Source organism: Paenibacillus sp. FSL R10-2734, from assembly GCF_037963865.1.
In the GTDB taxonomy this organism is placed as follows: Bacteria; Bacillota; Bacilli; order Paenibacillales; family Paenibacillaceae; genus Paenibacillus_AQ.
Window position 1 is genome coordinate 288,357 of sequence record NZ_CP150170.1, and the last position, 461,373, is coordinate 749,729.

A 461,373-nucleotide genomic window follows, 5' to 3' on the forward strand; every position below is an offset into this window, starting at 1 on the left:
TACTACATTCCATCAAGAGATGTTGCCTACAACCCTACTCATTAGTTTGGCTGCTCAACGGGAAGGCGTACCGCTTCCAGCATTTATTGAAGCACTTTTAATGGAGCTTGCCTTTGAAATTCTGAGGGAAGCCAGTGTACGCATGCCTCAAACCATAGCCCAATCTGTCTCCATTGTAGGAACTCTAGTCATTGGAACAGCAGCAGTAGATGCCGGCATTGTTTCTGCAGCCATGCTCATTGTCGTTGCTGTTACAGCGATCTCTAGCTTTGTTCTACCGGCCTTTGATCTCGCCCTGACGGTCAGAATGCTCCGTTTCCCAATGATGTTTCTAGCCGCTTCTTTCGGATTGTTCGGGATCATTATCGGGATTATTGCGATTGTTCTGCACATGTGCAGTTTACGCTCCTTTGGAGTTCCTTATATGAGCCCGCTAGCTCCATTTAATCTTGTTGATCAAAAGGACACCTTTTTCCGAATGCCTCGTTGGGCTATGTTTACCCGTCCTAAGCTAATCAATCAAAAAAATCTCGTTCGGGAAAAGAGTACACCACCGGAAAAACCGGGAGATCTAACGGAGGAATAAATCGTGAAACGAAAATCGCTTCTGATTTACGTTCTTATTCTCATGCAAATATTCCTAACAAGTTGCTGGAGCCGACAGGAGCTAAACAAAATTGCGATTGCTGAAGGAATTGGATTCGATAAACATAGAGATCAATATCAAGTTTCTACACAAGTTGTGTTGCCCAGTCAAATTTAATACCTACTCTAAGGTAAAGGGCAGCATGCGGAATGGCAAACCACAAGTCAGTATCCAGCAACATATGGAAGCAGATTTAGCAGAGGTACAATGTAGAGATTTAGACCTAACGAACCCACAGACCATTACCGAATTAGAACAAAATATCAACAAGGAAGTTTCAGATCTATTCGAACGTACGATTAAGAAAGTGCAAAAAGAATACAAAAGCGATATTTTTGGATTTGGCGAAGCCATCCATCGCTCTAATCCACAGGCATGGAAGAAGCTGAGGAATAATTGGGATCAATCCTTTGTTAATCTGCCGGTAAGCATAACAATGGATTGTAAGATTCGGTTGCTGGGAAAGCAACTAATTCTTTCTTGGAAGAAATGAAGAGAGATAACTAGGAGTGAACGAAGCCATGTTAGAAAAGGGAAAAATAAGTACCCGTCAGCTAGCCATTCTGGTTATGCTCCTTACTATTGGGGATTCTATCCTTATAATTCCCTCTTCCACTACACACTACGCCAGACAAAATGCCTGGATCTCCACTTTAATTGGGATGATAGCAGGTTTATTAGCAGTCTATATGTACAGCAAGTTCGCAAAATCATATCCAAAATTAACGCTTATTCAAGCGATTCAAAAGACCTTTGGAAAATGGATAGGGACTATTATATCCCTTACAGTTTTAATGTATTTTCTTATGGTCGCCGTTGGAAGTATGCGAGAAATCGGTGATTTTGTGACCTCAGAAATGTTGCCTGGAACCCCTATTCCGGCCACTCTAATCTTATTTATACTGATCGTGATCATGGCATCGCGACTCGGTATTGAGGTTATAGGGCGAGCTAGCGAGATCTTCATTCCCATGTTCATTGTCTTATTTCTAATCCAGACGAGTGCTATTATTCCTCAGATGGAAATGGTCAGAATGCTGCCCATATTGGAGGACGGAATAAAGCCTGTTCTAAGAGGGGCTATCTCCATCACTACTTACACCTTTTTAGAAACAGTTGTCTTTCTCATGATACTTCCTTATGTAAATCAACAAAAAAAGATAACAAAGAGTTTCTTACTGGGTACGCTTCTAGGCGGTATTGTAATTTTCATTACGCTTATCGTTTCCATTCTGGTGCTAGGCCCGGATCTAACGACCAGAGATGTATATCCTAGTTATAACATCGCAAGGCGCATATCTGTTGGTGGATTCTTCGAACGGGTTGAAGCCATGATAGCTCTACAGTGGATGTTAACTTTGTTCATAAAAGTAACTTTGTACTTCTATGCTTTCATTCTGGGGTTATCCCAATTATTAAACTTAAAAGAGTATCGAGTATTATCCTTACCCACAGGGATAATTTTAGTGGCACTCGCTCCACTCATTGCCCCGAATTTCACTTATTATAACGCTATTTTTGATAATTATTGGGTGTACTATGTTATAACCTTTGGGATATTTCTACCCTTGGTGTTATTAAGTGTGGGCATGTTTCGTAGAGCACTCAGCAAAGACTTGACATCTCGGAACTAAAGATTGTATGGGAGGTTGTAAATATTGAGTATAGTAGCGATCCTCATCATTGTAGCCGTTATTATAGCCATCGAAGTGCCTCTTATGCTAAGGAAAAAATTAATCAAGGAGCTTTGGGTTTTTTCATTTCTTCTGTTGCTGGGAACTTTTTTTAGTCTGATTTACGTAATGAATATCACGATCTCCGACCCATTAGCTTGGATGGTGTTCATCTATAAACCTGTAGCCGATATGGTAAATGCCTGGTTATCTTAAAAATAATGGGACCACACTCGAGAGAACTGACGGAGGAATACATCATGAAACGAGGATCACTTCTGCTTTGTCTTCTTGTTCTCATGCAAATAAGCTTAACAGGTTGCTGGAGCCGCCAGGAATTGAACGATCTTGCGATTGCTGTAGGGATCGGAATCGATAAAATTGGAGATCAATATCAAGTTTCTGCACAGGTGGTTTTACCCAGTCAAATCGCTGGCTCAAAAGGTGGAAGTCCTCAATCGCCCGTTAACCTTTACAAAGAGACAGGAAATACTGTATATGAAGCGCTTAGGAAGATCACAACCATTAGTCCACGTAAAATTTACATCTCTCATCTGCGGATCTTAGTCCTCAGCGAGGCTCTGGCTAAAGAGGGAATCCGTGACGTTCTTGATTTCATGTCAAGAGATACCGAAGCGCGAAATGATTACTTTATAGTGGTGGCAAAGGATGCCAAAGCAGAAGATGCTCTGAAAATATTAACTAGCCTCGAAAAAATTCCTGCTGTGCGATTGTTCTCCAGTCTGGAAACATCGGAGAAAAAATGGGCACCTACATCTACTGTGACATTAGGAACACTGATTACAGAACTTGTGAGTAAGGGTAAAAATCCAGTCTTAACAGGGGTTGTCATCAATGGAAATGTAGATGTAGGAGAAACTCCGAAGAATGTAGAAACCGTAGATTCTCCAACAGAATTGAAATACTCCGGATTGGCCGTATTCAAAGAGGACAAATTGATTGGTTGGCTAAACCAAGAGGAATCAAAAGTGTATAACTATTTAACTAATAAGGTAAAGAACACGGTTTCCTTCATTAATTGTCCCCAAGGTAAAAAGATATCTCTTGAAATTTTTGAGGCCAAATCGAAAATAAAAGGCAGCATGCAAAATGACAAACCAGAAATCAGTATCGAGCAATTTATAGAATCAGATATAGGAGAGGTTCAATGTAGAAATCTAGAACTGACCAATCCAAAGGTCATCACCGAATTAGAACAAATCGCTAACCAGAAATTAGAAAATTCATTCGAAACTACTATTAAAAAAGTACAACAAGAATATAAAAGTGATATTTTTGGATTTGGCGAGATCATCCATCGCTCTAACCCACAGGCGTGGAAGAAACTGAGGAATAACTGGGATCAAACCTTTGTTAAATTGCCAGTAAACGTAAAGATGGACATAAAGATTCACCAGTTAGGAAAAGTGACTAACTCTTTCTTAGAAGAGATGAAGTGATAAAAACTGGAGTGAACAAAGCCATGCTCGAAAAGGGTAAAATAAGTACTCGTCAACTTACCATTCTTGTAACGCTCCTTACCATCGGGGATTCTATTCTCGTAATCCCCCCTTCCACTACACACTACGCCAGACAAAATGCATGGATTTCCTCCTTAATTGGAATGGCCGTAGGTTTACTAGCCATCTATATGTACAGTAAGGTCGCAAAGTTATACCCCAAACTAACGCTTATCCAAATCATTCAAAAGGTTTTTGGAAAATGGTTAGGGACTCTTCTATCGCTTTTGACCTTAATGTATTTTCTTGTCGTCACCGTAGGAAGTATGCGGGAAGTCGGTGATTTCGTGACTTCAGAAATGTTACCTGGAACTCCTATTCCGGCCACTCTAATCCTATTTATACTGATTGTCATTATGGCAACGCGACTCGGTATTGAGGTCATAGGACGAACTGGTGAGATCTTTACTCCCATGGTTATTATCCTATTTCTGATCCTGACGGTTGCAATTATTCCTCAGATGGAAATAGTCAGAATGCTGCCCATATTGGAAGACGGAATAAAGCCTGTACTGAGAGGGTCTATCTCCATTTCGGCATACACCTTTTTAGAACCCGTTGTCTTTCTAATGTTCCTCCCTTATGTAAACCAACCACAAAAGATAACAAAAAGCTTATTACTGGGCTGTTTCCTAGGTGGTATTATAATCTTCCTGACCATCGCTGTTTCCATATTAGTACTAGGTCCAGACCTGACGACAAGAGATATATATCCCAGCTATAACATAGCAAGGCGAATATCCGTTGGTGGAATCTTTGAGCGGGTTGAAGCCATGATAGCTCTATTGTGGATGTTAACCTTGTTTATAGAGGTAACTTTATACTTCTATGCTTTCGTCCTGGGTTTATCCCAATTATTAAACTTAAAAGAGTTTCGAGTGCTAACTCTACCTACAGGATTGATCCTAGTTGCACTAACACCTCTTATTGCCCCAAATTACTCCTATTACAACACCGTGTTTGATAATTATTGGGTGTACTATGTTATAACCTTCGGGTTATTTCTACCCTTGGTATTGTTAGGCGTGGCGATGTTTCGAAGAGCACTGAGCAAAGACTTGAAATTTCGAAACTAAAGATGGTTTATAAGGTTGTAAATATAGGTTGGATGGTGTTTATCTATAAACCCGAGAGATCTAACGGAGGAATACACTATGAAACGAAGATCACTTCTGCTTTGTCTTCTTATTCTCATGCAAATAGGCTTAACAGGTTGCTGGAGTCGAGAGGAACTGAATGATCTCGCGATTGCCGTAGGGATCGGCATCGATAAGATCGGAGATCAATATCAAGTTTCTGCACAAGTGGTTCTACCCAGTCAAATCGCTGGCTCAAAAGGGGGAAGTCCTCAATCGCCCGTTAACCTCTACAAAGAGACGGGGGATACCGTATATGAAGCCCTTAGAAAAATCACAACTATAAGTCCACGTAAAATCTATATCTCTCATCTGAGGATCTTAGTCCTCAGCGAAGATCTGGCTAAAGAGGGAATCAGTGATGTTCTTGACTTCATGTCCAGAGATACTGAAACACGAAATGATTACTTCATAGTCGTGGCAAAAGATGCCAAGGCAGAAGATGCTCTGAAGATATTAACCAATCTCGAAAAGATTCCTGCTGTGCGGTTATTTTCTAGTCTGGAAACATCGGAGAAACAATGGGCACCCACATCTACTGTGACATTAGGAACACTGATTACAGAGCTTGTAACTAAGGGGAAAAGTCCAATCTTAACCGGGGTTGTCATCGTTGGAAATGTAGAAATAGGAGAAACTCCGAAGAATGTAGAATCGGTATATTCACCAACACAATTGAAATATTCAGGGCTGGCTGTATTCAAAGAGGACAAATTGATTGGTTGGCTAAATCAAGAGGAATCAAAAGTATATAACTATTTAACTAATAAGGTAAAGAACACGGTTTTCTTTATCCGATGCCCCGAAGGAAAAAAGGTGTCGCTTGAGGTCTTTGAAGCCCATTCCAAAATAAAAAGCAGCATGCATAGTAACAAACCAGAAATCACTATTGAGCAGCATTTGGAGACAGATTTAGGAGAGGTGCAATGTAGAAATCTAGATCTGACAGACCCAAAGACCATCACCCAATTAGAACAAATTGCTAACCAGAAAGTAATACATCTATTTGAAAGCACTATTAAAAAAGTACAACAAGAATACAAATCCGATATTTTTGGATTCGGCGAAGTCGTACATCGCTCTAACCCACAGGCGTGGAAGAAACTAAGGGATAATTGGGATCAGACCTTTGCTAACATACCAGTAAGTGTAAAGATGGACATTAAGATTCGCCTGTTAGGGAAAGTGACTAACTCTTTCTTAGAAGAGATGAAGTGATAAATTGGAGTGAACGAAACGATGAAGTCTCGAAACTAAAAAATGGTTTGGGAGGTTGTGAATATTGGGTATAATAGTTCTCATCGTACTTGTAGCCGGTAGCATAGCCATTGACGTGCCCCTGATGTGGAGGAAAAAATTAATCAAGGAGATGTGGGTGTTCTCATTTCTTCTATTGCTAGGAATCTTTTTCGGTGTTATTAAAGTAATGCATATCTCGATCCCTAACCCTTTAGGTTGGATGATATTTATCTATAAACCCGTAGCCGACATGGTAAATGTCTGGTTGACTTAACGATGGAACTAAACCAATCCCTTGAGATGGCTTAGTCCCCGTAATTAAATGTTGCTGCCAAATCAGCAAGCGCTATCTCCCCCAACTACAATATAGACCTTGTAGATTCTCTAACAATTAATTCTGCTGGGAAAATCTGATGCGTATGATTCACCTTCTCATTAATGAGATCAAAAAGAATCTTAATTGTCGCTTCCGCAATTTCTACTACTGGCTGTTTGATGGTAGTAATAGAAGGATTATAATAGAATGAAATATCCAATCCGTCATAACCAGCTACAGAGTAATCTTCCGGAACTCGCTTGCCTGCTTCAAATATTGCTTTGCAAGCGCCGATGGCCATACTATCTGATAAGGTGAAAATAGCGGTAAACTCTTCCCCTGACTCTAGTAAATCTTTGGTGACCTCATAGCCATTCTCCATACTATAACTATCAATATCCTCTTTCATCCTCCGTACTAGCCGTTCATTATAAGCTATTCCATGATCAGAAAGAGCCTTTTTGTATCCTTCATATCTTAATTTACCAATACTCACATCTTCCTCAGGCGCGGTAATGACCGCAATTTTCTCATGTCCCAGATTACATAGATAGTCGACAATTTTATAACTTTCCTTATAGTCATCTACAGACACTGAAGAATAATCACTTAGATCAAACTCTTCCGTCATTCCGATTGTACTAAGAACAAATGGAACCGTTAATTGTTGTAATTTCTCCTGAGAGTGTGAAAATAATCCCCCCAGGAACACAATCCCCTTTAAACGCTTTTCTTTCTCCAACTCAATCGCTACTTCGATCTCATCTTGATTCTCATCAACTCGCTGTAGGATGAAGGAGTACTTCTTACGCTGGATCTCTTTTTCAAACACTTTAATCATCGGGCTAAAAAAGGGGTTGGATATCCCTTTAATCAATACTGCAATCGTTTTCGAATCGGACCGTTTTAAATTTCTTGCACTGTTATTCGGTACATAATGGTTTTCTTTGATTACTTTCATAATCATCGCTTTCGTTTCTTCATTAATATCTGGATGATTATTTATAGCTCTAGATACTGTTGTCACGCCAACCCCGCATAATTTGGCGATATCTATGATAGTCAATCTCTCCATTTCTACCTATCCTTTACACGTTAAATAAGAAAGTAGGGGATTCCTGAAGAGACAACTCAACAAGAAAAGCACCCTACTCGCTTCTACATACATATTCTATTTAACCCTTCACAGCTCCTGCAACGACACCTTCGATAATGTATTTTTGGCAGGTTAGGTAGAAAATGATGATTGGTACAATAGCTAGGACCAGCATCGCCATCATAGCTCCCATATCAATAGATCCGTATCCACCTTTTAGGTACTGTATCGCAATAGGAATGGTTTTGTATTCCGTACCGATTAATAGGTCAGGCAACAGGAAGTCATTCCATACCCACATAACATTAAGGATCGCTACGGTTACTGCTATAGGCTTAAGGATTGGCAATACCACTTTAAAGAACGCCTGCGGTGGATTACATCCATCAATCATAACCGCCTCTTCAACCTCAAGTGGGATGGACTTCACAAATCCACTAAACATAAATACAGAGAGCCCTGAACCAAATCCCAGATAGATCAAGATAATCCCTATCGGATTGTCCAGATGCAGAACGTTAGCAGTCTTAGTCATTGTGAACATAACCATTTGGAACGGTACGATCATCGAGAACACAAATGCGTAGTACATCAAACCCGTAAATTTTGATTTCACCCGAGTAATATACCATGCAGTCATGGAAGTGAATAACACGATTACAGCAACCGAACACACCGTGATAAACAAGGACATTCCAAAAGCACTGAAGAAATCAATCTTTGCTACACCACTAGTATAGTTCTTTAAACCAACAAATGTAGTCTCATCAGGGAATAAGAAAGGCGTATCACTAATGTAGAACTTACCTTTGAAGGAGTTCATCAGAACGATAAATATAGGAGATAAGAACGCAATGGCTAAGACCAACAAAATGGTAAAGATGGAGTAGTCTTTTGCTCTAGTCTTTTGCATTAGTTCTCAACCTCCTTTCTTCTAGTAATGACAAGTTGTACTAAGGCGATTAAGGCTACTAAAGCAAAGAATACGACGGCTTTCGCTTGACCGACACCTTCCCAGCCTGTTTTTCCGTAGAAGGTATTGTAGATATCCAGTGCTAACATCGAGGTTTGCTTAGAAGGAGCACCAGCGGTCAATGCCAAGTTCTGGTCAAACAATTTGAACGAATTCGATAAGGTTAGGAATAAACAGATGGTAATGGACGGCATTACGAGTGGAATCGTCACATTACGTAAAATCTTAGAACGTGAAGCTCCATCAATTCTCGCGGCTTCTACTATATCCTTAGGTACATTTTGAATACCTGCAACGTAGATAATCATCATGTACCCTATCAATTGCCAATTCATAAGGATAATTAATCCCCAAAATCCATAAGTTGCGTCAGAGGTCAAAGTAACTCCAAATTTATACAGAATTCCATTAAAGATCAACTGCCAGATGTATCCTAATACGATACCGCCTATCAAGTTAGGCATGAAAAAAATAGTTCTAAATACGTTAGTCCCTTTTAGCTTTCTAGTTAACAACATCGCCAGAATGAAAGCGAATACATTAATCGTAAGCACCGATAGAACTGTAAACTTAACCGTAAAGCCCAGTGCATTTAAGAATTCTTGATTAGAAAATGCTTTAATGTAATTGCCAAACCCTATCCATTTTGCATCGTTGACTGTAGTAAACTCCGTAAAGGACAAATATATACCCAGAAGAAAAGGTATAACAAACGCGATTCCAAAGGCGATGATGGTCGGCAATGCAAAAAGAGCAAAATATTTTTTTATCGATTTTTCCATGGAGTCTTCTCCTATCTCAGTATGGAAAATGATTAAACAGATGTATTCAATTTCACTCGAATTGTTGCTTAGTGCCACTGAGGCTCTTACTGAGGCTCTTTTGAACCTAGTGGCACTAAGCTTTTATCTATATAACAACTGAGAATCATTCAATCATCTTTCCATGCATTTGTTATTTTGCTTTTTCAGCCTTCCAAGTGTCCTTGAAGATCGTTACAACTTCATCCCAAGTTTTGTTTCCTTGAGCATATTGCAAGAGAGCGTCACCAAAGACATTTTTGAATTCTTCACTTGGGAATGCCGCAAATGTCCAAGCTACGGAAGTCAGATCTTTTTCCATCCAAGCGGATACTTCTTTAGCCAGTGGATCTGCTGGTTTTTCACTTTCTTCAAACGTGTTGAATGGAGCGATGAAACCTAGATCGTTAGTTACATAAGCTTTACCTTTTTCACTGGAGAACAACCATTCCAAGAAGGCGATAGAAGCTTGTTGGTTCTCAGCAGATGCTTTGCTGTTGATTGCCAAATAGTTTTCTGTACCTACAGCCAGACCTTGTTTTTCTTCGCCTTCCATACCTGTATAGATAGGTAAGAATTTGATTTCTTCAGCTTTAACTACGTTACCGTCAACATCGTTGATTTGTGACCAAGCCCAGTTACCGTTTTGAACCATTGCTGCGTTACCCAGTGCGAATTCAGCCATGGAATCAGCTACAGACTTACTACCGAGAAGGGATTCTTTAGTGACAGAGTTCTTGGTGTAAAGATCGAAGATGTTTTTGAATTTATCGTTATATTTGAATTCAACTTCTTTAGAAGCTAGACCGGCAAGAACTGTGTTATCAAACTCAGTGTTGTCTTTGAATTCATAGTACAGTGGCAAGTTAGCCAAGTGCGTCTGCCATCTCCATTGCTCACCTGCAGCGAGGGAAGTGGAAGCGAATACACCTTTAATGCCCAGTTGATCTTTTTTAGCGGTCATATCTTCTACTACGGCTTTCAAAGTGTCGAAGTTATTGATTTCAGTTGTGGAGGAGATCGAAACAGCTTTGTCAGCCAATGCAAAGTATTTCTTCATAATCGCGTCGTTGTAGATGATACCGTATCCTTCAACTACGTAAGGGATACCATATACGCCTTCGCCTTCAGTCACTGCCAAGCTTTTATCGGACAAATAGCTGTATAGCTTAGTATCTTTCAAATCCAAGGTGTAATCTTTCCAAGCTTGGAAACCAACAGGTCCGTTGATCTGGAAGATCGTAGGTGCTTCGGACTTAGAAATTTCGGATTTCAATTTAGTTTCGTAAGTACCCGCAGCAGCCGTTACGACTTTTACTTTAACTCCTGTTTCTGCTTCGTAATCTTTAGCGATTTTTTCATATATTTCTGCAATTTCAGGCTTGAAGTTTAAAAAGTAAACCGATCCTTTTTTTCCAGATGAAGCGTTTCCATCATTGGTTGCACTATTGTTCTCTTTATTACCGCACCCTGCTGCTAAGACTACAACCATAGACATTACCAACATGAGCCCTAGATATTTTTTAATGTTCTTCATTTTTCTTCCCCCTCGTACTTTTTAATTGAATTACTTCGCTTAAAGACGTTTCCGAAGTATCACCGAGATTATGTCAGCGTTTTCATTTCGCTTGTATAATCTCCGATTTTTTTCCGGTATCCTTATCGGTAACGTTTTCAATTGAAATATTAGCACACCATTTCGAACATTACAATAACCATTTTATTGCAGAAATTCGCCATTACAAATCTTCAAACGTTATAATAGTTTTAAAATAACTATGAATAGGTGATTGCATATCTTATCTCTGATCGAAAAATATGAATTACAATTTTCTAATAATAATTATTTTGGCGATATTGGGGTAGAACCCTCTTACTCCATTGTAGAAGGCTCGCTACCTATACTTGTATCTGCCCCGCATGCCATCAACCACTATAGAGAACATGCTGTAAAACCCGCGGACATGTATACAGGCTCTCTTGCGCTGCTGTTACAAAAGCTTACAAATTGCCACTGTATTTATTCCAATAGCTTCTCCAAAGAAGACCCTAATTACATCCTTGGCGGAGAATATAAAGCTGCACTTGGAACACTTGTCAAAGAACATCAAATTAACTTTGTTATAGATTTGCATGGTGCTTCTAAAGATAGAGAATTCGATATTGATTTAGGTACATTATACGGAGCATCCATACAAGAAAATAATCTAAATGAAGTCATACGCATTTTTTTCGATAATGGTATTTCCAAAGTTCTGCACAACCATACCTTTTCTGCATCTCATCCCGGAACGATCACTTCGTACTCCGCCAAAGAATTGTTGGTTCAAGGTATTCAGATTGAAATTAATCGAAATTATCGTAACCCGAAATCCTTTGATTTATTCCAAAAAACCATTCATTCCCTTGAACAAATCATCAATCGATTGGGAGGCGCCTAACATCAATATCGAGCAGACCTTCACTATATTGGAGAAACAGAGCTATACCGCTCGGGAAGAAATCATTATGAACCCCGATGAGTTAGTCGAATTAGGCTTAGTCCATCATGTCTTTATCGACCTTAAAGCAGAGAATGGTGCTCAAGTTAACGGTTTACTTTTATCTAAAAGCGATATCCCAAGAGGGAGTATTCAATTATCGAAAAGAGCAAAGGACAAGCTAGGAGACTGCTCCCTAACAGGATTAACCATTACTAAACCTGAGTACAGCACGATCCTTCGGGGAATTCCTAAAGTGGACGAGATTGCCAAGCCTTATGTCAAAGCCTGTCCAACGCTCGTCCAGAAATATTCGAACCATGTCGAGTTGATTAATCCTAAAAATGGCTTTCGGGTAAACTTAACTTTAAAAGAAGATGACACAGCCAAGCCGAATGCGCTGTATTTCAACAGGTACATCATGTTGTTGCTTGAGACGCATGCTGCTGAGAATGATCAATTAATCATTACCCGTGCAAGAACAAGTCCTCAGTCCACGCCTGCCATACATAAACTTGGAAAATTATTAATTAAGCGTCCCTTAACCGCATTAGGAAACTTTTTTATTGGCAAAAGAGAGCTTACGCTAAGAGTAGGTCATCCCTACCCTTTTGATGAGCACCAAAATCTATGCCGAATCCATCCGAATGTTAGAAAGCTGCTGGGCATGGAAGAGACCGATAAAATCGTCATTACCTATAACAACAAACAAATAACCATTCCTATCTTAGATATAGACACTGAGCATATTGCCCAGTTGATCAAGCTAAATGAGGAGGATGAGCAGCTTAAATTTATCGACAGCCACTTATTTATCGGAATCACCGCGTTGGCGCGAAACGAACTAAATATTCCCAGTATCGGCACATCGGTTACCGTAAAGAGAAGTATGTACTCCCTGTTCTTAAAACACTTAAATAAGCTCGTCTTACCCGTAATCGCTTTGTTGTTTACAGTAGTACAGCTTTATAAGGATTTGAACTGGAGCATCGCTCTGACCGTTGTCATTTCTCTTGTACTACTTCCGATTATCATCTATACAACGCTATCTGAAGAACGAGCAAAAATTAACTAAATGGAGCGATCATCGTGGAATTCACTTCACAATCCCAGGTAGAAGATATGATTTACAGCTCTTATCTAAGAGCGATTAACAACATCACAGAAACTTTGGATGAACAAGTTAGAAGACCGGATTTAACCAGAAAATTGCTAGATCTAGTAGGCAGTCCGGATCACCGTCAAAAGTACATATTGGTCACAGGCAGTAAAGGTAAAGGCTCCACCTCTAGATTTATCTCCTCTTTATTAAGTCATTTAGGCTATAAAGTAGGCTTATTCACCTCCCCTCATCTGGTCGATTTCAACGAAAGAATCCGGATTGATGGGCAGGCCATATCCACAGACGATTTTGTGCGATTAGGAAATGTAGTTCGCGAGGGTTTCCAAAAGATTGAAGATCAGCTTGCCGCTGATGAGTACCAGGGTCCTGTTGGGGTAGGTTTGGCAATTGCGACGTTGTACTTCAAGGAGAATCATACCGATTTCAATGTGATTGAATGTGGAAGAGGTGGAAGGTTTGATGACACCAATGTCCTGAAGAATGATTGGGCTGTCATTACTCCGATTATGGAAGAGCATATAGCTAATTTGGGACCTGACCTGAACAGCATTACACTACATAAGCTGGGCATCGTCAAAAACAAGGCCACAAAAGCCTTTATCAGCAAACAGAAATCTAGCGTACTTGCGGCTATAAAGGCGAATCTTAACTCCAATTCTGTGCAGTATTATGAGGAGCAGTTCTGGGCTGACTCTATTACAATTACATCTATTGGAACTACTTTTGATGTGCGGACAAACCAAGCGATTTACCCATCGTTAACGATTCCGTTATTAGGCCAATTTCAAGCTCTAAATGCAGCCACCGCAGTCGCACTATGTGAAGATATTACAGGCGGTCACCTGAATAGGGAACTTGTAGTCAATTGTTTTGAAAAACTGCAATGGCCGGGCCGCTGTGAAGTGATCTGCCATGATCCATTAACGATTATTGACGGAGCTATTCATAAAGAATCTGCAAGCTATTTGGCTGAGCTTATTCAATTAGTGAATCCTGACAACAGCCGAACTGTAACCTCAATCATTGGTGTCCCGAAAGATAAAGATTACACAGGGGTTATCGAGGTCATGAGTATGGTCTCTTATCAACTAATCGTCACACGGCCTGATATAAGTCATCTTTCTTTTCCTACAGATGCACTCTCTATCGCCAAGCGTTTTATCGAAAAAAGCTTCGAGTTCCCCTATTTGGAGGATGCTCTCACGCACATCAAAGCACGCTCAGCTTCTGGGATTATTGTAATTGTCGGTACGCAAACATTCATCGGAAATGCCAAAAGATTATTCGGACAATCCCTATTGGATATCGGCTTATAGCTTGTCAAAACGCTGGAGGATAACTTCCCTATATAGGTCAGATAGAGCCGGCACTTCACTTGGATTCTGCTTACAATATTCATCTAACATGACCTTATGATTAACTTCGATGACCATGAGGCCTTGATTTGTCTCTAAGATATCTACGGAGCAGAAATCAAGGCCCATCGCTTTAGAGGTCTCGGAAGCAAGCTCCGCCAGCGCCGCTCGTTTGGCCTGATCGCTAACCTCAATAGCAACAGCCCCGTTAATCAAATTGTGCTTCCAGGAACGAACTCTTTTTTTGCCAAGGAATACACGCGCCTGATGATTAAAGGTTACGATTCTATACTCAATCTCCGCCTCATAATAAGGACCTATCGCCCCATTAAGCTGCAAAGAAAATAATGCATCTAGCTTCTCATTTAAATCCTTCACCCCATCGACCTTATACACATGATTTCCCTGTGCCCCGTTATCCTGCTTCACAACTACATGTTCATTAAACTTATAAAAAGAACACTCAGCTAATTCGTAAGGATTGGAGTGATTAAATCTAGCGTCAGGATGTGCTAAATAGGTATGTTCTACAGCCGGTACATGACCTTTGTGCAATACATCATAAGTTAGAGATTTACTCATCGCAATGATCGTAGAGGCACTGCTGTTCAGACCTATTTCGGCGTCTACCATCACAAAGGATTTGGCTCCATCTATCGCTCTATACACAAAATTCGGCGTGATTTCCTCAAAGATAATGCCTGAGGATTTAACGGATTGTTGGATCATTTTTAGGTACGGTCTTGTCGTCACTCAGTCTCCTCGATTCTAAAAAAAATATGACCAAGCCTAATCATAGCATGAGAGCACGCTATCGAAAATCACAAATGAGTATATCCAAAATAAGTATTGATTAATTGGAAATCATCCTCTAAGATGAACTTAAGAAGTGCAACCAAAAGTTAAAGCGCTTAAACTTTTGGTTGCACGCGGATTACAATTTCAACTTTAGAATGGTCACATTTTATTTGAAAGTTAAAGCGCTTATATTTAGGCAAGGAGAACTTGAAATGAAGGTTAGTATTTTTGATGTAGCCAAGAAATCCGGATTATCCGTCGTAACCGTATCGCGGGTTCTAAACGGAGCCGAATCGGTACGAGAGAACAACCGTCAGAAGGTGCTAGACGCCATTAAAGAGCTGGATTATCGCCCTAACGCAGCTGCACGCAGTCTGGCCAGCGGCAAGACTGGGATCATCGGTCTAATCGTCACAACCTTGCAGGATTCCTTCTTTGATGCGGTGGTCAAAGAACTAAATGAGGTATTGGCGCTTCATGGTTATTATCTAGCCATATCCATCTCAAAAGGCATCGAATCGGATGATAGCCACTATCTGATTCAGGAGGATCGGGTAGATGGTTTGATTCTACTGTCTCCAGTGGAAGAGGATAATTATATTGTGGAATTAAAGCGACGTGGCATCCCATATGTGCTGATTGATAACCAAAAGCAAGAGAATGACACCTACTCTATCACGATCGACAACTTCAAGGGTGGCTACATGGCTACCAGCCATCTGTTAGCGCTCGGACATACGTCCATTGCTCATCTCTGCGGACAGGAAATGTTCCGTAGTACGCGAGAGCGGCGCGCCGGATTTCTACAAGCGCTTCAGGAAAAAGGTCTTACTCCATTTGAGATTGTACATGGTGATTTCGATATTGGAATGGGATACGATACCTGCAAACGTTGGCTGAACGAAGGAAAGCTCCCCACCGCCGTATTTGCTGGGGATGACAATATCGCCCTTGGGGTCATCAACGCGTTGATGGAAGCAGGCATTCAGGTACCTGAACAGGTAGCGGTAGTCGGTTATGACGATCATTACATTGCTTCACAGCTTCATCCACATCTTACAACGATACGTCAGCCTTCGGATAAAATTGGGCTGGCGGCCGCAGATATGCTGCTCAAACGCATCTCTGGAAAGATGAAACGTGGAGCTGGCATGCGGATTGACCCAGAAATTATTGTTCGTGAATCTACCTCAGCCAAGTAGACAAGTATAAACGCCTTAGGCGTCCCTATAAGGACGGTAAGCGTTTAAGCGAGAAATATAAGGATAATGTATAACGTGAAACTTATACCTTCTTATATTTTTAAATACCATACACTAGGAGTGATAACCATTGACTTACTACTTAGGGATCGATGGTGGAGGCACCAAAACCTATGCTCTGCTATGCGATGAACTTGGTAATGTTCTCGGTAAAGGCAAGAGCGGTAATGGTAACCACCAGACTGGAGCCTTGGTGGCAGCCAACAGCATTCGAGAGGCCACATTCGGAGCACTGGCAGAAGCCGGACTTCGATTGGAGGACATCAAGCACGCCTATCTAGGGCTTGCCGGTGCCGACCGCGAAGCCGATTATGCTATTCTCCATCCAATGATACGCGAAATCGGATTTACCAATTACACCATTAACTGTGACACCATGATCGGATTACGTGCAGGGACCACTCGCCCTTATGGAGTTGCACTAATCTGCGGCACGGGCACCAATTCAGCAGGCAGAAACTTGCAAGGAGAGCATTATCAGTGTGGCGGCTTCGACTACATGTACGGTGATTTCGGCGGGGGCGGTGCGCTCAACATTGAAGTCTTTCGCTCCGTCATAAGAGCTTGGGATGGACGAGAACAGCCTACCCTCTTGACCGGACTTTTGCTCAATTTGCTAGGTTATGAAGAAGTCGCGAATATGTTTAATGATTTCCTCGATCACTGGAAACAAGTCCCTGTACACGCAGCACGCTTGCTCTTCGAAGCAGCCGCTGAGGGAGATGTCGTAGCCTTAGAGATTCTAAATCGGCAAGGTGTTGAGTTAGGGAAGTCCGCTGCTGCAGTCATACACAAGCTTGGCATGGAGCAGGATACCTTCGATGTGGTGCTGGCGGGAAGTCTGTTAACCCGTGGGGATCGCGGCTGGATTCGCGGACCTATCGAGAAGGCCGTACAAGCCGCAGCTCCACAAGCAACTGTGGTGACCCTTGCCACAGAGCCTGTAGTAGGTGCTGTATGGTCAGCGATGGATCAAGACGGTTTGACCCTTAGTAATGAAGTCTATGAGAAAATGCGGCAATTTCAAGATTATGAATCTATCCAACAAACAAATTAGACAGGAGTGATTGATCTTGGCAACTAATCAAGGATTAAAGATCGCAGTTATCGGTGGGGGTTCTTCGTATACACCCGAATTGGTAGAGGGATTTATTCTTCATTACAAAGAGCTTCCTGTTCGTGAACTATGGCTTGTAGACATCGAGCCTGGACTCCGCAAGCTGAATATCGTTGGAAATCTCGCTAAGCGTATGGTTGAGAAATCCGGACTTCCGATTGAAGTTCATCTCACTACAGACCGCCGGAAGGCTATCGAAGGTGCGGACTTCGTCAGCACTCAAATGCGTGTCGGCATGCTTGATGCCCGCGCACGTGATGAATCAATTCCCCTTAAATATGGTGTTATTGGTCAAGAAACGACAGGCCCTGGCGGAATGATGAAAGCTCTGCGTACGATCCCAGTCATTCTGGATGTGTGTCGTGATATTGAAGAGCTAGCTCCTAACGCATGGCTGCTCAATTTCACCAATCCTGCAGGGATGGTCACTGAGGCTGTTCTGAAATACTCCAACGTGAAGAGTATCGGTCTCTGTAATGCACCTATCGGCCTGATCAAGCAAGTATCATCCAAGTATAACGTAGCTGCAGACCGTGTTTATGCTGAATTTGTTGGTCTTAATCACCTACACTGGATTACTCGAATCGATGTTGAAGGCGAAGATAAGCTGGATGACATGCTCACTGAAGGTTACAGTGCTAAGAACGTACCCGCCCGAGAGTGGAATCCTGAATTCTTACAATCTCTTCGTGCCGTGCCTTCCTACTACTTGAAATATTTCTATATGACGGATGCCATGCTCGAAGAGCAGATGGAATCATTTAAGCAAGGTATCAACCGCGCTGAAGTCGTCAAACGCGTAGAAGAAGAGCTATTTGAGCTATACGCCAATCTAGAGCTAAGCGAGAAGCCGAAACAGCTGGAACAACGCGGTGGTGCTTTCTATTCAGAAGCGGCAGTGAATCTTATGAGATCACTCTACAACGGATCAAACGACATCCAGACCCTGAATGTTGCTAACCGCGGCATACTGAACTTCTTGCCAGATGACGCAAGTATTGAAGTCAACTGTGTCGTCACCAAGAACGGCCCACTGCCTCTACCACTGACCAAGATTCCACCGATGGCCAAAGGACTCATTCATGCTGTAAAAACTTATGAGCAGCTAGCTATTGATGCCGCTGTAACCGGTGATCGTGCGCTTGCTCTTCAGGCAATGGTGCATCATCCACTCGTTCCATCTGTAGATGTGGCGGTTCGTATGCTGGATGAAATGCTGGAAGCTAATAAAGAGTTCTTGCCGAACTTTTTTGCCAATTAACCATAGAAAAGAGGCATCAATATGTCAGCTAAAGCGGTTTGGAAAGGCGATATCAACCAAGCACTATGCGCATTTACATTTGATGATGGACCTTCCCAGCTTCCCGTTGAATTTTGGCTTGATGTTTTGGAGGAGGAAGGTGCTGTCGGCACCTTTTTCTTCACTGGGGAATGGATGGATCGGTATCCAGAGAAGGCGAGATTAATCCTCTCCCGAGGTCATGTACTTGCTCCGCATACGTATCATCATCGGCGAATGGCCCAAGTACCAAAGGCGGTATTCTTAGAGCAGTTGAAGCTAACCGAGCTGGCATATCAGGACGCAACGGGTCTTCCGTCTCCGAATTTCATGCGTTTTCCATACTGCTCCTACCGGGAAGAGAATCTCGATTGGCTGATAGAATGGGGCAATTATCTGGATATTGAAGGCGTTGATTGCGGAGATTGGTCAGGTATTTCTGCAGAAGAGATCGTTGCCAGAGTTGAACCTACGCTTGAGAATGGAACCATTGTAGTCATGCATAGTAATGATGTTGCAAAAGGTTCACCGGATGCACTGAGAGCACTTATTCGGATCGCCAAGCAAAGAGGTTTGGAAAGTGTTGGCGTACCTGAGATCCTAGGGTCCATTGGCGTAGAAGTAAACTACAGACCTTGGAAAATCGTCGTAGACGTTCCGGCTGAGCTAGATCACCCAGTGGAAAAATGGATACCTTTAGAAAATAGCAAGCAGCTTGCCGACCTCGCGACCCAGACGACCGAGTGGAACATTCCGCAATACACACTGCATTTCACTTCTGAAAAGGAGTGGCTGGAGCATCTGGAGAGTCCGCTAGAAGAGGTTGGAGTTACAGAGGATCGTGAGTTGTTTACTATACGGCAATTTGATGGCAGCTATTGGGGATATGTACGTGCCGGTGTCGTAGACAATACCCTTGTATTATTAGATTATGCGGCTAAAGAAGCGCAGGCTGATACCTTGGTGTACTTACTTCGCTGGGCTGCTGATACTTCGATCAGACTGGGCTTAACCCGGATCGAGGCTAGGCTGAATATTCGCAAAATGAGCGAGATGTGCGGACAGTTAGGCTGGCAGTCAGAGATTGTAGAAGATCAATAAGAGACATCATTCATACCCACTGAATAGATAGGTAAAAAAAAAAGCGATCCGCCATCATTGGTGGATCGCTCTTTTGCGTTGTAGGTAATGGTATCCGTTCAGTAGTAAACACTGTAATCGCGGCTAATCAACAATTATCCAAACACAAATTCTATCTCTTTCATTGAAGGAGTCTTTATGGAGCATTCACAGAAGCTTTCGGACCCAGATGACGTTATTTGCTCGTTTTTAACCTTTGGGGCAAGGTTTCGGACTCCAATGGCGCTATCCCGTAGGAAGTGGTTCATATTGGGTGTTTCTCATGCTAATAGCTGCATTGGGGTCCGATAGTACTCCAAATATGGGGAAAATCCGCATATAAGGTCAGCTGTGTCCTATAGCTGCTTCGTAAGCGTAAGTGTGATTCAATCCAACGACACTTAGAGAACTATTAAAGGATTACCACTTCCAATCCTGCTAATTCAGCGTATTTCTCGAATGACCTGTTCAATGCCTGAGGAAATATCAGGCTCCTTTACACTAGATACATTGAGCTTTAGAATTCTCTCTTTTTTATCAAAAGAGGCAAGGTAACCGCTATCCGCCAACTCCACTATAATGGACTTTTTTTGCAGCCGTTTGATCATCTGTTCCGCTCTAATGTTATCCTCTAATTTCAGATACGTATGCACGCCAAGCTGACTGGCAGGAACATAAGAATAATGCTGTTCAGACACCGCATTTACCTCCCTCATGATCGAATCATGGAGAAGCTTTGATCTTTTTCCGTAGCAGGAACGCAGCTTTTTTCGGTGCCGCTCGAACATTCCACTTTTCAAATACAACTCTAAGGCAGCCTGGGATAGCATGGAGCTGTCTATATCCATCAGTCTTTTGAATCGGTTAAAGGACTCACAGAGCACCTCGGGAAGTACGGCCACACCGACGCGTAGACCTGGGAAAATGATCTTGGAGAAGCTTTTTAAATAAATCACATGTGAGGTATTATCGTAGGCATAGATCGGATCTTGCTTTGCATCCTGCTCCAGATCTGCCATGTAGTCATCCTCTACAATATACACATCGTATTTAGCTGCAAGCTGGGCGATAGCTTTCTTCTGATTGCGGGTATAGGAGACGCCTAGCGGATTATGAAACCGTGGAACGGTATAGAAGAACTTGAACTCCCCCGTCCTAAATAACCGCTCTAATTCATTCAAATCCACCCCATTATCCGAACGCTGTATCCCCTCTGTCTCGATGTCGTAAGTCTTCAAATATTCCATAAACAGTGGGTAACTCGGCTGTTCAATTAGCACACGCTCCCTGCCATTCGGAAAGGGAATTCGAGTCAGAAGTCCAAGGGCCTGCTGCACACCAGAGGTAATAAAAATCTGCTTCGGATCAGCAAATACCTGATAAGAGGCCAGTTGTCGCTGCATTTCACGGATAAGGGACGGCAGCCCCTGCGGCGTTCCATAGATAAACAGGTCCTTACGGTACATATCGATCGCTTTATTGATACAATGTTGAAAATCCAGATACGGAAAAATATCCGGGTCCGGTGCAGATGCCGTAAAATCAATCAAGTAGGCACCTTCTTCTTTTCGCTCCCCACTGCGCTTCATAACATAATATCCACTCTTTGAAGCAGCGTAGATCAAGTGTTTATCCTGAAGGTCTTGGAGTGCACGAATAACCGTGCTCTTATTGCAATCATAACGTAGCGCCAGCTCCCGGATGGATGGTAGCTTGTCACCTTCACGATACGTATCCTCAGTAATTTGTAATTCCAGATCGTTGATTAATTCTGAGTACTTATATATCCCCTTCACCTTCCTCCGAGACTGATTTGTACCGGTACAGATGAACAATAATTACATTGTAGCACAGCTATTCTAGCCTTAGAATAAAGAGCAGAATAGGACCGGTCCTAAATGCGCGCAACACTTTGGAGGTCTTACTGATGAATATTTCTTCTACTCAAAAAGCGATAGTAGCTGCTGTCTTGAATGCTGTTATTGTCGGATTTTCTTTTATATTTGTAAAAATGGCCTTAACCGTCTCTGACCCCTTCGATACGTTAGCTCACCGCTTCACGTTATCTTTCCTTGCCGCTTCGTTATTTACTTTTCCAGGGTGGGGGCGGGTGAAGTTTGGTATATCCAAGGCAGCAGTGGTAATCCCACTTGCTCTACTATACCCATCGTTGTATTTTACGCTTCAGGCGTTTGGACTTCTGCATACAACATCTGCTGTGGCGGGCATTATTCAGGCGACTATGCCCATCTTCACCATCATTTTGGCAGCGATGTTCTTGAAGGAAACTACGAGCGGCTTCCAGAAGATCTCCACCTTAATCTCGGTTGCAGGCATCATTCTTATCTTTGCCATTCCGGGTGTGAGTATTTCTTCCTCTAGTCTGTGGGGCGTCTTACTCATCCTAATCTCAGCGCTATCCCTTGCCGGTTATAATGTCGCGGCGCGGAAGTTAACACGTACCTGGAGTCCCAAGGAACTCACCTATATGATTACTTTATTCGGCTTTATATTTTTCAATGGACTGTCGATCATTAAGCATGGTTCGGCGGGAACCTTGAATCAATATTTCACACCTTTTCAGGAGCCTAAATTCATATACTCCATGATCTATCTCGGCGTACTCTCCTCCCTCGTGACTTCCTCCCTCTCCAACTACGCTTTATCACGGATGGAGGCTTCACGCGTGAGCATCTTCGGCAGTCTTTCGACGGTCGTCTCTATTCTTGGCGGTGTACTTCTGCTGAATGAACAGCTGGAATGGTACCATTGGACCGGTACGGTGATGATTATCGCCGGGGTGATCGGAGTGAATGCGCGGAAGAAGGTAAGGGTTCAAGAAAAGGGCGAGGATGGATCGGAATAGATAAACCTGCAAATGTACAGGTATATATACAAAATTCCTCCTCGTTAAGTCCAAAACCTGCAAATGTACAGGTATAACCTCACTTATGGTTCGAAGGCTTCTTGTGGAGCAAGAATAAATGCAGATTTGCAGGAATTAATGCTTTAGCCCACCTCGCATCTTTTAAAAATGTACTTTTGCAGGTTTATACCCTTGATCGATCCTTACATCTACGAAAAAAAGACACCCCGCGAGGTGTCTTTTTCCTTTCCCTTTTCAATCTCTCTATTCTGTAAGAAACCGTGCTCTATATCTGTTACTTTGCCGTTTCTAACTCCTTGATCTTCTCTTTATATTGATCCAACAGTTTAGTCAAAGCTTCCTTAATCACAGTGGCATCTTTGGTTTTAGCTGCACTATTCAGATTCTCTTGGGCTTTGAAGAAGGCTTTATCAGCCTCACTAAGTTCTTGAAGTGAAATCGTAGCTTCAGTCGCTTCTACAGACGCAATTGTATCTACAGCTGTAATTGAAGAAGACATAGCACTATCCATGTTCTTATCTTCGGGTAATTGTATATCAACACTGCGACCAGCTTCAATATAACTCACGGGCAGTGCTTCGGCGGATACAATATTTTTCGTAAATATAGCTCCCTCCGCCTGCTCAGAAGGTACTACTTCGGAAACCGCGGTTATACTAAACCCAGCAGCTTTATAATATTGATCTAAAGTCTTCTTCCAGTCTTCTAGCGTATTCGGCGCGTAAGTTTTAGCCAGTTCAAGGGGATCTGTCCAATCAAGGATTGTTACTTTAGTATCCATTGATCCTTTAGATGCTGAAGTAAGTACGGCTGCTGCTGTTGTTTTCGCATTTTGATCTTTAGCTCCACTAGCTGCGTTTACTGCAGTCGGTGCGGCAACTGCGGACACCAGTAGGGCGGACAACGCTAACTTTTTAAATAACATCTGCTGATTCATAAATACAACACTCCTCGTCGATTCGAATGATCTTACAAGTCCAAGCTTACAAAATGGGTGTGGCATAACATTGGTTAATTTGTGGAAAAACGATGGCAGCACCCTCTACCCACCTCTGGATTGATATAATTGTAGAAGAATAATCTGGAGGTTACCGAAATGAATACCAACTATCTCATTGCCGTAGTAGACGATGATCAACATATACGTAATCTTGTAGAAGCATATTTACAAAAAGAAAATTACCGCACGATCGGCCTTGGCAGCGCTGAGGAAGCATGGACCTTATGGCAGACAAGCCCACCGGATATGTGGGTGCTCGACGTTATGCTGCCCGGCATGGACGGGTACGAATTTTGTCGGCGAATTCGTAATGAAGCCGAAGTGCCAATCATTATGATCTCTGCAAGAGACAATGAAGTGGATAAAATATTAGGCTTGGAGCTTGGCAGTGATGATTATCTGGTCAAGCCATTTAGCCCTCGAGAGCTAGTTGCTCGCATTAAACGCCAGTTACAACGGTGGTATAAAATGAGTAATCTAGTAGAACCCGCAAGTAGTAGTCCACAAACACCAACACATATTTCAGTTAGCCATCTACAGTTATTACTGGAGGACAGACGTGTGTTCTGGCATGGAAAGGAGATTGACCTCACCAGCAAAGAATTCACCCTTCTAAAAGTATTCGCAGCTTCTCCCAACCGCGCATTTACAAGAGATGAGCTACTAACCCATGTTTGGGGAGATGACTATTTCGGGAGCGATCGTGCCGTGGACCATTTAATTAAACGAATGCGGAAAAAGCTAGATCTGCTGCCGATTGAAGCCGTATGGGGACATGGCTATCGCATGCGTATTGAGGAGGGAGTGGAGATCGATGAAGCTAGCACATCAGATTAATTTAGCTTTTAGCATTGCCTTGGTACTGCTCCTTTCTATTACCGCTGTTGTGATCCATTTTGTGCTGCTCAATCATTTTGTTGGAACACAAAAGGCAGAGTTACAAACCATCAGCTCTGCCATGTCAGCCACTATGATTCAGGGGAACACATACATGGGCGACATTGGAACTGAACTCCATGCGTTACCCGCGATCATTCCTTCTGTAGGCAGTGCAAGCGTGGAGGCTGTTCTCACCGATGAGACAGGCAAAGTCTTGTCCACCTCACCAAAGATGAGTGCAATCGCAATAGACTCCAATGCTCAGTTTGTCACAGGCCAAACCTCTGATCTCCAGAGCATTTGGAATGGAACAGATACAAGGTATATAACTGAAGTGAAGGCTACGCCGATGGGCACGCTAACTCTGCTTACACCTATGAGCGCAGTCACAACAATTGAACAAGCTTTGTTCAAAAGATTACTCATCGTTTTCGCTGCTGCAGGCGCATTTATGTTCCTGTTTGGTCTTTTTATCACGAAAAAGCTAATCCAGCCTCTTATGAAGCTGCAGCAAGAGCTAAAAAAGGTAAAGGAACGCCACTTCTCAGAGGTTAAGCTGATCAAAGCTGGTGGAGAGATTGGCGCAGTTGCGCAATCGGTATATGACATGGCTGGTGAGTTGAATCGATTTAACCATGTGCAGAAGCAATTTTTTCAGAATGCCTCTCATGAATTAAAGACTCCACTAATGTCTATCTCTGGTTATGCTGAAGGGATCAAGGATGGAATCTTCGAAGGGGAAAGCATCGATAAAGGTCTGGATATTATTATGAGTGAGAGCGGTCGTCTGAAGAAACTAGTTACGGAAATGACCTTGCTTGCGAAGCTAGATAGTGAAGAAGATATATTTAGAACTAGCGAGATCTCTCTCGACGATTTAGTCGTAGAAACGGTTGAACGCATGAACCCTCTTTTGATGAAAAAAGGGCTGACCCTACATGTATCTTACGATGATTGCGAGTCACTCCTGGTCCGGGCCGATAGAGATAAGCTGTTGCAAGCACTTCTTAATGTTGTTTCCAATGCAACTCGTTATGCAGACCAGCATATCTACATTCATGCTTCGATTAAAGAGGGCCAGGTTCTGCTATCCGTTAGCGATGATGGCCCTGGTATTTCAGAGGATCTGCTTCCCTACCTGTTTCACCGATTTGTAAAAGGAAAGGATGGCGAATCAGGACTAGGACTAGCCATATCCCGTGCGATCGTCGAGCGCTCCGGAGGTCTGATCACAGCGGGGAATCGTAAGAATGGCGGTGCAGTAATCACCATGGGATTCCCTGCGCTCTCTCCTACCTAGATCTCCTTTAGAGGAGATCTCTTTTCTAGTCACCAATCTTCTTATCATTCGTTTAATGACCTTCGGATTTAGGGTAATAATAAAGTAACTTGCTAATTCCCAGCAAAATCAAGAACATCCTGAATGAACCGGAGGTATTAAAAATGAACAAGTTCGACGCTATTATTATAGGTTTCGGTAAAGGTGGAAAGACTCTTGCCACAGAACTAGCTAATCGAAAATGGAAAGTAGCAGTGATTGAACGATCTAAAGAAATGTACGGTGGAACTTGTATTAACATCGCCTGTATCCCTACGAAATCCTTAGCTTATCAAGCCCATCAAGGCAAAGATTATGTAGAAGCGGTCCATAATAAGGATCAGCTTATTTCAGCTCTACGCCAGAAAAATTACGATAATCTAAATCAGAATGAAAATATAGAGATCATCAATGGAGAAGCTTCGTTCTTATCGGATCACGAAATTCAAGTGAAGGATGCCGGGGAAACGCGGATCGTAGCAGCCGACAAGATCTTCATTAATACAGGTGCTGAGACCATCATCCCTACTATTGACGGGATACAAAATAGTAAATTCGTCTATACCAGCACGTCAATTATGGATCTTAAGGAACTCCCAACTAAACTAGCCATCATTGGAGGTGGTTATATCGGTTTGGAATTCGCTTCGATTTACAGTCAATTCGGTTCACAGGTTACAGTGCTGGAGGGTTCCTCGAGATTCATTCCTAAAGAAGATCGAGATGTCGCAGACGCCGTGCTCCAAACCTTTACCAAAAAGAACATTGCGGTCAAACTGAATGCTAAGGTTACAGGACTGAAGGACGTAAGTGATGGAACAGTCATCTCCTTTACTATAGATGGTGCTGTGCAAGAGTTGAAAGTCGATGCTGTTCTGGTTGCTACAGGTAGAAAACCAAACACCCAGGGATTAAATTTAGAAGCAGCCGGTGTCGAAGTGACAGATCGGGGCGCCATTAAGGTGGACTCTACCCTTAGAACTACCGTTCCCCATATATGGGCACTCGGCGATGTGAAGGGCGGATTACAGTTTACCTATATCTCATTAGATGATTATAGAATTGTACGAAATGATCTCTTCGGCGATCATTCCCATACCGCAAAGGACCGCGACGTTGTTCCATACAGCGTATTCATTGATCCCCCGCTCTCCAGAGTAGGATTAAGTGAAGAAGCAGCAGCCGAACAAGGACTAGAAATTAAAGTGGCTAAATTGCCTACAGCAGCTATTCCACGCGCCCGCCTAATCAATGAAACCGAAGGCTTCCTGAAAGCAATCGTGGATGCAAAAACCAATAAAATTCTGGGAGCTACATTGTACTGTGCGGAGTCCAGTGAAGTCATTAACATCGTGAGTATGGCTATACAAACAGGGCAAAGCTTCACTTTTTTGAGAGATCATATCTTTACTCACCCTACGATGAGCGAAGCCCTAAATGATTTGTTCGCACAAATCAAAGAATAGCGAAACAAATTACATGTAGAACAAACAAAAAGACACCCGGCGGGTGTCTTTTACTTTTACTATATGACGCGATGCTGAACCCACTTCTTGCCCATAAAGCGCCGGAGGAATATAAATCCTCTAATTCCCCACTCACAGTTCATAGCTAACCAAACCCCAAGAAGACCGAAATTCAGAACAATACCTAAGATGTACCCGAGCACTACGCGGAACAACCACATAGTCAGCATCGAAACCATGGATGTAAACTTGGAATCACCCGCTGCTCTAAGCGCTGATGGTGTAATGAAGCTAATTGACCACAGTGGTATTTGCACGATTGTATTGATGAGTACAATCATGAATATATCTCCCACAATCTCGGCAGGTGGATGGAACATGGACACTATTGGATGGAAGAAAGGCATAACCAACAATCCCATCAACAGAAAGGAAAGGGACGCTGCTACGAGAAACGATTTAATAAATTTCCGAGCATCCTTAACGTTGTTATTCCCCATACACTGTCCGACTACTGTAATAATCGTCAACGACAGCGCATTAGCCGGAATTTGCATAATCCACGCAAAGGAAGAAGCGATAGCATTGGTCGCAAGCGCGTAGGTACCGAGACTGACAATAAAGATTTGTGTCAGAATCTTACCACCATTAAAGAACATCTGCTCCGCCGCAAATGGCATACCAATAGACATTATTTTTTTGAACATGGAAAATTGGATAACCAATAAGTCACGAATTCGAATATGCAGTTCATTGTCCATCCGGAACAGATAATACAGTGCACATATCGCTCCCAAATACCTAGCTATATTTATAGAAATGGTCATTCCCAGAACGCCCATATGCAAAAGGTTAATAAATACGAGATTCAAGAGGACGTAAACTAAATTCATAATTAGCGATAGCGCAAGCGAGGCTCTCGTCCTTCCTATTCCACGAAGAGCACCACACACTGCCTCTACCACAGCTATACCAAGATAGGAGATACAGCTCCCGATCAAATAGATTCGGGCATTGTGCATAACCTCCGGTGAGGCCGATCCAAATAGTAAGTTCAACAGTGGATTATGAAAAAGAATACCAAACATACCAATAGAAAATGCCATAAGGGAAACTGATGAAGTAGCACCTGCGGCAGCTTTTGACACCATAAGGCCATTACCGCTTCCTTTATACTGCGCTACGACAACCGTCCCACCTGTTGATACCGCGATAAACACACTAATGAGAAAAAGATTAAGGGAATCAATCATATTCACAGCACTGATAGCTGCCACACCCGACGAGCTGATCATGGCAGTATTCATTAGATTTAGCCCCACTATAAAGGCCTGATCCACCAGAACTGGGATGAATAAAGCAATGATATGGCGATAATCTAACGTATCACCTGAAAAATATTTCTCAAGAAACCGCACACTTCGCTTCGTATTTACATTTACATTAGGCTCCATCTTCGCTTCACTTCTTTTACATTAGAGTTATCCAAATTTGAAATATCCGTACAAATAGAAAAAGGCTCTTCAGGTTGAAGAGCAATTCGAAAGTACAGCTAATTTATATGCACTAAGATATGCGGTCGAGAGGACTCGAACCTCCACGGGGATTAACCCACACGGACCTGAACCGTGCGCGTCTGCCAATTCCGCCACGACCGCACAAATATAAACCAATCATGCAGTGCAGAATTTAAATTACCATGATTTCATAGAAAGAGCAATAGCAAAATTAATAAAAAAGTGTATCGATGCCCTCTCATAAAGACATCGACACACTTTTTCTATAGAATCGTCAAATTATGAAGCTTGCTCAAGCATACGGTAGATAATGACTGCCGCTTGAGCACGGTTAGCTATGCCCTTAGGTGCAAATTTGCCACCCTCAACACCGTTAACAATTCCCAATTGGGTCAATTGTGCTATAGCGTCCTGTGCATAAGGAGCAATACTGGACTTGTCTGCAAACTTGCCCAGTGCTGCATTCTTATCAATCGGCTGTAGCTTATCTTTCAATGCATTAGCAATCATAATGGCCATCTCTTCGCGAGTCACTTGACGGCCCGGTTCAAACTTACCATTTCCAGAGCCTTGTACAAGTCCAGCCTTCACCGCAGCAGCGATAGAATCCGTGTACCAAACTCCTTGTTTAACATCGTTGAATGCACTAGTTGCTCCCGAACCGCTCAGATTCAGCGCGCGTACCAGCATTGTAATAAATTCTGCACGGGTCACTGTTTTGGTTGGTGCAAAAGTATTTGCATCCAAACCTTTTATAATGCCCTTAGCAGCCAATGCTCGAATAGCTTCTTGCGCCCAGACTACCTTACCCAGATCTTTGAAGTCTGCTGCTGGAGCTTTAGTTGGCGCTGGGGTAGCCGTAGGTGCTACTGTTGGAGCTGGCGTTGCTGAAGGTTTTACAGTTGGAGTAGGTGTTGGAGTTACAATGGTAGAACCCCCGCCTGATTCAGCCTTCTCTTTGTTAGTAATACGACCTTCAATAGTCGCCTTGATCTCTTTGCGATCAAATGTCTTCACAATGTAATCGTAGAAAACATCCAAATCAATTGGACCAGCCAATGAATTCTTACCTTCAGTCAAAACCTTGTAGTTATCCCCACCCGCAGCCATAAAGTTATTCACGACTGCCGTATATTCCTGCTCAGGATTAATTGGTGTTCCGTTAGTCAGCGTAAGATTGGCAACGCGATCCTTTACTGGAAGATACATATTCGCTGTATATTTCAGTCCAGAAATTTGCAGCGTTTTGATATCTGATGTTCCGTCAGCTTTCACATTCCATTGCTGCTGAAGCAAGGTTTTGATCTGCGCTCCAGTTAGTGTCAGCTTCACAAGTGTGTTGCCGAACGGCTGGATTTTGGCAAGGTCTCCAAAGGTTACATCACCTTTCGGAAGATCCGCACGAATACCGCCTGGATTCATAAAGGCAAAATCAGCAGCCTTTGCACCATCACCGAAATCAGCGGTACGCATAGCGTCAGCGATCAGGTTGCCAAGCGCGGACTCTTTAGTATAAGCATCTGTACGAGTAATACTTCCATCTGTTGTACCCACTGGTTGGGTCAATTCCGGATGCTTCTCAAGGTATGCATTAACCAGTGCCACACTTTCTGGATCCGGTGTTACACCGTCGTGGAAGGTGGATGTTACTACAGCAGACTTCTCCTTCACATCACCTGTCTTAGGGTCAATGATCAGCTTGATATCTTCAAATGCTGTACCGTAAGAATACGCCTGTACAATCAGCTTGCCGTTTACCGTTCCGTTTGCCAGTGCATGGTTATCACCAGCAACGATAACGTCAACAGGGGAGTTCGCAGGAAGCGCTTTGGCCAGATCAGCAGCTTCACCTGTAGTTACTCCGTCTTTAGTTGAGGCTGGATCATGCGCAAGCACGATGATCGTCTCTACGCCCTTAGATTGGAGCTCCTTAGCATATGTCTCAACAGCCACTACTTCCTCTTTAGGCGTGAGGAAATATACGCCAGCTGTGCCTGAAGGTGAAACTTTGCTTGGAGTGGATTTGGTTACAAGACCTATAAAGCCGATCTTGACTCCACCCACTTCTTTGATCACATAAGGATTAATAATTGGTGGACCTGGTTTACCATCTGTTTTACCATAAACCGCATTAGCATTCACGTAATCAAAATCAGAACCAGCATGAATAACTTTGTTGTTCTTAGGATCAACACCACCATAAAGCTGTGTCATTAGTGCATCAACACCTTGATCGAACTCATGGTTACCTAAGGAACCTACATCAAATTTCATCATATTCATCCAAGCATGAGTCGGCTCATCACGCTCAAGTGAGGATACAGGTGCCGATGCTCCGACCGAGTCACCATTATGGAAGAGCAAAGAATTCTCATACTTTGCACGAGCTGCTTTCAAGTAAGTCGCAAGGTAGGCTGCTGTGCCTACAGACTTATTATTCACTGTAGAGACTGTGTCTAGTTGACCATGGAAGTCATTGATTCCAAGCAGGTGAACTTCTACATCCGTAGTAGGTGTAGGTGTCTTCACGCTTAGATCCAGTTTGAAGATACCGAAGCCATTATCGTCTTGCTGACCCGTATCGGATATGTTCGCCGGAAGTACCTTTGCTGCTTTAGGCGTTGTGGTGAACGTTACATTCACACTGCCCTTGATAGGTGACAAGGACCAGTTGCCATCAGCTGTAGGATCAATTGTTCCCGCTTCACTGATATAGTCCATCAAGACCTGACGATTCTCATCTTGAGAGTCCACTACCAATTCTGAGCCTTTAACACCCGGGAAGTTGCCACCACCGCTTGCGCGGTAATTGTTAGTGACAACAATGAAATCCCGATTAAGATCTAAAGGCTGATCGTTGTACGTCACTTCCGTTACACGACTCGATGAAGCATCATTAATGGAGCCATCCGGATTGTACTTCGCGTTTTTGGTTACATCAATTTTATATTGAACTCCATCGATTACATCAAAGTTAAAGACTTGGAATTTCGAGTTCAACAGAGGCTGCGGAGTTGAGATTCCAAGTTTGATGCGGTTAAATGCACCCGCGCTCATTTCCAACCATTCTTTTACAACAGAACCCTTAACCTTGATCGCTTTAAGCGTATTGTCGTATAAATAGAGGTCGCTTGCGCTACGGATAGTCAAGTTTCCTTTATCAATACTAGTGTATTCTTCTGGCCCGTTACGTCCTGCTTTAAAAGGAGCGCCCACACTCAGAATAGGTAGGTCCTTATATTGAGGAACATTGACATCAATATACTTCTGAACGTACCACTTCTGTGCATACGTTACGAGCTGAACCGTAGGATCGTCCTGAACCATTGCAAAATAGCTGTTCATCGGAGCTGTTGTAACACCCAGCTTTTGTTCAGTGTAAGCAATAGTAGCGTTATGCGCTGCCGCAACAGCATCATCTACAGCTGAATCAGGCTCTACCGTTGGAATATTTACTTTATTCTCTGTCTTATAGATAGAACGAGCTGAAGCTTTCGAGCTTTGTTTATCTACCTCCCAGCCGTTACTACCGTATACAATATTCAGATCAACTAGACCCAAATAAGCACCACCATAGCCAGCTTGTACAGCAGGCGTACCGTTAATGTGACCATTCACATTATCGATCTTAGCTTTCTCATTTGCATAAGGAAGCTTAGTATCCGGATCTTTGAACGAAGCATCCAGTGTGGTGTCATTTCCCGTTGGGAATACCTTATGGGTATGTGAGAACGTGATCGCATCAATACCTGGAACCTTACTCAAGGCGTTAATGTCATTCTCGGAACCATCACCTATAACAGCATTCACATCAAACCCAGTATGTGCCATAGCAACAATGACCTCTGCTCCAGCGGCTTCCATTTCTGGAACAAACTTCTCAGCTGTTGCGGCAATATCCTCAACAACAACTTTACCCTCCAGATTAACCTTATCCCACTCCATAATCTGTGGAGTGACCAGACCGATCAAGCCGACTTTAATCGTTTGTTCTTGACCAGTACTATCTTTTACTTTTTTATGGAGAATAACATAAGGAGTAAAGGCATTCGTGCCATCTGTTTTATATATATTCGCATTCACATAATCAAAATTTGCACCGGTAGTTTCCTTATTACCAACGCTACCGTTTATAGTACGATCTAAAAATTGCAATCCATAATTAAATTCATGATTCCCAAAAGTCGCAGCGTTATATCCCATAGCATTCATGGCCGCAATCATCGGATGAATCTCATTAGGATCTTTCAGTTCCGATTTCTTCGCCACGTACGTACCTAGCGGGGTTCCTTGAATCAAGTCCCCATTGTCGAGCAGGAGGTTGTTGGGTTGTTCGCCTCTTGCTTGTTTCACCAGACTTGCCGTGCGGTCAAGACCGACGGTTACAGAGGGTGCCCCCTTAAAATAATCCCAACCATACACATTGGTGTGCACATCCGTTGTGCTCATTAAACGGAGCTCAACCTTTGCACCAGAAGCAGGTGAAGCAGCTACCTTATCCGGACTCCAAACTGTACCCAGAACGACTCCGCCTAGTACCTGTGCTGAAAGCACTGCAGTTGCTAGTACAGAAGCGAGTGGCTTGTTCCATCGTGTCTTCCATCCCATAAAAATTTAGTCCTCCCTATCATTTCTACATATTTTCTGTGATATTATATCACACAGAATTGACGAAATAGTTTGTATTTGTAAAATTGATATAAAAGTATGTTAAATATAATAACATGATAGGAAAGGCCTACGTCATATTTTTATTTTATTAGATCAAGAGTCTCTAGACATACAAAAAAACACATCTTATACAGATGCGTCCTAAAATAATCGTATATTTAAATTCTAGAAACGTCGAATCTTTGTCCAATGATACCCCTCTTAAGACCCACTCATGATGGCAGTAAGCCCAAAACAAATTGCAGTCACTAAGGATAACGGTGTCATCACAAGTCTTTCTTTTTTACTCGTCGATAATAAATTCATTACGGTATTGAGAATTAGATAGACTGCAAAAAAATAACATATCCCTCGATCAAAAGGTAATCCAAAAGAAATCACGTTGCCTGCCTGCAGCAAGTACAAGATTGCAATCAGCTGAACAACTACTGAAATTGCACACGCAACTCTCATTTTTGGAGGCATGACTTTATATTTTCCTCCCATTGCAAATTCACCATAGGGGAATCCTAGTGACAATAATATGTAAGAAATCGCCGCTCCCGCAAAAATAATACTTCCTACCCATGCAGATAACATTTTTCCACCTCCATTAATAACTCCACTGTAGATTCTATGAGTGTAACGAACGATTATTATAATTTACGGGTATTTCAACATATCCGCTTGTTGTCTGAACGATATGATGAACCAGCACAAGCAACACCAGAATATCTGAGTAATATATTATTAAATAGACCAATGAGGTGATCCACAAATGGCAAACAGAGCAAAGATTCGCAAGCGAGCCGAACAGCTTAAAGGTAGACCCGTGTGTATTACGCTTCATGATGGGCGTACGTATGTTGGATGGATAACTGGCCTCGATAAGGATGGATTAACCCTTTCCAAACCACGTAAAAATAAAAACAAAAAATCAAAAAGACGCACTCATTCCCGCTCTCAGAAAGCAAATGTATCTGGACTCATGCCGTTATTCGGATCACTTCTCGGAATGGGAGGGGGAGCTGCGGGGGCTATCGATGCTGCAAGTTCAGGTCCTTCAGGATTCGGTAGAATTATGGGCTTCGTAGGGATGATACAAAGAACAATGCCAGTTGTGAAGATGGGCTACAATATGATTAAATCTATTTCCCCCTTCCTTAACGGACTAAAGGGATTAATGGGATAGCCTACTAAACGAATATACTTAGACATAAAAGACACCCCGCAAGGTGTCTTCTTTATTGTCCTTTTATGGCCTATCTTTTTACGACAGCAAAGTTATCCTGAATAAGCAGCCAGTTCTGCGGAAAAGGTAGTCCCAGCTTCCAATAGCTGATTGCCCGAAGACCCAGCTCTTTTAATAAATCAAATTTGGCCTGAATAGATCTGGCATCTTCAAACCATACCTTATGAGCTTTACCTGAATCATCTGTATATTGAACCTCTCATCACTAAAGTGACGAGATTCCTAAGTACAGAAGTCTACAGACTTCTAATGGATTAGGCTATCTCCGCAGTTCCTGCGGTTATCCATCTGACGTTTTATTCAGACAGAAGTCTTAGTCCTTCGTTCAGAATATTTTTGCTGGCATTGTCATCTCTATCGTGTGTAGCATGGCATTCTGGACATACCCATTCGCGCAAGTTGAGGTTCTTAACGTCTTTGTTCTTGTACCCGCAGCACGAACATCGTTGGCTTGATGCAAACGTCTTACCTACTGCGACGACTTGCTTCTCATACCACTCTGCTTTGTACTCCAGCATCGTTCTGAATTGCGACCAGGATACTTCACTGATCGCTTTCGCTAATTTGCCATATTCGAGCATCTTCTTCACTTGCAAGTCCTCAATTGCAATGATGTCGTGGTTTTTGACAATATGCGTTGAGACCTTATGTAAATAGTCAGCCCTCGAATTGGCCATATGCTCGTGTATTTTGGCAACTTTGATGCGCTGTTTGTTCCAATTAGAACTTCCTTTCGTTCTTCTTGTGAGAATACGCTGCGCCTTGGCAAGCTTCTCTTCCAACGTCCGAAAAAACTTAGGATTTCGAAATACTTCGCCGTTTGAGAGGATCGCAAAGTTTTTTAGACCCATATCGATCCCGACGGATGAATCCGTCTTTGGCAAAGGCTCCACATCTACCTCCGCAAGTATAGACACGAAATACTTACCTGCTGGATTCCGCCTAAGGGTAGCACTCAGAATTCGTCCTTTTATTTCTCTAGACTTTGCGAATGGAACACATCCAAGCTTAGGAAGCTTGATCTTGTGACCGACAATAGCGATGTTGTTGTTTGTGAAGTGGGTTTGATACGACTGAAGAGGATTCTTTTTGCTCTTGAATTTAGGGGCATCGTTTTGCTTCTGGTAGAATCGACTGTAAGCATCAGTAAGATGCCGCAGTGCGTTTTGAAGTGCAAATTTATCAGGCTCTTGTAGCCATTCCTTCGTTCGTTTGAGTAATGTAAGTTCAGCAGAGCATTTCCCATACGACAACCCTTTTCCTGTATCTTTATAGGCTTCATTCCATCTGTTCAGAAAGTGATTGAACACAAACCGACTACAGCCAATCGTTTTATGGATCAGCAGCTGTTGTTCTGCGTTTGGATAAATGCGGAACTTGTACGCTTTATGCGTCAGCATGGCTTCACTTCACTTTCTGATTTCGGATGTACTCTCGTATTTGCGATTCCGTATTTTCGCTAACGGTAGCAATGAAGTATGAGCGGTTCCACAGATTTCCCTCCCATAGCTTCTCTTTAAGATCAGGAAATTCTTTGAATAGCAGTCTGGCAGATACACCTTTAAGTGCTTTGATCATGCTCGGTATAGAATGTTGTGGAGAGCACTCAATCAGCAGATGTACGTGGTCTTCATCGCTTTTCATCTCGCTGATGGAGAAGTTATTATCTAATGCAATTTGACTCCATATTTCTTTTAGTCTTACATCCAATTTGCCCTGAAGCACCTTGTGACGATACTTTACACACCATACAATATGATACTGGATAGAGTAAACATATCCTCGACCAAACTTTACTTCTGACATCTTATCACCTCTAGATATATCATAACATATGTAGTAGTAATTATTTGATATAATCATGTCATATGGCAACTTTATTGCTTAAATAATTTAACATGTGTCGCACAAATAACATGTCTATAACACGCCTTGTCCGAAGTTTTCTAACTCACGACTAAAGTCACGGGTTTGCGAAAACTATTCTATCAACAATCTGACCGTGTGTCCTGTAGTCATGAGCAGTGTACCAAGCTCCCGTCTGGGTTGCGCTTGTTTTGGGCGCTAAAGCGGTCGACAACAAGAACCCTTCTGCATGGATGCGGTCTGTTGCCTTTCGCAGAAAAATATTATAGGCCTCACGATCCGCGGGCTTTAAATACTCAAAGTCAAAATGGATATCTCGGAAATTTAACTGCTTCGCTTGGCTGATGATATTGTCCAACAACCGATTCTGAATCACTTCATCATTCAAAATAATGCTCCCCAGCTCGGAGCTAAACTGAGCATTTTCCAAATTGGTCAATACCATCATTAAAGTCACCCTATATTGCCTGGCTATCGAATAGAAATCATCCAGAGGCGGTGCTTCTAAAGAACCGTCGCGCTGAACTTCAAAACTAAATGGCGCAAGATAAGTAAGGTCCGGTGCAGCTTCTATGGCGGCATCTTTTAAGTTCTCGGACACCTCCTCCTCTCTTGGCTCAATATAGGCGTTAATTTCAGCAGCACGTTTAGGTTTGGGTGGGATATATAGACGAAGTCCTATTTTCAATTGTTGATTTAAAGATAACCGATTAACATCTGCCAGCGTGTTGATGTTAATTCCAAACCTTCGAGCGATGCTATAGAGGCTATCACCAGATTGAACCCAATAATACGAACCAACGATGGGAATAACCAAAGCTTGCCCCACCACTAGCATGCTTGGCGCCGACAGCTCATTAGCCTCGGTAATTGTATCCATCGAAACTCTATAGGCCTCTGCAATGCCGTATAAAGTTTGACCCGGTAGCACGACATGAATTTGCATATTCCACCCTCTTCATCGGTCTATAAACCGAAATATACCCTTATTTTATTCGGGTCGCCTAAGGGTATGATCAAAAATATAATCCAATGCATACAAATCCACTGAATGGGAAGACTATCCGCGATCTAGTCCGCGAATTTGAGAACGGCAACGCTTATGTGAATGTACACACTATTCAACATTCAGATGGGGAAATTCGCGGACAAGTTTTTTAGTAGATCTCATTCAGACGTAGACAAGCACCCATCCATTGGATCGGTGCTTGTCTGTGTGCGATATTATGACTGCCTAAGCAATCGCTTTAACAGTCTACCCGCAGATCTTAACCGCGGACGCTTGAGATGCTCCTGTACATAGCGGTAGTCCGTCAACTCAACGCTAGCATCTCGGATCGCATAAGCAAAATCATCATCAAAGGGGAGACGGTATTCCCATACCCGTTTCTCCCAATGTGGTATATTTGCTCGCATCCACGGATCGTCGATTCCGGGATGAATATAGGTCTCACTAACACCACTAGGTAATGAATACAGCTTGGCGATCATGGATTGTTTGAAACGATCGTACGTCTCACCTTCCTCCACCCCAAAAGGATGCGACAACAAGTAATCAGGAATCGGAACTCCAAGTGTATCGGCCAGCCCTGCTCCAAGTGCGACTGGACGTTCGATATTTTTCAATGAACTTAGAAGTGGATCCTCTGCATGGATGTACCGAAAGAATCGTGAGGGCAGTCTCCAGCGCGAAATTTTCCACAACGTCTGCGGAAGCAAGCTGCGTCCCGTTTCCATTCCGTATAAGCTTCCCATATGGTTGTCTACATGGCTTATCACGATTCCCGATTGTTTCACTCGCGTGTACTGTGCATCAATCTCCTTCAGTACAGCTTTTGTGAGCGCCCCCTGCTCGAACGCTTTCACCGTCTTATATTGATGTCCCCTCTCGTCATGGAGAGAAGAATCGCCGGTTAGACTGCTCCAGCGCAAGGCCTCAAACTCACTAGTCATCGTCAAATGAAGGCCCACATTCCGTTGCTGCCTGCGGCTACACCATGCAGCAGCCTCCTCGAATCCAGGGGCCACCGCCATTATCGTCGCTGAGGATACTTTTCCCTCTTCTAATAGATGCATAATCGCCTGATTCATGGCAGGGCTTTGCCCAAAATCATCACAGTTGATGATTAATCTTTTGCTCATAGTCAGCATCACCTCTCAATTGCCCCGTAAATGTGAATTTAATAGTAAAAGATATGACAACAGATATGGCTAGCAGACATAGCGGCACCACACTTATTAAATACCGGAACGTTGCTTCTGGATCAGACCCTGGGTCATCCCCACCTTTATAACCAAAGATCATACCTACAACGAAAAAAGCCAGCGCCGAGATTAACCCGCTTGAACGAGTAATGAATCCGCTTACAGCCGTGTAAATCCCTTCTCTTCTCAGACCTGTCTTCTCCGCATCCTCATCAATAATTTTGCCGCCTACTATCGCTGGGGTTACTAGAAATCCCGCTAATCCGAATCCCACAACAATGCCAGCAGCCACACCACTTACGAGATCATAACCAAACCATAGCGGAATTACAGATAGAGCATATAGGATCAGAGATAGCCGCCAAGCCTTGACTCCATCCATCTTACGAATAATCCAGTACCACACAAACACTAACGGAATCACCGAGACAAAGACAGCCGCGAGCATGATAGACACCTGCGCTTCTGAAATATGTAGTACATATTTTGCATAAAAAGGAATCATCGAGCTTACAAGTCCATTAACCGTTTGGGCAAAAGAGTTCGAAATATTAAACACCCAGAACTTCTTATTCCGAATCGTCTCCCGAAAAGCCGGAATGAGCTTCAATGGCTCTGCCTTAGTAGACTCCTTCTTCTCTTGGACATTCATCATACATAAGAACATAAATACCCCAAAGAGACAGGCATACACAATAGCCATATTAGAGAAGTTAATCGCTGCAAAAAGAATTGGAGTTACGGCTGTGCCGATTAACAGTGCAACCACTTGGTATCCTTGCTGGATGGCAGAAGCTTTTGCCCGAATACGATCTCCACGAAATAGCTCCGGAAGGAGTGCACCATAATTCACCCACAATACCGTAGCAACGGCCTCATAGAAAATAAGGGTCACTAGAAACCAAGTGAAGAGTCCATTTTCAGATAATCCACCGGGAGGGGAAAACACTAGCACAAATGACAGCATAAATAGCGGAATCGAGCCGAATACCCAGGGTCTACGCCGACCATAACGGGTATTTGTGCGATCTGACCAGTATCCAAATAACGGGTTATTCACCGCATCCCAGATTAGAAAGATTGTTCTAGCTAGGGTAGCAAGTCCAATGCCCAGACCCAACTTCTCCACATAAAAATAGCTGTAAAAAGAACTAAATGCCTGACTGGGAACCATCATCGCAAACATTCCTAAAGCAAAGGTGTACGGCGAATTCATCCATTTATGCTTCACTCACATACCTCCCTTATGATAATGATCTAGTTGTAATATATTACCACATCCTCTACACCAACCCAAACTAAAGTAATAGAAATAGCGAAAGGGGATGTCCTAATAGCCATGAAAATGACTATTGGACATCCCCTTCTGGACACTCAATGGCGCCGAACAGCAGCTATGCTACACCGGAATTCCTGATTACAAAAATACGATCATGGAAAGGATGAACATAAATACTACACCTACAAGCATTGGCACAGATGTACGTTTTACGATCTCAATCGGATTCTTTTTAACAGAGCCAGCTACGATAAGAACAACAGCCGCCACCGGAGAAACTGCTCTAAGCAGGTTACCTGCTAGACCCATTGGCACTGTAACTGCAATCGGATTAATACCCGCAGCGTTAGCTAGTGGCACTAGTAAAGGAATCATCGAATAGAAGAGCGCTGTACCACTACCACTCAGAATAACGATAAGAGCCGTCAAAGCAACGAGAATGAGTGGAAGAATAAATCCAAGGCTGGAGCCGTGAATACCAGTCATCGCTGTTTCCAAGGATTCAATAAGTCCAATTGATTTCAACCCTGTAACGAATACAGAAGCCGCAACCAGCAGAACAACAATCGGAACTGCGCTGCCCATACCTTTAAAGAAATGCTCCGTACCATCTAGCACTTGCTTTGCATTCTTTTTACGGATTAATTCACACACAATGGCAATAGCGAAGGATAATAAAGCAACAACCTCAACGCTTATATTGATAGTCATATCAGATACAGATTGAAGTATAAATATTACGATCAAAAACACGATTGGAAGCACTGGAAGCAAGGCGTAAACCGTTGTAAACAGCTTTCCACCTTCCACTAGCTTAACATCCTTTAGTTCAACTTCTGCGTGTTCTGTGTCGACTCCCATCTTTTTATCCATACGCTTCTGCCAAAAATAATGCACAACAGCCATTACTAATAAAGTAGGGATGGATACTAGCGCATGGTAACGGAATACATAATCAGTAACGGTCAAGCCAGCAAAAGCAGCATGCTGTGCTAATTCAGTCGCTACCGCAACATTATCCCCACCCATTGGGGTTGGTACGATAGTCGCGGATGTAGCAATAATCGCAGCCGCTGATAAAGTGGACATTCCCGCTTTTTTCAATACAGGAAATAATGTTGCCAGTAAAATAATCGCTAGGTTTGAGGCACTAGGTATAACAAGAGACAATAAATTTCCTAGTAAAAAGACTACTGGCACAAGAATATAAACCGATTTAATCTTACCCAGTGGTTTCGTTAATACATTGACGGTTACATCATTCGCATTAATATAGGACATGTATGCTGTGTATCCACCCAGAATAAGAATGATAAAACCAGCAGAAGTAAGTGACGATTTAAACTGGTCCGCTATAGCTACCAAAGGATCTAACCATACCGCACCCGAAGATTCAAAGCCTTTAGCACCAATTCCATTGCCCATTCCTAATCCAATGAACATTAGTACAATACCGATAAAGAATAGTGTAATTTTAATATCCATCTGCTTGATCAACATATATACAATAATAATAATCGCCAGAATCGCTGAGCCGTACATGATTATGTCCATCCCGCTGTTCCCCCATTTAGTTGTTAGTTAGTTTGTTAGTTACACTTTCTCAAGCTATCCAATAGCCATTCTCTAAATAATTGCTGATCGATATCAAGACATACTTTGGCATTATTAGGTTTACCTAAATATCCTTTCAAATCAACGACTGTAGTTCCTGCTGTCATACTGCCGTTCAGTTCGATATCCACGTGAGTATCAACCGTTTCAAACATCTCTGGTTTTAACAAATAAGCAATTGCACAGCTATCATACATTTTTAAGCCCGTCTTCATACTGCCGCCACGGTACCGCTTAAAGAGGCTGTGGATCATTTTTCCGACATCGTTCATGTTTTCTAATTGGGCCGAATCTTCTGGTAATACAAGCGCTTTCCATCCAACATCTAAACCAGCCATAACAATCGGAAGTCCACTATCAAACACAATTTTTGCAGCTTCCGGATCCACATGAATATTAAATTCAGACATTACACCCATATTTCCTCTAGAGGCTGATCCCCCCATTAGAACGATTTCTTGAATGTTATTTTTTACTTCTGGGTAAATTTTAAACAATAACGCAATATTCGTAAGCGGTCCGATCGGAACAAGCGTAATCGGGGTTGTACTTTCTTTAATCACTTTATACATTGCGTTGACCGCATTATCTTCAAGCAGGAGATCATTTGTAGGCTCTTCAAAATCAAAACCTTCCATTCCGCTAACACCATGCACATTACTCGCATCTTGAGGTGTTCTAATCAGTGGGGCAGCCGCTCCCATGGCAACCGGAACTTCCTTTTTGAAATATTTCAGCAGCTTTAATGCATTATTTGTTACTTTGTCTACGCCTACATTCCCTGCTACAGTTGTGATCAGCTTGACATCAAGCTCTTCACTGTACAAAGCAATGGCTATGGCGACTGCATCATCAATCCCAGGATCTGTATCAATAATAATCGGTCTTTTCAACATATAATTCATCCTCCAATTGGTTATTAATTTTATATAATTAATTCACAAATTTAACCATTCCGTGGCCAAAATCCTTATTAGGACGTTGAATAAACCCGAATTTCTCGTAGAATTTCTCTGTATTCGGCGTAGCCATTAAACCTATATATGCGTTCTCACACGCTTTTTCCTGAATGTAAGTCATTAAGGAATGCATGATAGTATAACCAATCGATTGATTCTGGTATTCAGGATCAACTACCACATCCTTAATGAAGAACACAATTCTATCGTCACCTACAATTCGGCCAATCCCAATTGCTCTATCATCATCAAATATGACAACTGAAAATAATGTTTTTTCTAATGCCTGTGCGACATCTTCTAATAAATACTCTTGGAAATCGACTTTTCGGCGAAGCTCAGCATAAATCTGAGGTGTTAGTACGTTTGGTTCTTTTCTAAGCATTCAAGAATCGCCTCCTTGTATACCCTCAGCCCATGAATTGTTTCAGCTCTTCTAATGAGGGCATCCCTCCTTGAGCTCCAAATTTCGTTACTGAAAGGCTGGCTGCATAAGTCGCATGATAACAAGCATCATGAAAGTCATAACCTTTATCAAGAAAATAGCTTAAGGCGCCATTAAATGTATCCCCTGCACCCGTAGTATCTACTGCTTGAACCTTTGGTGCTTTGATAAAAGTACTTTCCCCATTTTTGTAATAAGCAATTCCATCTTTTCCGTTTGTGATAATTAATTTTTCTTTGTATTCTTCGCGAAAATCAGGAGATTTCATAAGCATTTCTGCTTCATGCTCGTTCGGAGTCAAATACGTTATCATGGGCCACCATTCGGATGGAAACTCCTGATATGGCGCAGGATTAAGTATCGTAATTGCCCCACTATTGGAAGCTATCTCTAGAGCCTTCTCCACACTATTCATAGGAATTTCTAATTGAAGAACAACTACATCGCTTTTCTCAATCTGCTCTCTGCACGCTTCAATATCTTGGGGAGTCAGTTCATAGTTGGCTCCTGGAACAACAATAATTAAATTGTCACCTTCTGAAACAATAACGGATGAAACTCCTGTAGAGGAATGTGGAACCGGTTCCACATTCTCGAAAAAAATAGATTCTTTTTTAAGATGTGACAAGTATTGTTCACCAAAACTGTCCCCGCCTACACGGCCTATCATATGAACCGAGCCGCCCAACCTAGAAGCCGCAACCGCTTGATTTGCACCTTTACCACCAAATTGATGATGGAATTCCCGGCCAATAACGGTTTCGCCAAGTCCTGGATATCGATCTACAATAGATGTGAAATCCATGTTTAAACTACCAATTACTGTAATCATTATTTATGTCTCCTTTTATGTTGAATCCCTTACAATAAGTTTTGCATCAAAGCTAAAGTGTTGGGCGCCTTTGATATTACCTTTAATAATGTCTAGCAGCAATTCACCACTTTTAATACCAATCTGTTCAATGGGCTGCTCCATAGTGGTCAGCTCAGGAGTAATTGTTGTACCCCATTCGATGCCATCAAAGCCAATCACTTTTATTTGATCTGGTATTTTAATTTTTAGTTTGGCTAAAGCTTTTATGATACCCACAGCCATAATGTCGTTTCCTGCAAAAATGCCATCTATATCTGGATTCTCAGCTAATAAATCTATGATTACCTGAAATGACGTCATTAATTCATAATTACCACAGGCTATAATTTGTGTTAATCCTTGCGCTGATGTTTCATCGCGATAGCCGCGAAGGCGTTCTTCAGAGGTGTAAACACCATGCGGCCCCTTTACATGGACAATCTTTGAGCAGCCTCGCTGAACCAGGTAGCGAACCGCCTCGCGTGCATTCTTATAATTATTGACTGTAATGGATGGGATATTATCACTGATAATTCTGTCGATAGCGACAATTGGCATCGATAGCTTTGCTAAATGTTCTTTCTTAATCTTGTCTGAAACAATAATAAGGCCAGCCGCATATCCTGTTTTCATAGTTTCGATAAAATCAGAGACACGGTCTAATTGGTCATCACTATTGAATAACAAAGCAGAATACCCTTGACTAATTAGCGTTTTTTCAACAGCTCTAAATAGTTGTGGGAAAAATGGATTTGTAATGTCTGGAATAATAAAGCCAATAGATTTGGACTGCTTTTTATAGAGACTCCGAGCTACCGCATTGGGACTGTAATTTAAAGCATCTATTGCTTGCTCCACTTTCGCCCGACTATCCGCTCCCACGTACCCTTGATTATTCAGGACTCTAGAAACCGTAGCTACTGAAACCTTTGCATATTTTGCAACATCATAAATTGTTGTCAAATCAAGAGACCTACTTTCCATACGTTGGGATACCAGATGCATCATTTTCAATAATAGGTAACCGGTTACACATATTATATGAAATCGTATTCATTATGTCAAAGACTTGTTTTAACACAAATAGTATTATAAGGAAGATGGCTTCACAGGTTAAGATGAGCGATTTTCAAACCAGTGTAAAGCCAAAGTAAAAGACACCCACGGTGTCTTTTACTTTACTCATTACAATATACTTATTTCAATGGCGTCCATACCCAGTTCTCTACTTCTGGCAAATCTATACCTTCTTCACGAATGAATTGGTGATGTTTCTTCACGATAGCATCCATTTCATCTGCGATGGCTGTATGCTGATCAGCATCAGGCAAGCTCAGAACAACTTCCTTCGCGAGGTCAAAACGGTCCATTTGATTCAAGACACGCATATCGAATGGTGTTGTAATATCGCCATTCTCACGGTATCCGTGTACGTGCAGGTTATGGTTATGACGATCAAAGAACAAGTCTTTAATTAGACCTTCATACCCGTGGAAAGCGAAAATAACCGGTTTATCTTTTGTGAAAAATTGATCAAACTCTTCGTCAGATAAGCCACGCGGATCAAGCTTCTGGCTTCTCAGTTTCAGCAAGTCAACCACGTTGATGTAGCGAATCTTCAACTCAGGTAGTTTCTCATGCAGAATGGAGATCGCTGCTAAGCTCTCAATCGTTGGCTCTGTACCTGCAGAAGCGATGACAACATCCGGCTCTCCACCTTGATCGGTGCTTGCCCAGTCAATAGTCTTTAAACCCTTTTCAACCAGTTCCTGTGCTTCATCCGCACTAAACCATTGTGGACGTGGATGTTTGGAGGAAACGATCAGGTTGATTTTTTGACGATCGTTTAAGACCGTGTCAAAGACAGCCAGTAAGGAGTTCGCATCCGCTGGCAAATATTCACGGATAAATTCTGGTTTTTTATCAGCCAAGTGACCTAATAGACCTGGATCCTGGTGAGTGTAACCATTGTGGTCTTGTTGGAATACAGTTGAAGTTGCCACCACATTTAAGGATGGGATATCTGCACGCCAGCTTTGATCCGTTGCTTTACGCAACCATTTGAAATGCTGAGTGATCATGGAATCGACTACACGCAAGAAAGCTTCATAACTTGCAAAGAAACCATGACGACCAGTCAATACATACCCTTCCAGCAAGCCTTCTGCCTGATGCTCCGACAATTGTGAATCGATAACCCGACCATAAGAAGAGAGAAATTCATCATTGGGTTCTTTGATTTGATCTAGCCATTGACGTTTCGTTACTTCAAAGACAGGTCCTAGACGATTGGACATCGTTTCATCCGGTCCGAAAATTCTGAAATTGCGGTTCTCTTCGTTGAGAGAAATCACATCTTTCATGTATTTACCAAGCACGGCCATATCTTGTGCAATAACTTGACCTGGTGTGGAATTATCAAGTACAAACTTACGGAAATCCGGCAATTTAAGATCTTTAATTAGATTACCAGCATTGGTAACAGGGTTCATCCCCATACGACTGTTGCCTGTAGGTAGAATCTCCGCAATTTCAGCCTTCAAAGTACCGTTGTCGTCAAATAATTCTTCTGGTCTATAGCTATTCAACCACTCCAGCAATGCTGGGGCGTGTTTCATATTTTTTTGATCCACTGGAATTGGCACCTGATGGGCACGGAACGAATTCTCATTTGGTACACCGTCCCATTGCTTCGGACCTGTCCAGCCCTTAGGAGAGCGGAAGACCAGCATTGGCCAAACCGGACGAGTAAGATCATTGTTCTCACGCGCATTCTTTTGAATCGCTTCAATTCGTTCGACGATAGTATCGAGCACCTTCGCCATTTCTGGATGCATGAGATCAGGGTTTTCGCCTTCAACAAAGAATGGTTCCCAACCCATACCTGTAAAGTATGCTGTAATTTCTTCTTTCGATTGACGGGATAGGATTGTCGGATTACTGATTTTGAAACCATTCAAGTGCAAGATCGGCAGAACCGCACCATCCGTAACAGGGTTGATGAATCGGTTGGAGAACCATGAAGCAGCTAGGGGTCCAGTTTCAGCCTCGCCATCACCAACTACAACAGCCGAGATCAAATCTGGATGATCTAGTATGGCACCAACACCGTGAGATAAGGAGTAACCCAATTCGCCACCTTCGTGGATAGAACCAGGTGTTTCAGGAGCAGCATGAGAAGCAATCCCACCTGGGAATGAGAATTGTTTGAACAACTTCTTCATACCTGGGATATCTTGCGTAATTTGAGGATAAATTTCAGTGTAGCTACCATCGAGATAGGAGTTAGACACCATAACCTGACCACCATGACCAGGACCCTCAATATAGAACATGTTCAAGTCATATTTAGTAATGACCCGATTCAAATGGGCATAGATAAAGTTTTGGCCAGGAATAGTTCCCCAGTGTCCGATTGGCTTGATCTTTACATCTGCATCCTTCAGTGGTTCCTTTAACAACGGGTTATCCTTCAAATACAGTTGACCTACAGATATGTAGTTCGTCGCGCGCCAATAAGCATCGAGCTTTTCAAAATAAGTTTTTGATGAGTAATCAACTTCCATGGATAATACCATTTCTTCCACTCCCCAAATTCTTTTTATATTTACATTGCCGTATTACTTCTACAAGTACATCATACCGCCGCCAAAAATTAATTCAACCTTTCCAACAAATGATACGGTCCAATTATGTGAAAATATGAACATAGTATGAAAAACGGAGTAAATTCACTGTAAAAAACCTTTGATATTTAAATTTCTGTAAAAATATAGGATCATTTTTCGATGAGATTTATGGTCGGTAGCTCAACTATATTTTGTGCAAAATAAAAAAAATAAGACTGAGAAAAATTCCCCAGTCTTATTTTTAATCAACCGATACAAATGTATTAAATTTTAAAAATTTGTAGTGGAATCGCATATGCGAAAATTCAAAAGGTGTGCCATTATCCAAAAAGAAAATGCCTTCCATAATACTAACGGGCTCATTCTCCTGCAAATTCAGCAGTTCTTGATCATTGGAATCGGATGGTTCTGCAGATATTGATAAAAAGGATTTGGTAACCGCCAAGTTGCGCGAATCCTCCAAATAATTAAAAATAGATCCCTCGATAATCGTCTGATTTAAATTTTGTACGATTTTTATCGGGATATACCCTGTTTCAATCATAAAGGGCTCATCTTCAAAGAGACGTAATCGAACAATTTTGTAAACAAAGTCATGCGGCCCTAAAAACAAATCCCGCTGTAACTCTTCTGTTGGTGGGATGACCTCGAACTTCAACACTTTAATCTTAGGCTTCTTGCCATGCATATGAAAATTGTCGGTAACGCCTAAATTAGAGCCTTCGTAGTTAAAAATAGATTCATTTTTTATGTATAACGGGTTAATAAAGGTTCCTGAACCACGTTTTTTAAAAATAATGCCGGCATTCGCCATTTTAGTCAGAGCACTTTTAATGGAACTACGACTCACTTGATAAGTCTCACTGAGACTCCGTTCATCCGGTAATTTCATATCAGGAAACTGCCCAGCAAAGATTTTCATTTTTAGATCATCAATAATTTGCTTGTAGACAAACTGTGTCATGAGGTACTCCTTTTAAGGTGATTACATGTTTATTTCAATCTTTACTATAACATAATAACTAAGCAGTTTATACGATTACACTCATGACTTATTAATCCACCGGATGGATCGGATTCTAGAAATCTGTTCGTTATTTTCGGCGGCGAATGTTCATGCGATTATACATCACTAAACCGGCGATGACCATGCCCAGCGTACCTATACTACTAGCCACTTCGGATGTCAACCCAATCAAAATACACAGGTTAGTAACCAAGCTTCTCGTAAGCAATGCGACAGCAATTAGCATAATTGGACGCATAATATTATATCTTTTCATTTCAGTAACACTCCTAACCTATTTTTCTTAAGCGCTTAACCTAATTAATCTATATGTATTATAGCATAAGTAAGTAACCGCATACATTTTACGTAATGATAACAATTTCGGTCTAATTAGAGATTATCTCAGCATCCAATGTTCGTTTTTGTTCGACTTTAGGTATAGACTTATCGTTTTTTACGGATTATAATAACAAACGAACACCAAAAGACGAACATTAAGGCGGATATTATGATTGAATATATGCAATTATTCCTAGGTACTTCATTTTCAAGCAAATCACCAAGGGAAATTCAAATTTTAAAAGACCACCTCTTTTGCATTAATACAGATGGGATGATAGAAAAGATCGTTTCACCAGCGGAGCCCGACTATCAACCTTTATTAGATACTTATCAAGACCAAGATAACTTCCATCGATTAGCTGAAGGTCAGTATTTTTTGCCTGGCTTTATCGACTTACACGTTCACGCACCGCAGTGGGCTCAATCCGGAACTGCGTTAGACATTCCACTCTATGATTGGTTAAATACGTACACCTTCCCATTGGAATCTAAATTTTCGGATCTAGATTTTGCAAAAAAGATCTACGATGATGTGGTTGATACTTTGCTCGCGAACGGAACCACTACAGCTCTTTATTTTGCAACGGTACATAAAGAAGCCAGCTTATTATTAGCTCAAATATGTGCGGAAAAAGGGCAACGCGGACTTGTTGGAAAAGTGGTGATGGACGATCCTCAGGGAAATCCAGAAAACTATCGCGATACTGACACCCACACCGCATTAGTAGATACGGAGGAATTTATATTAGCTGTAAAGGAATTAGCCAAATCTACTAAGCAAGGCGTTTATCCAGTAGTGACACCTAGGTTCATTCCAAGCTGTACAAATGAGGCTTTGCAAGGTTTGGGAGACTTGGCCGCTAAATATGATACTTATATTCAATCGCACTGCAGTGAAAGTGATTGGGCGCATGGTTATGTACAAGAACGATTCCAAAAAAACGACGCCTTTGCCTTGCATGACTTCGGTCTGCTCCGTGATAAATCTGTAATGGCACATTGCAATTTTTTAGATGAAGATGATGTGAATTTGTTTGCGGAGACAGGAACGGCTATTGCGCATTGTCCGATATCGAACGCTTATTTTGCCAATAGTGTCATCCCTATCGCTCATTTTCATGCCAAGGGTGTGGAGATTGGTTTAGGGTCTGATATTTCCGGAGGTTTTTCTCCTAGTCTCTTCGATAACATCAGACAAGCTGTAATGTCTTCAAGAATGCTAGAGGATGGCGTTAATCCTTCCCTTCCTGCACAAGAGCGTGGCTTACTAGGATCGCGGATTACGATTGATGAATCCTTTTATCTTGCTACTGCTGGCGGTGGTGAAAGTTTAAGCTTACCTATTGGACGTATCCAAGAAAACTATGCATGGGATGTACAGATTATCGATACAAAAATACCATCGGCTAGATTGCCTATCTTTGATGGGAATGAAGATTTGCATGACGTGTTTCAAAAAATGATGTATCTAGCTCGACCTGAGAATATCCGTGAAGTCTGGGTACAGGGTGAAAAGGTTCATTCACGTTAAGGATCGATAAAACTAGAAAATATAAGGTGGGCATCTGAGTGGAAACACAAGCAAACGTGCAAGATCAAGCGCCATTAAAGTCACAGCTATTAACCGTTCTACCCGATGAAAAAGTTTCCTTCGGTAAATCCATCATCCTAGGCTTTCAGCATGTTTTGGCAATGGACGTTTATGTAGTTCCTTTCCTGATTGCAATGTTAATCGGCTTACAACCGAATCAATCAAGCGCGTTGATTCAATCTACCTTTATTGCTGCTGGACTTGCAACGATTGTGCAGACATATTTCTGCATGAAGCTTCCTATCGCTCAAGGTCCTTCTTATGTTCCACTTGGTGCGATCGTCAGTATTTATGCAGCTAGTGGCGGCGGGGAGCTAGGCTGGAGTTCTGTGTTAGGAGCCAGTTTGATCGGTGCGATCCTGGTTATTATTTTGGGTTATGTCGGAATTTTCAATAAAATCGTTAAGAACTTTATCCCACCTATTGTAGGTGGTACGATCATATTCATAGTTGGTCTTTCTTTATTACCTGTTGCTATTAGAGACAATATCTATGGTGCTTCAGGCGCTTCAATCAATCAGAATGTGTTATTAGCCCTTATTTCAGCGGGTACACTCCTGTTATTCGTAATTCTCGGTTCTATGTTCCGTAATAAAGGATCTATCTTCCGAATCATTTCCGTCATGATGGCGTTAGTAGTCGGATGTATTGCTGCTAACATGATGGGTGTGTTAGATTTCTCAGCGATTAGCAAAGCGAACTGGTTTAGCATGCCGCGCATCGCTTTTGTAGATTTCGGATTCTCTTTCAACTTTTCAGCTATTATCACCATGGTCATTATTTATCTCGTACTGCTAGCTGAAACAACAGGTACCTGGTTTGCTGTCAGCAACGTAATCAATAAGCCTTTAACAGACGAACATATTAACAAAGGTGTTATCGGTGAAGGGATTGGCTGTCTTATCGCTTCTGCACTCGGATCAACACCAGTTACAGGCTATTCAACAAATGCGGGTATTATCTCCATCACAGGTGTTGCTAGCCGTCGAGTTTTCCTCGCTGTAGGAGGATGGTTTGTCCTCTTCGGTTGTTCTGGTAAATTAGCTGCTTTGATCTCTTCGATTCCTTCCGCTGTAATCGGCGGCGTCTTCGCTATCGTCTGCGGGATCATCGCGATTAATGGTGTGCAGGTGATGAAGAATGTTACCATTGGCGAAAAAGAAATGTATATTATCGCAATACCGATGATTATCACGTTAGCTTTGGTACTCATTCCTGGCGATTACCTACATTCCTTACCTTCATTTGTGCAATATTTATTGGGCTCACCTATCCTAGCGGCCTCATTGGCAGCGATCTTATTGAATAAATTATTGCCTAGTAGCAAATAAAAAGTAAAAAGGGGCTAACCCAAAAGGCGACATTTGATGTGCCCCTTTGAGTTAGCCCCTTATTTTTACTCTAATTCTAAATACAGCCCTATAATAGCTGCTTGTGAGGCTAGCACTCCCATCCCCTCTAGGTTCTCTCAAATTAATATAAATCATTACTTACATCAAAACAAAAAAAGACACCATTAAGGTGTCTTCGTTGATACTCCATATGGAACTGCCGGGAGTCGAACTGTTCGTCTACTAAACGATTCACTAAGTACATGATCATATATCTATGATGAGCGAAGGACTTGTCTTCTCATCCACATCGTTGCAACCCACTTCTCGCCTTTGATTACTGGCGTACCCGCATGCAAGGTGGATTCGTTTAATTCATGATTATCGTAAAAATATTCGAAGTAGACCGCCATACCTTTGTTAGGAGACACTGATAAATTAAGCATAGGGAAATCTGTTTCGCCACCTTCCTCCACATCGTTCAAATACATCACGAGCGTGCTAATTCGATTATTGCTACTTGCTCGACTCGTTTGTGTGAAGAAATCATGATGGGGTAGATACTCTTGGCCAGGGATATACTGCAGAACTTGCAAGCCATCGCCATGCTCGATAGGAATATTCATAATTTGAGAGAATCGTTTCTCAATTCTTGTAACCGTCTCATTCTCCTCACAGAACACACCACTGCTCGTTCTAATTGGATTAACCGCATGGTCTTCGCCTATCCTCGAACGTTGCAATCTTTCCCTAGAATATTCAATTAGCTCATTGCATTCCTCATCGCTAAGAACATTCCCTAGTAAGACAACCAGTGGTTCCTCGTACTTGGCAAGAATCCGAATCTCTCGATCTTCTGTCTTGATCGAATTTCCGATATGATCAAATATCGTCCGTTCTTTGTCTGTCGTATTCTCTATCATCCTTAAGCAGCTCCCAAGTTATAACATCCATCGCAAAAAACATACCATAAAATGGTTTTATTTGCTTGATTAACTTCAGAACATCTAAAGACTCAGAAAATCAGCCCAACGTTCGCTTATATAAATCTAAAGAATAATCAAATCCCTTTCGATACACTAAAAAAACCTTCAACCACATGGCTTGCGGTTGAAGGTTTTCGCTGTCGCTAGCTTAGTTTAGCTGCTTCGAGGAAGCGCTGTAGAATCACGGTCATTTCGGCACGTGTAATGACGTTGTCCGGGGTAAGCTGGTCTTGATTGCCTATAATAATTCCGTATTTAATGTTAAGCGCAGCCGCCGCTCTTGCAGACAAGTCAAGCAAGTGGTGATCTTTGAATGCGCTAAGCTGTTGGGTGACTTCACGATCGGTAATCGTTGTTTCCAAACCGGCAAGCTTCATGGCTTTCGCCAGCAGCACCATCGCTTCTTCCCGGCTTAGCTTCTCATTGGGAACGTACTGATTGCCATTGCTTGTCGTTACTAACCCATAGCTCTCCGCAATGGAGACCGTTTCATAATACCACTGACCGCTTTTAATATCAGCAAAGCTTGCAGACTGATCGAATTCATGCAATCCGAGAGCCCGAACCAGCAGCGCCGTGAACTCTGCTCGGGTAATTTGCTTGTTCGGCTGGAAGCTCGATTCGGAGATGCCTTGGACAATCAGCTTCGCCGCCGCTTGCTCGATCTCTTTCTTCGCCCAATGCTTCTGAATATCGGCAAAGGTTTTTGAATTCTCTATTACGGCATAGGGGCTATTCGTCAGGCTGTAAATAACGGCAAATGTCTTGCCGTTCTCCTTCACTATTCGGGTTGGCACCGGCACGATGTTTCCGTCCTTCGTAATCGTAATGCCCGTCATGATTCTACTGTAGGGATCTGCCGAATTTGGGATAGCGATCGTCCGCTTGACATAGCTGAGAAACTTGTTGAGTTCAATCGTGGTACCGCCATGCTTTGCCGACATGTTGAAATTGATCACCGGCGACAAGAGTCGGGCCTCCCCTAACTTATTGGCAACTTGCTCGATATCACTATTTGGAACGCTGTTAATCTCGACTTGAATCTCCATGTTGCGCAGCGCATCTTCCGATCCGAAGCTCTTCGCAACGAGGCCCCAATCAATCTGATTGGCGGCTAGGAGATAGGAAGCAAGCTCCGTTTGAATTTGAATATCCGCGTTTCGGTCATTCAGTGTTTTGATCATTTGACTGTTTAAGAGCAGAAGAACACGATCCGAATCATTGTGAACCGGTATGAAAATGAATGGTTTATTGGATAAGGAATCAAGGTAACGTGATAATTTTGCTTCGTCGAAGGTTACCGTTGTCACTTTCTTTCCGTTAATAACGGCAGTTGTTACTTTCCCTAAATTCTTGTGTTTCACTCCATTGATTTCAATCTCCAGCTCTGAACCTGAACTTAAACTTGGAACTAAACTTGAAACTGAATCCGAACCGGATTGAACGGTCGTGATATTCAGCGTAAACATGACAGTCGTCTGATTGCCTGCTGCATCGGTGACGACGAGCTTATAGTCGCCTTCGGCGCTAACGGTCGCACCACTCGCGAATGGATCACCGTTCATAGTCGCTGTGCCTTCGTTAAATGTAGCCGATTGGTTCGTATTATAGCTAGAACCTTCAGTCACACCACTAACTGCAGGAGCAGTTTTGTCGATGGTGAATTGAATGGTTGTGACGTTGCCCGTCCCGTCCGTTACGATAAGCGTGTAGTCGCCTTCGTCTCTGACTTCAGATCCGCTAACAAATGAATCTCCGTTTAAGGTTGCATTGCCCATGTTGAAGGTGATCATTCTGTCGGTATTATAACTTGCTCCGTAAACAACACCGATTACAGATGGGCCAGTTTTATTCATCGTAAAGTTGATCGTCGTAACATTGCCCGCCGCATCCGTCACAATGAGCTTATAATTGCCTTCTGCGGAAACAATTGCGCCACTCACGAATGGATCGCCGTTCATAGTCGCTATGCCTTCGTTAAAGGTGATCATTCTGTCCACATTGTAGTTCGCTCCGTCAGCAACGCCGATAACCGTTGGGGCGCTTTTGTCGATGGTGAAGTTGACTGTCGTAACGTTGCCCGCCGCATCCGTGACGACGAGCTTATAGTCGCCTTCGGCGCTAACGGTCGCACCACTCGCGAATGGATCACCGTTCATAGTCGCTGTGCCTTCGTTAAATGTAGCCGATTGGTTCGTATTATAGCTAGAACCTTCAGTCACACCACTAACTGCAGGAGCAGTTTTGTCGATGGTGAATTGAATGGTTGTGACGTTGCCCGTCCCGTCCGTTACGATAAGCGTGTAGTCGCCTTCGTCTCTGACTTCAGATCCGCTAACAAATGAATCTCCGTTTAAGGTTGCATTGCCCATGTTAAAGGTGATCATTCTGTCGGTATTATAACTCGCTCCGTAAACAACACCGATTACGGATGGGCCAGTTTTGTTCATCGTAAAGTTGACTGTCGTAACGTTGCCTGCCGCATCCGTCACAACGAGCTTATAACTGCCTTCGGCGGAAACGGTCGCGCCACTCGTGAATGAGCTTCCGTTCAATGTAGCTGTGCCTTCGTTAAACGTGATCGTTCTGTCCACATTGTAGCTCGTCCCGTCAGCAACGCCGGTAACCGTTGGAGTGGTTTTATCGATAGTAAAGTTAACCGTCGTAACGTTGCCTGCCGCATTGCTGACGACGAGTGTATAGTCGCCTTCGGCGCTAACGGTCGCACCATTCACGAATGGATCGCCGTTCATAGTCGCTGTACCTTCGTTAAATGTGATCGTTCTGTCCATATTGTAGCTCGTCCCATCAGCAACACCGGTAACCGTTGGGACACTTTTGTTGATGATAAAGTTGACCGTCGTAACGTTGCCTGCCGCATCAGCCACAATGAGCTTATAACTGCCTTCTGTGCTAACGGTCGTGCCGCTCGTGAATGGGCTTCCGTTCAATGTAGCTGTGCCTTCGTTAAACGTGATCGTTCTGTCCACATTGTAGCTCGTCCCGTCAGCAACACCGGTAACCGTTGGGGCACTTTTGTCGATGGTAAAGTTGACCGTCGTAATGTTGCCTGCCGCATCAGCCACAATGAGCTTATAACTGCCTTCTGTGCTAACGGTCGTGCCACTCGTGAATGGGCTTCCGTTCAATGTAGCTGTGCCTTCGTTAAATGTGATCGTCATATCCGCTTTATAAATTCCATTATTAATAATGCCGTAAACGGTAGGTGCGGTTTTGTCGATCTTAAATTCTATTGTCGTTGAGTTACCAGCAGCATCAACCGCGATGAATGTATATGTTCCTTCCGTACCCACAACGGTTCCGCTCGTGAATTGGCTTCCGTTCAATGTAGCTGCGCCTTCATTAAAAGTGACCGTCCGATTGGAATTATAAAGCCCGCCATTCGTGATGCCGCTCACCACCGGTTTGACGGTATCAAGCGTAATCGTATCGCTTAAAGTTACGATATCTTTACCGTCTGTTATTTGATAATAAACGGTTCGGATTCCTTCTGCATTAAACAACATCCAATTTTTGCTCGACAAAACGTCTTCCCATATGCTCCATGTTAGCTGATCGTTCGAAAACCTCACGTGCAACACATCTTCAACATTTGGATCGGAAGCCGTTAAATTCAGCTTCACGCTGCTCGAATTCGTGTACGCTGCGCCGTTGTTAATCGCTATCGTTCCAGTTGGAGGATCACTTAGCGCATAGGTGACGATGAGTTTAGGATGATAGGCTGCGTTGGAATCCTCTTTTGAGCTGACGATTGCGCGTGCGTTCGTTAAACTTTCATTGCCTTGAAGGACGAATGTAGCTTGCCGATCAACCGCACTCGTGATTTCGGCCACAATAGGCGTAACATCAAAGATTACGAAACCGCCATTGGGTATCTGGTTATTGGATTTCCGAGTATAGTTAACCGAGGATCTTTGGGGAAAGACGGCTCCGTCCGTATTACCCATATCGTTATTGCCCGAACCGTACGCGTCTAAATAAAAATTGGCAAGATCGCTTCCTTCTTTGAAGTTCACATAAAGCTGAAGCTCATATTTGATCGGCCTACCCGGTTGCGGGAGATTCGAATCCAGATTGAAGCGTAAGGCTCCTCGAGCCGTATAAGGCGTACCGTCTATACCTTTGCCAATATATATCCTACCTTCCAGGTCATTAGTATAAACTCCAAAGTCGCTGTCCCATAACAAATCACTTTCCGCATTTAACAATTGGGTTGCTATCGGCGGATCCGCCGCCAAAACCGGACCCGCCGCGGGTGCCAGCAATCCAACGAATAAAACGGCGATAATAAAAAAGATTGGTTTTCTTCCTTTCAACATTGTCTTCCCCCTTTGTAATGGACAAAAAATCTGAAGTTTTAGTTGGCTTCAGGTCGAGAAACGTACAGGCTCCGTATTCCGTTATTATCGATACGGATATTCTCCGTCAACGCAGATAATGAAGTACATTGGAAAATAAAGTTGCATATTATTGTAGGGTTGGCTACCTCCGGCTAGCTGAAGCACCGCTAGATTGATCTGTAAGTTTCCTGCGGATCAAGGTCATGCCACCTTCAGTGACTATATCCAATCTATATATTAATTCTTTTAAAATACGATAAATAGTGACGTCAGTCATCAAATTGTCATGTAACATTTTTACATTTTATGGTATGATAATCCATTACCTCATTCGGTTGTGAATCTACATGATGGGGGTGAGCTGCAGCGATCCCCTGTCCGAAAATAACACATCTGCATCCCCGTTATACCCTGAACACAAATAAAAAAAGCCCCAAACATATTGTTTGGGACTCTGAGCTCTATATTAGAGTTTTCCGACATTCGATAAATCCAAATCCTTTTTCTGCGTAATTGGTAATAACGAGGGTTATAACCCGGAGAATTAGTGAATCTCCGATTTCCTCGCCAATATACGCTTCTATCGTATTTTTCTTTGATACGCAGATAGCATAACTCCTACTAAAATAAACAAAGATCCTAATACTTCTACACCGGTAATTGGTTTGTACAGTAATATTAATCCCATAATCATGGCTACAAAAGGCTCTAGATTAGATAATACAGACGCTTTTGAGGCATCAACATGCCGAATATTGTTATTCCAAATAAGCGTGGCTATGCCATGTACAACAACGGCAGTTCCGATCAACAACGCCCAATCCGTAATATTAGAACTCATTCGTAAAGGTGTATCTAGCGAGAAGGCAAACGGGATCGATACAATAAAGCCTACCAGATTAGAATATAAAGTAATCGTGAGCGGATCTATTCTTTGCGAGAGAACCCTAGTCATAATAATCATAATTGCAAATGTTATCATTGTTACAACGATCCACAGTAGTCCTTTATCAAAATGCAAAGAGGACGATCCACCTTTTACGACGACAAAATAAATGCCGATGATTGCTAGAATGGACCCCAACAACATACGGACCGTTAATTTCTCTTTTAAAAAAAGAGCAGCTAACAAACCCGCTAAAATAGGAGTCATAGCTAAAATTATTGCAGATGTTGTTGGATCAGCTGTTTGCAGCCCTTTAAAAAAGGACCATTGATTTATAAACACTCCAATAACACCTAGAGATAAAATTAGTAGTACATCCGATTTACTCACCAGCTTAAAATTCTTTTTATAAGCCGTTATTCCAACTAGAAATAACACTATAAACAAAAGTCTCAGTGAAGTTAACAGACCAGGGGAGAAGTCCTGAACTAAGATCTTTCCAAACACAAAATTGCTACCCCATACGACTACACAAAAAGTGAGCCAACCATAAGCTTTTAACATTTAAATCACCTTTCAATAATACCGACTCCACAGTTTTCCCATAACAGCTTTACGCCAAAAAAAATAGACCCCACCCATCGTAAGATACGGGGTCTATTGTACTGTTGGTTAGTAAGCATCGGTTCTTCTTTGTATCTATTATAACCTCCATGGTTTCTTCATGCGCTTAGTTTATAGAGGAAATAATTCCCGTACTCACCGGAACATGAGGCTTCACTTGTTCCCGTCCCCTATTCCTCCGGATTCTGAGAACGCTTCGTAAAGAACGCTACAACAACCGCAAGGATAGCAAAAGCAAACCCGATCAGAAATGCATTATGCACACCAGAAACCATGGCCTCGGTTATTTGAGTCGGAGCCGCCGGATCAGCGGATTGCTCCAGATAGCTGCGTTGCCCGGAGGTCATAATGCTGATGAAGAACGCAACTCCAATCGCACCCGCTACCTGGGACAAGGTATTAAGAATAGCCGTTCCGTGAGGATAATATCTCCGCGGAAGTTGGTTTAACCCATTGGTTTGCGCAGGCATCATGATCATGGAGATGGAAACCATCATACTGACATGCAGGATGATAAAAGTCATCTTAGGCGTATTGGCTGTCACCTGCGTGAAGAACCACATCACGACCGCTAACAGCACAGCTCCAGGAATAATCAACGCTCTCGGACCAAAGCGGTCAAACACCTTTCCCGTAATCGGAGAAAGAAGCCCGTTCAAGAGACTACCCGGCAGCATGATCAGACCTGATGCATAGACGGTCAAGCCCAGAGCCCCCTGAAATAAGAAGGGTAACAGTGACATCGTCGAGAACATCGTCATCATCATGATACACAATAGAATCGTTGTTAAAGTAAACATTGGATATTTGAACGCTCGAAGATCTAGTAGCGGCTCTATTAATTTCAATTGACGAAGCACGAACATGAGGAGCGCTGCAAGACCCAGCAATATCATTCCGTATACCTGTAGGCTGCCCCATCCCTCACCGGAACTGCTAAATCCATATACGACTCCACCAAACCCGATTGTAGATAAAATAATGGAGAACACATCGACTTTTGGTTTGGTAGGCTGAGAGACATTCTTTAAATAAATGAATGCGAAAATAATGGAGAAGAGCGCAAAGGGCAGGACGATATAAAATAGCCATCTCCATTCGAAGGATTCTAGAATGATACCCGAAAGTGTTGGGCCAATAGCAGGTGCGAACATCATGACGAGTCCGATACTCCCCATGGCCGCTCCTCTTTTTTCTGGAGGATAGATTAAGAGAATCGTATTCATGAGTACTGGCATCATTAATCCGGTACCTGCCGCTTGCAATAAGCGACCGAACAAGAGAATAGAAAAGCCGGGGGCAATTCCACTAACCAAAGTTCCCAGCGTGAACACGATCATAGCGCCTAGAAACACCTGCCTTGTTGTAAACCATTGCACCAGCAAGGCGGAAGCAGGAATCAGTACGGCAACAACCAGCATATACCCCGTTGTGAGCCATTGCATAGTCGATGCCGAGACATTAAGTTCAATCATTAATTGAGGAAAAGCGACGCTTAACAGCGTTTCGTTCAATAAGGAAAAGAATGCCCCAATGATTAAAGATATCAAGATTGGAAGTCTCTTCACATTGTCTAACTCCTTACTCATATTAAACCTCAGCTTCTTTCTTTTTCTTTATCGATCCGGGAGCACCCGTGCCAAACTGATAACGGTAAAGCATAACTACAGCAATAACCAGCAGGGACATGACAAGGAAAATGTTACTATACACATGGGCAGTAGCATTAGTATTCAAAGGATTGAACTGCACTGCAGCAGTGCCTTTGTCGAGTATTTTCCCGACCACACTCATGGCCATTGCGCCAGAGATAAAATTGATCATAGAGAGTAATCCCATACCAACTCCGGTTTCCTCTTTTGGCAACGTCCGCGAAATCGTATTGGACATTGAGATTTGCATGAAAGTCTGACCCACGTTTCCTAATATTAATATGATGGCAATAAAATATGCTGATACCCCAATAAAAGTAGATAGTAGGGAGAAAGCTAGAAATAACAATACCGAGGCGACGAACACAAGTGCGAAATTACCGCGATCGTCAGCCAACCTGCCTCCCTTGCGTCCCATAATAGCTGAAGCAATTGCAGCTGGCACTAACACGAAACCAATGGTCGAAGGGGTCAAACCATTCACTGTCGCTAAAAATTGTGGTGTCATGAATGTCATGCTAAAGCTCATAGCTGTCGTAGTAAAAGCAAGCAGCAGCCCTATCGAATAGGTTTTGTTACGGAACAAGACCGGTTTAATAAAGGGCTCCACAGCTTTCCGAATCCGAATGATGAATAAGGCTAGCAAGACAAGTCCTCCGAGGAACAACCACACTTGCATCTGTGTGATTGCAAGCAAGAAGATTGCCACTGCTGCAGCTAGTAACCCGCCACCAAGAACATCAATACTTCCTGCCTTCCCTTTGGCATTATCTAAATACTTCCGAAAAAAAGGTAGCGTCAGTAGCGGAAGCAAGGAAAAGACGAACATAAGTCTCCAATTCCCAAAGCTGGTGATCAGTCCTGCTGCGACTGGCCCCAAAGCATTACCAAGCGCCATCCCAATCGCAGATGTTCCGAGCGCCCGCCCCCTCTTCTCAGGAGCAAAATATCGAATTGGAATGATCATTGCAGTTGCAGGAAGAACGGAAGCACCGGCAGCCTGAACTACACGCCCCAAAATAATAATCCAAAACTCACTAGCAAGCAGACCAATTAATGAACCGAGAGCGAAAATAAGAAGTCCGTACGTTAACAAATCCTTCAGCCGATATTTATCCGCCAATTTCCCCATTACGATGGATCCTACCGCGTATACCACCATATAACTGGTCATAATCCAACTAACTTGCGAAGGCACGAGATTGAACTCTTTTCCGATTTCAGGGAGAGCTACATTGAACATCGTACCGTTCATAACCGAGAATATTAAGGTAACTACAAGTATTTTTAGCAGCTTATCTGCATTTTGTGATGATGTATCCGTCATAATCTAAACCTCTTTTCTGATTGAATTCATAACTAAGTATAAGTAAAAAGATAAATAATGAGTATACTCAGTATATTATATTACTGAGGATACTCATTATTTTCTTTTGTGTCAAGTCTTATAATTTACTTTGAACCCGTTAAAGCTATACACTAGCCTCACATAAGATTTAACAACGCAGAAACATGAAAACATGCAAGAATTAGGGCTAAAATCATGAGCACTACTGCCGGAATTATTTTACCAATTGGATCACTAGAACGAATATGGAACAGTACCGCCCCTAGCATGATGCAAGCCAGCCATAATGCAGCAATCGCGAGGACTCCCTCATTCCAAAAACCAATAATCAGACCTACAACACCTACCAAGGCGATCAAACCTGTTGCCACTCTGAACCATTGGGGTAATCCCAAGTGAGAGAAGGTGTCCACTTGCATTTTGGCCCCTGCTAACTTAGATATTCCCGAGAAGAAAAAAGCAAAAATTAATAAGCATTGCAATACTAGTGCTATAATAGCCATGTAAAATCCCCCACAATTTTATAGTTATTATTATCCTTTAGTGCTTGTTTACAAATACAAGACATATCACTTTTTACGTCAATCACCACACTCTCCATCATTAAAATCAACTATGAAAATAGCGGTTCAGCAAGAATATAAATACTCTCTTACACCGAACTATAGCTGTTTATGCCTTATGAGGGTATAATATAAAGAGGATACTCATTAAGAGCTCCCTCATATTCACTATTCTCACAAAATTGAGAATATAAAAAATTGTCAAAAAAGTCAAGGAGGTAATACATTCATGAACTCAGAGTATCCAAAGGCGATAGACGTCATCCACATATTAATGAGATCAACCAATTACATTAAAACAGAATTTCAATCCCAGTTATTAGCGCTCGATACACCTTATCATCTCACTGGTCCTAGGTTACGTCTGCTCTCAGTCGTTGCCGAGGCAGGCAAGATTCGGATGAATGAGTTAGCTGTTAAGCTAGGGATAAAAGCACGTACCGTTACCGACTTTGTTGATGCACTCGAACAGGATAAGCTCCTCGTTCGAATTCCTGATCCGACCGACCGACGAGCTACGCTGATTCAGCTTACGGAGCTTGCCCAATCTACTATTGAGCAAAACCTTGCTTTCCAAGATAAAGTCGCTGACAACATGCTGGAAAATCTTTCGCAAGAGCAACGAAAGCAATTTTATGACCTTCTATTGCAGCTAACCAAAGACAAAGCCATTTCCGAGTTATGTGAAGAAGCTAAGTGAGTCGGAGCCAAGTCGAGGAACAGTAAAAAACCACAACCGCACATGGTTGTGGCTTTTCCTGATGAGGTATCTCTAGTATTCGATATTACCCCTTTACACTTCCCGCCGTAACGCCTTCAATAATTTGCTTTTGCAATACGCTATAAATAAGCATGACAGGCACCACACAGAATACGATACCTGCAGACATTTGCGCGTAGTTAGACAGCTTGGCATCCCGGAACTGAACCATTCCAACAGGCAAAGTACGTAAATTATCGTCCGATAGGAAGTAATTCGCAAGCAAGAATTCATTCCAATTCCCTAAGAAGGACATGATAAATACCGTAACGAGCGCCGGTCCTACTAAGGGCAAGGCTATTCTCGCGAAGATTCCCTTTGCAGTGAGTCCATCAATAACAGACGCCTCTTCGATTTCTGCGGGCAATGAGCGCATGAAAGCGGCGATAATAATCGTAGATAATGGTATCGCATTTGCAACATACGGGATAATGAGGGCAAGATGGGTATTCAATACTCCGATTTTTTGCAGCAATAGATAGATTGGAAGCATCAAGGATGTATTTGGAATCAGCATTCCCAGCAATACGACACTGTATAAGATTGCACTGATCTTGTTATACTTCATGCGCGTTAGAGCGAATCCAATCATGGATGAGATGATAATCGTCAGACATGACGATACTACCGAGATGTATAGACTATTAAAGAAATAAACGTTAATCTTCGCATTTACCCATGCATCAACATAGTTTCCCCAATGAAACTCTTTAGGCAGCCCGAACGGACTTAACGCAATCTCTGCATTGTTCAATTTTAAGGAAGAAAAGACTACGAAAAGAAATGGGAACAAAATGATGAGCAGATACGCCATTAAAAATATGTGATTCCCGCTTTTTTTCAGCGCATTCATCATTAGTAATCAATCCTTTCGGCACGTTTTGCAATTAAGACCTGATATAGAACTGTAACCACCATCGTGAAAATAAAGATGATGAAGGATAATGCGTTGCCGTACCCATACTTAAAGTTGGTGATCGCGTACTTGATCATATAAGTGGCCATTACGTCAGTCGAGCTTGCAGGACCGCCCTTTGTCATGACGATAATAATATCGGCTGCTTTCATTGAACCTGCAATGGAGAGCATAATCACAACACTGATTACAGGCATAATGAGAGGCATCGTGATCCTTCTTACGCGTTGGAGGCCGGTTGCGCCGTCAATCATGGCAGCTTCATCGAGCTCTTTAGGAATCGTAAGTATTGCTGCAAGAATCATTACGATATAGAAGCCTGCCCATTGCCAACAGTTTGTAATTAGTATAGACAGCATCGCTGTCTTCGGGCTACCTAACCAATCGACCGGTTGTCCGCCAAAGAATACTATAATCTTGTTCAGCAAACCGACATCATAGTTATAAATGAACCCCCATAATATACCGATTACAGCGGTTGACATGACGGTAGGCATAAAGATCGCCGTCTTGTATAAGCCTTGAAGCTTCTTTACATTCGCAATCATTAATGAAGCAACGATTGTAATCGGAACTTGTATAAATACAGAGAATAATATGAAATAACCGTTGTTTTTTACTGAACTCCAGAACGCCGGGTCTGAAAGTGCTTTGGAAAAGTTTCTAAAGCCAACCAGCTTCACATGATCTGAGATACCGTTCCAGTTCGTAAAGCCGTAATAGAGCGAGCTAATGAGCGGATAAACAAAAAACATGAAGAGTAGCAGCATACCTGGAATAACAAACAGTATATATGTCATTGGATTTCTTAAGGCTTTATTCATATCACTCACACCACCTTGCCAATTTATCATCTTGATGATCTAAGGGCACCCTTTCTTACTATAAGGGCGCCCTTATGGTCACAACCTATAAAATTTATTCTGCGTCAGCATTCGCCTCATCTTGAACTTTTTGAATCGCAGCGGTTGCCTCCTCAGGTGTTGTTATGTTGCTGATTATTTTTTGAATTTGATTACCGATTTCTGTTGTTACATCAGCAGGTACCAAAGCATCAAATGCAGCGTAAGAAGATTCCGAATGAAGCAGCATCATCATAATCTCTTGCATCATTGGGTCTTTTACCTGTTCCTTCACTTTTGCTTCGTCTAGCTTCATGCAAGGCAACGATCCGCGTTCAACGAGGAAACGCATCTGCATATCTTCGGTGTAGAAGTTTTTAATGAACGATTTCACAGCTGCGAGCTTTTGCGGATTTTTGGCTACTTCCGCTGAGAATGCATAACCATTATTCATATCCTGCATGATGGACGTCTGATCACCTACACCGCCAGGCATCGGAGGAAAGTTGAAAAAGCCGATCTTGCCAGCAAGACTAACGCCCGCTCCACCTTCCTGGAATAATGAAGCTGCCCAACTGCCGTCAAACATCATAGCAGAATCGCCATTAATAAATTGGGTGTTGTAGTCAACATACTCAAGGCCAAGCTCACCCTTCTTGAAGTAACCCTTATTCACCCAATCTTGATGAATTTTGAACGCTTCCGTCACTGCCGGATCGGTCCATTTCGCTTCGCCAGTCGAGAATTTCGCAGTTACTTCTGGACCTGCAAGGCGTGACCAAATTTGGTTGGTCAGCATCAGTGGTACCCATGCGGACTTAGAAGCAGATGAGAATGGAATTTTGCCATCCGCTTTAATTTTGTCCATAAGCGCTAACAATTCATCGTAAGTTTTAGGTACTTCGAAACCTTTTGATGCAAAATACTCTTTGTTGTAGAATACGCCCTCAGCGCTCGCTGACATTGGCAGCCCGTATACTTTGCCATCGACAGACCATGCATCGAGATTAAGGAATTTATCTTTGATTCCGAGCTCTTCAAGAATCGGCGTAATATCCAGTACTTTGCCTTCCTTCGCAAAAGTCTTCACATCAGGGCTACCGAATGCATCAAAGATCTCTGGCACGTTTCCTGACGCCATTTCACCTCTGATTTTATCTTTACGGTTGACTTCACCATCTACGCCATCCATTTTCACCTTTAACCCAGGAACCTCTGACTCCATCTTCTTGACTGCTTCCATTGTTAAATCTAGAGTACCCTGCCTTCTTTCCCCGATCAGAGCATGACGGAATGTGATCTCAAAAGGCTTTCCTTGTGTGGAATCGGAAGTTTCGCCGCTTGCAGATGATCCATTATCTGTTTTAGAACCACAACCAGCTACTGCAATGGAAGATATGAGCATCAAAGACATTAGCACAAGTACATTCTTCTTCATTAATATGACCCCCAAATTATGAATGATTTATTAAGCATAATCTCCTGGCTTCGTCTTGCTCTTCATTGCCACTCCAAAATCGGTATATATCCGATTGCGAAGCTCAATTCCTTTTGCGGTTGCAATATGATGGCCTAGAATTTGGAACGGAATGATCATGATGAAAGGTGCCATTTCTTCTGTTAAATCAAGCTCTAGACCAATCGTGCGTTCATCACTTGCGCGGCTCAGCGACAAAGTATACGTATAGTTTGTATACTTACTCTCATAGTCGTGCAGCAGCACGAGCCTCTCTTGCGCCTTGCCTCCTATCTCTAGGAAGAATATTCGGTGCTCGGGATTCACCTCCAAGTAAGGACCATGCATGAAGGCCTCCAGCTCAATCCCTTGCGAAGGCATACGAACCGTCTCACAGAATTTTGTCTCGAATTCTTTGATCGTTCCGAATACAGGCCCATAGCCAATTGCTGTAAAGCGAGGTGCGGTAACAAATTCGTCTCTATGTCTATCAAAAAATTGCTCCGTCTTCACAATCGTTAATGGAATCGCATCAATCGCTTGCTCGAACTGACGCAATATTTCTTGCTCCTTCTCCTGAGTAACCTTGCCATTCATCACAGCAATTCGGAGACCAGCTAACATTAACGTGAAGACGGTGGCAAGAAAGCCCTTTGTCACGAAGCCCACTTTCTCTTTCCCGCAGCCTATATCAATTGTGATGTCAGCTACTGTCGAGATTTCAGCATTCACATCACTTGTGAGTGCAATCGTCGTAAGCTCTGTTTCTTGGCGAGTTCGCTCTAGCGCACCGATTGTCGACGTGCTCTGACCACTCTGAGATATCGCTACGACGAGATCTGTGTACGGACTAAACGATTCATAGTTTGTAAAATGAAATGGCTCACGGATATCAATTCGAACGTCAGCCAATCGCTCGATAAAATATTTCGCACTGAGTGCTGCATTTATACTTGAACCTGTTGCGAACACTAGCCAATCCGCTTTCGTCCCAGCTTTCGCTGCGAAGGCTGCCACATTGTCCGGGTAGGAAGCAAGAATGCTGCGAGACATTGACTCTTCCTCATGAATGTAGGTCATCATCGTCGGCTTCAAATCAAGATTCATTATCGTACCTCCTCTGCTTCGAATGATTCTGCAGTGGAAGAAGTGTCTGCTGCATACAAATCTGCCAATATGGACATCCATTTGCCTGCAAGTCCGACCCAAACTTCCTTATAAGTGGCGTTGTTGAATTGCGGCCAATAAGGGACGTCCTCGTTGCCGAACGTTTGAACACCCACAGGAAGCTCTCCTGTCATTTCACCGCTTAATACGGAATATTGCTGCGCGTAACGGTAGCCTTCACCGTACATGAGTGATTGACCGAATGGATTTTTCCCAACAATCCAATGCAGCTGACCCTCTGCAATATCCAAGAGCTCTTGGTCCTTCAAATATTGCCCGGCGATCGAAGCCGCTTTGCCTGTGGACAACACGATCGCATTATTTCCTTTGAAAGAGAACCATGCCGGGAAACGGCGTAAGTACATCCCCTCCGTTAATTGAACACCTTCTTGCAATTGAAGCTTGTAGTCGTCATGCGCACGCTCATCCACGAGCAAATGCTGGTGCCCAAAGCTTCTCTCATCTAGGTGCTCATCCACATGATAAAGGCCGCTTGAGATCATCGGATATGGCGCCGTATACGAGCTTAATTTTTTTAGATACAATCCGTACGCTTGAATCGATTGAAGCCAGTCAGCGGCTTCCCCGTGGTTAGGCTGTGTCTCGTGTACACTGACCAAAGCCTGCAGGTACAGATGTTCGCGAGCCTGATGGTTGAAGTGCTGAATGACCTTTTTATCCGTATTGCGGTAGAAGAAGCCTAGGAATGACGTTCCATCCTGAAGAGGGATGCCTTCTAACTCCTGTGACTGCTCCACATAACGGATAAATTCAACCGCCTTCTCTGCATAGAGCTCATCCTGAGTTGCCATGTATAACATCGAGGCTGCCCAGGAGGCCGTAGCCATGAATAAGCTCTCAGAAGTTTGATACGTATGTTCCCAGAAGATTGGCTTCTGATCGAAGCCAGCCTCTGTAAAGACATCGAGCGCATATTGGAAGTCTTCCTTCGCTATCTCGAGTAGACGCTTGGATAAGGCCTCGTCAGGGAGGCGGGATTGAATAAAGGCCTCAATTCCTGAACAATAAAAATTCTCATAGGCTTGATTATGCACACGTGCGGCGCAGTCATCCATATTGCCAATGCGACCGTCCGTCCAACGTGTAATTCCCGCACTAGTTGCACGATAGCCGTCACCGTATCTAGTTTTTAGCAGAAAATCAAGACCCCACTCGCCTTCCTCCAATAAGCGAAGATACAAATCCTCATCAATTGGCCCAATTCGCTCAGCTAACTCAAATAATGCAAGCGTCACTTCAGCGGTCTGTATCATTTGCTGCGACACATCCCCCGCATCATGCCAACCGCCGTGGAAGGCAAGCTTCGTCCCGTTATGCTCTGCGATAATATCTGCATGACAGGTACCATGAATGCCAGGAACCGGATAACCACAACGTTCACAGAACACGAAGTTCAATGATTTCCAGATCGAAGCATGCCATACCTTTGCAGAGGACCCAATCGTGAATGGATGTGAGACGATTTCGTCAGCTTGGATATAATAACGACCTTCCGCCGTAACCTCTGTGAATTCCATCAATTGAAACTGTCCGATACCAGTCTCAACGTGGTCTATCGTACCTGTATATACGGATTTTCCGCTCTTCTCACTAATGATCTGAAAATGCTCAGTATCCAGCTGCTGTGCTAATGCCGTCTTGGCGCTATCTGTCCGGTATCCGGAATGAGAGAATACAATTTCACGCGGACTTGGTAACCAGCCCTTCGTCACTTCCTGCTGATCGACAAGCTCTAATTGAATCGACCTCACTGAAAGCTTCATAGAGTCACCTGTCGCGTGGCTTTTTCCATTAATGAAGTAGCCGATCTCTACCTCTGTAATTACATCTCGCGGCAGCTCCGCGATGTTAAGATGAATCGTGTTCCAATCGGTGTTCGACAAGTTAATGCCATGTACACCTTCACGGAAATAAATATCTGGAATTGGAATTACGCCTTCATTCCGGAATTTGATCATCACGTATGTGTTCGGAGTGCCTTGAAAATCAGCTTTCAGCTCGACTGCAATACGATTGAACGGTTCCCAATTCTCACGATGGAATCGCTGTACGAGCCACGCTTCACCAAAGTTAACGTAATCTCCATCCTCTGGTGCGCCTTCCGGCCAATGTGGCATCACGGTAGGCGATGTGATAGACAACGACCCATCATGATCTACCTTCATTTCGCCAACACCTTTGAATGTCCATCTACTAGCGTCTGACTCTTTTGCACTAAATAAAATACGTGAATCAAGCACTTCCAGCTGCTTCTGAGCTGCTTCTAATGAATGCTTGGTGTATCTAGGAAGCGGACGATGGATGTAACCCGTTTGCTTAATATCTCTCAGCAGCTGCTCACTCAGCATTGCCTAGCCCCTCCCCGCTTCTTGATTGACTTGCCGCGAGACCAGCTAATGCTGCACCAACAAGTCCCGTTTCTTCGCTCTTTACCTTCGTATATACCAGTCCATTTGTAACAAATCGCATTGTACTCGGGTTTAACGCTTGCTTGATTCGCTCGAAAAAGTAGGGATTTCGAGCAACGCCGCCGCCAAGCACAATCGTATCGGGATCGCTCACCCTCACTAAATTCATAATCGCAGCCGCAGCTGCATGAGCCGCATCATCAACAATGCGCGATGCAAGTGGATCTGCTTGCTCTGCCGCTTCGAATATCGTTTGTGCAGCAATCCGCCTGCCTTCCACGAGTTCAAGCACAGTCGACGGATACTCTGGAAGCAAAGCAGCAACACGCTCGTGCATACCTAAACCTGAAGCGATGCGTTCAACACAGCCCTTGCGACCACACCCACACCGCACATCGCTATCCATCGCAACGACCATGTGTCCCACTTCACCAGCGTTAAAGTGGCTCCCTTCCACGTAGTGTCCATCCACTACTGTTCCTGCCGCGATGCCTGTTCCAATGTTAAAGTAAATAAAGTTCTTCGACTGTTGGCCCCAGCCAAATGTCTGCTCTGCGTGCGTCGCACAAGCAACATCATTATCTACACCGCACGGCAATTGAAAAATAGGTCTGAGCTGCTCATTTACGTTAATCGATTCCTTCTTGTCGGGTTGTATCTCGTGCCATATTCCATTGCGTGTATCCACACGTCCAACCACGCCAATGCCAATCGCTATTTGCTCGCGGGCAATCAAGGCACTCCCTGTTTGAAAATCATTGATCGCATGAATAATTCCTTGTAATGCAGTATGTTGGTTTGTTGTATCACTTGGATACGACTTCGTTTGCAACACCTCACCAGTCGGAGTTACTTCACCGACAAGAATCTTCGTCCCCCCTAAGTCAACTGCAATAATCGAATGTGGAATTTCCATATGTGTATCTCCTTCTAATTTGGTAGCGATACCAAATACAGCTGAAAATCTTTTTCGTAAATCGAGATTATCAAATTATGAAAGGGCTGTCAATACATTATTTTACTAGTATTATCGCATTTAGAGGTATATGACTGACCTATCAATAATCGAAAAAATATCGTGGTATCGTTACCAAATATGCTTGTTAAGCGTTCTCATATACAGTATAATAAACTTATTCGATTGCTTACAGAAGGTGGTCTTTCGTTGAAACAAAATAAGAAAATCACGATATCAGAAATTGCGGAGAAATGCGGAGTATCGGTATCAACCGTATCACGCGTATTGAATAATAGTCCCTCCGTCTCGCCAAAGAAGCGTGAGCGGATTCAGCGAATCATTGACGAACACCAATATACACCGAGTGTCTATGCACGTGGCATGATTCATCATACGAGTAAAAATATTGGCATTATGCTTCCCGATATCACCAATCCATACTTCGCTTCGTTATTTATGGAGATCCAGCGCTTTGCACTAAAGAGTAACTATGCAACACTTCTATTCAACACGATGTCTGTGCAGAAGAAAGCACAAGATAATGGTACTTTCTCTGAGGAATCCTACATACGGATGATTCTAGAGAAGCAGGTGGATGGCGTTCTCATTCTAGGCGGAGTCATCGACCGTGAGGATATTCCCGAAAGCTATATTCAAGCCCTCAATCAATTACATACACGCATTCCTGTTATTATCCTTGGCACGCAGATCGAAGGATGCGAGTGTCTCTTTATGGAGCGCAACCTGAAACAAGGGGTATCCTCTATCGTCCACCACCTGATTGCACTAGGACATGAGCGCATTGGCTTTATTGGCGGAGAGCCCGGTATTCGCATTACAACGGCACGGATCGATTCCTTCAAGCAGGTTATGACTGCACTGGATAAGCCTATTGCACAAGAGCATATTATAACCTCTGATTACTATGCACCGGATGGCTACGAAGCGATGAAGCAGTTGCTCCAGTTGGGACGCGATCAACTGCCTACTGCATTGATTGCGATGAACGATATGGTTGCTATCGGAGCGATTCGGGCGATGCAGGATACAGGACTAAAGTGTCCTGACGATATCGCCATCGCAAGCTGCGACCAATTCGAGCAGAGTGAGTACAGCATCCCACGGCTTACGTCATTGGATCAGCATAATGAATATCTGGGGCGAATGGCTGTCATGCAGCTAATCAGCGCCATGAACGGCTCAGCGGAGAAGATCTCCATTCATCACACGCCGAAGCTGATGATTCGTGAGTCATGCGGCGCGAAGGACTAATCGTTTACTACAGTTTTTACAGGAATGAAAAAGTCACTGATCTGGTCAGTGACTTTTTAGCATTTATCATAAAATAGCCATCATCAATTCAATGAGTCCATAACGATCCCCGACAGCGTTGGTCCATGCTTAACGGAGTTCTTTATCTTATCCGGCTCTAGTTCAGTCTCGGCAGCCTTATTGCATAATCCAGGAATCATTTCATCCTACGCGAGACGTATTAAGAGAAAATTCGGTACGCCTATTGAGCTTTTGACTCTCCGTTAGAGTTAACTATCATTTAATCCTTAATGCCTGGCCACAGCGTGCACAGTAGCGGGTACCCTGAGGAGACATTGACCCGCAGTTTTCACAATAAAGCTCCTGCGTCAGAGGCTTCACTTGATCGTCATGCCTTATCGCCTCATGCGTGGTTGGATTTAACATATTCAATGCATGGAACTCTTCTCTTCTTCCCCTCCGAATAAGTGAGAACAATAAATAGAGGCCCATAAACCCGACTACGGCCATAGCACCCGCCTTCATCAAACCCGATTCAAAGCGATAATTCCATATTGCATGCATCACAACTGCTGCCAAAAACATCTCCATTGCACGTCGCCATCTCGTCCATGGCTTGCCGCCCCCCAAATTCGAGTTCTTATGCATGCTGCTTGCATACCATATCCCCACAGTTGCAATCGCAGTCCATGTTCCATGACCGAAGGGCGATAATAGTGCTCTCATCCATAGGACAGCGAGCATCCCAAGTGAAGAGGCCTCGTCTAGATGCACCCATCCATAAATGATACTTTCCACTGCAGCGAATCCCATTCCTGCTGCGGCACCAAATACCACTGCATCCATCAGAAACTGGATTTTTCGCGTTCGAACGAGCATCACACAGATTAATAATTTAGCAGTTTCTTCTATTATAGCTACAGACAAAGGTACGGAAAGCTGCGAAAAGTCAAAGGAATTTGCTCTTACTTCAAACAGCCATGTTCGCTCTAAATACCAAGCCAGCGGGATAGCAACAATCGCGGTAGACACAAAAACTAAACCAAGCCTTATCTGACGAAAGCCTATTAACTGCTGACTTCTTATAAAAGCTACGAATGCTATGGGACCCACCACACCTCCAACAATTAAGGCGGAGATCTTCCACCATTGACTATGAAGGAACAGTGCTAAGAAGGATAAGACAAGGAATCCACCTACCAGCCAAAGTAATTGCTCAATCCACTTATCTTTGGCTTTAGGTAACGATTCATTATCCCGGGCAACAGACTCCTCGCCGAAAGCAATTGTAACTTTCTCCATCAGATGGGGTGTTCGCATATTTAGAAACTCAATGAGCTGTTGACGAACCGGAGCGTAATAGTCGAGTATAGTTAAGAATTCTAACTTGCCCATGATCAGTAATTCACTATCTTCTACCGCAATCAACGTGTGCGAGGAAGCAGTGTCTGTTAGTAACTCTGTCTCTCCATAAAAATCCCCTTCTCGAAGTACCGTCTTGCGCCGCTTTTGACCGCGAAGTTCGATACTCCCGCTGCTAATCATGAGAAATTGATCTATTACCGCACCTTCCACGATAATCTCTTCGCCCTTCGTTACTTTCTTGATCGTTGTAATCTCTGCAAGCCCCCGAAGCTCAGCATCAGGGATGACCGACCAGATTGTCGCTTTACGAAGCATACTATGGATCATCCGGATCCGTATGTTCACAAGCACACTCTCGTAAAATAACGGACTCAGATTCGCCAAGTATTCGAATGACGGACGGTCTAAACGCAACGCTTCTACTTGCCCGATTGCCGTAACACTAGCTGATCTTTGTACGTTCCGAATAAGACCGATCTCTCCGACTAACTCTCCCGGTCCAAGCTCAGCCAAGAGCAGTGCCTTCCCAACTAAATTAACCGAGGTGACCTGCACTTTCCCTTGCCATATAATGAAACAGTCCTTAGAGGTGGACTCTTCCATAAGAAGTCGTTGTCCATCCTCTAAAGACATAAGTTGTATAGCGTTAATTACATTTCGTAGCTCCGCATCAGGAACGCCTCGTAATAACGGATGATCACGTAGAAAATCGACTGCAGCATTGGGTATCATAGTTTTAACTCATCACCGCATATTTCCTATAATACTACTTCTGGACTCATCCATTTTTTTAATAAAATTTGTCATTGTATCGAAGGCTTCGTTACGTTTATTCGATAAACTTTGTAAGCGCTGCATGTCCATTTGCTGACTATTGCTTGCACTATCAATCTCTGACTTGATTTGTCCCAACAGATTCTCAAGTTCCCCTTTTGTTTGAGGTATAGCCATACTCATATCCGTAAACATAGCACCCTTGTCATCTGCCAGCTTCACAGCAGCGTCGGCCGCAGCACCTGAAGGAAGCTTCATAAGCTCTTCATTGACAATTCCCATCAATTGATTCAATTTTGAGATTTTTTCATTCTTGGCTTGCACGTCTGCGATTTGACTCTTCAACTGATCCTCTAACATACTTGTACGACTATTCTGTACAGCCATCATTGCTGTTTCAAGATCCATACCCTGAATGTTAACCTGTGTTATACCGCCCATATTAACACTGCCTACCGAATTTTGCGTCGCATTTCCATTCAAGGCATCCTTAACGGAGTTATAAACCGAATTGTTATATAACAAGGCCCCTCCTACAATGATCCCCAGTACAAAAGTACCTGACATAGATAAAACCAATTTTTTCACACTCATTCCATTCCCTCTTTTCATTTATTGATGATCACTGTGTCATTACGATTAATAAATCCAAATATGCGCTTTCTTTGTTAATATTGTTATATCATTTAGGGTGATTAATGGTCTGTAACCACCATTACATTTTCCAAATATTAGAACTCAAATTGCATCTAGTATATTCCTAAGTCTATCTATGTTACACACAAGTATTTTCCTCTGATCAATACGTATCAACTGCTCATTCTGTAATTCAAGCAATGACTTTGTCACGGTCTCGCGTGCCGTTCCTGTCATATCTGCCAGGTGTTGATGCGTTAATTTCAAATCGATTAGAACACCTTCATCAGAGGACACTCCATGCTGTTCTGTTAGACGCAACAACACGCGAGCAATACGCGTACGCACGTCGAGAACGGTCAAGTCCGTTATTAATTTATTGGCATCACGTAGACGATCTAAGGCTGTTTCCAAGATGCCGATCAGTATTTCCGGATTATTTTTTAATAAGGGAATGAAATCGCGTTTTTTCAAAATACATAAGGTGGACTTCTCAATGGTCCTTGCAGAAGCAGAGCGCGCTCTTTCATTTTGCAGCAAAGCCATTTCTCCAAAGAAATCACCTTCTCTAAAAATAGAAAGGATTACATCCCTTGAGAGGTTATCTTGATAGATTTGAACAACTCCAGATATAACCAGATAGAGTTCCTCTCCCTCATCACCTTCAAAAAAAATGGACTCTCCTTTTATGTAAGTACGCTCGCTACATAACTTGGCAATTTCAGCTAAATATCCATCATCAAGATGTTCGAAGAACGGGAAATCTCGTAACAGTTGTGGGTTCATCTTCAAGAGCTGCCTCCAGTGTAAGTAATAAGTTTTTTGACAAAATAAGTTTGCATTTATTTATTTTCACATTAGGCTCCAACTCTAGCAAAAGTTAAAACATCAAGGCTACCCTATATTTTAATTCTTTTAAATTGAAATAAATAGTGACAGCAGTCATCAAATTTTTATGTGACATTTTTACATTTTATGGATTAGTAATCTTAGTAAGATATACTCTTCACAATTCTTCAAACAAATAATTTAGGCCTTCATTATTCTTTTTGGAGTGTAGAGGTCATTTTTCGTTTGCAGGTCATAGAAAGCAAAAACCACATCCTTATGTGGATGTGATTTTTGGTAGAGACGAGTGAATTTGGACAAGCGTCTAAAATAAACTCCCCTCCCAAGGTAAATTGTTGTTGTTGATAGCTTCGAAGGAGAGATTTCAGTATTACAAGCCTACTTCACCTTGTATAGTTTCCAATAACCATTAAACTCTTGATACAATGTAGCCCACTCTGCTCCATCTTCATAGAGATCCGGATACTTTTGGTTCACTCCATCTATGGACAGAACGGCTTTCGGGTTTGGAAGCAGGATAAAATCAATGTTATGCTCTGCAGGATCTTCAAGCGATTCTACAAAATCATCATCACTTGTTATAACGAAGTTTTTAGGATTGCTGCTGCCCATAATAATTCTGAAGCTGCTGAATGAGTCTGAAAGAATCATCTGGTTAGGCACATTTTCATTAATAAATGCTGTTACCGCTGCGCCAGCTTGTTGTTCTTCAAACAGTTTATTTTGACGGAAAGCCTCATATTCATCGGATGCAATTTTCGGATTATTCATCATCATACCCATGACTACTCCGCTTATAAGCATCCCAATAATGAGCAGGGTTGATCCTACTTTACGAAATCTCATTTTGCTAATCTCGTAAGGAATCCACGCAACAACGATAGGAAATACATACATGTAGTATCGAATCCACGCTGCAGTCCCTCCCCTTAGCAAAAGAATAACTTGCATCGAAGGGATTGAGAGTGCAAGTATAATCAGCATGAGAAAATCCCATCTGAATATTCGCCGCTCTATGATACGCATCACAAATATGATAATGAGCGGTATACTGAAATACCATAAACGCTCCGCAACGAAAATTAAAGTAGAAATAGGGTTATTAACCAGCGAAGTAAATTTCTCATCTTCCATTAATAAGGTTGCTTGTCCTAAATTGCCGTAGCTGGATGTCAGAAAGTAAAATCCATCGCCCATAATTGTATAGTTAAAGAAAATCCATAGCAATCCTGAGAAAACAACCGGCGTTAATAGAAGAATCCACGTTCCCTCGACTTGCTGCAACCGCTCCTTCATTAATTCTGTTTTGGTCTGCAATATCCAGATAAGGACTGCTACTGCTAGTGCCGCCCCAAAAAATACGGTTTCGTAACGTGTCCAAAAAGCAAATGCAATTGCAATTGCTGCTATAACCAAAGGTCTTGCACCATCTTTTTGCATCCAGAGCAGCAATTGGATCACAGCTATGTTAATGAAATAAATGAAGATGACCTCTGTTAATCCATTGGCTCCATAATAAAAAATATACGGATTAAAAGCGTAAAGCAGTGCAAAGATGATGCTTAGCCATTTGTTCAGTCCGAATTGCTTTCCAGCCTTTACTAATAACGCTACAGTTAGAGCAGCAAATAAGCTGGAAACGATAACGGCAGCTAATCCTTCTGATGCAAGCGCTGGGAATATGGGATAAAAAACAAGTAAAATCATTTCCATAAAACTCGGGAGAGGGTTCCAGACAAACCCAATATTTGCAAGGCTCGGCTCACGACTATATAGGACATAGAAAGCATTAGCTACACGGCTTGAAGCGTCTCCCGACATAAATCCATAAATGGATGTTAGGTAATAGCCTACCCCCAGCTCTAGTAACAACACCAAAAAAAAGATAATAAATATTGATCGTTTCCATGTAACTGACATTCAATTCACCTATCCATTAATTTGTTGGCCTACATCGATGTATCCATGTTTGAATTTGCATGATGTGTATCCATAGTAGCGTGTCCGTGTGTCGTTTTTTCCCAATAAAATGGCTTGGTGACGAGTTGGATAGCCGCCTTAATTGCTGCGATACTCATCAGCACCCAATAAATCGGCGTCAACAATGTGTATTTGATAAGTGAAAATGAAAATACTTTATTTCCTTTGTTATGCAAATCTCTAGTCACCCAGTAAATACCAACAGTGAGACTGTATACAAAAATAAAATTGCCAATAAACAATTCAAATGCGGCGAAATAATAAATTGGACCTGGGAAAAATAGAGGTATGATTTCTACTTTCGCTAAATACCACAGCAACAGCATTGTCCAAAATATAGGGTTTAATAAAGGAAGCATGGGAGTTGCAAGCACCATCGCTTGAAATCCAAAAAAACCCTTTGTTCCGAGATCACGCCAAAGCTGAACCGGATTACGCATATGTACAAGCCATGTTTGCATATAACCCTTAATCCACCTCGACCGCTGTCTAATCCAGTTGCCTACTCGACTTGTTGCTTCTTCCCATGTTCTGGAATCAACAATAGCTGTCTTGTATCCTTCTTTATATAGTCGTACTCCAAGATCCGCATCTTCCGTCACGTTGTACGGATCCCACGCATTAATTTTCTTCAATACATCCGTCTTAAAATGGTTTGAAGTGCCTCCCAAAGGTATTGGAATATCGAGTTGCATTACTCCTGGCAGAAGCAATTCAAACCACATGCTATATTCATGAGTGAACCAGCGGGTTAGCAGATTTTGGTTGCTGTTGTAATAATTAAGCTTTGCCTGTATGCAGCAAACATTTTCTTGACTCGCCTGAAAGGCAAGGTATACTTTTTTCAGTTGATCTGGATCGGGACGATCTTCCGCATCATAGATAACTACATATTCTCCTCTAGCCCGTATAAGACCGTAGTTGCAAGCTTTTGGTTTAGTCTTGGGCAAGCTGTGCGGCACAACAAGCACCGTAAAGTAAGATGGAGGCTTGAATGTTCTCAGCAATTCCTGGGCTTCGACATCGTCCTCTTCAATTAGCAGCCTGACATCCAATTTCGATCTAGGATAATCTAAGTTTTCAATATTTCGAATAAGCTGTGGAATGATATTACTTTCCTTATAGATAGGAACCAGTATGCTATATACCGGCAAGGCTCTCTCATCTATAGCTGCAATTTCTTCCTCCGTGTACCTAAGCTGAGCTGTTTCCTTTGCTCCGTAGATTAAAATGGAATACTTAAAGAACGACATCAATAAATATCCGATTTGAACAACGATGTTAATAATGAGTAATGTCCACAGCCAATCCCATATCAAGCCGCCCACAAATAATACACCGGATATAAGTAATCCAATGGTTTGACTTTTCGTAAACGTAATATGTGCGGAATCTTCTGGTTTTTCGGCTATTAGCTTATCGGTACTTTCCAACATGAGCTCCTCGACGTAAACTTCTTTCCAGAATAATTCCATCTCGTCTCTAGTTGCCATTACTTGTTCAATCGGACTGTCCAGATATCTTTCTAGTTCCCTCACCTGTTCCTGAGTTAGAATGCTACTCACCGCTACCAAATACCGGTTGAAATCTCTATTCAAAATAATCGCATTATAAGCACGGGCCATCGTTTCTGGCAATTTATGCTCCTGCTCAAATGAAAACTCCACACCGATGCGACCCATATTATTCTGGGTGGCAATGGCCCGATATAGCTGATCAGGTTCAATAAAACGGAACGATAATAAAATATCTCCCAGAATACCTCCACTTTTCTGTTGAAACAAAAGAGCTTGATCCAGCTGTTCTTGCGTAATCTGCCCTGTATTCACCAGCATTTCGCCTAGTCTACCTTTGCTTGGAAGCTGCTGAGTGAATAATTGAATCGCTTCGCGATCCACATCTTCGAGTTTCATAATTATATCGCCTAGTCGACCGCCAAATCTTATCTGGTAGTCGATAGCCTCTTGCAGCTGTTCGTTCGTAATTAAACCTTCGCTCAACAGTGCATCCCCAATACGTACAGGCTTCATACGAATATTCTTCCTTTCCTTAGGAGCCTGTGCTCTTCCCAGTCGTAGTCATATCTTGTAATGTCTTCTTCACTAACTTCAACACCAATTTGAACCTCGATCAGGTCAAGGCCATCTATCGCTCGAATTGCATGTTTCGATCCACACTTAATATGAATCACATCCCCTGAACTCACAGTAAAACGTTGCTCATCAACAACGACATCCCCGTTTCCGCTAATAATCGTCCATATTTCATCGCGCTTCGTATGAATCTGGTAGCTAATATGTTTTCTAGCCCACACATGCACCCGCTTCGTAACTACTTGCTGGTCCATCTCATTTTTCTCTATATCAATCACACGGTACCATCCATATAGGGTTTCTTCGTACATAGGCCTTGCTGAAATGGGCTTTATCAGCTCCTTTAGCTTGGGACTGAGTTTTTTATCCGAGAACAAAATCCCGTCTGGACTGGCAGCGATAATTGCATTGGAAATCCCCATCACAACGATTGGAATCTGCAATTCATTAACGATATGTGTATTTACACTGTCCTCACTTAGAATACCTTTTCCATTCAAGTAACTTGGCATCGTGGTTGTCCATTCATCCCAAGTTCCCAGATCACTCCATTTTCCTTCATACGGTTTGACGACAACATTTCTTTCCTTCTCAACCACTTCATAATCAAAACTGATGGCAGGCATCGTATGATATTGAGTGAGAAGTCCCTCGTATTGCCTAGGCCATTGTGATGCATCCAACAATTGAAGTAGATAGCCTAAGCGGAAAACAAATACCCCGCAATTCCAGAGAGCACCCAAAGCAATCAATTGTGATGCTTCGTCTGAAGCTGGCTTTTCAACAAATCGGTCAATTGTTAACAAAGCTGCATCTCCATCTGAAGAATCGGGAAGAATATAACCGAACTTCTCTGAAGGATGTGTCGGTTTCAAGCCAATAAGCCCTATATTTGCTGTCGATGATTCAAATTCAAGCGCAAGCTGCCTAATAGCAGCAAAAAATCCTTCATCCGCTTCAACATCGACTGGCATGACTACAACTACCTCATCTTCGTTCACATTCCATTTCGTATGTAAAAAACTCGATGCCAAACATATTGCCGGGAAAGTGTCCCTCTTAACGGGCTCGAGCACGAGAGTAACATCATCGCCAAGTTGAGATTCGATAACCTCTTGCTGCACCCTACTTGCTGCAATTACCGCCGAAGAAGCAAGATCATACTTTTTTAAGTAGTTCCATACTCGTTGAATCATTGAAGTTTGACTTTCATTAATGCCATTATCACTATTCATTACCTTTATAAACTGTTTCGAACGATAGTCATTTGACAACGGCCATAATCGCTTTCCAGATCCGCCAGATAAAAGTATTATTTTCATAGTATTCTCCTTCTAGCTATTAATGAAAGATCAAATATCTCAAAGAAAGGAACCTAAAAGCAGCACTATTAATCTAGTTTATTTGACGACACTCATACATTATCTAACATATGAACCTTCCAAATACTATTTTTCTACATTTTCCTTTAAAAGAACAAGAAATTATGATCAAATTGTTACGAGGACCGTAGAGTTGTAGATAAAACAAAAACCACATCCTCTTGCTGATGTGGTTTTACATAGCGGAGCCGAATCGATATGACTAAAATAACAAGGGCATATACTCGCTTTCCTAGCTTAATTATCCTGCGTCAGATTCGCACTTGCCAAGAGCTCATTATAAGTTGTAATCTGAGGCTCCTTAGAACCATAATAAAATGGGTTCGTAAAGGCGAGCAGCGTCCCTACTTCATCACGAATGTCAAAGCGGTACCAGTTATACGTTCCCTCTTCTAATGGTATGTTCCATTCCAGCATCTCAGGTACTTCTCCCGTGGCCGTTGCGGATACATCCCTCACCCATTCAGCATTTCCATTGTGGATTAGTGTCACTCGAGCGTTCACATGACTAGCTACGCTTAATTTGCAAGTCACTTCACGGGATGCCATTTCATCATACTCCTGACTAAACGCAGTAGACAGATTACACCCGAAACGGTAAGCATTATCGCCGATTTGAATCGATGCATCAATTACTGGACCGCGCGATACATAAACATATCCATTCCGCACGCCTTCTAATACTGCATCTGCACTCAGATCATCACACCACACATACGTAGCAGGATCTCCAATTAAAGATGGAATTGGGCTATCATCATATTTGTCTGTCGGTAGCATATGTGAGTCAGAGCCACCAATACCTGTAATGCGGTAGCCTTCATTCCAGCTTGCCGTCCATAACTGCAATGCTTTTTCGGTAGCTACATGATTCGGAGAAAAGGTCGGGTCATTCCATATTTCCATGGATTGTACTCCCTCCAACTTCGTCTCTCCGTAAAGCCAAGCCCAAGGTCTCAGCATCGGATGATTAATTGAGCAAATCGCCCCCAGTTCAGCAGCTTCTTTCATCAATCGATCCATACCCTGCTGAGTGGTTAAGCCTCCATCCAGTGAGGTCGCTCGCCAATCGATCCACTTCCGAAGTCCCAGTGCATTCCAGTGTCCGTCACCAGCCGTTATCTCCACACCTGGAATGACGAGCGCGTTTCCTTTAGCCCAGGATGTAGACATCACATTGTGATCTGTCGCTACAAAGAAATCCATACCTTGCTTCAGCGCTTGTTCGCGGTTCATGAGCTGCGTCATCTTACCATCAGACAACACGGTATGCGTATGGAAATCCCCCTTGTACCAACGGCTCCCCGTCTGCCACACCTTCGCCCAGTCATAGTTGTCCATCGTGAAGCCAGCATTCAGCTTGCCACTGTTCCAATACTCACGTTCGCCCTGCATTAGCGTCGATACGTACTCCTCTGGCAATGTACCACAACCAAATTCCCACTCAGCTTCGAAAGTTCTGCCTTCTTCATTTGAAACTTCAAGCATCCATGTGCCGGTCACGATCGGCCCTGGCACCGCGATTGAACTCGTTAATTCCGGCTGGTTATGAACGACAATGAGCCGCTCGTTTCCACCATCTAGGAAGCAGAATCGAATATGTTTTTCCGAATCAAACAGATGTAATCGTCCCCAAGAATTCTCCTTCTCATAAGTAAACCGAATCGCGAACCATTCGTACTCTTCTTCAGCCTCAATCGGGAAGTAGGTATTATTCTGCTCCAGCTTAACGGAAATTTGTCCTTTATTCATAGTTAGCCACCCTCGATATTCCAAGTTTATTTGTGCAGTTCTTCATCTATCCAAGTGTTCCAATAATTATTATCCCTGCCGTAATCGCAATCGACATCATGACCCTCATTCTACCTTGCTGTTCCTTCAAGACTAGTATACCTAGCAGTGTACCGAAGACGGTGCCTATCTCTCTGATCGGAGACAGATGTGATAAAGGACCTAGATTCATAGCAAATAAGAATAACAAGTAAGAACCCGGCGATAAGATGGAACCGACTATAAGCGGCACCTTATTGATCTTCCATTCCGTCTTGACCGCTTTCGAGCGTAATGCAGGCAATGTTAAAACAAGCATATAGCCAATGTTGCACAGGGCCAGTAATGCAAGCGGTGGCATGAATTCCAATATAATCTTATCCGTCAGGGTATAGCCTGTTATGCATAAACCGACCCCAAGAGCATACATAAGACCTTTCATATACTTCTTATCTTGCAGCAGTGTTCGATTCAGCTTAAAGCCACCGATGCGGATCATTCCATAAATAATAAGCATTAAACCTGCCCATCCGAAGATGGAAAGAGACTCGCTGTATATAAGTACACTTAGGATAGGAACGAGCAGTGCTCCTGTCCCACGCATAATCGGATAAACCTGTGAAATATCACCGAACTGATATGCCTTCGATAGTAATATGAAATACCCACTCTGCAGCATAATAGATAGCAGTATTAAGCCGTAAGCTCTCAATGGAATCGTGTTGTTTACTAGCCATTCAATCAGATATGGAGTGAGCAGCAAAAAACATGGGATATTAATCATCCATAGGAACACATCTTTATTCATGCTGCGTTTCGCAAACAAATTCCATATCGAATGTGTAAAACCAGATGCTAACACGAGTATGAGTGCGATAGTTGTCATTGTTTAATCACCGAGTTTCTTGTAAAGGTTGTGACTCGTACCAGTATCCTTTTATTCCTTTTTCCAAACGTATCAGTGCTTCAAGGTAGAAATAATCGCCCCATATCATATAATCATCTGGAGCTACATTTCCTCGTACATAGTAGGACCCATGTTTTAATAATCCCTCGGCGCCTTCTTCGCCAATAGTTGAATAATGAAGCACGAGTGAGGTCATCGACAGCTCAAACTTCTCCTCAAACTCAGCGCGATCGGGGTCTGCATCATCAAGAAGACTTAGCATCTCGATCAAGCCAGCTGCGACGATCGCTGAAGCGGAACTGTCTCGATACGTATTCACATTAACCGGAGCATCAAAATCCCAATAAGCCACATAATCTTCTGGCAGTTGCCCAATAAAATAGGATGCCATACGCTTCGCCGTGTCCAAGTAAACTTTATGTCCTGTGTAGCGGTAAGCAAGGGAAAAGCCATAAACACCCCATGCTTGACCACGAGCCCATGTAGATCCGTTCGTAAATCCTTGATGTGTCGCTCCGCCAAGCGCTTCACCCGTTTCGGTATCAAACACAAACGTGTGGTATGAGCTATCATCCCCACGCACAAGATATCGCAGGCTTTGATCAGCTTGCTTAATCGCAACCTGACGATAACGCTCTTCCCCAGTTTGTTGATAAGCCCAGAACAACAGAGGGAGATTCATGAGACAATCAATGATCATTCGTCCCCCATGTTGTGCATCACCAGACAGTCCCCAAGCTTGAATATACTGTCCATCCTCGCGCCAACGACACATGAGTACATCTGCCGCTTGCAGTGTTAATTCTCTTGATTCCTCATCCCGTTCCACCACCCATTGCGCCTGCGAGGATAACGTATATAGGAATCCTATGTCATGATGATCAAGAACAATGTTCTGTTCCATTCTCCGCTTAAAGCTTTTTACCGTAAGTTGCGCTGCCTCACGGTAAGCCTCGTCGCCAGAATACTCGTAGCATAACCACAACATTCCGCTCCAGAACCCGTTCGTCCAATCTTCATTATTGTTCAATTCATACCTGCCGTTAACACTGACATGTGGGAAGCGATCTCCGAAACGCTCCACATTATTTTTGATCTTCTCCATTGCATCTTCAATTGCGTGTTTCCACACATCCCAACACCCTTTCCAAGAACCATTCAGAGTCCGCTTTATAAGCCACATCGCCCTACTGAATCCATACTAATGTCACCCTAAATCTGGTTGATCCTGAAGTGTAACTAGCAGGTCCTTCGTACCATGCAATTCGAACACAACAATCTCATTCTCACCCGCACGCAGAAGTGGCCCTGGAACATAAAGCCTCTTCTGCGGTCCTGCCTCCCAATAACGTCCGAGGTTGAAGCCATTTACGAATACAATTCCCTTTGTCCAGCCCTCAAGTGCTAGAAAGGTGTCTGCGATATCTGCCTCTTGCTCAATATGAAAGGAGCCTTTATAAAATGCAGGTCCTTCGCTTCCTTCCTCAACATGAACAACAGGTGCATCATGTAGTAGATCGATATTGTCCATGGGTAGACTATGAATCGTCCAATCAAATAGGAACTGAAATCCCAATCTCGCACCCTCGGTAATTCCCTTACAATCTCTTAAAAACGGTCCATAATTCGTTCTGCCCATATTCTCCACTAGAATACGAAGCTCAGCTCCGCCCTCTGGTACATGGAACTCAATCGGCTGCGGATCCCAACGCTCAATAACTCCCTTATACTCTCCATCGAGGAATACGAGCGCACGATCATGTACTTCCTGCAAGACCAGTGAACAATTTTGTCTAGGACCGGAAACGTTCGTTGTATATAAAATGAAGCCATAATCCTGCCCCAGCTTCTCCATCGGCTCTGGGCAAGTCCGTTGCACAGATGTCGACAGCACTGGCAGTAGATCAAACAGCGGTGCAACTGGCTTCAGCTGAACACTGCCATACCCCATCTTGCGAACAGGCTCAGGAAGCGGCATTAGCTCCGTATCGAAATATTTTGCAATCAGCTCCCTTAACAGAATGTACTTCTCTGTAATATCTCCCCATTCTGTCAGTGGGCTGTCATAGTCGTAGCTAGTTACCGTTGGTTCGTATGTACCATGATTGTTGGCACCATTGTAAAATCCAAAGTTCGTTCCGCCATGAAACATATAAAAGTTAACCGATCCGCCAGCCTTCAGCATATCCTCAAACACATGCACAGCATCCTGTACAGCTCGCGTATGATGCGGCTTGTTCCAATGATCGAACCACCCGTTCCAATACTCCATACACATAAGCGGCTTATCCGGCTGCACCTGCTTCAAACTATTAAAGGCTTCCTCCGTTCTCGAACCAAAATTAACGGTTTCAAGTACTCCTGGAACCATACCGCCTTGCAGCATGAAATCTTCCGGGCCATCTGAGGTGAACAGTAGGACATCCATCCCGCGTGAGATCATACTCTCCTGTATATGTTCAAGATATTTTAGGTCATTCCCATAGCTTCCGTACTCGTTCTCTATCTGCATCGCGATGATCGGACCGCCATTCGTACATAACAAAGGCTTCAGCTTCGGCAGCAGCACATCATAATAAGAATCTATCTTAGACAAAAATGCCTCGTCATAACAGCGCAAGCGCATCCCATCCTCGGCAAGCAGCCAGGCCGGCATTCCACCGAACTCCCACTCCGCACAGATGTAAGGACTTGGACGAACGATGACATGCAAGTCTAACTCTGCTGCTGTTTCGATAAATGTCACGATATCCGCCATACCCGTAAAACAGAACTTACCTTTCTGAGGCTCATGAATATTCCATGCAACGTACGTTTCTACCGTGTTAAAGCCGCAAGCCTTCAGCTTGCTCAATCGATCCTTCCAATACTCAGGAATTACGCGGAAATAGTGAATCGCTCCTGACACAATCGTAAGGGGTGTACCCTCATAAATAAATTGATCTCCTTGCACTGTGAATGATGCCATATTCCATGCTCCTCTACTCATGAACTCGATATAAGCTCCTTCTACCTGTCATTCCTATTCTGAACATGAATTCTCACCAACCAGACGGTTAATCTCTTCACGCTTACGGATATACCATTCCGCTTCTTGTGGGTATACTTCAAAGGATAATTCTTGCTCCAAGCCATCCTCCAATAAGGCAATTACTGCTTCTCTTCCAATATTCTGCTCGAGTAGCTCAAGTGCGCGCAAATCCTGCAGAGCTTCCATAAGCACCTCCAGCCTGATCGACTCGATCGGTCCCTCAGCGCCTGGATATACCAAAAATGCATCGCCCGCTGGGAATCCACCTCCTGCATCCGTCACTTGAAATGGATCAATCGGATACTTCGAGAACTGTGCATACCAGAAGTTGTAACCCCAATGCAAAAATCCTTTAAGTTTTAGCTTGTAAATTTGCATCCCGAGTACACGATTGCGTGATGACGGCATATGAAGAAAGCGATTAGAAACGAGCTTGTATTGGGCACAGCAATAATAAGTCCATAACCCCTCTACGCCATGATCCAGAAATGGTCGAATACCATTGCTGGCTGGAATCGGGTGCTTAATTAAACCACTTTCATAAAATTCATACTCAGAGAGCGCATCAATGATCGGAAAGCCTTCTAAAATTGGCTTAATAAGCTCACTCGCTGCACGATAGGTATCCATGTCCGCAAGATTCGGTTCATCCGATAGATGGAAATAAACTCGCTGCTCTAAACCATTCTCTCTTACAAACGCTAATAGCTCTTGTAAAAATAATGTAAGGAATCCAGTGTATTCCGGATCTTTAGAATCGGTATCCCATCCAAATAATTGCTTTAATTGACCATCAACCATAGCCATTACTTTTGGTGCATGCTTGGCACCCCATTGTGTGAATAGATGGGAGAACTCAAAATATTTCACTCCACTGCGGTCACACAGCTCTATCCAACGCTTTAATCGTTCAAAAGTGAAGTTATACTTCTCTCCTGTCCGTTCCACTTGAACAAGTTGTACGGTTGGGCGGTCTCCCCCAATCTCCGTGTCTAACGGCGGTGTGAACAAAGGGGTTAGAATCATATTCATTCCATGTTTCACCGCGGTGTGGATGTATTGCTCAATCAACTGCCAATGGTACTCGCTAAATATGTCTGTTTTATAGTAGGTAGCCAAGCAATCTACATGGAACCATTCCGTATGTATAAGCGACTGCTCCGGCAATGTTGCCGCGATCACTTCCAGCGTAAATGTTTCCTCACCTACTTGTTCGCCGCTATCATTTGCGATTTGGATGCAAATATCAAATAAGCCCGCCTTAGCATTGAGCGGCACCTCAACAGTGATCCATATTGAGCGCCATTGATTCGGATAACCAGTTAAACCTCGATTCGTATCGAACGGAATTAACGCATCTGGATAAAGACCTGGCGTGCTTCTCAAGACATGTTCATCAGCATCGTGATAGCTCACCATATTAGCAGGTACTAGCTCTACAGTTCGTACAGTTATATTGGGCCCCAACTCGGATTGCACCGCCCGAACCTGAAGCGACCGCATAAGTACATTTGCCCGATATGCAACCTGGAAAGAATAGGACTCACCAAGTAGTGCCGAACCTCTAAGTTGAGTTGGCGCATGCAGTTCTTCATCGGCAAATACCTTGATTAATGAACTGATACATCTTGTTTCCATCCGTGCAGCTCTATTCAACATTTCCACTTCTTTTCCCCCCATATGAATTGGTAAAAGGATAAGCCCGGCAAACTCGACTGACTATTCGAACTTACCGGGCTTATTAAATTATTTACTTGCTTTGTAAGCATCACTAGTATCTTTGAGATGCTGCTGGAAGCTAGGATCTGCTTTCAGTCCATTAATAAACTTGTCCCAATCCGCCAAGCTTGATTTTTTGATAACGACATTTGTATACATATCAACAAACTTCTTCTGCCAATCGCCGCCTTTTTCCATCCACGCTTCGGTATTTGGCAATCCTGCAGCAGGATTCTTAATCGAAGATTCTGAGATTGTATCGATCAGCTTACGATTGTACTCTAATACGTCTGCTGGCATTCCAGGTCCTTCAGCACGTTGGTATTTATTGAAGAAACCAGAAATCCATTGTGCTGTTGTCGCTGTACCATATCCTTGCTTCTTACCTTCATCTGTTTGAACAATAGAACCATCTTCAGAAACGGTATAATCTTTGTCTTTGATACCATAAGTGACGAGATTGTATCCTTCTTGAGTAGCAGTTTCGTTGTAAACTTCAAGAATCTTCTTGAGCTTGTCTTCGCTAACCGATTTGTTAACTAGGAACAATCCATAGTAACCGTAAGCTTGTTCATTGTATTTCTTGCCATCTTTCGCAGCTGGGATTTCATACGCCTTCAACTCAGCTTCAGGCTTAATCTTCTGCAACTCTTGACCAAATATAAATGCTTCGTTAATATTTCCGAATGAGATCCCCGCCTTGCCTTGAATCATCATTTCTTTCACTTGGCTTGACTTCATAACTGGTAAGTCCGGTGTAATAAGACCATCACCATAAGCCTTGCTCCAGAATTCAAGCCCTTCTCTCGCTTCAGCTGTCAGCCAGTATGGCTCAAGACCGCCATCAGCTGTCTCCTTCCAAGCTGTACCTGCACCAAACATCGTCATCATATAAGGACTGACACTTGCTTGTACCATACCGTAAGTATCGTTTTTACCATTTTTATCCGGGTCATTCTTTGTAAAGGCTTCTAACACTTTGTAGAACTCTTCCATCGTAGTGGGAGCAGTCAATCCCACGTTTTTGAGCCAATCTTCACGAATCAACAAGGACTCATGTCCGTCCAATGGACGAACGCGTGGAATACCGTAGGATTTTCCTTTGAACTTAATATTGTTAATCGCATTCTCCGGATAGCCTGCTAGATTCGGATAGTCTGGCAAGAAAGGAGTCAAATCCCAGAATGCCCCTTGATCGATTGCGGTTGAGAATGCAGGGTCATTAATATCCTCGATGAGAACGACATCTGGCAAACTCTTCGAAGCAAGCAATGCATTCAACTTTTCTTTATAGTTATTAATTGGATAGAAGTCGATTTTAAGCTTTACATTCAGTTTTTCATTCAGCTGTAGAACGCTTTCAAGATCACTACTAGGGGATTCACCATAAGTCATCGTACCGATATTGATCTCAACTGGCTTTTGTTGTTCAACCTTGGAAGTATCTCCAGCAGAATTGGTCTCCTCACCCTTTGCACAGCCCACCAACATGCTTGTAGCGAGAACTAACACCAATAGCATTGTCATCCAACTTCTTTTTTTCATTTGTAAAAACCCTCCCTTTTATCTAATAAATTAATATATAAGATTGGTCACCCCTTAACCCTTCACGGAACCAACCAACATACCCTTAACAAAGTACTTCTGAAGGAACGGGTAGACCATAATGATAGGTAGAGACGCAACGACTACTGCCGCCATCTTAATCGTCTCTGGAGGAAGCATCTGTTCACTCTGTAACATTGCAGCTACGGATGGATCTGCTATATTCGTTGAAGCTTGTATCAGCATCATTTGCAGCACAACCTGCATCGGTCGAAGTTCATCTGAGTTGATGTACAATACGCCATTGAAGTACGTATTCCAGAAACCTACTGCAAAGAATAGCCCGAATGCAGCGACCGCTGACAGCGAGATCGGGAACATAATTTTGAAAAAGACTCCAATATCATTACATCCATCAATCTTGGCTGCTTCCTCTAACTCCTCCGGCAGTTCCTGATAGAAGTTCTTCATCAAGAATACATACCATGCGCTTGTAATTGCCGGTAAAATCAACGACCAGATCGAGTCAATAAGACCTAATCCTTCAACTAACATGAAATTCGGAATCATTCCTGGGTTGAACAACATCGTCATAAGAATAGCAACTAGGAAAAGTTTCTTACCGAAAAATCGTTTCCGTGACAGAGAATACGCCAAGGCACTCGTCACCATAATACTAATCGCAGAACCGACAATAGCTAAGAAGGCACTGACCCCTAATGAGCTCATAAACATCTTGGTAGATAGAATGTACTTATAGGAGGAGAGACTCCATTTTTCCGGAATAATAATTAATGGCTTGCTCAAATATTCCGAAGGATCTGTAAAAGATACGATAATGACATAAAGAAAAGGTAGTAGTGTTACAAGCCCGATTAAACTGAGCACCGTATAAATGATGCCGTTTGTCACTTTATAGCCGAGGGACTTATTCATTAGTAAAGACCCTCCTCACCGAATTTTTTAGCTAAACGATTTGCTGTTACTACAAGTACAAGACCAACAACCGACTTGAATACTCCAACGACTGTCGCATAACTGAAACGACCGTTCTGTATCCCAGCCCGATACACATATGTATCAAAGACATCCGCAACATGCGCTACGGGAGAACTCATCATCAAAAAGATCTGTTCAAACCCTACCTCCATCACTTGACCAAGCCTGAGTATGAGCAAAACGACGATTGTACTCCTGATGCAAGGCACTGTAATCTTCATAATTTGTTTCCATCGGTTCGCACCATCAATTTGTGCCGCCTCATACATTTCTTGATTAATACCTGCAATTGCAGCCAAGAAGATGATTGTACCCCACCCGGCTTCTTTCCATATGCTCTGCGCAGTTAACAAGCCCCAGAAGTAATTCGGCTCTGTCAAGAAAGCGATCGGCTGTCCACCAAGCTCGACAATAATCTTGTTAACAATTCCATCGCTCTGTCCGAGAATGATAAAACAGATACCAGCAATGATTACCCAAGATAAAAAGTGAGGTAAATAAACTATCGTTTGTATTACTTTCTTAAATCTCATACTCCGAACCTCGTTAATGAGTAATGCAAGAACGATCGGAATCGGGAAGAAGAAGATGATGTTTAGCAAGCTAATCGCCATCGTATTTCTAAATAAGAGAAAGAAGTCTGGATTCGTGAAAAACTCACTAAAATATTTGAATCCGACCCATTCGCTTTCCCAGAACCCTAGGTATGGAGAATAGTTTTTAAATGCTAAACCTAGCCCCCATAGCGGGAAGTACTTAAAGATTAAGAAGTAGAGAAGACCTGGAAGCGCTAGTAAGTACAAATATTTCTCTCGACCAAATATGACTTTGAATCGAGCCCAATGGGAGTCTTTCGGTTTTAAACTTTGTCTCTCGGCTTCATATGCCTGTGATAAACTTGCGTTCGCTAATTTAAGATTAGATTGCGGCAAGGGTTTCACCACCTCCAACGATTTTGTTTGAACTTGGTTGACTGTAACGTTTCATGTCTGCATCTTACAAGCTGCAACGCTCATCAACAATGACCAATTCTTATTCGCCTGAGATCCTTGTGCAATAATTGCGAATAGCTTGATACCACTGGGTTTATGAACACTTCTAGTCTCAATAATTAACCTCATTAGCCCTGAGAGATTATAAAATTGCACCTCATAATAATCAAAAAAAGACTTACAAGAACGAGAGGTTACATTTCTCTCGCTCTTAGCAAAGTCTTATTTAAAAAAAGTGCATTTGATTTAGTCAGGAATACTACTTTCGATGCATCTCTCGATATTGCCCAGGCGGTAAGCCAACCTGCTTCTTAAATACGCGAATGAAATTTTTAGGATTATAGCCCACCTGCTCCGCTATTTCATTGACCAATAAATCAGTCGTTTCTAATAGCTCCTGGGCTTTGGCTACACGCAATTGTGTGACGTACTCGATAAAGGAAATATCCATCGTCCGCTTAAACAGCTTGCTTAAATATTGCGGGCTCAAATTGCATATCTGTGCACACTGATCAAGAGAAATATCAAGATGATAGTGTGCCTTGATATAGTCCGTGACCTTCTCAATAAATTGCTCATACTCTTGATTCTTCTTACTATTCACATACAGTATGATCGGTTCGAATATACGATCCATAAACCACTCATTAATTGAATGAATAGTTGTGTGTGTTCTCAGATTTACATTGAGTTCACTAGTTGTACAGCCAAATAATTGCTCCGAATTTATATTCATTAAATATACAACTCGTAAAGTAGTAGACAACAGCTGATCGTAAGACATCATAATGAGCTCTGGATTGTGTACAGCGGATTGTACTTTATCAGAAAACGCATCAAGCATTCGCTTCGCTTCAGAGAGATCTCCCACCAGCAGTGAATCGGTCAGATGGTTCTCAATCTCCGTTGGATAACGGTACATCATCGAAATTGCAAGCCCTTTGCTCTCAATAATCTGATTACCGCCATTAATCATCCGCGAGTGAATCGCAAGCTGGGCCTCACGATATAAATCAGGCAACTCCTCCACATGCGATGTGGTTCGACTTAAACCGATCGTCGCCGGAGATTTCAAAAAATGAGTAATCTGCTCACGTATCCTATCAATTACAGGCTTCAGCTTATCTGACCAAACGTCCATCTCTTCATGCTCTGTCCATAGCCAAACCACAACTTGATCATTAAAGGAGTTAATGACCAAGCCCTCCAGTTGCTGTTGCTCCAACAATTCTGTCGTCATATTCTTCATAATGAAGAGAATTAGATCCCTATCCGTCTCTTGGAACTTAGTCACATCCGATAGGTGATCATAGGCAATAATAAATACAACTGCACACTGCTTCTCCGGAATAGAATGCCTGCGCAAAAGCTCAAGTAAATATTCACGACGGTCATGAGTAAACTGCCCCTCCATCAACCTTAAGGCGAACAGCTCACGAATTAGTGGAAATTGTTCATTTAATTGATTTTCTAGCTGACTCGCTTTACGGTTAATCTCCTTCCAACGCTGATTCACATAACTGAACTCATCCGTTCCCATATCTGCGGTTTGATTATCACTGATGAGAGAGAGAAGGTTCCGAATCGGACTATACACTTTCCTAGTTCCGATCATCGCCAATGCAATTCCTGCAGTAAGTACAACAAGTACAATTCCTATCGTAATGCCTGCAATCTTCCTTGCACTGCTATACAGTTCCGCCGTTGGGATCATATCCACAAACAACATCTTTTGGATTGGGGATTCCGTAGAAGTCACTAAGTATTCTCGGCCCTGCCATTGATAGATAAATTCTTGCTCACCTTTTTTTGTAACCGTTATCAATTCATGCAAGCCTTCAGGCACTTCGGTTCCGTTCAAATGGAATACAAGTTGACCGGTGTTATCCAGCACATACATTTGCTCATGCTCGTATTTAAGAAATTGTTTTGTCAGTGATTCAAACGCTTTATTATCTATGATAACCTGGATAAATCCGATAGGTTCTTTTGAATGTAAAGGTACTGTACTTGTTAACGTTATTCCTGAATCATAGTCTTTGCCACCCTGAGAATAGCCTACTTTCCAATCCAGTTGCTGATTTTTATCCAGTAGGTTCCCATACTTCTCCCGTTCCACTGCTGATTCAATCTTTATTCCACCGTAAGTTGATGATATTAAGTAGTTCTCATCCAATGTATATAGCGCAATATCCTTAACACGAGAATTTCCGTTCATAAAAGCTAACAAATTCTGATATACACCCGTATAGAAGCTGGAATAATTGGTTCGCTTCATTTCATTTAAGTCTGAAGTAAAGAACGAGCTTAGTTCCATCTGGACTAAGTTATTCTGCACCGCTTCCAACTCGGTATCCATCGTCTTTGAAGCGTAACTCAAGATTTGAGTAATATCTTGGCTAACATTATCTTTAATAGCATTAGAAGTTAATGCATAACTAGCGATTCCTACGATAACGATAGGAATGATCGATGAAATTAATGTATATGCAATCATTTTGCGATAAAATGATGGATACTTCAGCAATCTTTTATTCCAAATTGATCGGTAATCATCTTTAAGCTTCATATTGTAATCTCCCATGCTGATAAACTATGTCCTCAGCGTACAAATCATTTGATATGAAGTCAATAATTATAAAAAAAATTTTGGAAAATAATATAACATTAAACAAATCAAACAATCTGCTACAGATTCTTAAGATATTCAAGCAACTTATTATTCTAGCAGAAGCTCTTTGGTTTTAAGAGTCCTGACTTCATCCCAAATAAGTAAATAGAAAAGACACCGCGTAAGGTGTCTTCAGGCTGTCGAGAAAGTCTCGACAGCCTTCTTTGTGTCACAATTATTTAAAGCGACACCGCGTTAATGTTGTATAATATAGGTAACTATTTATAGAACGGATGGTGTTTTAAATGTTGCGTGCCAATCGAGAAAAACAACAAGCGTACGAGTTTGTTTCCATTGAAGAATTGGTTCCTAAAGATCATTTGCTACGCAAAGTAGATAAGTATATTGATTTCTCCTTCATCGATGATATGGTTCGTCCGTTGTACTGTGCAGATAATGGACGTCCTGCTATTGACCCTGTCATTTTATTTAAGATGATTTTTCTCGGATACTTATACGGTATTCGTTCCGAACGTCAATTGGAGCGAGAGATCCAAACCAATTTGGCCTATCGTTGGTTTTTAGGACTGGGACTAACCGACAAGGTGCCAGACCATACGACTATTAGTTGGAACCGGCGAACCCGATTTAAAGACACGAACATCTTTCAGGATATTTTCGATGAAATTGTGTTGCAGGCCATCTCTCACCGGATGGTTGGTGGACGTGTTTTGGTGAGCGACTCGACGCATGTTAAAGTGAATGCCAATAAACACCAATATACCAAACAACAAGTGCTGCAAAATACTAAAGATTACGTCGATGAACTCAACACTGCTGTAGCAGCAGACCGAAAAGAGCATGGAAAAAAGTCCTAAAACCTAGAGAGGAAGTGAACGAAGAAAAAGAAATTAAAGTAAGCAAGACGGATCCAGACAGTGGATATATGATCCGGGATGGAAAACCAGAAGGCTTCTTTTATCTGGATCACCGCACGGCGGATACCAAATACAATCTCATAACCGATGTGCATGTCACGCCCGGAAATGTCCATGATTCCGTGCCTTATTTGTCGCGTTTAGATCGTCAGCGGGAACGTTTTGGATTTAAGGTTGAAGCTGTTGCTTTGGATTCTGGTTATTTAACGACACCGATTTGCCGAGGTTTACAAAGCCGAAAGATTTTTGCCGTGATAGCTCACCGGAGGTTTCACCCAAGACAAGGCTTGTTTCCAAAGTGGAGATTCTCATTTGATAGGGAGCCAAATATATACGTTTGTCCGGCAAGTCATGAACTGAACTACCGAACCACAGACCGCAAAGGCTACCGACACTATGCTTCCGATCCGGAGCATTGTAAGAGTTGTCCTCTGCTGGACCAGTGTACACAATCCAGAAACCACCGGAAAGTGGTGACCCGACATGTTTGGGAGGATAGTAAGGATTGGGTACGAAATAACCGATTGAGTAAGTCCGGTAAGCATTTATACCGAAAACGAAAAGAAACGATAGAGCGAAGCTTTGCGGATGCTAATGAGCTCCATGGGTTTCGCTATTGCCGTTTGCGGGGGCTGCCAAATGTTAGAGAACAGGCACTGATGACGGCGGCTGTGCAGAACATGAAGAAGATGGCGATCCATCTAGATCGCCTAGAAAAACGAGGGTAACCCCCTCGTTTTCCTGTTTTACGATGTCTAAATACAAAAAGAGAAACCCATGGTCATGAAAATGACTGGGTTTCTCGACACTCTGGCGACCCTTATAGGTCGCTTTTCTGATACTCTTGTTGAAACCGAGGCAAGTAGAACCGCTACACGAAAACTCTATAACAGCATGGTTCCGAAAAACTACTATTCCAATTTTATATAATACAGGTTCGTCGTGATATCTTTTGTAATGGTATGTGTGCCTGCGGCAAGGGAGATAGTGGCAATGCCATTCGTTATAGGATAGCTTGTTCCATCCACTTTGATTTTGGTTCCTTCTGTATTGAACACTAGGGTTAGGGTTGAAGCTTTAGCAACACTGAACTGAATGCTGGTTACACTCTCTATTTTTAGACATTGGGTTAGGGTTAACCCCTGATATGTCACAGTTCCCTTACTTGTTGAAAGATTCCCTTGGATATTGAAGAAACTGCTCGTTGTTCCATCCGTGGTAAAGTTATGAACGGTTGCTCCCGCTGTTGGCACTGGTGTTACCGTCGGTACAGGGGTCGCAGTCGGAGCTGGAGTCGTTGTTGGTACTGGAGTTGCTGTTGGTGTTGGAGTAACCGTTGCTGTTGGCACAGGAGTCGCCGTTGCCGTAGGTGTTGCTATTGGAGTTGGAGTCGGGTTCGTAGGGTTAGAATTGCCCCCTACAGAGACAAGCCCCGTTGTGTAGCTTCTGATTGCAGACATCAGCGCTGTATTAAGCGCATACGAAACATCATCCACCGAATCATTAAATTCCCATGTGAAGTCCCCACCATTCAGACGTCCAGCTTTTGTCGTAACGATCTGTTCCACATCGCTTACATTATCAATATTGGATACATTCACTCCTGTATTAACGCTCGTGTCGAAGTTGTTATAGGCTGTTCCACCTTTTAATGCTTTGTATGAGCTAGGGACGGTTTCATTTCTCGACGAGGCTAAGTAGGCATCGAATGAGGTTGCATTAGCCGGAGCTGTTCCTGTATTGGAGTTGGCATAAATAAGACTTGAAGCATCAGCAATAATATTGTTATAGGCTTTGATCACCCCTCCATTTTCGCCTGAGAACGTCCCTTCCTCCCCTATAGCATCTGTACCTTGTAAGGAACTAAGCATTGGGTCTTTAGTATTTCTAAAAACATTGGATTCTACAAAAGCCGAAGCTCCGGTTGTAACGCCGACACCATATTTTGAGACTCCATCATAGAAGTTATTATAGATGTGAACAGAGGCCACTCTGATCCGCGGATGACGGGAGTCCGAATGATCAAACCAGTTATGATGGAAGGTAACAAAGAATTCTGCAGACTCACTAAGTCCGACTAGCGCAGCTTTTCCGGAATCAAAGTAGTGGTTGTACGAGATGGTAATGTACGTTGATCCTTTTTTGAGGTCCGTAGAACCGTCACCTTTGGCTTGGTCCGCATCTCCCCCTGCAGATCCATAGAAAATATCATTATTATGCACCCATACATTCGCATTGCCTGTGTCCATTGAAATGCCATCGTCAGGGAATAACATCACACCTAGATTTCTTACTTCCACATTCCCGGCATATCTAAGCAGCAATCCCCAACCGTATGCATAAGCATCTTTGCCGATACCTTCAATTGTAATATTCATTTCCGAATAATTATTTTTACCTTTAACTTCAAGATATCCACTGCTATTAAGTTGACCACTCAGGTCAGCAGCTGTAACCTTACCGATCATTCGGATGGCCAGTGGTGTTGTATCATAACCTTTTTGTCTCAGGGCCAAAATGTTGCCAAGACCAACGCCTGTTTGTACTGCACCTGAGCTATTGATTTTCACATCAAGTTTGACGGTCTGCGCATTCTGAGATGTTATATACAGCACTTGAGCACCATTCTTGAGAGTTCCGTTCTCATTATAAGCGCCTGATCCTGTACCATGTGGCGAGCTTGCCGAAAAAGCAAACCCAGATCGATCATAAGACGTTACGGATAGCGTATTTGAAACCGCACTTGCCGTTCCTCCCCCTGACAGTGCAGCCTCAACCTTCATTACATAATTTCCAGCTGCAAGCCCTACAGCATCCGCTCTCCAATAGGAAGAATATTTGCGGATCAATTCATTATTAATTTGTTGATACCCCGAATCTGATGCGCTTGCCAGTTTAACATAGACGTTATATCCTGTCGCATTGCTTACAGGTGACCATTCCACATATGCCGTTTCATTCCAGCCCCCACTGCCTGTTATCGAAAGACCAGCAGCATGTACTACTGTATTTGTCCATCCACCTGCTATCAAAGAAAGTGCAAGAGAAAACAACACAACAAAACTGGTTACCTTGGCAATACTTTTTTTCATTTTATTCCCTCCTGATTCTAATTTGTTGCAGATCGGAATGTAATCGCTTGCAATAAAATATAAAGTTCCTCTTTCACCTCCTGAAAATATTACATTTTATGGAACTCGAGCATCCTCAACATATCAGAATTGCAAATAGTTCCGAAACAATCATTTACTCATATCTCCCTCATCTAACAGCTTTCTGAGCTAATGATTATGGGACGAAGAATTAGTACTCCCACTCTCCGCAATGTATCCCTAGACTCTTATGAAAATACAGTACGAATAGCCTCACAGTAGCCAGCACATAATAAAATTCATAACCATTAGGTATCAGGGAGGAGCTTTCAATTGAGTACGAATAAACCAGATAAGAATCTAATCAACACAGTAAAAGATCTAGAAGCAACTCCCGTAAACAGCCTAGAGGCCCAACAGCAGCAGCAAGCCCGTAATGATCGCCGCAAACAAGCTCTGCATGACAGCGATGGCAAATTCTCAGAAAATGAATCCGGGAACTTCCATTAGAGTCGAGTCGTCAACAATGTTGGAACCTCAAAAACCGCACGTTTCATGATCCTTTCCAAAATGCTAAAAAGTAAAAAAGCGACCACGATGGTCGCTTTTTTACTGATATTTAAGCAATTCGTTCATCCTACAATTCGTTCAATGACTTCCCATCTATCTTCAGTATCCTGACGAATACTCTTTGCTTTCTTTTAAGCGAGTGATATCATGACCCGTTGGATTTTGGAAGACACGAAGCCCAAATATCGGCACAACTGCAAGAATGTGATCAAAGATATCAGCCTGAACCGATTCATATACCGCCCAGTTAGTATCATTGGTGAACGCGTAGATTTCTAAGGGCAGTCCATTATCCTCTGGCGCTAACTGTCTAACAAGCATCGTCATATCCTTATGAATTTTAGGATGATTCCTCAGATATTCATGGATATATTCTCTGAATACACCAACATTCGTGAGATGTCTTCCGTTTACTTTGCTCTCCGTATTGATTTCATGTTCGATATTATAGACATTAATTTCATTTAATCTTGTCATTATAAAATCGGCAAGGTAGTGAATCTTCTGAAATTCCTCAATCATTTCTTTTGTACAAAAGCAGATGCTGCTCGTATCTATATAGACGCTTCGCTTAATCCTTCTGCCGCCAGATACTTGCATACCTCTCCAATTTTTGAATGAGTCTGAAATGAGAGCGTAGCTAGGAATCATGGTGATTGTTTTATCGAAATTCATAACCTTTACCGTATTTAATGTAATATCAATTACATCACCATCCGCATTATATTTAGGCATTTCGATCCAGTCGCCTACACGCACCATATCATTAGATGATAATTGAACGCCTGCCACCAGGCCCAATATAGAATCTTTGAAAATTAGCATAAAAACAGCAGATAATGCACCTAGCCCACTAAGAATAATCAGCGGATTCTGACCAATAAGGTTAGAGATCACCACAATAGCACCAATGATAAATAAAATAATCTTTGCAACCTGAATGTACCCCTTGATCGGTCTAATCTTGGAGACCTCAAACGAACGATAAATAGCTTCGATGGCATCAAGTAGCGCATTAAACACCGAAATAGTTACGATAATCATATAAGTTAAGGCGGCTTTTTCAATAAAAGCCTGATATAGCGGAAAGATATGCGCAGAATAATAGATAATGAAGGCGGGCGCGAGATGCGACAGCTTGTGGAACACTTTTTTCTCCAAAACGATATTATCCCACGTATACCTTCCGTTATTAATGACACGAATAATTATCTTCAGCACGATTTTTTTGGCTATTAAATTGGCCAGTACAGAGAGCAGAGCTATAAAAAATACCATGATTATATTCGAAAGATACCCTATCATTGGCTCGCCCACACCGTATCCAGCTAGTTGATCTTTTATAAAATTCATCATTTCCTCCTGCTGTGTATTCTTAGATTGTTTGATGAAATGGTCGCTATCGACCGTTGCGAGTTAGCTATTATTGCTTAGTTTCAACTAATTGTATTAACCTTGTCAACGCGCTTGAGTAAATCGAGTCATTTCTATGCACGAACCACACCTGCAAATCTCGGTACTCTTCAGGCAAGCGGTGGGAAGCGATTATGCCCCTTTCTTCCGCCTTGGCAATCGATGATTGTGGCAGCATAGACACACCAAGTCCAGAGGAAACCCCATCTAGAATAACTGCCAATGTGCCAAATTCCATAATCTGATAAGTGGTCAGGCCAGTGCCTCTCAGAAAACTCTCCGCTTTTGCCCGATGCGTACATCCAACGTCAAAGAACAACATCGGCTTCATGAGCAACTCATCCATTTCGCTGTTCCCTGGTTCAGAGATCAACACCAGTTCCTCTTCAAAAGCCGCGACATGTTCTATATCTGGATCATCAACAGGACCATAGACGAACGCTCCATCAAGCTCGTAATCCAACACCTTTTGTAAGAGCGCATGTGTCACACCCGTAGTGAGCGATAAATTAACATCCGGATATCTTGATTGATACTCAGCTAATAGAGGAGTCAGATGAATGACCGCAGTCGCCTCAATGGAGCCTATCCGAAGAGGCCCTGCAGGATGGTCCGAGTATTGTGTAGTTTTCACAGCCTCGTCCATCAGAGTCAGTATTTTATCCGCATAACCCAGTAAATTCTCACCAGCCGGAGTTATCGTCATTCCTCGATTGGATCGCCGAAAAAGAGGGGTTTTCAACTGAGCCTCAAGAAACTGAATCCGGGTCGTCACATTAGACTGTACATAATTCAATATTTGCGCAGCCTTGGTTATGCTACCCTCTCGAGCTACAGCTTGAAATATTCTTAAATCTCCGCTTTCCATTTCTATGTCACCTGCTTGGTATGATCATTTATGATACTCACATTCGGTTTTGTTCATTTTACTGTATGATTCCCACTCTGTACAATTCAATATAGATTCATCGAAATACGAATTACTGGAGGAATTAGTATGAAAGCAATCGTACATGCTGGGATGAGCGGCTTGAAGGGCTTGACATATAAAGACATTGTGGACAAACAGCCGGGCTTCGGCGAAGTAAAAGTAAGGCTGAAAACCGCAGGGTTAAATCATCGAGACTTATTTCTCATGGCGGATCGAATAAATGAGGATGCTCCCCTGATTATGGGTTCCGATGGCGCGGGTATCATTGAAGCGGTAGGTGAAGGCGTAACATCCCTTACTGTAGGCACCGATGTAATTATTAATCCGTGTATCGGATGGGAAATCACCCATGATGTCCCGAACGTTCCGGCCATAGTGGGCGGCCCTTCAAATGGTACATTTGCCGAGTCTATCATCATCCCTGCGCAAAATGCCATCAGCAAGCCAGCTTATTTATCTTGGGAAGAAGCGGGCGTGTTGCCCTTGTCTGCTTTGACAGCCTATCGGGCTTTGTTTACGAGAGGTCGCTTACAGCAAGGCGAACATATCCTTATTCCAGGTATTGGTGGCGGTGTGGCAACTTATGCCATGCTTATGGCTTCAGCAGCGGGTGCACGAGTCAGTGTCACATCACGAAGTGAATCAAAAAGGCAACTTGCTCTTGCACATGGGGCAGATCATGCCTTTGACAGTCATAGTGATTGGAAGGAAAGTATGAAAGGAGAAACAGTGGATCTCATCTTGGACAGTATCGGGCCAGTTACGTTCCAACAGTACTTTGATATCATTAAGCCAAATGGCCGGATTGTTACGTTTGGAGCAAGCTCAGGAGATCGAATGGAAATAGCTGCACGATCCATATTTTACCCCCAAATCAGTATCATCGGCACCTCAATGGGAAGCAGTGAAGAGTTTATTGCGATGCTTGAATTTATGGAATTTCACTCGATACGCCCTATCATTGACAGTGTGTATCCCTTACAAGACACCCTTCAAGCCTTTCAGCGAATGCAACAAGGGCAGCAGTCTGGCAATATTGGAATAAGAATTAATTGAAAAAAGACACCTCTCAAGGTGTCTTTTATTTACTCCATATGGAACCGAGGCGTGGCATGGCAAATCCATTAGCCGCCGTGTGTTCTAGGGCATGCAAGTATTTCCACCGCAACATGCCAAGAGTCAGCAACCATCTATCCTTTTACGTGGCGCTAACACGTCGTTTAGCAAGCGCCATCGCGGCAGCATAGCCGGAGCTCCAGGCCCATTGCAGGTTATAGCCGCCGCAATCTCCATCGACATCCATCACTTCACCTGCCAAATACAGCCCAGGGACTAACTTAGATTCTAACGTTCCTTCGATTAGCTCCGTCGTATCGATGCCACCGGCTGTTGTTTGTGCATTCGTGAAGCTGTTGGTATCGGTCACTTTAAATTCCCAACGTTTCAAGATTCGATAAAATATTTTCTTGGTTTTCCATGATAAATCCATACAAAGCAAGTGCGGCTGTTGATCAATTCCAGCCTCCTTCAGCAGAACTGGAATCAGTTTCTTGCTGACGATGCCCACAAAAGAATCGGCAACCGTCCGGTGTCCGAAGATCCCCCAGTGGATCTCCAGAAAATCAATTAACTCTTCCTCCGTGCGCTCCGGCATTAAATCAACCGACAATGTCACCGATTCTCCTATTCCGAGATTATACGCAGCCTTTCTGCTGAGCTGAAGTATGGGCGGGCCCGAGATACCATAGTCCGTAAAAAGAATCTCACCAGACTCAGTGCGGATGACTTCATTGTTTACGATAACATGGGCCTCTCCCTCAAATTTGATGCCCGATAGTTCCTTCAAATACGGATAATCCAGCTTCAATTGTACAATGCCTGGCACCGGGTTGATCAGGGTGTGCCCCAGACGTTGGACAAGCGTATAACCGGAGCCGTCCGTTCCCGTTTTGGGAGCGGTAAGGCCGCCTGCACATAGAAAAAGATAGTCGCTGGTATACACAACCTGTTCCTCTGTCTCCGTCTGGCAGGTTATCGCGAACCGCGGATGTCCCGCCGAAACGGTAACATCCAACACTTTATGTTTATAATATACGGGAACATTCCGATCCTCCAGCGCCAGCTTAAATACACCCGGCACCGAAGCCGCCTGCAGCGACATCGGATACATCCGGCCATTCTCCAAGCTTACAAAAGGAAGCCCGAGCGAGGAGAAAAATTCGATCGTTTGGCGGACACCGAATTGCCGCAATACATGTATTGGGAATCCTTCTTGATTACTGTGATACTTGCGTGATAAAGCGGCCGCTTCATCCGTACCGGTGGCGGTGGATTGGTTCGTAATGTTGCAACGCCCGTTACCCGTCGTTATTATTTTCTTCCCAAGCCGGTCATTGCTTTCAATAATTGCTGTATCAATACCTTGATCCCTCGCTGTAACTGCAGCCATTAGACCTGCAGCACCCCCACCGATAATGAACAGCTCGTGGTGCTTAGAAGTCTGATCCTTATACATGTTAATTGATGCATCCCTTTTCCTAATAAATTTATTGAATTGACTTAGCTAGCGCCATGGCGGCCACATATCCGGAACTCCAGGCCCATTGCAGGTTATAGCCGCCGAAATCTCCGTCGACATCCATCACTTCGCCAGCCAAATACAGCCCAGGCACCAGCTTGGATTCCAGCGTCCCTTCGATGAGTTCCGACGTATCAATGCCGCCGGCTGTCACTTGCGCATTCGTAAAGCCATTGGTATCCGTCACTTTAAATTCCCAACGCTTCAAGATTCGATAAAATTTCCCCTTGGTTTTCATCGATAGATCCTGGCAAAGCAGCTCTGGCTGTTGATCTAAGCCAGTCTCTTTTAGTAGGACAGAAACAAGCTTCTTATTGAAGATGCCAACAAGGCAATCCGCCACAGTCCGGTGTCCAAAGGTCTCCCAGAGCCTTTCTAAAAACTCAACTAACTCTCCCTCCGTGCGGCCCGGCATCAGATCAACCGACAATGTTACCTGTTCTCCTCTTGCAAGATGATACGCAGCCTTCCTGCTTAGCTGAAGAATTGGCGGGCCGGTAATGCCATAGTCCGTGAAGGCAATTTCACCCTGTTCACTGCAGATGACTTTACCGTTCACAATGATATGAGCTTGTCCCTGAGATTTGATAGTGGACAGTGCCCTCATATTCGGATATTGCAGCTTCAATTGCACAATGGCCGGCAAAGGCTCAATTAGGGTGTGTCCCAGACGTTCGGCAAGTGTATACCCAGGAGGTTCTTTTCCCGCATTTGGACCGGCAAGGCCACCCGCAGATAGAAGTAGATAGTCGCTAGTATAAACAACCTCCTCCTCTGTCTCCGTTTGGCATTTTATCTTGAAGCGCGGATGATTCTTCGAAACAGTAACATCCAACACTTTGTTATTGAGGTATACTGGAACATTCCGATCCTCCAGCGCAAGCTGGAAAATATCCAGCACCGCTGCTGCCTGCAGCGACATTGGATACATCAACCCCTCCTTCAATCTTGTAAGCGGAAGCCCGAGAAAGGAGAAAAAATCTATGGTCTGACGGATGCCAAATTGCTGCAATACCGCAAGTGGAAATCCGGCCTGATTACTGTGATACTTGTGCGATAAAGCAATTGCTTCATCCGTACCCGTTGCAGTCGATTCATTTGTAATGTTGCAGCGGCCATCACCTGTCATTAATATCTTCTTTCCAATCCGGTCGTTACTCTCCAGAATGGCAGTATCGATACCCATATCACGCGCAGTAACAGCGGCCATTAGTCCGGCAGCACCTGCGCCGATAATTAACAGCTTGTGGTGTATAGAAGTCTGATTCTCATACATGGTTGGTCAATGCATCCTTTATCCATTTTTCTAAAAGCACAGAAACACTTTATTAAATTATAGCATAAGTGTACTGGTTTTCATTTATATCTCCTTATTAACTCATCCCCTCCTATGTTTGCCTTTTTTATCCATATATATAGCTTTAATTTTTTTGGTCTTCACAACACTAAGACTGAATGAGCATTTCCAGAGAAAACATGAAAAAAGACACCCTTCAAGGTGTCTTTCACTGAACTCCATATGGAGCCGAGCCGTGGCTTGGCAAATCCACAATTCGGCGGGGAATGCTACTAGAGTTGTACGCGATAGCCGTTTAGCAAACATTAGTTTTCAGTTGCATTTCTCCAGTGTCAATCACAGCACCTGCTTGCTTCAAGAAGTTAAAACCAAGGATTCCGTCGATCTCCATGCCATAATCCATGTTCCCGATTTCCACTTGAAAATTATTAAGTATTGCTTCATCAACTATAATCGAGTCTAGATACTTGGTGTACACGTATTCCACACCACCTACACCCCGTATAATATCAACGATATCATTTCCTTCAGGAACCATACCAATCTCCTGCACAATATCCGCATTCAAAAGCGTACTGGCAGAGCCTGTGTCAAGCAATACCTTTTCGAGCTTTAATTCTCTTCCTTTAAACATAACAGTCATGCTTACGAAGGGTAGCCCATAAATTTCTGTTATATTCATCTTGGTCCTCTAATTCCCACATATCGTTCTCGCGCCACAACCTCAGGACGGGAGGTGTGAAAGAAACAATACTCTCTATAAGGGTCATCCTGATGCAGTTGACTATACCGCTTCAATGCTTTGGTAGAATCCTCATAGGAGTCGATCACGGACATCTCTTCAATAAAACGCTGGCCTTCCTTAGAATAGGCCTTAGTCGCCTCAAGAACGACCCATTCATTAGGAAAACGCTCCTGAACTTCATCCCATCGCATCTTGGACACCTCCGAATAAATAATTACTATATATTATAGCATATGGGGTGGTATCTTCTAAACCAGAGTCTGACCTCCACCCGATCTTTGGAGCTCTTTTATAAAGCGGTATCCTTCCAAAAATCCAACCACAAAAGCTTCATCTTCTCCGAGACCCTGTTCTGTGCTCATAGCCTCCTCCATAAGTCCATATAATTCACATTGAGTCTCGTTCAAACTACTGTGTAAACGTTCAATTACATAAGATGAATCTTGGCTAGCTTTTCTGATATGAGGATTGCTAGAACGCATTCCCCACGTTTCAAGATGTCTTCTAGTGGCTACCTCGCTCAGTATTTCTCTCATTCCATCAAGATAGGCATTTTCTAGCGCTTCATATTCAGACATCGTTTCTCTTCTCTTCGGAAAATGCTTTCCCACTGTGTCCATCTTTACCATTGATATACGACAGGCTCCCATTCCCTATTCCCCCTTTCAAATCTACAATACTAGTGTTTCCTATTTGCTAGATTTAAAACAGCAGGAACAACAACGTTTAATACGATCTAAGCCTAAAAAACTTTATGTATATTAGGAGGGAACTACAAGTGTCCAAATTTAATTACTACAACAAAAATACTGATAACAAGGGTAATCATGAGGTTCATGCAGAAGACTGTTCCTACATTCCCAACTCAACAAACCGAATTTTAATTGGTTACGAAAATAATTGTCAATCTGCTATTCAACGAGTCAAAAAAGATTCAAACAAATTAAATTATGATGGTTGCTACTTCTGCTGTAGGGATTGTCACACTGGCTAACCCGCGCTAGTATGCTTTTCAATTACATGAGAGATATAAAATGTAACCAACCGCAAATTCTCCTTTTTACTCAACGCAAAAAAGCGACCAATTAAGGTCGCTTTTCTCATACTCCATATGGAGCCGAGGGGAGTCGAACCCCCTGTCCGAAGACAACGACACATAAGCTTCTACGAGTGTAATCACAGTTTTGATGTCATCCTAGAAGCATTCTAACCAGCACTTGATGATTCAGTCTGATTATACTTAGTTGCTAATCCCCTGCAGAATCAAGATACGCTTCAGCTTCTTCTATCGATTCGTACAAGTTTGCAATATCTTTAAACATACGATGCATTTGCGTTTTGTAGAACGCGGTAGGCGCAACATACGCCCATTTGTGTTTTGTAGAGATTCCAGCTTTCACAGCATCTTCACTAGTTGGAGCAAGAATTGCCAACACTTCTTGCTTAAATACGAGGCCACCCATAATTACAGTCATACCTGTAAACCCTCGCTTAGTTTTCTTCAGTACTTTCGGAAATTGTTCAGCGTACGCAAGGGCATCCTCAACTTCCATACCGTCCGATGTTACAATAATCCTGTTTTTGTTTTTAACATAATCAATAGTAAAACTCATGATAGTAATTCCTCCGAATGTTTTTTGTTTTCTGGATGCTTAATACCATAATCTTATAACAGTTCGAGCTCTTATAGATGTTGTTTCGGAAAATGTGCCACTAATTATTAACTTCAAAGTGAATGATCTAATTTTAGATGTAGCCAGCATGTCTACAATGATAAACACATTTAGTTCCCCATAAGTAGTTGTCTACATTCGGTCTACAATACAACCACTAAACAGCAAAAAACCCGCTATAATAGCGGGTTTTTCTTATGGAGCCGAGGGGAGTCGAACCCCTGTCCGAAGATAACGGCACATAAGCTTCTACGAGTGTAGTCACAGTTTTGATGTCACCCGAGTATCGCCCCGTAACCGGCTATACGTTGGGTCAGCCTGATTATCTTCTTCCGTTGACCCCAGGCGGAGACCAGACGGCGTATCCCACTACTTGTTAGCCCCTATCCCTGTCACATGGGCGATGCAGGGTAGAAGCACGCGCGCAGTTTCTTAGGCTGCGAAAGCGTAGTTGTTTTGTTGTTTGCCGTTTAATAGGCTTTAGCGTTGATGAAGCGGACGCGTCCCCACTACTCGCTACTCATGCTCGAACTACCCCCGTCGAATCCAAGAACGGCCCCTCATTATAAAGGGCGCTTCGGATCAAGCGGATCTTCCAAGCAAGAGAGATCCAATCCACAGCTTCTTATTAAAGAAGACTGTAACGAAGCAATTAACTTACTTACTCAGTATATCACATTTATCAACACTTTAACACGTAGGTTAAAGGAATTGAAGGTGGAAACTGGAACTCATTCAAATCGTCTACTACACCTAGATTATCTGGCGATCTTTTGCTTCTCACGCAATACACGCTGGATATCACGCTGAGCATCACGCTTGGCGGCAGAGTCACGTTTGTCGTACTCTTTCTTACCTTTACCAAGACCAATCAGCAGTTTCGCATAGCCATTCCGCACATAAACCTTGAGCGGCACAATCGTAAATCCATCTCGCTTGGACAAGCCCAGCAGTTTATGAATTTGCTCCTTGTGCATTAGCAATTTACGCGTACGCGTCGGATCAGTAGGGTTGGCGCGGTTACCTTGTTCAAAAGGGCTGATATGCATGTTGTGAATGTGAAGCTCACCATTCCGGATCGTAGCAAAAGCATCTCCAATATTAGCGCGGCCATTACGCAGCGACTTGATTTCAGTACCTGTCAGCACCAAGCCAGCTTCATAAGTGTCCTCGATAAAATAATCATGGGAAGCTTTTTTGTTCTGGGCAAGTACTTTCCCGTCTGCTTTTTTACCCATGAGAATCACTCCTTGAATCATATTCATAAGTTAAAGTAACCATGTCTCTCTAATCTTAAACGAAGACATAGTCATCGAACGTCTGATCTATATTGTAACAAATGGAATCTATTGAGCGCAAGGAATGTTCAGGCAATCCTGCATCAGCCATTTTGACAACATGTTGTCAGTAAGTTTACCCAATAGTTAGATTTAATTACATTTATTTATAAAATAAAGGTTTGTTCTTCAATCATGCACATACCCTATCACCTTTTAACTCTTTTCTATTTCCCTATCCCTATCTCTGATGGGGCCAAAGCTATATAAATGCACTTTATACACCTATTCAGCATATTTAGACGCTCAAAGGTTGTTTAGTTGCACTTTCTGCAACTAAAAATTCAAAATCAGGCCGTTTTGAAGATACTAATAAGATTTAGATGTACAGAGTGCAATTAACCTTCACTCCTACTGAACAGCCGGACTTTAACTGCACATTATGCAATTAAAATTAAACACCGTGATAATGCTCAGATGAGGATTCCACACTTGAGTCGTCGAAAAAGATTTTAAAAAAGCACCGCCCCAGCAAAGGGGTGGTGCTTAATCCTGCGTTATAAAGCTACGAAGCGTAGCACAATAACGTTTATTTATTTCTTCTTTCTCTTACGTGGAGCTCCGTCTGGAGCGCTACCTGTAGTGTCACTACGTTTAGAAGTGGCTTGTTCAGACGTCTGAACGTTGCCAGGTGTCACGGACTGACCGATGAACACTCCGCTTTTGTTCTTCTTTTTCCGGCGACTTTTGCCTGTTGAAGCACCATTTCGGCCTTCTCCTCCGTCAAAGTTACCACCGCGGTCCTCGCGGCTACGGAACTTCGTGCTGCCGTCCAGGCCGCGGACTTCGCCGCTGGAAGAATCGGACGCAGGAGCGCCATATCCGCCTTTGCCGGAGCCAAAGCCGAAGCTAATGCCGCGTCCACCACCGGCACCGCCGTTGTCACCGCCGCGGCCTCGACCGCCGCTGCGCTCACGCGGCGCGCCTGCGTTGCCGCCGGCCTCGCCCCCGCGCTCTGCGCCGTTGCGTCCGCCCGGCGCCGCAACACCCCGGCTCGCATCCTCGCCGGCATCACGCCCGCGCTTCCGCTTTCCGCGTCCGCCCGGTGCAACAACACCGGCCGCTTCGCGCGGCCCTTCACCGGCGCGCGCACCTGCGCCCGGCTTGCCCTTGCCCGCGCCTACAGCCGCGCCGGGCTTACCTTTACCGCTGCGGCTCTTGCCGCCCGCGCCGCCGCCTTTACCCCCGGCTGGCGCCTTGAAGCCGCCGCCACCTGAACGGCCGCCTTTGCCACCGCGGCCGCCTCCAAAGCCACCGCTGCGATGCTCGCCCGGCGCGCGTGGCTTCATGTCGACCAACTCGAAATCGATCGTGTGGTCATCCATATTCACCTTGGCGACTCGAATCTTCACCTCGTCGCCAATGCGGAACACCCGCGATGTGCGCTCACCAATGAGCGCCATATGGGCCTCGTCGAAGTGATAATAATCGTCGCTCATAGCACTGAGACGAATAAGGCCTTCGACGGTATTGTCCAGCTCGATGAACATTCCGAAGCTAGTCACACTGCTGACCATAGCCTCGAATTCCTCACCCACTTTATCCTGCATGTACTCAGCCTTCTTCAGCTGCTCCGTATCGCGCTCGGCTTCTACCGCCACACGCTCACGTTCCGAGGACTGCTGAGCAATGTCAGGCATCCGGCTGGCCAAATAATCATGCCTTTTCTGGCTCAGTGCCCCTCCACTCTCAATCACTTCACGCATAACGCGGTGAATGACCAGATCGGGGTACCGACGAATTGGAGAAGTGAAGTGGGAATAATATTCCGCAGCAAGTCCGAAGTGGCCTGTGCTCTCCGCATCATATTTCGCTTGCTTCATGGACCGTAACATCATCGTACTGATGACCGTCTGTTCCTTTGTCCCTTGGATTTGCTCCAGCAGATCCTGTAAAGCTCGCGGATGAACCGAATTGCCACGACCCTTTACGTGATATCCGAAATTGGCCGCAAAAGCCATAAAATTCTGCAGCTTCTCAGGATCTGGATCTTCATGAATCCGGTAAAGGAACGGAACCTTCAACCAGTGGAAATGCTCAGCAACTGTTTCATTTGCTGCGAGCATGAATTCCTCGATAATCTGCTCAGCTACAGAACGCTCACGCTTCACAATATCTACTGCCTTACCGTTCTCATCCACGATGATTTTGCTCTCTTCGAAATCAAAATCAACCGCTCCCCGACGCATCCGTGCATCGCGTAGCTTCATCGCCAGTTCTTTCATGAGGCGGAAATCATCAATTAATGGACTATAGCGCTCAAGCAGTTCTGGATCTTCATCCTCCAGAATTTTGCGAACATTTGAATAGGTCATTCTTTCCTTGGTGCGAATCACACTCGTAAAGACATCGTGCTTCACTACCTTCATTTGCTCATTAAATTCCATCTCGCATGACATCGTTAAGCGGTCTACCTGCGGATTCAAACTACAAATCCCGTTAGACAGACGGTGTGGTAGCATCGGAATAACCCGATCCACCAAGTACACACTACAGCCACGATCATAAGCTTCTTTATCAAGCTCAGAGCTCTCACGCACGTAATAACCTACATCCGCAATATGGACGCCTAGCTTATAATGTCCGTTCTCTAGTCGCTGAACATTAACCGCATCATCCAAGTCTTTAGCATCTTCACCATCAATCGTGACAATGTTCAGTCCGCGCAAGTCCCGTCGTCCCTGCTCAGCAATTTCCTCTTCCGTGATTGAATCTGGAGCGTTGTCCGCTTCGTCCATCACTTCAGCCGGAAATGCCTCTGGCAGCTGATGCTTACGGATGATAGATAGAATATCAACTCCCGGATCATCCTTATGTCCGAGGATCTCAATAATTTCACCTTCTGCCGCAGATCGACCTTCTGGATAATTCACGATGCGTACAACGACCTTTTGGCCGTCTACCGCTCCCATGAAGGATTGCTTCGGAATAAAAATATCACGGTTAATCCGTTTATCATCAGGCAGCACAAAGCCGTAGGTCTCCAAGTTTTGAAATACGCCTACAGTCTGCAATACGCCTCGTTTAACAATACGCTCCACTTCGCCTTCCATACGTCCGCCAGACGGACTTTGAGAGGTAATACGTATTAAGACGATATCGCCATTCATAGCTCCCTTAAGGTCATTCGCATGGATGTATACGTCAGGATGATCACGATCATCCGGGATAAGAAAAGCGAAGCCTTTTGCATGAGCCTGTAATCGGCCGCGCAGTAAATCCATTCGTTCCGGCACGCCATAACGTGCATTACGAGTTAATACAATTCTTCCGTCTTGTTCTAATTCAACTAGTAGTTCCTCGAACTTTTTAAACCCTGTGCTATCTTCTAGAGCAAAATGGCTCACCAGCTCTTCATAAGTCATTGGTTTATATGCAGTTTCCCGCATGAAATCGAGTAATATTTCTTGTGTTATCATGTTCGTCACCCCAGCCCTCCGCGGCTCCAAGCCGCTGGCAAATATGTATGTCTTGTCCTGCTCTGTAGTAATGCCAAGTAAAATTTACCTTTACCTACTTCATACCCTAGTATACACGAAATCAATCCTGCGCATCCCTGTTACTGTCATCCAAAGGTAAACGCAGTACGAAATTTCAGTCAAACAAAGAAAAAAATCTATTTATTGGCGCTCACACCGTACATAATCCTATCCTCTCTACTATGAAAAGAAAAGCACCTACAGGTGCTTTATCTCCTTTTAATTATAACAAAAAAGCCTTCGCTCTATTCCATTCAGAACAGAGCGAGGGCTTACTGTAGGTACTTTAGTCAATGAAAACAGCAGCTAGAATTGCCATAATGAAGAATCCTGCAGCAAGTCCAACAGTTACACGTTGTAGTACGAGTTCCATACCACGAGCTTTTGTTTTACCAAAGAGATGCTCAGCACCGCCGGAGATGGCACCGGAAAGACCCGCGCTTTTCCCCTTTTGCAGAAGAACGACCGCAATAAGACCGACGGAAAAAATCAGGAGCACAACTTTCAAAAAGATATCCATTCACTTCCACCTCCTACGCCTAAGCATCACTATCTATGGTAATTGAGGTTATCACGATACATAAACAGTATTCTTATTTTATCATAGCGGTGTCGGTAATACAACCGCCTAGACTGTTAAGTCGTAGCTTTTCTTGCAAGATTAGGATAAACGTACCGATCTTCACCTCACTGGTTTATAAAAAAAGACCCACCATAATGGCGGGTCTTCGTGCTCTGCTATAAAAGCAGATTATCTTTTAAGGTTGTAGAAGGATTTCAGGCCGTTGTATTGAGCCAATTCACCCAACTCGTCTTCGATGCGAAGCAATTGGTTGTATTTAGCTACACGGTCTGTACGGGAAGGAGCACCAGTTTTGATTTGGCCAGCATTAGTCGCTACAGCGATATCAGCGATTGTGCTATCTTCGGATTCACCGGAACGGTGAGAGATAACTGCTGTGTAACCAGCACGTTTAGCCATTTCGATAGCATCGAAAGTTTCAGTCAATGTACCAATTTGGTTAACCTTAACCAAGATGGAGTTACCGATACCTTTTTCGATACCTGTTGCAAGACGCTCAGTGTTTGTAACGAACAAGTCGTCACCAACCAATTGAACTTTATCGCCCAATTTTTCAGTAAGCAATTTCCAACCATCCCAGTCATCTTCGGACATACCGTCTTCGATTGTAATAATTGGATATTTCTCAACCCATGAAGCAAGAAGGTCAACATACTCAGCGGAAGTGTAAGATTTACCTTCGCCAGCAAGTGTGTATTTACCGTCTTTGTAGAACTCAGTGGAAGCAACGTCCATACCCAAGAATACGTCAACACCTGGTTTGTAACCAGCTTTTTCGATAGCTTCGATGATTGTAGTGATTGCTTCTTCATTCGAACCAAGGTTTGGTGCGAAACCACCTTCGTCACCTACAGCTGTGTTCAAGCCTTTAGCTTGAAGAACGGATTTCAGGTTGTGGAAGATTTCAGCACCTGTGCGAAGAGCTTCTTTGAAGCTTGGAGCTCCTACAGGAAGAACCATGAACTCTTGAACGTCGATGTTGTTGTCAGCATGCTCACCACCGTTGATGATGTTCATCATTGGTACTGGAAGAGCTTTAGCGTTGAATCCACCAAGGTATACATACAAAGGTACATCCAAAGCTTCTGCTGCAGCGCGAGCTACAGCCATGGATACTGCCAAGATAGCGTTAGCTCCGAGTTTACCTTTGTTGTGAGTACCATCAAGGGCGATCATCAATTTATCGACACCCAGTTGGTCAAGAGCGTCCATACCGATAACTTCTGGAGCGATGATTTCATTTACGTTCTCAACAGCTTTCAGAACACCTTTACCCATGTAACGGGATTTGTCGCCATCACGAAGCTCTACAGCTTCATGAGCACCAGTGGAAGCACCGGAAGGAACGATAGCGCGGCCTTTAGCGCCGGATTCCAAGAATACTTCAACCTCTACAGTAGGGTTACCACGGGAGTCAAGGACTTCGCGAGCATATACATCAGAAATAATAGTCATTTTAGTTAATCTCCTTTAAACAATGTTTTGGTTTTGATTGTTGAAGCTTAATCTTAGGTACTGTTTCCTTATTTGCGACTAGCGATCATGGATTGACCAGTCATTTCCGCAGGTTGCGGAATTCCCATCAGATCCAGAATGGTTGGTGCTACATCCGCAAGGATACCGCGATCGCGCAATACAACATTTTCATCCGTAAGGATGAATGGAACCGGGTTAGTGGTATGAGCTGTGAACGGACGACCGTTCTCATCAAATACCATGTCTGCATTACCGTGATCGGCGATAATGATCGCAACGCCACCTTTGGCAACTACTGCGTCCACTACTTTACCAACACACTCATCAGTTACCTCTACAGCCTTAATTGTTGGCTCCAGCATACCGGAGTGACCAACCATATCAGGGTTTGCAAAGTTAAGGATAATAGCATCCTGTCTTTCCGCTTCGATTTCTGCTACGCAGGCTGCAGCCACTTCGTAAGCACTCATCTCAGGTTGAAGATCATAAGTTGCTACTTTAGGGGAGTTGATCAAAATACGAGTTTCTCCTGGTAGTTCCTCATCACGTCCACCACTGAAGAAGAAGGTTACGTGCGGATACTTCTCAGTTTCCGCTATGCGCAGTTGCTTCTTGTTGTTCTGTACAAGCACTTCACCCAATGTGTTATCCAGGTTCTTCGGTGAATAGGCTACGTAACCTTGTACCGTTTCGCTGAAAGTAGTCAGGCATACGAAGTGCAAGTCTTGTGGGAACAAAGGACCCCGGTCGAAACCGCGGAAATCTTGATTCGTGAACACTTGTGACAATTGAATAGCACGGTCAGGGCGGAAGTTGAGGAACACAACGGAATCGCCGCTCTGAACCTGAGTCACTGGCTTGCCTTCACTGTCTACAATTACACTAGGTTCAACGAATTCATCGAACACGGAATTTTGATAAGATGCAGTGATGGCCTCTAGAGCATCCGTGTATTTTGGACCTTCGCCATAAACCATAGCGCGATAGGCTTTTTCTACACGATCCCAACGTTTGTCACGGTCCATTGCGTAATAACGTCCGGATACCGTTGCGATTGTACCAACACCAACTTCTTCAATCTTTGCAACCAGATCTTCGACAAACTTCTTACCGCTATCTGGAGGTACGTCCCGGCCATCCATGAAAGCATGGATATACACTTCGTGCATATCTTCTTTCTTAGCCAGATCAAGCATAGCGAACAGGTGATTAATATGGCTATGTACCCCTCCGTCGGATACAAGCGCGTAAAGGTGAAGCTTTTTACCTGTGTTCTTAGCATTTCTAACTGCCGCTACCAGTGTCTCATTCTCGAAGAACTCGCCCTCACGGATCGATTTATCGATACGAGTCAAATCCTGGTATACAATCCGTCCTGCACCAATATTTAAGTGCCCTACTTCAGAGTTGCCCATTTGGCCATGTGGAAGACCAACAGCTTCACCACAAGCAGTAAGGGTAGTATTAGGATATTGTTTCAAGTAACGGTCATAGTTAGGTTTGTTGGCTTGAGCAACGGCGTTGCCTTCAGTTGTTCCACGCAAACCGAAACCATCCATGATGATCAAAGCTACAGGTTTTGGAGCTGACATCTTACTTCGCCCCCTCAACCAATTGAACGAAGGAAGCAGGCTGCAAGCTGGCACCGCCAACAAGCGCACCATCGATGTCGCTTTGGCCCATGTACTCAGTTACATTCTCAGGCTTCACGCTGCCGCCGTATTGAATACGAACAGCTTCAGCTGTTGCTGCATCATACAGATCTTTTACAAGACTGCGGATGTAAGCAATAACTTCGTTAGCATCTTGGGAAGTGGAAGATTTACCTGTGCCAATAGCCCAGATAGGTTCGTATGCAATGACAACTTTTGCTGCTTGCTCGGCACTTAGTCCTTGGAATGCAGCTTCAGTTTGTACTTTACATACTGCTTTAGTTTGATCAGCTTCACGCTCTTCAAGCTTTTCGCCTACACATACGATTGGAGTGATACCGTGACGGAATGCAGCATGCATTTTCTTATTCACGATTTCATCTGTTTCGCCAAAATAAGCACGACGCTCGGAGTGACCAATGATTACATAATCTACGCCGAGATCGCTAAGCATTACACCACTGATTTCTCCTGTGTAAGCACCGTTATCTTCAAAGTGTAGGTTCTGTGCGCCAATCTTGATGTCTGTACCTTTTGCAGCTGCTACAAGTGCAGGCAGGTTAGTAAATGGAGCGCAGATTACAGTCTCAACGCCTTCTACTTCTGCTTTGCCTTTGATATCAGCGATAAAACTTTCTGCTTCAGGGACTGTTTTGAACATCTTCCAGTTACCAGCAATAATTGGTGTTCTCATGAATTAAGTTGCCTCCTTCTATACGTCTTACTTGTCGTTCAGTGCTTCTACGCCAGGAAGCGCCTTGCCTTCCATGAACTCAAGGGATGCACCGCCACCAGTGGAGATGTGATCCATTTGGTCAGCCAGGTGGAATTTCTCTGCTGCTGCTGCGGAATCGCCGCCGCCAATAACAGTATAACCTTCTGTAGTTGCACAAGCTTTTGCTACTGCAATTGTACCTTCAGCGAATTTATCGATTTCGAACACGCCCATAGGTCCATTCCAGACAACCAGCTTGGAGTTTTTGATAATATCGGCATAAAGTTCACGAGTCTTAGGTCCGATATCAAGTCCTTCCCAGCCTTCTGGGATTTCATTGTAATCAACAATCTTAGTGTTGGCATCTGCGCCGAATTTATCAGCAACAACAACGTCAACTGGAAGCATGAAGTTTTTGCCGAGAGCTTTAGCCTTCTCAATAAATTCAAGAGCAACATCAATTTTGTCGTTGTCTACGAGTGATTTACCAATTTCGAAGCCTTGAGCTTTAGTGAATGTATAAGACAATCCACCGCCGATCAGTACGTTATCAGCCAAAGTCAACAAGTTATCAATAACATCGATTTTGTCTTTAACCTTCGAACCACCGATGATTGCAGTGAAAGGACGCTCAGGGTTAGAAAGAGCTTTACCCAGAACGGTCAATTCTTTCTCCATCAAAAGACCGGAAACAGCTGGTAGGAAATGAGCGATACCTTCTGTCGAAGCATGTGCACGGTGAGCCGCACCAAATGCATCATTGACGAACAAATCAGCCAATTCAGCGAATTGTTTAGCCAGTTCAGGATCGTTCTTCTCTTCGCCTGGGTAGAAACGAACATTCTCAAGTACAAGTACGTCGCCTTCGCCTAGCTCAGCAATTTTTGCTTTTACAGCTTCGCCAACAGCTTCGTCAGCTTTAGCTACTGGTTTGCCGAGAAGCTCGGACAGACGTTCAGCAGCAGTAGTCAGACGCATGGAATCTACGAATTGGCCTTTAGGACGACCCATGTGACTCGCAAGAATGATCTTTGCACCGTTCTCGATCAAATATTTAATGGTCGGAAGGGTTTCGCGAATACGAGTATCATCAGTGATCTTACCGTCTTCTACAGGAACGTTAAAATCCACGCGTACAAATACGCGTTTACCCTTTACTTCTACATCACGGACGCTCTTTTTGTTCATGATTAATTCCTCCACACCCAAAATTGTTTCTAGCAGGAAACAAGAAATACATTTAGAAAGAGCGGAAACAAGGAACTTCTGTTTCCGCTCTATAGATGTTGCTTTATATCAAATCAATTACTTAGCGATTTTAGCGAATTTCTCCAAAGTACGAACCAATTGTGCAGTGTAGGACATTTCATTGTCATACCAAGCAACAGTCTTAACCAGTTGTTTGTCGCCAACAGTCAATACTTTAGTTTGTGTAGCATCGAACAGGGATCCGAAAGTCATACCTTTGATGTCGGAAGATACGATTTCATCTTCAGTGTAACCATAAGTGTCTGGATCGGAAGCTGCTTTCATTGCTGCGTTGATTTCTTCAACAGTAACGCTCTTATCAAGAACAGTTACAAGCTCAGTCAGGGAACCAGTTGCAACTGGAACACGTTGAGCTGCACCATCCAATTTACCTTTAAGTGCTGGAATAACCAGACCGATTGCTTTAGCAGCACCAGTAGTGTTAGGAATGATGTTCTCAGCTGCTGCACGAGCACGTCTGAAGTCACCTTTAGCGTGTGGAGCATCCAAAGTGTTTTGGTCGCCAGTGTAAGCATGAATTGTAGTCATCAGGCCTTCAACAATACCGAACTTGTCGTTCAATACTTTTGCCATTGGAGCTAGGCAGTTAGTTGTGCAAGATGCGCCGGAAATAACAGTCTCAGTACCATCAAGAATGTCATCGTTAACGTTGTAAACGACAGTTTTCATGTCGCCAGTAGCTGGAGCGGAGATAACTACTTTCTTAGCTCCACCTTTCAAGTGTTTTTCAGCTGCTTCTTTAGTTGTGAAGAAACCTGTGCACTCAAGTACGATGTCAACGCCTAGGTCGCCCCATGGCAATTCTTCAGGGTTGCGGTTAGCAAGAACCTTAACTTCTTTACCATTGACTTTGAAGAAGCCATCATGCACTTCAACATCACCTTGGAATTTACCTTGAGTTGTATCATATTTAAGCAAATGAGCAAGCATCTTAGCGTCAGTCAAGTCGTTGATTGCTACCACTTCGATACCTTCTACATTTTGAATACGGCGGAAAGCAAGGCGGCCAATACGTCCAAATCCGTTAATTCCAACTTTTACACTCATTGAATAGTTCCTCCTAGAATTCTTTTTATTTATTCAAAACAGACCGTGAAGCCTGTCATGACAACAATGTTAAGTATAATGCAAGATATATGTTCTAGTGATTTACGAAGATATCTGTAACTGATTATCAATTTCCTTGCCTATTTCTACAGCAGCAGCCTCGTCCGTGACGAGAATATTCTCCTGCCCGAAACGTAGCATCGCATGAATGGCTTTGGCCTTTGGCTTGCCTCCAGCAATACCGATGACTGTCTCCGTCCGAATAATATCTTCTAGACGTAGTCCCATCGTAAGCATAGTATGGACAACCCGACCATCTTCGTTAAAGTAATACCCAAAGGATTCGGCGACTGCTCCCTCACCCTGGATTTCTGAGACTGTAGCCTCATCCAGCTTGCGGCGGCGAGTCATTTCAATGGCATCCCCTATCCCATGTACAATAATACGCGAACTGCGGATGATTTGTACAATCTCTCCAATATTAGAGTCAAGAGCTAGTGACTGGTAAGCATCCCCACTAAGTAAATCAGGTACATGCAGCAACCGGTAATTCGCTCCAACCCGTTTTGCCATTGTTGAGGCAATCGTATTGGCTTGAATCTCCATACTCTCCCCTAATCCACCACGCGCCGGAACAAACCAAGCGTTCTTGTAGGAAAGGGATAACGGTGGTGTCAGTTGATCAGCCATGTCGGCAAGCGTTGATCCACCTGTGACAGCAACAATATCATCTGTACGAAGTACACTAAGCAGTGCTTTTGCTCCTGCTCGGCCAAGTTCACGTTTGGTGAACGGCGATGACTCACAATCACCCGGTACCACAATAACTTTATCCAGACCGTACGTTGACCGAATTTTCTCTTCCAGCTCATCCAGACCAAACAGGCTCTTAACGACCGGCTCTAGCAAATCAAGCAGCCTACGCCCAGCAGCGCTAATACGCATACCAACGCTCTCAATCTCAATGAGCCCTTGCGATTTCAGAAGATCCGTCTCGGCACGCAGTACCCGCTCAGTCATATCAAGCGAAGCGGCAAGCGTTCTGCGCCCAATGATATCGGACAACATGATCTGATGAAGAATCGTGTACCGTCTCTTAAGGGTTTCCATGAGATCAGGCAGAAGCTGCTTTTGGATATCTAATAAATTACGCATACTTTCACTCCTGCAACTTCGTCTTCCTCTATTCCCTTGTTCATGGTCTCAAAATGTCCCGGGTAAACTTTTTAAGTCCCACTCATATTCTAACCAAATATTGCTCGAAGTGCAAGTCTTCCGAGAGTAGAATTCTCAACCCCTTGTCTTCTTATACATTTATAAGATCAGGAAAGAGGTTCCGCATTTAAAACCTGTCATTAACTATCCAGATTCTAACGCTGAGGGAAAGCGAGTGTACGCTTGTCCACCTTGAAGACAAAGGATAGAGACCCTGCTCAGTATTATTAATACATTGCAATTGCACAAAAATTGTATTATAATCATTTTTGTTGCGCCCGTGGTCCAATGGATATGACGTAGGCCTCCGAAGCCTGAGATCCAAGTTCGATTCTTGGCGGGCGCGCCATAAATTTCGCTTCATACATATTTAGTAGCGTGTATACTACTACTTAACCAAAGAGCCGCTTGTTGGCTCTTTTTTTTGAATATAAGTTTGACTTTCTTTGACTTTTTGTTTGAATTTGTTTATCATGTGGATAATACGGCAAGAGTAAAAATGAATACATTTGAAGAACCAATATCAAGGAGGTTTTCCACGTGAGTTATATTCCTATGGTAGTAGAACAGAGCAACCGCGGTGAGCGCGCTTATGACATCTATTCCCGCCTGCTGAAGGACCGCATCATTTTCCTTGGAACGGAGGTTAATGACGTGGTAGCCAATTCTATCATCGCACAAATGCTGTTCTTGGCTGCCGAAGATCCTGAGAAGGACATTCACCTTTACGTGAATAGCCCAGGCGGTTCCATTACTGCAGGTATGGCTATTTTTGATACAATGCAGTACATTAAACCGGACGTTTCCACCATCTGTGTGGGTATGGCAGCTTCCATGGGCGCTTTCCTGCTCAACGCTGGTGCTAAAGGCAAACGCTTCGCGTTGCCTAACAGTGAGATTATGATTCACCAACCTCTGGGTGGTGCTCAAGGTCAAGCAACGGATATCGAAATCCGTGCACGCCGTATCCTAAAATTGCGCGATAAGTTGAATCGCATTCTTGCAGAACGTACGGGTCAACCCCTGGAACGTATTGAAAAGGATACAGATCGTGATTACTTCATGACTGCTGCAGACGCGGCTGAATACGGTATCGTTGATAAAGTCATCGAGAAGACACTGCCTAGCGGTGTTTAAGCTATAAAACAACAACACAAAGAGGCTGTACCCTATCCACTTGATGGTTAGAGTACAGCCTCTTTACTTTTTAGACCACTACTACACACGAATCTCAATTAAATCAAACCGCCATAACCAAGCGCATCGAGTTTCTCAGCAATCACACGGTAACCTCGGCCATTCGGATGTAAGTGGTCAATAGATAACAGCCCTCTCTCGTTTCCTGCAAACTCACTATAAATAGAAGCAAATCCACATACTCGGCTACTGTACTGTGATGCATAGCGGTTAAAATGCCTAACCCACTCTGTAGCGCCTACTACCTGAGGATAGGGATTATACAATCCCACAATTCGAATGATGAAAGGTCTACGCGTTCCCGCCTTCAATTGGATGAGAATACTCATAATTACAGCAAAATTTTGTTTGCATTCCTGTAGTGATCTCCGAAGCTCTTTAGATAAATTTTCAGGTTGTCTAGCTGTAGCCTTCGCAGCACGGATTAAATCATTGCCACCAATGGATAGAGTGATAATATCAGCTGCTCGAATGGCTTCGCGAGTCATAGAACTCCCGCGTAGCCGCTGTTCCAGTTCAGAAGTAGTCATTCCATTCACGCCCAAATTCGTAGAGGCCACTATTGAACGCAGCCTCCCTTCCGCCATTCTACGGTACACCGGGACAAAGCCGTTACCTGGCAGAGCGCCAAATCCAGTCGTCAAGGAATCGCCAATGGCAGTATATTGATAGCTCATAGCTCTCCCCCGTTCATAAACTAGTTACTCCCTTTAGCATATGAATTAGAGTTGATTCTGGTAAGGGGGAGATGTCCAGTGCTCCTTTCCCACTCATTAAACATAATCTTAGATATTTTACATAAAAAAAAAGAGGTGCTCCCCACTATTACTAGTAGAAGTATCACCTCTTCCTCTATATCTCACCTTGATTCCACTGCTATTTTAATTCATACATAACACTTAGCTGTGTTGTAACTTTAACTACTCCCGGTTGAACGGATGTGCTTGCACCAGCATCTGCTGCAGCCATATCCATTTTCAGATTCTGTTCATAATAAACCGGAGAGGTACTGCCATCATTTTGGCTGACCGTGATTACTTGACCCAAGCTACGTTTAGCTGCCTTAGCAATAGCCGCTGCTTTAACATCTGCGTTTGCCATCGCCTTTTCAATCACCTGAGCTTCAAAGGCAGAAGTATCTTCCACGGAAAAACGTGCATTTCCGATATTGTTTGCCCCTGCCGCAGAGGCAGCGTCCAGCAATTCACCAACCTTGGTCAGATCTCTATAGGACACTAACAGCGTATGATTCGCGTTGTACCCTTTTACTTGCTGTCCTTCTTTTTCGCTATAGCTATAGTTGGGTTGCACATAAAATTGAGTACTTTGAATATCCTTATCTACGATTTTCCAAGTACCCTTCAGCAGTGTAGTGATCTTTTGGATTTTAGCAGCATTTGTTTTTTGTGCTTCTTGTGCGGTTGCAGCTGTAGTATCCACACCGATGGTCAAGTATACAATATCCGGCTTAATAGACAATTCACCTTTACCTACTACATTAACGACATTTTTCTGCACATCCTCAGCAGCGTAAGCCTTTGCAGGACCCTGAAAGACACCACTCATGCTGATCCCCCCAATTAACAAACTCCCTACGATCAACACTGAACCGATTTTCTTTACCAAACCTTTCATATTAGCCAGCCCCTTTCAATTTTTGTAATTTGTTATTATCCTCTAGACGAGTCTTTTTGGTAAATGTTGCACGGCTAAATCTATTTTTTGGTATTAAAAAAAGCCCCGAAGGGCTTTTAGTCATGCAATAAAAAGTCATTTTAAAGATTATTGGTTCTCAAGCTCTTCTTTGCTAACGAGACTCGTCAAAGCGTTTACAGCTTGATCCGCGTCTGCACCATCCGCGCTGATATAGATCTCCGTGCCGGAACTGATCGCTAAGCTCATAATACCCATAATACTTTTGGCATTTACTTTTTTATCGTCTTTTTCCACGAAAATCTCCGACGAAAACTTGTTAGCTTCTTGCACAAACAATGCTGCCGGTCGAGCGTGTAGCCCTGTCTTCAACCGAACAACTACCGGGTGCTTTGTCATGAAACGCTTACCCCCTAATTGAGTTCTCCCCAAAAATTTCACATTAATTTTATATTATTATATCATTATAACGTAAACCACACTAGAAAAAAAGTGACTAGCCGCCTCGAACCTTGTCCGCCAGCTCATCAATCTTACGAAGTCGATGATTTACTCCGGACTTACTGACTGTACCTTTCAGCATTTCACCAACCTCTTTAAGGTTGATATCTGGATGTGCCATTCGAATTTCTGCAACTTCTCGCAGTTTATCCGGTAAGCTCTCCAGTCCCACTTCTCGCTGCAGCAGTTTGATATTCTCAATCTGCCGCACCGCGGCACTTATCGTTTTATTGAGATTCGCAGTCTCGCAGTTCACGATCCGATTCACGGAATTACGCATATCACGCATAATTCTTACATCCTCAAATTTGAACAACGCTTGATGCGCCCCGATCAAACTTAAGAATTCGATAATCTTCTCGCCTTCTTTAATGTATAGAATAAACCCTTTTTTACGTTCAATGCACCGTGCGTTTAGGTGAAATTCACCAGCCAGATCGACTAACGCTTTACAATGCTCCTCATACATCGAAGAAATCTCCAAATGGTAAGAGGAACCCTCCGGATTATTAACCGATCCGCCCGCCAGAAATGCACCGCGCAAATAAGCACGCTTACAGCAGTTATTCCCAACAATCTCTTTATCAATACCGTCGGTAAAAATAAATCCTTCGGACACAATTCTGAGATCATTTAATATCTCCTGTACGCGACTAGGGATTCTAACGATATAAACGTTATTTTTCTTCAAACGCATTTTTTTACGCACGAGTAGCTCAATATGGACCTGGTAATATTTCTTAAGTAAAGAATATACCCGCCTTGCAATCGCGGCGTTCTCCGTCGAGATGTCGAGAATAACCTTTTTGCTTGAAAGCTGCACAGATCCATTCATACGGATTAGCGCTGACATCTCCGCCTTCTCACAACAAGGCTCACTCTCCACCATCGTCAGCTCTTTTTTGGTAAGGGCCGCAAAAGACAAGGGTCTCACCTCTTTCTGAAATAAGTACGACATTCATATATATAAGTTATTGCCTCGGGTTTCTATTTATCCAATCTTGCACAAGGTGGTAGATATGATGACTAAGCTTATCGGTATCATGCCTTAAATAAGTTCGGAATAACACTAACTTATCGGCTATAACTTTATAAGTACTGCCTTTCAGTACATCCTTGTCGAGTTGTACCGGGCGAGCACCCTTCTCCGCGTACTTCGTCTGCACCTGCTCTGGAATTTGACCGTCATTAACAATAACATAATCGAATAAATGAATCCCAATATGATCATAAACGGCCTGTAAATGGTCATTTACAGTATAATTATCTGTTTCACCAGGCTGAGTCATTACATTACAGACAAAGATTTTGATTGCATCAGAAGATACAACTGCTTCTGCTAGCTTGGGAACAAGTAGGTTCGGAAGAATGCTTGTGTATAGACTCCCTGGACCCAAAAGAATCGCATCCGCATTTCGAATCGCTTCCAGTGCTTCAGGCAACGGTTCCACATCAGCAGGCTCCAAAGACACTCGTTTGATGATCCCTCCGGCTTCCGGTATCTTAGACTCGCCCGTGATAATCGTGCCATCCGACATTTCTGCACGCAACACTACGGCATCCCCCGCAGCGGGCAATACCCGTCCGCGAACAGCGAATAATCGACTGAGCTCGCGAACCGCTGTAACGAAATCACCGGATATATCTGTGAGCGCAGCAAGGATTAGATTACCAAGACTATGACCTGCCAAGCCTTCACCTGTGTTGAAACGATATCTCATAATATCCGCCATGAGCGGCTCCACATCAGCCATAGCCGTTAATACGTTGCGGATATCCCCAGGAGGCGGCATTTGCAGTTCACTGCGCAAAATACCCGAGCTTCCTCCATCATCTGCTACGGTAACTATAGCTGTAATATCTAGCGGCTTTTCTTTTAGGCCGCGAAGCATGACAGATAGCCCCGTACCACCGCCCATAACGACGATACGTGGACGCTCTCTTTGTTCTTCAGTCACTATGGACCCCTTCTCTCATTAGTGCCGATCACGCTCGGAATCCCGATGACTAACCGCTACGGATTCCGTTTCGCTGACGCCCAGCATTTTACCCAAATATTCAGAAATAGCTACCGAACGGTGTTTGCCGCCCGTACAGCCAATGCCGATAATAATCTGGGATTTACCTTCCCTACGATATTGCGGAATTAAAAAATGAAGCATATCGAGCAGTTTGGTCAGGAACACCTGTGTCTCAGGCCACTTCATTACATAGTCATAGACATCGCTGTCCTGACCTGTTTTGGGCCGCAGGTTATCCACATAATGTGGGTTAGGCAAAAAGCGAACATCGAAGACGAGGTCTGCATCAATAGGAATACCATACTTAAATCCGAACGACGTAATATTGACGGAGAGTGTGCTTTTTCCTAAATGCGAGAACCGCGATACAATCTTCTCTTTTAGCTGCACTGGTTTCATACTGCTAGTATCCAGACACAATGTGGCTGAATTCTTTAATTCCTCCAGCATTTTACGTTCCAGCTTGATACCGTCAAGTGGAAGTCCCTTGGGCGCTAGAGGATGATGACGCCGACTTTCCTTGTAACGCTGCACAAGTACCGAATCCGTAGCATCCAAGAACAAGATTTCACAACCAATGGTTGACTCATCCTTGATATAGGCTAAAGACTCGGACAAAGCAGTGAAGAATTCTCGGCCGCGCAGGTCAATCACAAGAGCTACCTTGGCGATCTTACCCTTCGACTGCTCAATCAGTTCTGCAAACTTAGGGATCAGCACCGGCGGCAAATTATCAACACAGAAGAACCCTAGGTCTTCCAGACTTTGCACAGCAATTGTCTTACCCGCACCTGACATTCCGGTAATAATGATCAGGGTGGCTCCAGCCGTTGGAGTATTGTCCAATTCGGTCATTAAAGCGTCCCCTCCCTAAATTAGTATATGAATACTCTCTATCTTTTAAGAACGAAGCAAGAGGCCAGCAGCGCCAACAATACCTGCATCATTCCCGAGCTCCGCAGGGATAATCGAAACACCAGTCTGAAGCGGAGCCGGTGCAAGCTTAGCAAACACGCGACGAACTTCATCAAATAGAATATCTCCAGCCTTAGATACACCACCACCAACGATGAAGACCTCAGGGTTAAGCACAGCCGCAACAGAAGCCATAGATTTACCCAAATAGTATGCTGCACGGTTTACTATGCGAATCGCTACTTCATCGCCAGCCTTAGCTGCATCAAATACTTCCTTCGCAGCAATCTTCTCTACCGTAGAGAGGGAAGTACGATCACCACGTGCTACTGCATCATTAGCCATACGAATAATTCCTGTTGCGGAGGAAACGGTTTCCAAACATCCCATATTGCCACAACCACATTGAATAGCTTCCAGATCCGGCACTACAGAGATATGGCCAAGCTCACCTGCTAGGCCCGCAAAACCTTGATAAATCTTACCATTAATAATGATTCCGCCACCAACACCTGTTCCTAGCGTATAGCAGACACAGTTTTCAATCCCGCGTCCCGCACCACTCCAGGCTTCACCCAGTGCAGCTACGTTCGCATCATTGTCTATTTTGACAGGCTTGTTCCAGCGATCTTCCAAAATGGAGCGAATCGGCACATCTTTAAATCCTATGTTAGGCGCAAGGATGATGATTCCTTCACGAATATTTGTGAACCCTGCTACGCCCGCTCCTACACCTGCAAGCTGATCCCAAGAGTACGGGGAATCCTCCACAATTTGGCGTACATACTTCTCGATATTATCGATAACAGTATCGACACCTTCTGCAGTTTCTGTGGGTCCCTCATAAGTATGCAATAGAGTTCCCTCAGCATTGCAGATTCCAACCTTAATTGCAGTTCCACCCAAATCCACGCCAACGTAGATATTCTCAGACATGTAGCAAGCCACCTTTTTTTATACTAAAATAGTTAATCCTAAGTACCAACTATAATAGAAGCCCCCTCTGTGGTCAAGGAAAGACAACACACCCGGGAATTCCTTATTTTAAAAGTATACTCTATTATATTCTAAAAAGACCCTCTTGCGCCGAAACAAGAGAGTCTTCTTTCTATATTATTATTTGGAAATTATCCTTTAGTGTCCATTTATTCCGATAGAATACGTTTTTGGCCCTCTAGTGCACGGATTGGTGCGATATTCTGTGTAAACTCCAGCGTCCCCATATACTTGCCGGTCTCGTCGCGTACAGCGAAATAACGGATGTAGATAAATTTATCCTTGATGTTGATCCAGAAGTCTTCAGCATCCTTACGACCTGCCTTGAAGTCCTCCAGAAGCTTCTCTACCACATGCACACTTTGTGGCGGATGACAGTTCTGTACTGTGCGTCCAATCACTGCTTTAGTTCGCGCAAAGATACGTTCCTTCCCGTGTGAGAAATATCGAACGACATCATTCTCATCAATAAATGTCAGATCTACCGGCAGGTGATTGAGCACGGTCTCTAGCTGATGCAGTGACAACAGACCTGTCTCAAAGCGAATGAACCCTTCTTGCGGAGCGGCCCCCGCTGCTTCCTCCTGCAATGCTGCACCTTCCGGCTCTGCGGCACGCTCGGGTATCCACTCCTGTTCCGGTGCCGTTAGGCAGAATCCGATTTCATCGCTCTCCCGAGCGATTTTGACCCATTCATCTTCAGTCAATTTGTCCAGCGCCATAGGCAGTAGAATATTTTCTTCTTTAAAGATCATTTCATTAACTTCCTTGATGATCTCCGCTAGCTGAACCCCAATTTCAGATGCGTTCCCGCTGTAAGTGCTGAGCGCTGCCTTTGCCTCTTTAATCATACGACGGATATTATCATCCACTCCCCACATGACCTTGGTTGGCCCATAAATCCCGTATTTTTCGAGGTAAGGAAAGAGTAGGTTCTCTTTACGACTGTAGTGTTTATCAAGATCCAGCAGCAAGCTAAGATCCTCCAACAACTTGAAGATCTGTTCCTCACTATCGTTCTTTTGAAACTTTGTCGCGTGCAGATCCATACGGAAGTTAACAAGTCTTTCAATTTCACGATTCTCTAACTTAAAGGTGTGTACTGGATGGCCTGGCTGCTCCTCGGGCTTAGACGAGCGGTGAATCTGCTCAATAGAACCTTTAAAGATCGCCGTGTGCACCGAACAAAGTCGTTGTACCTCGGATACCGGAATCCCCTCTTCGGTCATTAACGAATGCTCCATCGCGGAAATTTCCGCTACGGTAACATCACCTACAGCTTCCTCAAAGCGCGCCTTAACCTCATCTACGCTTTTGCCTGCATGTAGCTCCTTAATAATCTCCTTGAGCATAGCCTGACGCCGGGTCTGCTCCGGTGCATCAACCTCACGGTTATTTATAAGTTCACTCATCATTAATCTCTCCTTATCGAGGTTTGGTTATCGGTTCCTTTATTTCATAATCTCGAAGCCATGTTGTTCAAATGCTAACTCCACGGTGTCGGGATCGATTTTCTTCAATTTGATTCCTTTGGATAAGGTCATGAAACGTCCAGCCGCCTGCAGCATGCCAGGCTTAGCGATATCCTTAAAGCCCAGCTCTACCATAATCTCGATGACCTCCGGATGCCGTGATACCATATCGAATATGGATTCATCCATTCGCAGCGCTTTTTCCATGTGACTCTTCTCCTTTTTGTGAGAACTATTCTCAATACAAGATTAGCACAGGCAATATAGAGCGATTGTGATTGCAATCACTAAATAAAAAGAAACGACGTTGTCGTCTTTTTTAAGACATCAACGTCGTTTTTCGTAAAAGTATATAAAGCGTGAATCTTAACTTTCATATAAATAAAAAACTGCCCCCTACGCTTAAATAGCATACGAGACAGCCTGATTGTTGTATTAAACTCGGGTCATGATATGCATCAATAAGTTTATTATAGCGTTACCCCTGTTTTGAAAATGGAAATCTCACGGAAGTTATTCTTTTCATTATTAACCCACTCGCCGCTGGCCACCTCAATAATATAGTTAATGAAGTCACGCAAGACCTCGTCTGGAGAACCGTCTTCAACCAATACCCCTGCATTAAAATCAATCCAGTGACGCTTACCTTCATACAAAGGCGTATTTGTAGACACTTTCATCGTTGGCACGAATGTACCAAAAGGCGTTCCCCGTCCGGTTGTAAAGATCACCAATTGGCAGCCAGCAGCAGCAAGTGCGGACGAAGCCACAAGATCGTTGCCTGGCGCATTCAGGAGATTTAATCCTTTATTAGTGATAAGTTCCCCGTACTTAAGTACATCCATGACCGTGGAGTTACCAGATTTCTGCGTGCAGCCCAGTGATTTATCCTCGAGCGTAGTGATTCCTCCGGCTTTATTCCCTGGAGAAGGATTTTCGTACACCGGCTGTTTGTAGTCCATAAAATACTGTTTAAAGTCGTTGATAAGATCAACAATTTTGTGGAAAATATCTTCGTCTGCAGCACGTTCCATCAGAATTTTTTCTGCGCCAAACATTTCAGGCACTTCAGTCAGTACAGTTGTACCGCCTTGAGCAGCCATATAGTCAGACAGACGTCCAAGCAGTGGATTCGCAGTAATGCCAGACAGACCATCGGAGCCTCCACACTTCAGACCGATCTTCAGCTCAGAGAGTGCCACCTCTTCCCGATGATCACCCTGCACGTTATTATAGATTTCCTTCAGCAGCTTTACGCCCTCTTCAATCTCATTTCCAACCTCTTGGGAGACAAGGAAGCGTACACGATCCTCATCATAGCTGCCCAGCATTTCTTTAAAAACATGCAAGTTGTTATTCTCACAACCTAGTCCGAGCACAAGCACGCCGGCCGCATTTGGATGTTTAACCGCGTTAGCGAGAATTGTACGGGTATTGTCATGATCATCGCCAAGCTGGGAGCAACCATAATTATGCTTAAGCACAAGCACATTATCGAATGGAGCAATATCCCCAACCTCTGCCTTGAAAATATTGATGATCTGCTCCGCCACTCCATTCACACAACCAACCGTAGGCACGATCCACAGCTCATTGCGGATACCTACAGATCCATCAAAGCGTCGATACCCCTTAAAGGTCAAATTCTCAGCGGCAAAAGGATTCGGCGTCAGCTTCTGCGCAAAGGTATATTCCTCTACCCCTGTTAGGTTTGTCTTCGTATTATGAGTGTGCACCCACTGGCCTGGCGCGATAGGCGCTTTAGCATGACCGATGGGATAACCATATTTCAACACATTTTCACCTTCGCTAATACTGGTTAGTGCAATTTTATGACCTCTAGCAATATCTTCTGTAATCTTAATCTCTTTTGAACCAATTACGATGGTATCGTCTGCTTTATAGTCCTTCAGTGCAACAGCGACGTTATCAGCTTCGTTGATCTGCAATACCTCTTTCATGGTCTTGATCATATGATTGTCACCTCCTGGATATTAGTTGTGTGCCGGTCTCTTCACGAACGCTTTCAATGCTTGCTTCATGCCGGTCTTCTCAATCGCAATCAGTCCTTCTGTCACCTTGTCAGTAAGCCCAGCCACTTCATTCAGATCACAACCCCAGCGATTGGTTGCTGCTAGTACATCGACGGCCAATGCGCGTAATCCTGTGTCTGTACCATCCCATCCTCCCCACAAGGAAGCGAACCATTCCAAAATATCTGCATCATCTGCAAGCTGAATTTCTTCCTGTCCTCTACGTCCTTTATAGAAAGCAATTAATGCGCTCAATGAGAAGACGAGCTTTTCAGGCAATTGGCCTTTCGACTCCACAAATTGCAGTAATGAAGGCAAATCTCTTGTCTTAAATTTCGATATAGAGTTAAGGGAGATGCTCATCAAGTAATGCTGCACATAAGGGTTCAGGAACCGTTCCAATACCGCGTCTGCAAAAGAGTTCAATTCCTCTACCGGCAGATCCAGCGTCGGAATAATCTCATCGTAGATTAAGGACTTCACGTACGTCCCAACCTCTTCGTGCTCGATCGCCTCAGCAACCGTATCAATTCCGTACAAATACGCTACTGGTGTCAGAGCTGTATGAGCCCCGTTTAGAATTCTCACTTTACGAGTCCGATAAGGGGTCATATCATCTACCACCAGCACATTGAGACCTGCTAGCTCAGCCGGGAACTCCTCTTTAATCCACTGTGGTCCTTCAATTACCCAAAGGTGGAACTGCTCACCAACAACGACCAGCTTATCCTCATAGCCCAGTTCTTCTGTAATCTCGGCAATGCTGTCTCTTGGATAACCGGGAACAATGCGGTCCACCAGACTGCAGCAGAAGGTATTAGCTTCATTCAACCACTCTACAAAGCCTTCTCCGAGATTCCACAGGTCAGCATATTTTAAAATAACCTTTTTAAGCTCATCACCATTCCGGTCAATCAGCTCGCACGGAATAATGATAAAGCCTTTTGAAGCATCACCATTAAAAATTTCATAACGTTTATATAGTAAGGCCGTCAGCTTGCCCGGAAAGCTACTCTGTGGGGTATCGGTTAACTTGTCGCCGGCTTCAAAAGCTATTCCTGCCTCAGTAGTATTGGACATGATAAAACGAAGTTCAGGGTTCTCGGCAAGCTTCATATACTCCTCGTGTTGCGAGTATGGATTGAGCGTCCGCGTAATACAATTGATTACCTCATGCTCTTTTACAGCTACTCCGTCTTTGAGTCCTTGTAGATAAAGGGTATACAGCCCATCCTGATCATTTAGCATTTCTGCAAGCCCGTTAGCCAGCGGCTGCACGACAACCACTCCACCGTTGAAATCCGTTTGTTGATTCATGGTATGAATCTGCCAATCTACAAACGCGCGCATGAAATTGCCCTCACCAAATTGCAGAACCTTTTCGGGATACTGCTTATAAGCTTTCCAACTATCGCTATTCAATCTTTCCAATGTAAACGCCTCCTATTTTATAAATGCACACGATAAACTTATATTTGTATTACTTAAAACAATATTTATATTATAATTTACTTTGAATTATGCACACGTGAAAATTTAAATCAAAAACCCTTCACAAATTGTAAAGGATTAGGCCGCTGTATGCTGTATGCGCACCATTACTATTTTTGAAGCTTCCTGACCGATTCTCTCTCAATAAACTCTGTTTCAATCGAGATTGGGCCGTCTTTCTCCGTAGGTTCCTTGATTAAGCTTAACAGCTGGTGTGCACCTTGCTCACTGATCTTTTCAATCGGACGCTTCACTGTGGTCAGCGAAGGATTCGCATAGAGTGAAAAACCTATATCGTCAAAGCCCACAATGGAGACATCATTCGGTACCTGCAGCCCTCGCTCGAATACGTTTTTCATAGCCCCGATAGCCATATCATCATTGGAGCAAAATACAGCCGTCGGAGGTCTCTCCAAATCCAGTAGCTCGCTCATCGCCTTATATCCACTTTGCATATCATAATTACCACGGATCATAAAGTCGTTACGGACAGGAATATTATGGTCAATCAGAGCTTTTATAAAACCGTCTCGCCGCTCCTGCGTGGATTTAAAGCCCTCGACGCCTTCAATGATCGCAATGTCTTGATGTCCGGATTCAATCAGGTGTTTGCCTGCATTATAAGCGCCTTCCCGGTCATTGGAGATGATGTTGATAATGGAGCGGTCATCAATCTGCCTATTCAACACAACGATTGGAATGCCTTGCTGAACTACATGATAAATGAATTTATTATCTGCTTCACTTTGGCTCATAAGAATAATTCCGTCAAAGCGTTTACGATGAATAGAGGAATACTCAGTATAATCGTCGATCCCGCGGATGAACAGATTATACTCTACATCTATGACACTATTCACACCACGAATCGTATCAGAAAAGAAACCAGATGTGGTGCCCTTGGCAATACTCGTGAAGAACAGACCAATGGTATAAGATCGCTGCATCACAAGGCTTTTGGCATTGTAATTAGGGACGTAACCCACTTGCGCAGCGATCTCGGCAATTTTTTTACGTGTGACTTCTTTAATTAGGGGACTGTTGTTAAGTGCTCTCGATACAGTTGTATGTGAAACATTCGCCAGCTTGGCGATATCCTTGATTGTAGGTGCCATGGGTCAACCTTCCTTATCAAACGGGTTTGGCTCTTCCATGTAAGGATATCATAACGATTACCTAGTCACCAATGCCTGTTTCGAGAAATTGAAATAATGATCAGCGTTATTGTAACAGATATTCTTGATCATGCCGCCCAGTAAATCCAAATCATCCGGAGCTTCTCCGGTTTCTACCCAAGAACCTACAAGATCGCACAGGATTCTTCTAAAGTATTCATGTCTGGTATACGATAAAAAGCTTCTGGAGTCGGTTAACATTCCGACAAATTGGCTAAGTACGCCGAGATTAGCGAGCGTCTTCATCTGTTCCAGCATGCCGTCCTTGTTATCGTTGAACCACCATGCAGTTCCGAATTGAATTTTCCCTGGAATACCGCCCCCTTGGAAGCAGCCCATTAAGCCAGCAATGACATGATTATCATTCGGATTCAGGGAGTACAAAATGGTCTTAGGTAGTGCGTTCTCACGATCCAGCGCATCTAGCAGCCCTGACAGAGGCTTAGCGATCACGCCGTCATTAATGGAATCATAGCCGGTATCAGGACCTAGTCGTCCCAACATTACACTGTTATTATTGCGTAGCGCATGGATATGGAATTGCATCGCCCAATCAAGCTCACTGTACAATTTGCCTAGAAACACAAGTGTGAATCCTTTAAATTTCTTTTCCTCACTCTCGCTCACAGCACCGTCTCGAAGCGCTTTGGCGAATATCGCTGTAGCTTCCTCCAAGGTTGCAGGCTCAAACATTACTGCATCCAAAGCATGATCAGACACACGGCCAGCTCTGGCATGGAAGTATCTTACTCTGCTCTCCAGCGCTTCAAGAAACTGTCCATAATTTTCAACAGCCATTCCCGAAACCTCGCTAAGCTGAGCTACCCAAGGTTTAAAAGTTGGACGATTGATTTCAAGGGCTTTATCTGGACGAAATCCCGGAACAACGCTGGCATCAAATCCACTCAAGCTGCTGATTTTTTCGTGGTATTCCAAATTATCTACAGGATCATCGGTGGTGCATACGACGGTCACCTTCGATTTAGTGATTAAATCTCTCGCTCCATACCCTTCACCTTGTAGCTGTCTGTTCACTTCATCCCATATTTTCAGTGCGTTAGCTTCATTCAGCAAATCATATACACCGAAGAAACGCTGCAATTCCAGATGCGTCCAATGATAGAGCGGATTACCGATAATCATAGGAACGGTTCTAGCCCATGCCAAGAACTTATCATAGTCACTGGCATCACCCGTAATGAACTTTTCATCTACACCATTTGCCCGCATCACTCTCCATTTATAATGGTCGCCATACAGCCAAGCTTCGGTAATATTGTTGAACGTCTTGTTCTCATAAATCTCTTTTGGACTGAGGTGGCAATGATAATCGATAATCGGCATGTCTTTCGCATAATTATGAAACAGCTGAATCGCTGTCTCACTGGACAACAAGAAGTTCTCATCCATGAATTTTCTGCTCATGAGGTTTGCTACTCTCCTTTAAGATCAAAATGGGATTGATACAAAGAGTTTAACGTGAACATTTAGTTGATTACTGGACTTCATCATAATTGATATTGTAAACTTCGACTGAATGTAGAAATGTAGTGAAATGAAAATTGTTCACGTTAACATTATATTCTTATTGTAAACGTATTTTTAAAATGCGCAAGTCCTTTTCGAAGGACATTGTTACAGTTATTTAAACATCACCTAGCATTCTGTCACAAGCATAAACGCCTTCAGCGTGCTTATAAGGACGGCAAGCATTATATTTCAAAAAAGCAGGCGACCCTTTAGAACAAGGGTCGCCTGCTTGAAGTCATTCCGATTAAATTTAGCGATAAATTAACTATCCAGTGTTTCGCTCCAGTCATGCACCATTGTGCCTTCAAGATATTTCTCAGCGTCCATTGCTGCCATACAGCCGGTGCCTGCTGCAGAAATGGCTTGACGGTAGCGGGTATCCTGTACGTCACCACAAGCAAATACGCCCGGTATGTTCGTTTCTGTAGTTCCAGGATTCACCACGATATAACCGTTGGTATCCGTCGTTATTTGACCGCCCAAGAATCCGGTATTCGGCGTATGGCCGATTGCGACAAACACTCCGTCCGCTTCGATGAGTTCTTCAAGCCCAGTCTCATTGTTGCGAACCGTCAGCCCTTTAACTCCAGACTCGCCGGTTGTAACTTCAAGCGGTGTACGATTAAGTGCCCACGCTACCTTACTGTTGTCACGTGCACGATCCTGCATAATCTTCGAAGCTCTGAGCTCATCACGACGGTGAACCACGGTTACGCTGGAAGCGAATCTTGTTAAAAAGCTAGCTTCCTCCATCGCGGAGTCTCCTCCACCGACCACAATAATCTTCTTGTTACGGAAGAAGAAGCCGTCACAAGTAGCACAAGTGCTGACCCCACGGCCTACATTATCCTGCTCCCCTGGTATTCCTAAATATCTGGCAGAAGCACCTGTAGAGATAATTACCGACTCTGCCTCTAATACACCCAATCCATCTACTGTCACTTTAAAAGGACGCTGTGAGAAATCCACTGAATCCACCCAACCATTCTTGAATTCAGCACCAAAGCGTTCAGCCTGCTTGCGCATGTTGTCCATTAAATCCGGACCGAGAATCCCCTCAGGAAAGCCTGGAAAGTTCTCCACTTCCGTTGTCGTTGTCAGTTGTCCACCTGGCTGCATTCCTTCAATTACAAGTGGGTTAAGGTTGGCGCGTGCCAAATAAATAGCAGCAGTAAGCCCGGCCGGGCCTGTTCCGATTACAATCGTTTTGTACATAACAGTGGCCTCCTCATCACAATAGGGTTTATTTCAAGCATAAACGCCTTCGGCCTCCTTATAAGGACGATAAGCGTTTAAGCGAGAAATATTGCATCAAGACTTAGATATTTTCGGTAAATGGGGGAAGACTGTCGCTCACACTTCCCTGAAAACTGCATTCATCATCGATGCGCCGAGCATAACGACTGACCATCGACACAGAAACGTCGTAGCGCTGAGCTACCTCACGGTAGGTGACTGGAAGGTTATGCATTTTTGCGATCAAATATTCTAAGGCTGCACACCAGCCTCCTGCGTGACGGATAAATGGAACATCTGGATATAAGCTGCTCACGAATTGCTTCCAGAGTAATTCAGCATCTTTTTTCTGGACAGCATCAAATCTCCGGTCCATCATACTTACCGTCTGATCGATGACTTTTTGCCAGTCTTCTCTCCATTCCGGCAATCCCTTCAGACGCGCAGTAGAAGTTTCTTTGGCTTCCTGAGGTACATTTTCCTCCGGAACACTACCGATCAGTCGTTGCAGACTAAGAAGTGCCGCTTCTTGCAGCTTATCCTCCTGTAGCGGCTGCTGCTTCAGAAGCCCCTGCAGAATTTCGGACATTTCTTCATCCTCAATCCACCGGAGAGCTTCCGTAACCTGTAGCTTCGTATTGGCATCTCCATAGCGAAGTGCCCAGAAGAAGGAAGATCGAAGCAGTGGATTGTTCCGCACCTCCTCAGCAAAGCTGCCTTTGTTGTCTTTCCACAGCTTCAGCTGCTCTTGAAATGGGAGCTGATAGTTGTAACTGATTGGAGACAACGCCTTGCCTTCCCCCTGCGCTTGCTGCAGTTGGGCCAGAAAAAATCTCGGCACAGCCGATTCCGGATCCAGCTTAGCAGCTTTTTGCCAGCAACGCTGAGCCTCTGCGTACAGGCCGCTATTACTTGCTGCTGCCGCACAGTAATGGTACAAACTGGCGTCACCGCCGACTTCCTCATCCTTTAGCAGGCGTCGAAAATGACCATAAGCGGTTCTATGCCGTCCCAAAATCCCCATGGTGGTGGCCATTTTGAACAAATGCTCCTGGTGAAAAGGAATAGTCGCCTCCAGCAGACGTAACAATCCAGCCAGTTGCCCGCGGTCTCCTTCATATTGCAGAAAGATCGCCAAGTTACAGAGTGCATGCAAATTCCCAGAGTCCTGTTCAAGCACCCGCATAATGCATTCTTTGGCTTTGGTAAAACGGCCCATATAGAAATACGCAAGGGCTAGGTTGTTATGCGCCGCCATGAAGTCTGGTGTGTTATTCACGATCTCTTCAAGCAGAGTAACGGCTTGTGTAAACTTGCCTTCCTCCAAAAGCGCTCGAGCTCGCTCATGCTCTACTACACCTTCCCGGCTTCTAATCCGGATAAGCGGTGCAGGACGATCCAGCTCATATTGCAGTAGTTCCATCAATTCTTCCGATTCGGTCAGAAATTCACCGTTCACATCTTCCTCGAGATAAGTAACGAGTGAGCGCTCTGCCTCCTCATAGCTTTCCATATTGGCGAAGTTGTTAGCCATATAGAAATAACATTCCGTCATTCCAGGATCAATATCCTCTAGTACATGGGTTAAAATGTCGTTAGACGCCTCATAATTACCCATCTCTGATAATACGCCTGCTACGTTGCAATGATTTACCGGGTTCTCCGGTTCGTACTCTACAGCTTTGCGAAAATTCTTTAATGCCTTATCATATTGAAAGCGATCCAAGGACCGAACGGCTCTTTCAAAGAAAAAATTGGCATTCAGAGTAATAGGAATAACATTACCATTCTCCACATCATACTCTGAAGTTCTCTCCATCATGGAAGCAAGGCACCCCCTTATAAGAAGCTTCCTTATACTAACGAAAAAATAGGAGAACGGCGCCCAATGGGGTATACCGGAGCTCCAAACTTAATCGCTATTCCGTTCCCTTTATGGGTGCGGCTATCTTCACACAGTATACCACATGTGACCGCGAGATTCTCAAGTTGAGAAAGACTCTACCACTCCATAAACAGTAACTTTTTCATGCAAAAAATAAAAAAGACGGGGAATTAAATTCCCGCGTCTCTGAAAAGTTTATCAATCGAACCGCCCTCAAGAATAATGCGTGTAGCTTGCGCAAGCATAGGTGCAACCGATAAGACCTTAAACCGACTTGAATGATCATCTGGTAGCGCGATTGAATCGGTAATGACCACTTCTTGAATAGAAGGATGGTCGAGTCGCTGCAGCGCAGGTCCTGAGAACAATCCATGCGTCGCACAGACGATACTGTCCTTCGCACCTCTCTCCTTTAGACCTTCTACCACATTCACAATGGTAGTCCCTGTATCAATCAGGTCCTCGATAATAATCGGTGTACGTCCCTCGACATCGCCAATGACATGAGTGATGACTGATTCATTATGAGCTGGACGCTTCTTAATCATAATGGCAAAAGGGGAATCCAGCTTATTCGCCAGTTTCTCAGCCATAGACGCGCGTCCTGCATCAGGGGAGACAATCACTAGATCAGACATTGCCTTCGATTTCAAATGACTACTGATCAGATCAAGTGCAGTTAGATGATCCACTGGAATATTGAAGAATCCTTGAATCGCCGCTGCATGCAAGTCGATGGTGATCACACGAGTTGCGCCCGCGGTCGTAAGTACATCCGCTACCATCTTAGCCGAGATCGGTTCACGAGGTGCTGACTTACGTTCCTGCCGAGCGTATCCATAATACGGTACAATAATGTTAACTGTACGCGCCGATGCCCGTTTGGCAGCATCTATCATCACGAGCAGTTCAACGAACATCTCATTAATGGGATGGGATAGGGATTGCACCAAAAATACGTCACAGTTCCGGATGCTCTCTTCGTAATGCACGTAAATCTCGCCGCTCATGAAACGGGTCAGCTTAATCTGCCCCAATTCAACACCAAGTCGCTCTGCAATATCTGCCGCTAGCTTTGGATTCGACGAACCGGAAAAAATACGTAATTGTTGATGATGCATAATACCCTCCTGCGGATTATAAGTTATAGTTTGAACGGAACAGTGGTACGGCGGCGTCCCTCAAAAACAGCCAGCTCACGAAAGCCTGTGTGCCAAAGCATGCTACGTGCTTCTTGCAAGCCGTCGCCGAGCTTGGCAGGATCATGAGCATCCGAGCCGAGCGTAAGTGGTATACCGAGCTTTAAGGCCTCTTGTAGCAGATGCTCCGCCGGGAACATCTCAGCACATGGCTTCGAAAGTCCTGAAGCATTCAGCTCCATGGCGATTCCGCTATCCGCTATAACCTTTAAGGTTTCCAGCTCCAGCGCTCTCACCTCTGCTTTACCTTCTGGTGTCTGTGGACCATAGCCGAACCGTTTAATAACATCCATATGTCCTATAATATCATATAATCCCGATAACGCCGACTTCTTTACAGCATCATAATAAAGACGATAAACCTCTAGTTCATCCTTACCTTCCCAGCCATGAACCTGTCGATAATCCGTGATATCCCATTCCCCAAGAAAATGCACAGAACCTATCAGATAGTCCCACGGGTAAGGAGCCAAAATCTCACGAATTTGATCCTCGTAGCCTTCGATATAATCAGCTTCCAGTCCCACCCGCAGGTCTATGACTCCACGGTAACGCTCCTTCAATGCCAGGCACTCTTCCACGTAACGAGGTAGTTCAGACATTGGCATAGCCATTTCAGGGTAATAGCTCGCAGGATCTACATGAATAAGCGGTAAGTGGTCAGACAACCCCAGCTGCTGAAGTCCAAGCTCTATTCCGCGCTTCACATACTCCTCTAGCTTACCAACGGCATGACCGCAGCGTTCATGATGCGTGTGATAATCAATATGCATCACTCAGTCCTCCCTAGTACTGATCCCGGCGTGGGCGCTCGTGACGGGTACTCAACTCTTCCATGATCTCATCCAGCGGAAGCTTGCGCTCCTGTAGCAGTACTAGTAAGTGATAGATCAGATCGCTAACTTCAAGACGCAGCTCGGCATTGTCTTTATTTTTGGCGGCAATAATTGTTTCGGAGGCTTCCTCGCCCACCTTCTTAAGGATCTTATCGACACCTTTATCGAACAAATAGGTCGTATATGCACCTTCCGGACGCTCCACTTCCCGCTCAGCAATCACGCGCTCTAGCTCACCGAGTACAGCAAAACGTTCGCCATCGCTAAGACTTGCTGCCGGCTTCTGAGCTTCGGAGGTTTGGTTATTCAAAGGAATCTCACGGAAAAAGCACGACGTAGCTCCAGTATGGCAAGCGGGTCCTTCAGGGACAACCTTCACGAGCAGCGTATCACTGTCGCAATCATAGGATATGGAGGTAATAGCTTGTGTGTTGCCTGAAGTTCCACCTTTATGCCAAAGCTCGCTGCGCGAACGGCTCCAGAACCAAGTCTGACCACTTTCTAGCGAGAGCTGCAGCGATTCCGAATTCATATACGCAACCATCAAAACTTCCAGTGTGTTAGCATCCTGCACAACGGCGGGCACCAAACCTGCTTCATTCCAGCGAATGCCGGCTAGCGCTTCTTCTTGGCTTATTGTTGTATTATTTTGAGTTTCGCTCATCGGATTTCTACCCCTTTTTGCTTCAAATCTGCCTTTAAGTCGTTAATAGCAATCTCTTTATAGTGAAAAATGGTCGCCGCAAGTCCTGCATCGGCTTTCCCTTCCGTAAATACATCGTAAAAATGCTCCTTCTTCCCAGCGCCGCCCGAGGCGATCACAGGAATACTTAGCAAGTCGCAAACTGCCGAGGTCAGCTTCAAGTCGAAGCCATCCTTAGTGCCATCCGCATCCATACTTGTGAGCAAAATCTCGCCTGCACCCAGTTTTTCAGCTTCCTTGGCCCAAGCTAGAGCACGGATGCCGGTGGGCTTGCGCCCACCATGGGTGTATACTTCCCATTCACCAAATGCCTCGTTATATTTAGCATCTATCGCTACCACAATACATTGAGAGCCAAAGCGGCGCGCACCTTCCAGAATTAGCTGTGGATTAGTGATGGCTGCCGTATTAATTCCGATTTTATCTGCACCTGCACGAAGAATTCTTTTCATATCGTCAGGCGTAGAGATCCCTCCACCCACTGTAAAAGGAATGGCAATTTCACCTGCGGTCTGCCGCACAACCTCAATCATGGTCGCTCTACCTTCTACAGAAGCCGATATATCGAGAAATACCAGCTCATCTGCGCCCTCACGGTCATACAGCGCCGCTAGCTCTACCGGATCTCCGGCATCACGCAGATTCACAAAGTTAACACCCTTGACTACCCGTCCGTCCTTAACGTCAAGACAGGGGATGATACGTTTTGCTAACATAATAAATCCCTCCTTCCATGTGTTTCCCTAAAGCGTTTCGATCCCCCTAAAGCGTTTCGATCCCCCTAAATCCCCCTTAGCCAAGGGGGACCCCAAGGGCCCCGGCCCTCTGGACACCCGGATTGTTGGCGTCGGCGGACCCATAGAGCACCCGGGTGAGTATGTGCTATGATCGCTAATCCCTACGGGACCGCTTGGACGTTTGGTGCTCCTGCGAGAGCAAACACAAGAGATCAAACCTATAAGATCAAAACCTGTAAGATCAAAACCTGTAAGATCAAAACCTGTAAGATCAAAACCTGTAAGATCAAAACCTGTAAGATCAAAACCTGTAAGATCAAAACCTGTAAGATCAAAACCTTAAAACCTTCGTGTTCCACGTTTCTTGCCCCTAACGGGACGGCGGGCTCACGCCGCCTGCAAGACAAACTTCAACACAAACCCTTAAAACCTCGTGTTCCACGCTTCTGCCCCTGACGGAACGGCGGGCTCGCGTCGCCTGCAAGATCAACTTCAACACATACCCTTAAAACCTCGTGTTCCACGCTTCTGCCCCTGACGGTACAGCGGGCTCGCGTCGCCTGCAAGAGCACATTCATACAGGCGGCCTGTGGGCTCACGTCCATGAAGTGATCGGCTCATTTAGTTGCATAACGTGCAGTTATTTCATCGTCTGTCCAGCAAGCCCTCCGTTTAACTGCATTTCGTACAATTAAATCTGAGCATGAGCTCAGAAAACAACTCATTTCTCATTTATAGCTGCACGAAATACAACTAAATTAGCTAATGGGCTCTTAATGGTAAAAATAGCTGTACAAAGTGCACTTATATCATCCATCACAGGAGTAATGTCCCGTACCGCTACCTAATTACATTTATTGCAGCAAATTGCGCATCAGGTTTTAGCTGACACCTGCTTGATAGATAACCAGGTAGCTTGGTAGCTTGGTTACTTGGTGGCTTGGTTGCTATTCACCGCCCATTCAACGATCTATTGCACTCTGTGCAATAGATTCCAGCTCCTATAAGCTAATAGAGCAGTCTGTTGTATTTCATACAATAGATTTCCGAGGAATCCGCAAAAAAGAGGATTTTAGACTAATTCAATTGTACAAAGTGCAATGAAATAAGCATTCAATCTCTTTAATCGGCTTTCTATTGCACAAAATACAACCAAAATTCCCTAACTAAGATTTTTCACAGGAGTGAGAACTAGTTAGCTAGTTCAGTTTGCTGGTTAGTTGATTTGTTGATTTACTAGTTTGGTTTGGTTTGCTGGTTGGTTCATTCGTTAATTTGTTGTTTGCTCATTAGTTGATTCGTTAATTCGTTAATTTGCTCGTCGGTTCATCTGACCTCTGTTCTTTTGCTTGTGCTTGATGACTTCTCTATTCGTACAATCGCTCGTTAGATAATTGGTATGCTGATTGATTCGATTGGTCTTATATACATTAGTTGTTTGATTCATTTACTTGTCTGTTCATTTACTTATCTGTTCATTTGCTTAATCGGCTCATTTATTGTTTGTGCGTTAATTAATTACTACTTCATTGGTTACTGGTTACTGTCACGCCTGTTTCTTTAATCCACTTCGTATTGGTTAGTTCATCTGTCGTCTTTTTGTTCATTGGCTCGTCTATTGGTTAGTTAGTGTCGCCAACTTACTTCGCTTCTTAACGCACTCACTGAGGACTATTTCTGCCCGAGCGCCTGCAAAGCTTCAGCAAGATCAATATTGCCCGTGTATAGCGCCTTGCCAACAATAGCTCCACCCACACCGCTGCCGCTATGCACGTTCAGACGCAGCAGATCATCAAGACTGGTGACTCCACCGGAGGCGATCACTGTTTTGCCGCTGACCTGTGCCATGGACAGGATACCCTCAACGTTCGGGCCCTGCATCATTCCATCGCGGGAAATGTCGGTGTAAATGAACGTCTCGGCTCCTTTTGCAGCCAACTCCTTAGCCAGATCCTCAGCACGTACTTCAGAGGTATTCAACCAGCCATGTGTCGCAACATAGCCGTTACGCGCATCAATGCCGATAGCTACTTTATCACCGTATTTAGCCAATACTGCTTCGGTAAAAGCATGATCGTTAATCGCAGCCGTACCAATAATAACGCGGCTGACGCCAAGTCCTAGCAATTTTTCCACGTCCGCAAGGTTACGCAGACCTCCGCCCACCTGAACAGGAACGTTAGCATTAGCAGCAATAGCACCAATAATCGCATCATTCACAGGATGACCTGCTTTCGCACCGTCTAAGTCCACCAAATGAATGAACTTTCCGCCTTGCTCTTCCCATGATTTTGCCACCTTCAGTGGACTATCATTGTATATCGTTTCCTGACTGTAATCCCCTTGCTGCAGCCTGACACATTTTCCATCCCGGATATCAATCGCCGGATATACAATAAAAGAAGACATTTGACGTTCCCCACTTTCGTTACATTATATTTATAGCGCAGCTTACGCCCGCTCTCCCTTAAGCTTCAAGAAATTCCCTAACAGCTTGATTCCCAGCTCCCCGCTCTTCTCCGGGTGGAACTGCATGCCGAATACATTGCCTTGCCCAACAATAGCCGTGACCGGGTAACCATAATCTGTGACGGCCAGCAAATCACTCTCTTTTGCCACAAGCGCATGATAAGAGTGAACAAAGTATACATGCCCCTCATCAAGGTCTGCAAAAAGCGGACTTTGCGGCTGCCTGAAACTCAGCTTATTCCAACCCATATGCGGCACCTTATAGCCCTCTCTAGGAGCGAAGCGCACCACCGAACCTGATAGGATATCAAGTCCCTCATGGTTGCCATGCTCTTCACTACTACTAAACAGTAGCTGCATACCAAGACAGATCCCAAGCAGCGGCTGCGTTCCGGCAGCTACCTGTTTGACCACAAGATCCAAACCGCTTTCCCGCAGCTGCTCCATCGCATCGCCAAATGCACCGACACCTGGCAGAATGACACTATCAGCAGCGAGAATTTGCTCGGCTTCACCCGTCACCACACACTCATAACCGAGACGTTCTACCGCCTTGCTCACACTGTGCAGGTTGCCCATGCCATAATCGACGATTGCAACAGTCATGCTACAGCACTCCCTTCGTGGAAGGCACACCCTTCACACGTGGATCAATCAGTGTCGCTTCATCCAGCGCCCGGCCGAGCGCCTTAAATACAGCCTCAATCATGTGATGTGTGTTAGAACCGTAGTGTACGATCACATGCAGCGTAATCCGAGCTTCCAGCGCGAACTTCCATAGGAACTCTTGAACAAGCTCCGTAGAAAAGCTACCCACCTGCTGTGAAGGATACGTTGCGCGATATTCAAAGTGTGGGCGATTGCTGATATCGATCACAACCTGTGCCAACGCTTCATCCATCGGTACAAAAACACTCGCATAACGTTTGATCCCTTTTTTATCACCCAGTGCTTCGTGCAGTGCCTGACCTAGGCAGATCCCAATGTCTTCAACCGTATGGTGATCATCAATCTCGATATCGCCACGCGCCTGTACAGACAGGTCAAACTGGCCGTGCTTCGTAAACAGATCCAGCATATGATTCAAAAAAGGAACATCCGTCTCCAGCTCAGAAACTCCACTTCCATCTACGTTAAGAGACAGCTTAATATCCGTCTCGTTTGTTTTGCGGCTTAATCCTGCTTGGCGCAAGGCCTGTTCATTATTGTTCTCCATATCCGTCTCCACCTTTTCCTTCATTCTCCAATCGAATCTCAATAGCTCGGGCATGGCCTTCTAGCCCTTCGCGACGTGCCAGCTCTATAATGGTCTTCCCATCACGCAGGAGTGCTTCCTTACTGTAATAGATCAGACTAGATTTCTTAATAAAATCATCCACATCCACTGGCGACGAAAACCGTGCCGTACCATTGGTCGGGATAATATGATTTGGTCCAGCAAAATAGTCGCCCACAGGCTCCGAGCTATATGCTCCTAGGAAGATCGCTCCAGCATTCTCGATGCTGCCCACAAGGCCCATTGGGTCCTCGACAACAATCTCCAGATGCTCCGGTGCCAATCGATTCACTACGGAGATTCCTTCCTCCATAGATTCCACAACAATGATCGCGCCGTAGTTCTCTACCGATGAACGGGCGATCGCCTGACGCGGCAGCTCTTGTAGCTGACGCTCCACTTCAGCCGCCACGCTATCCGCCAAGCTCTGCGATGGCGTGACCAAGATCGCCGAGGCCATCTCGTCATGCTCGGCCTGCGAGAGCAGATCCGCTGCGACATAGGCTGGCTCAGCGGTCTCATCTGCGAGCACGACAATCTCGCTTGGTCCCGCGATACTGTCGATATCCACGGCGCCATATACCTCGCGTTTTGCCAGCGCGACGTATATATTGCCGGGCCCACATATTTTATCTACGGGCGCTATGCTCTCCGTACCAAAAGCCAAGGCAGCTACCGCCTGTGCTCCGCCCACACGGTAGATTTCATTCACGCCTGCTTCTGCGGCAGCAACCAGGATATAAGGATCTATACCTTCTTTGCCACCAGTGGATGGCGGAGTTACCATAACGATCTCTGGCACGCCCGCGATCTGCGCAGGGATCACGTTCATCAGCACCGAGGAAGGATAAGCTGCCTTACCACCGGGAACGTAAACGCCTACCCGCTTCAGTGGACGAATAATCTGTCCCAGAATCGTTCCATCGGGCTGCAAGTCCATCCACGAATTGCGTTTCTGTCTGGCATGAAACGCCCGGATATTGGCCGCAGCCGCTCGAATAGCGGATACGAAGGAGTCCTCCACTCGACTATACGCCGCCTGAAGCTCTTCCGGGGTTACCCGCAGCTGATTTGCTGTAAGCGCGACCCGGTCAAACTGCTCCGTATAGCGAAGAAGCGCCGTATCTCCTTCTTTTTTAATAGCGGCCACAATTTCCTTTACCGCCTTATTTTGCTCCGGTGTTCCATACTCCACTTCTCGCTCTAGCTTAAAATCCTTGCTCGACACAACCTTCACCGCTGGTTCCTCCCTTTACCCCTAAACGTCTGTTCCCACCTACCGCAAATTAGGTTCCCCTATAACCGCCTGCAGTCGGTCACACAGCTGCTGTATTTCTTCATTTTTCATCCGATAACTCACACGATTGGCCACTAGACGGCTCGTAATTTCGAAGATACTCTTCATTTCAATTAATCCGTTATCCCGGAGCGTTTGTCCCGTTTCTACCATATCCACGATACGATCAGCGAGACCAATTAGCGGCGCTAGCTCGATCGAACCATTCAGCTTCACGACCTCGACCTGCTGTCCTTGTTCCCTGAAGTATTTTGAAGCTACATTCGGATATTTCGTCGCTACACGTTGTTGGATCCCCGGCTGCCAGTTCGGCAATCCAATGATAGACATCCGGCAGCGAGCAATGCCAAGATCAAGCAACTCGTATACATCACGATCTTCCTCCAGCAATACATCCTTGCCCACGATCCCAATATCCGCCACGCCATATTCTACATATGTAGGTACATCTACTGGTTTCGCCAATATAAACTCCATTCCTGCCTCCGGCAGTGGAATAACAAGCTTACGGGATGCCTCACCATCCGGTGGAATCGGGAGACCTGCCTGGCGGAACAGCTCAGCAGCCTTTTCGTAAATCCGACCTTTTGGCATAGCGACCTTCAAAATCTGTGCCATCTTTAAGTTGCCTCCTTTTCCATCTCCATGCAAAATTTATCTTAACCGCTCTTTGTGCTAGCGATATCCTCAACCATGCTCACTTACAAAAGATACGAAGGTATAGATTTCACCGTACCGCACACCCTCTGCTTCGACCGTGTCCGTATCCAGACGCTTCACCGTTTCAAGCTCTTCTGGGCCTGTTGCCAGTCTAGTCACTACCGCGTGACCTTCCGAGCGCAAGCGTGTTGCCTCTTCCAGACCTTCTTTTCTGCGAACTGCATCATATTGAATCAAGATAGGCAGCTCTTCCTCTTCGTTTGATCCAGCCACACCGTCCAGTATGCGATTCGTCTTTAAGGAAAAACCTGTGGAAGGGATCGGACGCCCAAACTGCTGTAGCAAATTGTCATATCTTCCTCCACTACATACCGGAAAGCCTAATTCTGCTGCATAGCCTTCAAAAGTCATACCTGTATAATAAGAGAAGTCCCCGATCATCGTCAGGTCGATCAGTACATGCTGTGATACGCCGTAAGAAACCAGCACCTCCCACACCTTACACAAATGATCTATGGAATTACGGGCAAGCGGATGATTGCTAAGCTCCAGCGCCTGTCCACAAATCTCCTTGCCTCCACGTAGACGCAACAGCCCATCCAGTTCATTCTTCTGAGCTTCTGTCAGATCTAACCGGCGTAGGGTTTCCCGGAAAGAGACATAGTCGCGTCCCAACAAATGACTTTTCAGCTCCTCCTGAGCCTCTGGTAATTCCGGAAGTGCCTCCTCAAATAAACCATTCAGAAAGCCGACATGCCCCATAGCGATTTTAAAGGACTTCACACCCGCAGCCTGCAGCGAAGAAATCGCAAGCGCCACTACCTCAGCATCCGCCTCAGGTGAATCATCACCTACCAGCTCTACTCCTGTCTGGAAGAACTCCGCTTCCCGCCCTGCCTCTTCCTCAATGGCACGGAAGACATTAGCGTGATAAGACAAACGCAATGGCAACGGTTCATCCTTCAATAAAGATGCGACAACACGGGCAACCGGAGCGGTCATTTCAGAACGAAGCACCAGCGCCTGACCACGATTGTTGAGCAATTTGTACAGCTTTTGATCGGACGTAGAGCTAGCCACGCCAACTGTATCGTAATATTCCAACGTCGGAGTCATCATTTGTTGATAACCCCAGCGACTCATGCAATGCAACACATCATTCTCAATTTTACGCAATTTCGTTACGGCCCGGGGCAGATAGTCCCGAACGCCAGACGGCTTCTCAAATCCCTTTGGTTTGGACATCTTCATTGTTCACCTCGTCAGTTATCATTAGATCATATTTATATATACTTTACTATGGTAAAGTGGTAGCAAATTAAAGTGTTTTTGATATCGTATCATGTTCACCGCTTTTTCGTCAATCTAACCGTGGTAAAGCTATAATTTCTTTTCACATACCTGTATGCTTAAAGCTTGTCTACCTAGGTTGAATTTTCGCAAGGAGAATTTGATTCTGAAATAAACACTTATGTACTTCGTATGAATACCTGGTAATCCCTTTATTTTGCCTCCACGTTTATCCAATACTATAATTAGCTAATATGATTGTACTTCATAATTCTGTAATTAGTGTTCTAAAAATCTACTCTTAACTAGAAAGAAGGGCTAACGCGTGACTAAATCCTATATGATTGGCGTTGATATTGGAACAACAAGTACCAAAGCAGTTCTCTTCGAGGAAAAAGGAGCCATAGCGGCACAAGCTAATGTAGGATATCCTTTACATCAGCCCTCTCCCTCTATAGCGGAACAAGACCCGGAGCAAATCCTGAGTGCAGTCTTCCACACTATTTCTGATGTCATGCGACAAAGTGGTGTATCGCCAGAAAAAATTCTGTTCGTCTCCTTCAGTTCAGCCATGCACAGTGTCATAGCAGTCGATAAGCTGGGTAAGGCCCTTACTGCCTGCATTACCTGGGCTGATAATCGCAGTGCCGGATGCGCTCTTCGCTTGAAGAATGAGCTAAATGGTCATGAATTGTATTTGCGCACAGGAACACCTATTCATCCAATGTCTCCGATCACCAAACTAATGTGGCTTCGTGAAGAGCAGCCTGATTTGTTCCAGCAAACCTATAAGTTCATTTCCATAAAAGAATACATATTCGCTCGGCTATTCGGCGAATACATCGTCGATCATTCCATCGCTTCTTCCACAGGCATGCTCAATCTAGAAAATCTAGACTGGGATAAAGAAGCTTTGGAGATTGCACATATTACATCGGACCAACTCTCGCGGCTAGTTCCCACCACGCAGATCCTGCAAGGTCTGCTTCCTGGATTAGCGGAGAAGCTGTTACTACTTCCTACAACACCGTTTATTGTAGGCGCCAGTGATGGCGTCTTATCCAATCTCGGCGTAGGTGCGATTGAACCCGGTGTAGTTGCCGCTACGATTGGAACAAGTGGAGCGATTCGCACGGTAGTGGATCACCCGCTTACTGATCCAAAAGGACGGACCTTCTGTTATAACTTAACCGATAAGCATTGGGTAATTGGAGGAGCTGTGAATAATGGTGGCATGCTGTTCCGCTGGGTACGAGATGAGTTCGCAGCCTCTGAGGTTGAAACCGCCAAACGACTTGGCATTGACCCTTACGAGGTTCTGACTCGCATCGCAGAGCAAGTTCCGGCGGGAAGCGGCGGACTTCTATTCCATCCCTATTTGACTGGAGAACGGGCGCCGCTGTGGAATCCTGATGCCCGTGGTTCCTTCTTTGGTCTTACCATGAATCATCATAAGGAGCATATGATTCGGTCGGTCCTAGAGGGCGTAATCTTTAATATGTATACGGTTTTGTTAGCTATGGAAGAGCAAATGGGGCGCCCTAGCAAAATACTAGCCACAGGCGGCTTCGCCCGCTCCTCGTTATGGCGGCAGATGATGGCTGATATCTTTGATCAGGAGGTTATCATTCCGGAGAGTATCGAGAGCTCCTGCCTCGGGGCGGTTGTGCTTGGTCTTTACGCAACAGGTCGAGTGGATTCCTTTGACGTGGTATTTGATATGATTGGTTCAACCCATGAGCATAAGCCGGTTGATGCACATAGTAAAGTATACAAGCAGCTACTACCGATCTATATTTCTGTCTACCGTAGTCTCGAAAGCCAGTATCAAGCTATCGCGGAGTTTCAGCGGGAAACATAAAGCTCGCGAATAAGGCCAAACAATAAAAAGCGTCGGTCAATCCACCCTATGGTGGAAGACCGACGCTTTCTTTATTGCCATTAGCGCCATAACTAAGTTACGCGCCTTTGGAATTCGTTTTCGCTTTCTGTGGACCTGATCCGAAGATGATCCAAGCAGACTTAATATATCGGAAGGCCAAGGCAACTACAATCCATGAACCTAACAGTGCAAAGAGCCAACCCCCAGCAATCGCTGCGGTATAAGCTAGTGAACCTCCGTGAAACGGTAATTTTCTATAGAAAAATAGCAGTAATGGATGCAGTAGATAAATCCCGAAAGAGCAGGCTCCGGCAGATAACAACAATCTTGTTAGCAGGCTTCGACCGGCTCCATACAGTAAGAAGGACACTTGTAGCAACACAACACAAGAGAGCAACGCATGAAGGTTAGAGAATCCCTCATACCATAAACTATTGATGACAGTTTTCTTCGTATAGTTGTTAAACCACAGTTCCACATGGACAACCCCTGCCGCAACCCATAAAATCCATAGCGTAATCCATACCGGACCTTTACCAGAGCGCCAGCCTTCAAGAGTTGGGATGAGCCATTTTTTCAAAGAAGAATAATACACCGCAATCCCAGCACCAAGCAAGAAATACGAGAAATAGGTGATCGCCAGACTGCCCTTAGACAACTGCCAATACCCATTATTGGTCATGTATTTATTCAGCAACACGAAACCCCACTGTAATAGCAGCCCAATTAGCGGCGCCCAAGCTGCCAGATGACGAACCTTTTGCAAGCACCACAAAATGAGCGGAAACAATACGTAAAACTGAATAATGATAATAATATAGTACAGATGCGTATATGCCGTTCCTGTCCATAAATACTTCCAAAGCTTAGCGGCCATTTCCCCTGGGGGTAAGCTCCATGTATGACCCGCCGTCATTTTTAATGCGAAATATAGCAACGAAAATAGTACATAGGGCACAATAATATAAAGCAGCCTTCTACTGTAGAACTTCCCCAGCGTCTTTCCACCGAGTGGACGGTCAATATAGTTATAGAACAGCACGAACCCACTCAAAAATATGAATGAGGGTACGGCGAACTGGCTGAATTTATTAATGAATAAGAACGGATGAAACATATTTGTACCGAGTGTCTCCGCCAACGTTCGCGACGTAGCATGGATAGCCAGCACTGCAAAGATAGCAATCGCCCGAAAAATATCCAGCTGCGGAATTCTTTCTTTTTGTCTCATGATCTTTCCTCCTGTTAAGCTCCGCATCAAAGTGATGCCTTAATCAAGTATTAAACTTTCCCATCTCATTAGAGGCATGTACTGACTTTGCCCTCAGACTAGACTCCAGAGACCGAGGTACGCTCCCCAAGATGATCCATGACTTAGGAATTCGGCGGAAAGCAATCTGCACAATCAACCAGCTGCCTCCCAGCGCAAACACAAGCCCCCCGTATATAAAGAAAACATAAGTTAGCGATTCCGGACTAATAGAAGATCCGAGCTTGCGGAATATCGCCAGTAAGAGCGGATGAATCAAATAAATCGCAAATGAAAGCTCACCCAGAGAAGTCAAAAAGGCAATCATCCTGCGAGGAGCCCTACGTTGGATCAAAAATGCGGCATACAGCAGCACCAACGCTGACAATATCGTATGGACATTCCATAACAGCTCGTACCACAGTGAATCCGTCCACACCCCATAATGGCGGGCGACATACCATAGCTGCACATGAATAAAGGCTGCAATTAACCACAAGGACACCAGAACTCGGATCCATCCTTTTTGGGCAGCAGATTGTTCCCTCCACGGCTTCATCAGCCATATCTTAACCTTGTCAAAGTGAATTGCAATAAAGGCACCCAACATGTAATAAGCTAGATAGGAGATCGCCAAACTTCCTTTTTCAACAATGTGTAGCTCGTATTTATTCCAGAAAATAAAGCCCCACTGAAGAGCAAACCCGAGCGGAACCGCCCAGCGTACTAACAATCTGGAACTCTGCAGCAGCTTAAGCAGCACCGGAAAAAGCAAATAAAACTGAATACTAATAAACACAAAATACAGATGAGCATAAGCTGAACCCGTGACTACCGCTCTAAAAAAGCTGGACAAGTTGTCCCCGAAATTCTGAGTTAATTGTCCATTCACATATAAGGTTAGTGCATAATAACCCATAGAAACCAACAGATAGGGCAGTAGAATATACTTTAATCGCCGACGGTAGAAATTAATGATCAAGCTGCGCGTGATAAACGTCCATAATAATTATAAAACAGAACGAAGCTACTCAGAAAAATAAATGAGGGTGTGCCGAATTTAAAGAAAATGTTGATCCAGTTTAGCCAGTAATAATAAGGTGAATTTAGTCCCAGCTCTCCAGCGGCAAAAGATGATGAGTGCACATGCAGCACCCCTAATATAGCTAGAGCTCTGAAAATATCCAGCTGGGGTAGCCTTTCCTGTCTCACAGTATTCATGTTATATTCCTCTTCTCTACTATGATGGTTGTTCATAGAGACGCTAAGCGGAATGTGGAAACTGAAAATACCAGGAGGCCTGCACTTGCTGAATGTACATTCTGATATTTGACGCTGAATGCCTAGCGTGGGGTTCGCGTGATCACTAAGGCTAATTATATCGCATGCATCCAGATAAAAAACTTAATTTGAACTTAAAGTTTGCTTAATAATCTTCTCCAAGACGCAAGAAACCCTGCAGATCCTGCGCTAAAAAAACGCAATATGAAACTGCAGGGTTTACGAAACATCTTTTACACTTGTTCCGATTGATCTTCCTTTGAAGCAGGACGCAGCTCTCGCAGTGGATTGCCTCCTACAAAAGAGCCAGCTGCCACGTTCTTGTGTACTACTGATCCTGCAGCAATCACTGCCCAATCACCAATAGTCACACCGGGAAGAATCGTTGTATTCGCGCCGATCAATACATTTTCACCAATCACTACTTCGCCCAGGCGATATTCCTTGATTAGGTACTCATGCGCCAGAATCGTCGTGTTATAACCGATAATAGAGTTCTCACCAACCGTTATTTTTTCCGGAAAAAACACATCCACCATTGCCATCAGACCGAAAGAGGTATGCTTACCTACCTTCATTCCGAGAATCCGGCGGTAGATCCAGTTCTTTAACGGTAGAATAGGGCAATAACGGGCGATCTGAATAAAAATAAAGTTCCGGACCCCCTTCCAGGGGCTAACCGTACGGTAAATGTACCAAAGTGAGTTATGACCTTCTACAGGATATCGGGTTACGTTTCTCACGATTCACTCGTTCCTCGCTCCACAATTTCTAGAATATCCTTCATGTTATGGATGATATAGTCGGGATCATACTTGCGGAGAATGTCTTCGCCTTTTAATGACCACGATACGCCAGCCGCATATACGCCAGCAGCTTTTGCTGACTGAATATCAACTGTACTGTCACCCACCATAAGGGTTTTACGAGGATCAACGCCAAGGTTATTGATAGCTGTCAGAACAGGCTCCGGATGTGGCTTTGGTTCAGTAACATCGTTCACCGTCACAATCGTATCCATGTACTTCAGCAAATCAAACCTCTCCAGCGTTTTAATCGTTGTAGGACGAATTTTGGTCGTTACAATCCCCATTTTTATCCCACGACGTGAGAGCTCTTCCATCGTCTCATTCACCTGTGGAAAGGGACGTACTAACGCATCATGATGCTCATTATTATAAGACCGGTAGGATTTTTCTAGCGCACCGTTCACATCCTCAAGTCCAGAGAATACTCTTATCTGATGCTGAAGGGTCGTTCCCATATGCGGAATAATCTCTTCTCTAGTGAGCGGAGATAGACCATTGTCCTTCAGCGCGTACATAAACGAACCAATAATTAGCTCATTCGTATCGACAATCGTTCCATCTAGATCAAAAAGAACGCATTCTATCATAAGTTTTACTGCTCCTTCTTATCTCCATCCGCTTTCTGTCCTTGCCCAGGTTGGCCCCCTTGACGGGTTTTCTGCGGTGTATTTGCTGCGCTTTCGGGTACTACGCTATCTGCATGGATCGGCTTAGTGCACACGATAGGATCAGAATAATGTGCTTTAGGCTCTCCGGTTACCCGGCGGATAATGATAAGCAGGATAGCTGCAACGATGATTAGTAGAGAAAGCAGCTGGGAAATACGGATATTTCCATAACTTGGGTCCAAGTATCCTTGTTCAAAGCCTAACCATTCCATCGGTTTCCACAATCCGTTTATAAAAGATGCTAAGCCTGCACTTCCATTAAAAGCTAAGCTATCCGTACGCACGGCTTCGATGAAGAAACGACCGATAGAATACCATATAAAGTAAGACATGAAGATTTCACCGGCACGCACAAATTTCTGACGACGGAGAACCATTAATAGCGCGATGCCCAGTAAGCTCCATAGAGATTCATACAGGAAGGTCGGATGATGAAATGCATCCCCTATGTACATTTGGTTCACAATGAAGTCAGGTAAATGCAGTTTATCCCGTAAAAAGGACTCTTCAACCACGCTGCCGTATGCCTCTTGGTTTACAAAGTTTCCCCAGCGGCCAATCATTTGGCCCGCTAGTAGTCCGGGTGCACAAATATCAACGATACGCCAAAATGGGTAGCCTTTATAGCGGAAATATATAATTCCACAAATAATTGCTCCAATTAATGCACCGTAAATGGCAATACCGCCATTCCATATCTTAAAGACATCTATTAAATTATCCTTATAGTCATCCCATTTAAACGCTACAAAATAAATCCGTGCCCCAATAATGGCCGAGGGCACACCCAGCAGAAGCATATCCATAAAGAATTCTTGTGGAATACCGAAGCGTTTGCCCTCGCGGATCGCAAGAAATAGCCCAGCGAGTGCACCGAAACCTAGTATTAAGCCGTACCAGTGTACTGGCAGTGATCCAATTGAGAATACAATAGGATCTATTGCTAATGGGAACATTCTCTCACACTCCTAATCGAGATCATCCATATCTTCAGATATGGTCGCAGTTAGCTTATTCGTGAACTGCAGGGCTGCATTAAAGCCCATTTGTTTCAGACGATAGTTCATCGCTGCAACCTCTATAATAACTGCGAGGTTACGTCCTGGACGTACGGGAATCGTTACAAGTGGAACATCCGTGTCTATAATCCGAGTCGTTTCCTCATCAAGTCCAAGTCGATCATACTGCTTGTCTTGCTGCCAAGCTTCCAATCTAACGACAAGTGTAATCCGTTTATGATTACGAATAGCACCCGCACCAAAAAGTGTCATTACATTAATGATACCTACTCCACGGATCTCCAGTAAATGACGGATTAACTCAGGTGCTGTACCATGCAACTGGTTATCTGAAGTCTGGCGGATTTCCACCGCATCATCAGCAATCAGTCGATGTCCGCGTTTCACGAGTTCAAGGGCTGTTTCACTTTTACCAATGCCACTACTACCCGTAATAAGCATACCTACACCGTACACATCACAGAGTACACCATGAATCGTCGCCGTAGGGGCTAATTTCCCTTCTAAGAAGCTCGTCAAACGGCTAGAGAAAATAGTCGTAGCCATAGAGCTACGAAGCACAGGAAGGGCCTTTTCGTTACTGATATCGATTAACTCCTGAGGCACATCCAAACCACGTGTAATTACGATACATGGTGTGTTGTCATTACAAATTCCACGAAGTCGACTTTTCCGTTCAGCTTCGGGCAGCATGGAGAAAAACGCGAGTTCTGTCTTACCAAGCAATTGAACACGTTCTTCCGGATAATATTCAAAATAACCAGCAATCTCTAGTCCAGGGCGATTCAGGTCATCGACCGTAATAGGTCTCTTTAGACCTTCCTGGCCGGAAATAACCTCTAATTGAAAATGCTGTACCAATTCAGATACTTTTACTTTCTTAGCCATGTAAGTTCGTCCTTTCGTCACCTGCGGTATTTGTCCGCTTACTGCGTCCGGTTGGCAGCGATCTCATTACATTCCGGAGGTAATTCTCCTGCTATCTTAATTGATAACGCTTATGAATGCAATCTTCGAGCCTAACCAAACAGGGTCCATCTAAACAATAAAGCCACCCATTCGGGTGGCTTTATCAAAAGAGAAAATATCCTATAATCTTATCCTAACAAAATGTTAGCTTCGGATTCTTTATCAAAGAAGTGAATTTTGTTCATATCGATAGCCAATTTTGGCTTGCTGCCTTCGCGAGTAGTGGAACGTCCATCTACACGAGCGATTACAGTAGATTTACCAAGGCCGCTCAAGTAAAGGAGCATTTCATGACCAAGGTTTTCAGTAACATCAACCAATGAAGTAAAGATTGTGTTCGGGGAAGCTTCCAAGAATACTGGCTCTTCATGGATATCTTCTGGACGAACGCCCATGATTACTTCTTTACCGATGTAACCTTTGTTGCGGATAATTTGTGCTTTTCCGCCTGGTACTTCAACATCAAGGTTCTCTGCACGGAAACGGATAGATCCGCTCACTTCAGACAAAGTACCAGTGATAAAGTTCATTGTAGGGGATCCGATAAATCCAGCTACGAACAGGTTTGTAGGCTCATTGTACAACTCTTCAGGAGAAGCAGCTTGTTGAATGATACCATCATACATAACTACGATGCGATCACCCATTGTCATAGCTTCTGTTTGGTCATGCGTTACGTAGATACAAGTGGTTTCAAGGCGTTTCACAAGTTTAGTAATTTCAGCACGCATTTGACCACGAAGTTTAGCATCCAAGTTGGAAAGAGGCTCATCCATCAAGAAGACTTGTGGATCACGTACGATAGCGCGTCCCAAAGCGACACGTTGGCGTTGACCACCGGAAAGTGCTTTTGGTTTACGCTCTAGCAAATGCTCGATATCGAGAATTTTAGCAGCTTCGCGAACTTTCTTGTCGATTTCATCCTTCTTCACTTTACGAAGTTTCAAACCGAAAGCCATGTTTTGGTATACGCTCATATGCGGATACAGGGCGTAGGATTGGAATACCATCGCGATATCGCGGTCTTTAGGTGCAACGTCGTTAACTACACGATCGCCAATGTACATTTTACCTTCGGAGATTTCTTCCAAACCAGCGATCATACGCAAAGTTGTGGATTTACCGCAACCGGAAGGTCCAACCAATACTAGAAATTCCTTATCTTTAATATCAAGATTGATATCGATTACTGTTGCTTTATCTGAACCCGGGTATTTTTTGAAAATATGCTCTAAACGTACGCCTGCCATTGTATTTCCCCCTCGAGTTAATTATTAATTAGTTAAAAGATAATTTCTGTTTCCTTGTACATTTATATTACCCCAGTCGGGACACTATGGCTATTTGTAAGGTTCACAAAAAACCTATTTCCTTTTCGTCACTTTATACAAAAGCATAGTAAGCTTCACAATAGCGGCATCCCCAAAGCTTCGCACATCTGCTCCTGTCTCTTGTTTTATCTTGTCCAGACGGTATAGCAGCGTATTACGATGGATATACAACTTCTTGGCTGTTTCACTTACATTACAGTCCATTTCGAAAAAAGTCTCCAAGGTCAGCAGCATTTCCTTATCTGATAGTACAGTTGAATAATCACCAATTTGTCCAAGCAATTGTTTACGTCGCGCATCTGGAATACTATTAACCAAACGTTCCAAATGCAATTCCCAAGGTAAATGAATATATTCACCTACTTGAAAAATACGACCGAGTACAATCGTCTCCCTAAGCAAAGCCACTGACCCTGTCAATCCCTTAACAGGAACAATAGCCGGAGCTACTGCCAAATGGAATACTCCTACCCATTCGCTTGCTATCAGCTCATGTAAACCCATACTAGTCTGTGCTAGAAGTTCATCTACACTCTCTTCTTCATCATCCTTATCATCCCCGCCCGTAAGCAATTCTTTACGAGCTAATATTAACCATTCCTTCTCTTGAAGGGGGATAAGCAGGATTTCATTCTCAAAATAGCTACGCAGGAGTTTCATCAGTGAACGATAAGAGATCTGCGGACTATGTGCAATCTCACTACTAAGTAGGAATGGAATCATGTCTCCGAACAGACGCCCCTTAAGAGTCATGTCATCGGGTATTTCAGCGTCATTCTTCTCTTGCTCAAGCTCCGTGTTCAACCAAGCACCTAGCTGCCGTGCCTCCACTTCACCTTCTTCTCTAAGCCCTGTAGCTTTGAGTGCAATAGCAAAATTACGAACTGCATAATTGACTAGTTGTACTTCCAGAGAGGTGAGCCCCTCCATCTCCACCCAAACAGCGGTTATACGTCCGTCATTCTCATACAGAGGTACCCAGAGGTGACCCTCATGGATTACCAATTGATCCTGTACTTCTAATCCCATGCTAAAAAGAGAAGCTGAATGCTGCCTCCCTAACTGCTTGACTCCGGTTCTCTTTCCGGTGAGTTGCTCTAATTTTTTCCGCAATGTCTCACTATCCATAGTCACCATGCTCCACCACTTTTGCTCTTTTCGCCTATTTTAGCATATTCTCTTATATTATGTTAATCGGTGCAGTAGCGCGCTACTATAAAACAATTTCAAACAAGCATAAAGTATAGGTATAAAACTTATACTTTCTTTTATTTACACAAAAAAAGCCACCACCATAAGGTGATGACTTTCTGTTTGGGATGAGCCATGAAGGACTCGAACCTTCGACACCCTGATTAAAAGTCAGGTGCTCTACCAACTGAGCTAATGGCTCATAAATGGTGGGGGATGATGGATTCGAACCACCGAACACGTACGTGAGCAGATTTACAGTCTGATGCGTTTGGCCACTTCGCTAATCCCCCAGGAAAAAAGGTGGCTCGAGACGGATTCGAACCGCCGACACGAGGATTTTCAGTCCTCTGCTCTACCGACTGAGCTATCGAGCCATATTAAGTTTGCATGAAAATAAAGTGGTAGCTTTATACTTCCCACTCAACTTTTGTGGAAAAAAATGGCGGAACCGACGAGATTCGAACTCGCGATCTCCTGCGTGACAGGCAGGCATGTTAGGCCAACTACACCAATTACAGTCCATTTCGAAAAAAGTCTCCAAGGTCAGCAGCATTTCCTTATCTGATAGTACAGTTGAATAATCACCAATTTGTCCAAGCAATTGTTTACGTCGCGCATCTGGAATACTATTAACCAAACGTTCCAAATGCAATTCCCAAGGTAAATGAATATATTCACCTACTTGAAAAATACGACCGAGTACAATCGTCTCCCTAAGCAAAGCCACTGACCCTGTCAATCCCTTAACAGGAACAATAGCCGGAGCTACTGCCAAATGGAATACTCCTACCCATTCGCTTGCTATCAGCTCATGTAAACCCATACTAGTCTGTGCTAGAAGTTCATCTACACTCTCTTCTTCATCATCCTTATCATCCCCGCCCGTAAGCAATTCTTTACGAGCTAATATTAACCATTCCTTCTCTTGAAGGGGGATAAGCAGGATTTCATTCTCAAAATAGCTACGCAGGAGTTTCATCAGTGAACGATAAGAGATCTGCGGACTATGTGCAATCTCACTACTAAGTAGGAATGGAATCATGTCTCCGAACAGACGCCCCTTAAGAGTCATGTCATCGGGTATTTCAGCGTCATTCTTCTCTTGCTCAAGCTCCGTGTTCAACCAAGCACCTAGCTGCCGTGCCTCCACTTCACCTTCTTCTCTAAGCCCTGTAGCTTTGAGTGCAATAGCAAAATTACGAACTGCATAATTGACTAGTTGTACTTCCAGAGAGGTGAGCCCCTCCATCTCCACCCAAACAGCGGTTATACGTCCGTCATTCTCATACAGAGGTACCCAGAGGTGACCCTCATGGATTACCAATTGATCCTGTACTTCTAATCCCATGCTAAAAAGAGAAGCTGAATGCTGCCTCCCTAACTGCTTGACTCCGGTTCTCTTTCCGGTGAGTTGCTCTAATTTTTTCCGCAATGTCTCACTATCCATAGTCACCATGCTCCACCACTTTTGCTCTTTTCGCCTATTTTAGCATATTCTCTTATATTATGTTAATCGGTGCAGTAGCGCGCTACTATAAAACAATTTCAAACAAGCATAAAGTATAGGTATAAAACTTATACTTTCTTTTATTTACACAAAAAAAGCCACCACCATAAGGTGATGACTTTCTGTTTGGGATGAGCCATGAAGGACTCGAACCTTCGACACCCTGATTAAAAGTCAGGTGCTCTACCAACTGAGCTAATGGCTCATAAATGGTGGGGGATGATGGATTCGAACCACCGAACACGTACGTGAGCAGATTTACAGTCTGATGCGTTTGGCCACTTCGCTAATCCCCCAGGAAAAAAGGTGGCTCGAGACGGATTCGAACCGCCGACACGAGGATTTTCAGTCCTCTGCTCTACCGACTGAGCTATCGAGCCATATTAAGTTTGCATGAAAATAAAGTGGTAGCTTTATACTTCCCACTCAACTTTTGTGGAAAAAAATGGCGGAACCGACGAGATTCGAACTCGCGATCTCCTGCGTGACAGGCAGGCATGTTAGGCCAACTACACCACGGTTCCGCATTAATAATAATGGTGCCGGCGAGAGGACTTGAACCCCCAACCTACTGATTACAAGTCAGTTGCTCTACCAGTTGAGCTACACCGGCACGGTGTAAAAAGAAATCTTAAAGAGATAAAAATGGTGGAGGCTGAGGGGATCGAACCCCCGACCCTCTGCTTGTAAGGCAGATGCTCTCCCAGCTGAGCTAAGCCTCCAGGTATTATGGTAGCGGCGAAGGGGATCGAACCCCCGACCTCACGGGTATGAACCGTACGCTCTAGCCAGCTGAGCTACACCGCCACAATAATTAGTAATGCTATGGATTGAAAATGGCGGAGAGAGTGGGATTCGAACCCACGCACCGCTTACGCAGTCTAACCCCTTAGCAGAGGGTCCCCTTATAGCCACTTGGGTATCTCTCCAAACGATATCAGTACCACAGCAATCCAAACAGGAATTTGACTCCCTGAAAACTGAATCCGAAACAAATCTGCGTTTTAAGTATAGGATAAGCCCTCGACCGATTAGTATTGGTCAGCTCCATGCATTACTGCACTTCCACCTCCAACCTATCTACCTCGTCGTCTTCAAGGGGTCTTACTAATTGGGAAATCTCATCTTGAGGGGGGCTTCACGCTTAGATGCTTTCAGCGCTTATCCCGTCCGTACGTAGCTACCCAGCCATGCTTCTGGCGAAACAACTGGTGCACCAGCGGTACGTCCATCCCGGTCCTCTCGTACTAAGGACAGCTCCTCTCAAATTTCCTGCGCCCACGACAGATAGGGACCGAACTGTCTCACGACGTTCTGAACCCAGCTCGCGTACCGCTTTAATGGGCGAACAGCCCAACCCTTGGGACCTACTTCAGCCCCAGGATGCGATGAGCCGACATCGAGGTGCCAAACCTCCCCGTCGATGTGGACTCTTGGGGGAGATAAGCCTGTTATCCCCAGGGTAGCTTTTATCCGTTGAGCGATGGCCCTTCCATGCGGTACCACCGGATCACTAAGTCCGACTTTCGTCCCTGCTCGACTTGTAGGTCTCGCAGTCAAGCTCCCTTATGCCTTTGCACTCTTCGAATGATTTCCAACCATTCTGAGGGAACCTTGGAACGCCTCCGTTACTCTTTAGGAGGCGACCGCCCCAGTCAAACTGCCCGCCTGACACGGTCCCCGTACCGGATTACGGTACTAGGTTAGAACCTAGATACGATCAGGGTGGTATCCCAACGGCGCCTCCACCGAAGCTTGCGCTCCGATTTCTACGGCTCCCACCTATCCTGTACAGATCGTACCCAAATTCAATATCAAGCTGCAGTAAAGCTCCATGGGGTCTTTCCGTCTTGTCGCGGGTAACCTGCATCTTCACAGGTATTAAAATTTCACCGGATCTCTCGTTGAGACAGCGCCCAAGTCGTTACGCCATTCGTGCGGGTCAGAATTTACCTGACAAGGAATTTCGCTACCTTAGGACCGTTATAGTTACGGCCGCCGTTTACTGGGGCTTCGGTTCATAGCTTCGGGTTACCCCTAACCACTCCCCTTAACCTTCCAGCACCGGGCAGGCGTCAGCCCGTATACTTCGCCTTGCGGCTTCGCACAGACCTGTGTTTTTGCTAAACAGTCGCTTGGGCCTTTTCACTGCGGCCCCCTCGTGCTATTCACACTACCGGGGCACCCCTTCTCCCGAAGTTACGGGGTCATTTTGCCGAGTTCCTTAACGAGAGTTCTTCCGCGCGCCTTAGAATTCTCTTCTCGCCTACCTGTGTCGGTTTGCGGTACGGGCACCTTCTCCTGGCTAGAGGCTTTTCTTGGCAGTGTGAGATCATGACCTTCGCTACTACAATTTTCGCTCCCCATCACAGCCCAGCCTTATCGATGTGCGGATTTGCCTACACATCAGCCTCACTGCTTAGACGGACATATCCATCAGTCCGCGTCACTACCCTCCTGCGTCACCCCATCGCTCATAGCGGATTACGGTGGTACAGTAATTTCAAACTGTTGTCCTTCGACTACGCCTTTCGGCCTCGCCTTAGGTCCCGACTTACCCTGAGCGGACGAGCCTTCCTCAGGAAACCTTGGGCTTTCGGCGGATCAGATTCTCACTGATCTTTTCGTTACTCATACCGGCATTCTCACTTGTATGCTGTCCAGCGCTCCTTACGGTACACCTTCAACCCACATACAACGCTCCCCTACCCCAGATACATACGTATCTAGCCATAGCTTCGGTGGTGTGTTTAGCCCCGTTACATTTTCGGCGCAGAGTCACTCGACCAGTGAGCTATTACGCACTCTTTCAATGGTGGCTGCTTCTAAGCCAACATCCTGGTTGTCTGTGCAACTCCACATCCTTTCCCACTTAACACACACTTGGGGACCTTAGCTGATGGTCTGGGCTGTTTCCCTTTTGACAATGGATCTTAGCACTCACTGTCTGACTCCCGGCAATAAGTATATGGCATTCGGAGTTTGACTGATCTTGGTAATCCTTGCGGACCCCGCAACCAATCAGTGCTCTACCTCCACTACTCTTATACCGAGGCTAGCCCTAAAGCTATTTCGGGGAGAACCAGCTATCTCCGAGTTCGATTGGAATTTCTCCGCTACCCCCACCTCATCCCCGCACTTTTCAACGTACGTGGGTTCGGGCCTCCAGTGCGTGTTACCGCACCTTCACCCTGGACAGGGGTAGATCACACGGTTTCGGGTCTACGTCCACATACTAAATCGCCCTATTCAGACTCGCTTTCGCTGCGGCTCCGTCTTCTCGACTTAACCTTGCATGTTAAACGTAACTCGCCGGTTCATTCTACAAAAGGCACGCCATCACCCATTAATAGGGCTCTGACTTTTTGTAAGCACACGGTTTCAGGTTCTATTTCACTCCCCTTCCGGGGTGCTTTTCACCTTTCCCTCACGGTACTGTTTCACTATCGGTCGCCAGGTAGTATTTAGCCTTAGCAGATGGTCCTGCTGGATTCATACGGGGTTTCACGTGCCCCGCACTACTCGGGATCCGTCTCGGAGAGAACACAGTTTAGGTTACAGGGCTTTTACCTCTATCGCGGGCCTTTCCAGACCTCTTCGCCTACCATATTCCTTTGTAACTCCATGTGAGACGTCCCACAACCCCTAAGAGCAAGCTCTTAGGTTTAGGCTGTTCCGCGTTCGCTCGCCGCTACTGACGGAATCACTATTGTTTTCTCTTCCTCAGGGTACTTAGATGTTTCAGTTCCCCTGGTCTGCCTCTACACACCCTATGTGTTCAGGTGTGAGTAACTGCGAATTACCACAGCTGGGTTTCCCCATTCGGACACCCCCGGATCAAAGCTTGCTTACAGCTCCCCGAGGCAGTTTCGTTGTTCGCCACGTCCTTCGTCGGCTCCTGGCGCCTAGGCATCCTCCGTGTGCTCTTATTAGCTTAACCATCGTTCCGGTGTTTCGCTTGTTCGCACAATCGAAAACCTTCACTTAGCATCACTATTAATTTAAACTTGTTTGCACAAGTTCAGCTTAAAAGATGTTCTAAAACGCAAATTCGTTTCGGTATCCAGTTTTCAAGGATCAAGTTGAAAAAGTTATTCATTTGAAAAATTATGGTGGAGCCAAGCGGGATCGAACCGCTGACCTCCTGCTTGCAAGGCAGGCGCTCTCCCAGCTGAGCTATGGCCCCATAAAATTTATAATGTCATATGGTGGGCCTTGGTGGACTCGAACCACCGACCTCACCCTTATCAGAGGTGCGCTCTAACCAACTGAGCTAAAAGCCCATATAACATATATAATATTGTGAATCAACCAAAGAAGGTTGTTCGCTTGGCGGCGTCCTACTCTCCCAGGACCCTTCGGTCCAAGTACCATCGGCGCTGGAGGGCTTAACGGTCGTGTTCGGGATGGGTACGTGTGGAACCCCTCCGCTATCGCCACCAAACGCATACGAAAGAGACTTGCTCTTTCAAAACTGAACACGAGTGAGTGTTCGAACCCGAGGGTTCTATTGTGGAAGCTTAGCTTCCGATTTGAATGTCCTCATTGCAGAGAACGATTCTCCATAGAAAGGAGGTGATCCAGCCGCACCTTCCGATACGGCTACCTTGTTACGACTTCACCCCAATCATCTACCCCACCTTCGGCGGCTGGCTCCCTTGCGGGTTACCCCACCGACTTCGGGTGTTGTAAACTCTCGTGGTGTGACGGGCGGTGTGTACAAGACCCGGGAACGTATTCACCGCGGCATGCTGATCCGCGATTACTAGCAATTCCGACTTCATGCAGGCGAGTTGCAGCCTGCAATCCGAACTGAGACCGGCTTTGATGGGATTGGCTTCACCTCGCGGTTTCGCTTCCCGTTGTACCGGCCATTGTAGTACGTGTGTAGCCCAGGTCATAAGGGGCATGATGATTTGACGTCATCCCCACCTTCCTCCGGTTTGTCACCGGCAGTCACTCTAGAGTGCCCAGCATTACCTGCTGGCAACTAAAGTTAAGGGTTGCGCTCGTTGCGGGACTTAACCCAACATCTCACGACACGAGCTGACGACAACCATGCACCACCTGTCTCCTCTGTCCCGAAGGCCGCCACTATCTCTAGTGGATTCAGAGGGATGTCAAGACCTGGTAAGGTTCTTCGCGTTGCTTCGAATTAAACCACATACTCCACTGCTTGTGCGGGTCCCCGTCAATTCCTTTGAGTTTCAGTCTTGCGACCGTACTCCCCAGGCGGAGTGCTTACTGTGTTAACTTCGGCACCAAGGGTATCGAAACCCCTAACACCTAGCACTCATCGTTTACGGCGTGGACTACCAGGGTATCTAATCCTGTTTGCTCCCCACGCTTTCGCGCCTCAGCGTCAGTTACAGCCCAGAAAGTCGCCTTCGCCACTGGTGTTCCTCCACATATCTACGCATTTCACCGCTACACGTGGAATTCCACTTTCCTCTTCTGTACTCAAGTCACCCAGTTTCCAGTGCGACCTTAGGTTGAGCCCAAGGTTTAAACACCAGACTTAAATGACCGCCTGCGCGCGCTTTACGCCCAATAATTCCGGACAACGCTTGCCCCCTACGTATTACCGCGGCTGCTGGCACGTAGTTAGCCGGGGCTTTCTTCTCAGGTACCGTCACTCCGATAGCAGTTACTCTACCGGACGTTCTTCCCTGGCAACAGAGCTTTACGATCCGAAAACCTTCATCACTCACGCGGCGTTGCTCCGTCAGACTTTCGTCCATTGCGGAAGATTCCCTACTGCTGCCTCCCGTAGGAGTCTGGGCCGTGTCTCAGTCCCAGTGTGGCCGTTCACCCTCTCAGGTCGGCTACGCATCGTCGCCTTGGTGGGCCGTTACCCCACCAACTAGCTAATGCGCCGCAGGCCCATCCCTCAGTGACAGATTGCTCCGTCTTTCATTCTTTCTTCAGGAGAAAAAAGAAATTATCCGGTATTAGCTACCGTTTCCGGTAGTTATCCCAGTCTGAAGGGCAGGTTGCCTACGTGTTACTCACCCGTCCGCCGCTAAGTTATTTTGAAAGCAAGCTTTCAAAATAACTCCGCTCGACTTGCATGTATTAGGCACGCCGCCAGCGTTCGTCCTGAGCCAGGATCAAACTCTCCAATTAGTATTGAAAAGAGCGATATGCTCATTTTGAAACATCTGACGAGAAAATTAATTCTCTATTTTTGGATTTCACTTGCGTGATTTCCTACTCACTCGTTGTTCAGTTTTCAAAGATCAATGTCTCATCTTTCGTCGTCGTTGCTTGTCAGCAGCGACCTTTATAATATATCACAGCACCTTTGTTTTCGTCAAGCGTTTTTTTAATTTCTTTTTTCGCTTACCGTTTCAGCAAGTTGTTAATCAACATCTTGTCCAAAGGGGCGAGACTTAATGTATCATATTTTTCAAACCCACGTCAAGCCTTAAAACAAAATTATTCTTAATCCTATTAACATTACCACCCCCGGAAGGCCCAGAACCGTTACTGCGCCTATGGTTGCGGGGTTCAATGGAATATGAACCTGTGTGATTAAACCCGAGAAATTCACTACATATATTGCGAGCGCAGCCAGTATCAAATGAATACCGAACAGACTAAGCCATCCAAAGCCAAGTTTTTTTCTGAACACAATAAGACTCAGCAGTACAACCGACAAGACCAATACTCCCAAAGCTATCATTCTTAGCATGTTGATCCCCCTTATATTCTTTTTGTCTAGCGCCTACACCTGACTGCTATTTAATCCCATGCTTTTAGCATGCTTGAGATGTATCTGATATTTGCGCTCTGCCGCCTCCAGAACATATATAGCGTAATCAATCTGATCTTGCCCTAACGCTTCATCAAACATTAGGTACGCTCTCTCCCATTCCGATTGCGCCTTACGTACCTCCAACAACGTTTCCCAGCCCTCAGTATCTTTTCTCCCCTGTTCTTCATCTGCCCCCCGCCACAACGAGCTCCACCATCCCATCATCAATTCCTCCTCAGAATAATTTCGATGTAAAATCACATCTCGTTATTCTCATACATATCGGGATAGGGACAAACTTAGAACAAAAAAAGGAGGCCCAAGGGGCCTCCTTTTGAAAAACACAACTTTAGAGCTACTAGAATAGCTCACGACGTCCTTCCAACGCTTTGGACAAGGTAACCTCGTCGGCGTATTCAAGATCGCCACCAACAGGCAAGCCGTGGGCTATCCTGGTGATTTTAATCTCAAACGGCCGAACTAGACGAGAGATGTACATCGCCGTTGCCTCACCCTCAATGTTGGGATTGGTCGCCATAATCAGTTCACTTACTCTTTCATCGCTCAGACGAGTCAATAATTCCTTCAACCGAATATCGTCAGGACCTATGCCTTCCATAGGTGAAATCGCGCCCTGTAGAACATGATAATACCCATTAAACTCCTTGGTTCGTTCTATTGCCACCAAATCCTTGGAGTCTTGGATCACACAGATTACAGAAGGATCTCTAGTTTTGTCCTGACATATCTTACATGGGTCCGTATCCGTAATATTACAGCAGACGGAGCAATAGTGAAGATTACGTTTGACGCTTACTAGCGCTTTAGCAAAATCAATGACGTCATCCTCTTTCATGTTAAGCACATGAAAAGCTAGCCGGGCGGCTGTCTTCGGCCCAATCCCGGGCAAGCGCGTAAAAGCGTCGATCAGCTTGGCTAGCGGTTCGGGATAATACAAATTTATAATTCTCCTTTAGACCAAAGTGGAGTGAGCGATTAGAACAAGCCTGGGATCTTCATTCCACCAGTAAATTTGCCCATATCATTGTTAGCAAGATCTTCAGCCTGGGTCAAAGCATCATTAACCGCAGTGATTACTAAATCCTGCAACATTTCTACATCTTCCGGATCAACAGCTTCTGGCTTAATTTGAATAGAAAGCAACTTTTTGTGACCATTAACTTGAACTGTAACTACACCGCCACCTGAAGAACCTTCAATAACTTTGCCACCTAGTTCTTCTTGAGCTTTAAGCATTTGCTCCTGCATTTTCTTAACTTGCTTCATCATTTGGTTCATATTATTCATACATCGTCTCTCCTTTGGAATGCGCATTTAGCGCTAGTATGCTTACATTACTCTTTTATGACAACAAGGTCTTCTCCAAAAAGCTGGATAGCCTCATCAATCCAAGGTTCAGATTTGGCATCTGCTGTATCGTGTTCATGCTCTAGTTGCAGTTCTTCTTTGCTGCTGGGCTGTCCTACTGACTTCTGAGCGGCTTCGTTCCAATCGCGCTGCATAATAGTTACCAGTCTATAAGGTTTACCAAGCCGTGCTGCAAGCACATTCTCAATAACCTGTCTGTTTGCTGGTTTCTCCGTAGTATCGCGATGAATCGTGTTCTTGAATGCAACAAGCACCGCATCCTCCATTACGGATACAGGCTCACCGTCCACAAACCACGCATGAACCGTGACCTTCTCCTCTTTTACCCCTTGCAAGACAAGACTCCACTGTTTATAGATAGCTGCAAAATCAGGACTATCCTTACCAGCAATAAACCTGTCTACATTTGGAGGCATTTTGGAGGTTGAAGAGATTCTCGGCGCAGCGCTTGGAGCTTGATGTGATTTCGCAGAAGAGGCCCCATCTCGCCCACCTCCGGAAATGCCACCGGACTGTAATGCCTGTTCCAGCTTCTTCTCCAGTGCAGCAATCTGTTTCTTGAGCAGATCCAGTTCACCAGCGTCGGCTACAGGAGGATTCACACCCGATCCAGCATTCAATGCACCTAACGGCGCAACAGATGCGGTCTCACCTTCCTCTTGCTGTAAGCTACACAGCTTCATCAGTGCGACTTCAAACAACGTCTGCGGATGAGTAGCATACTTCATTTCACCTAGGTACTTATTAAGTGTATCTACGATTTGAAACAGACGAGCCCGAGAAAATGCGGTGGCCATATCTCTGAATTCGGCGGGATTAAGGACTCGCTCTGTCAGTTGATCGGCCCCAGGTACCATCTTAATCATCAATAAATCACGGAAATAATACATAAGATTCTCTAGACATTTATCAGCACTCTTACCTTCATGCATAAGCTGTTCAACAAGCTCCAAAAGAAGACCCATATCACCTTCCAAAATGGCAGTGGCAAGACGTGCAAATTGCTCAGAGGGTATCCCCCCCGTCATCCCTAGCACTTGTTCGTACGTCACTTTGCCATCCGTAAAAGATGAAATCTGATCCAGCAAACTCACTGCATCGCGCATACCCCCATCAGAAAGGCGGGCAATATACTGCAATGCGTTCACATCAGCTGTAATCCCTTCCTTCTCACAGATCGCGGCTAGATGTGCTGTCTGCTCTTCTAACGCTACCCTTCGGAAGTCAAAGCGCTGACAACGAGAGATGATCGTCGCTGGCAATTTATGAGGTTCCGTGGTCGCAAGGATGAACATTGCATGTGACGGTGGTTCCTCCAATGTCTTTAATAGCGCATTAAATGCTTCTGTTGTCAGCATATGCACTTCATCAATAATATACACTTTACGGCGCACCTCGGTAGGTGCATATTTAACCTTATCCCGTAGATCACGAATCTCCTCTACGCCCCGGTTTGATGCCGCATCAATTTCCTGCACATCCATCACATTACCTGCAGTGATTCGCAAGCAGGAAGGACACTCGTTGCAAGGCTCCGGACCTGGCCCTCTTTCACAATTGACCGCTTTCGCTAAGACTTTAGCAGCACTTGTCTTACCAGTTCCCCGCGGACCACTGAACAGATAGGCATGCGAAACCCGCTGTTCACGAATTGCGTTCTGCAGCGTTTGGATAATGTGCTGTTGTCCAACCATGTCTTGAAACGACTGCGGCCGCCAAGCACGGTACAGCGCGATATGTTCCACTATGCATTACCCTCTCTTAGGCTGCCTCTTTCCCGGCATTTGTCGCAAATTTATTATACTATATTCATCGGCTATTGACCAAAAACAAAAAGCATCTTTGCTTGTGGCAAAGATGCTGTTATAAACAGAATTATAAACCGTGCACCTGTTATTGATGACTACGATCCAAGCGGCAACCCTACATGACTGCTCGGGCTAGGCCACCCTCCGGCACAAGAGTAAACTTACTTATGGCTGCTTCCTTCCGGACCTGACCAGGTTCATAAGCACTCATTGCGGAGGACCCAACCGTCAACACAGCCCGTAGGAACCAAGGCCTCACATCGATAGCACCTCTAACAGGAATTCAACCTCGCTACAGCGGATTGCGAGTTACAGGGCACCGCTACCTCCCCGTCTAGCACGGCGAAGATAAGTATAGCTCACGCTCGGACAAAAATCAACTCCAAGACATAAAATGAGCCCCTCAGCGATAAAGCTGGGGGCTCGATCTAACTATTAAGCCGCTATGCGACTATTCCAATTAGATACCGTATTTCTTCTTAAATTTATCAACGCGACCGCCGGCATCAAGGAACTTCTGCTTGCCAGTGAAGAAAGGATGGCAGCTGGAGCAAATTTCAACACGAAGCTCTTGTTTAACAGAGCCAGCTTCGAAAGAGTTGCCACACGCGCAGGTTACCTTAGTTAAGTTATACTTTGGTTGGATTGTTGCTTGCATTTTGAATTTCACCTCTCATGCCCTAGGACTCATGCGGACCCAGAGTTATATGATTACACTGTGGTATTTTAGCACGAAAAATTCAATTGGGCAATATGTTTGATTGGTAAATTCATTGGTACATTCGCTCTGTTATATGTTGAGTTTCCGTTGCTTTGCCCGAGACATATTTGCTGGTGGTACATGCGTATAAGAACCAATAACGACATCCGGCAACTCATCACGGAAAATTTCCAGCATAGTCTTCATACCGAGAATTTCACCCTTAGCAGGGGGAATAAGCTCCAAATAGCTCTCTGGATCAATATTCAGATTACGCATCTGAATAAGCTTCAGATCCGTTCGTCTTACAAACTCCACCATCGCCTCAATCTCTTCCTCGCGATCTGTCACTCCAGGGAATATCAGGTAATTAATCGATGTGTAAACACCCTGCGATGCGGCATATATCAGTGATTTCTCTACATTAGCCAATGTGTAACCACGAGGTTTGTAATATGCGTTGTAGTGGTCATCAAGGGCACTTATTGTGCTGACACGCATCAAATCCAGCCCAGCATCGACGATTCCACGAATATGATCGCTCAAGCCCGCATTCGTGTTGATATTGATGTAGCCCATATCAGTAATCGAGCGCACTTCACGAATTGCTTCTATAATAAGTTTTGCCTGCGTAGAAGGTTCCCCTTCACAGCCTTGTCCAAAACTGATAATCGATTCAGGTGTCTTCAAATGCTCCAGCATAACTTGTGAAATTTCATTGACTGTAGGCCGGAAATTCATCCGAGTCTGCGGAGAGACAAAGCCGCTATCATCTGGTTGCTCAGAAATACATCCAAAACATCCAGCATTACATGAATAAGAGACAGGTACACCGCCCTCCCAACGTCCTAAAAACGTATTAGAGGAAGTAAGGCATTCATAGCCTAGTGCACAGTTAGAAAGATGCTCATAGAGACGGTTATCAGGATACTTGGCTGTTAATTCACCAACATTGACTTCCAGATCCTCTTTGTCACAGTTCAGCGGGTTCCATTTCTCCGGATTATCCGTGGGGTCTGCTGCAACAAAGAATCCCCCATCCTTCCATACTACAGCCGAATAACCAAACAGAGGAAGCTTATAAGACTTGTCCGTCTTAATATAACCAGGAAGACACAAACGAGTGTAGCCCTGTGGTAGCAGCGCCCCTACAGCCTGTGAGCCTTCTGGCAGCGACATCATTTCACCGGTCTCAGGATCCATACCCACCGCCCGCGTACTAGGCAAACCTACAAGAGTGGCGCCTTCAGGCAGCGGAATCAACTCTTCTTCCAGCATTTCAACGATCATATCCCCACTACGGGCTAACCCGTACAGTTCAGGATGATCATATACGTTTCCTTGCCCGTCGGCATATACCAAATACATGTTAGTCTCCTCTTATAATCAATTCTCAAGTTGTAGGTACTGAAGAAGTTTTCGGCCGTGTTGTGCGACGAGCAGCCGTACCACTGTTAGAAGTGCCTCCACTACTTGCAGTTCCATTTGGTGTTTGTTTAGCTCCCGCAACGTCAAATGATGCCAAGAATTCAGCATTAGTCTTCGTATCACGTAGCTTTTTGATGAAGCCCTCCACAAAATCGTAGGATTCATTCATGTTTTTGCGAATCGCCCAGATTGTATCGAGCTCTTCTTTGCTCAAGAGCACTTCTTCACGACGTGTACCTGAACGACGAATATCAATAGCAGGGAATATACGGCGTTCCGCTAATTTGCGGTCCAAATGAAGCTCCATATTGCCGGTACCCTTAAACTCTTCATAAATAATATCATCCATACGTGATCCGGTATCAATTAATGCAGTTGCCAAAATAGTCAGCGAGCCGCCCTCTTCTACATTCCGTGCAGATCCAAAAAAACGCTTCGGCCGATGAAAGGCTGCCGGGTCAATCCCCCCACTAAGTGTGCGTCCAGATGGCGGAACCACAAGATTATACGCACGTGCCAGTCGAGTGATGCTATCTAAAAGAATAACTACATCCTTCTTATGCTCAACTAAACGAAGAGCTCTTTGCAACACAAGTTCGGCCACTTTAATATGATTCTCTGGAAGCTCATCAAACGTCGATGCAACCACTTCGCCTTTTACAGAACGCTGCATATCAGTTACTTCTTCAGGACGTTCGTCTATCAGCAATACAAAGAGTTCAATCTCAGGATTATTAGTGGAAATACTATTGGCAATTTCTTTCAAGAGGAGCGTTTTTCCTGCTTTAGGAGGTGCTACAATCAAACCCCGCTGCCCCAAACCTACAGGAGCGAGCAAATCCATTATTCGGGTAGATAAATGAGTAGGGGATGTTTCAAGCGGTAGCTTGTCTTGCGGATAAAGTGGTGTTAATGCTGGGAAATGGAGACGCTCCGCTGCGCTAGCAGGGTTCTCACCATTAACGGCATTGACTTGAAGCAGGCCAAAATATCGTTCGTTTTCTTTCGGAGTCCGGCATTTCCCGGACACAAGATCTCCGCTTCTGAGATCAAATTTCCGAATTTGCGAGGCTGAAATATAAATATCTTCAGCGCTGGGTAAATAGTTAATCGGTCTTAGAAACCCGTAGCCCTCGGGCAGAATTTCCAGCACGCCTTCCATAAACATAAGACCGCTCTGCTCTGCCTGTGCCCGAAGGATCGCAAAGATCAGTTCCCGTTTCTTCAGCTGTCCGTAATAAGGGATCTGGTATTTCTTGGCCAGCTTATACAACTCGGTCAGCTTCATTTCTTCCAAATCGGAAATTTGAAGATCCATGTAATAACCACCTATTCAATTTTTAAATGAGTTCACCCTAGTCTATCTACTAGGTAAAATAATGAGTCTATTAAAACGCTCATTAGGATATTAATACCCAATTTGGAAGGATATATGCGGTAAATAAGCAAATTTAACTCCTTCCAAACGGGATATCCTAATTTTATTCGTTCTCACGCCAAACATGAGCACCAAGTTGTCGAAGGTTGCTCACTAAATTATCATAACCACGGTCAATATATTCTACGCCGGTTACTTCAGTAATTCCATCTTCTACCGTCAACCCAGCAATGACAAGGGCAGCGCCTGCCCGTAAATCGGTTGCTTTCACTTTTGCAGCATTAAGCTTACCGCCCTCAATTATTGCAGAACGGCCTTCAACACGAATCTTTGCGCCCATTCGAACCAATTCCGGCACATGCTTAAAGCGATTGCTATAGACGAAATCGCTAAGCACACTAACACCTGTAGCCTGCGTCAAAATACTAGTCATGGGAGATTGTAAATCTGTAGGGAAGCCTGGGTAGGTTAGTGCTTTGACATCTGCGCGCTCATATTTAGTTCTTCCTATAACGCGAATACTTTCGTCAAGCTCTTCAATATCAACGCCCATCTCTAAAAGCTTGGCCGTTAAAGCTTCCAAGTGCTTAGGAATAACATTATCTATCAACACATTACCACGCGTAGCCGCAGCGGCAATCATATAAGTTCCTGCTTGAATCCGATCGGGAATAATGGAGTGACGACAGCCGTGCATCTCCGATACCCCTTCGATTCGAATGGTTTCTGTGCCAGCGCCTTTAATAACAGCGCCCATAGAATTCAATAGGGTTGCTACATCTATAATCTCAGGCTCTTTAGCCGCATTTTCAATAATTGTGGAGCCTTTGGCACGTGATGCCGCAAGCATGATGTTAATAGTGGCACCTACGCTTGATACGTCTAAATAAATCTTCGCACCGCGTAGCTCTTTTGCATATAAGTGAATAGAACCGTGTTCGTTGGTAACTGTTGCTCCCAGCGCTTCGAATCCCTTAATATGCTGATCGATTGGACGAGGTTCAAAATTACAACCACCAGGAAGTCCTATTGTCGCTTCTTTAAATCTTCCAAGCAGAGCTCCCATCATATAATATGAAGCTCGGAGTTTCTTAACCGGACCATTAGGCATAGGTATAGATACAATTCTCGAAGGGTCAATTCTCATTTGATTACCTGACCAAGATACACTTGCGCCAAGCTCTTGTAAGATTTCGGAGTAAACGGCTACATCACTGAGGGACGGTAAATTATCCAGAACAACTTCAGATTCGGCCAAAATCGCCGCAGGAATAAGTGCAATAGCACTATTCTTTGCTCCACTGATGGTTACAACGCCCTCTAGCGGACGTCCACCGCCAATCATTAATTTTTCCATAGATTTATCAATTTCCCCCTACGTGTATTGCAGCTGGGTGGGCAATACGTGCTGTGAACTTTTAGTGATGAAAATGGAAAGACACCGGCTAAGCGGTGGCTTTCCTCATCAAACTATTCAACTGGGCAGAGTCACCCCTGCCCTTTTACAAATTGCTTGTCCACCTACGGCGGAAGCTAACAATAATTATGCTTTGTTGTTGGATCCGAATTCACGAATTTTACCAATAACGGTTTCTTTGATTGCATCGCGACCTGGTACGATAAATGTACGTGGATCGTAAGCATCCGGTTTAGCAGCTAGAACTTCGCGAACAACTTTAGCAAACACGATTTGGTTTTCAGTGTTTACGTTAATTTTGGAAGTACCCAGGGAGATTGCTTTCTTGATGTCATGTTCAGGAATACCTGTACCACCATGAAGAACCATTGGGATGTTAGTAGCGTCACGGATTTCTTCCATTTCTTTAAATCCGAGGTTAGGCTCGCCATGGTAAGGTCCATGAACGGAACCAAGTGCAGGAGCCAAAGTGTCAATACCTGTTTCTTTAACAATACGTACGCACTCATCTAGCTTAGCATACATGATGCCGCCGATAACGTCGTCTTCTTGTCCACCAACAGTACCTACTTCTGCTTCTACAGAAACACCTTTAGCGTGAGCATATTCAACGACTTTTTTAGTCATTTCAATGTTTTCATCAATTGGGTGATGGGAACCGTCGATCATTACGGATGTAAATCCAGCATCAATTGCTGCTTTACATTTATCAAAGCTAGATCCATGGTCAAGGTGGATAGCTACAGGAACTGTGATATTCATATCAATAATTAGACCTTCTACCATCTTAACAACAGTAGTGAAGCCGCCCATGTGACGTGCTGCGCCTTCGGATACACCAAGAATTACTGGTGATTTTTCTTGTTCAGCGGCACCAAGAATAGCTTGTGTCCACTCCAAGTTGTTAATGTTGTACTGACCTACTGCGTATTTTCCTTCAAGTGCTTTCTTCAACATGTCTGTCATAGATACTAATGGCATGGTTTCATCCTCCTAAGAATGTTGGTTGGCTATGTTTTTAAACCGACATCACATACAGGCTTATTATAACACATCCTGAGTCAAATACTAAATAGGACAAACAAAAAAATGTCCCGGTGGGACGATTTTTATCCAGCCCATATAGTAATTAAGCTCACCCACTTTATAATCACCATAACCAAATAGAACCGATATAGAAAATGTCACTTTAACTGCATTGATCTACGGACTTATTATGAAGATGCATATTGACCGCGACCCGCATTTCGTCTATGTCAAATGGCTTTGTAAAATGCATCAATGCGCCTAGCTTGGTTGCTTCCTTAATCATATCCAGTTCTCCGTAAGCCGTCATCATAATGACCTTAATGGACGGATTCAGCTCTTTCAGATGCTTCAAAATCTCGAGTCCATCCATTCCCGGTATTTTCATATCGAGCAGGACCAGATCGGGAGACTCGCTGCGAACGATGTCTAATGCCAATTTTCCGTTAGCTGCTTGAAATGTCGTATATCCTTCACTATTGAACACTTCCATAAGAAGAATCCGGATCCCATTCTGATCATCGACAATTAACACTTTCTTTTTTTCCATATAACACCCTCCCAGATTAAGCCAGATTGACTATACCGCGCTCTCCACAGCTAACGGCCCCTTCAGAAATTAACTCCATACGAAACCTATTATTCGTGCTTCACTGCTCAAATCCTTCTAATTGGATAAAATGGGTAAATAAAGAGTCTGTATTGCGGTTATGTCAGTTACAAAATCTTTAAATGAGTCAACAAAAAAAAGAGAGCCTCCAACAGGAGGCTCTCTCAAACTTGTTAAGAACCGACAGGTTCCGATTATGTTTACAAAATTACTGCTGTTCGGAATGAGTCAAAGAAGCTTTGACGAAATCACGGAACAACGGCTGTGGACGGTTCGGACGTGAAGTGAATTCCGGATGGAATTGAACCGACAAGAACCAAGGATGTCCCGGAAGCTCTACGATCTCAACTAAACGGCCATCTGGAGACGTTCCAGAAATAACCAGACCTGCTTTTTCAATCTCATCACGGTACGTGTTGTTGAACTCATACCGGTGACGGTGACGCTCGTATACCAGTTCATCATCGTAGCAAGACATTGCCAGGGAACCTTCAGCAATCTTACAAGGATACAAACCAAGACGCATTGTACCACCCATATCTTCAATATCCTTCTGCTCAGGAAGCAGGTCGATCAGTGGATATGGAGTGTTTGGATCGATTTCGGAACTATTGGCACCTTGCAGACCAAGAATAGAGCGAGCATATTCAATTACGGAAACTTGCATACCTAAGCAAATTCCGAAGAAAGGTATCAATTTCTCACGTGCATAACGGATAGCAGAGATTTTACCTTCAATTCCCCGATCACCGAACCCACCAGGAACTAGAATACCGCCAATACCACGCAGCATTTCGTCTACATTCTCATCCGTAATTTCCTCTGCATTCACCCAGCGAATCTTAACCTCTGCATTTGAAGCAAAACCTGCGTGTGAAAGTGATTCCACAACACTCAAATAAGCGTCATGCAGGGCTACGTACTTACCTACAATTGCTATTTCTACTGTTTTCTCTAACTTCTGAATCCGTTCAAGCATACCTTCCCATTCACGCATATCTGGCGCTGGTGTTGTAAGCTTCAAATGATTGACAACAATCTCGTCCAAGCCTTCATCGCGAAGATTCAGTGGAACTTCATACAATGTTGAAGCATCGCGGCATTCCACAACAGCATTAGCATCGATATCGCAAAAGAGTGCAATCTTCGCTTTCATATCTGCGGAAAGCTCATATTCCGTACGGCACACGATGACATTCGGTTGAATCCCGATACTGCGCAGCTCTTTAACGCTGTGTTGTGTCGGTTTTGTCTTCACTTCTCCAGCAGCCTTGATATAAGGAATCAAGGTTACGTGGATATACATCACATTTTCCCGTCCGATATCACTCTTGATTTGGCGAATAGCTTCCAGGAACGGAAGACTTTCAATATCACCTACAGTTCCACCAATTTCTGTGATTACTACATCAGAGTTGGTCTCACGGCCTGCGCGGAATACGCGTTCTTTGATCTCATTCGTAATGTGTGGGATAACTTGTACAGTTCCGCCCAAATACTCTCCACGACGTTCCTTGCTGATTACGGATGAATAGATCTTACCTGTCGTCACATTGTTGTTCTTTGACAGATTAATATCAATAAACCGTTCATAGTGTCCAAGGTCAAGATCAGTCTCAGCACCATCATCTGTTACAAATACTTCACCGTGCTGATAAGGACTCATCGTTCCAGGGTCTACGTTAAGATACGGATCAAATTTCTGAATCGTTACCTTTAGACCTCTGTTTTTGAGCAGCCTGCCCAGCGAAGCGGCGGTAATGCCCTTGCCCAGGGAAGACACAACGCCACCCGTTACAAAAATATACTTTGTCACTGTAAAACCCTCCTAAATAAAGTCCAGACATAAAAGCGGCGCATGGTGTTTATCGTAACCCGTTTTACTATCATCAAAACAGGGGAAATCAAAAGTTTGATCCACCGGGGAAAACATAAGATGTTGTCCCGCAAATTCCATAAAACTACAGCTTCTTTGCATCTAAAAAAACAAAAAAGTGACACCCGTAGAACCGGGGCACTTTTTATTTTAAAAAACGCGTTTATTAACTTACATGATAAGCCCATGCAATAGTTTACTCTGACGATCCCCCACTGTCAAGGGAGGAATTATACCATCAGCAAGACTCTTTGAAATTATTTATCTTACTCGTCAGCTTCGGCATCTTCATCTGAGTCATCTTCTGCATCGTCTTCATCTGAGTCATCTTCGTCTATGTCATCTTCATCGATCACGACATCTTCGTCGACTTCTTCTTCGCTGTCGTCGTCGGAATAGAGGTCATCGCGATCTTCATCGATAGCGTCGAAATCCTCTTCTTCAGCAGCGTAGTTTTCTTCTTCTTCAGCAAAGTCGTCATCTTCCAAATCATCGTCTTCATCGTTGATGATACGCACGCGTTTGGTGTTACCAACCGGATCATCAGAGCGCTCTAGAGGATACCAGCGTTTCAATCCCCAAAGGTTGGTTCCGACACAGGCAAAACGCCCATCAATGTTAATCTCGGTATATAACTGGGCAATAGTATCTTGGCTTTGTTGATCTGTCATGCCGCGCAGCTTGGCTACCTCGACCATCAGATCACGGTAATAATACGGTGTATTGGCTGCCTTAAGCACTAGAAAAGCCAAATCCACCATCGGCATTTCTTTAACTTTCTCAGGGTCTAGCTTTAAATTGAGTGGCGTACTCACTAAAGGACACTTCCTCTCACGCATTGTTCACATTACGGTTTATTTCAATAATATCCATTAACAAAACTAAGTAAAACCTATTTGACAACAAATTGCAAGTCAAAAGCGGTAACAGCGAGCAGAAAGAGTCTCCAAGCTGTTATCCATACCTGAAACCTGTCTCCATCTTGAAGAAGGATAATACAAAGCATATGTAGAGTGTGATACTTACACTTCCTTTTATTTTCATAAAAAAAGGCGGAGGAAATCCTCCGCGCATGACTGTATCCACGCCAAGGATCGGCTCCTTACGTGATGTTACAAAGAGAGTGTTAATCTCTTCTGTCTATTTTATGTAAAGCGCCGTCTTTTGACACGATGGGCAGCCCATTTCGTTAAAAAAGGGCAAGTTCCCATTCGTCCCCCCTCTTCCACTCATACAATATGGCAGCAGGGCACCGAGGAGGGGACAGCGAAACCTATGGACTATCACAAATTTTGGCACATGCTTCTTGAAGAAATATCGGTTGCCCCCAACAATGGTGAGCGGCGTATTCTTACCTTCAATGATCCCCGCCAATATGCCGGAGCATTAACACAATGGAAAGCTCTGAAAGCGAAGCAGCCCGAGCTGCGGCAAGTACAGGTATCTCCGCTGATTCGGGCCTTCTTTGTGCCTGCTGCCGGAGCTGGAAAATTAATGAGCCGATTTGCAGACCTCCTAAATGTCGAAGAGGATCTACAAATACAAATCCATTCTATAGCTAACGAAAAGAGCGGAACGGCCACACTCCCTTGGGGGGTGAAAGCTATTCATGCTCCTCAGGCATGGTCCAAATCAACCGGAGTTCACGTCAAAATCGGTGTAATCGATACAGGTGCTGATTACCGTCATCCTGATCTGAAGCATTCATTGGCCTCCGGGGTCAACCTACTACACCGAGGTATGTTGCCGCTGGATGATAATGGACACGGAACTCACATCGCTGGAACTCTAGCTGCGGCAGGAGGAACACGCGGTATGATGGGGGTGGCGCCGAGAGCGCTGCTATATCCAGTTAAGGCCTTTGATCATAGCGGCTCCGCCTATGTATCGGATATTGTGCTGGGCATTGATTGGTGCGTACAGAACAGAATCGATATCATCAATATGAGCTTCGGAATGAAGACTAGAAGCAAAGCGCTTCACAATGTGGTTATAAAAGCGTACCGAGCCGGAATCGCTATCATTGCCTCCTCCGGGAATGATGGCAAACGTGGCGGGGACTACCCGGCACGTTATCCTGAGACGATTGCCGTGGGCGCCATCGATAAAAGACATCGTGTTGCTGGATTCAGCAACCGTGGTACTTATATCGATGTATATGGCCCCGGCGAAGGCGTGCCCTCCTGTTGGCTGAAGGAGGGCTACAAAGAGATGAGCGGCACCTCCATGGCGACCTCTCATGTCACGGGAGCCGCGGCACTGCTGCTCGCGCTGCGACCAGGCCTCTCGCCAAGGGAGCTGAAGCTGCTCTTGCGCCGCACCGCGTCCCCGGTGCGGCTGCGCAAGGGGCAGCGGCGCGCATCCCTTGGCGGCGGCGCTGCCGATGCCCTGCGCCTGCTGAGAGCAGGAGCAAGGGTCAAGCGGGTGGTCTCCGCGAACGTGTAGCCCCGCCTGCCCGGGTACCGGGGGGGCTACTCTTGCGTGAGCGCAGCGAGTGCCGGTGCGAAGAACGGCACAAAATAAAATCCGCCTCCGAGGGAACCGGAAGGCGGATTTTTTGTCGTTTGATGTTGAATTACATGCGATCCGGTGCAGAAACACCGACAAGACGCAGGACATTAGCAATGGTAGTACGCGCAGCGCCAAGCAGTGCAAGACGTGCCACAGTTTGAGCGGCATCCTCTGTAATTACACGCTCCGCTTTGTAATAGCTGTGGAACATTGCCGCCAGCTCATACACATAACGGATGAGGCGATGTGGAGCATAGCCCTCTGCCGCAACAGCGATTTCTGATGGGAGCTCACCAATTTTGCGCAGCAAGTCATATTCATGAGCAGCTGTCAGCTTGGAATAGTCAATGTCAGCATAATCTGGTACAGAGATACCTTGCTCCTCTGCCTGACGGAAGATACTGCAGATACGCGCATGCGCATATTGAACATAGAATACAGGGTTCTCATTAGAAGTTGAGATCGCCAAATCCATATCAAAATCAAGATGGGAATCCATGCTACGCATGGTGAAGAAATAACGAATCGCATCGATTCCGACTTCCTCCATCAAATCTTCCATCGTAACTGCTTTGCCGGTACGCTTGGACATTTTAACCTTTTCACCATTCTGGAACAGACTGACCATCTGAGCAATTAGAACCACTAGCTTCTCAGGATCATTGCCAAGAGCTGACATCGCCGCTTTCATACGCGGAATATAGCCATGGTGATCAGCACCCCAAATGTTAATCATTTTATCGTAACCGCGGCCATACTTATCGCTGTGATACGCAATGTCCGGTGTAAGGTAGGTGTATGTGCCATCGTTCTTAATCAGAACGCGGTCTTTATCATCGCCATACTTAGTCGTTTGCAGCCAGGTTGCCCCATCCTGCTCATATACTTCTCCACGATCACGAAGCTCGTCTAACGAGCGCAGCACTTCCCCATTCTCATACAGCGAAGTCTCACTGAACCAGATATCGAAGTTTACACGGAAGAGACCCAGATCGCGTTTGATTTTATCGAGCTCTTTATTAAGTCCATAGTTCCGGAAAAATGCTGCGCGGTCACTTGGGCTCATCTCGAGTAGTGTATCGCCCTTTTCAGCCACAAGCTCCTTAGCAAATCCCTTAATGTCTTCGCCATGGTAACCGTCTTCAGGCATTTCTGCTTCTTGACCCAGCTCCTGCAGGTAACGAGTCTCAATGGATTTGCACAGGTTGACTACTTGATTACCGGCATCATTAATATAATATTCCCGTGTCACCTGATAGCCGGCATAATCGAGCACGTTGCAAAGCGCATCGCCGACAGCAGCACCACGAGCATGTCCTAGATGAAGGCTACCCGTTGGATTGGCGCTGACGAACTCCATTTCAACCTTCTGACCTTGACCTACGTTAATACGGCCATAATCATCACCCTGCTCAGCAACAAGGCTGATAATTGGGTACAAATAATTCTTGGACAACGTAAAGTTAATAAAGCCTGGTCCGGCAATCTCAGCCTTTTCAATAGAAGCTCTGCTAGTATCCAAATGCTCTATAATTGCCTCAGCAATCTGGCGCGGGTTACGTTTTGCAATTTTGGTCAGCTGCATAGCAGCGTTCGTAGCCAAATCACCATGCGCTTTATCTCTCGGTACTTCTAGTACGATATCCGGAACCTCTTCCGGTGCAACAATTCCTGCATTCACAATTGCATCGGCAATGGCTTCTTTTACCCGTTCATTCACAAGCTCCAACGGATTCTTTCTCTGTGTCATAATTTCGGTTCCTCCTGTATATGCAAACTAATAGCAAACTTTCCTGACAATTCCTCGTAAACGTACAAATTATAATCCCATTCAACCGTTAGGGAACGCCCTTCGCGCACCACATCCAGCTTGTTCGTCTCCGTAGAAAGATTAAACTGTGTATATGGCGAACGATAAAATCCTGGCAGACGTCGTCCAGATTGAAAGCTCTGTTCAGACTGTATCCCACCGTGGCGAATTAGCTTTAGCTGATTACCTGCAATCTTTATCGTTGTACGAACAGAAATTTCCTCTCCTCGAGGGCCCTGCTCTAATTCTTCATATTGAATATATAGATGCGGTCCTTTGGATACTACCTCTCCATTCGCTTTCATAACATTCCGCTGACCCTCTTGAAGGCTCACGAGCGTAATAGAGACGTCATATTTGTCAGACTGTAGTTCGGGCATCACACGTTCCTCCATTCTGCAAGCCTCTGCATTCTGCATAAGAAAAACGTCTATCGTGAAAATTAAACATTTTTATATTTAATCAAAGGCCTATTCGCTTTCCCATTGTACACTATATCCAGTTCAAAGAAGCATTTCAATCACAGAATCCATTAGATCTGGCTTAGCTCATAAAATTTTACCATATTGATGGATAAAAGCACACTTGGAACATCTAGTAAAACTGTACAAAGGTGCGACCAACTTCATAATCATAGAAAAAAACGGTTCCCTAAGGAACCGTTTAGAGGAATACGAATCTATAATTTACAAGGACAAAATCTTCAACGAAAACCTAAGTTGCCAAGAAGCGCCGCCATCTTTGGTTACATATAATGATGAATGATCGCGTTCGCGAGTGGCAAGCCAACCTTCTTTATTACTAGTGAAGGAGATTACCCCTTCATAACCTGCAATAGCCGGAAGATTGGTCCACTGCTTGCCGCCGTCATAAGAGCGTCCTACCGCTACCTTTTCTGCTGCATCGGAATAACCGACCAAGAAAGTCGTGCTGTTCCCTATCAGCTCCAAATTCCCAGGTCTGCCAGACGCTGGCCCTTTATTCACTACAGCTTTTCCGCTACCTGGTGCGGGTCCGCCTCCAGCAGTTTCCTGAGTGATCACTCTATTCCAGCTTTTGCCCTTATTCGTACTTGTATATAAGGAGTAAGAGGTCTGACTCATCCCTGATCCGCCGTAGAGCACTACATCGACTTGATCTCCTTTTGCGGAGATTTGACCATAATCCGGATCAGAAAAAGCCGCCTTCAACGACAAGCTCCAAGTTTTCCCTCCATTTGTAGTCTTCATTACCCGATAGCCAGTTCCTGGTGCAATCACAACAGCCCAACCGGTATTGCGATCACTAAAATATGCACCACGTGTATTGGATGGGGTTGAAATTTTACTCCAGCTAAGCCCTCCGTCCTTGGTGGAATACGTTGAAGCTCTGTTATAGCCGAAACCATTCTTACTGTCGATAAAATCTATTCTTTCAAAGCTAACCGCTTTATTCGAAAGTCTTGTCCATTCAGAACCACCATTAGAGGTGCCAATTAAATATTGAGCTTGGCCATCCTGTACAGCAGCAAGGGCAAATCCATGCACGTTATTGGGAAAATCGATCTGTTTAAAGCTCCATTGGCCCTGATAGATCTCTTGAAAATTACAGCCTCCATTAGAGGTACCAATCATAAATCCATTACCTGCTGCCCGCCCGATATCCTTATTCAAAAACTGAACATCAGAAAAGGTAAGCGGTGTTGATATATCTCCCGAATGCTTGTTTTGCAGGGCCTGTAATAGCCCATGATCTCCAGTGCCGCAAGATGCTGGTGCGGCCGATGCCGCAGCATGTACAGAAGAAGCCGATGCACCCCAGCCCGAAACCATAATTAGTGTTGCTGAAAGGGCGGTTATTGTCGTTTTATAAATCTTTTTCGTCCAATCCATGATGACACCTCCTAATATGTATATACCCTTACTTTCAATCCCTACTCTGTTATACCGCCAGAAGATTGCTTGATCCACCTGTAATAGTAACAAAATGGAAACACTTTGTTCTCTTTTGTCTAAATCTTCCTGTCAAAAGTCCTATTATCAAGTCGGCTAGTTATACAATGAATATCCTTCCAGTTCCTTTCCCATAATACAAGGAGAAAGGGGTCTGGTACCATGACACGTGAATCGACAAATCCACCCAAACGAAAAAACCGCTTCCGCCGTTTATTCCAGCTGCTGGTAGCCATAATCATATTGTTTCTACTGACCACTGGAGCTCTGCTCGGTTACCTATATCAAAGGGATCTCCCCCCCATTGGCGATGATGTGCGCTCCAAGCTATTCGACTCCAGGGGCAATATTCTTGCCACCTTTACCTCAGACGGACGTAGCCGTGAACCAGTCAAATTAAGTCAAATTTCTCCCCTGCTCATTGAAGCCACACTAGCTGTCGAAGACCGTAAGTTTTACGAGCACTCCGGGTTTGATATGAAGGGAATGGCTAGGGCTGTACTCGTCAATCTAGAAGAGGGGAACCGAACGCAAGGGGCTAGCACACTAACTCAGCAGCTCGCGAGAAATCTCTATCTATCCCACGAGAAGACATGGACACGCAAGGCCAAAGAGGCCGTGTATACGATGCAGCTGGAGATGAAATACAGCAAAGATGAAATCTTGAACATGTATTTAAATAACATCTACTATGGTCATGGTGCCTATGGCATCGAAGCAGCGTCACGGATGTATTTTGGCAAATCTGCAGCGGATTTAGACCTTGCAGAGAGCACCATGCTGGCTGGAATTCCAAAAGGACCAACCTATTATTCGCCATACAATCATATAGACAACGCTAAGAAACGCCAGAGAATCATCTTGACCGTCATGACGAATTTAGGGAAAATCTCACAAGAAGAAGCGGGGCAGGCTGTTCAGGAGGACTTGAAGTTAAAACCGCAAGGTCAAAAGGATACTACAGTGGCTGCACCTTACTTCAGGGATTATATTCGCAATCTGGCCATAGAGTCTCTCCACATTAGCAGTGATGAGCTAGAACAAGGTGGGCTGAACGTCTATACCACGCTTGACCCTGACATGCAGCATGCTGCAGAACATGCGGTCGACCAAGAGATGGATCAAAAGAGTGATCTGGAGACTGCGCTTGTATCCATCGATCCTCGCACTGGTTACATTAAGGCAATGGTCGGTGGAAAAAATTATCGTACCAATCAATACAATCACGCTCTAGCCACCACACGTCAGCCTGGCTCGTCCTTTAAGCCGATCATGTATTTAGCCGCACTCTCCTCCAAAGAGATGACTGGTCTTTCCGTTTTCAAAAGCCAGCCAACGATGTTCCATTATGATAACAATCGCAAAACCTATCAGCCTCGAAACTTCGGGGATAAGTATCTGGGTGAAATCAACATGCGACAAGCGATCGCAGCATCCGACAATATTTATGCTGTGAATACGATCATGAAGATCGGCGCGGATAAAGTAAGCGAGATGGCTGCGAAGATGGGCATTGATAGTCCGCTTCAAAGCGTGCCTTCACTGGCACTTGGCACCTCACCGATCAGTCCGCTAGAAATGGCTGCCGCTTTCGCAGTCATTGGAAACAGCGGTCAGAAAATGCCGACCACGGCCATTCTAAAAATAACGGATTCAAATGGTATGGTCCTGTATGAAGCACCTAAGCCAAAGGGTGAAGCTGTTGTAGAACCCTCTGCCGCCTATGTATTGACCCGTTTAATGGAAGGCGTATTTGAGACAGGGGGAACAGGTAATCGTGTAGCTTCTATAATCAAACGTCCAGTGGCCGGCAAGACTGGAACTACGGATGCAGACGGCTGGATGGTAGGCTTCACCCCTGAGCTATCCACAGCAGTTTGGGTTGGATATGACAAGGGGCGCGACATCACAACTACTGACGGTCGACGCGCAGCTCCAATTTTCGCAGAGTTTACTGAAAAAGCGTTGGAAAATATCCCGCCTAAAATTTTCCCCATTCCAGATGGAGTGGTTAGTGTATACGTCAATCCGCAGTCCGGCAAGCTAGCTACTGCAGCCTGTCCCGAAAAAGAACTTGAGACCTTCATTAGTGGAACTGAGCCCACTGAATATTGTGATCAACATGGCAAAGGTCCTGCTGTCGATGATGTACAAAGCAAAGTAGATCCTGCTGAAGAAAATCGTTCCCTGTGGAAAAATATTAAACGCTGGTGGTTGAATTAGCCTCTTCATTTATTGAAGAGGTTTTTCTTTTTTATAACTTATTTATTGTAGAATCCATAAGATCTTCAAACTCGATTTTCACCTCTCCCACAAAGGATGTAACCGCTTTATTTTATGTATCGACCCCATTCTCTTAAATCACAATTACTGCTATAATAGTTAGTAGCAACCAAAATATAAAGATGTAAATGAGGGACATGGGATGAAGGATACAGGCATGATCCGGAGTTTAGACAGTCTTGGGAGAATTGTGGTTCCCGCAGAAATCCGTATGACTCGTAATATCGACATTGGTGATCCTATCGAATTTTTTATATTAAACGATAACACCATCATACTTAGGAAGTACACCTCGACAGAATGTACGTTTTGCAGAAGCCACGACCATGTCACCTACTATAAAGAGCAATTTATTTGCAGTAGCTGTCTAAAAGAAATTGCCGATCCTGAACGCATGTCTCAAGTGCCGGAGGCACGTCAAGATTTCGCAGGCGAAGTGTCAGAGCACATCAGCACAGTCCGGAAGACGAAGACAGAGGATATGTGCCAACGCTTGGAGCGGGCCATAGAAGATCATCCCTATGCCAATCAGAAGGAGCTTGCTGAAATCCTCGGCATCAGTCAAGCCAGAGTAAGTCAACTCAAACGCAAACTTAGTACGGCAAGCAAATCGTAAAATTAATTCAATGTATATTTTGTTCAATCAAAAAAAGGCTTCGACGCTCCTATTTCAGGATGTCGAAGCCTTTTTTCTGTATTAGGTAACCCTGTCTTGGTGATCCGTCCCTACTCGGTCAGAGCAGCCTTAAGATCATCAGAGGACGCAGTCCACCATGCCTCATTATGAGAGATCAAGAGGGATTTTAGAGCAGCCTTTTCAACTGCACCAAGCCCTCCCACATCGATTTTGCGTTTTAGAGCAGCATCCAACTTATTGACATGCTCGGCGAGAATTTTCCAACCGCGGCGCGCTTCTGTATCAATCCACATTTCACAGGCCGTTATTCCACCATAGAATTGACTATCCTGCGTACGGTCCACTGCTACCCATACCACCCAAACCTGTCTTCCGTTAGGTACATCTTCACGATTCATGGAGAATTTAATACCCTTTTCAACCTTACTCTTGGCATGCATGGCACCGATATCAATGACTGCTTCACCGTTATCAATAATGACAGGCGATACGTTATTGAGCTCTATAGAACCTGCTCCAAAGCCTTTATGTTTACTTTTCGCATTCACAATATTTAAGGCAATCTGTTTCTTGCCCTCCGGTTGTATGTTGTCCACGAGTGCACACCCTTCCTTTTACGAATAATTTAATTTTAGCTAATAATGCGGCGATTGCAAACATATACATCCCGTAGATGCTTGTCACGGGAGGAATCACAGTATGAAGTCACTGTCATTAAGGTACATCATCATCTTTGCGACCCTGGCCGTCCTCGTGCTATTAGGAGGAGGAATATGGGCCTATTCAGGGGATAACTCTACATCCTCTGTTATTAGCTATGTTTCAAAAGAGGCCAAGTCCTCAAGCGGCACAGCTCCTGCAGTGGCACCACAGCAGACACTGCCTGATAGCGCCCCCGTTCCTGCAGAGGAGGCATTAAGTCATCGAGTTGTCGAGTATCACATCGATGTTCAGCTTGTTCCTGATACAGAAACTTTAATCGCTTCTGAGACGGTAACCTGGACACACCCCGGTGTAAAACCAGTAAGTGAGCTATATTTTCATATGTATCCAAATGCTTTTGCTTCACCAAATACTACCTTTATGAAGGAATCCGGAGGAACGCTCAGAGGTGACACCATGCCAGAGAACGGCTTCGGAAGTATGACTTTAACCGATCTACGCACGACAGAAGGAACATCGCTAATGCAAAGAGTGCAATTTGTACAACCCGATGATGGTAACGTCAACGATAAGACACTCCTAAAGGTACATCTCCCACAACCTGTTAATGGTGGAGAAAGTGTCACACTTAAACTCCAGTTCGAGGTCCAGCTCCCCAAAATATTTGCCCGTATGGGCGCATCAGGGAATTTCGTGATGGCTGGGCAATGGTTCCCTAAGCTTAGTGTATACGAGCCTCTGGGCACGCGTGGGGTCAGAGAAGAAGGCTGGGATTTGCATCAGTATCATGGTACCTCTGAGTTTTACAGCGATTTCGGCATCTACAATGTAACGATTGCCGTCCCTTCCAACTATACGGTGGCTGCGACCGGATTTCCTGTAAAGAATGCCAAGCTGAAACAAGATCAAAAAATATATCAGTTCTACGCCGACGATGTCCATGACTTCGCTTGGGCCGCTTCCCCTGATTTTACAGTAGCAGAAGAAGCCTTCTCTACGCCAGAGGTGCCTGGTGTACGGATTAAGGTGTATCTCGATCCATTGCACAAAGACTTAAAGGAACGATACCTTCAGGCCGCTAAGGCTGCCCTGACCTACTTCAGCAAATGGTATGGTCCTTATCCCTACTCGACGCTGTCTATTATCGTTCCACCTAAGGAGGGCAATGGCGCTGGAGGAATGGAGTATCCAACGCTCATTACAGCGTTTGGAGCCACGGACTCTTCTCCTGACACTTCACTTGAAAGAACTGTCATTCATGAAATTGGCCATCAATACTTCTACGGTATGGTAGCCAGCAATGAATTCGAGGAGGCTTGGCTGGACGAAAGCTTCACTTCTTATGCCGAAGACAGACTCATGGAGCAAGAATACGGTATTAAGACTAATCTCCCTCTGCAGTCCAGCTTGGTAACCAAATCAGAGCCATTAAACTTAGAAACATGGAAATATGCTGAGGCAGATTCCTATAGCCGAAATGTGTATATCCGCGGAAAGCTAGTGCTTAAAGATATTGAACGCCAAGTAGGAACCAAAGCAATGAATAGCATCATGTCCACTTACGCACGTAAATTCCGTTTCCAGCATCCCACTACGTCTGATTTTCAGAAGGTCGTTGAGAAAGTAACCAAAAAATCGTGGCAGCCTTATTTCGAAGATTATATTTATGGTGGTGGTGCTCCTGATTTCTCAGTAGATACGATTACTATTAAAAAGAATGGCAACAGCGATGCTCAGAGCTACGAATCCATAGTGAAGATTACAAACAAAGGGAGTCATTACGTCGACGTTCCCATTAAATTCACATTCTCCGACGGCTCTGCGACAGAGCGGGTCTGGAAAGGTGAAGGAGCAGAAACTACGTTTCAGTTGTTAAGCGATAAGCTTCTCCTCTCTGCTGAGATTGATCCTGAGCATACCATTCTTTTAGAAAGCAAACATCTAAACAACTTCAGACTGGCGGAAATAGAGCCCAAAACGCTCTCTCGCTGGACATTAAGTGTAACTAAACTAGTTGAAACCGTGCTCGGAACTCTTGTCTGGTGAGGTGAATGATTGTGAGAACATCGATAACCCGCGGCTGGCAAAGCATGAAGGAGCAATTTTATATTCTGATTCTGCTCTTCATCTACCGACTGCTCTGGGGCTACTTTATGTACGGTTTCATTCGGTCTGCTATCGTTCCAATTCTACTACGCTATCCAGATAAAGATGCTGGAGGCAGCGGAATGGGCAGACTACTCTATTATGTCGAAGGGCAGTTCAGCTTGAACACAGATCCTGCGATACGTACTTGGTTATGGATGTTCCTAGGGCTTGTTGTCTTGCGACTGCTACTCTCCCCCTTTATAAGGGCTGGATTACTGCATGAACTCCACCAGGAGCGAAAAGGAGAGCGTGGCCTGTTCTTTTTTCCCGGTATGAAGCTTTATGGATTGCCAGTGTTTATCTTCAGTCTAATTGAATGGGTGTTGGTTCTACTTCCGTTATATTGGCTTGCTCCAAAAATGTACGGGCTATTCTTATCCTCCTTTCTGAACTACTCTTTGTTGCTCCATCTAGTTCCATACGTATTGGCATGGCTTATATACATTTTTATCGTGCGTCTGTTTCTTCTATATATGCAGTTTGGTTATACCAGTGGTATGGGGATGTTCTCCTCCCTATTCATCTGCTTGAAGTCACTTTTTCCAGCAATAGGAATTTCCATCGTGCTTGGTGCAGGCGGTCTGCTCCTTCTGCTAGTGTGCGGACTAACTGGTATCTTCTGTCCTGGCCTACCCGCACTTCTTATTCGTCAACTCTCTTCACTGCCTTCAACACTCTTCAAAATGTGGGGGATCTCCGCACAATATCATCTATGGCGCAGTAAAGCATTTCCACAATAATTTTAAGCCTTGCAGAACATAATATAAAAGTCCCGGTTCCTGAATCAGGAGCTGGGACTCTTTTGCGTTATAGATAAATTATTAGGATTTGCAAAATGGTAAAGACTTTGTTACAATAAGTCCTGTTCCATTAGTAACAAGTTTGTAATCATTTGAAACGATTTCTACATAACTTCATGTATTTGTCGTAGTCATGTCGATAAGTCACTAACTGGTGCATAAAACGCCGAATTCCTTGCACCGGGAAGTGGGGGAACCATATTTTGGGTGAATTGATCTCGCTTTGCAGTGATCATAGGGAAACTTCTACCGAACCCTTAAGCTAACCTCACAGGCATTGGAAGGGGTACATTTTTTTTGAAGAACTTAAGAAAAGCATGCGTCGCTGCGACGCTAGGATTAGTAATGGCATTCTCTATTGGTGGTGGAAGCGCCTTTGCAGATTCGAAAATGGACAGTGTTATCTCAAAGACTATTGGAGTTGCCTATAAAACCGGAGGCACTAGCACTAAAGGATTTGACTGTTCTGGATTTACTACGTATGTATTCAAGAATATGGGTCTTTCTTTGCCCCGTACCTCAAAAGCTCAATATAATGTCGGAACTCCTATAGCTAAAAGCAAGCTGCGTTCAGGCGACTTGGTTTTCTTTAACACATTGGGTAGCGGCGTATCCCATGTTGGAATTTATGTTGGAAACGGTAAATTTGCACAATCTTCTTCTTCACGTGGTGTAACTATCACTTCACTTAGCCAGTCCTACTGGGCCAATCGCTACGTTGGTGCTAAAAGAGTAATGAGTACTTCCTCATATCAAGCTGTAGCCTACGATTAATACTTCCCCACAACTATAACCTCACAATTATAACTATATGAACCTGGATTTGATTATTGCCGTAATCGAATCCAGGTTTTCTTTTGCCTTATTATATTCTTTACACCACTAGAACGGGCTCTAAACACTTTTATTTGATAAATATTTCTATAAATATGAAAATTAGTTTAATATTATCGCTTACATATGCATTTTGTCTTTAAAAATACGAATTTTTCTGCATGATTATGTTAAAAACGATTGCCAAGCGGCACTCCGTTTGTTACAATAACTGCAGTAAGATTTTAGTAACATTTTTGTAATCATTAAGTTGTTATTTACAAAGGTTTTGTCATGTATTGATTACAAGCTATTCCTAATCAACAGTCTGAGCCGAGTTTCCTAACTATTAGGGAAACGGGGGAACCAACTTTGGGTGAATTGACCTCCATCTTTAGAGGGGTCATAGGGGACCTTCAACCGAACCCTTAAGCTAACCTCGTAGGCATCTGGAAGGGGTATAAACTTTTGAAGAAGAAGTTAGCAGCAGCTGTACTCAGCTTTTCCATTATCTTCACCATCGGAGCAGGAAGCGCTTTCGCGGATTCCAAAATGGATAAAGTGATCGACAAGACCATCGGAACTAAATACGTATCCGGCGGCGTCTCCACAAATGGATTTGATTGCTCCGGATTTACAATGTATGTGTTTGATAAAGTTGGTATCAACCTACCACACCAATCAGGCTCCCAATATCAAATGGGTACAGCTATTTCCCAGGATGATTTAAGATCTGGAGATCTTGTATTCTTCAATACAAGTGGTAAGGGTGTCTCACATGTCGGCATTTATGTCGGTGAAGGCAAGTTTGCACATGCTTCTTCCTCACGTGGTGTAACGATTAGCTCCCTGAGTGACAGCTACTACGTGAAACGCTACATCGGTGCTAAACGGATTATGAGCACAGATGCTTATCAATCGGTTGCTACTGGTTCAGAAGATAATGATGATGTTCAATAAGTAAATCGTACATAGGCTCTTTCCAAGATGTAAATTCTTGGGGAAGAGCTTATTTTTTTGTCTTATTTAATATTTACCCCACTCAAAATTTGTAAAACAATAATCCTCATATAAAGTTTCTAAGTCTTTCATCCCTCTTTTTGTATATAATTAGTTACAAGTAAGACCCTCGTGAAAGGAGGTCTTTGACCTTATGATAAATCCCTCGATTACTTTTCATGTAGCTCCTATGGAGACCAGTCACGCGGAAGAGATTTGCAACTGGGATTACACTCCCCCTTATAATATTTACGGTTGGATGCCGTGGGAGCAAATGAAGGCTCTTGGAATCGAGTTTGGTGACCCTCAGTTACGGAATGAGCAATATATCTCCATATTAAATGGGCAAGGGGCTTTGAGCGGATTCGCGCAGCTATTCCCGATGGAAGGTGTTGTTCGTTTAGGGATTGGCATGCACCCCGACCTATGCGGCCAAGGTCTAGGGAAATTATTTGTGGACGCAATTGTGCAAGCGGCCTTGATTCGTTATCCTGAACGTGAAATTGATCTAGAGGTACTGACCTGGAACCAGCGAGCAATCCGAACTTACCAAAAGTGTGGATTTACGATTACAGATACGTATGAGCGCCAAACTCCTACAGGTAACAAACCTTTTTATTGTATGGTCTATGACAAATGATATTATATTCCATATATTTCAATGAATTGATTGAATTATCGTTCATTTTTTTGTCACAAACCCTATGATAACGCTTCACCTTGAGCTATAATGTAGGGAGCAGCTTACATAGAAGGGACGAACTGGGATGCAGAAATGGATCATGAGCGGTTTGTTTTTTGCCGCCTGTGCCTTTGCGGTAGTACTTATGTTTACACTTCCGGGTAAAGAAGAAGTAGCTGAAGAGAATAAACCTACGATGCCAGTAGTTCAACTGGATGCGGCTAAGGCAGAAGCAACCGTGAAAGCCAGCTGTATCACCTGCCACGGAGATCAGCTTCAAGGTGGAGTTGGACCGAGTCTTCAAAATGAAGGTGGTCAGCATGACGCCGAAGAGATCTACAGCATCGTCACTAAAGGACGCGGTCAAATGCCTTCCTTTAAAGAGAAGCTAGCTCCTGAGGAGATTGCTAACATCGCCCTCTGGCTCTCGGAGAAAAAGTGATCCACCTAAGCAACTAAAAACGCCCATGCCAGAAGATAGGTTACTATCTGGGCATGGGCGTTTATTCATGAGCTTGACTACACTAATGATTTTTCTCAAAGGCTTCATTAAATTCATGTGCCTCTCGAATATCAAGAGCCGTAATACCGTCTTCCTCATTTGATTTCAGTCTTAGGGTTACTGTCTTATAATCAATCGTAATATGTGGATGATGATCAAAGGCTTCTGAGATGGTGGCTACTTCATCAACGAACGCAATGCCCTTCATATATTGGCTGAACATATATTTTCGCACCATGGTGTTCTCTTCCAGTTTCCAGCCTTCCAGCTTGCTGATCTGCTCACGCAGTTCTTCTTCCGTAAATATCAATTCATTTCCTCCCTTACTAAAAATTGCAGTAAAATCCGCAGGTCGCTTACTTGTCTTATTCGTTAAACAAAACATCCCTTAGCTTCTGAGGTCCAAGGGATGTGCCAGGATAAAGGCAATATTTTCGATTAAATGTATTCAAGAATCCCAGCGATTATAACTCGGCTATACCAATTTTACCACGGGCTACTAACTACGGGCAAATCACGCCCCGCCGCTCCCTCTTCTTAAATCAAAATAACAGAGGCTAAATCCTCTTCTCCGACTAAAATATTAATGCGGTGCGTGTCCTTATCGTATATGATAACGCCGCTCCCCACCTCAATCATAGGTTCATTACCCAGCGCGAAGAAAAGATCCTCAGCCAGCGCCTCCCATACTTCCAGCTTGGACTCCTGCGGCAATTCTTGCCACTCTACCGGATCCATTTCAAAAAATAAGTACCCATCGGAAATTCGTCCGACAGCCTCGGTCAAATCAGTTAGGATTTCACCGTAATCTCTACCATGTTTTACACCCACATGTATCACTCCGTTTTCTCCACAGATGAATAATTACTTACCTTATCCATTATAGCCGAAAAAATGACTTCACAAAAAACGGAATGATGTCGATAAATAAGAATATACGTTATTCGGTTTCGCACAGAGTGCCACGCCGCTGTTTCAAGGATGATATACGCGGCTTTGTCGGAACACATCTTATAATCTCATGGACGAGGTGCATAATGGAAATTTCAACAATACTTGGTTTAATTTTTGGTTTAGTTGCAGTAATTTGGGGTATGATCCTCAAGCACGCTCCTCTTCACGCTTTGGCCACACCCGCTGCTTACGTTATTATCTTAGTGGGTACGGCGGCTTCCATCTTCATGGCCTTTCCTTTCTCGGAGGTCAAAAAGATTCCAAGTCTGTTTAAAATAATTTTTGTTCAAAAAAAATTAATCAGTAAACCCCAATTAATTTCTATGTTCATGGAATGGGCTTCTATCACACGGCGTGAAGGTCTACTAGCTCTTGAGTCAAAAGTCGATGAAATAGAAGATAATTTCCTCAGAAACGGCATGCGGATGATTATTGATGGGAATGATCAAGATTTTGTCCGCGATGTTCTCATGGAGGATATCCATGCCACAGAGGATCGACATAAAGCCGGAGCACTCATTTTCACTCAGGCAGGTATGTATGCTCCTACCCTTGGGGTACTCGGGGCGGTTATCGGTCTTATCGCCGCTCTGGCTGATATGAGTGATATGAACAAATTGGCTGCAGCTATCGGGGCTGCCTTCATCGCAACACTACTCGGGATCTTTACAGGTTACGTGTTATGGCATCCTATTGCCAATAAGCTAAAACGACTTTCCAAACGAGAAATTGAAGTTCGAATGATGATGGTCGAAGGTCTCTTGTCCATACAATCCGGTGTATCCACTATTGCCATCAATCAGAAGCTTGCTGTCTTCCTAACACCTTCGGAACGAGCCAAGTTAAATGATGAGAAGGAGGGTGGATCGGGTGAGCAAAAAGACTAGACGACACGAAGAGCATGAAGAACACGCCGATGAATCGTGGCTACTGCCTTATTCTGACCTTATGACCCTTCTGGTAGCATTGTTTATTGTAATGTATTCTATGAGTGCAACAGACGCCAAAAAATTCGAAGAGATGAGTCAAGCCTTCAGTTCCGCTCTTAATGGGGGTACAGGTATTCTTGAAGAACGGGCGGCAATGCCTACTAAGAGTCAACAGGATCTAGGAAAAAATGATCAAGTGGATCAATCAGTCACTAAGAAAAACGAACAAACAGAAATGGCTAAGCTGCGGCAAAAGGAACAAGAGGATTTAGAGAAGCTTAAGAAGCAGTTTGATCAATATATTAACAAAAACGGTCTTACCGATCTGCTCAGTACTAAGCTGAATCAGTCTCAGCTTATGATTACGATAAGTGATAACGCGTTGTTCGCTTCCGGACAGGCTGTAGTTAAAGATGATTCTCGGCAATTAGCAAAGTCCATCTCAGCTATGCTGCAGCAATTCCCGGATTATGATGTGGTCGTGCAAGGACATACCGATAATATTCCTATCTCTAATAGCAACTATTCTTCCAACTGGGACCTGAGTGCGGATCGTGCCCTTCAGTTTATGAAGATCTTGCTAACGAATACCAACCTGAATCCACGGAAATTTAGTGCGATTGGATACGGGGAGTACCACCCCATTGCGGAAAATACTACAGCAGTTGGGCGAAGTAAGAACCGCCGGGTTGAAGTGTCCATTATTCGTAAATATCAAGAAACCAAAGAGTTCTCAGGAATCGCTCCTTCAGATGAGTAATGGTTGTCCTATAACAAGCATAAAGAGCTGTCCCAAGGTCTCAGACCGATGGAACAGCTCTTTTTTGATATATTGTATTCGTACCTAGGCCACTAGCTCTTCTAGACTATAGAAGCTCGTAGTTCAGTGTAGCTCCAAGTTCTTGCTTCTCTTCAGCAGATAACTCACGCCATTCCCCAGTTTGTAATGTCCCTAGGCGAATATTCATAATCCGAATACGTTGCAGCTTTCTAACTTCGTAGCCAAAAGCGCTACACATACGACGAATCTGACGATTCTTACCCTCAGTCAAGATAATACGGAATACACGCTCTGTAATACGAGTGACCTCACAAGGCAGCGTCTTCTCCCCTAATATCTTCACACCGCTGGACATGCCGGTAATAAATGATGGCGTAATCGGTCTGTCCACAGTAACTACATACTCTTTTTCATGCCGACCTTCGGCCCGTAAAATCTTGTTAACGATGTCCCCATCATTGGTAAGCAGAATCAATCCTTCCGAATCCTTATCCAGCCGCCCAATCGGGAATATACGCTCATGATGATTTACGAAATCAACAATATTGCCTTTGATATGCTGTTCTGTGGTTGATGTTATCCCTACTGGCTTGTTTAACGCAATGTAAACCGTCTGGCTTGATGTCTCAAGCGCTACACCATCTATTCGCACATCATCGCCTGGAACGGCCTGACTGCCAAGCACAGCAGGTTCTCCATTGATCGTAACTCTACCACCTTCCACCAGCTTGTCTGCTTCGCGGCGTGAACAGTAGCCTGTCTCACTGATGAATTTATTAATTCTCACGTTGTCCTTCACTCCGTTCATCCTTAATATTATGCCAAGGAGTAACCACTCCGGCTGCGGGCAGCTTGATCATAACGGTTGTCCCTTGACCCACTTCACTTTGTATATCTAAATGTCCCTTATGTGCCTGAATAATACGTTGGCTAATCATTAGCCCAAGACCTGTTCCCGACTCTTTATTGGTGAAGAAGGGTTCACCCAGCTTAGGCAACATATCCTCAGGAATTCCTTCACCTTGATCTGAAATAAGAATGAAGACAGAATCCAAGGTATTTCTTAGCTCCATTGAAATCACACCACCATCAGGCATAGCTTCAATTGCATTTTTGACGATGTTAATAAACACCTGCTTTAGCTGGTTCACTTCACAATGTACGGTAGATGGCTGTTCAGAGAACGTGGCACTAAATTGAATCCCAAACAAATGAGCTTGACTGTCTAATAGAGAAATCACATCGCCAAGTATGTCGCGTACATCCTTTTCCTGAAAATGCACGGCTTGAGGCTTGGCCAAAATTAAAAATTCACTTACGATCAGATTAATCCGTTCAAGCTCGGATAACATCAGCTCAATATGGAGTGGGACCAAAAGCTGCTTCTCTTGTTGAAGCTGCAGAAATCCTTTTAACGTCGTAAGTGGATTACGAATCTCATGGGCTACTCCCGCGGCCAATTGACCTACTGTAGTCAGTTTCTCAGAGCGTCTGAGCAGTTCTTCCATTCGGTTACGTTCCGTCATATCACGTGAAACGTGAATAAAGGAATGAGGATAACCCTCTTCATCACGAATCACTGAGGTACTAACACTAACCTCAACTATTGTTCCGTCACGTTTAAGTCTTACGGTTTCAATCGGCGGTAGAACGGCACCACTCCTTAACGCATCAAGCCGCTCTTCCTCCTGCTTAAGCGCTGGCCCAGGCACAAGGTATGGCATATTGCCTAGCACCTCTGTAGCACTCCATCCATACAGTTGTTCGAAGGCTCTGTTCGTGCTAGTGATTCGGCCGTCCATATCCATCGTATGAATCGCATCAGAGGTTCCGTTAATCACGGATTCCAGATGCTCCTTAACTGCGCGGTTCTCTTCCAGTGTCTGTTTGAGCCGATTGGTACGCTGCATGAGGTGAGCAGTCATAGCGTTGATTCGCAGGGCCAATTGCCCTAACTCATCCCGGCTAGTTACTTTTAACGGAGGCTCGAATTTACCTTTTGCTACATCGTTCACTTTGGCAAGTATCGCCTGAATAGGACGAGTAACAAATCCAGACAGTATGTAACTACATAACAAGAATAATGTAAGCAATAATAGTGACGTTGTCAGATTATTGATTAGTTGTTCATGAAGCACCGATGAAATCACAGAGTAATCCAAAACGACACCAATCACATAAGCCTTCAATCCGGGAGAATGGATAGGAATGTAGCTTTTAAGCACTCTTTTTCCATTGACTCTAGTCTCCAGTGTAACTGGCTTCTGCTTCTCTGTAGCCAATAGAATCGCCGCTCTATCCTGCTCCACATTACCATGAGTATAGGTGCCATACTTAATGGGGCGGTTACCAAGATTCTTATTCATTGGGTCGCTTCCGTCAGCCTTCATACTTGCTGAACCAAATGTTACTGGGTTAAATCCTGTGAGTTCTATAATTCCTGGATTAGCTTCTTTGGTTCGCGCTGCGATTTGGTCGGCATTAGTGATTTTGACGTAATCGCTGGCCTCAGTATTGAGAATAACAGGATTGATGATGTAGTTGCTTTCTTCATCACGATAATAGCCCCACTTCTCAATGAAATCGGGATTGTAGGTTGAATATTCAAATGGGCCCGACCAAAAATGATCCAGGGCCTGTCCATAACCCACGGATACCTCCTGATTATCGAACAGCTCCAAAAAGGCTAGATACCAGTATCCCCAGTCCTTTGTGGACCTCCCAATATTACTAGGCACCGAAGACCTTGCTACTACGATATCGTTATCAGTCTTTACCAGAATTGAAATATTAGACACGCCCACCTTGGAAGTTAGGGCCTTAAGTTCTTCATTCGTCACATTCTTATAATCTGGATCCAGTTCCTCGGAGGCAAAGATAGCCGCCATCCTTAAATTATGCGCAATTTGATATTCTACATAGTTAGAGCTATAGTTACTTTGTTCTACAGATACGGCCATTTGCATAGCGGTTAGCTGCATATTATTAATGCTTTCATTCCGTAGATTGTTTTGGGCGGCATAAAGGTTAAATGTCAGGTTCAGTGCTAAAATTAGCAACACCGCCCCAAAAATAATAGCAGATAGTTTTGTCTTTATGGACAAACTGTTTGTTCACCTCTTATCCACTGGTAAATCCTTGCGGGGCCTACATTAATCATCATACCTTTTGCCTTCACATTTGAAAAGACATTTCAATGAAGCATTTCAATTCAAGGAATATTGAAATTCAAGAGGTCTTTCTCTACAATATACAAGTATAAATGCCTTCGGCGTCCTTATAAGAACGGTAAGCGTTTAAGCGCGAAATATAAGGAAAAAGTATAGTGTGAAACTTATACTTTCTTATATTTCAAGAAATAATCCACAGCTTATGCACATATAAACATTTTATTATAAAACGATGTGTACAAAAATGTGCATAAGTAGGCGGTTATCCACAGAGTTATTCACATTTTGTTAAGAACGAATATTTGTTCGTTGTACAATGGATATATAGGAGGAAAGATGATCTTGAATATTAAAGCAGATGAATCGCCAGATGATATGGGAGCGGTTCATGAACATTGGATGAGGCAGGCGATAGCTGAAGCCCGCAAAGCTGAAGCATTAGGAGAGGTTCCTATTGGGGCGATCGTCGTACGGCATGGTGAAATTATCGGACGTGGATACAATTTAAGAGAAACAACAATGGATTCTACGGCTCATGCTGAAATGGTAGCCATTCGTGAAGCAAGCAAGGCCATGAACTCATGGCGACTGCTGGATTGCCAACTGTATGTTACTTTAGAGCCTTGTCCGATGTGTGCAGGAGCGATTGTGCAATCAAGAGTACCCCTCACTGTGTATGGGACTCCTGATCCTAAGGCTGGATGTGCTGGGACCCTTATGAATTTGCTTGAAGAGCCGCGATTTAATCATCGGACCGAAGTGATTCAGGGAATTTTACAAGAAGAATGTGCAGACCTACTGACCTCATTCTTTCGTCGTTTACGTCAAAAACCATTGAAAGAAGAACAAGGAGAAACCTGAAATGACCCTTACTTTATATCATACCTCACAAGGTATCTATATTTCTCCACTAGAGCTAAAGGACGCAGAGAATTTACTGGAGCTGCGTTTGAATAATCGGTTAACACATGAACCGTTTGAACCTAAACGCGATGAGCAATTCTATACTCTGGAGAGTCAGCAACGGATTATCAATCAGCGTCTGGAGGATGCCCAAGAGGACAGAGCCTATATGTTCGGCATCTATCTGCTTGATGGACAACTAATAGGGCAAGTCACGCTATCTAATGTTTCAAGAGGTGTAGCTCAGTATGCTGATTTAGGGTACTTAATGGATCATCGGATGCAGGCAAAAGGTTACATGACCGCTGCGGTCGGACTAATTCTCGGCTACGCTTTTCGAGCCTTAGGTCTTCATAGGGTTCAAGCAGCCATATTATTGCATAATGAGGCCTCCCGGAGGGTGCTGGAGAAGAGCGGATTTAGACCTGAAGGGATCGCCCGCCAGTATCTCAAAATAAACGGACAGTGGCAGGATCATCAAACCTACGCCATACTGGCAGAAGATACACTACCGGATGAACATAAATAACGTTCTACAGACTCGTTCAGGATTAAAGATCTTATTCTTCTAATAAAAAGACCCGCATGCGCGTATATCATACGCAACATGCGGGTCTTTCTCTCGTAACTGCTTATTAATAAGTTCCCAAGCTGCCGAATTGCTCCTCTAGTTGATCCATTGTAATTACGTCATCACCTTGAGGAATGCCGATCTTGAACTCTGGCTTCTCGTTAATCTTGCCATATTGACCCGTTCCGTTTACAGAGAAGGATACGTCTGTCCCCTCTTCCGGATCGTTTACCTTAATGTCCATCAATAAATCCTGATACACAGGGAATCCGTCTTTATTGATCGCAGTATTGTAGTGGAACTGGTTAATCGTAAGATACTTGTCAAGATCGGCCAAGCTCTTATCGAATTCAGTTCTAGTTTCACTCGATGTGATCTCTTCTTTAGCCTTAGCCAGATCAGCATCATTAATCTGCAGCATATCCTTGTATTCTTCCTTGCTCACAATATCAATGATTTTAGGTAAGGCATTATTCACAAAGATGGTAATTGCCTCTTTAACATTATCGTTCGTCACTTGGAACTGAACGACCTGTTTAGCTTCCACACCCTCTGGTAAATTAGCGTCCTTTGGACTAACTTCTTTAAAATACTTTCCTTCATCATATTCAGCAAGTACAGTGTCCATCACTTCATTAGAGAATTTTTGCATTTTCTGTGTATCAAGAGCGCTAGGATTAAAGTCAGCACCCTCTTGCTCTGCCAACGCCTTCAGATCAATCTCTACAAACTTATTAACGATTGTCTCCGGAAGTGGTAAGAACGGAATCGATGGAATCTTAACATACAACTTCTCACTAGTCATCACCATAGGGACATTAAAGCTCATGCTCATATCGCCCTTGAGATTCAGAACCATAGTTAGCTCTGTCTGCATTGGATCAGCCTGATAAACCCCGTCAATGGTGATATCAGCGTTCTTAAGCATGCTGAGCACCTGTGTGGTCATTGCATCAGATTCAGTGCCAGCGGTCCCGATGGTTAGATCATTGATCGTAAACTTACTCTTCATCTCATATGAAGACATCGTTGTCACTTTTGTAGCGGCTGATTTTAAGGCCTCTTTTGGCGCCTCCTGTTTACTTGCGCATCCTGGCAGAATTACTGCTGCTGTTAGCAACAATGCTGCTGCCGATAAACCCCATTTTTTGTTCATTATTTTTCTCCTCTCCCATGTAAAAAAAATCTCCCCCCTATATGATAAACGATTTGTAAAAATCAAGAAACACTTCTTTAAAATTCTTATTGTTTTTATTTGTTATCCTTGCGGATTATGATGGCTTACATGATTAGCTTGTTTCACCTTTTTAGAGCCGGAAAGTGGCTCTGGTGCAGATGAATTATGCTCCTTTCTACGCTCGCCATCCGTGGGCTGCGCCCCAGGAACTGGAATACTCTTTGGCTTTGACATTGTTCATTCCTCCTAAGGATTAGTCATGTTTTGTAGAGCCTGAGCACATTCATGAATTTGCCGTGTATATTGCTGTGCTAATTGCTGCACTGCATCACTATGCTCATCGATATGAATTCCACTCTGCTCCACATCAAGCAGATCAACAGCAACCTCCCTGCTATCTACGTACTTGCAACGAAAATCAAGTGAGTACCCTTGACGTCCCGCAGCATTAAAGTGTATAAGCAGACTATTTGGATCGCCTTCATCCGCTAGTACATTGAAACTGTCCCCATCCTCCATTAACGCAGGCAGGCGCTCTTGCCAGGCTGAGACAAGATTATGCTGATCAACTTCCAATTGTCTGTCCATAATTATGATCATCCTCCTTCTCTAATACATTGCGGAGAAATCAATCTTTTTATTCTCACTGGACTTAGGTCCATCAAACAATAACTAAATGCACTAGTTCAGGAACAACAAAAAAACCGTCCCCAGAGGGAACGGTTTCTATCTCATAATTTCTTTAAGTTCATAAAAGAATGGCGGAGAGGATGGGATTCGAACCCATGTGGGCTTGCACCCTAACGGTTTTCAAGACCGCCCCGTTATGACCGCTTCGGTACCTCTCCAAATGCATATAAATTTCACATGCATTAGTAATAGTACCATACAATACGAAGAAAAAGCAACTATTTTCTTAAATATTTTTAGGTTGGATCGATTTTACATTGCGCATATACGGTTGTAGACATTCCGGAATCAGGACACTACCATCCTCTTGCTGATAATTCTCAAGAATTGCTGCAACAGTACGTCCAACAGCCAAAGCAGACCCATTCAGCGTATGAACAAATTCAGGCTTGGATTTTGGATCTTTACGGAAACGAATATTTGCCCGACGCGCTTGGAAATCCTCCGTATTTGAGCAAGAAGAGATTTCGCGGTACATTCCACTCTCAGGTAACCATACTTCCAAATCGTACGTCTTAGCCGATGTAAAGCCCATATCAGCTGTACATAGCCCAAGTACACGATAAGGCAATCCCAAAAGCTGCAGCACACGTTCAGCATCTGCTGTCATTTTTTCTAATTCCTCATAAGAGGATTCAGGTGTAGTAAGCTTCACCAGCTCTACCTTGTTGAACTGATGCTGACGAATCAAACCTCGAGTATCACGGCCCGCTGAGCCCGCCTCAGAACGGAAACAAGAGCTGTATGCTACATGGTACTTGGGTAGGTCTGCTGCTGTCAAAATCTCTTCGCGATAGTAGTTCGTTACTGGCACTTCCGCTGTAGGAATCAAATAGTATTCGGTATCACGTAGCTTAAACAGATCTTCTTCAAACTTAGGAAGTTGTCCTGTTCCATATAAGCTGTCTTTGTTCACAATGTAAGGTGGCAGCATTTCTTCATAGTTATGCTCACCGCTGTGAAGATCCATCATAAAGTTAATTAGCGCCCGCTCTAGACGTGCTCCCAATCCTTTATAGAAAACAAACCGAGATCCCGTAACCTTAGCTGCGGCTTCAAAATCAATGATATCGAGCTGCTGCGCAAGCTCCCAGTGTGATTTTGGAGTAAATCCAAATTGTTTGGGCTCCGACCAGCGGCGCAATTCAACATTATCATCCTCGGACTTTCCTACTGGAACTGAATCATGAGGAATATTCGGAATACTCATAGTAAGTTCAGCAATCTGAGCTTCCAGTTCACGCACTTCATCATCAAGCTCTTTAATTCGGTCGGATACCGTACGCATTTCTGCAATTAAGTCATCGGCTGGCTCACCATTTTTCTTCTTCTTAGCTACTTCACCCGATACCGTATTGCGACGGTTCTTAAGGCCTTCAGTTTCTTGCAGTAATTCACGTCTGCGCAGATCAAGCTTCGGAAAATCGGCAATCAAATCCAGTGATTTACCTCGTTTCTCTAAGGCTTGTTCCACTCGAGCGTAATCACTACGTAGTACTTTTACATCTAACACAAAGTTTCCCTCCTGAAAACAGCCTAAACTCTTTCAAATTGCTGCTTACAGCTTTGAAAGAGTCAGGATGTTCTTATATGCGATTCTGTTGTTGCACTTGCATAGTAGCGTCTACCATATCGACGAAATATTGGTGCAGTCTGAAATCATCGGTCAGTTCTGGATGAAAAGAAGACACCAGCAGGTTACCTTCGCGTGCAGTTACAATCTCATCATTATAGACTGTAAGCACATCTACTCCCGGACCTACCTCGTTGATAAGCGGTGCACGTATAAAAACAGCTCGGACCGGCTCATCAATGCCCTTAACCTCCAGATCACATTCAAAGCTTTCCCGTTGACGACCGAACGCATTCCGGGCCACCGTAATATCCATCAGCTCCAAATGCCCTGGTTCCCCACCGGCAATTCGTTTAGCTAGAACAATCATCCCCGCGCATGTTCCAAAAATCGGCTTTCCCTGATTGGAGAAATCACGTATGGCTTCAATGAAGCCGTATTTCCGCATCAGCTTACCGATCGTTGTACTTTCACCGCCGGGGATAATTAGGCCAGCAACCTCCTCAAGTTGCTCTACTCGCTTGATAGGCACGCCCTCTGCTCCGGTCTTCTCTATACTAACAATATGCTCCGTAACAGCGCCTTGAAGCGCCAGCACTCCTATTTTCATCCGGGTAACCTTCTCTCTATTAACGGCCACGCTCCGACATACGTTCAGCCGGGGTTAGAGTTGCAATATCAATCCCCTTCATTGGTGCACCAAGGTTCTTGGATACTTCTGCAATCAGTTTGTAATCAGTATAGTGTGTAGTGGCTTCAACAATCGCACGCGCAAATTTCTCAGGGTTGTCCGATTTGAAAATACCCGAGCCTACGAATACACCATCCGCACCTAGATGCATCATCAGGGCAGCATCAGCAGGAGTTGCTACACCGCCAGCAGCAAAGTTAACAACCGGCAGCTTACCAAGCTCATGTACTTCAAGCAGAAGCTCGTAAGGAACTCCCAGGTTCTTAGCTTCGTTGTATAGCTCATCCTTGGACAAGTTGGTTACTTTACGGATTTGGCTGTTGATAAAGCGCATATGACGCACTGCTTCAACAATGTTGCCTGTTCCTGGTTCACCTTTTGTACGGATCATGGATGCACCTTCGTTAATACGTCTCAAGGCTTCTCCCAGGTCTTTTGCTCCACATACGAATGGAACAGTGAACTCACGTTTATTAATATGGAATACTTCATCAGCAGGAGTAAGAACTTCACTCTCATCCAAATAGTCAACACCTAAGGATTCCAGGACCTTTGCTTCTACGTAATGGCCGATACGAGCCTTAGCCATAACAGGGATACTAACCACTTTAATAACCTCTTCTACAATTGTAGGATCGGCCATCCGTGCTACACCGCCAGCTGCGCGAATGTCAGAAGGTACGCGTTCCAAAGCCATAACAGCTACTGCACCCGCAGCCTCAGCAATTTTTGCTTGTTCTGCATTCATGACGTCCATAATGACGCCGCCTTTTTGCATTTCTGCCATGCCTCTTTTAACTCGCGATGTTCCTGTTTCCATGTCCTAGCCCCCCGAATGATCTATCTTAATCTAACTTGTAATTTTACCCCAATGTAGGGGAATATACAATCCACTTACTCGGATTCAACGCATTTTTCGACGTTAAATTCATTAGAACAAGTTTTTGATCCCAGTAAACAAATCGCCGAAGAAATCTCCAATGGCTCTAAGAAATAACTTAAACCAACCAGCCTTCTCCGCTTCTTCAGCAGTAATCAGATTTACCGTCTTCTGCTGAACATCAGACATGCCTTCAACTTGGTAGGAATAAGTCACCTTACCGACTTTAGCAGATGGTGCTATAGGAGCAACTAAGGTTGCTGGATCATTTATTTCAACGGTTGTTTTAATTTGAGGGGACGTTGTTCCCTTAGGGACCATAAAAGATACTGCTTCATCCGTAACTACAGGCACCTCTTTATTTTTCCCTTTGAGGACTGGTACAGTTTCGTTGCCGGCTATCACTGCTTTAGGGGCTACGACCTGTTTGATTTCAAAATTGTTAAATCCAAAATCAAGTACTTTCTTCGTCTCTGTAAAACGGTGTGGCTCTGTATCAGCCCCCATTACTACACTTATCAGACGCATACCATCACGTTCAGCTGTCCCTGCAAAACAATATTTAGCTCTAGCGGTATGGCCTGTTTTCAAACCATCCAATCCCTCATAAGCATAAGCCTTAAAATTCTGGATACTCTTGTTAGCTTCCAACATCCAGTTAAAATTAATCATTGGTGCGGTATCGCGTTCACGGAACTTGTAAGACTGAACCGTTGTAAATCTATTAAAATCAGGATGATCAGTAACGATATGTTTAGCAAGGATAGCAGCATCCATCGCTGACATTACATTTTCTTTATCATCAGTTGAACGGTATTTCTTGGGCATGTCAGCTTTGTCTAATCCAGTAGAATTAACGAAATAGGCAGTTTTCATCCCCATCTTCTGGGCAGTCTGATTCATTAGCTCTACGAATTCCAATTCTGATCCCGAAACTAGTTCTGCCAAAGCTACTGTAGCATCATTTGCAGATCCGACAGCCATTGCTATATACAGCTCTTCAACCGTATGCTCGTCACCTTGCGCTAGAAAAATACGTGATCCAACCTGTTTAGACGCATTTTCCCCTACTATGACTTTTTGATCCCATGAAAGTTGCCCGTTCTTTACTGCTTCTGCTACAAGATACTCTGTCATCATCTTAGTCATACTTGCTGGAGGCAAAGCCTCATCTGCATTCATAGATAGAAGAATCTCACCTGTTGTTGGTTCTATCAGAACCGCTGACTTCAAATTTAGACCCAGTGATTCCACAGAAGGGATCTTTACTGCTTTCTGAGTTGTCTGAGTTGCAGTACCAGCTTTTATTGTCGTAGTCGTACCTTCCTCAGCGAATGCCGGTAGTGGAGTGGAAACTAACATATTTAAAAGTAGACCTACTGTGACTGTCTTAATCATAAATTGCTTACCGTTAAATTTCTGCTTGTGCTTCAATGATTACTACTCTCCTTTAAACCTCATATCAATAGCTTGTTCTATTCTAACACAGGGGTACACGCAAAAAAAGACAGACAGGACGAAATAGTCCTGTCTGTCCAAAAAATAGTCTTTCCAGTCCATTACACGGAATAGTTTGGCGCTTCTTTCGTGATTTGCACATCATGTGGATGGCTTTCGCGAAGTCCAGCACTTGTGATGCGAATGAAAGAAGTATCATTTCGAAGTTCTTCCAAAGACTTCGTACCGCAATAGCCCATACCGGAGCGCAATCCGCCGATCAATTGATGAACGGTATCCGAAAGAGGTCCTTTAAAAGCGATACGACCCTCAATTCCTTCAGGAACAAGCTTCTTATCGTCATCCTGGAAATAACGATCCTTACTACCTTGTTTCATGGCACTCATACTGCCCATACCACGATATACTTTAAATTTACGGCCTTGATAAAGCTCAGATTCTCCTGGGCTTTCTTCAGTACCCGCAAACATACTTCCCATCATTACTGCATGGGCACCAGCGGCAATAGCCTTAGTAATTTCCCCAGAGTACTTGATTCCACCATCAGCAATAATAGGAACTCCATACTCACGAGCAACTGTCGCACAATCATAAATGGCTGTAACCTGTGGTACACCGATACCAGCGATAACGCGTGTTGTACAGATAGAACCTGGTCCAATACCTACCTTAACTACAGAAGCTCCTGCTTCAATTAGCTCACGTGTTGCTTCACCTGTAGCCACGTTACCAGCAACAATCGTAAGATCAGGATACAACTCACGAATTTGGCGAACGGCTTCAATAATATTAATATGGTGACCATGTGCAGAATCGACAACGATCAAATCAACACCTGATTTCACTAATGCTGCAGTACGCTCGAATGTATCTTTTGAGATACCAACAGCTGCTCCAACCAGCAAACGGCCCTGTGCATCTTTCGCTCCGTTAGGGAACTGAATAGCCTTCTCGATATCCTTAATGGTAATCAGGCCCTTAAGAATGTTATTCTCGTCCACCAGCGGCAATTTCTCAATCTTATGACGTTGCAAGATCCCCTCTGCTTCTTGTAGTGTCGTACCTACAGCAGCAGTCACGAGATTCTCATGTGTCATAACTTCTTTAATTGGAATATTAAAGTCATGAATAAAGCGTAAATCTCTATTAGTTAGAATACCGACCAGTTTGTTGTCACTATCTACAATCGGTACTCCGGAAATGCGGTATTTACCCATTAGTAGTTCAGCATCAGATACTAAATGTTCTGCTGAAAGAGAGAAGGGATTAGTAATAACTCCGCTCTCGGAACGCTTCACACGATCCACTTCTTCCGCTTGCTGCTCTACAGGCATATTCTTGTGAATAATCCCGATACCACCCTCACGAGCAATAGCAATGGCCATAGCCGCTTCTGTGACTGTGTCCATACCTGCACTCATAAGCGGGATGTTCAACTTCACATTCTTACTTAGAACTGTAGTCAAATCTACTTCCTTCGGCAGTACCTCAGATTTACGCGGAACCAGCAGCACATCATCAAAAGTTAGACCTTCTTTACCAAACTTATCCTTCCACACCTGGGTCATTCCTCCTCGGTTGTTTTAAATTATACCCGCCTACAAACTTTATAAAAGAAGAACCTTCAACTTTAAGTCCATTCACGACAGACAACTCTGTACACCTGGAAGTAGAACAAGTTCATATCTTCAATTTGGGTTTGAGATGCTTATCCAAAAATATATTATTGCCATCTTAGCAAAGGGCATTTGGACTGTCAAGAACATTACATCATCAGAGTAGGTATTCAAAAAACGACCCTCGAGTAAGCGAATTATTGGACTATTGTCCATACACAGTGGACATTAAGGAATGAAATTATACATTTCACTTTAGTCATCACCCATACTTACGCTTATCTCTAATGTAGTATCTCAAAATAAACTCTAATGAATTCTTAAATGATACAACAAAAAGACCACTGTCGATGACTCAACAGTGGTCTTGCGTGCTTGGCAACGTCCTACTCTCCCAGGACCCTTCGGTCCAAGTACCATCGGCGCTGGAGGGCTTAACGGTCGTGTTCGGGATGGGTACGCGTGGAACCCCTCCGCTATCGCCACCAAACATGCGTCTGTGAAACAGACGCTGCCGCGTGAAATTTCATTCATCACCAGAAGTGACAATGAATTTCTAAGCGTGTTACAGGCTTAATCGCCTGAAAACTGAATCCGAAACAAATCTGCGTTTTAAATATTGGATAAGCCCTCGACCGATTAGTATTGGTCAGCTCCATGCATTACTGCACTTCCACCTCCAACCTATCTACCTCGTCGTCTTCAAGGGGTCTTACTAATTGGGAAATCTCATCTTGAGGGGGCTTCACGCTTAGATGCTTTCAGCGCTTATCCCGTCCGTACGTAGCTACCCAGCCATGCTTCTGGCGAAACAACTGGTGCACCAGCGGTACGTCCATCCCGGTCCTCTCGTACTAAGGACAGCTCCTCTCAAATTTCCTGCGCCCACGACAGATAGGGACCGAACTGTCTCACGACGTTCTGAACCCAGCTCGCGTACCGCTTTAATGGGCGAACAGCCCAACCCTTGGGACCTACTTCAGCCCCAGGATGCGATGAGCCGACATCGAGGTGCCAAACCTCCCCGTCGATGTGGACTGGGGGAGATAAGCCTGTTATCCCCAGGGTAGCTTTTATCCGTTGAGCGATGGCCCTTCCATGCGGTACCACCGGATCACTAAGTCCGACTTTCGTCCCTGCTCGACTTGTAGGTCTCGCAGTCAAGCTCCCTTATGCCTTTGCACTCTTCGAATGATTTCCAACCATTCTGAGGGAACCTTGGAACGCCTCCGTTACTCTTTAGGAGGCGACCGCCCCAGTCAAACTGCCCGCCTGACACGGTCCCCGTACCGGATTACGGTACTAGGTTAGAACCTAGATACGATCAGGGTGGTATCCCAACGGCGCCTCCACCGAAGCTTGCGCTCCGATTTCTACGGCTCCCACCTATCCTGTACAGATCGTACCCAAATTCAATATCAAGCTGCAGTAAAGCTCCATGGGGTCTTTCCGTCTTGTCGCGGGTAACCTGCATCTTCACAGGTATTAAAATTTCACCGGATCTCTCGTTGAGACAGCGCCCAAGTCGTTACGCCATTCGTGCGGGTCAGAATTTACCTGACAAGGAATTTCGCTACCTTAGGACCGTTATAGTTACGGCCGCCGTTTACTGGGGCTTCGGTTCATAGCTTCGGGTTACCCCTAACCACTCCCCTTAACCTTCCAGCACCGGGCAGGCGTCAGCCCGTATACTTCGCCTTGCGGCTTCGCACAGACCTGTGTTTTTGCTAAACAGTCGCTTGGGCCTTTTCACTGCGGCCCCCTCGTGCTATTCACACTACCGGGGCACCCCTTCTCCCGAAGTTACGGGGTCATTTTGCCGAGTTCCTTAACGAGAGTTCTTCCGCGCCTTAGAATTCTCTTCTCGCCTACCTGTGTCGGTTTGCGGTACGGGCACCTTCTCCTGGCTAGAGGCTTTTCTTGGCAGTGTGAGATCATGACCTTCGCTACTACAATTTTCGCTCCCCATCACAGCCCAGCCTTATCGATGTGCGGATTTGCCTACACATCAGCCTCACTGCTTAGACGGACATATCCATCAGTCCGCGTCACCCTCCTGCGTCACCCCATCGCTCATAGCGGATTACGGTGGTACAGTAATTTCAAACTGTTGTCCTTCGACTACGCCTTTCGGCCTCGCCTTAGGTCCCGACTTACCCTGAGCGGACGAGCCTTCCTCAGGAAACCTTGGGCTTTCGGCGGATCAGATTCTCACTGATCTTTTCGTTACTCATACCGGCATTCTCACTTGTATGCTGTCCAGCGCTCCTTACGGTACACCTTCAACCCACATACAACGCTCCCCTACCCCAGATACATACGTATCTAGCCATAGCTTCGGTGGTGTGTTTAGCCCCGTTACATTTTCGGCGCAGAGTCACTCGACCAGTGAGCTATTACGCACTCTTTCAATGGTGGCTGCTTCTAAGCCAACATCCTGGTTGTCTGTGCAACTCCACATCCTTTCCCACTTAACACACACTTGGGGACCTTAGCTGATGGTCTGGGCTGTTTCCCTTTTGACAATGGATCTTAGCACTCACTGTCTGACTCCCGGCAATAAGTATATGGCATTCGGAGTTTGACTGATCTTGGTAATCCTTGCGGACCCCGCAACCAATCAGTGCTCTACCTCCACTACTCTTATACCGAGGCTAGCCCTAAAGCTATTTCGGGGAGAACCAGCTATCTCCGAGTTCGATTGGAATTTCTCCGCTACCCCCACCTCATCCCCGCACTTTTCAACGTACGTGGGTTCGGGCCTCCAGTGCGTGTTACCGCACCTTCACCCTGGACAGGGGTAGATCACACGGTTTCGGGTCTACGTCCACATACTAAATCGCCCTATTCAGACTCGCTTTCGCTGCGGCTCCGTCTTCTCGACTTAACCTTGCATGTTAAACGTAACTCGCCGGTTCATTCTACAAAAGGCACGCCATCACCCATAGATAGGGCTCTGACTTTTTGTAAGCACACGGTTTCAGGTTCTATTTCACTCCCCTTCCGGGGTGCTTTTCACCTTTCCCTCACGGTACTGTTTCACTATCGGTCGCCAGGTAGTATTTAGCCTTAGCAGATGGTCCTGCTGGATTCATACGGGGTTTCACGTGCCCCGCACTACTCGGGATCCGTCTCGGAGAGAACACAGTTTAGGTTACAGGGCTTTTACCTCTATCGCGGGCCTTTCCAGACCTCTTCGCCTACCATATTCCTTTGTAACTCCATGTGAGACGTCCCACAACCCCTAAGAGCAAGCTCTTAGGTTTAGGCTGTTCCGCGTTCGCTCGCCGCTACTGACGGAATCACTATTGTTTTCTCTTCCTCAGGGTACTTAGATGTTTCAGTTCCCCTGGTCTGCCTCTACATCTCCTATGTGTTCAGAGATGAGTAACTGCGAATTACCACAGCTGGTTTCCCCATTCGGACACCCCCGGATCAAAGCTTGCTTACAGCTCCCCGAGGCAGTTTCGTTGTTCGCCACGTCCTTCGTCGGCTCCTGGCGCCTAGGCATCCTCCGTGTGCTCTTATTAGCTTAACCTTCGCTCCAATGTTTCGTTTGTTCGCACAATCGAAAATCTTCGCTTCCAGCTAATAACTAACGTACTTGTTTACACAAGTTTTAGCTAAAAGATGTTCTAAAACGCAAATTCGTTTCGGTATCCAGTTTTCAAGGATCAAGTTTAAAGATGAGAGCTTAAACTCTCAAAACTGAGCAACGAGTGAGTAACAGGCCTAAACCTGAGTTTTGGAAGTTTAGCTTCCGATTTGAATGTCTTCATTGCAGAAGACGATTCTCCATAGAAAGGAGGTGATCCAGCCGCACCTTCCGATACGGCTACCTTGTTACGACTTCACCCCAATCATCTACCCCACCTTCGGCGGCTGGCTCCCTTGCGGGTTACCCCACCGACTTCGGGTGTTGTAAACTCTCGTGGTGTGACGGGCGGTGTGTACAAGACCCGGGAACGTATTCACCGCGGCATGCTGATCCGCGATTACTAGCAATTCCGACTTCATGCAGGCGAGTTGCAGCCTGCAATCCGAACTGAGACCGGCTTTGATGGGATTGGCTTCACCTCGCGGTTTCGCTTCCCGTTGTACCGGCCATTGTAGTACGTGTGTAGCCCAGGTCATAAGGGGCATGATGATTTGACGTCATCCCCACCTTCCTCCGGTTTGTCACCGGCAGTCACTCTAGAGTGCCCAACATTACTTGCTGGCAACTAAAGTTAAGGGTTGCGCTCGTTGCGGGACTTAACCCAACATCTCACGACACGAGCTGACGACAACCATGCACCACCTGTCTCCTCTGTCCCGAAGGCCGCCACTATCTCTAGTGGATTCAGAGGGATGTCAAGACCTGGTAAGGTTCTTCGCGTTGCTTCGAATTAAACCACATATCCACTGCTTGTGCGGGTCCCCGTCAATTCCTTTGAGTTTCAGTCTTGCGACCGTACTCCCCAGGCGGAGTGCTTACTGTGTTAACTTCGGCACCAAGGGTATCGAAACCCCTAACACCTAGCACTCATCGTTTACGGCGTGGACTACCAGGGTATCTAATCCTGTTTGCTCCCCACGCTTTCGCGCCTCAGCGTCAGTTACAGCCCAGAAAGTCGCCTTCGCCACTGGTGTTCCTCCACATATCTACGCATTTCACCGCTACACGTGGAATTCCACTTTCCTCTTCTGTACTCAAGTCACCCAGTTTCCAGTGCGACCTTAGGTTGAGCCCAAGGTTTAAACACCAGACTTAAATGACCGCGCGCGCGCTTTACGCCCAATAATTCCGGACAACGCTTGCCCCCTACGTATTACCGCGGCTGCTGGCACGTAGTTAGCCGGGGCTTTCTTCTCAGGTACCGTCACTCCGATAGCAGTTACTCTACCGGACGTTCTTCCCTGGCAACAGAGCTTTACGATCCGAAAACCTTCATCACTCACGCGGCGTTGCTCCGTCAGACTTTCGTCCATTGCGGAAGATTCCCTACTGCTGCCTCCCGTAGGAGTCTGGGCCGTGTCTCAGTCCCAGTGTGGCCGTTCACCCTCTCAGGTCGGCTACGCATCGTCGCCTTGGTGGGCCGTTACCCCCCACCTAGCTAATGCGCCGCAGGCCCATCCCTCAGTGACAGATTGCTCCGTCTTTCATTCTTTCTTCAGGAGAAAAAAGAAATTATCCGGTATTAGCTACCGTTTCCGGTAGTTATCCCAGTCTGAAGGGCAGGTTGCCTACGTGTTACTCACCCGTCCGCCGCTAAGTTACTTTGAAAGCAAGCTTTCAAAGTAACTCCGCTCGACTTGCATGTATTAGGCACGCCGCCAGCGTTCGTCCTGAGCCAGGATCAAACTCTCCAATTAGTATTGAAAAGAGCGATATGCTCATTTTGAAACATCTGACGAGAAAATTAATTCTCTAATTTTGGATTTCACTTTCGTGATTTCCTACTCACTCGTTGTTCAGTTTTCAAAGATCAAGTTCTCGTTGGCGCCGTTTAATGTCTCAGCAGCAACTCTTATACTATATCATGTTCGGCTATTTAATGTCAAGCTCTTTTTTCAACTTCTTTTTCGAGCTCGGCATGTGTATTTCTTGGCCGGACTTAGAATATATCATGTATAGAGATTCATTGCAACACTTTTTTTCAAACAAATTAGTATTAAGCTATATATCCTCAAAACCACACTAGAGCCTTTAGCTTCTGATCAACAGTAGCCAAGGAGAACCGCCGCTAGACAGCTCCCCTGTGCTCATTGTTGTATAGATACTATTCGTTTGTACGGTTACGCATATGCGGAAACAGTAGTACATCACGAATAGATGCAGAATTGGTAAGCAACATGATCAAACGGTCTACACCGATTCCCAGCCCACCTGTAGGAGGCATACCATATTCCAAAGCACGGATGAAGTCATCGTCCATCTCATGAGCTTCGTCATTCCCTTGCTCTTTCTCCTGGATTTGCGCTTCAAAGCGTTGGCGCTGGTCGATCGGATCATTCAATTCACTAAATGCATTCGCATGCTCACGACCCACAATAAACAATTCAAAACGATCGGTGAAGCGTGGATCCTCATCATTTTTCTTAGCAAGTGGTGAGATTTCAACCGGGTGTCCCATTACAAAGGTAGGCTGAATCAGAGTTTCCTCAACAAATTGCTCAAAGAAAGCATTAAGGATATGACCGAAAGACATGTGCTTCTCTACAGGTACACGGTGCTCTTTAGCCAAAGCCTGTGCTTCCTCATCTGTCATATGAACACTGAAATCAACACCTGTTACTTCTTTAACGGCATCAACCATAGTTACACGGCGCCATCCTGGTGACAGATCTACCGGCTTGCCTTGATAGTCGACCTGTTGAGTTCCTAATACCTCTTGGGCAATATGAGCGATCATATTCTCCGTAAGATTCATGATGTCCTTGTAATCAGCATAAGCTTCATACAGCTCAATCATAGTAAACTCAGGGTTGTGACGAGTCGAAATTCCTTCGTTACGATAGACACGACCGATTTCGTATACTTTTTCCAATCCACCAACAATCAGACGTTTCAAATGAAGCTCAATAGCAATCCGCATATACAGCTGCATTTCAAGCGTGTTGTGGTAGGTGATAAACGGACGCGCAGCAGCTCCACCGGCAATCGCATGAAGTGTAGGTGTTTCAACTTCAAGATAGCCAAGTGAATCCAAATAACGACGCATCGATTGAATGATTCTTGAACGAGCAATAAAGGTCTGTTGAACTTCCGGATTAATAATCAAATCAACGTAGCGCTGGCGGTAACGCAGCTCTACATCTTTAAGACCATGATATTTCTCAGGAAGTGGCAACAAAGACTTGGACAAGACTTCGAGATTATGCACTTTGATGGAGGTCTCGCCTGTTTTGGTTTTGAATACTGTTCCGCGAACGCCAATGATATCTCCTAAATCAAGAACATTGAACGCGGTGTATTGCGTTTCAGGAATGCTGTCTTGACGAACATAAAGCTGAATTCTTCCACTGAGGTCTTGGATATGCGCAAAACTGGCTTTACCCATTACGCGTTTTGCCATAATGCGACCTGCTATGCTCACTTCAACGGATAGCTCGTCCAATTCCTCTTTAGAAAGTCCATCATACTTCGATACTAGATCGCCAGCGTTAGCTGTGCGCTCATACTTTTTACCGAAAGGATCGATGCCAAGTCCTCTTAGCTCGTCCAATTTGGCACGGCGGATCTGCAAAAGCTCACTAAGTTCGTTCTCTGCATTGTCCACATTATTCATTTCCTCGGTCATGCTATTCATCCCCTTGCAGATATAAATCCCTTATATTTTGAAAAAAAGCTTCCCTAAGGAAGCTTTCCCAAACAATGTTCCCTTATCTGCCTACATACAACGAAACAGCTTATACATTTGGCAGCACATCTATTTACAGACCATGAGGTCTGTACACTACTTCATTCTGATATCGAGAATTTTATATTGAATAACGCCTGCAGGTGTATTAACGTCAACGATCGTGCCTATTTTCTTCCCGATGATGGCTTTGCCTACTGGACTTTCGTTGGAAATCTTATTATTCAGTGGATCGGACTCCGCTGTGCCTACGATCGTATACTCCATAGTGTCGCCATACTCCAAATCCTCAACACTTACAGTAACACCGATACTTACCACATCAGTAACGATCTCGTCGCTATTAATGATGCGCGCGTTGCGAAGCATCTTCTCCAAGGTGATAACGCGTCCTTCGATAAAAGCCTGCTCATTCTTCGCGTCTTCATACTCCGAGTTCTCACTGATATCTCCGTAGCCAATCGCTACCTTAATCCGTTCAGCAACCTCGCGGCGTTTCACAGATTTGAGGGTCTCCAGCTCATCTTCCAGACGCTTTAGCCCGTCCGGCGTAAGAATGACTTCTTTATCGCTCATCTCAACCGATTCTCCTGTCGTATACAATTATTGAAAACACCATACTATATGCTAATCTAGGAGGATAAGAACCCTCCCTGCTGCATTGCTCTTACTGTAACGGCGATTTTATACTGTGAAATTATATTGGAACCGCTACTAAATGTCAATGACACTACATATAAAGTGGGATGTGTTCAAAAAGCGTTAGGAAAATAACGTTTATACTACAGAAGAAGACATTCCCATACCCTTATTCTCTTCATCATGCATTAGTTGAACAACAAAATCATTCAAAATCTTCACCATTCCATCACGTTTCGTCTCTGCCATGAGAACGTCCTTCACTCTAGCGGCAGCCTTCAAACCTTTTAAGTACCAGGCCATGTGCTTACGCATATCACGAACGGCTACGGCTTCTCCCTTAAGAGCAACCAGTCGATCCATATGAAGAATGGCAACCTTAATTTTCTCTTCTAACCCTGGCTCAGGCATCAGTTCCCCCGTGCTTAAATACTGAATCGTACGATACAGCATCCATGGGTTACCCAATGCACCACGTCCGATCATCACGCCATCACAGCCGGTCTGATCAAGCATAGCCCGAGCATCTTCAGGTGTATTGACATCGCCGTTGCCGATAACTGGAATGGATACCGCTTCTTTTGCCATCTTGATATAATTCCAGTCTGCACGCCCCGTGTAGAGTTGCTCCCGTGTTCTTCCGTGTACACTAACAGCCTTACCACCCGCACGTTCTACTGCCCGCGCATTATCTTCGACAAAAATATGCTCACTATCCCAGCCAATACGCATCTTCACGGTTACGGGCTTATCGACAACATCGACAACTGCAGATACCATTTCATAGATTTTGTCTGGGTTCAAAAGCCAGCGGGCTCCCGCATCACATTTCGTTACCTTCGGCACTGGGCATCCCATATTGATATCGATAATATCAGCGTTGGTCTCTTTATCAACCACTTTAGCAGCTTGCACCAGTGACTCTCTATCTCCACCAAAAATCTGCAAACTAAGCGGTTTTTCCCGTTCATCCACGAACAACATTTCGCGAGTACGCGTATTTCCGTGAATAATAGCCTTGTCGCTCACCATTTCCGCACAGACTAAACCTGTACCAAACTCTTTAGCGATTAAACGAAAGGCTGGATTGCACACGCCAGCCATAGGAGCCAGGACAACCTGATTCTTCATCTCGATGTCGCCAATCTTCAGCATTCGTATCACTTCCATTATTCCTATTTGTATTGCTTAAAAATTATGTGTTAGGGTTTACCAATTCTTCAGTTGCAACCCCTAGGACATTCGCAATTTTATCTAAAATTTGATCTTCCAAACGTCTGTTTCCCCTCTCAACTGCGCCAAGCACAGCCAAGGAAATTCCAGTCAGATCCGCAAGTTCCTGTTGAGTATAGCCTTTTAGCTTGCGGAATGCCCTGACCCTCCGCCCCATACGTTTGTTGTCCACAACCGAATTCCTTCCTTCCCGTCTATGTCTTGAAGCGCTGCTGTAATCAACTTACGGAGCCCGGAAGACTGTTCATCCTGTGGAACGATATCACTGAGCGGAAGCATTACAAATGCACGCTCTAGCATACGTGGATGCGGTAACGTTAAATGCGGCGTATCTAGTGTTTGTCCCTCTACCCACAATAAATCCAGATCTACCGTTCTCGGACCATAGCGGATATCCCGGATACGACCTAGTTGCGTTTCGATCCCCAGCATTACTTCCAGCAAGGTCTCTGGCGCAAGTGTCGTGCGCAAAGCTGCTGCCATATTGAGAAACTGCGGCTGATCCAAATAACCTACTGGCTCTGTCTCGTAAACTTTGGAGCAGCGAACTACCGTTATTTCATCATGGTTATCCAGTCTGTTCAAAGCCTCTGACAGCGTGCCCTCACGGTCGCCCAAATTAGCCCCTAAAGCAATATAAGCCTCTGACTGTTCAGAGGTGGAATGTATATTCATGGACCTTGTTCTCACTTTCTAGTTCTGCGCAGCTCTACAGTCACTCCCTGAAAATGAATGTCGAATGGCGGATGCGGTTTAGTTACTTTTACCGTTACTGCATTGATAACAGTATAAGTGTCCAGTACGGAGGATGCAATATATTCTGCCAAAGCTTCGATCAGCTTAAAGGACTTTATTTCGACAATATTTTTGACCAGTTCATGCACTTCGGCATAATTCACGGTTTGGTTCAAATCATCGTTCTGGCCCGCTCCCTGCAGATCAAGCTCCAGCTCCAAATCAATGTAAAAACGTTGACCTAGCTTACGCTCTTCTTCAAACACACCATGATATCCGTAATATTCCATTCGATGCATCGTCATTTTATCCATCTTTAAACCCGCCCTTTTTTATAAAATATCTTTATTCACGCACCACTGGAGGCGCAGCATACAACATCGCGTCACACATCTTGACCGTTCGGTTAATTAGGGATACATCATGTACGCGTACGATCTGGCAGCCCTGAGCAATACCAAAGGCTACTGTAGCTGCGGTACCTTCCACAACATCATCAGAGGGCAAATCAAGGACCGTCCGGATAAATTTTTTGCGTGAAGTCGCCAGTAACAGTGGATAGCCAAACTCAGTCAACCCGTCCAAAAGCATCATTGCCTGCAAATTTTCATTATAATCCTTAGCAAAGCCGATCCCTGGATCCAAAATGATATTGTATGGCTTCACTCCTGCGGCTAAAGCAAGATCAATACTTTCCTTAAGATCTGCCGACATATCCGCACTTAGATTGGTATACTCACGGTCCTGTCGATTATGCATCAAAATGATGGGACAGTCCGCAGCTGCTGCCACTGCCGCCATTTCCGGATCAGCCTTACAGCCCCATATATCATTAATAATATGAGCACCGGCAGCAATAGCTTGGCGTGCCACTTCAGCTTTGTAGGTATCAATAGATAACGGAATATGCGGTGCCGCTCGATGAATACTCTCGATGACAGGCAATACACGAGCTAACTCCTCTTCAAGCCCCACCGGTTTATGACCAGGACGGGTAGATTCTCCACCAATATCTATAATATCAGCACCGTCTGCGGCCATTTGTAGCGCATGTTCTACTGCTTTTTCCGGATCATCCCAAAGTCCTCCATCTGAAAAAGAATCCGGGGTTACATTCAGGATACCCATAATCAACGTTCGATTTCCCAATTGCAAATCTGTATTCCCACAGCGGTATGTCCGCTTGAATATAGCTGGTCTCATTTCGATATTCCCGTCCTTTCTCCATAGGATAAAATCAAATCCGAAGTCATTCTACCGCAAAGGCCATCGCCTACGGTAAATCTTTTATCTTGTTCCCATAGTGTTGTGACCGGGACAATTTCTTGTACGGAATTGGTAAGAAACACTTCATCCGCGGACAATACCTGCTCCCACCGGTAAGCGCCTTCCTCTACTATGATTCCAGCACTACAAGCCAGCTCCATTACCATTTCCCGGGTAATTCCCGGCAGAATCCCAGTTGAGATATCAGGCGTGTGGAGAATTTTATTTTTTATAAAAAAGATGTTGCTGACAATGCCCTCCGCAATAACATCTTCTGCCGTCAACATCAGTCCTTCAGCACCATTCGCCGCAGAAGCATAACCTCTAAGCTCCCGCTTAGCCAAAATATTATTCATATAGTGCAGCGACTTGAATCGCACAGCCCCCTCAGGAGTGTTACGTCGTAAGGACAATAGCTGCAGATCTTTGCCTTCGCTGTATAGCTTTTCGGATACTTCCGGCAACGCCTTGATGTATAGCAAATGATTGGGTTCACGATAATCCCCCGCTGGTAATCCGAGAATATCCTCCCCAGCTGTTACGGTATAACGTATATAGGCTTCCTTTAATTCATTTTTAACCATAACACGCTGAATCCAGTCCTGCAGATGCTCCGGTTGTGAATCAAATGGAATGCCTAGCTCCTTACAGCCCTCCGCCAAACGGCTCAAATGACGCTCCAGCAAAAAGGGGACTCCCCCATATGTCCGAAAGGTCTCGAACAATCCTATGCCGTACAAAAAACCGTGATCCAAAGCGGAAACCACGGCTTCTCGGGCGTCGATGACACCATTGTTAAATCCTATATATTTCATGCCGTTTCTCCGGCTCTCCGTTTCAAGAAGTTACGCAGCATCGTATGACCATGATCCGTAATAATCGATTCTGGATGGAACTGCACACCTTCGATAGGGTATTCTTTATGGCGAAGTGCCATAATCTCCCCTTCTTCGGTCTCCGCTGTAATCTCTAGACAATCCGGTAGACTCTCCCGCTCTACAATCAAAGAATGATATCGAGTTGCGGTGAAAGGAGACTCCAACCCTTCAAATACCGATGTTCCTTTATGATGAATCGGGGATGTCTTGCCATGCATCAAACGTTCTGCACGAATGACATTGCCACCAAATGCTTGGCCAATCGCCTGATGTCCAAGACATACGCCAAAGATCGGAATGATGCCTTTGAAATGATGCAACAACTCCAAACTAATCCCCGCTTCATTTGGTGTACATGGACCTGGAGAAATTAGAATATGGTCTGGAGCCAGCTTTTCAATCTCTTCAATGGTAATTTCATCGTTGCGGTGTACCTTAACCTCTTCCCCAAGCTCACCTAAATACTGTACGAGGTTATACGTAAAGGAATCATAATTATCGATGACCAAGATCACAGTGTTTCTCCCCCTTCGGCGCCACTGGTAGTTTGGGATTCCTGCTGTAATTCACTACAGAGTACCGCCTTCACTACCGCTTTGGCTTTATTATGGCATTCACGGTATTCACGGTAGGGATCAGAATCGATCACGATGCCCGCACCTGTCTGAATATATCCGACTCCATCCTTTACAGCCAGTGTTCTTATAATAATATTTAATTCCATATTTCCGTTATAGTCAATAAAGCCCATGGATCCTGTATACGGCCCACGCCGAACAGGCTCCAGTTCTTCAATGATTTCCATTGTTCTTACTTTGGGCGCACCTGTAATCGTTCCCCCCGGGAACAAGGCTGCGATGACAGCGTACGCGTCCTTATCTGGCGCGACTCGGCCCTCTACCTGCGAAACGAGATGCATCACATGAGAGTAGCGCTCCACCGTCATCAGCTCAGGCACGCTGACGGACCCGTATGCAGCGACACGTCCGATGTCGTTGCGCTCCAGATCGACAAGCATAATATGCTCGGCGATCTCCTTCTCACTCCCGCGAAGCTCCGCCTCCATGGCGGCGTCCTCCGCGGGAGTTATTCCCCGGCGCCGGGTACCGGCGATTGGCCGTGCGCTCACCTTGTCCCCGTGCAGCTTGACGAGCAGCTCCGGCGAAGCGCTGGATAGCGCGAAGCCGGGCGACCGCAAGAGCCCCATGTACGGGGACGGGTTGAGCCCCCGCAGCCACTCGTAAACATCCTCCGGCGAGGACTTCAGCTGCGCCTCCTGACGCAGCGAGAGGTTCACTTGGAATACATCGCCTTGGCGGATGTATTCCTGAACGTCCATTACTGCCTGCTGAAACTTCTCAGGGGAGAAAGCAGAAGTCATGCCCGGCCACTCTCCTGATGAAACCGTAAGGGCTTCAATGTTAACTGTCGCCTCTTCGGTTAATCCCGAAGCTGTGGTTATCAACTGCCACTGCTCTACCATTCGACCAGCTTGTTCTATAGCACCGAGATAAAGGTTCTGCAAATCCTCCATCCCACATTCTGGTGGAACCGGAACGTGAACAGCACAATAAAGCACATGCTCTTCATGATCATAAATCCATATCTCGTCAAACCTCATAAAGAGATAGTCGGGAAAGCCAGGATCATCTTGTGCAAGAGACGGCAAACGCTCCAATGATCGAACCACATCATAACCCAGAAATCCAATACATCCACCTGTAAATGGAGGAATGCCCTGAACTTTTAGACTTGGCGAGGTGAAGCCTGACATCCATTGCTGTAGTAGCTCCAGCGGCTGACCTAGCAGCGTTGTCACCTCATGTGTACCCTCATCAGCAGTCTGACCCAATGATTCGGGAGAGAGGCTAAATACCTCCGCGCTTTCACCCTTGCCCTTCAATATAGATGCAGGGTTTAAACCTAAGTACGTATAGCGGCCACCCTTGCCACTCTCCAACACTACGGAGTATTGAGAAGCTAATTCCCAGGCCTTCTCCCAGGACGCGGGTAATCCGCCTGTGAACTTGGGTGATTTTATAATCAAGGGGAACATGCTCCAGTCTTCAGCTGCCCATTGTTCCCACTCATGCCATGTCGTTATGATTTCCAAAGCCATCCTCCTAAAAGTTTTATGGAGCAAATACTTCTCTGAACTTACATCGCAATAAAACTTGCTTCGTAAGCATATGCTTAGTTTTGTCTAGCATAATCTTACGGTTTAATCTTCAGGACAAAACTTACTTCGTAAGCATTCGCTTAGTTTTGTCTAGTATTCAATTATTATTAATCATCTGTAGTATATTGCCTGTCAGTATACTGTACTTAAGGCATTATTGAAAAGCCCCCAGCTATAGGAAATTATTATAACTTTTGAGTGCTCAGTGAAAACCATAGCATTTTTCAAAAATAAACATTCATCCGTAATTCTGTACCCTATCCATGTACTCCCTTCGTAGTGAGATTCCATACGGACCGTATGGACCTTAATTCCGGTAAATGAGCACATATATCAGGGTTAACGGACCGTATTGCACTTATTGCCTTATAACAAGCCCATTTCCGGGTGATTTTCGACGAATAGCGGCGCTGGTGTCCGTTAGTTCCACTAAAACATGCACTTAGGAGGATATAAGGTCTACTCCGTCCGTTATACATCCCAAAGTAGTGGGCGGATCATTAAAAATAGGATTCCCCATTACCACAAGTTGAATATTGGCGCATCCCGTGAATCCATTTCGCATTCGTTTTAAGATGTTCGGCTCCATGACTTTACTGGTGCAGAAAATAAAAATGAGGTGATCGCATATCCTTCACCTCATTTTTATAAATTCTATACTGTTAAGAATTAAAGACGATAAACGTTTCTCGTAAAAAAGAGTCTCCATCACCACTGGAAAAGTGGTATGAAGACTCTTATAAGTTCGTTATTGCAAACAATTACGCTTCGAAATTGTAAAGTGGGGTGCTCAGGTAACGTTCACCATTACTTGGGATAATGACAACTACCTTTTTGCCAGGGCCCAGGTCTTTAGCGACTTTAAGTGCTGCAAATACTGCTGCACCTGAAGAAATACCAGACAAGACACCTTCTTCTTTAGCTACACGACGTGCAGTTTCGAATGCTTCATCGTTCTCAACATGGATGATCTCGTCATAAATGTCTTGATTCAGAATCTCAGGAATGAAGTTAGCACCGATACCCTGAATTTTGTGAGGGCCTGGCTTGCCTCCTGCCAAGATTGGAGAAGCAGCTGGTTCCACAGCATAGATCTTCACGTCAGGATATTTGCTCTTCAGCACTTCGCCTGCTCCCGTGATCGTTCCACCCGTTCCGATACCTGCGATAAATGCATCTAGTGGTCCACCAATGGATTCAATAGCATCAATGATTTCAGGTCCAGTAGTCTCACGGTGGATCTTCACATTCGCTTTGTTCTTGAATTGCTCAGATGGAAAATAGCTTGGGTTCTCTTTCAGAATTTCGTCGGCTTTCTTAACCGCACCATTCATGCCTTCCGATCCTGGAGTCAGTACCAATTCCGCTCCGTATGCACGAAGTAGATTGCGGCGCTCCAAGCTCATGGTTTCTGGCATTACAATTACTGCCTTATAACCTTTAGCTGCAGCTACAAGTGCCAAGCCAATACCAGTGTTGCCACTAGTCGCTTCTACAATTGTGCCTCCTGGTTTCAGTAGACCTTCACGTTCAGCTTCTTCCACGATGCTGATTGCGATACGGTCTTTCACGCTTGATCCCGGATTCTGATATTCCAATTTCAAATAAATTTCTGCGGAGCCTTCCTGTGCCAGACGATTCAAACGAACGAGCGGAGTACCACCGATCAATTCTGTTACGTTGTTAACGACTTTAGCCATGAGCAAAAACCTCCTTAGAATGATAAATGCGATATAAGAACGTAAATTGTGACTTTACTCTTCTGTAGTGTGGGTCCCTATTAGGCAGTAATAACTGCTATAAAGGGGTATGGATATTCGACCACCGTTAGTTATTTCCGACTAAAACGGTAGGTTTTACGTTAATATCATATTATCAATCTTACAGGCTGTTGTCAATATTTATTGATACATCGTATTTGGTACGCAAATCACCCTCCACTTGTTGTAGAGGTGGTGCTTGCTCCAAAGCCAGCTCTTGACGTATCAGCGCCCGGATTTCCTTCTGTTCCGGAATAGCTGGAGAGTGAATACTCTCTAGTCGAATGATAGCGAAGTCGTCCTCCGCCTGAATCGGACCTGCTATATCACCCGCATCCAAATTAGCAGCCGTCTTAAGCAGCTCCTCGGGCCAAAAAGGATCGTCTTCCTCTACCTTACCCAAGCTTCCACCTTGCTGCCGACTCTCTTCATCAATGGACACTTCCCTAGCCAAATCAGCAAAATCCTCGCCCTGCTCCAAGCGATCCATCACTTGCTCTCCCTCATCATAGGATGAAACCTTAATCATGGAGAGCTCCAATACTTTTTTCGGAGTGAACCGCTCAGCATTCTGATCTAAATAAGTATCGATATCAGCTTCTTTAATCGTAATACCAACTGTAGCTATCGCTTGCAAGGTCAGACGATAAGCCGTCTCTGCGAACACTTCCTGACGAGATAATCCCAACTGAGACTGCATTTGCGCATAATACTGCTCTTCCGATCCGTATCCAACCATAGTTCGTGCAAGTTCCTGCTCAACCTCATCGTCTGACACGGTAATCCCCAGAGCCTTTGCTTCCATATCCACAACAATATGATTGAGCATTCCAACTAGCACTTCATGGCCATGCTTTTTTTTGAGTTCATCCATCCACTGCTTATCTGTTATCGGTTGTCCGCCTGCAGTCGCTATCTCCGGTGTTTCATTCTCTGCTGTATCTCCTTTAAGAAGGGCCATAGCGCGTAAACTCCAGAATAATAGACCTCCGAGCATTAAAGAGGCAACAGTCAGAATAACAACCGTATTGCGAAGTGCACGTTCTTGTCTCGTCATCATCCGATGCCCTACGAAATCGCTTGTTCTAAAATGACCTGTAATTCGTCTTTATTAAAAACATAAGCCTCGTTGCAAAAATGACATACAACTTCAGCCTGTTCATCTTCTGCAATTAATCTCTCCAGTTCATCTTGCCCTAAGCTAACCAATGTCTGCTCAACCCGCTCACGCGAACATTGACAAGCAAAGTTAATATCCAGTTCATCCATAACCACCGCATCGGGCAAAAGGAAACGCAGCATTTCTTCTGGCTCCAGACCCTGATCGAGAATTGCTGTTACGGAAGGCATAGCCCCCACAGCCTTTTCAATCTCAGTAATCTCCGCATCCATAAGTCCAGGAAGAAGTTGCACGATAAAGCCCCCGGCAACGATCACCGACTCATCGGTATCAACCAATACACCTAGACCAACCGCTGCTGGCGTTTGCTCAGAAACAGCAAAATAATAAGTCAAATCATCGCCAAGCTCTCCGGAGATAATAGGAATGCTACCTCGATAAGGCTCTTTCATCCCTAAATCTTTTATAACATCAATAAACCCTTCAGTTCCCACTGCTCCAGCTACGTCCAGTTTCCCCATGCTATTGCTCGGTAAATGAATGTGCGGATTATGCACATAACCGCGCACTTCCCCTAATGCATTGGACTCGGCAACGATTTGTCCAATCGGTCCATTGCCTTTAACCATAATACTCAGCTTCTCACTACCTTTGAGCATAGCCCCCATCATGGCTGCAGCGGTAACTGTACGTCCTAGCGCGGCTGTAGCCGTCGGATACGTATCATGTCTGCTCCGCAATTCCTCGACCAATTCTGTTGTGCGGACAGCAAACGCTCTCACTTTACCATTCATAGCCGTTCCACGGATAAGTCGATCCTTCTTTTTCTCCATTGGGTGCATAGCCCTCCTATCTCTTCGCCCTTTAGGCTTCTTTATCTTTATTGGTTACGGTCATAAATAATTCGTAAACCTTCTAGTGTTAACATAGGATTTACTTCGTCGATACAGTCTGTCTCACCCGCGATTAGCGAAGCGAGGCCTCCGGTAGAAATAACCTTCAGCTCCGGAGCGTTCATCTCGATTTTGATGCGCTTAACGATTCCCTCAACCTGACCTGCATACCCAAAAATAATACCGGCCTGCATAGCGTGAACCGTATTACGTCCGATAACCTTTTTAGGCTTCTCTAATTCAATTCGTGGTAGCTTGGATGCTCGCTGATATAAGGCCTCTGTAGAAATCACAAGGCCCGGAACAATCGCTCCTCCGAGATAATTAGCTCCTGCATCGATACAGTCGAAGGTCGTAGCCGTACCAAAATCAACAACAACAAGCGGACATTTATATTGTTCAATCGCAGCAACTGCATTAACAATCCGGTCTGCGCCAATCTCACGCGGATTCTCATAGCGAAGATTAAGCCCCGTTTTTATCCCTGGTCCCACGAGCAACGGATCTTTGCCTATATATTTTATACACATATCCACGATAGTCTTAACCAGGGGTGGAACTACCGAGGATATAATTACACCTTCCACATCTTTAACAGAGATCCCTGACATCTGAAAAAGATTGTGTATCAGTACTCCATACTCATCCACGGTTGATTGGCGCGCAGTGCTTAGCCGAAAATGATGCAACAATTCGCGCTTTCTGTATACACCGAGAACAATATTGGTATTACCGACATCAACAGCAAGCATCATGACGAGGATCCTTCCTTCTTGGCATTAAGGTCTAGACTAATATCCAGACTGGAGAAGGAGTACGTAAGACGTCCTACAGAAATCACATCCACACCCGTTTCTGCAATCCCGCGAACCGTTTCTAACGAAACATTGCCGGAGGCCTCTGTCTTGACATGTGGAGCTTTAGCCTTAATCCTAGCCACGGCTTGCTTCATCATCTCGTTAGACATATTATCAAGCATAATAATATCAGCACCTGCTGCCAGCGCCTCTTCCACTTGCTCTAAATTCTCAGTCTCTACTTCAATGCTCATCGTATGTGGAATGTTCTTCCGAGCACGACCTACAGCCTGCCGAATACCACCTGCACCTTTAATATGATTGTCCTTGATCATAACCGCATCATATAGACCAAAGCGGTGATTAAAGCCCCCACCAATACGAACCGCATATTTCTCCAGCATACGATGTCCTGGTGTTGTCTTACGTGTATCCACTAGCCGAGTCGGTAATCCATCAAGCACCTGCACGAAAGATGCCGTACGTGATGCTACACCAGAAAGGCGCTGCATCAAGTTGAGTGCCAACCGTTCACCTGTTAAAATTGCGTGTGTGCTGCCTTCCACCTCAATAATTACAGTCCCTTTTGTCACTGCCTGACCTTCTTCTACAAGGGCTGTAAAGCTAAGCGTAGGATCAACAATTTCAAAAACCAGCTCTGCGATTGGGATGCCACAAATGATGCCGTCTTCCTTAGCATGAATAATCCCCTTGGACTCATGGCCGACTGGAATCGTCATTTGTGTTGTTATATCCCCGGAACCAACATCTTCCCGCAGCCAAGCCTTGATGGATTGCACTAGCTCTTCATTGTAACCATTAAACATCATCGCTTAATTCCTCCACTATTCCCAGTTCCCGAATTTGAAGCAGGTGCTTACGCCACTGATCATCGCTTCGCTGCGGATAATCCTCACGGTAATGCGCCCCGCGACTCTCTTCCCGTGCTATAGCAGACTCTGTCACGAGCAAGCAGCAGGTCAGCATATTAGCGAACTCGTATTCCTCACGTTTAGTCAATACTGATCCAAAGATGGGTAGCTGACGTTTTAATTCCTCTATTCCCTTAGATAAGGTCTCTTCATTACGACGTAATCCAGCATACCGAACCATTACCTTTTGCAGCTTCAAACGGCGTTCCACAATAGCTTGAGTTGACGAATCAACACGTCCTTCGTTGCTGCTAACTGATAAAACATCACGTCCAAGCGGGGATAATGTGCGAATCCGCTCAATAATGCGATGCCCGAAAACAACCGCCTCTGATAAAGAATTGCTTGCTAATCGGTTAGCCCCATGTACGCCTGTGGAAGATACCTCCCCGCAAGCAAATAAGCGAGGGACCGTACTCTCCCCATTCAGATCGGTCTTAATTCCCCCCATCATATAATGCGCAGCAGGCGCCACTGGGATCCAATCACTTGTAATATCCAGTCCATAGCCCATACATGTTTCATGGATTGTAGGGAAACGATGCTTCACCATTTCTGGGGATTCATGCGTAATATCCAAGTAGACAAATGTTGACTTAGTAAGTTCCATTTCACTTACAATAGCCCTAGCTACAATATCTCGTGGGGCCAGCTCAAGTAGCTCATGATAACGATCCATGAACCGCTCTCCATTAATATTGCGCAATACTGCCCCTTCTCCACGAACAGCTTCGGAGATTAAGAATCTAGGAGCTCCAGGGTAACTCAATGCTGTAGGATGAAATTGAATAAATTCCATATCTCGTATATGAGCACCAGCTCGATAAGCTATGGCTACACCATCGCCAGTAGCTACTTCAGGATTTGTAGTGTATCTATATAATTGTCCTGCTCCACCAGAGCATAAAATAGTCGCATCCCCTTGCAGGAATAATCGTCCACCGCCGGGACGCTGCAGTAATACGCCTACACATTCTCCACCTTCAGTGATGAGATCAATGACATAATGATCATCCCACACCTCAATATTCTCATGTTCAGCTACCTGTTCAGCCAAAGCACGAACAATCTCATAACCTGTAGCATCTCCATTAGCATGCAAAATACGACGGTGGCTATGCGCTCCTTCCTGCGTCAAAGCCAGTACCCCATCTTCCTTGTCAAAAAGAGTGCCTAAACCAATTAACTCATGAACTCTATCTGGCCCTTCATTAACAAGTGCATCGACAGCTGTTGATGAGCAAAGACCTGCTCCAGCCATTAGGGTATCCTGCCGGTGGTATGCAGGGGAATCATCCTCCGCTATAACAGCTGCGATCCCCCCTTGCGCATAGCGAGTATTACTCTCCATTACTGATTTCTTTGTGATCATTATGACACGCCGATCTTCACTAGCTTTAATAGCCGTGAATAATCCAGCAATCCCTGAACCGATAACGATACAATCTGTCTTTTCTTTAGGAATATCCCGAAGATCAAAATCAACCAAATATTGTGGAATCATGACCGCTTTTCACCTGTTTCAAAGAAAGAGTAGCGCATACTACCGGACTTGTAGCATGCGCTCTAGGGATGTTCTGGCTTTGTCGGCGACAGCAGGCGGTACATAGATTTGTGGCTTCATCGTCTCCAGGCATTTCACCAGTTTTTTTAGATTGTTAACTTTCATATTAGGACAAACAAGAAATTTCGTAGCAAAATGGAATTCTTTATCTGGACTATCCTTGCGGAGCTGATATCCTGTACCGTCCTCGGTCCCAACGATAAACTGCTTGCGGTCCGATTTTCGGCAATATTCAAGAATGGATGTCGTACTACCTACATAATCACCCATGGCCACTACTTCTGGACGACACTCTGGATGAACTACAAATTCTGCTTCTGGGTATTTCGCTCTCATTTCAACTACATCTTTAACAGTCAACATGTCGTGAGTATTGCAATAGCCTTCCCAAATGATCAGCTTTTTGCCGGTCTGATCTTGTACGTATTGGCCCAGATTCTTATCGGGTACCCAAATAATTTCTTCAGCATCAAGGGATTCAATTACTTTCACGGCATTGGCAGAAGTACAGCAAATATCAGTTTCCGCTTTAATCTCTGCAGACGAGTTGATATAAGTAACCACTTTAGCATTTGGATGTTGTGCTTTGAGCTTACGCAAACCGTCTACATTGACCATATCAGCCATTGGGCAGCCTGCGCGTTCATCAGGAATAAGGACGGTTTTGTTTGGGGCAAGAATTTTAGCACTTTCCCCCATGAAATGAACACCGCAGAATACAATAACCTCTGCATCTGTCTCCGCAGCCTTCTGAGCGAGTAAAAAAGAATCTCCCCGGAAATCGGCAACCTCCTGAATTTCATCACGTTGATAATAATGAGCTAAAATGATTGCGTTTCTTTCCTTCTTAAGCTGTTCAAGACGTATACGAAGTTCTCGATTCTGTTCCTGCTTGCGCTCAAGTGCCAGAGCTTCCACCGATTGTTCTCCCCCTTAAATCTTCACGGCTTTACGCCGGCGCGATGTTATCAAATGGCATGAGCCATCATCTGAAAAAATGAATTAGCTGATGATTAAAGTAAGTAATATTAATCACTAATGTACACAACGTTCCAGCCGCTGTCAATGTGACTGGACAGGCTTTCAGGCATGAAATTAACTAAAAATTAAAATAAAAAATCCGGAGAACAGTTACGTTCTCCGGATAAATTTACATCTTATGAATAGTGAGCCTGCTTACGTAAGGCTAGTTCCGCCGCCTTTATTGTCATCATCAGATCCTTCATTACCCTCAGATTCAGGTTTGTTCGGGATTTCCTTAGATAAGTTCGGAGGCAGGGACTCAATGTCTTCGGACTTGCCTTGAATGCGAACACGCACATCACCGATATTATCAATGACTGGTTCACCAACTTCAAGTGCAACGCCTTCGCCGCCCTCAGGTTTACCATCCTCGGAAAGGAATCCTTGTTCAATCAGTTCTTTGATCTGATCAAGTTCAAGTGTTTCCTTCTCAAGTAACGTATTGGCAATCAAGTGCATTTCTTTAGAGTATTTGAGCAACAGCTCTTTACAACGTTCGTAGCTCGAAGTAATAAAGTTCTGCATTTCTTGATCAATCTCATAAGCAATGGAATCACTGTAATTCTGCTCATGCCCAATATCGCGACCCAGGAATACTTGACCTTGAGAAGAGCCGAACTGCATAGGTCCAAGCTTATCGCTCATTCCGTACTCCATAATCATGGCACGCACGATGCGCGTAGCCTGTTGGAAGTCACTGTATGCGCCCGTACCGATCTCGCCAATAAACAATTCCTCGGCGACACGTCCACCAAGTAATCCAGTTACTTTATCCAATAGCTCCTGCTTGGTAACGATCATGCGGTCTTCCTTCGGAAGCATAATAACATATCCGCCTGCACGTCCGCGTGGAATAATAGTAACTTTATGAACCATGTCGGCATGCTCTAGGAAGTAACCAGCTATAGTATGACCTGCTTCATGATAAGCTACAATGCGTTTCTCGCGGTCACTGATCACTCGACTACGTTTCTCAGTACCTACAATAACACGGTCGATAGCTTCATCCACTTCAACCATGGAAATATCCTTACGGTTACGACGTGCAGCTAGCAACGCTGCTTCATTTAGCAGGTTCTCTAGATCAGCACCTGTGAATCCAGTTGTGCGTTTTGCAACAACATCCAGTCTTACATCTTTCGTAAGCGGCTTGTTACGAGCGTGAACCTTAAGTACAGCTTCACGGCCTTTCACATCAGGGCGGTCAACCGTAATTTGACGGTCAAAACGTCCTGGACGGAGTAATGCAGGATCAAGAATATCAGCGCGGTTAGTTGCCGCAACAATAATAATGCCTTCGTTACCACCGAATCCATCCATCTCAACCAGCAATTGGTTAAGCGTCTGTTCACGCTCGTCATGTCCGCCACCAAGACCGGCGCCACGTTGACGACCCACAGCATCAATTTCATCAATGAAGATAATACATGGAGCATTCTTCTTAGCATTCTCGAACAAATCACGTACCCGAGAAGCACCGACACCCACGAACATTTCCACAAAATCAGAACCGGAAATACTGAAGAAAGGAACGCCCGCTTCACCTGCTACTGCACGAGCTAGCAATGTTTTACCTGTTCCCGGAGGACCTACAAGCAGTACGCCTTTAGGGATACGTGCACCGACAGCCGCAAATTTGCGCGGATCTTTCAGGAACTCAACGACTTCGACAAGCTCTTGCTTCTCTTCATCCGCCCCTGCAACATCCTCAAAGCTGATTTTCTTCTTCTCTTCATTATATAACCGAGCCTTGCTCTTGCCGAAGTTCATGACTTTACCGCCGCCACCTTGCGCCTGGTTAAACAGGAAGAAGAACAAGATGAACATAATTACCAGTGGGATAATGGAAGAAAGGAATGTTATCCAAATGCTAGTACCTTCCATCTTCTTCTGAGTTAACTCTATCCCATTTGCATCACTGGCTGCAATCAGTTCATTAATAGCTTGATCTGTAGGAGGAATATATGTGGAGAAGCTCTTCGATTTAGTATCGGCAGGCAACTCTCTATATTCGCCTGTGACCAAAAAGGCATTACCCTCAAACTGAACCGTCAAATCCTTCACATTGTTGCTCTTGATCTCCTGCCGTAACTCGTCGTATCTAGGGAAATCGGCGGCTTCATTTCCATTGCTCACAAACTGGACAATACCCACCACGACTAAAAATAAAATCAAATAAAAACCAGAATTCCGGATGAACCGATTCATCCCCTACCTCCTCTCGCAACACTCAAGTTATTGTACCATAGCCTCTTGGGACACCTCAAATAAAGGAAGCCAAGGGTGCCCGATCCGTATGATCAAGGCAGAATAGTTCAATTGGAATAAATCTCAGGCTTCAGTACTCCAACATATGGGAGGTTCCGATACCGCTCAGCATAATCCAATCCGTAGCCTACTACAAATTCGTCTGGCAACACGAAGCCTGTATAGCTGGCTTCAAGATTAACCGTACGGCCTGATGGCTTATCAAACAAGGTAACCACAGAGATAGTAGCAGCATTACGGTTGCGGAGCAGCTCAATCAAATAGCTGAGCGTAAGGCCACTGTCAATAATATCTTCAACGATCAAGATATCGCGGCCTTCTACCGATACATCCAAATCCTTAATAATCTTAACTACTCCAGAGGACTTGGTGGATGCTCCATAGCTGGACACTGCCATGAAATCCATCTCAACAGGTACTGTAATGGCTTTAACCAAATCTGCCATAAATATAAACGCGCCTTTTAGTACACAAATGACTAAAGGGGTACGTCCTGCGTATTCTTCGCTCAGTGTTTGGCCGAGCTCCTTAATTTTCTGCTGAAGTTCCTCTTCGGTGATCAAGACTTCTTGAATATCATTTTGCAACTTGCGAAACCTCCTAAGTTATACTATGAAAGACTTACTTCGACCATTACGTTTCTTCACGGTCATCCAGCTCTGCCAGAGACAATAGAAGTACCGAGGTCGTGTGCCGCCCTACTGCGGCATGCATCGAGCGTCTTACGCCCGGAATCCAGACGATATTGCCCAAACCATCACAAACGAGGGGGATCTTTGAGCGATCAGAAGCAGGTATTTTATCATCAATATAAATATCTTTTACCTTTTTGCTTCCGTTTAATCCCATGATCCTTATGGTATCTCCAGGCAATCGGGAACGAATCGTCAGTGGAAAGACCAATTCATCACGGTCAAACCAAGCCGACAGCTTCCCATAATCCTCCCCCTGTACAAAAAAGTTTTCTCTCTCCAGCACCGCTATCGACATCACCTTACCTATTTCCTCCAATTTAAGCTCAGAGTCCGGTAAAAACAGACGATATGTATAGCTTGCCTGTTGCTGCGCGGGCTTGGACGAGAACAAGATGATATCATATTGCCGCACACAAGTCAGGCCTCCACCTAAATCCAAACTCCAGGTGGTGGGATAGCTTTGCAGCGTCCCCCGACGTACAGATTCAATCTTGGAGAAATCAAGGGCAGATAGATCCGCCGACAGATAATTTAATATTAGTTTAATCAAACGCCGTTGTAAAGCGGAGGGTATGGCCGCAAATGAAGCTCTGTTAAAGGTATATTTCCCTTCTCCTTCCGAAACCAGCTCTTCAAAGCATTTTACCGCAGATGCCTCCATATATTCATCCTCAGCTCCCGCAATTTCCGCAAGCTGCACAAGTGACTGCCTCACTCTGCCGTTATACCTTTCCAGAAAAGGAAGAACTTCCAATCGAATAGCATTCCGCTTGTATTTCGTCAGCAGATTAGTAGCGTCCTCGGCATAGGTGAAACCTTCATTTTGACATAACCCAAGAAGAGCCGTTTTGTTAATACGTAGGAATGGACGAATGAGTTCCACCTTTTTTTCTGTTCTTTTCCACTTGATACCGGACAACCCCGATAAACCGCTTCCCCGCAATAGACGCATAATCACCGTTTCTGCCTGATCATCCGCATGGTGAGCCAGAGCAACGGAACGCGCCCCATATCGGTGTGCGGTATCAATCAGAAATTCGTAGCGCTTCTCACGTGCTGTCCCCTCAGGACCGAGTCCACTCTCTCTAATCAAAGAAGGAATATCGAATTCGGCTAACTCAAAAGGCAGTCCCAGTTCTTCAGCCATACCACGTACTAGCTCTGCCTCTTCCTTCGACTCCGGTCTAAATCCGTGATTCACATGAGCGCATATTAAGGTAAGCGGCATAACGTTTAAAGATATTTCATGCAAAACATGCAAAAGAGCCACAGAATCCGGGCCGCCGGAAACTGCGACTACAATGGTGTCATGGGGCGCCCACAGCTCATGCTCGGCTGCTGACTCCAATACAGACTCCACCAGTCCATTCATTTGCTCCATATGCGGCCCCCTTTCTCTCCAACTATATGTATGAGTCAAGCTAAAACGGCTTCATCGTCCTTTTAAGGACGGTAAGCGTTTATACGAGATTTATAAGGATAATGTATAGCGTAAAACTTTATACTTTCTTATAATTTTCAAAAACGGAATACCCAATAAATCGTAAAGGCAAGCACAAACAAGGATAATGCAAAAGCATTTTTGAGCCAGCGAGGTGTGTCCATACTGTCAGGCCGCTTTCTACGCGAATTGTAAATATGGTTTCGCCAGACTTCAGCAGCATCCGCTGAACCGGAAAATCCGCCTTTTAACGCCAAACAAATCCAAGAGGATAATTTCTTATCGGGTAGATTTCTAGCCAGCTTAAACAGCTCATCTACACTTCTTGTCTGCGGCAACTGTAGAGCAGCTTTCTTGAGCCCCTCTTCATTGAGAAGACGTAGGCACAGTACAGCAAAAGCGAATAGATCATAACTCTCATCACTCGTGCGGCTGCCTGCATTCCAAAAGCCACGGTCATGCCATTCGGTAAATTGCTTCACACTGCGACCTTTAGGGCTTGCACCTCCAAAATCGATCAGCTCCACTTTACCGTAATTGGACACCATCACATTCTCCGGCTTTAAGTCTCCAAACACAAATCCACATTCATGCAATGTGCGTAGCTTATCGAGAAGACCAAGACCTACCAGGCCTAGCCAATCCGGTCCGTTCTTTGATAGAAAATGATGCAAGGGCTTGCCTTCAACATACCGCATGACATAAAAGGGTACGTTGTTACCATTCGCAAAATCATCCGCTTCCAGAAAATAAGAAGATAATGGTGACTCGCGCCTAGCACGATGTTCATTGCGCTTACGACGCGATTGCAGCGACGTCAGTACATTGATCTCCGATTGGAGATCAAGTGTATCGTATCCGATTTTTAGCGCGTACCATTCCCGTCTGCCTTCTCTTTGCACGAGATATACGGTTCCGTTCGCGCCCCTTCCCAGCATCCGCTCCACGACATAACGGTTTCCACGCCATTTGCCGGTAATTAAGGTGCCGGTAGGATAGGACGGATTAGACGACATACCCACCAATCATCCCTTCTCTTTCGTCGTGGTCATCCACTCGGCGTCCACGATGTTCATCCAGTGTATCATAACGATAATGTTCAAGCACCTTGAAAATAGCTGGACCCGTCGGTGTTGCGCCTCTCATGTTTAATTTGGAGAATAGCGTACGAATACCTGACATATCTTTGGTCCAATCTAAATCAAGCCTAGCATCTTCGCTGCTGTTATTTCCGGGAAAATGAAACACAGCAATCTCACTCTTGCCTTCTCTGGCTTCCAGACTGAGCGCCAAATCACGAATCGCATCTTCCACAGCACCCAGTTTAGGCTTCATACTAGCACTTGCATCGATAAGGAGCGCAATGCGTAGCGGCGATGTTTCTGTTAGTTCATCCACAACTGTAACGACTTGTGATCGTTGAACAGGAGGTAGCTGATCCAGCGAACCTTCGCCTAGTATCTTTTTTACCTCTTTATTAACCGCCTGCTGGATCGTCTGAACCACAGTCTTGCGTGTCATCATCTGGATCGTCTGCGCCAGCTGCGGTGTCCCAACTATACGGCTAAGACCCCCACCGGCCTTAGCGATGTCAGCTATTTCCCGACTCCCAAGCTCCCCAATCGTTCCATAATCGACTACACCAACTACGTTTACGGTAATTCCCTCCTGCAGGGCATGCGCCGCTGCCATCACCGGACTTTCCCCTACGTTTGAACAACCGTCAGTAATGAGCAATATCTGCTTCATGACTCTCCACTCCCCTTTGTTTGAAACCTCTGTTTCTAGCATATCCAGATTAAGAGATTTCAAACGTCGTATTCCGGTGGGAGGAATCTATGATCTGAACTGTGGGGGGATAGTGAATAGGGGAACTGCGAGAATTGTTGGGCTTTCGATCGCTGTTATTCTTTGATTTCTCTATTAAAACCGTCCTCTGCGGTTGAAATCAAAGAATAAAGGCGAACGCTCCGCTTCTACAGCTCCAACATTCTCTCCGTTCCGTCCTTTCACTTTTTGTAAACAGTTTAGATCTAAAGATTCCGTCCCAAGTCAGCCGACCATTGAAACGGGAGTAATAGGGGGGGCGAGTTACTTAATAGACTCGCCTCGATAGCTTGCTGGCAGCACGAAGCACGGCGCTTCGCACGTGCTTAAACCCTCAACAGTATGGCACCTCGCAGGCAACTCGATACTTCGTGCGTGCTACAAACATATACAAGCATCACGACGCTTCGCGCGTGCTAAAACGTACATGCAACACGACGCTTCGCGCGTGCCCAACCATCTAACTAACCGTACGAGGACGCTCCATACGGCCGACACCCGGCATATGCAGGCTAGACCATTCCGGATGGAAATGATCTACACGACTAACGACAATCGTCATATCATCATGGATCTCATTGCCCTGATAACGGATTACCTTATCTAACAGGCTATCCGCCATATCTTGAGGATCATCCCCCTCAAGCTCTTGGATCAACCGTTTCATCCATATCTCCTTATTAACGGCATATCCAGGCGCATCATAAATACCATCGGTCATCATAATCAAAATATCGCCCGCCCGAAGCTGCATGCTAATCAGGTCCACATCGATATCTTTAATGATTCCTATAGGCAGATTACTAGAGGTTATTGGAATGACCTCACTGCCCCTCCGAATAAAGCTCGGTGCGGAAGCAATCTTCATAAAAGTTGTCTGTGCCGAATACTGATCAATTAACGCCATATCTACTGTGGCATAGAATTCATCTGGAGAACGTAATAAGAGAATAGAGTTTACCGACTTCACAGCCAGCTTCTCATCCATACCAGATTGCAGTAGCTTTTCTAACATACCGAGTGCGGCACTGCTCTCCATCCTCGCCCGCTCACCATTTCCCATTCCATCGCTAATGGATACGGCAAAGGTGCCATTTCCAAGCTCTACGGTGCTAAAGCTATCACCAGATAGCATATCTCCACCTTTAGAGACAACCGCCACCCCAGTATTTACTTCAAAGGCTTTAGCTGAACCGAAGGTAACCATCGACAATCCTTCCCGAGGATGAACTGCCGTCTCGCTCATGACAGCAATATTCTCATCTAGAATGTCAGAGAGGAGTGGAGCGATCATTTTACGGCATTCATCAAAACCACGAGTATAGGCATGCACCACCTCTATTTCTACACGCCCAGGATCCAGACTTAAGATTTCGATACCATGGATAGACAAGCCTAATTTCTCCAATGTCTCACGGATTTGAGCTTCCTGACGATACATGGCCTGTCCCTCACGTTTAATCTCCCTCGCTAAGTCCTCCATAACCTGTGATACGCCGGATAGCTGCTCGGCAACAAATTGACGACTATCGTATATTTGTCTTTTCCATCGCATATCATGTTGGTAAAGATCATATTGTCCTTTCATAACATCAAGTACTTCGCCGGTTTTACCGCAAATCCGGCTCCATTCTGGAGGCAACTGAGCTGCCGTAATATCAGGGCATTCCTCAACAGTAGTCATCATATCGGTCATATACCTATACGTTTGATAGAATTTTGCATCCCAGCAGTGAGAACGCCGAACGCACCCTGCACAGGCTCCTTCTGTTACCGTATTCATGAAATCTTCCATTTCACGGTCTGACTTCCCCACTTCTCCAGCACGTGGGATCTGCCCAAAGCTACTCGAGAGTTGCTGGAACACTTGTGAGAATTGTGTCACTCGTTCCGCCGTTAAATCCCTTACTCGTCGCGCATATTCATGTTGAGATCGGCTATGATCTGACGTGCCCGGAACATATTTAGCAATGGCAGATATCATCGCCTTCGGCGTTATAAGAAATAGTACTACCGCTACGCAGGTCTCCCATGTTGAGGCCATCATATCACCCGGACCCGTAAAATATACAGAAAGGATCGTAGATCCTAGCAACATACCGATAGATACTGCACCTTTTCGACCACTCTGCATCATTCCCGCTAGCATTCCGGAAAAAGCAAGCAGGCTCATCTGATAGATGGCACTGATATCAGCCAAGCTGAGAATCAATCCGGTCACAACCCCAACAGCAGCACCAAGAGGAGCCCCCCCTGCCATGGCGAAGAGTAGAATCAAATATCGTGACAATATATGCTCCAAAGACAAACCATTAAGGGTCCAACCCACAAGGCCCGTCATTACTGAGGCAAGTAATATAATAAGGCATAGAATCTCCTCGTTCCTAAGCGCTCTACTCTTTTGCTTATAGGTTAGTAGAGGCAGCGCCTGAATGAACACCAGTGTAAGCACAAAGCCTAGTAAAGCATCTAGTGTTGTCATCATAAGTGGATACCAAGAAAGAGAAGGTCCAATAACGATCTGGAACAGGCCAACCATAAACGAAGACACAAACACCATAAGCGGCGCATAAGACAAATCTATTCGTTCATAGCTTTCCAATCCTTTATAAACTAGAAAGAAAATAATCAGCTCAGCAGTAATAACCAAAGCCCCTGGGAATGGAGTAAAAAGACTTCCAGCTACAATGGCAGCAGCTACAGGTACAATAGAGTCGCGACGCATAAACACAATGACGGCAAAGTATGCGGCAGCAAAAGGAGACAGTTCGTCCAAGATCATGGCTCTACCTAGCAGAAACCCCATGAAACTGAGCAAAAGCATCCATTTCTTCGCTGCAATTAACTGAACATACCGCCGCTTCTGGCCCCAAGCTGTAATACGCGTGCGTAAGGCTTGTCTCTGCTTCTTATCTTCATTTCCCACTCTTGTCCACTCTGGCAAATTTACCACGTTGCTTTTACTCATTCCCCTACACCACCCGTTTAAGAATTTATGCTACTCATTATATAGCCGGGTATTTGAGAAAGTTTGTCAGAAATGGAGGGACACACACAAGAAATTTCCGACAAAAAAGCCTTTAGCTATGATCTCTAAAAAAGCAGTTCTATCCCTTGTGGGACGGTAGGTTGATTGGTTTCAAGATTGTTTGCAACGCGGTTTCACGCGATGACGCGGCGGTCATTCGTCAGCGATTGCCCTAGAGTTATGTGAGAATGACATGGATGCTGTCGGCAATTTTATATGACATGACAAAAAAACCGCAAGGGCGAAATGCCCCTGCGGTTATTTATGATGTACAGGTATCGGATTACACGCGTTTGGCTCCACGGCCTCCGCGCTTTCCTTCTGTGTTCTTCTTAATCGAAGATATCCGTTCTTCGCTGTCTTTCAGGAATCGCGACATTTTATCCTCGAATGAAGGTTTACCGGCTGCAGGCTTAAATGGACGCCCACCCCGTTCACGATTGAATCCACCGCCGCCTCCACCACCACTGCCGCCACCGCCGCCGAAACGGTCTCCGCCGCTAGGACGTTCTGGTCTTGGAGCTCTAGGCGGACGTACTTCCGATGCCGGCTTGTCAACTGCCTGCTTAATGGAAAGTCCGATCTTGCCGTCCTTATCGACGTTGATCACCTTGACTGTTACTACATCACTAATCTTCAGATGATCGTTAACATCCTTGACATAATTATCGGCGATTTCCGAGATGTGAACGAGACCTGTGACACCTCCTGACAGATCCACAAATGCTCCGAAATGCGTGATGCCTGTCACTTTGCCTTCTAACTTGGTGCCCACTTCAATTGCCATAGAATAAAATGATCCTCCCTTAAAAATATACAGACGAATATTAAGGTCATCCTGTCTGCGGTGATTTGATTATACAGTAAAGAGCAAAGCAAGGCAACAGAGTAAAAGCCTCTTTTAGCCTCTATTATTGCTCTGATTGCTCTGTTCGAATAGGAGTTTCCCCTTGAGGATAGATATTGTACCATTTACGTGCTAATTGGCCGATATACTCGTCATCATTAAGTCTGGATAATTCATATTTTAATTGATTCAAAGATGCCATAACATCCTTACTATTCTCCTGCTTCTTAGCGAGTTGCTCACCCTTGTCCGCAATAACAGCGCTTTGATCGAAGTAAGTATAACCCGCCCAGCCGAAAAACACTGCCACAAAGACAATCCACATAAATCTTCTTCTCTTCGCGCCTGCGGCCGAATTTTTGCTATGATTACTTTTCTCTTCCGCAGTAAATCTGTTCATGCAGCGTACCCCCTAATTCAAGGTCAGCGTTTCCGCCATTTGGTGATCCATTCAGTGATCTTCACAATCCAGGCGCTATGTGTCACCCGCGATAACCGTGGAGAGATCCATCTTACAGGTAATACCCAAATTGGCTTCGTCAGACGCAGCAGAAGCTTAAGGATGAACCATAGAATACGACCTAGCAGTTTTAGCAATCCTATAAAAAGACGCCAAAGCCAGCGAAGAGGTGTACCTATTAAGATCTCCACAAGTCTCCATAGCAACCTGCACATATACTGAACCGCTTGAATTAACATTAACACAAAACGCCGCACCGTAACACTGAAGATTAAAAAATAGATCCATACACCTAGAAATAAACCTAGAAAGACATAAAATCGTAGTTGCCCTTGATTTCCGGCATACAGCATACGAAATACAAGCAAAGCAGCCCCAAGCCAATATAGTAGATCTAGCATAGCATTCAGCCATTTGGGAAAATTGAACTTCAGCGACAGCACCCGGTAGCTGTCATAGGCCAGTCCCATCGTCACCCCGGCCATGATCATGTAGAACAGCGTCACCCACTGAACTGCAGGATTCATTTAAATAGCTTACCGAGTAGACCTTTGTTTTTGCCCTGCGATCCGGGATCGAGATAAATCAGGGAATGTACATTGCCCTCTAAGGACAACATTCCGTTCTCCAGACTTAAATTTTTGATATGTAAATGATTCCCGCGAATGGTGAGATGGCCGAGTTCTGTACGAAGCAAAAATTCCTCGCTGTCGAAGCTCTCCACATTTTGCACGCCCGTCAACTCTAATTGCTTACGACTGCGCATGTGCAGATCGTGCTGTTTATTTACCTTTCCTGGCTCGATCATAGCATGTACCCCTCCTTCTTACCTCTAATCTATGGCAGAAGTAGAAGATATAGAACATCCCGTCCCTCTAAAAAATAAGAGAGACAAAAAAGAAAAAAGAAGGCACAACTCTACATAATGTAAAGTTATGCCTTCTTCTATTAAAATATTTTTGCTTGCTATAATACTCTTACCAGTCCAGTCCGCTGCTTTTGGCAACAGGCTCTTCCCGAAGTAGAGTATACATACCAGCGGCCTCGTCCTTGCGAGTCGTTTCGACCAGCTTTTCTACTTGGACCGTTACAAGCTTTTGTCCAAATTGTACAGTAATCTCGTCACCGATCTTAACTGCACTACTTGGCTTAGATTCCCGCCCGTTAATTAGCACCCGACCTTGTTCGGACACATCCTTGGCCACTGTACGGCGCTTAATTAAACGAGACACTTTCAGGAATTTGTCAAGACGCATTAGTTAACGGCTTCTTTAAGCTTGTTACCAGCTTTGAAAGCCGGTACAGTCGATTCTGGAATTTCAATCGTTGTGCCCGTTTGCGGGTTGCGACCAGTGCGTCCTGCACGTTTGCGAGTTTCAAAAGTTCCGAAACCGATCAGTTGGACTTTATCACCTTTTGCCAAAGCTTCTGTAATCTCACCCAAGAACCCGTTCAATACTGCTTCTACATCTTTTTTTGCCAATCCGTTTTTCTCGGAAATGTTGTTTACCAAATCTGTCTTGTTCATAATTTAAAGTTCCTCCTAGGATACGAAAAAATAAATGAAACGAGAATCACCACCAGAATATGGGGCAAATCGCCATTTCGTCTTTATGATATTCTTGATGTCAGCTTAAAATCCTGCCACGATTCGCCGTTTTTTTTAAAAAGAAACAGTTATTTCTCAGAAATCGTCGCTAAATCTATTCTATAGCACTATTAAACTATTCGCCACAATCTAAATCAGAGATGAATACTACATTCACAGCATTGCCCCATTTTGAAGTCCATATACCGCTAGGGGGCTATGAATTGCTAGCCTTTTCGCTCCTCAGCCTTAGCTTCTTGCCACAGTTCTTCCATCTCTTCCAAACTACTATCCTCTACGCTCTTTCCTTTACGCTGCAGGCTTTGCTCAATATATTGAAACCGGCGCACGAATTTGCGGTTGGTCCGGGTTAATGCCTCTTCTGGATCTGCACCGATAAAACGGGCGACATTCGTAACCGCGAACAACAAATCTCCAAGTTCTAAAATTTGATCGTCTGACGCTGCATTTGTATCAATCGCCTCCTGAAGCTCATCGATCTCTTCACGAATCTTGGCTATGCAGTCCTTGGCGTTATCCCAGTCAAAGCCCACCTTCGATGCTTTTTTCTGAAGCTTGTACGCCTTCATAAGGGCAGGCAAATCACGTGGAACACCACTGAGTACGGATAATTCCTCTGGCTTCACGCCTTTACGCCGCTTCTCCTCTGCCTTCATGCCCTCCCAGTTCTTCAGAGCCTCTTCAGCATCATTCGCATTGGTATCCCCAAATACGTGGGGGTGACGGAAGATAAGCTTATCATTCAGCCCTTCTATAACGTCAAAAACACTAAATGTGCCAAGCTCCTCCTCCATTTGAGAGTGAAGCATAATCTGCAGCAAAAGGTCGCCCAGCTCCTCTTTCATATGGTCCGGGTCATCTTCATCAATCGTTTCAAGGACTTCGTAGGTTTCTTCGATTAGATTTTTGCGCAAGGATTCATGTGTCTGCTCCCGATCCCATGGACAACCTTCCGGACTACGCAAAATATCGACAATTTCATGTAAACGGGCAAAGGTGCGGTTTCTTAGCTTCTCGTCGCGATTCGCGGGCACATAGACCAGTGACAGATTTCCATAACCGTTGAGACGATCCAGTTCATATAGCGGTACTTTAACAATACTTTCTTCGTTCTCCACGCCTAGTGCATGACCCACAACTACTTCATACTCTGGCGGGTAGAGCTCCATCAGACATAATTTCGTCTCCGAGGCGGTAAAGCTATCGTACACCTGGCCAATCAGGGTATGCAGTTCAGGCTGAAGCTGAGCGCTGCGAATACCAGAAGCATCTAATAACTGAAATCCTTCGATGGGATCAAAACCTAGCCGAACAAACGCCTCATCGAGAAAGCTCTCTCCGCCCAATATTTGCAGTTCAATGCCTTCCTCAGGGCAACGCTCGCGCAGCTGCGAAACCGCTGATTCCGCAACCATAGGATGACCGGGAACCGCATAGACAATATCTGTACCGTCTGCTGCTGATCGAGCCTCTTCAATTAATTTTGAAGTAATCGCTGCATAGACCTCAGGAAACGAGGATAAAGATTCATACAATCCATCAAAGGACTGTGAAGCTATTTCAAGCTCGGAGAGGGCAGCCATGACTGGATGCTCTTTCGTACGCACGTAGACAACGGATGCTGCTTTCAGCTTTTTTACAATCCCTAGCGTCAGTCGATCAGGGTTACCTGACCCGAGACCGACGACTGTTAATGTTGCACTCATGTCTATTCCTCCTCTTAAGCGGCTGCCTATGCTGTAGGCAGCTCGTTTTTGTTAACGTACCAGAAAGTATATATTTGGAACCCCCGCAAAGTACCTGAGTACACTTCTAAGAAGAAACGACGTTGTCGTCTTTTAAAGACGATAACTGTTTCTCGTAAAAATATAAGGATAAAGTATATCGTGAAACTTATACTTTCTTATATTTCAAGCAAAGCCCCACTTTGTGGGGATATCTTAAGGGAACAAGCGTAGCTTCTTGAGCTTGTCCGCCAGGGACGGGCCGAAGCCCGGAAGCTGGCGAAGCTCGCTCTCGCTAAGGAGCCGCAGGGCTATAGCCCCCACGGCGAAGACCAAGCAGCCTGCGAGCACCCCGAGCAGGCTCTGCGCCAAGCTGGCGGTGCGCCCGCCGCCGATGCCAGCGGCCGTAGCCGCAGCGCCCACGCCCCAGCTGGCGGCTGCGGCGGCAAGAGCCAGGCCCGCTGTGAGCAGCGCGGGCCGTGCCAGGGCATCTGCGAGGCGAAGCCGCAGATGGCCCCGGCGGTACAGCAGCAGCACGTTGAGCGCTGCTGCGAACGAATGCGCGGCCACGCCAGCGATGGCCGCGCCGGTAATGCCCTGCTGCGGAACTAGCAGCAGGTTCAGGGCCGCCTTGAGCAGCGCGGCGGCCAAAAGGTGCAGGGCCGGGGCACGCACGTAGCCGAGGCCCTGCAGGAGCGCAGCCGAGATGATGCTGACTGTACCGCCAACAGCGGTTAAGGCCAGCCAAGTCATAGTGCTGCTGCCAGCGATGTCGCCGTAAAGAGCCATATTAATCGGCTCAGCAAGTACTGCTAGGCCTGCTGAGGCCGCAAGACCTAACAGCCAGAACCAACGCAGCGACAAGCTGCAACGGGTCTCAATCAGCTTAGTGTCTCCCTTGTACTTCGCCTCTGCCAAGGCTGGAATGAACACGACAGACAAAGAAGTGGCAATCATCGTTACAATCTGCACTAGCGGCAAACCACGATTGTATATACCAAACTGTGTCATCGCCTCCACTTCACTTCCTACAGAGGATAGCAAGCGAGGTACAGTGAATACATCTACAAGACCGATAAGAGGCATTGCCAGCGCGCCAAGCATCACAGGAATTCCATAAGCCAGCAATACACTTGCTTTAACACCTATAATACGAGGATTAAAACGCCCCAGATTTTCCGCATTAGGCGGCTTTAAACCCTGACTTCCGACAGAAGCAACAATATCTGAAGTAGCGTCCTGCCTTAACAGCCGCCGATGACGCCGCAAATACAGCAGCATAATCACAAGCCCTGCAGCCCCTCCCCCAGCTGAGCCGAGCAATGCGCCAGCAGCGATGCTCTCAGCGCCTGCCCCCTGTGAGGTCAGATATAACAGCAGTGCAATCATCACTGTAACGCGTACGGACTGCTCTACAATTTGTGACACAGCCGTCGGCACCATATTATGAAGACCCTGAAAGTAACCGCGCAAAGCTGACATAATTGGAATAACCGCTAATCCCCAAGCACTTGTTCGCAAGGCGGGTATCACATGCGAGTTGCCCACCCACCCAGCGATAATCGGTGCACCTGCATAGGTGATTGCTCCGATAACCAAACCACTAATGCCCGTTATTACCGCAGATAACAGCAGAATCCGCCGACCCTCGTCATCCCGCCTTCCTGCAGATGCTTCAGCGACAAACTTGGATATGGCCGCTGGCAGACCCAGCATAGCTACCGTTAACAACATCGTGTATAAGGGATACACTGTGTTGTATATACCAAATACCGCATCTCCGCCTAAATTTTGCAACGGGATTTTTTGGAGTGTGCCTATAAGCTTTGAGATAATCGCTGCTGCACTTAGAATAAAAGCCCCTTGCAGCAACCGCGATGTTTGTGTGTTAGATTTCATAAAATACCTGCTTCTACAACTATGATGGGATGAATTTCTATATTATAACGTATGTATGCCCACAAGTAGAAACGGTTTTGTATGAACGACAAAACCCCGTTTGCCCTTTGTATATCTTACCAAAAGGAAAGCGGGGTCTATATTACGATTACTGCTCCATTTGCTTGCCAAGGAATGCGGCAGCCGTTTCCGACATTTTCACTTCCATTGACGACATTTTCACCGAATCATCCTTGCTTATCATCACTACACAACCAATAGGATCTCCACCGGAAATGATCGGTGAGGCTACATATGAGGACACCAAATCCGGATGATCTTTAGCGATTTCATAACTGCCTTCATTGGTTTCCAGTACAGTCTTACGACTATCCATAACCTTCTCCAAGAGCATTCCGACTTGTTTCTCCAAATAGTCTTTCTTGGAGCCCCCAGCAAGTGCGATAAAGGTATCACGATCAGCAATCATCGTAATATGCCCAGTACCTTCGAACAATGACTCCGCGTACTCTTTTGCAAAGTCACCCAGCTCGCCAATCGGGGAATATTTCTTGAGTATGACTTCACCGTCCCGATCGACGAATATTTCCAATGGGTCGCCTTCTCTAATCCGTAGAGTACGTCTAATTTCTTTGGGAATAACCACTCGTCCGAGATCATCAATACGCCGAACAATTCCAGTAGCTTTCATTTCACATGTGCCCCGCTTTCTTAAGAAGTATGGTCTTACTACTGTCCATTATGGGAAAGGATAATCCCAGTGATTTATCGTAATATCTGACCATAGTATTCATCTCTTCCCAGATCCTTATACATAAGCTGACATGTATTAATATCTGTATCAAGATAAAGCCCGTTTTACAGATGATTCTTCACAATAAAAAGCCATCTTCACATTAAGTGAGGATGGCTTTTTCTAAGGTAAGCTTGTCCAATTTTACCGATGTTTATTCAGCAGCTTTTGTAGCGCTTGGGGATGCGCTTGGTGCTGTAGTGGCTTCTGTTCCGCTATTTTTTGTTCCGGATTCATCTGCGGCAGATGAGCTTTTCGGCAGATTGATGCTCTCAATAATGCCCTCCAGATCTTTCTCCATGAACGCTTCTAGATTCTTGGATACAATGGAGCTTTTAATGCCTTCTTTTTGTTCATCCGTTAACTGGTCAAAGGTTTTGTCTGTGCGGGACTCCACCTTGATAATGTGGTAACCGTAAGAAGTCTCTACAGGATCACTAATGGTGTTTAGGGGCAGCGTTTGAGCAGCCTTCTTAAACTCATCTACATAAGTGCCTACAGCTTTATCTTTATATTCTCCGCCTGTTTCCTTAGAGCTTGTATCATCAGAGTATTCCTTAGCGATTGCTGCAAAATCAGCTCCCCCGTCCAGCTTCGCCTTAACTTCCTTCGTGATTTTCAGTGCTTCTTCGCTAGTGCGCTCTTTGTTGTTAGCATCTGTCAAACCGATTAACACATGGCGTAAAGTGGCTACCGTAAAGTCACCTTTTGTAGCTTCGAATTCTTTGACAACCTGATCGTCTGTCACTTTAAGCAGCATATCCTGATAAACCGTCAGTACACGCTCCATATAACTATGGATATCGCCCTCAGTAACGTCAGCATCTTTTAACGTTTTCTTATAATTGTCGCCCAGAGCTTTCTTTAAGTCAGCGATTTGGCTATCTGCCTCTTTCTTCGCCTGCTTCTTCGCTTCATCTGTTGCTTTAGAAGCCAAGTATTCAAAGCCCACTTCCTGCTTCAAAATAGACTCCTTGAAAGCCTCGATCTCTAAATATTGCGCTTGCTGTGGAGAGAGCAATTTCATAATTTTTTGATCCGTTGAGAATTCCTTCTCTGTAATTGTTCCACCTTTATAAGTCGCTACTGCCTTACTGCTATCATCGGCATTACCGCATGCTGCTAGCATAGAAAAGGAAACCGCTGCTGCTAATGAAACGAGCAGCACTTTCCATGATTTTGATTTATTTAACGACATTGTGTAGTTCTCCCTTCGATTTTAAAGACTTTTTAGCTTCCTTAAGGAACTGTTCAAGCAAGTCAAGCAGCTGTTTATCACTTAAATCTTTCGATTTAACTCGGATACTGGCTTTAGCATCCCTATCAAATTGTACACGTCTTTCGAAGCTATTTCCAACTTTAGCGAGTTTCGCTGTGTCCAGAGCGCCAAGACTTCCCTCATAGAAATTCAGGGTAACATCGTCACCGCGTCTGATCATGGAATCAATGCCATACATTTTTCCATACACTTTTAGACGAGCCACAGATAGTAGATTAACAACTGCTTCAGGCAATTCTCCAAACCGATCCAAGAGCTCATCCTCAAGCTCAGAAGCATCATCGAAGGAAGTTACTGCCGCAACTTTTTTGTAGATTTCAATTTTCTGAATACTGTCGTAAATATATTCGGATGGCAGATACGCGTCAATCGACAAATCGATAACGGTATTGCCCTCTTTGAGCGAGGTATCTTCCTCTCCAAGCACAGTAACCTTGCGCTTGCGGATTTCCTCCGCCAGCATTTGTGAGTATAAATCAAATCCCACGGACGCAATAAAACCATGCTGTTCTGCGCCAAGTAAGTTGCCTGCACCACGAATAGATAAATCTCGCATCGCTATTTTGAAACCAGAACCCAGTTCCGTAAATTCCTTAATAGACTGTAGCCGCTTCTCTGCCACTTCAGTCAGAACCTTGTCCCGCTGATACGTGAAATAGGCGTACGCAATCCGGTTGGACCGGCCTACACGTCCACGTAATTGATAAAGCTGAGACAAGCCCATCTTATCCGCATCATGCACAATAAGCGTATTTACGTTAGGAATATCTACACCTGTCTCAATAATACTTGTGCTGACAAGCACGTCGTACTCGCCATCAAGAAAATCAAGAATCGTTTTCTCCAGCTCAGTTTCCGACATTTGACCATGTCCGATGCCTACCCTAGCCTCAGGAACAAGCATGGAAATTTGAGCGGCCATTTCTTGAATGCCCTGCACACGATTATAGAGATAGTAGACTTGACCGCCGCGAGCCAATTCGCGCTCTACAGCTTCCCGCGTAAGCGTCTGACTATGCTCAACAACATAAGTCTGCACGGGGAAACGGTTCTCTGGAGGCGTCTCAATGACAGACAGATCCCGCACTCCCAGCATTGACATATGCAATGTACGAGGAATTGGGGTTGCTGTCAGGGTGAGAACATCTACATTCGTTTTTAACTTTTTCAGCTTCTCTTTATGAGTCACACCAAACCGTTGTTCTTCATCTACAATCAACAATCCAAGGTCCTTGAATACAAGGTCCTGAGACAACAGACGGTGAGTACCAATGACCACATCAACAGTTCCCGCTCGAACGCCTTTAATCGTCTCATTCTGCTCCTTACGGCTGCGGAAACGACTTAGGACTTGAATATTAAGCGGATAATTAGCGAAACGTTCCCGGAAGGTCTCATAATGCTGCTGAGCCAAAATCGTTGTGGGTACCAGCACAGCTACCTGTTTACCTTCAATGGCTGATTTAAAGGCTGCTCTTATAGCTACCTCAGTCTTGCCATAACCAACGTCTCCACAGAGGAGTCGATCCATTGGACGGTTCTGTTCCATATCCTTCTTAATTTCTTCAATAGCCCGAAGCTGATCCCGAGTCTCCTCGTAAGGGAACATCTCTTCGAATTCACGCTGTTCCTGCGTATCCTTTTCAAAACCATATCCAGCAGCACTTTGGCGTTCGGCATACAGTTTTATTAGATCATCAGCAATATCCTGCACAGAAGAGCGAACCTTATTGGTCACCCGTGTCCATTCATTACCACCTAGCTTATATACTTTCGGCTCTTTATCTTCGGAACCGACATATTTCTGAATCAAGTCAATTTGCTCGATCGGAACCGAGAGCTTATCACCACCCGCATATAAAATATGCATGTAGTCGCGATGAATACCGCTGACCTCCAGCGTGCCGATCCCCATATACTTACCGATACCATGGTTCTGGTGAACGACATAATCGCCAATTTTCAGCTCAGTATAACTCTTGATCCGTTCAGCATTATCTATTCCTTTAGAGATCTTCCGTGCCTTCCGCTGTTTCTGAGAGAACATTTCTCCTTCAGTGATAACAGCTAAATGAATAGAGGGCAGCTCAAAGCCTGAACCCAGATTTCCTTGTACGATCGTTGGCTCATCAATGCCGTAATCATAGAGGACTCTGCGCACGCGTTCAATCCGTTCCTCACTGCTCGCAAGCATCATTACCTTTACACCGGATTTGTGCCAACGCTCCATTTCCGATTTGAGCACATTCATCTGGCCATGGAAATCCTGCATCCCACGACTAATAAATCCAAGTATGTTTTGTGGTTGAATGTGTGGGACCTGGCGCAAAAAGATCGACATAAACAGGCTTTGGAACGGACGTTTGTACATAACAACATCCGTCTCGACAGAGAGATCCAGATCCGGCAATGTTTTGCCATTTTGCATCAAATGTAGGTTCCATTCCGACTCATCTCGCTCGAGCTGTTTCGCCGTTTCAAGCAGTCTGGTCGGCTCATCGAAAATAAGGATCGTATCCTGGGCCATGTAATCAAATAAATGAGAGCGTTCAGGGTATAAAAGACTAATATATTTATAGATTTCAGGGAAATAGGTTCCCTCACGCAGCATTTCTAGCTCACGGCCTATTTCTTCCTTTAGTCGCAGCTTAGCTTGTCGATCCGCCATCTTCTCGAGCTGTCGCTCCAGCATAACTGATGCTTCAGCAGAAGCAGATTCCTGGCGGAATTTACTCGCTATGATCTCTTTAGCCGGTGTAATCTTCACACTACGTACTTTATCAATAGAGCGCTGGTCCACTGGATCAAACGTTCTGATGGAATCAACCTCATCATCAAATAACTCAACCCGATAAGCCAAGGGAGAAGTCATTGGATAAAAATCAATAATTCCACCTCGTACGCTCAGTTCACCACGATTCTCAACCCGTTCTACTCTTTCATAACCCATTTCGATCATGGACATCAAGAATTCATCCAGGACAATCGTTCCATCCTGAGAAACCGTAACCTGCGCCTCTGCCATAACCTCTGGAGCAGGGAGCAATCTGCGCACTCCCGAGTAGGGAACTACAACAATACCACGGAAGCCCTGAGCACATTTGGTCAGCACATCAATACGCTGAGCTGATGTCTCTGGGCTAGAGACAGCCGCTTCCGCAGCCACAAGTTCATTAGCAGGATAGAGTAGAACTCGTTCTGGCGAAAGCGCTTCCTGTAAATCATCGGCCATTTTCTGAGCCGAAAACATATTATGAGTCACCACAAGCAAGGGACGAGCCGTCTCTTCATGCAGTGCTGCAAGCATAATCTGTCTAGCAGAACCTGTAAGCCCCGATATGAGCTGCTCTTTCATACCTGCAGCAACACCCTGGGTGATAGACTGGAAATCAGGATCCTTGGAAAAAGCTTCTATAATACCTTGTAACAACAGGCGCACCTCTCTAACTAAACAGGCTAACGGAAGCCAAAGCTACCGTCACCTATTATGATTGGAATCGAAAAGAAGCCTCAGCTATAACGCCAAGGCTTGCGGATGACGATAGAGACAGGCGCTTCCACCTACTGAAGCGGACTTGTCAGCAGGCTAAGCTCCGGATTGTGCTCTAAAGCCTCCTTGCAATAGTCGCAAGTCACCTTTACCGTGATCTCACCTTCTGAATTATACGCTATTATATCTCTGCGTTCCGCAGGGGTCAAGGAATGAAGGCCCAACTGCATTTCTGTAACATCACTTCTATTAATGCTGCCTAGAGATGTCTTGCAGTGCCTGCAAACATAGTTTATTGCCATCTATATGCCTCCTGAAGGTACTATATACCTTCAGTATGTCCGGGGAGCATCATCTTTAGCCTCAAAATAACCCCACAAAGTGGGGATTTTGCTTCGATGCTGATTCAGGTACTTTGCGGGGAGCCCCGAAAACTTATACATATCAACCGTTAAACTTAGCCATCGTCTGTTCGAACGAATTCTGCAAGCTGAACTCCAGTGCATCACAAGTATTAAGGATCATTTGCTTCAGAGGATCCCCTTCCTTTTTAGGAAAAGATGAGAGAACATAATCCACTATTGCAAAACCCGGCTCAGGACGAGAAATACCCATTCGTACCCGATTAAAGCTTTGTGTACCTACATGCTGAATGATGGATTTAATTCCGTTATGTCCACCAGCACTCCCTTGATAACGCAACCGGATTTTTCCAACCTCGGTATCCAGATCATCGTAGACGACGATCATATCTTCAAGTTTAACTTTATAATAATCCATATAAGCGCGAACGGCCTCACCGGACAAATTCATAAAGGTCATCGGTTTAATCAATACGACTTTGACTCCCCCAATAACGCCTTCACCAATCACTGATTTACATTTGCTTTGGTTGAAAGAAATTCCGTTCTGGGCCGCAAACTCATCTAATGCCATAAAGCCAACATTATGCCTTGTTTTAGCATATTGTGTTCCCGGATTTCCCAATCCGACAATCCATTTCATTATCGAATCTTTCCTTTCCTTTCGGGCTCTCCGGCAAGAGAAGTCCGTTTTTGGTACAATAGATCTTATCTACATATCTCTGTGCAACCAGAGCGAAATTATACCCCGAAGACAGGTGATAACCTATGCTACATCAAGGTGGAATCTTAACACATCAGCGCGATTTCCAGTACCACATTCAATATGCTGTCCCTGTGGAAATATACAGAGGTGACGTGCACATTGACATCGGTGTATTGACAGCGGTGGATGAAGAATTTGTGGAGCTGCAAGGGACACTCTATAACCGCAGCATATTCACCTTTGTCTCCCGCGCCGGGTATTGAAGCCAGCGCTTCCACCTGCATCACGCCGATAAGGGTTACATCTCCGACAACGGAGGTGTAACCCTTTGTAAAATATAAGAATGTATAAGTTTCACGCTATACATTATCCTTATATTTCTCGCAAAAACGCTTTCCGTCCTTTTGGGACGCCGAAGGCGTTTTTGCTTGCTATTATTGATTTATATTTATTCAATCTCAAACAATTTACTAATCGACAACTCTTCATGAACGCGGATAATTGCCTCACCCATAAGTGGAGCCACGGACAACACTTTGAGCTTAGAAGTTGGGTTTTCGCTGCGAATTGGAATCGTATCCGTCACGATAATCTCTTTAATTGGAGAATTCTCCAGACGTTCATGTGCAGGACCGGACAATACTGGGTGTGTACAGCAAGCGTATACTTCCTTCACGCCGCCTTCCATCAAAGCATTAGCACCAAGTACGATGGTTCCAGCAGTATCGATAATGTCATCAATCAGAATAGCTGTTTTGCCTTCGATATTACCGATAATGTTCATAACCTCACTGACATTCGGCTCTGGGCGACGCTTGTCTATAATCGCAAGGGGAGCGTTCAGGAAATCAGCAAGCTTTCTTGCACGTACTACACCGCCATGGTCTGGCGATACGACAACTGGGTTCTCGATTTGTTTGGAACGGAAATATTGAGCCAGGATGGGTACTCCCAGCAAGTGATCCACCGGAATATCAAAGAATCCCTGAATCTGCATAGCATGGAGGTCCATCGTAATCACACGGTGAGCACCGGCTTTTTCAATCAAATTCGCTACCAGCTTGGCCGTAATAGGGTCACGGGAACGAGCTTTTCGATCTTGACGAGCGTAACCATAGTAAGGGATAACCACATTGATGCTTTTTGCGGAGGCGCGTTTGAGTGCATCTACCATAACCAAAAGCTCCATTAGGTTGTCATTAACTGGTCCGCAGGTGGATTGAACAATATAAACATGACAACCCCGAACGCTTTCTGACAGCTTGACCTGAATTTCTCCATCGCTAAAGCTTGTAGTGTGCGATTCACCCATCGGAATTCCGATGTAATCAGCAATTTGACTAGCTAGCTTAGGGTTGGAGTTACAGGTGAAAATCTTTAATTTGGAATCACAATAAGTCATAAAATTTAAACCCTCCGTGACGGAATTTAACTTTCCAAAGGCGCCGGCGCGGAAATGCAAGTCCGTCCGGCGCTTCTTAGCAACGCTTTACGATGGACTCGAGTGGTCTTTCTTCGCTTTTGCACGGGATCGGATCTTCTCTGCATATCCCGGTTTGTTCTCCTGTCTTACTCTGGCAACAGCCAGATCGTTCTCTGAAACGGAACGTGTAATTGTCGAACCAGCTACAACAAAAGCCCCTTTGCCCACAGAAACCGGTGCGATAAGGTTAACGTTACTGCCAATAAAGGCATCGTCTTCGATTGTTGTCGTAAATTTATTATACCCGTCGTAGTTAACAGTAATCGCACCGCAACCGACGTTTACATTCTTACCAACAGATGCGTCGCCAATATAGCTAAGATGTGACACCTTAGAACCGTCACCAATCGTAGCATTCTTGATCTCTACGAAATCTCCAACCTTCACTTCTTCTCCAAGTATAGAACCTGGACGCAAATAGGCAAAAGGCCCAACGGTAGTCCGCGCGCCAACTTGTGCATGATTCAATACGGACTGCTTAATCGTTGCATCGTCCATGATCTGACAATCTTCGATTTCGCTTGCAGGTCCGATCACACAGTTCTCACCGATTACAGTTTTCCCCTTCAGGATGGTTCCTGGATAGATTGTTGTATCTGATCCAATGACTACATCTGCTCCAATATAAGTGGAGGCAGGATCGATTATGGTCACGCCACCCAGCATATGCTTACGGTTGATCCGTTGACGCATAATACCTTCCGCTTCAGACAAAGCTAGACGGTCATTAACGCCAATAGACTCGTCAGCATCCTCCGTCTGGAATGCTAGAACAAGATCACCTTGCTCACGCAGAATACTGATAACATCTGTCAAATAATATTCTTGTTGATTATTGCTGTTAGTAACCTTCTCTAAAGCTGAAAATAATTTGATGTTATCAAAGCAATAAATTCCTGTGTTAATTTCATGAATAGCAGCCTGTTCGGCAGTACAATCCTTCTGTTCTACAATCTTCATTAAGCCGCCATCTTCACTGCGAATAATCCGTCCTAACCCGGATGGATCATCCATTACTGCGGTTAATACAGTCGCTGCTGCCTGACGTTCCTCATGCAGAGCCATTAATCCTATCAGCGTCTCCGATGTAATAAGCGGAGTGTCACCATAAGCAACAACCGTCGTTCCCTCTTCGCTACCGAGCAAATCCTTAGCCTGTTTGACAGCGTGACCAGTTCCGAGCTGAGTTTCCTGCAGCACGTATTCCGCACCTTGCCCTACATAGGCCTTAACCTTCTCTGCGCCATGCCCAACAACAACAACGGTGCGCTGGCATCCGGTCGCTTTTACTGTATCAAGCACGTGCCCTACCATTGGCTTACCGCAAACGGGGTGCAGCACCTTATATAATTTTGATTTCATTCGCTTGCCTTGACCTGCGGCAAGAACTACAGCCATTCTTTTCAAGAATGCCAACCTCCTACTCTTGAACTCACTACTGAATATATCTCATTCCGGGCAAAAAGAAAAGAGAACCATGAAGTCATGGTTCCCTTTTCTATAAACCCCAAGTTAGAAAAGCATTTATCGCTGCCTTTCGAAGATGTCGTCAAATCCTTCACTAGCGCTAGCTTTTCTTGCAAGATCATCAGCATGATCTTATCAAAAACGGCGGATCCTACGCCACCCAAAAGGTAGCTGTCTTCCGAGGTGACCTAAGCTCCCTCTTCAATAACTTCTTCTTCTTCTTCTTCAGTAGCGGCGCGATCGTACTCGGCTAGAACCGCGGATTGAATCTTCTCGCGTGTTCCCGAAGAGATCGGGTGAGCGATATCGCGGAATTCGCCATCCGGTGTACGCTTGCTGGGCATTGCAACAAACATCCCGTTATTACCATCGATGACGCGAATGTCATGAACAACAAACTCGTTATCGATTGTAATGGATGCGATTGCTTTCATTCTCCCCTCAGAGTTAACGCGGCGGAGTCTGACATCCGTAATTTGCATGTGTGTGTTCACCACCTTTTTCCATCAGAGACTTGGTGTATAATTCCACACAGCAAAGCGAATTCCTTCTTTTCGATTCCATAAAATACCTAAAAAAGAAATATATTTTTTAGGATCTGTTGTTTTCGACATGCATCGGGTGATTTTCTTAATATCCCTTACGTTTTCGACAATTTCCACGCTTTTTTGAAAGGTAGAAACGCCAACGAATCAAGAGGAAAAGTAGTTACCCGGATGCGCTGAAATCCGCCGCTCTTTTGAATCCACCTCGGTCAGCTTCACTAAGGACACATAGTCATGCAATAGACGCTCTTCTGTCTCCACTGCCCCTGATTCGACTAATACACCGACTCCAGCGACCTCGGCATTAAATTCACCGAGTAAATCAACCATACCCCGAACTGTTCCACCCGCCTTCATGAAGTCATCTACGATGAGTACCCGCGACTTCTCCTTAAGTGCGCGTCTGGAAAGAGACATGGTGTGTATACTCTTATGTGACCCAGATACATAATTAATACTTACTGCTGAGCCTTCTGTAACCTGATGGTCACGTCGTACCAGCACTACTGGCAAACCGAGCTGTGCTGCTGTTGCGTAGGCTAGCGGAATCCCTTTAGTTTCTACTGTCATCACCACATCGATTTCCGATCCATAAAAGGCCGTTGCGATGATCTTCCCCGCCTGCTCCATCAAAGATGGCAGTCCAAGCAGATCCGACATATACAAATAACCGCCAGGCAATATCCGATCTGTCTGTTCCAGTTGCACACATAAACGCTTAACAAAAGAGAGCGCCATTTCTTTAGGCATCACAGGAATATAACGTACTCCACCTGCTGCACCGGCTAAGGTCTGAAGCTCTCCAATGCCCTCGCCTTCAAATACTTCTTTTATGATAGCCAAATCTTCACTGATGGAGGACTTAGCCGCTCCATACCGATCGGCAAATATAGACAGCGGCAGTAGGTCATGTGGCCGCTCAAGTAAAAACTGAGTCATGTCTACCAAACGTTGGCTTCTTTTTAATTTCTTCACGGAATGCTCCTCGCCAAAACCGAATATTTTAGAAAAATATATCACTTTTGTACGGGTTTATACAAGAGAAGCATGCTAATTGAGTGATCTCACTGCGTAGACTTCCTTGCAGAACCCTCGCAGTCCATTATAAATTCTCGCTACTTTAGACTGCTTGGACACTAAACCGAACACTGTAGGACCGCTGCCGGACATTAACACTCCGTCTGCTCCGAGCTTAACCATCGCCTCTTTGAGCTGCTGGACCTCTGGATACAGCTTCAGGGTAACATCCTCAAGCACATTGCCCAGATGGTTGCACACGCCCCCAAAATCACCTGCTTCGATTACTTCCTGCATCTTCCGAGCTGATGGATGAACAGCTATATTATTGCTCCGAACGCGACCGTACACTTCCGCAGTCGATACATTGATAGGTGGCTTGGCCAACACTACCCAGCATTGCGGAGGGTTCTTAATCGGCGTCAGCTTTTCGCCACGTCCTGTTGCCAAGGCCGTGCCTCCTGTAACGCAAAAGGGCACATCTGAGCCAAGCTCAGCGCCAAGCTCTTGTAGCTCCTGCGCGGGGATGCCTAGGCGCCACAGTTTGTTAAGGCCACGCAACGTAGCCGCTGCATCGCTGCTACCGCCAGCCAGACCAGCAGCAACCGGTATTCTTTTGTCCAGATGGATATGTACTCCACTCTTCACGTTATAACGCTCTTTAATAAGCCTAGCCGCCTGAAAGGCCAGGTTCTTCTCATCTAGAGGAATATAACCCGCTTGACTTGATATTATAATAGTATCCCTTGGCAGCTCAGACAGCTCTAAACGGTCTGCTAAATCCACCATGGTCATAATCATTTCCACCTCATGAAAACCGTCAGCACGCTTGTGCAGCACATCCAGCATCAAATTAATTTTTGCCGGTGCCTTCTCATACATTTTCAAGGCGTTCACCCACCTTCAGCTTTTCCCGTAAAAACAACTTAACATATTATATGAAAAACTTCTAATGAAGTCCAATAATAAAAGGGTGTCGCCAGTTAGACGCACCCTTTTTCGTTAAATAAATGTTCACACCCTAAAGCTTAAGATTTCCGCGCAGCCTGTTCAGCGAGCTGAATCGCTCTTTTTACCATGTTGCCGGCATCCTTTGCCCTTATTCCTCCCCAGCCTTCACGCTCCACAGTTTCGTAAAAACCAAGCTCCTTGGCTAACTCTGTCTTTAGTTCTTCCGACATCACGCCTCGTTTTCTGCGGCTCATTACGGAATTCCTCCCTTATGAAAATAAATGATGAACCCATTGCTCAATTAGTATGCTTGCTAAGAACAAGGATCATTCACCGAATATTTACCCGCAAACAAGCTAAAGCGCCTTCGGCGTCCATTTAAGGACGGTAGGCGTTTATGCGAGAATTATAAGGATAAAGTGTATCGTGAAACTTATACTTTCTTATAATTTAAAAAACAGCCTCCATAAGGAAGCTGCCCGTGAAACATTAAGCTTTAATATACATAATTCGCATCTGCCCATCGTCTTCACAAACTGTGATTTCCACAGATTCAGTAAGAATATCAGCATAGCTATAGGAGACTCGCTTGAAGGTTTGCTGCTCCTGATCCAGTTTGACAATAAATACAGAAGGGTACGTTTCTTCCAGGACACCGGTGCGTTCAACGGTTTTACGACGACCTCCGTTTGCACGCAACGTGATCTTATGACCGACGTGAGCTTCGAGACTGCGTTTGATTTCCAACAGCGCGTTATTAGCCATTACCTGACGACCACCTCTTTTCTTGTCCATTATACAACTTAACCAGGCGTTTGTCAAACCAAATAAATAATTATAGATGATGAATATTTGGTTGTCAACGGAATTTTTTTACGAGGAATCAGAGTCGAACTAATATCCTTGTTATCTGTAATATGATCGCCACAAAGCAAGAAGAAATAACATTGTCGTTCTTTAAAAAAAGCTACCATTTCACGCAAGCATAAACGTTTTTGGCGTCCCTATAAGGACGTTTAGCGTTTATGCGAAAAATATAAGGATAATGTATAGCGTGAAACTTATACTTTTTTATATTAAAAAAAAGGGTTAAGCTCATCGCTCACCCTCTCTTCACGTTATTCTATTCAGCTACTCCAAATTACGTATTCCCCTTAAAAAATAGACCGATCCCTGTCGATTAAATCGCGGAAGGTGTCACTTTTAGTGCTGACAAGTTCTGCAGACGCGGCATCCCAATACGAAAGCTCCCACGGGTCTCAATACCACCGATCCCCTGGTTACCACTAATGGTGTTGTTCAAAACATCACTCAGATTCACCGTATCCCTAATGGGCGTGAACGACGATTTTGCCGCTACATATACTGGGTCTAAAGCATGGATCAATATCCGTCCAGGAGAACTGGCAAAATTCGCCCCTGCCCCCAGCAGCGCTTCAAAATGTGACTGACAAGCACCTGCAACAATCGTCAACGCATCAAAATTTCGCTCATACTCCCTAGCTACCCTAATAGCAGCTACGAAGTTTTGCGAATTTTTATAGCTGCTCAGACTGTGAAGATCGTAAGTATGCTGTTGCTTCAGCACCCCGTCATGACCGGTAATCACCACAATGTCTGGACGCACGCGGGGCAGCAGCCGGTATAAAGTATCAGCCATTGCGGACTCATGAACATGATGACCTTCAGCAGGGATCCGCAATTGCTCGTATAAGCTAAGGCTCTTATTCAAATACGCTGGATCGCCATCCAGATGCAGAACTTTCCCTGGTACTTCAAAATACGCAGCTTCCTTGGGCGATGGAGCCCATGCTCCTTCTGATAGAGCGCTCCCGCTCCGCTGACTTTGCTCCTGTCGGTCTTTCCGCAGCTGTGTCAGTGATTCATTCGCTTTAATCTGTGCTTGCTGTCCTCGTTCCGTTATTCGGGTAGGAGGCACTTGAACCAAGTCATTCAGAGGAGAATCCGCCAACAGACGGAAATCTGTGCCTTTAATGACGGCTCTGTCCTGCACAATATGATCTACACGAAAAGTCAAATCACCGCCATAAGATTTACGAACGACCAAGTCTCCTAAATTCATTACAACCACCACCTCTACCCCATCGTATGGGCAAAGGCCTCAGTTGGTTCATAAGTAGCCATGTTTTTAGCTTAAACGATTCCAGCGGCCAGCAGAACACCACTCAATCGGGCGTATTCTTCTAGACTTAACGTTTCTCCACGGCGAGTCGGCTCAATACCGGCTTCAGCGAGTAAAGCCTCCAGACGTTCACGTCCCTCTTCAGGGAAATAACGGGCCTTGAGATTGTTTGCAATCGTCTTGCGGCGCTGTGTGAAGGAAGCTTGGACGACCTCAAAGAAATGCTTCTCACTCTCAACCTCTACCGGTGGATGCTCTCTTACCTTCAGACGGATTACAGCCGACTCAACATTAGGTTGAGGGATGAACACCGTACGCGGCACAATACAGACGAGCTCAGGCTCGCTGTAGTACTGCACGGCAATGCTAAGGCTCCCATATTCCTTACCTCCCGGAGAAGCAGCCATACGCTCCGCAACCTCTTTCTGAATCATTACAACGATGTTATCAAGCGGAAGCTTCTCTTCGAGCAGCTTCATCAAGATCGGAGTAGTCACATAATACGGCAGATTGGCAACCACGCTTACCTTGTTCACGGATGCAAAATCTTCCTTGAACAGCTCCTGCAGATTTACATTCAGGACATCATCATTACGAACCTTAACATGCGGATAAGGGGAAAGTACGTCCCTTAAAATAGGAATCAACCTACGGTCGATCTCCACAGCGGTTACCGCACCAGCTGTTAGCGCCAATCGCTCTGTCAAGGCTCCGATCCCAGGACCGATCTCCAATGCCCCTGAGTCGCTATCTAGCCCAGCAGCGTCTACAATCTTGTCCAATATATTTTGATCAATCAAAAAATTCTGCCCTAAGCTCTTCTTGAACTTGAATCCATAACGTTGAATAATTTCTTTTGTCCGTTTTGGAGTCGAAATTTCCTCTCTACCACTCATGAAGTAATGCCCCCCTGATCAATTTGGGCGAGAGCTCCGGCAAATTCCTCCCGCGTGATTCCAAACATCGCCAGCCGCTTGTACAGCTGCTTGCCGTTACAATAACCGATTCCAAGTAAATTACCAAGTGCCATACGTCTTTCAGCTGCCCGTGGGTGTACAAGCATTCCAGCGACCATAAGATCATCAAGTCCAATCAAAGCAGGTGCTCCTTCAAAGGAGGTATGTACATTCCGCAGCGCATGACGAATCGCTTCTGGAGATGCGTTCTCCACACCAATATCCCCCTTGCGGGTTGCGTCCTTCTCCGGAATGAAGGCGTGCTTGCAGCCCGGTACCTTCGCGGATACAATCTTACGAATTCGCTCGCCCGCGTGATCCGGATCAGTAAGGATAATCACCCCTCTACGCTCCATAGCAAGCGCGATCTTTGCAATTACGGTCCGGTCTACAGCCGAGCCACCTGTTTCAATCGTATCTGCTTCTACAGCACGTTTAACAGCGACGGTATCACTCTTGCCTTCAACGACAATTAATTCCTTAATCATATCTCTTGACTCCTAACGTAAAACTTATATTTCCTTATATTTAAAAAAGCAAAAAAGAAGAGGTTTCGCTCCTCTTCTTTTGGTTAAAGAATGTATAAGTGATGAGCGGTTGCTCTGCGATCAACGAAATGATCATCTGGCGTTCCTTAACGGTTATCATCACTATAGCTTATCAAAGGATAATTTGCAAAAAGCTTCGGCTCTAGTTAAGCTCCGGTTTCACAGGTCCAATCACATAAACGGTACGTGATTTACGACCGAAATTACGCACATGGCTCAGTGAATCGAAATAGACATCTACTTTATGGCCTTTAATGGCACCGCCAGTATCTTCTGCACGGCGGAATCCAAGCCCCTCGATATATACCCACCAGCCAATAGGAATTACATTTGGATCAACTGCAATCGTACGACCTTCCGTTACTCGTGTTCCGGAGGCAGTTTTGGTACCTATACCTGGCTCTGCTGACGAATATGCTGTCATGGAGACATTCTTAATCATCTTTTTGTACTCGAAGTCTACGCCAGCCTTGCTTGTGACGTTATTAGCCTTAGCGCTAGCATTAACTGTTTTGGTGTTTGATTTGGAAGTTGTTGTAGTCTTAGCTACAGCGGGCTTAGGAAGTGCTTTAGTACCAACGGCAATAATCTTATCTTTAGTTACCGTGTGTACTTCCTTACCAATCATGCGCATAGAGGCCAGTTCTCCGTCTTGATAGATCTTTTCAATATGCTGAATCATGACGCCTGGTTTGCCTGCCTGTGCCACTCTAACTGTTCCCACTGTAAGGGAGGGGTCTGCTGTCTTGATGACTCTGAAGGGTAAGTTTGTTGTTCGCTGAACGGTCTGTTTGTTGATGCGAACAATCTTAACCTCCATGTTGGCAGAAATAGTGGTTTCTAACGAAGGAAAAATCTTATCATGGCCTTCTAGGGAGAAGCCCAATTTGTCAATCGCTTTACCGATTGTGTCCTCGGTCGTATACAACGTTTTTGTTGCTCCGTCCGCAGTAAGACTAATTTTCTGCGCACGATTAATAACGACACGGTCACCGTCTTTTATTTCATCACTCAAACCAAAAGATAATTCATCATGCGGCTGCACCGGAATTTGCTCTTTCTCCAAGACATCACCAAGAAGTGATTCACGCGTTTGAAGCGTCTGTGTTTGCCCGTCTATTACTAAAAATAATTGTTTGTTACTTTGACCGTGTACGTACAGCAGAATAAGTAGCGCGATAGCAATTGAAATCACGCCCGCAAGTAAAAGTACCCGAGTATTTACTTGCTCCCACCGTAATGCGAAAGACCTGCTGGATGACTGCGAATCATGGGATACCTCTGGTTGGAATACGCCCATTCTCTCCATCCTCCTTACATAGCCCCGTCGTCAATTGTATATCATGAGGACTGAATTCCTTTGACGAAACTATTTGAGATTGTCACAGGACACGCACGTAATAACTTAGCGTCTCCTGCTCATGGATCGCCTGCTCGGCACAACTACTCCCACCCCTGTTATATAACAGTATGTAGGCAACATTCCGTTTATTCAAAAATAAAAAAGCCTAAAAAGAGTTCAACTGAGGACTCTTTCGTGGCTTCTCCAATGTCAGAATAGAGAATGCTTGTGCACGAGGTTGCCTCTCTTACTTGCGCTTACGGGGTTAGCTGTCGGGTTCGGACGAAAGAGAGACGCCCTATCTCAGGTCACCCGCTCATGGCGGTTGCCCTTAAATTCACCCCAAAGACCACGTAAAGAAATCAAATACTGTCCTGTGGCACGTCTTAGCCGTATTCAAGATACAGGCATGCGGCAGGTCAATATTGGTTCCCCCGTTCTCCATACGGAGACTCAGCGAGACGATCCATGATCAATGGCTGTCACTATAACACAGCTCACATCACTGAAAAGATGATATCCTGTTTTGATGCATGTTGTAAAGGACGATTCAACCACGTTTAAGCAAAAATTTGGTTAAAATATTGTAATATTCAGCCGTTTTTATATTAAAAAAGTTTAATATATCGGTGATTCTCTATTTTTCGCCTGTTTTACTCCCGTTTTCAGACAATCCCAAATCGTTCCAGTGCGTTCGCATACGTTATTTTTGCCAATTCTTCCCATGTTAACCCTTTAATTTCAGCCGCCGCCTCTGCTACCAGCTTCACATGAGCACTCTCATTTCGCTTCCCGCGATAGGGGTGTGGAGTCAAATATGGAGCATCCGTTTCGATCAATAATCGGTCCAGTGGGGTCTGCGCAAGCACTTCTTTTGGCACTCTTGCATTTTTGAACGTAATGGGTCCTCCAAACGATAAATGAAAACCCAGATTCAAGCACATTTTAGCCGTTTCCCAGCTTCCTGAGAACGAGTGCATCACACCTCCAACCTCATTTGCTTTTTCCTCCCGTAAAATCCGTACAACATCTTCATGGGCATCACGGTCATGAATACAAATCGGCATATTTAGTTCACGGGCTAGTCCAATTTGCTTGCGAAAAACCTCATGTTGCACATCCTTGGGAGAAGTATCCCAATAATAATCCAGTCCGATTTCCCCGATAGCCACCACTTTTTTATGACTGCATAGAGAAGCGATCCAATCTAGATCTCCTTCTTTCATATCAATCGCATCCTGCGGATGCCAACCCACTGCAGCATAAATATAATCATAAGATTCAGCCAGCTTCATCGTTGTGGGAATCGTCTCCCGATTAAATCCGATATTAATCATCTTGCTAACTCCTGCCTCTACAGCACGAGCGATAACTTCTTCGCGATCCTCGTCGAATTGAGGTGCATCCAGATGCGTATGTGTGTCAAACAAAAACATTTTATATCTCACTCCTTGTTTTTTTCTTCTTGTCAAAAATCCCATATTTTTTTGTGTTATTTTGCAAAAATATCTGCTATAGAAGAAGGTAATCGTGTAAGAGCTTCTCTCAGTTTATCCTGTGGAAAATAAAGATGATATCTGCCACGATGAATGCCGCTTATAGAGCGCACAATATCCGATACCTCCGAAATTTCCCTCAGATGATCATGACGATCAAGCAGTAGAATTTGCTTATTGTCGAAAGCTTCTCCTGGACGGAACACATCATAGGGCAGATCTGTCGGAAAATCAATCTCCAGGTCATATTCTGCGTGAAGTCCCGCAGCCGTAAAACTACTACGAATTTCAGTGATCATATCTTTATCGAGATTCTCCACCTCAACATATTTATACAGTTTACGATGAATAAAACGGGTACACAAATCGCTTAATAGCTCATCTCGTTCAAGCGTCCACTGCATAAAAGCCGTCTGTACCAGCGCTTCATCTAACATTAAATATTGCTTCACCGTCACCTCGCCACGGAACAAATCCTCCAGCGGATTAATCATGAAACTAAAATTGTACCCCTCTTGGAAAAGCTCCTTAGCTCTACGGAAAATTTGTCGCAAAATAATCTCAGAGCTACGTGTCACCGGATGGAAATATACCTGCCAGTACATTTGATACCGCGACATTAAATAATCTTCAATCGCATGCATTCCCGATTCTTTCACAACAACCCGACCATTATAAGGACGTAACATTCTCAAAATCCGATCAATGTCGATTGTTCCATAGTTCACACCTGTATAGTACGCATCACGCAGCAAATAATCCATGCGATCCGCATCTAGCGGACTGGAAACCAAATTCACAACAATTTCATGCTCATAAGTTTTGGAGATCACGGAAGCTACTTTGCGAGGGAAATCCTCCTCCACATCACGCAAGATTTCAGTAATCTCAGTGTCCTCCAGAATTATACGACAAGTCCAATCCTCATGATTCATTTCAAAAGCTTCTTCTATAGAATGAGAAAATGGACCATGCCCCAAATCATGCAGCAAAGCCGCACACAAGGTGAGCAAACTTTCTTCAGGAATCCAATCCTTATACCCGCTTCGTTCAAATTGCGAAATGATTCTACGTGTAATTTCGTATACCCCAAGGGAATGAGAAAACCGACTATGCTCTGCACCATGAAAAGTCAGATACGAGGTACCCAGCTGACGAATTCGGCGTAAACGCTGAAATTCCTTTGTATTAATTAGTCGCCAAATAATAGTATCCTGCACGTGGATATAATTGTGAACCGGATCTTTGAAAACCTTTTCTTCTGTGAGCGGCTGCTTCATGAGATCAACTCCTTTTTTTAGTTTAATATGATTTTAACCAATATAAGTATATAATAAGTAATTATGTCGTACTTTGTCGAATAGTGACGCTTTTAGTCTTGGTAAATCGACAAAATTTATTTTTACACTTTTTTTAGAATTCGCGAATGTTATAGGCAATTCAAAGTTTTTGTGAAAAAGTTCTTAATTATCATATGAAAAAAGGTTGACTGTTTTGGGAATCGTTGGTATTATAAATATCATAAAACAGTGAACAATGTCGAATAATGACGGTTTAGGAACTTTGAGAGGAGTACGATTGTTATGATGAAATCAACAGGAATTGTAAGAAAAGTAGACGAACTTGGACGGGTAGTTATTCCCATTGAATTGCGCCGTACTCTCGGTATTGGTGAAAAAGATGCACTTGAAATTTACGTTGATGGTGAGCGCATTATGCTTAAGAAATATGAGCCTGCCTGCATTTTCTGTGGCAACGCTGAGAATGTAACTTACTTCAAAGGAAAAATAGTTTGTCATGAATGCATTTCTACTATCCCTACCCCTGTGACAAACTAAAATAAATAGTATATAATAGGACTTATCAAATTGTTAATTCTAACCTTTTCATATCTCCTTGACCTCCCGTGACCGCGGGAGGTATTTTTTTTCTGTTTTCCCCTGTGTTCCCCCTCCTCCCGCCGTCCCAAGAGGGATGACGGAAGGCCTGTGGTGAGAGTACGTAGTGAAGCGAGGTTCTACTATACACTGATCCATATTGGGATTCCTTTTGGGAACCACCTTCAAGCCATGTCATCGTCAGCTTCGTAATAAGCTTATAAAACGAGCTGCAAGTCTAAACTGGTAACCTTAGTTGTATTTCTTAATGAACAAATACATCATAAAATTAAAAATTAATTGTACAAAGTACATTTACCCCTCATGTAAACCACTCAAGCGCTACAACACCTACTCATTATCCTTATCCAATAAGGCGTTATAAATATCCCGTTTTGCTACTCCCCGGTCAGAGGCTGCTTTTTTCATAGCTTCTTTACGCGGCATATCTGCTGCTTCGTAATGAGCAACATGTTCTTCAATACTTAACTGACGCCACCAAGCCGATTCCGCCATTTCAGCATCTTCCTTGCTCTCACCCTCAACGACGATGACATACTCTCCAAGTGGTGGATGGTCAGCGAGCCAAAGCGTACACTCCTCAATCGTCCCACGTAAAAACTCTTCATACCTTTTCGTCAGTTCACGCGCCAGCACGATTCGGCGATTGCCGAATACCTCTTGAAGATGAGCCAAGGTCTTAATAACACGATGTGGAGATTCGTAGAACAGCAAAGTTCCTTGAGCCGAACGAAGTGGACTTAATACCGCACGGATATCCTTACGTTCTCGAGGTAAGAATCCGATAAAAGTGAACGTAGTCGTAGGCAGACCGGAGGCGATTAAAGCTGACAAGGCTGCGTTGGCTCCGGGTATAGGAATTACTGGTATACCGTGACTTATTGCAAGGGCTACAAGGTCTGCACCAGGGTCAGAAATTGCTGGCAAACCAGCATCGCTGACGAGAGCCAAATTTTTTCCTTCTATTATATAGCGAATAAGTTCAGGTCCACTAGCAGCCTTATTATGCTCATGGTAACTGAACAGCATGGAAGGTGAAATTTCAAAATGGCTCAACAATTTTCGAGTTTGTCTTGTATCCTCCGCAGCAATAATATCGCATTCCTGCAATGTGCGAACAGCGCGATAGGTCATATCCTCTAAATTACCGATGGGTGTAGCCACCAAAAAGAGTGAACCCGTTGACTCCTGCTTATGTGTATTGTTATTGTTCTGAAAACTGCTTTGGCATGATATTGTCATGATTTACCCTCTTTAGCACCGTAGTAGATGTCCATAATTTCTGGACAGTATTGATTGTCCTCATTATATACAATGAGTGGTGGTTGTAAACGAACCTCCGGTTTGCCGTCACGCATCGCTTCGATTAATACCATATTGGCCTCCAAATGCGCACGTGGATGTACAAAGCGAATAATCTTAGGCTCTAGCCTATATTTTCTCATAAGACTAATAATATCGACCAACCGTTGTGGCTTGTGAACCATACTTACCTTTCCTCCGGTCCGAACCAGTCGTACACAGGCTTGAATGACCTCCTCCAGTGTACATCCTATTTCATGACGAGCCATAGCCTGATGAGTGTTCAGCTTAAGGTCACTGCCGTTAAGCGGCATATACGGAGGATTGACCGTTATTGCATCATATACGCCATGCCCTGCTTCTTTATATAACTCACGTAAATCCCCTTCATGAATCACAACCTGATCCTGAAGCCCATTTAGAGCCACGCTACGGCGAGCCATATCCGCTAAACGGGGTTGAATTTCAATTCCTTCTATAGAAGCTTTTGTTCGGGTCGTCATCAAAATGGGTATTACACCGTTTCCTGTACATAGATCGAGTACTCTTCCACGTGGCGGAACGCTAGCGAAACGGGCAAGCAATACCGCATCCATAGAAAAGCTAAATACTTCGTCACTTTGAATAATACGTAAATCATGTGTTAGTAAATCATCTACCCGCTCCGTTGGTAACAAAGAAGCAGAAGCATCGTTAATATTCGTCATGTAATAATCTCCTAAAAAGTTTTGTTGAGCATAGACTTCTGTGAACAATCATCGAGACAAAACTGGCTGCTAAAATTCAAAAAAAACCGTAGGATTAATCTCCTACGGCTGGATATCCTCATTTATTAAGAAAAGAAAGACAGAACAGACAATCACCTTCCGTGCGTAAATGTCCAAAATAAACATTACAGATGTGAAAGCCTTCATGGTAAAGCCGGGCCAAGTTGTCATAACCTTCCCCGACAACCTCTTCTGTTCCCTCTCCGGCAGCTAAAAGAGCTTCCGCCTCCGCAGAATCTACGGTAGGATCCAAAGGTGCATCCCGCTTTAAAATTTTGCGAAGCTGTTCATTCTCCAGAGTTAACCTCTGATTAGCTTCCATAAGTTCTTTTACCGTCTGTTTCCATTCTCCAAGATTGGCGCGCATGGTTTCCATCTGCGCTTCCATATCCTGCATGTGTGCAAATATATTTTTCTTCTCCAAGTTTCCACCCCGAAAGTAACCTTATAATGGTTTACTTGACGACAACATCATCCATTGGAAGTTCCTTAACTTTGCCCACTTCAAACAACTGTACATGAACCGTACGGCTTCCGGCATTAAGTCCTACTACTTTGCCATCACCGAGTGAGGTCACGACAATCTTGCCGACCGCTGGCATTTCTTCCTTTACACTCTCATAATTGTCATGCTCAAATTTCAAACAACACATCAAACGCCCGCAAAGTCCTGAAATCTTCGTTGGATTAAGCGATAAATTCTGATCCTTGGCCATTTTTATGGATACGGGTTCAAAATCCCCTAACCAAGATGAACAGCAAAGCACTCGGCCGCAAGGCCCAAGTCCGCCTAGCATTTTAGCCTCGTCACGCACCCCAATTTGCCGAAGCTCAATGCGGGTCCGGAAGATACTTGCCAAATCTTTGACCAATTCTCTAAAGTCTACGCGCCCCTCGGCTGTAAAGTAAAATATAATCTTGTTACGATCAAAAGTAAACTCTACATCGACGAGCTTCATTTTGAGACCGTGGTCACGTATTTTATTTAAACAGGTGGTAAAAGCCTCTTTAGCGGCCCCTTTGTTCTCTTCAACCACGCGTGCGTCGGTTTCTCCGGCAATACGCATCACTTTTTTGAGGGGCAATACTACGTCGGATTCTTCCACCTCTTTTTTACCTACGACAACTTTACCGTATTCAACCCCACGTGCTGTCTCCACAATAACATGTTGATCCCGTTCAATCGGAAAATCAAGTGGATCAAAATAATATATTTTACCCGCTTTTTTAAAACGGACACCTACTACGCTGTACAAAAATTAACCCCCTTGTTTGCCGGTAAAAGGAACCTATGGGCATGTCCGCTCCCTGATGATCCATGCTTGTCCTTCCTCGTCTGTTAAAACGATACTTCCAGGTAAAGCGACATCCGGAGGATATATCATAACTAATCCTTTAACTTTCCAGTCGGATTAAGAACTGCTCCAGACACAACTGAGCATTGGCATTGGACCGCAGCTTTTTAGTACTCTCTGCAGCAAATCCCATATAAGCCACCCATTGCTCCGCACTCCGCCCACGGGCATGCCTGGAAATAAAGTCTAACTGATCTATGAAAACGATACTTTCATGCTTACGGTACAGGAAGTAGAGCATATCTTTAAACCACAGATGGAACATGCTGAAAAGGATATCCAAATGTTCAGCGAGCCCGGTCTTGAACAGCTTCTGCCCAGCAGTTGCTACCGCGGAGCTGCCCTTGCCTAAGGACTCCTTAGCTAATTGTAACATTACATTTCTCATTTCTGCAAACCAATTCTGTTCCAAAAGTTTCCTGCAACCATCAAGTCCTGAACTAAGTGATACTGCACATCGAGCTAAGTGTATCGGAACGCCCTCACTTGCCAGAGCTTGGAGCATAGTATCCGGATTTAACGGACTAAATGGAATCCGCTGGGTCCGCGACTGAATCGTTGGCAATAAGGAACGACTATTATCAGATATTAAGATTCCAACAGCCGGAGCCGGTGGCTCCTCCAGAAATTTCAGCAGACTATTGGCAGCTTGTACCGTCATTTTGTCTGCGCCATCTATAATATAAACTTTCGGATTCACACCCTCTGACCGATAGGAAAAGACGCGCTGCAGCTCACGGATTTGATCTATTTTAATACTTGCTCCATCTGGCTGCAGCAGTGACAAATCTGGGTGGTTTCCATGCTCTACTTTTCGGCACTCCAGGCATTCCCCACAAGCATCGTCCTTGCTCTGGGTACAAAATATAGCTTGGGCAAACATCAGCGCCGTTTTCATTTGTCCACTGCCTGCCGGCCCTGTAAATAAATAAGCATGACTCACAGCTTCTTTGCGCAAGGCATTTTGGAGTAGCCGCTTGGCATTCTCCTGGCCTACTATATCATGAAAAGGCATAATTTCCTCCCAAAACTTTCAAGCAAAACTTATTCTATCTTATATTTTAAAAAGAAAGGTTGATTAACAACCCACGGATTTCTCCAACGCGTCCCAACAGATCTATTCGGCCTTGCTCACTATTCAGCAAATCATCTGCCATAGATAGCAAAGCCGAATCAATTTCCTCAAGCAGCTTGTAACGCTTGCCACGGCCACGTCGATCCCATCCGCGTGTTTCTTTCAGAATAACGCCTCTTCGAGCCGTTTCTTCTAGAAACCTTTTGATCATCATCCGGTAAATGGTGAGTTCACGAATCGTCATGGACTTAGATAAACGATCACCTTGAGACTGTATTTCTTTGATTTGGCGATTAAGTTCATCCTGGGTTTTCTGTTCACTTTGCTGCTGAAAAACGTCAGAGAACGATTTTTGCTGAACGGGCTTGTTAGCTCCTTCTGCATTTGTCATCTCACTCTTTAAGGGCCTATACCCCGGATTGATCTTCAAAGGTTATCTACCGCCCCTTTTGTAAATGACTTGCTAATTGATATTATACTTAATAATGTTCAAAACGATCTACTGGAAGTACGAATACAGTAGCTCCACCCACTTGTACCTCAACAGGAAGCGGCAAATACGAATCCGTTGTTCCACTCATCGGTGTTACCGGAGTGACTAGCTGCTCACGAACTTTACAGCTGTTACGGATTACGGTCAATACGGATTCAATCTGACTGTCTTCTACCCCAATCATAAATGTCGTATTTCCCGCCCGTAGAAAACCACCTGTACTTGCAAGTTTAGTAGCACGGAAATTGGCTTTGACAAGCTCGCTGGACAACCGGTTACTGTCTTTATCCTGGATAATTGCAATGATCAACTTCATCTTCGCATTCCCTCCCAATACTTTTATGGTGTATTACTACTTGGAGCTTCTCGTAGTACCCTCACTTCATAAGAAAACGCCTAGTTATACGTCACTTCTCTATAGTATATTAGACAAAACACCCTAAAAACCCTTTAATACTCTCTCTTCAAGTGTTCTCATGATATCTTGCTCTACCATATGAATGGGGCGATTAGCATCCAGAACTACTATTCTGTCCGGATTGGCCTGGACTAATAATTGATAGCCTTCGCGAACCTTCTGATGAAAGGAAAGACTCTCCAGATCCAGACGATTCACTTCCCGTTCTTGATTCGCTGCAATCCGTGACAACCCTATCTCTGGGTCTACATCCAGATAAAAAGTTAGATCTGGCATACGGTCCCCAATAGCAAAACGATTAATACTCCATACCTCTTCCATTCCGAGTCCTCTCGCATGTCCTTGATAAACAAGACTGCTGTCTACAAAGCGGTCACAGAGCACTGTAAGTCCTTCTCTAAGAGCCGGCTCAACGACTTCGGCGAGATGTTGACTTCTTGATGCAGCGTATAGCAATGCCTCTGTACGCGCATCCATGGCTGTGTGAGCAGGGTCTAGAATAATCGAGCGAATCTTCTCGGCTATTTCAATGCCACCAGGTTCACGGGTAATTCGATAAGGCATAGACCGGTTCTGTAAATAGGCTGCTACTCTACCCAGTACCGTTGTTTTTCCGGAGCCATCGCCCCCTTCTAATGTTATGAAGAAACCTTCTCTTCCCACTTATGCTTCTCCGCCCTTCTGAATGTTGTATACCTCAATACGCTGTAAGACCGGATCAGCACAAGCCTGAAATTTGGCGCCTCCTTTGGCTAAACCAGCCAGCCTTCTTTGTATCTGATCTGTGATTACTTCACCCGGGTATAATATCGGGATACCCGGCGGATATGGAATAACCATCTCCGCTGCTACTCTCCCCACGCAATGTTCAAGATCAATGCTTTCTATCTCACTAGCTGACACCGGCTTCAATGAGAAGGAGACGGGCTCTGAGATTTGTAAACAATCAAAATTGTTCCACGTGGAAATATTGCGGGATTGTGATAAGCGTGGGGACTGCAGTGATTCGGAAGGTTCCTCCGAATCTATTTCCTGCAGCACCTGCAGTAGCTTAGCAGCATCTTCAGCCCTCGAACCGAGGCTGAACAGCAGCACTACGTGCCGGTCATCGCTCATCTCCGGCACGCAGCCCTTAGCTTCGAGCCTGCGCTGCAGCTCGAAGCCGCTCAGGACCCCGGTGGCGTCATAAATGACGACTTTGAAGGGGTCCTGTGTCACGTACGCCGCCATAGAATCAGGCGGCGTATTTGGGTGCAGCGGCTCCGCTGGCTGCACCAGCCCGAAGCGCGGCAGCTCCGCGAGCCCGCGCCGCAGGACGTCCACGGCGGCCAGCCCCGCCGTGAAGGCATCGCTGCCCCGGCTGTGCAGCAGCCGCCGGGCAAGATCCAGCGACGCCATCATAGGATATGATGGGCTGGAGCTCTGCACCATGGCAAGCCGCTGCCGGAGCAGGGCGCGGTCGAGCCGCGGCCCTTGGACATGCAGCATAGCGCCCATGGTCATCGCTGTGAGCATCTTGTGCGTGGACTGCACTACGCCGTCCGCGCCACAAGCAAGTGCCCCGGCTGGCAGCGCCGGGTGCTGCCCATAATGCGCCCCATGCGCCTCATCCACGAGCAGCGGTACACCGCTGTCGTGGCAGATACGCGCGAGGGGCGCAAGGTCACTGCCCATGCCGTAGTAATTCGGCATGGTAACAAGTACGGCGGCGGCTTCAGGGTAGGCTGCAAGAGCAGCCTTCACCGCTTCAGCCGCCGGAGCCACTGCTAAGCCGCTAACAGGATCAATCAGCGGCTCCAAAAATACAGCCCGCACTCCAGCCAACATCAGTCCATGAATGACTGACTTATGCACATTGCGTTGAAGAATCATGATCATTCCAGGCTCAGGACAAGCAGTTAGAATAAGAGCCAGATTGCCTGCCGTGCTCCCTCCAACTAGAAAAAAGCTTTCCTCTGCTCCAAAGCAATCTGCTGCCAACTCTTGAGCTTCCTTGATGACTCCCTCAGGATGATGAAGGTCATCCGTGCCGTTAATTTCCGTAACATCATACTTCATAACCTCAGCTAGGAATCCAGCGCCTGCATCACCATCATATGCTGCTCCATTTTTATGTCCTGGCACATGATATGATATATTACCCATAATTCTATATTGTTCCAGCATTTCGTATATAGGCGCCCTACAACGTTGTAAGTTATTCATATTAAATTCCTTCCCATAGGGTTCCTTCTATTTTAACGTAAATATTCATAAACGCCTATGCTTCAGTACAAGAGCAGCCCTATGGACAACAAAACGGCTCCTCCCGCCTGAAGAACGAGGAAGCCGTATATTGAATATCACTACTGCAGCCATCGTATCTTTCATCCAGACTGCTCTCTTAACCGCATCATTTAACAGAGTTACTCTATTAAGCGTTCTTTTGCAATCCGATCTTCTTCATCCGGCCGATAAAAAAACGGTATTTGGCATCCTCAGCCTCGGTACGTATCATCTCAGCCTCACATTCCTCACATATAAAATGCGAAACAATCACAATACCTTCCTCTTTTACCTGTCCACAAATGATACAAGCTTGCCCGGTTTGCTGTTCCATAACCATCCCACCTTGACTCTTTTAAGAACAGTATGATACATCTTCTATCATTTTAAACCTTTTCATAGTTTTTTCATATCCTTCGAATCGTACATTATATATATTCCGTTACCACAAGTTCGGTGAATTTTCCGCGCCAGTTTAATAAAATACAGCCAATCGCCGATATTAAGAACATACCAATTCACAAGGAGGTTAGACTATTATCTATGGAACCCAATACCAAAGGTGCAGCTACATTCTATCAATATAAATTAATCAAAAAAATCAATTTAACGGCACGCCTGCTGCCTACTTATATTATGCTTCCCCTATTAGTCGTTGTGCTGGAAACCGTATTTCTTTCCTGGTGGAGCATTCTCTACATAATTATAGCAGCGCCTGTTGCCTTCTGGGTTCAATATGTCATTTCACGCTCAGTTCTTTTGATCTCAGGACATCCTATTTCAAAAAGATGGTCTGTCTCATTTAAACTGCCTTGGCTGGGGTTTATGCCTGATCAGCACATCAGTTACCGTATATTCCGTAAAGTACAGCTACATAATTTCTATATCGGCCTTTGTATCGCTGCTCTCTTTATTTTCTGGTCTCCACCAGCATTTACAGTATCCCTGATCACTTGCCACTTATGGCTCCTACTGCCCCGTCTCTATGCTCTGTTCAGACTGAATCGACAGAACAAGGAAGGCATGCTGAAATTCAATCCTACCGACGTATCCTATTACTCTCAATAAAGCGCGGTCCCTAGTATAACTCATGCCATTTTCACGTATTAAAAAATAAACCGCCATCCTTTATGGATGGCGATTCTTTATTTCGTCTTAAGACCTTTAATAGAAGTCTTCTTTTCTTTAGGAATCATCACTACAAAATAATCATCATGCACTGTTAAATGAACCGTTAACCCATCCTTTAGAAAAACACCTGAAGAATCACTATCATCATCTTCCTGTTCTGCCCAACCCCAAGCTTTAATAGCCTCCAAATAAGGATCCGGAATACCATTTTTCTCCTTTAGTCCAGGTAAAGAATAACGCACATAATCCATAGCAACGTTAGTAGTAGTCTGGTCTGGTGAGTTTGCCTCATGGGGAACAGGGAAGCTTTTCTCATTAAGTGCACCCTCAAAAGTATCCCACGTAGGTTCTTTCGTCCCGCAACTTGCCAATATTAAAGTTAAAATACAAGAAATAATTATTAATCTGAATATTTTTAATTGTTTCATGCCTTAAATCCTCCCTACCTCTACATGCATCTAAAGACACAAGAAAATTCAAAGTTAGAATTTATGAGTAGTTCCTTCGCATTAAAGATTTGCTAACTATTAGCACTTTTCTATTATACTTGTATCGACCGCCACGTCGGTAACAAAAATGTCATTCCGTTTTAACCTATCCTAATGTTCTCACTAGCCTTAAACACTTGTTCTATAAAATAAGAAAAAAGCCACTGCTGATATTATCAACAATGGCTCAATCTGCTTGGCAACGTCCTACTCTCCCAGGACCCTTCGGTCCAAGTACCATCGGCGCTGGAGGGCTTAACGGTCGTGTTCGGGATGGGTACGCGTGGAACCCCTCCGCTATCGCCACCAAACATGCGTCTGTGAAACAGACGCTGCCGCGTGAAATTTCATTCATCACCAGAAGTGACAATGAATTTCTAAGCGTGTTACAGGCTTAATCGCCTGAAAACTGAATCCGAAACAAATCTGCGTTTTAAATATTGGATAAGCCCTCGACCGATTAGTATTGGTCAGCTCCATGCATTACTGCACTTCCACCTCCAACCTATCTACCTCGTCGTCTTCAAGGGGTCTTACTAATTGGGAAATCTCATCTTGAGGGGGCTTCACGCTTAGATGCTTTCAGCGCTTATCCCGTCCGTACGTAGCTACCCAGCCATGCTTCTGGCGAAACAACTGGTGCACCAGCGGTACGTCCATCCCGGTCCTCTCGTACTAAGGACAGCTCCTCTCAAATTTCCTGCGCCCACGACAGATAGGGACCGAACTGTCTCACGACGTTCTGAACCCAGCTCGCGTACCGCTTTAATGGGCGAACAGCCCAACCCTTGGGACCTACTTCAGCCCCAGGATGCGATGAGCCGACATCGAGGTGCCAAACCTCCCCGTCGATGTGGACTCTTGGGGGAGATAAGCCTGTTATCCCCAGGGTAGCTTTTATCCGTTGAGCGATGGCCCTTCCATGCGGTACCACCGGATCACTAAGTCCGACTTTCGTCCCTGCTCGACTTGTAGGTCTCGCAGTCAAGCTCCCTTATGCCTTTGCACTCTTCGAATGATTTCCAACCATTCTGAGGGAACCTTGGAACGCCTCCGTTACTCTTTAGGAGGCGACCGCCCCAGTCAAACTGCCCGCCTGACACGGTCCCCGTACCGGATTACGGTACTAGGTTAGAACCTAGATACGATCAGGGTGGTATCCCAACGGCGCCTCCACCGAAGCTTGCGCTCCGATTTCTACGGCTCCCACCTATCCTGTACAGATCGTACCCAAATTCAATATCAAGCTGCAGTAAAGCTCCATGGGGTCTTTCCGTCTTGTCGCGGGTAACCTGCATCTTCACAGGTATTAAAATTTCACCGGATCTCTCGTTGAGACAGCGCCCAAGTCGTTACGCCATTCGTGCGGGTCAGAATTTACCTGACAAGGAATTTCGCTACCTTAGGACCGTTATAGTTACGGCCGCCGTTTACTGGGGCTTCGGTTCATAGCTTCGGGTTACCCCTAACCACTCCCCTTAACCTTCCAGCACCGGGCAGGCGTCAGCCCGTATACTTCGCCTTGCGGCTTCGCACAGACCTGTGTTTTTGCTAAACAGTCGCTTGGGCCTTTTCACTGCGGCCCCTCGTGCTATTCACACTACCGGGGCACCCCTTCTCCCGAAGTTACGGGGTCATTTTGCCGAGTTCCTTAACGAGAGTTCTTCCGCGCGCCTTAGAATTCTCTTCTCGCCTACCTGTGTCGGTTTGCGGTACGGGCACCTTCTCCTGGCTAGAGGCTTTTCTTGGCAGTGTGAGATCATGACCTTCGCTACTACAATTTTCGCTCCCCATCACAGCCCAGCCTTATCGATGTGCGGATTTGCCTACACATCAGCCTCACTGCTTAGACGGACATATCCATCAGTCCGCGTCACTACCCTCCTGCGTCACCCCATCGCTCATAGCGGATTACGGTGGTACAGTAATTTCAAACTGTTGTCCTTCGACTACGCCTTTCGGCCTCGCCTTAGGTCCCGACTTACCCTGAGCGGACGAGCCTTCCTCAGGAAACCTTGGGCTTTCGGCGGATCAGATTCTCACTGATCTTTTCGTTACTCATACCGGCATTCTCACTTGTATGCTGTCCAGCGCTCCTTACGGTACACCTTCAACCCACATACAACGCTCCCCTACCCCAGATACATACGTATCTAGCCATAGCTTCGGTGGTGTGTTTAGCCCCGTTACATTTTCGGCGCAGAGTCACTCGACCAGTGAGCTATTACGCACTCTTTCAATGGTGGCTGCTTCTAAGCCAACATCCTGGTTGTCTGTGCAACTCCACATCCTTTCCCACTTAACACACACTTGGGGACCTTAGCTGATGGTCTGGGCTGTTTCCCTTTTGACAATGGATCTTAGCACTCACTGTCTGACTCCCGGCAATAAGTATATGGCATTCGGAGTTTGACTGATCTTGGTAATCCTTGCGGACCCCGCAACCAATCAGTGCTCTACCTCCACTACTCTTATACCGAGGCTAGCCCTAAAGCTATTTCGGGGAGAACCAGCTATCTCCGAGTTCGATTGGAATTTCTCCGCTACCCCCACCTCATCCCCGCACTTTTCAACGTACGTGGGTTCGGGCCTCCAGTGCGTGTTACCGCACCTTCACCCTGGACAGGGGTAGATCACACGGTTTCGGGTCTACGTCCACATACTAAATCGCCCTATTCAGACTCGCTTTCGCTGCGGCTCCGTCTTCTCGACTTAACCTTGCATGTTAAACGTAACTCGCCGGTTCATTCTACAAAAGGCACGCCATCACCCATTAATAGGGCTCTGACTTTTTGTAAGCACACGGTTTCAGGTTCTATTTCACTCCCCTTCCGGGGTGCTTTTCACCTTTCCCTCACGGTACTGTTTCACTATCGGTCGCCAGGTAGTATTTAGCCTTAGCAGATGGTCCTGCTGGATTCATACGGGGTTTCACGTGCCCCGCACTACTCGGGATCCGTCTCGGAGAGAACACAGTTTAGGTTACAGGGCTTTTACCTCTATCGCGGGCCTTTCCAGACCTCTTCACCTACCATATTCCTTTGTAACTCCATGTGAGACGTCCCACAACCCCCAAGAGCAAGCTCTTAGGTTTAGGCTGTTCCGCGTTCGCTCGCCGCTACTGACGGAATCACTATTGTTTTCTCTTCCTCAGGGTACTTAGATGTTTCAGTTCCCCTGGTCTGCCTCTACATCTCCTATGTGTTCAGAGATGAGTAACTGCGAATTACCACAGCTGGGTTTCCCCATTCGGACACCCCCGGATCAAAGCTTGCTTACAGCTCCCCGAGGCAGTTTCGTTGTTCGCCACGTCCTTCGTCGGCTCCTGGCGCCTAGGCATCCTCCGTGTGCTCTTATTAGCTTAACCTCGATTTTTCCTAAGAAAAATCTCACTAATAACATTTACTTGTTTGCACAAGTTGCTAAAAGATGTTCTAAAACGCAAATTCGTTTCGGTATCCAGTTTTCAAGGATCAAGTCTTACTGAGAGCTTAAACTCTCAAAACTGAGCAACGAGTGAGTAACAGGCCTAAACCTGAGATTTTGGAAGTTTAACTTCCGATTTGAATGTCCTCATTGCAGAGAACGATTCTCCATAGAAAGGAGGTGATCCAGCCGCACCTTCCGATACGGCTACCTTGTTACGACTTCACCCCAATCATCTACCCCACCTTCGGCGGCTGGCTCCCTTGCGGGTTACCCCACCGACTTCGGGTGTTGTAAACTCTCGTGGTGTGACGGGCGGTGTGTACAAGACCCGGGAACGTATTCACCGCGGCATGCTGATCCGCGATTACTAGCAATTCCGACTTCATGCAGGCGAGTTGCAGCCTGCAATCCGAACTGAGACCGGCTTTGATGGGATTGGCTTCACCTCGCGGTTTCGCTTCCCGTTGTACCGGCCATTGTAGTACGTGTGTAGCCCAGGTCATAAGGGGCATGATGATTTGACGTCATCCCCACCTTCCTCCGGTTTGTCACCGGCAGTCACTCTAGAGTGCCCAGCATTACCTGCTGGCAACTAAAGTTAAGGGTTGCGCTCGTTGCGGGACTTAACCCAACATCTCACGACACGAGCTGACGACAACCATGCACCACCTGTCTCCTCTGTCCCGAAGGCCGCCACTATCTCTAGTGGATTCAGAGGGATGTCAAGACCTGGTAAGGTTCTTCGCGTTGCTTCGAATTAAACCACATACTCCACTGCTTGTGCGGGTCCCCGTCAATTCCTTTGAGTTTCAGTCTTGCGACCGTACTCCCCAGGCGGAGTGCTTACTGTGTTAACTTCGGCACCAAGGGTATCGAAACCCCTAACACCTAGCACTCATCGTTTACGGCGTGGACTACCAGGGTATCTAATCCTGTTTGCTCCCCACGCTTTCGCGCCTCAGCGTCAGTTACAGCCCAGAAAGTCGCCTTCGCCACTGGTGTTCCTCCACATATCTACGCATTTCACCGCTACACGTGGAATTCCACTTTCCTCTTCTGTACTCAAGTCACCCAGTTTCCAGTGCGACCTTAGGTTGAGCCCAAGGTTTAAACACCAGACTTAAATGACCGCCTGCGCGCGCTTTACGCCCAATAATTCCGGACAACGTTGCCCCCTACGTATTACCGCGGCTGCTGGCACGTAGTTAGCCGGGGCTTTCTTCTCAGGTACCGTCACTCCGATAGCAGTTACTCTACCGGACGTTCTTCCCTGGCAACAGAGCTTTACGATCCGAAAACCTTCATCACTCACGCGGCGTTGCTCCGTCAGACTTTCGTCCATTGCGGAAGATTCCCTACTGCTGCCTCCCGTAGGAGTCTGGGCCGTGTCTCAGTCCCAGTGTGGCCGTTCACCCTCTCAGGTCGGCTACGCATCGTCGCCTTGGTGGGCCGTTACCCCACCAACTAGCTAATGCGCCGCAGGCCCATCCCTCAGTGACAGATTGCTCCGTCTTTCATTCTTTCTTCAGGAGAAAAAAGAAATTATCCGGTATTAGCTACCGTTTCCGGTAGTTATCCCAGTCTGAAGGGCAGGTTGCCTACGTGTTACTCACCCGTCCGCCGCTAAGTTATTTTGAAAGCAAGCTTTCAAAATAACTCCGCTCGACTTGCATGTATTAGGCACGCCGCCAGCGTTCGTCCTGAGCCAGGATCAAACTCTCCAATTAGTATTGAAAAGAGCGATATGCTCATTTTGAAACATCTGACGAGAAAATTAATTCTCTAATTTTGGATCTCACTTGCGTGATTTCCTACTCACTCGTTGTTCAGTTTTCAAAGATCAAGTTCTCGTTGGCGCCGTTTAATGTCTCAGCAGCAACTCTTATACTATATCATGTTCGGCTATTTAATGTCAAGCTCTTTTTTTAACTTCTTTTTCGAGCTCGGCATGTGTATTTCTTGGCCGGACTTAGAATATATCATGTATAGAGATTCATTGCAACACTTTTTTTATAAAACCTTTTACACTTAGTGCATCATGTATTAATGAATAAGCAGTCATTCTATACTGATCCCTTAAATACAGCGATATAGCAGCTATAAGAAGGATTGTTACCCGCATATAAGAGAAGTAAGTTCTATCATCCTATAATATAGAAACAAAAAACAACTGCAAAGAACATCAGTTGTTTTTGTAAGAATTTTTAGAGCAATCTATATTAAATTCGCTTCTTCCGCTCCAGTATATACGGAAACGATACTATTTCGAAGTACATTCGCATTGTGCGCTTCGTATGGATCCACTTTGAAAACAACAGCATCTGCAATAAAACCTTCCGCAATTTGTCCCAGCTCGTTACCGCTTCCCAGAATATCAGCAGCGCTTTTAGTCGCAGACTGCCATGCTTCTCTCCGGGTTAAGCCATAATCAATCAACGTATCCAGTTCTTGAAGGTTATAACCATGTAGTGCTGGTGTGGCATAATCTGTACCGAATCCAATACGAACGCCTTCTTTTTGCATAATGAATGGCTTTGGAGTGCGAATCTGCAGCACGGGCAGCTCGTTCACAAATGATCGGGCTCAGCGCCAGCACCCCCTTCGGGTCAGCGGCAATACGATAAATGGATGTGGTAGGCACAAAAGCTACTCCTGAATTAGCTAGTCTACCTGCCTGATCCTCAGTCAGAAACATTCCGTGCTCTATAGATTCCACGCCGGCCTGAATAGACCAGTCTATAGTCGGTCCTCCCCAGGTATGAACTAACACCTTCTTATCGTGAGCATGTGCATTACGAACAATGAATGCAAACTCTTCTTCGGAAAAAATAGGATCCACGACTTTCTCCGTAGGTGTTCCGAGACCGCCTGTGGCCATAATTTTTATCCAGCCCGCTCCTGTATCAAAGATTTGCGCCATTCGTTGTTCCAAATGCTTAAGCCCACGGGCATCTGCTGCTCCAAGCATATCGCTGCTCGTCTGCACTCTCAGAGGTTGCTGATACTTCTGAACAAGATGTTGCACTGTCCTTGGCAGAATTCCGCCTGCATCACGCACAGTCGTTACACCCGTTCTAAGAGTAGCTTCAAAAGCTTGCGCCTGCATGATTTCGATCTGGCGGGTGTCGCGCTTCAATTGATCCGCATGGTCAAAGTCTGTCCAAGCCATGTGCGTATGAAGATCAATAATACCCGGACTTATCCATAAGTCAGTGCCTGTAAGATTTGTCTCCTTTTGATGCGGCTCCGCTTCAGTAATAGATGAAAAATAGCCATCCTTGATTACAACATCAAATCGTCTGCCTTCGATACCTGCTATATAAATATCATTGAATATTTGTAGCTCTTGGTGCTTATGGATCATCTTTATTCCCCCCAAGCCAATCGAACAGCTTGTATTGCCTGATCAGGATCTTGTTTCAACAATAGGGCAAACGTCGATATGGCCTCCTCTACACTTTGTCGGTCAGCATTCGTTCCAAAATGGTTGATCCGCAGTAGATGGCCAAATAACTCTCCGTCTCCGGGAGCCACAATGCCTATAGGCTGTTCGATCTGCAAATCTTGCTTTCCAGAAATCCGAACCGTTGTAGTTAGCGTAGAATAATGTCTACTGTCCTTCTGCCAAGGCTCAAGCCCCAAGACTTTGATACCAGCTACAGCAGAAGCAGCAGCCCGTTCATGACGCCTGATCACTTGCTGCAATCCCTCTTCTTCAATTCGTGTCAAAGCCAAGATCAGCGCCCTAGCTTCCAGAGTTGGAATGTTTGGAGCAACCCGTTTAGCCGCTGCACCACCCAGTGACGGTTTCAGATCCAGCAAGGACAGAATGGAATTACGCGGCGCTTTTTCATTTGACTCGAGAAATTCCCAGCCCCGTGGTGAAATACTGACTGCACTAACACCGTTAGGTCCAGCCAATGCTTTTTGCGCACCTATCACTGCAAAATCAACTCCCCATTCATCAACCAGTAAAGCCTCTCCCCCAACCGCTGAAACAGAGTCCGTCACAGTAATTAGATCGAATTCCTTTGCAATTTCAAATATTTCTTTAGCAGGATTAGAACCGCCCGTAACCACTTCAGCCTGAACAAAAGAAAGGGCACAAGGTTTAAACTTTTTAATTGTGGAAGCAACCTGTTCAACAGTGACCACTTCATCAAAAGGAACCTTTACTTCAACAACCGTTGCTCCCCCCGATCAAGCCATTGTCCAAATAAACTTCCATAGGGACCTGTTACAACATTTACGATGGTTCGATCGGGCCCAGCTATTCCTGCGGCCACCGCTTCAATCCCCAGAATTGCCTCAGCTGGGATGATAACAGGAGGATACTCAGTAAACAAAATTTTGGAGATCAAATGAGTAAGCTTATTGTACTCATCCAGTGAAAGTGGCACATATCCTTTATGATCTCGGTTCATAAAAAACCTCCTGATGTACTTTGTTTTGGCATTTTCGGAACCGCCGATAACAGCTCGTAGCTGTATTCATGTTTAGGCCGGATGAAGAATTGGTCCTTCGGACTCTGCTCCACTAGCTTTCCTTGCCGCATGACCGCTACCGTATCACTAATTGCATTAATGACTCCTAAATCATGAGAAATAAAAAGCATGGTGAGATTAAGCTCAGCTTTAAGCGTATTGAACAATTCGAGCACACTAAGCTGTACAGAGACATCCAACGCGCTCGTAGGTTCATCCGCAATTAGAATGCTCGGCTCAACGCTTAATGCGCGAGCAATCGCAATCCGTTGCCGCTGACCGCCAGAAAATTCGTGTGGAAATTTATCTAAAGCCTTTTGTTCCAGATGAACTTGGTTCAATAGCTCTTTGCATCTCTGCTCAACATCCGTACGTCCTACTATTTTATGAAATAATAAGGGCTCGGAAAGAATTTGCCTAATCGAATGTCTAGGATTCAGCGACGCATCTGGATTTTGGAAGATCATCTGGATTATTTTACGCTGCTCACGGCTTCTTTTCTTTTTTAACTCTTGGGCACCTAACAGGATCTTCCCCTCATGCGGGGCAATCAGTCCAGCAATTACTCGCGCCAGCGTAGATTTCCCTGAGCCAGATTCTCCAACAAGCCCAAGGGTGGTATGCTGCTCAAGATTCAAATTGATGCAATCCAGTGCAGTAAACCCGCCATAATGAACAGTTAAATCTTTTATTTGTAAGGCTAGTTCCATGAGTCTCTACTCCCTTCAAGCTCTGGCAAAGGAAGCACCGAATCAATCAGCATCTGTGTGTAAGGGTCCGTCGGATTTTGCAAAATATCAAGGGTAGCGCCATGCTCAACAATCTGCCCTTGTTTCATTACACATAGGCGTGAGCACAAGTTGGCTGCAATCGCGAGATTATGCGTTACAAAAACCATGGCAAAACCGAGCTCACGCTGGAGGTTCGTGATCGTTTCAATAATTTGCCGTTGAACCGTGACGTCCAGCGCCGTTGTTGGCTCATCACAGAGAAGTATGCCTGGCTTGCACGCCAATGCCAAAGCGATAACTACCCGTTGACACTGACCGCCTGACAGCTGACTCGGATACCGGTCCTTTTTCTTTAAAGAATCGGGGAGACCAAGCCTTTCAAGTAGCTCCAGTGCAATGATCCGCGAAGCTTTTCGGCTTACTTTCTGTCTGTAATACACAACTTCAGCCAGCTGATTGACAACCATACAGAGCGGATCGAGCGCACCTCTAGGGTCTTGAAATACCATCGCACTGCTTACGTTACTCTTAATGGTGCCGCTTATCTGTTCAACACCGTTTGGAAGCAATCCTAGAATTGCACGCAGCGTAAGCGATTTTCCTGAACCCGATTCACCTACTAATCCCAAACTTTCCCCTTTGCCCAGCGAAAAACTAACATTGTTGACTAATCTCTCATTTGACTTCGCTGCCAGTGATAATGCCTCTATTTCTAAAATGGGCTCTTTAGACATCATTTTTTCCTCCATATGTCCGCCAATCCATCACCTAGGAGAGACAAAGCTATCCCCGTATATACCACTGCAAATCCCGGAACGGCCGAGAGCCACCAAGCTGTAGTGATGAAGGGCTGTCCATCCGAGATCATTGTCCCCCAGTCTGGTGTTGGCGGTGTAATGCCGATCCCAAGATACCCGAGTGTAACAATAGCGACAAGTAATCCAATCATATCTGTCATGAGGACGACCACGGCCTGAGGAAGTACATTAGGCAGAAGATGACGCAAAATAATTCTTACTCCGGGCAAGCCTAAGGTTTGAGCGGACGCTACCCATTCCTGATTGCGAAAAGATGCGCTAAGACCTCTCACGACACGGGCAAAGACAATCCAACCTACAAGGATAAAAGTAATATAAATACCTCGTTCTCCTGCTCCACTGGCAAAAGCAACGATAATGACGATTAGATAAAAAGGAAAAGCGATCAACGTATCTGACAGCAGTGTAATAACTGTATCAACCCATTTGCCGTAATATCCTGCTAGCATTCCTAAGAATACACCTGTGCAAAAGGGAATGATTTCTGCCAACACCATGATTTTTAAATCAGTCCTCGCTGCATAAATCAGTCTAGTAAACAGATCACGTCCAAGCTGATCGGTTCCTAACCAATGTTCAGCCGACGGAGGCTGCAGGAAGGCACTCAAATTTTGCTCGGAGGGATCATAGGGACTTATATACGGTATGAACACAGTCAAGAGAATAAGAGCTGCAAACATAATCAATCCTACCAGAAAAGAAGGGGTATTCCATATTCGCTTTAAGCCGCTCGTCATCTTGCTACGCTCATACAATCGTGGTTGTAGTCTTATCGTTTTCATTGTTTTACCTTCGTTCTGGGATCAAGCCACCAAGAAATGATTTCAATCAAGAGACTGATGATCACAACAGATAGTGCACAGTAAAGTGCTATTCCTTGAATAACCGGAAAGTCCCGTTTCGAAATTGAAGTGAACAACAAGCTGCCAATCCCCTTAATTCCAAACACTTGTTCAACGACCAAAGTGCCGCCGATTAGATAAGAAATATTCACACCCATCAGCATCAGCGTAGGGAGAGCAGAGTTGCGTAGCACATGTTTAAACAAAATAACCCTACTTGGTATTCCCGCAGCCTTAAGTGTGACTACAAAATCCGATTCTAACACTTCAAGCATCTGCGCTCTTAAAGAACGGACCAGCGTAGGAACCTGTGAAAAAGCAACGGTGATTGCTGGAAGTGCAAGACTATGCAAGGTTCCAATCCATCCTTCACTTACTCCCCCAACAGGGAACCAACCAAGCCGGACACTAAAGAGTAAAATTAAAAGTAAGCCAACCCAGAAGATTGGCATACCCAGAGTTATTGTAGGAAAAATACGTATCAAATGATCCAGGAGTTTATCCTTATGCGTAGCTGCTACCGTAGCAAGCAGAAGCGATATGAAAATCGCCAACACACAGGCCATCAATATAAGCAGCAAAGTAACAGGGGCCCGCTGTGTAATCAACTCTCTTGTTGATGTTCCCATAATAATGGAGTTTCCCGTATCTCCTTGCGTAAACAGCGTCTTCACAAATCGCATGAACTGCTCCCATAAAGGGAGGTCCAGCCCAAGAGTATGATGCATACTCTTGAGCGCCTCAGGGGTACTGTATTCTCCCAGGATCATTTTAGCTGGATCTCCCGGCACCATTCGAATGATGAAAAAGACTGCTATCATTACGCAGAGGATTACTGCCAATGCTTTTATAAGAGATATCACAAGCCAGTTGTAGGAGTCCTTCCTTCCCCTCGGTTGATTTAACGTCTGCTTAAGATTCGTCATTGGCTGATGCGGACATCTTCGAATCGGGCGCTGCCGTTAGGTAGAACAACGAGGCCATCGACCGAAGAACGAATCCCTTTCAAAACGTCTGGATAATAAAGCGGGATATACGGCACTTCATCAGCAAGTGTCTGAAGTAGCTTCGTATAGATTTGCGCACGACCATCACCATCCGCTGTTTTTTGTCCCTCATATAGAAGCTTCGTTACTTCATCATTTGTATAATGCGTCCAATACGATTTGCTGAAGCCTTCCGGATCCGTTTGGAAAGCAATAATCGAGTTTGCTTCAGGGGAGTCAGCTTGACCGCTATTGAGCATTGCCGCGAAATCATATGCAAAGAAACGTTCACGGAAAGTGGCAAGCTCAATCGATTCAATCTCAATCTTAATCCCGATCGTTTGACCCGCTGCCTGAATAATTTGTGCCTCTTGGGCTCTTGTGCTATTGCCGGATGCTACAAGTAATTTTGTAGTGAATCCATTAGGGAAGGCAGATTTAGCAAGCTCTTCCTTAGCCGCCTCGACATTGAAGTTCAGAGACTTGATTGTATCATTCGAGTTATAAGGAATCGTTGTTGGCAGCAATGAGTTTGCCGTCTTTGCATATCCAAAGGTTAACGCTTTGGTCAAGCCTTCACGATCAAGCGCCAGAGCCAGAGCTCGGCGGACATGCACATCAGAAAAATGCTCATCCAGCGTATTAAAGAACAATTGCTCTGTCACCCAACTGCCGTTAGTAATTACCTTAGTGTCAGCTCCATCTTTGATCTCATTGGCATTTTGCAGCGCTAAAGATTCAATGGCATTAACTTCCCCAGCCTTCAGCTGGTTGATTGCTTGGCTATCGTCCTCAATCAACTTATAAACAAGCTTATCAATATATGGTTTGCCTTCTTGCCAGTAAAATTTATTCTTAATGAAGGTCAGATCACCCGCAGTATCCCATGTTTCAACAACAAAAGGTCCCGTTCCGATAGGGCTCTTGAAGAATTCTTCTTCGGAAACCCCACCGAAATTGTTAGGCAGGATGCCATTTGAGAAATTGGAAAGCTCAGAGATAAATGGTGTATAAGGCTCTTTAAGTGTAATAACAAGCGTTTTGTTGTCCTGTGCTTTGATTGTGTCGACCTTTGCGGATATTGCCAAAGGACCGCCAACCTTCAAGTGCCGTTCAAGAGAGAATACGGCATCTTCCGCAGTCACACCCGTACCATTCGAAAATTTCAGACCATCGCGAAGTTCAAACGTGTAAGTCAGGCCATCTTCACTGATGTTATGTGACTTGGCAAGCCAATCTACAATTTCACCCTTACTATCAAAAGCAACTAATGATTCAAATACTTTGTCGATAGCAAAAGCATTGTTGGACGTAATTTGATTATGCAGATCTAGCGAGGTTACGGAAGCAGGCCGTCCATAGACGAAGGTTCCTCCCAATGCCGGCTCTGCCGCTTGAGGACTCTGAGTTGCTGCACTCGTATTTTCCGAAATTTCCTTATTGGAAGCAGCCTTATTAGTAGATCCGGAGCAACCTGCGATTACCATCAATAGCAAGATTGATATTGCTCCAAACAGAATCGGCTTCTTTAAAGATACATTAAAGTATGACATAATCCGTTCCCCCTACAATTCATATATGTTTAGTATGAATTGTATTATGGATTAATCACTGTAGTCTGTCAAACAAAATTTAAATCACAACAAGTCATTAAGTAACTAGACATAACAAAAAGACCACTGTCGATGACTCAACAGTGGTCTTGCGTGCTTGGCAACGTCCTACTCTCCCAGGACCCTTCGGTCCAAGTACCATCGGCGCTGGAGGGCTTAACGGTCGTGTTCGGGATGGGTACGCGTGGAACCCCTCCGCTATCGCCACCAAACATGCGTCTGTGAAACAGACGCTGCCGCGTGAAATTTCATTCATCACCAGAAGTGACAATGAATTTCTAAGCGTGTTACAGGCTTAATCGCCTGAAAACTGAATCCGAAACAAATCTGCGTTTTAAATATTGGATAAGCCCTCGACCGATTAGTATTGGTCAGCTCCATGCATTACTGCACTTCCACCTCCAACCTATCTACCTCGTCGTCTTCAAGGGGTCTTACTAATTGGGAAATCTCATCTTGAGGGGGCTTCACGCTTAGATGCTTTCAGCGCTTATCCCGTCCGTACGTAGCTACCCAGCCATGCTTCTGGCGAAACAACTGGTGCACCAGCGGTACGTCCATCCCGGTCCTCTCGTACTAAGGACAGCTCCTCTCAAATTTCCTGCGCCCACGACAGATAGGGACCGAACTGTCTCACGACGTTCTGAACCCAGCTCGCGTACCGCTTTAATGGGCGAACAGCCCAACCCTTGGGACCTACTTCAGCCCCAGGATGCGATGAGCCGACATCGAGGTGCCAAACCTCCCCGTCGATGTGGACTCTTGGGGGAGATAAGCCTGTTATCCCCAGGGTAGCTTTTATCCGTTGAGCGATGGCCCTTCCATGCGGTACCACCGGATCACTAAGTCCGACTTTCGTCCCTGCTCGACTTGTAGGTCTCGCAGTCAAGCTCCCTTATGCCTTTGCACTCTTCGAATGATTTCCAACCATTCTGAGGGAACCTTGGAACGCCTCCGTTACTCTTTAGGAGGCGACCGCCCCAGTCAAACTGCCCGCCTGACACGGTCCCCGTACCGGATTACGGTACTAGGTTAGAACCTAGATACGATCAGGGTGGTATCCCAACGGCGCCTCCACCGAAGCTTGCGCTCCGATTTCTACGGCTCCCACCTATCCTGTACAGATCGTACCCAAATTCAATATCAAGCTGCAGTAAAGCTCCATGGGGTCTTTCCGTCTTGTCGCGGGTAACCTGCATCTTCACAGGTATTAAAATTTCACCGGATCTCTCGTTGAGACAGCGCCCAAGTCGTTACGCCATTCGTGCGGGTCAGAATTTACCTGACAAGGAATTTCGCTACCTTAGGACCGTTATAGTTACGGCCGCCGTTTACTGGGGCTTCGGTTCATAGCTTCGGGTTACCCCTAACCACTCCCCTTAACCTTCCAGCACCGGGCAGGCGTCAGCCCGTATACTTCGCCTTGCGGCTTCGCACAGACCTGTGTTTTTGCTAAACAGTCGCTTGGGCCTTTTCACTGCGGCCCCCTCGTGCTATTCACACTACCGGGGCACCCCTTCTCCCGAAGTTACGGGGTCATTTTGCCGAGTTCCTTAACGAGAGTTCTTCCGCGCGCCTTAGAATTCTCTTCTCGCCTACCTGTGTCGGTTTGCGGTACGGGCACCTTCTCCTGGCTAGAGGCTTTTCTTGGCAGTGTGAGATCATGACCTTCGCTACTACAATTTTCGCTCCCCATCACAGCCCAGCCTTAACGATGTGCGGATTTGCCTACACATCAGCCTCACTGCTTAGACGGACATATCCATCAGTCCGCGTCACTACCCTCCTGCGTCACCCCATCGCTCATAGCGGATTACGGTGGTACAGTAATTTCAAACTGTTGTCCTTCGACTACGCCTTTCGGCCTCGCCTTAGGTCCCGACTTACCCTGAGCGGACGAGCCTTCCTCAGGAAACCTTGGGCTTTCGGCGGATCAGATTCTCACTGATCTTTTCGTTACTCATACCGGCATTCTCACTTGTATGCTGTCCAGCGCTCCTTACGGTACACCTTCAACCTACATACAACTCCCCTACCCCAGATACATACGTATCTAGCCATAGCTTCGGTGGTGTGTTTAGCCCCGTTACATTTTCGGCGCAGAGTCACTCGACCAGTGAGCTATTACGCACTCTTTCAATGGTGGCTGCTTCTAAGCCAACATCCTGGTTGTCTGTGCAACTCCACATCCTTTCCCACTTAACACACACTTGGGGACCTTAGCTGATGGTCTGGGCTGTTTCCCTTTTGACAATGGATCTTAGCACTCACTGTCTGACTCCCGGCAATAAGTATATGGCATTCGGAGTTTGACTGATCTTGGTAATCCTTGCGGACCCCGCAACCAATCAGTGCTCTACCTCCACTACTCTTATACCGAGGCTAGCCCTAAAGCTATTTCGGGGAGAACCAGCTATCTCCGAGTTCGATTGGAATTTCTCCGCTACCCCCACCTCATCCCCGCACTTTTCAACGTACGTGGGTTCGGGCCTCCAGTGCGTGTTACCGCACCTTCACCCTGGACAGGGGTAGATCACACGGTTTCGGGTCTACGTCCACATACTAAATCGCCCTATTCAGACTCGCTTTCGCTGCGGCTCCGTCTTCTCGACTTAACCTTGCATGTTAAACGTAACTCGCCGGTTCATTCTACAAAAGGCACGCCATCACCCATAGATAGGGCTCTGACTTTTTGTAAGCACACGGTTTCAGGTTCTATTTCACTCCCCTTCCGGGGTGCTTTTCACCTTTCCCTCACGGTACTGTTTCACTATCGGTCGCCAGGTAGTATTTAGCCTTAGCAGATGGTCCTGCTGGATTCATACGGGGTTTCACGTGCCCCGCACTACTCGGGATCCGTCTCGGAGAGAACACAGTTTAGGTTACAGGGCTTTTACCTCTATCGCGGGCCTTTCCAGACCTCTTCGCCTACCATATTCCTTTGTAACTCCATGTGAGACGTCCCACAACCCCTAAGAGCAAGCTCTTAGGTTTAGGCTGTTCCGCGTTCGCTCGCCGCTACTGACGGAATCACTATTGTTTTCTCTTCCTCAGGGTACTTAGATGTTTCAGTTCCCCTGGTCTGCCTCTACATCTCCTATGTGTTCAGAGATGAGTAACTGCGAATTACCACAGCTGGGTTTCCCCATTCGGACACCCCCGGATCAAAGCTTGCTTACAGCTCCCCGAGGCAGTTTCGTTGTTCGCCACGTCCTTCGTCGGCTCCTGGCGCCTAGGCATCCTCCGTGTGCTCTTATTAGCTTAACCTTCGCTCCAATGTTTCGTTTGTTCGCACAATCGAAAATCTTCGCTTCCAGCTAATAACTAACGTACTTGTTTACACAAGTTTTAGCTAAAAGATGTTCTAAAACGCAAATTCGTTTCGGTATCCAGTTTTCAAGGATCAAGTTTAAAGATGAGAGCTTAAACTCTCAAAACTGAGCAACGAGTGAGTAACAGGCCTAAACCTGAGTTTTGGAAGTTTAGCTTCCGATTTGAATGTCTTCATTGCAGAAGACGATTCTCCATAGAAAGGAGGTGATCCAGCCGCACCTTCCGATACGGCTACCTTGTTACGACTTCACCCCAATCATCTACCCCACCTTCGGCGGCTGGCTCCCTTGCGGGTTACCCCACCGACTTCGGGTGTTGTAAACTCTCGTGGTGTGACGGGCGGTGTGTACAAGACCCGGGAACGTATTCACCGCGGCATGCTGATCCGCGATTACTAGCAATTCCGACTTCATGCAGGCGAGTTGCAGCCTGCAATCCGAACTGAGACCGGCTTTGATGGGATTGGCTTCACCTCGCGGTTTCGCTTCCCGTTGTACCGGCCATTGTAGTACGTGTGTAGCCCAGGTCATAAGGGGCATGATGATTTGACGTCATCCCCACCTTCCTCCGGTTTGTCACCGGCAGTCACTCTAGAGTGCCCAACATTACTTGCTGGCAACTAAAGTTAAGGGTTGCGCTCGTTGCGGGACTTAACCCAACATCTCACGACACGAGCTGACGACAACCATGCACCACCTGTCTCCTCTGTCCCGAAGGCCGCCACTATCTCTAGTGGATTCAGAGGGATGTCAAGACCTGGTAAGGTTCTTCGCGTTGCTTCGAATTAAACCACATACTCCACTGCTTGTGCGGGTCCCCGTCAATTCCTTTGAGTTTCAGTCTTGCGACCGTACTCCCCAGGCGGAGTGCTTACTGTGTTAACTTCGGCACCAAGGGTATCGAAACCCCTAACACCTAGCACTCATCGTTTACGGCGTGGACTACCAGGGTATCTAATCCTGTTTGCTCCCCACGCTTTCGCGCCTCAGCGTCAGTTACAGCCCAGAAAGTCGCCTTCGCCACTGGTGTTCCTCCACATATCTACGCATTTCACCGCTACACGTGGAATTCCACTTTCCTCTTCTGTACTCAAGTCACCCAGTTTCCAGTGCGACCTTAGGTTGAGCCCAAGGTTTAAACACCAGACTTAAATGACCGCCCGCGCGCGCTTTACGCCCAATAATTCCGGACAACGCTTGCCCCCTACGTATTACCGCGGCTGCTGGCACGTAGTTAGCCGGGGCTTTCTTCTCAGGTACCGTCACTCCGATAGCAGTTACTCTACCGGACGTTCTTCCCTGGCAACAGAGCTTTACGATCCGAAAACCTTCATCACTCACGCGGCGTTGCTCCGTCAGACTTTCGTCCATTGCGGAAGATTCCCTACTGCTGCTGCCTCCCGTAGGAGTCTGGGCCGTGTCTCAGTCCCAGTGTGGCCGTTCACCCTCTCAGGTCGGCTACGCATCGTCGCCTTGGTGGGCCATTACCCCACCAACTAGCTAATGCGCCGCAGGCCCATCCCTCAGTGACAGATTGCTCCGTCTTTCATTCTTTCTTCAGGAGAAAAAGAAATTATCCGGTATTAGCTACCGTTTCCGGTAGTTATCCCAGTCTGAAGGGCAGGTTGCCTACGTGTTACTCACCCGTCCGCCGCTAAGTTACTTTGAAAGCAAGCTTTCAAAGTAACTCCGCTCGACTTGCATGTATTAGGCACGCCGCCAGCGTTCGTCCTGAGCCAGGATCAAACTCTCCAATTAGTATTGAAAAGAGCGATATGCTCATTTTGAAACATCTGACGAGAAAATTAATTCTCTATTTTGGATTTCACTTGCGTGATTTCCTACTCACTCGTTGTTCAGTTTTCAAAGATCAAGTTCTCGTTGGCGCCGTTTAATGTCTCAGCAGCAACTCTTATACTATATCATGTTCGGCTGTTTAATGTCAAGCTCTTTTTTTAACTTCTTTTTCGAGCTCGGCATGTGTATTTCTTGGCCGGACTTAGAATATATCATGTATAGAGATTCATTGCAACACTTTTTTTAAAAAGAAAGCATAGTATCAATCCTGGCGAAACTTAGATGGTACAACAGCATGAAGTTTCCACTTATCGGAGAAGTCCATCTCTAGCTCACTAAGCTCCTCTGCATGCTCTATCTGCTGTACAATTCGGTGAATATCGGAGAGCAGTCTTCCCACCTCAGTGTGGAGGTCTACATCGTGATAACAATCCATATTCATTTCGTACAATCTCACTTGATCATCATAGCATTTGGCTAGCTGTCTTTGAATGCGTTCCATACGAACAGGGGTCGCATGACGAATAATTTTACCGAAGGTTAGAATACAGTCTGCAGTACTGATAAGCACTTCTTCGATGCCAAGCCTTTTTAGATCCTTTACAGGAATCTTTTGTAGTGCATAATTCACACCGGATACCGCCATAATCATTTGCTGTACAGCATCCATTTGTTCATATAAGTTCGATAGCTTCACCGTATCTTTTCGATAGACGACATTATATTTTAAGCTCTTCTGCGCCTGGATATAAGAGTCATTTAAATTATGCATCCATTTTAATAACTCCTTGTCTTGAATCGGTAGCTGGGTTTCCTGCGAATCTTCACTGGCATCCTCTAGAAGCTTACTCACTTCTCTCATTCGTTCAGCCAGCTGCAGGCATATATTCACATTTATTTTGATGGCATTAGGTAGCTTGCTCTCTGGACGAATAATCATCTGAACAGCAACGGCTACAATAGCCCCAATAATGGTTTCTACAATACGTCCTGTTGCATATGCACTAATAGGCACAGCATTCATGATCATGACCGAGCTGACTCCAATTTGCGATGTAACTAAGGGATTGACCTTAAGAGCGGTAGCTCCACCCATTCCTATCAAGAGCACAAGACCTAAGCTGAGCGGGTTCTGCCCCGTAATTGGGGTAATTAATACCGTCAACAATGCACCGATAATAATGCCAAGGACGCGAGTTAACCCTTTTTCCATAGAATCTGCGATTGTAACCTGGACGACGAGTACCGCTGCAAGTGGTGCAAAATAAGAGAAATGTTGTCCCATAATTGCTGCCGCAAGATACCATGAGGTTACTGCAGCAATTATTGTCTTAATAACCTGCATGGTAAGCCCAAAACGAACGCAATAACTTAAGAATCGCTTTAACATGATGACATCCTTTCAAATCTAACTTTATAACTCATTGCGTATTTTATATCATACTCAAATTACTCATTGTGATAAATGCTACTAATTTTATCTAGCCCTACCCGCTAACACAAAGAAAAGGCCTCGTCACTAAGAGGCCTTTTCTATTATTTTCGCTAACAGCGACATATCTCAAGCAATAATTTCTTGAATATATATTTCTCTTTCCATTATCAAATTAACGATCTGCCCCTCTACCTGTACCATCGGTCGAGTAGGATTGTTAGGATCAGTAAAGATAATTTCTCCGTACCGTCCGTCACTTAAACGGATTTTGGTGTCGGTATATAGTGCTGTTGTCTTCTGGATGAAGGTCTGCACAATGAAGGGGTCAAGTTTGCCGAAGCTCTCTTTTAATAGTTCTTCGAGCACCATGAACGGTGATTGCGCCTTTCTGTAAGTTTTTTTCAGGGTCATAGCATGAAAGATGTCGGCCACTGCAACGATTTTGGCGTAAAAATGAATTTGGGTCCCTTCGAGCTTAAGTGGATATCCTGACCCATCGACCTTCTCATGATGCTGTAATGCGGATAATCTTACTCCTTCATTTATCGCCGTCACATTCCGCAATAGCTGGTATCCGTATGTAGTATGCTTTCTAACCTCTTCTATTTCTGCACTATTCAGTGCCTCAGGTTTGTATAAAAGCGAACTATCCACCTTGGCGTTGCCAATATCGTGTAGCAGTCCTGCAAAAGCAATCTGCATCCAATCCTTCTGTGGATACCCGCACCACTGCGCAATCTTATATGAAGTTAACGCGGACAACACAGCATTGTGATAGTTATAATCCTCATCTTTTAGAGTACGTGGGGAAAACTTCAAGACATGATAGTCCTTTAAATGACTAATTAGTACCTCTAACTGACTACGCAACTCAAAAATAGGAAGAGAAGCTGCCGTTACCGAACGATAGCTGTTCCTAATAAGCGCGATCATTTTTTCATATTCATCGTGTAGTGGGGAATTGCTCTTAATCAGCATCGATTCATTTATAATTGCTCCAGCTCTAAGCGATGTCTGCTTGGATGTTTTTTGGCCGACATCAGAATTAACCTCTCCTTGAGCACCTTCGATCTCCACCTGCCCAATCAAAAAAGCTTCTAAAATTTCTAAATCACGGGGGAGTAGTATTTTTCCCTTGGTGAACAAAACTCCCCCCAAAGGTGTGATTACATCTTTGATTATCTTTGAGCCCGCTTTAACTTCTCCAACCAATACACTTGGCATATACTCAGCCCCTTAATTTCTATAACAATAAGCTCAGGATTATCGGAATCTAATATGACAGACAATATCTGAGAAAATAGTACTTTATATACTGATTTATACTCTATCGGATAATTATAGTACGGATAAAAGGAAGCGACTAGTGCAATGAAAACTATTCTTATAAATTAATTACTAGCCAGTAATTAATCACAGCAAAAAGAGCAAGGGTTCTGTAGTAGAAGCCCTTGCTCTTTATTGGATATAACCTATTCTAAGTTATTCTCTTCATCCTCAATGATTGTTTCAGGCTGATCTATATCGCCAGATTCATCCATTGTCACTTGATCTTCTAGGCCTTCCACATCCTCAGACATTTCGTCCTCTTCGTTCTTATCCGCTCTACACAGGGTAGCCACAGCATCATCCTCGCGGATGTTAATTAGCTTAACCCCTTGCGCGTAACGACCCATAGTAGAAATTCCATCCATGCTGGTACGAATCAAGGTACCGCTTGTAGTAATGATCATTAAGTCTTCGTCGTTCTTAACAACCTTAAGACCAACTACAGGGCCATTCTTCTCAGTGAGATTAATGGTCTTGATTCCTTTACCGCCACGAGTCTGGGAACGATAGTCACCGGCTGGTGTCCGTTTACCATAACCCTTGCTAGTAACAATCAGAACCTCAAGCTCCTTATCGACACAGTCCATACCGATGACATGGTCATTACTGTCAAGCGTAATGCCCTTCACGCCAGTCGCGCTACGTCCCATAGAACGAACATCATTCTCTGAGAACGTAATCGACATTCCGCGAGCTGTACCGATAATAAGATTCTGCTGTCCATCCGTTAGCTTAACCTCAATCAGGGAATCCTCTTCGCGAAGATTAATAGCAATAAGTCCGCCTTTACGGATATTATTGTAATCCTCAAGTGGCGTCTTCTTCACGATACCTTCGCGGGTAGCAAAGAACAAGTACTTGTCACTATCGCTCTCTTCCACTTGGATTACTGCACTAATCTTCTCACCTTGTTCAATTTGAATCAGGTTGATGATTGGTGTCCCACGTGCAGTACGTCCCAGCTCTGGGATCTCATAAGCTTTAATCCGGTACACCTTACCCTTATCGGTAAAGAACATCAGATAGTTATGAGAGTTACTCACGAAGAGATGCTCCACAAAATCTTGGTCCTTGGTGTCCATCCCCATAACTCCGCGACCCCCACGCTTCTGACTGCGGTAGGTGCTGACAGGTAGACGCTTGATGTATCCCGTATGTGTAATGGTGATAACAACCTCTTCACGTGGAATAAGGTCTTCATCCAGGATACTTTCTTCACCAACCGTAATCTCTGTCCGGCGATCATCAGAATATCTATCACGAATATCCTGCAGCTCATTGCTGATAATTTCCAGAACAAGATGTTCATTAGCCAAAATTTCACGGTACTCTGCAATTTTAGCTAACAATTCATTATATTCATTCTCGATCTTTTCCCGTTCCAGACCGGTCAGGCGCTGCATCCGCATATCGAGGATCGCTTGAGCCTGTTCTATACTGAGGCTAAAGGTACTCATTAATCCTTCTCGAGCTATATCAGTTGTCCGAGAAGCGCGAATTAACGCAATAACTTCATCCAGATGATCTAGCGCAATACGCAGACCTTCTAAAATATGAGCGCGTGCTTCAGCTTTTTTAAGATCAAATATAGTACGACGACGAATAACTTCAATCTGGTGCTGCAAATAATGATAGAGCACATCACGCAGATTAAGAATTTTCGGCTCGTTATTCACGATGGCAAGCATGTTGATCCCAAATGTGGATTGCATAGAAGTATGTTTATATAGATTGTTCAATACAACACTCGGATTAACATCGCGTCTCATCTCAACAACTACACGCATACCATTACGGTCAGACTCATCACGGAGATCCGTTATACCTTCGATCCGTTTCTCACGCACTAATTCTGCGATCTTCTCTACCAGTCTTGCTTTGTTCACCTGATATGGAAGCTCATGCACAATGATCCGTGCCTTACCATTGTTCTCTTCAATTGTTGCCTTCGCACGCATGGTTACTGAACCGCGTCCCGTGCGATAAGCCTGACGAATGCCCTCACGACCCAAAATATATCCAGCCGTTGGGAAATCAGGGCCTTGGATATACTCCATCAATTCCATAGGTGTGATATCAGGATTCTTAATCATCGCCTGCACACCATCGATAACTTCACCTAGGTTATGCGGCGGAATATTAGTAGCCATACCTACAGCTATACCAGATACCCCATTAACGAGTAGATTCGGATAACGAGCTGGCAATACAACTGGCTCATTCTCTTCACCATCATAGTTGGGTGCGAAATCAACTGTTTCTTTATTCAGATCTCGAAGCATTTCGCCTGCAATCTTGGAAAGACGGGCTTCTGTATAACGCATCGCTGCAGCCATATCACCATCAATCGAACCAAAGTTCCCGTGACCGTCCACAAGCATATAGCGCATAGAGAAATCCTGAGCCATCCGTACCATTGTTTCATAGACGGCTGAGTCACCGTGAGGGTGGTACTTACCGATAACCTCACCGACGATTCTTGCCGATTTCTTATGAGGCTTATCCGCAGACATTCCAAGTTCCGACATCGCAAACAAAATGCGTCGGTGAACCGGCTTGAGTCCGTCCCGCACATCTGGCAAAGCCCGACTAACAATGATGCTCATTGCGTAATCCATAAAGGATTCACGCATTTCCACGCCAATGTCCCGATCTTTGACTTGTGGGTTATTTTGTTCAGCCATGAGTTGCTGGACCTCCTTCAGTTAAAAAACCGCTACCCTTAATTATATTACTTTCACAAAAGTAGCACAATTAAACATGATAGCCTTTTATCTTCTAATATTGATTTCTTTTGCGTTGAGTAGGGTATCCGCCCTTTCCGCAAATGTCTTTAGTACATAGACTGTAAAGACAAGAAACACGGTTTTATTATCCTAATATCGTTCGATAAGGCATAACCCCATATCCTTATATTATACCATTGTTTAGGTAGCTTGTCCTGATTTTCAACGGTCAAAGATTATGCTTCCAAAGCAAGTTTTGTACAAAGGAATTCTAAAAGCCAAATGCTGCACAAAATTGTTAAGGAGGAAGATAATGAAGATTCAACGCGTCCCAAGTAAATGGGCTAAAACAAAAGTCATCCTTCAAAATCAATCTCTATCCATGTATGTGCCAGATACTCGTAAATATGATTTAAATGTTCTTAAAGAAATGCTTGCGTTATATACAATGGTCTATATTAAACCTGATCGTGGAAGCTTTGGTTTTGGTGTAATGAGAGCCGAGCAGCGTACGGTGATTTTGAGCCCTAGCCAGCAGAATACTGAAATGAAGGACTCTCCCAATAATGATGAGAAAGAACAGCAAGAAGCGCGAATCCTATTTATTTTAAGATATGGCAAGTCGGCAGAAGTTTTCTTCTCCTCCGAAAAGCTACATGAGGCCTTACAGAAACGAATTCTAAACCGTACCTACCTAATCCAAAAAGGAATTGATCTTCTGCGTCATCAAGATCGTCCCTTCGACCTTCGAGTGCTTACCCAAAAGAGTCCATCAGGCGCATGGGAAACAACAGGAATGCTCGGAAGAGTTGCTGCTCCTCAGAAAATCGTCACCAATTATCATAGTGGAGGCAGTATTCTTTCGGTAAATACATTATTAAAAAATCATATGACACCTTCTGAAGCCCTCTCGACTATAAATCAATTACAATCTTTAGGCGTTCAAATTGCTGGCCAATTGGAATCTACCTATCCAAGAATTAAAGAGATCGGTCTGGATATTGCGATGGATCAGCATAAGGATATGTGGTTGCTTGAGGTCAATACGCTTCCATCCATTGTTATATTCAAGTTATTTCCTGATAAATCTATCTATCGTAAAATACACCGCTATGCTGTAGCATACGGACGTGTAAAGGCTAGAAAATCCCCATATTCGATCCGCAGCAAACAATCCACCAAAGCCTAAAAACAGCTCCGAAACCACAAAACCTCCAGCTTTCTCATTCCTTTAGGAATAGAAGCCGGAGGTTTTATAAAAATATAAGAAAGTATAAGTTTCACACCATACTTTATGTCTTATATTTGCTTACACATCAAGATATCTGACGTTCTTCGCATGCTCATGGATAAAGTCACGTCTTGGTTCAACGTTATCTCCCATCAGCGTATCAAAGATACTATCAGCGAGCATCGCATCTTCAATCGTTACTTGTAGCATCATACGAGCCTCTGGATCCATCGTTGTGTCCCACAGCTGGGTAGCATTCATTTCACCCAAACCTTTGTAGCGCTGGACATTGACCTTAACATTCTCTCCAAAAGAAGCGATAATCTCATCACGTTCCTTCTCGCTGCCTGCATAACGGATCACCTTGTTGCGTTCTATCTTGAACAGTGGCGGCTGGGCAATATAGATATAACCTGCATCTACTAGCTTCCGCATGTAACGGTAGAAGAATGTTAACAACAGAGTTCTAATATGAGCTCCATCGACGTCGGCATCCGTCATAATAACGACTTTATGGTAACGAGCCTTCGATAGATCAAAGTCATCGCTGATCCCTGTACCAAGAGCAGTAATGATTGCCCGGATCTCCGCGTTGGATAGAATACGGTCTAAGCGAGCTTTCTCTACGTTTAGGATCTTACCACGCAGCGGTAGAATCGCTTGGAAATGACGATCCCGGCCTTGTTTGGCCGATCCACCCGCAGAGTCACCTTCGACGATATACAGTTCGCTGATGGACGCATCCTTGGATGAACAGTCCGCAAGTTTACCAGGTAATGCACTGACTTCAAGCGCACTCTTACGACGGGTTAACTCACGAGCCTTACGAGCAGCTTCACGTGCACGAGAAGCCGAAAGTGACTTTTCAAGGACACGGCGTGATACTGCTGGATTCTCTTCTAGGAATTCCTGCAATTTCTCTCCGAACAGTGATTCTACAATACCGCGTACTTCACTATTCCCGAGTTTGGTCTTCGTTTGACCTTCGAACTGTGGCTCTGGAATTTTGACAGAAATAATCGCTGTCAGTCCTTCACGAACGTCGTCTCCAGTCAGATTTGAATTACCATCCTTCAGTACACCCGCTTTACGAGCATAGTCGTTGATGATACGTGTTAAAGCGCTTTTGAAGCCGGATTCATGTGTTCCGCCCTCATGGGTATTAATATTATTCGCAAAAGAGTAAATGTTCTCTGTATACGAATCATTATATTGGAGAGCCACTTCAACCTGGATCATATCTCGTGAGCCTTCCACGTAGATTGGTTCCTCGTGCAGCGCTTCTTTTTTCTCATTCAAATATTTCACATATTCAACGATACCACCCTCGTATTTGAACACATTGGTGACATCGGTCCGCTCATCATGCAGTGAAAGCTCAATTCCTTTGTTAAGAAAAGCTAGCTCCCGAATACGAGTAAGCAGTGTCGCATATTCAAAGACCGTGGTTTCAGTAAAGATTTCAGGGTCCGGATGAAAAGTTGTAGTCGTACCTGTCTCGTCCGTATCTCCAACCACTTTGATCTCATACTGTGGTGCACCACGTCTGTATTCCTGCTGATAAATATGCCCATCACGCTTAACATTAACAACAACCTTCTCAGACAAGGCATTTACTACGGAGATACCCACACCGTGTAAGCCGCCTGATACTTTATATCCGCCGCCGCCGAATTTACCGCCTGCATGCAGTACTGTCATTACAACTTCAAGCGTCGATTTTTTAAGTTTTTCATTTTCACCTACAGGTATGCCACGTCCATTATCGATAACAGTAATCGCGTTATCCTCATGAATGATCACTTGAATCCGGTCACAATAACCTGCTAGGGCTTCATCGATACTATTATCCACGACCTCCCACACCAAGTGATGGAGACCTTTAGAACTAGTGGAACCAATATACATGCCCGGACGTTTCCGGACCGCTTCTAGCCCTTCCAGTACCTGAATCTGGCTCTCATCATATGTCGGTTGATTCATTGACATGCCTTCACCTACTTCTTTCAGATTATCTCATTGTTACTAAACGCAAGTTATATTTCGAGCAAAATTTTGGCTCTTTTTTTGAGAGTGGAGGAGGAAATGGGGGAGTAATACACGATATTTTTAGTTACGACAATGGATTTTGCTTCCTCTTCACCAATCCGCTCAAGCTTCTTGTCCTGCTCGGAGTGAATGACGAATTGCTTAGATACCTTGGAAGATTTCTCAATCGAAATATCAAATATTGCAATTAACTCCGAAGAGCGAATAATCTTCTCCCCGCCCAAATGAATATACATGATCTTCCTCCGCTCTTTATAACTCCACTTTTCCATCATGAACATGATATAGGCTGGCGCCCTTTAATTTATCGGCATTCAGACCCTCAATCCCGGTAGCGGTAATGAATGTCTGTACCTTGCTTTGAAAGGTTTCAATAAGCTGGGTCTGGCGGTAAGGATCAAGCTCGGATAAAACATCATCAAGAAGCAGCACAGGATATTCTCCGATTTCTTCATGGATCAGCTCGATTTCCGCCAGCTTGAGCGATAAAGCCGTAGTACGCTGCTGTCCCTGAGAACCGTAGACCTGAGCTTCCCTTCCGTTGATAAAAAAGGACAGGTCATCCCGATGGGGACCCGTCAGCGTCATGCCGCGCCTGATTTCTTGTTCTCTCGTTTGTGATAACTTTAACATAAAATTGTCTAATAAGACAGCTTCATCTTCCTCATCGCGATCGCCGAAAGAGGGAACATAGAGCAATTTCAGTTCTTCTCCGCCGTTCGTAATCCCCCGGTGAATGCTTTCAGCCCATATTTGCAGCTTCTTTATGAATTGTTTCCTTTTTTTTACGATTTTAACACCGTGCTCCACAAGTTGAGCATCCCAGATTTCCAGAAGCTCTTTTCCCGCTGCTTCTTTCCCCCATAACTGCTTCAGCAAATTACCCCTTTGTAAGAGGATTTTTTGATACTGCTGGAGGTGAAATAGATAGCTAGGCTGGACTTGGCCAATCTCCATATCGAGAAATCGCCGTCTGATGCCAGGTGTGCCTTTTACTATTTCTAAATCTTCCGGTGCAAACATGACCACATTGAGTGAGCCCACAAACTCACTAAGACGTCGCTGTTCTAAACCATTAATCTTAGCTTTTTTACCTTTGGCAGATAGGGTGAGCTCTAGCTTGAGATCGCCGTACTTACGTTCTACCTCAGCAATGATCTGAGCAGCGTCTCCAGGGGCATCGAATGAGATAAGTTCGCGATCCTTCGAGGTGCGGTGGCTTTTGGTCATCGCCAGGACGAACAATGCCTCCATGAGGTTTGTTTTGCCTTGGGCGTTCTGACCCAGAATCAGATTCACATCGCCCAGGCTCTCCAGACGCAGCAGCCCGTAATTCCGATAATGCTGCAGACCGATATTTTTAACAAACACGAAATGGTTCCTCCCCTAGCCTACTCCTCTTTAACTCCTCCGCCTTCAACCTGAAATGTGCCGTTATCCTGCACTTCAATTTGATCACCCGGATAAAGTTTTCTTCCACGCCGTTCCTCTACTTCTCCGTTAACCAGTACATGTCCTTCTTGCAGTAAAGCTTTAGCCATCCCACCTGTGGATACACAATCCGAAAGTTTCAGGAATTGATCCAGCTTAATATATCCACTGTGGATAAGTATTTTTTTCATGGTTTTTATCCTTTCAGCCACTTATCCACATGTTCATGAATGTTGGCATTAATTTGTCGTACGGTAAGGCAAAATGATGTACAAGCTATTCGTTTGATCAAGTGGTTTTAGAATGATCGGACTCATCATCCCTGTAAATGCTATTACGAGCTGCTCACTCTCTATAACTTTTAATACATCGAGCATATATTTGGAGTTGAAAGATATTTTGAGTGGTTCACCTTTGAAATCAATGACTTCCAGTTCCTCACGAACTTTACCAAGCTCGGAAGAGCTTGAAGAAATCTCAATGCCGCCTTGGTCAAGAGTTTGCATACGAACAATATTTGTTTTTTCTTCCCGGGACAGCAAATAAGCGCGATCAATCGACTCACTTAATTTTTTTGTGTCCAAAGTTAGTTCTGTTTTGTAGGTTGTTGGAATAATTCTAGAAGTATCCGGATAAATTCCATCAAGGATTCGAGAATAGAACAGCACTTTGTCGATTTTAAAGAGAACTTGATTATCTGCAACCACAATATCAACGAGCATATTTTGGTCAGGAATAATTTTGCTCAGCTCATTAAGGGTTTTACCAGCGATAACGATATTAGCAAATTGGACATTCTCCGTACCTTCTAGCTTGGCTGCTCTTGTAGCTAAGCGGTGACGGTCTGTCGCTGTAAACTTAAACTCGTTGTCGGCCAGATTCCACAGTATACCTGTTAAAATCGGAGTTGTCTCTTGGGTAGAAATAGAAAAAGCGGTTTGTTTAATCATATTTTTCAGCAAATCACCTGGTATGGAGATTGTATCGTTCTCCTCAATACTCGGTAGCACTGGGAATTCTTCAGGGTCTAAACCTACGATCTGAATCTCAGTGGATCCAGAAGAAATATACGTTTGGTATCCTTCTTTAACTTCCATGTGAATCTCTTTGGAGGGCAGCTTCTTAATGATCTCGACGAAAAATTTAGCGGGAAGAACAACACTTCCTGGTTGATCTATCTTCACGATCGTATGGCTGTCATTCTCTGCTGGAATAAACGATTGAATGGAAATATCGGTGTCGCTTGCAGTTAATGTGACGCCTTGATGGCTAACTTCCAGTTTAATACCGGTAAGAATAGGGATGGTTGTTCTACTGGAGATAGCTTTGGATACGTGTTGAATCGATTCGTTGAGTTCATTTTTAAGAATGCTTATTTTCATGATTTCACTCCTAGCTGAAAAATTGGGAATTTTGTTGGATTTGATTCTGTGTATTACGCGTCTTTTACATGATTAATTATTATAGTTATTTAATAGTATTAGTAGTAGGGGCGTCTAATATGTGGATAACCCTATCAAATAGCATAAAATTAAGCCTACCCACATGTGTATAGATTGTGTATAGGCTCTTTGTTCCTCTTAGGAAGGATTTTTAATTTTCTCCGAAAGATTATTTACCACTTTGTACAACTCCTGATCGACCTTTAATGCCTGTGTAATTTTATCATGCGCATGAATTACGGTCGTATGGTCACGTCCTCCGAACGCCTCACCGATCTTTGGAAGCGAATAATCCGTTAGTTCACGGGAGAGATACATTGCGATTTGACGTGGAAACGCAACGGCTTTGGTACGTTTTCGTGCTTTGAAGTCTTCAAGGCGCAAATTGTAGTATTCACCGACTTTTTGCTGAATATCAGCGATGGTAATCATCTTAGGCCGACTGGAAGGAATAATATCCTTGAGAGCTTCAGCTGCCAAATGAGTGGTTACATCCTGGTTGGTTAGCGAAGAATAAGCGACAACTCTAATTAATGCACCTTCCAGCTCACGAATATTGGTGTCAATCTGGTTAGCAATATACATCATGGCCTCATTAGGGATATCAAGGTTCTCTGCCTTCGCCTTTTTGCGCAAAATCGCAATTCGGGTTTCTAGATCGGGTGGTTGAATATCCGTAATCAAGCCCCATTCGAACCGGGAACGCAGCCGTTCTTCCAGTGTGGGAATTTCCTTTGGTGGTCGGTCGCTGGAGATGATAATTTGCTTGCGTTCTTCGTGGAGCGCATTGAACGTATGAAAAAACTCCTCCTGCGTGGACTCTTTACCAGCGAGGAATTGAATATCGTCAATAAGCAAAATGTCAACGTTACGATACTTATTGCGGAAGCTTTCACCGCGGTTATCACGGATCGAATTGATAAATTCATTCGTGAATTTCTCTGACGAGATGTAAATAACCTTGTTATTAGGGTTATGTTCCAGAACATAGTGCCCAATGGCATGCATTAAGTGGGTTTTGCCCAGACCTACGCCACCGTATAAAAACAAGGGATTGTATGCTTTGGCGGGCGCTTCGGCTACTGCCAGTGAGGCTGCATGCGCAAAACGGTTGCCGGAGCCGATTACAAAAGTGTCAAAAGTGTACTTGGGATTGAGTAAATGCGTTTGCGCTTCTTCTCGTGATACGACGGGAGTCGGAGCCGATTGTTGAACCACAAGCTCAGGGGGCTTGCTTTCTTCAATCACAAACTTTACATCCACTTGTTTTCCTGTGACTTCGTAGACGGTTGCTCCTACCAGTTTGGTGTAGCGACTTTCCAGCCATTCTACAGCGAACGTTGTAGGTGCCGAGATAATGAGAACCTGGGAGTTGAAGGTTATCGCTTTAGTAGCCTTAAACCAGGTATCAAAGCTCGGCTTGCTTAATTTGGTTTGAATAATCGATAAAATTTGCTGCCATAATTCGGAAGTATGGCTGTCCACAGACTGTCACTCCTTTAAATCTTCCAAATGTGGCATCAGCCATGAAGTGGAAATGTCGAAGAAAATAGGTTGGTGATGATATTTATCCCCAGTAGGCAATATGAAGAGACAAAAAAATATGGATAAATTTGATTTGTTCACAACTTTATCCACAGCTTGTTGATAATTTATAGAACAAACAAATCTATTCACATTCAAAAGTAATACTATCATAGCAAAACGCCCCTTGTTTTTCAATGAGCAGGGCTATTTTATCCACAAATTCAATCACTTGTGTACAATTATTAGGAACACCACTACATATTGTTGATAATTTGTTTACGGTTCGACACTTTACGCCAAAGCTTCGATAATTTTATACACAGGTTGTGCTCAATTGTGAGTAGTCGACTTTATTTTTTGATCACAGGTGGATAACTGTCATATCTTGTGGATTACTTTTTTTCTAACGGGAGCTGTGGATAAACGCCTTGAATTAGAGGGAGGAAGCAGGAGCCGGTTCTAGGTTGACTTTTGGGCTTAAAATATGTTTAAATATATAAAGGTGTTTTCTGTAAGGATATGTCTCGATAATTAAAATGATGATTCTTGTAGATACTGTCCCTACTATAAGGACGGCATAGTCCGTTTCTGCTTATATGACAGTAATTAAGTTCCTGTAAGGGAGGTGCAATTATGAGACCGACATTTAGACCAAATGTGAGCAAACGTAAGAAGGTTCACGGTTTCCGTAAAAGAATGAGCACGAAAAACGGCCGTAAAGTGCTGGCAGCTCGCCGCTTGAAAGGCAGAAAAGTTTTGAGTGCGTAAGTTAGGCTACTAAGGGACCACTCCGGTGGTCTTTTTTTACTGCTTTTTATTATTTTGTTGCTCTGCAAACGACTAGGATCTCGCTTAATGCGCTAGCTACACTTTGCGGGGCTATTTAACGTATATAGAGAATTATTTTGTGAGAAGTTGAAATTATTTTTCTTTCTATAATATAGAAGGGAAATTTCAGCACAGTAGTCGCGGTCGTTTATGGCGACATCCAAATGACTATACTATTAGAAGAAAAAAATTCGGAAGGACACTTTTAACCGGATTTTTATGAAGGAGATTCCCGTGCACAAAAGTTTACGATTACGAAACCGTGCCGACTTCAGTCGTGTATACCGCCATGGGAAGTCATTTGCGAATCATCAATTTGTAGTGTATTGGTTTAGCAAAAAAGAGGTAGAGCGATTTAGAGTTGGGGTATCGGTCAGTAAAAAGGTCGGAAACGCGGTTGTCCGTAACCGTATGAGAAGATTGGTTAAGGAAATTGTCCGGCATCATGAACCTGAAATTGCAGGTGGACTCGATATGGTGTTTATCGTAAGAAAAGGAGCACTTTCCATGGAATACGGAGAGCTCGAAAAAAGCGTGCTGCATGTACTGCGCAAAGCCAAGCTACTCAAGGCTTCCCGCAAATAAAGGACGCACAAGAGGCTTGTTTATTTGTATTCATAATTATGGTATGATTTACGGTGGAATGGAATGTTCAAGAGAGGGGTTTTGAAGTGTCTCTAATGAAGACTAGACGGGGAAAATGGTTTCTCCTCATCGCAGTAATGGTGTTGTCGTTAGCTGTTCTGTCGGGATGCGCTCCGTCAACTGCTGTCACGCACACTACGGAGGATTTGAAGAATGGAGGTTTCTGGCAAAGTAATGTAGTATATTATTTCGCCATTGCCTTGGACAAGTTTGCAGATTGGTTTAACGGAGAATATGGATTAGCCGTACTTGTGATGGTTATTATTGTCCGCACGATTATCCTTCCACTTACAATGAAACAAGTGAAGAGCTCTCGTGCTATGCAAGCCATACAACCGGAACTCCAAAAGATCCAGAAAAAATATAAAGACACACCTGAAAAGGTACAGCAAGAAACGATGCGTTTGTTCCAAGAGAACAAGGTTAATCCAATGGCGGGCTGTTTACCGCTGATCGTACAAATGCCAATTTTTATTGCTCTCTACAATTCGATTTACTATAATCCTCATCTACGAGAGCATTCCTTCTTGTGGCTGGAGCTAGGTAAGCCGGATCATCTGTTTATCTTGCCGGTGCTAGCAGCATTGACTACATTTATTCAAACTAGAATGATGACTAAAATGAACCCAATGCAGCAGCAGGGTCCGATGCAGTTCATGATGATGATCTATCCAGTTCTGATCTTCGTTATGTCCTACAACTTCCCAGCAGCATTGCCTCTATACTGGGTATACAGTAACATTTACACTATTGTTCAGAACTATTTCTTATATCGCAACAATGATAAACACAAATTGGCAATCGCAAGTGCTGTGAAAAGTACAGATGACTCACCTGCTGTGAAGAGTAAAGGCAGCAGTAAGGCATCGAAGGGAGCCAAAAAGTCAAAATGAGTAAAGTCGTCGCAACAGGGAAAACCATTGAAGAAGCTGTAGAACGGGGACTAACCCAGCTTGGAGTTCAAAAGGACCGGGTAACGGTCAACGTACTTGAGCAGCCATCAAGAGGATTCCTGGGATTGATCGGTGCGAAAGGTGCCAAGGTTGAATTAACCTTGATAGCCGAAGCCGCACCGGCATCAGCGGCGAGTGCTCCGTCACTGCCTCAGCAGTCAACAAGAGAGAGCAAGCAGGAGGCTAACGGCGGTGTGCCACGCCAAGATTCCGGACAACCGGTGGAGGAAGCTTACCAAGAAGCCGTTCATTTCATTGTGGATGTCGCTAAGAGCATGGGGCTCGAAGTGGAAGTTGAAATCGTCCACACCAAGGAATCCACGATTCTGCAGATATCAGGTCCAGATTTAGGACTGTTGATTGGTAGAAGAGGACAAACTCTCGATGCTCTGCAGTATTTGGCTAATATCGTAGCTAATCGTTACTCCGACAGTTTTATACGGCTTGTGCTGGATGCGGAGAACTTCCGTGAACGCCGTAAAAAAACGCTCGAAGAGCTGGCCGATCGTTTAGCCGGTCGAGTTATTCGGACTCGTAAAGAGGTAGTACTGGAGCCGATGTCTCCTCAGGAGCGGAAAATTATTCACTCCAGATTACAGGATCATCGGCAAGTAAGTACCCTTAGTAAGGGTGAAGAACCGAATCGCCGTGTCGTTATAACTTTGAAGTAAAGACTATATGGATGCAATGACTCCTTGACCAATGTAAGGAGTCATTGTTTTTTTAAAATACCGTTAATAATCAAAAAAAATACAGGTTTTGGGGTGAAAAACAGCATGCTTAGTGACACCATTGCTGCCGTATCGACGGCATTAGGCGAGGGAGGAATTGCTATTATTCGGGTAAGTGGCCCGCAGGCTATTTCCCAAGTGGCACCATTGTTTCGCAGCCGAATTCCGTTAACTGAAGCGGAATCGCACACCGTTCATTACGGGCATATCGTTAGTCCGGATAACGGAGAGAAGATGGAAGAAGTACTAGTAACCGTAATGAAGGGTCCACGTTCTTTTACGACCGAGGATGTAGTAGAGATCAGTGCTCATGGTGGTGTAATCTCTGTAAGAAGGGTGATGGATTTACTTCTACAGCAGGAAATAAGGTTAGCCGAGCCTGGTGAGTTCACCAAGCGTGCTTTCTTGGGCGGCCGTATTGATTTATCACAGGCTGAAGCGGTTATTGATTTAATTCGATCGAAGTCTGATCGAGCTTTTTCGGTGGCTTTAAAGCAGGTCAGTGGATCCTTATCAGATCGAATTCATGCGTTACGCCATACACTTATTGAGATGCTAGCCCATATTGAAGTGAATATAGATTATCCAGAACATGATGTAGAATCCATGACAGCTGAATTTATTAAAGATAAAAGCAGTGAGGTTATGGAAGGAATAACAAAGCTGCTTAAGACATCTAATGAAGGAAAAATTCTTCGCGAGGGTATAACGACTGCTATTGTCGGACGTCCAAACGTTGGGAAATCTTCATTACTGAATGCATTAGCACGTGATAATAAAGCGATTGTAACGGATATTCCGGGGACAACACGCGATGTAATTGAAGAATATATTACGATAAATAATATTCCACTGAAGCTACTCGATACGGCGGGAATTCGTGAAACGATGGATGTCGTGGAGAAAATTGGTGTGGAACGTTCTAAAGCAGCAGTTAGTGATGCGGACCTAATTCTACTTGTGTTAAATGCTAATGAAGAGCTGCATGAGGATGAATTGGCATTGATGGAACAAATCCACGGTAGACAATGTCTAGTGATCATGAATAAAATGGACTTACCGTCCAAACTGGATAAGGATAAGCTGCTCTCATTCTTTGATGAGTCCAACATCGTACCGATGTCCGTTTTGGAAGAGGAAGGTCTAGACAAACTTGAAGATGCCATTTCGACACTCTTTTTTGGCGGGAAGCTGGAATCGGGTGACTTGACATATGTAAGTAATGTAAGACATATTGCATTACTTAAAAAAGCCTATAAATCACTGCAGGATGCATACGAGGCAGCCGAACAGTATATTCCGATTGATATGATTCAAATCGATGTACGGCTCGCCTGGGAACAACTCGGTGAAATTATTGGTGACACAGCAGCGGACTCGTTGTTAGACCAAATATTCTCGCAATTTTGTTTAGGAAAATAGTGTTTGCATTTCAATATAAAATATAGGGGGAAACAGGACATGAGTTATGATGGAGGTAGCTATGACGTAATCGTCATTGGCGCCGGTCATGCCGGCTGTGAGGCAGCTCTAGCGGCAGCACGAATGGGCTGCAGCACGTTGATGATCACAATTAACCTGGATATGGTTGCATTCATGCCCTGCAATCCGTCCATAGGCGGACCTGCCAAAGGACATGTAGTGCGTGAAATTGATGCACTGGGCGGTGAAATGGGCCGTAATATAGATAAGACTTTTATTCAGCTTCGTATGCTTAACACAGGGAAGGGACCTGCCGTGCATGCATTGCGTGCGCAAGCTGATAAGTTCCTGTACCAACATGCGATGAAGGAAACTATGGAGAAAACGCCTAACTTGACGCTTCGTCAAGGAATGGTTGAGCGTTTAATCGTCGAGGATGGACGTTGCGCGGGTGTAATTACGAAGACAGGAACGGAGTATCATAGTAAGACTGTTATCCTGACCACAGGTACTTACCTACGTGGTAAAGTGATCATGGGTGAACTGACGTATGAGAGCGGACCTAACAATCAGCAGCCTTCCATTAAGCTTTCCGAGAATTTGCGTGAGCTTGGGTTTGAATTAGTACGGTTTAAGACTGGTACACCACCGCGCGTACACCGTGATACGATTGATTTTTCGAAGACTGAAATTCAGCCGGGGGATGATGAACCCAAGTTCTTTTCTTTTGAAACAAAATCATCGAATAATGAACAGCTCCCTTGCTGGTTAACGTATACTTCTGAGGTTACTCATCAGATCATTAATGACAACTTACATCGTGCTCCGATGTTTACAGGTATTATTGAAGGAACAGGTCCACGCTATTGCCCATCTATTGAAGATAAAGTTGTAAGGTTTAGTGATAAATCTAAGCATCAGATCTTTTTAGAGCCAGAAGGAAAAAATACATCGGAATATTATGTCCAAGGTCTGTCCACAAGTCTTCCTGAAGATGTTCAGCTGGCGATTCTTCGTTCTATACCAGGTATGGAAAAAGTAGAAATGATGCGTAACGGCTATGCTATCGAATATGACGCAATGGTTCCTACACAACTGTGGCCATCTCTTGAAACTAAACGTCTTCCAGGTCTGTTCACTGCGGGACAAATCAATGGTACTTCTGGTTATGAGGAAGCAGCTGGCCAAGGGGTTATGGCTGGCATTAATGCAGCACGCAAAGTACAAGATAAAGAACCTGTAGTATTAGATCGTTCACAGGGGTACATTGGTGTACTTATTGATGATCTAGTGACTAAGGGTACGAATGAACCGTATCGTCTGCTTACTTCACGCGCGGAATATCGTTTGCTGCTTCGTCATGATAATGCAGACCTGCGACTCACACCTATCGGCTACGATATTGGTTTGATCCCTCAAGAGCGTTTCGAAAACTTCGTTGATAAGAAGGAACGAGTGGAACGTGAAATTGTTCGCCTACAAGAGACTAAGGTTAAACCGGTTGAAGTAAATCAAGTACTAGCACAGTATGAATCTGCACCTATTGTAGATGGAAGTAACTTGCTTGTTCTGATGCGTCGTCCAGAGCTAGATTATAGCATTGTAGATCAAGTGTCACCATCACCTGAAATGCTAGATGCAGAAATGAAAGAACAAGTAGAAATTCAAATCAAATATGCCGGATATATCGAAAAGCAGCTTCAACATGTTGAACGGCTACAAAAGATGGAAAAGAAAAAGATACCTGATGATATTAACTATAACGAGATTCATGGTTTGGCAATGGAAGCACGGCAGAAGCTTACCAAGATACATCCTATCTCCTTAGGTCAGGCTTCTCGGATTGCTGGAGTAACACCTGCCGATATTTCTATTCTTCTCGTATATCTCGAGCATTACAACCGGGTAACCGCGGCGAAAGGATAAGTTATGGATAATACGGAAGTTCAATTCACACAGCTGCTACAGGAAAAAGGCATTACACTTACAGCAGACCAATTGGAGCAGTTCGATCTCTACTATAAAGAACTTGTATCCTGGAATGAAAAAATGAATCTCACTGGAATAACAGAGCGTGAGCAGGTATATACGAAACATTTTTATGATTCCATCTCACTAGCTTTTTTTCTTAATATCAATGAGATCAATAATTTGGCTGACATTGGTTCGGGGGCTGGATTTCCAGGAATCCCTCTTAAAATTTGCTTTCCACATTTGAAGCTGACGATCGTTGATTCATTGAGCAAAAGAATTTCTTTCTTGCAGCATGTCTGTACTACGTTAAAGTTAACCGATGTGCAATTGATTCATGGTCGTGCAGAGGATATCGCTCGACAATTTAAACATCGCGATGCCTATGATTTGGTTACAGCACGTGCAGTGGCTAGATTATCCTTATTGAATGAATTTTGTCTTCCTTTTACACGTAAAGATGGAGTTTTCGCTGCCATGAAGGGAAGCGATCCTTCTGAAGAATTAAGTGAGGCAAAGTATAGCTTAAAGGAGCTTCGTGCTCAACTCGGTGAAGTAGAGTCATTTAGCTTGCCTGTAGAAGAGTCAGCTCGACATATTGTCATTATCCGTAAGACTGGTGCAACTCCTGCTAAGTATCCTCGAAAAGCGGGAATTCCTGCCAAAACTCCGCTAATTAAATAATGTTTCACGTGAAACATTATAAATTGTCAAAAAGGTTGAAGATCATCCTCTATATTAAATGAGGATGATCTTTTTTTGTGGAAATTGCGATAGTGATCACAATTGAGCAGTGATTCAATGATAAACTAGATTCATATGTTTATTGAGTGCCTATGACTATAAAAAATGCAGGAAAAATAGGTCTTTACGGAGAATATGATTATGTACAGAAAAGTGATAGAATAGCATAGTAGACTTTTAATTTTGTATATAACTCCTTCTCTGTACTCTTGTTCGAAAGAAGGAGAGATTATGATGCCTGATAGCAGCAGGTGACTTCATAATATCAGAATGTTTTTTATTGCTGTACGATACGCTTTCCGAGAAGAAGGTCAAGAAGATCGTACTATAACGAAATTAGGTGGTTATGAACGGAATGAAAGAACAATTTACCAAGCTATTTGGATTTAACGAGCGGAGCAGCGGAGAAGAAATTAAACAAATACCAGTTCATGAGGTCGTTGGCAGTCCTTACCAACCACGGACTATATTCGATGACGACAAGATCGATGAGTTATGCCAAACGATTAAAACTCATGGTGTCATTCAACCCATAGTTGTACGTATGCGCGATTCTGTGTATGAGATTATCGCAGGTGAACGGCGCTGGCGTGCCGTTAAAAAGCTTGGTTTAGAGACGATCCCAGCTATTGTTCGTGAATTTAATGATTCGCAGGCAGCATCTATTGCGCTTATAGAAAATTTGCAGCGTGAAGGGTTGACCTCCATTGAAGAAGCTGTTGCTTATCAAAAGTTAATTGATCTTCATCAATTGACTCAAGAGAGCCTGGCGCAACGATTAGGTAAAAGTCAGTCTACCATAGCTAATAAGATTCGCTTACTCCACTTGCCTGAAGAGGTTAAGAAGGCGTTGATGGAACGTCAGATTTCTGAAAGACATGCACGTTCACTGTTATCACTCGATAGTGTGGAGATGCAACTGAAAGTCTTGGCAGAAATCATTGCAAAAGGATTAAATGTTAAACAGACAGAAGCTCGTATTGCTTTCTATAAACAAGTCTCACAAACTAAAAAGTCAAAACGGGTCTCCTATACCAAGGATGTTCGTCTAGCTCTTAATACAATTCGTCAATCTATTGATATGGTGACAGGCTCAGGGATGGAAATCAAAACGTCAGAAAATGACCGTGGTGACCATTACGAGATTGTAATCCAAATCCCCAAAAGATAAATTGTTTCAAAAGCTGAAGGCGGCCTTGAGGTGATTGGCCGCCTTTTGTGTGGCTAGAACCGGGATGTATTCGGCATACCTACAATTGAATTTCCAGTTTATAATAGTCGTCTATATTCTTCACAGAGTGTGACGCTATATCAGCGTCAGAAACATTTGTACTTGCGATCTACGAGAAGATTCTTCCTAACTATTCGAGGTGAAATAAGTGTCCAAGATTATTGCCATAGCAAATCAAAAAGGCGGTGTCGGTAAAACAACAACCTCCGTGAACCTAGGTGCCGGTATGGCTACATTAGGAAAAAGAGTGCTTCTAGTTGATATCGATCCTCAAGGTAACACTACTAGCGGCGTTGGCGTCAACAAGGCGGACGTGGCGAACTGTATATATGACATTCTTATAAATGAGGTAAATCCTCTAGAAACCATACTGGAAACTCAAAATGAAGGACTGCATATCATTCCGGCGACGATTCAATTGGCAGGTGCGGAGATCGAGTTGGTATCGACGATTTCCAGAGAGCTAAAGCTGAAGAAGGCACTGAATGCGGTTAAAAACAATTATGATTATATTATCATCGATTGTCCTCCTTCACTTGGGATTTTGACAATCAACTCTCTTACCGCAGCTGATTCTGTAATCATACCGATCCAGTGTGAATATTATGCGCTTGAGGGTTTGAGTCAACTTTTAAATACTGTACGACTGGTGCAAAAAAATCTTAACCCGCATCTGAAGATAGAGGGAGTACTATTGACTATGCTTGATGCTCGGACTAATCTGGGGATTCAAGTGATTGAAGAAGTTAAAAAGTATTTTCAGGAAAAGGTGTATAGAACCATTATTCCTCGGAATGTCCGCTTAAGTGAAGCGCCGTCACATGGACAATCCATTATTACTTATGATCCTCGCTCTAAAGGAGCAGAAGTGTATTTAGAGTTGGCAAAGGAAGTGATTTCTTATGAGTAAACGGTTAGGAAAGGGTCTGGATGCATTAATTCCATCTTTATCCATTAACGAAGATGATAAGGTAGTTGAGATTCCTTTAACTCAACTGCGGGCTAATCCATATCAACCACGCAAAGATTTTAATGAAGAGGCAATCCAAGAATTGGCAGAATCTATCAGACAACATGGTGTGATTCAACCGATCATTGTTCGAAGCGTATTGAAGGGATATGAGATCATTGCCGGCGAACGCAGATTCCGGGCTTCGCAATATTGTGGCAAAGCTACAATCCCAGCAGTCGTTAGAAGTCTTAGTGATCAACAGGTCATGGAAATTGCCTTAATTGAGAACTTGCAACGGGAAAACTTAAATGCAATGGAAATCGCAGTGGCATACCAAGGCCTGATGGATCAATTTTCACTCACTCAGGAAGAACTATCGCTTAAGGTAGGGAAGTCCAGATCGCATATTGCCAACTTCCTAAGATTGCTTACTTTACCTGAAGAAGTAAAAGAATATGTTTCACGTGGAACAATGTCGATGGGGCATGCACGTGCAATTGTAGCTTTGAAGGATCCAGAAGTAATTAAACAATTGGCTGAACAATGCGTGGAACAACAGTGGAGTGTAAGAGAGCTAGAAGAGACAGTGAAAAACATGGACCGAAAACCCGCAAATGGAGTTAAGGTCAAAGTTGCTAAACGTGACCCCTATATTGATAATGTAGAGGAAGTATTGCGTGAACGTTTTAAAACAACAGTGAAGATAAAGCAAGGTAAGGAAAAAGGGAAGATTGAACTGAATTACTACAGTGCTCAGGACTTAGAAAGATTGTTGGAATTATTGGGTAACTAAATGGGTATCTATGCCAAAAACATATCCTGAGATATCCTTAATCGGATAATCAAGGGTGTGTTTTTTTGAATATAAGAGTGTATAAAATTCACCTTATACACTATCCTTATATTTCTCGCATAAACGCTTGCCGTCTTTAATAGGGAAGCCGAAGGCGTTTGTGCTTGACGAAAAAAAGAGTATTAGACGAGGAGCGGGGTTATGGAAGACTTCGTATATCTGGATCATGCGGCTACCTCGTGGCCTAAACCTCCGGAGGTTGCGGCTGCGATGATGAATGCTCTACAGTCGGGAGCAAATGCTGGTAGAGGTAATTATTCGCTGGCGATGGGAAGCGGCCGAGTATTAGTAAGGACGCGGAGTGTACTGGCTAAATTATTCGGTGTATCTAATGCACAGGATATAGCTTTTACCCATAATACTACGATGAGTTTGAATATGGCGATAAGAGGGACGCTTAAAGCTGGAGATCACGTGATTTCAACGATGACAGAACACAATTCTGTGAGACGTCCGTTGGAATACTTACGTAAGACGCTGGGAATAAACGTTGATTATCTGAAAGTGGATCATGAAGGGCAATTGGATTTACAAGAACTCGAGAATGCTTTTCGACCAAATACCAAAATGGTGATCTGTAATCATAGTTCCAATTTGCTCGGAAGTATACTACCTATTGGTGATATTGGTGATATCGTTAAATCTCATGGTGCTGTATTCTTGGTGGATGTTGCTCAAAGCGCAGGCTCACTTGATATTGATGTTAACAAAATGAATATCGACTTATTGGCTTTTCCGGGGCATAAAGGACTGCTTGGACCACAAGGAACCGGTGGGCTTTATATATCGCCTAAATTAGATCTCGAACCCTTAATGCATGGGGGGACCGGTAGCCAGTCGGAAAATAGTGATCAACCCTCTGTGCGTCCAGATCGGTATGAAGCAGGAACGCAAAATACGGTAGGGATTGCCGGTTTACTAGCAGGTGTCCAAAAGGTACAATCTTTAGGGACGAATATTATCCATGAAAGTGAGTGGGCACTAACTCAGAGGCTGATGGAGGGATTGTCCCACATTCCAGGCATTAGAATATTAGGGCCCTCACTAGGGGCTCCGAGAACCGGAATTGTATCGTTTGTAGTGGATGGAGAAGAATCGGCGAATATTGCTCACCGTCTAGATCGTGATTACAAAATAGCGGTTAGAGCGGGTATGCATTGTACCCCTTTGGCACATAAAGCTGTTGATACACTAGAGAGTGGTGCTGTTCGGGCGAGTGTAGGCGTAGATACGACAGAGCATAATATAAGCAGAATGCTGGCTGCTATGGATGAGTTATATGGCAATGCCCGCAGCAGATGAATAAAAAGGATGGTCCATTCATGTCTGAATTAAATCAATTAATTAGTGAGCAGTTGCAGTGGTTTGTGTTTGCTTTTACAGTAATTATGCTAGTGCTGGTAATCACTGTGATCGCCCAGGGGGCTAAGCTACGGAATATTCGGCGTAAATATGAGGCCATGATGGCTGGGAACGGTGTGGAGGATCTGGAAGGCCTTCTGATTGATCTGAAGAACCAAAGCGATATGCTAGAAGAAGAACAACGTGAACAAAAAGCTATATTAGAAGCTACTCAAGTCAGAATACGTGGCATGAAGTCCAATATTGCTCTGAAGCGTTATAATGCCTTCGGAGAACGTGGGAATGATTTGAGTTTCTCAGTCGCTATATTGGATGACAACAGCAGCGGTATTGTATTAACCAGTCTTCATAATCGTGAGAATTCTTACATTTACTCTAAACCTATGCAAAACGGCGAATCACAATATGTTCTATCACCTGAAGAAAAAGAAGTCGTTACTCTCGCGTTGCAGCGGAACTAGCATGAAGATTCCATTGCTTTAAGGCAGAATATAGACTTGTAGCTATAATATCAGATAATCGCATGACTAAACTTAATCGCGTGTTCTGTAATACGAAATACTCCATAAAGCCGCCGACATTAACGATTCCAGTCAAATGGATATCACCTACCGGCGGCAATTGTTTATTTACGCCAGCGCCTGGTCTTAAGGGCCCTTCAACGACTTGGATGCAGCCAACACTAGTAGAATGACCTAAACAAGCATCTATACCAATGACAAAGGGGTTACTATATCTTTCATTGATTAAGGATAGAGTTTCTTCAAGGTTAACGGCATGGACAGGCTCTTCAAGAGTTCCATATAGATGGAACAGCGGACTATGAAAACGAGATAATGCAGTGCCAACAAGAGGACCAAGAGAGTCTCCTGTGGATCGATCCGTACCGACACAAATGACGACAATCTGAGTCTCCGGGCGTGTGTGTGAAAAGTGGAAAAGTAGTCGGTGGGTAATCGCCGAATAGATATCGGGATCTGTATGTGATATTTTTAAACAGGACGTTTCTTTCGCTGATGTAGCTTTAGATGAAAAATTCATACCATCTTCCTTTCTGAAGCTGATTCTATTTGATGGTATCTAGTATATGGATAGAAGAGGGGTTTTATACTACAGCAGCAAGAGATAGGACGATAAACCTATGGGAGGCGTAACGTATATGCAGGAAGAGATGTTGATCGCGTTTGATTCTACCCAGCAGGCGCTTCGTGCTGAAATGCTACTTGAGTATGCAGAAATTGAAATTGATATATTCCCTACCCCCAAAGAGATCACGGCAGGGTGCGCGATATCGATTCAGTTTTATCAAAGTGCGCTGGGAGAGGTACAGAAGATTGTAACTGAGCAGAACATCGAAATACGCGGTATCTACGGAAAACACAACGAGATCTACATACTGATTGAGAGGTAGGGAGGAATACACGATATGAATAGGTGGATATTGGAGACTACTACTTCCGATGATGTTGTAAAAGATGCTTTGCGTTTTAAAGATAAGGTGTGGAATTGGTTTACCGATGCTGATATGTGGGCCAATGTCTTATTCGCGGGTCTGCGAATTCTTATTATTTTCCTCTTAACCAGGGTCATCATTAAAATTGTTTCTAATATTATTGATCGTTCGCTTGAGCGTAAAACCGGTGGCAGAATTCTCTCTAACACACGAAGGTTTACCACGGTAGGGGAATTGATGAAAAATGTAGTAACGGTTATCTGTAATTTTGTGATGATCATGATTGTTCTTTCAGAGTTTCACTTTGATTTGGCACCTTTGTTGGCTGGAGCGGGTGTGCTTGGTTTAGCGGTAGGTTTTGGGGCACAAAGTCTGGTGAAGGATGTTATTACCGGCTTCTTCATTATTTTGGAGGATCAATTTGCAGTGGGTGATGTGATTCAGACAGGTACTTATAAAGGAACTGTAGAATTAATCGGATTGCGAACAACAAGACTTCTTAGTGCTACCGGTGAGGTGTTTATTATCCCGAATGGCTTAATTACGAACGTGACCAACTATTCGCTTTCCAATGCTTTGGCTGTAGTTGATGTTCCGGTGAAAATGGAGCGCAGCTTAGAGGCTACACTTGGATTAATCGGAGAGGCGTTAAAAGGAATAGAAGATCGTAACTCCAATGTGCTTGCTTACCCTAATGTGCTCGGTATACAGTCCATGAGTACCTCGGAATATGTGATTCGTATAGCGGCCAGCTGTGCTCCTAATGCAAGAGATGCAGCGGAAAGACAAATTCAAAATGACATAAAACAGGCATTAGAGAAACAGAGCATGTTGGAACAGGCTCAAGCTGAAGAGGAAGCGCGTAAGAAAGCAGAAGCAGAGGCGAAGGCTGAAATAGATCTTATAAAGACAGAAAATGCACTGGAAGTGACAGAGTCGCCAAACACTAGATCAAGACGGCAAATCGCAGCTACACAAGAAGGAGAAGAGGGGGAAGAATAGTGGAACGTAAAGTTTTTCAGCTTGGCGATGTAGTGCAGATGAAGAAGCAGCATCCTTGTGGATCTAATGAAATGGAAATTATTCGCATGGGGATGGATATCCGAATTAAATGTACAGGCTGTCAGCATAGTGTTCTAATTCCCCGTGCTAAATTCGAGAAGAATATGAAGAAGGTACTGCGCTCTACGCAGGGAAATACAGACAATAATTAAGCTTGCAAATGGCATGTCTGCATGATACAATTATTTTTGCTGCGGAGAGGTACCCAAGAGGCCCAAGGGGGCTGACTCGAAATCAGTTAGGCGTGTCACAGCGTGCGTGGGTTCGAATCCCACCCTCTCCGCCACTTCAGCATATATAACTTTTAATGAATCCTTCGTTCTTGTAACGGAGGTTTTTTTGTGTCTGAAATAGCCGCTGTGAATGAATCAATATATAACGCAAAAAGAAGGGCCCTTTCGGGTCCTTCTTCAGGAGGCAGTACATCAATGATGTTGGAATTTCTCTGTTATAGCGACTAAAGTGATTTAGGCGTTGCTGAGGTTAATGCTTCTTTACGGCAATAACCAACTACTCTTCCCAGCTTACAATAGATGCTGAATCAGAACTCCTGTGATTGTGTTCGTCTACGACGGCCAACGGAACCACACCTCTCTTTTGTACTGCCTGAGAATAGTATGTGCATTGTCGATTTTTTTATACACATTTATTTTTTTTATTAATGTACACGTGCCTTTTCAACCTTTTTCCACTTTCGATTTTTGTTGGTGGTCTCTGGGAAGGTGTCCCCTTTTTCCATCTTGATGTGCTGTGGATTCGAAATTTCAGTATGGAAGCTTCGCGCTTCGCCTACCTCTGTGTACATGCCCGGATTGGGGGCTTTGTCGCCTTCTTCATATTCCGTCTTCTCACCCATCATTATTCCTCCTTTTTTAGTGTAGATGAATTCGCTAATTATTGTGTGCAGGTAGTGATTTTTTCATGTAAAAAGCGGGTGAAGGATTGTCCAGTATTAATATTGCTTGCACTCTGCTGCCCAATTTGGTATATTAATCAGGTGCGAGTCTATGTTTGTGCTCGTTCCTTGCTCCTGACGTGATTAGGGGCCTCAGACCATAAGGAGGTGAAAATTATGCGCAAATATGAAGTGATGTACATTATTCGTCCTGACATTGAACAAGAAGCCGTTCAAGCAGCAGTCGATAAATTCCAAGGCATCATCTCCAATGGCGGGGAAATTACAAAGCACGAAGTGCAAGGTAAACGCCGTCTTGCGTATGAGATCAAGAAATTCCGTGATGGCGTTTATGTTTTGGTTAACTTCAATGCAGAACCTGCAGTAGTTACTGAATTAGAACGTCTTATGAAGATTTCTGACGAAGTTATTCGTTATCTCATTACGAACGACGTTGCTTAAGATCTTGACAAGCTTTGTAATGAATCGCTCTAAAGGAGGGGACCAGAATTGTTGAACCGTATCATTTTGATCGGACGGTTGACCCGTGACCCGGAACTTCGTTATACTCCCGCTGGTGTTGCCGTAACGCAATTTACGCTAGCCGTAGATCGTAACTTTACGGGCCAGAACGGTGAACGTGAGGCAGACTTCATCCCGGTTGTTACCTGGAGACAGCTAGCAGAAACCTGTGCCAATTATTTGCGCAAAGGTCGTCTGACAGCAGTGGAAGGACGCATCCAAGTGCGGAATTATGAGAATAACGAAGGCAAACGTGTATACGTAACTGAAGTTATTGCTGATAATGTTCGTTTCCTGGAATCTTCACAGAGCCGTGAAGGTGGAAATACTTCAAGTGGTGCAAGTAGTATGCCTGAAGAGCCAGCATATGGTGGCGGTGGTAACGCTGGACGCGGAAATAACAACAATAATTTCTCGCGTAACAACAATACTCAAGATCCTTTTTCGGGCGATGGTAAACCGATTGATATATCGGATGATGATTTGCCATTTTAATTAGGAAGGACTGAAAAGAATATGGCTTTTAAACCAAGAGAAGGCGCTGACAACGACAAAAGACCAGCACGTCGTGGTGGACGCAATAAGCGTAAAAAAGTTTGCTTTTTCACTGTGAACAAGATTACTCACATTGATTATAAAGATACCGAACTTCTTAAGAAGTTCATCAGCGAACGTGGTAAGATTTTGCCACGTCGTGTAACAGGTACTAGTGCAAAATACCAACGCGCTCTTACCATTGCTGTAAAACGCTCGCGTCAAATCGCGTTGCTTCCTTACACAACGGAATAGGACGTTTTATAAAAGCAGTCGGGAAACCGGCTGCTTTTTTTGTTATAGAAAAGGAAGTACAGTTGGATGGGCGAGCATGAGCGCTAGTCATTTGGGTGTTTTACCGTTTGACGCCAGATCTATAATGTGTTAAATTACAGCTATCCTATAACTAAAGGGGAAATTTTGATGTTGGTGACCGTTCTTAACTAGCAATTTCATAACACTTGATTAGGAAGGCTTTAGCAGGCTCGTTTTAAGGCGATTACGTGCTCTATTTGAGTTCGTATTACGCAGCAGTCTGTTGTTCCTTACGGGTGGATGATTTAGTTAAGAACACACGAAGCGTCAAATGGCCTCTTTACGGCTGTTGTTCTCTTTGTAATTAACCGTGCTCTTAAGCACGGTTTTTTTGTTTTTCGGCACCTGCTTTCATTACAGGGGTCTTAGAACGATAAGGGGACATAAGCATGAAAAAGAAGGGCAAGGACTGCCATAGTGGCATTCTTTGCCCTTCTTTGCGTTAGGAAGAAATAGGTACAAACCATAATAGAGATTTGAAGGAGGATTAACTGTGAACTTACAAAGTCTGAACACACTGGAATACGAGATCATTAAAACCGAACTTGGGCGTCACGCAGTATCTTATGTGGGGAAGAATGCTGTAGAAGAGCTTATGCCGATGACAAGTTTGCCGATGATTCAAAGAGCTATGGAGGAAACTTCTGAAGCTAAAGAACTGCTGGAACGAGGATCAAGCATACCTATTCCTTCATTAGAAGGCATTGAGTGGATCATGTCATTAATGGGAACTGGATATTTGTACAGTGAACAAGACTTCACTGCGGTTGCTACATTTCTTAAGAGCTGTAGTCAACTGCGCAAGTATATGGCCTCTAAAGAACAAAGTGCTCCACAGATTGCTGCATATGCCTCTTCGCTGCTGGAATTAAATCATGTGAGGGAAGCTATTGATCGCTGCATTCGTTTTGGTGCGATTGATGATGGGGCTAGTAAGGGGCTAGAGAGGGTTCGTAAACGGATAGGGGTGGCTAAAGAACGTCTTCATAAAAAAATCGAGGGGATAATGTCACGCCATCAATCGATTCTACAGGAGAATATTTATAGTCAGCGAGGTGGACGTTACGTTATTCCAGTAAAACGGGAATATCATAAGCAAATAAAGGGATCAGTGCTGGATCAATCCACTAGTGGACAGACGGTGTTTATCGAACCTGACGAGATTGCCGCCCTCCAGATTGAGCTTGATTTGCTATTAGGAGAAGAGGCGCGAGAAGAAGCTGTAATCCTCAGCATGCTTACGAGCTTGGTAGAACAGGAGCAGACTGCACTACGCCTTAATATTGAGGTTACGGGTACGTATGATTTCATTTTTGCCAAAGCTAAATATGCACGAACACTCGGAGCAACTGCTGTTACTTTGAATAATAGAGGTTTTCTAAGGATGAACGGAGGCAGACATCCTATGCTGAAGGGCATGATTCCGATCAGTCTGGAGATTGGTAAGGGCTATAAATCCCTTATCATTACAGGCCCGAATACGGGCGGGAAAACGGTGGTTCTCAAGACACTGGGGCTGCTGACAATCATGGCTCAATCTGGACTGTTGATTCCGGTCGAGGAGGGGAGCGAGTTTACTGTTTTTACGGATGTGATTAGTGTAATCGGTGACGGACAAAGTCTGGCACAATCACTTAGTACGTTCTCGGCGCAAATGAAGAGTATTGAGGGAATGCTGAGAGATGCTTCTAAAGGGGTGTTGCTGCTCATTGACGAGCTGGCGGCTGGTACTGACCCAGGAGAAGGTATAGCGCTCTCTATCGCGATTCTAGAAGAACTGAGCCGTAAAGGGGCAAATATTATTGTTACCACACATTTTAATGAGCTAAAAGCTTTTGCAGCCGCAACGACTGGCTTTCAAAACGCACGCATGGAGTTCGATAAAGAGACTTTGCAGCCGTTATACCGCCTTACTATAGGGGAAGCGGGGGAGAGTTATGCATTGCAAATCGCTAAGAAGCTGGGTATTCAGGAAGATGTTATAAAGCGATCGTGGCAGATTGTAGAGGCTCAGCAGCAAAAGCTGCAGAAAGGTAGCGGCGAGGCATGGGGAAGTATTTTTAGCAAAGATGGAGATCAAGGGAATGCTGCACTTACAGCAGAGGAACATGAGAACAAAGAAGAAGAGGCTACTGAATCCATCCGCAGCAAGGAGAAGCTGCCCTCATTTGAAATTGGTGATGCTGTCGTTGTAACTTCACTGGGGCGGATAGGAGTCGTATATGAGAAGAAAGATAACTTAGGAATGGTCGGAGTGATGATCCAAAAGCAAAAAATGAAAATTAACCATAAGCGATTGAAGCCTTACCTTTCAAAAGAAGAGCTGTATCCGGAGGAATATGACTTTGATATTATTTTTGAGAGTAAGGATACTCGTAAAAAGCGAAAATTGATGCAGCGTAAACATGTTGAAGGTCTGAAGATCACGTATAAGGATAATGAATAAATTCGATGAGATCTGTCCATGAGGCAGGTCTTTTTTTTAGATATAACGAATTATGTGAATTTCAAGCAGGAGTAAAGACCTAGAGCTTAGAAGTTATTGTAACCACCTTAAAACTTTGTTACAGTGGAAATGTTTATATTCCATAGCTTATATGTCGATATATGTTCAACTAGAGAAGGGAAGAAACACATGTATAATAAGAAAATGTGCAGGTTGTTGCTTACGCTGTTCGTGATGGCTACCCTATTGTCAGCATGTAGTAGAGCAACTTCCAGTAATAATTCATTATCTTTACAACATAATTTGGTGGACAATAAGCCACAGGCTGGTGGAGTAGTTACTTATGGATTCTCCTCACCATTTATAGGCCTCTTTGAGCCTGCTTTTTATGAGGGTGAAGATGATTTTCATGTGCTGGAGTTTATTACTGAGCCGATGATTACTGTAAATGATGAATTATTAACGGTCCCTAATATCGCCTCTTGGCAGGAATCTGACGATCATAAAGTATTTACCTTTAAAATCAAACCGGGAATCCGTTGGCATAACGGTGATGAGTTAACGGTGGAGGATTGGAAATTTGCGATTGAGACTATCGCTAGTCCAGATTATACGGGTTCACGTTATTATAGTGTTGAAATGATTCAGGGTGCAGAGGCCTATCATAAGGGAGAAGCGAAGGCTATATCAGGCCTGAAGGTTATAGATCCTTATACTTTAAGAATAACGGTAACTGCTGCACGGGTAAATACAATCGATAATCTGTGGCCTTATCCAATGAATAAAAGATACTATACTGGAGTCGCCGTTAAAGATATGCCTCAGAGTGACCAGATGCGAAAATCCCCTATTGGTATTGGCCCCTTTGAAGTTGAACATATTCAGCCTGGTGATAAGGTAGAAATGAAACGTTTTGACCAATACTATAAAGGCAAGGCGCTATTGGATGGCATACTGTATAAGGCATTTGACGACAAGGAAGTGGCCAAACGATTTAAGCAAGGCGAAATTGATATAGAGGCAGCCCCTCGCGATGCTTATGATGACCTAAATAAACTGGAGAATGTAAACATTCTGCAAATCGCTGAGCTTGGCTATGAATATATAGGTTTTAAATTCGGACATTGGGATACGAAAACCGAGAAAATCGTAATGGATAATCCTAAATTTGAGGACAAAAGATTACGCCAAGCTATGTACTATGCTTTAGATCGTGAAGGGATCATTAAAACATATTCCTACGGTTTAGCCGAGCCTATAGAGACTCCAATATCTAGTACAAGCTGGGCGAAGATCCCTGATACTGAGATTAACGCTTATCCATATAATCCTGATAAGGCCAAGGAACTGCTTGATGAAGCTGGGTTTCTGGATCTTGACGGTGATGGATTACGGGAAGACCCAAAGGGCCAGAAGCTGACGATTCATTTTGATTCTATGATGGGGAGTCAAAACTCAGAGCTACGTACGGAGGTTATTCTAGGAGATTGGCGTGATGTTGGTCTCGACGTGCAGCTAAACGGTGGAGCATTAAAGGATTTCGATACCTTCTACGATGCTGTGGAATCTGACGATCCGTCTATCGAACTATTTTACGGAGTATGGGGGCTTGCGAGTGATCCTGATCCAACGGGTCTGTGGAGAGAAAATGATCTGTGGAACTACCCACGTTGGTCCTCGGAGCGAAATGAAGAGTTGATTCGTGAAGGCGTAAGTATGAAGGCATACGATAGGGAATATCGTAAAGAGATCTATTATGAGTGGCAGAAGCTGGTCAATGAAGAGGTACCAATGATCTTTTTTGCTGAAAGGAAAACCATTATCCCTGTAAATAAGCGTCTACAAGGCGTTCGTGTGAATTCTATAAGTACGATTATTGACCCTTATAAATGGTGGATTAAGGAAGAGGACGAAAAATAAAATAAAAATATTTTGTGAAAAGTGAAATCAAATGCTAGTTTCATTCGTCATATATAGTATGGAGGATGACAACGATGAAGAGACGGATAGTAGTGTGGTCAATTGCAGCAGTTTTAGTCGTTGTTTTGATTGCCGTGTGGAGGCCAAGTGAGCTTGGTTTTAAACCTAATATTGACGCGGAATCAGCAGTACTTCTCGATATGGATAGTGGAGATATATGGGTGGATATAAATGGCGATGTACCCATGCCACCGGCCAGTGTGTCTAAATTAATGACCGAAATGATCGTGCTGGATCAGATCTCCTCCGGAATGCTTAAATGGGAGGATAAAGTTCCAATTAGTGCGTACGCGAGTCAAATGGGTGGCACCAATCTTTCTTTGAAGCGGGGAGAATTTTATACCATAAGAGAATTATTTGAAGGAATCGCCATATATTCTGCCAACGACGCTGCTGTTGCATTGGCAGAATATATGGCTGGTTCAGAGGCTTCTTTTGTGCTAATGATGAACGACAAGGCACGCAGTCTCGGCTTATCGTCCAGCACAATATTTACTAACGCAACGGGACTATCAGGCAAGGATCTTGGCTTCATTCGTCCAAATATGCATATTAGCGGTGAGACAATGATGACAGCTCGAGATACCGCCAAATTGGCTGCCGCACTAATCTATCATCATCCGGATATTCTGAATATTTCTAGCCGTACACAAATGCATTTGAAGGATAAAGGTCTATATGTAAGTAACAGCAATTATATGCTTCCAGCTATGGGCGGTATTTACGCTTATGAGGGTACAGATGGTTTGAAGACTGGGCATGATAATCAGGCGGGATTCTGCATTGCAGGCTCGGCTCAGCGGGATGGTCATAGGCTTATTGCTGTCGTTATGGGGGCAAAAACTTATGAGAGCCGATTTGAAGGTGCAGCAAAATTGTTTGATTATGGATTTTTCCGCGGTTTACAATACGGAGATAGGGTTAAACATATGTTACAGCCGCTCGGAATTGGGAACTAAAGTTGGAGCGCCATACCAGTATTTATTACTTGGTTTGGTGCTTTTTCCCTATTCATGTCGTTATTTGTTGTTTCTTTTTATCCATTTAGTGATTACAATAGAAATATTGTTTTAGTTCACTTTTTTTTAGGACCGCCAAAAACTTTTTTTCTATAATTTTGAATGACCTGAATTTCCTGAAAGGGGGGACAATAAGATAATGGAATAGGGACAGCCGATCGCCGTGAGAAATAAAGTCATGACTGCCTGATAAAGATCAGGAAGCATTATATATATGGCAAGCAATTATTCTACAATAAAGAAGGAATCAAAAATGAAGAAATCAAAGATGAAAAAAATAAAGAAAAGATACATTGCACTCATTGTTCTTGTCGTTGTTATAGCGGGAGGATTTCTGTTTCGAAATTCCTTGGCGGTATTAGCTTTCGACCTCTTTTTGTCTGATCGGGTTGAAAGTAAGCTGAAGGAAGAATCTTACCAGCCGCTTAAGGATGAGAACAAGGTTAAGCCAGAGCCCGTTGTTTACAAGAGTGATCCGTTCTCAATTATGCTCCTGGGTACCGATCAACGCGATAATGAAACGGCACGTTCAGATACGATGATGTACGCTGTTGTTCGCCCTGAGGATTATAAGATCCTGCTTATCTCTATTCCGCGTGATACGTATACGGAAATTATAGGTCATAAGGATAATAAAAAGGATAAAATAACACATGCCTATGCTTTCGGGGGGCAACAAATGGCCAAGGATTCCCTAGAAGCGCTGCTCGGTCATGATATTCAATATTATGCCACGATTAATTTCAAAGGGCTCAAGGATGCTGTAGATGCTATTGGAGGCGTTCCGCTGCCAATTAATAAAGACATTGTGAACAAGGGCAAGGATCACGAAAAGTTTACAATTAAAGCGGGAAAGTCGCTTTATAACGGGCAAGAAGCACTTAACTACACGCGTTATCGTGAGGATAGTGACTTTAACCGTACCAAGCGTCAACAGGTTTTTATTGATGTTGTAGCTAATAAAATGTTATCGATTAGCCAAATCGGTAATATTCCGAAGTTGCTGGATATTATGGGGGATAATTTCAAAACCGATATAGAGCCTTCTATGATCATTAGTTTGGCCAAAAAATTCATGACCGGAAAAGACATGGATATCTCAAGCTTCACAGTTATGGGTGAAGGTAAACGTATGGATGGAATTTATTACGATATCGTCGATGAAGAGGATCTGAGTGAAGCTAAGGCGATGATTGACAACTGGATGAATGCAGCAACACCTGTAGATCAACTAATTGAGCCAGGAAAAGCAAGTAGTGCACTGGAACCTAAATCAACAGCAGTTACGCAATAATTCTAAAGTGGAATCTAAACTCATATAAATAATTGCAGCAGCCATTCACATTCTCATGGCTGCTGCTTACTGTCTTCATGCTATAATGTATTGGAACGATTATTAAGCTGCCACGTATAAATAATTTTGCATGGCAGGAAGTTAAGGAACCGTAATTCCTTCGGAACTCTTTGAGGAGGATCAAGAGATGAATATTGCATTTTTTTTACTTCCGAAACAGGAAGTCGCTTGCGTAACGATCGATTCAACGCTGCGCCAAACGCTGGAGAGGATGGAGTTTCACCGTTATACTGCCGTTCCTATTCTGAATCGAAATGGAGAATATGCTGGAACGGTTACAGAGGGGGATCTGCTCTGGTATATGAAGGAATCCGAGGGTAGAGTTACTTTTGAGAATGCTTCAAAATTCTTGCTTAAAGATTTACCGTTAAGGATGAATAACAGACCTGTCTCGATTGATGCGGATATGGAAGATCTGATTAACCTGGCTAAGGTACAGAACTTTGTACCTGTGGTCGATGATATGAACCGTTTTATTGGCATTGTTCGCCGGAGTCAAGTCATAGAATATTGTGAGAAATTTGTATCAAAACAATCACAAGAGTCATTATAGCCCAATTTATTCGCGGTAATAGAAGCAATCGGAACAAGGCCTGTATTTCCGGCGATAACGGAAAGCAGGTCTTTTTTAAAAATGTAAGAAGTATTAGATCATCCAATGTTGAAGCATACTTAAGGTGCGCGAGGCGGCCTTGTGTGACACGGAATTTTTTATGCTATAATGGAGAATAAAGCCTTTTTGCCGGAGGTAGAGAGACGTGTCCAATGTGCCGAAGGATTTGGATGTAGCTAAGCGCGCTAAGGTAATTGAATGGTTAAAAACGGAAGTGATTGACCAAGTTTCAAGGTTATTTAAAGCGTTATGGGAAGGAAGTACAACCCGTGTGGGCGACAGCCTGGCTAGTCTGATTATGAGCTCTTATATACTGGGCCGCAGACTAGGGATTCCCTATCGTCAATTAGATGACTTGCTACTCGAAAAGCTCAGAAAGCATAAGCAAGAAGGGCATCAATTGGAAGAATGGTATCAAGATATATCTGCTTTAGAAGAACATATGCGTAAGAGGTGAATACTGTTGAAATTTCGCTGGTCATCTGTGGCTTGGAGCGTAGCATACTTACTTCTGCTGCTTAGTTTAACGACTCCATTGCTCATCGTCACTACCCTATTTATGATTGTTCCGGCAGTAGTGTTATTCACTACGCTGAACACCAAACAATTCGTTCTACACGTATTGCCTGTGTTGCTGATTGTTGGTCTGATTACACCTATTTATGTACTGATTGCGGCGTATTTTTTAATACCTGCTCTGGTTATGGGACGTTGGTATAAAAGACATGCCTCAGCAATGTCTACCGTGATTGCAGGTACGGTTACGATCCTTGGAGAATTTCTGCTACTCTTACTACTCGGTACGGCGTTATTTAATTTTGATCTGTCTAACTATGTGAACGATGTGCTACAAATGGTTAACTCGCCTCTGTCTGATCTCGGCACCACTAATCCACTGTTTACTGACCTTGGGTTTACGACTGAAGATGTAAACAAGCTAAGTCATATGACGGTTCAAATGATCCCAATGACTCTAATCGTAAGCTCTTTCATAATGGCTGTCATTACGCATTCTATTGTTCGTCCGATTCTGAACAGTATGAATTACGCAGTGCCTAAGATGAAGCCTGCACGTGAGTGGAGACTTTCGAGATCGTTTATTTGGTATTATTTGATTGGCGTGGTTCTTCAGCTCTTCTTCTCAGGATCGGAGAATAATTACATCCTAATGATTTCTGCCAATCTGCTGCCGTTGCTACGAATTGGCTTTATGATTCAGGCAATAGGATTTTTCTTCTTCCTGGCACATGAACGCAAATGGAACAAGATGGTTGCCATTCTGCTAGCAATACCGGTTATTTTGCTACCGCCGCTACGCATTATCGGTATTATTGATCTTGCTTTCCCATTGCGGGCGTATGTGACGAAATCGAAACGATAGGGTGAGAGTTCATGCCTAAATTTCTGCAAAGACGCTGGCACGGCTATCATACCGTATGGGCGTTCATGCTGCTGTTGGCCCTTATTATAATTGTTAGTATTTATAACTGGGCTCTTGGGGTCGTTAGCCTGTTCCTGGCAGGTACATTATGCTTCTATATGCTGAAGACGGAGATTTTGTTCCGCCGTAATCTGGTGGAATATATTAATGGGTTAACTTTTCGTATTAAGCGGGTGGAGGGAGAAGCAGTTAGCATGCTGCCCCTCGGAATCATTCTGTTTAGCGAGGATCGAACAGTAGAATGGAATAACCGCTATGCCGGTGATGTTTTTGCACGTAAGTCTTTGGTTGGGGAACCGTTGCAGGAGTTACTGCCAGATATGCAGTCTTATTTTACGACGAATGCATCGGGAAAACGGGATATTCTCAAAGAAGGTGTATTGAATGACACTCGCCTTGAGCTCACTGTAGATGAACGATATTATCAAGCCGTCATTATTCCAAGTGAACGTATTCTTTACATGTATGATATCACTGAGCTAGTGGTGCTACGTGAGCGTTATGAGGATGAAAAGCTGGCGATCGGTATAGTGATGATGGATAATCTAGATGAGTCTGCTCAAGGAATGGATGATCAACAGCGTACTTCTCTGATTGCTAAGGTGGCGAGTGAGATCACCGAATGGAGTAAGCAGTTTGATGTTTACCTACGTCGTTTATCATCTGAACGATATCTAATGCTACTTAATCATCGTAGCCTACAAGCGCTGGAAGAAAGTCGATTCGTTATTCTCGACGAGATTAGGGAAATGACGGCGGATCTTAAGGTACCCATGACACTTAGTATTGGTATGGCATTTGGAGCGGATTCTGCAAGCGAGTTAGGTGCCTTAGCTCAATCCAGTTTGGATATGGCTCTCGGCCGAGGCGGAGATCAGGCTGCTGTAAAAGCAGGTCAGAGGTTATCTTTCTACGGCGGAAAGAGTAATGCCGCGGAAAAGCGCACGCGAGTGCGGGCACGAGTTATTGCGCATGCGCTACGTGATCTGATGCAGGAAAGCGACCGCGTGCTGATCCTCGGTCATCGGACACCAGATATCGATGCTGTTGGTGCTGCGATTGGACTTCTGAGGGCCGCACAAATGTATAATGTAGAGGCCAGCATTGTAATGGAAGCTCCTAATCCTTCCATAACGAACATGATGGAGCAGATTCGGAAAGATGATGAATTGTTTAAGTCATTCATCACAACGGAGCAGTCCTTACAAGTGATGACTGAGCATACACTGCTAATTGTTGTGGATACCCATAAGGCGTCTATGACAATGGAGCCGCGCCTTGTGCAATATGCCAGTAGAATTGTGGTGGTGGATCATCACCGTAGAGGTGAAGAGTTCATCAACGATGCTGTACTAGTCTATTTAGAGCCTTATGCTTCATCAACCTGTGAGCTGGTGACAGAGTTGCTTCAATATATCCATGAGAAGGTAAAGATTAGTCCGCTGGATGCTACAATGCTCTTAGCGGGAATTACTGTAGATACGAAGCACTTTGCGCTGCACACAGGCTCACGTACATTTGAAGCTGCAGGATTTCTGCGCCGAAATGGTGCGGACACCGTTCTTATTCAGCGTATGCTGAAGGAGGATTTACAGGAGTATATTTCAAAAGCCGAAATTATCAAACATGCACGTATGATCTATGATCAAATCGCATTGGTTGTGACGGCTCCAGGTATGAAAATTCCGCAGCTACTTATCGCTCAGACTGCAGATACGCTACTTGGGATGACGAACGTAGTCGCTTCATTCGTCATTAGCGAGCGACCAGACGGCCTGATTGGCATTAGTGCTCGATCACTTGGGCGCATGAATGTACAGGTCGTGATGGAGAAATTGGGTGGCGGTGGGCATCTATCGAACGCCGCGGTACAGCTAGAAGGAACATGTAAAGAAGCAGAAGCCAGACTGCTGCAGGTGCTGGCTGAAATCGAATCGAAAGAGGGTTTATTCGAATGAAAGTCATTTTCATAAAAGATGTTAAGGGTCAAGGTAAAAAAGGCCAGGTTAAAGAGGTATCCGAAGGTTATGCTGCCAACTTCCTGTTACCACGTGGATTAGTTCGTCCGGCAACGGAAGGCAATGTGAAGACGCTCGAGAACCAAGCAGCAGCTGAACAACGCCGTAAAGATAACGAAAAAGAAGAAGCTCAGCAACTGGGCAAGAAGATAGATGAACTTACATTGACTATGAAAGCAAAATCAGGTGAAGGCGGCCGTCTATTTGGTGCAATTACAAGCAAACAGATTGCTGAAACATTAGCTTCCACTCAAGGCATTTCCATCGATAAGCGTAAGATTGAGCTAGGTGAGCCGATTCGCCATTTGGGAGTGTTTCAAGTAAGTATAAAACTACACACTGAAGTAAAGGCTACCCTTAAGGTTCAGGTAACGGAGGAGTAACATGGGTGGAGATCTCTTTTTCGATCGGGTTCCCCCGCAGAATCTTGAGGCGGAGCAAGCGGTAATTGGTGCTGTTCTGTTGCAGGATGAAGCGCTCATTACTGCAATGGAGCGGGTGAATACCGAAGACTTCTACGATAAAGCGCATCAAATGATTTTTGAGGCGATGGTGCAGCTCGGAGAAGAGAGCCAGCCGATTGATCTTGTTACGCTTACTTCCAGACTGCAGGACAAGGGTGAGCTTGAGGATGTTGGTGGTGTCAGCTATTTAGCTAAGTTGGCGCATGCTGTACCTACTGCAGCTAACGTAGAATACTATGCGCAGATTATTGAAGAAAAGGCTATGCTACGCCGGTTGATCCGCACAGCAACGCAGATTGTGAGCGAGGGTTACACGGGTGGCGAAGATGTAGCCGATATGCTGAGTGATGCAGAGCGGCGAATTCTTGAAATCTCCAATCGGCGGAGCGGCAGTGGATTTATCGCGATCCGCGATGTATTGATGGAAGTGTTCGACAAGGTTGAACTACTTCATCAGAATAAGGATAAGGGCGGCATGTCAGGTATTCCAACGGGATTTGTGGATTTAGACCATATGACTAATGGATTCCAGCGCAATGACTTGATCATTGTTGCAGCCCGACCTTCTGTAGGTAAGACAGCATTCGCGCTAAATATTGCTCAGAATGTGGCAGTGCGTGCCAAAGAGACTGTTGCGATATTTAGTCTGGAAATGTCTGCGCCCCAGCTAGTACAGCGGATGATTTGTGCCGAAGCTAATCTGGATGCGAATACTATGCGTACCGGTGACTTCAAGAGTGATGATGATTGGTCGAAGCTGACTATGGGCATTCAGTCCCTATCAGAGGCGGAGATTTATATCGATGATACAGCAGGGATTACTGTAACGGATATTCGTGCGAAATGCCGGAGGCTCAAGAAGGAAAAGGGCCTAGGGATGATCGTCATTGACTACTTGCAGCTCATTCAGGGCCGCGGTAAAGGCGGGGAGAACCGTCAGCAGGAAGTATCGGATATATCCCGTACACTGAAGCAGATTGCCCGTGAATTGGACGTGCCGGTTATCGCCTTGTCGCAGCTTAGCCGGGGTGTGGAGCAGCGTCAAGATAAACGACCAATGATGAGTGACTTGCGTGAGTCCGGTTCTATCGAGCAGGATGCCGACATTGTTGCGTTCCTGTATCGTGATGATTATTACAATCAGGATACGGAGAAGAAGAATATCATTGAAATCATTATAGCCAAACAGCGTAATGGTCCCGTAGGTACGGTAGAGCTAGTCTTTCTTAAAAATTTTAACAAGTTCGTTAACTACGAGCGAGCACATGCAGAACCATTTGCTGGTTAACCTGACATGTATAATATCCGAACGATTGCACATTTCTTCGTGTAATCGTTCGTTTTATTTGACTTTGAAAAAAACGGCTGTTACACTGAGTATTGTCCTTTAGTGGGTAAATCCGCTTGGAGTCCGGAGGGCTACGTACATAAGAATGACGTACAGGGCCCATATTATGAAAAATAATGGTGCTGGCTAGCACCTACGGAGGAATGAACATGTCAACGGTAGTCGTCGTGGGAACACAATGGGGAGACGAAGGTAAAGGGAAAATCACTGACTTTCTAGCGGAAAGTGCAGATGTGGTTGCCCGTTATCAAGGGGGCAACAATGCCGGTCACACGATTCTGATTGACGGTGAGAAGTTTAAGCTCAGCTTGATCCCTTCTGGTGTATTTTATAAAGAAAAGACTTGTGTAATTGGTAACGGGATGGTTATTAATCCAGCTGCCTTGATCCAAGAAATTAATTATATTCATGAGAACGGCTTTGACACTAAGAACTTGGTGATCAGCGACCGTGCTCATGTTATTATGCCTTATCACATGTTACTGGATGCTTTGGAAGAAGACCGCAAGGGTCCAAACAAGATTGGTACAACACGTAAAGGTATCGGTCCATGTTACATGGATAAGGCCGCACGTAACGGTATTCGTATTGCTGACCTAATGGACGCTGAGGAATTCGAACTTAGACTCCGTCACTTGATGGAAGAGAAGAACCAAGTGATTACGCAGGTATATGGTGCAGAAGCTCTTAACGTTGAAGAAATTCTAACTCAGTATTTGGAATATGCAGAGATTCTGCGTCATTATGTGACAGATACTTCGGTCATTCTTAATGAAGCTATTGATGCTGACCGTAAAGTATTGTTTGAAGGTGCACAAGGGGTAATGCTTGATATCGATCAAGGTACGTATCCGTTCGTAACTTCTTCTAATCCATCTGCAGGTGGGGTATGCATAGGTTCTGGTGTTGGACCTTCCAAGATTAAACAGGTTATTGGGGTTGCTAAAGCCTACACCACTCGTGTTGGTGATGGCCCATTCCCTACAGAACTTAATGATGCCACTGGTGATTATATCCGTGAAACGGGCCATGAATATGGCACAGTAACGGGACGTGCTCGCCGTGTAGGTTGGTTCGACAGTGTTGTTGTAAGTCACGCTCGTCGTGTAAGTGGAATCACAGGCTTGTCACTTAACTCGCTGGATGTACTGAGTGGACTTGAGACTGTGAAGATCTGCACAGGCTACAAATACCGTGGTGAAGTAATTACGCATTACCCAGCTAGCCTTAAGATGCTGGCAGAGTGTGAAGCGGTATATGAGGAGCTTCCAGGTTGGAGCGAAGATATTACTTCTGCAAAGACATTGGACGATCTGCCAGCAAATACACGTAGATATGTTGAGCGTGTATCTGAGCTTACAGGGATTCCGATTGCCATCTTCTCAGTAGGCCGTAACCGTGAGCAGACGAATCAAGTAATGCCAATTTATATCTAACAACATAAACATATATAAGGGGCCTCGAGAGAGGTCTCTTTTTTATGTTTACTTTTAGTCGTATGTTTCCCGAAGCCGGTTCTAGTCAATACTGGGGTTATAGAAAAACATGGAAATAATCTACCAGATAGACTTGAACACAGGTGAGAGGAGAGACGAAGATGAAGATCGTGAAGCGTGCACTGGGAGTATGTCTAATTGCAGTCCTCGCAAGTACACTTTCAATTCTAACAACGGGCGTGGTTGTTAATGCTTATATTCAGTCGGTGCTGGCGAGCTTCGATATTAAAGTGGATAGTCCAGGTCCAGGCTTAGGTGGGATGATTAAGAGTATCGTAGGCATGGATAGCCCACCAGCTTCGAAGAAAGAAGAGACAATAAGCAGCACGGCAAACAAGGATAAAGATAACAATAAGGATGATATACCTACGAAAGACAAAGGAGAGCCTGTGGAGGAGAAAGTACCTGCGGATGCTTTACCGGTTATGGGCCAACCCTCAAATGAGTCTTCTACTAACGAAAGCCAGAGTGGAAGTTTAGAGGATCAGCAGCTGGTAATGACACCTGAGGCATTAGGTGACTTAAAAGATAATCTTCCTTCGGCGGAGAAGGTAAATATATTCAATATCCTGATGTCCAAACTACCGCAGGACGAGATGCAGAAAATCTCCACGGCTATGGAGGATGGACTAACGGAGGATGAGGTGAAGGATCTGCAAAAAGTCATTGCCAAATATGTTGATCCAGATGAATACGAGAGTATAATGAAAATGCTTACACCAACTACAGAAACACTGCATTAACAATAGTGATTGTCACTTTATAGACACAAGAAAAAGGTTAAAATTTCATATTTGCGCAAAAAACCCGCGTATTTCGTGGGTTTTTATGTGTGTACAAAGTTGAAATTTTTCGCTCAGCTATGGTACATTAGACAAGGATGCCAAAGGGTTAATTTTTTGTAACCACTTGTAACCTTTTTGAGGGTTCATTAGAAGCAGGAAATTAGAACTAGGATAAGCAGAAATATTCATGATCGTAATCCTATATAATCGAGATCGTACAACTAGCTTGGCCGCTCATCTCGGATGATAGAGTGGACTGAAAGGGAGAGTTTCATGAAGGGATTTAAGTTCATGCGCCGGATGGGGAAACTGCAGGATAGCCACAAAGCAGAATCCGGAGCAGATATTCAGCAGAGCCACAATTTCGATCAAGACTCCACACACTTTCATCAAGAAAAAGGTACTCGTAGATTCCGGCGCTCTTGGATTATGGGAGCTGTTGGCCTGGTACTTCTAACCACTGTGTTGATTGGTGCAGAGAAAAAGTATGTAGCAGCCAATACTGAAACCTACTATCAAGTGTTGGTGAAGGGTGAGGAGATCGGGAACCTTAACGATCAGGCACAGCTTAACCAGCTGTACGATAAGAAGCAAAAGGAATATCAGGACAAATATCCTGATCGAACGATGGTGCTTCAGACAGAAGGCATTATAATTAAAGAGCAGCAAGCGTACAAGCCGGAAGTTGATAGTGAAGCTACGCTTAATAAATTAGATGGTATGCTGAAGGCCTATGCTGTAGGTGTACAATTAATGGTAGATGGCAAGGCCGTGGGCATTGTTAAGGATCAAGAGACCGCAAATGCGGTACTTGAAGGGGTAAAGAATCATTATGTTCCACAAACTGAAGTAGCAACAGCGAGTAAGCTCACAAGAACGGCTGCCTCAAGTTCAAGTGCTGCGAAAGCGAAAGCACCTAAAAAAGTAGAGTCAGTAAAGATAAGTGAAGAGGTCTCTATTGTTCCTGTAAAAACAGATCCTAACAAAGTGTTGGATGTGGAGGAAGCGGTTAAGACACTCACCGAGGGCAAAGAAGCGCCACTTCTCTATACCGTTCAAGAGGGCGATACGATTTCGGGGATTGCCAAACGATTTGAAATTACACAAAAAGAGATTTATAGTAACAACCCTGATGTGAAAGAGCTAACGTTGAAGATTGGAGATACATTGAAGCTGAAGGTACCACAGCCTGATGTTACAGTTGTTACTGTGGAGCATGTATCAGAGCAGGTAGTTACTGAGCCTGAAGTGGTCGTGCGCAAAAGTGATCAGTTACCAGCAGGGAAAAGTAAGGTCGTTCGTCCAGGACAAACTGGCCTTAAAGAAATGCAGTATCGGTTAACGAAGAAAAATGGAATGGTCGTACAAGAAGAGTGGTTGGGTCAGACCGTTATAAAATCTTCGCTACCTGAAGTGGTTTATCGAGGAACGAAGGTTGTTGGTGAAGGAACAGGCATGTTCAGTTGGCCAGTAAGCGGAGCAACGCTTACTAGCAGTTTCGGAGAACGTTGGAGCCGTGCCCATAAGGGGATAGATATGGTGTCTGGCAACCGAACTATAAAATCTGCTGATGCCGGAACCGTAGTCTTCGCAGGTGTGAAGAGTGGTTACGGGAATGTGGTTATCGTGGATCATCGTAACGGTTACGAGACTTATTACGGTCACTTAAATAGCATCTCCGTTTCTACGGGACAGCGCTTGGAGCAAGGCGCCAAGATTGGCGTAATGGGCAACACTGGACGTTCGACGGGAACGCATTTGCATTTTGAAATTCGGAAGAATGGTACAGCTGTAAATCCGATGAAGTATCTGAGATAATTCATATGTTGTCATCAACTGCTCGAGATTACTCGAGCAGTTTTTATTTTTTACTATGCAAATGACGATAAAGCTGTTTCTTTTTGCTGGTTAAGCCGATTCCTTATTTCGTAGGATGTGACGTTAAGACAGGTATGTTAAAATAAAGGAATGATGTTTAAGTAGGGATAGGAAGGTGAAGCTGAGACATGCAGATGGGAACGATTCTGGTAGTAGACGATGAACAGCCTATTGCTGATATATTGAAGTTTAATCTAGAAAAAGAAGGCTACGAGGTTATTTGCGCTTTTGACGGTAACAGTGCAGTGGAGCTGGCATTGTCCAAAAAGCCTGATCTTATGCTGCTTGATCTTATGCTACCCGGTAAGGACGGGATGGATGTCTGTCGTGAGGTTCGTTCTGCACACCTGGACATTCCTATCATTATGCTTACTGCCAAAGACGGAGAAATTGATAAGGTGCTTGGCCTAGAGCTTGGTGCGGATGACTATGTGACCAAACCTTTTAGTACACGTGAGCTGCTGGCTAGAGTAAAAGCTCAAATGCGGAGACAGCACAAACCGTCACCAACAGGAATGGCGAGTGAGCCTGTAGAGAACAAGCAGGGCATTTATCATTTTGATCTATTTATTGATACTGATATGTATTTGGTGTATAAGGGCGGGGAGCCGCTTGATTTGACTCATCGTGAATATGAGTTGCTCTATTATATGATCAAACATGCCGGTAAGGTAATGACTCGGGAGCATTTACTGCAGGCCGTGTGGGGATTCGAGTATTTCGGTGATGTACGGACCGTAGATGTGACGATCCGTCGTCTAAGAGAGAAAATTGAGGAGAATCCCAGCAAGCCGGAATATATCTATACTCGGCGCGGACTTGGCTATTTAATGCATAACCCTAAAAACGGAGGACTGTGATGAAGTGGTGGTCCTTTTTCCGGACAATTCAGGCAAAGCTAATTATTATTTATGTACTGCTGATTCTGATAGCCATGCAGTTGATCGGAGTTTACTTCGTAAGTTCGATGAAGAACTCGTTAACGGATAATTTCACGAAGGATCTTAAGGCGCGTGCTGAGATGCTATCCATTCTGACTGCTGATAAATTTGGCAGTGAGGCTGGAACTGCGGATGAGGAGACGGCTGTGGAAAGTCTGCGTGGCATGGTCAATAATCTGTATATTAACGGGGCCGAAATTCAGGTGCTTGATGCCAGCGGCAAAATTATCACCACCTCTGTTCCCTCGCAGAATGACTATGTCGGGCAGCGTAACACTCAGACTGTAGTGAATCGTGCCTTGCAGGGGATCAGCGATAACGAAGAATATATTATTGCTGATGATAATGTGCGTAAAAAGGTTGTGGCCAAGCCGGTCCTCTCCGGTGATAAGGTAGTAGGGGCCATATACATTGCTGCCGACATGAAGGATTTATATGCAACCATGGGCAGGATTAACAGTGTATTCATCTCAGGCTTGTTGTTAGCCTTGGCACTGACAGTTGTTCTATGTGTTATTCTTGCACATACCATTACGCAGCCGATTAAAGAAATGACTAGGCATGCTACAGCTGTTGCTGAGGGTCGGTTCAATCGTAAAATGCCCGTTCTTGGCAACGATGAAATTGGACAACTCAGTCAGGCATTCAATTATATGACAGGCAGACTGCGTGAGGCACTCTCGCAGAATGAGGAAGAGAAGGAGAAGCTTACCTCCATTCTGACGAATATGAGCGATGGTGTGGTAGCTACGGATGAGAATGGTGTAGTGATTCTCATGAACCTTCGGGCAGCACTTATGCTGGGAACAGAAGGTCCATTGCCGGAAGGTGCTCCACTGGATAAATTGCTAGGTCTTGACTATGAGCAGAGCGGTTCCTTGGCTAAAGGCAATGCCCAATCCGCAATGCTTCATCTGACACATATGGGTGGAGAAGATTCTAATATCGTAAGAGTGACGTTTACTCCGATTCATCGTCGTGAAGGTGGGATTGCAGGTACTATTGCTGTGCTGCAGGATGTTACTGAGCAAGAGAACCTGGAAGAATCACGCCGAGAGTTCGTAGCGAACGTTTCGCATGAGCTAAGAACACCACTTACAACGATTAAGAGCTATGTGGAGGCACTCGATGATGGAGCGCTTGAGGATCCGCAGTTAGCGGTTCGATTTGTTGGGGTGATTCGTAACGAAACCGAGCGTATGATTCGTCTGGTTACGGATTTACTTCATCTTTCGCGTCTAGATTCCAAGGAGGCACTACTCAGAATTCAGCAGACGGATATTGCTGAGATGCTGGAGGATGTAGCAGACCGCTTTTCTTTTCAGATTCGGCAGAAACGTATCGATATTAGTACAAGGGTTCGTAGGGATGTTAACACGGCATGGCTGGATCGGGATCAAATCGATCAGGTCCTGGGGAACTTAGTTTCGAATGCGCTAAAATATACGCCAGAAGGCGGTAAGATTGAATTGGAAGCCTTGAAGAATGAGGATGGAATGCTCTCCATTTCTGTACGTGATTCGGGGATTGGTATTCCAAAGAAAGACATCGAGCGGATCTTCGAACGCTTTTATCGGGTAGATAAGGCACGTTCACGGAATATGGGAGGCACCGGCCTCGGTCTTTCCATTGCCCGGGAAATTGTGAAAGCACATGGAGGCTCTATTTCTCTGCAATCCGAGCTTAATGAAGGCTCTAAGGTAACCTTTACGCTACCTCTGAATGAGCAAAGGGGGAGTGAGGCATGAAGGAGAGATTGAAATCATGGATTCTAGCCTTACTCGTGCTGGGAAGTCTCGTTGAGAGTTATTATTTGATTTATCGCTTGCCTGGCGCAGACTCTGCGGTACTCTCCGAGAATCTATATGTGAAGACAGATAATATGGGACCGGAAGAAAAGGTCGAGAACCTGTTGTACCCTGACAAAATGATCATCCATATGGGCGATAACAAGCATACGCTTTTTTATCCGGACTCAACGTTTTATAGCTTGATAATGAATCGGTTAAAAGGGCGTGGATTTGAAAGCTTCCAGCGGCACTCGGTACAGGATTATGACTGGGATAAGATTCGCAATGAGAATCCGGGGATTGAGCTTTCGTTCGGTTCTGGCATTCCGGTAACGTTACTGCAGAGGGTTATGCAGCTGTCACCTGATTCCCTATTTGAAGGAGAAAGCATCGATCGCATTTGGATTTACAACATTAAGAATGACTCCAAAGCGCATGCCATTTTCTTCAGTACGAGAGGCGACATTATATATGAAGCGGCAAAAGCGGATTTAACCGTCCAAGACGTGCAGCAGCATGTGGATTTCGGCAAGAACTGGACGCCTTACAAGGCGGTAGACGGAGATTATTATGTGCCAGACAGCAAGATTTCTCTGGTTCAGGTTGAAATGCCTTCAGGCATGTATACCATAGAACAAATGCAGAACAATCTTTTCTTCGATGTTGGAAGCACTAGATATATTCGCGAGAAAAATGGCTCCGAGATTTATACGGACAGTAAACGGAGTCTTCAGGTCGATAAGGAACGGAATTGGATGAGCTATAGCGATCCTGCCGCACTTCCAGCTGGAGATAGTACACCTGCCAAGGATGCGTTGGAAGCTGTAGAATTTGTGAACCAGCATGGTGGATGGAATGGAACCTATCGTCTTGAAGCCACTGAGGAGGGGAGACAAGATAGAAAGGTCTCTTTTCAACAATATTATGGCTCGTACCCTTATGGATCCTATCCGATTATGAGTAATTCGCAGCTGCAGTATGGCGTCATTAATCTGGAGTTGCAGCAGGGAACCGTATCCTCTTATGAGCGCTCTTTGATCTTTATTGATGAGAGTAAAGCAGAGAAAAAAATAGTAGAGCTATCTGGAGGTACAGAGCTAGAGAATCAATTGTCTATGGTCAGCAAAACTTCGGCAGTGAAGGATTTGACGCCTGCGTATGTACCTGTAGTGAAAGAAGAGAAGCTGCAGCTGCTCCCAGTCTGGAAGGTTACGCTTCTTGACGGCAGTGTGCTTACTTTGAATTAATTTACAAGTGGTTCAAATAACAATTAGGAGGTAAGGGTATGGATTGGGGAAGAGCTAAAAATGTACTAATTTGCGCCTTTTTAGGTCTAAATCTACTGCTATGCTATCAGCTGTGGATTGATTTGCGCGATCAGGTTAGTGCCAATCTCGATTTCACTTCCCTATCCGAAGAAACCCAAGCGGTAATGGAGCAAAAAGGGATACGTGTGTTGTGTCCGATTCCGGCGTCTACCCCGCAGCTTCCTAATATAACTTATCGATATTCTGCTGAAGAGCAGAACGAACCACCCATTAAATTAGATGTTCCTATAGACAGTAAGTTGATCTACTCTTCATTCTCTGACCTTAGCAAGGCGCTTGAGGATCAAATTCCGGACATCGCAAATTATCGCTTTGACTCACAAGAAAGTGAAGTGGGAAAGTTCGTTCTTCACCCGCTGGTTCAGAATCAGTGGTCGCTATTCCGAGTTAGATTAGAGTTGATTAACAGTGATCAGAAAATTGTAGCCTATCGACGGCCGAAGATTGAAATAGGGGCAAGCATTAGCGATAAGGAACAGAAGGTACTTCCGGCATCACAGGCACTTAGTAGTTTGATTGAAAAATATTTTCCGGCAGACTCCGTAGTTAAGGAGATTGAGCTCGGTTATTATGGTGAGCTGTTTAACTCCGAAAGTCAGGTAGCATCGCCGATGTGGCGGTTCATGCTGGAAAATGGCAATGCCTATTATGTGGATGCTATTAGTGCAGACATCATCAGTCCCAAGACAACAGAGTAGAAGGAGTAAGGAAAATGGGGATTTCATTTACAGTACTGTCCAGTGGTTCTACCGGGAATGTAACGGTGGTACGGAACGGGGAGACAACACTTATGATTGACGCGGGTCTAAGTGCCAAGCGGATCGATGAGCTGTTGGCCATGCGCGAGCTAACGGGTAATGATATAGACGGGATCCTAGTCACACACGAGCATTCCGATCATATCAAGGGACTCGGGGCAATGGCCCGTAAATACGATCTTCCGATCTATGCGAACACCAATACCTGGGGAGCCATTGAGAAGGGCATTGGGAAAATACCCGACTATAACCGAATCATTATGGAGTCGGGGCAGCATAGGGATTTTGGCAGTCTGCGAGTAGAGTCGTTTGCGATTTCTCATGATGCGGCGGAGCCAGTGGGCTACAACTTTTATGATGGGAAAGAAAAGCTGTGTGTAGCTACAGACCTAGGGTATGTTAGCGATAAGGTAAGAGATGCGATTTCAGATGCGGATGTATTGGTGCTGGAAGCAAATCATGATATCGAAATGCTAAGGATGGGGCGTTATCCGTGGAATACGAAACGGCGTATACTTGGCGATATGGGTCACCTTTCTAACGATGCAGCTGGGGCAGCACTTAGTGAAATTCTCACAGGACGGACTAAGCGTACCTATTTGGCGCATTTAAGCCGGGATCACAATATGATGGATTTGGCTAAAATGTCAGTACGTTGCGCGATGGAGGATCGGGGCTGTTTCTTCAAGGATAGTGAGTTCAAGCTTTGTGATACGTATTATGATCAACCTACGCCATGGGATAAGTTGAGCCAGTTGTCATAAGCTGATCAAGCTCGGTAGTCTTACGTTCTAATTCTTGGCGGGAGATCAGGCCTTTATCAATCATTAATTCGATCATTGCGCTGAAGGCGAGGGTCATATGGTAGTGTTCATCCTTTAAATCACCAAGCTTACCGATAAACTCAACCAGATCCATACTTGTAGAAAAAGAACTCATAATTATACCTCCTCATGTAGTAAAGCAGAATTGAGTTGTAAAAAATTCGCAGGCTTTTTACCTCAGGAAAATAACGAATTGAGGGTTGCCTGTGATACAATTATAAACGTGATGAGCAAAGCCTAAATTCAAGGGTCATTTCTATTATTGTAGTCTTTTAAGTTACAAAATATTCCTAGTAGAGAAGATATATTGAAAGATTCTTATATTCTTTCGATTAACTGAAACTATTGTGGGGTTAATGGATAAAGTGAAACCTTTTAGTGATTTTTGGAGTCTAAAGGTTGCAGAGGTGTATGCTCGGACTGGTTGCTATAGGTTCAGGGTTTAGATACAGTGAACGCTTGGCAATAGAAGGGGGAGATTTTCGGTGGGATTGTTTGATGATGATTTCTATTCAACTAAAGTATCGCGGTCCAGAGGGGATGAAGCATCAAAGGGATCCTTTGCTAACCGTAAACATTCTGTGCGAAGATCGCGCAGGGGCTTGTCAACTTGGCAAATATCCGCCGTTTGCTCCTTAATCAGTGCTGTGGTGGCAGTGTTTTTATTCAGTGCGCTTACAGGCCAAATGAGTCACGAGACTGCTTCGAAGTCGGGAGTAACAGCTGGGGATGTTGCCAAAAGCAGTGATCCATTTGACCGAATCATTGATGCCGCTGCTACAGTTCGCCCTGCAGTAGTGAGTATTATCAATCATAAAGAAGATAATGAACAATTGGACATTAAGGATGAGTCAGCGTTAGGTTCTGGAGTGATTTATAAAAAGGTAGACAATAAAGCATTCATCATTACCAATAACCATGTCATCGATGACTCCAACAATCTCGAAGTTGTTACAGTAGATGGCGAGACACGTAAAGCCACACTCGTTGGAACGGATAAAGTGAGTGACATCGCGGTCCTCTCTATTGATGCCAAGGGCATCAATACGATTGCACAGCTCGGTGATTCCTCCAAGCTTCGCCTGGGTGAAACGGTCATTGCCATCGGTAACCCGTTAGGACTTGGAGACACATTGACGTCAGGCATCGTCAGTTATACCGAACGAAAGGTTCCTGTATCTTTGAATCAGGACGGAGTATATGACTGGGAGCAAGAGGTCATTCAGACTGATGCAGCAATTAATGAAGGAAATAGTGGCGGAGCCCTAGTTGATCTGGATGGTAAGGTCATTGGTATTAACACGATGAAAATCTCCGATGCAGGTGTAGAAGGTCTGGGATTTGCTATTCCAGCTAACCATGTGATAGATACCGCTAATGAGCTAGCTGATAAAGGACGTATTGCCCGTTCCTACTTAGGTGTATATTCAGTGGATTTAAACAATCCTTATGTTCCTCTCGCAGAGGACCAACGCAAGGAACTGAACCTACCGAATAATGTTAAGGATGGGGTAGTTGTTCTGGATGCTGTTGGACCTGCAAAGGAAGCCGGACTTGAGTTTAATGATGTAATTACGAAATTTAATGATGAACCGATTACAACCACGCTTTCACTTCGCAAGTATTTATATAATCAAACGAAGATTGGTGACGATCTGAAGATCACCTACTACCGAAATGGCAAAATCAATCAGACGACAGTTAAACTTCTTGAAAAACCAGAGGAATAATATGCTGGAAGTCGGCATATAATGATATGGCAGTAATAACAAGTAGCGTGGACTACTCCTTCGTTTTGAAGGGAGACATTCCTGAAATAGCGATACTCTGTATCGCTATTTGGAAGATGTTTCTTCTAAATTATTGATAAATATGGCAATAACAAGATCATTTAATGAATTTTACCCTGACTGGCAACCCTTACATTGGAAGGTAATACTTATTAGGGTAGAACCGGATATATTCGGATGCCAGCTTGCCTTTGGTAATCAGGTGTGGTAATATGATAACAATCATACATTTAGTCCCTAATTTTCGCATTGAAAAGGGCTGTTATATTTGGTAATACAACCTTTTTCAATGTGTGAATTTTTTCTTTGTTTGAAGATAAAAAGAACATATTAATTTAAATTTGTGGAGGTAACACACATGCAAACAGGTACAGTTAAATGGTTCAACGCAGAAAAAGGATTCGGATTTATCGAAGTTGAAGGCGGAAGCGACGTATTCGTTCACTTCAGCGCAATCACTGGCGACGGCTTCAAAACTTTGGACGAAGGCCAACGCGTTGAATTCAACGTTGTTCAAGGCAACCGTGGACCACAAGCCGAAAACGTTGTAAAACTGTAATAATAGAAGAAACCGTCCCAGCTTTTTGAAAGTTGGGACGGTCTTTTTATATCTAGTTAATCACTATTGACTTACAGGATGGGAGGAACGGCAATGAACTACCGGAAGAAACCTTTGGAAGAAATACCGGAAGAAAATACCGCGATTTGGGCGTGTACCAATGATGGATGCAACGGATGGATGAGGGATAATTTCGCATTTGAACATGCGCCTTCTTGCCGTCTATGTGACTCTCCAATGGTTCGCAGCACGAAGATGCTACCACAATTGCTTAATTCGAATGGCGATCTTAAATCGCTGAAGAAGGGTATTTCCATTACCTAACCAATGCCTTTATGAGTCAAGTTCTTTATAGAACGATGAACAACTCCAAGACGGTCAAACCGTCTTATTTTTTTTGCTTTTTTTATGTTAAAATGTGATTTTTGTCACAAATCATTTGAATTTCAGTGTTAAATGAACCCCTTTTTGTGACATTAATCACAAAAAGGGGTTTAAATTTTTGACACAATATAGTTAACGAAAAGGGGAGAAGGAAGGGAAAAATATGGATACAGTAATGCTGTCGCGTATACAATTTGCGTCGACGACAATATTCCACTATTTCTTTGTACCGGTATCAATCGGACTGGCGCTCTTGATTGCGATCATGGAGACGATGTACGTTAGAAAAGGCAATGAAGAGTACAAAAGAATGGCGCAGTTCTGGGGAAAGCTGTTCCTCATCAACTTTGCAGTAGGGGTAGTTACAGGGATATTGCAGGAATTTCAGTTCGGGATGAACTGGTCTGATTATTCACGTTTTGTGGGTGATGTATTTGGGGCTCCACTTGCAGTAGAAGCATTGGCAGCCTTTTTTCTGGAGTCTACTTTTATTGGAATCTGGATATTTGGCTGGGACAAAGTGTCTAAGAGAGTACACTTGATGTCCATTTGGTTGGTAGCATTTGGTACGATGTTATCCGCTTTCTGGATTCTAGCAGCGAACTCTTTTATGCAGCATCCTGTGGGATTTGCGATAAATAATGGACGTGCAGAGATGAATGATTTCTTCGCGCTCATTACGAACGGACAATTGCTGGTTGAATTCCCGCACACGGTTCTTGCTGCGTATGCAACAGGTGCTTTCCTCGTAACAGGTATTAGTGCGTATAAGATATTGAAGAAACAAGATGTATCTTTCTTTAAGAAATCTTTTCAAGTTGCAGCAATCGTAGGTATCATTTCTTCTATTGGTGTAGCCGTGGCAGGCCATGCGCAAGCACAATATTTGGTTGAAACCCAACCTATGAAGATGGCGGCTTCCGAAGGACTGTGGGGTAAGAGTGGTGACCCAGCACCTTGGACCGTATGGGCCAATATTGATCCTGAGAAGCAAGAAAGTACTGGAGAATTTCAAATTCCGTATATGCTGAGCTTCCTTTCATACAGTAAATTTTCCGGTGAAGTCAAAGGCATGCTTGAGCTGCAAGCAGAGTATGAGCAAGCCTATGGTCCCGGTGACTATATTCCACCTGTACGCACGACCTTCTGGAGTTTCCGGATTATGGTTCTAGCGGGAACATTAATGATTGTTCTGGGTATGTACGCTATGTATTTAATGTGGCGCAAAAAAATGGATCGCCCAAACACTTGGTTTATGCGGTTTATGTTATGGGGATTATTACTTCCTCCGATTGCGAATACGGCGGGTTGGATCATGACCGAGATTGGGCGTCAGCCTTGGACGGTATTCGGACTCATGACGACAGAAGATAGTGTATCGCCTAATATTACAAGCGGTCAGGTTCTGTTCTCTGTCATTTCTTTCTCAACGATTTATTTAATTCTCGGATTAGTATTGGTAGGTCTGTTTATTAAAGTTATTAAAAAAGGTCCTTATGCGATGGATAACGATCACGGCGATTCGCATGATCCATATAACGAGGAGGGCTCTCATGTTATCTCTTAATGAATTGTGGTTTGTGCTGATTGCAGTTCTGTTTATAGGGTTCTTCTTCCTAGAGGGCTTTGATTTCGGCGTAGGGATGGAAACACAGTTTCTCGCTAAAAATGATACAGAACGCCGGGTTCTGATTAATTCGATCGGACCTTTCTGGGATGCTAATGAGGTATGGCTACTGACAGGAGCAGGTGCGATGTTCGCAGCTTTCCCTGAATGGTATGCAACGCTATTTAGTGGATTCTATATACCTTTTGTCTTTGCATTATTAGCTTTGATTGCTCGTGGTGTAGCTTTCGAATTCAGAGGTAAACGGGATTCTGTGGCTTGGAAAAGAACTTGGGATGCTTGTATCTTTATCGGCAGCTTCCTTCCACCGTTCCTCCTTGCGGTAGTGTTCGCAAGCTTTATCAAAGGTTTGCCGATCGATGGCGATATGCAAATGTACGCAGGTTTCACAGATATCGTGAATGTGTATACTGTAGTAGCGGGCCTTACAGTAGTTCTTCTCTGCTTGGTGCATGGACTGATGTTTACAACTCTCCGCACAGTGGGTGACTTACAGGCTCGGGCTCGGAAGCTCGCACAAAGATTGCTTTGGCCACTTGCGGCTCTACTGCTTGCGTTCGTTATAATGACTTATTACATGACGGACATATTTGAACAGCGTGGTACAGTTCTTATGATTATTGTAGCGCTTGGAATTATCGCTTTTGTGCTATCGGGTTATTTCATGAAGAAGATGAAGGATGGCTACGCTTTTGGTATGACAGGAGCAGTAATGGCGTTGTCGGTAACTTCTATCTTTGTTGGATTATTCCCACGTGTTATGATTAGTTCTATCGATCAAGCCTTTAATTTGACGATTACCAATGCGGCTTCGGGACAGTACTCTTTGAAGGTAATGACGATTGTGGCATTGACCATTCTTCCTTTCGTCTTGGGATATCAAATTTGGAGTTACTTTATCTTTCATAAACGGGTACACGAGAAGGAGCATCTTGAATACTAATGGATAAAAATTTGCTTGGGTATAAAGGAGTTAAGCCGGTCTTTCTGATCGTAGGCTTCCTTACCCTGGTGCAAAGCTTGTCCATACTTCTGCTGGCCAAATGGTTGGCAGAAGTTATCTCTGCGTTATTTGCGGGGGAACCTCTGAAGGAACAATGGGGCACAGCGCTATTGTTCCTTCTTGCATTTCTAGTGCGCCATGCTTGTGCAATGCTGATGAGCCGTGTCTCTTACCGCTTTGCAGAAGCAACGGGCAGCAACATGCGGAGGGAAATGATGGATAAGCTCTTCCAGCTGGGACCCAGAATGGTGGGCGGGCGTGGAACCGGGGATCTTGTCACACTAGTGCTGGAAGGCGTAACAAAGTTCCGCACATATTTGGAAGCGATTATCCCTAGGATGGTAGGGATGTCGATTACACCGATTTTGGTGCTTATTTATATCTTTACGATGGATACCGCAAGCGGGATTATTCTTACGATAACTATGCCGATCATTATTGTCTTTATGATCTTGATCGGGATGACGGCTCGTAAGCAGATGGACCGTCAGCTGAAATCTTACCGTACGTTGTCTAATCATTTCGTAGACTCCCTCCGTGGGCTAGAAACGCTGAAATTTCTGGGCCGCAGTCGTAGTCATAGCACGAGTATTGCTACGGTCAGCGATCGGTATCGCTCGGCGACGATGCGTACACTGCGAGTGGCCTTTTTGTCTTCGTTCGCGCTGGACTTCTTTACGATGTTATCAGTTGCATCCGTAGCTGTAAGTCTCGGCCTGCGGCTGGTGAACGATCAGATGACACTGGTAACGGGCTTAACCATTCTGATCTTGGCTCCGGAATATTTCTTGCCTGTACGACTGGTGGGTTCAGATTTCCATGCTACTTTGGATGGGAAGGAAGCTGCTGAGGCGATGAAGAGCATTATAGACCAGGATGAAGTGAAAGCTGAAGTAGTAGGTCCTGCATCGAAAACATCGGAACAGATATTCACCTGGCATGAAAATAGCGAACTTACATTAAATGATGTCAGTGTGAAATACGAGGAAGCCGGTCTTTCTTCGCTGGAAGCGGTGAACCTGCAATTTAAAGGGGCTAGCAAAATTGGGATTATCGGAGAGAGTGGAGCCGGTAAATCTACACTAGTCGATATATTAGGGGGCTTCTTACACCCTACTTCGGGAAATATCACGATTAACGGTACAACAGTTAGTGCATTGACGGATGAGGCTTGGCGAAAACAGACCTCGTATATCCCGCAGCGCCCTTATATTTTTAGCGGTACGTTAGCTGATAATATACGCTTTTATTACCCTGAGGCTTCTATGGAAGCTGTGGCTGCAGCCGTGAAAGCTACTGGATTATCGGAGTTGGCGGATACTCTTCCTAACGGCCTTCATGAAATGATTGGCGGCGGTGGCCGTTCATTCAGTGGTGGACAGGAGCAGCGGGTCGCCTTAGCTCGGGCCTTGCTTAGCAGTCGGCCAATTATGCTATTAGACGAGCCAACGGCACATTTGGATATTGAAACGGAATATGAGCTGAAGGAGACGATGGTGCCTCTTTTTGAAGGAAAGCTGGTCTTTCTGGCCACACATCGCCTGCACTGGATGCTTGATATGGACGTTATTGTAGTAATGAAGCAAGGACAAGTGGCAGAAATCGGTACCCATCAGGAGTTACTTGCCCGCAAGGGTGCGTATTATGAGTTGATTGGGTCGCAATTGGAGGGAATCCATTGAAACGTGAAGGATGGTTTGCTCCGTATGTATCGTCGTATTTTTGGCGTTTTGTGCTTATTATCGTGCTTGGGGCGTTGACGATTTTTACAGCCTCTTCATTAATGTACACTTCAGGGTTCCTGATCTCTAAAGCGTCAACACCCGTCGAAAATATCCTAATGATCTATGTGCCGATTGTCGGTGTGCGTACGTTCGGAACGAGTCGGGCTGTGATTCACTACGTGGAACGCCTTATTGGGCATGACACTATTCTACGAATTCTATCTAAGATGCGTGTGCGTTTGTATAATATTTTGGAGCCACAGGCTTTGTTCCTGTCGTCGCGTTTCCGTACTGGGGATATTCTCGGGATGCTTGCGGATGACATCGAATATTTGCAAAATGTATATCTGCGCACCGTTTTTCCAAGCGTTATTGCTTTGCTAATTTACGGGGCTGCCGTGATTGCGTTGGGGACTTTTGATATCGCTTTTGCGTTGTTGATGGCTCTGTATATTTTGGTGTTGGTAGTGGTGTTGCCATTCTTATCTCTGTTGTTCACACAGAAGCGCCAACGTGAAGTGAAGGTAGAGCGTAATCGTCTCTATCAAAAGCTGACCGACGCTGTACTTGGTATGGGTGACTGGGTCATTAGTGGACGGCAAAGCCAGTTCGTTGAGACTTATGAAGCAGATGAGAAAAAAGTAGCCAAAACGGATGCAGCACTGCGCAGTTGGGCGCGTTTGCGTACGTTCATTGGGCAAGCGGTAATTGGGATTGGCGTGCTTTCGATGCTATATTGGGCTGCTGGAGAGTTTGCGGATGGTGCGATTGCAGGTACATTGATTGCGGCGTTTGTATTGGTTGTTTTTCCTGTTGCAGATGCCTTTCTGCCCGTATCCGAAGCGGTGGAGAAAATCCCGCAGTACCGTAACTCGCTAGAGCGCTTATCTGGTGTAGATGGACATGAGCAGAACACAGTATCTGAAAAAGCATCTGTAGTGGATGTATTGCCTCAGACCATGAAAAATGTTCATATCAAGCTCGAAAATGTAGGTTATCGCTATGGATCAGAAGTTAACTGGTCGGTTCGCAATCTCAGCCTCGATATTCCACAAGGTAAAAAAATTGCGATCATCGGCCGAAGTGGTGCAGGTAAATCGACGTTATTAAAGGCTATTCAAGGTGTTGTTGAGCCTTCTGTAGGATCAGTTACGATTAATGGAATTGAAGCTGCTGCCTATGGCGACAATATTCCTTCTATTATAGCGGTGCTAAATCAGAGCCCACACTTATTCGATACTACGGTGGCGAACAATATTCGTATGGGTGATCCGAAGGCTTCCGAACAAGCCATTAAAGAAGCTGGCACATTAGCCAAAATGGATACGTTGATTTCCTCATTACCAGATGGATACGATACCTTAGTTCGTGAAGCGGGACAACGTTTCTCGGGTGGAGAGCGTCAGCGGATAGCGTTAGCTCGTATTTTGCTGCAAAATACACCTGTCGTCATTCTCGACGAACCAACTGTAGGGCTGGACCCACGAACGGAACGTGATCTTTTGAAGACGATGTTTGAAGCGATGGAGGGTAAGTCCTTGATCTGGGTAACGCATCATTTGGTCGGTGCGGAGCAGATGGATGAAGTGATTTTTATGGAAAATGGCTCGGTAGAAATGCGTGGAACCCATGCGGAGCTGATGGAAAGAGAACCGCGTTACCGCAGATTGTACGAGCTGGATCGTCCGGTGGAGTTTCTAGGGTAGGATGGAGAGTTTGAATATAATATTTATAGAAAATAGAGAGAGATGAGTGCTGGGATTCCTTTTGCCCCCTTGGGGTGGGAGGAATCTTTTTTTGATGTAAGGCAAGAATATAGACAATGGATGAACAGATCGCTGGAATGGGCAGTTAGGAGTTCCTTTTTCGCGGGAAGTATGGTAGAACAATAGAAGGAGTATTAGGCCGTAGCGGCACAGAAAGGGATGCTTGGTTGAATGTATGTAGTATGTAAAGAACATGTAGAATTAGCTATTGATTTGTTTGTGGACGAGTACGAAGATGCACCAGATGTCGTGGACTTAAAAGAAACGGAATTCTCTGACTGGGATCCGCCGGCAAAGTGCACCCAATGTGAGAAGAATGCGGAGTTTCTGGTGGTTTAAAGGGTAGTCTGAAGTGATAAATGTGGAGAATGTAAAAGGACGTCGTGTACGTCCTTTTGTTGTTTCAATAGATGGGATAGAGGATTCAGATTTGTAAGAGCGGATCAGACTTAATGCGAGCGGGTACCGCAATTATTTTGGATATTAATCGGAGGTAGTATTATGCTTATTCAGATTATTGGTGTAGGGAAGCTGAAGGAAAAGTATTTGATGGATGGCATCGCGGAGTATGCTAAACGGCTGACACCGTACCTGAAATTTCAGGTGATTGAGGTGGCAGATGAAAAAGCACCCGACTCTCTGAGCGAAGCAGAGGTCGGTATTGTTAAGACGCGCGAGGGCGAGCGTATCCTCGCGCACATTAAGAGCGAGGCGCATGTCATTGCGCTCGCGATTGACGGCAAGCTGTGGAGCTCGGAAGAGCTTGCCGCAGAACTGGACAAGCTCGGCACCTACGGGACGAGCCATGTCGTGTTCGTCATCGGAGGGAGCCATGGGCTCTCCGACGATGTTATGCGCCGCGCACAGCAGCGTATGAGCTTCGGGCGCATGACGCTGCCTCATCAGCTCATGCGCCTGGTGCTCACCGAGCAGATTTATCGCGCGGTGAAGATAAATCGGGGGGAACCGTACCATAAGTAGGGCGAAAAGTTGTTAAACTCTTAATTAGGCAGGTTTTGCAACAAGGAGTAGTTTTAACTCATCGATAGAATTAGGTAATACATGATATAATTGCCACAATGTTATCTAATAGGTGGTGAATATATTTTTGAAAAGAGCATCAACAGAGGACTTATTGAAGTTTAAACAGTCTTTAAGTCCACTTAAAATAATAGAGGCTAAAGATGAAGTTGCTGCTACGGTAGAAGAATTACCGATTGTGAGCAAAGACCCTGTTAAGAATTTGGTAGAAAAGACGAAATTAAAAGAGAAGTTATCAGTAGAAGAGCAAATCGAGTATTTAAAATTTAAAGGTATTACTTTTAATTCCTATAATGAGTCATTAGCTAAAGAAATATTAATGGATCGAACTTACTATTATAAAGTTACTGCTTTCAGAAAAAATTTTAATAAAGATAAAGATAACAAATACGCAAATGTTGATTTTTCAATTTTAAATGATTTAGCTACAATAGATATGCATTTTAGGTATTTATTTTTAAAGTTATCCTTAGATATCGAACATAATATAAAATCATTAATTATTCGCTTGATAACTGCAAGTGACGAGGATGGTTTTAAAATTATTGATGAGTATAAATTATTTGAGTTAGAAAGTTATAGACAAAAACTTATAGCAATGGAACTATCGCTTGAAGTAATTGAAAATAGAATGAAAAAGTATGAAACTATAGATAAAAAGTTATTGGAGGCATATAAGTCTCAAAGAGATTATAGCTATGATTTGATTGTTAAAAGAAAGAATAAACCTTCCATATGGGTACTCATTGAATTAATGTCTTATGGTCAATTATGTTTCTTTATTAATTTTTATGTTCAAAAAAAGAAATATAAATATAAAGAATTAAAACTGGCGAATAGCCTATTATTCGATTCGAAAAATATTAGAGATTCCTCTGCACATAGTAGACCTATTATTTTTAATATTGTAGGGCCTAATCAATTTTTAATATCTAGCGAAAAGCGTATAAAATTGCAAGTTCGAAATTATTTAACTCAAAATTGCAATATGAGTGATTCAATTACTAAAATTCCACTTAGAAACCTTAAAATACATGATATTACTGCTCTACTGTATTTACATGATTATTATGTTAAAGGAACAATTTCAAGAGTTGAACGTAAAAAAGAATTAGTAAGTCTTATTAAAAGATGTAGATTAAAGAAATCTTATTATGAAGAGCATTCAGAGTTTGGGGAGATAATGTATATTTTATTCAAATTGATCAGAAATTATAAAGTAAAACCTTAAGATGTTATTGACTTGACTATTTTACAGTGATAAAATTCATTTTAGATGAAAGACCCTTCCGCAAGGTCGTCTGGAAAATAGGGTAACAGCTATTTCTAGATTAAAGGAATCAAAATCCTTGAAACAATTATTACTTGTGTAATTGTTTCAGGGATTTTTTAGTATCTAAATTATTTATAAAACTGTATTTTGTACTTAGATACACTACTCTAAACCGTACCATAAGTAGGGGCTAAAGGTTTTCAAATGGTGAATGACAAGTAATAACCAATTAAATATAATGAATTCATGGGCATCCGGTAGGGTGCCTTTATTGTTTATTAAACTCAATTACCTCATTAAGATGAATTGAGTGGAAATATGTCTAAAGAAGAGTTAATTTATGTCTCAGGAGGCGCTTGGGGAGAAAGGCGGATTTCTTTTTTCATACATAGGGCAGATTGAGCATGGTGAGAAGAACGTTTCTTTATTGAATTTACATAAGATAGCGGAATCGCTTGAAGTTAATTTAGTTCAGCTGTTTGCGTATCAGAATGAAGAGTTTATGGTTACCTCAACTGAGAGCGATATTCAGGATATTGTAGGTATGCTTCGTGACGCTAATGATGAGAAGATACGCGTGGCGAAAAATGTACTTAAAGAATTATTATGAGATACGTCTTTCAGAGCAAATGAGGTCATTAAAAATAAACGCACAAGCCAGTGGCTTGTGCGTTTTGCTGTAGCTTAAGTAATAGTTCTTATTTTATGATTAATGGCAATAGTCTGAAATTTGATTTTGTAATAATCTTATTAATTTACTAAGGAGCAGCCATGACATCATTTATCGGATTTATAGTAGTTATGATCATATTATCCATCTTAACTGGGATGATGCAGGGGACTAAGAAGAAGAAGAGAGGACGCAGTACGGGCAAGCGGAAATCTGCTGTTAAGAAAAGCAGTAACAAAAGTGCGAAAACGACTTTTAACCGTTCTTCAACAACGTGCAGACCTGACGATGTACTTTTAAGAACACCTTTGGATAAAATCAATGGTGCTGAGTTTGAGCGATTGTTGTGCCTGTACTTCAAGGATCAAGGCTATACTGTTAAAGAAGTAGGAGTAGGGGGCAAGGATGGTGGTGTAGATTTGGTCATTGTCGATAAACGCGGCGAGAAAACTGCAGTTCAAGCCAAATGTTACGCTGACCATAACAAAGTCCAGGTAATGACTGTCCGCGAGCTGGTAGGTGCTAAAAGAAATCATGACTGCATCCTGTCTCTGCTGGTCACTACGTCCGATCTTACAGCGGATGCGAAGCGGGAGGCGGAGCAATTCAAGGTTGATTACTGGCATGGTGGTCTCGTCGAAAATAAGCTTCGGTCTTGGGGGAAATGGCAGCCTGTCAAAACTAAAGCAAAACCAAAAAGGGCCGCTGGTTCTACAGTTAAAGATGTAACCTGTGCATGTGGGGCTCCAATGGTTCAACGTAAGAATAAGGAAGGTACTATATTCTGGGGCTGCAGTAATTATCCGAGCTGCCGAAAGACCAGGGCTATATAGGCGTAACAAAAAATATCTTTAATAAAGAAATGTCGCTTTAACTAGCGTATAATTTATGGGTCATAAGGAGGAAAAAATGACTGAATTATTAGCTCCAGCAGGAAATATGGAAGCTTTAAAAGCTGCAATTTCTAATGGTTGTGATGCAATATACTTAGGAATGCAAAAATTTGGTGCACGTGCATACTCATCTAATTTTGATTTAGAATCGTTAAAAGAGGCTGTTACGTATGCGCACCTGAGGAACGTTAAAATCTATGTTGCAATGAATACCATCGTTTTTGAAAACGAAGTTGAAGAGATGAAAGAGCAGATACACGAATTAAATAAAATCGGTGTTGATGGAATTATTGTCCAGGACCTGACTGCTTTTGATTATATCGTTAAAAACTTTCTTGATATGGAAGCACATTGTTCAACTCAAATGGGAATAGACGATTTAGACGGAACTTTATTATTTAAAGAACTTGGTGCTAAAAGAGTTGTTCTGTCCCGTGAGGTTGAGATTGAAAAAGTAAAAGAGATCAAAAGAATAGCTGAAATACCTTTAGAAATTTTCGTTCACGGTGCTTTATGTGTATCTTATTCGGGAAACTGTCTAATGTCAGGATTAATCGGCTATCGATGTGCAAATCGCGGAAGATGTGTGGGTTCATGCCGTAAGGAGTATGAACTAATGGATAAGACAACAGATACATCTTTAGGAAAAAACTATATTCTATCTACTAAGGACTTAAACACGATCGATTATATCCATGATTTAAAAGAAATCGATTCTTTAAAAATAGAAGGTCGAATGAAAGTACCTACGTATGTTGCTAATGTTGTATCAAAATATCGCATGGCCTTAGATAATAAAATTACCGAAGAAGATAAAGAAAATCTGAAAAAAACATTCAATAGAACATTTACTAAAGGGTATTTGTTTCACGAAGATAAGAGAAATATTACAAACATCTTAAGACCTAATAACTTCGGTTATGAAATTGGAACAATTAGCAAGATTGTTAAAGACATGTATGAAATAACACTTACACGTACTTTAAATCAAAACGATACAATCAGAATAAGTCACAACAATGAAGATGTTAATTTAACGGTTGCAAAACTGTACGATAAAGAGGGCGAATTAATCAACAAAGCAGATGATGTCTGCTATATCAAAATCAAAGAAAAGATGTCTATGGGAGATGTAGTATATAAAACGAAGGATTATTTCTATTCCAAAGAATTAGAATCATCACTGGAAAAAGAATTTAAGCGGTTTAACCTAGATATTAGAGTGTATGCATCTCCAGATTCAAAGCTTTTCATAGATGCGGAGGGCTTAGGCTTTAATTATTTTTATGAAAGCGAGGAAATACTAGGCGAAGCCATTAATAATCCAACAACGAAAGACCAGGTAATAAAGCAATTTTCAAGATTAAATGAGACTATATTCGAACTTAATCATGTGGATTTTGAGGAATGCAATGCATTTATTCCAGCTAAACTGTTAAATGCAGCAAGAAGAGATATTGTACTGGGCTTATATGACTTAAAGCTTAACAGCCAAAAGAAAAGAACCAAGGCTTTGAAAGCAAAAGAGAAAATAAGCTTTGCCCCTGAAAAACCATACCTTACGGCCTCTGTAACGACTAAGGAACAGTATGATGCTTGCGTGAGCTGTGGAATTAAGGAAATCTATTTTGAAAATGTTGTTAGAAGAAATCAGAATCGTTATAAGAAAAAAGAAGGGCAGCTACTAATCGGCGGATATGGTGGAATTTATCACTACAGAGAAACGAATCCGTTTGTTACGGACTATTCTCTAAATGTTGTTAATGCTACTAGTTGCTATGAATTATATAAATTAGGTGCAAAACGAGTCACTTTATCTTATGAATTGAATAAGAGCCAAATTGAAGATTTAATGAATGCCTATTATGAAGAAAATGGCGGCTATCCTGCGCTGGAAATGATTGTATATGGAGAGACTCCTTTGATGTTTACAAAATATTGTCCAATGAAAAAAATGAATCAATGCAGAATTTGCAAAACGAAGAGCTATGAGTTAAAAGATGAGCACGGAACGTTCCCTATCATTTCCCATAATGATTGTACAACGACTATCCTTAATGGGAAGACGCTTAATCTTTTAGATGAGCTACAAAACATCAAAGGAATCGAGGCATTGAGATTAAACTTCACAGTTGAATCAAAAGAGCAGGTTGTGAAAGTCATTAATATGGCGTCAGGTAAATTAAACGGCTCAATGAATAATGCTGTCTTTAATCAGGAAACAGACACAAGAGGACATTTTAATAAAGAGATTGTGTAGGTAGCCAAAGGGATGGTTCTGGCGATATGATGGCGGGAGCGAATCCAACAGCGGCAGCGGTCAGATTATGGCGTACATAAATGCCCGGACGGCAGACTCTGCGATTGGGGTATTCCGCGTACAGAGTGTTATGGTGAAGAGTATTTCTTTGATAATGCTCCGGTTAACTTTGGTGGTTCTTTTCAAGATTTGAAAGATTAATCATGGAAATGAGCTTCGTATTGCTGACCAGTATATTGCTGTCTTCCTTGCTAATCGTTCAGCTTAACATAAAAGAACAAGAAAGAGCCGCCCAGTACTGGGCGGCTCTAAAACTTGCCGCTTCAACCATCGCAGTGAACGTGTCAGAAGCAAGAAAAAGTCTTTTTGAGAGGCCGACTGCTTTTCAGCAGAAATCCCCTTATCGTTGAATCTACATTGGTTAGTTGCAGAAATCTTAGGATCGAAGTAACCTTCGAATTTAAGGACGATAGGCTAGGTCCAAAACATCGAACTTCCAAGTTAAGATGCTTAGGTAGTCCTAACATGATAAGTTAACTATCGCGAAGAAACCAAAAAGTAGTGTTGCTTATGTGAGTCTTTACATTAACGATAGATCATTTCTAAATCTCCATTCTCCAGCCCAGGATTAAAAATCCTTATGTATCAGCAGCAAAAGATCAATTAACGATATCTCTGAACCCAGCTCTACCTTGTGTCCATGGAAGAAGCTGTTCCAGGCCATCCCGGTAGCGGGCATGCTCTTCGGCGCGTATACAAACCGCAAAGCGCTGGAAGAGGTAGCGATGCCGCGCGGATGCTGTATCGTAAAAGAAGGATTTTGGAGAGATTGGCGCAGGGCGGGAAGAGTGCGGAGTGAATAGCGAAAGAGTTAAGGGATGAAGGAATAGTGAGGCCTTCAATTTCGTTCTATAGATGTTACGGTGAACCGTATCATAAGTGACGGTGAAAAATTTTCGGGGGAAAATTGGACTTTATTGAATCGTAAATGTGACTTGGATTCGGTACAGTGAAGGATAAGCATCAGTACGGATGTTAGTTGGAGGGGGAGGACCATTATTTGGGAGGCAGAAAAATAACCTCTTGATGAATATCAGATCCAACCGGATCGATTAAGACATTGATTCGAAAAGCGACGCAAACATTATTGAAATAGGAAAGCGATCCGATCAGTAAATGAAAGAGGGTACAAAATGAAAATACAATATTTCCACCATAGTATGGATATCCAATCTGATTTGTCGGTCCATGGCATTTTTTCGAGCTAATCGGGGACGGGCTACACACGTTATCAAGAATGTTAAAGAATATGAAATATTCCTGAAAATAAAGAGGCCCGATTAGCTTATCTGCAGCTAATGCGGGTCTCTTATTGTGATTCACAAGCCAAGTATGCGCTGATCTCGTAAGTTACAGCTTCTGTTTAAATTTCTATATGTTGTCCTACGTTTGTAGCGAGAGCCTTTTGATAAATCAACTGTGCCGTCACAACATCAAGCACAGCTGTTCCCACAGTTTTAAACAACGTGATTTCCTTATCGCTGTTTCTTCCTTGTACCTGGCCTAGAATAATTTGTCCTAGTTCGCCGGTGAAGTCCTCTTTCGATACAAGGCCTTTTTCCATAGGAATCAGTAGATCGCCCGCTTCCGCCAAGACGCCTTCGATGGTGTCAAATACAATTTTGTCGGCCCGCTGTACAATCTGCTCAGGCAGTTCTTGCATTTGTGGCGTATACGCGCCAACTCCGTTAACATGAGCGCCTTTTTTCACAAGACTACCGTCAAATACCGGACGAGTAGAGGTTGTGACCGCTGTAATGATGTCCGCATCTTGAATGGCCTCATTTCCGTTACTTGCGGCAACAATCCTTGTGTTGAATGAGGAAAATTGCTGCTGCATCGACTCGGCAAATGCTTTTGCCCGATCAAAGTTGATATCTAATACCCGCACTTCCTCAAGATCACGCACTGTAAGCATCGCTTCCAGCTGTGTCGCTGCTTGCCCACCTGTTCCAAACAAGACGGCAATCTTGGCATCTTTTCTGGCTAAAATATCTGTACCTGCTCCCTGGACAGCGCCGGTTCTAAGCTGCGTTAAGAAGGTTCCATCCATAATGGCGCACACTTCGCCGGTTTTTCCGTCCAGCAAAATCATTTGTGCCGGAACAGACGGCTTGCCAAGCTCGATGTTACCCGGAAACACAGACACTATTTTAATTCCTGTAGCATCCATCTCTTTGATATAGGCCGGCATGAAAAGGTTTTGCCCTTGTTGCTTGGGAACATCGATATTAACACGTAAAGGAACCGTACATTCTCCCTCGGTATATAATCGCAGAGCCTGTTTACTTGCGTCGATCGCTTCTTTCATTGTAAAAACCTTCTGAATATCTTCTTTAGTTAATATTAGCATTCTAATGCACCTCATTTTTAGTATTAGACCGATTATTGTTGAACGGCGTTTCTATTCTTGAACTCATTAATTAACATACTTGCCCCGCTATATAGCAGAATCGCGGCAACAACCCACTGAAGAGCAGATACATCTAATCCCTTTACAATATACACGGCAATCAGAACACCAATAATTCCGAATGTAGCTGCAAACAGTGTTATTTTTCTGCTGTACTCACCATATTTAATGAACTGCATACTGCCGATTGGAACGGAGAAAGTAGCAGCTCCCATCATAATCGGGAAGGCAACCATTGGATTTAAACCAAGCGCATATACCGTAACCATGGTTAACGCATAAGATCCTATTCCAATATTGTTGAGTGCTCCGTAAGCAAACAGGCAGATTGCTGCGATCACTAATTTCCCGCCATACAGGCCAGTAGCGGTTCCCCCATTTGGAATTAAGCCGAATTTACCAGCAAGGATGAGCAGCGTTGCAACCACAAGCCCTAATCCGATGAACTTACGAATGATAGAAGGGGACAGCTTCACGACAATCCGGGGGCCAATATAGGCTCCGATAATCTGGGATACTATACATACAACCAAGGTCATAATGTCCACATCAATAACGGTTATGAATGCCAGAGCCATGACCGCTACAGGGATCACGCACTGTGTATTTAAGGTTCCCGGAAGTTTTTTGTCGGACACCCATTTTGCTTTCCGGTACAAGATGGATGAAAGTGCAAAGTCTGAAACCCCAAAGGTAGAGAAGAAGAAAATCAATGTTGAGGATATCGCGAGCATAAAGCCGTTACCAGGCTCCTGCTTGATTTCCTCCCGGTGTTTCACTACATCTACAATAAACCTTACGGCAAAAATAACATTAATCAGGACCACAAGGGTCAGTATAATCGTCGCTGTTGTCATTAGTTACAACCTTCTTTTCATTTTTTTGATTATAAATGCTTCGTATTCCTTTCAGCTCGTCGCCAAACTGCCTTTTGGCATCATCGCCCATGGCATCAATCAGTCTGAAGCAGTAAGCGTCATGTTTAATATTTTCTTTGGCAAGGAAGACCATCGGAGTACTTTGCGTCCATATGACTTCTGCATTCTTGTCATTTTGAATATGCCCGAACAGGATTTCCTTGGAATCGACCACAATATTAATCCATCTGCCGCCGCTTTCCTGAAGTTTTTCTTCCTCAAAGCCATGTTTGTAGTAGTTGACCAGCGGAACTTGATAATCATGGTTTGTGCTATAGAGAATAATCACCGACCGTTCAAGCCTTTCCTCTACGGCACGTAGTTCCTCAATAATGTGATGAATATCCTCTTTCCAGACCTGGATATATACCTCGGACTTGGCTTCACTTAGCAAAAGCCTGCACTTGTTGAAAATATTTTTATACCCGCGGATATACCAGAAATTTTCTAGGTCCATCGTCTGGTTATAGCTTTTCAGTTCATTTTTTACTTCAGTCAGGCTGTCGTCCACACTGCTCTTGATATTCTCAATGAATTCTTCAATAGGAACGGCACTGTAATGGACAGGATTGGTTTGCTTTGAAACGACAATGCATCCCTTTTCCATTAAAATCTCCAAGATGTTGTACACCTTAGATCGAGGCACGGCGGAATTTTTGCTGACTTCATAGCCTGTACCCGTTCCGTTTTTTAGCAAAGAGATATACACCTTTGATTCTGATTCCGTGAAGTTGAACGACTTCAACAATTGAATTACTTTGTCCATCTCATTTCACCTCATACTCAATAATATGATTTCATTTTACAAGTAAATGAGACTAGATGAAATGTTCTTGTGAAATTAATCACTTTTGTGTCTGATGTGTTTCATTGTTATTAGTAGCTACCTTTGTTAACTACTATACACCGCCTATAATAGTTTGTACATAATTTCACAAAGATTTTAGGGTAGCATGAACAATTGACTTCGAATTCTAGACACAATTGGCATTGGAGTGAAACTGAGGATGTTGATCGCGGTCAGCATAGTAAGCCGTGTTATCTTCTAAGCAGTTAGTGATAGAGGGTTTGCAAGAGGGATTGAAATCAGAAGAAATAACGGGTTCCATCTATAGAGGCAAACATCTCTGGAAAAAGTACGGAGAAGAAACTATACAGCCAGTATTCCTACTTCTCTTCCATCAGGCAGGTGGTATAGTGGCTGCATTAATTAGAGGGATAACTTACGATGTATTTTAAAATTATCAAAACTTGATTGTTATTAACGGCATAATTTGTACCCTCGTAGCGCTGGGGTATATCGTAATATTCATGACATACAGAAGAGTCCTAGGATTCAAAATAAGAGGACTGCAGTAGGCACGGTACTTTGACTTCGCTTCATGACTTGCAGAGCAAGTATCGGGGTAAGCTGAACGCGAATTCGTCCTATATATGATATGGGGAACCGTATCATAAGTAGGTGGAATTTTTGGTTACGAGGCCTAGGGGGGCATGGGGCTAACTTGGACCCAACCCGATAGAAAAGGGGGATTACTTCTTTATAAACACGGAAACCATTCGTGCGCCCAATTTACTTAACAAAGCATAAACCAACTGTGTTCTGGTCAAGACCCCATTTAGTAGACATTGTAAAAAACCTAGGCTACAAGCTGGTTTCTGTATTCAACAGGGGTCAGCTTGTTTAGTGTGCGCCCAGCATGGGCGCTATCTCTAGGGTTTAAGTCCCGAATTGCGAAGGCAGTAATTAAGGCAAGGGTGTCCATCATGAGGTGGAATCTGAAGGAAGCCAGCGGCAAATCTCTCGTCTGAGGAACACGAACTTTATTTAAGGATAGCGTACGTTGGATGAGTCTGCACTACAAATCAAAGTCCTTACTGCCGAAGGCGTGCGAGACTAGCGGAAGAGTGGAAATTACCTCGAATGAAGGTGAAGAAGCTAATCGCACTCGGCGTGACATGCTGATTTGGGCTCCAACCTGTGGCAGCATGCCTTGGTATGCATGGGACGTGTACTGGTTGATCGCTATGATCTTACGTTTCAACACCTCATCAGGATCGTTATCCTTGCGCTTCAACCCCCGATTCAAGATTTTGTAACCACTTTTTTAGGACATCTTCCTCTTCGTACAGACGACGTAGTTCGCGTCCTTGCTCAGTTTCGGCCCTATGAGGATCTCCACGTTTATCCTCGATTGATGCTACTCCTTTTTCCTGGTATTTCCTAATTCAAACTTTAGCTGGTTTCTTGTCATGTACTTTTAGGTGATCTGTAATATTGCTGTAACTCCCCCTCATCGAATAGCTTCCACCTTAAGAGACTCCGGATAATGCTTAAACCTCTAACCCTTTTTCGCTGGCACAAAAATGCATCCTCTAGAATTTCATCGAATTAACAAGAGGTTTAATCCAATATCAATTCTAAAGGGTGAACTTCAATTCCAGGTTAGAAGCCGTACGGTGTTATTTGCTTGTAAATCAAATCTTAACAATCAGGCTTTAAAATATCGTAAAAGGAGGATGAAACATGATGCAAGACGCTATTGTTTGGGGGTCACTAATTATTAAGTACAATTGGATCGCGTTTGCCTTTTCTGCACTGGCAGCTTATATGGCTATGAAATTCTGGTTGAGAGATAAGGTTGATATCAAAAAGCCAATTTTAGAGGATATAACCAATGTGTTTTTTTGGGCATTCATCATTTGGAAGTTTAGTGTCATTATTTTCAATCCCGTCAGTGTTATAAATAATCCGTATTATATTCTTTATTTTTCCGGGGGCAAGCGAGGGATCTTGCTAGCGGCAATCGCTGTTCTTATTTTCTTAATTATTCAATCTCGAAAACACAAAATTAACCTTTGGATGTATGCAGCGGTACTATCGGTAGGATTTGTATCTTATAAATTGGTTTATTCTCTTTTCAGGCTCTTCTTCAATTATCCACAATCATTCGTGTATGACCTTAGTCAAATTGTTCTAGCGATTGTGCTGCTGATTTGGTTGTATAGCCGAAAAGAGAGTTTTGGAAAACCACATGAGATCTATCAACTGATTCTATGGTTCAGCATCGGACAAATTTTTAGCTACTTTTTAAATAGCTTTAATACAGCTGTGTTCTTGGGATTTTCCTTAGAGCAGCTTATCTTTTTGACCATTGCTCTAGGTTGCTTATTAATACCAATTTTTGTAAGAAAGAAAAAACTTTAACGAATCTTAACAATCTCTCGTTATTGTTAACAGGAATACTTTGCTGGAGGAATTACAAATGGACAATATTTCAGTTTTATTTGCTATATCGGCTGGGCTACTATCGTTCTTCTCACCTTGCATTTTTCCGTTATTGCCTGCCTATCTTGCTAATCTTACAGGTTCATATGGGAGTGGAGGCCAGATTAATGTTTCCAAAAGAATAATGATGATTCGTTCCATTCTCTTTATCCTTGGTTTTACTGTAGTTTTCATGCTTATGGGCGCTTCGGTCAGTATGATAGGACAATTATTCGCTGCAAATCGAGGGATAATAGAAAAGGTTAGCGGTTTACTTATTATTATGTTTGGTCTACAGATCGCAGGGATTTTGAACCTTCGCTTTCTCATGTTTCAAAAGCAGCATGAAACCAAGGGTTCTAAGAGCGGATGGAATTCATTTGTCGTAGGAGTCGCATTTGGAACAGGCTGGACGCCTTGTGTCGGATTGGCTTTATCTTCGATTTTGCTGTTAGCGGGATCTTCTGAAACGATGTACAGTGGAATGTTTTTGCTGCTATTTTATTCGCTGGGCTTAGGCGTTCCTTTTCTTCTAATATCGTTCTTGATTACAAAATCTATGGGTATTATGAAAAAAGTGAACATATGGTTGCCGCGTCTATCTTTGCTAAACGGTTGGATTATGATCGTGATGGGCTTAATGCTATTTACGGGGCAATTGCAAAAATTAAGTGCATGGCTCTCCCAATTCGCGCCAGTTTTTTAAAAAAGAAAGGATGGAATGGTCTTTCCTATGAAAAAAAATATAATCGCTATTGTAATCCTGCTTGGATTGGTTAGTTGGGGAATATACGATACAATGAAAAAAAATAATGCAGTTAAAGCAAGTCTGGCTAGCAGTGAACAAGTAATAGAGGGGCTGGATATGTCTTCACTGACCATTGGTATTAATAAAGGTAACATTGCCCCTGAGTTCGAACTAAAAACACTGGATGGAGAAAGTGTAAAGCTGTCTGATTTTAGAGGAAAAAAGTTAATCGTCAATATGTGGGCAACCTGGTGTCCACCATGTAGAGCCGAAATGCCGGACATGCAAAAATTTTATGATAAATATAAAGATGAAGATGTGGCGATTCTTTCTGTAAATATGACAACATCAGAAAAGAGTGTAGACGATATTTCCAAGTTTTTAAATGAATTTGAGATTACATTCCCAGTTGTATTGGATGAAGAAAATAAAGTTGCGATGACGTATCAAACTTTTTCGTTGCCTACAAGCTATATTATTGATTCGAAAAGCATTATTCAGCAAAAAGTTACAGGTCCGATGAATTATGAAATGATGGATAAGATGATTTCAGAGATACAATAGATGGAGTTGGAGGTATTTAGAATGGCTGTACAAGGGACTGGGATTTTGGTAGTAGAGGACGATGTTAAGATCCGTAAGCTGATTGTCCTGTACCTGGAGAAAGAAGGGTATGAAGTTTATGAGGCTGGAGATGGGGAAGAAGCCCTTGATGCCTTTAGAAAATATGACCCTTGCCTTGTTATTCTGGATCTAATGCTTCCGAAAGTTAGTGGGGAAGAAGTCTGCAAGAGTATTCGTGCAGATTTGAAAGAACAAATACCTATTATTATGTTAACGGCTAAAGTAGAGGAACAAAGCCGGATTGAAGGCTTGAAATCGGGAGCAGATGATTATGTAACGAAACCGTTTAGTCCAGGTGAATTGGTTGCACGGGTAGAATCTATTTTGCGGCGGACAGGCCAGAGATGCAGCAAAATTACGTATCGTGGAGTAACCATTAAAGCGTTGCGGGGCGAAGTGCACTTCAGAGGAGAAATTCTAAAGCTCACACAGCATGAATTTCGTCTTTTGTTTTTTTTGATGATGCATCCTAATCAAATTCTGACTAGGGAACAGATCATTGATGAACTGTATCCCAATAATGAAAAGGCAGTAACTGAAAGGTCGATTGATGTTCACATTGGCAGATTGAGAGAAAAACTGAAGTGGGACGGGGACAGCGAACTAATCGAAACTATTCGAGGAATGGGGTATCGCTTTGCTGCTTTTCAAAAATAATCCATTACGTTTAAATATAATGTGGAAATTTACTCTGGTCAACGTAGCGGTCATTGGTATTGCCGTCTGGTTGGCGGGAGTTTCGGTGAAAGACTTTGCCTGTTTGTTGATTGCTAATTCCCCGTCTGTGAGTCCAGAAGAGAGCGCCTCTTTTACTCAAACAATGCAGACTTTTCTAATTAAAGCAAGTCTATTGGCTGTGTTGATCGCAGGGATCTTCCATTACTATTTTGTCAGGAGGCTGCTTTCTCCGCTTAAGCAATTGGGTCGTGCTGCACGACAAATGGCTCAAGGTGAAATGCCAGAACCATTATCGTTTCGGGTTCGAGATGAAATTGGACAGTTAACGGAAGACTTTAATCATTTAAGCCAGAAATTAAAACAGGTAGAAGAGTTAAGAAAAAAAATGCTGTCTGATATTGCCCATGAGCTGCGGACCCCGTTAACCAATATTAATGGCTATTTGGAAGCTTTAAGCGCAGGAGTAATTAAGGGCAATGCAGAGCTTTACCAATCACTTCACGAAGAATCGATACGCATTACCCGAATGGTTGAGCAGTTACATGAATTGAATGTATGGCAAGGAAAGAAGATTTCCAATGATAATAAGGTGAATGTACTCTCTATAGATAAGGTCATTGAGTCTTGCATTGATCACTTTTCATTAGAGTTCAAAAGTAGAGGGATCTCTCTTCAATCTAATATTGAAGCAGCGCAAGTAGTCGGGGATGAAGACGGGCTAAAACAAGTGCTACATAATCTTTTGACCAATGTTCTGCAATATGACCAGGGCGGGTGGATAAAAATAGGAGGAACGCGGAACGAGTTTGGTTATCAAGTTACTGTCAACAATTTAGGCCAGCCCATCCCTAAAGAAAAAGAAACTCTAATCTTTGAGAGGTTCTACCGGTTAGATTCGTCTCGCAGCAGGGATACGGGGGGGGCAGGATTAGGGCTATCTTTAGTGAAGGAAATTATAGAACAGCAGAAAGGAAAAGCAGGGTTGCGGTCTGATGGAAATGAGCATTCCTTTTGGTTTACAATACCCTTAAAATAAGGGGTGTTTTTGTCACAATGGGTTGGGAGCCCTTCTTACTTGAATTTCAAAAATCCTTTCAATTTCTCCGTCACGGTGAACAGCGACGGCAACAAAGCTTCTACCATAGAACAGTATTTGAGTCTTCGCGAAGGAGAGTCTGTCATACCGTAAATTGAACCATAAAGAACAATAGCGAAGAAGAGATAACCTCTCATCTTCGCTATTGTTCTAGGTTAAATCATTTTCCCGAAAATATAATTACTCCCTACAACTCTATTGGATTTACAGAGTCAACCACGTCTTGGATTTCTTTTTTTGTAAAAGACGGATTGTAATATGAAGTGCGACAGATAAAAAACACCCATGGAAGATTCGTGTAAAATGGAGTCACCACAACAACCATTACACAGGAGAATCAAACCATGGGCTACACACATCTTAACATAACTGAACGCAGTCAGCTAGAAATCTTACTTCGCTTGGGATGGTCCAATCGACAGATTGGCAAGGAACTAGGCAGACATCACTCCACCATTGCTAGAGAGCGAAACAGAGAGAGTTGCAGGGAGACGTACGCCGCAGAGATTGCACAGGCTAGTTACACGGAGCGGCGAGTATCGTGTAAACCAAAGGGTCGGTTTACCCTTGAGTTAGCCAGCGAACTGGAAGCAAACCTACAGCAGACTTGGTCACCTGAGCAAATTGCCGAGCATAGGAGACTTCACGGTAAATCGTTCGTTTGTTTCAAGACCATCTACCGTTGGCTCTATACTGGACGCCTTGCTACAGGTGAAGTAAAGGTACTAAGACATAAGGGTAAACGGCGTAAGCCCATGGAGACACGTGGACGCTTTCTCATCGGGAAACCCATTAGCCAGCGCCCTAAAGAGGTGCGTAAACGAGAGGCTTTCGGACATTGGGAATTGGATACGGTTGTATCCAGCCGAGGAAAAAGCCGAGCCTGTGCCGCCACATTCATCGAGCGCAAGACACGGATGTATCTAGCCCTAAAAATGCCAGACCGTACGGCTCACTCGATGGAGATCGCTTTCGGTGTCATTGCTAGCCAGTACCCTCACAAAACTTTTCTAACGGCTACGACAGATCGCGGGAAAGAATTCGCCTGCTATAGCGCCCTAGAAACCTTTCACGGACTGGATATCTACTTTGCCGATCCCTATTCGTCCTGGCAACGAGGATCTAACGAAAACGGGAATGGGCTACTTCGAGAGTTCTTTCCAAAAGGTCATGACTTTGGGCAGGTTACTGATGAGGAACTCGCTCATACCATCCATCTCATTAACAACCGCCCTCGAAAATGTCTAGGATGGAAATCTGCTCACGAATCTTTTATGGAACAGGTGTCGCACTTAGCTTGACAAACCGTCAAAAGAAAAAGGCGTTTCAAATGGATTGTTTTTGGATTCAATATAGGCCCATCCCAGAGCAGTTAAGACTTCTTCTAAGTTCTCAGCAGTTACTCCGTTTATTCCTGCATTGGCAAATACTGTTTCGTCAGGCTTAGGCGCTAAGCTAGATGGCAAAAAGTATTGCTGGATCGCTGTTAAAGCGAGTCCTGAATGAACTTGATTAACAATCTCTTGAATTTCAAGTACGGTCCATGGAGATGTCTTGTCCACGCTCAATGCATAATCAACATCGGTTAAGTTCAACTGAGTAACACCTGTTACTCCAGCAGTGTCAAATATTAATTGGCCAGGCGCATCGCCAACTTGCTGACCGTAGTAAGCATTAATCGCATCCAACGCGGCTTGTGGAGACATTGATGCAGGTGTTTGCGTTGGTTCAGGTGTCGGTGTTGGTGTTGGTGTTGGTGTTGGTGTTGGTGTTGGTGTTGGTGTTGGTGTTGGTGTTGGTGTTGGTGTTGGTGTAGGCGTTTGTGTTGGCGCAGATGTTTGCGCTGATGAAGGTGTTTGCGTTGATGTAGGTGTAGGCGTTGATGTAGGTGTTGGTGTAGGTGTCTGCGTTGGTGTAGGTGCCAAATATTTGGTTTTCGCTTCGTATGCACCAGTAACTAGTAAATCACGTGTTGCATTTGCTTGACCACCAAACTTACCATCCTCTAAATTGCTTAACAGTTTCAATTCTAGAGCCGCTGCAACATATCCTTGTGCCCAATTACTCACTGTTTCATCTGTACCAGTACGAGCTTTAGCGTCTGCATCCTTACCTACTATTCTTACTAGAAATGTTGCTAGTTGCTCTTTTGTAACCTTTCCTGCAGGGTTATATGTTCCCTCTCCGTAGCCATCTGTTATTTCAGCTTTTTTGATTGCCTCAATATAAGGTAATGCATAACCATTAGCTGCGTCGTCAGCTTTTACATCAGTAAATGAGGACGTTTTTAAGTCTTTATTAACTTCAATGCCGGTAATCAAAGCAGCAACTTTGGCGAATTGTGCTCTATTCATTTCGTCTTTTAAACCAAATGTAGTATCACTTACCCCATTAAAAATTCCTGCTAAAATCAATGCATCAAACTTGGCTTTCGTTGCCGCATCTAAATCCTTTAGATCAGTAAAATCTGAAGATGTCTTCGTTTCTGCATAAACCGTAATCCCAGAGGTACACATTAATAAAACCAAAATTAAAGCAAAGCATTTCTTTTTCACAAATATTCCTCCTAATTAGACTTAGGCTCTACCGTCTGGGTTAGTCGGTGAAATCCTTTCAAGCCTATATTAAGATAATTATCGACTCGATACTACTTTTTTTTTAGAAATATTGTGAAGTATTATGAATTTACCGTAATTTATAAGTTTAACATCCTACAAGCGCCATGCAATATAAATAATCTCACATATATACACCGTATGATGCTCTACTTCACATTCGTAACGACGCCTACACAAACGACAAACCAAGCTGCAAGAATCTATGAGTTCGAGGTATACTGACCTAGTGTTACGGCATAACCCTTGTGACTTATGTGATAGTAAAGATTTAAGCCACTGAGACTTTAAGTTTCAGTGGCTATTTGATTTTTGAAGAAGAAAGGAGCTTCAATCGACGTTTTAATAATAGTTAAGACAATGACTCTGTCGTTATTTGGATGGTGGATGTATGTGCTTGGCTAGCTTCAACAAGCTGGATGCCTTTTCCAACGTTCATACCATTTACAGGAGCCATCCAAGGCTCAATGCACACGAAGGGTTTTCCTTGTAACGCCCAAAGCACCATATACTGATATACATCTTCTGAGGTGATTGTCACTTTCAGTTGTCTTGCATGATCGATCATTTCACATTGGTTAGATTGTAGTTGCTCATAAATGGCAGTAGATTCAGGTTGATTAAAGTTTAATTTATTTTGCACTATACTATTGGGTACCATTTCATCGTAATTAGACGAAGGAATATTTATTTCGAGACGGTCTTTATTTTCTACATAGAAATAAGGGTGGTATCCCAAATAGAAGGGCATTACTTTATAATCATCATTATGAATGGTAGCCTGTATACTTAGCCCACTCTTGGTAAGTGTATATTGCATAATCAATTTGAAATGAAAAGGGTATCTTTCATAGGTATCTTCATTATCTACCATCTCAAGCGTGATTGAAGCACTATGCTCATCAGCAAAAGTATGGATTACCTTAGCTGCTAGATTACGCGCAAAGCCGTGCTGTTTTAAATGATAGGGTGTGTCGTTGTAATAGTAAGTTTCATCAACCAGGTAACTACTAATAGGAAATAAAATAGGATTGCCACCACGTATATTTTTCGAAGGATCCTCTAATGTTTCTTGTTCAAGATAAAAAATCGGTTCATTATTATGCATATATTTACTAATAATAGCGCCTCGTTCGGGAACTATTTCGATATAAATGGTACCTTCCTTATTGGTTAGAACGTAGGTCTCAAATCGGTCTTGCTTAGTGTAACAAGTAAACATAATCTTCCTCCTCAAAGATAGTTATAACAACAGTAATACCATGCCAATAGTGTTGTAAAACAATAAGTAACATTATACATCATGTAATGATACTGAGCGCGATCATATTGCTATATCGATCCAACTCCATGATAACGTGCCAGTTAACTCTACAAGGACTGCAAAGAGACATTTATCACTGATTAACACTCATATCACAAGTAATATGTTAGAATATCAGAACAGCTTTACTGCGTTACCGCTTTATCAACTTCATAATTCACGAGCTATGATGGCTAAGGATTACACTTTAGCAGGAGCAGCTTCTGGAGAGACTGCGGAAATTCCGCGGCGCCGAAGGGTTCACAATCTCAGGCAAAAGGACAGAAGAGTACTGAATATGTATTTGTCATGCTGATCGCCATCAGTAGGGCAAATATTATTTGATATTCTTACGATCTGGGAGATTGGATGACATCCAATCTCTCTTTTTTTATTCCAATTTATTGTACTCACAAGGGGGAACTAGGAATGGCACAACCAGAATTAAAGAGAGAACTAGCCAATCGGCATGTTCAACTTATCGCTATTGGCGGCACCATTGGTACAGGATTATTCTTGGGATCAGGCAAGGCGATAGAGAAGGCAGGCCCATCCATCATGATCACGTATTTAATCGTGGGTATTGCTGTGTTTTTTGTGATGAGAGCATTGGGAGAACTCCTATTATCTAAAGCGGGCTATCAATCGTTTACCGATATCGCTGAAGACTATCTTGGATCTCGGGTCGCATTCATCACCGGTTGGACCTATTGGTTTTGCTGGATTATGACGGCCATGGCTGATGTCATTGCTGTTGGCGTATATGTGCAGTATTGGTTTGATATCCCGCAGTGGGTTCCTGCTATCGCCTGTCTTGTCGTGTTGTTAGGTCTAAATCTATTAACTGTAAAGAGTTTTGGAGAACTCGAATTTTGGTTTGCTTTGATTAAAGTAATCACGATTCTTGCCTTAATTGGTCTTGGGGTCATTTTACTGATCATAGGGTTCAAGACGGATGCAGGATCGGTGACGATTCGAAACCTGTGGGAGCATGGGGGCTTTTTTCCGAACGGTATATCAGGCTTCTTATTTTCTTTTCAAATGGTTGTATTTGCTTATGTCGGTGTGGAGTTGGTGGGTGTATCGGCAGCGGAAACAGCGGATCCGGAAAAAAACATCCCATCGGCGATTAATAAAATTCCTTTGCGGATTTTATTTTTCTATGTCGGTGCGCTTTTTGTCCTGCTATGCATTAACCCTTGGACGGAGCTCAGTCCGGCAGAGAGTCCTTTTGTAAAAACCTTTAGTTTAGTAGGGATTCCGATCGCTGCAGGGATTATTAATTTTGTCGTATTAACCTCAGCTGCTTCCGCTTGTAATAGTGGAATGTTCTCGACAAGCCGAATTCTCTATAACTTGAGTAGAAGCGACCAGGCGTCACCTCATTTAGGTAAACTGAACAAAAACCATGTACCTAGCAACTCGTTATTCATTTCTACAATTGTCATATCTGTAGGGGCTCTTTTGAGTAAACTTATTCCGGAGCAGGCTTTTGGAATCGTGACAACGATCAGCGCTATTTGTTTTATATGGGTGTGGGGCATTGTTCTCATCTGCCATATTAAGTATAAGAAAACTCGGCCAGACTTACAGGCTACATCCAAGTTCAAAGCACCTTTCACCCCGGGTATTAATTATGCTGTCTTAACCTTGTTCGCGGGGATACTGGTCATCATGCTATTCGCTGGAGAGACACGTCCGGCTTTATTGTTTACTCCGTTATGGTTTGTTTTATTATTCATCCTATATTCGATTAGAAGCAAAAAGGTAAAAAGTAATCAAGGTTAAGTAAGTAGAACCCTTTACGGTTGATGCGCTTTTTGTTAAGCTTGAAGCGTAAATAACGGCAAAATAACGCAAAAAATCAGTAAATGGGGACGAGATATGTTAGCAACGGAACGACAACAAATTATTTTGGCGGAACTCAAGCAGAGAGGCAATGTTTCGGTTAAAGACTTAAAGGTGCTTCTCCGGGTTTCATTGGATACCGTTAGACGTGATTTGGAGCATATGGAGGGGATGGGTCAACTACTGCGAGTTCACGGTGGGGCCGTCATTAAGGATGATTCGGTGACGAATCGCGACTTTACATTGCGAAAAGTAGCCCAATTGGAGCAGAAGCAGCAGCTTGCAGCGAACGCAATGGCGTTCGTCAAGGAAAACCAGGCGATTTCTCTGAATGCCGGTACGACTAACATTGAAGTGGCTAGACAGCTTGCGGCCCATTTCGAGCGTTTAACCGTTATAACGAACTCTATTAAGGTGGCTGAGATATTGGCAGTCAAAAGTGGCTTTCATGTCATCGTACTTGGTGGGGTGCTCAATCACGATGAATTTTCACTATACGGGGGTTCTATACAGCAAGAAATATCAAAATTTAACATTGATGTCGCGTTTATATCTATCAATGCGATCTCCCTTGATAAGGGCTTGACCGATTTCCGTCAAGGCGAGTCCGAGGTGATTCAGGTCATGATTCAAAATGCGGTGAAGCGGATCGTCGTAGCCGATTCGAGCAAGTTCGAGACCGTATCATACTTGAATATTTGTGGCTTTGACGAGATTGATACCATAGTGACGGACATTGAGCTGGATCTCGGGCTACGACTTCAGTACGAGGGGCGCGGAATTCAAATCATTCAATAGACGCATAAAACAGCAGGTGGTTAATTGCAATTATGTCCGCCATTCTGCATGTCGAAAGCTGTGAGACACAGTATAAGCAGAAGAGTACTCATTTGAGTACTCTTTTTTTGTTTATCCCCCCACTTAAAAACAGCAAAATAAAATAATAAAGTGTAAAACTTATGTAAAAACAGCAAAAAGCATTGGATTTTGCAGTAACGTTCCATTATAATCCAAGTTGAAGCAGATAAGAATCGAAGAGGTGAAGAGAATGACAACCAACCAGCGTAAGGTGGTTATATTGGATTGGGCGGGAGCCGACTTTGTTATTGAGTCCATCGGCCAGCTTCCAGAAGTCATCGGGATAATCGAAAATGAAGGGAAGAAAGCAACTTTATGAGCCAGTTTCACAACCCAGTCAGACTGTATTTCGATAAGTATGGTGCTGCGAGCATGGCAGATACCATCCGGGAGCGGTTTGCTTCTATAAGCCGCGTTCTCGTATTGACTAGAGGTGGAAATGTTGAGAAAAGCGATGGTTTACAACCGCTTTTGGATACGCTTGAAGGGAAACAAGTTTGCTTGAAGGAGCTGCAGCTGTCAAATCCGGATATTAAGGACGTGCTTAGTCTGACAGAAGAGGTGGCAGGTTTCGATTATGAGCTTATTGTCGCCATCGGTGGCGGAAGTGTTATGGACATGGCGAAGACGATGTCTGCATTGCAGCATCTTTCGCTGAAGCAGACTGAGGATGTGCGTCAGGGTATAACGGGTGAGCGATATCGCGCTCAAGCTGGCTTTACTCCGTGGATTGGGATACCAACTACTTCTGGTACTGGCTCGGAGGTAACAAGCTGGGCGACGGTATGGGACAAGGAACTTGGCTTGAAATACTCAGTGTCCGACAAGAGGCTGTATGCAGACTGCGCGTTAATTATGCCGAGCTTGACTGAGCAAATGCCGCTGAGGCTTAGTGTTGTAACCGCGCTGGATGCAATGTGTCATGCGACAGAGGCGTACTGGTCGGTGAATACTAATCCAATTACGAGAGGCTATGCGCTACAGGCTATTCAGCGGATTATTACGTATTTGCCTTCGCTGCAGGAAGAAAATCGTAGTAAGGAGACACGTGCGCAGCTTGCGCTTGGTAGTGTATATGCGGGTCTTGCGTTTAGCAACACGATGACGACGGCTTGCCATTCCATCTCCTATCCGATGACGCTGATGTTCGGCATCGAACACGGTATTGCTGCAAGCTTTACGCTGGGGGCTGTTTTTAAATTAAACGAGCCTGCTATTATCGAGAAGGACCGGCTGCTCGAAGCTTTTGGAGCGAAAAACGCTGGCGATGTACAGCAGATTATATTCGGCATTTATAAGCAATACGGTATCTCAAACCAGCTTCGTTCTTATGGTATTGGGGAGTTGCAGGTCAATGAGCTGGCAAAGCGGGCTTTTACGAAGGGGAGAATGAACAATAACCCTGTCGAGCTGTCGAGATCGCAAGTGGAGGAGCTGCTTACAAGCCTCATTTAGCGAACTAGCTTACGGTTTATTCTTAATAATAAGATTCAAGCCACTCCGTATAAGGAATGGCTTTTTCCCATATACACTGCAATTGCTAGTTACAACGAAGTCTATTTCTCGCTTACTAGGTTTGCTTTCTTTTCAACAATGATCTTACTTTTCATGGGCATGAATAATGTTATAACAAGTGCGGCAATGGATAAAATCATCATAAAGTAATAGGCGTCACCTGCCCCCAAAATCGATGCGAGGGATTTAAGGATTTCAGGAGTAGTAGAGGGATTGTTCTGCATCACCGTAGCCGCATGACTTGTTGCTTGCACTGTATAAATCGTAATTACGACAGCAGTACCAATGGCCCCAGCAATTTGGCGAACGGTATTGTTCACTGCTGTACCATGCGTTCCGAGTTGTTTAGGCAGTGCATTTAGTCCAGCCGTATTAAGTGGCATAGTGATGAAGCTTAATCCAATTCGCAGGCCAATGGTACGAATCATTAGATACATATACGTTGTCGATTGAGACAAATCGGTTACCGCCCACATAGATGGAATAATAAAGAGTAAACCAATAATGAACAGCGGTTTGGCACCGAAACGATCATATAATTTACCGGTAACGGGTGACATGAACGCATTTACGAGCGCCCCCGGCAACAATAGCAGACCTGCATCAAAGGCTGTAAAACCACGGCCATTCTGCAGATAAATAGGCAATAAGATCATATCTGCGTACATCATCATCGTGACTAATACGTTAATAAGAGACGTCAGCGTAAAGACTTTATTTTTGAAAACAGATAGGTTTAGCAGTGGATCATCAGACTTGATTTGGCGAATACAGAATACGGCCGTTACAGCGATCCCAATCGCTAAGGTAAGAATCACTATCACATCGTCCCAGTCTTTACTGCCTGCACTACTGAAGCCGTATAAAATCAAGCCAAATCCGACCGTTGATAAAAGAACACTTACCACATCAAGCTTTGACTTGGACGTTTCGGATACATTTACTAAATATTTGAACGCCAATACCATAACAATGATGACAAGTGGGATGAGGCCGATGAATAACCAGCGCCAAGAGTGATATTCGACAATAAATCCCGCGAGAGTCGGTCCAATGGCAGGAGCGAATATCATTGCCAGTCCAAGCAGTCCCATAGCACTGCCACGTTTCTCAACGGGGAAGATCGCGAGCACAACACTCATCATGAGCGGCATTATAATGCCTGCACCAGCAGCTTGGATCATCCGTCCGATTAAGAGCAGGCTAAAGCTCGGCGCCGCTGCACAAATGATCGAACCGAATAATAAAAATGACATGGCACTTAGAAATAATTGACGTGTTGTAAAACGTTTCATTAAATAGGCAGTAATCGGAATCAATATCCCGTTGATCAGCATAAATCCTGTTGAAATCCATTGTACGGTTGTTGCCGTGACATCGAATACATCCATCAGACTACTTAAAGCGACATTTAAAAGTGTCTGATTGAGTGTGGATAAGAAACAACCAAATATTAAAATGGTTAGTAAGATCCCTTTATTGATTTTCTGAGTGTCTTCTTGCATGCTGTAGATCCTCTTTTCATTGCTTTTTAGACATAGTGTCGATAAAATAAATCATATCAATATTTAAACAGTATTCCTATTTGCAATTTTATTGAAACTGTCGATTAATCGACAGAATGGGTAAATTAGTTGATGAAGTGACAATTAATCGATATCGAGGGATGAAATGTCTATACACAAGAGGGTTGATCCACGAGCCATTCGCTCGAAAAAGATGCTGAAGAACGCTGTTTTTTCATTATTGGCCGAGAATGTGGAAATTTCTCAATTGACCGTCCAAAAGATCGCCAACCGTGCCGAACTAAATCGTGCAACGTTTTATTTGCATTATGAGGATATTAACGATTTATTACGCCAGATCGTACATGAAATCTTTGATGACCTGTCCATGAAGGTTGAACCGCTATTACATTTGCAGAGCAACAACGAACAGGAACAGTTGATCACATTTTTAAGTTATTTTTATGAATACCGGCAAATTTTCGCAGTATTGGTTGAGCACAAAGGCTTCAAAAACCATTTGACCAACCTGCTAAAAAGTACTATCGAAAAACGAAGAAACGCGAGAAATATAGATTCCAGTAAGGAGGTAGTCTCCGTTGATATTATCGCAGCGTCTCTGCTGGGGATTATTTTGTGGTGGATTAAGGATGGCACCCAATATAGTGCGGAATACATAGCGGGGCAAATTTCCTTAATGTATAAAAGAAGGTATGTAACCGGTTAGGCCAAAGGAGTTCAACCGAGAAAATAGCGAGATAAAAGAAAGGGCCATCCCCTATGGGATGGCCCTGCAACATTAAGCTAGTCTCGATTTAAAATCCTGGTAACCAAACTCACGAACGACGCGGCAATTGCCGTCTTTCTCCTGCACGGCAATTGCCGGTAACGGCATACCGTTGAAGGTGTTGGTTTTGACCATGGAGTAAATCGCCATATCTCCAAACACTAATCTATCACCGTTCTTTAAGGGCTGATCGAAGGAATAGTCGCCGATTATATCGCCCGTAAGGCAGGTCGGACCGCCAAGCCGATAAGTAAATGGCTTCTCGCCGGCTTCGCCCGAACCGAAAAGCGGCGGACGATAAGGCATTTCCAGTACGTCTGGCATATGACATGTAGCCGACGTGTCCACGATAGCAATCTCGATGCCGTTCCTATGGATATCCAGTACGGAGGTGACCATATAGCCCGCATTGAGCGCGATGGCTTCCCCGGGTTCAATATAGACTTCCAAGCCGTAATTATTCTGCATTCGTTGAATGCAGGCTTCCAGTCTCGGAATATCATAATCTTCTCTTGTGATGTGATGACCGCCGCCAAAATTGATCCATTCCATTTGGGAAAGCCAAGGGCCGAACCTTTCTTCCACCGCATTCAGCGTTGTCTCCAAATCGTCTGAGTTCTGCTGGCAAAGGGTATGGAAGTGCAGTCCCGAAACACCTTCAAGCAGCTCCGGCTGGAAATCCTCTCGCGTTACACCGAACCTTGAACCCGGGGAACAGGGATCATAGATTTCATGTCCCTGTTGTGTCGAGCATTCCGGATTGATGCGAAGACCGACTTTTCTGCCGGCTGCAAGAGCTTTAGATTTATACTTTACCAGCTGGGAGAAAGAATTGAAGATAATATGGTCGCATATGGATATAACTTCGTCGATTTCATCTTCACGATAGGCAGGAGCGAAGACGTGATTTTCTTTGCCCATTTCCTCGTGACCCAGCCGTGCTTCGAATATACCACTCGCGGTAGTGCCGCTTAAATATTTGCCAATTAGGGGATACATAGCGGTCATGGAAAAAGCTTTTTGCGCTAGCAATATCTTGGCTCCTGTACGCTGCATGACGCCGTTCAGAATGTTCAGGTTTTTTTCAATCAGTGCCTCATCGACTACGAAACAGGGTGTCGGTAATTCCTCGAATCGCATATTAGCGAACCAACTCCGGATTTTTAACTTCCTCAGGCAATGCGTCAACCAGCTCCGGATTAAAGTTTTCTACCCATGGAAGTCCCCATTTGTTTAGCTCTTCCATGAATGGATCTGGATTGAACTCTTCGATATTGAATACGCCTGGCTTATTCCATTTGCCGGTCATAACCATCGCAGCGCCGATCATGGCAGGTACGCCAGTTGTATAGGAGATGGCCTGGGAGCCCACTTCTTTATAGCACTCTTGGTGGTCGCAAACATTGTAGACATAGTAAGTCTTGTCTTGGCCGTCTTTTTTCCCTTTGAAGATGCAGCCGATGTTTGTCTTACCTACTGTACGAGGTCCCAAGGAAGCCGGGTCTGGAAGTAGAGCCTTTAGGAACTGAAGCGGAATGATTTGTTTTCCTTCGTATTCGATCGGTTCGATGGAAGTCATTCCTACGTTTTCAAGCGCCTTTAAGTGCATGAGATAGCTTGGGCCGAAGGTCATGAAGAAACGGATACGTTTCAATCCAGGCATGTTCTGAGCAAGGGATTCGAGCTCTTCGTGGTAAAGCAAATACATGTCTTTTTCGCCAACTTCAGCGAAGTTATAACTGCGTTTGATTTCCATCGGCTTCGTTTCGATCCATTCTCCGTTTTCCCAGTAGCGTCCGTTAGCGGATACTTCACGGATGTTGATTTCCGGGTTGAAGTTAGTTGCGAAAGGATACCCGTGATCCCCACCGTTGCAATCTAGAATGTCGATATATTCGATTTCATCAAAATAATGTTTAAGCGCATAGGCGGAGAATACGCCGGTTACGCCTGGGTCGAATCCACTGCCCAAAAGAGCTGTGATTCCAGCTTTTTCAAAGCGCTCGCGGTAATCCCATTGCCATTTATATTCGAATTTCGCCGTATCTTCCGGCTCATAGTTTGCCGTATCCATGTAGTTTGTTTTTGTGGCCAGGCAAGCGTCCATAATCGTCAAATCCTGATAAGGCAGAGCCAGGTTCATGACAATATCCGGTTTAACTTCATTAATCAGAGCAATCAGCTCATCTACGTTGTTTGCATCGACCTGTGCGGTCGTAATTTTGGTTTTGCCGCCATCCAATTTTGCTTTCAGCTCATCGCATTTGGATTTGGTACGGCTAGCGATACAGATTTCTTCGAATACCTCGCTGTTTTGAACGCATTTATGAATTGCTACTGATGCTACGCCTCCGGCGCCAATGACAAGTGCTTTTCCCATTTTTCGATCTCCTATCCTAAATTAAATTTTTTTTAATATGCGAAAACGGCAACAAAAAAAGCAAGCGAAACACGCACGATGCGCATCACACTTGCTTTGATATAATTAAATAATTAGACGTCCCAATAAGCATGACTGGACAAACCTCTTGTGTGTCGTCAGTCATAAACCTCATAGTTTCAGGGAAAGGTCCGTAATATTCAAATATATCATGTTAGGATCAGAGTCTATATAGCAAATAATTACTTTTACCACTCTTATTGACCGTTTCACAAGTTGTGTGCATATGCACTGGTTGTAAAGTAACCAACTTATAAAATTTGAGCTTTTAACTCAATCAATAAGGCAACGAAAGTTGCCAATCGGCATTTGACCCGGCTGTCCGTATGGCCTTAACTTCGTAAAGAAGTGGTCAAAGATTATCTGCTTGGAAAGATCCTTGATAATTTAAATATTCGCTTTCCAAATTTTACGCTCCTTCATAATAGCAGGATAGGGATTAATGAGCAAGAAGAATTTTGAACAAAAGCATATTTTTTTCTTGCGGTGTTAAAAAACTAAGGATTAACAACCTATTCCCCTTAGCGTTTCCATACATCTGCGTATTCTTCTTTTTTCTCAAATTCTAATTTTGCAAATGGACATAGTGGAATGATTTTTAAGTTTTCGGCACGTGCTTTCTCAACAACTGCTTTTACTAACGCCTGTGCAATCCCTTGTCCGCGTAATGAATCATTTACTCCAGTATGATCGATAATTATTATCCCATTATGCGGAGGTACAAATGTAATTTCTGCTGTCAGTTTGCCATTTGCATCTTCTAAATAAAAACGATTGGAGTCTTGTCAAAATTCCATATCCGGTTCCTCTTTTCAGTAATCTCATAAAATATATCAATAGTTTCTCCAGAGTATTTACGATATCCACTCTCTAATAGTTCTTGTTCTGTCACAAAAATCACTCCTAATCTAAAGGTGCTAGTATGGTTTCAATTTCAATAGGTTAGATGCTCTAGAACACTACAAATCCATTCTACTTCTAAACAGAAAAATGTCTATTACCAAATTCAAGCATCATTTAAATAGAAAAAGGGCACCTAAGCAGGTACCCTTGATTTCGCTATATGGAACTTACTTGTTATTGGGCGGAGTATCCACCATCAATGACTATTTCGGAACCTGTAATGTAAGAAGAATCATCTGAAGCTAGGAACAGCGCTGCTTGAGCAATATCGACAGCTTGACCTAAACGCTGCAGAGGCGTTGCCTGGATCAAACGATCTAGCAGGTCCTTTGAGGTACTTAATGCTTGAGTCATCGGCGTTTCAATGATCCCAGGGAATAGAGTGTTTACCCGAACGCCTTGACGGCCAAAGGTTGTAGCAGCCGCTTTGGATAATGCACGTACCGCGCCTTTTGATGCCGAATAGTGATTAAAGCCTTGGCCGATCAGAGCGGTGTAAGAAGAAATATTGATGATGGAGCCTTTCTTTTGGGCTGCCATATAAGGCGCGACATGCTTAATTCCAGCGAATGGGCCATAGCCATTTATAGAGTTTATTTTCTGCCAATCATCAATATTGATTTGATCAAACGGTTTTTCTGAAGAGATACCTGCGTTATTGACAAGAATATCGATTTGACCAAAACGATCATTTACTTCCTTTGCGAGCGCCTTCCAATCCTCATCGGAGGCCACATTCAATTTCATTCCATAAACATTCTGTTTCTGACTTACTTTCTCAAGCGCTACCTCATTAATGTCTGCAGCAATAACGATAGCCCCTTCTTGTGCAAACAGTTCTGCCATGCTTTCTCCGATACCCGAAGCCCCTCCGGTAATGATAGCTACTTTATTTTCTAATCTTTTCATTTTATATTCTCCTAACGTAATTGGATTTACCGTCGTCCATCATAATGGTTTGACGGGGTATACATACTTTCTTATGAAGATTCTTTATACTAAGATTCTTGATATCAAGATATAGGGTGTGGATACCCATCATATTCAAAGGAATAGTGTCGTGTCATTAATTCCATAGCCCTGCTTTTTCTAGTTTCTTTTTGCCGTTGAAAGCAATGACTAGTAGTACAATATTTACGATTAACATAATCCCAACCGCGTACAATATGGATGAATAGCTTCCTGTCAATTCAGCAATGAAGCCGTAAGCTGGTAGTGCTACGATACCTGCGACAGCTAGGCCGATAACAGCAGAAGAGTAGATTTGAGCATATTCTTTGTTACCAAACAATGCTGTTGTGAGCAGTGGTCCTAAAGTTCCAATTGAAGCGACTACGAATCCATAGATTGCAATAGCTATATTGAAGATAACTGGATTGTCAGGCATAGTTGTCAGTAAGGCAATTGGAACTAAGCCTAGTGCCATCGCAAAGATCGCTGTATTTCTTGCACCTATTTTATCTGTTAATGCACCGAAGGCTAGTGCCCCAATCATTACACCGATTGACCATCCACCCATTGCGCTACCTGCAAATGTGACATCATAGCCGATCCCCATCGCAAATGGTGCTACGTACTGACCAAAGCTTCCGATTGAAGTAATAAAGAAGAAGAATAGAAGTAGTGCATAGAATGCAGTTGATTTTCTCGCAACAGCTGCTGTAATGCCTTTAGCTGTAGTTGTTTGTGTTGTATTCTCTTCTTTTACTTCATCAGCGCCTAATGCTTGTAAGCCTTTTTGCTGTGGAGCCATTCTGATTGTAAAGATAACCGTTGGAATAACAACTGCCATTACTAATATGCCCAAGAAGATGTAAGTATATCTCCAGCCATCACTAGCAATTAAGTTACCTGCCATCGGTTGAAGGATCGCTCCGAAGATACCACCTGAAGCCACCGTTATCCCCACTGCTAGGCCATTATGTTTTTTAAACCAGTTGTTGATGAGAACCGGAGCCGCCATTTGAGTAACAAAAATGGATCCGATCGCCATAGGAATCGAGAATAAATACCATCCCCATACTGAGTTCATTAACCCGAACATTGCGAATGATCCGGCTTGTAGAATAACCCCTCCGATTAAAAGCACCTTAATATCGAACTTACCCATCATCTTACCCGCAATAGGAAGGAATATCATTGTTACTATTGATGAAATACTAAAGTATAAGGATAGGCTTCCCATACCAATACCTAAATCTTCTGTTACAGGTGTTAAAAATAGCCCGCCTGCTGTCATAACGCCACTTTTTGCAACCCCAACCATGAGAGCTAGTCCTACTAATAGCCACCAAGCAAAATGGATTTTTTTCTTGTTGTGAATCATGCTGTTCGCCTCTTTTTTTGTTTTATGAATTTATAGTTTCTTGAATTAACGTAATTTGATAGATCCACCATCAACCATTATGGTTTGACCTGTAATATAAGCGGAGTCTTCACTTGCTAGGAATACCGCCACACGTCCGATGTCGCTTTCTAGTTCGCCAAGTCTTCTCATAGGAATCTTAGCAAGCATACCTTGATAGTACTCTGGATTCTCTTCAGCCCATTGCACCAACCCAGGTGATTTAGCAATTGGAGCAATGATATTTACATTGATACCGAATGGACCAAATTCATTTGCTGCTACGCGAGTGGCTGCACGAATTGCTTCTTTGGCAACTGCGTATGAAACTTGATTAACGTCTCCATTTATTCCAGCGCCGGATGCAAAGTTGATGATATTACCTTTTGTTTCTTTTAGATAAGGTAATGCTGCTTGCATGAAGTAGAACGTTGGATAGAATCCAGTATCGAAAGATAAATCGAAATCCTTCTGTGTTGTGTCTGCGATCGAATTCATTCGGGATGCATGTGCATTGTTGACCAAGATATCAATTTTTCCGAACTGCTCAGCTACTGTTTTGACGATATCAGCCAGCTTGTCATGTTCTGATAGATTCGCTTGAATGAAGATAGATTCAGGTGCATATTCTTGTAATTCTTTAATGGTTTGGTTACCAGCTTCAGCATTCAAATCGATAATGGCTACTGTTGCACCTTCTTTAACGTAAGCAGTTGCGATACCTTTACCAATACCACCTGCTGCTCCTGTAATAATTGCGATTTTTCCTTCTAGTCTTTTCATAGTTGTCGTCTCCTTGTAGTAGATAATATTGTTGTAATGTTTAGCATTACTCTTTACTGATAATAGCAAAACTACTTAATAGTTTTAAGTTGCTTTACTTTTGTAAGTTACCTGATGTCACTATAATAACCCGGTTAGAGCTTTGTGTCAATATTGTGAAAAAAAGAACTTTAAAATGGCGAAAAGCCTTATATATCAAGGTGTTTGTGAAATTTTAAACTTGTATAAAAAGTGAATAAAAAACAAAAAGAAGAGGCTGCCGAGACATTCTGGCAGCCTTAGATCTGATTGAATGAGAAAGCTTCATCAGCTAGTTTCAAATTTTCTGTGCAGTGAATGTGCGAGTTCTTTTAAATCCATGATTTTCTCGTTGACCCGTTGAGAGGAGGATAGTTGATCTTCGCTGCTTGCAAATAGCTCCTCCATAGAAGCAACATTCCCCTCAGTTGCGGTGGAAATATTCGTCATATCTTTCGATATTTCCTGAGAGGCTACTTCAATGCTCTGGATGAATTGATTCAGTTCGTTGATAGATGTTACCAGCTGACGGATTGTTTGATACACTAGGTCAAAGTCTGACATAAAATGCTTGGCGGAGGTAACAGATTCAGCCGTTGTTTGTTTTCCAATCTCCATCTGCGAAACGGAAGATAAGCTTTCTTCACGTACTGTGTTTAGAATGAGCCTGATTTCTCCGGTGGAATCATTGCTTCGTTGGGCCAATTTGCGAATTTCATTTGCTACCACGGCAAACCCTCTACCATGCTCACCGGCTCTTGCTGCCTCGATGGAAGCATTGAGGGCTAGTAAATTGGTTTGGTTAGCCACATCCTGGATTAACGTAATGATCCCTTCGATTTTTTGAGTAGACTCATTCAGGGTTACAATGGTTTCTGTGGCTGCCGTGATCGTTTCGGATACGAGGGATACCTGATCCAACAGAACTCTCGTATGATGCTGGTTGTCCGCCAAGGCTTGCTCGGTAGCCTCAGTTCTTTTTTGCATTTTTGTGTAAGTCTGGGAGGTCTGTTCGATCATTTCAGTAATAGACTGCACGGAATTATCCATGTTAACCAGTGAATCACTTTGATCATTCAGTCCGGTGGACACCTCCTTGAACGATTGCAGCATCTCCGTATTCAAGCGAATGTTGCCTTCTGACAGCTGAGAGACGACAGCGGAGGTTTGTTCAAGCTCATTCGAGAGCTGTTTCACTGTATCTAAGAGTCCAATAATTTCGTTCTGCTTTTTTGTTCTTTCCTCTGTGAGTTGTAGGGTGATTGCTCTCTTGGAGATGATTTGCAGGCTGGTAGCCGCTGAAGTTATAAGCAGAAACAGGGCATGAATTAGCAGCATAGTAAAGGAATAGCTAGACACTCCGAATACCAGCTCCGGGAAGATAAAGAATCCAAGGATATGTTGTACCGCAAACAAAATCGTCATGATCAGAGTAAGTTTGATATTTTCATAATAGGCAACAATTGCAATCACCATAAAAATGGAAAAATGGAATTCTACCGTTCCGCCCCCGCCTGCGATCATTGAGAAGCTGCTGAAGGTAATGGCCAAAGTGTTCACTAAAGGGATATAACTATGTTCCGTATGCTTCCGGTATAAAAAGATGCTAATCAATAGAAAGATGACCGGAAGAACTAATAATACATTCAATGAGAATGTAAAGTCGTGGGTGATAGTAAGGGCTTGACCTTCGTTGTGACCCATACTGTGATTCAGTATGTCAAATTGCCTATGCAATAGGTGGATCACGAAACTGATAAAAATAGTAGCGACTGACATCCAAATCATTAATTTATTTTTTTGCTGTATCATTATTTATCATCCCTTCAAATTCAACTCGAGTATAGACCCCATGAACTATCTAATGCTTTATAAGTTAAGTACATATTTAACAAAATTTATGGTTTTTCAGGAAAATTGGTAGGTCTATTCTACTATATGTCGGCTTTTTAATATCATATTGTTAATGATTTTCAGCAGTTCGAAAACAATTAGGTCTTTTGGGCTAATCGCTGAGAGGTGGATGGATATAGTCTAATGGAACCTCGAACGAAGCTAATAAAACTATAAAAAGCGGCAGTCATAGACGGTAATTCTCGTCCAATAGGCTGTCCGCTTTTTTAAAAAATCATATTATTTAAAATCAACCTTGATCAGTGCTATCTCACTATTTGTACCAATGCGTAATGGCGGTCCCCAAGTCCCCGCACCAGATGTGACGATGACGTGAGGGCTGCTCGGATTTTTCTGATAATGCCCGTAATCTACTGTAAACATAGCGTTGGTAATTAGATTTGCAGGGAATACTTGTCCTTGATGCGTATGTCCGCTAAGTATTAAATCAACTTCATTTCCGTACTCAATCATATTCGTGGGTTGATGATCCATTACGATAATGGGCATAGTTGTATCCATGTTACTCATCACTTCGGAAGTTACTGCTCTTGGGTTTCCTTGATTACCAATCGGTGATGAATCCCTCCTACCAACAACAACGAATTGATTATCAATAACGACATGCTCGTCATTTAGAAGTTTAATATTACTCTTATCTATAAAGTTCACAATCTCATCGTATGATCGTCCTGCATCATGGTTACCTAAACAAGCATAAACCCCATAGGTTGACTGAATATTACTTAATAGCTCCATTCCTTTGGAAGGATTAGAGAGTGCATAGTAGTTACCATTAAATATATCCCCTGTCATCAACACAATATCAGGCTGTAGATCATTAATACGATCAACAATATCTTCAAGGAACTTTACATCATTTACGTACCCTAAATGTAAGTCGCTGATCAGAACAATATTTAAATGATCTAATGAAGTGCTTTTGTGTATTTGGATCGGATACGATACTTCCTTTATCTGATTCGCATTATAAATTCCATAGGACACCAATCCTATGACTAGAATTAATACTACCGACCTTGTATGAAAAATAACACGTTTTGGTGCAGGGGATGGGATGATCTTAATCCATTTACTAATAAGTATGATCACGTCTGAAAGGAGCAACAGCAAGAACAAATAGAAATAGATTCCCATCCAATAGTCCCCGAATTGACCAATAAAATTTACAATACTTAAATCGGTCGTCATAGCTGAAGAGGACAATAGTAAATTAATAATGATTGTCAGCGCACATAAACTGTAGATGACTCCATATACAATCCCGTTAATACTTGGAAAAATATGTTGTAACCATTTAAAAAACTTTCTCGCGATATAATAGTTACTTGCTCCGTACATAACGAATATAAATAAAAATGCAAATATCAAATGATACACCATCCTATTTCTTTAGATTTCAGAGAGTTCAATAAATAGTATAACGGATATTTTGATTCGGACAGGTGTGTTTCTATTATTTAAAGCGCTTACTTATATGAAAGTTATATAAAAATGTAAGTAGTAACATTTTACGACAATATTCACCTTACTTTTACATGGGGGGTGTGATATATTCTGGGCGAATATGGATAACACAAAAAACGAAAGGAAGAACGCATATGGAAGCGCTGGTGTGGACATCCAATCATAAGCTGGAGCTCTGCGAATGGGAAGAGCCCCAGATTGCAGCTCCGGATGAAGTTAAGATCCGGGTTGAGATGACAGGGGTTTGTGGAACAGATCTAGCGGTCATAACCGGTAAAGAGGAAGGAGTTCCAGGGGTCATTCGTGGTCATGAGGCTGTAGGGACCGTAATCGGAATCGGCAGCAACGTTGACCGTGTTAAGGTGGGGGACCGCGTAGTTATCGACCCGAATCAAAGCTGCAATGAATGTTATTTTTGCTTGAAGGAACAGCCGCACCTATGTACGGGCACCGATGGAAATGGGATGCCCATTGCCGGTTTGAACCGAAATGGGACATTCACTTTTTTTTACTCTACTGCACAAACGTTTGCACACCCTCTTCCCGATCATATGAGCTGGGAGACGGGGGTATTGATCGAGCCGCTTGCCTGTGTGCTGCACAATTTCAAAGAGGCTAACGTTTCAGCAGACGATAAGGTTCTCATCCTTGGATCAGGGCCAATGGGACTGTTAAGTCAAATTGTGAGCAAATCCAAATCTGCGCTCACGGTAGCCACGGAAATTAATCCCTATCGGCTGGCCTTTGCCAGAGAGATTTCAGATTTCGCGCTGACACCTTCCCAATTAAATCAAGCAACCGTAGACGAGATCTGCTCGGGACATAAGTTTGATCTGATTATCGACACAGTGGGGACTCAGCTCGAAATGGCAGAGAAATGGATTGAGCGTGGAGGGCGTATCGTTCCTTTTGGTATTAATGCGAAGTATCGGTACACCTTTTCTCCTACCAAATTCGTACAGCATGCAATCAAAATTATCGCAGCTGGCGAATACCGCTACATGTTTGAGGAGGCTTTGCGGTTTGCTGCTGAAACACCTGAGCTGGAGAAACTGGTGACCAGAAAAGTTAAGCTCAATCAGTATGAAGCAGCGATTAACGAGTTGATCGGCTATGAATTGAACTCTTTGAAGGTTGTTGAGAGTGAAACCGTGAAGACGGTTTTTGTTCCGTAAACGCAGAACTACATTCAATGAGAGGTGGCGCCTACTAATGAGCGAAGACAGCAAATTAAGAATTGTTCAGGATTACTTGTCTACACACAAAGATAAAGACGTAGAGCCAATTTGGATACCTGCGGTGTGGAACGAGTGCCAATATGAGCGTGTTCTCGTTGAAAGAGATGGTGAAATTTGTGTGCAGCCGTATGATTTTTTGACGGAGCATTTGAAGTATGTGGACAGGCTTTCGTGGAGGTATTTACTCAAGGAGCGCACGAATCTGGACGACAGCGCGATCTATTCCTCGCTTATTCGCTATTCGACGGCTTGGGATTACAACCATGATGGAACAATTGAATCAGGTACTTTTTTAAGATTCCTTATTCTTCTGCCGCTGCTAAAGAAAATGGGCATCAATATTCTGTACATGCTTCCAGTTAACCAGTACAGCACGTTGAATCTGAAGGGCGATATAGGGTCACCTTACGCAGTGCAATCGTTATTCCACTTGGACGAGAACCTGCACGACAGCCTGCTCGACGACATGGATGAGTTCACGATCCACGATGAGTTCAGCGCTCTGGTAGAGGCTTGTCATTTGCTTGATATTAAGACTGTTGTCGATTTCATTCCACGCGTAACGGCGAAGAATAGTGCGTTCATTACCGAACACCCTGATTGGGTGTATTGGATTAAAATTGACGAAGTAGAAGGCTTTGCGCCGCCCTTGATTCCCGAGCTTGGATTTTTCGAGGAGTGTACGCCTGACAAATTAGAGACGGTCTACCGTAGCAAGGAGACCGCAGCGTTTCTGCAGAAGTTCTCGCCGCCGCCTAATGAACTTCATCCGATCCTTTGGCAGCAATTGAAAGAGAGAGCTACTAAAACTGGAGAAGAACTATTAACCTTGGTGGAGCAAGAGATGGGGATTACGACTGCTCCAGCACATTCGGATTGGATTAATGATGTGCAGCCGATTTGGACAGACATTACATTCTTGCGCCTCTACAAGGATTTCTCTCCGCACGTGAGGCATCTTATAAGTCCGGAGCAAGCGCCATATGTTCTTTTTGATACGATTAAATGCAATGACTACCCGGGAGAGGAGCCGAATCTGGAGCTGTGGGACGTTCTGGAGCAGGCAGTACGATTTAATCTCGAAAGGTACGGGATTGATGGCTTCCGCATCGACATCGGCCATGTGCTTCCTATTCCGTTGTTGACTCGTATTTTTGACACGATTAAAGAGATGAACCCGAATGCAATTTTGATCAGCGAAGACTTATTCAACCGCAATCACAAGAAGGCGGCGAGTACCGGCTATAATATTATGCTTGGCAGCGGATGGAACGTTATGACGCAAATTACTAAGGACAATCTCGTTTCCTTCTTAAAGGAGCTGCCTGAGTTGAATATTCATGTGTTTGCTTGTGCAGAAACGGCAGATACTCCTCGGATCACGAGCCGTGGCGGTGTTGAGGTTGCTCGTATGATCGCGGTATTTAATCAATTTCTTCCGAACGCGATTCCTTATGTGACGACCGGCTATGAAATGAATGAGGAGCGGCCCCTGAACTGCGGTCTTGGAGACAATACGAACGGAGAGGACATCTCCCGCGCTTTTTTTAACGTTATGGAAATTAATTGGACCAATCCTGCACCGATGCTGCCGCTGTTGGCGGAGCTAAGTGAATTCAAGAAAGATTGGCCTAAGCTAGTGAAGCCGGAAAACTTTTTCGTGGCTCAATCCCCGGAAGGTACTGTGCTATATGGGTATATGCATGGAGATCAGACGCTGCTGTGCTGCTTTAACTTGAGTGCTGACGCTTCCTGTCAAGTGGATTTAAAAGCTGCCATACCTGGCCGATCCCCAATGACCGTGACACTGGATAGCTCCTTAACGGGTGCCAGCGTAGGTCAGGCGTTCGACAGCTTACTGCTAGCGCCTAATCAGGCTTTAGTGCTAGTAAACAATCATAGACAAGTTAGTTAAGGGAGAGAGGATACGATGGAAAAGAACAACAAAGAAATCGTGTTATGGCATGAGTTTGATGGTCCGGGAGATACCTCGATTGAAGTGCTGGAGGGAATTTGCAAGCTGTATACAGAACGCTTCGGCGTACAAATTACGCCACAGGTGATGAACATTACGGAGCTGACTGCGCGTCTGAACCGAATTAAGGACACCCATCAAGGTCCGCATCTGGCGATGGTTCCTGCCGACATGTCCTCCTACGTTGAGAATGGCCTTTACTCCGAAGTACCGGGCTGGCTATTTGATGATGTGTTGACTGGGGCGGCCCTTTCAACGATGCAATTGGATGGTGTTCAGTATGGTATCCCGGTATTGCGGGGCAATCATTTGGTTATGTATTACAATCCAGAGATTTACGCTAGTGCGCCGACGACTTGGGACGTGTTCGAAGAGGCGGCAGAGAGGTTGTCCGCTCAAGGCATCGTGCCGATTGGGGCAGATTTGCAGCAGGGCTATTGGTTTATTCCGTTCCTTACGGCTTTCGGTGGCTGGCCTGTTCGGGATCGAAAGCCGAATATCGTCACCCCTGAAATGAAGCAAGCGCTTGAGTTCATACGTGACAAGATGGATCAAGGCGTGCTCGTCAGTCTCGACGGATCTACAGGACTCCTAGAGCAGTTCATTGACGGCAAGATCGGCGCCATTATTTGTGGAGAGTGGATTTATAACCATCTGGACAAGCAGATGAACAATCGACTTGCGGTTTGCCAGCTTCCAGTCATTGAAGGGCGACAATCACTATCCATGTCCTCTTCCATCGGCTTGATTTACCCGAATGATTCGTTAACGTCGGAGGAGAGGGAAGATATCTTATCCTTCACGCATTTTATGCTGAGTGATGAATGTCAAACCATGTGGACGCTGGATGTGCAGCGGATTCCGGCACAGGAACAAGCACTTAAACGTTTAACTGACACTGCGGCATCTAACAAAAAGATAATTTTATCGCTGTTGGATCACGCACGGCCGATGCCGACTTTCCCCTTCATGATCCATGTATGGGAGGCACTGAATACGGGCCTTATCGAGTTACCCTTGAGTAATCCTGAACAAGCGCTCAAAAAAATAGAACAGAGCATCCAAGCATCTTGGGGCGCATTTAAAAGCTAATAAGAGATGGGGAGAAAACAAATGAAAACAACGATATTCAGCCAAATTTCGATTGACGGAAAGCTCACGATGGGAGCCGGTAATTCGAGTAAAGAGCTTTTTTCTTTGTTTTCCAATGAGGATATGGAATTCATCCATCTATTTCGGGGGAACGTGCAAGGCATTATGGTTGGGAAAAATACAATCCTGACGGACAACCCATTTCTTACTAATCGGTATGAGGAGAACAAAAATCCAATCCGCATCATTCCGACGACCACCTTGGATATTCCGCTGGACTGCAACGTCCTCTCGGATCAGGGGAAGACGATTATTGTCACGACCGAGAAGGGACGGGATGAAGGTAAAATCAAGCAGATCCGGGAAAGAGGGAAGGAGTGCCTCATCTGCGGTGAGGATAAAGTCGATTTCGTGGAGCTTGAACGTCAGTTGGAGCAGAACTTTGGGATTACCAGCCTGATGGTCGAAGGTGGCGGATTTTTGAACTGGCATATTTTCAATCAGGACATCGTCGATGAAATCATTCTGATGCAGCTCCCAATCATCATAGGCGGCTCTACGAACATTACTTTAGTGGATGGAGACGGGTATCAGCAATTGAGCTTTGCGAAAAAATTCAAGGTTGTAGAAATTCAGCCAAAAGATAATTATACGCTCATGCGCTACAAAAAAGTGATATAACCTCACACTAAGTCATAGACTGCGAATGGCTATGGACGCTGTAAAATCGAGAATATGGGGGTTGTGAACGATACATGTCAGAGAAGGAGAATTTCTACAAAAGCGTATATAAGATCGCTGTACCCGTTACACTTCAAAGCTTGTTGATGGCATTGCTCAACTTGACGGATCAATTAATGGTCGGGCAGCTTGGAGATGTGGCGATTGCCTCGGTGGGGATGTCCACTAAAATATATGGGATCATTGCGGTTGTTTTGGCCGGATTATCGACGGGTGTATCCATTTATGCTGCCCAGTTTTGGGGGAACAAAGATTCTAAAAGCGTCTCCCATGTGCTGGGTCTTGGATTGATCGTCGGCTTCGCGTTCTCGTTCCTGTTCTCTGCGGCTGTCTTCATCGATTCGCCGCTGTTTCTGAGTATGTTCACTACAGACGCGAATGTAATTGATGACGGGTACATTTTCCTGCAGATCATGTCGATCGGCTTTGTACCTGTCATGCTCACGATGATGTATTCCGCGATTCTGCGCAGTACGGGTCATGCCAAATGGCCGATGTATGTAAGCTTAATTGCAGTTGTTATGAACATTATACTGAATTACATTCTTATTTACGGCAACTTTGGCGCTCCTACACTTGGTCTGAAGGGAGCGGCCATTGCTACCCTTATTTCCAGGGTTACCGAATGTTTATTGATCATTGGTGCAGTGTACCGGTATCGTTTACCGGGAGCTGTCGGGTTAAAGAACTTGTTCATCATTCCTAGACCGCTCATCCGCAAATTTTTTGGAACGACCTATCCGCTATTGTTGACTGAGCTGATCTGGGTATTGGGCGAAACGGCTTATGCGATCATCTATAGTCGGATGGGAACGATGGAGATGACTGCGATGACCATTACCTTCCCACTGCAAGGGCTTTGCATCGGCTTGCTTTCCGGTCTGGCTAGTGCTGCGGGGGTACTGGTGGGCAACCGTTTAGGTGCGAACGAAACTGATATCGCACTTGATCATGCGAAAAAGTTCATTCGTCTTGGCATCATTATCTCACTGATTGTCGGGGTTATCATTGCGGCGAGCTCGAAGCTGTATGTCTCAGCGTTCAATATCTCCGAGGATGCTAAGCAAATGAGTATATATATCGTTATCGTGTTCGCTGGATTTCTTTGGGTCAAAGTATCCAATATGATTATAGCTGGTGGCATTCTAAACAGCGGAGGAGATAGCAAATTCGTGTTTAGCATGGAATCGACCGCAACATGGCTGATAGGTGTTCCATCCGGGCTATTGCTGTCATACATCTGGAAGCAGCCAGTCTACCTTGTGTATCTCGTCATATCGCTGGAGGAGGTTGTTCGCTTTATTTTTGGCTACGCCCGGATTTACTCTCGCAAGTGGATGAGAAATTTAGTTAGCGATCTGGCTGAAAAAGCGATGTAAAGTCAAAGTTAGTCACAATTGGCCTGAATGGATCGCCAAAGGCCCTCGTGTATTCCCGTGTAGGGGATATTTCGGGGGCCTTTTTTGCAACTACTGATACGACTGTCGTATGGGGTGACATTGAAAGGGCGATAATTAAATAAACACGAGTCCAGTTAGAAAGGAAATGCTATGCAAGACACTTCTAGAAGCCATAGGTTCAATTATGCTTTTGAAATGATTTTGTACATCGTATGTGGAGTATCGATTATTTATTTTGGTTTGACTGGGACTTATGGTAAGTCTCTTCAAGCGGGCCTTATCATTCTGGTCCTGTTACTCTTTAGGGGCTTAATCACATGGACCAAAAGCGAACTACCTCCCGCACTTCAATTCTCGGTGCTGGTATTTATCACGATCACGATGATGCTCGCCAATTTATTTAATTTGTATGGTGTCATCCCTTATTTAGACAAGATTGAACATCTGCTGTCTGGCGTAATTTTATTCTTTGTAGGACAATTCATGTGGATTAAAATGGCTAAGCGTAAAGGACAGGATGTTCTGCCTTCCAACATCATCATCTGGTTCGCTTTCTTGTTTGCTGTTGCAATGGCTGGAATGTGGGAGATTTATGAGTTTACGGTGGATCACCTATTCGGGCTTAATTCGCAAAATGGTAGTTTGACTGACACGATGATTGATATGATCTGCGGAACAGTGAGCGCTGTCGTCGCGTCCTTCTATTTGTTCGTAAAAAGCACGCAGAAAAAGTAGGTTTGATTAACGTTGATTTTAACGTTCACTCGGAGGCTTCTTAGGAATTCTAATCTGAAAAATGGTTTCCGTTACTGCTACGTCCAGCAATCGCACGCTGCCATGGTGCAATTCCGCGATTTCCTTGACGATCGAGAGCCCGATACCAAGCCCTTCGCCCTTTCTTCCACCGTCTGCGCGGTAAAATCGCTCGAAGATACGCTCACGATCCTTCAGTGCGATGCCTTTGCCCCGGTTTTTGACCGTGAGAACCACTTCCTCTTGTTCCTCCGTCAGTCCAATTCCTAGATAATGTCCCTCTTCACCATAACGAACGGCATTGTCCAGCAAGTTGCGTAAAGCTCGTTCGATCAGTGGCGCGTCAATCATGACCTCGATTTCCGCATCTTGGATGTCTGCCTCCAACACGACGCTCTTACCGTCCAGGAATAAGAGGTATTCGGCTGCGATCTTTCGCATTAGTTCCGACAGGTTATGCGGAGCGAGCTGAAGCCGAAGTACATGCTCTTCTTGACGGGTAATGTCGAGTAACTGATCAAGCAGCTTATCCATGTAGCGAGAGCGCTGCAGGATGATTTTGGCCCCGGACTGAAGCTCGTTCTCATTCTTGTACGCACCGGTTCGGATCATCTCGGCATAACCCAAAATCATAGTTAATGGCGTTCGCAAATCGTGGGACAGGTCCGATAGGAGTATTCTTCGTCGATTTTCTAACTGCTGGATTTGGGCAGACTGGCTCTGGATACGTTTTGCCATTGAATTGTAGTGATGGGTCAGCTGAGCAATCTCGTCCCTCGACTTATCCTCCAGCACGATGACATCGCTTCGGATTCCGACCTGGTTCAGTGCGTTGTTTAGTTTTGTAATGCGTCGATCGGTGGAGGAGAAAAACCATAAGGAAAGAAGATAGGGCAGCAACAACGCCAGCAGCAAAGGTAAGATGAAGGTAAGTAGAGATTTATACGTTCGCATAAAAAAATATATTTGTCCTGCGGACATTTCTTCGCTGGATAAACTCAATAGCATGTAATAGGATTGATGGTCATGGGCAACGGAATAAGTGAGTGTGATCGGAGTATTTTCACCCCAAAGATTATTTGGCATATGGTCAACACGGTCGGCTAATTTGCGGAAGTCGTAGGAAATATTCTCGCCGGCCGTATCATAGAGCACCGACCCGTCTTCAGCCAGCCACTCTAGGCGGATCTTAGAATGCGGGCGTAGCACTTCTTCCAGAATGGGCTCAACTTCTGGTCCCGAGTAGGCGCCCTGCCGTTCTATAGCCGTAAGTGCTTCTTGCGAGATGGTGTTTAACGTTTTCAGATCATATCCCGGGGTCCAAAGCTTCCCGGTCATTAGGGTAATTGTAATAAACAAGACGATGCTTCCTGCGGCACTGGATAGCATCATCAGCCATAGCTTAGTTCTTCTCTTCATCGTCCATCACCCGAGAGGCGATAGCCAATGCCACGAATGGTATGAAGGTGGGATTGGGATCCGGGTGCGCTTTCAAGTATTTTTCGGATGCGGCTGATGAAGACGCTGAGGTTGTTGGCGTCATAGTTTTCATGCTGCCAGACTTGTTTATAGATTTCTCCTTTTGTTAGTACGCGGTCAGGATTGAGCATGAACACTTGCAGTAGCTGGCATTCGACTGGAGTAAGTCCATGTTGCTGGCCATCATTATGTAGTACGTAATTGTCGATATCCAGAACAAGTTTATTCAGTTGAATAACATTGGGCCGGTTGGATGTCTCGGGATGGTGCCTGCGGAAATGGGCCTGTATCCGCGCTAGCAGTTCCATTGGACTGAAAGGTTTGGTCATATAATCATCGGCTCCCAGTCCAAGCGCGTCGATTCTGTCCTCTACCTCTCTTCTCGCGCTAAGCGCAATGACCAGCGTTTCCGGATGATGTTCCCGCAAGTAGCGTAACACTTCAAAGCCGTTGCCGTCGTCCATCATGATATCCAGAACGATCAGTGAGAAAGGCTGCGCTTGCACTTGTAAGATCGCCTGCCGTCCAGACTCCGCTTCGGCGATGTCCCATCCCGCGCGTTCTAGATGTAAGCGAATAAGCTCACGAATGTCGGGCTCGTCATCAACGATCAGAATCCGGTCCATGTTTTCATCACTCTCCATTTTTTGTTAACTTCGATTTCATTATTATAGCAAGATTAGATAAAATTAGGATAGGATGCACATAAATTTGATAAGTAGAAGTCGGCGCTTGGATGAACGTATAATGGGTACATTGAAAAGGACAAAATGTCATAACTGAGGAGTGGTAGGCATGGCACGTGTCTTATTTATTAATGTTGGATCAGAGGGGCATATCAATCCAACGATTGGCGTTGTGCAGGAGCTTATTTCTCGTGGAGTAGAGGTAGTCTACTTATGTATAGAAGCTTTTCGGGAGCGTATTGAGATGACCGGTGCTACAGTACGGATAGTTGACGGTCAACAATTTATCCAAGCCTTCATCTCAGGTGGAAGAGATTATTTACTAGAAAGAGTCAACGGACTTTTACTTACGGCAGATATCGTTATACCAAGCGTTCTTGAACAGATTAAAGGGGAGCGTTTCGATTACATCATCCATGATTCGATGTTTGGTTGTGGACGTTTATTGGCTCAAATGCTTAAGCTTCCTGCAATCAACTCCTGCACTTCTTTTGCACAGACAAAGGAATCATTTGATCAGATCATGGAACGATTCTACATAGAAGCTCCTACAGAGATAGTTAAACCTATAGACGATAAATATCAAAGTCTTACGGTAAAAATAAAGGAACGATATGGTGGAGAGATTCACTCTCCTTACGAGGTGTTCTGTAATCCTGCACCACTTACAATCGTGTATACGACAAGAGAATTCCAACCTTATGGAGACGTCTTTGACCAAACATATAAATTTGTGGGTCCATCTATCTCCTCACGATTAACGCCAGATCATTTCGATTTTTCTGCAATTAAGGGGAAAAGCCTTATTTACATTTCGATGGGTACAGTCTTCAATCAAGCAATTCATTTCTATAAGCTTTGTTTTGAGGCATTTGGGAATACGGACCATACGATTGTTATGTCAGTTGGAGATAAAGTCCAAATCAATGATTTGGGGCCAATTCCTAAAAACTTCATCGTAAAAAACTATGTTTCACAGACTGATATGTTGCAATACACGAAATTATTCATTACCCATGGTGGAATGAACAGTGCTCATGAAGGTCTTTACTACGGGGTTCCGCTCATTGTAATCCCACAGAGCGCGGATCAGCCGATCGTTGCGGAGCAAGTTGCCAATATTGGAGCGGGCATTAAATTACAAATGGAAGGCTTGTGTGCAACTCAACTACGTGAAGCTGCAGATCAGGTGCTATCTCTTTCCACCTTCAAAAAAGCCGTTGCAACTATTAGGGATTCCTTTCGAACGTCAGGTGGGTATCATCAAGCTGTTGATGAGATTTTTGAATCGTCAATTGGTGAAAAGAAATAATGTAGGTTTATTTTAAATCCGTTTCCTGTCCAAACCAGGGAACGGCTTTTTGATGTTTCATCTTAAAACGCACCGAAGCGTATTTGTAAAAAGCTTGCTTAAGCATACAAAATATTAGCTTTTCATCCGTTACCTTATATTTTAACTATTGGTATATTGATTTGTAAGTGCTTACATAATTTAAAACAAACATATGCATCAAAAAATTAAAAAACGGAAGGTGATTAGAACGTGAGAGTTAATCAAAAGGGTATCTCTGTGTTTCTAGCAGTGTTGCTGCTGTTAAGTTCATTTTCATTCAGCATGAGGAGTGCTTCGGCGGCAGATTCGAACAGTTCGTTAATTGTGAATGGCGGTTTCGAGACGGATTTTTGGACTGATGAATCATGGAGTGTGAATGCGGCAGACTGGGATCAAGTGAAAATATCCCGATTTGCATATGGCAGTGATTCATCACGCGATGAAGGAGATTATGCATTGGATTATTGGATCAAAAATACCGCTACTGAAAACCAGACATTCACGGTCAAGCAGGAGATTAAGACTCTCCCTGCAGGAACTTACGAGCTCTCAGTCAAGTCGATGGGCGGCGCTGACAATAAAGCAGGGAATGTTGAATTGTTTGCAGGTGACGAGAAGGCATCCGCCGTTGCTACCACCGACTATAATAATTGGGCGACGGTCAGCCTGAAATTTATTTTGCAACAAGATACCCCGAGTCTTGAGATAGGGGCGAACATAAGCGGCGCTCCAGAAGCATGGGGATTTTTGGACAGCTTTGAGCTGAAACAGGTAAGTACGGATACGAGCTTGCCGGTGGCTGCGGATATTTTCGTGAAGAAGGTTGAGGGACTCCCATCTGATTTCATTAAGGGCGTGGATATCTCCAGTATTATTTCTTTAGAGAATAGCGGAGTCAAGTTTTACAACGAGAGCGGAGCTGTGCAGGATATTTTTGAAACTGTACATGAAGCTGGGGTGAATTACGTTCGGGTGCGGATATGGAATGACCCTTTTGATACAGCTGGAAATGGTTATGGCGGTGGTAATAATGATCTGGAAACCGCGATTGAAATTGGAAAAAGAGCGACCGAAAATGGCATGAAGGTACTGGTGGACTTTCATTATTCCGACTTTTGGGCCGATCCAGCCAAGCAGCATACACCAAAGGCTTGGGCCAATCTGAGTTTCGATGATAAGAAGGCCGCACTCTACGAATATACCAAAGAAAGCTTGAAAGCCCTGCTTGATGCAGGTGTTGATGTTGGCATGGTTCAGGTAGGCAATGAAACGAATGGACAATTCGTTGGCGAAAATGATTGGAAACAGATGAGTGAATTGTTTAATGCAGGAAGTAAAGCGATTAGAGAGATCAATCCCAAAATTCTGATCGCTCTGCATTTTACAAATCCGGAGACGACGGGCAGATATGCCACTATAGCGAAGAATTTGCAAGATAACAATGTGATCTACGATGTGTTTGCAAGTTCTTATTATCCATTCTGGCACGGCACATTAGGCAATTTGACAGCCGTGCTGAAGCAGGTAGCCGATACTTATGGGAAAAAAGTAATGGTAGCTGAAACCTCTTACGCGTACACCGCAGAAGATGGGGATGGGCACGGAAATACAGCGCCTCAAAGCTCAGGTCAAACCTTAAACTATCCTATCACTGTCCAAGGCCAGGCCAATTCAGTTAGAGATGTGATTGAAGCTGTTGCCAATGTGGGTAAAGCGGGAATTGGTGTGTTTTATTGGGAACCCGCGTGGCTTCCGGTAGGTCCGAAAGACAATCTGGAGCAGAATAAGTTGATTTGGGAGCAATACGGTTCGGGTTGGGCGTCCAGCTATGCGAAGGAATATGATCCTGATGATGCAGGGGAATGGTATGGCGGTAGTGCCGTTGATAACCAGGCTTTGTTTGATTTTAACGGACATCCACTTGCTTCGCTGAATGTGTTCAAACATGTGAATACGGGTGCCGTTGCCCCTATTGCTGTAGATGAAATTAAGAATGTCTCTATAACAGCGATTGCTGGAGAGCCAATCCATCTACCAACAGTCGTAAGTGTTACTTTCAATGATGGAAGCTCCGGAACGATTCCGGTAACGTGGGATCTAGTTGCTCTTGAGCAAGCCATTAGTCAGGGTGCGGGCAGCTATGTGATCGGTGGCACGGTAGAAGGCGGTCAGGCGGTTAAAGCTTTTCTAATCATTAAAAAAGAGAATTTCATCGTCAATGCAGGCTTTGAAAATAGTGATCGAAGCATGTGGAAGATCACCTATGCAGACGTTAAGGAACCACATACAGACTACCAAAACAAAGTTTCAGATGCCAAGACGGGGAACTATTCTCTACACTTCTACTCTGGAAAAGCAGTGGACTTTAGAGTAGAGCAGACCATTTCTGGGTTGAAGTCGGGATATTATGATCTTTCTATGTTTATTCAAGGGGGAGATGCTGCAAACCCCGATATGAAACTATTTGCTGTTACGGATGGTAAGGAAGTGAAAGTAGACACCGGTGTGAAAGGATGGGCGCAGTGGAATAATCCTGAGATCCAGGATATTCTCGTTACCGATGGAACCCTTACAATCGGAGCTAATGTCAAAGCAGATGGCGGAGCATGGGGAACGATTGATGATTTCTATCTGAGCTTTGTCAAAGGTCTTGAGGAGTCCGCGATAGTTGATACAGATGCAGAAGTACAAAATATCACTTCTATGACAGCTACTGTTGGAGGAAACATTACTTCGGACGGTGGTGCTGAAGTTACAGAGCGAGGAGTCGTATATTCTACTAATACCAATCCGACAATTGCGGATGGTAAGGTTATAGCTGAAGCAGGTGGAACAGGAGCCTTTTCGGTAAGTCTTGCAGGACTTCAATCTGGCTCTACCTATCATGTACGTGCTTATGCAGTGAATGCTGTAGGAGTAAGCTATGGGCAAGAGATTACTTTTACAACATTAAGCTCTAGTGCAAGCTTAAATAGCTTGAATTTAAGCGGCATAACATTAGATCAAACGGTCAGCGGAAGTGTATACGATTATACTGCGAGCGTGCCGTATTCCTTATCCAACTTCACAGTAACGGCAACGGCCAGTGATGCTGTTTATGGAACCTTTACAGCGAGTGTGTACAATAGTGCGAATACGCTTGTGGCAGGTCCGATAAGCTTGGCAAGTGGGGAAATAAGCGTAGAGCTCCCCCTTGAAGTAGGTAGTAACCGATTGGAGTTATTCGTAATTGCCCAGGATGGTACAGGTACGAGATACACAGCAACGATAACGAGAGCTGCGCAAGATAACGGTGGTAATGATGGCGGTAGTACCACTAACGTCGTACTTCCGGTTATCTCCTCCAATGGGAAACTGACGCTTCCTGCAGGTCAAGCAGGCGAGGTCAGATTGGATAATGGGCTTGTGATTTCTATTCCAGCTAATGCTTCAGGCAAGCAACTGGTATTATCGATTGAGAAACTGCTCGATTCACAGAGTCTTCTCAGCAATAATGAGATTCTCGTAAGCCCGATCTATGAAGTTCTAAAAAACTTCGCGGAGAACTTTAGTAAACCAGTAACGCTAACCTTTGTGTTCGATTCAGGACAAGTGAAGAGTGGTCAAACGGTAGCGATTTTCTATTATGATGAAGTGAAGAAGAGCTGGGTGAAAGTTAATGGCGGCAAAATAGATGGAAACCGCATCGCAGCAGATGTGGATCACTTTACGAAGTTTGCTGTACTCGTAGTGGATGAAGCGACTGGCCTACCAGTAACAAATCCATCTACTGAACCGACAACAGAAGCTGGGTTCAGCGATATCTCCGGACATTGGGCGGAGACTAATATAAAGCGAGCGGTGAGCGAAGGGATCGTCAAGGGCTATACCGACGGAACGTTTAAGCCGAATGCTACGGTGACACGCGCTGAGTTTGCGGTAATGCTAATGAATGCGCTGAAGCCTACTGGAAACGGTGTGGAACTGGGCTTCACCGATGCCATCCCTGCATGGGCTGAGAAGTCTATTGCACAAGCCTTAGAAGCGAAGATTATACGCGGCTATGAGGATGTTACCTTCCGTCCGGCAGCGAGCATTACACGTTCAGAGCTAGCAGTTATGATCGCTAGAGCAGCAGGAGTAGATTTAACAACAGCTTCGACAACAGGGTTTGCTGATGATAGCCAAATTCCTGCATGGGCAAAGGATGCGGTTGCAGCCGTGAAGAAGTCAGGCATTGTGAGCGGACGTAATGGCAATGTGTTTGCACCAAATGAAACTGCAACAAGAGCAGAGGCAGTAACCATCATCATGAATCTGTTGCAAACTAAATCCTAAGCTTGAGTCATTATATAAACTTGAATAGACCGTCCTTCGGGCGGTCTATTTGCTATGTACAACCATGCTGAGCGCACAAAAAAAGAAGAACCGGCAAACCATGCCGGTTCTTCTACATATAATTAATTTGCATGCAAAGAAAGATCGTGATAATATTAGAGAACTACTGTTAATTTCAAGTATTTACACATAATTATAACATCTTATCTACACTATTATAATACCATGTGGATTAACAGTTTGTCAAATTTAATTTTTGCTTCTTTATAACAAGAATGAAAAGGAGCGTGTTCGTAAAGATGATAACCGAGAAGGATTGGCAGCAAGAACAGGAGCGGCTTGATTTGGTTGCGGAAAAGCTGCAATCAAGAATCGCAGAGCTAGAACCGGAAGTGACTGGGTTACGTGATCAGGTGGTGGACATTCGCAAGCGGTTTTGGGAGGAAGTTACAGTAAATACGAGCACAGACGAAGATTTCGAAGAGACCTTCTATAGTATAAAGCAGCAAGAAGCGTTGCTATCTGAACGGGAGCGCAGCCACCGGCAACGGGTGCAGCGTTATAACAATATGAAACGGCTACTGCCATCCCCCTATTTTGGGCGAATGGACTTTCAGGAAGACGGCTTGAGCTTGGGTGAGAAGGTTTATATCGGAGTAGCGTCTTTCGTCGATGCAGACGGTGTGGACTTTCTGGTGTATGACTGGCGAACTCCTATTGCAAGCATGTACTATGACCATTCTCCAGGGTCATCTACTTATGAAACGCCGGGAGGACAGATTACAGGTGAGATGCTGCTGAAGCGGCAATATCAGATCCGTCATGGTCAGCTCCAGAACGTGTTCGATACGAGCTTAACGATCGGTGACGAATTGCTTCAGCAGGTGCTTGGCAAGGGCGCGGATTCACAAATGAAGAGTATTGTGGCGACGATCCAGAAGGAACAGAACGCCATCATCCGTAATGACAAAAGTCGTATGCTTATTGTGCAGGGGGCGGCTGGCAGCGGAAAGACGTCCGCAGCACTGCAACGGGTAGCCTATTTATTGTACAAACACCGCGATAGGCTCAAGGCGGATCAGATCGTTCTTTTTTCGCCAAATCCGATGTTTAACAGTTATGTATCGACTGTGCTTCCCGAGCTCGGCGAGGAGAATATGCAGCAAACGACCTTTCAGGAATACCTTTCTTATTGGCTTGGATCCACGTTTAATCTAGAGGGCCCATTCGAGCAGATCGAATATGTACTGACGTCACAATCCTCACAGGGGTATGAAGCGCGGCTAACGGGGATGCAATATAAGGCTTCTGAAGCTTTCTTGCAAGCTCTCCAAAGCTACGCGCGATGGCTAGGGAAAGAAGGTATGCTGTTCCACAGTGTCCGTTTCCGAGACCGCGAGTTGATTACTGCGGAGCAAATGAAATCGCAATTTTACAGCTACGACAGCTCTATACGATTGGCTAATCGCGTCGCTTTACTGCGTGAGTGGCTGCTCCGCGAGCTGACTAAGCTAGAGCGTCAGGAAATGGAGGCACCCTGGGTTCAAGATGAGGTTGATTACCTCGACAACGATCAATATGCCGAAGCTTACAGTGAGGTGCTTAAGAAGTACCGGCGAGAAGAGGCTGTCTTCGATTTTACGGAGCAGTATCTTGAAATCTATGGTGATTTTCGTATTCAGAAGGACGGGGAAGAGAACGTCTTTGACTTTAGCTTGCAGGAAGAAGAGCTGCTGCGTCGCATGATCATAAAGGAGCACTTCAAACCGCTGAGACGGGATGTCAAGCGGCTCAAGTTCATAGATACGATTGGATTATACGATCAGTTGTTTAGCGATGAAGCCACCTATCATACAATGACGGATGAGGCCGAAGTGCCCGAGCAGTGGTCAGAAATCTGTAAGCAAACGAAGGAAAAGTTGAGCCATACCGAATTATTTTATGAGGATGAGACCCCATTCCTGTATTTAAAAGAGCTTATCGAGGGTTCTCGCACGAATACAATGGTACGGCATTTATTTATTGACGAAGGACAGGATTATTCGCCGTTCCAATTCGCGTTTCTCAAACAATTGTTTCCCCGCGCGAGCATGACGGTACTCGGCGATTTCAGTCAAGCGATATTCCCGCAAGCAACGAATCTGCAAGAGGTGGATTCTCCTTTGATCCGGCTCTATGGTGAAGAGGAAACGAGCTTATTTCGTCTAGTCCGAAGTTACCGTTCCACTCGCGAGATTGTGGAGTTTACAAAGGCGCTGCTACCTAATGAAGAGATCGTGCCTTTTGAAAGGGGCGGCGAAAAACCGCACCTAGTGAAGGTTAGCAACGATGTGCAGCGGGCGGCACGAATGAAAGAGGATCTTACTGCGCTTATGGCTGAAGGTCTCGACTCTATTGCGATTATTACTAAGACTGCAGCGGACAGCCGCGAGGCCTATGAAGCATTGACTGCACAGGGGGGCGAGAATCTGCGGCTTATTACGAAGGAGACGCTCACCTTTGAGAAGGGAACGTTGGTTATTCCCGCATATCTTGCTAAGGGCGTAGAATTCGACGCTGTGCTAATCTACGATGCTTCAACGCAGACGTATCATCGGGAGAGCGAACGTAAACTCTTTTATACAGCTTGTACGCGCGCCATGCATCGCCTTCTGCTGTACACGACAGGCGATGGGTCTCACTTTATTCAAGCCTTGGATCCCTCTTTGTATGAGGTAGTGTAAGTAGACATATCAAAATCAACTTCTTCAAGAAATTCGATAACTTCTCCATTCGGACTGTGAATGATCGCGTTCTTGATCAGAAGAGGCGGTTCACCAAGAGAAAGAGAAGCTGGTGCTATAAAAGCCTTTGCTCCATGAGCAAGGGCTTTTTGGTATATTTCATCTACATTATCCACATAGAAGGCGAAATGTAATAACGCCCCGTGAGCTACTTCTTCTTCAGACATGGCTTTTTTTCCTTGAGCGGCGATCACTGCATCGTTATCAAAAATCTCTATGCAAGTTCTTTGGTCAGGTGAAATCAGCATGGATGCTTCTTTAATTTGAAAGGATGGCAGACTCCAATGATGACCTAACTTGAATCCTAAAACGTCTATATAAAATGAGATAGTTGCTTTATAATCCTTGGCTTGGATCGCTATATGTGCAAGGCCTTTTACACTCATCTTTCATCGCTCCTATATCTAATGTACTATTTATTATAGTTGGATTAAAATAGGAGATACATATATAAGATAAGTGTTTTATACTGATATGGTTATTGAATATAAGGTATTTTGGTTGAACGGGTTTATTTATTAAACAGAGTTAGGAGGCGCTTGCTATGGAGCATCTTATGGATGATATTGATAAAAAAATTATGCAATTGCTGCAGTACAATGCGCGTATGCCCATTTCACAAATCAGCAAAGAGGTTTCGATGTCACAACCATCCGTTAAAGAAAGAATCATTAAGCTGGAGGAAAGGAACATCATTTCGGGGTATCATACAGCTTTTAATTTACGGGATCTAAATCGAGGCACGACTACTTTTATTCTACTAAAAACAGAGCATTGCCAAGAGCTCACCGATTTTTGTAACCATGCTATGGAAGTTACCGATTTGTTCCGCATTAGTGGGGAATATAATTATCTCATTAAGGTACAGACCTCATCGATTGAGGCGCTTGCTGAATTTCAAGATCACCTTATAAGGTTCGGACCCTCCAAATCTCATATCAGTCTGAAAAATATTTTGGAAAACAGAGTTTTGCTCTAAAGCTGAGTTTCCGAACACAAGATATAGTAACCGCTTTCTTTTCATTGAATGTAGAATGGGTAAAAATAGCAGTTGGCATTGATACGGATATAAGGGAGCATGCGCATGGAGAGGAAACTGTCTAGTAAAAAGTATATTCCGTTCACATACAAGATGATGATTCCGTATCTCATTCTTGTATTGCTGACAGATGTGCTGGTTGGCTATATAGCCTATACAATGCTCGTGGAGTCCAGGACGGAAATGGCGGAGACGAATGTCCGGACGGCATTAAAGCAGACGAGGAGCAATGTCGAATACCAGACGGATGAAATCAAACGAATGACCAACTCGCTGTTTCTAAATACAAATTTTCAGAATGCCCTTCAGTTCAGGGGAGACCCTTTGGAAAATATGCTCAAAATGAGAGATGATATCGTTCCTTATATGAAGGCCCCTCTGCAATTGTATGGGAATAAGCTGAGACTTGCGCTTTTTACCGTCAATGAGACGATGCTTGAAATTACCGGGGACGATATGTCCACGCCCATCGGTAGAAGTGATTATTATGTTCTTTCTGATCAGGTTATCGTTAATTCGGATTGGTTTAAGTCGATCGTTGCGAATAACAAAGACAGTTTGTTTCTTCAGGCGGACAACGACCGCGAACTAGGCAATATTTCGTATTTTCGCAAGCTCGTTTCTTCCAAGGCAGCACCTGCTATTATCGGATATATTCGCGTTACGGCAAGGATTGATGAGCTTTTTGGTAATTTTGATACCTTTCCGATTGAACAGGGGATTGAACTTCGTTTGCTGGATAGGGCTACAGGAATGACGATGTATGAACAGGGTGTTGCTACTGAAGATACGAAGCAAGACTCGTATTTGATAATTAGTGAAGATATTCCGGTATCTAGCTATGTCATTGAGGCGCGGGTACCACACTCATATTTGAACAAAGACGCTAGCAGAATGCGGAAGGTGATTAGCACCGTTTGTTCTATTAGTTTTTTGGTGATGGCAATTATCGGCTTACTGGTTGCCCGCATATCCGGCAAAAAAATCAAGCGGATTGTATACTTGGTTCGGTCGTTTCAGGAGGGTAATTTTTATAAAAGAATCGGGTTTCCGGGGAATGATGAATTTGTCTATATTGCCAATAGCTTTAATCAAATGGCGACGAGCATTCAGGAACTGATCCGAAACGTATATATGCAGGGCATTCAGAAAAAGCAAGCGGAGCTGGATGTGCTGCAAGCCCAGATCAGTCCGCATTTCTTGTACAATACGCTGTCGACCATTGGTAGTCTGGCCAATTTGGGGGAAGTAGAGAAGGTTAATCAGATGGTACAAGGCCTGTCTAAATTTTATCGACTCACATTGAACGATGGGCATGTATATATCTCTCTTGAAAATGAACTGGAGCAGGTGAAGATGTATCTGGAAATTCAGAGAGTAAAATATGCGGATGCCTTTGAGGTTTATTATGATGTCGATCCGGAAATTTTACAGGTTCCTATTATCAAGCTGATTTTACAGCCGTTTGTGGAGAATATATTCAAGCACGCCTGGTTCGGGGAGACCATTGCGATCCGTATTACCGGAAAGCGGCTTGGTGACCGCATCGAACTCAAGGTCATTGACAACGGGATCGGCATGCGACCGGATACACTTCAAAAAATGCGGTCGAGCGCTTACCAACCAGGGAGCTACGGTCTGAGAAACGTGGAAGAACGAATTAAGCTGAGATACGGCAGTGATTTTGGTATTCAAATCGGCAGCTATTTTGGAGCGGGGACGACAGTTCAAATTATTTTACCGGTAGATAATGCGGAAATTCGGGAAGTAATGGGGGAGTAACTCTTATGGCGATGGAGATTAACATTCTGCTGGTGGATGATGAAGTAGTCGATTTAGAGTGGCTTAGACGACGTGTGGCCGGCAATGATCATTTGCCTTTGCATAGCGTAAGAACGGCAACGAGCGGGTTTGCCGCTCTGAAAATAATAGAGCAGCACCCTATTGATATCATTCTCTCTGATATCGGTATGCCGATTATGTCGGGCGTGGAATTTGTGCGGAAAGCGAAGGAGATTAACCCTGAGGTCCATATTCTTTTTATTAGCGGACATCAGGATTTCAACTATGCCAAAGAAGCGATTCAATTGAACGCATACAGTTATTTGCTTAAGCCTGTTGATGATGACGAGCTGAACAAGACGCTGATCGAACTCTGCGCCAAGATTGAGAAGGAGAGAAAGCAGCATATTTCCTTGTCGGAAACGCTGACGCTTGTCAATCAGGAGCTGCTGCTACGTTGGTTTAACGAGGCTGCTCCGGGACAGGTTGAGATGCACATTCATAATGTTCTCACGCCATACCTACAAGGTGCATCAGCGGTTGCCATCATCGAGATCGACGACATGGCGAGGAAAATTCAAACCTGGACGGAAGAAGAGTGGAGTTTATGGAGCAGCAGCGCGAATCAGTTTATCCGAAAGTTCGCTCAGGATCAAAATTTGGGCATGGTGATCACGACCTATGACTATCACTTTGTGATCCTTGCTGCGGTTCAGGAGCAGTATTTTACAGCCTTGCTGGAAGAGCTGATTCGGGCGTTCTATCAGGAGTTTTCCTGTTCGATTACGATCGGAAGAGGAATGTACACAACCGACCTGGTCAAGCTACATGACTCCTATCGGCAGGCGCAGGCCGCTTTAAGTATCAAATGGATCGTAGGGAAGAATAGGCTGATCCAAGATGCCTCGGAATGGTCTCCAAAGAAAAAGATGGCTTCAGATTTAGAACTTATTGTGGATCGGATGCTTAAAGCTATGCTCGACTACGACCTTACCACTATAGACGATTGCCTGCTGCAGCTATTTGCCGGCGACAGCCCACTCTCACAGAAAAACGACATTTACGATATCATTATCAGGATTACCTCTAAGCTTCATGCCGATCTGCAGCAAATGAATGAGCATTTGTACGAGATTTTGAACTGGGACTCTCATCATCCATTTGTGCTGTTTCAGTTCGAAACGGTGCATGATATCCTTTCGTGGCTGAGAAGAAGGTTCTTTGAACTGTCAGAGCTGCTTTATTTGAAGCGCCAAAGGCAAAAGCGCAAGTTAATCGATGAAATCACTGAATATGTGAAGGAAAGGTTAGACCAAAAAATAACGCTGAACGAGGTCGCGGCCCATTTCGATTTTACGCCTAACTATCTGGGGCATCTGTTCAAGGTGGAAACCAATAGTCTATTTAGTGATTTTCTAAGTGAATTGCGTATGAAGCGGGTATGCGAGCTGCTCGAAGATCCGACAAAGAAAGTATATGAGATTGCGGAACAAGCCGGATATAAGAACATTATTTATTTTAACAGGCAGTTCAAGCAATATATGGGCATGTCGCCCGGCGAGTACCGGAAGAAAAATAAAATCTAAATCGATTTGTTCTTGATGAGGCTCATGTTCTATATGGAACAGGGGCTTCTTTTTTTATGAATCGTTGAATTAGTATTATGTTTAGTTGTTTTGCTGAATTATCTCGACGCTTCGCTCCTTTTATAATTAAGGATATAGAGAAGAGAGGGGTGCAAAGATGAAAGGGCATACATTTTGGAGCGATTTAAAAAACTACAGGGTTCTGTTGCTGATGCTGGCTCCGGCGGTTGCTTTTTTTCTTCTGTTTGCCTATGTCCCAATGGCGGGCATTATTATTGCCTTCAAGCATTATGATTACGCGGGCGGTATTTTTGGGAGTGCCTGGAACGGTCTCGACAACTTCCGCTTTTTCTTTGAATCAGGAGATGCCTGGCGGGTAACACGAAATACAGCCTTGTACAATATTGCATTTATCGTCGTGAATAATTCTTTGCAAATTTTTGCAGCCATTATGTTGTTTGAGGTTGGTGGCAAATGGTTTCGCAAAATTACGCAATCGGCGCTGTTTCTTCCTTACTTTATCTCATGGGTTGTTGTCGGCGCGATTGCCTATAACCTGCTCAATTATGATATCGGTACTGTGAATGCTCTGCTTAGAGGCCTCGGCCTAGAGCCTATCGATATTTACAATACACCTGCCTACTGGCCGTATATCCTAGTTCTCGTGTCCGCATGGAAGGGTCTCGGATACGGAACGGTGATGTATTTGGCCGCGATTACTGGCATTGACACCGAACAATACGAAGCGGCTGAAATCGATGGCGCCAATATTTTTCAACGGATCCGGAAAGTGACGATTCCAAATCTTTATCCGACGATTATTATTCTAGTGCTGCTGGCGGTCGGGAACATCTTCCGTGGAGATTTCGGGATGTTCTATAACATGATTGGCAACAACGGTTTGTTGTTCTCTTCGACAGACGTTATTGATACTTTCGTGTTCAGGTCGCTGATTACTTCGAATGATATTGGTATGTCGGCTGCGGCTGGCGTTTTCCAATCGGTTCTTGGCTTCGCGACGATCATGACTGTGAACTATGCTGTCCGTAGATACGATAAAGACCGCGCCCTATTCTAATCGCAAAAGGGTAAAGTTTTCATAATGGAGGTAACGATATGAAGCAGCTCGATCGTAAAATATTCTCGGGTATTGGTTATGTATCCCTAATCTTTCTCGCAATTTTATGTATATTCCCGTTTATACTTGTCGTATCTTCATCACTGACGGAAGAAACTAAAATTCTAACAGATGGCTATCAATTTATACCGACTGCCTTCTCAACGGAAGCCTACAGCATTTTGTTTAAGTATCCCGATCAAATGATTCAAGCCTACATGGTGACCATAGGCGTTACAATAATGGGCACAGTGCTTGGCCTATTTCTAACTTCGATGACGGCTTATGCGCTATCCAGAAAAGATTTCAAGTGGCGGAATAAATTCTCGTTCTTCTTCTTCTTTACGACTTTATTTAACGGCGGTCTGGTTCCGTGGTATCTGCTTATGGTCAATTACCTCCATATAAAAGATACACTAATGGCTTTAGTGATTCCGATGATGCTCAACGTCTTCTACATCATTGTCATGAAGTCGTTTATGGGCAGCATTCCAGAAGCGATTGTGGAATCGGCCAAAATTGACGGTGCAGGCGATTTTAAGATTTATGCTCGTCTAATCCTACCTCTTTCTAAGCCGGCGCTAGCTACTATTGGTTTGTTTCTGGCCCTTGCCTATTGGAACGACTGGTACAATGCACTTCTATTTATTTCCGATGAGAAACTGATGCCGCTTCAATATTATTTGTACAAAATGCTTGGCAATATGGACGGTATGCGAAAAGCCATGATGGGTGCAGGGGCAGTCGTAACCACATCGATCCCAAGCGAGAGCTTGAAGATGGCAATGACGGTTGTGGCCACCGGTCCGATCTTGCTAGCCTATCCATTCGTTCAGAGATATTTCGTCCAAGGCTTGACGATTGGCGCTGTGAAAGGATGAACCCGGGGAAATCCGGTTTATCAATATAATGAATACAAGGGGGAAGGCTTGAAATGCTGAGAAAAAATAGATTCATTATGCTCGCACTCGTTTTAACCTTCGTAATGATTTTGAGCGCATGTGGTGGCGGCAACAACAATGCCAATGCGCCCGCTAAGGCTACAAATAATGCAGCTGAGGCAAAAAGTGAACCTACAGAAACAGCGAGTGCAACGAATGCAGCCGAAACTTCAGATACCATCGACACCTCTAAAGAAGTAAAGCTAAAAATGATCTTCGTTGGGCCTAAACCGATAGACTATGATAGTGTTTTTGCTGAAATTAACAAAAAGCTGAAAGAAAAAATTAATGCGACCCTTGAGGGCGAGTTCTTGGACTGGTCTGACTGGGCTCAAAAATACCCGTTGAAGCTGGCGGCAAATGAAGATTTCGATCTCATCTATTCGGCAAACTGGGCCGGTTATAATGATCAGGCGCTGAAAGGCGGATTTCTAGAATTGACCGACGAGCTGCTTACCAAATATATGCCGCAAACTAAGGCAGCTATGTCAGATGTGAGCTGGGATCAGGCAAAAGTAAACGGTAAGCTGTACATGGTTCCGCAAAACAGAGGGGAATCTGTTGAAAAGCTAATTCTCTATCGTGAAGATTTGCGTAAGAAATACAATCTTCCTGAAATCAACAGCCCGGAAGCATATGCTACTTATTTGAAGACGATAGCAGAAAAGGAAAAAGGAATTACACCTTTCACTCCGGAAACAGGAGACTGGAAGTATCATAATTTGGACCGTGTATTACTGAAGCAACAAACTGAATGGAATATGTTTGACCTCGACCTTCCGTTTGCCTTCAAATTGACTGATGAAACAGGTAAAGTCTTTAACGTCTATGAAACGCAAGAGTTCAAAGATTTGCTCGTGTATTACAAGGATCTCGCTGATAACAATGCTTGGTCGAAAAACGTCCTGAACAGTAAAAATGATCATCAGGCGGATTTTAAAGCAGGCAAAACCGCTTCGATTACGCATAATAACGGAACACTTGGAGCACTCATGGCTTTGATGCGCCAAGAAAATTCTCCTTATGAAGTAGCACTGGCCGACATCAACCAAGGTAAGAAAAAATCAGTGGCGATTTCTACACAAAACGGTACGTCGATTCATGCGACCTCCAAAAATGTAGAACGTTCCTTGATGCTGATCGATCTGATGCAAAATGATAAAGAACTGCATGATCTAATGATGTACGGCATTAGTGGCGTGCACTATGAACCGGTTGGCGACACTAAATATAAAGCACTCGACAAAAATCCGAACTTTACCGGCTTTTCAAATTGGAACTTCAACTCGCCACTCAATCTTGACAATGAAGCATTCCCTCAAGAAGCTAACGATCTAGCTAAGGGCTGGGAAGCTAACGTCTACCACTATGCCCTTGAAACCTTTGTATTCGACAATAGCAAAGTGAAGACAGAGATTGCCAATGTGGGCAACGTGATGCTCCGTTATGCAATTCCACTCGAGTACGGCGTAATTAAAGATATCGATAAAGGTCTTGCAGACCTGAATAAGCAGCTGAAATCAGCTGGCATTGATAAAATTCAAACCGAACTGCAAGCTCAAATTGATGCATTCTTGGCGAACAAGTAAGAGAGTATAAGGATGAAAACCTCCGCCCAATAGGGGTGGAGGTTTTTGCTATGTAGAGAAGCAATCTAAAAGTCTCTCTCATTGATCTGAGAAAGACTACTTTCTTGACACCTTTTTAATTAGTAGTAACATAAGATTTGATGGAAATAATATGAAGTTATGGAGGCGTTAATTGTTGAAGAGATTGTCGATTCTAGCAATTATCTGTGTTTTGGTATTTAGTGTAGGTCTTATTCCTGCTCCTGCATCAGCAGCTTCTAAGGGATCCCATATCTTTGTGGACGGGGTACCACTGAATTCGAGATCTGTGAGCAAGAATGGGGTATCGTTCGTACCTTTCCGGGAACTGTTCGAAAAGCTGAAAATGAATATCGGCTATGATGCGAAACTGAAACAAGTTACTGGCACCAAGGGTGATTTGAAGATCACATTTACGATTGGTAGCAAAACAGCATTCGTCAATGGTCAGAAGAAAGCACTACAAGCGGCGCCCTTCGCCCAGAATGGAACAACGTTAATTCCAGTTCGTATCGTTGGGGAAGCAACGGGGAATGCCGTCTATTATTCAGCATCAGCCGATGTTATTCAAATTAATAGCCCGTCCTTTAAAGGGGCTTCTTACACTATTGACGGGATTCCTATCTTATTTAATGCCAATGGAACGGTGCTGTTCGGCCCCAGTGCCGTGAAGGACATGAATCAGCAAAAAGAATTGGCGGAGAACGAAGCCATTAAAGAGTTCACTACCAATGCTCCTAAAATCCGTATTGTTGGAGTACCTCCGACACAAGAGCAATCCAAAGAACCTGGATATAAAGGTTACCCGGATTATTTTGACGCCAATTATTCAGCTGCAGCTGGGAATAAGGAATTGTCGCCGCCGCTGATGAGCGAAGGCTGGATTTCCTTAGCAATGCTCTCAGAAATCGAGAAAATCAGCAACCTTGGCAATAGTGATTCCAACATTCTTAGTATAGGTAAATATGCCGGAATGAATATGATTAGGTACAATATCGTTATGACTGATGAATATAAGAAAGCAAATAAAGGCGATTTTACGTTAAGTGATATACGTGTCAAGAAGTATAAAGGTACGATGTATCTGAACATAGAAGATTTAAAGACAGCTGGCCTTATTGAGGCTAATTAAGTTATTTTGTTCAATAGCAGGACGCTCTAGTTAGGCCTTAGCCGCTTGCGATATCGACATTCGCAAGCGGTTATTTCTATTACCCACGAAGACCGTCACATAAGATCGATACGACGCGGTCCGGATAAGTTCCGCCGTTGCTGGTTGTGCGTGGGAGGCTTCTTTATCCGACTAAATACAACTGTGATTACTTTCTCAACGCGGCAGCAGGCTCTGTGTGGATTAGCTTATGGCTAGCGATTATGCTAATTACAATAACAACAACACCTGTAGAAAGTATTGATAGTAAGATTTGTAATGGAGTAATGATAATTGCTAAATCAAAGATCCTACCGATTACATAAGTACAACCCACAAGGGCAGCATTAAAGATAGCCGACATTGCCGATAAAAGCAGATTTTCGCTGACAATCATTTTTTGTATGGTTCCTTTATTAAATCCCAAGGCTGATAGCAGCCCTAATTCCTTATATCTCGAATTTTGGAGTTTAATAAGTAATACTATGCTGATAAACAAACCAATTGCCAAAATTAAAATAGAAACGATAAAGAATAAGCGGTTAAGGCTGGTGAATGTACTTTGTAATGCTTCTACTTCTGTGGCTGCTGTTTTACTGTCTATTTTTTTGTCAGTAAGCATTTGACTTACTGGAACAATATCTTCAAAGTTTTTTACATCGTAACTAATTGAATAGGTTTTCTCGCCATACATATGTTTATAAAATTCCCGTTCAATATCAGAGCTTACATAGAAATCATCGTAGGCCGCATTATAAATCCCGCTTATCGTAAGCTTGTATTCTTTATCCCCATATTTTAAGGTGACTTCTTTGCCAAGTAAGCGACTAATATCATTATCAAACTTTTTAGCAAGGCTCGGACTAAGTGTCATTTCCATTTCACCTGCTTTTGGCATAGCACCGTATGACATATGTTCAATAGCTTTAGGCATAGGGTATTTTTCTGCCATAGTTTCGGTTTTATCGCCCAAACTTAAAGTGACATCATTTATTTTGTATTGATAATAAACATTTTCGATACGTTCATCGGTATTCAGTATTTTTGCAAGGGTTCCATCATCTTCACCTTTAATGTAACCGTTGCTAAAGGCTGTATTTTTATCCTTAAAATCTGAGATGGACTTGTCCATAATATTGCCCGAAGATAAGGACAACATAAATGCAAGAATACCAATGGAAATTGCCAAGCTGACAGCAATATAGCGGGTGATGTGGACTTTGAAGTTCTTAAGTCCCCGCTTAAACGCAGATACGTTGATAGTTTTATTGAAGCTGAGTTTAGTATCAGTAGTGGCATCCGATTGGTTATCAATTTCTTTTGCGATCATTTTTCCGTTTTCGATATGAAGGATGTCATCTGCAAAGCTACAAATCTTCTGATCGTGAGTAATTACAATGACTAAACGTTCTTTTGAAATTTCTTTTAGAATCTCCATAATTTCAGTGGAATTGTTACGATCTAAAGCTCCTGTCGGCTCGTCTGCCAAAACAATACGAGGATTACTGATTAATGCTCTTGCAATAGCCACTCTTTGTTTTTGACCACCAGAAAGATTTTCGATTTTTTCATTCGTTTTTTGTGATAATCCCAGTTTACTTAACAGCTCTATGGCGTTATTTTTATTGTCCTCTTCACTTAAAGTGTTGAGCTCACAAGACAGTAAGATGTTCTCAAGTACGGTATATCCGCTTAAAAGATGGTAATTTTGAAAGATAAACCCGATACTATCTCTACGATAGGCACATAATTCATCAGCGTTCAGCTTGCTAATAGAAGTACCCCAAACCGTAATATCCCCACTGTATTGGCTATCAAAGCCCGCAATCATATTAAGCAGCGTGCTTTTACCGCAGCCTGATGCACCTAAAAGGCAAATAAGTCCTTGGTTTGGAAGGTTAAAGCTTACATCATCAAATATAAGTGACTGGCCGTATGTTTTTTTAAGGTTTTTTATCTGGATCATTATTTGTCACCTGTCTTCAAAGCTGTGAGTGTATTTGTTTTTAAGAAAGTAATCATATTTGTAAAGTAACCCACAACAGCCATTACAACAATCAATATCAACCCTGTTAACAGCATTTTTAAAGTAAGGATGTTAACGTCGAACAAGTTTTTGGTGGCTAAATTGATAAGGGGTGATGTAACAAGCATAAGCACAATTGCTGTAATGGTTTCTAATATCCTATCTGTCAAATTAAGTAGACTCAAATGAGCATTATTAAAGCCGCTAACTTTATAAATGGCAAATTCTCTTTTTCTCATTAAGCCTGTGATTAAGAAGATGGCAATAATCATGACGACAGACAAAATTCCTATGAGCATACTTGCGGAGCCGGACTGTTCGGTTGTTTGCTGATTTAAATTAACAATATTCTCAACCAGTTCAAATCTGCCAAGAGGTACAATGCCTCCTGCGTTAAGCTCATTTTTAATAGAAATCATATCCGTAGGTGTCTTTGCTCGAATAAGAAAATTCATACTGTTAGTCGTAATCCCTGCTTGTCCTCTCATATCATCAAGTGCAGCTTTATCAAAGATGAAAGAGTCATCCACAGAGTATTCTGCCATTTGTCCTTGACTTTCATAATAGACGGTAGTGTCAGCGACACCTACAATATTTACAGTTTTGGATACGGGCTTTTTAACAGGCTCACCTGTGTCCCAATTATAAATAGAGCCATTAAAATCAATTGCTGTACCTATGGCTTGCTCGTTGGATATTCCCAATGCTTTTACAAAACTTTCTGGGACTACAACCTCGTTGTCGCCTGTCGTCAGTTTACCTGCTACCAGCTTATTGATTACCGGAGCGTTTCCTGAGCTTTGTATTGGATATTCTTTGCCGTTAACCGTTACTTTTATATCATTAAAAGCTTGTAAAAAAACAGCAAATTCACTTCGCTCATCACCTACATATTTATCATACAAGCCATTAGTATCCTGCGTTACATTAGCGTTAGGCTGTTCATCCTGCGTATCACCTGCGCCTGCCGCACTTACAAAGCTGTTAACTACACTAATATCCTTAAGTCCTTCACCATAAGCATCAATCAGCTTGTCAAACTGACCTTGACTGCTATTCTCGATGGCCCCACTAACCGTTGTAAGACATAAAATTCCTGCCACCATAAGAGCAAGGGCTGACACTACAAAACGTCCGAATTTTCTTGTTACATTCGATTTGGCGATAGAAAAAGCATTTTTAATGGATAAGCGGTGATTTTCATAGTATTTTAGACCTTCTGCTTCGGGTGCAACTACTTGTGGTGAGGTTACCATTTCTCCCTTATCCAAAGTTAAAATGTTGGAGTTATTATCAATCAGCTGGGTATCGTGGGTAACTATTATAACTGTCTTGTATTTAGATATGGATCTTAGAATATCCATTGTCATTTTTGCGGTTTTTTCATCCAGCGCACTTGTTGGTTCGTCAGCAATAATCACCTTTGGATTTTTCATAAGCTCTCTTGCGATGGCAACACGCTGTTTTTGACCACCCGAAAGATTTTTCACTTTTTGCTGTGCAAGCTCTATGATTTTGAGGTCTTTTAAAATCGTGTCTGCTTTCTGTTTATTTTGATTATTCTTCAAATAATGTGGCAGTAACACATTCTCCAGCACCGTTAAATCTTCGAGTAAATTAAAATCCTGCCAAATGAATCCGAACGTATTATTGTAAAAGTAGCTTTTTTCTTTGGGGGTTAACGTCTTAATGTTCTTATCGCAGTAGTGGGCCTCACCTTCAAATTCCTGTTCCATACCGCTGATGATTTTCAAAAGAGTGGTTTTACCACTACCTGAAGCACCGACTATAAAATTTAATCCTTTTCCTAGTTTGAAGGAGATATTATTTAAAGCGAATTCCCCGTTATATTGCTTGGATACATTTTTAATTTCAAACATTGTTATTCCTCCTTACTTAATGTCAACATTGTATAATAAACGATGTTAAATTCCTGTTAAGTGGATTTTTATGTTTAAATGAAAGGTGTAACTAAACAAAGAGGTGAACGGAGTATGAGGATTCTTATTGTGGAGGACGAGCTTGATTTGCAAGAGGCGATTGCAGATGGGCTTAGAATTGATGGTTATGCAGTGGATGTCTGTGACAATGGTGAAGCTGCTTACGAGCTTTTATATAGCGTGGATTACGATTTAGTTGTGCTGGACTTAAATCTCCCAAAAATGGATGGGCTTGAGGTTCTAGCTAAGATACGAGATGAAAAGCCTGAATTAAAGGTACTTATTCTTAGTGCTAGGAGTAGTGTAAATGACAAAGTAAAGGGCTTAGATATAGGAGCCAACGATTATTTGGCAAAACCATTTGACTTTGAGGAGTTGGAAGCACGAATACGAAACTTGTTAAGGCGAAAGTTCGTGCAAGAGAGTAGCATGCTTTCCTGTGGTGCAATTAAGGTGGATTTGTCGAAGCGCACTGCAGTTGTTAATGAAGATGAAATAGCACTTACAAAAAAAGAATTTGCGTTACTTGAATATTTCTTGCTTAACAAGGACAAAGTCGTTAGCCAAGAAGAACTGATTGAGCATGTGTGGGATCAAAATGCGGATAGCTTTAGTGGTGCGATCAGGGTGCATATTGCAACGCTTCGCAAGAAGCTAAAAGCTGTTTTAAACTACGACCCCATTGGAACGAAAATCGGCGAGGGTTATTTTTTATCAGAAGAAGGTAGTGATGTTAATGCTTAAAAAAATGCCTATTCGATTGCGACTTACGGTACTGACTGTTGCTCTATTAACGGCTTGCTGTGTAGGTCTTACCTTCATCCTTAATTTATCAGCTGATAAAATGGCTACAAAGATTGATGCAACGCTAATAGTACCGGCAAATCAGGTGGGTGAAAACGGACAGATGGATGAAATTTCACAAACATCATTAGCCCACCGTGCCTCTTCTGTTTTATCCGATAACTCTCAAATCGCAATAATGGATTATAGAAGTGAAAGTCTTCTTTATATGCTGTTAGTTATTGTTGTTGGAGGATTGTTTACCTACTATATTTCGGGCAAGGCATTAAAGCCTTTGGATACATTAAATGATCAAGTGAAAAACATGAATGTGCACAATCTATCGGAAACATTATCTGTGCCACCTACAAAGGATGAAATTGCAGAGCTTACGGTAACCTTTAATGAAATGACGGATAAGCTGGATAATGCTTTTATGATGCAAGGGAGATTCTCCGCAAGTGCCGCTCATGAGCTTAGAACCCCGCTTGCTGTATTACAGACAAAGGTGGATGTATTTAAGAAGAAAACGGAACATACAAACGAGGAATATGATGCTCTTATTGTCGTAATTGAGAAGCAAACCAAACGCTTGAGAGGGCTCGTCGATAACCTTTTAGATATGACGAATATGGCCGATAACGGCGAGCACAGTAGCATTGGTGTAAAGGATATCTTTGAGGATATACTTTCCGAGCTTACTCACATAGCTAAAGATAATCATATTACGCTGTCCTTAGATTGTGATGATAGCATTATTGTTGGAAACATCGATTTATTGTATCGGGCTTTTTATAACCTTGTGGAAAACGGAATTAAGTACAATATTGACGGCGGTAAGGTTGGGGTTATTGCAAACAGATTAAGTGAGGACGAGGTTTCAATCAAAATTATAGATTCGGGTATTGGTATTTCCGAAGAAAACAAAAAGCTTATATTCGAGCCCTTTTATCGTGTGGACAGCTCACGCTCCCGTCAAATGGGTGGTGCAGGCTTAGGGCTTTCGATTGTTGATACTATTATCAAAAAACATAATGGTACGCTTACTGTTACTGATAATGAGAAGGGTGGAACTTGTTTTCATGTAATCTTAAATAATTGCCCTTTCGTGTAAACATGCAATTCCCAACATAAAAAATCCACAACCTCATGCGGTTGTGGATTTTCTCGTTCTTGGGGAGTTGTATTATATAGTTATCTAGAAGGAAAACTCATTCGAAAGATAGCCCCACCATGTTCTCTGTTATGGGCGGATATAGCACCATCACACCGTTCAACAATTGCACGAGAAATGGCAAGTCCAAGTCCTGTCTCTCCATTCTTACCTTTAATAAAACGCTGAAATAGCTGAGGCAATAAATGATCAGGTATACCTTCACCATCATCAATGACATCGATATGCACTTGTCCATCCTGCTCCGAAATTTCTATATCCACGGCTTGTGATGCATGTCTAATTGCATTGCTCATAATATTTAGTATCGCTTGTAAGAGTTTTTCCGAATCCCCATGAATATGAAATGTGCTCGGCTTATCCACTTCGTACTTTATCTTGATGTTAACTTCCTCATTTATAGCTAATGGTCGTATTCGATCGACGGTTTGATCGATTAATTGTTCAACCGACACTTTTTCTTGATCGAAAATACCATCTTCGCTTTCAAGCTTGGCTAACAAGATCATCTCTGTGACAATTCCCTTAAGTCGTTCACATTCGCTCGAGATTACATCGAGACCATTGTCAGCACGATCCCCGGTGAAAATACCATCTCGAATTCCCTCAGCATAACCTTGAATGGTCATTAGTGGGGTCTTAAGTTCATGAGAAGCATTTTGGAAAAATTGCCTTTGAGCATTATGATATTGCTTAAGTTCTCCAGCGAGATGATGGACACTTTGGGCTACCTCACCAATTTCTCCGCCAGTTTGTATAAGCTGCACCTCATCAAAATGACGTTTTTCAACTTTTTTGAGCTCAAGCTTTAATTTCTCAAGGGGAGTAACGAGACGTTTGGTAATAAATAAACTTAGGCCAAAGGCAATAATTCCCCCAATCATCATAATGAGCATCATTCTTGTAAAAAGCTCTGATTGATATGATTTCACTTTGCTTAGCGGTGTAGACAAGACAAGTGTGGCTGGGGTTACAGCACTAGCTGGATCAAGATTCTGTGGATTAGAAGTTAAGGTCTCAACGATATATTTCTCCGGTCCATTTTCCCATAAACCCTGCTGGTTGTGACTTGAGTACTGCTCAATTAGCGGTAGCCATGTCTGCGTTTGCGCTTCAGTCATTGTACTAAACAATATATTACGATTCGGCTCTATGAGTAACGCATCTACTGATCTATTAATCTCTTGAGCCGGCTGTACGAGAGCTGCTGCTGATGATGATTGAGTAGGTGTTAGGTCTTGAACAGGTAGCGAATTGACCAACTCCATCATTGCACTGCCTTGTGATCTTAGTTCTTCTCTTTGATTATTGATTAGCGTGTCCATTAGTAGGGGATAAACGAATGTAGCTGTAAGCACGAGTACGCACATCAGTAATATTCCAAATGATAAATGAAGCTTATAGATTAGTTTCATGTTATGTCTTCACTCCATCCACTCGCATTCGATAGCCATAGCCCCAAACGGTTTCAAGAGGCAGGTCTTCCATTTTACGACGAAGTCTTTTGACTAAATCGTCAATCGCTCGATCGCTGCCGAAATAGTCATCCCCCCACACTAATGTTAACAACTCATTGCGCGAAAAAGCACGATTCGGCTGTGCTGCTAAGGTATGAAGCAATGAAAATTCTTTTACCGTCATTTCTATCTCTTTAGATTTCCAATACACCAGACGACTATCTAATACTAAGCGAAGCTCATCGATGATGAGATCGTTTGATTTTGAAAAAACTATATTCTGTTCTGATTTTTCAGTAAGAGAGTTAAGCCGATGGAATAAACGATTTACTCTTGCGACCAGCTCGCGTGGGCTGAAAGGCTTAGTTAAATAATCATCGCTTCCCAGCTCAAGTCCAAGTATCTTATCAACTTCCTCATCACGAGCAGAGATCATAATAATAGGAACTTCGGCTTCCTTGCGAATTTGTTTGCAGAATTCATAGCCATTCATACCTGGAAGCATGATATCTAGAATCCACATATCCGGGCGCTCTGTGTTCCATAACATGAGCGCTTCTTCTGCTGAACCTAATGATATAGTTCTGTAGCCTTCCTTCTGTAAATAATTCTCAACTATATCTCTTATATGACAATCATCTTCAACGATTGCGATTTGATAGTTCTTCATCAGGCAGACCTCCTAAACAATACATCTATTATTCTAACAAAGTTGTTCTTTCAAGCGGGCTTTTCCATACTTTTTCCACAATTGCTCCAAATTAATACCGAAGCTGATCTATAGAATAGTTATTTGTACGGTAAATATGTTTCATTTTGCTTGTATGGACAAGCTCGAAAGGAGGGAGAGGCTGTGAGAATTTCATATTTGGCTCGCAAGGAGATTCTTGTGGCGTTCTGCTTTCTTACTCCCAGTTTGATTGGTTTTGCGCTATTTTATTTGATTCCGTTTGGTCAAAGTGTTGTATTTTCATTTGAGAATCCCAGTGGTGAGGTAGGCTTATCGCTTGCCAATTACCAAAGCTTACTCGCTAGCTCGTCCTTTCAAAAGGCGGCAGGGAATACATTCTGGTTCACAATAATTGGTGTTCCGATCCTTATTCTGTTGTCACTTGCTCTTGCTATGCTGCTTAACAAACGAGTCTTCTTTCGAAACTGGCTGCGCACCTCTTATGTGCTGCCACTGGTTGTTCCAGTAGCGTCAATTGTACTCGTATGGCAGATCCTATTCGATTGGAATGGTTTTTTCAATCATGCATTAGCGTGGATTGGATTTGAGCGGATTGATTGGATGAAATCAGAGTGGGCACAAGGTGTCATAATTTTCATCTATGTATGGAAAAACATTGGCTATAATGTGGTTCTGTTCTTGGCCGGGTTGCAAAATATTCCTGATCAATATTATGAGATAGCAAACCTGGAAGGCGCAAGCTGGGCTCGTAAGCACCAGATCACCTTGATTTATTTAATACCGACGGGATTTTTAGTGATGCTAATGTCAATTCTGAACTCATTCAAGGTATTTCGAGAAATCTATTTAGTTGCGGGTGACTATCCACATGACAGCATCTATATGCTTCAGCACTATATGAACAATATGTTCCTATCGCTCGATATTCAGAAGCTGTCGGCTGCAGCTTTCTTAATGGTGCTCTGCATTCTAGTCATTGTGTTGATGCTCTTCCGAGTTGAACATAAGTTCCGTTCATTTATGGAGTAAAGGGAGGGGTGTAAATGAACAAGAAACAGATAAGAACAATGCTACTTACTATTTTCTTAGCCGTAATCGCGCTTGTAATGCTATTTCCTGTTGTACTGACAATGGTAAGCTCCTTGATGACAGAGAAGGAAATTGTGCTGAATTACGGCATGTTAGGTAATACACAGATGAACGATTTTGTGAATTTGAAGCTGATTCCAGATTGGGTTTCGCTGGAGCAATTTTATAAGGTGCTTATTTCAACCTCGCAATTTCTTCGTATGTTTTGGAATTCTGTATTCATGGTGTTTCCAATCATTATAGGCCAGGTCGTGGTGGCAACATTAGCGGCATTTGCATTTGCCAAGCTGCGGTTTCCTGGCAGAGAGCCTTTATTTATTGTGTATCTGATCACGATGCTCATGCCGTTCCAGGTCACGCTTGTGCCGAACTATATCATGTCCGATCGACTAGGGCTGATTAATAGTCCAAGCTCCATTATTTTACCAGGGATATTTGCGGCATTTGGTGTGTTCCTGCTCAGACAATTTATGCTCCAAATTCCAACGGCATATATGGAAGCAGCCCAAATGGATGGGGCGGGCTATTTTCGATCCTTTATCAGGATTGTCCTGCCTATGGTGAAACCCGGCATGGCAGCGCTTGTTGTTCTGCTGTTTGCAGATTACTGGAATATGGTGGAGCAGCCCCTGATCTTTCTGCAGGATGCCAATTTGCAGCCCTTGTCCATTTTTCTATCTCGTCTGCAGGAAGATGCGCTTGGGGTATCCTTTGCTGCTGCGGTCTTGTATATGACGCCTATGATTCTCTTGTTTCTTTTGGCGGAACGGTATTTTATTGAGGGCATAGAGCTTTCTGGAATTAAAGGATAGGGGAAATGAGATGACAAGCACATCTAAGCGACAACGATTAACGGCTGCTTTGTTTGTATTGTTCTTTGCGATATTGGCTGGTTTGACTTTCTTTAGCAGCACACTCGAAACGATGACGCTGCCCAAAGTAGTTACGGAGAAACTTACCTCGAAATCATTAGTTCATCAGGTTAAAGGGAGTGGAGTCTTAACGCCTCGGAAGCAGGTGGATTTGTTGAATGAGTCTGGCTCTAAAATTGTGAAGGTTCATGTAAAAGAGAATGCTGAGGTTAAGAAGGGGCAAAAGCTCGTGACCTTCGACAGCTCTGATCTGGATGAGCAGATCTATCAAGAGGAAACGGCGCTTAAGAAACAAAAGCTAAATCGGGAAATTCTCGAGGAGGATATGCTCAATGCATTGATAGGTGGTGATGAACAAGTGATTGCCAAGGCTGAGCGAGCTCTTGAACTGGATAATATGGATCTTGAACTGGCGCAAAGAAAATTAAAAAAGCTGCGTAAAGAAAAAGCGGATAAACAAACGCTGACTGCCCCTTTTGATGGAAAAATCACAAAGATTACAGCAGAGGATAACATGGATGCTTCACAAGGGGGGACAATTCTAACCTTAATGGATAGTGGCAAGGGCTTCGAATTTTTATTTGCTGTCGAGTCGGAGAATACGGCATTATTCGAGATTGGATCTAAGGTTTCTGTTCGATTGGCGAAAGACAATACATTGGTTAACGGTGTAATCCAAGAGATTAAAGCTGCATCTAAAGAGAACAGTGAAGATTCATCCGAAGATACTGGTTATCAGGTTGTCGTGTCCGTCTCTGATGATGGTCTTCGAGGCGGCGAACAAGTCAGTCTAGATATAAAGAAGGAGTCAAATGAAAAAGGTTATGTGTTACCAAAGAAATGGGTTCATAAAGATACAACAGGAAGCTACGTCTTTGTAATTGAGGAGAAGAAAAGCTCACTCGGCAATACGTTTAATGCTCGCAAGGCCTATATTATAACAGGTGATTCAACAGAGGATGAGGTTGTAGCTGTGAGCGGCTTAAGTCCTGATGATGAGATCATTATTGAATCAAGTGAACCACTTCAGGAAGGTAATCGAATCCGAGTATATTGAAGGGAATGAATGAATTTGAAAAGAAGATGGGTATTGCCCTTATTAGCAATGATAGTCGTATTTTCGGGATGCTCTAGTAGCAGCGTGGGATCAGGTACAGAAGGATCATCTAATGAACAATCAGGTCAGGATGGCAAGAAGATTGAGATTGCGACCATGGCGGTAACTCCTTATTTAGATGAGGCGGTTAAGCAATATAAGAAAATTCGCCCAGATATACAAATTGATATCAAAGAGTATCTAGCTAGACCTCAAACGGAGGAAGGTACATCGAGCGAATCATTCTCAAAAAGCGATGTTGAGAAGTATATACAAACGGTTAGCACACAAATGATGTCTGGCAAAGGGGCAGACATTATCGTAATGAACGATCTGCCGCAGGACAAATATGTCGCCAAGAACATGCTGACTAATTTCTATGATCTGATGGATCAGGACTCAGAATTTGATCGAAATCAGTACTATCAGAATATCTTTAAAAACTCTCAGGACGGTGATGGTTTGTATGCCATGCCATTCTCATTTGTCATCGACGCGCTTACTGGGAATACAGAGTTGTTAGAACAAGCTAATATTAAAATTGATGATCAGACCTGGACATGGGATGGGTTTAAAGAAATTTCTAAGAAGCTAAAGGAACAAGTTGGTGAGGATTATGTGGCATTTGTTAATCTATTCCCGATTCAAATGTTGGCGGAATATATAGAAGCAAATTATGATAAGCTCATTGATCAAGGTCAAGCTAATTTTGATTCCGATCTGTTTCGAGATATGATGAAGCAAATCAAAGCGATGTATGATGAGGGCGTACTTAAAGATGAATTTTCGTACGATTATTCTAAAACTTTGTTCAGCAAAGCAAACCTTTTTGATCCAATGTCAGGCCTCTCTCAAGTCCTTGATCCAAAGCTTAAACTATATCAAAATCCAACAGTCAATGGTGAATATAATGGAACTCCATTTAAGTCGTACTTCACTTTAGGCATAAACAGCAAGTCTAAGGTTCAAGCTGAAGCTTGGAAATTTATTAAGTTCATGCTTTCCGAGGATATGCAATCTTCAGCAGTGGTACAAGGCTTTCCGCTGCATAAGGGAGTAGTAGAGAAACAGCTTAATGAGGCTAAGCAGCAGGCAGTAGCAGGAACACTACCTCTTCTAGAACAGAAGTTTGATGCTGAGACTGTAGAAAGCAAGATCCAAGAATTACATCAGCTTATAGATGGTGCAAGCAGGAATTTATCTAGTGATCATAAGGTCGTTTCAATTGCAATTGAAGAGTTTGATTCATATATGAGTGGTCAGAAATCCGCTGAAGACGTCAGTAAGCTGATTCAAAACCGAGTGAATACTTACATTAACGAGTAACAAGACCGTCCTAATGAGGCGTTCAATCATTTATCGGTGATTGAACGCCTTTTGTTTACTTGAAGTAAGCTTGCAATCGTTTCTAGACTTGATGACCATATAGAAAAATAAGAAGTTTATTCTGGATGGAGTCCAGAAAGATTTCTTTTTCATTCAGCCGCTTAAAGTTCTGACTCTCATAAAATCCATAGTTACATCTGTTATCTGTATATACGTAGATCGAATCTACACCCATACTTCTCATGTAATTGGACAAATGGTGCATCAGCGTTTTTCCCACGCCAAGACCTCTCGATTCCTCGGATACAATAAACAACTCGATATAACCTTGAAAATCGTCTTCTTTGCCTTGAATAATCTCTTTATACGTATGTTGAACCTTCGCCAGTTCTTTAGCGGACTTTTTATTTTCTTTATTCGCAGTGATAATTTTGAAGAAGGCATTTGCAAGACTTAAGAAATTATGGGTTTTGGCTAAGCGATGTTTATCTTTTTGGGCCTTGCCCAGAATAATACCAATGACTCTGTTGTCTTTTACAGCGACTTTGCTGAAAGAACTGTCCAGAATACAGCTTTGCAAATAAAGGTTCAATATGACATCTAAAAACTTTTTGTCTTGAACAAGGTCATGGATACCGAACGCTTCATCAATTAATTCTTTGATGCGGTCATAATCGTCTTTCATAATCTCTCTATAGATAACCTCAGGCATGTGAATACACTTTCCTTTCTTAGGGTGACTTCCTTTATAATGAGCATAAGGTCTCCCCTAAGGGGAGGGTCAAGGATGGGTATGGACAATGTAGCGAAGGAGGGGCTTAAATGAAAAACCTGTTCTCGATCGGCGAAGTTACCAAAATAAAAGAGGTATCTATAAAAGCCCTGAGATATTATCACAAAATAGGCATCCTGGTTCCAAGATATATCGATCCCGAGACAGGTTATCGGTATTATTCCATAGATCAATTCATTTATATAGACGTCATTAAAGGCTGCCGTTCTTTTGGTACCAGTATTAAAGAACTTCAGGAGATTTTTAAAGAAAGTAACACTGACAAATTAATCGAATTTCTGCAACTGAAGAGACAGGAAGCGGAAGAAAAGCTGAAAAAAGTGACAGAGGTTATTCAAAATATTGATAATTTAAACAAGAGTGTCGAGTCCTCAAAAGAAATCTTGAATCAGGATCAGATTGTTATTCAGTTTTTTGAGAAGCGTTATGTGTTGACAGTCCCATGCAGAGAAGCCGGGAGTCTTAAGGAACTGTTGTATTATTCAGAGTTGGAGAAGATCATACGGAGTCAGCACAAAAAAATGACCATGGAGAGAGGCATTTTGTACAACCTGAACGTAGAGGGTGAACTTGAACCCCGATATGTGTTTCATGGTTTTGAAGGGGACGAAAGCACAGAAATCAATTCACATGTGCAAATCCTTCCGGAAGGAAGGTATGTAACTTTGGCTTATCGTAAGGAAAACGAAGTGGAACGCGTAAAAAAAGTACTATACTATATAGAACAAAACAGTCTGGATGTAAAAAATTATATCGAGATAGAGTTATATAACGATTTGTTCGATACTGATACCTACAGTTGTCAAATCCAAATGCTGATCGAAAATGATCATAAATAGAAGATACATGCCCGAACATCAAAAAGGCAGGACTCCCATTGGAAGGAGGCCTGCCTTTTTAAGTTTCTCAAATAAGATAGATTACCCTTTAACCGCCGACCCAACCGTAAGCGCATTTTCTACTTGCTCGCTGAACAGCATGTAGATCAGGACGGTAGGTAAGCTGGCAATGGTCATTGCTGCACCCATTGCGCCCCAGTCGGTTGTGAATTGGCCCTGAAAGAAGAGTAGGCCAAGCGGCAGCGTCTTCAGGCTCTCTTTGGTGATCAGGATAACAGCCATAGTGAACTCATTCCAGGAGTTCAGGAAGATAAATATAACCATGGTGGCAAGCGCCGGCTTAATAATTGGGAGCATGATACTGAAAAATGTCCGGTAAATAGAAGCTCCATCAATACATGCCGACTCTTCCAGCTCGTTCGGAATACTCCGGAAGAAGCCATAGAAAACAATAGAGGTAAAGGATAGGTTAAAGGCAATATACGGTACAATGAGCGCGCCATACGTATTAGCTAGATGAAAATCTCTGACAAGAATAGCTAGTGGGATCATAATGACCTGAATAGGGATGAACATGCCCACCATAATGTAGGTATGTGCGATTCCTCGTAGGCGCCACTGTAATCTTGCCGCAGCATATGAGAACATGACTGCCAGGATGATCGCTCCAACAACGGTTGCCGCGGCAACAATCACACTGTTCATGAAGTATACTGGTACGTTGTATTTCGACCATGCCGATGCATAATTTTCAAATCTTAAATTCGTTGGGAATCCAAACGGATTCGTTACGAAAATCTCATCATTATTTTTTAATGAGTAAAAAATCATCCAGAGTAAGGGATAAACAGAAAGAATCGCATACAACCACATGAAGCCTGTGACTGGTAGATTGTTTTTGCGCACTTTCGTTATGAGCCAGGCCATATTTGTACACTTCCTTTAATAGATAATTCGTTCTCTGGCAACCAGACGGTTAATGATCAGTGTTGCAAGAAGGCATTCAATAACCAGAATAGCCGCTGCGGCACTTCCATATCCGAACTCTCCGACACGGAAAGCGGAACGATACATTAAATAGGTAAGTGTATAGGTTGAGGTTCCTGGTCCACCACCGGTCATAATATACATATTTGCAAAAGCATTTAGCCCACCTGTAACCGCAAAGACCAGACAGAATTTATACGTTTCAGCCATCATAGGAATCATGATTTTGCGAATCGCCTGTAGCTTGGTTGCACCATCAATACGAGCAGCCTCCATGTATTGCTCTGGCACGGATCTTACACCTGCAAGTAATAGAGCAAAGTGGTAGCCCATGTACTGCCAAGCATTGACGAAGGCAATGGCGAAGATGGCGGATTTGCCGCTAGACAACCAATCCTGCTGATAATCAATTCCTAACACCTCAAACAGCTTATTCATCAGACCATATTCGCCGTTATAAATGGACAGCCATAATTGACAGACCACCGTAATTGACAACACAACGGGAATAAAATAACTAATTCTAAGGAACCTACGACCTTTAATGGCTCCATCAGCTATGGCAAAGGCTAGAATTGAAGCGATACCAATCTGAGTGACAGTGATAATCGCTGCGAAGATCAGCCCATTATAAACAGAGGTATGAAATACGCTGTCGGCAAACAAATTCTTATAGTTGGTAAGTCCGATGAAGGTTCCTTCCGTAAGGCCATCCCATTCATATAAGCTGCGGAAGAAGGTCTGCATGATAGGATAGAATACCATGATCGTATACACAAGGAGAGCTGGCAGTGTGAATATTGCTATAGCTAGCTTGTTCCCTAAAAATTTCTTCATTATTCCACATCCCTTGCTGATAGCTAGACAATTTTAATTGTTAGAGGAAGTAGACCCACCCAGTCGTCTTTAAAAGACGACAACGTTATTTATGTTTTCGGGGCTCCCCGCAAAGTACCTGAATCAGCGTCGAAGCGTAGCCTCACTTTGTGGGGTTATATTGGGTGGGTCCTGATTAATCATTTGCTTATTTAGCTGGTATTGCTTTGGTTACGTCTTTAATGAATTGATCCACGCTATAACCGCCGGTCATCAACACTTGTGTTGCATCTTCAATAGCGGCTTTGAATTTGGCATCGGAGAGACCCCAGTCAAAGGCAGTTGTACTGGTGATTTTCGAAATATCTTCGGAAAGCTTCTTCATCATTGCCGGATATTCAGTCACAATTGGTTTATCAACTTTAGTAGCCACAAGCGGATTACCACGCTCTGTGTATTTGAATTCAGCATATTTCAAGGACAGGAAGGCAGCTACTTTGGCCGCTAGCTCAGGATCTTTAGTGTCTGGGTTAACGGCATAGCCACCAGGATTACCGCCACCGACAAAAGCATATTTGTTCGCTTCATAAGAGGCTGCGTCCACACCCGGGAAGTACATCCAATCTACCTTGTCTCCAAGCTTCTCCGTAGAGGTTGAGATTTCCCATTGTCCATTTAGGAACATTGCTGCTTTACCTTCATAGAACAAGGATGCTGCTTGATCGAAATTCAAGTTGGTTGCACCTTTAGGCAGCAAGCCGGCTTGAACCAAGTTATAGATTTGTTCAGTTGCCTGTTTGTACGCTGGGTCGCTTGGAGAAGCATCGCCGCTTTGCAGCTTCAGAATACCTTGCGGCTCTACTCGTGTAGCGAACACATCATAAAGGGCAACCGTAGGCCATTTCTCCTTGGCAAATAGCGCGAGTGGAGTAATGCCTGCTTTAGTAAAGGTTTGTACGGCCGTCATCAGCTCGTCATAGGTGGTAGGAATTTTGACGTTATTCTTCTCGAATATTTCCTTGTTATAGTAGAGAAGCATGAATTCATTGCCTGCATAAGGATAGGCGTAAATATGACCGTCATCGCTGATTAAGGTATTCATAGTACTTGGGAACATCTTGCTCTTGAAATCATATAAATCAGCGTATTTGTCCAGCTCCAGAATATTGCCAGATTTCTTGAAGGTATTAATAATGTCTGTGCCTGCTTGGTAAATATCAGGAAGGTTGCCGGTTGCAGCGTAAGTCTTGAGCTTCTGTCCGTCATCTTGTGCCTGTATTTCTAGCTCTAGCTCGACATTCGGCATTTCCTTCTTCAATTCAGCGACAGCATAATCGTAAGGCAGCTTCGTGTCATCATCGGCATATTGAGCATAAATGCGCAGCTTAACTGCCTCTGCTGGTGCAGCTGTTGCTTCTTCCGTCACAGCTGTTGAATTGGTATTTGTTACATTTGCAGTATCTTTTGTATTGCTCGTGCTGTTATTCGCTGATCCGCAAGCGCTTACAAACACTAGGCTTAAGGCAGCTAAAGATGTTGCGATTTTCTTCATTTGTGTGACCCCTTTCAATATTGTTTCTGTGTTAAGTATAGTAAGAGCCCACCCAATTGATAAGGCAAAAACTGCGTGCTTCTGGTAATATCCGCGCAGCAGAAATTACTAGTTCCTTTTTTTCTCATACTCGCTAGGGGAATATCCGTAGAATTTCTTGAAGCTTTTGCCGAAGTATCCTGCATCATTATAGCCAACGCTCTCGGCGATGTTAGATAAGCGCAGTCCGCCACGCCCTAGCAGTTCTTTGGCTTTTTTCATTCGAAATTGTGTAATGTAATCACTTAGTGTCATGCCAAATTCTTTTTTGAATACAGCCCGAAGATAACTGGAGTTTATGAATACATGCTGAGCGACCTGCTCCAATTGGAGCTCGGGATCCGGGTAACATTGCTCGATATAGGCCTTGGCGGACTGAGCAATTTTCGCAGCTCTTGTATTCTTATACTGACCCGTATAGCGCATCGATTTATGAAACAATTCCTTAATCCATTCAAAGGTTCTATCTAGAGACTCAAACTTGCGGATTTCGTTGTATGGGAAGAAGTTCTCTCCGAAGCATTCTTCTATCGGATGGCCCGACTCTGTGATATAGGCGAGATTCACACTGATCAGACCTATGCAAATGACGTATACATAATCAATTGACAGCCGTCTTTCGAGGATGGAGTCAAATACATGATCTAGAATTTGCTGCACTCGCTCAGCATTTCGCATGCGAAGTTCAATAAGCAGTTCCTCATTGACCTCTATAGGGTAAAAAGCTTGCTTTCCAACCTCTGCGGCAACCGATTCGTAAGTGATCACGCGGTCATGGCCGAGAACAAACTTATTCTGCAAGGCCACAAGCGCCTCCTGATAAGATTCGGAAATGTTCTTGAACCCTTCTTTACTGCGCCCAATCCCAATGGTAATAGTGAAATTGAGATATTTCTTGATTAATTCGCCAAGCTTCCTGTATCCGTTCAATGAAGGTGTTTGATTGGACTGATGATCTCCATACTCAACGAGCACGATAATCCGGCCTTCCGGACCGTTGAAAATATGATGCTTCCAGCTCTCGTCAAGCGCTTCGTTCAGGATGTTCGTAACGGCATATTTCATCAGCATACGTTCGCTTATTTTTTTCCATTTAAGATCAATATGATCAATTTCAATACAGGCAACAACAAAAACTGGATTCTGAATATGTATGTTAAACTTTTCAAAGCGCGTAATGATCTCTTCATCGGTAAGCAAATAATCTCTGCTAATGATTTGGTTCAGAAAGCTTTCCTTCACCGACTGCTGATTTTCTTTATACGTAAGATTCTCCTGTTGAACCTTCCGATGCTCTTGCTGCAGCTTAAGCAGGGTCAACATCAGCTCATCCTTGGAAAAGGGCTTCAAAATATAATCCTCTACGCCCAGCTTAAGTGCTGTTCGCGCATATTCAAATTCGTTATGTCCGGTAATCAGCACTATGCTCATTTCGGGATATAGCGCCTTCAGCTTTTCGGTAAGCTCCAAACCGTCCATAAACGGCATTGTGATATCAATTAGCGCAATATCGATCGGATGATCGGCACATAGCTCAAGCGCTTCGACCCCATTTTTCGCTTCTACAGTAATTTCAAAACCGAGTGTGTTCCAATCCAGTGTTCTGCGCAAGTATTCACGAAAAATAATCTCATCATCCACTATCATCACTGTCTGCATTATGTTATTCCCCTAACTCACCCGGTAAGGAAGATCAAGTGCGATCTCTGTCCCTTGCCCGAGTTCACTTGTAATATGTAAACCATATTCATAGCCAAAATACAGCCTTATACGTTCGTGAACACTGCTTATTCCATAGCCCACCGGCTTTTCCTGACCCTTCATGGCAGTCTCCAGTGTGTGCAGTCGTTCTTCAGACATCCCTACACCGTCATCTTTGATTTTCAGAATCACTCTATCTTCTTCCATATATCCAATGATCGTCAATTCACCAAAGGTGCCTTTTGTCTTAAGGCCGTGGTAAATAGCATTTTCTACAAGTGGTTGCACGGTAAGCTTAGGAATGATACAGGAGAGAATTTCCGGTTCAATTTCGATCCTGAAGTCGAATACATCTGAATATCGAATCTGTTGAATAGATAAGTAATCGCGTACGCTATTTAACTCTTCCTGTAACGAGATCTGGTCCCTACCATTACTTAAGACAACTCTGTAGAAATCGGCAAGTGCCTTGGTGGTCCGCTGTACATCTCTTGATCTTCCCATTTCCGACAGCGTATAGATTACATCAAGCGTATTGTATAAAAAATGAGGCTTAATCTGTGCTTGGATCAGCGCAAGCTCATATTCTCTCTTTTCCCGCTGCTCTTGTCCGATGTTGCTTAGCAGCTCTTCCACCCGATTCATCATAATATTAAAGCCGGAGGCCAATATCCCGATTTCATCTCTGGATTGAACTTCCAGGTATTGATCTAGGTTGCCCTCATTCACATGCTTCATATGGCGTGAGAGGTTGATAATGGGCTTGGCGATTAGGTTGGATAACATGCCCGCTCCGAGAACTGCAAATAGCAGACACACAAAACCCATAATAATAATCAATTGGGTAATTGTTTTGGTATCCGCAATCAAATGGTTATAAGGGACCATGGAGATCAGCTTCCAGCCGAGTTTAGATATGTCTGCTCTGACCAGCAGCATTCTTCCTGAAGGCGAGGACTGGAGTAAGTTCTGTTCCTCCGAACCCATTACCCAATTTCTTAGCGCACCTTCGGGTAATGGATGCAGCACCTCACTCTCTGCCATAGCTGACACGACTACCCCATCCGGATTGACAATGATGTAGGATTCATCTTGAATCGCACCGATATTGCGATAGATATTTGAAAAGGCATCTTCACGCACATTCAGAATCACATAGCCCAGCGTTTCGCCGGTATTAATGTTGACGATTCGTTTGCCAAGAGAGAGCACAGGCTGCTCTGGGCTTGAAACCAGATAGCTGCGACGTTCCATGGGAAACCAAACGTTAGAGCCGCGGGAGTGCTCCAATCTGCTGATCATTCCGCTTGTAGCGACACGATCAGCATTCCTTTCCATTTCAAGGTTGGAGCCATAGACCACGCCGTTTGTGCTGATAAAGGCCGCCGAATCCACATCCGGAAAAATCAACAGCGCATAGCTTAATTGGTTAGTAATTTGGGTGTAGAGATGCAAATCCGACACTTGCCCGCTATTATCGGAATGTTTCTCGACGATAACTTTATTAAGATTCAAAGTCAATATATTGACGGCGCTCTCTGTATTCGTCAGCATGCTGTTTATGAGTGTAGTAATTAAAGTGGAATTATCTGAGATACTGTTCACAGTTTTCTTGACGATAGCATCGGTATATACCCGATAGGAAACAAAACCAAGAAGGAATAATGGCAAAATAATCAAAGGAATATAGACAAACATAATCTTTTTGCGAATCAGCACCCTGCCGAACCACTTCGCCGGATGAAAGCGATCAATAAATTTCATAGTACTCCTCCGTTTCAACACTGATTGTAATTTATTGTTGTTCATTTAGGTATAAATTTCTGTACAGCGATTGGGAATTGAACGTAAAATCATAGATCAAAAAGAGGAGCCTCGTGTGTAGTGACGAGTCTCCCTTTTATTTAAAAATTTATGTATGTTTTGAAGGATTGAATGAACTAACTGGGCTCGCGTAGGCATTCTTTTTTTAAATAAGCAGCAAAGCTTTTGATATTCATCCGTATGTGCCGATTATTACCCTCGAGCTTACTCATCATGATACCGCCTTCCATGATGGAAAGGGAGAAGGTAGCTAGTGCCTCAATATCGAGGTCTGCTTTGAATTCACCGCTTTGTACACCTTCAGCTATGATTTTCTTTTTGGATTCCAGTGTGCCTATTAGGGCTTGCTGGGCTTTTTCACGTAAGCCTGGATGGCTGTCGTCGCTTTCAATAGCCGTGTTGAGGAGCGGGCAACCCCCAATGAAAGGTGGCGCTTCAATTACGTTCTCGTACACATGTAAATAAGCTAATAGCTTGCCAGAGGCCGTCTCTTGCTGACTAATGGCATGAGCAAGTTGGGCTCCGACAATACTGCCCGCATAGCTAAAGGCTTCATATGCAATTTCATCTTTACTGGAAAAATGACGGTAGATACCGCCTTTCTTGATACCTGTCAACTCTGTTATATCAGATAAGGAAGAGCCCGAATATCCCTTCTGGTTAAAAAGTTCAGCGGCTTTAGCTATGATGTAATTGCGAGTTTTCTCACCCTTTTCCATCGTGATCCTCCGTCCTTAATGGTATATGTACACGTAGTATATCAAATCAATTTATTCTGTTGCAAAAAAAGGCAGCTATGCTATTATAAAAGATACCGATTGGTATCTTTTATAATAGACAGGGGTGGAAGCGACAATGGGAACGACATGGTTTAAGGAATCCAGGTATGCATGGATTGGATTAGGATCTCTCTGGATTATTGGATTTATTGGTGCATTGACCCGATTCAGCTTGTCTTTTTTTCAGGTGCAAATATCAACGGATTTACAGATTAGCAGAGGTTTCATCTCAATGGCATGGTCCACCAATTTATTCATCGTAGCCGTATGTGCACCTTTGGGGGGCTGGCTCGCGGATCGTTATGGGACAAAGAAGATACTAATGTTAAGTGCAATCCTGAGTACTTTGGGTACTGGTATTGTCGTGTTAGGCCACCATCCTATTGTCTTTTTTATTGGATACGGTGTTATCTCTGGTTTGGCGGGTATAGGGGCGACGACGAGTTATATATTGATGTTTGAATGGTTTCGGCATCATCGGGCTAAAGCAATGGCTTTGCTGGCAAGTGCTTCTTCTGTAGGATTAGCGATTATTACGCCCATCTTCGTATCCGTGGACTGGCTGACTTGGAAGAATGCCTTTATGGCTTCTTTTATACTAGGTGTCTGTGTGACACTTCCTGTAATTTGGTTAGGAATTAAGAGCTCACAACAGAAAAATACGGAGAAAGCGCCATCAGATCGTTCAATAGAAGTCGAAGGTCAAGATATATTACCTAGAGTAGCTCCATAGCCCAAGAAATTTAGCCATCTTCCTATCATTATCGTGGTCGCGATTGCGCTGTTCACCTGCGGTATCAATATGGGATCTGTTGAGATGAATTTGGTAGCCATACATCAGTTGGCAGAAGTATCACCAAGCATGATCGCCCTATCTATGAGCATACTTGGTATTATGGAAATCACAGGGGCGCTCATTTGCGGCTATTTTCTGGACAAATACAATAAATTAATGATGATGTCTCTATTGTATGGCATACGTATTATAGGCTTTGCTTTTCTCTTTATGCACTTGGGAAGTTCCCCTATTCTTTTTGCTATAGCGTTCGGAATCACCTACTTAAGTGCATTGCCGGGTGGAATGCTTGTCATCAATGAGTTTGCAAAGGGTAAAGGAAAACATACCGGTGTTCTACTTCTCATGCACCAGGCCGGCGGTATAGTAGGTGCATTAATCGGAGGCCTATCCTTCGACTATTTTGGGGATTATCAGAACTTGATTGTTGTTAACGTTATAATCTGTATCCTCGTAACGCTAGGGTACTTCGGATTATTCACGACACATAGAAGGAATCATCGGATTCAAAATAAGAAGGTTGCTGTAAGTGAGGCACTTTGACTTAGATATGAGCTGAGAATGATGTGGTTGTTCAGCCGTAAGTTAGAGCTAAGAGGGATATAGTAGCGCTTTTGCAGGAATCATCCCATGTTTTGTTGAATACCTCTGTAACCGTATTGCGTATTCAAGATACGTAGCTACAGGAGGAGAACTACATGAAATCGACTACCGTTCAAAGCCTTATAGAAACGTTTAAGCTGGAAGTGCTTGCAGGTGCTAGCTGCATGGATCGTGAAATCACTCGTTCAAAGACGCATAGACCTGGCCTGGAATTCGTGGGTTACTTTGATTTTTTCCCAATGAAGCGAGTACAAGTACTGGGCTGCAAAGAAATCAATTATCTGTTAACACTAAGCGTTGAAGAGCGCAGGTTACATATTGGTAATATCGTCAAATATCATCCGCCATGCTTTATTGTGACGACAGGTCAGCAGGAGATTCCTTATTTAACGCTATTCTGCGAGGAAGAAGGCATACCGTTGCTTCGGACGCAGGAGACGACGACAGAGTTTATCGCGAAGATTGACACTTATCTGTTGAAGGCGCTGGCGCCAGAGCTTTCCATTCATGGGGTATGTGTAAATGTGTCCGGCATAGGTGTCCTACTCAGGGGCAAGTCGGGGATTGGAAAAAGCGAAACCGCGCACACGCTCATTAGAAGAGGCCATCGGTTTGTGGCGGATGATGTCGTGGTGCTTAAAAAGCTGGGACCGGCGACACTTCTCGGCACACATAACGAGACGACCCGAGAGTTCCTAGCGCTGCGCAGTATCGGTCTAATCAATGTTGTACGCCAGTATGGGCGTAGAGCTTTTCAGGAAGAGACGCGAATCGTACTCGATATTGAGCTGTCTCCATGGCGAGAGAATTCCTTGAACAATGAGCTTGAGCTTGAACCCAAGTTCACAGAATATCTCGGTGTCCAAATTCCGCATATTGAAATCCAGCTTCAGCCCGGTCGCGACGTAGCGGGCCTGATCGAAGCGGCCGCTAACAACTGGTATCTGAAGCAGCTTGGTTATAGCGCCGTTGAAGAATTCATGCAGAGGATCGAAAACGGGCAAGGCAATGAAGGCTGCTGAAGAAATTCTGTATACGTAAACAGACCGCAGATAAGCTCTGCGGTCTGTTTTTTAACTAAATTTTGCCTTTGATGCGCTATTGGCTGGGCATAGGCTATAAATGGTATAATTTCTAATAGGTATTTAGAGTGATCGTTACTAGGAGGAATAAATGATGAGTGATGAGCTTTTAGCAAAACTGGATACGTGGCATGAAGAAGATGAATTTCAAGAAATCGTGGACGCAATAACGGAAATTCCTGAAGAGGAAAGAGATTATGAACTAACTAGTCATTTGGGTAGAGCGTTCAATAATCTGGGGCAGTATGAAGAGGGGTTAGAGCAGTTTTTGAGCATTGAAGAAGAGGGTGAGGATGACCCGCTTTGGCATTACCGTATTGGTGTTTCCTATTACTATCTGAAGCGATATGAGGACGCTTTAAAAGCGTTTACTGCCGCAGATGAATTGGAGCCTGATGATGAGGATACCTTGGAGTTTCTGGGATGGATCCGGCGTAAATTAGCCAAAAGAACTGCAAAGAAGCCAATGAACAAACCTGTGAAGAAACCAGTAATGGCGTTCGACTTCTCGGAATTTTGGGATGACAGCGAGTATGCGTTAGAGGAATATGTTTCTGATCCACCTACGGATGAAATGGTAGCTTCTGTGCAAGAAGAGCTGGTCTTCAAGCTGCCTGCTTTCTATGTGGATATGATGAGATTACATAATGGGGGAATTCCTCATAACAATCGGTACACCCATTCAGAAACAGGAGAAGCAATTACGATTTCGGGTATCCTGAGCATTGGGCGAGAAAAGAATAAGTCACTATGTGGAGCCTCCGGTAGCCGGTTTATGATTGAAAATGGAGGTTATCCTGAAGTGGGTGTAGTGATTTGTGATTGTCCTTCTGAGAATGAAGTAATTATGCTGGATTACCGCGAGTTTGGAAATGATGGCGAACCTGAGGTTATTCATGTAGATCGTGATAACAAATACAAGATCACACGCTTGGCTGACAGCTTTGAGACCTTTATTCGCGGACTCACGAATTAGTAACTCTACACTAACAATCAATAAAAGTGCGTAACGCACGCTCAATAAGGCATTCCTTACACGGGAGTGCCTTTCTATTATGAATATAGGGGGGAGTTCGGTGTTTCCTGCACTTTGTCCAATTTCCATAGAAGAATATTCAGGTAGATTAATTGTGTTTGATGGTGTAGATGGTGCGGGGAAAACTACCATGATAGAGATGTTGGCTGACAAATTGCGTTCCGAGGGTAAGGAAGTATTATTAACTATGCAGCCAACGCCAGAAATGCGGCAGCTTTCTATTTTTAGAACCTTTGTTTATGAACCGGAGCAACGTCATCTGGTAGACTATAATGCTCTACAAATGTACATGCTGGCTGATCGGATGCAGCATTTCAAAGAGGTCATAGAACCGGCAATGCAAAAAGGGATCTATGTCATAAGCGATAGATACATTTATACCATGCTAGCAACGATGGTAGCGCGTGGGCATTCCCCAGAACCTTGGATGGTAGAACTGCTACCGTCCATCCGCCGACCTCATTTGTCATTCCTTATGGATGTGGACTTAGAAACGAGCATTGAACGAATACGGAAGCGTAAAACCTTCGAGGACTCTTACGTAGAACGCGAGCATTTAAGGAAGAGCCTCGAAAGCTACCGGACTGTGGCTCAGCAATTTGAGATGCATGTAGTATCCTCAACAGAGCTTGGAATCGATGCTGCCTTTTCCAAGATTGCAGCTATTGTTGGACAGCTGTAGAGGTAGTTCAATAAGTTGATGGTGTTGGGGAACCCCACTAATCTAAACACAGAATTTCGTTTGTTTGGATCACATTTACGCGGACGAAGTCGCTATCGGACACAGCTGACCTTAAACGCAGTTTTTTCGCATATTTGGAGCGCCATCGGACCGCATGGCCGCTATTGGCACAAAAAACACCAAATATGAGCCTCTTTTTAAGGAATAGCTGCACTGGAGTCCGAAACTACGCATAAAAGACCAAAAACATGCGAATAACGTCATCTGGGTCCGAAAACCTTAGTGGACGTGTGCGACTCGGCGACTTAGCTGAAGGTGAAGCTGATTCAAAGTTGTTAGGCTTTAGCTAGCCGAAAATCTGCCTTGAATTAGCAAATTAACTACTTCGAAAAACAGAGCAGCAGTTCTCCAATAACGGAAAATCGCTGCTCTGTTTTCTTTTTAATCCACTCACTTGTCGCTATGGAACACCTTAGACTGAAGTACATCCAGCGCTCGGTTGATTTCCTCCAGTTCTTCATTGGAAGAATCCTTAATCCGGTCCAGGAAACGTTCGCCGATCTGCTCAAAAGCTTTGTTCATCATCGCTTGTCCAGCTTCAGACAACCGAATCATTTGCTTCCGCCGATCTTCTGCGACATCCAGCTTTTGGCAAAGATTCTTTTCTGTCAATTTCTTGAGCTCACGGCTCGTGTTCGGCATAGAGATATTCTTGCAATCGCTAATTTGACTGAGAGTAACAGGCTGGCTGACCGCAATATACTCCAGAATACTATATTGAACGGGTGTAATACCTTCCGGTCTAACATCTTTGGTTAAGTCGAATGTTACTTCATGGACTGCCGTCGTAAAGGTCACAAATTTATGAAAAAACGCTTCTTTGTCCATAAGGATCACCTCTTAGTTAAACCTTAACAAAATAATTATCATAATACAATTATCATTTGACAACTAAATAAAGGTTGTGATACGATTTTGTTATCAAATGATAATTAAAGAGGTGGAGCAATGAACGTTTTAGTCATCTATACACATCCAAATCATAAAAGTTTAAGTTATGCTTTTTTCAATAAAGTCATTCAGGGAAGTAACGAGAATGCTCAGATCACGAAGATCGAGGTGCTTGATCTATATGAAGAGCAGTTTGATCCGGTGCTGGTTTTTAATGAAAATAAACGCAGAAGAGACATGCATATCGATCCCAAGCTAGAGAAGTATCGTGAGCAGATTCGTCAGGCCGACAAGATTGTGTTTGTGTATCCGATCTGGTGGGGCCGGCCTCCCGCTATGCTGCTCGGATATATTGATCAAATGTTTGCCTCTAATTTCGCTTACAGAGAAAAGGGCGGGCTCATCCCCGAAGGGCTGCTGAAAGGAAAGTCGGTAGTTTGTATTTCCAGCATGAAGGGGCCAACCCTTTATCCTTTATATTGGTTAAATAATTCCCATAAAGTACTGATGAGAAAAGCATTGTTTCAATATTGCGGCATCAAAAAAGTGAAGTTTTTCGAGTTTGGGAATATGGAGAGTCCGAAAGGGAAGCATGACAAAAAGCTAAGTCAGGTCTACAAATATTTTAGATCCGTGGCACAATAGTCTGAAATGGATCTATCAAGTAACCCCATCGATGAATGATTCAAGCTAACGATGGGGTTCTTATCTAATTGTGCATTGATTGTCCGAAATAAACCAGAATACAGACGACGGCGATAAAGCAGAGGAGTAACCAATTCGCTAGCTTCATTCCCATCTAAACCTTACCTGCCTTGATCATTGTTAAGTCTTCGCCATTTACTTTCTTGATTAAATTCATTACTTTATGGGCTCCTCTGCCGTTCTCATAAGATTTCATTCTATCTTTGTAAGTAGAGCGGTTCCCATATAGCTTCATAATCGAATGAACAAAGCTTTGAGTGGTCATTTCCTCTTCAAGTAACATTTCAGCAAATCCAGTTTGTTGAAAATATTGTGCTTGGGCAAGTTGGCCAGAGCGGCTCCCACCATTCGTGTGGGGAATCAATAACATTGGTTTTTGCATCGAAAGAAGCTCCATCATAGCGTTTGAGCCTGCACGAGATACGACAACATCGGCCATCGCTAATAAATGCGGCAGCTCGCAGCTTGTAACGAACTCATACGATTTGTAGCCTGACATAGAGAGGTGGTAATCCACCTTTCCCTCCCCGCAAATATGAACCACTTGAAATTTATCTATCAACTCAGAGAGTACATTTTTCACCATTTGGTTAATGCTGTGCGCTCCTTGGCTTCCTCCCATAATAAGAAGAATAGGCCTAGCAGAGGTAAATCCGCAAAAAGCTAAACCGCGTTGTTTATCCGCTAAATTGAATTGCTCCTTCAAGAGCGGTCCCACATGAACGGCCTTGAGAGAAGCAGATTTGGTTACAGTAACCAGAAAATTTGTACACAGATGAGTGGCAAACGGAAGTGAGATTTTATTAGCTAGTCCAAGATTTAGGTCTGGTTCATAAATAATTATGGGTACTTTGTTGAGTTTGGCCCCTATCACAACCGGTACAGAAACAAATCCACCTTTAGAAAAAATCACATTTGGCTTGATGGTTCGTAGAAGTCGATAAGATTGAAAGATGCCCTTCATGATCTTGAACACATCGGTCACATTGTTCCAATCGAAATAACGTCTCAATTTTCCTGTGGAAATGGGATGGTAGGTTACCTCCTCCTTATAGTCAGACAAAAGCTTGCGCTCAATCCCTTGTTCGGAACCTATATAATGGATGTCCCAATCCTCGGCTAGACATTTAGAAATCAACACAAGATTACCGGATACATGCCCTGCGGAGCCTCCACCTGTAAATACGATTGAAGTATTCATGCTAGGAACCCACCTTGTTGTAGCATTTCTTTTATCGCAGGTTTACTCATCAGAGCATGGTTCGAATCATAGCTTTGGAAGTCCACGGGAGGGCAAGTGGCATAGGCTTCTTGTAAACCTTCGATCGGAAAAGGAGGGAGAATCACATAATAGTGATCATCCAGATGAATAGAAGAGGTGCTCTCGAATTCCGAAATCAGGGCCTCACTTAAGCTTTCACCGGGACGTATCCCCGTTTCCTTGATTTGGATTGTACTAGTTGATAAGTCGTCAATTAAGACTTGGGCAAGATCCTTAATGCTACAAGCAGGCATCTTGGTCACAAAGACTTCTCCGCCTCTGCTTTCTTCTGTCGCTTTAAGGAGTAGAGTAATCGCATTATCTATGGTTAAGAAAAAACGAGTCATTCTAGCATCTGTAAGGGAAATGTCTACCCCATTCGCAATACTTTGTTTAAAAATAGGAACCACGCTGCCCGTTGAGCCGAGTACGTTACCGCTTCTCACACATACAAACTGAGTTTTGGTTTGTCTGAGATTGGCATGGACCATTAGCTTTTCGCCGAGTGATTTTGTCATTCCGTAGGTGCTCGATGGATGCGCTGCTTTATCGGTCGAGACATAGATTACTTTTTTTACACCATGTTTAATAGCGGCTTGAATCACATGCTGAGTTCCGAGAACGTTAGTCTTCATCGCACTGTCTGGCTGTTGTTCACAGATCGGCACATGCTTTAAGGCCGCTAAATGATAGATATAATCTACCTGATGACAAGCCTGCATGATTTCATGCTTATCACGAATATCACCAATGATAAACGTTAGTTTGGGATTATGATGGTATTCCTGTTGTAGTTCTACTTGAAGAGATTCATTGCGGGAAAATAATCGAATTTCTTTAGGGTCTCTTTCCAATAATCGTTTCACGAGTTGTCGTCCCCAAGATCCGGTTCCCCCAGTAATTAATATGGTTGTATTCTGCACGGTTGTTCCTCCTATGATCTTAGCTACAAAACAATCATAGTATCCGTATGTTACGTGAATATGGCAAAGCGAAAGCCCCCAAAATTAAAAGAAAGGTTAAAGAACCCGTACAACAGGTCCCTTAACCTTTCTTTTAACTTCTAATAGCCATCTGTTTGTTTTCCTGATTGCTCAGCAATTTCAGCACCATCTCGATTATCGGATGAGCCTAGATGCTTGTGGTCGGCTTTGGCTTGAGCAAGACCTTCAGCCACTCGACGACCGTAATCTGAATCAGCCTTTGTGAAATGCTCGATCATATTGTTCTGAATAACAGGTGCACATATTTTCAGAGCATCGACTAAGTTATGAACCAATTCATCTCGTTCCCAATCCTCAAATTTGCGATAGGTATCTCCAGCTTGTCCGAAGTCATTTGTCCGACTAATTTTGTCGCGAACAAGTCGATCATTATACATTGGCTGATGCTCTTTGCCAGAAGGGGAGGCTTCCTTTAACCCGCCAAGTGAGGAGGGTTCGTAATTCACATGTGGGTTTTGCTCAGGCGCCTTGTCCACATGATAAGTCATTTGCCCATCCCGCTGATTCGTCGCTACCCTTGTCTTTGGAGCATTGATCGGCAATTGAATGTAGTTCGCGCCTACCCGGTGCCGCTGAGTATCCGAATAGGAGAACGTACGGCCTTGCAGCAGTTTATCATCCGAGAAATCGAGACCGTCTACTAGCACTCCCGTTCCGAAAGCGACCTGTTCGACCTCGGCAAAATAATTATCTGGATTTCGATCTAGAACCATCTTACCCACAGGTAGAAACGGAAAACGTTCATGATCCCAAAGCTTAGTAGGATCTAGAGGGTCGAAATCGAGCTCCGGATGCTCATCATCACTCAAGATTTGAACACAAAGCTCCCACTCTGGGTAGTCCCCGCTCGCAATAGCTTCATATAAGTCCTGCGTAGCATGACTGACGTTTTTGGCTTGTATATTTTCTGCATCCTGCTGCGTTAGATTCTTGATGCCATGTTTCAGCGGTTCCCAATGGTACTTGATTAAGACGGCTTCGCCTTTCTCATTCACCCATTTGTAGGTATTGACCCCAGATCCCTGCATTTGTCGGTAGTTGGCTGGAATCCCCCATGGGGAGAATAGGAAGGTAATCATATGAGTGGCCTCAGGAGAGTTCGATACGAAATCAAACATCCGCTCCGGGTTTTGTAGATTGGTTACAGGATCTGGCTTAAAAGCATGCACCATGTCAGGAAACTTCAGCGGATCACGGATAAAGAAGATCTTCAGATTGTTGCCGACCAAGTCCCAGTTGCCATCCTCTGTATAGAACTTTGTGGCGAAGCCGCGGGGATCTCGGAAAGTCTCCGGAGAGTAAACACCATGAACTACCGTAGAAAAGCGTACGAATACAGGTGTCTTTTTGCCTGCCTCTTGAAAAAGCTTTGCACGCGTATATTTCGAGATGGCTTCATCGCCTACTTTTCCATAAGCCTCAAAATACCCGTGAGCTCCTGCACCCCTAGCATGTACAATACGTTCTGGAATACGTTCTCGATCAAAATGCGATATTTTCTCGATAAAGTGGTAGTTTTCGAGCGTCGATGGACCGCGATTTCCTACCGTTCGTATATTCTGATTATCTGTAATCGGATGACCCTGTCGATCCGTTAAAATCATATCTTCTTGCTCCTTGTCCATGCAGCGAAATTCCACCTTTCTTTAGATATGAATAGTATTTTCTACCATAATTCTGAAAAGTATGCGAAACCTACTCACAAGAGATGTTATGAAAGTTACTTTTTTTATTGGCATTTGAAATAATGACTGTTATATTTGAAAATACTATGTGTTATAGTTAGCAACTTGGTATCGACAGAATGGAGAGGCGGAAATACATGCAACAATTTTTAGATAGTATGATTAGCGTAACAAATGACTTTTTGTGGTCGAAAATATTGGTGATCCTTCTTATTGCTTGTGGACTTTATTTCACGGTCCGATCGAAGTTTGTACAGTTTGGTATGTTCAAAGAAATGTTTAGGGTTCTTAAAGGGTCCAATGAAAGATCGAAAAATACCATTTCATCGTTCCAAGCCTTCTGTATCAGTATGGCAGCAAGGGTAGGGACTGGTAATATAACGGGGATCGCAATTGCTATTGCAATAGGTGGACCAGGGGCTATCTTTTGGATGTGGGTGATTGCCATCATTGGATCAGCATCCGGATTTATTGAAAGTACTTTGGCACAGGTATATAAAGTGAAGGATAAGACCGGATTTCGCGGTGGTCCTGCCTATTATATGGAGAAAGGTCTGAACAAGCGCTGGATGGGAGCGATATTCGCGGTTCTGATCACGTTATCCTTCGGCCTTGTGTTTAACGCAGTCCAATCAAATACGGTCACAGTGGCCTTTGAAAATTCATTTGGTACGAATCGAGCTATTCTTGGGCTTATAATCGCCGCTGCCTTTGCGCTGGTTATTTTCGGTGGTGTTAAGCGTATCGCCAGAATGTCTGAATATATTGTAGTGGTAATGGCGGGAATCTACATTGGGGCTGCCCTTATTATTATGCTGATTAATTTTAGGGAACTCCCAGGAGTTTTCGCACTCATTGTGAAAAGTGCATTCGGATTTGAACAAATCGCAGGTGGTTCTTTGGGTGGAGTGATTCTACAGGGTGTGAAGCGTGGTTTGTTCTCTAACGAAGCGGGTATGGGTAGTGCGCCGAATGCTGCGGCAACGGCAACCACAAGTCATCCGGTGAAACAAGGGCTAATGCAAGCCCTAGGCGTGCTCACAGATACGTTACTTATTTGTTCGAGTACGGCATTTATTATCTTGTTGTCTGATGCGTATAAGCAGCCGGGACTGGACGGAATCAAGCTGACCCAAGCCGCATTAAGCGAGCATATTGGTTCATGGGCATCCGGATCATTGGCGATTATGATTTTATTGTTTGCCTTCAGCACGTTAATCGGAAATTATTACTACGGTGAGACCAATATAGAATTTTTGAACTCCAACAAAAAAGTATTAACATTCTATAGATACAGTGTTCTGGCGATGATTGTTTTTGGTTCCGTAGCAAAGGTTCAATTGGTATGGGATTTAGCCGATTTATTTATGGGCTTCATGGTTATCGTAAATTTAATTGCCATTCTGCTATTATCCAAAGTGGCCTTTGCGGCCTTGAAGGATTATAAGCGGCAGAAACGTGAAGGGAAGGATCCTGTTTTCTACAGAGACAGTATTCCAGGGCTGGAGAACATTGAATGTTGGGACAATTCTTCAGATATAAAACAATAGAGATTGAATTTCAAGGGCTCAGGAAACTGAGCTCTTTTTGCTGTTGCAAAGGTTGTGCTATTAGAAAAACGAGCCTTTAGAATCGCTTCTAAGGCTCGTTTTGTGTAGCGTATTTTAGATTAGTCCGGCTTAATTAGTTTAACCTGCAGCCCATACATCTAACTCAATTTTTAATTCTGGTAAACCTAATCCTTTGACATAAGCAATGGTCATTGAAGGAGGTGTCATCCCGAATACTTTATTCCAAATGTCATAGAAATGATCCCAATCGATTTCTTCTGTGGCCCAAATGTTGATTTTGATTACGTTATCAGGAGTTAGCTTTTGAGAAGAAAGGACTTCAATAATATTACTCATCGTATTTGTTACTTGTTGATTAAAATCTGTAGGGATATTATTGTTTTGATCGATTCCAATCTGGCCAGAAAATACATACATTTCAGCGTTTCTACTTATTTTTGTTACATGACTATAGTTACCAACGGGTTTCGCAATATTTTCTGGATTATATCTTGTAATCACATGATTATTTAAGTTCATTTTTATGAAGTCTCCTTTAAATAGAAAATACATAACGATGTACATGTTATATATCCCCACTGTTTTTTAGTTTTAATTTTTGACAGACCTATCCTATCAATCATTAATTCTAGAAAAAAACAGCAGTAGAATACCCAATACCAAAAGACAAATATTTTAGGGATCGCTTTTTCATCAGGTATTCCTCCTTCATATTTAAAGTAAGATAACTTCATCAGAATGATATCATTAATCCACGTGAGCCGGCAACTTTGCCTCCCCCCAGTACAACATGACTAGGGACTTTTTTGCTGTATTTTATGAAAATTTCAATGCTTTTTTTGAAAAAAAGCAAAAAACACTTACATTAACGGATATTATATTGTTATAATTACAAACAGACCGGTTGGTATGTTAGGAGAGGTATACTATTATGGACACAAAAGCACTAATGATGGAGAAGGCGACACTCCTGTTTCAACAAAAAGGTTACAAGAGTGTAGGTGTTAGTGAAATTTTAAAAGCTTGTGCTGTTACAAAAGGAGCGCTCTATCATCATTTTCCAAATGGAAAGGAAGAACTATTGATTGCTTGTTTAAAGAGCCAAAATGAAGCCATAACAATAGATATGGAGGACATTTTCAAAAGGCATTCTTCTACGCAAGAGGCCACGCAATCCATGCTTAATAAGCTAATTCACAACATAGAAACCGAAGGCAAGCTTATAGGCTATACATTTAGCAGTATTGTCAGTGAAATGGCTACGGCCAGTGAACCTGTTCGCCAAGCATGTAACGCACTTTATGAGAACATACAGACTATTTACTACACGAAGCTTGTAACTGAAGGCTTCTCGAATGAAGTAGCTTCTGATATATCTTTATTGATGACAACCTCGATTGAGGGTGCGATCATGCTGTGTCAAACGCAGCAATCTACAGCACCTTTACAGACTATTGCGAAACTATTACCGACAATTTTGAAAGGAAGAATATCATGAATCTAGAAACAAGATTACCGAGAAACGGCAAAGAGGGTGCATTATACGGCGCAATCATCTGTACATTAACTGTACTGTTTATGTCTTCAATAAATATCATCTTAGGGGTTGGAGAATTCAATGGTGAAGTTGCCATAACGATTCTAAAGGTGTTTCCGATCATTTGGGTCATTGTTATGATTATAGAGCCTGTTGTTATTGGGCGTATCGCAGAAAAGCTGACAGCAAAATTCACACAACCCACCGATAGCTTCAACGCCAAAATTCTATTCCGCATCTTGTTCACTGTATTAGGAATGTCATTGTGTATGACGTTTGTTGGAGACATTATCGGAAACGGTTTGAGTTCTCAAACGTTTAATCACTTCTTAGCGAATTGGCCAAGAAATTTCCTAATTGCACTGTTCGCAGAAAGTATATTGATACAGCCATTTGCAAGATTTGTGATGGTAAAGCTACATGCTTCTCAGGATAAAAAGAAGTCCAGTGCCGCTGGTATAACTGTACATGGATTATCGGAACAAAACTCGTAACATAAATATGCTCTCAGGCGAAGTGTTTCGTTTGAGAGCTTTTCTATTCCCGTATATAATGATATTTTAGTTGAATAATTGAAACCCTCCTATATAACAAAGAAAGCTTAACCATGAAAGGTAATATCGAACATGATGATCTATAGTCGTCTTGCCATAATGATGCCCCCATTTCCCTAGCTAGGCTCATATTCTTGTTGTTCTAGGATATAAGCTTGTAGGAGGGCGAATTTAATATGAAAAAATATGCAGCACCATCTTTACTGCTAATGATTGTTCTTGTGGCTTTTCCGCAAATTAGTGAGACGATCTACACTCCATCGTTGCCGGATATTGCTGTGGCACTTGGGGTCTCTAATAGTTCTGTACAGTTAACATTAAGTATATATTTTATCGGATTTGCTTTAGGTGTTTTGTGTTGGGGTTGGCTCTCTGATTTCATCGGACGGAGACCTGCCATGCTGGGTGGCCTCCTTGTATATGGTATTGGAAGCTTGATGTGTTTTTACTCGGAATCCATTACTCTACTTCTGGTCAGCCGTTTCATTCAAGCGTTTGGAGCAGCGACAGGATCGATCATTACACAAACGATTCTTCGTGAGAGTGTATCTGGAAATAAGCGGCATGCCATGTTTGCTCAAATCTCGGCTGTGATTGCTTTTACTCCAGCAGTAGGGCCTCTTATTGGCGGATTCGTGGATCAAGCTTTTGGCTTTCGAGCGGTTTTCTTTATACTAGTAATGATGAGTGTGTTGTTATTTGTGTATGCTTTTTGGAAGCTGCCAGAAACGACTGATGTTTCCGCGAGAAAAAAGGTGGCTATTCTACCTATCGTTAAAAGAATGCTCTCATTGCCACGTGTACTGGTATTTGGGTTACTGATCGGGGGCATCAATGGAGTTTTATTTAGCTACTATGCGGAAGCACCCTTTATATTTATTGAACACTTTAATATTTCACCGGGAGTATATGGCTTTCTAGGCATTGTTGTGGCTTTGGCATCGATAGTGGGAGCAATGATGTCCAAGAGATTATTGAGTCTCTATGCCGCAGAAAAAATAATTCACATCGGCTGTCTAGTGATGACCAGTGGGGCTTTACTATTAACAATCGTAAGCAGCCTTGTCTCGTTGCCGAATATGATGTTGATGGTAAGCATTCTAATAACCCTTTTTGTCATGTTAATGGGAGCCGGTATTGCCTTACCTAATTGTCTAAGTCTTGCACTTGTTAATTTCCAGGATGTTGTGGGAACAGCAGGTGCGATCTTCAGCTTGGGGTATTATTTGCTGGTTAGCTTGGCCACATGGGGAATGAGCGCCCTGCATAATGGTTCATTACTGACGATGCCCATCTATTTCTTAGGGATTAGCGGCGGAATGTGGTTATTAAGTAAAAAGTTTATTGTAACGGAATAGAATTTTATAAGTCATTTGCAAAAAGAAGATATGGAACGGGGTATCCATAAATGAAGGGCAGTCTGGAACTTTTTGAGTTCCGGACTGCTTTTTATTTGTTAGTCTACTTCCGGTACAATGACTTGGATATGACGAGGGAGAACACTTAGCGTAATTGGTAAAATCGGACCTTCTTCACCATCCACATTGGTTCTTACGGCTTCTGGAGAGCTCACAGTCACATTTTGGGCCGTGAAATAGACAACGTCTTTATGATCCTTAAGGCTGCCAAGTAGTAAAGAAATACTGGCTGTAATGGTATTGAGTATACTGAGGTCTTGAATAATAAAACAGTGAAGTAGTCCATCGTCAACCGCAGCATCAGGTATCAGATTCTCGAATCCGCCAACGGAGTTGGTTAACACGGCGAGAAAAAGCGGGGAATCGCCTTGCCATGTCTTCTCGTCATAATGAATGACAAGAGGGTGGGGGGAAGGGCTTGTAAGTTGTTTTAGGCCTTCTTTCAAATATGCAAATGAGCCGAACTTGGTTTTCTCTTCGATGGATACGGAGGATAATGATCCGGCAATTGAACCTACAGCAACAACATTTCCGAATAAGCGGTCATTCAAGCAACCAATATCAACTGTCTTTACGTTAGAGGAAGCAAGGGTTTGAATGGCTATTTCGGGATTCAATGGAATCTGTAACGCGCGGGCAAAATCATTAACTGTTCCTAAAGGGACTACACCTAACTTTGGGTGTTGTTTCTGATTCATAAGACCATTAATGGTCTCGTGAAGCGTGCCATCTCCGCCAATGGAGACGACTAGATCGTAACACTCCTCACAGGCAGTGATACAATAACGAGTTGCATCTAGTTCTTTTGCCGTCTCCTTGATCGTAACCAAGTATCCTTGATCAGCTAGAACTCTTTCGGCATATCTGACATATTCGCCAGCTTCTTCTTTACCGGATGAGGGGTTAATAATAATCATAGCTTGCCGCATAGGGATTATCCTCTCTTATTCAATCTAGTAGCCTATTAGATGATTACCCCAAAGCAGCATAGCGGAAATCATAACAACCTAAAAAAAGGTGAGCAAGAACGACCTAAGTCGTCTTACTCACCTCTTTTTTAAAATATAAGAAAGTATAAGTTTTACACGATACTTTCTTATATTTCTCGCTTAAACGCTTGCCGTCCTTATAAGGACGTTGAAGGCGTTTATGCTTGTTAATAGACCTTATCACCATTAAAAATGGAATTCTTAACGATAACATAATCTACTTTACGAATGGCTTCTAATTTGTTGCCTCCAGCATAAGAAATTGAGGACTGAAGATCTTGCTCCATCTCTCTCAACGTTTCTGATAAAGCGCCTTTGTGTTCGACAACTATTTTTTTGCCCTCAACATTCTTCTTTTCACCTTTTTGGTATTCCGAAGCGGAGCCAAAGTACTCTTTATACAGCTTTCCATCGATCGCGATGGTATCTCCAGGAGATTCTTCATGCCCAGCAAATAGGGAACCGATCATGACCATGGAAGCACCAAATCTAATGGATTTGGCGATATCCCCGTGTGTCCGAATGCCTCCGTCAGCGATAATAGGCTTACTTGCAGCCTTGGCACACAAGCGTAGTGCGGCTAATTGCCAGCCACCTGTTCCGAATCCTGTCTTAATCTTCGTAATACATACTTTCCCTGGTCCAATTCCCACTTTAGTAGCATCGGCCCCAGCGTTCTCTAATTCTCTAACACCTTCAGGCGTTCCCACGTTTCCAGCAATAACGAAACTAGTAGGTAAATACTGTTTAATATGTTTGATCATTCGAATGACAGCCTCGGAGTGACCATGGGCAATATCGATCGTAATGAATTCTGGAATCAACTGTTCGTTAGCTAATTGTTCAACGAAATCGTACTCTTCTTCTTTGACTCCGACACTAATGGATGCGATTAATCCGCGGGAGTGCATGTCTTTGATGAAAGACGTACGCTTCTCCGGTTCAAAACGATGCATAATGTAGAAGTAGCCATTTTCAGCTAAGAAGCTAGCGATCTTCTCATCTATGATGGTTTGCATATTTGCGGGTACCACAGGTAATTTAAAAGTATGACCACCTAATGTGACTGTTGTATCACACTCAGAACGGCTATTTACGATACATTTTGCAGGAATTAACTGAATATCTTCATAATCGAATACTTTTTTCATTATATACACCTCTAAATGCGAACATTATAGTATTTTGGTTTGTTGATTGTTCGTCCACTTTGTAATGTACAGCATTCGGAACAAGAAGTCAAAATTCTAGTACATTATGGTGTAAATTGGACTTAATTATACGGCGGTTTGGTGGACGGGTAATGATTCATATTAAAAAAGCAGATTATTCATAACGAACCAAAGAAATTTAGATAACGCAAATTTAAGAACTGCTCTAAACTTTAGTTATGGAAGCTCTTACATTAGAAAAAGAACAGGGAGGTCTCACCGTGAAGAAATTTAGTATTCTACTTCTCACCGCCGCCACTTTACTCTCGATGACACTTGCAGGCTGTGGCAATGAGAATAACGCTCCAGCGGCCAATCAAGGGGAAAAGAAAGAAAAGGTGAAAATCAGAATTGCGTACTGGAACAAAGAGGATAGTGTTAAGACCCTTCTTGATCTGGTAAAAGAAAAGCTGCCGAATATTGAACTAGAGTATCAATTTATTGATAACAAGCAATATCAGAACATTATTGAAACACAGCTAACGGCTGGGGCAGGTCCAGACATTATTTCTACTAATCCTTATACGGCATCAAGATATGCAAAGCTCGGCTACATCAAAGATATTTCTGAACTGGCTGATCGTTATAACGACGGTGGCAAGAATGTATATTCAGTAGATGGTAAATTATATGCGCTTCCGGGAATCAGCTGGTTCGAAGGGATGTTCTATAATAAAGAAATTTTTGAAAAGTTGAATCTAAAAGTCCCTACAACCTTTGACGAAGAGCTAGCGCTCCATGAGACATTGAAACAAAACGGAATCAAACCTCAGGCGATGGGCGCTAAATCATGGGAGCCTATGATGAAATCCTCCATGGGTCTAGTAATGAATGATTTCTTGTCCAAGTCTGAGAATAAAGATTTCGATGTACAGTACGGTGAAGGTAAGACAAAGCTTGATGGGAACTGGAATACAGCCCTTGAGCAGTGGACGGAATTAATCAAACTTGGATATTTAACAGAGGATATGCTCGGTGTGGATTATGATCAGGCTTTGGATGAATTCGCTACTGGAAAAGCTGCAATGTGGCAGTCTGGACCGTGGGCGGTAGAAGCTATTCAAACGAAAAATCCGAATTTGAAATTTGATATGTTTCCTTTCTATGGATCTGAGCCGGGTGCAGGCTGGTTGATTGGTGGCCCAGGTGTAGGTTTCGCTGCAAATAGTAAGTCGAAGCACCAAGAAGAAATTATGCAGGTACTAGATTTAATTTCAACGCCTGAAGGGCAACAAGCTTTCTGGAGTGACAACAAGGGTGGAAGTAGTTACTTGAAAGATGTTGAATTCGAAATGCCTGAACAGTTCGCCAGTGTAAGTGAAACGTTGAAAGCAGGAAATGTATATGCACCGTG

The 461,373-nt window shown here is 44.0% G+C and carries 387 protein-coding genes, 17 tRNA genes, 12 rRNA genes, 2 other RNA genes, 5 pseudogenes and 4 riboswitches (2 of these 427 running past the window's edge); of the genes and pseudogenes, 145 read left to right on the top strand and 278 right to left on the bottom strand.

What is annotated here, in order from left to right; genetic code table 11:
* The 8 genes from NSS67_RS01340 to NSS67_RS01375 all read left to right on the top strand — a co-directional run.
* Positions 1-586, top strand: partial view of a spore germination protein gene (locus NSS67_RS01340; RefSeq protein ID WP_339317993.1) — the final stretch only. 1,007 nt of this gene lie to the left of the window's left edge; only the last 586 of its 1,593 coding nucleotides appear in the window; the start codon falls outside the window, past its left edge; it ends in the stop codon at positions 584-586.
* A gap of 91 nt (positions 587-677) precedes the next feature.
* Positions 678-1,139: a Ger(x)C family spore germination C-terminal domain-containing protein gene (locus tag NSS67_RS01345; protein WP_339317994.1), complete on the top strand. Its 462-nt coding sequence runs from the start codon at positions 678-680 to the stop codon at positions 1,137-1,139.
* Positions 1,140-1,167: 28 nt separating this feature from the next.
* Entirely contained in the window at positions 1,168-2,280 is a 1,113-nt protein-coding gene (locus NSS67_RS01350; protein WP_339317995.1) for an endospore germination permease, read from the top strand.
* A gap of 24 nt (positions 2,281-2,304) precedes the next feature.
* Positions 2,305-2,535 (top strand): hypothetical protein, encoded by a 231-nt coding sequence (locus NSS67_RS01355; protein WP_339317996.1) that lies wholly within the window; start codon positions 2,305-2,307, stop codon positions 2,533-2,535.
* Positions 2,536-2,579: 44 nt separating this feature from the next.
* A complete protein-coding gene (locus NSS67_RS01360) occupies positions 2,580-3,779 on the top strand; it encodes a Ger(x)C family spore germination protein (RefSeq protein WP_339317997.1) in 1,200 nt (399 codons plus the stop codon).
* A complete protein-coding gene (locus NSS67_RS01365; protein ID WP_339317998.1) occupies positions 3,776-4,915 on the top strand; it encodes an endospore germination permease in 1,140 nt (379 codons plus the stop codon). The genes NSS67_RS01360 and NSS67_RS01365 overlap by 4 nt, the downstream gene beginning before the upstream one ends.
* Positions 4,916-4,993: 78 nt before the next feature.
* A complete protein-coding gene (locus NSS67_RS01370; protein WP_339317999.1) occupies positions 4,994-6,193 on the top strand; it encodes a Ger(x)C family spore germination protein in 1,200 nt (399 codons plus the stop codon).
* A 64-nt stretch (positions 6,194-6,257) separates the two neighbouring features.
* A complete protein-coding gene (locus NSS67_RS01375; protein WP_339318000.1) occupies positions 6,258-6,488 on the top strand; it encodes a hypothetical protein in 231 nt (76 codons plus the stop codon).
* 85 nt (positions 6,489-6,573) lie between these two features.
* Here the strand turns inward: NSS67_RS01375 and NSS67_RS01380 are convergent, their stop codons facing one another.
* From NSS67_RS01380 to NSS67_RS01395, 4 genes are all read right to left on the bottom strand, one after another.
* Positions 6,574-7,605 carry a LacI family DNA-binding transcriptional regulator gene (locus tag NSS67_RS01380; RefSeq protein ID WP_339318001.1) on the bottom strand — a complete coding sequence of 344 codons (1,032 nt, stop codon included), beginning with the start codon at positions 7,603-7,605 and terminating at the stop codon, positions 6,574-6,576.
* A gap of 100 nt (positions 7,606-7,705) precedes the next feature.
* Positions 7,706-8,539, bottom strand: a complete 834-nt coding sequence (locus tag NSS67_RS01385) for a carbohydrate ABC transporter permease (RefSeq protein ID WP_339318002.1) — start codon at positions 8,537-8,539, stop codon at positions 7,706-7,708.
* On the bottom strand, positions 8,539-9,381 hold the full coding sequence (locus NSS67_RS01390; protein WP_339318003.1) for a sugar ABC transporter permease: 843 nt from the start codon (positions 9,379-9,381) through the stop codon (positions 8,539-8,541). Before NSS67_RS01390 ends, NSS67_RS01385 begins: the two co-directional genes overlap by 1 nt.
* A gap of 172 nt (positions 9,382-9,553) precedes the next feature.
* Complete coding sequence (locus NSS67_RS01395) at positions 9,554-10,936, bottom strand: ABC transporter substrate-binding protein (RefSeq protein WP_339318004.1); 1,383 nt, start codon at positions 10,934-10,936, stop codon at positions 9,554-9,556.
* A gap of 253 nt (positions 10,937-11,189) precedes the next feature.
* Here NSS67_RS01395 and NSS67_RS01400 point away from each other — a divergent pair, with 253 nt between their 5' ends.
* From NSS67_RS01400 to NSS67_RS01410, 3 genes are read left to right on the top strand one after another with little or no spacing between them, the layout of a single operon-like run.
* Positions 11,190-11,840 carry a hypothetical protein gene (locus NSS67_RS01400; RefSeq protein ID WP_339318005.1) on the top strand — a complete coding sequence of 217 codons (651 nt, stop codon included), beginning with the start codon at positions 11,190-11,192 and terminating at the stop codon, positions 11,838-11,840.
* Positions 11,806-12,954: a hypothetical protein gene (locus NSS67_RS01405; RefSeq protein WP_339318006.1), complete on the top strand. Its 1,149-nt coding sequence runs from the start codon at positions 11,806-11,808 to the stop codon at positions 12,952-12,954. Before NSS67_RS01400 ends, NSS67_RS01405 begins: the two co-directional genes overlap by 35 nt.
* Positions 12,955-12,968: 14 nt before the next feature.
* The gene (locus NSS67_RS01410; RefSeq protein WP_339318007.1) at positions 12,969-14,318 is read left to right on the top strand and encodes a Mur ligase family protein; all 1,350 of its coding nucleotides are present in this window, start codon (positions 12,969-12,971) and stop codon (positions 14,316-14,318) included.
* Here NSS67_RS01410 and NSS67_RS01415 read toward each other — a convergent pair.
* Positions 14,313-15,110 carry a hypothetical protein gene (locus tag NSS67_RS01415; RefSeq protein WP_339318008.1) on the bottom strand — a complete coding sequence of 266 codons (798 nt, stop codon included), beginning with the start codon at positions 15,108-15,110 and terminating at the stop codon, positions 14,313-14,315. The two genes, NSS67_RS01410 and NSS67_RS01415, sit on opposite strands and share 6 nt — an antisense overlap.
* A 257-nt stretch (positions 15,111-15,367) precedes the next feature.
* Here NSS67_RS01415 and NSS67_RS01420 point away from each other — a divergent pair, with 257 nt between their 5' ends.
* The 4 genes from NSS67_RS01420 (at position 15,368) to NSS67_RS01435 (ending at position 19,914) form a co-directional block, all read left to right on the top strand.
* Entirely contained in the window at positions 15,368-16,357 is a 990-nt protein-coding gene (locus NSS67_RS01420) for a LacI family DNA-binding transcriptional regulator (RefSeq protein WP_339318009.1), read from the top strand.
* Positions 16,358-16,487: 130 nt separating this feature from the next.
* Positions 16,488-17,474, top strand: coding sequence for a BadF/BadG/BcrA/BcrD ATPase family protein (locus NSS67_RS01425; protein WP_339318010.1), 987 nt, complete (start codon positions 16,488-16,490; stop codon positions 17,472-17,474).
* A 16-nt stretch (positions 17,475-17,490) separates the two neighbouring features.
* Positions 17,491-18,795: a 6-phospho-beta-glucosidase gene (locus tag NSS67_RS01430; RefSeq protein ID WP_339318011.1), complete on the top strand. Its 1,305-nt coding sequence runs from the start codon at positions 17,491-17,493 to the stop codon at positions 18,793-18,795.
* Positions 18,796-18,816: 21 nt separating this feature from the next.
* Entirely contained in the window at positions 18,817-19,914 is a 1,098-nt protein-coding gene (locus tag NSS67_RS01435; protein WP_339318012.1) for a polysaccharide deacetylase family protein, read from the top strand.
* A 461-nt stretch (positions 19,915-20,375) separates the two neighbouring features.
* On the opposite strand, the gene NSS67_RS01440 is transcribed toward NSS67_RS01435, so the two are convergent.
* A complete protein-coding gene (locus NSS67_RS01440; protein WP_339320469.1) occupies positions 20,376-21,719 on the bottom strand; it encodes a PLP-dependent aminotransferase family protein in 1,344 nt (447 codons plus the stop codon).
* Between the two features lie 140 nt (positions 21,720-21,859).
* On the opposite strand from NSS67_RS01440, the gene NSS67_RS01445 reads away from it, so the two are divergent.
* Positions 21,860-22,798, top strand: coding sequence for a DMT family transporter (locus NSS67_RS01445; RefSeq protein WP_339318013.1), 939 nt, complete (start codon positions 21,860-21,862; stop codon positions 22,796-22,798).
* A gap of 295 nt (positions 22,799-23,093) precedes the next feature.
* On the opposite strand, the gene NSS67_RS01450 is transcribed toward NSS67_RS01445, so the two are convergent.
* Entirely contained in the window at positions 23,094-23,756 is a 663-nt protein-coding gene (locus tag NSS67_RS01450; RefSeq protein WP_339318014.1) for a hypothetical protein, read from the bottom strand.
* A gap of 159 nt (positions 23,757-23,915) precedes the next feature.
* Between NSS67_RS01450 and NSS67_RS01455 the strand changes: the two genes are divergently transcribed.
* From NSS67_RS01455 to NSS67_RS01465, 3 genes are all read left to right on the top strand, one after another.
* A complete protein-coding gene (locus NSS67_RS01455; RefSeq protein ID WP_339318015.1) occupies positions 23,916-24,656 on the top strand; it encodes a response regulator transcription factor in 741 nt (246 codons plus the stop codon).
* The gene (locus tag NSS67_RS01460; RefSeq protein ID WP_339318016.1) at positions 24,634-25,998 is read left to right on the top strand and encodes a HAMP domain-containing sensor histidine kinase; all 1,365 of its coding nucleotides are present in this window, start codon (positions 24,634-24,636) and stop codon (positions 25,996-25,998) included. Before NSS67_RS01455 ends, NSS67_RS01460 begins: the two co-directional genes overlap by 23 nt.
* A 143-nt stretch (positions 25,999-26,141) precedes the next feature.
* Complete coding sequence (locus tag NSS67_RS01465) at positions 26,142-27,482, top strand: FAD-dependent oxidoreductase (RefSeq protein WP_339318017.1); 1,341 nt, start codon at positions 26,142-26,144, stop codon at positions 27,480-27,482.
* A gap of 59 nt (positions 27,483-27,541) precedes the next feature.
* Here NSS67_RS01465 and NSS67_RS01470 read toward each other — a convergent pair whose 3' ends face one another.
* The 4 genes from NSS67_RS01470 to NSS67_RS01485 all read right to left on the bottom strand — a co-directional run bounded on the left by NSS67_RS01470 (position 27,542) and on the right by NSS67_RS01485 (position 34,249).
* Positions 27,542-28,936 (bottom strand): MATE family efflux transporter, encoded by a 1,395-nt coding sequence (locus tag NSS67_RS01470; protein ID WP_339318018.1) that lies wholly within the window; start codon positions 28,934-28,936, stop codon positions 27,542-27,544.
* A 120-nt stretch (positions 28,937-29,056) separates the two neighbouring features.
* Positions 29,057-29,140, bottom strand: a tRNA-Leu gene (locus NSS67_RS01475).
* Positions 29,141-29,278: 138 nt separating this feature from the next.
* Positions 29,279-33,607 carry a bifunctional 2',3'-cyclic-nucleotide 2'-phosphodiesterase/3'-nucleotidase gene (locus NSS67_RS01480; RefSeq protein ID WP_339318019.1) on the bottom strand — a complete coding sequence of 1,443 codons (4,329 nt, stop codon included), beginning with the start codon at positions 33,605-33,607 and terminating at the stop codon, positions 29,279-29,281.
* Between the two features lie 264 nt (positions 33,608-33,871).
* A complete protein-coding gene (locus tag NSS67_RS01485) occupies positions 33,872-34,249 on the bottom strand; it encodes a hypothetical protein (RefSeq protein WP_339318020.1) in 378 nt (125 codons plus the stop codon).
* Between the two features lie 178 nt (positions 34,250-34,427).
* On the opposite strand from NSS67_RS01485, the gene NSS67_RS01490 reads away from it, so the two are divergent.
* Positions 34,428-34,841 (top strand): hypothetical protein, encoded by a 414-nt coding sequence (locus NSS67_RS01490; RefSeq protein ID WP_339318021.1) that lies wholly within the window; start codon positions 34,428-34,430, stop codon positions 34,839-34,841.
* Between the two features lie 70 nt (positions 34,842-34,911).
* On the opposite strand, the pseudogene NSS67_RS01495 reads toward NSS67_RS01490, so the two are convergent.
* The 4 genes and pseudogenes from NSS67_RS01495 to NSS67_RS01510 all read right to left on the bottom strand — a co-directional run.
* A pseudogene (locus NSS67_RS01495) lies at positions 34,912-35,091 on the bottom strand (spore gernimation protein); the annotation flags it as partial.
* Positions 35,092-35,197: 106 nt separating this feature from the next.
* Entirely contained in the window at positions 35,198-36,298 is a 1,101-nt protein-coding gene (gene tnpB, locus NSS67_RS01500) for an IS200/IS605 family element RNA-guided endonuclease TnpB (protein WP_339320470.1), read from the bottom strand.
* Positions 36,299-36,305: 7 nt separating this feature from the next.
* On the bottom strand, positions 36,306-36,707 hold the full coding sequence (gene tnpA, locus NSS67_RS01505) for an IS200/IS605 family transposase (RefSeq protein ID WP_339318022.1): 402 nt from the start codon (positions 36,705-36,707) through the stop codon (positions 36,306-36,308).
* Between the two features lie 172 nt (positions 36,708-36,879).
* Positions 36,880-37,713, bottom strand: a pseudogene (locus tag NSS67_RS01510) (LysM peptidoglycan-binding domain-containing protein); the annotation flags it as partial.
* An 86-nt stretch (positions 37,714-37,799) separates the two neighbouring features.
* On the opposite strand from NSS67_RS01510, the gene NSS67_RS01515 reads away from it, so the two are divergent.
* Positions 37,800-37,928 (top strand): CHRD domain-containing protein, encoded by a 129-nt coding sequence (locus tag NSS67_RS01515; protein ID WP_339318023.1) that lies wholly within the window; start codon positions 37,800-37,802, stop codon positions 37,926-37,928.
* A gap of 63 nt (positions 37,929-37,991) precedes the next feature.
* Here the strand turns inward: NSS67_RS01515 and NSS67_RS01520 are convergent, their stop codons facing one another.
* From NSS67_RS01520 to NSS67_RS01565, 10 genes are all read right to left on the bottom strand, one after another.
* Positions 37,992-38,909 carry a polysaccharide deacetylase family protein gene (locus NSS67_RS01520; RefSeq protein ID WP_339318024.1) on the bottom strand — a complete coding sequence of 306 codons (918 nt, stop codon included), beginning with the start codon at positions 38,907-38,909 and terminating at the stop codon, positions 37,992-37,994.
* Positions 38,881-40,203, bottom strand: a complete 1,323-nt coding sequence (locus NSS67_RS01525) for an MFS transporter (RefSeq protein WP_339318025.1) — start codon at positions 40,201-40,203, stop codon at positions 38,881-38,883. The genes NSS67_RS01520 and NSS67_RS01525 overlap by 29 nt, the downstream gene beginning before the upstream one ends.
* 186 nt (positions 40,204-40,389) lie before the next feature.
* Positions 40,390-41,805 (bottom strand): C4-dicarboxylate transporter DcuC, encoded by a 1,416-nt coding sequence (gene dcuC / locus NSS67_RS01530; protein ID WP_339318026.1) that lies wholly within the window; start codon positions 41,803-41,805, stop codon positions 40,390-40,392.
* A gap of 35 nt (positions 41,806-41,840) precedes the next feature.
* Complete coding sequence (rihC, locus tag NSS67_RS01535; RefSeq protein WP_339318027.1) at positions 41,841-42,761, bottom strand: ribonucleoside hydrolase RihC; 921 nt, start codon at positions 42,759-42,761, stop codon at positions 41,841-41,843.
* A 37-nt stretch (positions 42,762-42,798) separates the two neighbouring features.
* Complete coding sequence (locus tag NSS67_RS01540) at positions 42,799-43,209, bottom strand: GNAT family N-acetyltransferase (protein ID WP_339318028.1); 411 nt, start codon at positions 43,207-43,209, stop codon at positions 42,799-42,801.
* Between the two features lie 25 nt (positions 43,210-43,234).
* Positions 43,235-44,101, bottom strand: a complete 867-nt coding sequence (rbsK, locus tag NSS67_RS01545; protein WP_339318029.1) for a ribokinase — start codon at positions 44,099-44,101, stop codon at positions 43,235-43,237.
* A 15-nt stretch (positions 44,102-44,116) separates the two neighbouring features.
* Positions 44,117-45,106, bottom strand: a complete 990-nt coding sequence (locus NSS67_RS01550) for a LacI family DNA-binding transcriptional regulator (protein ID WP_339318030.1) — start codon at positions 45,104-45,106, stop codon at positions 44,117-44,119.
* A 212-nt stretch (positions 45,107-45,318) separates the two neighbouring features.
* Complete coding sequence (locus NSS67_RS01555; protein ID WP_339318031.1) at positions 45,319-47,700, bottom strand: phosphoketolase family protein; 2,382 nt, start codon at positions 47,698-47,700, stop codon at positions 45,319-45,321.
* A 292-nt stretch (positions 47,701-47,992) separates the two neighbouring features.
* Positions 47,993-48,715: a GntR family transcriptional regulator gene (locus NSS67_RS01560; protein ID WP_339318032.1), complete on the bottom strand. Its 723-nt coding sequence runs from the start codon at positions 48,713-48,715 to the stop codon at positions 47,993-47,995.
* A 130-nt stretch (positions 48,716-48,845) separates the two neighbouring features.
* Positions 48,846-49,034, bottom strand: coding sequence for a hypothetical protein (locus NSS67_RS01565; protein WP_339318033.1), 189 nt, complete (start codon positions 49,032-49,034; stop codon positions 48,846-48,848).
* 234 nt (positions 49,035-49,268) lie between these two features.
* Between NSS67_RS01565 and guaD the strand changes: the two genes are divergently transcribed.
* Both guaD and NSS67_RS01575 read left to right on the top strand, forming a co-directional pair.
* A complete protein-coding gene (gene guaD / locus NSS67_RS01570) occupies positions 49,269-50,633 on the top strand; it encodes a guanine deaminase (protein WP_339318034.1) in 1,365 nt (454 codons plus the stop codon).
* A 38-nt stretch (positions 50,634-50,671) separates the two neighbouring features.
* On the top strand, positions 50,672-52,024 hold the full coding sequence (locus tag NSS67_RS01575) for a solute carrier family 23 protein (protein WP_339318035.1): 1,353 nt from the start codon (positions 50,672-50,674) through the stop codon (positions 52,022-52,024).
* A gap of 275 nt (positions 52,025-52,299) precedes the next feature.
* On the opposite strand, the gene NSS67_RS01580 is transcribed toward NSS67_RS01575, so the two are convergent.
* The 6 genes from NSS67_RS01580 to NSS67_RS01605 form a co-directional block, all read right to left on the bottom strand.
* The gene (locus NSS67_RS01580) at positions 52,300-52,947 is read right to left on the bottom strand and encodes a 2OG-Fe(II) oxygenase (protein ID WP_339318036.1); all 648 of its coding nucleotides are present in this window, start codon (positions 52,945-52,947) and stop codon (positions 52,300-52,302) included.
* A gap of 206 nt (positions 52,948-53,153) precedes the next feature.
* Entirely contained in the window at positions 53,154-57,350 is a 4,197-nt protein-coding gene (locus NSS67_RS01585; RefSeq protein ID WP_339318037.1) for an S-layer homology domain-containing protein, read from the bottom strand.
* Between the two features lie 601 nt (positions 57,351-57,951).
* Positions 57,952-58,821, bottom strand: coding sequence for a DMT family transporter (locus tag NSS67_RS01590; protein WP_339318038.1), 870 nt, complete (start codon positions 58,819-58,821; stop codon positions 57,952-57,954).
* 230 nt (positions 58,822-59,051) lie between these two features.
* On the bottom strand, positions 59,052-60,470 hold the full coding sequence (locus NSS67_RS01595; protein WP_339318039.1) for an MDR family MFS transporter: 1,419 nt from the start codon (positions 60,468-60,470) through the stop codon (positions 59,052-59,054).
* A gap of 1 nt (position 60,471) precedes the next feature.
* Entirely contained in the window at positions 60,472-61,860 is a 1,389-nt protein-coding gene (locus tag NSS67_RS01600) for an MFS transporter (protein WP_339318040.1), read from the bottom strand.
* A 158-nt stretch (positions 61,861-62,018) separates the two neighbouring features.
* Entirely contained in the window at positions 62,019-62,384 is a 366-nt protein-coding gene (locus NSS67_RS01605; protein ID WP_339318041.1) for a DoxX family protein, read from the bottom strand.
* Between the two features lie 289 nt (positions 62,385-62,673).
* On the opposite strand from NSS67_RS01605, the gene NSS67_RS01610 reads away from it, so the two are divergent.
* Entirely contained in the window at positions 62,674-63,144 is a 471-nt protein-coding gene (locus NSS67_RS01610; protein ID WP_339318042.1) for a MarR family transcriptional regulator, read from the top strand.
* A gap of 85 nt (positions 63,145-63,229) precedes the next feature.
* Here NSS67_RS01610 and NSS67_RS01615 read toward each other — a convergent pair whose 3' ends face one another.
* From NSS67_RS01615 to NSS67_RS01640, 6 genes are all read right to left on the bottom strand, one after another.
* Positions 63,230-64,057 (bottom strand): carbohydrate ABC transporter permease, encoded by an 828-nt coding sequence (locus NSS67_RS01615; protein WP_339320471.1) that lies wholly within the window; start codon positions 64,055-64,057, stop codon positions 63,230-63,232.
* A gap of 2 nt (positions 64,058-64,059) precedes the next feature.
* The gene (locus tag NSS67_RS01620) at positions 64,060-64,944 is read right to left on the bottom strand and encodes a sugar ABC transporter permease (RefSeq protein WP_339318043.1); all 885 of its coding nucleotides are present in this window, start codon (positions 64,942-64,944) and stop codon (positions 64,060-64,062) included.
* 94 nt (positions 64,945-65,038) lie between these two features.
* Positions 65,039-66,400, bottom strand: a complete 1,362-nt coding sequence (locus tag NSS67_RS01625; protein WP_339318044.1) for an extracellular solute-binding protein — start codon at positions 66,398-66,400, stop codon at positions 65,039-65,041.
* 30 nt (positions 66,401-66,430) lie between these two features.
* Entirely contained in the window at positions 66,431-67,513 is a 1,083-nt protein-coding gene (locus NSS67_RS01630) for an SIS domain-containing protein (protein ID WP_339320472.1), read from the bottom strand.
* Between the two features lie 11 nt (positions 67,514-67,524).
* Positions 67,525-69,951, bottom strand: a complete 2,427-nt coding sequence (locus NSS67_RS01635; protein ID WP_339320473.1) for a glycoside hydrolase family 9 protein — start codon at positions 69,949-69,951, stop codon at positions 67,525-67,527.
* Entirely contained in the window at positions 69,944-70,930 is a 987-nt protein-coding gene (locus NSS67_RS01640) for an ROK family protein (protein ID WP_339318045.1), read from the bottom strand. The genes NSS67_RS01635 and NSS67_RS01640 overlap by 8 nt, the downstream gene beginning before the upstream one ends.
* A 249-nt stretch (positions 70,931-71,179) precedes the next feature.
* Here NSS67_RS01640 and NSS67_RS01645 point away from each other — a divergent pair, with 249 nt between their 5' ends.
* Positions 71,180-72,244, top strand: coding sequence for a LacI family DNA-binding transcriptional regulator (locus NSS67_RS01645; RefSeq protein WP_339318046.1), 1,065 nt, complete (start codon positions 71,180-71,182; stop codon positions 72,242-72,244).
* A gap of 276 nt (positions 72,245-72,520) precedes the next feature.
* Here the strand turns inward: NSS67_RS01645 and NSS67_RS01650 are convergent, their stop codons facing one another.
* The 15 genes from NSS67_RS01650 to NSS67_RS01720 all read right to left on the bottom strand — a co-directional run bounded on the left by NSS67_RS01650 (position 72,521) and on the right by NSS67_RS01720 (position 94,855).
* Positions 72,521-74,341, bottom strand: coding sequence for a cyclic nucleotide-binding domain-containing protein (locus NSS67_RS01650; RefSeq protein ID WP_339318047.1), 1,821 nt, complete (start codon positions 74,339-74,341; stop codon positions 72,521-72,523).
* A gap of 12 nt (positions 74,342-74,353) precedes the next feature.
* Positions 74,354-74,977 carry a hypothetical protein gene (locus tag NSS67_RS01655; RefSeq protein ID WP_339318048.1) on the bottom strand — a complete coding sequence of 208 codons (624 nt, stop codon included), beginning with the start codon at positions 74,975-74,977 and terminating at the stop codon, positions 74,354-74,356.
* 144 nt (positions 74,978-75,121) lie between these two features.
* Positions 75,122-75,805, bottom strand: a complete 684-nt coding sequence (locus NSS67_RS01660) for a Crp/Fnr family transcriptional regulator (protein WP_339318049.1) — start codon at positions 75,803-75,805, stop codon at positions 75,122-75,124.
* 441 nt (positions 75,806-76,246) lie between these two features.
* Positions 76,247-77,788 carry a glycosyltransferase family 39 protein gene (locus tag NSS67_RS01665; RefSeq protein ID WP_339318050.1) on the bottom strand — a complete coding sequence of 514 codons (1,542 nt, stop codon included), beginning with the start codon at positions 77,786-77,788 and terminating at the stop codon, positions 76,247-76,249.
* Positions 77,789-77,817: 29 nt separating this feature from the next.
* Positions 77,818-79,878 carry a glycosyltransferase family 2 protein gene (locus tag NSS67_RS01670; RefSeq protein WP_339318051.1) on the bottom strand — a complete coding sequence of 687 codons (2,061 nt, stop codon included), beginning with the start codon at positions 79,876-79,878 and terminating at the stop codon, positions 77,818-77,820.
* A complete protein-coding gene (locus NSS67_RS01675; protein ID WP_339318052.1) occupies positions 79,875-81,263 on the bottom strand; it encodes a sugar phosphate nucleotidyltransferase in 1,389 nt (462 codons plus the stop codon). Before NSS67_RS01675 ends, NSS67_RS01670 begins: the two co-directional genes overlap by 4 nt.
* A gap of 297 nt (positions 81,264-81,560) precedes the next feature.
* Entirely contained in the window at positions 81,561-83,075 is a 1,515-nt protein-coding gene (locus NSS67_RS01680; protein WP_339318053.1) for a CehA/McbA family metallohydrolase, read from the bottom strand.
* 46 nt (positions 83,076-83,121) lie between these two features.
* Positions 83,122-83,979, bottom strand: coding sequence for a DMT family transporter (locus tag NSS67_RS01685; RefSeq protein ID WP_339318054.1), 858 nt, complete (start codon positions 83,977-83,979; stop codon positions 83,122-83,124).
* Positions 83,980-83,986: 7 nt separating this feature from the next.
* The gene (locus NSS67_RS01690) at positions 83,987-85,132 is read right to left on the bottom strand and encodes a glycoside hydrolase family 88 protein (protein WP_339318055.1); all 1,146 of its coding nucleotides are present in this window, start codon (positions 85,130-85,132) and stop codon (positions 83,987-83,989) included.
* Positions 85,133-85,207: 75 nt separating this feature from the next.
* Positions 85,208-86,968 carry a beta-galactosidase family protein gene (locus NSS67_RS01695; protein ID WP_339318056.1) on the bottom strand — a complete coding sequence of 587 codons (1,761 nt, stop codon included), beginning with the start codon at positions 86,966-86,968 and terminating at the stop codon, positions 85,208-85,210.
* A 54-nt stretch (positions 86,969-87,022) separates the two neighbouring features.
* Complete coding sequence (locus NSS67_RS01700) at positions 87,023-88,690, bottom strand: DUF4091 domain-containing protein (RefSeq protein WP_339320474.1); 1,668 nt, start codon at positions 88,688-88,690, stop codon at positions 87,023-87,025.
* 87 nt (positions 88,691-88,777) lie between these two features.
* The gene (locus tag NSS67_RS01705; RefSeq protein ID WP_339318057.1) at positions 88,778-90,295 is read right to left on the bottom strand and encodes an extracellular solute-binding protein; all 1,518 of its coding nucleotides are present in this window, start codon (positions 90,293-90,295) and stop codon (positions 88,778-88,780) included.
* 54 nt (positions 90,296-90,349) lie between these two features.
* A complete protein-coding gene (locus NSS67_RS01710; protein WP_339318058.1) occupies positions 90,350-91,231 on the bottom strand; it encodes a carbohydrate ABC transporter permease in 882 nt (293 codons plus the stop codon).
* Entirely contained in the window at positions 91,231-92,118 is an 888-nt protein-coding gene (locus NSS67_RS01715; RefSeq protein ID WP_339320475.1) for an ABC transporter permease subunit, read from the bottom strand. The genes NSS67_RS01710 and NSS67_RS01715 overlap by 1 nt, the downstream gene beginning before the upstream one ends.
* A 427-nt stretch (positions 92,119-92,545) precedes the next feature.
* Positions 92,546-94,855, bottom strand: a complete 2,310-nt coding sequence (locus tag NSS67_RS01720; protein ID WP_339318059.1) for a helix-turn-helix domain-containing protein — start codon at positions 94,853-94,855, stop codon at positions 92,546-92,548.
* Between the two features lie 347 nt (positions 94,856-95,202).
* Here NSS67_RS01720 and NSS67_RS01725 point away from each other — a divergent pair.
* A protein-coding gene (locus NSS67_RS01725) for an IS1182 family transposase (protein WP_339318060.1) occupies positions 95,203-96,563 on the top strand; the annotation gives its coding sequence in 2 pieces (ribosomal slippage) (positions 95,203-95,770 and positions 95,770-96,563; 1,362 coding nt in all).
* 183 nt (positions 96,564-96,746) lie between these two features.
* Here the strand turns inward: NSS67_RS01725 and NSS67_RS01730 are convergent.
* Positions 96,747-98,927: a pectate lyase gene (locus NSS67_RS01730; protein ID WP_339318061.1), complete on the bottom strand. Its 2,181-nt coding sequence runs from the start codon at positions 98,925-98,927 to the stop codon at positions 96,747-96,749.
* 333 nt (positions 98,928-99,260) lie between these two features.
* Here NSS67_RS01730 and NSS67_RS01735 point away from each other — a divergent pair, with 333 nt between their 5' ends.
* The gene (locus NSS67_RS01735) at positions 99,261-99,437 is read left to right on the top strand and encodes a hypothetical protein (RefSeq protein WP_339318062.1); all 177 of its coding nucleotides are present in this window, start codon (positions 99,261-99,263) and stop codon (positions 99,435-99,437) included.
* A gap of 159 nt (positions 99,438-99,596) precedes the next feature.
* Here the strand turns inward: NSS67_RS01735 and NSS67_RS01740 are convergent, their stop codons facing one another.
* Together NSS67_RS01740 and NSS67_RS01745 are read right to left on the bottom strand one after the other, a co-directional pair.
* Positions 99,597-100,850, bottom strand: a complete 1,254-nt coding sequence (locus NSS67_RS01740; RefSeq protein ID WP_339320476.1) for a mechanosensitive ion channel domain-containing protein — start codon at positions 100,848-100,850, stop codon at positions 99,597-99,599.
* Positions 100,851-100,920: 70 nt separating this feature from the next.
* Complete coding sequence (locus NSS67_RS01745) at positions 100,921-101,778, bottom strand: LysR family transcriptional regulator (RefSeq protein WP_339318063.1); 858 nt, start codon at positions 101,776-101,778, stop codon at positions 100,921-100,923.
* Between the two features lie 129 nt (positions 101,779-101,907).
* Between NSS67_RS01745 and NSS67_RS01750 the strand changes: the two genes are divergently transcribed.
* Positions 101,908-102,897: a zinc-binding dehydrogenase gene (locus tag NSS67_RS01750; protein ID WP_339318064.1), complete on the top strand. Its 990-nt coding sequence runs from the start codon at positions 101,908-101,910 to the stop codon at positions 102,895-102,897.
* 142 nt (positions 102,898-103,039) lie between these two features.
* Here the strand turns inward: NSS67_RS01750 and NSS67_RS01755 are convergent, their stop codons facing one another.
* The 16 genes from NSS67_RS01755 to NSS67_RS01830 form a co-directional block, all read right to left on the bottom strand.
* On the bottom strand, positions 103,040-104,356 hold the full coding sequence (locus NSS67_RS01755; RefSeq protein WP_042184042.1) for an NAD(P)/FAD-dependent oxidoreductase: 1,317 nt from the start codon (positions 104,354-104,356) through the stop codon (positions 103,040-103,042).
* A 31-nt stretch (positions 104,357-104,387) separates the two neighbouring features.
* Positions 104,388-105,695 (bottom strand): aminoacetone oxidase family FAD-binding enzyme, encoded by a 1,308-nt coding sequence (locus tag NSS67_RS01760; RefSeq protein WP_339318065.1) that lies wholly within the window; start codon positions 105,693-105,695, stop codon positions 104,388-104,390.
* A 316-nt stretch (positions 105,696-106,011) separates the two neighbouring features.
* Entirely contained in the window at positions 106,012-106,359 is a 348-nt protein-coding gene (locus tag NSS67_RS01765; RefSeq protein WP_339318066.1) for a retropepsin-like aspartic protease, read from the bottom strand.
* A 35-nt stretch (positions 106,360-106,394) separates the two neighbouring features.
* Positions 106,395-106,652, bottom strand: coding sequence for a hypothetical protein (locus NSS67_RS01770; RefSeq protein WP_339318067.1), 258 nt, complete (start codon positions 106,650-106,652; stop codon positions 106,395-106,397).
* Between the two features lie 57 nt (positions 106,653-106,709).
* A complete protein-coding gene (locus tag NSS67_RS01775; protein ID WP_339318068.1) occupies positions 106,710-107,111 on the bottom strand; it encodes a hypothetical protein in 402 nt (133 codons plus the stop codon).
* A 597-nt stretch (positions 107,112-107,708) separates the two neighbouring features.
* Positions 107,709-108,074, bottom strand: a complete 366-nt coding sequence (locus tag NSS67_RS01780) for a hypothetical protein (protein ID WP_339318069.1) — start codon at positions 108,072-108,074, stop codon at positions 107,709-107,711.
* A 255-nt stretch (positions 108,075-108,329) separates the two neighbouring features.
* Positions 108,330-108,694, bottom strand: a transfer-messenger RNA (tmRNA) gene (gene ssrA, locus NSS67_RS01785).
* Positions 108,695-108,892: 198 nt separating this feature from the next.
* Positions 108,893-109,372, bottom strand: coding sequence for an SsrA-binding protein SmpB (gene smpB / locus NSS67_RS01790; RefSeq protein ID WP_234540516.1), 480 nt, complete (start codon positions 109,370-109,372; stop codon positions 108,893-108,895).
* 632 nt (positions 109,373-110,004) lie between these two features.
* Positions 110,005-112,890 carry a ribonuclease R gene (gene rnr, locus NSS67_RS01795; protein ID WP_339320477.1) on the bottom strand — a complete coding sequence of 962 codons (2,886 nt, stop codon included), beginning with the start codon at positions 112,888-112,890 and terminating at the stop codon, positions 110,005-110,007.
* Positions 112,891-113,236: 346 nt separating this feature from the next.
* Complete coding sequence (gene secG, locus NSS67_RS01800) at positions 113,237-113,470, bottom strand: preprotein translocase subunit SecG (protein ID WP_042123332.1); 234 nt, start codon at positions 113,468-113,470, stop codon at positions 113,237-113,239.
* A 231-nt stretch (positions 113,471-113,701) separates the two neighbouring features.
* A complete protein-coding gene (eno, locus tag NSS67_RS01805; RefSeq protein ID WP_339318070.1) occupies positions 113,702-114,988 on the bottom strand; it encodes a phosphopyruvate hydratase in 1,287 nt (428 codons plus the stop codon).
* Positions 114,989-115,056: 68 nt separating this feature from the next.
* On the bottom strand, positions 115,057-116,601 hold the full coding sequence (gpmI, locus tag NSS67_RS01810) for a 2,3-bisphosphoglycerate-independent phosphoglycerate mutase (protein WP_339318071.1): 1,545 nt from the start codon (positions 116,599-116,601) through the stop codon (positions 115,057-115,059).
* 1 nt (position 116,602) lies between these two features.
* Complete coding sequence (gene tpiA, locus NSS67_RS01815) at positions 116,603-117,355, bottom strand: triose-phosphate isomerase (protein WP_060626476.1); 753 nt, start codon at positions 117,353-117,355, stop codon at positions 116,603-116,605.
* A 27-nt stretch (positions 117,356-117,382) separates the two neighbouring features.
* Positions 117,383-118,564, bottom strand: a complete 1,182-nt coding sequence (locus NSS67_RS01820) for a phosphoglycerate kinase (RefSeq protein ID WP_339318072.1) — start codon at positions 118,562-118,564, stop codon at positions 117,383-117,385.
* A 117-nt stretch (positions 118,565-118,681) separates the two neighbouring features.
* Positions 118,682-119,692: a type I glyceraldehyde-3-phosphate dehydrogenase gene (gene gap, locus NSS67_RS01825; RefSeq protein WP_339318073.1), complete on the bottom strand. Its 1,011-nt coding sequence runs from the start codon at positions 119,690-119,692 to the stop codon at positions 118,682-118,684.
* Positions 119,693-119,794: 102 nt separating this feature from the next.
* On the bottom strand, positions 119,795-120,847 hold the full coding sequence (locus NSS67_RS01830; RefSeq protein WP_339318074.1) for a sugar-binding domain-containing protein: 1,053 nt from the start codon (positions 120,845-120,847) through the stop codon (positions 119,795-119,797).
* Between the two features lie 334 nt (positions 120,848-121,181).
* Here NSS67_RS01830 and NSS67_RS01835 point away from each other — a divergent pair.
* Together NSS67_RS01835 and clpP are read left to right on the top strand one after the other, a co-directional pair.
* Positions 121,182-121,256, top strand: a tRNA-Arg gene (locus NSS67_RS01835).
* Positions 121,257-121,447: 191 nt separating this feature from the next.
* Positions 121,448-122,044, top strand: coding sequence for an ATP-dependent Clp endopeptidase proteolytic subunit ClpP (gene clpP / locus NSS67_RS01840; RefSeq protein WP_339318075.1), 597 nt, complete (start codon positions 121,448-121,450; stop codon positions 122,042-122,044).
* Positions 122,045-122,142: 98 nt separating this feature from the next.
* Here clpP and NSS67_RS01845 read toward each other — a convergent pair whose 3' ends face one another.
* The 25 genes from NSS67_RS01845 to NSS67_RS01965 form a co-directional block, all read right to left on the bottom strand.
* Positions 122,143-122,781, bottom strand: coding sequence for a GDSL-type esterase/lipase family protein (locus tag NSS67_RS01845; RefSeq protein ID WP_339318076.1), 639 nt, complete (start codon positions 122,779-122,781; stop codon positions 122,143-122,145).
* Positions 122,782-122,980: 199 nt separating this feature from the next.
* A complete protein-coding gene (locus tag NSS67_RS01850; RefSeq protein WP_339318077.1) occupies positions 122,981-123,739 on the bottom strand; it encodes an SIMPL domain-containing protein in 759 nt (252 codons plus the stop codon).
* Between the two features lie 147 nt (positions 123,740-123,886).
* Complete coding sequence (locus NSS67_RS01855) at positions 123,887-124,156, bottom strand: HPr family phosphocarrier protein (RefSeq protein WP_036687106.1); 270 nt, start codon at positions 124,154-124,156, stop codon at positions 123,887-123,889.
* Positions 124,157-124,253: 97 nt separating this feature from the next.
* Positions 124,254-125,183 carry a DNA-binding protein WhiA gene (whiA, locus tag NSS67_RS01860; RefSeq protein ID WP_042123310.1) on the bottom strand — a complete coding sequence of 310 codons (930 nt, stop codon included), beginning with the start codon at positions 125,181-125,183 and terminating at the stop codon, positions 124,254-124,256.
* Positions 125,184-125,229: 46 nt separating this feature from the next.
* On the bottom strand, positions 125,230-126,177 hold the full coding sequence (locus NSS67_RS01865; RefSeq protein WP_339320478.1) for a YvcK family protein: 948 nt from the start codon (positions 126,175-126,177) through the stop codon (positions 125,230-125,232).
* 57 nt (positions 126,178-126,234) lie between these two features.
* Positions 126,235-127,134, bottom strand: coding sequence for an RNase adapter RapZ (gene rapZ / locus NSS67_RS01870; protein WP_339318078.1), 900 nt, complete (start codon positions 127,132-127,134; stop codon positions 126,235-126,237).
* A 45-nt stretch (positions 127,135-127,179) separates the two neighbouring features.
* Positions 127,180-128,130, bottom strand: a complete 951-nt coding sequence (locus tag NSS67_RS01875; protein ID WP_339318079.1) for an ROK family glucokinase — start codon at positions 128,128-128,130, stop codon at positions 127,180-127,182.
* A 209-nt stretch (positions 128,131-128,339) separates the two neighbouring features.
* Complete coding sequence (locus tag NSS67_RS01880) at positions 128,340-129,602, bottom strand: DUF438 domain-containing protein (protein ID WP_339320479.1); 1,263 nt, start codon at positions 129,600-129,602, stop codon at positions 128,340-128,342.
* A gap of 39 nt (positions 129,603-129,641) precedes the next feature.
* Positions 129,642-129,869 carry a DUF1858 domain-containing protein gene (locus NSS67_RS01885; RefSeq protein WP_339318080.1) on the bottom strand — a complete coding sequence of 76 codons (228 nt, stop codon included), beginning with the start codon at positions 129,867-129,869 and terminating at the stop codon, positions 129,642-129,644.
* 263 nt (positions 129,870-130,132) lie between these two features.
* Positions 130,133-131,623: an altronate dehydratase family protein gene (locus tag NSS67_RS01890; protein WP_339320480.1), complete on the bottom strand. Its 1,491-nt coding sequence runs from the start codon at positions 131,621-131,623 to the stop codon at positions 130,133-130,135.
* Positions 131,624-131,656: 33 nt separating this feature from the next.
* The gene (locus NSS67_RS01895; RefSeq protein ID WP_339318081.1) at positions 131,657-133,126 is read right to left on the bottom strand and encodes a tagaturonate reductase; all 1,470 of its coding nucleotides are present in this window, start codon (positions 133,124-133,126) and stop codon (positions 131,657-131,659) included.
* A 170-nt stretch (positions 133,127-133,296) separates the two neighbouring features.
* Positions 133,297-134,301, bottom strand: a complete 1,005-nt coding sequence (locus tag NSS67_RS01900; RefSeq protein WP_339318082.1) for a LacI family DNA-binding transcriptional regulator — start codon at positions 134,299-134,301, stop codon at positions 133,297-133,299.
* Between the two features lie 57 nt (positions 134,302-134,358).
* A complete protein-coding gene (uxaC, locus tag NSS67_RS01905; protein ID WP_339318083.1) occupies positions 134,359-135,786 on the bottom strand; it encodes a glucuronate isomerase in 1,428 nt (475 codons plus the stop codon).
* Between the two features lie 366 nt (positions 135,787-136,152).
* Positions 136,153-137,106 carry a thioredoxin-disulfide reductase gene (trxB, locus tag NSS67_RS01910; protein WP_339318084.1) on the bottom strand — a complete coding sequence of 318 codons (954 nt, stop codon included), beginning with the start codon at positions 137,104-137,106 and terminating at the stop codon, positions 136,153-136,155.
* A 103-nt stretch (positions 137,107-137,209) separates the two neighbouring features.
* Positions 137,210-138,949, bottom strand: a complete 1,740-nt coding sequence (locus tag NSS67_RS01915) for a tetratricopeptide repeat protein (protein ID WP_339318085.1) — start codon at positions 138,947-138,949, stop codon at positions 137,210-137,212.
* 233 nt (positions 138,950-139,182) lie between these two features.
* Positions 139,183-140,133, bottom strand: a complete 951-nt coding sequence (locus tag NSS67_RS01920; protein WP_339318086.1) for a ribose-phosphate pyrophosphokinase — start codon at positions 140,131-140,133, stop codon at positions 139,183-139,185.
* A 23-nt stretch (positions 140,134-140,156) separates the two neighbouring features.
* The gene (gene hisJ, locus NSS67_RS01925) at positions 140,157-140,984 is read right to left on the bottom strand and encodes a histidinol-phosphatase HisJ (protein ID WP_339318087.1); all 828 of its coding nucleotides are present in this window, start codon (positions 140,982-140,984) and stop codon (positions 140,157-140,159) included.
* Between the two features lie 13 nt (positions 140,985-140,997).
* Positions 140,998-141,711: a bifunctional phosphoribosyl-AMP cyclohydrolase/phosphoribosyl-ATP diphosphatase HisIE gene (gene hisIE, locus NSS67_RS01930; RefSeq protein WP_339318088.1), complete on the bottom strand. Its 714-nt coding sequence runs from the start codon at positions 141,709-141,711 to the stop codon at positions 140,998-141,000.
* Entirely contained in the window at positions 141,708-142,466 is a 759-nt protein-coding gene (gene hisF / locus NSS67_RS01935) for an imidazole glycerol phosphate synthase subunit HisF (protein ID WP_339318089.1), read from the bottom strand. Before hisF ends, hisIE begins: the two co-directional genes overlap by 4 nt.
* Positions 142,467-144,158: 1,692 nt before the next feature.
* Positions 144,159-144,896 carry a 1-(5-phosphoribosyl)-5-[(5-phosphoribosylamino)methylideneamino]imidazole-4-carboxamide isomerase gene (gene hisA, locus NSS67_RS01940; RefSeq protein WP_339318090.1) on the bottom strand — a complete coding sequence of 246 codons (738 nt, stop codon included), beginning with the start codon at positions 144,894-144,896 and terminating at the stop codon, positions 144,159-144,161.
* Between the two features lie 42 nt (positions 144,897-144,938).
* Positions 144,939-145,562 (bottom strand): imidazole glycerol phosphate synthase subunit HisH, encoded by a 624-nt coding sequence (gene hisH / locus NSS67_RS01945; protein ID WP_339318091.1) that lies wholly within the window; start codon positions 145,560-145,562, stop codon positions 144,939-144,941.
* Between the two features lies 1 nt (position 145,563).
* The gene (gene hisB / locus NSS67_RS01950; RefSeq protein WP_036687073.1) at positions 145,564-146,172 is read right to left on the bottom strand and encodes an imidazoleglycerol-phosphate dehydratase HisB; all 609 of its coding nucleotides are present in this window, start codon (positions 146,170-146,172) and stop codon (positions 145,564-145,566) included.
* On the bottom strand, positions 146,159-147,469 hold the full coding sequence (gene hisD, locus NSS67_RS01955) for a histidinol dehydrogenase (protein ID WP_339318092.1): 1,311 nt from the start codon (positions 147,467-147,469) through the stop codon (positions 146,159-146,161). Before hisD ends, hisB begins: the two co-directional genes overlap by 14 nt.
* Positions 147,470-147,508: 39 nt before the next feature.
* Entirely contained in the window at positions 147,509-148,147 is a 639-nt protein-coding gene (hisG, locus tag NSS67_RS01960) for an ATP phosphoribosyltransferase (RefSeq protein ID WP_042123270.1), read from the bottom strand.
* Between the two features lie 69 nt (positions 148,148-148,216).
* Positions 148,217-149,434 (bottom strand): ATP phosphoribosyltransferase regulatory subunit, encoded by a 1,218-nt coding sequence (locus NSS67_RS01965; RefSeq protein ID WP_339318093.1) that lies wholly within the window; start codon positions 149,432-149,434, stop codon positions 148,217-148,219.
* 385 nt (positions 149,435-149,819) lie between these two features.
* On the opposite strand from NSS67_RS01965, the gene gntK reads away from it, so the two are divergent.
* Entirely contained in the window at positions 149,820-151,340 is a 1,521-nt protein-coding gene (gntK, locus tag NSS67_RS01970) for a gluconokinase (RefSeq protein WP_339320481.1), read from the top strand.
* A gap of 97 nt (positions 151,341-151,437) precedes the next feature.
* On the opposite strand, the gene NSS67_RS01975 is transcribed toward gntK, so the two are convergent.
* The 39 genes from NSS67_RS01975 to rpoE all read right to left on the bottom strand — a co-directional run bounded on the left by NSS67_RS01975 (position 151,438) and on the right by rpoE (position 180,592).
* Positions 151,438-152,592 (bottom strand): acyltransferase, encoded by a 1,155-nt coding sequence (locus NSS67_RS01975; protein WP_339318094.1) that lies wholly within the window; start codon positions 152,590-152,592, stop codon positions 151,438-151,440.
* 43 nt (positions 152,593-152,635) lie between these two features.
* Positions 152,636-153,592 (bottom strand): acyltransferase, encoded by a 957-nt coding sequence (locus NSS67_RS01980; protein WP_339318095.1) that lies wholly within the window; start codon positions 153,590-153,592, stop codon positions 152,636-152,638.
* Positions 153,589-153,831, bottom strand: a complete 243-nt coding sequence (locus tag NSS67_RS01985; RefSeq protein WP_339318096.1) for a hypothetical protein — start codon at positions 153,829-153,831, stop codon at positions 153,589-153,591. The genes NSS67_RS01980 and NSS67_RS01985 overlap by 4 nt, the downstream gene beginning before the upstream one ends.
* Before the next feature lie 293 nt (positions 153,832-154,124).
* Entirely contained in the window at positions 154,125-154,634 is a 510-nt protein-coding gene (locus tag NSS67_RS01990) for an acyltransferase (RefSeq protein ID WP_339318097.1), read from the bottom strand.
* A complete protein-coding gene (ppaX, locus tag NSS67_RS01995; RefSeq protein WP_339318098.1) occupies positions 154,631-155,287 on the bottom strand; it encodes a pyrophosphatase PpaX in 657 nt (218 codons plus the stop codon). Before ppaX ends, NSS67_RS01990 begins: the two co-directional genes overlap by 4 nt.
* A gap of 5 nt (positions 155,288-155,292) precedes the next feature.
* Positions 155,293-156,324, bottom strand: a complete 1,032-nt coding sequence (gene lgt / locus NSS67_RS02000) for a prolipoprotein diacylglyceryl transferase (protein ID WP_339318099.1) — start codon at positions 156,322-156,324, stop codon at positions 155,293-155,295.
* Positions 156,325-156,336: 12 nt separating this feature from the next.
* Positions 156,337-157,275, bottom strand: a complete 939-nt coding sequence (gene hprK / locus NSS67_RS02005; protein ID WP_042123257.1) for an HPr(Ser) kinase/phosphatase — start codon at positions 157,273-157,275, stop codon at positions 156,337-156,339.
* Between the two features lie 209 nt (positions 157,276-157,484).
* A complete protein-coding gene (ugpC, locus tag NSS67_RS02010) occupies positions 157,485-158,606 on the bottom strand; it encodes a sn-glycerol-3-phosphate ABC transporter ATP-binding protein UgpC (protein ID WP_339318100.1) in 1,122 nt (373 codons plus the stop codon).
* Positions 158,607-158,720: 114 nt separating this feature from the next.
* Positions 158,721-159,716 (bottom strand): helix-turn-helix domain-containing protein, encoded by a 996-nt coding sequence (locus NSS67_RS02015; protein ID WP_339318101.1) that lies wholly within the window; start codon positions 159,714-159,716, stop codon positions 158,721-158,723.
* A gap of 291 nt (positions 159,717-160,007) precedes the next feature.
* Positions 160,008-160,080: transfer RNA gene (locus NSS67_RS02020), tRNA-Lys, on the bottom strand.
* Between the two features lie 5 nt (positions 160,081-160,085).
* Positions 160,086-160,171, bottom strand: a tRNA-Tyr gene (locus tag NSS67_RS02025).
* Between the two features lie 11 nt (positions 160,172-160,182).
* A tRNA-Phe gene (locus NSS67_RS02030) sits at positions 160,183-160,255 on the bottom strand.
* Positions 160,256-161,520: 1,265 nt separating this feature from the next.
* Positions 161,521-161,593 (bottom strand) — tRNA-Lys (locus NSS67_RS02035).
* A 5-nt stretch (positions 161,594-161,598) separates the two neighbouring features.
* Positions 161,599-161,684 (bottom strand) — tRNA-Tyr (locus tag NSS67_RS02040).
* An 11-nt stretch (positions 161,685-161,695) separates the two neighbouring features.
* Positions 161,696-161,768: transfer RNA gene (locus NSS67_RS02045), tRNA-Phe, on the bottom strand.
* A 66-nt stretch (positions 161,769-161,834) separates the two neighbouring features.
* Positions 161,835-161,912, bottom strand: a tRNA-Asp gene (locus NSS67_RS02050).
* A 13-nt stretch (positions 161,913-161,925) separates the two neighbouring features.
* A tRNA-Thr gene (locus tag NSS67_RS02055) sits at positions 161,926-162,001 on the bottom strand.
* 33 nt (positions 162,002-162,034) lie between these two features.
* A tRNA-Val gene (locus tag NSS67_RS02060) sits at positions 162,035-162,110 on the bottom strand.
* Positions 162,111-162,118: 8 nt separating this feature from the next.
* Positions 162,119-162,195, bottom strand: a tRNA-Met gene (locus tag NSS67_RS02065).
* Between the two features lie 30 nt (positions 162,196-162,225).
* Positions 162,226-162,317 (bottom strand) — tRNA-Ser (locus tag NSS67_RS02070).
* An 82-nt stretch (positions 162,318-162,399) separates the two neighbouring features.
* Positions 162,400-165,328, bottom strand: a 23S ribosomal RNA gene (locus tag NSS67_RS02075).
* A gap of 170 nt (positions 165,329-165,498) precedes the next feature.
* A tRNA-Ala gene (locus NSS67_RS02080) sits at positions 165,499-165,574 on the bottom strand.
* Positions 165,575-165,594: 20 nt separating this feature from the next.
* Positions 165,595-165,671, bottom strand: a tRNA-Ile gene (locus tag NSS67_RS02085).
* Between the two features lie 44 nt (positions 165,672-165,715).
* A 5S ribosomal RNA gene (gene rrf, locus NSS67_RS02090) occupies positions 165,716-165,832 on the bottom strand.
* A gap of 124 nt (positions 165,833-165,956) precedes the next feature.
* Positions 165,957-167,514, bottom strand: a 16S ribosomal RNA gene (locus NSS67_RS02095).
* Together the 16S, 23S and 5S rRNA genes with 10 tRNA genes alongside form the textbook arrangement of a ribosomal RNA operon.
* 301 nt (positions 167,515-167,815) lie before the next feature.
* Complete coding sequence (locus tag NSS67_RS02100; RefSeq protein ID WP_339318102.1) at positions 167,816-168,082, bottom strand: pro-sigmaK processing inhibitor BofA family protein; 267 nt, start codon at positions 168,080-168,082, stop codon at positions 167,816-167,818.
* 33 nt (positions 168,083-168,115) lie between these two features.
* Entirely contained in the window at positions 168,116-168,370 is a 255-nt protein-coding gene (locus NSS67_RS02105) for a DUF2508 family protein (RefSeq protein WP_339318103.1), read from the bottom strand.
* Between the two features lie 133 nt (positions 168,371-168,503).
* Positions 168,504-169,103, bottom strand: coding sequence for a recombination mediator RecR (gene recR / locus NSS67_RS02110; protein WP_042123249.1), 600 nt, complete (start codon positions 169,101-169,103; stop codon positions 168,504-168,506).
* 38 nt (positions 169,104-169,141) lie between these two features.
* Positions 169,142-169,453 (bottom strand): YbaB/EbfC family nucleoid-associated protein, encoded by a 312-nt coding sequence (locus tag NSS67_RS02115; protein ID WP_042183982.1) that lies wholly within the window; start codon positions 169,451-169,453, stop codon positions 169,142-169,144.
* A 47-nt stretch (positions 169,454-169,500) separates the two neighbouring features.
* The gene (gene dnaX / locus NSS67_RS02120; RefSeq protein ID WP_339318104.1) at positions 169,501-171,279 is read right to left on the bottom strand and encodes a DNA polymerase III subunit gamma/tau; all 1,779 of its coding nucleotides are present in this window, start codon (positions 171,277-171,279) and stop codon (positions 169,501-169,503) included.
* Positions 171,280-171,416: 137 nt separating this feature from the next.
* Positions 171,417-171,685: signal recognition particle sRNA large type (ffs, locus tag NSS67_RS02125), an RNA gene on the bottom strand.
* Between the two features lie 117 nt (positions 171,686-171,802).
* Positions 171,803-172,000, bottom strand: coding sequence for a 50S ribosomal protein L31 (gene rpmE / locus NSS67_RS02130; protein ID WP_339318105.1), 198 nt, complete (start codon positions 171,998-172,000; stop codon positions 171,803-171,805).
* Positions 172,001-172,132: 132 nt separating this feature from the next.
* Positions 172,133-173,410 (bottom strand): radical SAM protein, encoded by a 1,278-nt coding sequence (locus NSS67_RS02135; RefSeq protein WP_339318106.1) that lies wholly within the window; start codon positions 173,408-173,410, stop codon positions 172,133-172,135.
* A 25-nt stretch (positions 173,411-173,435) separates the two neighbouring features.
* Positions 173,436-174,788: a transcription termination factor Rho gene (gene rho / locus NSS67_RS02140; protein ID WP_339318107.1), complete on the bottom strand. Its 1,353-nt coding sequence runs from the start codon at positions 174,786-174,788 to the stop codon at positions 173,436-173,438.
* Between the two features lie 163 nt (positions 174,789-174,951).
* The gene (locus tag NSS67_RS02145; RefSeq protein WP_339318108.1) at positions 174,952-176,205 is read right to left on the bottom strand and encodes a UDP-N-acetylglucosamine 1-carboxyvinyltransferase; all 1,254 of its coding nucleotides are present in this window, start codon (positions 176,203-176,205) and stop codon (positions 174,952-174,954) included.
* 186 nt (positions 176,206-176,391) lie between these two features.
* On the bottom strand, positions 176,392-177,246 hold the full coding sequence (gene fba / locus NSS67_RS02150; RefSeq protein WP_339318109.1) for a class II fructose-1,6-bisphosphate aldolase: 855 nt from the start codon (positions 177,244-177,246) through the stop codon (positions 176,392-176,394).
* 208 nt (positions 177,247-177,454) lie between these two features.
* Positions 177,455-177,841 carry a response regulator gene (locus NSS67_RS02155; protein ID WP_042123230.1) on the bottom strand — a complete coding sequence of 129 codons (387 nt, stop codon included), beginning with the start codon at positions 177,839-177,841 and terminating at the stop codon, positions 177,455-177,457.
* A 268-nt stretch (positions 177,842-178,109) separates the two neighbouring features.
* On the bottom strand, positions 178,110-179,717 hold the full coding sequence (locus tag NSS67_RS02160) for a CTP synthase (RefSeq protein WP_339318110.1): 1,608 nt from the start codon (positions 179,715-179,717) through the stop codon (positions 178,110-178,112).
* A 326-nt stretch (positions 179,718-180,043) separates the two neighbouring features.
* Positions 180,044-180,592, bottom strand: coding sequence for a DNA-directed RNA polymerase subunit delta (gene rpoE, locus NSS67_RS02165; RefSeq protein WP_339318111.1), 549 nt, complete (start codon positions 180,590-180,592; stop codon positions 180,044-180,046).
* 460 nt (positions 180,593-181,052) lie between these two features.
* Between rpoE and NSS67_RS02170 the strand changes: the two genes are divergently transcribed.
* Complete coding sequence (locus NSS67_RS02170; protein ID WP_339318112.1) at positions 181,053-182,222, top strand: S8 family peptidase; 1,170 nt, start codon at positions 181,053-181,055, stop codon at positions 182,220-182,222.
* Between the two features lie 130 nt (positions 182,223-182,352).
* Here NSS67_RS02170 and argS read toward each other — a convergent pair whose 3' ends face one another.
* The 3 genes from argS to NSS67_RS02185 form a co-directional block, all read right to left on the bottom strand.
* Entirely contained in the window at positions 182,353-184,038 is a 1,686-nt protein-coding gene (argS, locus tag NSS67_RS02175) for an arginine--tRNA ligase (RefSeq protein WP_339318113.1), read from the bottom strand.
* The gene (locus NSS67_RS02180; protein WP_339318114.1) at positions 184,035-184,478 is read right to left on the bottom strand and encodes a DUF1934 domain-containing protein; all 444 of its coding nucleotides are present in this window, start codon (positions 184,476-184,478) and stop codon (positions 184,035-184,037) included. Before NSS67_RS02180 ends, argS begins: the two co-directional genes overlap by 4 nt.
* A gap of 306 nt (positions 184,479-184,784) precedes the next feature.
* Complete coding sequence (locus NSS67_RS02185) at positions 184,785-185,969, bottom strand: hypothetical protein (protein WP_339318115.1); 1,185 nt, start codon at positions 185,967-185,969, stop codon at positions 184,785-184,787.
* A 222-nt stretch (positions 185,970-186,191) separates the two neighbouring features.
* On the opposite strand from NSS67_RS02185, the gene NSS67_RS02190 reads away from it, so the two are divergent.
* Positions 186,192-188,252, top strand: a complete 2,061-nt coding sequence (locus NSS67_RS02190; protein ID WP_339318116.1) for a PBP1A family penicillin-binding protein — start codon at positions 186,192-186,194, stop codon at positions 188,250-188,252.
* Between the two features lie 202 nt (positions 188,253-188,454).
* The gene (locus tag NSS67_RS02195) at positions 188,455-188,928 is read left to right on the top strand and encodes an AbrB/MazE/SpoVT family DNA-binding domain-containing protein (RefSeq protein ID WP_339318117.1); all 474 of its coding nucleotides are present in this window, start codon (positions 188,455-188,457) and stop codon (positions 188,926-188,928) included.
* A 110-nt stretch (positions 188,929-189,038) separates the two neighbouring features.
* Here the strand turns inward: NSS67_RS02195 and NSS67_RS02200 are convergent, their stop codons facing one another.
* Positions 189,039-189,545, bottom strand: coding sequence for a YwhD family protein (locus tag NSS67_RS02200; protein ID WP_339318118.1), 507 nt, complete (start codon positions 189,543-189,545; stop codon positions 189,039-189,041).
* Between the two features lie 103 nt (positions 189,546-189,648).
* Between NSS67_RS02200 and NSS67_RS02205 the strand changes: the two genes are divergently transcribed.
* From NSS67_RS02205 to NSS67_RS02230, 6 genes are all read left to right on the top strand, one after another.
* Positions 189,649-191,658, top strand: a complete 2,010-nt coding sequence (locus NSS67_RS02205; RefSeq protein WP_339318119.1) for a M1 family metallopeptidase — start codon at positions 189,649-189,651, stop codon at positions 191,656-191,658.
* Between the two features lie 11 nt (positions 191,659-191,669).
* Positions 191,670-192,500 carry a hypothetical protein gene (locus tag NSS67_RS02210; protein ID WP_339318120.1) on the top strand — a complete coding sequence of 277 codons (831 nt, stop codon included), beginning with the start codon at positions 191,670-191,672 and terminating at the stop codon, positions 192,498-192,500.
* A gap of 214 nt (positions 192,501-192,714) precedes the next feature.
* A riboswitch (cyclic di-AMP (ydaO/yuaA leader) is annotated at positions 192,715-192,852 on the top strand.
* A gap of 53 nt (positions 192,853-192,905) precedes the next feature.
* A complete protein-coding gene (locus NSS67_RS02215; RefSeq protein WP_339320482.1) occupies positions 192,906-193,334 on the top strand; it encodes a C40 family peptidase in 429 nt (142 codons plus the stop codon).
* 360 nt (positions 193,335-193,694) lie between these two features.
* Positions 193,695-193,836, top strand: a riboswitch (cyclic di-AMP (ydaO/yuaA leader).
* 5 nt (positions 193,837-193,841) lie between these two features.
* A complete protein-coding gene (locus NSS67_RS02220) occupies positions 193,842-194,333 on the top strand; it encodes a C40 family peptidase (protein ID WP_339318121.1) in 492 nt (163 codons plus the stop codon).
* 193 nt (positions 194,334-194,526) lie between these two features.
* The gene (locus NSS67_RS02225) at positions 194,527-195,012 is read left to right on the top strand and encodes a GNAT family N-acetyltransferase (RefSeq protein WP_339318122.1); all 486 of its coding nucleotides are present in this window, start codon (positions 194,527-194,529) and stop codon (positions 195,010-195,012) included.
* Positions 195,013-195,139: 127 nt separating this feature from the next.
* Positions 195,140-195,496: a cytochrome c gene (locus NSS67_RS02230; protein ID WP_339318123.1), complete on the top strand. Its 357-nt coding sequence runs from the start codon at positions 195,140-195,142 to the stop codon at positions 195,494-195,496.
* An 82-nt stretch (positions 195,497-195,578) separates the two neighbouring features.
* On the opposite strand, the gene NSS67_RS02235 is transcribed toward NSS67_RS02230, so the two are convergent.
* Positions 195,579-195,866, bottom strand: coding sequence for a 4a-hydroxytetrahydrobiopterin dehydratase (locus tag NSS67_RS02235; protein ID WP_339318124.1), 288 nt, complete (start codon positions 195,864-195,866; stop codon positions 195,579-195,581).
* Positions 195,867-196,093: 227 nt separating this feature from the next.
* Positions 196,094-196,387, bottom strand: a complete 294-nt coding sequence (locus NSS67_RS02240; RefSeq protein WP_339318125.1) for a hypothetical protein — start codon at positions 196,385-196,387, stop codon at positions 196,094-196,096.
* Positions 196,388-196,593: 206 nt separating this feature from the next.
* On the opposite strand from NSS67_RS02240, the gene motA reads away from it, so the two are divergent.
* Both motA and motB read left to right on the top strand, forming a co-directional pair.
* A complete protein-coding gene (gene motA, locus NSS67_RS02245) occupies positions 196,594-197,397 on the top strand; it encodes a flagellar motor stator protein MotA (protein ID WP_339318126.1) in 804 nt (267 codons plus the stop codon).
* Positions 197,381-198,199: a flagellar motor protein MotB gene (motB, locus tag NSS67_RS02250; RefSeq protein ID WP_339318127.1), complete on the top strand. Its 819-nt coding sequence runs from the start codon at positions 197,381-197,383 to the stop codon at positions 198,197-198,199. The genes motA and motB overlap by 17 nt, the downstream gene beginning before the upstream one ends.
* A gap of 106 nt (positions 198,200-198,305) precedes the next feature.
* Here motB and rluF read toward each other — a convergent pair whose 3' ends face one another.
* Both rluF and NSS67_RS02260 read right to left on the bottom strand, forming a co-directional pair.
* Positions 198,306-199,007 (bottom strand): 23S rRNA pseudouridine(2604) synthase RluF, encoded by a 702-nt coding sequence (gene rluF, locus NSS67_RS02255; protein WP_339318128.1) that lies wholly within the window; start codon positions 199,005-199,007, stop codon positions 198,306-198,308.
* Complete coding sequence (locus tag NSS67_RS02260) at positions 198,997-201,324, bottom strand: ATP-binding protein (protein ID WP_339318129.1); 2,328 nt, start codon at positions 201,322-201,324, stop codon at positions 198,997-198,999. Before NSS67_RS02260 ends, rluF begins: the two co-directional genes overlap by 11 nt.
* A gap of 441 nt (positions 201,325-201,765) precedes the next feature.
* Between NSS67_RS02260 and tadA the strand changes: the two genes are divergently transcribed.
* Together tadA and NSS67_RS02270 are read left to right on the top strand one after the other, a co-directional pair.
* The gene (gene tadA / locus NSS67_RS02265; protein WP_339320483.1) at positions 201,766-202,251 is read left to right on the top strand and encodes a tRNA adenosine(34) deaminase TadA; all 486 of its coding nucleotides are present in this window, start codon (positions 201,766-201,768) and stop codon (positions 202,249-202,251) included.
* A gap of 1 nt (position 202,252) precedes the next feature.
* Positions 202,253-202,822, top strand: a complete 570-nt coding sequence (locus NSS67_RS02270; RefSeq protein ID WP_339318130.1) for a GNAT family protein — start codon at positions 202,253-202,255, stop codon at positions 202,820-202,822.
* 106 nt (positions 202,823-202,928) lie between these two features.
* Here NSS67_RS02270 and NSS67_RS02275 read toward each other — a convergent pair whose 3' ends face one another.
* The 48 genes from NSS67_RS02275 to pth form a co-directional block, all read right to left on the bottom strand.
* Positions 202,929-204,020: a hypothetical protein gene (locus tag NSS67_RS02275; protein WP_339318131.1), complete on the bottom strand. Its 1,092-nt coding sequence runs from the start codon at positions 204,018-204,020 to the stop codon at positions 202,929-202,931.
* A gap of 102 nt (positions 204,021-204,122) precedes the next feature.
* The gene (locus tag NSS67_RS02280) at positions 204,123-204,275 is read right to left on the bottom strand and encodes a small acid-soluble spore protein P (protein ID WP_339318132.1); all 153 of its coding nucleotides are present in this window, start codon (positions 204,273-204,275) and stop codon (positions 204,123-204,125) included.
* Between the two features lie 12 nt (positions 204,276-204,287).
* Positions 204,288-204,629: a hypothetical protein gene (locus NSS67_RS02285; protein ID WP_339318133.1), complete on the bottom strand. Its 342-nt coding sequence runs from the start codon at positions 204,627-204,629 to the stop codon at positions 204,288-204,290.
* A gap of 171 nt (positions 204,630-204,800) precedes the next feature.
* Positions 204,801-204,889 (bottom strand) — tRNA-Ser (locus NSS67_RS02290).
* A gap of 68 nt (positions 204,890-204,957) precedes the next feature.
* Positions 204,958-206,244, bottom strand: coding sequence for a serine--tRNA ligase (gene serS, locus NSS67_RS02295; protein ID WP_339318134.1), 1,287 nt, complete (start codon positions 206,242-206,244; stop codon positions 204,958-204,960).
* Positions 206,245-206,317: 73 nt separating this feature from the next.
* On the bottom strand, positions 206,318-206,914 hold the full coding sequence (gene pdxT / locus NSS67_RS02300) for a pyridoxal 5'-phosphate synthase glutaminase subunit PdxT (RefSeq protein ID WP_339318135.1): 597 nt from the start codon (positions 206,912-206,914) through the stop codon (positions 206,318-206,320).
* Positions 206,915-206,933: 19 nt separating this feature from the next.
* On the bottom strand, positions 206,934-207,815 hold the full coding sequence (pdxS, locus tag NSS67_RS02305; protein ID WP_042123186.1) for a pyridoxal 5'-phosphate synthase lyase subunit PdxS: 882 nt from the start codon (positions 207,813-207,815) through the stop codon (positions 206,934-206,936).
* Between the two features lie 111 nt (positions 207,816-207,926).
* On the bottom strand, positions 207,927-209,273 hold the full coding sequence (locus NSS67_RS02310; RefSeq protein ID WP_339320484.1) for a D-alanyl-D-alanine carboxypeptidase family protein: 1,347 nt from the start codon (positions 209,271-209,273) through the stop codon (positions 207,927-207,929).
* A gap of 161 nt (positions 209,274-209,434) precedes the next feature.
* Positions 209,435-210,892 carry an IMP dehydrogenase gene (gene guaB / locus NSS67_RS02315; protein WP_339318136.1) on the bottom strand — a complete coding sequence of 486 codons (1,458 nt, stop codon included), beginning with the start codon at positions 210,890-210,892 and terminating at the stop codon, positions 209,435-209,437.
* Between the two features lie 430 nt (positions 210,893-211,322).
* Positions 211,323-211,439, bottom strand: a 5S ribosomal RNA gene (gene rrf, locus NSS67_RS02320).
* 129 nt (positions 211,440-211,568) lie between these two features.
* Positions 211,569-214,487 (bottom strand): 23S ribosomal RNA (locus NSS67_RS02325).
* Between the two features lie 263 nt (positions 214,488-214,750).
* Positions 214,751-216,304 (bottom strand): 16S ribosomal RNA (locus NSS67_RS02330).
* Positions 216,305-216,711: 407 nt separating this feature from the next.
* On the bottom strand, positions 216,712-218,232 hold the full coding sequence (gene lysS / locus NSS67_RS02335; RefSeq protein WP_339318137.1) for a lysine--tRNA ligase: 1,521 nt from the start codon (positions 218,230-218,232) through the stop codon (positions 216,712-216,714).
* 156 nt (positions 218,233-218,388) lie between these two features.
* Positions 218,389-218,868, bottom strand: a complete 480-nt coding sequence (greA, locus tag NSS67_RS02340) for a transcription elongation factor GreA (protein ID WP_042123182.1) — start codon at positions 218,866-218,868, stop codon at positions 218,389-218,391.
* A 201-nt stretch (positions 218,869-219,069) separates the two neighbouring features.
* Positions 219,070-220,086: a tRNA dihydrouridine synthase DusB gene (dusB, locus tag NSS67_RS02345; RefSeq protein ID WP_339320485.1), complete on the bottom strand. Its 1,017-nt coding sequence runs from the start codon at positions 220,084-220,086 to the stop codon at positions 219,070-219,072.
* Positions 220,087-220,126: 40 nt separating this feature from the next.
* Positions 220,127-220,321, bottom strand: a complete 195-nt coding sequence (locus tag NSS67_RS02350; RefSeq protein ID WP_339318138.1) for a helix-turn-helix transcriptional regulator — start codon at positions 220,319-220,321, stop codon at positions 220,127-220,129.
* Positions 220,288-220,839, bottom strand: coding sequence for a 2-amino-4-hydroxy-6-hydroxymethyldihydropteridine diphosphokinase (gene folK, locus NSS67_RS02355; protein WP_339318139.1), 552 nt, complete (start codon positions 220,837-220,839; stop codon positions 220,288-220,290). Before folK ends, NSS67_RS02350 begins: the two co-directional genes overlap by 34 nt.
* An 11-nt stretch (positions 220,840-220,850) precedes the next feature.
* Positions 220,851-221,213, bottom strand: a complete 363-nt coding sequence (gene folB, locus NSS67_RS02360; protein ID WP_339318140.1) for a dihydroneopterin aldolase — start codon at positions 221,211-221,213, stop codon at positions 220,851-220,853.
* Between the two features lie 31 nt (positions 221,214-221,244).
* The gene (gene folP / locus NSS67_RS02365; RefSeq protein WP_339318141.1) at positions 221,245-222,102 is read right to left on the bottom strand and encodes a dihydropteroate synthase; all 858 of its coding nucleotides are present in this window, start codon (positions 222,100-222,102) and stop codon (positions 221,245-221,247) included.
* On the bottom strand, positions 222,099-222,980 hold the full coding sequence (locus NSS67_RS02370) for an aminotransferase class IV (protein ID WP_339318142.1): 882 nt from the start codon (positions 222,978-222,980) through the stop codon (positions 222,099-222,101). The genes folP and NSS67_RS02370 overlap by 4 nt, the downstream gene beginning before the upstream one ends.
* Positions 222,977-223,558 carry an aminodeoxychorismate/anthranilate synthase component II gene (gene pabA / locus NSS67_RS02375; RefSeq protein WP_339318143.1) on the bottom strand — a complete coding sequence of 194 codons (582 nt, stop codon included), beginning with the start codon at positions 223,556-223,558 and terminating at the stop codon, positions 222,977-222,979. The genes NSS67_RS02370 and pabA overlap by 4 nt, the downstream gene beginning before the upstream one ends.
* A complete protein-coding gene (locus NSS67_RS02380; RefSeq protein ID WP_339320486.1) occupies positions 223,555-225,099 on the bottom strand; it encodes an anthranilate synthase component I family protein in 1,545 nt (514 codons plus the stop codon). The genes pabA and NSS67_RS02380 overlap by 4 nt, the downstream gene beginning before the upstream one ends.
* Before the next feature lie 884 nt (positions 225,100-225,983).
* Positions 225,984-226,922, bottom strand: coding sequence for a cysteine synthase A (cysK, locus tag NSS67_RS02385; RefSeq protein WP_339318144.1), 939 nt, complete (start codon positions 226,920-226,922; stop codon positions 225,984-225,986).
* 181 nt (positions 226,923-227,103) lie between these two features.
* Positions 227,104-228,042, bottom strand: coding sequence for a peptidylprolyl isomerase (locus tag NSS67_RS02390; RefSeq protein ID WP_339318145.1), 939 nt, complete (start codon positions 228,040-228,042; stop codon positions 227,104-227,106).
* Positions 228,043-228,050: 8 nt separating this feature from the next.
* Positions 228,051-228,935 (bottom strand): Hsp33 family molecular chaperone HslO, encoded by an 885-nt coding sequence (gene hslO, locus NSS67_RS02395; RefSeq protein ID WP_339318146.1) that lies wholly within the window; start codon positions 228,933-228,935, stop codon positions 228,051-228,053.
* A gap of 47 nt (positions 228,936-228,982) precedes the next feature.
* The gene (locus NSS67_RS02400; RefSeq protein ID WP_042183892.1) at positions 228,983-229,750 is read right to left on the bottom strand and encodes a type III pantothenate kinase; all 768 of its coding nucleotides are present in this window, start codon (positions 229,748-229,750) and stop codon (positions 228,983-228,985) included.
* Positions 229,747-230,622 carry a carboxylating nicotinate-nucleotide diphosphorylase gene (nadC, locus tag NSS67_RS02405; protein ID WP_339318147.1) on the bottom strand — a complete coding sequence of 292 codons (876 nt, stop codon included), beginning with the start codon at positions 230,620-230,622 and terminating at the stop codon, positions 229,747-229,749. The genes NSS67_RS02400 and nadC overlap by 4 nt, the downstream gene beginning before the upstream one ends.
* Positions 230,612-232,228: an L-aspartate oxidase gene (nadB, locus tag NSS67_RS02410; RefSeq protein ID WP_339318148.1), complete on the bottom strand. Its 1,617-nt coding sequence runs from the start codon at positions 232,226-232,228 to the stop codon at positions 230,612-230,614. Before nadB ends, nadC begins: the two co-directional genes overlap by 11 nt.
* A gap of 39 nt (positions 232,229-232,267) precedes the next feature.
* Complete coding sequence (nadA, locus tag NSS67_RS02415; protein WP_042183878.1) at positions 232,268-233,206, bottom strand: quinolinate synthase NadA; 939 nt, start codon at positions 233,204-233,206, stop codon at positions 232,268-232,270.
* A gap of 258 nt (positions 233,207-233,464) precedes the next feature.
* Positions 233,465-235,519, bottom strand: coding sequence for an ATP-dependent zinc metalloprotease FtsH (gene ftsH / locus NSS67_RS02420; RefSeq protein WP_339318149.1), 2,055 nt, complete (start codon positions 235,517-235,519; stop codon positions 233,465-233,467).
* A 107-nt stretch (positions 235,520-235,626) separates the two neighbouring features.
* On the bottom strand, positions 235,627-236,166 hold the full coding sequence (gene hpt / locus NSS67_RS02425) for a hypoxanthine phosphoribosyltransferase (protein ID WP_339318150.1): 540 nt from the start codon (positions 236,164-236,166) through the stop codon (positions 235,627-235,629).
* A gap of 46 nt (positions 236,167-236,212) precedes the next feature.
* Complete coding sequence (gene tilS / locus NSS67_RS02430; RefSeq protein ID WP_339318151.1) at positions 236,213-237,655, bottom strand: tRNA lysidine(34) synthetase TilS; 1,443 nt, start codon at positions 237,653-237,655, stop codon at positions 236,213-236,215.
* Positions 237,656-237,792: 137 nt separating this feature from the next.
* Positions 237,793-238,737, bottom strand: coding sequence for a serine/threonine protein kinase (locus NSS67_RS02435; protein ID WP_339318152.1), 945 nt, complete (start codon positions 238,735-238,737; stop codon positions 237,793-237,795).
* Positions 238,721-239,464, bottom strand: a complete 744-nt coding sequence (locus NSS67_RS02440) for a VWA domain-containing protein (RefSeq protein WP_339318153.1) — start codon at positions 239,462-239,464, stop codon at positions 238,721-238,723. The genes NSS67_RS02435 and NSS67_RS02440 overlap by 17 nt, the downstream gene beginning before the upstream one ends.
* Before the next feature lie 538 nt (positions 239,465-240,002).
* On the bottom strand, positions 240,003-242,510 hold the full coding sequence (gene spoIIE, locus NSS67_RS02445; protein WP_339318154.1) for a stage II sporulation protein E: 2,508 nt from the start codon (positions 242,508-242,510) through the stop codon (positions 240,003-240,005).
* Positions 242,511-242,853: 343 nt separating this feature from the next.
* On the bottom strand, positions 242,854-243,357 hold the full coding sequence (locus NSS67_RS02450) for a S1 domain-containing RNA-binding protein (RefSeq protein ID WP_094871998.1): 504 nt from the start codon (positions 243,355-243,357) through the stop codon (positions 242,854-242,856).
* A 124-nt stretch (positions 243,358-243,481) separates the two neighbouring features.
* On the bottom strand, positions 243,482-243,817 hold the full coding sequence (locus NSS67_RS02455) for a septum formation initiator family protein (protein ID WP_339318155.1): 336 nt from the start codon (positions 243,815-243,817) through the stop codon (positions 243,482-243,484).
* Positions 243,818-243,840: 23 nt separating this feature from the next.
* Positions 243,841-244,404 (bottom strand): spore cortex biosynthesis protein YabQ, encoded by a 564-nt coding sequence (gene yabQ, locus NSS67_RS02460; RefSeq protein WP_339318156.1) that lies wholly within the window; start codon positions 244,402-244,404, stop codon positions 243,841-243,843.
* The gene (gene yabP / locus NSS67_RS02465; protein WP_042123140.1) at positions 244,401-244,685 is read right to left on the bottom strand and encodes a sporulation protein YabP; all 285 of its coding nucleotides are present in this window, start codon (positions 244,683-244,685) and stop codon (positions 244,401-244,403) included. The genes yabQ and yabP overlap by 4 nt, the downstream gene beginning before the upstream one ends.
* Before the next feature lie 169 nt (positions 244,686-244,854).
* Positions 244,855-245,133: an RNA-binding S4 domain-containing protein gene (locus NSS67_RS02470; RefSeq protein WP_339318157.1), complete on the bottom strand. Its 279-nt coding sequence runs from the start codon at positions 245,131-245,133 to the stop codon at positions 244,855-244,857.
* Positions 245,133-245,405, bottom strand: coding sequence for an HU family DNA-binding protein (locus NSS67_RS02475; protein WP_036678778.1), 273 nt, complete (start codon positions 245,403-245,405; stop codon positions 245,133-245,135). The genes NSS67_RS02470 and NSS67_RS02475 overlap by 1 nt, the downstream gene beginning before the upstream one ends.
* Positions 245,406-245,692: 287 nt before the next feature.
* On the bottom strand, positions 245,693-247,192 hold the full coding sequence (gene mazG, locus NSS67_RS02480) for a nucleoside triphosphate pyrophosphohydrolase (RefSeq protein ID WP_339318158.1): 1,500 nt from the start codon (positions 247,190-247,192) through the stop codon (positions 245,693-245,695).
* Positions 247,193-247,426: 234 nt separating this feature from the next.
* The gene (locus NSS67_RS02485; protein ID WP_339318159.1) at positions 247,427-249,109 is read right to left on the bottom strand and encodes a polysaccharide biosynthesis protein; all 1,683 of its coding nucleotides are present in this window, start codon (positions 249,107-249,109) and stop codon (positions 247,427-247,429) included.
* Positions 249,110-249,257: 148 nt separating this feature from the next.
* The gene (spoVT, locus tag NSS67_RS02490; RefSeq protein ID WP_339318160.1) at positions 249,258-249,800 is read right to left on the bottom strand and encodes a stage V sporulation protein T; all 543 of its coding nucleotides are present in this window, start codon (positions 249,798-249,800) and stop codon (positions 249,258-249,260) included.
* Between the two features lie 256 nt (positions 249,801-250,056).
* Complete coding sequence (locus NSS67_RS02495) at positions 250,057-251,100, bottom strand: peptidylprolyl isomerase (protein WP_339318161.1); 1,044 nt, start codon at positions 251,098-251,100, stop codon at positions 250,057-250,059.
* Entirely contained in the window at positions 251,087-254,611 is a 3,525-nt protein-coding gene (gene mfd, locus NSS67_RS02500; RefSeq protein WP_339318162.1) for a transcription-repair coupling factor, read from the bottom strand. Before mfd ends, NSS67_RS02495 begins: the two co-directional genes overlap by 14 nt.
* Before the next feature lie 131 nt (positions 254,612-254,742).
* The gene (locus NSS67_RS02505) at positions 254,743-254,973 is read right to left on the bottom strand and encodes an anti-sigma-F factor Fin family protein (protein ID WP_042123127.1); all 231 of its coding nucleotides are present in this window, start codon (positions 254,971-254,973) and stop codon (positions 254,743-254,745) included.
* Between the two features lie 142 nt (positions 254,974-255,115).
* Complete coding sequence (gene pth, locus NSS67_RS02510) at positions 255,116-255,676, bottom strand: aminoacyl-tRNA hydrolase (protein ID WP_339318163.1); 561 nt, start codon at positions 255,674-255,676, stop codon at positions 255,116-255,118.
* A 125-nt stretch (positions 255,677-255,801) separates the two neighbouring features.
* On the opposite strand from pth, the gene NSS67_RS02515 reads away from it, so the two are divergent.
* A complete protein-coding gene (locus NSS67_RS02515; RefSeq protein WP_339318164.1) occupies positions 255,802-256,002 on the top strand; it encodes a hypothetical protein in 201 nt (66 codons plus the stop codon).
* A gap of 185 nt (positions 256,003-256,187) precedes the next feature.
* On the opposite strand, the gene NSS67_RS02520 is transcribed toward NSS67_RS02515, so the two are convergent.
* From NSS67_RS02520 to NSS67_RS02580, 13 genes are all read right to left on the bottom strand, one after another.
* Positions 256,188-257,141: a ribose-phosphate diphosphokinase gene (locus NSS67_RS02520; RefSeq protein WP_339318165.1), complete on the bottom strand. Its 954-nt coding sequence runs from the start codon at positions 257,139-257,141 to the stop codon at positions 256,188-256,190.
* 87 nt (positions 257,142-257,228) lie between these two features.
* The gene (gene glmU / locus NSS67_RS02525) at positions 257,229-258,629 is read right to left on the bottom strand and encodes a bifunctional UDP-N-acetylglucosamine diphosphorylase/glucosamine-1-phosphate N-acetyltransferase GlmU (protein ID WP_339318166.1); all 1,401 of its coding nucleotides are present in this window, start codon (positions 258,627-258,629) and stop codon (positions 257,229-257,231) included.
* A gap of 248 nt (positions 258,630-258,877) precedes the next feature.
* Positions 258,878-259,171 carry a septation regulator SpoVG gene (spoVG, locus tag NSS67_RS02530; RefSeq protein WP_036651612.1) on the bottom strand — a complete coding sequence of 98 codons (294 nt, stop codon included), beginning with the start codon at positions 259,169-259,171 and terminating at the stop codon, positions 258,878-258,880.
* A 210-nt stretch (positions 259,172-259,381) separates the two neighbouring features.
* Complete coding sequence (purR, locus tag NSS67_RS02535) at positions 259,382-260,209, bottom strand: pur operon repressor (protein ID WP_339318167.1); 828 nt, start codon at positions 260,207-260,209, stop codon at positions 259,382-259,384.
* Positions 260,210-260,284: 75 nt separating this feature from the next.
* Positions 260,285-261,139, bottom strand: coding sequence for a 4-(cytidine 5'-diphospho)-2-C-methyl-D-erythritol kinase (ispE, locus tag NSS67_RS02540; RefSeq protein ID WP_339318168.1), 855 nt, complete (start codon positions 261,137-261,139; stop codon positions 260,285-260,287).
* Between the two features lie 140 nt (positions 261,140-261,279).
* The gene (locus NSS67_RS02545) at positions 261,280-261,456 is read right to left on the bottom strand and encodes a small, acid-soluble spore protein, alpha/beta type (protein ID WP_339318169.1); all 177 of its coding nucleotides are present in this window, start codon (positions 261,454-261,456) and stop codon (positions 261,280-261,282) included.
* Positions 261,457-261,691: 235 nt separating this feature from the next.
* A complete protein-coding gene (locus NSS67_RS02550; RefSeq protein ID WP_019914493.1) occupies positions 261,692-261,967 on the bottom strand; it encodes a Veg family protein in 276 nt (91 codons plus the stop codon).
* Between the two features lie 415 nt (positions 261,968-262,382).
* Complete coding sequence (yabG, locus tag NSS67_RS02555; RefSeq protein WP_339318170.1) at positions 262,383-263,285, bottom strand: sporulation peptidase YabG; 903 nt, start codon at positions 263,283-263,285, stop codon at positions 262,383-262,385.
* Between the two features lie 71 nt (positions 263,286-263,356).
* Positions 263,357-264,241, bottom strand: a complete 885-nt coding sequence (rsmA, locus tag NSS67_RS02560; RefSeq protein ID WP_339318171.1) for a 16S rRNA (adenine(1518)-N(6)/adenine(1519)-N(6))-dimethyltransferase RsmA — start codon at positions 264,239-264,241, stop codon at positions 263,357-263,359.
* A complete protein-coding gene (gene rnmV, locus NSS67_RS02565) occupies positions 264,238-264,789 on the bottom strand; it encodes a ribonuclease M5 (protein WP_339318172.1) in 552 nt (183 codons plus the stop codon). Before rnmV ends, rsmA begins: the two co-directional genes overlap by 4 nt.
* 202 nt (positions 264,790-264,991) lie before the next feature.
* Complete coding sequence (locus NSS67_RS02570) at positions 264,992-266,149, bottom strand: ubiquitin-like domain-containing protein (protein WP_339318173.1); 1,158 nt, start codon at positions 266,147-266,149, stop codon at positions 264,992-264,994.
* A gap of 281 nt (positions 266,150-266,430) precedes the next feature.
* Positions 266,431-266,660, bottom strand: a riboswitch (cyclic di-AMP (ydaO/yuaA leader).
* A 196-nt stretch (positions 266,661-266,856) separates the two neighbouring features.
* Positions 266,857-267,627, bottom strand: coding sequence for a TatD family hydrolase (locus NSS67_RS02575; protein ID WP_339318174.1), 771 nt, complete (start codon positions 267,625-267,627; stop codon positions 266,857-266,859).
* 56 nt (positions 267,628-267,683) lie between these two features.
* Positions 267,684-268,967 carry an HD domain-containing protein gene (locus NSS67_RS02580; RefSeq protein WP_339318175.1) on the bottom strand — a complete coding sequence of 428 codons (1,284 nt, stop codon included), beginning with the start codon at positions 268,965-268,967 and terminating at the stop codon, positions 267,684-267,686.
* Between the two features lie 303 nt (positions 268,968-269,270).
* Here NSS67_RS02580 and NSS67_RS02585 point away from each other — a divergent pair, with 303 nt between their 5' ends.
* Positions 269,271-269,525, top strand: a complete 255-nt coding sequence (locus NSS67_RS02585) for an AbrB/MazE/SpoVT family DNA-binding domain-containing protein (RefSeq protein ID WP_042123095.1) — start codon at positions 269,271-269,273, stop codon at positions 269,523-269,525.
* A gap of 390 nt (positions 269,526-269,915) precedes the next feature.
* Here NSS67_RS02585 and rsmI read toward each other — a convergent pair whose 3' ends face one another.
* From rsmI to NSS67_RS02635, 10 genes are all read right to left on the bottom strand, one after another.
* Positions 269,916-270,827 carry a 16S rRNA (cytidine(1402)-2'-O)-methyltransferase gene (gene rsmI, locus NSS67_RS02590; protein ID WP_339318176.1) on the bottom strand — a complete coding sequence of 304 codons (912 nt, stop codon included), beginning with the start codon at positions 270,825-270,827 and terminating at the stop codon, positions 269,916-269,918.
* Positions 270,824-271,594: a tRNA1(Val) (adenine(37)-N6)-methyltransferase gene (locus tag NSS67_RS02595; protein ID WP_339318177.1), complete on the bottom strand. Its 771-nt coding sequence runs from the start codon at positions 271,592-271,594 to the stop codon at positions 270,824-270,826. The genes rsmI and NSS67_RS02595 overlap by 4 nt, the downstream gene beginning before the upstream one ends.
* Before the next feature lie 118 nt (positions 271,595-271,712).
* Positions 271,713-272,078 (bottom strand): DNA replication initiation control protein YabA, encoded by a 366-nt coding sequence (gene yabA / locus NSS67_RS02600; RefSeq protein WP_042123089.1) that lies wholly within the window; start codon positions 272,076-272,078, stop codon positions 271,713-271,715.
* 31 nt (positions 272,079-272,109) lie between these two features.
* The gene (locus tag NSS67_RS02605; RefSeq protein WP_076286882.1) at positions 272,110-272,910 is read right to left on the bottom strand and encodes a stage 0 sporulation family protein; all 801 of its coding nucleotides are present in this window, start codon (positions 272,908-272,910) and stop codon (positions 272,110-272,112) included.
* Positions 272,911-273,049: 139 nt separating this feature from the next.
* On the bottom strand, positions 273,050-274,024 hold the full coding sequence (holB, locus tag NSS67_RS02610; RefSeq protein WP_339318178.1) for a DNA polymerase III subunit delta': 975 nt from the start codon (positions 274,022-274,024) through the stop codon (positions 273,050-273,052).
* Positions 274,025-274,070: 46 nt separating this feature from the next.
* Positions 274,071-274,514, bottom strand: a complete 444-nt coding sequence (locus NSS67_RS02615; RefSeq protein WP_339318179.1) for a YaaR family protein — start codon at positions 274,512-274,514, stop codon at positions 274,071-274,073.
* 49 nt (positions 274,515-274,563) lie between these two features.
* Positions 274,564-274,893: a cyclic-di-AMP receptor gene (locus NSS67_RS02620; protein WP_042183817.1), complete on the bottom strand. Its 330-nt coding sequence runs from the start codon at positions 274,891-274,893 to the stop codon at positions 274,564-274,566.
* A 123-nt stretch (positions 274,894-275,016) separates the two neighbouring features.
* Positions 275,017-275,658 carry a dTMP kinase gene (gene tmk / locus NSS67_RS02625; RefSeq protein ID WP_339318180.1) on the bottom strand — a complete coding sequence of 214 codons (642 nt, stop codon included), beginning with the start codon at positions 275,656-275,658 and terminating at the stop codon, positions 275,017-275,019.
* A complete protein-coding gene (locus NSS67_RS02630; RefSeq protein WP_339318181.1) occupies positions 275,659-277,161 on the bottom strand; it encodes an aminotransferase class I/II-fold pyridoxal phosphate-dependent enzyme in 1,503 nt (500 codons plus the stop codon). It lies immediately after the preceding gene.
* A 247-nt stretch (positions 277,162-277,408) separates the two neighbouring features.
* Entirely contained in the window at positions 277,409-277,594 is a 186-nt protein-coding gene (locus NSS67_RS02635) for a sigma factor G inhibitor Gin (protein WP_042123074.1), read from the bottom strand.
* Positions 277,595-277,803: 209 nt separating this feature from the next.
* On the opposite strand from NSS67_RS02635, the gene NSS67_RS02640 reads away from it, so the two are divergent.
* A complete protein-coding gene (locus NSS67_RS02640) occupies positions 277,804-278,328 on the top strand; it encodes a hypothetical protein (RefSeq protein WP_339318182.1) in 525 nt (174 codons plus the stop codon).
* Between the two features lie 77 nt (positions 278,329-278,405).
* Here the strand turns inward: NSS67_RS02640 and NSS67_RS02645 are convergent, their stop codons facing one another.
* From NSS67_RS02645 to gyrA, 19 genes are all read right to left on the bottom strand, one after another.
* Positions 278,406-278,819 carry a hypothetical protein gene (locus NSS67_RS02645; RefSeq protein ID WP_339318183.1) on the bottom strand — a complete coding sequence of 138 codons (414 nt, stop codon included), beginning with the start codon at positions 278,817-278,819 and terminating at the stop codon, positions 278,406-278,408.
* 254 nt (positions 278,820-279,073) lie between these two features.
* Positions 279,074-279,190, bottom strand: a 5S ribosomal RNA gene (gene rrf, locus NSS67_RS02650).
* 129 nt (positions 279,191-279,319) lie between these two features.
* Positions 279,320-282,246, bottom strand: a 23S ribosomal RNA gene (locus tag NSS67_RS02655).
* 232 nt (positions 282,247-282,478) lie between these two features.
* Positions 282,479-284,035: ribosomal RNA gene (locus tag NSS67_RS02660) — 16S ribosomal RNA — on the bottom strand.
* A gap of 487 nt (positions 284,036-284,522) precedes the next feature.
* Positions 284,523-284,831 carry an amidohydrolase family protein gene (locus tag NSS67_RS02665; protein WP_339318184.1) on the bottom strand — a complete coding sequence of 103 codons (309 nt, stop codon included), beginning with the start codon at positions 284,829-284,831 and terminating at the stop codon, positions 284,523-284,525.
* On the bottom strand, positions 284,764-285,672 hold the full coding sequence (locus NSS67_RS02670; protein WP_339318185.1) for an amidohydrolase family protein: 909 nt from the start codon (positions 285,670-285,672) through the stop codon (positions 284,764-284,766). Before NSS67_RS02670 ends, NSS67_RS02665 begins: the two co-directional genes overlap by 68 nt.
* Positions 285,673-285,674: 2 nt before the next feature.
* Positions 285,675-286,463, bottom strand: a complete 789-nt coding sequence (locus tag NSS67_RS02675) for an aminotransferase class V-fold PLP-dependent enzyme (protein WP_339318186.1) — start codon at positions 286,461-286,463, stop codon at positions 285,675-285,677.
* A 17-nt stretch (positions 286,464-286,480) separates the two neighbouring features.
* On the bottom strand, positions 286,481-286,732 hold the full coding sequence (locus NSS67_RS02680) for a hypothetical protein (protein ID WP_339318187.1): 252 nt from the start codon (positions 286,730-286,732) through the stop codon (positions 286,481-286,483).
* Complete coding sequence (locus NSS67_RS02685; protein WP_339318188.1) at positions 286,729-287,502, bottom strand: ATP-binding cassette domain-containing protein; 774 nt, start codon at positions 287,500-287,502, stop codon at positions 286,729-286,731. The genes NSS67_RS02680 and NSS67_RS02685 overlap by 4 nt, the downstream gene beginning before the upstream one ends.
* A complete protein-coding gene (locus NSS67_RS02690; RefSeq protein ID WP_339318189.1) occupies positions 287,493-288,260 on the bottom strand; it encodes an ABC transporter ATP-binding protein in 768 nt (255 codons plus the stop codon). Before NSS67_RS02690 ends, NSS67_RS02685 begins: the two co-directional genes overlap by 10 nt.
* The gene (locus NSS67_RS02695) at positions 288,257-289,123 is read right to left on the bottom strand and encodes an ABC transporter permease (protein WP_339318190.1); all 867 of its coding nucleotides are present in this window, start codon (positions 289,121-289,123) and stop codon (positions 288,257-288,259) included. Before NSS67_RS02695 ends, NSS67_RS02690 begins: the two co-directional genes overlap by 4 nt.
* Positions 289,120-290,109 (bottom strand): ABC transporter permease, encoded by a 990-nt coding sequence (locus NSS67_RS02700; RefSeq protein WP_339318191.1) that lies wholly within the window; start codon positions 290,107-290,109, stop codon positions 289,120-289,122. Before NSS67_RS02700 ends, NSS67_RS02695 begins: the two co-directional genes overlap by 4 nt.
* The gene (locus tag NSS67_RS02705; RefSeq protein ID WP_339318192.1) at positions 290,106-291,722 is read right to left on the bottom strand and encodes an ABC transporter substrate-binding protein; all 1,617 of its coding nucleotides are present in this window, start codon (positions 291,720-291,722) and stop codon (positions 290,106-290,108) included. The genes NSS67_RS02700 and NSS67_RS02705 overlap by 4 nt, the downstream gene beginning before the upstream one ends.
* Before the next feature lie 155 nt (positions 291,723-291,877).
* Positions 291,878-291,994, bottom strand: a 5S ribosomal RNA gene (rrf, locus tag NSS67_RS02710).
* 129 nt (positions 291,995-292,123) lie between these two features.
* A 23S ribosomal RNA gene (locus NSS67_RS02715) occupies positions 292,124-295,049 on the bottom strand.
* Positions 295,050-295,312: 263 nt separating this feature from the next.
* A 16S ribosomal RNA gene (locus NSS67_RS02720) occupies positions 295,313-296,872 on the bottom strand.
* A gap of 301 nt (positions 296,873-297,173) precedes the next feature.
* Complete coding sequence (locus NSS67_RS02725) at positions 297,174-298,301, bottom strand: aromatic acid exporter family protein (protein ID WP_339318193.1); 1,128 nt, start codon at positions 298,299-298,301, stop codon at positions 297,174-297,176.
* 171 nt (positions 298,302-298,472) lie between these two features.
* Positions 298,473-299,570 carry an HD-GYP domain-containing protein gene (locus tag NSS67_RS02730; protein ID WP_339318194.1) on the bottom strand — a complete coding sequence of 366 codons (1,098 nt, stop codon included), beginning with the start codon at positions 299,568-299,570 and terminating at the stop codon, positions 298,473-298,475.
* A 248-nt stretch (positions 299,571-299,818) separates the two neighbouring features.
* Positions 299,819-302,359, bottom strand: a complete 2,541-nt coding sequence (gyrA, locus tag NSS67_RS02735) for a DNA gyrase subunit A (protein ID WP_339318195.1) — start codon at positions 302,357-302,359, stop codon at positions 299,819-299,821.
* 355 nt (positions 302,360-302,714) lie between these two features.
* Between gyrA and NSS67_RS02740 the strand changes: the two genes are divergently transcribed.
* Positions 302,715-303,590, top strand: coding sequence for a YheC/YheD family protein (locus tag NSS67_RS02740; protein ID WP_339318196.1), 876 nt, complete (start codon positions 302,715-302,717; stop codon positions 303,588-303,590).
* A gap of 120 nt (positions 303,591-303,710) precedes the next feature.
* Here NSS67_RS02740 and gyrB read toward each other — a convergent pair whose 3' ends face one another.
* The 6 genes from gyrB to dnaA form a co-directional block, all read right to left on the bottom strand.
* Positions 303,711-305,621: a DNA topoisomerase (ATP-hydrolyzing) subunit B gene (gyrB, locus tag NSS67_RS02745; RefSeq protein WP_339318197.1), complete on the bottom strand. Its 1,911-nt coding sequence runs from the start codon at positions 305,619-305,621 to the stop codon at positions 303,711-303,713.
* A gap of 47 nt (positions 305,622-305,668) precedes the next feature.
* On the bottom strand, positions 305,669-305,917 hold the full coding sequence (locus NSS67_RS02750; RefSeq protein ID WP_036677731.1) for an extracellular matrix/biofilm biosynthesis regulator RemA family protein: 249 nt from the start codon (positions 305,915-305,917) through the stop codon (positions 305,669-305,671).
* A 16-nt stretch (positions 305,918-305,933) separates the two neighbouring features.
* Positions 305,934-307,052, bottom strand: coding sequence for a DNA replication/repair protein RecF (gene recF, locus NSS67_RS02755; RefSeq protein WP_313641648.1), 1,119 nt, complete (start codon positions 307,050-307,052; stop codon positions 305,934-305,936).
* A gap of 20 nt (positions 307,053-307,072) precedes the next feature.
* Positions 307,073-307,303: a S4 domain-containing protein YaaA gene (gene yaaA, locus NSS67_RS02760; protein ID WP_042123047.1), complete on the bottom strand. Its 231-nt coding sequence runs from the start codon at positions 307,301-307,303 to the stop codon at positions 307,073-307,075.
* A 48-nt stretch (positions 307,304-307,351) separates the two neighbouring features.
* Complete coding sequence (gene dnaN, locus NSS67_RS02765; RefSeq protein ID WP_339318198.1) at positions 307,352-308,494, bottom strand: DNA polymerase III subunit beta; 1,143 nt, start codon at positions 308,492-308,494, stop codon at positions 307,352-307,354.
* Between the two features lie 198 nt (positions 308,495-308,692).
* Positions 308,693-310,039: a chromosomal replication initiator protein DnaA gene (gene dnaA, locus NSS67_RS02770; protein WP_339318199.1), complete on the bottom strand. Its 1,347-nt coding sequence runs from the start codon at positions 310,037-310,039 to the stop codon at positions 308,693-308,695.
* A gap of 675 nt (positions 310,040-310,714) precedes the next feature.
* On the opposite strand from dnaA, the gene rpmH reads away from it, so the two are divergent.
* From rpmH to NSS67_RS02830, 12 genes are all read left to right on the top strand, one after another.
* Entirely contained in the window at positions 310,715-310,849 is a 135-nt protein-coding gene (gene rpmH / locus NSS67_RS02775) for a 50S ribosomal protein L34 (protein WP_039295761.1), read from the top strand.
* Between the two features lie 294 nt (positions 310,850-311,143).
* A complete protein-coding gene (gene rnpA / locus NSS67_RS02780) occupies positions 311,144-311,494 on the top strand; it encodes a ribonuclease P protein component (RefSeq protein WP_339318200.1) in 351 nt (116 codons plus the stop codon).
* 86 nt (positions 311,495-311,580) lie between these two features.
* Complete coding sequence (locus NSS67_RS02785) at positions 311,581-312,447, top strand: YidC/Oxa1 family membrane protein insertase (RefSeq protein WP_339318201.1); 867 nt, start codon at positions 311,581-311,583, stop codon at positions 312,445-312,447.
* Positions 312,444-313,178 (top strand): RNA-binding cell elongation regulator Jag/EloR, encoded by a 735-nt coding sequence (gene jag / locus NSS67_RS02790; RefSeq protein ID WP_339318202.1) that lies wholly within the window; start codon positions 312,444-312,446, stop codon positions 313,176-313,178. The genes NSS67_RS02785 and jag overlap by 4 nt, the downstream gene beginning before the upstream one ends.
* A gap of 105 nt (positions 313,179-313,283) precedes the next feature.
* Positions 313,284-314,660 (top strand): tRNA uridine-5-carboxymethylaminomethyl(34) synthesis GTPase MnmE, encoded by a 1,377-nt coding sequence (mnmE, locus tag NSS67_RS02795; protein ID WP_339318203.1) that lies wholly within the window; start codon positions 313,284-313,286, stop codon positions 314,658-314,660.
* 39 nt (positions 314,661-314,699) lie between these two features.
* Positions 314,700-316,586 (top strand): tRNA uridine-5-carboxymethylaminomethyl(34) synthesis enzyme MnmG, encoded by a 1,887-nt coding sequence (gene mnmG / locus NSS67_RS02800; RefSeq protein ID WP_339318204.1) that lies wholly within the window; start codon positions 314,700-314,702, stop codon positions 316,584-316,586.
* Between the two features lie 3 nt (positions 316,587-316,589).
* Positions 316,590-317,315: a 16S rRNA (guanine(527)-N(7))-methyltransferase RsmG gene (rsmG, locus tag NSS67_RS02805; protein WP_339318205.1), complete on the top strand. Its 726-nt coding sequence runs from the start codon at positions 316,590-316,592 to the stop codon at positions 317,313-317,315.
* A gap of 415 nt (positions 317,316-317,730) precedes the next feature.
* The gene (gene noc / locus NSS67_RS02810; RefSeq protein WP_339320487.1) at positions 317,731-318,546 is read left to right on the top strand and encodes a nucleoid occlusion protein; all 816 of its coding nucleotides are present in this window, start codon (positions 317,731-317,733) and stop codon (positions 318,544-318,546) included.
* A gap of 208 nt (positions 318,547-318,754) precedes the next feature.
* Positions 318,755-319,516: an AAA family ATPase gene (locus tag NSS67_RS02815; protein ID WP_042131728.1), complete on the top strand. Its 762-nt coding sequence runs from the start codon at positions 318,755-318,757 to the stop codon at positions 319,514-319,516.
* Positions 319,509-320,351: a ParB/RepB/Spo0J family partition protein gene (locus NSS67_RS02820; protein ID WP_339318206.1), complete on the top strand. Its 843-nt coding sequence runs from the start codon at positions 319,509-319,511 to the stop codon at positions 320,349-320,351. The genes NSS67_RS02815 and NSS67_RS02820 overlap by 8 nt, the downstream gene beginning before the upstream one ends.
* 201 nt (positions 320,352-320,552) lie before the next feature.
* A complete protein-coding gene (locus NSS67_RS02825; protein WP_339318207.1) occupies positions 320,553-321,713 on the top strand; it encodes an aminotransferase class V-fold PLP-dependent enzyme in 1,161 nt (386 codons plus the stop codon).
* Positions 321,714-321,733: 20 nt separating this feature from the next.
* Complete coding sequence (locus NSS67_RS02830; RefSeq protein WP_339318208.1) at positions 321,734-322,234, top strand: DUF4446 family protein; 501 nt, start codon at positions 321,734-321,736, stop codon at positions 322,232-322,234.
* Here NSS67_RS02830 and yyaC read toward each other — a convergent pair.
* Entirely contained in the window at positions 322,209-322,814 is a 606-nt protein-coding gene (gene yyaC, locus NSS67_RS02835; protein ID WP_339318209.1) for a spore protease YyaC, read from the bottom strand. The genes NSS67_RS02830 and yyaC overlap by 26 nt on opposite strands.
* A 118-nt stretch (positions 322,815-322,932) precedes the next feature.
* Between yyaC and NSS67_RS02840 the strand changes: the two genes are divergently transcribed.
* The 4 genes from NSS67_RS02840 (at position 322,933) to NSS67_RS02855 (ending at position 324,574) form a co-directional block, all read left to right on the top strand.
* Positions 322,933-323,184: a DUF3343 domain-containing protein gene (locus tag NSS67_RS02840; protein WP_339320488.1), complete on the top strand. Its 252-nt coding sequence runs from the start codon at positions 322,933-322,935 to the stop codon at positions 323,182-323,184.
* A gap of 15 nt (positions 323,185-323,199) precedes the next feature.
* Positions 323,200-324,228: a mechanosensitive ion channel family protein gene (locus tag NSS67_RS02845; RefSeq protein WP_339318210.1), complete on the top strand. Its 1,029-nt coding sequence runs from the start codon at positions 323,200-323,202 to the stop codon at positions 324,226-324,228.
* Complete coding sequence (locus NSS67_RS02850; protein ID WP_339318211.1) at positions 324,228-324,440, top strand: DUF951 domain-containing protein; 213 nt, start codon at positions 324,228-324,230, stop codon at positions 324,438-324,440. The genes NSS67_RS02845 and NSS67_RS02850 overlap by 1 nt, the downstream gene beginning before the upstream one ends.
* Positions 324,441-324,483: 43 nt before the next feature.
* Positions 324,484-324,574 (top strand) — tRNA-Ser (locus NSS67_RS02855).
* A 372-nt stretch (positions 324,575-324,946) separates the two neighbouring features.
* Here the strand turns inward: NSS67_RS02855 and NSS67_RS02860 are convergent.
* Entirely contained in the window at positions 324,947-325,144 is a 198-nt protein-coding gene (locus NSS67_RS02860; RefSeq protein ID WP_042131720.1) for a YjzC family protein, read from the bottom strand.
* A gap of 216 nt (positions 325,145-325,360) precedes the next feature.
* Between NSS67_RS02860 and rpsF the strand changes: the two genes are divergently transcribed.
* From rpsF to NSS67_RS02965, 21 genes are all read left to right on the top strand, one after another.
* Entirely contained in the window at positions 325,361-325,645 is a 285-nt protein-coding gene (gene rpsF / locus NSS67_RS02865) for a 30S ribosomal protein S6 (protein WP_036677776.1), read from the top strand.
* A 48-nt stretch (positions 325,646-325,693) separates the two neighbouring features.
* On the top strand, positions 325,694-326,200 hold the full coding sequence (ssb, locus tag NSS67_RS02870) for a single-stranded DNA-binding protein (protein WP_036677780.1): 507 nt from the start codon (positions 325,694-325,696) through the stop codon (positions 326,198-326,200).
* Between the two features lie 21 nt (positions 326,201-326,221).
* Entirely contained in the window at positions 326,222-326,494 is a 273-nt protein-coding gene (gene rpsR / locus NSS67_RS02875; protein WP_036651767.1) for a 30S ribosomal protein S18, read from the top strand.
* Between the two features lie 553 nt (positions 326,495-327,047).
* Positions 327,048-329,000: a DNA mismatch repair protein MutS gene (locus NSS67_RS02880; protein WP_339318212.1), complete on the top strand. Its 1,953-nt coding sequence runs from the start codon at positions 327,048-327,050 to the stop codon at positions 328,998-329,000.
* Positions 329,001-329,189: 189 nt separating this feature from the next.
* The gene (gene opp4A / locus NSS67_RS02885) at positions 329,190-330,920 is read left to right on the top strand and encodes an oligopeptide ABC transporter substrate-binding protein (protein WP_339318213.1); all 1,731 of its coding nucleotides are present in this window, start codon (positions 329,190-329,192) and stop codon (positions 330,918-330,920) included.
* 74 nt (positions 330,921-330,994) lie between these two features.
* Complete coding sequence (locus tag NSS67_RS02890; RefSeq protein ID WP_339318214.1) at positions 330,995-331,939, top strand: D-alanyl-D-alanine carboxypeptidase family protein; 945 nt, start codon at positions 330,995-330,997, stop codon at positions 331,937-331,939.
* 313 nt (positions 331,940-332,252) lie between these two features.
* A complete protein-coding gene (locus NSS67_RS02895) occupies positions 332,253-333,293 on the top strand; it encodes an LCP family protein (RefSeq protein WP_339318215.1) in 1,041 nt (346 codons plus the stop codon).
* Between the two features lie 187 nt (positions 333,294-333,480).
* Positions 333,481-333,906 carry a CBS domain-containing protein gene (locus NSS67_RS02900; RefSeq protein ID WP_339318216.1) on the top strand — a complete coding sequence of 142 codons (426 nt, stop codon included), beginning with the start codon at positions 333,481-333,483 and terminating at the stop codon, positions 333,904-333,906.
* A 214-nt stretch (positions 333,907-334,120) separates the two neighbouring features.
* On the top strand, positions 334,121-334,423 hold the full coding sequence (locus NSS67_RS02905; protein ID WP_170880353.1) for a MazG-like family protein: 303 nt from the start codon (positions 334,121-334,123) through the stop codon (positions 334,421-334,423).
* A gap of 6 nt (positions 334,424-334,429) precedes the next feature.
* Positions 334,430-335,347, top strand: a complete 918-nt coding sequence (locus NSS67_RS02910; protein ID WP_339318217.1) for a DUF2232 domain-containing protein — start codon at positions 334,430-334,432, stop codon at positions 335,345-335,347.
* Between the two features lie 11 nt (positions 335,348-335,358).
* Positions 335,359-337,365: a DHH family phosphoesterase gene (locus NSS67_RS02915; RefSeq protein WP_339318218.1), complete on the top strand. Its 2,007-nt coding sequence runs from the start codon at positions 335,359-335,361 to the stop codon at positions 337,363-337,365.
* Positions 337,362-337,808, top strand: coding sequence for a 50S ribosomal protein L9 (gene rplI / locus NSS67_RS02920; RefSeq protein ID WP_339318219.1), 447 nt, complete (start codon positions 337,362-337,364; stop codon positions 337,806-337,808). The genes NSS67_RS02915 and rplI overlap by 4 nt, the downstream gene beginning before the upstream one ends.
* Before the next feature lies 1 nt (position 337,809).
* Complete coding sequence (dnaB, locus tag NSS67_RS02925; protein WP_339318220.1) at positions 337,810-339,177, top strand: replicative DNA helicase; 1,368 nt, start codon at positions 337,810-337,812, stop codon at positions 339,175-339,177.
* A 209-nt stretch (positions 339,178-339,386) separates the two neighbouring features.
* Entirely contained in the window at positions 339,387-340,673 is a 1,287-nt protein-coding gene (locus tag NSS67_RS02930) for an adenylosuccinate synthase (RefSeq protein ID WP_339320489.1), read from the top strand.
* A gap of 161 nt (positions 340,674-340,834) precedes the next feature.
* Positions 340,835-341,476, top strand: a complete 642-nt coding sequence (locus NSS67_RS02935; RefSeq protein WP_339318221.1) for a hypothetical protein — start codon at positions 340,835-340,837, stop codon at positions 341,474-341,476.
* A 315-nt stretch (positions 341,477-341,791) separates the two neighbouring features.
* Positions 341,792-343,336, top strand: coding sequence for a M23 family metallopeptidase (locus NSS67_RS02940; protein ID WP_339318222.1), 1,545 nt, complete (start codon positions 341,792-341,794; stop codon positions 343,334-343,336).
* Between the two features lie 188 nt (positions 343,337-343,524).
* Entirely contained in the window at positions 343,525-344,256 is a 732-nt protein-coding gene (yycF, locus tag NSS67_RS02945; protein ID WP_339318223.1) for a response regulator YycF, read from the top strand.
* Positions 344,256-346,085 (top strand): cell wall metabolism sensor histidine kinase WalK, encoded by a 1,830-nt coding sequence (walK, locus tag NSS67_RS02950; RefSeq protein WP_339318224.1) that lies wholly within the window; start codon positions 344,256-344,258, stop codon positions 346,083-346,085. Before yycF ends, walK begins: the two co-directional genes overlap by 1 nt.
* The gene (gene yycH, locus NSS67_RS02955; protein ID WP_339318225.1) at positions 346,082-347,374 is read left to right on the top strand and encodes a two-component system activity regulator YycH; all 1,293 of its coding nucleotides are present in this window, start codon (positions 346,082-346,084) and stop codon (positions 347,372-347,374) included. The genes walK and yycH overlap by 4 nt, the downstream gene beginning before the upstream one ends.
* A gap of 38 nt (positions 347,375-347,412) precedes the next feature.
* A complete protein-coding gene (gene yycI / locus NSS67_RS02960; protein WP_339318226.1) occupies positions 347,413-348,153 on the top strand; it encodes a two-component system regulatory protein YycI in 741 nt (246 codons plus the stop codon).
* A gap of 14 nt (positions 348,154-348,167) precedes the next feature.
* Positions 348,168-348,977, top strand: a complete 810-nt coding sequence (locus tag NSS67_RS02965) for an MBL fold metallo-hydrolase (RefSeq protein WP_339318227.1) — start codon at positions 348,168-348,170, stop codon at positions 348,975-348,977.
* Here the strand turns inward: NSS67_RS02965 and NSS67_RS02970 are convergent.
* Positions 348,943-349,152 (bottom strand): hypothetical protein, encoded by a 210-nt coding sequence (locus NSS67_RS02970; protein ID WP_339318228.1) that lies wholly within the window; start codon positions 349,150-349,152, stop codon positions 348,943-348,945. The genes NSS67_RS02965 and NSS67_RS02970 overlap by 35 nt on opposite strands.
* 370 nt (positions 349,153-349,522) lie before the next feature.
* On the opposite strand from NSS67_RS02970, the gene NSS67_RS02975 reads away from it, so the two are divergent.
* The 15 genes and pseudogenes from NSS67_RS02975 to NSS67_RS03045 all read left to right on the top strand — a co-directional run.
* Positions 349,523-350,767, top strand: coding sequence for a trypsin-like peptidase domain-containing protein (locus NSS67_RS02975; RefSeq protein WP_339318229.1), 1,245 nt, complete (start codon positions 349,523-349,525; stop codon positions 350,765-350,767).
* 418 nt (positions 350,768-351,185) lie between these two features.
* Complete coding sequence (locus NSS67_RS02980) at positions 351,186-351,386, top strand: cold-shock protein (protein WP_019914582.1); 201 nt, start codon at positions 351,186-351,188, stop codon at positions 351,384-351,386.
* Between the two features lie 93 nt (positions 351,387-351,479).
* The gene (locus NSS67_RS02985; RefSeq protein WP_042131698.1) at positions 351,480-351,710 is read left to right on the top strand and encodes a cold-shock protein; all 231 of its coding nucleotides are present in this window, start codon (positions 351,480-351,482) and stop codon (positions 351,708-351,710) included.
* Between the two features lie 223 nt (positions 351,711-351,933).
* Positions 351,934-353,337, top strand: a complete 1,404-nt coding sequence (locus NSS67_RS02990) for a cytochrome ubiquinol oxidase subunit I (protein WP_339318230.1) — start codon at positions 351,934-351,936, stop codon at positions 353,335-353,337.
* Complete coding sequence (cydB, locus tag NSS67_RS02995; RefSeq protein WP_339318231.1) at positions 353,324-354,340, top strand: cytochrome d ubiquinol oxidase subunit II; 1,017 nt, start codon at positions 353,324-353,326, stop codon at positions 354,338-354,340. The genes NSS67_RS02990 and cydB overlap by 14 nt, the downstream gene beginning before the upstream one ends.
* Complete coding sequence (gene cydD / locus NSS67_RS03000) at positions 354,340-356,082, top strand: thiol reductant ABC exporter subunit CydD (RefSeq protein WP_339318232.1); 1,743 nt, start codon at positions 354,340-354,342, stop codon at positions 356,080-356,082. Before cydB ends, cydD begins: the two co-directional genes overlap by 1 nt.
* Complete coding sequence (gene cydC / locus NSS67_RS03005) at positions 356,079-357,830, top strand: thiol reductant ABC exporter subunit CydC (protein ID WP_339318233.1); 1,752 nt, start codon at positions 356,079-356,081, stop codon at positions 357,828-357,830. Before cydD ends, cydC begins: the two co-directional genes overlap by 4 nt.
* Positions 357,831-358,061: 231 nt before the next feature.
* Positions 358,062-358,229 carry a CxxH/CxxC protein gene (locus tag NSS67_RS03010; protein ID WP_339318234.1) on the top strand — a complete coding sequence of 56 codons (168 nt, stop codon included), beginning with the start codon at positions 358,062-358,064 and terminating at the stop codon, positions 358,227-358,229.
* A 162-nt stretch (positions 358,230-358,391) separates the two neighbouring features.
* Positions 358,392-358,871, top strand: coding sequence for a 23S rRNA (pseudouridine(1915)-N(3))-methyltransferase RlmH (rlmH, locus tag NSS67_RS03015; RefSeq protein WP_339318235.1), 480 nt, complete (start codon positions 358,392-358,394; stop codon positions 358,869-358,871).
* Between the two features lie 127 nt (positions 358,872-358,998).
* A complete protein-coding gene (locus tag NSS67_RS03020) occupies positions 358,999-360,162 on the top strand; it encodes an Abi family protein (protein WP_339318236.1) in 1,164 nt (387 codons plus the stop codon).
* Positions 360,163-360,544: 382 nt separating this feature from the next.
* Positions 360,545-360,814, top strand: coding sequence for a helix-turn-helix transcriptional regulator (locus NSS67_RS03025; RefSeq protein ID WP_339318237.1), 270 nt, complete (start codon positions 360,545-360,547; stop codon positions 360,812-360,814).
* 161 nt (positions 360,815-360,975) lie between these two features.
* Positions 360,976-361,707: a restriction endonuclease gene (locus NSS67_RS03030; protein WP_339318238.1), complete on the top strand. Its 732-nt coding sequence runs from the start codon at positions 360,976-360,978 to the stop codon at positions 361,705-361,707.
* A 76-nt stretch (positions 361,708-361,783) separates the two neighbouring features.
* Positions 361,784-364,027 (top strand): DUF3656 domain-containing protein, encoded by a 2,244-nt coding sequence (locus NSS67_RS03035; protein ID WP_339318239.1) that lies wholly within the window; start codon positions 361,784-361,786, stop codon positions 364,025-364,027.
* A gap of 209 nt (positions 364,028-364,236) precedes the next feature.
* Positions 364,237-364,437, top strand: a complete 201-nt coding sequence (locus NSS67_RS03040) for a hypothetical protein (protein ID WP_339318240.1) — start codon at positions 364,237-364,239, stop codon at positions 364,435-364,437.
* A gap of 291 nt (positions 364,438-364,728) precedes the next feature.
* Positions 364,729-364,886: pseudogene (locus tag NSS67_RS03045) on the top strand (EcsC family protein); the annotation flags it as partial.
* Between the two features lie 564 nt (positions 364,887-365,450).
* Here the strand turns inward: NSS67_RS03045 and NSS67_RS03050 are convergent.
* From NSS67_RS03050 to NSS67_RS03065, 4 genes are all read right to left on the bottom strand, one after another.
* The gene (locus NSS67_RS03050; protein WP_339318241.1) at positions 365,451-366,440 is read right to left on the bottom strand and encodes an ornithine cyclodeaminase family protein; all 990 of its coding nucleotides are present in this window, start codon (positions 366,438-366,440) and stop codon (positions 365,451-365,453) included.
* A 32-nt stretch (positions 366,441-366,472) separates the two neighbouring features.
* Complete coding sequence (locus NSS67_RS03055; protein WP_339318242.1) at positions 366,473-367,357, bottom strand: sulfite exporter TauE/SafE family protein; 885 nt, start codon at positions 367,355-367,357, stop codon at positions 366,473-366,475.
* A complete protein-coding gene (locus NSS67_RS03060) occupies positions 367,314-368,183 on the bottom strand; it encodes a helix-turn-helix domain-containing protein (RefSeq protein ID WP_339318243.1) in 870 nt (289 codons plus the stop codon). The genes NSS67_RS03055 and NSS67_RS03060 overlap by 44 nt, the downstream gene beginning before the upstream one ends.
* Before the next feature lie 1,093 nt (positions 368,184-369,276).
* Positions 369,277-369,507, bottom strand: a complete 231-nt coding sequence (locus tag NSS67_RS03065) for a hypothetical protein (protein ID WP_339318244.1) — start codon at positions 369,505-369,507, stop codon at positions 369,277-369,279.
* Between the two features lie 437 nt (positions 369,508-369,944).
* Between NSS67_RS03065 and NSS67_RS03070 the strand changes: the two genes are divergently transcribed.
* The 6 genes from NSS67_RS03070 to NSS67_RS03095 all read left to right on the top strand — a co-directional run bounded on the left by NSS67_RS03070 (position 369,945) and on the right by NSS67_RS03095 (position 375,132).
* Positions 369,945-370,625: a hypothetical protein gene (locus tag NSS67_RS03070; protein WP_339318245.1), complete on the top strand. Its 681-nt coding sequence runs from the start codon at positions 369,945-369,947 to the stop codon at positions 370,623-370,625.
* 58 nt (positions 370,626-370,683) lie between these two features.
* Positions 370,684-371,391: a cytochrome c biogenesis protein CcdA gene (locus NSS67_RS03075; RefSeq protein WP_339318246.1), complete on the top strand. Its 708-nt coding sequence runs from the start codon at positions 370,684-370,686 to the stop codon at positions 371,389-371,391.
* A 27-nt stretch (positions 371,392-371,418) separates the two neighbouring features.
* Positions 371,419-371,997, top strand: a complete 579-nt coding sequence (locus NSS67_RS03080) for a TlpA disulfide reductase family protein (RefSeq protein ID WP_339318247.1) — start codon at positions 371,419-371,421, stop codon at positions 371,995-371,997.
* Between the two features lie 21 nt (positions 371,998-372,018).
* Positions 372,019-372,714, top strand: a complete 696-nt coding sequence (locus tag NSS67_RS03085) for a response regulator transcription factor (RefSeq protein ID WP_339318248.1) — start codon at positions 372,019-372,021, stop codon at positions 372,712-372,714.
* Positions 372,695-373,771: an ATP-binding protein gene (locus tag NSS67_RS03090; protein WP_339318249.1), complete on the top strand. Its 1,077-nt coding sequence runs from the start codon at positions 372,695-372,697 to the stop codon at positions 373,769-373,771. The genes NSS67_RS03085 and NSS67_RS03090 overlap by 20 nt, the downstream gene beginning before the upstream one ends.
* A 404-nt stretch (positions 373,772-374,175) precedes the next feature.
* Entirely contained in the window at positions 374,176-375,132 is a 957-nt protein-coding gene (locus tag NSS67_RS03095; RefSeq protein WP_339318250.1) for an IS30 family transposase, read from the top strand.
* Here the strand turns inward: NSS67_RS03095 and NSS67_RS03100 are convergent.
* Both NSS67_RS03100 and NSS67_RS03105 read right to left on the bottom strand, forming a co-directional pair.
* Complete coding sequence (locus NSS67_RS03100; RefSeq protein ID WP_339318251.1) at positions 375,124-376,386, bottom strand: S-layer homology domain-containing protein; 1,263 nt, start codon at positions 376,384-376,386, stop codon at positions 375,124-375,126. The genes NSS67_RS03095 and NSS67_RS03100 overlap by 9 nt on opposite strands.
* Positions 376,387-376,798: 412 nt before the next feature.
* Positions 376,799-377,668 carry a hypothetical protein gene (locus NSS67_RS03105; RefSeq protein WP_339318252.1) on the bottom strand — a complete coding sequence of 290 codons (870 nt, stop codon included), beginning with the start codon at positions 377,666-377,668 and terminating at the stop codon, positions 376,799-376,801.
* A gap of 295 nt (positions 377,669-377,963) precedes the next feature.
* Positions 377,964-378,044, top strand: a riboswitch (glycine riboswitch).
* 134 nt (positions 378,045-378,178) lie between these two features.
* On the opposite strand from NSS67_RS03105, the gene NSS67_RS03110 reads away from it, so the two are divergent.
* The 4 genes from NSS67_RS03110 to NSS67_RS03125 all read left to right on the top strand — a co-directional run bounded on the left by NSS67_RS03110 (position 378,179) and on the right by NSS67_RS03125 (position 381,910).
* Positions 378,179-379,537 (top strand): amino acid permease, encoded by a 1,359-nt coding sequence (locus NSS67_RS03110; RefSeq protein ID WP_339318253.1) that lies wholly within the window; start codon positions 378,179-378,181, stop codon positions 379,535-379,537.
* 96 nt (positions 379,538-379,633) lie between these two features.
* On the top strand, positions 379,634-380,395 hold the full coding sequence (locus NSS67_RS03115) for a DeoR/GlpR family DNA-binding transcription regulator (RefSeq protein ID WP_339318254.1): 762 nt from the start codon (positions 379,634-379,636) through the stop codon (positions 380,393-380,395).
* Between the two features lie 250 nt (positions 380,396-380,645).
* Positions 380,646-380,774 (top strand): hypothetical protein, encoded by a 129-nt coding sequence (locus tag NSS67_RS03120; protein WP_339318255.1) that lies wholly within the window; start codon positions 380,646-380,648, stop codon positions 380,772-380,774.
* A complete protein-coding gene (locus NSS67_RS03125; RefSeq protein WP_339318256.1) occupies positions 380,771-381,910 on the top strand; it encodes a phosphonoacetaldehyde reductase in 1,140 nt (379 codons plus the stop codon). The genes NSS67_RS03120 and NSS67_RS03125 overlap by 4 nt, the downstream gene beginning before the upstream one ends.
* Before the next feature lie 101 nt (positions 381,911-382,011).
* Here NSS67_RS03125 and NSS67_RS03130 read toward each other — a convergent pair whose 3' ends face one another.
* Complete coding sequence (locus NSS67_RS03130; RefSeq protein ID WP_339318257.1) at positions 382,012-383,475, bottom strand: DHA2 family efflux MFS transporter permease subunit; 1,464 nt, start codon at positions 383,473-383,475, stop codon at positions 382,012-382,014.
* 166 nt (positions 383,476-383,641) lie between these two features.
* Between NSS67_RS03130 and NSS67_RS03135 the strand changes: the two genes are divergently transcribed.
* On the top strand, positions 383,642-384,202 hold the full coding sequence (locus NSS67_RS03135) for a TetR-like C-terminal domain-containing protein (RefSeq protein WP_339318258.1): 561 nt from the start codon (positions 383,642-383,644) through the stop codon (positions 384,200-384,202).
* 72 nt (positions 384,203-384,274) lie between these two features.
* Here the strand turns inward: NSS67_RS03135 and nspC are convergent, their stop codons facing one another.
* The 8 genes and pseudogenes from nspC to NSS67_RS03175 all read right to left on the bottom strand — a co-directional run bounded on the left by nspC (position 384,275) and on the right by NSS67_RS03175 (position 394,035).
* Positions 384,275-385,402 carry a carboxynorspermidine decarboxylase gene (nspC, locus tag NSS67_RS03140; protein WP_339318259.1) on the bottom strand — a complete coding sequence of 376 codons (1,128 nt, stop codon included), beginning with the start codon at positions 385,400-385,402 and terminating at the stop codon, positions 384,275-384,277.
* Between the two features lies 1 nt (position 385,403).
* Entirely contained in the window at positions 385,404-386,642 is a 1,239-nt protein-coding gene (locus NSS67_RS03145) for a saccharopine dehydrogenase family protein (protein WP_339318260.1), read from the bottom strand.
* Positions 386,643-387,223: 581 nt separating this feature from the next.
* Positions 387,224-387,499, bottom strand: a pseudogene (locus NSS67_RS03150) (GNAT family N-acetyltransferase).
* A gap of 280 nt (positions 387,500-387,779) precedes the next feature.
* Entirely contained in the window at positions 387,780-388,514 is a 735-nt protein-coding gene (locus NSS67_RS03155; RefSeq protein WP_339318261.1) for an SDR family oxidoreductase, read from the bottom strand.
* Positions 388,515-388,671: 157 nt separating this feature from the next.
* Positions 388,672-389,931, bottom strand: a complete 1,260-nt coding sequence (locus NSS67_RS03160) for an MFS transporter (RefSeq protein WP_339318262.1) — start codon at positions 389,929-389,931, stop codon at positions 388,672-388,674.
* Positions 389,932-389,976: 45 nt separating this feature from the next.
* Complete coding sequence (locus NSS67_RS03165) at positions 389,977-390,732, bottom strand: SDR family oxidoreductase (protein ID WP_339318263.1); 756 nt, start codon at positions 390,730-390,732, stop codon at positions 389,977-389,979.
* Positions 390,733-391,038: 306 nt separating this feature from the next.
* Complete coding sequence (locus NSS67_RS03170; protein WP_339318264.1) at positions 391,039-392,562, bottom strand: methyl-accepting chemotaxis protein; 1,524 nt, start codon at positions 392,560-392,562, stop codon at positions 391,039-391,041.
* A gap of 321 nt (positions 392,563-392,883) precedes the next feature.
* On the bottom strand, positions 392,884-394,035 hold the full coding sequence (locus tag NSS67_RS03175; RefSeq protein WP_339318265.1) for a metallophosphoesterase: 1,152 nt from the start codon (positions 394,033-394,035) through the stop codon (positions 392,884-392,886).
* Between the two features lie 230 nt (positions 394,036-394,265).
* Here NSS67_RS03175 and NSS67_RS03180 point away from each other — a divergent pair, with 230 nt between their 5' ends.
* From NSS67_RS03180 to NSS67_RS03205, 6 genes are all read left to right on the top strand, one after another.
* On the top strand, positions 394,266-395,306 hold the full coding sequence (locus NSS67_RS03180; RefSeq protein ID WP_339318266.1) for an alcohol dehydrogenase catalytic domain-containing protein: 1,041 nt from the start codon (positions 394,266-394,268) through the stop codon (positions 395,304-395,306).
* A 37-nt stretch (positions 395,307-395,343) separates the two neighbouring features.
* A complete protein-coding gene (locus NSS67_RS03185) occupies positions 395,344-397,284 on the top strand; it encodes an alpha-amylase (protein ID WP_339318267.1) in 1,941 nt (646 codons plus the stop codon).
* Positions 397,285-397,299: 15 nt separating this feature from the next.
* A complete protein-coding gene (locus NSS67_RS03190; protein WP_339318268.1) occupies positions 397,300-398,436 on the top strand; it encodes an extracellular solute-binding protein in 1,137 nt (378 codons plus the stop codon).
* Between the two features lie 21 nt (positions 398,437-398,457).
* Complete coding sequence (locus NSS67_RS03195) at positions 398,458-399,117, top strand: dihydrofolate reductase family protein (protein WP_339318269.1); 660 nt, start codon at positions 398,458-398,460, stop codon at positions 399,115-399,117.
* A 74-nt stretch (positions 399,118-399,191) separates the two neighbouring features.
* Positions 399,192-400,556 (top strand): MATE family efflux transporter, encoded by a 1,365-nt coding sequence (locus NSS67_RS03200; RefSeq protein ID WP_339318270.1) that lies wholly within the window; start codon positions 399,192-399,194, stop codon positions 400,554-400,556.
* Positions 400,557-400,772: 216 nt separating this feature from the next.
* Positions 400,773-401,312, top strand: coding sequence for a hypothetical protein (locus NSS67_RS03205; protein WP_339318271.1), 540 nt, complete (start codon positions 400,773-400,775; stop codon positions 401,310-401,312).
* Positions 401,313-401,330: 18 nt separating this feature from the next.
* On the opposite strand, the gene NSS67_RS03210 is transcribed toward NSS67_RS03205, so the two are convergent.
* Together NSS67_RS03210 and NSS67_RS03215 are read right to left on the bottom strand one after the other, a co-directional pair.
* Positions 401,331-402,749, bottom strand: a complete 1,419-nt coding sequence (locus tag NSS67_RS03210; protein WP_339318272.1) for a HAMP domain-containing sensor histidine kinase — start codon at positions 402,747-402,749, stop codon at positions 401,331-401,333.
* Positions 402,746-403,435, bottom strand: a complete 690-nt coding sequence (locus tag NSS67_RS03215; RefSeq protein ID WP_339318273.1) for a response regulator transcription factor — start codon at positions 403,433-403,435, stop codon at positions 402,746-402,748. Before NSS67_RS03215 ends, NSS67_RS03210 begins: the two co-directional genes overlap by 4 nt.
* A gap of 169 nt (positions 403,436-403,604) precedes the next feature.
* On the opposite strand from NSS67_RS03215, the gene NSS67_RS03220 reads away from it, so the two are divergent.
* The 3 genes from NSS67_RS03220 (at position 403,605) to helD (ending at position 411,868) form a co-directional block, all read left to right on the top strand.
* Positions 403,605-404,807 carry a macrolide family glycosyltransferase gene (locus tag NSS67_RS03220; RefSeq protein ID WP_339318274.1) on the top strand — a complete coding sequence of 401 codons (1,203 nt, stop codon included), beginning with the start codon at positions 403,605-403,607 and terminating at the stop codon, positions 404,805-404,807.
* 231 nt (positions 404,808-405,038) lie between these two features.
* A complete protein-coding gene (locus tag NSS67_RS03225) occupies positions 405,039-409,145 on the top strand; it encodes a glycosyl hydrolase 53 family protein (RefSeq protein WP_339318275.1) in 4,107 nt (1,368 codons plus the stop codon).
* Positions 409,146-409,444: 299 nt separating this feature from the next.
* On the top strand, positions 409,445-411,868 hold the full coding sequence (gene helD / locus NSS67_RS03230) for an RNA polymerase recycling motor HelD (RefSeq protein WP_339318276.1): 2,424 nt from the start codon (positions 409,445-409,447) through the stop codon (positions 411,866-411,868).
* On the opposite strand, the gene NSS67_RS03235 is transcribed toward helD, so the two are convergent.
* Positions 411,832-412,314, bottom strand: a complete 483-nt coding sequence (locus tag NSS67_RS03235) for a VOC family protein (protein WP_339318277.1) — start codon at positions 412,312-412,314, stop codon at positions 411,832-411,834. The two genes, helD and NSS67_RS03235, sit on opposite strands and share 37 nt — an antisense overlap.
* Before the next feature lie 158 nt (positions 412,315-412,472).
* Here NSS67_RS03235 and NSS67_RS03240 point away from each other — a divergent pair, with 158 nt between their 5' ends.
* From NSS67_RS03240 to NSS67_RS03270, 7 genes are all read left to right on the top strand, one after another.
* Entirely contained in the window at positions 412,473-412,907 is a 435-nt protein-coding gene (locus tag NSS67_RS03240) for an Lrp/AsnC family transcriptional regulator (RefSeq protein WP_339318278.1), read from the top strand.
* A 105-nt stretch (positions 412,908-413,012) separates the two neighbouring features.
* On the top strand, positions 413,013-414,749 hold the full coding sequence (locus tag NSS67_RS03245) for a sensor histidine kinase (RefSeq protein WP_339318279.1): 1,737 nt from the start codon (positions 413,013-413,015) through the stop codon (positions 414,747-414,749).
* A 5-nt stretch (positions 414,750-414,754) separates the two neighbouring features.
* Positions 414,755-416,335, top strand: coding sequence for a response regulator (locus NSS67_RS03250; protein ID WP_339318280.1), 1,581 nt, complete (start codon positions 414,755-414,757; stop codon positions 416,333-416,335).
* A 157-nt stretch (positions 416,336-416,492) separates the two neighbouring features.
* Complete coding sequence (locus tag NSS67_RS03255; protein ID WP_339318281.1) at positions 416,493-417,413, top strand: ABC transporter permease subunit; 921 nt, start codon at positions 416,493-416,495, stop codon at positions 417,411-417,413.
* Between the two features lie 38 nt (positions 417,414-417,451).
* Positions 417,452-418,333: a carbohydrate ABC transporter permease gene (locus NSS67_RS03260; RefSeq protein WP_339318282.1), complete on the top strand. Its 882-nt coding sequence runs from the start codon at positions 417,452-417,454 to the stop codon at positions 418,331-418,333.
* 53 nt (positions 418,334-418,386) lie between these two features.
* The gene (locus tag NSS67_RS03265; protein WP_339318283.1) at positions 418,387-419,982 is read left to right on the top strand and encodes an ABC transporter substrate-binding protein; all 1,596 of its coding nucleotides are present in this window, start codon (positions 418,387-418,389) and stop codon (positions 419,980-419,982) included.
* A gap of 172 nt (positions 419,983-420,154) precedes the next feature.
* On the top strand, positions 420,155-421,132 hold the full coding sequence (locus NSS67_RS03270) for a copper amine oxidase N-terminal domain-containing protein (RefSeq protein ID WP_339318284.1): 978 nt from the start codon (positions 420,155-420,157) through the stop codon (positions 421,130-421,132).
* Between the two features lie 187 nt (positions 421,133-421,319).
* Here the strand turns inward: NSS67_RS03270 and NSS67_RS03275 are convergent, their stop codons facing one another.
* A complete protein-coding gene (locus tag NSS67_RS03275) occupies positions 421,320-423,116 on the bottom strand; it encodes an ATP-binding cassette domain-containing protein (protein WP_339318285.1) in 1,797 nt (598 codons plus the stop codon).
* A complete protein-coding gene (locus NSS67_RS03280; protein ID WP_339318286.1) occupies positions 423,116-425,056 on the bottom strand; it encodes an ABC transporter ATP-binding protein/permease in 1,941 nt (646 codons plus the stop codon). Before NSS67_RS03280 ends, NSS67_RS03275 begins: the two co-directional genes overlap by 1 nt.
* Before the next feature lie 114 nt (positions 425,057-425,170).
* Here NSS67_RS03280 and NSS67_RS03285 point away from each other — a divergent pair, with 114 nt between their 5' ends.
* Positions 425,171-425,860: a response regulator transcription factor gene (locus NSS67_RS03285; RefSeq protein WP_339318287.1), complete on the top strand. Its 690-nt coding sequence runs from the start codon at positions 425,171-425,173 to the stop codon at positions 425,858-425,860.
* Between the two features lie 4 nt (positions 425,861-425,864).
* Complete coding sequence (locus tag NSS67_RS03290) at positions 425,865-427,013, top strand: HAMP domain-containing sensor histidine kinase (RefSeq protein ID WP_339318288.1); 1,149 nt, start codon at positions 425,865-425,867, stop codon at positions 427,011-427,013.
* A gap of 80 nt (positions 427,014-427,093) precedes the next feature.
* Here the strand turns inward: NSS67_RS03290 and NSS67_RS03295 are convergent, their stop codons facing one another.
* Both NSS67_RS03295 and NSS67_RS03300 read right to left on the bottom strand, forming a co-directional pair.
* Positions 427,094-428,488, bottom strand: a complete 1,395-nt coding sequence (locus NSS67_RS03295; protein WP_339318289.1) for a HAMP domain-containing sensor histidine kinase — start codon at positions 428,486-428,488, stop codon at positions 427,094-427,096.
* Position 428,489: 1 nt separating this feature from the next.
* Complete coding sequence (locus NSS67_RS03300; RefSeq protein WP_339318290.1) at positions 428,490-429,200, bottom strand: response regulator transcription factor; 711 nt, start codon at positions 429,198-429,200, stop codon at positions 428,490-428,492.
* A 183-nt stretch (positions 429,201-429,383) separates the two neighbouring features.
* On the opposite strand from NSS67_RS03300, the gene NSS67_RS03305 reads away from it, so the two are divergent.
* From NSS67_RS03305 to NSS67_RS03320, 4 genes are read left to right on the top strand one after another with little or no spacing between them, the layout of a single operon-like run.
* The gene (locus NSS67_RS03305; protein ID WP_339318291.1) at positions 429,384-430,250 is read left to right on the top strand and encodes a sugar ABC transporter permease; all 867 of its coding nucleotides are present in this window, start codon (positions 429,384-429,386) and stop codon (positions 430,248-430,250) included.
* A gap of 14 nt (positions 430,251-430,264) precedes the next feature.
* Entirely contained in the window at positions 430,265-431,122 is an 858-nt protein-coding gene (locus NSS67_RS03310; protein WP_339318292.1) for a carbohydrate ABC transporter permease, read from the top strand.
* A 10-nt stretch (positions 431,123-431,132) separates the two neighbouring features.
* On the top strand, positions 431,133-432,239 hold the full coding sequence (locus NSS67_RS03315) for an efflux RND transporter periplasmic adaptor subunit (protein ID WP_339318293.1): 1,107 nt from the start codon (positions 431,133-431,135) through the stop codon (positions 432,237-432,239).
* A gap of 48 nt (positions 432,240-432,287) precedes the next feature.
* Positions 432,288-433,604 carry an extracellular solute-binding protein gene (locus NSS67_RS03320; RefSeq protein WP_339318294.1) on the top strand — a complete coding sequence of 439 codons (1,317 nt, stop codon included), beginning with the start codon at positions 432,288-432,290 and terminating at the stop codon, positions 433,602-433,604.
* An 82-nt stretch (positions 433,605-433,686) separates the two neighbouring features.
* On the opposite strand, the gene NSS67_RS03325 is transcribed toward NSS67_RS03320, so the two are convergent.
* On the bottom strand, positions 433,687-434,316 hold the full coding sequence (locus tag NSS67_RS03325) for a GNAT family N-acetyltransferase (protein WP_339318295.1): 630 nt from the start codon (positions 434,314-434,316) through the stop codon (positions 433,687-433,689).
* Positions 434,317-434,426: 110 nt separating this feature from the next.
* Between NSS67_RS03325 and NSS67_RS03330 the strand changes: the two genes are divergently transcribed.
* Positions 434,427-435,236, top strand: a complete 810-nt coding sequence (locus tag NSS67_RS03330) for a helix-turn-helix domain-containing protein (RefSeq protein WP_339318296.1) — start codon at positions 434,427-434,429, stop codon at positions 435,234-435,236.
* 81 nt (positions 435,237-435,317) lie between these two features.
* Here the strand turns inward: NSS67_RS03330 and NSS67_RS03335 are convergent, their stop codons facing one another.
* The 6 genes from NSS67_RS03335 to NSS67_RS03360 all read right to left on the bottom strand — a co-directional run bounded on the left by NSS67_RS03335 (position 435,318) and on the right by NSS67_RS03360 (position 442,874).
* Positions 435,318-436,163, bottom strand: a complete 846-nt coding sequence (locus tag NSS67_RS03335) for a carbohydrate ABC transporter permease (RefSeq protein WP_339318297.1) — start codon at positions 436,161-436,163, stop codon at positions 435,318-435,320.
* A gap of 15 nt (positions 436,164-436,178) precedes the next feature.
* Positions 436,179-437,060: a sugar ABC transporter permease gene (locus NSS67_RS03340; RefSeq protein WP_339318298.1), complete on the bottom strand. Its 882-nt coding sequence runs from the start codon at positions 437,058-437,060 to the stop codon at positions 436,179-436,181.
* 187 nt (positions 437,061-437,247) lie between these two features.
* Positions 437,248-438,591 carry an extracellular solute-binding protein gene (locus tag NSS67_RS03345; protein WP_339318299.1) on the bottom strand — a complete coding sequence of 448 codons (1,344 nt, stop codon included), beginning with the start codon at positions 438,589-438,591 and terminating at the stop codon, positions 437,248-437,250.
* 108 nt (positions 438,592-438,699) lie between these two features.
* Complete coding sequence (locus NSS67_RS03350; RefSeq protein ID WP_339318300.1) at positions 438,700-440,289, bottom strand: response regulator; 1,590 nt, start codon at positions 440,287-440,289, stop codon at positions 438,700-438,702.
* A gap of 12 nt (positions 440,290-440,301) precedes the next feature.
* Complete coding sequence (locus NSS67_RS03355) at positions 440,302-442,095, bottom strand: sensor histidine kinase (RefSeq protein WP_339318301.1); 1,794 nt, start codon at positions 442,093-442,095, stop codon at positions 440,302-440,304.
* 176 nt (positions 442,096-442,271) lie between these two features.
* On the bottom strand, positions 442,272-442,874 hold the full coding sequence (locus tag NSS67_RS03360) for a TetR/AcrR family transcriptional regulator (protein ID WP_339318302.1): 603 nt from the start codon (positions 442,872-442,874) through the stop codon (positions 442,272-442,274).
* A 136-nt stretch (positions 442,875-443,010) separates the two neighbouring features.
* Here NSS67_RS03360 and NSS67_RS03365 point away from each other — a divergent pair, with 136 nt between their 5' ends.
* The 5 genes from NSS67_RS03365 (at position 443,011) to tmk (NSS67_RS03385) (ending at position 447,133) form a co-directional block, all read left to right on the top strand.
* Positions 443,011-443,667: an MFS transporter gene (locus NSS67_RS03365; RefSeq protein WP_339318303.1), complete on the top strand. Its 657-nt coding sequence runs from the start codon at positions 443,011-443,013 to the stop codon at positions 443,665-443,667.
* 33 nt (positions 443,668-443,700) lie between these two features.
* Positions 443,701-444,273, top strand: coding sequence for an MFS transporter (locus NSS67_RS03370; protein WP_339318304.1), 573 nt, complete (start codon positions 443,701-443,703; stop codon positions 444,271-444,273).
* A 155-nt stretch (positions 444,274-444,428) separates the two neighbouring features.
* On the top strand, positions 444,429-445,355 hold the full coding sequence (hprK, locus tag NSS67_RS03375) for an HPr(Ser) kinase/phosphatase (RefSeq protein ID WP_339318305.1): 927 nt from the start codon (positions 444,429-444,431) through the stop codon (positions 445,353-445,355).
* 154 nt (positions 445,356-445,509) lie between these two features.
* Positions 445,510-446,391, top strand: coding sequence for an SMI1/KNR4 family protein (locus NSS67_RS03380; RefSeq protein ID WP_339320490.1), 882 nt, complete (start codon positions 445,510-445,512; stop codon positions 446,389-446,391).
* A gap of 79 nt (positions 446,392-446,470) precedes the next feature.
* Complete coding sequence (gene tmk, locus NSS67_RS03385; RefSeq protein ID WP_339318306.1) at positions 446,471-447,133, top strand: dTMP kinase; 663 nt, start codon at positions 446,471-446,473, stop codon at positions 447,131-447,133.
* Between the two features lie 450 nt (positions 447,134-447,583).
* Here the strand turns inward: tmk (NSS67_RS03385) and NSS67_RS03390 are convergent, their stop codons facing one another.
* Entirely contained in the window at positions 447,584-448,021 is a 438-nt protein-coding gene (locus NSS67_RS03390) for a MarR family transcriptional regulator (protein ID WP_339318307.1), read from the bottom strand.
* Positions 448,022-448,141: 120 nt separating this feature from the next.
* On the opposite strand from NSS67_RS03390, the gene NSS67_RS03395 reads away from it, so the two are divergent.
* Positions 448,142-448,729 (top strand): NAD(P)H-dependent oxidoreductase, encoded by a 588-nt coding sequence (locus NSS67_RS03395; RefSeq protein ID WP_339318308.1) that lies wholly within the window; start codon positions 448,142-448,144, stop codon positions 448,727-448,729.
* A gap of 154 nt (positions 448,730-448,883) precedes the next feature.
* Here NSS67_RS03395 and NSS67_RS03400 read toward each other — a convergent pair whose 3' ends face one another.
* From NSS67_RS03400 to NSS67_RS03410, 3 genes and pseudogenes are all read right to left on the bottom strand, one after another.
* Positions 448,884-449,990, bottom strand: coding sequence for an undecaprenyldiphospho-muramoylpentapeptide beta-N-acetylglucosaminyltransferase (locus NSS67_RS03400; protein WP_339318309.1), 1,107 nt, complete (start codon positions 449,988-449,990; stop codon positions 448,884-448,886).
* Positions 449,987-450,973: an SDR family NAD(P)-dependent oxidoreductase gene (locus tag NSS67_RS03405; RefSeq protein ID WP_339318310.1), complete on the bottom strand. Its 987-nt coding sequence runs from the start codon at positions 450,971-450,973 to the stop codon at positions 449,987-449,989. Before NSS67_RS03405 ends, NSS67_RS03400 begins: the two co-directional genes overlap by 4 nt.
* 140 nt (positions 450,974-451,113) lie before the next feature.
* Positions 451,114-452,652, bottom strand: a pseudogene (locus NSS67_RS03410) (catalase); the annotation flags it as partial.
* A gap of 224 nt (positions 452,653-452,876) precedes the next feature.
* Here NSS67_RS03410 and NSS67_RS03415 point away from each other — a divergent pair.
* Positions 452,877-454,289: an alanine/glycine:cation symporter family protein gene (locus NSS67_RS03415; protein WP_339318311.1), complete on the top strand. Its 1,413-nt coding sequence runs from the start codon at positions 452,877-452,879 to the stop codon at positions 454,287-454,289.
* 138 nt (positions 454,290-454,427) lie between these two features.
* Here NSS67_RS03415 and NSS67_RS03420 read toward each other — a convergent pair whose 3' ends face one another.
* Entirely contained in the window at positions 454,428-454,829 is a 402-nt protein-coding gene (locus tag NSS67_RS03420) for a Rid family hydrolase (protein ID WP_339318312.1), read from the bottom strand.
* Positions 454,830-455,241: 412 nt separating this feature from the next.
* Between NSS67_RS03420 and NSS67_RS03425 the strand changes: the two genes are divergently transcribed.
* The 3 genes from NSS67_RS03425 (at position 455,242) to NSS67_RS03435 (ending at position 457,759) form a co-directional block, all read left to right on the top strand.
* Complete coding sequence (locus NSS67_RS03425; protein ID WP_339318313.1) at positions 455,242-455,808, top strand: TetR/AcrR family transcriptional regulator; 567 nt, start codon at positions 455,242-455,244, stop codon at positions 455,806-455,808.
* Positions 455,805-456,341, top strand: a complete 537-nt coding sequence (locus tag NSS67_RS03430; protein WP_339318314.1) for a DUF2798 domain-containing protein — start codon at positions 455,805-455,807, stop codon at positions 456,339-456,341. The genes NSS67_RS03425 and NSS67_RS03430 overlap by 4 nt, the downstream gene beginning before the upstream one ends.
* 236 nt (positions 456,342-456,577) lie before the next feature.
* Complete coding sequence (locus NSS67_RS03435) at positions 456,578-457,759, top strand: multidrug effflux MFS transporter (protein WP_339318315.1); 1,182 nt, start codon at positions 456,578-456,580, stop codon at positions 457,757-457,759.
* Positions 457,760-457,857: 98 nt separating this feature from the next.
* On the opposite strand, the gene NSS67_RS03440 is transcribed toward NSS67_RS03435, so the two are convergent.
* The gene (locus NSS67_RS03440; RefSeq protein ID WP_339318316.1) at positions 457,858-458,748 is read right to left on the bottom strand and encodes a diacylglycerol kinase family protein; all 891 of its coding nucleotides are present in this window, start codon (positions 458,746-458,748) and stop codon (positions 457,858-457,860) included.
* A gap of 227 nt (positions 458,749-458,975) precedes the next feature.
* Positions 458,976-459,959 carry a GMP reductase gene (gene guaC / locus NSS67_RS03445; RefSeq protein ID WP_339318317.1) on the bottom strand — a complete coding sequence of 328 codons (984 nt, stop codon included), beginning with the start codon at positions 459,957-459,959 and terminating at the stop codon, positions 458,976-458,978.
* 281 nt (positions 459,960-460,240) lie between these two features.
* On the opposite strand from guaC, the gene NSS67_RS03450 reads away from it, so the two are divergent.
* Positions 460,241-461,373 carry the 5' portion of an extracellular solute-binding protein gene (locus tag NSS67_RS03450; protein WP_339318318.1) on the top strand. The gene runs 145 nt beyond the window's last position, so only the first 1,133 of its 1,278 coding nucleotides appear in the window; its start codon is at positions 460,241-460,243; its stop codon lies beyond the right edge, outside the window.

Excerpts from the sequence above, each read along its gene's own strand:
- NSS67_RS01350 (WP_339317995.1), top strand. The coding sequence starts at position 1,168 with ATGTTAGAAAAGGGAAAAATAAGTACCCGTCAGCTAGCCATTCTGGTT.
- NSS67_RS01360 (WP_339317997.1), top strand. The coding sequence starts at position 2,580 with ATGAAACGAGGATCACTTCTGCTTTGTCTTCTTGTTCTCATGCAAATA.
- NSS67_RS01370 (WP_339317999.1), top strand. The coding sequence starts at position 4,994 with ATGAAACGAAGATCACTTCTGCTTTGTCTTCTTATTCTCATGCAAATA.
- NSS67_RS01380 (WP_339318001.1), bottom strand. The coding sequence starts at position 7,605 with ATGGAGAGATTGACTATCATAGATATCGCCAAATTATGCGGGGTTGGC.
- NSS67_RS01385 (WP_339318002.1), bottom strand. The coding sequence starts at position 8,539 with ATGCAAAAGACTAGAGCAAAAGACTACTCCATCTTTACCATTTTGTTG.
- NSS67_RS01390 (WP_339318003.1), bottom strand. The coding sequence starts at position 9,381 with ATGGAAAAATCGATAAAAAAATATTTTGCTCTTTTTGCATTGCCGACC.
- NSS67_RS01395 (WP_339318004.1), bottom strand. The coding sequence starts at position 10,936 with ATGAAGAACATTAAAAAATATCTAGGGCTCATGTTGGTAATGTCTATG.
- NSS67_RS01420 (WP_339318009.1), top strand. The coding sequence starts at position 15,368 with ATGAAGGTTAGTATTTTTGATGTAGCCAAGAAATCCGGATTATCCGTC.
- NSS67_RS01435 (WP_339318012.1), top strand. The coding sequence starts at position 18,817 with ATGTCAGCTAAAGCGGTTTGGAAAGGCGATATCAACCAAGCACTATGC.
- NSS67_RS01445 (WP_339318013.1), top strand. The coding sequence starts at position 21,860 with ATGAATATTTCTTCTACTCAAAAAGCGATAGTAGCTGCTGTCTTGAAT.
- NSS67_RS01450 (WP_339318014.1), bottom strand. The coding sequence starts at position 23,756 with ATGAATCAGCAGATGTTATTTAAAAAGTTAGCGTTGTCCGCCCTACTG.
- NSS67_RS01455 (WP_339318015.1), top strand. The coding sequence starts at position 23,916 with ATGAATACCAACTATCTCATTGCCGTAGTAGACGATGATCAACATATA.
- NSS67_RS01460 (WP_339318016.1), top strand. The coding sequence starts at position 24,634 with ATGAAGCTAGCACATCAGATTAATTTAGCTTTTAGCATTGCCTTGGTA.
- NSS67_RS01465 (WP_339318017.1), top strand. The coding sequence starts at position 26,142 with ATGAACAAGTTCGACGCTATTATTATAGGTTTCGGTAAAGGTGGAAAG.
- NSS67_RS01470 (WP_339318018.1), bottom strand. The coding sequence starts at position 28,936 with ATGGAGCCTAATGTAAATGTAAATACGAAGCGAAGTGTGCGGTTTCTT.
- NSS67_RS01480 (WP_339318019.1), bottom strand. The coding sequence starts at position 33,607 with ATGGGATGGAAGACACGATGGAACAAGCCACTCGCTTCTGTACTAGCA.
- NSS67_RS01485 (WP_339318020.1), bottom strand. The coding sequence starts at position 34,249 with ATGTTATCTGCATGGGTAGGAAGTATTATTTTTGCGGGAGCGGCGATT.
- NSS67_RS01490 (WP_339318021.1), top strand. The coding sequence starts at position 34,428 with ATGGCAAACAGAGCAAAGATTCGCAAGCGAGCCGAACAGCTTAAAGGT.
- tnpA (WP_339318022.1), bottom strand. The coding sequence starts at position 36,707 with ATGTCAGAAGTAAAGTTTGGTCGAGGATATGTTTACTCTATCCAGTAT.
- NSS67_RS01515 (WP_339318023.1), top strand. The coding sequence starts at position 37,800 with ATGCATACAAATCCACTGAATGGGAAGACTATCCGCGATCTAGTCCGC.
- NSS67_RS01520 (WP_339318024.1), bottom strand. The coding sequence starts at position 38,909 with ATGAGCAAAAGATTAATCATCAACTGTGATGATTTTGGGCAAAGCCCT.
- dcuC (WP_339318026.1), bottom strand. The coding sequence starts at position 41,805 with ATGGACATAATCATGTACGGCTCAGCGATTCTGGCGATTATTATTATT.
- rihC (WP_339318027.1), bottom strand. The coding sequence starts at position 42,761 with ATGTTGAAAAGACCGATTATTATTGATACAGATCCTGGGATTGATGAT.
- NSS67_RS01540 (WP_339318028.1), bottom strand. The coding sequence starts at position 43,209 with ATGCTTAGAAAAGAACCAAACGTACTAACACCTCAGATTTATGCTGAG.
- rbsK (WP_339318029.1), bottom strand. The coding sequence starts at position 44,101 with ATGATTACAGTAATTGGTAGTTTAAACATGGATTTCACATCTATTGTA.
- NSS67_RS01550 (WP_339318030.1), bottom strand. The coding sequence starts at position 45,106 with ATGGAAAGTAGGTCTCTTGATTTGACAACAATTTATGATGTTGCAAAA.
- NSS67_RS01555 (WP_339318031.1), bottom strand. The coding sequence starts at position 47,700 with ATGGTATTATCCATGGAAGTTGATTACTCATCAAAAACTTATTTTGAA.
- NSS67_RS01560 (WP_339318032.1), bottom strand. The coding sequence starts at position 48,715 with ATGACACAGTTTGTCTACAAGCAAATTATTGATGATCTAAAAATGAAA.
- NSS67_RS01565 (WP_339318033.1), bottom strand. The coding sequence starts at position 49,034 with ATGAAAAGATATAATATTATGCGTCCAATTATGCTAATTGCTGTCGCA.
- guaD (WP_339318034.1), top strand. The coding sequence starts at position 49,269 with ATGATTGAATATATGCAATTATTCCTAGGTACTTCATTTTCAAGCAAA.
- NSS67_RS01580 (WP_339318036.1), bottom strand. The coding sequence starts at position 52,947 with ATGATAGAGAATACGACAGACAAAGAACGGACGATATTTGATCATATC.
- NSS67_RS01585 (WP_339318037.1), bottom strand. The coding sequence starts at position 57,350 with ATGTTGAAAGGAAGAAAACCAATCTTTTTTATTATCGCCGTTTTATTC.
- NSS67_RS01590 (WP_339318038.1), bottom strand. The coding sequence starts at position 58,821 with ATGTTAAAAGCTTATGGTTGGCTCACTTTTTGTGTAGTCGTATGGGGT.
- NSS67_RS01595 (WP_339318039.1), bottom strand. The coding sequence starts at position 60,470 with ATGAGTAAGGAGTTAGACAATGTGAAGAGACTTCCAATCTTGATATCT.
- NSS67_RS01600 (WP_339318040.1), bottom strand. The coding sequence starts at position 61,860 with ATGACGGATACATCATCACAAAATGCAGATAAGCTGCTAAAAATACTT.
- NSS67_RS01605 (WP_339318041.1), bottom strand. The coding sequence starts at position 62,384 with ATGGCTATTATAGCACTAGTATTGCAATGCTTATTAATTTTTGCTTTT.
- NSS67_RS01610 (WP_339318042.1), top strand. The coding sequence starts at position 62,674 with ATGAACTCAGAGTATCCAAAGGCGATAGACGTCATCCACATATTAATG.
- NSS67_RS01615 (WP_339320471.1), bottom strand. The coding sequence starts at position 64,057 with ATGAATGCGCTGAAAAAAAGCGGGAATCACATATTTTTAATGGCGTAT.
- NSS67_RS01620 (WP_339318043.1), bottom strand. The coding sequence starts at position 64,944 with ATGAATAAAGCCTTAAGAAATCCAATGACATATATACTGTTTGTTATT.
- NSS67_RS01625 (WP_339318044.1), bottom strand. The coding sequence starts at position 66,400 with ATGAAGAAGAATGTACTTGTGCTAATGTCTTTGATGCTCATATCTTCC.
- NSS67_RS01640 (WP_339318045.1), bottom strand. The coding sequence starts at position 70,930 with ATGGAAATTCCACATTCGATTATTGCAGTTGACTTAGGGGGGACGAAG.
- NSS67_RS01650 (WP_339318047.1), bottom strand. The coding sequence starts at position 74,341 with ATGATACCCAATGCTGCAGTCGATTTTCTACGTGATCATCCGTTATTA.
- NSS67_RS01655 (WP_339318048.1), bottom strand. The coding sequence starts at position 74,977 with ATGAGTGTGAAAAAATTGGTTTTATCTATGTCAGGTACTTTTGTACTG.
- NSS67_RS01660 (WP_339318049.1), bottom strand. The coding sequence starts at position 75,805 with ATGAACCCACAACTGTTACGAGATTTCCCGTTCTTCGAACATCTTGAT.
- NSS67_RS01665 (WP_339318050.1), bottom strand. The coding sequence starts at position 77,788 with ATGTCAGTTACATGGAAACGATCAATATTTATTATCTTTTTTTTGGTG.
- NSS67_RS01670 (WP_339318051.1), bottom strand. The coding sequence starts at position 79,878 with ATGAAGCCTGTACGTATTGGGGATGCACTGTTGAGCGAAGGTTTAATT.
- NSS67_RS01675 (WP_339318052.1), bottom strand. The coding sequence starts at position 81,263 with ATGAAAATAATACTTTTATCTGGCGGATCTGGAAAGCGATTATGGCCG.
- NSS67_RS01680 (WP_339318053.1), bottom strand. The coding sequence starts at position 83,075 with ATGAATAAAGGACAAATTTCCGTTAAGCTGGAGCAGAATAATACCTAC.
- NSS67_RS01685 (WP_339318054.1), bottom strand. The coding sequence starts at position 83,979 with ATGACAACTATCGCACTCATACTCGTGTTAGCATCTGGTTTTACACAT.
- NSS67_RS01695 (WP_339318056.1), bottom strand. The coding sequence starts at position 86,968 with ATGGCATCATTCACAGTGCAAGGAGATCAATTTATTTATGAGGGTACA.
- NSS67_RS01700 (WP_339320474.1), bottom strand. The coding sequence starts at position 88,690 with ATGTTGAATAGAGCTGCACGGATGGAAACAAGATGTATCAGTTCATTA.
- NSS67_RS01705 (WP_339318057.1), bottom strand. The coding sequence starts at position 90,295 with ATGAAAAAAAGAAGTTGGATGACAATGCTATTGGTGTTAGTTCTCGCT.
- NSS67_RS01710 (WP_339318058.1), bottom strand. The coding sequence starts at position 91,231 with ATGAATAAGTCCCTCGGCTATAAAGTGACAAACGGCATCATTTATACG.
- NSS67_RS01720 (WP_339318059.1), bottom strand. The coding sequence starts at position 94,855 with ATGAAGCTTAAAGATGATTACCGATCAATTTGGAATAAAAGATTGCTG.
- NSS67_RS01730 (WP_339318061.1), bottom strand. The coding sequence starts at position 98,927 with ATGAAAAAAAGTATTGCCAAGGTAACCAGTTTTGTTGTGTTGTTTTCT.
- NSS67_RS01740 (WP_339320476.1), bottom strand. The coding sequence starts at position 100,850 with ATGAATTTTATAAAAGATCAACTAGCTGGATACGGTGTGGGCGAGCCA.
- NSS67_RS01745 (WP_339318063.1), bottom strand. The coding sequence starts at position 101,778 with ATGGAAAGCGGAGATTTAAGAATATTTCAAGCTGTAGCTCGAGAGGGT.
- NSS67_RS01750 (WP_339318064.1), top strand. The coding sequence starts at position 101,908 with ATGAAAGCAATCGTACATGCTGGGATGAGCGGCTTGAAGGGCTTGACA.
- NSS67_RS01755 (WP_042184042.1), bottom strand. The coding sequence starts at position 104,356 with ATGTATAAGGATCAGACTTCTAAGCACCACGAGCTGTTCATTATCGGT.
- NSS67_RS01760 (WP_339318065.1), bottom strand. The coding sequence starts at position 105,695 with ATGTATGAGAATCAGACTTCTATACACCACAAGCTGTTAATTATCGGC.
- NSS67_RS01765 (WP_339318066.1), bottom strand. The coding sequence starts at position 106,359 with ATGACTGTTATGTTTAAAGGAAGAGAATTAAAGCTCGAAAAGGTATTG.
- NSS67_RS01770 (WP_339318067.1), bottom strand. The coding sequence starts at position 106,652 with ATGCGATGGGATGAAGTTCAGGAGCGTTTTCCTAATGAATGGGTCGTT.
- NSS67_RS01775 (WP_339318068.1), bottom strand. The coding sequence starts at position 107,111 with ATGGGAGCCTGTCGTATATCAATGGTAAAGATGGACACAGTGGGAAAG.
- NSS67_RS01780 (WP_339318069.1), bottom strand. The coding sequence starts at position 108,074 with ATGAGTTTTACTATTGATTATGTTAAAAACAAAAACAGGATTATTGTA.
- smpB (WP_234540516.1), bottom strand. The coding sequence starts at position 109,372 with ATGGGTAAAAAAGCAGACGGGAAAGTACTTGCCCAGAACAAAAAAGCT.
- rnr (WP_339320477.1), bottom strand. The coding sequence starts at position 112,890 with ATGATAACACAAGAAATATTACTCGATTTCATGCGGGAAACTGCATAT.
- secG (WP_042123332.1), bottom strand. The coding sequence starts at position 113,470 with ATGGATATCTTTTTGAAAGTTGTGCTCCTGATTTTTTCCGTCGGTCTT.
- eno (WP_339318070.1), bottom strand. The coding sequence starts at position 114,988 with ATGACTATTATTTCTGATGTATATGCTCGCGAAGTCCTTGACTCCCGT.
- gpmI (WP_339318071.1), bottom strand. The coding sequence starts at position 116,601 with ATGTCAGCTCCAAAACCTGTAGCTTTGATCATCATGGATGGTTTCGGT.
- tpiA (WP_060626476.1), bottom strand. The coding sequence starts at position 117,355 with ATGAGAACACCAATTATTGCTGGTAACTGGAAGATGTTCAAAACAGTC.
- NSS67_RS01820 (WP_339318072.1), bottom strand. The coding sequence starts at position 118,564 with ATGAACAAAAAGAGCGTCCGTGATGTAGAAGTAAAGGGTAAACGCGTA.
- gap (WP_339318073.1), bottom strand. The coding sequence starts at position 119,692 with ATGAGTGTAAAAGTTGGAATTAACGGATTTGGACGTATTGGCCGCCTT.
- NSS67_RS01830 (WP_339318074.1), bottom strand. The coding sequence starts at position 120,847 with ATGCGTAATTTATTAGATATCCAAAAGCAGCTTCTGCCTGATCTCATG.
- NSS67_RS01845 (WP_339318076.1), bottom strand. The coding sequence starts at position 122,781 with ATGAGCTATCAATATACTGCCATTGGCGATTCCTTGACGACTGGATTT.
- NSS67_RS01850 (WP_339318077.1), bottom strand. The coding sequence starts at position 123,739 with ATGAAAGGTTTGGTAAAGAAAATCGGTTCAGTGTTGATCGTAGGGAGT.
- NSS67_RS01855 (WP_036687106.1), bottom strand. The coding sequence starts at position 124,156 with ATGACAAAGCACCCGGTAGTTGTTCGGTTGAAGACAGGGCTACACGCT.
- NSS67_RS01865 (WP_339320478.1), bottom strand. The coding sequence starts at position 126,177 with ATGGGCGGTGGTACGGGGCTATCTGTCATGCTTCGCGGCCTAAAAGAA.
- rapZ (WP_339318078.1), bottom strand. The coding sequence starts at position 127,134 with ATGACCGAATTGGACAATACTCCAACGGCTGGAGCCACCCTGATCATT.
- NSS67_RS01875 (WP_339318079.1), bottom strand. The coding sequence starts at position 128,130 with ATGTCTGAGAATATCTACGTTGGCGTGGATTTGGGTGGAACTGCAATT.
- NSS67_RS01880 (WP_339320479.1), bottom strand. The coding sequence starts at position 129,602 with ATGAGTGAACTTATAAATAACCGTGAGGTTGATGCACCGGAGCAGACC.
- NSS67_RS01885 (WP_339318080.1), bottom strand. The coding sequence starts at position 129,869 with ATGGAAAAAGCGCTGCGAATGGATGAATCCATATTCGATATGGTATCA.
- NSS67_RS01890 (WP_339320480.1), bottom strand. The coding sequence starts at position 131,623 with ATGAAAGAGGTATTGCAGATCAACGAAGCTGATAACGTCGCTGTTGCA.
- NSS67_RS01900 (WP_339318082.1), bottom strand. The coding sequence starts at position 134,301 with ATGGCACCTACAATCAAGGATATCGCCAAGCTGGCGAATGTTTCACAT.
- uxaC (WP_339318083.1), bottom strand. The coding sequence starts at position 135,786 with ATGAGCAGAAAATTCATGGATGAGAACTTCTTGTTGTCCAGTGAGACA.
- trxB (WP_339318084.1), bottom strand. The coding sequence starts at position 137,106 with ATGTACAAAACGATTGTAATCGGAACAGGCCCGGCCGGGCTTACTGCT.
- NSS67_RS01915 (WP_339318085.1), bottom strand. The coding sequence starts at position 138,949 with ATGATGGAGAGAACTTCAGAGTATGATGTGGAGAATGGTAATGTTATT.
- NSS67_RS01920 (WP_339318086.1), bottom strand. The coding sequence starts at position 140,133 with ATGCATCATCAACAATTACGTATTTTTTCCGGTTCGTCGAATCCAAAG.
- hisJ (WP_339318087.1), bottom strand. The coding sequence starts at position 140,984 with ATGCATATTGATTATCACACGCATCATGAACGCTGCGGTCATGCCGTT.
- hisIE (WP_339318088.1), bottom strand. The coding sequence starts at position 141,711 with ATGAGCGAAACTCAAAATAATACAACAATAAGCCAAGAAGAAGCGCTA.
- hisF (WP_339318089.1), bottom strand. The coding sequence starts at position 142,466 with ATGTTAGCAAAACGTATCATCCCCTGTCTTGACGTTAAGGACGGACGG.
- hisA (WP_339318090.1), bottom strand. The coding sequence starts at position 144,896 with ATGTCTTCTTTTATTGTATATCCGGCGATTGATATCCGGGATGGAAAA.
- hisH (WP_339318091.1), bottom strand. The coding sequence starts at position 145,562 with ATGACTGTTGCAATCGTCGATTATGGCATGGGCAACCTGCACAGTGTG.
- hisB (WP_036687073.1), bottom strand. The coding sequence starts at position 146,172 with ATGGAGAACAATAATGAACAGGCCTTGCGCCAAGCAGGATTAAGCCGC.
- hisG (WP_042123270.1), bottom strand. The coding sequence starts at position 148,147 with ATGGCACAGATTTTGAAGGTCGCTATGCCAAAAGGTCGGATTTACGAA.
- NSS67_RS01965 (WP_339318093.1), bottom strand. The coding sequence starts at position 149,434 with ATGTCCAAACCAAAGGGATTTGAGAAGCCGTCTGGCGTTCGGGACTAT.
- gntK (WP_339320481.1), top strand. The coding sequence starts at position 149,820 with ATGATTGGCGTTGATATTGGAACAACAAGTACCAAAGCAGTTCTCTTC.
- NSS67_RS01975 (WP_339318094.1), bottom strand. The coding sequence starts at position 152,592 with ATGAGACAAAAAGAAAGAATTCCGCAGCTGGATATTTTTCGGGCGATT.
- NSS67_RS01985 (WP_339318096.1), bottom strand. The coding sequence starts at position 153,831 with ATGAATACTGTGAGACAGGAAAGGCTACCCCAGCTGGATATTTTCAGA.
- ppaX (WP_339318098.1), bottom strand. The coding sequence starts at position 155,287 with ATGATAGAATGCGTTCTTTTTGATCTAGATGGAACGATTGTCGATACG.
- lgt (WP_339318099.1), bottom strand. The coding sequence starts at position 156,324 with ATGTTCCCATTAGCAATAGATCCTATTGTATTCTCAATTGGATCACTG.
- hprK (WP_042123257.1), bottom strand. The coding sequence starts at position 157,275 with ATGGCTAAGAAAGTAAAAGTATCTGAATTGGTACAGCATTTTCAATTA.
- ugpC (WP_339318100.1), bottom strand. The coding sequence starts at position 158,606 with ATGGCAGGCGTACGTTTAGAGCATATTTTCAAAAAATACCCGGGTTCA.
- NSS67_RS02015 (WP_339318101.1), bottom strand. The coding sequence starts at position 159,716 with ATGGGATTAGAAGTACAGGATCAATTGGTAATCCATGAGGGTCACCTC.
- NSS67_RS02100 (WP_339318102.1), bottom strand. The coding sequence starts at position 168,082 with ATGCTAAGAATGATAGCTTTGGGAGTATTGGTCTTGTCGGTTGTACTG.
- NSS67_RS02105 (WP_339318103.1), bottom strand. The coding sequence starts at position 168,370 with ATGATGGGATGGTGGAGCTCGTTGTGGCGGGGGGCAGATGAAGAACAG.
- NSS67_RS02115 (WP_042183982.1), bottom strand. The coding sequence starts at position 169,453 with ATGAATAATATGAACCAAATGATGAAGCAAGTTAAGAAAATGCAGGAG.
- rpmE (WP_339318105.1), bottom strand. The coding sequence starts at position 172,000 with ATGCAAGCAACAATCCAACCAAAGTATAACTTAACTAAGGTAACCTGC.
- NSS67_RS02135 (WP_339318106.1), bottom strand. The coding sequence starts at position 173,410 with ATGTATTTGGTATATGCCGACGGGCAAGGAAACGTATATGATCATCCT.
- rho (WP_339318107.1), bottom strand. The coding sequence starts at position 174,788 with ATGGATCTTCAAATTTCCGATTTGGAAGAAATGAAGCTGACCGAGTTG.
- NSS67_RS02145 (WP_339318108.1), bottom strand. The coding sequence starts at position 176,205 with ATGGAAAAATTAATGATTGGCGGTGGACGTCCGCTAGAGGGCGTTGTA.
- fba (WP_339318109.1), bottom strand. The coding sequence starts at position 177,246 with ATGCCATTAGTATCTATGACAGACATGTTGAAGAAAGCACTTGAAGGA.
- NSS67_RS02155 (WP_042123230.1), bottom strand. The coding sequence starts at position 177,841 with ATGGAAAAAAAGAAAGTGTTAATTGTCGATGATCAGAATGGGATCCGG.
- NSS67_RS02170 (WP_339318112.1), top strand. The coding sequence starts at position 181,053 with ATGGACTATCACAAATTTTGGCACATGCTTCTTGAAGAAATATCGGTT.
- argS (WP_339318113.1), bottom strand. The coding sequence starts at position 184,038 with ATGACACAGAGAAAGAATCCGTTGGAGCTTGTGAATGAACGGGTAAAA.
- NSS67_RS02180 (WP_339318114.1), bottom strand. The coding sequence starts at position 184,478 with ATGCCCGAACTACAGTCTGACAAATATGACGTCTCTATTACGCTCGTG.
- NSS67_RS02185 (WP_339318115.1), bottom strand. The coding sequence starts at position 185,969 with ATGGATTGGACGAAAAAGATTTATAAAACGACAATAACCGCCCTTTCA.
- NSS67_RS02190 (WP_339318116.1), top strand. The coding sequence starts at position 186,192 with ATGACACGTGAATCGACAAATCCACCCAAACGAAAAAACCGCTTCCGC.
- NSS67_RS02195 (WP_339318117.1), top strand. The coding sequence starts at position 188,455 with ATGAAGGATACAGGCATGATCCGGAGTTTAGACAGTCTTGGGAGAATT.
- NSS67_RS02205 (WP_339318119.1), top strand. The coding sequence starts at position 189,649 with ATGAAGTCACTGTCATTAAGGTACATCATCATCTTTGCGACCCTGGCC.
- NSS67_RS02215 (WP_339320482.1), top strand. The coding sequence starts at position 192,906 with ATGGCATTCTCTATTGGTGGTGGAAGCGCCTTTGCAGATTCGAAAATG.
- NSS67_RS02225 (WP_339318122.1), top strand. The coding sequence starts at position 194,527 with ATGATAAATCCCTCGATTACTTTTCATGTAGCTCCTATGGAGACCAGT.
- NSS67_RS02230 (WP_339318123.1), top strand. The coding sequence starts at position 195,140 with ATGCAGAAATGGATCATGAGCGGTTTGTTTTTTGCCGCCTGTGCCTTT.
- motA (WP_339318126.1), top strand. The coding sequence starts at position 196,594 with ATGGAAATTTCAACAATACTTGGTTTAATTTTTGGTTTAGTTGCAGTA.
- tadA (WP_339320483.1), top strand. The coding sequence starts at position 201,766 with ATGGGAGCGGTTCATGAACATTGGATGAGGCAGGCGATAGCTGAAGCC.
- NSS67_RS02270 (WP_339318130.1), top strand. The coding sequence starts at position 202,253 with ATGACCCTTACTTTATATCATACCTCACAAGGTATCTATATTTCTCCA.
- NSS67_RS02275 (WP_339318131.1), bottom strand. The coding sequence starts at position 204,020 with ATGAACAAAAAATGGGGTTTATCGGCAGCAGCATTGTTGCTAACAGCA.
- NSS67_RS02280 (WP_339318132.1), bottom strand. The coding sequence starts at position 204,275 with ATGTCAAAGCCAAAGAGTATTCCAGTTCCTGGGGCGCAGCCCACGGAT.
- NSS67_RS02285 (WP_339318133.1), bottom strand. The coding sequence starts at position 204,629 with ATGGACAGACAATTGGAAGTTGATCAGCATAATCTTGTCTCAGCCTGG.
- pdxT (WP_339318135.1), bottom strand. The coding sequence starts at position 206,914 with ATGAAAATAGGAGTGCTGGCGCTTCAAGGCGCTGTTACGGAGCATATT.
- pdxS (WP_042123186.1), bottom strand. The coding sequence starts at position 207,815 with ATGGAAACAGGAACATCGCGAGTTAAAAGAGGCATGGCAGAAATGCAA.
- NSS67_RS02310 (WP_339320484.1), bottom strand. The coding sequence starts at position 209,273 with ATGATTAAGACAGTCACAGTAGGTCTACTTTTAAATATGTTAGTTTCC.
- lysS (WP_339318137.1), bottom strand. The coding sequence starts at position 218,232 with ATGACCGAGGAAATGAATAATGTGGACAATGCAGAGAACGAACTTAGT.
- greA (WP_042123182.1), bottom strand. The coding sequence starts at position 218,868 with ATGAGCGATAAAGAAGTCATTCTTACGCCGGACGGGCTAAAGCGTCTG.
- dusB (WP_339320485.1), bottom strand. The coding sequence starts at position 220,086 with ATGCTGAAGATTGGCGACATCGAGATGAAGAATCAGGTTGTCCTGGCT.
- NSS67_RS02350 (WP_339318138.1), bottom strand. The coding sequence starts at position 220,321 with ATGGGGCGGAGGGTCAGGGCATTCCGCAAGCTAAAAGGCTATACTCAA.
- folK (WP_339318139.1), bottom strand. The coding sequence starts at position 220,839 with ATGAATATACATTCCACCTCTGAACAGTCAGAGGCTTATATTGCTTTA.
- folB (WP_339318140.1), bottom strand. The coding sequence starts at position 221,213 with ATGGATAAAATGACGATGCATCGAATGGAATATTACGGATATCATGGT.
- folP (WP_339318141.1), bottom strand. The coding sequence starts at position 222,102 with ATGAGACCAGCTATATTCAAGCGGACATACCGCTGTGGGAATACAGAT.
- NSS67_RS02370 (WP_339318142.1), bottom strand. The coding sequence starts at position 222,980 with ATGAAATATATAGGATTTAACAATGGTGTCATCGACGCCCGAGAAGCC.
- NSS67_RS02380 (WP_339320486.1), bottom strand. The coding sequence starts at position 225,099 with ATGTTCCCCTTGATTATAAAATCACCCAAGTTCACAGGCGGATTACCC.
- cysK (WP_339318144.1), bottom strand. The coding sequence starts at position 226,922 with ATGGCTAAAGTCGTTAACAACGTAACAGAATTGATCGGTGGTACTCCG.
- NSS67_RS02390 (WP_339318145.1), bottom strand. The coding sequence starts at position 228,042 with ATGATGACGAGACAAGAACGTGCACTTCGCAATACGGTTGTTATTCTG.
- hslO (WP_339318146.1), bottom strand. The coding sequence starts at position 228,935 with ATGGAGAAAAAGAAGGATCGACTTATCCGTGGAACGGCTATGAATGGT.
- NSS67_RS02400 (WP_042183892.1), bottom strand. The coding sequence starts at position 229,750 with ATGATGCTTGCTGTTGATGTCGGTAATACCAATATTGTTCTCGGTGTA.
- nadC (WP_339318147.1), bottom strand. The coding sequence starts at position 230,622 with ATGATGTTTAATGGTTACAATGAAGAGCTAGTGCAATCCATCAAGGCT.
- nadB (WP_339318148.1), bottom strand. The coding sequence starts at position 232,228 with ATGATTCCACAATATTTGGTTGATTTTGATCTTCGGGATATTCCTAAA.
- ftsH (WP_339318149.1), bottom strand. The coding sequence starts at position 235,519 with ATGAATCGGTTCATCCGGAATTCTGGTTTTTATTTGATTTTATTTTTA.
- tilS (WP_339318151.1), bottom strand. The coding sequence starts at position 237,655 with ATGGAGCAAATGAATGGACTGGTGGAGTCTGTATTGGAGTCAGCAGCC.
- NSS67_RS02440 (WP_339318153.1), bottom strand. The coding sequence starts at position 239,464 with ATGAAGCAGATATTGCTCATTACTGACGGTTGTTCAAACGTAGGGGAA.
- spoIIE (WP_339318154.1), bottom strand. The coding sequence starts at position 242,510 with ATGAGTAAAAGCAACGTGGTAAATTTGCCAGAGTGGACAAGAGTGGGA.
- NSS67_RS02450 (WP_094871998.1), bottom strand. The coding sequence starts at position 243,357 with ATGGCAATTGAAGTGGGCACCAAGTTAGAAGGCAAAGTGACAGGCATC.
- NSS67_RS02455 (WP_339318155.1), bottom strand. The coding sequence starts at position 243,817 with ATGAACAGATTTACTGCGGAAGAGAAAAGTAATCATAGCAAAAATTCG.
- yabQ (WP_339318156.1), bottom strand. The coding sequence starts at position 244,404 with ATGAATCCTGCAGTTCAGTGGGTGACGCTGTTCTACATGATCATGGCC.
- yabP (WP_042123140.1), bottom strand. The coding sequence starts at position 244,685 with ATGATCGAGCCAGGAAAGGTAAATAAACAGCACGATCTGCACATGCGC.
- NSS67_RS02470 (WP_339318157.1), bottom strand. The coding sequence starts at position 245,133 with ATGCGTCTTGACAAATTCCTGAAAGTGTCTCGTTTAATTAAGCGCCGT.
- NSS67_RS02475 (WP_036678778.1), bottom strand. The coding sequence starts at position 245,405 with ATGAACAAGACAGATTTGGTAAACAACATTTCCGAGAAAAACGGATTG.
- mazG (WP_339318158.1), bottom strand. The coding sequence starts at position 247,192 with ATGAGTGCAACATTAACAGTCGTCGGTCTCGGGTCAGGTAACCCTGAT.
- NSS67_RS02485 (WP_339318159.1), bottom strand. The coding sequence starts at position 249,109 with ATGAAATCTAACACACAAACATCGCGGTTGCTGCAAGGGGCTTTTATT.
- spoVT (WP_339318160.1), bottom strand. The coding sequence starts at position 249,800 with ATGAAAGCTACTGGAATTGTTCGGCGTATTGATGATCTCGGACGAGTG.
- NSS67_RS02495 (WP_339318161.1), bottom strand. The coding sequence starts at position 251,100 with ATGTCGTTAAATAAATCAAAATCATGGAAAGTGCTGCTCGTTTCATTA.
- NSS67_RS02505 (WP_042123127.1), bottom strand. The coding sequence starts at position 254,973 with ATGGCAATAAACTATGTTTGCAGGCACTGCAAGACATCTCTAGGCAGC.
- pth (WP_339318163.1), bottom strand. The coding sequence starts at position 255,676 with ATGAAATGGATTGTCGGATTGGGAAATCCGGGAACACAATATGCTAAA.
- NSS67_RS02515 (WP_339318164.1), top strand. The coding sequence starts at position 255,802 with ATGCTACATCAAGGTGGAATCTTAACACATCAGCGCGATTTCCAGTAC.
- NSS67_RS02520 (WP_339318165.1), bottom strand. The coding sequence starts at position 257,141 with ATGACTTATTGTGATTCCAAATTAAAGATTTTCACCTGTAACTCCAAC.
- spoVG (WP_036651612.1), bottom strand. The coding sequence starts at position 259,171 with ATGCAAATTACGGATGTCAGACTCCGCCGCGTTAACTCTGAGGGGAGA.
- NSS67_RS02545 (WP_339318169.1), bottom strand. The coding sequence starts at position 261,456 with ATGAGCCGCAGAAAACGAGGCGTGATGTCGGAAGAACTAAAGACAGAG.
- NSS67_RS02550 (WP_019914493.1), bottom strand. The coding sequence starts at position 261,967 with ATGGCTAATAACGCGCTGTTGGAAATCAAACGCAGTCTCGAAGCTCAC.
- yabG (WP_339318170.1), bottom strand. The coding sequence starts at position 263,285 with ATGAATTTAGGAGACTTGGTCGTTCGTAAATCTTATGGCGGTGATTTG.
- rsmA (WP_339318171.1), bottom strand. The coding sequence starts at position 264,241 with ATGAGTGGTAGAGAGGAAATTTCGACTCCAAAACGGACAAAAGAAATT.
- rnmV (WP_339318172.1), bottom strand. The coding sequence starts at position 264,789 with ATGATTAAGGAATTAATTGTCGTTGAAGGCAAGAGTGATACCGTCGCT.
- NSS67_RS02570 (WP_339318173.1), bottom strand. The coding sequence starts at position 266,149 with ATGGGCGTATTCCAACCAGAGGTATCCCATGATTCGCAGTCATCCAGC.
- NSS67_RS02575 (WP_339318174.1), bottom strand. The coding sequence starts at position 267,627 with ATGTTTTTGTTTGACACACATACGCATCTGGATGCACCTCAATTCGAC.
- NSS67_RS02580 (WP_339318175.1), bottom strand. The coding sequence starts at position 268,967 with ATGAAGCAGCCGCTCACAGAAGAAAAGGTTTTCAAAGATCCGGTTCAC.
- NSS67_RS02585 (WP_042123095.1), top strand. The coding sequence starts at position 269,271 with ATGATGAAATCAACAGGAATTGTAAGAAAAGTAGACGAACTTGGACGG.
- rsmI (WP_339318176.1), bottom strand. The coding sequence starts at position 270,827 with ATGACAATATCATGCCAAAGCAGTTTTCAGAACAATAACAATACACAT.
- NSS67_RS02595 (WP_339318177.1), bottom strand. The coding sequence starts at position 271,594 with ATGACGAATATTAACGATGCTTCTGCTTCTTTGTTACCAACGGAGCGG.
- holB (WP_339318178.1), bottom strand. The coding sequence starts at position 274,024 with ATGCCTTTTCATGATATAGTAGGCCAGGAGAATGCCAAGCGGCTACTC.
- NSS67_RS02620 (WP_042183817.1), bottom strand. The coding sequence starts at position 274,893 with ATGAAGTTGATCATTGCAATTATCCAGGATAAAGACAGTAACCGGTTG.
- NSS67_RS02630 (WP_339318181.1), bottom strand. The coding sequence starts at position 277,161 with ATGCTGGAACAATATAGAATTATGGGTAATATATCATATCATGTGCCA.
- NSS67_RS02635 (WP_042123074.1), bottom strand. The coding sequence starts at position 277,594 with ATGGAACAGCAAACCGGGCAAGCTTGTATCATTTGTGGACAGGTAAAA.
- NSS67_RS02640 (WP_339318182.1), top strand. The coding sequence starts at position 277,804 with ATGGAACCCAATACCAAAGGTGCAGCTACATTCTATCAATATAAATTA.
- NSS67_RS02645 (WP_339318183.1), bottom strand. The coding sequence starts at position 278,819 with ATGAAACAATTAAAAATATTCAGATTAATAATTATTTCTTGTATTTTA.
- NSS67_RS02665 (WP_339318184.1), bottom strand. The coding sequence starts at position 284,831 with ATGCAAAAAGAAGGCGTTCGTATTGGATTCGGTACAGATTATGCCACA.
- NSS67_RS02670 (WP_339318185.1), bottom strand. The coding sequence starts at position 285,672 with ATGATCCATAAGCACCAAGAGCTACAAATATTCAATGATATTTATATA.
- NSS67_RS02680 (WP_339318187.1), bottom strand. The coding sequence starts at position 286,732 with ATGAACCGAGATCATAAAGGATATGTGCCACTTTCACTGGATGAGTAC.
- NSS67_RS02685 (WP_339318188.1), bottom strand. The coding sequence starts at position 287,502 with ATGGAACTAGCCTTACAAATAAAAGATTTAACTGTTCATTATGGCGGG.
- NSS67_RS02690 (WP_339318189.1), bottom strand. The coding sequence starts at position 288,260 with ATGATGTCTAAAGAGCCCATTTTAGAAATAGAGGCATTATCACTGGCA.
- NSS67_RS02695 (WP_339318190.1), bottom strand. The coding sequence starts at position 289,123 with ATGAAAACGATAAGACTACAACCACGATTGTATGAGCGTAGCAAGATG.
- NSS67_RS02700 (WP_339318191.1), bottom strand. The coding sequence starts at position 290,109 with ATGACGAATCTTAAGCAGACGTTAAATCAACCGAGGGGAAGGAAGGAC.
- NSS67_RS02705 (WP_339318192.1), bottom strand. The coding sequence starts at position 291,722 with ATGTCATACTTTAATGTATCTTTAAAGAAGCCGATTCTGTTTGGAGCA.
- NSS67_RS02725 (WP_339318193.1), bottom strand. The coding sequence starts at position 298,301 with ATGTTAAAGCGATTCTTAAGTTATTGCGTTCGTTTTGGGCTTACCATG.
- NSS67_RS02730 (WP_339318194.1), bottom strand. The coding sequence starts at position 299,570 with ATGCCAAGTGTATTGGTTGGAGAAGTTAAAGCGGGCTCAAAGATAATC.
- gyrA (WP_339318195.1), bottom strand. The coding sequence starts at position 302,359 with ATGGCTGAACAAAATAACCCACAAGTCAAAGATCGGGACATTGGCGTG.
- NSS67_RS02740 (WP_339318196.1), top strand. The coding sequence starts at position 302,715 with ATGAAGATTCAACGCGTCCCAAGTAAATGGGCTAAAACAAAAGTCATC.
- gyrB (WP_339318197.1), bottom strand. The coding sequence starts at position 305,621 with ATGTCAATGAATCAACCGACATATGATGAGAGCCAGATTCAGGTACTG.
- NSS67_RS02750 (WP_036677731.1), bottom strand. The coding sequence starts at position 305,917 with ATGTATATTCATTTGGGCGGGGAGAAGATTATTCGCTCTTCGGAGTTA.
- yaaA (WP_042123047.1), bottom strand. The coding sequence starts at position 307,303 with ATGAAAAAAATACTTATCCACAGTGGATATATTAAGCTGGATCAATTC.
- dnaN (WP_339318198.1), bottom strand. The coding sequence starts at position 308,494 with ATGAAAATAAGCATTCTTAAAAATGAACTCAACGAATCGATTCAACAC.
- rpmH (WP_039295761.1), top strand. The coding sequence starts at position 310,715 with ATGAGACCGACATTTAGACCAAATGTGAGCAAACGTAAGAAGGTTCAC.
- jag (WP_339318202.1), top strand. The coding sequence starts at position 312,444 with ATGAGTAAAGTCGTCGCAACAGGGAAAACCATTGAAGAAGCTGTAGAA.
- mnmE (WP_339318203.1), top strand. The coding sequence starts at position 313,284 with ATGCTTAGTGACACCATTGCTGCCGTATCGACGGCATTAGGCGAGGGA.
- mnmG (WP_339318204.1), top strand. The coding sequence starts at position 314,700 with ATGAGTTATGATGGAGGTAGCTATGACGTAATCGTCATTGGCGCCGGT.
- rsmG (WP_339318205.1), top strand. The coding sequence starts at position 316,590 with ATGGATAATACGGAAGTTCAATTCACACAGCTGCTACAGGAAAAAGGC.
- noc (WP_339320487.1), top strand. The coding sequence starts at position 317,731 with ATGAAAGAACAATTTACCAAGCTATTTGGATTTAACGAGCGGAGCAGC.
- NSS67_RS02820 (WP_339318206.1), top strand. The coding sequence starts at position 319,509 with ATGAGTAAACGGTTAGGAAAGGGTCTGGATGCATTAATTCCATCTTTA.
- NSS67_RS02825 (WP_339318207.1), top strand. The coding sequence starts at position 320,553 with ATGGAAGACTTCGTATATCTGGATCATGCGGCTACCTCGTGGCCTAAA.
- NSS67_RS02830 (WP_339318208.1), top strand. The coding sequence starts at position 321,734 with ATGTCTGAATTAAATCAATTAATTAGTGAGCAGTTGCAGTGGTTTGTG.
- yyaC (WP_339318209.1), bottom strand. The coding sequence starts at position 322,814 with ATGAATTTTTCATCTAAAGCTACATCAGCGAAAGAAACGTCCTGTTTA.
- NSS67_RS02840 (WP_339320488.1), top strand. The coding sequence starts at position 322,933 with ATGCAGGAAGAGATGTTGATCGCGTTTGATTCTACCCAGCAGGCGCTT.
- NSS67_RS02845 (WP_339318210.1), top strand. The coding sequence starts at position 323,200 with ATGAATAGGTGGATATTGGAGACTACTACTTCCGATGATGTTGTAAAA.
- NSS67_RS02860 (WP_042131720.1), bottom strand. The coding sequence starts at position 325,144 with ATGGGTGAGAAGACGGAATATGAAGAAGGCGACAAAGCCCCCAATCCG.
- rpsF (WP_036677776.1), top strand. The coding sequence starts at position 325,361 with ATGCGCAAATATGAAGTGATGTACATTATTCGTCCTGACATTGAACAA.
- rpsR (WP_036651767.1), top strand. The coding sequence starts at position 326,222 with ATGGCTTTTAAACCAAGAGAAGGCGCTGACAACGACAAAAGACCAGCA.
- opp4A (WP_339318213.1), top strand. The coding sequence starts at position 329,190 with ATGTATAATAAGAAAATGTGCAGGTTGTTGCTTACGCTGTTCGTGATG.
- NSS67_RS02890 (WP_339318214.1), top strand. The coding sequence starts at position 330,995 with ATGAAGAGACGGATAGTAGTGTGGTCAATTGCAGCAGTTTTAGTCGTT.
- NSS67_RS02895 (WP_339318215.1), top strand. The coding sequence starts at position 332,253 with ATGAAGAAATCAAAGATGAAAAAAATAAAGAAAAGATACATTGCACTC.
- NSS67_RS02900 (WP_339318216.1), top strand. The coding sequence starts at position 333,481 with ATGAATATTGCATTTTTTTTACTTCCGAAACAGGAAGTCGCTTGCGTA.
- NSS67_RS02915 (WP_339318218.1), top strand. The coding sequence starts at position 335,359 with ATGCCTAAATTTCTGCAAAGACGCTGGCACGGCTATCATACCGTATGG.
- rplI (WP_339318219.1), top strand. The coding sequence starts at position 337,362 with ATGAAAGTCATTTTCATAAAAGATGTTAAGGGTCAAGGTAAAAAAGGC.
- dnaB (WP_339318220.1), top strand. The coding sequence starts at position 337,810 with ATGGGTGGAGATCTCTTTTTCGATCGGGTTCCCCCGCAGAATCTTGAG.
- NSS67_RS02930 (WP_339320489.1), top strand. The coding sequence starts at position 339,387 with ATGTCAACGGTAGTCGTCGTGGGAACACAATGGGGAGACGAAGGTAAA.
- NSS67_RS02935 (WP_339318221.1), top strand. The coding sequence starts at position 340,835 with ATGAAGATCGTGAAGCGTGCACTGGGAGTATGTCTAATTGCAGTCCTC.
- NSS67_RS02940 (WP_339318222.1), top strand. The coding sequence starts at position 341,792 with ATGAAGGGATTTAAGTTCATGCGCCGGATGGGGAAACTGCAGGATAGC.
- yycF (WP_339318223.1), top strand. The coding sequence starts at position 343,525 with ATGCAGATGGGAACGATTCTGGTAGTAGACGATGAACAGCCTATTGCT.
- walK (WP_339318224.1), top strand. The coding sequence starts at position 344,256 with ATGAAGTGGTGGTCCTTTTTCCGGACAATTCAGGCAAAGCTAATTATT.
- yycH (WP_339318225.1), top strand. The coding sequence starts at position 346,082 with ATGAAGGAGAGATTGAAATCATGGATTCTAGCCTTACTCGTGCTGGGA.
- yycI (WP_339318226.1), top strand. The coding sequence starts at position 347,413 with ATGGATTGGGGAAGAGCTAAAAATGTACTAATTTGCGCCTTTTTAGGT.
- NSS67_RS02965 (WP_339318227.1), top strand. The coding sequence starts at position 348,168 with ATGGGGATTTCATTTACAGTACTGTCCAGTGGTTCTACCGGGAATGTA.
- NSS67_RS02970 (WP_339318228.1), bottom strand. The coding sequence starts at position 349,152 with ATGAGTTCTTTTTCTACAAGTATGGATCTGGTTGAGTTTATCGGTAAG.
- NSS67_RS02980 (WP_019914582.1), top strand. The coding sequence starts at position 351,186 with ATGCAAACAGGTACAGTTAAATGGTTCAACGCAGAAAAAGGATTCGGA.
- NSS67_RS02985 (WP_042131698.1), top strand. The coding sequence starts at position 351,480 with ATGAACTACCGGAAGAAACCTTTGGAAGAAATACCGGAAGAAAATACC.
- NSS67_RS02990 (WP_339318230.1), top strand. The coding sequence starts at position 351,934 with ATGGATACAGTAATGCTGTCGCGTATACAATTTGCGTCGACGACAATA.
- cydB (WP_339318231.1), top strand. The coding sequence starts at position 353,324 with ATGTTATCTCTTAATGAATTGTGGTTTGTGCTGATTGCAGTTCTGTTT.
- cydD (WP_339318232.1), top strand. The coding sequence starts at position 354,340 with ATGGATAAAAATTTGCTTGGGTATAAAGGAGTTAAGCCGGTCTTTCTG.
- NSS67_RS03010 (WP_339318234.1), top strand. The coding sequence starts at position 358,062 with ATGTATGTAGTATGTAAAGAACATGTAGAATTAGCTATTGATTTGTTT.
- rlmH (WP_339318235.1), top strand. The coding sequence starts at position 358,392 with ATGCTTATTCAGATTATTGGTGTAGGGAAGCTGAAGGAAAAGTATTTG.
- NSS67_RS03025 (WP_339318237.1), top strand. The coding sequence starts at position 360,545 with ATGTCTCAGGAGGCGCTTGGGGAGAAAGGCGGATTTCTTTTTTCATAC.
- NSS67_RS03030 (WP_339318238.1), top strand. The coding sequence starts at position 360,976 with ATGACATCATTTATCGGATTTATAGTAGTTATGATCATATTATCCATC.
- NSS67_RS03035 (WP_339318239.1), top strand. The coding sequence starts at position 361,784 with ATGACTGAATTATTAGCTCCAGCAGGAAATATGGAAGCTTTAAAAGCT.
- NSS67_RS03040 (WP_339318240.1), top strand. The coding sequence starts at position 364,237 with ATGAGCTTCGTATTGCTGACCAGTATATTGCTGTCTTCCTTGCTAATC.
- NSS67_RS03050 (WP_339318241.1), bottom strand. The coding sequence starts at position 366,440 with ATGCTAATATTAACTAAAGAAGATATTCAGAAGGTTTTTACAATGAAA.
- NSS67_RS03055 (WP_339318242.1), bottom strand. The coding sequence starts at position 367,357 with ATGACAACAGCGACGATTATACTGACCCTTGTGGTCCTGATTAATGTT.
- NSS67_RS03060 (WP_339318243.1), bottom strand. The coding sequence starts at position 368,183 with ATGGACAAAGTAATTCAATTGTTGAAGTCGTTCAACTTCACGGAATCA.
- NSS67_RS03070 (WP_339318245.1), top strand. The coding sequence starts at position 369,945 with ATGATGCAAGACGCTATTGTTTGGGGGTCACTAATTATTAAGTACAAT.
- NSS67_RS03075 (WP_339318246.1), top strand. The coding sequence starts at position 370,684 with ATGGACAATATTTCAGTTTTATTTGCTATATCGGCTGGGCTACTATCG.
- NSS67_RS03080 (WP_339318247.1), top strand. The coding sequence starts at position 371,419 with ATGAAAAAAAATATAATCGCTATTGTAATCCTGCTTGGATTGGTTAGT.
- NSS67_RS03085 (WP_339318248.1), top strand. The coding sequence starts at position 372,019 with ATGGCTGTACAAGGGACTGGGATTTTGGTAGTAGAGGACGATGTTAAG.
- NSS67_RS03095 (WP_339318250.1), top strand. The coding sequence starts at position 374,176 with ATGGGCTACACACATCTTAACATAACTGAACGCAGTCAGCTAGAAATC.
- NSS67_RS03105 (WP_339318252.1), bottom strand. The coding sequence starts at position 377,668 with ATGTTTACTTGTTACACTAAGCAAGACCGATTTGAGACCTACGTTCTA.
- NSS67_RS03110 (WP_339318253.1), top strand. The coding sequence starts at position 378,179 with ATGGCACAACCAGAATTAAAGAGAGAACTAGCCAATCGGCATGTTCAA.
- NSS67_RS03115 (WP_339318254.1), top strand. The coding sequence starts at position 379,634 with ATGTTAGCAACGGAACGACAACAAATTATTTTGGCGGAACTCAAGCAG.
- NSS67_RS03120 (WP_339318255.1), top strand. The coding sequence starts at position 380,646 with ATGACAACCAACCAGCGTAAGGTGGTTATATTGGATTGGGCGGGAGCC.
- NSS67_RS03125 (WP_339318256.1), top strand. The coding sequence starts at position 380,771 with ATGAGCCAGTTTCACAACCCAGTCAGACTGTATTTCGATAAGTATGGT.
- NSS67_RS03130 (WP_339318257.1), bottom strand. The coding sequence starts at position 383,475 with ATGCAAGAAGACACTCAGAAAATCAATAAAGGGATCTTACTAACCATT.
- NSS67_RS03135 (WP_339318258.1), top strand. The coding sequence starts at position 383,642 with ATGTCTATACACAAGAGGGTTGATCCACGAGCCATTCGCTCGAAAAAG.
- nspC (WP_339318259.1), bottom strand. The coding sequence starts at position 385,402 with ATGCGATTCGAGGAATTACCGACACCCTGTTTCGTAGTCGATGAGGCA.
- NSS67_RS03145 (WP_339318260.1), bottom strand. The coding sequence starts at position 386,642 with ATGGGAAAAGCACTTGTCATTGGCGCCGGAGGCGTAGCATCAGTAGCA.
- NSS67_RS03155 (WP_339318261.1), bottom strand. The coding sequence starts at position 388,514 with ATGAAAAGATTAGAAAATAAAGTAGCTATCATTACCGGAGGGGCTTCG.
- NSS67_RS03160 (WP_339318262.1), bottom strand. The coding sequence starts at position 389,931 with ATGATTCACAACAAGAAAAAAATCCATTTTGCTTGGTGGCTATTAGTA.
- NSS67_RS03165 (WP_339318263.1), bottom strand. The coding sequence starts at position 390,732 with ATGAAAAGACTAGAAGGAAAAATCGCAATTATTACAGGAGCAGCAGGT.
- NSS67_RS03170 (WP_339318264.1), bottom strand. The coding sequence starts at position 392,562 with ATGATACAGCAAAAAAATAAATTAATGATTTGGATGTCAGTCGCTACT.
- NSS67_RS03180 (WP_339318266.1), top strand. The coding sequence starts at position 394,266 with ATGGAAGCGCTGGTGTGGACATCCAATCATAAGCTGGAGCTCTGCGAA.
- NSS67_RS03185 (WP_339318267.1), top strand. The coding sequence starts at position 395,344 with ATGAGCGAAGACAGCAAATTAAGAATTGTTCAGGATTACTTGTCTACA.
- NSS67_RS03190 (WP_339318268.1), top strand. The coding sequence starts at position 397,300 with ATGGAAAAGAACAACAAAGAAATCGTGTTATGGCATGAGTTTGATGGT.
- NSS67_RS03195 (WP_339318269.1), top strand. The coding sequence starts at position 398,458 with ATGAAAACAACGATATTCAGCCAAATTTCGATTGACGGAAAGCTCACG.
- NSS67_RS03200 (WP_339318270.1), top strand. The coding sequence starts at position 399,192 with ATGTCAGAGAAGGAGAATTTCTACAAAAGCGTATATAAGATCGCTGTA.
- NSS67_RS03205 (WP_339318271.1), top strand. The coding sequence starts at position 400,773 with ATGATTTTGTACATCGTATGTGGAGTATCGATTATTTATTTTGGTTTG.
- NSS67_RS03210 (WP_339318272.1), bottom strand. The coding sequence starts at position 402,749 with ATGAAGAGAAGAACTAAGCTATGGCTGATGATGCTATCCAGTGCCGCA.
- NSS67_RS03215 (WP_339318273.1), bottom strand. The coding sequence starts at position 403,435 with ATGGACCGGATTCTGATCGTTGATGACGAGCCCGACATTCGTGAGCTT.
- NSS67_RS03220 (WP_339318274.1), top strand. The coding sequence starts at position 403,605 with ATGGCACGTGTCTTATTTATTAATGTTGGATCAGAGGGGCATATCAAT.
- helD (WP_339318276.1), top strand. The coding sequence starts at position 409,445 with ATGATAACCGAGAAGGATTGGCAGCAAGAACAGGAGCGGCTTGATTTG.
- NSS67_RS03235 (WP_339318277.1), bottom strand. The coding sequence starts at position 412,314 with ATGAGTGTAAAAGGCCTTGCACATATAGCGATCCAAGCCAAGGATTAT.
- NSS67_RS03240 (WP_339318278.1), top strand. The coding sequence starts at position 412,473 with ATGGAGCATCTTATGGATGATATTGATAAAAAAATTATGCAATTGCTG.
- NSS67_RS03245 (WP_339318279.1), top strand. The coding sequence starts at position 413,013 with ATGGAGAGGAAACTGTCTAGTAAAAAGTATATTCCGTTCACATACAAG.
- NSS67_RS03250 (WP_339318280.1), top strand. The coding sequence starts at position 414,755 with ATGGCGATGGAGATTAACATTCTGCTGGTGGATGATGAAGTAGTCGAT.
- NSS67_RS03255 (WP_339318281.1), top strand. The coding sequence starts at position 416,493 with ATGAAAGGGCATACATTTTGGAGCGATTTAAAAAACTACAGGGTTCTG.
- NSS67_RS03260 (WP_339318282.1), top strand. The coding sequence starts at position 417,452 with ATGAAGCAGCTCGATCGTAAAATATTCTCGGGTATTGGTTATGTATCC.
- NSS67_RS03265 (WP_339318283.1), top strand. The coding sequence starts at position 418,387 with ATGCTGAGAAAAAATAGATTCATTATGCTCGCACTCGTTTTAACCTTC.
- NSS67_RS03275 (WP_339318285.1), bottom strand. The coding sequence starts at position 423,116 with ATGATCCAGATAAAAAACCTTAAAAAAACATACGGCCAGTCACTTATA.
- NSS67_RS03280 (WP_339318286.1), bottom strand. The coding sequence starts at position 425,056 with ATGTTTGAAATTAAAAATGTATCCAAGCAATATAACGGGGAATTCGCT.
- NSS67_RS03285 (WP_339318287.1), top strand. The coding sequence starts at position 425,171 with ATGAGGATTCTTATTGTGGAGGACGAGCTTGATTTGCAAGAGGCGATT.
- NSS67_RS03290 (WP_339318288.1), top strand. The coding sequence starts at position 425,865 with ATGCCTATTCGATTGCGACTTACGGTACTGACTGTTGCTCTATTAACG.
- NSS67_RS03295 (WP_339318289.1), bottom strand. The coding sequence starts at position 428,488 with ATGAAACTAATCTATAAGCTTCATTTATCATTTGGAATATTACTGATG.
- NSS67_RS03300 (WP_339318290.1), bottom strand. The coding sequence starts at position 429,200 with ATGAAGAACTATCAAATCGCAATCGTTGAAGATGATTGTCATATAAGA.
- NSS67_RS03310 (WP_339318292.1), top strand. The coding sequence starts at position 430,265 with ATGAACAAGAAACAGATAAGAACAATGCTACTTACTATTTTCTTAGCC.
- NSS67_RS03315 (WP_339318293.1), top strand. The coding sequence starts at position 431,133 with ATGACAAGCACATCTAAGCGACAACGATTAACGGCTGCTTTGTTTGTA.
- NSS67_RS03320 (WP_339318294.1), top strand. The coding sequence starts at position 432,288 with ATGATAGTCGTATTTTCGGGATGCTCTAGTAGCAGCGTGGGATCAGGT.
- NSS67_RS03325 (WP_339318295.1), bottom strand. The coding sequence starts at position 434,316 with ATGCCTGAGGTTATCTATAGAGAGATTATGAAAGACGATTATGACCGC.
- NSS67_RS03330 (WP_339318296.1), top strand. The coding sequence starts at position 434,427 with ATGAAAAACCTGTTCTCGATCGGCGAAGTTACCAAAATAAAAGAGGTA.
- NSS67_RS03335 (WP_339318297.1), bottom strand. The coding sequence starts at position 436,163 with ATGGCCTGGCTCATAACGAAAGTGCGCAAAAACAATCTACCAGTCACA.
- NSS67_RS03340 (WP_339318298.1), bottom strand. The coding sequence starts at position 437,060 with ATGAAGAAATTTTTAGGGAACAAGCTAGCTATAGCAATATTCACACTG.
- NSS67_RS03345 (WP_339318299.1), bottom strand. The coding sequence starts at position 438,591 with ATGAAGAAAATCGCAACATCTTTAGCTGCCTTAAGCCTAGTGTTTGTA.
- NSS67_RS03350 (WP_339318300.1), bottom strand. The coding sequence starts at position 440,289 with ATGCAGACAGTGATGATAGTGGATGATGAGATTATTTTTCGTGAATAC.
- NSS67_RS03355 (WP_339318301.1), bottom strand. The coding sequence starts at position 442,095 with ATGAAATTTATTGATCGCTTTCATCCGGCGAAGTGGTTCGGCAGGGTG.
- NSS67_RS03360 (WP_339318302.1), bottom strand. The coding sequence starts at position 442,874 with ATGGAAAAGGGTGAGAAAACTCGCAATTACATCATAGCTAAAGCCGCT.
- NSS67_RS03365 (WP_339318303.1), top strand. The coding sequence starts at position 443,011 with ATGGGAACGACATGGTTTAAGGAATCCAGGTATGCATGGATTGGATTA.
- hprK (WP_339318305.1), top strand. The coding sequence starts at position 444,429 with ATGAAATCGACTACCGTTCAAAGCCTTATAGAAACGTTTAAGCTGGAA.
- NSS67_RS03380 (WP_339320490.1), top strand. The coding sequence starts at position 445,510 with ATGAGTGATGAGCTTTTAGCAAAACTGGATACGTGGCATGAAGAAGAT.
- tmk (WP_339318306.1), top strand. The coding sequence starts at position 446,471 with ATGAATATAGGGGGGAGTTCGGTGTTTCCTGCACTTTGTCCAATTTCC.
- NSS67_RS03390 (WP_339318307.1), bottom strand. The coding sequence starts at position 448,021 with ATGGACAAAGAAGCGTTTTTTCATAAATTTGTGACCTTTACGACGGCA.
- NSS67_RS03395 (WP_339318308.1), top strand. The coding sequence starts at position 448,142 with ATGAACGTTTTAGTCATCTATACACATCCAAATCATAAAAGTTTAAGT.
- NSS67_RS03400 (WP_339318309.1), bottom strand. The coding sequence starts at position 449,990 with ATGAATACTTCAATCGTATTTACAGGTGGAGGCTCCGCAGGGCATGTA.
- NSS67_RS03415 (WP_339318311.1), top strand. The coding sequence starts at position 452,877 with ATGCAACAATTTTTAGATAGTATGATTAGCGTAACAAATGACTTTTTG.
- NSS67_RS03420 (WP_339318312.1), bottom strand. The coding sequence starts at position 454,829 with ATGAACTTAAATAATCATGTGATTACAAGATATAATCCAGAAAATATT.
- NSS67_RS03425 (WP_339318313.1), top strand. The coding sequence starts at position 455,242 with ATGGACACAAAAGCACTAATGATGGAGAAGGCGACACTCCTGTTTCAA.
- NSS67_RS03430 (WP_339318314.1), top strand. The coding sequence starts at position 455,805 with ATGAATCTAGAAACAAGATTACCGAGAAACGGCAAAGAGGGTGCATTA.
- NSS67_RS03435 (WP_339318315.1), top strand. The coding sequence starts at position 456,578 with ATGAAAAAATATGCAGCACCATCTTTACTGCTAATGATTGTTCTTGTG.
- NSS67_RS03440 (WP_339318316.1), bottom strand. The coding sequence starts at position 458,748 with ATGCGGCAAGCTATGATTATTATTAACCCCTCATCCGGTAAAGAAGAA.
- guaC (WP_339318317.1), bottom strand. The coding sequence starts at position 459,959 with ATGAAAAAAGTATTCGATTATGAAGATATTCAGTTAATTCCTGCAAAA.